The sequence below is a fragment of the Jiella flava genome (assembly GCF_017349315.1).
GTDB classification, from domain to species: domain Bacteria; phylum Pseudomonadota; class Alphaproteobacteria; order Rhizobiales; family Rhizobiaceae; genus Jiella; species Jiella flava.
On record NZ_JAFMPP010000001.1, the window covers coordinates 114,381 to 575,753 of the forward strand.

The 461,373-nt window shown below is 63.3% G+C and carries 395 protein-coding genes, 3 tRNA genes, 1 other RNA gene and 1 pseudogene (2 of these 400 running past the window's edge); 205 read left to right on the forward strand and 195 right to left on the reverse strand.

All coding sequences use genetic code 11. The features are described from left to right. On the forward strand, positions 1–1,375 hold the 3' portion of the coding sequence (locus J1C48_RS00540; RefSeq protein WP_207255695.1) for an outer membrane beta-barrel protein. Its footprint begins 446 nt before the window's first position; only the last 1,375 of its 1,821 coding nucleotides appear in the window; the start codon falls outside the window, past its left edge; the stop codon is at positions 1,373–1,375. A 46-nt stretch (positions 1,376–1,421) separates the two neighbouring features. On the opposite strand, the gene galU is transcribed toward J1C48_RS00540, so the two are convergent. Then, complete coding sequence (gene galU, locus J1C48_RS00545) at positions 1,422–2,321, reverse strand: UTP--glucose-1-phosphate uridylyltransferase GalU (RefSeq protein ID WP_207255696.1); 900 nt, start codon at positions 2,319–2,321, stop codon at positions 1,422–1,424. 437 nt (positions 2,322–2,758) lie between these two features. On the opposite strand from galU, the gene J1C48_RS00550 reads away from it, so the two are divergent. Together J1C48_RS00550 and J1C48_RS00555 are read left to right on the forward strand one after the other, a co-directional pair. Further along, a complete protein-coding gene (locus J1C48_RS00550) occupies positions 2,759–3,970 on the forward strand; it encodes a lytic murein transglycosylase (protein ID WP_231081502.1) in 1,212 nt (403 codons plus the stop codon). 110 nt (positions 3,971–4,080) lie between these two features. Beyond that, positions 4,081–5,445, forward strand: a complete 1,365-nt coding sequence (locus J1C48_RS00555; RefSeq protein ID WP_207255698.1) for an SGNH/GDSL hydrolase family protein — start codon at positions 4,081–4,083, stop codon at positions 5,443–5,445. Between the two features lie 104 nt (positions 5,446–5,549). On the opposite strand, the gene J1C48_RS00560 is transcribed toward J1C48_RS00555, so the two are convergent. After that, positions 5,550–7,004, reverse strand: a complete 1,455-nt coding sequence (locus tag J1C48_RS00560; protein ID WP_207256101.1) for a glutamate synthase subunit beta — start codon at positions 7,002–7,004, stop codon at positions 5,550–5,552. Between the two features lie 364 nt (positions 7,005–7,368). Between J1C48_RS00560 and J1C48_RS00565 the strand changes: the two genes are divergently transcribed. The 3 genes from J1C48_RS00565 to J1C48_RS00575 all read left to right on the forward strand — a co-directional run bounded on the left by J1C48_RS00565 (position 7,369) and on the right by J1C48_RS00575 (position 9,761). Beyond that, complete coding sequence (locus J1C48_RS00565; protein ID WP_210345289.1) at positions 7,369–7,902, forward strand: GNAT family N-acetyltransferase; 534 nt, start codon at positions 7,369–7,371, stop codon at positions 7,900–7,902. Positions 7,903–8,123: 221 nt separating this feature from the next. After that, the gene (locus tag J1C48_RS00570; protein ID WP_231081503.1) at positions 8,124–8,498 is read left to right on the forward strand and encodes a DUF2794 domain-containing protein; all 375 of its coding nucleotides are present in this window, start codon (positions 8,124–8,126) and stop codon (positions 8,496–8,498) included. A 108-nt stretch (positions 8,499–8,606) separates the two neighbouring features. Continuing rightward, entirely contained in the window at positions 8,607–9,761 is a 1,155-nt protein-coding gene (locus tag J1C48_RS00575; protein WP_207255700.1) for a YihY/virulence factor BrkB family protein, read from the forward strand. 36 nt (positions 9,762–9,797) lie between these two features. On the opposite strand, the gene J1C48_RS00580 is transcribed toward J1C48_RS00575, so the two are convergent. Further along, a complete protein-coding gene (locus J1C48_RS00580) occupies positions 9,798–10,376 on the reverse strand; it encodes a GNAT family N-acetyltransferase (RefSeq protein ID WP_207256103.1) in 579 nt (192 codons plus the stop codon). A gap of 269 nt (positions 10,377–10,645) precedes the next feature. Here J1C48_RS00580 and J1C48_RS00585 point away from each other — a divergent pair, with 269 nt between their 5' ends. The 6 genes from J1C48_RS00585 to J1C48_RS00610 all read left to right on the forward strand — a co-directional run bounded on the left by J1C48_RS00585 (position 10,646) and on the right by J1C48_RS00610 (position 16,141). Next, the gene (locus J1C48_RS00585; RefSeq protein WP_231081536.1) at positions 10,646–12,442 is read left to right on the forward strand and encodes an ABC transporter ATP-binding protein; all 1,797 of its coding nucleotides are present in this window, start codon (positions 10,646–10,648) and stop codon (positions 12,440–12,442) included. A 40-nt stretch (positions 12,443–12,482) separates the two neighbouring features. Beyond that, the gene (dapB, locus tag J1C48_RS00590) at positions 12,483–13,289 is read left to right on the forward strand and encodes a 4-hydroxy-tetrahydrodipicolinate reductase (RefSeq protein WP_207255701.1); all 807 of its coding nucleotides are present in this window, start codon (positions 12,483–12,485) and stop codon (positions 13,287–13,289) included. A gap of 66 nt (positions 13,290–13,355) precedes the next feature. Continuing rightward, a complete protein-coding gene (locus J1C48_RS00595) occupies positions 13,356–13,976 on the forward strand; it encodes a 2,3-bisphosphoglycerate-dependent phosphoglycerate mutase (protein ID WP_207255702.1) in 621 nt (206 codons plus the stop codon). Between the two features lie 76 nt (positions 13,977–14,052). Then, a complete protein-coding gene (locus J1C48_RS00600; protein WP_207255703.1) occupies positions 14,053–14,601 on the forward strand; it encodes a formaldehyde-activating enzyme in 549 nt (182 codons plus the stop codon). Between the two features lie 278 nt (positions 14,602–14,879). Further along, positions 14,880–15,065 (forward strand): hypothetical protein, encoded by a 186-nt coding sequence (locus J1C48_RS18815; RefSeq protein ID WP_231081504.1) that lies wholly within the window; start codon positions 14,880–14,882, stop codon positions 15,063–15,065. 335 nt (positions 15,066–15,400) lie between these two features. Beyond that, complete coding sequence (locus J1C48_RS00610) at positions 15,401–16,141, forward strand: Crp/Fnr family transcriptional regulator (RefSeq protein WP_207255705.1); 741 nt, start codon at positions 15,401–15,403, stop codon at positions 16,139–16,141. 207 nt (positions 16,142–16,348) lie between these two features. Here the strand turns inward: J1C48_RS00610 and J1C48_RS00615 are convergent, their stop codons facing one another. The 11 genes from J1C48_RS00615 to J1C48_RS00665 form a co-directional block, all read right to left on the reverse strand. Beyond that, the gene (locus tag J1C48_RS00615) at positions 16,349–16,498 is read right to left on the reverse strand and encodes a hypothetical protein (RefSeq protein ID WP_207255706.1); all 150 of its coding nucleotides are present in this window, start codon (positions 16,496–16,498) and stop codon (positions 16,349–16,351) included. 80 nt (positions 16,499–16,578) lie between these two features. Further along, entirely contained in the window at positions 16,579–16,842 is a 264-nt protein-coding gene (minE, locus tag J1C48_RS00620) for a cell division topological specificity factor MinE (protein ID WP_207255707.1), read from the reverse strand. Continuing rightward, a complete protein-coding gene (gene minD / locus J1C48_RS00625) occupies positions 16,839–17,654 on the reverse strand; it encodes a septum site-determining protein MinD (protein WP_207255708.1) in 816 nt (271 codons plus the stop codon). The genes minE and minD overlap by 4 nt, the downstream gene beginning before the upstream one ends. Before the next feature lie 34 nt (positions 17,655–17,688). Further along, complete coding sequence (gene minC, locus J1C48_RS00630; protein WP_207255709.1) at positions 17,689–18,444, reverse strand: septum site-determining protein MinC; 756 nt, start codon at positions 18,442–18,444, stop codon at positions 17,689–17,691. A 343-nt stretch (positions 18,445–18,787) separates the two neighbouring features. Beyond that, the gene (locus J1C48_RS00635; protein ID WP_207255710.1) at positions 18,788–19,612 is read right to left on the reverse strand and encodes a ferredoxin--NADP reductase; all 825 of its coding nucleotides are present in this window, start codon (positions 19,610–19,612) and stop codon (positions 18,788–18,790) included. Positions 19,613–19,854: 242 nt separating this feature from the next. Next, positions 19,855–23,616 carry a methionine synthase gene (gene metH / locus J1C48_RS00640; protein ID WP_207255711.1) on the reverse strand — a complete coding sequence of 1,254 codons (3,762 nt, stop codon included), beginning with the start codon at positions 23,614–23,616 and terminating at the stop codon, positions 19,855–19,857. A 448-nt stretch (positions 23,617–24,064) separates the two neighbouring features. After that, positions 24,065–25,105 carry a type II toxin-antitoxin system antitoxin DNA ADP-ribosyl glycohydrolase DarG gene (gene darG, locus J1C48_RS00645; RefSeq protein ID WP_207255712.1) on the reverse strand — a complete coding sequence of 347 codons (1,041 nt, stop codon included), beginning with the start codon at positions 25,103–25,105 and terminating at the stop codon, positions 24,065–24,067. 12 nt (positions 25,106–25,117) lie between these two features. Beyond that, the gene (gene darT / locus J1C48_RS00650; RefSeq protein ID WP_207255713.1) at positions 25,118–25,762 is read right to left on the reverse strand and encodes a type II toxin-antitoxin system toxin DNA ADP-ribosyl transferase DarT; all 645 of its coding nucleotides are present in this window, start codon (positions 25,760–25,762) and stop codon (positions 25,118–25,120) included. Between the two features lie 324 nt (positions 25,763–26,086). Next, complete coding sequence (locus tag J1C48_RS00655) at positions 26,087–26,389, reverse strand: urease subunit gamma (protein ID WP_207255714.1); 303 nt, start codon at positions 26,387–26,389, stop codon at positions 26,087–26,089. Between the two features lie 28 nt (positions 26,390–26,417). Continuing rightward, positions 26,418–27,305: an urease accessory protein UreD gene (locus J1C48_RS00660; protein WP_207255715.1), complete on the reverse strand. Its 888-nt coding sequence runs from the start codon at positions 27,303–27,305 to the stop codon at positions 26,418–26,420. Between the two features lie 122 nt (positions 27,306–27,427). Next, on the reverse strand, positions 27,428–28,030 hold the full coding sequence (locus tag J1C48_RS00665; protein WP_207255716.1) for a hypothetical protein: 603 nt from the start codon (positions 28,028–28,030) through the stop codon (positions 27,428–27,430). 199 nt (positions 28,031–28,229) lie between these two features. Here J1C48_RS00665 and J1C48_RS00670 point away from each other — a divergent pair, with 199 nt between their 5' ends. After that, positions 28,230–29,084 carry a D-amino-acid transaminase gene (locus J1C48_RS00670; RefSeq protein ID WP_207255717.1) on the forward strand — a complete coding sequence of 285 codons (855 nt, stop codon included), beginning with the start codon at positions 28,230–28,232 and terminating at the stop codon, positions 29,082–29,084. 22 nt (positions 29,085–29,106) lie between these two features. On the opposite strand, the gene J1C48_RS00675 is transcribed toward J1C48_RS00670, so the two are convergent. From J1C48_RS00675 to J1C48_RS00720, 10 genes are all read right to left on the reverse strand, one after another. Then, positions 29,107–29,745, reverse strand: coding sequence for a 2-dehydro-3-deoxy-6-phosphogalactonate aldolase (locus tag J1C48_RS00675; RefSeq protein ID WP_207255718.1), 639 nt, complete (start codon positions 29,743–29,745; stop codon positions 29,107–29,109). A gap of 2 nt (positions 29,746–29,747) precedes the next feature. After that, positions 29,748–30,668, reverse strand: coding sequence for a 2-dehydro-3-deoxygalactonokinase (locus J1C48_RS00680; RefSeq protein WP_207255719.1), 921 nt, complete (start codon positions 30,666–30,668; stop codon positions 29,748–29,750). Continuing rightward, positions 30,665–31,609 carry a Gfo/Idh/MocA family protein gene (locus tag J1C48_RS00685; RefSeq protein ID WP_207255720.1) on the reverse strand — a complete coding sequence of 315 codons (945 nt, stop codon included), beginning with the start codon at positions 31,607–31,609 and terminating at the stop codon, positions 30,665–30,667. The genes J1C48_RS00680 and J1C48_RS00685 overlap by 4 nt, the downstream gene beginning before the upstream one ends. An 11-nt stretch (positions 31,610–31,620) precedes the next feature. Further along, positions 31,621–32,862, reverse strand: a complete 1,242-nt coding sequence (mmsB, locus tag J1C48_RS00690) for a multiple monosaccharide ABC transporter permease (protein ID WP_207255721.1) — start codon at positions 32,860–32,862, stop codon at positions 31,621–31,623. Positions 32,863–32,866: 4 nt separating this feature from the next. Beyond that, positions 32,867–34,405, reverse strand: coding sequence for a multiple monosaccharide ABC transporter ATP-binding protein (mmsA, locus tag J1C48_RS00695; RefSeq protein WP_207255722.1), 1,539 nt, complete (start codon positions 34,403–34,405; stop codon positions 32,867–32,869). 168 nt (positions 34,406–34,573) lie between these two features. Then, positions 34,574–35,638, reverse strand: a complete 1,065-nt coding sequence (gene chvE / locus J1C48_RS00700) for a multiple monosaccharide ABC transporter substrate-binding protein (protein WP_207256105.1) — start codon at positions 35,636–35,638, stop codon at positions 34,574–34,576. Positions 35,639–35,731: 93 nt separating this feature from the next. Then, complete coding sequence (locus J1C48_RS00705; RefSeq protein WP_207255723.1) at positions 35,732–36,493, reverse strand: FadR/GntR family transcriptional regulator; 762 nt, start codon at positions 36,491–36,493, stop codon at positions 35,732–35,734. A 212-nt stretch (positions 36,494–36,705) separates the two neighbouring features. Next, positions 36,706–39,846 carry an efflux RND transporter permease subunit gene (locus J1C48_RS00710; protein WP_207255724.1) on the reverse strand — a complete coding sequence of 1,047 codons (3,141 nt, stop codon included), beginning with the start codon at positions 39,844–39,846 and terminating at the stop codon, positions 36,706–36,708. Then, entirely contained in the window at positions 39,843–40,931 is a 1,089-nt protein-coding gene (locus J1C48_RS00715) for an efflux RND transporter periplasmic adaptor subunit (RefSeq protein ID WP_207255725.1), read from the reverse strand. Before J1C48_RS00715 ends, J1C48_RS00710 begins: the two co-directional genes overlap by 4 nt. Then, positions 40,928–42,004 (reverse strand): efflux RND transporter periplasmic adaptor subunit, encoded by a 1,077-nt coding sequence (locus J1C48_RS00720; protein WP_207255726.1) that lies wholly within the window; start codon positions 42,002–42,004, stop codon positions 40,928–40,930. The genes J1C48_RS00715 and J1C48_RS00720 overlap by 4 nt, the downstream gene beginning before the upstream one ends. Positions 42,005–42,112: 108 nt before the next feature. Here J1C48_RS00720 and J1C48_RS00725 point away from each other — a divergent pair, with 108 nt between their 5' ends. Next, on the forward strand, positions 42,113–42,580 hold the full coding sequence (locus J1C48_RS00725; protein ID WP_231081505.1) for a MarR family winged helix-turn-helix transcriptional regulator: 468 nt from the start codon (positions 42,113–42,115) through the stop codon (positions 42,578–42,580). Positions 42,581–42,644: 64 nt separating this feature from the next. Here the strand turns inward: J1C48_RS00725 and J1C48_RS00730 are convergent, their stop codons facing one another. Next, positions 42,645–43,409 carry an SDR family NAD(P)-dependent oxidoreductase gene (locus J1C48_RS00730; RefSeq protein ID WP_207255727.1) on the reverse strand — a complete coding sequence of 255 codons (765 nt, stop codon included), beginning with the start codon at positions 43,407–43,409 and terminating at the stop codon, positions 42,645–42,647. Positions 43,410–43,465: 56 nt separating this feature from the next. After that, positions 43,466–43,957 carry a TspO/MBR family protein gene (locus J1C48_RS00735; protein ID WP_207255728.1) on the reverse strand — a complete coding sequence of 164 codons (492 nt, stop codon included), beginning with the start codon at positions 43,955–43,957 and terminating at the stop codon, positions 43,466–43,468. A gap of 181 nt (positions 43,958–44,138) precedes the next feature. Here J1C48_RS00735 and J1C48_RS00740 point away from each other — a divergent pair, with 181 nt between their 5' ends. Then, positions 44,139–44,531: a lysozyme inhibitor LprI family protein gene (locus J1C48_RS00740; RefSeq protein ID WP_207255729.1), complete on the forward strand. Its 393-nt coding sequence runs from the start codon at positions 44,139–44,141 to the stop codon at positions 44,529–44,531. Between the two features lie 29 nt (positions 44,532–44,560). Here J1C48_RS00740 and J1C48_RS00745 read toward each other — a convergent pair whose 3' ends face one another. Then, positions 44,561–45,067, reverse strand: a complete 507-nt coding sequence (locus J1C48_RS00745) for a DUF3429 domain-containing protein (RefSeq protein ID WP_207255730.1) — start codon at positions 45,065–45,067, stop codon at positions 44,561–44,563. Positions 45,068–45,262: 195 nt separating this feature from the next. Continuing rightward, positions 45,263–46,906 carry an FGGY-family carbohydrate kinase gene (locus tag J1C48_RS00750; protein ID WP_207255731.1) on the reverse strand — a complete coding sequence of 548 codons (1,644 nt, stop codon included), beginning with the start codon at positions 46,904–46,906 and terminating at the stop codon, positions 45,263–45,265. A 550-nt stretch (positions 46,907–47,456) separates the two neighbouring features. Between J1C48_RS00750 and J1C48_RS00755 the strand changes: the two genes are divergently transcribed. Continuing rightward, a complete protein-coding gene (locus tag J1C48_RS00755; protein WP_207255732.1) occupies positions 47,457–47,981 on the forward strand; it encodes a GNAT family N-acetyltransferase in 525 nt (174 codons plus the stop codon). Between the two features lie 109 nt (positions 47,982–48,090). Here J1C48_RS00755 and J1C48_RS00760 read toward each other — a convergent pair whose 3' ends face one another. From J1C48_RS00760 to J1C48_RS00785, 6 genes are all read right to left on the reverse strand, one after another. After that, positions 48,091–49,563, reverse strand: coding sequence for a mannitol dehydrogenase family protein (locus tag J1C48_RS00760; protein ID WP_207255733.1), 1,473 nt, complete (start codon positions 49,561–49,563; stop codon positions 48,091–48,093). Between the two features lie 83 nt (positions 49,564–49,646). Next, positions 49,647–50,651, reverse strand: coding sequence for an ABC transporter ATP-binding protein (locus tag J1C48_RS00765; protein WP_207255734.1), 1,005 nt, complete (start codon positions 50,649–50,651; stop codon positions 49,647–49,649). Between the two features lie 11 nt (positions 50,652–50,662). Beyond that, positions 50,663–51,493 carry a carbohydrate ABC transporter permease gene (locus J1C48_RS00770; protein WP_207255735.1) on the reverse strand — a complete coding sequence of 277 codons (831 nt, stop codon included), beginning with the start codon at positions 51,491–51,493 and terminating at the stop codon, positions 50,663–50,665. 13 nt (positions 51,494–51,506) lie between these two features. Further along, positions 51,507–52,379, reverse strand: a complete 873-nt coding sequence (locus J1C48_RS00775; protein WP_207255736.1) for a carbohydrate ABC transporter permease — start codon at positions 52,377–52,379, stop codon at positions 51,507–51,509. A 315-nt stretch (positions 52,380–52,694) separates the two neighbouring features. Then, positions 52,695–54,017, reverse strand: coding sequence for an ABC transporter substrate-binding protein (locus tag J1C48_RS00780; protein ID WP_207255737.1), 1,323 nt, complete (start codon positions 54,015–54,017; stop codon positions 52,695–52,697). A 440-nt stretch (positions 54,018–54,457) separates the two neighbouring features. Further along, the gene (locus J1C48_RS00785) at positions 54,458–55,414 is read right to left on the reverse strand and encodes a sugar-binding transcriptional regulator (RefSeq protein ID WP_207255738.1); all 957 of its coding nucleotides are present in this window, start codon (positions 55,412–55,414) and stop codon (positions 54,458–54,460) included. A gap of 259 nt (positions 55,415–55,673) precedes the next feature. Here J1C48_RS00785 and J1C48_RS00790 point away from each other — a divergent pair, with 259 nt between their 5' ends. The 5 genes from J1C48_RS00790 to J1C48_RS00810 all read left to right on the forward strand — a co-directional run bounded on the left by J1C48_RS00790 (position 55,674) and on the right by J1C48_RS00810 (position 61,536). Next, positions 55,674–57,068 carry a circularly permuted type 2 ATP-grasp protein gene (locus tag J1C48_RS00790; RefSeq protein WP_207256107.1) on the forward strand — a complete coding sequence of 465 codons (1,395 nt, stop codon included), beginning with the start codon at positions 55,674–55,676 and terminating at the stop codon, positions 57,066–57,068. 3 nt (positions 57,069–57,071) lie between these two features. Next, on the forward strand, positions 57,072–58,025 hold the full coding sequence (locus tag J1C48_RS00795; RefSeq protein WP_207255739.1) for an alpha-E domain-containing protein: 954 nt from the start codon (positions 57,072–57,074) through the stop codon (positions 58,023–58,025). Positions 58,026–58,422: 397 nt separating this feature from the next. Next, a complete protein-coding gene (locus J1C48_RS00800) occupies positions 58,423–58,896 on the forward strand; it encodes a TadE/TadG family type IV pilus assembly protein (protein ID WP_255679392.1) in 474 nt (157 codons plus the stop codon). Beyond that, the gene (locus J1C48_RS00805; protein WP_207255741.1) at positions 58,893–60,548 is read left to right on the forward strand and encodes a pilus assembly protein TadG-related protein; all 1,656 of its coding nucleotides are present in this window, start codon (positions 58,893–58,895) and stop codon (positions 60,546–60,548) included. The genes J1C48_RS00800 and J1C48_RS00805 overlap by 4 nt, the downstream gene beginning before the upstream one ends. Before the next feature lie 256 nt (positions 60,549–60,804). Further along, positions 60,805–61,536 carry a proteasome-type protease gene (locus J1C48_RS00810; protein WP_207255742.1) on the forward strand — a complete coding sequence of 244 codons (732 nt, stop codon included), beginning with the start codon at positions 60,805–60,807 and terminating at the stop codon, positions 61,534–61,536. A gap of 88 nt (positions 61,537–61,624) precedes the next feature. Here the strand turns inward: J1C48_RS00810 and J1C48_RS00815 are convergent, their stop codons facing one another. Then, positions 61,625–62,971: a L,D-transpeptidase family protein gene (locus tag J1C48_RS00815; protein ID WP_207255743.1), complete on the reverse strand. Its 1,347-nt coding sequence runs from the start codon at positions 62,969–62,971 to the stop codon at positions 61,625–61,627. 410 nt (positions 62,972–63,381) lie between these two features. On the opposite strand from J1C48_RS00815, the gene J1C48_RS00820 reads away from it, so the two are divergent. Further along, a complete protein-coding gene (locus J1C48_RS00820) occupies positions 63,382–64,968 on the forward strand; it encodes a gamma-glutamyltransferase family protein (protein ID WP_207255744.1) in 1,587 nt (528 codons plus the stop codon). A gap of 52 nt (positions 64,969–65,020) precedes the next feature. Further along, positions 65,021–66,061, forward strand: a complete 1,041-nt coding sequence (locus J1C48_RS00825) for a bile acid:sodium symporter family protein (RefSeq protein ID WP_207255745.1) — start codon at positions 65,021–65,023, stop codon at positions 66,059–66,061. Between the two features lie 74 nt (positions 66,062–66,135). Here J1C48_RS00825 and J1C48_RS00830 read toward each other — a convergent pair whose 3' ends face one another. The 4 genes from J1C48_RS00830 to J1C48_RS00845 all read right to left on the reverse strand — a co-directional run bounded on the left by J1C48_RS00830 (position 66,136) and on the right by J1C48_RS00845 (position 72,205). Beyond that, positions 66,136–68,505 (reverse strand): EAL domain-containing protein, encoded by a 2,370-nt coding sequence (locus tag J1C48_RS00830; RefSeq protein ID WP_207255746.1) that lies wholly within the window; start codon positions 68,503–68,505, stop codon positions 66,136–66,138. Positions 68,506–68,669: 164 nt separating this feature from the next. Further along, on the reverse strand, positions 68,670–69,503 hold the full coding sequence (locus J1C48_RS00835) for a carbohydrate ABC transporter permease (RefSeq protein WP_207255747.1): 834 nt from the start codon (positions 69,501–69,503) through the stop codon (positions 68,670–68,672). Beyond that, positions 69,500–70,396: a carbohydrate ABC transporter permease gene (locus tag J1C48_RS00840; RefSeq protein ID WP_207255748.1), complete on the reverse strand. Its 897-nt coding sequence runs from the start codon at positions 70,394–70,396 to the stop codon at positions 69,500–69,502. Before J1C48_RS00840 ends, J1C48_RS00835 begins: the two co-directional genes overlap by 4 nt. 480 nt (positions 70,397–70,876) lie before the next feature. Further along, positions 70,877–72,205, reverse strand: a complete 1,329-nt coding sequence (locus tag J1C48_RS00845) for an extracellular solute-binding protein (RefSeq protein ID WP_207255749.1) — start codon at positions 72,203–72,205, stop codon at positions 70,877–70,879. On the opposite strand from J1C48_RS00845, the gene J1C48_RS00850 reads away from it, so the two are divergent. Then, the gene (locus J1C48_RS00850; protein WP_207255750.1) at positions 72,192–72,446 is read left to right on the forward strand and encodes a hypothetical protein; all 255 of its coding nucleotides are present in this window, start codon (positions 72,192–72,194) and stop codon (positions 72,444–72,446) included. The two genes, J1C48_RS00845 and J1C48_RS00850, sit on opposite strands and share 14 nt — an antisense overlap. Continuing rightward, entirely contained in the window at positions 72,416–73,075 is a 660-nt protein-coding gene (locus J1C48_RS00855) for a GNAT family N-acetyltransferase (RefSeq protein WP_231081507.1), read from the forward strand. Before J1C48_RS00850 ends, J1C48_RS00855 begins: the two co-directional genes overlap by 31 nt. An 11-nt stretch (positions 73,076–73,086) precedes the next feature. Here the strand turns inward: J1C48_RS00855 and J1C48_RS00860 are convergent, their stop codons facing one another. Continuing rightward, positions 73,087–74,844 carry a glucosidase family protein gene (locus tag J1C48_RS00860; RefSeq protein ID WP_207255751.1) on the reverse strand — a complete coding sequence of 586 codons (1,758 nt, stop codon included), beginning with the start codon at positions 74,842–74,844 and terminating at the stop codon, positions 73,087–73,089. Positions 74,845–75,254: 410 nt separating this feature from the next. On the opposite strand from J1C48_RS00860, the gene J1C48_RS00865 reads away from it, so the two are divergent. The 7 genes from J1C48_RS00865 (at position 75,255) to J1C48_RS00895 (ending at position 84,022) form a co-directional block, all read left to right on the forward strand. Continuing rightward, on the forward strand, positions 75,255–76,436 hold the full coding sequence (locus J1C48_RS00865) for an ROK family transcriptional regulator (RefSeq protein ID WP_207255752.1): 1,182 nt from the start codon (positions 75,255–75,257) through the stop codon (positions 76,434–76,436). Positions 76,437–76,485: 49 nt separating this feature from the next. Continuing rightward, complete coding sequence (locus J1C48_RS00870; protein WP_207255753.1) at positions 76,486–77,679, forward strand: Gfo/Idh/MocA family protein; 1,194 nt, start codon at positions 76,486–76,488, stop codon at positions 77,677–77,679. A gap of 57 nt (positions 77,680–77,736) precedes the next feature. Further along, a complete protein-coding gene (locus tag J1C48_RS00875) occupies positions 77,737–78,882 on the forward strand; it encodes a sn-glycerol-3-phosphate ABC transporter ATP-binding protein UgpC (RefSeq protein ID WP_207255754.1) in 1,146 nt (381 codons plus the stop codon). 66 nt (positions 78,883–78,948) lie between these two features. Next, positions 78,949–79,770, forward strand: a complete 822-nt coding sequence (nagB, locus tag J1C48_RS00880; RefSeq protein WP_207255755.1) for a glucosamine-6-phosphate deaminase — start codon at positions 78,949–78,951, stop codon at positions 79,768–79,770. Between the two features lie 42 nt (positions 79,771–79,812). Continuing rightward, positions 79,813–81,210 (forward strand): polygalacturonase PglB, encoded by a 1,398-nt coding sequence (gene pglB, locus J1C48_RS00885; RefSeq protein WP_207255756.1) that lies wholly within the window; start codon positions 79,813–79,815, stop codon positions 81,208–81,210. Positions 81,211–81,632: 422 nt separating this feature from the next. Then, positions 81,633–82,736, forward strand: a complete 1,104-nt coding sequence (nspC, locus tag J1C48_RS00890; protein ID WP_207255757.1) for a carboxynorspermidine decarboxylase — start codon at positions 81,633–81,635, stop codon at positions 82,734–82,736. A 38-nt stretch (positions 82,737–82,774) separates the two neighbouring features. Continuing rightward, complete coding sequence (locus tag J1C48_RS00895; RefSeq protein ID WP_207255758.1) at positions 82,775–84,022, forward strand: saccharopine dehydrogenase family protein; 1,248 nt, start codon at positions 82,775–82,777, stop codon at positions 84,020–84,022. Between the two features lie 77 nt (positions 84,023–84,099). On the opposite strand, the gene J1C48_RS00900 is transcribed toward J1C48_RS00895, so the two are convergent. Beyond that, entirely contained in the window at positions 84,100–84,486 is a 387-nt protein-coding gene (locus J1C48_RS00900) for a hypothetical protein (protein ID WP_207255759.1), read from the reverse strand. Positions 84,487–84,893: 407 nt separating this feature from the next. Between J1C48_RS00900 and J1C48_RS00905 the strand changes: the two genes are divergently transcribed. Both J1C48_RS00905 and folD read left to right on the forward strand, forming a co-directional pair. Further along, positions 84,894–86,339, forward strand: coding sequence for an alanine/glycine:cation symporter family protein (locus J1C48_RS00905; protein ID WP_207255760.1), 1,446 nt, complete (start codon positions 84,894–84,896; stop codon positions 86,337–86,339). Positions 86,340–86,449: 110 nt separating this feature from the next. Then, a complete protein-coding gene (gene folD / locus J1C48_RS00910; protein WP_207255761.1) occupies positions 86,450–87,370 on the forward strand; it encodes a bifunctional methylenetetrahydrofolate dehydrogenase/methenyltetrahydrofolate cyclohydrolase FolD in 921 nt (306 codons plus the stop codon). 302 nt (positions 87,371–87,672) lie between these two features. Here folD and J1C48_RS00915 read toward each other — a convergent pair whose 3' ends face one another. The 5 genes from J1C48_RS00915 to J1C48_RS00935 all read right to left on the reverse strand — a co-directional run bounded on the left by J1C48_RS00915 (position 87,673) and on the right by J1C48_RS00935 (position 92,059). Next, positions 87,673–88,911, reverse strand: coding sequence for a lytic murein transglycosylase (locus tag J1C48_RS00915; RefSeq protein ID WP_207255762.1), 1,239 nt, complete (start codon positions 88,909–88,911; stop codon positions 87,673–87,675). A 252-nt stretch (positions 88,912–89,163) separates the two neighbouring features. Then, positions 89,164–89,811 carry a hypothetical protein gene (locus J1C48_RS00920; RefSeq protein ID WP_207255763.1) on the reverse strand — a complete coding sequence of 216 codons (648 nt, stop codon included), beginning with the start codon at positions 89,809–89,811 and terminating at the stop codon, positions 89,164–89,166. 306 nt (positions 89,812–90,117) lie between these two features. Continuing rightward, positions 90,118–90,264 carry an ABC transporter gene (locus J1C48_RS00925; RefSeq protein ID WP_207255764.1) on the reverse strand — a complete coding sequence of 49 codons (147 nt, stop codon included), beginning with the start codon at positions 90,262–90,264 and terminating at the stop codon, positions 90,118–90,120. A gap of 489 nt (positions 90,265–90,753) precedes the next feature. Next, positions 90,754–91,359 carry a hypothetical protein gene (locus tag J1C48_RS00930; protein WP_207255765.1) on the reverse strand — a complete coding sequence of 202 codons (606 nt, stop codon included), beginning with the start codon at positions 91,357–91,359 and terminating at the stop codon, positions 90,754–90,756. Between the two features lie 232 nt (positions 91,360–91,591). Continuing rightward, positions 91,592–92,059 carry a hypothetical protein gene (locus J1C48_RS00935; protein WP_207255766.1) on the reverse strand — a complete coding sequence of 156 codons (468 nt, stop codon included), beginning with the start codon at positions 92,057–92,059 and terminating at the stop codon, positions 91,592–91,594. Between the two features lie 377 nt (positions 92,060–92,436). Between J1C48_RS00935 and J1C48_RS00940 the strand changes: the two genes are divergently transcribed. The 12 genes from J1C48_RS00940 (at position 92,437) to pyc (ending at position 109,050) form a co-directional block, all read left to right on the forward strand. After that, positions 92,437–92,781, forward strand: coding sequence for a hypothetical protein (locus tag J1C48_RS00940; protein ID WP_207255767.1), 345 nt, complete (start codon positions 92,437–92,439; stop codon positions 92,779–92,781). A gap of 119 nt (positions 92,782–92,900) precedes the next feature. Beyond that, a complete protein-coding gene (pncA, locus tag J1C48_RS00945; RefSeq protein ID WP_207255769.1) occupies positions 92,901–93,539 on the forward strand; it encodes a bifunctional nicotinamidase/pyrazinamidase in 639 nt (212 codons plus the stop codon). After that, complete coding sequence (locus tag J1C48_RS00950) at positions 93,536–93,682, forward strand: hypothetical protein (protein WP_207255770.1); 147 nt, start codon at positions 93,536–93,538, stop codon at positions 93,680–93,682. The genes pncA and J1C48_RS00950 overlap by 4 nt, the downstream gene beginning before the upstream one ends. Before the next feature lie 862 nt (positions 93,683–94,544). Further along, positions 94,545–96,482: a PrkA family serine protein kinase gene (locus tag J1C48_RS00955; protein ID WP_425523466.1), complete on the forward strand. Its 1,938-nt coding sequence runs from the start codon at positions 94,545–94,547 to the stop codon at positions 96,480–96,482. Positions 96,483–96,510: 28 nt separating this feature from the next. Further along, entirely contained in the window at positions 96,511–97,815 is a 1,305-nt protein-coding gene (locus J1C48_RS00960) for a YeaH/YhbH family protein (RefSeq protein WP_207255775.1), read from the forward strand. Further along, on the forward strand, positions 97,815–99,371 hold the full coding sequence (locus tag J1C48_RS00965) for a SpoVR family protein (RefSeq protein ID WP_207255777.1): 1,557 nt from the start codon (positions 97,815–97,817) through the stop codon (positions 99,369–99,371). Before J1C48_RS00960 ends, J1C48_RS00965 begins: the two co-directional genes overlap by 1 nt. Positions 99,372–100,180: 809 nt before the next feature. Further along, entirely contained in the window at positions 100,181–101,236 is a 1,056-nt protein-coding gene (pstS, locus tag J1C48_RS00970; RefSeq protein ID WP_207255778.1) for a phosphate ABC transporter substrate-binding protein PstS, read from the forward strand. A gap of 81 nt (positions 101,237–101,317) precedes the next feature. Beyond that, on the forward strand, positions 101,318–102,286 hold the full coding sequence (gene pstC / locus J1C48_RS00975) for a phosphate ABC transporter permease subunit PstC (protein WP_207255779.1): 969 nt from the start codon (positions 101,318–101,320) through the stop codon (positions 102,284–102,286). A gap of 4 nt (positions 102,287–102,290) precedes the next feature. Then, positions 102,291–103,133: a phosphate ABC transporter permease PstA gene (gene pstA / locus J1C48_RS00980; RefSeq protein ID WP_207255781.1), complete on the forward strand. Its 843-nt coding sequence runs from the start codon at positions 102,291–102,293 to the stop codon at positions 103,131–103,133. Next, positions 103,130–103,984 carry a phosphate ABC transporter ATP-binding protein PstB gene (pstB, locus tag J1C48_RS00985; protein ID WP_207255782.1) on the forward strand — a complete coding sequence of 285 codons (855 nt, stop codon included), beginning with the start codon at positions 103,130–103,132 and terminating at the stop codon, positions 103,982–103,984. The genes pstA and pstB overlap by 4 nt, the downstream gene beginning before the upstream one ends. 277 nt (positions 103,985–104,261) lie before the next feature. Then, positions 104,262–105,146, forward strand: coding sequence for a DMT family transporter (locus J1C48_RS00990; RefSeq protein WP_207255784.1), 885 nt, complete (start codon positions 104,262–104,264; stop codon positions 105,144–105,146). Positions 105,147–105,588: 442 nt separating this feature from the next. Next, positions 105,589–109,050 (forward strand): pyruvate carboxylase, encoded by a 3,462-nt coding sequence (pyc, locus tag J1C48_RS00995; protein ID WP_207255786.1) that lies wholly within the window; start codon positions 105,589–105,591, stop codon positions 109,048–109,050. 38 nt (positions 109,051–109,088) lie between these two features. On the opposite strand, the gene J1C48_RS01000 is transcribed toward pyc, so the two are convergent. From J1C48_RS01000 to J1C48_RS01015, 4 genes are all read right to left on the reverse strand, one after another. Further along, the gene (locus J1C48_RS01000) at positions 109,089–109,631 is read right to left on the reverse strand and encodes an AAA family ATPase (RefSeq protein ID WP_207255787.1); all 543 of its coding nucleotides are present in this window, start codon (positions 109,629–109,631) and stop codon (positions 109,089–109,091) included. Between the two features lie 52 nt (positions 109,632–109,683). Next, the gene (locus tag J1C48_RS01005) at positions 109,684–109,899 is read right to left on the reverse strand and encodes a hypothetical protein (protein ID WP_207255788.1); all 216 of its coding nucleotides are present in this window, start codon (positions 109,897–109,899) and stop codon (positions 109,684–109,686) included. Positions 109,900–110,545: 646 nt separating this feature from the next. Beyond that, entirely contained in the window at positions 110,546–111,010 is a 465-nt protein-coding gene (locus J1C48_RS01010; protein WP_207255789.1) for a GNAT family N-acetyltransferase, read from the reverse strand. Positions 111,011–111,127: 117 nt separating this feature from the next. Continuing rightward, positions 111,128–111,925, reverse strand: a complete 798-nt coding sequence (locus J1C48_RS01015) for an SDR family NAD(P)-dependent oxidoreductase (protein WP_207255790.1) — start codon at positions 111,923–111,925, stop codon at positions 111,128–111,130. Between the two features lie 92 nt (positions 111,926–112,017). On the opposite strand from J1C48_RS01015, the gene J1C48_RS01020 reads away from it, so the two are divergent. The 4 genes from J1C48_RS01020 (at position 112,018) to J1C48_RS01035 (ending at position 116,899) form a co-directional block, all read left to right on the forward strand. Beyond that, complete coding sequence (locus J1C48_RS01020; RefSeq protein ID WP_207255791.1) at positions 112,018–112,755, forward strand: 16S rRNA (uracil(1498)-N(3))-methyltransferase; 738 nt, start codon at positions 112,018–112,020, stop codon at positions 112,753–112,755. Positions 112,756–112,914: 159 nt separating this feature from the next. Further along, the gene (locus J1C48_RS01025; protein WP_207255792.1) at positions 112,915–114,288 is read left to right on the forward strand and encodes a glutamate--cysteine ligase; all 1,374 of its coding nucleotides are present in this window, start codon (positions 112,915–112,917) and stop codon (positions 114,286–114,288) included. A gap of 198 nt (positions 114,289–114,486) precedes the next feature. Next, positions 114,487–115,434: a hypothetical protein gene (locus tag J1C48_RS01030; protein ID WP_207255793.1), complete on the forward strand. Its 948-nt coding sequence runs from the start codon at positions 114,487–114,489 to the stop codon at positions 115,432–115,434. 139 nt (positions 115,435–115,573) lie between these two features. Continuing rightward, positions 115,574–116,899 (forward strand): hemolysin family protein, encoded by a 1,326-nt coding sequence (locus J1C48_RS01035; RefSeq protein ID WP_207255794.1) that lies wholly within the window; start codon positions 115,574–115,576, stop codon positions 116,897–116,899. A 93-nt stretch (positions 116,900–116,992) separates the two neighbouring features. Here J1C48_RS01035 and J1C48_RS01040 read toward each other — a convergent pair whose 3' ends face one another. Further along, a complete protein-coding gene (locus tag J1C48_RS01040; protein WP_207255795.1) occupies positions 116,993–117,271 on the reverse strand; it encodes a YjiS-like domain-containing protein in 279 nt (92 codons plus the stop codon). 182 nt (positions 117,272–117,453) lie between these two features. Between J1C48_RS01040 and J1C48_RS01045 the strand changes: the two genes are divergently transcribed. Further along, positions 117,454–118,410: a LysR family transcriptional regulator gene (locus tag J1C48_RS01045; protein ID WP_207255796.1), complete on the forward strand. Its 957-nt coding sequence runs from the start codon at positions 117,454–117,456 to the stop codon at positions 118,408–118,410. 19 nt (positions 118,411–118,429) lie between these two features. Here J1C48_RS01045 and J1C48_RS01050 read toward each other — a convergent pair whose 3' ends face one another. Beyond that, positions 118,430–119,230, reverse strand: a complete 801-nt coding sequence (locus tag J1C48_RS01050) for a pentapeptide repeat-containing protein (RefSeq protein ID WP_207255797.1) — start codon at positions 119,228–119,230, stop codon at positions 118,430–118,432. A gap of 259 nt (positions 119,231–119,489) precedes the next feature. Here J1C48_RS01050 and xseA point away from each other — a divergent pair, with 259 nt between their 5' ends. Next, positions 119,490–121,103, forward strand: coding sequence for an exodeoxyribonuclease VII large subunit (gene xseA / locus J1C48_RS01055; RefSeq protein WP_207255798.1), 1,614 nt, complete (start codon positions 119,490–119,492; stop codon positions 121,101–121,103). Between the two features lie 50 nt (positions 121,104–121,153). Here the strand turns inward: xseA and J1C48_RS01060 are convergent, their stop codons facing one another. Continuing rightward, entirely contained in the window at positions 121,154–121,486 is a 333-nt protein-coding gene (locus J1C48_RS01060; protein ID WP_207255799.1) for a DUF167 family protein, read from the reverse strand. Between the two features lie 23 nt (positions 121,487–121,509). Beyond that, positions 121,510–121,812 (reverse strand): YggT family protein, encoded by a 303-nt coding sequence (locus tag J1C48_RS01065; protein WP_207255800.1) that lies wholly within the window; start codon positions 121,810–121,812, stop codon positions 121,510–121,512. A 196-nt stretch (positions 121,813–122,008) separates the two neighbouring features. On the opposite strand from J1C48_RS01065, the gene J1C48_RS01070 reads away from it, so the two are divergent. After that, positions 122,009–122,084: transfer RNA gene (locus J1C48_RS01070), tRNA-Ala, on the forward strand. Positions 122,085–122,311: 227 nt separating this feature from the next. Here the strand turns inward: J1C48_RS01070 and J1C48_RS01075 are convergent. The 6 genes and pseudogenes from J1C48_RS01075 to J1C48_RS01105 all read right to left on the reverse strand — a co-directional run bounded on the left by J1C48_RS01075 (position 122,312) and on the right by J1C48_RS01105 (position 129,555). Then, a complete protein-coding gene (locus J1C48_RS01075) occupies positions 122,312–123,826 on the reverse strand; it encodes an ABC transporter substrate-binding protein (protein ID WP_207255801.1) in 1,515 nt (504 codons plus the stop codon). Beyond that, a pseudogene (locus tag J1C48_RS19210) lies at positions 123,823–125,864 on the reverse strand (dipeptide ABC transporter ATP-binding protein). The gene J1C48_RS01075 and the pseudogene J1C48_RS19210 overlap by 4 nt, the downstream one beginning before the upstream one ends. After that, the gene (locus J1C48_RS01090; RefSeq protein WP_231081539.1) at positions 125,861–126,694 is read right to left on the reverse strand and encodes an ABC transporter permease; all 834 of its coding nucleotides are present in this window, start codon (positions 126,692–126,694) and stop codon (positions 125,861–125,863) included. Before J1C48_RS01090 ends, J1C48_RS19210 begins: the two are co-directional and overlap by 4 nt. Before the next feature lie 23 nt (positions 126,695–126,717). Further along, positions 126,718–127,656, reverse strand: a complete 939-nt coding sequence (locus tag J1C48_RS01095; RefSeq protein ID WP_207255805.1) for an ABC transporter permease — start codon at positions 127,654–127,656, stop codon at positions 126,718–126,720. A gap of 1 nt (position 127,657) precedes the next feature. After that, positions 127,658–128,656 (reverse strand): proline iminopeptidase-family hydrolase, encoded by a 999-nt coding sequence (locus tag J1C48_RS01100; RefSeq protein ID WP_425523467.1) that lies wholly within the window; start codon positions 128,654–128,656, stop codon positions 127,658–127,660. Between the two features lie 8 nt (positions 128,657–128,664). After that, positions 128,665–129,555 (reverse strand): proline iminopeptidase-family hydrolase, encoded by an 891-nt coding sequence (locus J1C48_RS01105; protein ID WP_207255806.1) that lies wholly within the window; start codon positions 129,553–129,555, stop codon positions 128,665–128,667. Positions 129,556–129,731: 176 nt separating this feature from the next. Here J1C48_RS01105 and J1C48_RS01110 point away from each other — a divergent pair, with 176 nt between their 5' ends. The 11 genes from J1C48_RS01110 to J1C48_RS01160 all read left to right on the forward strand — a co-directional run bounded on the left by J1C48_RS01110 (position 129,732) and on the right by J1C48_RS01160 (position 139,307). Continuing rightward, a complete protein-coding gene (locus tag J1C48_RS01110; protein WP_207255807.1) occupies positions 129,732–130,520 on the forward strand; it encodes a LuxR family transcriptional regulator in 789 nt (262 codons plus the stop codon). A 161-nt stretch (positions 130,521–130,681) separates the two neighbouring features. After that, positions 130,682–131,173: a low molecular weight protein-tyrosine-phosphatase gene (locus J1C48_RS01115; protein WP_207255808.1), complete on the forward strand. Its 492-nt coding sequence runs from the start codon at positions 130,682–130,684 to the stop codon at positions 131,171–131,173. Continuing rightward, positions 131,170–131,976, forward strand: coding sequence for a fructosamine kinase family protein (locus J1C48_RS01120; protein ID WP_207255809.1), 807 nt, complete (start codon positions 131,170–131,172; stop codon positions 131,974–131,976). The genes J1C48_RS01115 and J1C48_RS01120 overlap by 4 nt, the downstream gene beginning before the upstream one ends. Positions 131,977–132,057: 81 nt before the next feature. After that, the gene (locus J1C48_RS01125; RefSeq protein WP_207255810.1) at positions 132,058–132,204 is read left to right on the forward strand and encodes a hypothetical protein; all 147 of its coding nucleotides are present in this window, start codon (positions 132,058–132,060) and stop codon (positions 132,202–132,204) included. 49 nt (positions 132,205–132,253) lie between these two features. Then, positions 132,254–133,048 (forward strand): phosphatase PAP2 family protein, encoded by a 795-nt coding sequence (locus J1C48_RS01130; RefSeq protein ID WP_207255811.1) that lies wholly within the window; start codon positions 132,254–132,256, stop codon positions 133,046–133,048. A 560-nt stretch (positions 133,049–133,608) separates the two neighbouring features. Then, positions 133,609–134,526: an ABC transporter permease subunit gene (locus tag J1C48_RS01135; RefSeq protein WP_207255812.1), complete on the forward strand. Its 918-nt coding sequence runs from the start codon at positions 133,609–133,611 to the stop codon at positions 134,524–134,526. 4 nt (positions 134,527–134,530) lie between these two features. Then, positions 134,531–135,988, forward strand: coding sequence for a high-affinity branched-chain amino acid ABC transporter permease LivM (livM, locus tag J1C48_RS01140; RefSeq protein WP_207255813.1), 1,458 nt, complete (start codon positions 134,531–134,533; stop codon positions 135,986–135,988). Then, complete coding sequence (locus tag J1C48_RS01145) at positions 135,988–136,947, forward strand: ABC transporter ATP-binding protein (RefSeq protein WP_207255814.1); 960 nt, start codon at positions 135,988–135,990, stop codon at positions 136,945–136,947. Before livM ends, J1C48_RS01145 begins: the two co-directional genes overlap by 1 nt. After that, a complete protein-coding gene (locus tag J1C48_RS01150) occupies positions 136,944–137,696 on the forward strand; it encodes an ABC transporter ATP-binding protein (protein WP_425523468.1) in 753 nt (250 codons plus the stop codon). The genes J1C48_RS01145 and J1C48_RS01150 overlap by 4 nt, the downstream gene beginning before the upstream one ends. A gap of 13 nt (positions 137,697–137,709) precedes the next feature. Further along, a complete protein-coding gene (locus J1C48_RS01155) occupies positions 137,710–138,051 on the forward strand; it encodes a DUF6867 family protein (RefSeq protein WP_231081510.1) in 342 nt (113 codons plus the stop codon). Between the two features lie 143 nt (positions 138,052–138,194). After that, positions 138,195–139,307, forward strand: a complete 1,113-nt coding sequence (locus tag J1C48_RS01160) for a branched-chain amino acid ABC transporter substrate-binding protein (protein WP_207255816.1) — start codon at positions 138,195–138,197, stop codon at positions 139,305–139,307. Positions 139,308–139,849: 542 nt separating this feature from the next. Here the strand turns inward: J1C48_RS01160 and J1C48_RS01165 are convergent. Continuing rightward, positions 139,850–140,290, reverse strand: a complete 441-nt coding sequence (locus J1C48_RS01165; protein WP_207255817.1) for a MarR family winged helix-turn-helix transcriptional regulator — start codon at positions 140,288–140,290, stop codon at positions 139,850–139,852. A gap of 404 nt (positions 140,291–140,694) precedes the next feature. Here J1C48_RS01165 and J1C48_RS01170 point away from each other — a divergent pair, with 404 nt between their 5' ends. The 5 genes from J1C48_RS01170 (at position 140,695) to J1C48_RS01190 (ending at position 145,820) form a co-directional block, all read left to right on the forward strand. Further along, positions 140,695–140,979: an acyl carrier protein gene (locus J1C48_RS01170; protein WP_207255818.1), complete on the forward strand. Its 285-nt coding sequence runs from the start codon at positions 140,695–140,697 to the stop codon at positions 140,977–140,979. A gap of 222 nt (positions 140,980–141,201) precedes the next feature. After that, positions 141,202–142,410, forward strand: coding sequence for a beta-ketoacyl-ACP synthase (locus J1C48_RS01175; RefSeq protein WP_207255819.1), 1,209 nt, complete (start codon positions 141,202–141,204; stop codon positions 142,408–142,410). Between the two features lie 82 nt (positions 142,411–142,492). Beyond that, the gene (locus tag J1C48_RS01180; RefSeq protein ID WP_207255820.1) at positions 142,493–143,779 is read left to right on the forward strand and encodes a beta-ketoacyl-ACP synthase; all 1,287 of its coding nucleotides are present in this window, start codon (positions 142,493–142,495) and stop codon (positions 143,777–143,779) included. 38 nt (positions 143,780–143,817) lie between these two features. After that, positions 143,818–144,873: a zinc-binding dehydrogenase gene (locus J1C48_RS01185; RefSeq protein WP_207255821.1), complete on the forward strand. Its 1,056-nt coding sequence runs from the start codon at positions 143,818–143,820 to the stop codon at positions 144,871–144,873. Next, positions 144,870–145,820 carry a lipid A biosynthesis lauroyl acyltransferase gene (locus J1C48_RS01190; RefSeq protein ID WP_207255822.1) on the forward strand — a complete coding sequence of 317 codons (951 nt, stop codon included), beginning with the start codon at positions 144,870–144,872 and terminating at the stop codon, positions 145,818–145,820. Before J1C48_RS01185 ends, J1C48_RS01190 begins: the two co-directional genes overlap by 4 nt. A gap of 52 nt (positions 145,821–145,872) precedes the next feature. On the opposite strand, the gene J1C48_RS01195 is transcribed toward J1C48_RS01190, so the two are convergent. Further along, positions 145,873–146,298, reverse strand: a complete 426-nt coding sequence (locus J1C48_RS01195) for a L,D-transpeptidase (RefSeq protein ID WP_207255823.1) — start codon at positions 146,296–146,298, stop codon at positions 145,873–145,875. Between the two features lie 595 nt (positions 146,299–146,893). On the opposite strand from J1C48_RS01195, the gene cysQ reads away from it, so the two are divergent. From cysQ to J1C48_RS01225, 6 genes are all read left to right on the forward strand, one after another. After that, positions 146,894–147,703 carry a 3'(2'),5'-bisphosphate nucleotidase CysQ gene (gene cysQ / locus J1C48_RS01200; protein WP_207255824.1) on the forward strand — a complete coding sequence of 270 codons (810 nt, stop codon included), beginning with the start codon at positions 146,894–146,896 and terminating at the stop codon, positions 147,701–147,703. A gap of 92 nt (positions 147,704–147,795) precedes the next feature. Beyond that, a complete protein-coding gene (gene cysD / locus J1C48_RS01205) occupies positions 147,796–148,722 on the forward strand; it encodes a sulfate adenylyltransferase subunit CysD (protein WP_231081511.1) in 927 nt (308 codons plus the stop codon). Beyond that, positions 148,722–150,611 carry a sulfate adenylyltransferase subunit CysN gene (gene cysN / locus J1C48_RS01210; protein ID WP_207255825.1) on the forward strand — a complete coding sequence of 630 codons (1,890 nt, stop codon included), beginning with the start codon at positions 148,722–148,724 and terminating at the stop codon, positions 150,609–150,611. Before cysD (J1C48_RS01205) ends, cysN (J1C48_RS01210) begins: the two co-directional genes overlap by 1 nt. Before the next feature lie 258 nt (positions 150,612–150,869). After that, positions 150,870–151,895 (forward strand): TAXI family TRAP transporter solute-binding subunit, encoded by a 1,026-nt coding sequence (locus J1C48_RS01215; protein WP_207255826.1) that lies wholly within the window; start codon positions 150,870–150,872, stop codon positions 151,893–151,895. A gap of 99 nt (positions 151,896–151,994) precedes the next feature. Next, a complete protein-coding gene (locus J1C48_RS01220) occupies positions 151,995–154,034 on the forward strand; it encodes a TRAP transporter permease (RefSeq protein ID WP_231081512.1) in 2,040 nt (679 codons plus the stop codon). Positions 154,035–154,155: 121 nt separating this feature from the next. Beyond that, on the forward strand, positions 154,156–154,758 hold the full coding sequence (locus J1C48_RS01225) for a hypothetical protein (protein ID WP_207255828.1): 603 nt from the start codon (positions 154,156–154,158) through the stop codon (positions 154,756–154,758). On the opposite strand, the gene J1C48_RS01230 is transcribed toward J1C48_RS01225, so the two are convergent. The 4 genes from J1C48_RS01230 to J1C48_RS01245 form a co-directional block, all read right to left on the reverse strand. Further along, positions 154,740–155,144, reverse strand: coding sequence for a hypothetical protein (locus J1C48_RS01230; protein ID WP_207255829.1), 405 nt, complete (start codon positions 155,142–155,144; stop codon positions 154,740–154,742). The genes J1C48_RS01225 and J1C48_RS01230 overlap by 19 nt on opposite strands. 94 nt (positions 155,145–155,238) lie before the next feature. After that, a complete protein-coding gene (locus J1C48_RS01235) occupies positions 155,239–156,237 on the reverse strand; it encodes an Hsp33 family molecular chaperone (RefSeq protein WP_207255830.1) in 999 nt (332 codons plus the stop codon). Beyond that, the gene (argF, locus tag J1C48_RS01240; protein ID WP_207256112.1) at positions 156,230–157,174 is read right to left on the reverse strand and encodes an ornithine carbamoyltransferase; all 945 of its coding nucleotides are present in this window, start codon (positions 157,172–157,174) and stop codon (positions 156,230–156,232) included. The genes J1C48_RS01235 and argF overlap by 8 nt, the downstream gene beginning before the upstream one ends. Positions 157,175–157,181: 7 nt before the next feature. After that, the gene (locus J1C48_RS01245; RefSeq protein WP_207255831.1) at positions 157,182–158,396 is read right to left on the reverse strand and encodes an aspartate aminotransferase family protein; all 1,215 of its coding nucleotides are present in this window, start codon (positions 158,394–158,396) and stop codon (positions 157,182–157,184) included. Between the two features lie 420 nt (positions 158,397–158,816). On the opposite strand from J1C48_RS01245, the gene J1C48_RS01250 reads away from it, so the two are divergent. Together J1C48_RS01250 and J1C48_RS01255 are read left to right on the forward strand one after the other, a co-directional pair. After that, positions 158,817–159,374, forward strand: coding sequence for a GcrA family cell cycle regulator (locus J1C48_RS01250; RefSeq protein WP_207255832.1), 558 nt, complete (start codon positions 158,817–158,819; stop codon positions 159,372–159,374). Between the two features lie 131 nt (positions 159,375–159,505). Then, entirely contained in the window at positions 159,506–160,645 is a 1,140-nt protein-coding gene (locus J1C48_RS01255) for an alpha-D-ribose 1-methylphosphonate 5-triphosphate diphosphatase (protein ID WP_207255833.1), read from the forward strand. A gap of 34 nt (positions 160,646–160,679) precedes the next feature. Here J1C48_RS01255 and J1C48_RS01260 read toward each other — a convergent pair whose 3' ends face one another. From J1C48_RS01260 to J1C48_RS01300, 9 genes are all read right to left on the reverse strand, one after another. Further along, positions 160,680–161,420 (reverse strand): SDR family NAD(P)-dependent oxidoreductase, encoded by a 741-nt coding sequence (locus J1C48_RS01260; protein WP_207255834.1) that lies wholly within the window; start codon positions 161,418–161,420, stop codon positions 160,680–160,682. Between the two features lie 37 nt (positions 161,421–161,457). Beyond that, a complete protein-coding gene (gene purF, locus J1C48_RS01265; RefSeq protein ID WP_207255835.1) occupies positions 161,458–162,909 on the reverse strand; it encodes an amidophosphoribosyltransferase in 1,452 nt (483 codons plus the stop codon). Positions 162,910–163,016: 107 nt separating this feature from the next. Then, entirely contained in the window at positions 163,017–163,700 is a 684-nt protein-coding gene (locus tag J1C48_RS01270; RefSeq protein WP_207255836.1) for a CvpA family protein, read from the reverse strand. Positions 163,701–163,799: 99 nt separating this feature from the next. Then, positions 163,800–165,206, reverse strand: a complete 1,407-nt coding sequence (gene radA, locus J1C48_RS01275) for a DNA repair protein RadA (RefSeq protein ID WP_207255837.1) — start codon at positions 165,204–165,206, stop codon at positions 163,800–163,802. 264 nt (positions 165,207–165,470) lie between these two features. After that, positions 165,471–166,634, reverse strand: a complete 1,164-nt coding sequence (gene alr / locus J1C48_RS01280; RefSeq protein ID WP_207255838.1) for an alanine racemase — start codon at positions 166,632–166,634, stop codon at positions 165,471–165,473. Between the two features lie 126 nt (positions 166,635–166,760). Next, positions 166,761–168,248 carry a replicative DNA helicase gene (locus J1C48_RS01285; protein WP_207255839.1) on the reverse strand — a complete coding sequence of 496 codons (1,488 nt, stop codon included), beginning with the start codon at positions 168,246–168,248 and terminating at the stop codon, positions 166,761–166,763. Between the two features lie 158 nt (positions 168,249–168,406). Continuing rightward, positions 168,407–169,105: a nucleotide exchange factor GrpE gene (gene grpE / locus J1C48_RS01290; RefSeq protein WP_231081513.1), complete on the reverse strand. Its 699-nt coding sequence runs from the start codon at positions 169,103–169,105 to the stop codon at positions 168,407–168,409. A gap of 126 nt (positions 169,106–169,231) precedes the next feature. Continuing rightward, the gene (gene hrcA / locus J1C48_RS01295) at positions 169,232–170,332 is read right to left on the reverse strand and encodes a heat-inducible transcriptional repressor HrcA (RefSeq protein ID WP_207255840.1); all 1,101 of its coding nucleotides are present in this window, start codon (positions 170,330–170,332) and stop codon (positions 169,232–169,234) included. Positions 170,333–170,432: 100 nt separating this feature from the next. Continuing rightward, positions 170,433–171,665 (reverse strand): NAD(P)/FAD-dependent oxidoreductase, encoded by a 1,233-nt coding sequence (locus tag J1C48_RS01300; RefSeq protein WP_207255841.1) that lies wholly within the window; start codon positions 171,663–171,665, stop codon positions 170,433–170,435. Positions 171,666–172,015: 350 nt separating this feature from the next. On the opposite strand from J1C48_RS01300, the gene rph reads away from it, so the two are divergent. Genes rph through hemW form a run of 3 tightly spaced genes read left to right on the forward strand, consistent with a single transcriptional unit; the run spans position 172,016 to position 174,596 of the window. After that, on the forward strand, positions 172,016–172,738 hold the full coding sequence (rph, locus tag J1C48_RS01305) for a ribonuclease PH (protein WP_207255842.1): 723 nt from the start codon (positions 172,016–172,018) through the stop codon (positions 172,736–172,738). Beyond that, positions 172,738–173,382 carry an RdgB/HAM1 family non-canonical purine NTP pyrophosphatase gene (rdgB, locus tag J1C48_RS01310; protein ID WP_207255843.1) on the forward strand — a complete coding sequence of 215 codons (645 nt, stop codon included), beginning with the start codon at positions 172,738–172,740 and terminating at the stop codon, positions 173,380–173,382. Before rph ends, rdgB begins: the two co-directional genes overlap by 1 nt. 11 nt (positions 173,383–173,393) lie before the next feature. After that, positions 173,394–174,596 (forward strand): radical SAM family heme chaperone HemW, encoded by a 1,203-nt coding sequence (gene hemW, locus J1C48_RS01315; protein ID WP_207255844.1) that lies wholly within the window; start codon positions 173,394–173,396, stop codon positions 174,594–174,596. A 120-nt stretch (positions 174,597–174,716) separates the two neighbouring features. Here the strand turns inward: hemW and J1C48_RS01320 are convergent, their stop codons facing one another. Continuing rightward, positions 174,717–174,980, reverse strand: coding sequence for a DUF3892 domain-containing protein (locus tag J1C48_RS01320; RefSeq protein ID WP_207255845.1), 264 nt, complete (start codon positions 174,978–174,980; stop codon positions 174,717–174,719). A gap of 365 nt (positions 174,981–175,345) precedes the next feature. Between J1C48_RS01320 and J1C48_RS01325 the strand changes: the two genes are divergently transcribed. The 18 genes from J1C48_RS01325 to J1C48_RS01410 all read left to right on the forward strand — a co-directional run bounded on the left by J1C48_RS01325 (position 175,346) and on the right by J1C48_RS01410 (position 195,073). Further along, positions 175,346–175,420 (forward strand) — tRNA-Gly (locus tag J1C48_RS01325). A gap of 363 nt (positions 175,421–175,783) precedes the next feature. Beyond that, entirely contained in the window at positions 175,784–177,487 is a 1,704-nt protein-coding gene (locus J1C48_RS01330; RefSeq protein ID WP_207255846.1) for an ABC transporter ATP-binding protein/permease, read from the forward strand. Further along, positions 177,484–179,169, forward strand: a complete 1,686-nt coding sequence (locus J1C48_RS01335; RefSeq protein WP_207255847.1) for an amino acid ABC transporter ATP-binding/permease protein — start codon at positions 177,484–177,486, stop codon at positions 179,167–179,169. The genes J1C48_RS01330 and J1C48_RS01335 overlap by 4 nt, the downstream gene beginning before the upstream one ends. Before the next feature lie 95 nt (positions 179,170–179,264). After that, entirely contained in the window at positions 179,265–180,878 is a 1,614-nt protein-coding gene (locus tag J1C48_RS01340; RefSeq protein ID WP_207255848.1) for a cytochrome ubiquinol oxidase subunit I, read from the forward strand. Positions 180,879–180,883: 5 nt separating this feature from the next. Next, positions 180,884–182,047: a cytochrome d ubiquinol oxidase subunit II gene (gene cydB / locus J1C48_RS01345; RefSeq protein ID WP_207255849.1), complete on the forward strand. Its 1,164-nt coding sequence runs from the start codon at positions 180,884–180,886 to the stop codon at positions 182,045–182,047. Between the two features lie 14 nt (positions 182,048–182,061). Beyond that, positions 182,062–182,193 carry a cytochrome bd-I oxidase subunit CydX gene (cydX, locus tag J1C48_RS01350; RefSeq protein ID WP_207255850.1) on the forward strand — a complete coding sequence of 44 codons (132 nt, stop codon included), beginning with the start codon at positions 182,062–182,064 and terminating at the stop codon, positions 182,191–182,193. Between the two features lie 502 nt (positions 182,194–182,695). Continuing rightward, positions 182,696–183,982, forward strand: a complete 1,287-nt coding sequence (locus J1C48_RS01355; RefSeq protein ID WP_207255851.1) for an ABC transporter substrate-binding protein — start codon at positions 182,696–182,698, stop codon at positions 183,980–183,982. Between the two features lie 179 nt (positions 183,983–184,161). After that, positions 184,162–185,154 carry a carbohydrate ABC transporter permease gene (locus J1C48_RS01360; protein ID WP_231081514.1) on the forward strand — a complete coding sequence of 331 codons (993 nt, stop codon included), beginning with the start codon at positions 184,162–184,164 and terminating at the stop codon, positions 185,152–185,154. A gap of 5 nt (positions 185,155–185,159) precedes the next feature. Continuing rightward, positions 185,160–186,206: a carbohydrate ABC transporter permease gene (locus tag J1C48_RS01365; protein WP_207255852.1), complete on the forward strand. Its 1,047-nt coding sequence runs from the start codon at positions 185,160–185,162 to the stop codon at positions 186,204–186,206. A gap of 10 nt (positions 186,207–186,216) precedes the next feature. After that, positions 186,217–187,317: an ABC transporter ATP-binding protein gene (locus J1C48_RS01370; protein WP_207255853.1), complete on the forward strand. Its 1,101-nt coding sequence runs from the start codon at positions 186,217–186,219 to the stop codon at positions 187,315–187,317. Positions 187,318–187,365: 48 nt separating this feature from the next. Next, positions 187,366–189,723, forward strand: coding sequence for a glycoside hydrolase family 31 protein (locus J1C48_RS01375; protein WP_207255854.1), 2,358 nt, complete (start codon positions 187,366–187,368; stop codon positions 189,721–189,723). Further along, on the forward strand, positions 189,720–190,625 hold the full coding sequence (locus tag J1C48_RS01380) for an aldose 1-epimerase (protein ID WP_207255855.1): 906 nt from the start codon (positions 189,720–189,722) through the stop codon (positions 190,623–190,625). The genes J1C48_RS01375 and J1C48_RS01380 overlap by 4 nt, the downstream gene beginning before the upstream one ends. Continuing rightward, positions 190,625–191,389 (forward strand): SDR family NAD(P)-dependent oxidoreductase, encoded by a 765-nt coding sequence (locus J1C48_RS01385; protein ID WP_207255856.1) that lies wholly within the window; start codon positions 190,625–190,627, stop codon positions 191,387–191,389. Before J1C48_RS01380 ends, J1C48_RS01385 begins: the two co-directional genes overlap by 1 nt. A gap of 9 nt (positions 191,390–191,398) precedes the next feature. Next, entirely contained in the window at positions 191,399–193,414 is a 2,016-nt protein-coding gene (locus J1C48_RS01390) for an alpha-glucosidase (protein ID WP_207255857.1), read from the forward strand. A 110-nt stretch (positions 193,415–193,524) separates the two neighbouring features. Then, positions 193,525–193,890: a transfer-messenger RNA gene (ssrA, locus tag J1C48_RS01395) on the forward strand. Between the two features lie 66 nt (positions 193,891–193,956). Continuing rightward, on the forward strand, positions 193,957–194,526 hold the full coding sequence (locus tag J1C48_RS01400; protein WP_207255858.1) for an SspB family protein: 570 nt from the start codon (positions 193,957–193,959) through the stop codon (positions 194,524–194,526). Positions 194,527–194,558: 32 nt separating this feature from the next. Then, complete coding sequence (locus J1C48_RS01405) at positions 194,559–194,834, forward strand: DUF4169 family protein (RefSeq protein ID WP_207255859.1); 276 nt, start codon at positions 194,559–194,561, stop codon at positions 194,832–194,834. After that, positions 194,831–195,073, forward strand: a complete 243-nt coding sequence (locus J1C48_RS01410) for a ribbon-helix-helix domain-containing protein (RefSeq protein ID WP_207255860.1) — start codon at positions 194,831–194,833, stop codon at positions 195,071–195,073. The genes J1C48_RS01405 and J1C48_RS01410 overlap by 4 nt, the downstream gene beginning before the upstream one ends. Positions 195,074–195,211: 138 nt before the next feature. On the opposite strand, the gene J1C48_RS19145 is transcribed toward J1C48_RS01410, so the two are convergent. Both J1C48_RS19145 and J1C48_RS01420 read right to left on the reverse strand, forming a co-directional pair. Beyond that, entirely contained in the window at positions 195,212–199,072 is a 3,861-nt protein-coding gene (locus J1C48_RS19145) for an AsmA family protein (protein WP_207255861.1), read from the reverse strand. A gap of 222 nt (positions 199,073–199,294) precedes the next feature. Beyond that, a complete protein-coding gene (locus J1C48_RS01420; protein WP_207255862.1) occupies positions 199,295–200,707 on the reverse strand; it encodes an FAD-binding oxidoreductase in 1,413 nt (470 codons plus the stop codon). Between the two features lie 194 nt (positions 200,708–200,901). On the opposite strand from J1C48_RS01420, the gene J1C48_RS01425 reads away from it, so the two are divergent. Further along, a complete protein-coding gene (locus tag J1C48_RS01425; RefSeq protein WP_207255863.1) occupies positions 200,902–201,396 on the forward strand; it encodes a thioesterase family protein in 495 nt (164 codons plus the stop codon). A 39-nt stretch (positions 201,397–201,435) separates the two neighbouring features. Here J1C48_RS01425 and J1C48_RS01430 read toward each other — a convergent pair whose 3' ends face one another. From J1C48_RS01430 to J1C48_RS01450, 5 genes are all read right to left on the reverse strand, one after another. Then, the gene (locus tag J1C48_RS01430; RefSeq protein WP_207255864.1) at positions 201,436–202,161 is read right to left on the reverse strand and encodes an amino acid ABC transporter ATP-binding protein; all 726 of its coding nucleotides are present in this window, start codon (positions 202,159–202,161) and stop codon (positions 201,436–201,438) included. Next, positions 202,139–202,798, reverse strand: a complete 660-nt coding sequence (locus J1C48_RS01435; protein WP_207255865.1) for an amino acid ABC transporter permease — start codon at positions 202,796–202,798, stop codon at positions 202,139–202,141. The genes J1C48_RS01430 and J1C48_RS01435 overlap by 23 nt, the downstream gene beginning before the upstream one ends. Continuing rightward, positions 202,795–203,466 (reverse strand): ABC transporter permease subunit, encoded by a 672-nt coding sequence (locus tag J1C48_RS01440; protein ID WP_207255866.1) that lies wholly within the window; start codon positions 203,464–203,466, stop codon positions 202,795–202,797. Before J1C48_RS01440 ends, J1C48_RS01435 begins: the two co-directional genes overlap by 4 nt. A 121-nt stretch (positions 203,467–203,587) precedes the next feature. Beyond that, a complete protein-coding gene (locus J1C48_RS01445; protein ID WP_207255867.1) occupies positions 203,588–204,385 on the reverse strand; it encodes a transporter substrate-binding domain-containing protein in 798 nt (265 codons plus the stop codon). 237 nt (positions 204,386–204,622) lie between these two features. Continuing rightward, on the reverse strand, positions 204,623–205,546 hold the full coding sequence (locus J1C48_RS01450; protein ID WP_207255868.1) for a mechanosensitive ion channel family protein: 924 nt from the start codon (positions 205,544–205,546) through the stop codon (positions 204,623–204,625). Positions 205,547–205,820: 274 nt separating this feature from the next. On the opposite strand from J1C48_RS01450, the gene leuB reads away from it, so the two are divergent. After that, positions 205,821–206,936, forward strand: a complete 1,116-nt coding sequence (leuB, locus tag J1C48_RS01455) for a 3-isopropylmalate dehydrogenase (RefSeq protein ID WP_207255869.1) — start codon at positions 205,821–205,823, stop codon at positions 206,934–206,936. Positions 206,937–206,985: 49 nt separating this feature from the next. On the opposite strand, the gene J1C48_RS01460 is transcribed toward leuB, so the two are convergent. Further along, positions 206,986–207,390, reverse strand: a complete 405-nt coding sequence (locus J1C48_RS01460; RefSeq protein WP_207255870.1) for a hypothetical protein — start codon at positions 207,388–207,390, stop codon at positions 206,986–206,988. 281 nt (positions 207,391–207,671) lie between these two features. On the opposite strand from J1C48_RS01460, the gene J1C48_RS01465 reads away from it, so the two are divergent. After that, on the forward strand, positions 207,672–208,001 hold the full coding sequence (locus J1C48_RS01465; protein WP_207255871.1) for a hypothetical protein: 330 nt from the start codon (positions 207,672–207,674) through the stop codon (positions 207,999–208,001). 61 nt (positions 208,002–208,062) lie between these two features. Here the strand turns inward: J1C48_RS01465 and J1C48_RS01470 are convergent, their stop codons facing one another. The 20 genes from J1C48_RS01470 to J1C48_RS01565 all read right to left on the reverse strand — a co-directional run bounded on the left by J1C48_RS01470 (position 208,063) and on the right by J1C48_RS01565 (position 228,100). Next, positions 208,063–208,581 (reverse strand): hypothetical protein, encoded by a 519-nt coding sequence (locus tag J1C48_RS01470; RefSeq protein WP_207255872.1) that lies wholly within the window; start codon positions 208,579–208,581, stop codon positions 208,063–208,065. Between the two features lie 4 nt (positions 208,582–208,585). Next, positions 208,586–208,933 (reverse strand): hypothetical protein, encoded by a 348-nt coding sequence (locus J1C48_RS01475; protein ID WP_207255873.1) that lies wholly within the window; start codon positions 208,931–208,933, stop codon positions 208,586–208,588. A 42-nt stretch (positions 208,934–208,975) separates the two neighbouring features. Further along, positions 208,976–209,509, reverse strand: coding sequence for a rod-binding protein (locus J1C48_RS01480; protein WP_207255874.1), 534 nt, complete (start codon positions 209,507–209,509; stop codon positions 208,976–208,978). Positions 209,510–209,568: 59 nt separating this feature from the next. Beyond that, positions 209,569–209,976, reverse strand: coding sequence for a hypothetical protein (locus J1C48_RS01485; protein WP_207255875.1), 408 nt, complete (start codon positions 209,974–209,976; stop codon positions 209,569–209,571). After that, entirely contained in the window at positions 209,973–210,728 is a 756-nt protein-coding gene (locus tag J1C48_RS01490; RefSeq protein ID WP_207255876.1) for a flagellar biosynthetic protein FliR, read from the reverse strand. Before J1C48_RS01490 ends, J1C48_RS01485 begins: the two co-directional genes overlap by 4 nt. Beyond that, entirely contained in the window at positions 210,725–212,836 is a 2,112-nt protein-coding gene (gene flhA, locus J1C48_RS01495) for a flagellar biosynthesis protein FlhA (protein ID WP_207256115.1), read from the reverse strand. Before flhA ends, J1C48_RS01490 begins: the two co-directional genes overlap by 4 nt. Before the next feature lie 277 nt (positions 212,837–213,113). After that, positions 213,114–213,386, reverse strand: a complete 273-nt coding sequence (locus J1C48_RS01500) for a flagellar biosynthetic protein FliQ (protein WP_207255877.1) — start codon at positions 213,384–213,386, stop codon at positions 213,114–213,116. A gap of 2 nt (positions 213,387–213,388) precedes the next feature. Continuing rightward, positions 213,389–213,802: a flagellar hook assembly protein FlgD gene (gene flgD, locus J1C48_RS01505; protein WP_207255878.1), complete on the reverse strand. Its 414-nt coding sequence runs from the start codon at positions 213,800–213,802 to the stop codon at positions 213,389–213,391. Between the two features lies 1 nt (position 213,803). Further along, positions 213,804–214,247: a flagellar biosynthesis repressor FlbT gene (flbT, locus tag J1C48_RS01510; RefSeq protein WP_207256116.1), complete on the reverse strand. Its 444-nt coding sequence runs from the start codon at positions 214,245–214,247 to the stop codon at positions 213,804–213,806. Positions 214,248–214,258: 11 nt separating this feature from the next. Then, the gene (gene flaF / locus J1C48_RS01515; RefSeq protein WP_207255879.1) at positions 214,259–214,606 is read right to left on the reverse strand and encodes a flagellar biosynthesis regulator FlaF; all 348 of its coding nucleotides are present in this window, start codon (positions 214,604–214,606) and stop codon (positions 214,259–214,261) included. Positions 214,607–214,833: 227 nt separating this feature from the next. Then, positions 214,834–215,916: a flagellar hook-associated family protein gene (locus tag J1C48_RS01520; protein WP_207255880.1), complete on the reverse strand. Its 1,083-nt coding sequence runs from the start codon at positions 215,914–215,916 to the stop codon at positions 214,834–214,836. An 11-nt stretch (positions 215,917–215,927) separates the two neighbouring features. Next, complete coding sequence (gene flgK / locus J1C48_RS01525; protein ID WP_207255881.1) at positions 215,928–217,376, reverse strand: flagellar hook-associated protein FlgK; 1,449 nt, start codon at positions 217,374–217,376, stop codon at positions 215,928–215,930. A 38-nt stretch (positions 217,377–217,414) separates the two neighbouring features. Beyond that, positions 217,415–218,599, reverse strand: a complete 1,185-nt coding sequence (locus tag J1C48_RS01530; RefSeq protein WP_255679387.1) for a flagellar hook protein FlgE — start codon at positions 218,597–218,599, stop codon at positions 217,415–217,417. 166 nt (positions 218,600–218,765) lie between these two features. After that, a complete protein-coding gene (locus tag J1C48_RS01535; RefSeq protein ID WP_207255883.1) occupies positions 218,766–219,437 on the reverse strand; it encodes a response regulator transcription factor in 672 nt (223 codons plus the stop codon). A gap of 356 nt (positions 219,438–219,793) precedes the next feature. Further along, positions 219,794–222,094 carry a flagellar hook-length control protein FliK gene (gene fliK / locus J1C48_RS01540; RefSeq protein WP_207255884.1) on the reverse strand — a complete coding sequence of 767 codons (2,301 nt, stop codon included), beginning with the start codon at positions 222,092–222,094 and terminating at the stop codon, positions 219,794–219,796. Beyond that, positions 222,091–223,527 carry a hypothetical protein gene (locus J1C48_RS01545; protein ID WP_207255885.1) on the reverse strand — a complete coding sequence of 479 codons (1,437 nt, stop codon included), beginning with the start codon at positions 223,525–223,527 and terminating at the stop codon, positions 222,091–222,093. The genes fliK and J1C48_RS01545 overlap by 4 nt, the downstream gene beginning before the upstream one ends. After that, a complete protein-coding gene (locus J1C48_RS01550; RefSeq protein ID WP_207255886.1) occupies positions 223,524–224,822 on the reverse strand; it encodes a MotB family protein in 1,299 nt (432 codons plus the stop codon). Before J1C48_RS01550 ends, J1C48_RS01545 begins: the two co-directional genes overlap by 4 nt. Further along, a complete protein-coding gene (locus tag J1C48_RS01555) occupies positions 224,819–225,658 on the reverse strand; it encodes a hypothetical protein (RefSeq protein WP_207255887.1) in 840 nt (279 codons plus the stop codon). The genes J1C48_RS01550 and J1C48_RS01555 overlap by 4 nt, the downstream gene beginning before the upstream one ends. Before the next feature lie 3 nt (positions 225,659–225,661). Continuing rightward, the gene (fliF, locus tag J1C48_RS01560; protein WP_207255888.1) at positions 225,662–227,365 is read right to left on the reverse strand and encodes a flagellar basal-body MS-ring/collar protein FliF; all 1,704 of its coding nucleotides are present in this window, start codon (positions 227,363–227,365) and stop codon (positions 225,662–225,664) included. Positions 227,366–227,821: 456 nt separating this feature from the next. Next, positions 227,822–228,100: an Rdx family protein gene (locus J1C48_RS01565; protein ID WP_207256117.1), complete on the reverse strand. Its 279-nt coding sequence runs from the start codon at positions 228,098–228,100 to the stop codon at positions 227,822–227,824. A gap of 97 nt (positions 228,101–228,197) precedes the next feature. Between J1C48_RS01565 and J1C48_RS01570 the strand changes: the two genes are divergently transcribed. From J1C48_RS01570 to J1C48_RS01610, 9 genes are all read left to right on the forward strand, one after another. Continuing rightward, positions 228,198–229,010: a potassium channel family protein gene (locus J1C48_RS01570; protein ID WP_207255889.1), complete on the forward strand. Its 813-nt coding sequence runs from the start codon at positions 228,198–228,200 to the stop codon at positions 229,008–229,010. A 162-nt stretch (positions 229,011–229,172) separates the two neighbouring features. Then, positions 229,173–230,417: a dual-specificity RNA methyltransferase RlmN gene (rlmN, locus tag J1C48_RS01575; RefSeq protein WP_207255890.1), complete on the forward strand. Its 1,245-nt coding sequence runs from the start codon at positions 229,173–229,175 to the stop codon at positions 230,415–230,417. Between the two features lie 131 nt (positions 230,418–230,548). Then, positions 230,549–231,040: a hypothetical protein gene (locus J1C48_RS01580; protein ID WP_207255891.1), complete on the forward strand. Its 492-nt coding sequence runs from the start codon at positions 230,549–230,551 to the stop codon at positions 231,038–231,040. Between the two features lie 75 nt (positions 231,041–231,115). Then, a complete protein-coding gene (locus J1C48_RS01585; protein ID WP_207255892.1) occupies positions 231,116–231,673 on the forward strand; it encodes a biotin transporter BioY in 558 nt (185 codons plus the stop codon). Positions 231,674–231,690: 17 nt separating this feature from the next. After that, a complete protein-coding gene (locus J1C48_RS01590) occupies positions 231,691–232,365 on the forward strand; it encodes an energy-coupling factor ABC transporter ATP-binding protein (RefSeq protein ID WP_207255893.1) in 675 nt (224 codons plus the stop codon). Continuing rightward, positions 232,362–232,952, forward strand: a complete 591-nt coding sequence (locus J1C48_RS01595; protein ID WP_207255894.1) for an energy-coupling factor transporter transmembrane component T family protein — start codon at positions 232,362–232,364, stop codon at positions 232,950–232,952. The genes J1C48_RS01590 and J1C48_RS01595 overlap by 4 nt, the downstream gene beginning before the upstream one ends. A 98-nt stretch (positions 232,953–233,050) precedes the next feature. After that, positions 233,051–234,037, forward strand: coding sequence for an ABC transporter substrate-binding protein (locus J1C48_RS01600; RefSeq protein ID WP_207255895.1), 987 nt, complete (start codon positions 233,051–233,053; stop codon positions 234,035–234,037). After that, entirely contained in the window at positions 234,027–234,824 is a 798-nt protein-coding gene (locus tag J1C48_RS01605; protein WP_207255896.1) for an ABC transporter permease, read from the forward strand. Before J1C48_RS01600 ends, J1C48_RS01605 begins: the two co-directional genes overlap by 11 nt. Further along, positions 234,772–235,533 (forward strand): ABC transporter ATP-binding protein, encoded by a 762-nt coding sequence (locus tag J1C48_RS01610; RefSeq protein WP_210345292.1) that lies wholly within the window; start codon positions 234,772–234,774, stop codon positions 235,531–235,533. Before J1C48_RS01605 ends, J1C48_RS01610 begins: the two co-directional genes overlap by 53 nt. Positions 235,534–235,616: 83 nt before the next feature. On the opposite strand, the gene J1C48_RS01615 is transcribed toward J1C48_RS01610, so the two are convergent. Then, positions 235,617–235,865, reverse strand: coding sequence for a DUF1344 domain-containing protein (locus J1C48_RS01615; RefSeq protein WP_207255897.1), 249 nt, complete (start codon positions 235,863–235,865; stop codon positions 235,617–235,619). A gap of 369 nt (positions 235,866–236,234) precedes the next feature. Here J1C48_RS01615 and aroC point away from each other — a divergent pair, with 369 nt between their 5' ends. The 4 genes from aroC (at position 236,235) to dxs (ending at position 240,819) form a co-directional block, all read left to right on the forward strand. Continuing rightward, a complete protein-coding gene (gene aroC, locus J1C48_RS01620) occupies positions 236,235–237,335 on the forward strand; it encodes a chorismate synthase (protein WP_207255898.1) in 1,101 nt (366 codons plus the stop codon). A gap of 63 nt (positions 237,336–237,398) precedes the next feature. Next, positions 237,399–238,328 (forward strand): histone deacetylase family protein, encoded by a 930-nt coding sequence (locus J1C48_RS01625; protein WP_207255899.1) that lies wholly within the window; start codon positions 237,399–237,401, stop codon positions 238,326–238,328. A 66-nt stretch (positions 238,329–238,394) separates the two neighbouring features. Continuing rightward, the gene (locus J1C48_RS01630; RefSeq protein WP_207255900.1) at positions 238,395–238,667 is read left to right on the forward strand and encodes an exodeoxyribonuclease VII small subunit; all 273 of its coding nucleotides are present in this window, start codon (positions 238,395–238,397) and stop codon (positions 238,665–238,667) included. A gap of 136 nt (positions 238,668–238,803) precedes the next feature. Next, a complete protein-coding gene (dxs, locus tag J1C48_RS01635; protein WP_207255901.1) occupies positions 238,804–240,819 on the forward strand; it encodes a 1-deoxy-D-xylulose-5-phosphate synthase in 2,016 nt (671 codons plus the stop codon). 127 nt (positions 240,820–240,946) lie between these two features. Here dxs and J1C48_RS01640 read toward each other — a convergent pair whose 3' ends face one another. The 3 genes from J1C48_RS01640 to msrB form a co-directional block, all read right to left on the reverse strand. Then, the gene (locus J1C48_RS01640; RefSeq protein WP_207255902.1) at positions 240,947–241,372 is read right to left on the reverse strand and encodes a gamma-glutamylcyclotransferase family protein; all 426 of its coding nucleotides are present in this window, start codon (positions 241,370–241,372) and stop codon (positions 240,947–240,949) included. Between the two features lie 110 nt (positions 241,373–241,482). Next, complete coding sequence (locus J1C48_RS01645; RefSeq protein WP_207255903.1) at positions 241,483–242,187, reverse strand: GGDEF domain-containing protein; 705 nt, start codon at positions 242,185–242,187, stop codon at positions 241,483–241,485. A 370-nt stretch (positions 242,188–242,557) separates the two neighbouring features. Further along, entirely contained in the window at positions 242,558–242,959 is a 402-nt protein-coding gene (gene msrB / locus J1C48_RS01650; RefSeq protein ID WP_207255904.1) for a peptide-methionine (R)-S-oxide reductase MsrB, read from the reverse strand. A 346-nt stretch (positions 242,960–243,305) separates the two neighbouring features. Here msrB and J1C48_RS01655 point away from each other — a divergent pair, with 346 nt between their 5' ends. Beyond that, on the forward strand, positions 243,306–243,869 hold the full coding sequence (locus J1C48_RS01655; RefSeq protein ID WP_207255905.1) for a DUF992 domain-containing protein: 564 nt from the start codon (positions 243,306–243,308) through the stop codon (positions 243,867–243,869). A gap of 199 nt (positions 243,870–244,068) precedes the next feature. Beyond that, positions 244,069–244,686 carry a ribonuclease D gene (locus J1C48_RS01660; RefSeq protein ID WP_207255906.1) on the forward strand — a complete coding sequence of 206 codons (618 nt, stop codon included), beginning with the start codon at positions 244,069–244,071 and terminating at the stop codon, positions 244,684–244,686. A 342-nt stretch (positions 244,687–245,028) separates the two neighbouring features. On the opposite strand, the gene J1C48_RS01665 is transcribed toward J1C48_RS01660, so the two are convergent. From J1C48_RS01665 to ubiA, 3 genes are all read right to left on the reverse strand, one after another. Beyond that, entirely contained in the window at positions 245,029–245,859 is an 831-nt protein-coding gene (locus tag J1C48_RS01665; RefSeq protein WP_207255907.1) for a metallophosphoesterase, read from the reverse strand. Beyond that, complete coding sequence (locus tag J1C48_RS18830; RefSeq protein ID WP_207255908.1) at positions 245,856–246,695, reverse strand: 4'-phosphopantetheinyl transferase superfamily protein; 840 nt, start codon at positions 246,693–246,695, stop codon at positions 245,856–245,858. Before J1C48_RS18830 ends, J1C48_RS01665 begins: the two co-directional genes overlap by 4 nt. Positions 246,696–246,827: 132 nt before the next feature. Continuing rightward, positions 246,828–247,835: a 4-hydroxybenzoate octaprenyltransferase gene (gene ubiA / locus J1C48_RS01675; protein WP_207255909.1), complete on the reverse strand. Its 1,008-nt coding sequence runs from the start codon at positions 247,833–247,835 to the stop codon at positions 246,828–246,830. A gap of 169 nt (positions 247,836–248,004) precedes the next feature. Between ubiA and purD the strand changes: the two genes are divergently transcribed. Further along, positions 248,005–249,276 carry a phosphoribosylamine--glycine ligase gene (gene purD / locus J1C48_RS01680; RefSeq protein WP_207255910.1) on the forward strand — a complete coding sequence of 424 codons (1,272 nt, stop codon included), beginning with the start codon at positions 248,005–248,007 and terminating at the stop codon, positions 249,274–249,276. Between the two features lie 125 nt (positions 249,277–249,401). Here purD and J1C48_RS01685 read toward each other — a convergent pair whose 3' ends face one another. The 4 genes from J1C48_RS01685 to J1C48_RS01700 form a co-directional block, all read right to left on the reverse strand. Then, positions 249,402–249,911, reverse strand: coding sequence for a GNAT family N-acetyltransferase (locus J1C48_RS01685; RefSeq protein ID WP_207255911.1), 510 nt, complete (start codon positions 249,909–249,911; stop codon positions 249,402–249,404). A gap of 111 nt (positions 249,912–250,022) precedes the next feature. Further along, positions 250,023–250,403 (reverse strand): PH domain-containing protein, encoded by a 381-nt coding sequence (locus tag J1C48_RS01690; RefSeq protein WP_207256119.1) that lies wholly within the window; start codon positions 250,401–250,403, stop codon positions 250,023–250,025. Between the two features lie 222 nt (positions 250,404–250,625). Continuing rightward, positions 250,626–251,363: a crotonase/enoyl-CoA hydratase family protein gene (locus J1C48_RS01695; protein ID WP_207255912.1), complete on the reverse strand. Its 738-nt coding sequence runs from the start codon at positions 251,361–251,363 to the stop codon at positions 250,626–250,628. Next, positions 251,360–253,171, reverse strand: coding sequence for an acyl-CoA dehydrogenase family protein (locus J1C48_RS01700; RefSeq protein ID WP_207255913.1), 1,812 nt, complete (start codon positions 253,169–253,171; stop codon positions 251,360–251,362). Before J1C48_RS01700 ends, J1C48_RS01695 begins: the two co-directional genes overlap by 4 nt. Positions 253,172–253,393: 222 nt before the next feature. Here J1C48_RS01700 and J1C48_RS01705 point away from each other — a divergent pair, with 222 nt between their 5' ends. Then, positions 253,394–254,236: a fumarylacetoacetate hydrolase family protein gene (locus tag J1C48_RS01705; protein WP_207255914.1), complete on the forward strand. Its 843-nt coding sequence runs from the start codon at positions 253,394–253,396 to the stop codon at positions 254,234–254,236. 26 nt (positions 254,237–254,262) lie between these two features. On the opposite strand, the gene J1C48_RS01710 is transcribed toward J1C48_RS01705, so the two are convergent. The 4 genes from J1C48_RS01710 to J1C48_RS01725 all read right to left on the reverse strand — a co-directional run bounded on the left by J1C48_RS01710 (position 254,263) and on the right by J1C48_RS01725 (position 260,159). Then, on the reverse strand, positions 254,263–254,433 hold the full coding sequence (locus tag J1C48_RS01710; RefSeq protein ID WP_207255915.1) for a hypothetical protein: 171 nt from the start codon (positions 254,431–254,433) through the stop codon (positions 254,263–254,265). Further along, positions 254,433–256,535, reverse strand: coding sequence for a 3-hydroxyacyl-CoA dehydrogenase NAD-binding domain-containing protein (locus tag J1C48_RS01715; protein ID WP_207255916.1), 2,103 nt, complete (start codon positions 256,533–256,535; stop codon positions 254,433–254,435). Before J1C48_RS01715 ends, J1C48_RS01710 begins: the two co-directional genes overlap by 1 nt. Positions 256,536–256,599: 64 nt before the next feature. Next, complete coding sequence (locus J1C48_RS01720) at positions 256,600–257,886, reverse strand: acetyl-CoA C-acetyltransferase (protein WP_207255917.1); 1,287 nt, start codon at positions 257,884–257,886, stop codon at positions 256,600–256,602. Continuing rightward, positions 257,883–260,159, reverse strand: a complete 2,277-nt coding sequence (locus tag J1C48_RS01725; protein ID WP_207255918.1) for an acyl-CoA dehydrogenase — start codon at positions 260,157–260,159, stop codon at positions 257,883–257,885. Before J1C48_RS01725 ends, J1C48_RS01720 begins: the two co-directional genes overlap by 4 nt. Positions 260,160–260,531: 372 nt before the next feature. Here J1C48_RS01725 and J1C48_RS01730 point away from each other — a divergent pair, with 372 nt between their 5' ends. After that, positions 260,532–261,191 (forward strand): glutathione S-transferase family protein, encoded by a 660-nt coding sequence (locus tag J1C48_RS01730; RefSeq protein WP_207255919.1) that lies wholly within the window; start codon positions 260,532–260,534, stop codon positions 261,189–261,191. 26 nt (positions 261,192–261,217) lie between these two features. On the opposite strand, the gene J1C48_RS01735 is transcribed toward J1C48_RS01730, so the two are convergent. Next, positions 261,218–261,862, reverse strand: a complete 645-nt coding sequence (locus J1C48_RS01735) for a LysE family translocator (RefSeq protein ID WP_207255920.1) — start codon at positions 261,860–261,862, stop codon at positions 261,218–261,220. A 366-nt stretch (positions 261,863–262,228) separates the two neighbouring features. After that, complete coding sequence (locus J1C48_RS01740) at positions 262,229–262,945, reverse strand: NPP1 family protein (protein ID WP_207255921.1); 717 nt, start codon at positions 262,943–262,945, stop codon at positions 262,229–262,231. Positions 262,946–263,515: 570 nt separating this feature from the next. Between J1C48_RS01740 and J1C48_RS01745 the strand changes: the two genes are divergently transcribed. Then, positions 263,516–264,736 (forward strand): argininosuccinate synthase, encoded by a 1,221-nt coding sequence (locus J1C48_RS01745; RefSeq protein ID WP_207255922.1) that lies wholly within the window; start codon positions 263,516–263,518, stop codon positions 264,734–264,736. 111 nt (positions 264,737–264,847) lie between these two features. Here J1C48_RS01745 and J1C48_RS01750 read toward each other — a convergent pair whose 3' ends face one another. The 4 genes from J1C48_RS01750 to phaR all read right to left on the reverse strand — a co-directional run bounded on the left by J1C48_RS01750 (position 264,848) and on the right by phaR (position 270,117). Continuing rightward, a complete protein-coding gene (locus tag J1C48_RS01750; RefSeq protein WP_207255923.1) occupies positions 264,848–265,498 on the reverse strand; it encodes a hypothetical protein in 651 nt (216 codons plus the stop codon). A 393-nt stretch (positions 265,499–265,891) separates the two neighbouring features. After that, positions 265,892–266,671 (reverse strand): 3-hydroxybutyrate dehydrogenase, encoded by a 780-nt coding sequence (locus J1C48_RS01755; RefSeq protein WP_207255924.1) that lies wholly within the window; start codon positions 266,669–266,671, stop codon positions 265,892–265,894. A gap of 408 nt (positions 266,672–267,079) precedes the next feature. Then, complete coding sequence (locus J1C48_RS01760; protein WP_425523469.1) at positions 267,080–268,918, reverse strand: methyl-accepting chemotaxis protein; 1,839 nt, start codon at positions 268,916–268,918, stop codon at positions 267,080–267,082. A gap of 590 nt (positions 268,919–269,508) precedes the next feature. Next, positions 269,509–270,117: a polyhydroxyalkanoate synthesis repressor PhaR gene (gene phaR, locus J1C48_RS01765; RefSeq protein WP_207255926.1), complete on the reverse strand. Its 609-nt coding sequence runs from the start codon at positions 270,115–270,117 to the stop codon at positions 269,509–269,511. 405 nt (positions 270,118–270,522) lie between these two features. On the opposite strand from phaR, the gene J1C48_RS01770 reads away from it, so the two are divergent. Next, positions 270,523–271,707: an acetyl-CoA C-acetyltransferase gene (locus J1C48_RS01770; RefSeq protein ID WP_207255927.1), complete on the forward strand. Its 1,185-nt coding sequence runs from the start codon at positions 270,523–270,525 to the stop codon at positions 271,705–271,707. 526 nt (positions 271,708–272,233) lie between these two features. Then, the gene (gene phbB / locus J1C48_RS01775; protein ID WP_207255928.1) at positions 272,234–272,959 is read left to right on the forward strand and encodes an acetoacetyl-CoA reductase; all 726 of its coding nucleotides are present in this window, start codon (positions 272,234–272,236) and stop codon (positions 272,957–272,959) included. A gap of 71 nt (positions 272,960–273,030) precedes the next feature. Here phbB and J1C48_RS01780 read toward each other — a convergent pair whose 3' ends face one another. The 9 genes from J1C48_RS01780 to J1C48_RS01815 form a co-directional block, all read right to left on the reverse strand. Beyond that, a complete protein-coding gene (locus J1C48_RS01780; RefSeq protein WP_207255929.1) occupies positions 273,031–275,532 on the reverse strand; it encodes a DUF1217 domain-containing protein in 2,502 nt (833 codons plus the stop codon). Positions 275,533–275,714: 182 nt separating this feature from the next. Next, positions 275,715–276,764: a Gfo/Idh/MocA family protein gene (locus J1C48_RS01785; protein ID WP_207256120.1), complete on the reverse strand. Its 1,050-nt coding sequence runs from the start codon at positions 276,762–276,764 to the stop codon at positions 275,715–275,717. A 74-nt stretch (positions 276,765–276,838) separates the two neighbouring features. Further along, positions 276,839–277,624: a ThuA domain-containing protein gene (locus tag J1C48_RS01790; RefSeq protein ID WP_207255930.1), complete on the reverse strand. Its 786-nt coding sequence runs from the start codon at positions 277,622–277,624 to the stop codon at positions 276,839–276,841. Between the two features lie 92 nt (positions 277,625–277,716). Next, entirely contained in the window at positions 277,717–280,422 is a 2,706-nt protein-coding gene (treY, locus tag J1C48_RS01795) for a malto-oligosyltrehalose synthase (protein WP_207255931.1), read from the reverse strand. Next, on the reverse strand, positions 280,419–282,278 hold the full coding sequence (gene malQ, locus J1C48_RS01800; protein ID WP_207255932.1) for a 4-alpha-glucanotransferase: 1,860 nt from the start codon (positions 282,276–282,278) through the stop codon (positions 280,419–280,421). The genes treY and malQ overlap by 4 nt, the downstream gene beginning before the upstream one ends. After that, positions 282,275–284,161, reverse strand: coding sequence for a malto-oligosyltrehalose trehalohydrolase (gene treZ, locus J1C48_RS01805; protein ID WP_207255933.1), 1,887 nt, complete (start codon positions 284,159–284,161; stop codon positions 282,275–282,277). Before treZ ends, malQ begins: the two co-directional genes overlap by 4 nt. A 308-nt stretch (positions 284,162–284,469) precedes the next feature. Further along, positions 284,470–285,129, reverse strand: coding sequence for a DUF4760 domain-containing protein (locus J1C48_RS01810; RefSeq protein ID WP_207255934.1), 660 nt, complete (start codon positions 285,127–285,129; stop codon positions 284,470–284,472). Between the two features lie 2 nt (positions 285,130–285,131). Next, positions 285,132–285,260, reverse strand: coding sequence for a hypothetical protein (locus J1C48_RS19085; RefSeq protein ID WP_255679388.1), 129 nt, complete (start codon positions 285,258–285,260; stop codon positions 285,132–285,134). A 158-nt stretch (positions 285,261–285,418) separates the two neighbouring features. After that, entirely contained in the window at positions 285,419–286,489 is a 1,071-nt protein-coding gene (locus J1C48_RS01815) for a zinc-binding metallopeptidase family protein (protein ID WP_207255935.1), read from the reverse strand. A gap of 208 nt (positions 286,490–286,697) precedes the next feature. Between J1C48_RS01815 and J1C48_RS01820 the strand changes: the two genes are divergently transcribed. The 3 genes from J1C48_RS01820 to J1C48_RS01830 are packed head-to-tail and all read left to right on the forward strand — an operon-like array spanning position 286,698 to position 290,647. Next, a complete protein-coding gene (locus J1C48_RS01820; RefSeq protein WP_207255936.1) occupies positions 286,698–290,129 on the forward strand; it encodes a transglutaminase family protein in 3,432 nt (1,143 codons plus the stop codon). Positions 290,130–290,136: 7 nt separating this feature from the next. Further along, positions 290,137–290,430, forward strand: coding sequence for a BrnT family toxin (locus J1C48_RS19215; RefSeq protein ID WP_207255937.1), 294 nt, complete (start codon positions 290,137–290,139; stop codon positions 290,428–290,430). After that, complete coding sequence (locus tag J1C48_RS01830; protein WP_207256136.1) at positions 290,375–290,647, forward strand: hypothetical protein; 273 nt, start codon at positions 290,375–290,377, stop codon at positions 290,645–290,647. Before J1C48_RS19215 ends, J1C48_RS01830 begins: the two co-directional genes overlap by 56 nt. A gap of 28 nt (positions 290,648–290,675) precedes the next feature. Here the strand turns inward: J1C48_RS01830 and J1C48_RS01835 are convergent, their stop codons facing one another. Then, the gene (locus J1C48_RS01835; protein WP_207255938.1) at positions 290,676–290,813 is read right to left on the reverse strand and encodes a hypothetical protein; all 138 of its coding nucleotides are present in this window, start codon (positions 290,811–290,813) and stop codon (positions 290,676–290,678) included. 58 nt (positions 290,814–290,871) lie between these two features. On the opposite strand from J1C48_RS01835, the gene J1C48_RS01840 reads away from it, so the two are divergent. The 3 genes from J1C48_RS01840 (at position 290,872) to J1C48_RS19150 (ending at position 295,486) form a co-directional block, all read left to right on the forward strand. Further along, entirely contained in the window at positions 290,872–293,280 is a 2,409-nt protein-coding gene (locus tag J1C48_RS01840; protein WP_231081517.1) for a circularly permuted type 2 ATP-grasp protein, read from the forward strand. Next, on the forward strand, positions 293,277–294,155 hold the full coding sequence (locus tag J1C48_RS01845) for a transglutaminase domain-containing protein (RefSeq protein ID WP_207255939.1): 879 nt from the start codon (positions 293,277–293,279) through the stop codon (positions 294,153–294,155). The genes J1C48_RS01840 and J1C48_RS01845 overlap by 4 nt, the downstream gene beginning before the upstream one ends. A 131-nt stretch (positions 294,156–294,286) precedes the next feature. Beyond that, on the forward strand, positions 294,287–295,486 hold the full coding sequence (locus J1C48_RS19150) for a diguanylate cyclase domain-containing protein (RefSeq protein WP_207255940.1): 1,200 nt from the start codon (positions 294,287–294,289) through the stop codon (positions 295,484–295,486). 130 nt (positions 295,487–295,616) lie between these two features. Here the strand turns inward: J1C48_RS19150 and glgB are convergent, their stop codons facing one another. The 3 genes from glgB to J1C48_RS01865 are packed head-to-tail and all read right to left on the reverse strand — an operon-like array spanning position 295,617 to position 303,237. Next, entirely contained in the window at positions 295,617–297,839 is a 2,223-nt protein-coding gene (gene glgB, locus J1C48_RS01855) for a 1,4-alpha-glucan branching protein GlgB (protein WP_207255941.1), read from the reverse strand. After that, the gene (treS, locus tag J1C48_RS01860; protein ID WP_207255942.1) at positions 297,836–301,165 is read right to left on the reverse strand and encodes a maltose alpha-D-glucosyltransferase; all 3,330 of its coding nucleotides are present in this window, start codon (positions 301,163–301,165) and stop codon (positions 297,836–297,838) included. The genes glgB and treS overlap by 4 nt, the downstream gene beginning before the upstream one ends. A gap of 29 nt (positions 301,166–301,194) precedes the next feature. Beyond that, on the reverse strand, positions 301,195–303,237 hold the full coding sequence (locus J1C48_RS01865; protein WP_207255943.1) for an alpha-1,4-glucan--maltose-1-phosphate maltosyltransferase: 2,043 nt from the start codon (positions 303,235–303,237) through the stop codon (positions 301,195–301,197). A 459-nt stretch (positions 303,238–303,696) separates the two neighbouring features. On the opposite strand from J1C48_RS01865, the gene J1C48_RS01870 reads away from it, so the two are divergent. Next, on the forward strand, positions 303,697–304,287 hold the full coding sequence (locus J1C48_RS01870; RefSeq protein ID WP_207255944.1) for a hypothetical protein: 591 nt from the start codon (positions 303,697–303,699) through the stop codon (positions 304,285–304,287). A gap of 3 nt (positions 304,288–304,290) precedes the next feature. Here the strand turns inward: J1C48_RS01870 and guaD are convergent, their stop codons facing one another. The 11 genes from guaD to tesB form a co-directional block, all read right to left on the reverse strand. Beyond that, positions 304,291–305,685: a guanine deaminase gene (gene guaD / locus J1C48_RS01875; protein WP_207255945.1), complete on the reverse strand. Its 1,395-nt coding sequence runs from the start codon at positions 305,683–305,685 to the stop codon at positions 304,291–304,293. A 45-nt stretch (positions 305,686–305,730) separates the two neighbouring features. Further along, positions 305,731–306,987, reverse strand: a complete 1,257-nt coding sequence (locus tag J1C48_RS01880; protein WP_207255946.1) for a urate hydroxylase PuuD — start codon at positions 306,985–306,987, stop codon at positions 305,731–305,733. A 262-nt stretch (positions 306,988–307,249) separates the two neighbouring features. Next, positions 307,250–308,356, reverse strand: a complete 1,107-nt coding sequence (locus tag J1C48_RS01885; RefSeq protein ID WP_207255947.1) for a BMP family ABC transporter substrate-binding protein — start codon at positions 308,354–308,356, stop codon at positions 307,250–307,252. 30 nt (positions 308,357–308,386) lie between these two features. Continuing rightward, complete coding sequence (locus J1C48_RS01890; protein ID WP_207255948.1) at positions 308,387–309,310, reverse strand: ABC transporter permease; 924 nt, start codon at positions 309,308–309,310, stop codon at positions 308,387–308,389. Then, complete coding sequence (locus tag J1C48_RS01895; RefSeq protein WP_231081519.1) at positions 309,307–310,440, reverse strand: ABC transporter permease; 1,134 nt, start codon at positions 310,438–310,440, stop codon at positions 309,307–309,309. The genes J1C48_RS01890 and J1C48_RS01895 overlap by 4 nt, the downstream gene beginning before the upstream one ends. Beyond that, on the reverse strand, positions 310,437–312,023 hold the full coding sequence (locus J1C48_RS01900) for an ABC transporter ATP-binding protein (RefSeq protein WP_207255949.1): 1,587 nt from the start codon (positions 312,021–312,023) through the stop codon (positions 310,437–310,439). The genes J1C48_RS01895 and J1C48_RS01900 overlap by 4 nt, the downstream gene beginning before the upstream one ends. Before the next feature lie 23 nt (positions 312,024–312,046). Next, positions 312,047–312,889: a xanthine dehydrogenase accessory protein XdhC gene (gene xdhC / locus J1C48_RS01905; protein WP_231081520.1), complete on the reverse strand. Its 843-nt coding sequence runs from the start codon at positions 312,887–312,889 to the stop codon at positions 312,047–312,049. Continuing rightward, positions 312,879–315,302, reverse strand: coding sequence for a xanthine dehydrogenase molybdopterin binding subunit (gene xdhB / locus J1C48_RS01910; protein WP_207255951.1), 2,424 nt, complete (start codon positions 315,300–315,302; stop codon positions 312,879–312,881). The genes xdhC and xdhB overlap by 11 nt, the downstream gene beginning before the upstream one ends. After that, positions 315,302–316,783, reverse strand: a complete 1,482-nt coding sequence (gene xdhA / locus J1C48_RS01915) for a xanthine dehydrogenase small subunit (RefSeq protein WP_207255952.1) — start codon at positions 316,781–316,783, stop codon at positions 315,302–315,304. The genes xdhB and xdhA overlap by 1 nt, the downstream gene beginning before the upstream one ends. Continuing rightward, complete coding sequence (uraH, locus tag J1C48_RS01920) at positions 316,783–317,145, reverse strand: hydroxyisourate hydrolase (RefSeq protein WP_425523474.1); 363 nt, start codon at positions 317,143–317,145, stop codon at positions 316,783–316,785. Before uraH ends, xdhA begins: the two co-directional genes overlap by 1 nt. A gap of 185 nt (positions 317,146–317,330) precedes the next feature. Further along, a complete protein-coding gene (gene tesB, locus J1C48_RS01925) occupies positions 317,331–318,200 on the reverse strand; it encodes an acyl-CoA thioesterase II (RefSeq protein ID WP_207255954.1) in 870 nt (289 codons plus the stop codon). Between the two features lie 133 nt (positions 318,201–318,333). Between tesB and J1C48_RS01930 the strand changes: the two genes are divergently transcribed. From J1C48_RS01930 to J1C48_RS01980, 11 genes are all read left to right on the forward strand, one after another. Then, positions 318,334–319,581: a ubiquinone biosynthesis hydroxylase gene (locus J1C48_RS01930; RefSeq protein ID WP_207255955.1), complete on the forward strand. Its 1,248-nt coding sequence runs from the start codon at positions 318,334–318,336 to the stop codon at positions 319,579–319,581. 633 nt (positions 319,582–320,214) lie between these two features. Further along, complete coding sequence (locus tag J1C48_RS01935; protein WP_207255956.1) at positions 320,215–320,424, forward strand: cold-shock protein; 210 nt, start codon at positions 320,215–320,217, stop codon at positions 320,422–320,424. Between the two features lie 354 nt (positions 320,425–320,778). Next, on the forward strand, positions 320,779–321,006 hold the full coding sequence (locus J1C48_RS01940; protein ID WP_207255957.1) for a transcriptional regulator: 228 nt from the start codon (positions 320,779–320,781) through the stop codon (positions 321,004–321,006). 447 nt (positions 321,007–321,453) lie between these two features. After that, positions 321,454–321,804 carry a DUF2849 domain-containing protein gene (locus J1C48_RS01945; protein ID WP_207255958.1) on the forward strand — a complete coding sequence of 117 codons (351 nt, stop codon included), beginning with the start codon at positions 321,454–321,456 and terminating at the stop codon, positions 321,802–321,804. Positions 321,805–321,875: 71 nt separating this feature from the next. Beyond that, a complete protein-coding gene (locus tag J1C48_RS01950; protein WP_207255959.1) occupies positions 321,876–323,567 on the forward strand; it encodes a nitrite/sulfite reductase in 1,692 nt (563 codons plus the stop codon). After that, positions 323,567–324,082: a DUF934 domain-containing protein gene (locus tag J1C48_RS01955; protein ID WP_207255960.1), complete on the forward strand. Its 516-nt coding sequence runs from the start codon at positions 323,567–323,569 to the stop codon at positions 324,080–324,082. The genes J1C48_RS01950 and J1C48_RS01955 overlap by 1 nt, the downstream gene beginning before the upstream one ends. Next, the gene (locus J1C48_RS01960) at positions 324,079–324,825 is read left to right on the forward strand and encodes a phosphoadenylyl-sulfate reductase (protein WP_231081521.1); all 747 of its coding nucleotides are present in this window, start codon (positions 324,079–324,081) and stop codon (positions 324,823–324,825) included. The genes J1C48_RS01955 and J1C48_RS01960 overlap by 4 nt, the downstream gene beginning before the upstream one ends. A 239-nt stretch (positions 324,826–325,064) precedes the next feature. Then, positions 325,065–325,967 (forward strand): sulfate adenylyltransferase subunit CysD, encoded by a 903-nt coding sequence (gene cysD / locus J1C48_RS01965; protein WP_207255962.1) that lies wholly within the window; start codon positions 325,065–325,067, stop codon positions 325,965–325,967. Further along, positions 325,967–327,700 (forward strand): sulfate adenylyltransferase subunit CysN, encoded by a 1,734-nt coding sequence (gene cysN, locus J1C48_RS01970; protein ID WP_207255963.1) that lies wholly within the window; start codon positions 325,967–325,969, stop codon positions 327,698–327,700. The genes cysD (J1C48_RS01965) and cysN (J1C48_RS01970) overlap by 1 nt, the downstream gene beginning before the upstream one ends. Further along, positions 327,697–327,879 carry a hypothetical protein gene (locus J1C48_RS01975; RefSeq protein ID WP_207255964.1) on the forward strand — a complete coding sequence of 61 codons (183 nt, stop codon included), beginning with the start codon at positions 327,697–327,699 and terminating at the stop codon, positions 327,877–327,879. The genes cysN (J1C48_RS01970) and J1C48_RS01975 overlap by 4 nt, the downstream gene beginning before the upstream one ends. A 196-nt stretch (positions 327,880–328,075) precedes the next feature. Then, the gene (locus J1C48_RS01980) at positions 328,076–329,191 is read left to right on the forward strand and encodes an FAD-dependent oxidoreductase (protein WP_207255965.1); all 1,116 of its coding nucleotides are present in this window, start codon (positions 328,076–328,078) and stop codon (positions 329,189–329,191) included. 35 nt (positions 329,192–329,226) lie between these two features. Here J1C48_RS01980 and J1C48_RS01985 read toward each other — a convergent pair whose 3' ends face one another. From J1C48_RS01985 to J1C48_RS02015, 7 genes are all read right to left on the reverse strand, one after another. Further along, positions 329,227–330,540 carry a glycosyltransferase family 4 protein gene (locus J1C48_RS01985; protein WP_207255966.1) on the reverse strand — a complete coding sequence of 438 codons (1,314 nt, stop codon included), beginning with the start codon at positions 330,538–330,540 and terminating at the stop codon, positions 329,227–329,229. Between the two features lie 102 nt (positions 330,541–330,642). Next, entirely contained in the window at positions 330,643–331,464 is an 822-nt protein-coding gene (locus J1C48_RS01990) for an ABC transporter ATP-binding protein (RefSeq protein ID WP_207255967.1), read from the reverse strand. Further along, positions 331,461–333,029: a KpsE/RkpR family capsule polysaccharide export protein gene (locus J1C48_RS01995; protein ID WP_207255968.1), complete on the reverse strand. Its 1,569-nt coding sequence runs from the start codon at positions 333,027–333,029 to the stop codon at positions 331,461–331,463. The genes J1C48_RS01990 and J1C48_RS01995 overlap by 4 nt, the downstream gene beginning before the upstream one ends. Before the next feature lie 758 nt (positions 333,030–333,787). Then, complete coding sequence (locus J1C48_RS02000; RefSeq protein WP_207255969.1) at positions 333,788–335,230, reverse strand: phosphomannomutase; 1,443 nt, start codon at positions 335,228–335,230, stop codon at positions 333,788–333,790. 121 nt (positions 335,231–335,351) lie between these two features. Then, positions 335,352–336,767 (reverse strand): mannose-1-phosphate guanylyltransferase/mannose-6-phosphate isomerase, encoded by a 1,416-nt coding sequence (locus J1C48_RS02005; protein ID WP_343217674.1) that lies wholly within the window; start codon positions 336,765–336,767, stop codon positions 335,352–335,354. Between the two features lie 210 nt (positions 336,768–336,977). Next, complete coding sequence (locus tag J1C48_RS02010) at positions 336,978–337,763, reverse strand: ABC transporter permease (protein WP_207255970.1); 786 nt, start codon at positions 337,761–337,763, stop codon at positions 336,978–336,980. 602 nt (positions 337,764–338,365) lie between these two features. Then, the gene (locus tag J1C48_RS02015; protein WP_207255971.1) at positions 338,366–339,103 is read right to left on the reverse strand and encodes a L,D-transpeptidase; all 738 of its coding nucleotides are present in this window, start codon (positions 339,101–339,103) and stop codon (positions 338,366–338,368) included. A gap of 231 nt (positions 339,104–339,334) precedes the next feature. Between J1C48_RS02015 and J1C48_RS02020 the strand changes: the two genes are divergently transcribed. Beyond that, the gene (locus J1C48_RS02020) at positions 339,335–339,730 is read left to right on the forward strand and encodes a MerR family transcriptional regulator (RefSeq protein WP_207255972.1); all 396 of its coding nucleotides are present in this window, start codon (positions 339,335–339,337) and stop codon (positions 339,728–339,730) included. Between the two features lie 240 nt (positions 339,731–339,970). Next, on the forward strand, positions 339,971–340,456 hold the full coding sequence (locus J1C48_RS02025) for an MmcB family DNA repair protein (protein ID WP_207255973.1): 486 nt from the start codon (positions 339,971–339,973) through the stop codon (positions 340,454–340,456). A 48-nt stretch (positions 340,457–340,504) separates the two neighbouring features. On the opposite strand, the gene pheT is transcribed toward J1C48_RS02025, so the two are convergent. The 7 genes from pheT to rpmI form a co-directional block, all read right to left on the reverse strand. Continuing rightward, positions 340,505–342,919, reverse strand: a complete 2,415-nt coding sequence (pheT, locus tag J1C48_RS02030; protein WP_207255974.1) for a phenylalanine--tRNA ligase subunit beta — start codon at positions 342,917–342,919, stop codon at positions 340,505–340,507. Between the two features lie 108 nt (positions 342,920–343,027). Beyond that, the gene (locus J1C48_RS02035) at positions 343,028–343,444 is read right to left on the reverse strand and encodes a GFA family protein (protein ID WP_207255975.1); all 417 of its coding nucleotides are present in this window, start codon (positions 343,442–343,444) and stop codon (positions 343,028–343,030) included. Positions 343,445–343,471: 27 nt separating this feature from the next. Then, positions 343,472–343,930 (reverse strand): hypothetical protein, encoded by a 459-nt coding sequence (locus J1C48_RS02040; protein ID WP_207255976.1) that lies wholly within the window; start codon positions 343,928–343,930, stop codon positions 343,472–343,474. Next, entirely contained in the window at positions 343,923–344,240 is a 318-nt protein-coding gene (locus J1C48_RS02045) for a hypothetical protein (RefSeq protein WP_207255977.1), read from the reverse strand. The genes J1C48_RS02040 and J1C48_RS02045 overlap by 8 nt, the downstream gene beginning before the upstream one ends. Positions 344,241–344,290: 50 nt before the next feature. Continuing rightward, positions 344,291–345,373 (reverse strand): phenylalanine--tRNA ligase subunit alpha, encoded by a 1,083-nt coding sequence (pheS, locus tag J1C48_RS02050; protein ID WP_207255978.1) that lies wholly within the window; start codon positions 345,371–345,373, stop codon positions 344,291–344,293. Positions 345,374–345,621: 248 nt separating this feature from the next. Continuing rightward, positions 345,622–346,041, reverse strand: a complete 420-nt coding sequence (rplT, locus tag J1C48_RS02055) for a 50S ribosomal protein L20 (protein ID WP_207255979.1) — start codon at positions 346,039–346,041, stop codon at positions 345,622–345,624. A 139-nt stretch (positions 346,042–346,180) separates the two neighbouring features. Further along, positions 346,181–346,381, reverse strand: a complete 201-nt coding sequence (rpmI, locus tag J1C48_RS02060) for a 50S ribosomal protein L35 (protein ID WP_207255980.1) — start codon at positions 346,379–346,381, stop codon at positions 346,181–346,183. 316 nt (positions 346,382–346,697) lie between these two features. On the opposite strand from rpmI, the gene trpS reads away from it, so the two are divergent. The 15 genes from trpS (at position 346,698) to trmB (ending at position 361,324) form a co-directional block, all read left to right on the forward strand. After that, positions 346,698–347,762: a tryptophan--tRNA ligase gene (trpS, locus tag J1C48_RS02065; protein ID WP_207255981.1), complete on the forward strand. Its 1,065-nt coding sequence runs from the start codon at positions 346,698–346,700 to the stop codon at positions 347,760–347,762. Between the two features lie 148 nt (positions 347,763–347,910). Next, positions 347,911–348,402 carry a universal stress protein gene (locus J1C48_RS02070; protein ID WP_207255982.1) on the forward strand — a complete coding sequence of 164 codons (492 nt, stop codon included), beginning with the start codon at positions 347,911–347,913 and terminating at the stop codon, positions 348,400–348,402. A 193-nt stretch (positions 348,403–348,595) separates the two neighbouring features. After that, positions 348,596–349,168, forward strand: a complete 573-nt coding sequence (locus tag J1C48_RS02075; protein WP_207255983.1) for a NifU family protein — start codon at positions 348,596–348,598, stop codon at positions 349,166–349,168. Positions 349,169–349,277: 109 nt separating this feature from the next. After that, the gene (locus tag J1C48_RS02080; RefSeq protein ID WP_231081522.1) at positions 349,278–349,502 is read left to right on the forward strand and encodes a type II toxin-antitoxin system Phd/YefM family antitoxin; all 225 of its coding nucleotides are present in this window, start codon (positions 349,278–349,280) and stop codon (positions 349,500–349,502) included. Positions 349,503–349,587: 85 nt separating this feature from the next. Then, positions 349,588–350,313: a tRNA (adenosine(37)-N6)-threonylcarbamoyltransferase complex dimerization subunit type 1 TsaB gene (tsaB, locus tag J1C48_RS02085; RefSeq protein WP_207255984.1), complete on the forward strand. Its 726-nt coding sequence runs from the start codon at positions 349,588–349,590 to the stop codon at positions 350,311–350,313. 120 nt (positions 350,314–350,433) lie between these two features. Continuing rightward, positions 350,434–350,958 (forward strand): GNAT family N-acetyltransferase, encoded by a 525-nt coding sequence (locus J1C48_RS02090; protein WP_207255985.1) that lies wholly within the window; start codon positions 350,434–350,436, stop codon positions 350,956–350,958. An 86-nt stretch (positions 350,959–351,044) separates the two neighbouring features. Continuing rightward, positions 351,045–351,836, forward strand: a complete 792-nt coding sequence (gene olsA, locus J1C48_RS02095; protein ID WP_207255986.1) for a lyso-ornithine lipid O-acyltransferase — start codon at positions 351,045–351,047, stop codon at positions 351,834–351,836. A gap of 144 nt (positions 351,837–351,980) precedes the next feature. Then, entirely contained in the window at positions 351,981–353,396 is a 1,416-nt protein-coding gene (gene miaB, locus J1C48_RS02100) for a tRNA (N6-isopentenyl adenosine(37)-C2)-methylthiotransferase MiaB (RefSeq protein ID WP_207255987.1), read from the forward strand. Next, positions 353,393–354,439 carry a PhoH family protein gene (locus J1C48_RS02105; RefSeq protein WP_231081523.1) on the forward strand — a complete coding sequence of 349 codons (1,047 nt, stop codon included), beginning with the start codon at positions 353,393–353,395 and terminating at the stop codon, positions 354,437–354,439. The genes miaB and J1C48_RS02105 overlap by 4 nt, the downstream gene beginning before the upstream one ends. A 103-nt stretch (positions 354,440–354,542) precedes the next feature. Beyond that, complete coding sequence (ybeY, locus tag J1C48_RS02110) at positions 354,543–355,100, forward strand: rRNA maturation RNase YbeY (RefSeq protein WP_207255988.1); 558 nt, start codon at positions 354,543–354,545, stop codon at positions 355,098–355,100. A 98-nt stretch (positions 355,101–355,198) separates the two neighbouring features. After that, positions 355,199–356,278: a hemolysin family protein gene (locus J1C48_RS02115; protein ID WP_207256126.1), complete on the forward strand. Its 1,080-nt coding sequence runs from the start codon at positions 355,199–355,201 to the stop codon at positions 356,276–356,278. Positions 356,279–356,665: 387 nt separating this feature from the next. Further along, the gene (gene lnt, locus J1C48_RS02120; RefSeq protein WP_231081525.1) at positions 356,666–358,258 is read left to right on the forward strand and encodes an apolipoprotein N-acyltransferase; all 1,593 of its coding nucleotides are present in this window, start codon (positions 356,666–356,668) and stop codon (positions 358,256–358,258) included. 132 nt (positions 358,259–358,390) lie between these two features. Beyond that, on the forward strand, positions 358,391–358,822 hold the full coding sequence (locus tag J1C48_RS02125) for a helix-turn-helix domain-containing protein (RefSeq protein ID WP_207256127.1): 432 nt from the start codon (positions 358,391–358,393) through the stop codon (positions 358,820–358,822). A 186-nt stretch (positions 358,823–359,008) separates the two neighbouring features. Beyond that, positions 359,009–360,277: a methionine adenosyltransferase gene (gene metK / locus J1C48_RS02130; protein ID WP_207255990.1), complete on the forward strand. Its 1,269-nt coding sequence runs from the start codon at positions 359,009–359,011 to the stop codon at positions 360,275–360,277. 345 nt (positions 360,278–360,622) lie between these two features. After that, positions 360,623–361,324, forward strand: a complete 702-nt coding sequence (trmB, locus tag J1C48_RS02135) for a tRNA (guanine(46)-N(7))-methyltransferase TrmB (protein ID WP_207255991.1) — start codon at positions 360,623–360,625, stop codon at positions 361,322–361,324. Positions 361,325–361,345: 21 nt separating this feature from the next. On the opposite strand, the gene J1C48_RS02140 is transcribed toward trmB, so the two are convergent. The 5 genes from J1C48_RS02140 to mutS all read right to left on the reverse strand — a co-directional run bounded on the left by J1C48_RS02140 (position 361,346) and on the right by mutS (position 369,895). After that, on the reverse strand, positions 361,346–361,738 hold the full coding sequence (locus tag J1C48_RS02140) for a VOC family protein (protein WP_207255992.1): 393 nt from the start codon (positions 361,736–361,738) through the stop codon (positions 361,346–361,348). Further along, a complete protein-coding gene (gene murJ / locus J1C48_RS02145) occupies positions 361,735–363,381 on the reverse strand; it encodes a murein biosynthesis integral membrane protein MurJ (RefSeq protein WP_207255993.1) in 1,647 nt (548 codons plus the stop codon). The genes J1C48_RS02140 and murJ overlap by 4 nt, the downstream gene beginning before the upstream one ends. Continuing rightward, positions 363,378–366,245, reverse strand: a complete 2,868-nt coding sequence (locus J1C48_RS02150; protein ID WP_207255994.1) for a [protein-PII] uridylyltransferase — start codon at positions 366,243–366,245, stop codon at positions 363,378–363,380. Before J1C48_RS02150 ends, murJ begins: the two co-directional genes overlap by 4 nt. A gap of 187 nt (positions 366,246–366,432) precedes the next feature. Continuing rightward, positions 366,433–366,855, reverse strand: coding sequence for a hypothetical protein (locus J1C48_RS02155; RefSeq protein WP_207255995.1), 423 nt, complete (start codon positions 366,853–366,855; stop codon positions 366,433–366,435). 346 nt (positions 366,856–367,201) lie between these two features. Further along, positions 367,202–369,895, reverse strand: coding sequence for a DNA mismatch repair protein MutS (gene mutS, locus J1C48_RS02160; RefSeq protein ID WP_231081526.1), 2,694 nt, complete (start codon positions 369,893–369,895; stop codon positions 367,202–367,204). Positions 369,896–370,290: 395 nt separating this feature from the next. On the opposite strand from mutS, the gene J1C48_RS02165 reads away from it, so the two are divergent. Then, positions 370,291–370,578 (forward strand): hypothetical protein, encoded by a 288-nt coding sequence (locus tag J1C48_RS02165; RefSeq protein WP_207255996.1) that lies wholly within the window; start codon positions 370,291–370,293, stop codon positions 370,576–370,578. Between the two features lie 91 nt (positions 370,579–370,669). Here J1C48_RS02165 and olsB read toward each other — a convergent pair whose 3' ends face one another. The 5 genes from olsB to J1C48_RS02190 form a co-directional block, all read right to left on the reverse strand. Further along, positions 370,670–371,515, reverse strand: a complete 846-nt coding sequence (olsB, locus tag J1C48_RS02170) for a l-ornithine N(alpha)-acyltransferase (protein ID WP_207256129.1) — start codon at positions 371,513–371,515, stop codon at positions 370,670–370,672. 326 nt (positions 371,516–371,841) lie between these two features. Next, positions 371,842–372,834 (reverse strand): acrylyl-CoA reductase (NADPH), encoded by a 993-nt coding sequence (gene acuI, locus J1C48_RS02175; RefSeq protein WP_207255997.1) that lies wholly within the window; start codon positions 372,832–372,834, stop codon positions 371,842–371,844. A gap of 106 nt (positions 372,835–372,940) precedes the next feature. After that, the gene (lspA, locus tag J1C48_RS02180) at positions 372,941–373,447 is read right to left on the reverse strand and encodes a signal peptidase II (RefSeq protein ID WP_207255998.1); all 507 of its coding nucleotides are present in this window, start codon (positions 373,445–373,447) and stop codon (positions 372,941–372,943) included. Continuing rightward, positions 373,444–374,313: a TrmH family RNA methyltransferase gene (locus tag J1C48_RS02185; protein WP_207255999.1), complete on the reverse strand. Its 870-nt coding sequence runs from the start codon at positions 374,311–374,313 to the stop codon at positions 373,444–373,446. Before J1C48_RS02185 ends, lspA begins: the two co-directional genes overlap by 4 nt. Then, positions 374,306–375,439 (reverse strand): RsmD family RNA methyltransferase, encoded by a 1,134-nt coding sequence (locus J1C48_RS02190; protein ID WP_207256000.1) that lies wholly within the window; start codon positions 375,437–375,439, stop codon positions 374,306–374,308. Before J1C48_RS02190 ends, J1C48_RS02185 begins: the two co-directional genes overlap by 8 nt. Before the next feature lie 146 nt (positions 375,440–375,585). Here J1C48_RS02190 and J1C48_RS02195 point away from each other — a divergent pair, with 146 nt between their 5' ends. Next, positions 375,586–376,050 carry an SRPBCC family protein gene (locus J1C48_RS02195; protein ID WP_207256001.1) on the forward strand — a complete coding sequence of 155 codons (465 nt, stop codon included), beginning with the start codon at positions 375,586–375,588 and terminating at the stop codon, positions 376,048–376,050. Positions 376,051–376,168: 118 nt separating this feature from the next. Then, positions 376,169–377,140 carry an alpha/beta hydrolase gene (locus tag J1C48_RS02200; protein ID WP_207256002.1) on the forward strand — a complete coding sequence of 324 codons (972 nt, stop codon included), beginning with the start codon at positions 376,169–376,171 and terminating at the stop codon, positions 377,138–377,140. 48 nt (positions 377,141–377,188) lie between these two features. Here the strand turns inward: J1C48_RS02200 and hisN are convergent, their stop codons facing one another. Beyond that, the gene (gene hisN, locus J1C48_RS02205; RefSeq protein WP_207256003.1) at positions 377,189–377,965 is read right to left on the reverse strand and encodes a histidinol-phosphatase; all 777 of its coding nucleotides are present in this window, start codon (positions 377,963–377,965) and stop codon (positions 377,189–377,191) included. A gap of 413 nt (positions 377,966–378,378) precedes the next feature. Beyond that, on the reverse strand, positions 378,379–379,266 hold the full coding sequence (locus J1C48_RS02210; RefSeq protein WP_207256004.1) for an N-formylglutamate amidohydrolase: 888 nt from the start codon (positions 379,264–379,266) through the stop codon (positions 378,379–378,381). Positions 379,267–379,433: 167 nt separating this feature from the next. On the opposite strand from J1C48_RS02210, the gene cpdR reads away from it, so the two are divergent. The 5 genes from cpdR to J1C48_RS02235 all read left to right on the forward strand — a co-directional run bounded on the left by cpdR (position 379,434) and on the right by J1C48_RS02235 (position 386,298). Next, positions 379,434–379,799, forward strand: coding sequence for a cell cycle two-component system response regulator CpdR (cpdR, locus tag J1C48_RS02215; RefSeq protein ID WP_207256005.1), 366 nt, complete (start codon positions 379,434–379,436; stop codon positions 379,797–379,799). A 347-nt stretch (positions 379,800–380,146) separates the two neighbouring features. Beyond that, positions 380,147–380,221: transfer RNA gene (locus J1C48_RS02220), tRNA-Val, on the forward strand. A gap of 620 nt (positions 380,222–380,841) precedes the next feature. Then, on the forward strand, positions 380,842–383,613 hold the full coding sequence (locus J1C48_RS02225) for a tetratricopeptide repeat protein (RefSeq protein WP_207256006.1): 2,772 nt from the start codon (positions 380,842–380,844) through the stop codon (positions 383,611–383,613). 182 nt (positions 383,614–383,795) lie between these two features. Then, entirely contained in the window at positions 383,796–385,142 is a 1,347-nt protein-coding gene (locus J1C48_RS02230; protein WP_207256007.1) for a hypothetical protein, read from the forward strand. A gap of 10 nt (positions 385,143–385,152) precedes the next feature. Then, complete coding sequence (locus J1C48_RS02235; RefSeq protein ID WP_207256008.1) at positions 385,153–386,298, forward strand: hypothetical protein; 1,146 nt, start codon at positions 385,153–385,155, stop codon at positions 386,296–386,298. Positions 386,299–386,309: 11 nt separating this feature from the next. Here J1C48_RS02235 and J1C48_RS02240 read toward each other — a convergent pair whose 3' ends face one another. Continuing rightward, positions 386,310–387,362, reverse strand: coding sequence for a hypothetical protein (locus J1C48_RS02240; RefSeq protein ID WP_207256009.1), 1,053 nt, complete (start codon positions 387,360–387,362; stop codon positions 386,310–386,312). 494 nt (positions 387,363–387,856) lie between these two features. Here J1C48_RS02240 and J1C48_RS02245 point away from each other — a divergent pair, with 494 nt between their 5' ends. The 6 genes from J1C48_RS02245 (at position 387,857) to J1C48_RS02270 (ending at position 398,453) form a co-directional block, all read left to right on the forward strand. After that, the gene (locus J1C48_RS02245; protein WP_207256010.1) at positions 387,857–389,164 is read left to right on the forward strand and encodes a glycosyltransferase family 4 protein; all 1,308 of its coding nucleotides are present in this window, start codon (positions 387,857–387,859) and stop codon (positions 389,162–389,164) included. Positions 389,165–389,477: 313 nt separating this feature from the next. Beyond that, positions 389,478–390,170 carry a glycosyltransferase gene (locus J1C48_RS02250; RefSeq protein WP_207256011.1) on the forward strand — a complete coding sequence of 231 codons (693 nt, stop codon included), beginning with the start codon at positions 389,478–389,480 and terminating at the stop codon, positions 390,168–390,170. 21 nt (positions 390,171–390,191) lie between these two features. Next, positions 390,192–391,340, forward strand: a complete 1,149-nt coding sequence (locus J1C48_RS02255) for an NAD-dependent epimerase/dehydratase family protein (RefSeq protein WP_207256012.1) — start codon at positions 390,192–390,194, stop codon at positions 391,338–391,340. An 842-nt stretch (positions 391,341–392,182) separates the two neighbouring features. Then, positions 392,183–394,171 (forward strand): glycosyltransferase family 2 protein, encoded by a 1,989-nt coding sequence (locus J1C48_RS02260; protein WP_207256013.1) that lies wholly within the window; start codon positions 392,183–392,185, stop codon positions 394,169–394,171. Then, positions 394,168–395,688, forward strand: coding sequence for a hypothetical protein (locus tag J1C48_RS02265; RefSeq protein WP_207256014.1), 1,521 nt, complete (start codon positions 394,168–394,170; stop codon positions 395,686–395,688). The genes J1C48_RS02260 and J1C48_RS02265 overlap by 4 nt, the downstream gene beginning before the upstream one ends. Then, entirely contained in the window at positions 395,688–398,453 is a 2,766-nt protein-coding gene (locus J1C48_RS02270) for a glycosyltransferase family protein (protein WP_207256015.1), read from the forward strand. The genes J1C48_RS02265 and J1C48_RS02270 overlap by 1 nt, the downstream gene beginning before the upstream one ends. A gap of 477 nt (positions 398,454–398,930) precedes the next feature. Here J1C48_RS02270 and J1C48_RS02275 read toward each other — a convergent pair whose 3' ends face one another. The 3 genes from J1C48_RS02275 to J1C48_RS02285 form a co-directional block, all read right to left on the reverse strand. Continuing rightward, a complete protein-coding gene (locus tag J1C48_RS02275; protein WP_207256016.1) occupies positions 398,931–400,145 on the reverse strand; it encodes a porin in 1,215 nt (404 codons plus the stop codon). Between the two features lie 516 nt (positions 400,146–400,661). Further along, positions 400,662–403,334 carry an ATP-binding protein gene (locus tag J1C48_RS02280; protein WP_207256017.1) on the reverse strand — a complete coding sequence of 891 codons (2,673 nt, stop codon included), beginning with the start codon at positions 403,332–403,334 and terminating at the stop codon, positions 400,662–400,664. Positions 403,335–403,340: 6 nt separating this feature from the next. Beyond that, positions 403,341–404,495 (reverse strand): metallophosphoesterase family protein, encoded by a 1,155-nt coding sequence (locus tag J1C48_RS02285; RefSeq protein ID WP_207256018.1) that lies wholly within the window; start codon positions 404,493–404,495, stop codon positions 403,341–403,343. Positions 404,496–404,676: 181 nt separating this feature from the next. On the opposite strand from J1C48_RS02285, the gene J1C48_RS02290 reads away from it, so the two are divergent. Together J1C48_RS02290 and J1C48_RS02295 are read left to right on the forward strand one after the other, a co-directional pair. Next, positions 404,677–405,204, forward strand: a complete 528-nt coding sequence (locus J1C48_RS02290; RefSeq protein ID WP_207256019.1) for a gamma carbonic anhydrase family protein — start codon at positions 404,677–404,679, stop codon at positions 405,202–405,204. Between the two features lie 25 nt (positions 405,205–405,229). Further along, positions 405,230–406,345, forward strand: coding sequence for a pyridoxal phosphate-dependent aminotransferase (locus J1C48_RS02295; protein WP_207256020.1), 1,116 nt, complete (start codon positions 405,230–405,232; stop codon positions 406,343–406,345). Positions 406,346–406,396: 51 nt separating this feature from the next. On the opposite strand, the gene J1C48_RS02300 is transcribed toward J1C48_RS02295, so the two are convergent. Further along, on the reverse strand, positions 406,397–406,669 hold the full coding sequence (locus J1C48_RS02300) for a hypothetical protein (protein WP_231081528.1): 273 nt from the start codon (positions 406,667–406,669) through the stop codon (positions 406,397–406,399). 482 nt (positions 406,670–407,151) lie between these two features. On the opposite strand from J1C48_RS02300, the gene J1C48_RS02305 reads away from it, so the two are divergent. From J1C48_RS02305 to J1C48_RS02340, 8 genes are all read left to right on the forward strand, one after another. Continuing rightward, entirely contained in the window at positions 407,152–407,490 is a 339-nt protein-coding gene (locus tag J1C48_RS02305) for a DUF2147 domain-containing protein (protein WP_207256021.1), read from the forward strand. 195 nt (positions 407,491–407,685) lie between these two features. Next, the gene (locus J1C48_RS02310) at positions 407,686–408,729 is read left to right on the forward strand and encodes a cysteine synthase A (protein ID WP_207256022.1); all 1,044 of its coding nucleotides are present in this window, start codon (positions 407,686–407,688) and stop codon (positions 408,727–408,729) included. Then, entirely contained in the window at positions 408,726–409,457 is a 732-nt protein-coding gene (locus J1C48_RS02315) for an alanyl-tRNA editing protein (protein ID WP_207256023.1), read from the forward strand. The genes J1C48_RS02310 and J1C48_RS02315 overlap by 4 nt, the downstream gene beginning before the upstream one ends. 149 nt (positions 409,458–409,606) lie before the next feature. Then, positions 409,607–410,464 (forward strand): 3-mercaptopyruvate sulfurtransferase, encoded by an 858-nt coding sequence (sseA, locus tag J1C48_RS02320; RefSeq protein ID WP_207256024.1) that lies wholly within the window; start codon positions 409,607–409,609, stop codon positions 410,462–410,464. Positions 410,465–410,468: 4 nt separating this feature from the next. Continuing rightward, a complete protein-coding gene (locus J1C48_RS02325; protein WP_207256025.1) occupies positions 410,469–411,017 on the forward strand; it encodes a GNAT family N-acetyltransferase in 549 nt (182 codons plus the stop codon). Then, entirely contained in the window at positions 411,014–411,940 is a 927-nt protein-coding gene (locus tag J1C48_RS02330; RefSeq protein ID WP_207256026.1) for an ornithine cyclodeaminase family protein, read from the forward strand. The genes J1C48_RS02325 and J1C48_RS02330 overlap by 4 nt, the downstream gene beginning before the upstream one ends. A 162-nt stretch (positions 411,941–412,102) precedes the next feature. Further along, positions 412,103–414,088, forward strand: coding sequence for a bifunctional 2',3'-cyclic-nucleotide 2'-phosphodiesterase/3'-nucleotidase (locus J1C48_RS02335; protein WP_207256027.1), 1,986 nt, complete (start codon positions 412,103–412,105; stop codon positions 414,086–414,088). A gap of 133 nt (positions 414,089–414,221) precedes the next feature. Next, positions 414,222–415,226: an alpha/beta hydrolase gene (locus J1C48_RS02340; RefSeq protein ID WP_207256028.1), complete on the forward strand. Its 1,005-nt coding sequence runs from the start codon at positions 414,222–414,224 to the stop codon at positions 415,224–415,226. 13 nt (positions 415,227–415,239) lie between these two features. On the opposite strand, the gene J1C48_RS02345 is transcribed toward J1C48_RS02340, so the two are convergent. Both J1C48_RS02345 and J1C48_RS02350 read right to left on the reverse strand, forming a co-directional pair. Beyond that, positions 415,240–416,118, reverse strand: a complete 879-nt coding sequence (locus tag J1C48_RS02345; RefSeq protein WP_207256029.1) for an MBL fold metallo-hydrolase — start codon at positions 416,116–416,118, stop codon at positions 415,240–415,242. A 247-nt stretch (positions 416,119–416,365) separates the two neighbouring features. Beyond that, positions 416,366–417,277, reverse strand: coding sequence for a LysR family transcriptional regulator (locus J1C48_RS02350; RefSeq protein WP_207256030.1), 912 nt, complete (start codon positions 417,275–417,277; stop codon positions 416,366–416,368). A 225-nt stretch (positions 417,278–417,502) separates the two neighbouring features. Between J1C48_RS02350 and J1C48_RS02355 the strand changes: the two genes are divergently transcribed. Then, on the forward strand, positions 417,503–417,823 hold the full coding sequence (locus tag J1C48_RS02355; protein WP_207256031.1) for a hypothetical protein: 321 nt from the start codon (positions 417,503–417,505) through the stop codon (positions 417,821–417,823). A gap of 353 nt (positions 417,824–418,176) precedes the next feature. Further along, positions 418,177–419,568: an MFS transporter gene (locus J1C48_RS02360; RefSeq protein ID WP_207256032.1), complete on the forward strand. Its 1,392-nt coding sequence runs from the start codon at positions 418,177–418,179 to the stop codon at positions 419,566–419,568. Between the two features lie 9 nt (positions 419,569–419,577). Here the strand turns inward: J1C48_RS02360 and J1C48_RS02365 are convergent, their stop codons facing one another. Further along, entirely contained in the window at positions 419,578–420,318 is a 741-nt protein-coding gene (locus J1C48_RS02365) for an RlmE family RNA methyltransferase (RefSeq protein WP_207256033.1), read from the reverse strand. Further along, positions 420,318–421,373, reverse strand: a complete 1,056-nt coding sequence (locus J1C48_RS02370) for a Ppx/GppA phosphatase family protein (RefSeq protein WP_207256034.1) — start codon at positions 421,371–421,373, stop codon at positions 420,318–420,320. The genes J1C48_RS02365 and J1C48_RS02370 overlap by 1 nt, the downstream gene beginning before the upstream one ends. 792 nt (positions 421,374–422,165) lie before the next feature. Here J1C48_RS02370 and addB point away from each other — a divergent pair. Genes addB through trxA form a run of 3 tightly spaced genes read left to right on the forward strand, consistent with a single transcriptional unit; the run spans position 422,166 to position 429,336 of the window. After that, positions 422,166–425,297: a double-strand break repair protein AddB gene (addB, locus tag J1C48_RS02375; RefSeq protein WP_207256035.1), complete on the forward strand. Its 3,132-nt coding sequence runs from the start codon at positions 422,166–422,168 to the stop codon at positions 425,295–425,297. After that, entirely contained in the window at positions 425,294–428,962 is a 3,669-nt protein-coding gene (gene addA / locus J1C48_RS02380) for a double-strand break repair helicase AddA (protein WP_207256036.1), read from the forward strand. Before addB ends, addA begins: the two co-directional genes overlap by 4 nt. 56 nt (positions 428,963–429,018) lie before the next feature. Further along, the gene (gene trxA / locus J1C48_RS02385; protein WP_207256037.1) at positions 429,019–429,336 is read left to right on the forward strand and encodes a thioredoxin; all 318 of its coding nucleotides are present in this window, start codon (positions 429,019–429,021) and stop codon (positions 429,334–429,336) included. 199 nt (positions 429,337–429,535) lie between these two features. On the opposite strand, the gene J1C48_RS19220 is transcribed toward trxA, so the two are convergent. Next, positions 429,536–429,979 carry a transposase gene (locus J1C48_RS19220; protein ID WP_207256038.1) on the reverse strand — a complete coding sequence of 148 codons (444 nt, stop codon included), beginning with the start codon at positions 429,977–429,979 and terminating at the stop codon, positions 429,536–429,538. Between the two features lie 333 nt (positions 429,980–430,312). Continuing rightward, the gene (locus J1C48_RS02395; protein ID WP_207256039.1) at positions 430,313–430,987 is read right to left on the reverse strand and encodes a GntR family transcriptional regulator; all 675 of its coding nucleotides are present in this window, start codon (positions 430,985–430,987) and stop codon (positions 430,313–430,315) included. Positions 430,988–431,110: 123 nt separating this feature from the next. Between J1C48_RS02395 and pxpA the strand changes: the two genes are divergently transcribed. From pxpA to J1C48_RS02440, 9 genes are all read left to right on the forward strand, one after another. After that, entirely contained in the window at positions 431,111–431,833 is a 723-nt protein-coding gene (gene pxpA, locus J1C48_RS02400; protein WP_207256040.1) for a 5-oxoprolinase subunit PxpA, read from the forward strand. A gap of 66 nt (positions 431,834–431,899) precedes the next feature. Next, positions 431,900–432,976 carry a TMAO reductase system periplasmic protein TorT gene (gene torT, locus J1C48_RS02405; RefSeq protein ID WP_207256041.1) on the forward strand — a complete coding sequence of 359 codons (1,077 nt, stop codon included), beginning with the start codon at positions 431,900–431,902 and terminating at the stop codon, positions 432,974–432,976. Further along, entirely contained in the window at positions 432,976–434,511 is a 1,536-nt protein-coding gene (locus J1C48_RS02410; protein ID WP_207256042.1) for a sugar ABC transporter ATP-binding protein, read from the forward strand. Before torT ends, J1C48_RS02410 begins: the two co-directional genes overlap by 1 nt. After that, the gene (locus J1C48_RS02415) at positions 434,508–435,527 is read left to right on the forward strand and encodes an ABC transporter permease (protein WP_207256043.1); all 1,020 of its coding nucleotides are present in this window, start codon (positions 434,508–434,510) and stop codon (positions 435,525–435,527) included. The genes J1C48_RS02410 and J1C48_RS02415 overlap by 4 nt, the downstream gene beginning before the upstream one ends. 200 nt (positions 435,528–435,727) lie before the next feature. After that, positions 435,728–437,113: an aspartate aminotransferase family protein gene (locus J1C48_RS02420; protein ID WP_231081530.1), complete on the forward strand. Its 1,386-nt coding sequence runs from the start codon at positions 435,728–435,730 to the stop codon at positions 437,111–437,113. Beyond that, positions 437,073–438,005, forward strand: coding sequence for a 5-oxoprolinase subunit B family protein (locus tag J1C48_RS02425; protein WP_207256044.1), 933 nt, complete (start codon positions 437,073–437,075; stop codon positions 438,003–438,005). The genes J1C48_RS02420 and J1C48_RS02425 overlap by 41 nt, the downstream gene beginning before the upstream one ends. Continuing rightward, positions 438,002–438,976, forward strand: a complete 975-nt coding sequence (locus J1C48_RS02430; protein ID WP_207256045.1) for a 5-oxoprolinase subunit C family protein — start codon at positions 438,002–438,004, stop codon at positions 438,974–438,976. Before J1C48_RS02425 ends, J1C48_RS02430 begins: the two co-directional genes overlap by 4 nt. A 15-nt stretch (positions 438,977–438,991) precedes the next feature. Further along, positions 438,992–439,228 (forward strand): acetyl-CoA carboxylase, encoded by a 237-nt coding sequence (locus tag J1C48_RS02435; protein ID WP_207256046.1) that lies wholly within the window; start codon positions 438,992–438,994, stop codon positions 439,226–439,228. A 6-nt stretch (positions 439,229–439,234) separates the two neighbouring features. Beyond that, the gene (locus J1C48_RS02440) at positions 439,235–440,602 is read left to right on the forward strand and encodes an acetyl-CoA carboxylase biotin carboxylase subunit (RefSeq protein WP_207256047.1); all 1,368 of its coding nucleotides are present in this window, start codon (positions 439,235–439,237) and stop codon (positions 440,600–440,602) included. Positions 440,603–440,685: 83 nt separating this feature from the next. Here the strand turns inward: J1C48_RS02440 and J1C48_RS02445 are convergent, their stop codons facing one another. Beyond that, entirely contained in the window at positions 440,686–441,354 is a 669-nt protein-coding gene (locus J1C48_RS02445) for a FadR/GntR family transcriptional regulator (protein ID WP_207256048.1), read from the reverse strand. Between the two features lie 106 nt (positions 441,355–441,460). Between J1C48_RS02445 and J1C48_RS02450 the strand changes: the two genes are divergently transcribed. Both J1C48_RS02450 and J1C48_RS02455 read left to right on the forward strand, forming a co-directional pair. Further along, positions 441,461–442,954 (forward strand): NAD-dependent succinate-semialdehyde dehydrogenase, encoded by a 1,494-nt coding sequence (locus J1C48_RS02450; protein WP_207256049.1) that lies wholly within the window; start codon positions 441,461–441,463, stop codon positions 442,952–442,954. A gap of 708 nt (positions 442,955–443,662) precedes the next feature. Further along, positions 443,663–444,136 (forward strand): DUF2937 family protein, encoded by a 474-nt coding sequence (locus tag J1C48_RS02455; protein ID WP_343217676.1) that lies wholly within the window; start codon positions 443,663–443,665, stop codon positions 444,134–444,136. 2 nt (positions 444,137–444,138) lie between these two features. Here the strand turns inward: J1C48_RS02455 and J1C48_RS02460 are convergent, their stop codons facing one another. The 7 genes from J1C48_RS02460 to J1C48_RS02490 form a co-directional block, all read right to left on the reverse strand. Further along, positions 444,139–445,476 (reverse strand): bifunctional folylpolyglutamate synthase/dihydrofolate synthase, encoded by a 1,338-nt coding sequence (locus J1C48_RS02460; protein WP_207256050.1) that lies wholly within the window; start codon positions 445,474–445,476, stop codon positions 444,139–444,141. 46 nt (positions 445,477–445,522) lie between these two features. Beyond that, positions 445,523–446,491 carry an acetyl-CoA carboxylase, carboxyltransferase subunit beta gene (gene accD, locus J1C48_RS02465; RefSeq protein WP_207256051.1) on the reverse strand — a complete coding sequence of 323 codons (969 nt, stop codon included), beginning with the start codon at positions 446,489–446,491 and terminating at the stop codon, positions 445,523–445,525. Positions 446,492–446,558: 67 nt separating this feature from the next. Beyond that, complete coding sequence (gene trpA, locus J1C48_RS02470) at positions 446,559–447,389, reverse strand: tryptophan synthase subunit alpha (RefSeq protein WP_207256052.1); 831 nt, start codon at positions 447,387–447,389, stop codon at positions 446,559–446,561. Between the two features lie 254 nt (positions 447,390–447,643). After that, complete coding sequence (gene cutA / locus J1C48_RS02475; protein WP_207256053.1) at positions 447,644–447,970, reverse strand: divalent-cation tolerance protein CutA; 327 nt, start codon at positions 447,968–447,970, stop codon at positions 447,644–447,646. Positions 447,971–448,204: 234 nt separating this feature from the next. Next, positions 448,205–449,422, reverse strand: a complete 1,218-nt coding sequence (gene trpB, locus J1C48_RS02480; RefSeq protein WP_207256054.1) for a tryptophan synthase subunit beta — start codon at positions 449,420–449,422, stop codon at positions 448,205–448,207. Next, the gene (locus tag J1C48_RS02485) at positions 449,419–450,096 is read right to left on the reverse strand and encodes a phosphoribosylanthranilate isomerase (protein WP_207256055.1); all 678 of its coding nucleotides are present in this window, start codon (positions 450,094–450,096) and stop codon (positions 449,419–449,421) included. The genes trpB and J1C48_RS02485 overlap by 4 nt, the downstream gene beginning before the upstream one ends. A 125-nt stretch (positions 450,097–450,221) precedes the next feature. Next, a complete protein-coding gene (locus tag J1C48_RS02490) occupies positions 450,222–453,911 on the reverse strand; it encodes a hydantoinase B/oxoprolinase family protein (RefSeq protein WP_207256056.1) in 3,690 nt (1,229 codons plus the stop codon). Between the two features lie 123 nt (positions 453,912–454,034). On the opposite strand from J1C48_RS02490, the gene J1C48_RS02495 reads away from it, so the two are divergent. The 7 genes from J1C48_RS02495 to J1C48_RS02525 all read left to right on the forward strand — a co-directional run bounded on the left by J1C48_RS02495 (position 454,035) and on the right by J1C48_RS02525 (position 460,032). Then, positions 454,035–455,012: a TRAP transporter substrate-binding protein gene (locus J1C48_RS02495; protein ID WP_231081531.1), complete on the forward strand. Its 978-nt coding sequence runs from the start codon at positions 454,035–454,037 to the stop codon at positions 455,010–455,012. A gap of 152 nt (positions 455,013–455,164) precedes the next feature. Next, positions 455,165–455,701 carry a TRAP transporter small permease gene (locus J1C48_RS02500; RefSeq protein ID WP_207256057.1) on the forward strand — a complete coding sequence of 179 codons (537 nt, stop codon included), beginning with the start codon at positions 455,165–455,167 and terminating at the stop codon, positions 455,699–455,701. Beyond that, entirely contained in the window at positions 455,701–457,008 is a 1,308-nt protein-coding gene (locus J1C48_RS02505; RefSeq protein WP_207256058.1) for a TRAP transporter large permease, read from the forward strand. The genes J1C48_RS02500 and J1C48_RS02505 overlap by 1 nt, the downstream gene beginning before the upstream one ends. Before the next feature lie 2 nt (positions 457,009–457,010). Further along, complete coding sequence (locus J1C48_RS02510; RefSeq protein WP_207256059.1) at positions 457,011–457,544, forward strand: winged helix DNA-binding protein; 534 nt, start codon at positions 457,011–457,013, stop codon at positions 457,542–457,544. 192 nt (positions 457,545–457,736) lie between these two features. Further along, the gene (locus J1C48_RS02515) at positions 457,737–458,423 is read left to right on the forward strand and encodes an SOS response-associated peptidase (protein ID WP_207256060.1); all 687 of its coding nucleotides are present in this window, start codon (positions 457,737–457,739) and stop codon (positions 458,421–458,423) included. 206 nt (positions 458,424–458,629) lie between these two features. Beyond that, positions 458,630–459,244 carry a glutathione S-transferase family protein gene (locus J1C48_RS02520; RefSeq protein WP_207256061.1) on the forward strand — a complete coding sequence of 205 codons (615 nt, stop codon included), beginning with the start codon at positions 458,630–458,632 and terminating at the stop codon, positions 459,242–459,244. 173 nt (positions 459,245–459,417) lie between these two features. Continuing rightward, positions 459,418–460,032 carry a pyridoxamine 5'-phosphate oxidase family protein gene (locus J1C48_RS02525; protein WP_207256062.1) on the forward strand — a complete coding sequence of 205 codons (615 nt, stop codon included), beginning with the start codon at positions 459,418–459,420 and terminating at the stop codon, positions 460,030–460,032. A 31-nt stretch (positions 460,033–460,063) separates the two neighbouring features. Here the strand turns inward: J1C48_RS02525 and J1C48_RS02530 are convergent, their stop codons facing one another. Further along, positions 460,064–460,429, reverse strand: a complete 366-nt coding sequence (locus J1C48_RS02530) for a gamma-butyrobetaine hydroxylase family protein (RefSeq protein ID WP_207256063.1) — start codon at positions 460,427–460,429, stop codon at positions 460,064–460,066. A 160-nt stretch (positions 460,430–460,589) separates the two neighbouring features. Between J1C48_RS02530 and moaA the strand changes: the two genes are divergently transcribed. Next, positions 460,590–461,373, forward strand: partial view of a GTP 3',8-cyclase MoaA gene (gene moaA / locus J1C48_RS02535; RefSeq protein ID WP_207256064.1) — the 5' portion only. Its footprint extends 266 nt past the window's final position; 784 of the gene's 1,050 nt are visible here — the first part of the coding sequence; its start codon is at positions 460,590–460,592; its stop codon lies off the right edge, out of view.

Consider the following 461,373-nt stretch of genomic DNA (forward strand, 5'->3'; position numbering starts at 1 on the left):
CGACCAGGAGCGCACGGGCGGCGTGACGCCCGGTGACGACCAGACACCCGCGAACGAAACCTCCCGCCCGGATCGGCAGACGGTGGCCGATCGCGCCCGCTCCGGCGCGCTGCCGCAGCCCTCCAATCCAACGCTCGGCGTCGGAATTACCGGCGAGACCCTGCCGGCCAGCTCGGCGTTGCGGACCAATCAAGCGGCGGAAGCCCTCGATCGCGCCCGGCGGCTGAAAAAGGCGGGCGACGACGACCCGTTCGGCCCGGTCGGCATTCGCGTCGGCAGCTCCGTCCTCTATCCGGAACTGATCCAGACCCTGGGCGTCAGCAACAACATCGACAACGATCAAAAGCGCGCCGAAGGCGCGTTTTCCGAAACGGTCCTGTCGTCCCGGCTCGTCTCGGACTGGTCGAGCAACGCGGCCGAGTTCAACACCCGGCTTGCCTATCGACGCAACTTTGCCGGCGATACGCCGTCCGACCCCAGCGCCAGCGCCGACGGGCGGTTGCGCCTCGACATCTCCCATCAGACGACCGCCACCTTGCGCGGCGCGATCGACTATCAGCGCGAAGATTATTCCGACGTGTTCAATTCCGGCACGAGCGGCACGTCCGATACCGGCAAGGCCGACATTTTCAGCGGCTCGCTTGCCGGCGAGGTTTCGCACGACTTCAACCCGATCAGCGTCACCGGCACCCTGACGGCGGCACGCAAAAGCTATTCCAACCTGCCGGCCGGAAGCGCCGACGACGACTACACCACCCTGACGGCAGCGCTGCGCACCGGCTTCAACGTCTCCCCGACGCTCAAGCCGTTCGTCGAGGCGAGCGCCAGCCGGCGGACTTTTGATGACGCCGATCCGCTCGGCGCCACCGGTCCCGACCGCAATGCCTGGCTGCCGGCGCTGCGGACCGGCGTCGCCGTCGACATCACCGAGAAACTACGGGGCGAATTGGCTCTCGGCTATGCTTGGCGAATCTCTGACGACAAGAGTGTTCCCCGCATCGGCGCGCCGACGCTCGACGCCAATCTGGTCTGGTCGCCCCACCGTGGCACCGACCTCACCCTTGCCGCGCGCACCAGCTTCGAGCCCGACCTCAACGGCCGATCGGCCTCGACCACCTACGACACCTCGCTCGCCCTCGCCCACACCCTGAATGCGCGCACGACGCTGACCGCCGCGGCGCGGCTGTCCTACGAGAATTCAACGATCGAGGATAACGACAAGCTGCTGCTGTCGGGCGAGGCCGGCTTCACCTATTGGCTCAACCGGCAAATGGCCTTCAACGCCTCCTACGAGCACCGCCGCGCCTTGGCGGTGCTGCCAGGCAATCGCTACAGCGCCGATACCGTCAAGCTGGGCGTGACGCTGCAGCGCTGATCAAAGCTCCGAAAGCCGCCGTCGCCGCCCGCCCAGGACGGCCGCGTCAGATCACGGCGTTGTCGGCCGGCTCAACAGTCTTCAGCAGCTTTTCCATGTTGCCGATGACCTTTTCGCGGATATCCGGCCGCCATAGGGCGAAGGCGACATTGGCTTCGATGAAGCCTTCCTTCGAGCCGCAGTCGAAGGTGCGGCCGGTGAAGGGATAGGCGGCGAAGTCCTGGGTCTCGGCGAGCTTCAGCATGCCGTCGGTGAGCTGGATCTCGTTGCCGGCGCCGCGCTCCTGGGTGGCGAGGATGTCGAAGATTTCCGGCTGCAGGATGTAACGACCGGAGATCAGATAGTTCGACGGCGCCTTCTCCGGCGCGGGCTTTTCCACCATGCTGGTGATCTTGAAGCCGTTGCCGACCGCGTCGCCCTTGCCGACGATGCCGTATTTGTGGGTCTCTTCCGGGGCACATTGCTCAACCGAGATGACGTTGCCGCCGGTCTTTTCATAAAGCGCCACCATCTCGGCGAGACAGCCCTTTTCGGCCTGCATGATCATATCCGGCAAGAGAATGGCGAAGGGCTCATTGCCGACGAGATCACGGGCGCACCAGATCGCGTGGCCGAGGCCAAGCGGCGCCTGCTGCCGGGTGAAGCTCGCTGTGCCCGGCTTTGGCTGCAACTCGTCGAGCAGTTTCAACTCGACGGATTTGCCGCGCTCTGCCAAGGTGTTGGAGAGTTCGACCTGAATGTCGAAATAGTCCTCGATCACGCCCTTGTTGCGGCCGGTGACGAAGATCAGATGATCGATCCCGGCTTCCTGGGCCTCATCGACGACATATTGGATGACGGGCCGATCGACCACGGTGAGCATCTCTTTCGGGATGGCCTTTGTGGCGGGAAGAAACCGTGTGCCGAGACCGGCGACGGGAAAAACGGCTTTGCGGACCTTCTGCATCGGAAAGGCGACTCCTGGAGACTGCGACAATTCGTTCGACTCATGTTGCGACCCAAACATTTTTGCGCGCGCGGCCAAAGTCAACAGGGAGCACCGCAAACGCGGCATAGCCAGTGATTTCGCGCGCAAGACGGCGCGGTTGGATCGGCCGAACCGACATCACGGCGACGCCGGTGGGGACGCAACGCAAGCCAGGACGAGCCAAGCCGCCAAGGCCAGACAAACCGCCGGCAAAGGCCCATAATTCTCAGAATCGACCCAAACGCGGCGCCCGGCGCGACGAAATGCCCCTGCGTTGATCTTGGCAAAGAGACCGGGATCTTTTTGACCGAAAGAATATGGTAAACATCCCGTTAACGACTTTGCTGCAGAATTGCCTTTCTCTTGTTGAATCATGCCTGTGTGAGAGGGAAGCGATGAATCGCCAAAGGATGAGTATGACTTTCGCCCGCCTCGCCGCTATCGTCATGGCCTTCGTGCTCTGCGCGGCAACGGCGGTGCCGGCGGCAGCCGATGCCGGCTTCGTGCGATGGATCCAGAATTTCGAGACCGTCGCCGCCCAGGCCGGCGTTAGCCGCAACGTCTATCGCGCGGCCTTTGCCGGCATCACCGAACCCGATCCGGAGGTGATCGAGAAGGCGCGCTACCAGCCCGAATTCCAAGACAAGGTCTGGGACTATATCGACAACCGCGTCAATGACGAGCAGGTTGCCAAAGGCCAGGCCGCCCGCGCCAAGCTGTCCGGGTGGCTGAGCCGGATCGAGCAGCGCTTCGGCGTCGATCGGGACATTCTGTTGGCGATCTGGTCGATGGAGACCAATTACGGCGCGATCCTCCAGCGCCAGGACGTGATGCGCAATCTGCCGCGCTCGCTGGCAACGCTCGCCTATCTCGACAAATCGCGGGCGAGCTTTGCCCGCAAGCAGTTGATCGCCGCTCTGAAGATCGCTCAATCCGGCGACATCAAGGTCAGCGAACTGATCAGCTCCTGGGCCGGCGCGATGGGGCACACCCAGTTCATCCCGACCAGCTATCTCGCCTATAAGGTCGACATGGACGGCGACGGCCATGCCAATGTCTGGGAATCGGTGCCTGATGCTCTGGCCACCGCCGCCAACCTCCTGCATAAAAACGGTTGGGAGACCGGCCGGACCTGGGGCTACGAGGTCATCGTGCCCGCGCAGTATCGCGGCCGGCTGGAGCGTGCCAACAAGAGCATCCGACAGTGGGCGAGCCTCGGCTTTCGCCGCGCCAATGGCCGTCCCTTCCCGGATGGCGGCGAGCACGCCAATCTGCTGCGTCCGGCCGGCGACGACGGCCCGGCCTTCCTGATGACCAAGAATTTCTTCGTGCTGAAGCGCTATAATAACGCCGATAAATACGCCCTCGCCGTCGGCTTGTTGGCCGATCGTATCGGCGGCTATCCGGGTCTCGTCGTCGACTGGCCCCGGGGCTATACGCCGCTGTCGACCAACGAGCGCTACGAGTTGCAGAAGCATCTGGCGAGCCAGGGGCTTTACGACGGCAAGATCGACGGCAAAATCGGATCGGGATCGAAAGCCGCGATCATGGCGTTGCAACAACAGGCCGGCATGCCGCAGGATGGCAATGCCTCGAAGGCACTACTCGAATTCCTGCGCAAGCGCTAACGTCGCAAAGGACGCGGCGTTGAAACCGCTGACGATGTGAAACCGCCCCGCCGCAGCTGTAGCCCGGCGCTTGATTGGGAAAGCATGAGATGGGTCCTCGCGTAAGAGGGATGCTGAAACGATGCTCGCCGCGGCGCGACCGGATCGGCGCCGTCCTGGCGAGCGCGCTCGTGCTGTTGGCCGCTCTGGCGCTGACCGACGCGCCGGCGATCGCTCAAGAACGCCCGCGGACCCTTCTCGATATGCTGTTTGGCAACGGCCTGCAGCAGCCGCGACCGGTCTACCGAATCGATCCGCGCGCCCGCGCTGCGCCGCCAGCACAGCGGCAACCCATCCGCCGCGCCCGCAAACCGCGTCCCAAACGCCCGGCGCCCAGCGCCGCCGCTGCGCCCACCGCCCCGACGGTCGCGGAAAAGGCTGACGACGCCAAGACGGTACTCGTCGTCGGTGACTTTCTTGCCGCGTCCCTCGCCGGCGGCCTGGAAGACGCCTATGCCGACAACGACATGGTGCGCATTCAAGCAGCCGCCAACGGCTCGTCCGGTCTGGTACGGCAGGATCATTACGATTGGAGCCGGCAGCTCGGCCCGCTCATTCAGCAGAACAAGCCGGCGGTCGTGGTGATGATGATCGGCTCCAACGACCGCCAGCCAATCCGTTCGGCTTCGGGCACGCTGGCGCTGCGCTCGCCGGAGTGGGATACCGAATATGAGCGGCGGGTCGACGCGATCGCCAGCATCGTTCAGAAAAGCGACGTTCCACTGGTCTGGGTCGGCATGCCGCCGTTCAAGTACGACCGGATGAGCGAAGATATGGTCTTCTTCAACGACCTTTATCTTCAAGCGACAAACAAGGTCTCCGGCGCCTTCGTCCAGGTCTGGGAGGGCTTCGTCGACGAGAATGACGGCTTCGTCTACAGCGGTCCCGGCGTGGACGGCCAGACCGTGCAGCTGCGCAATTCCGACGGCATCACGATGACCGATGCCGGCGATGCAAAGCTTGCTTTCTTCGCCAAGAAGGCGATCGACCGTTACATGGCCGGCGAGACCAGCACGGCTGTCGGTAAGATAGAGCCTGGCATGCAGCTGCCGCCGATCGCCAATGCGGCCAATGCCGTGCGCACGCCACCCATGTCGCTGGACGATCCTTCGCTTGACGGCGGCGACGCCCTGCTCGGCGGCGGCTCCGGCCCGGCTCTGACCTTGCAGACCTCACCCCGCGACAAGCTGGTGCTCACCGGTCGCGGCACCGGCCATGTTAATGGCCGGGCGGACGATTTCGCCTGGAACGACAAAGCTGGTGCGGTTGCCAGCGGCAACAATTCCATCGCTTATCGCGGCTCGCTCGATATGAACAAGGTGCGGGCCGAGCAAGGCATCAAACCGCCGAAGCCGATGCCGTCGATCCTCGATGCGATCATGGACGACTGGGCCAAGCAGCAACAGCAGCAGCAAGACACTCCGGCCAAGCCGTAGGTCCGTATCCCCCAACGATTGTTCGTGGCGAGACGACCAGCCAAAAACGATGAAGCCCCGCTGCATGCGGGCTGCTTCATAACTGTCAGCCGGCGAAGGCGCCGTCAGCGCGGCAGGGTCGTCATGCCCATCAGATCGAAATCGATGGCCCGCGCCGCCTGCCGACCCTCACGGATCGCCCAGACCACCAGCGACTGGCCGCGGCGGGCGTCACCGGCGACATAGAGCTTGTCCTTCGAGGTCAGATAGCGCTTGTCGTCGGCCACGATCGATACGTTGCCGCGCCGATCCGTCCGCGTTTTCACCGCATCGCCCGCATCGGCGAGAAAGCCGGTCGGCAGCGGACCGGCAAAGCCGATGGCGATGAAGGCGAGATCGGCCTTGATGATGAACTCGGTGCCCTCGATCGGCTTGCGCGCCTCGTCCACCTGGGCGCATTTAACCCCGGTCAAAACGCCGTCCTCGCCGACAAATTCCAGCGTCGCGATCTGAAACTCGCGCACAGCGCCCTCGGCTTGGCTCGACGAGGTCCGCATCTTCGTCGCCCAATAGGGCCAGACGGTCAGCTTATCCTCGGTTTGCGGCGGCTGCGGCCGGATGTCGAGCTGGGTCACCTTCACCGCGCCCTGACGGAACGCCGTTCCGACGCAGTCCGACGCGGTGTCGCCGCCACCGACGACGACGACATGCTTGCCGCCCGCCCAGATTTCCTCGGCCGGCCAGCCAACGCTCTCGATAGCCTCGCCGCCGACCCGGCGGTTCTGCTGAACGAGATAGGGCATCGCGTCATAAACGCCGGTCAGCTCATCATAGGGAATGCCGCTGTCACGCGGGCGCTCCGAACCGCCGCAGAACAGCACGGCGTCGTATTCGGCCTCGAGCTCGGCGATGGTCTTGTCGACACCGACATTGACCCCGCAATAGAAGGTCACGCCCTCATGGGACATTTGCTCGACGCGCTTGTCGATCCAGTGCTTCTCCATCTTGAAGTCGGGAATGCCGTAACGCAGCAGGCCACCCGGCAGGCTCTCGCGCTCATACACGGCAACGTCGTGGCCGGCGCGGCCGAGTTGCTGGGCAGCGGCAAGCCCGGAGGGGCCCGAACCGATCACCGCGACGCGCTTGCCGGTCTTCCGGGACGCCGGCTGCGGCTGGATCAGGCCGAGCTTGTAGGCCTTGTCGGCGATCGCCTGCTCAACGGTCTTGATCGCGACCGGCGTGTCCTCGAGATTCAGGGTACAGGCTTCCTCGCACGGGGCGGGACAGATGCGGCCGGTGAATTCCGGGAAATTGTTGGTGGAATGGAGATTGCGGACCGCCGTCTCCCAATCGCCCTGATAGATCAGGTCGTTCCAGTCCGGAATCTGGTTGTGGATCGGGCAGCCCGTCGGACCATGGCAATAGGGAATGCCGCAATCCATGCAGCGCGCCGCCTGCTTGCCGACCTCTTCGTCGGACATCGGCAGGGTGAACTCACGGAAATGGCGAATCCGGTCGGAGGCCGGCTGATATTTGTGGGTCTGCCGATCGATTTCGAGAAATCCGGTCACCTTGCCCATCGTCACCCCCACATTCTGCGGCCTCTGACGCCTGACAGCGGCGCGCTCTTGCGCCCGCGCGCACCGAACGCCATGCCGCGGCATCGCCCGTTAAGCCGTTTCATCTTCGTTAGGACAGTTCTACTGCCCCATTTGCGCGTTCCCGGCAAGCCCCGCCCCCGACGATAAGCGTGTCTGCCCCGCGCGATCGACAGCCCGTCGACCGCATTTTCGGCCGGGCCAAGCGCTGCGGCAAGAGCCGTGCTATATCGCATTGCATGATCAGCAGCTTGCCGCTGCGGCGGGACGCTCCGCGCGGCTCATCGGCCGCGAACTTCCGGCGCGTCGGTCCAACAGGGTGTCAAATTCCAAAAGGAGGTGTCCGTTGCCGCCCGGTATCGCGATCAGCAAGCTCACTTCCGACGCCCTGTTCGAGGCGGTGCAACGCATCGAGGGCGCGGCCTTCGAGACCTTGCGCGCCGCCAGCGCTGTGTCCGGAGCGATCCAGACCAGCAGCGACGACGAGCTTCGGGGCTATCTGGACGACGGCTGCCTGTTCGCCGCCTTTCCCGAGGAATCGAATGCCGTCAGCCCAGACCCGGTCGGCTATGCCGGTGGCTATGGCGTCGCCGGCTGGCTGCAGCTTGGCGAAGTCGACGTCATGCCCGCCTGGCAAAAGCGCGGCATCGGCACCGCCTTGGTGCAAGCCGTGATCGGCGAAGCGCGGATGCGCGGCGCCATCGGCGTCACACTCACCACCGATCGCTTCGCCCGTTTTAACGCACCCTTTTACGCCTTGCTCGGTTTTGCCGCGCTGACACCGGCGCAAACCCCACCGCATCTGGCGGCGATTCTCGAGGCCGAGCCTGGCAAGGGCCTCGATCCGCAGCGCCGAGTGGCGATGGCGATCCGGTTTTAAGGCCGATACGACCATGCTTGCCACCCCGCTTGCCCGTCGTTCAGGCATCCGACCGGCCGCCGCCCGGCCGAGGTCGATCGTCAGGACCGGCCGGCTCCAACGCGCATGTGACCGATCCCCCTTGAAGCCCGCTTGGCTCGACGCACCATTTCATGTCACCATATCGTCATGGTCGGACGTCCTTTGCGACCGTCCACTGCCATGGAGGGACACGAGCCATCTTGACGCAATCTCTCGCAAATGGCGGCGCGTCCGCCGACCTCCTCGCCTTTCCGAACACGCAGCAGCAGACGAGTGTCGTCTCATTTGACCGAAGGGAATTGTCGGAAATCCTCAAAGTTTATGGCCGGATGGTCGCCAGTGGCGAGTGGCGCGATTACGCCATCGACATGCTGAAAGACCGCGCGGTGTTCTCGATCTTCCGACGCAGCAGCGAAATGCCGCTCTACCGGATCGTCAAGGATCCGAAGCTTTCCCGCCGCCAGGGCGCCTATCAGGTCGTTGCCGCCGGGGGGCAAGTCTTGAAGCGCGGCCATGACCTCACCGCGGTGCTGAGGGTCTTCGATCGCCAAATTCGGCTGGCAGACAACGGCTGAAAGCCGCCGATCGCAAGCCGGCGAACGAATCGTCGCAGCCGCGACGTCTTCGGACTTTGCGTCACCGCAATAGATGTCCCGGTTACGACACACGACCTGGACATTGACATGACGCAAGCTGCGACGGCCGAATCCCCTGAAACTCGCATCGGCGGCCTCGGCCTCGACGCCGACACGCCCACTGCCATTCCTGCCACCGGCTGGAAGCATATCCTCATCCGCGTCTTCGGCGAGATCTCGGAAGACCGCGTGATGCTCGTCGCGGCGGGAGTGACCTATTATCTGTTGCTGGCGATGGTGCCGGCGATGGCGGCAATGGTCTCCGTCTACGGGCTTTTCGCCGATCCGGTCACGGTCAGCGATCACGTCGCGACGCTGTCGACCTTCCTGCCGGGCGGCGCGCTGCAAATCGTCAATGAGCAGCTCAAGCGCCTGGCATCGGCCGCCGACAGCACGCTCGGTCTGTCATTGGTCGTGTCCCTCGCCGTGTCGCTGTGGAGCGCCAATGCCGGCGTCAAGGCGCTGTTCGAGGCGATGAACGTCGCTTATGAGCAGCGGGAGACTCGCTCTTTCGTCAAGCTGACGCTGACCTCGCTCGCCTTCACCCTGTGCCTGCTCGTCGCGGCGCTGATGCTGATCGCACTCATGGTGGTGCTGCCGATCGTCCTCGATCGGATTGGACTGAAGCAGGGCGCCGAATGGGCGATCTCGGCGGGATCGATCCTCGCCGTCCTGATCGCCGTCTCCCTTGGCGTCTCGGCGCTCTATCGCTGGGGCCCCTGCCGGGCGAACGCCCAATGGGCCTGGATCACCCCCGGCTCCATCCTCGCCGTGGTTGTGATCGCCGCGGTCTCGGTACTGTTTTCCTGGTACACGGCGAATTTCGGCTCCTATGACGCCACCTATGGTTCGCTCGGCGCGCTGATCGGCATGATGACCTGGATCTGGCTGACGATGATCGTGCTGATCGTCGGCGGTGAGCTGAATTCGGAGATGGAACATCAGACCGCCCGCGACACCACCACCGGCCCGGCCAGGCCAATGGGCGAGCGTGGCGCAACGATGGCCGACACAATCGCCGAGGGCGAAACGATCGGCAAACGGGTTTACGCGGTTGAAAACCCGTCGCTGCAGCGGGAACTGGAAGCGCTTCTCGATGGCTTCCAGCAACGGCGCCACGAGCGCGCCCGGCGGCGCGAATGGATTGCGGCGGCGGTTCCCGCCGCCCTCGCCCTCATCGCCGTGATCGGACTGTCGCGCTGACCGCAAGCCCCGGCTTCGACACTGCGGGCCTGACGGTCAGGCGCGCGGCAGAGGCGCGGTGAGATCTCCGGGATAGGCGCACTTGTCGGGGACCGTCTGCCGCCCCTCGCCCAGCGCCCGCTGCATCAGCACGGTGTCGATCCAGCGATCGAATTTCAAGCCCGTGCCGGGCATCGTGCCGATCGTCTGGAAGCCGGCCTTTTGGTGCAGGCGGATCGAGCCGGCATTGTCGGCGCCACCGATCACCGCCAGCATCTGGCGAAAGCCCCGCCGCTCGCAGTCCACGATCAGCCGCGTCAGCAGAGCCGTCCCGACGCCCTTTCCTCGGGCGTGAGGTGCAAGATAGATCGAATCTTCAACGAACCAGTTATAGGCGGGTCGGGTGCGAAATGGGCCGGCATAGGCGTAGCCGAGAATTGTCCCGTCGGCGGCCTCGGCGACGAGGCTGGGAAATTGCTTGGCATCGCGTTCGGCGAATCGGCGTGCCATCTCCTCGCCATCCGGCGGCGTCAGCTCATAGGTCGCCGTGCCGAGGCGCACCTCCTCGGCATAGATGGCCGTGATTGCGGCGATGTCGGCGGGATTTGCGGGGCGAAGAACATAGGCGCCGGACACGGCAAACTCCTGGTCGCTGCGATAATGCCGCGCCGCGTCGCTAGCGACGAGAATCGCAGGCACGAAGGCCGCAAGGTAGCGCCCGGTGAACGAATCGTCACGGAATTCGCCCCGTCATCGCCGTATTTGAACGCTTCTCCCATTGCGGCTGCGCGGTCCAATGCGTAAGCCACGGGCGACCTTGTCGCATCTGCGAGGACGGCACGAAAGACGAACGCGAACGACTGATCAATATTTTGACCGACACAGCCAAAAAGACTAAAAAGAAAATCTCGATCCTCGCCCCCAACGAACGCGGCGTGGTGATCAAACTCGTTGGCCGCATCGTCCGCGAAAACGGCCGCTTGTTCATGCGTCAATACGCACTCGCCATCGCCTGCCTCGTCGCGGTCGCCGGCTCGACTGCGTTTCTCGCCTGGGTGATGCGCGATGTGATCGACAAGATTTTCGTGCAGCAGAACCGCGCCGCGATCGTCTCGATCCCGCTGGTGGTGTTCGCCACCTTTGCGCTCCGCGGCGTTGCGAGCTACGGCCAGGCGGTGCTTCTCGCCCGCATCGGCAACAACATCGTCGCCCGCTATCAGCGCCGGATCTTCGCCCATATCACCGAGCTGTCGGTCGATTTCTTCGCCGAAAACCGCTCCGCCCATCTCGCCGCCCGGATCAATCAGAACGTCTCCGGCATCCGCGACACGCTCAACCTCACCATCACCTCGATCGCCCGCGACGCCCTCAGCCTGATCTTCCTCGTCGGGGTCATGATCATTCAGGATCCGGTGCTGTCGGGCATCGCGCTTCTGGCCGGACCGCCGGTCGTTCTGATGATCGGCGGACTGGCAAAGAAGCTGCGGGTGGCGACGCGCCAAGCGATCGACATCAACGCCCGCGTCCTCGCCTCGATGCAGGAGGCGGCGCAGGGCATCACCGTGGTCAAGGCCTTTACCATGGAGGCGCCGCTGCGCGAGCGCATCGAGGCGCTGATCCTCAAGGCCGAGCAACGCTCCAACAAGATCGTAGCGATCACCGAACGCACCACACCGGTGACCGAGATCGTCGCCGGTCTGGCGATCGCCGGCGTCATCGCCTATTCGGGCTATCGCGCCGTCGTCTACGGCTATTCGCCCGGCTCGATGTTCGCCTTCATCACCGCCCTGCTGCTTGCCTACGATCCGGCCCGCCGCCTCGCCAAGCTGCAGGTCCAGCTCGAACGCGCCTTGGTCAATGCTTCGATGATCTACGAGATCCTCGACATGAAGCCGCGGCAAGCCGATGCCCCCGATGCCAAGACACTGGCCGCGCCGCGCGGCGAGATTGCGTTCAACGACGTCACCTTCGGCTATTACGAGGGTGAAGCGGTGCTGCGCGGGCTGTCCTTCATCGCGCCGGCCGGCAAGACGACGGCGCTGATCGGCGCGTCTGGCGGCGGCAAGTCGACCATCATCGCGCTGTTGCAGCGCTTCTATGACGTCGCCGGCGGTTCGATCACCATCGATGGCGAGGACATCCGCACCGTCACCAAGCGCTCGCTGCGCTCCCAGATCGCCTATGTTCCGCAGGCGCCCTATCTGTTCGAAGGCACGATCCGCGAGAACATCCGTCTCGGCCGTCCCGACGCGAGCGATGCCGAAATCGAGGATGCCGCCCGCCAGGCCCAGGCCGAAGAGTTCATCCTCGCCGCGCCGCAGGGCTACGATACGCCCGTCGGCGAAAACGGCATGACGCTCTCCGGCGGCCAGCGTCAGCGCCTATCGATCGCCCGAGCGCTGGTGCGCAACGCCCCGATCCTTTTGCTCGACGAAGCGACCTCGGCCCTCGACACCCGCTCCGAGACCCTCGTCCAGGCGGCCCTCGACGCCGCGATGCGCAACCGCACGGTGCTTGTCGTCGCCCACCGTTTGTCGACGATCACCGGCGCCGACCAGATCCTCGTCGTCGACAGCGGCCAGATCGTCGAACGGGGAACCCATGGCGAGCTCGTTGATCGCGCGGATGGGCTCTACGCCCGCTTCTACGGCCTGCAGGCCGGCGGCAACCGCCGCGTCGATCTCGCAGCGGCGCGCGATTGATCCGGCCAGGTTGAATCCCGAAAGGAACAAGGTGATCCCCATGAAGCTCGTCGTTCTTGGAGCCGCCGGCCGGATGGGCCGCACACTGGTCAAAGTGATCGCCGAGACCGAAGGGGCCAGCCTTCACGCCGCGCTCGCACGCGAGGGGTCCGCGTCGATCGGCGCCGATGCGGGCATCATCGCCGGGATCGGCGCCAGTGACGTCGCGATCTCCAGTGACGTCGATCGCGCGCTCCAGGGCGCCGATGGCATCGTCGACTTCACCGCCCCCGCCATCTCGCTGGCCTTTGCCGAAAAGGCCGCCGAAAGGCGCCTTGTCCATGTCATCGGCACCACCGGATTCCAGGCGGAGCAGGACAGCGCGATCGCCTCCGCCGCAAAAGCCGGCGCGACGATTGTCAAATCCGGCAATATGAGCCTCGGCGTCAATCTCCTCGCCGTGCTCGTCGAACAGGCCGCCGAAGCACTGGGTCCGGACACGTTCGACATCGAGGTTCTCGAGATGCACCACCGTCACAAGGTGGATGCGCCGTCCGGCACCGCCCTCTTGCTCGGCGCGGCCGCCGCCAAGGGCCGCGGCGTTGCGCTCGAAGACGCCGCCGTCAAAGTGCGCGACGGAATCACCGGCGCCCGCGAGGCCGGCACCATCGGCTTTGCCACCTTGCGCGGCGGCTCGGTGGTCGGCGAGCATTCGGTGATTTTGGCAGGCGAAGGCGAGCGGATCAACCTGTCCCATGCGGCTGGCGATCGGGCGATCTTCGCTCGCGGCGCCGTCAAGGCGGCCCTCTGGGCCGGCGGAAAGCCCGCCGGGCTCTATTCCATGCGCGACGTTCTCGGCCTGTCCTGATGGAGCTCGGCGACGCAACAAACTTCCCCTCTTTATTCAACGCCCCACGATCGAAAGGCATTCTCGATGTCCCGCATCCTCGTCCTGGTCCGGCATGGCCAAAGCGAATGGAACCTGAAGAATCTCTTCACCGGTTGGAAAGACCCTGATCTCACCGACAAGGGCGTCGAGGAGGCCAAGTCGGCCGGCCGCAAGCTGAAGGCCGAGGCGTTCGAATTCGATGCTGCTTTCACCAGCGAATTGTCCCGTGCCCAGCGCACCCTCGACCTGATGCTCGGCGAGCTCGGTCAGAGCGACCTGCCGATCACCCGCCATCTCGCCCTCAACGAGCGTGACTACGGCGACCTGTCCGGTCTCAACAAGGACGATGCCCGCGAAAAATGGGGCGAGGACCAGGTCCATATCTGGCGCCGCTCCTACGACACCCCGCCTCCAGGCGGCGAAAGCCTCAAGGACACCGGCGCGCGGGTCTGGCCCTATTTCATCCACGACATCCTGCCGAAGGTGATGGCCGGCGGCACAGTGCTCGTCGCCGCCCACGGCAATTCGCTGCGCTCTCTGGTCATGGCACTCGACGGCCTGTCGCCGGAGGAAATCGTCGGCGAGGAAATCGCCACCGGCATTCCGATCGTCTACCGTCTGAACGCCGACACCACCGTGGCCGAGAAGCGTGTGCTCCAAGGTTGATCGACATGCGTTGATCGTTTGAGCCTGCCATCGCGGTCTGCTACCCGGATCGCGGTGGGCAAAGGAGTGACGAGACATGAGCGAAAAAATCATCATGCGCACGGGCGAAGCACTCGTCGCGGGCGGCCCTCCGGGCACCGCCGCCGAACCCGAAGTCGTCATTGGTGCACTGGACGGTCCGGTCGGCACTGCGCTGGCGACACTGACCGGCGATCAGGTGAAAGGTCACAGCCGCGTCTACGCGCTGCTCAACACCGACATCATGGTCCGGCCGGTCACCTTATGCGTCTCGAAGGTGACGGTCGACGATCCGAAATACACCAACATCCTGATGGGCACGGTGCAGTACGCCATCGCCAACGGCGTGCTCGACGCGGTGCGCGAAGGGCTGCTGCCGAAGGATCAGGTGAACGATCTCGGCATCATCTGCTCGGTTTGGTTGGCGCCGACCATCGTCTCGGTCGAAAATCTCGATCATAAGGTGCTGTTCGACATTCATCGCGAAGGCATGAGGAAGGCGATCAAAAAGGCGATGAAGAACGAGCCGTCGATCGACTGGCTGCTCGAAAACCAGGACCAGATCGTCCACAAATATTATCAGATGGGCCTCGACGGAAAGATCTGAGCCCCACCTGCCATCGGCGAGCCGGGCGATCGGTCGGCTCGCCGTTTCATTGATGAGCTGCACCAGCCTTCGGGCGCCCCGCCCAGAGCAGTATCGATCCTTATCGCATCTGCGCCATCTTTCGCCTGATGCCCCGACGACGTTTCACGGCCGATGAACCCGCAACTCCGGTGCTGTCCGACCAACCGGCTTCGTCTTGCTGGCTGTGCGGGCGCCCGCTCGGGCGAAGAATCGAATGGCACCACCCGCTTCCGAAAAGCCGGGGTGGGCGCGAGACCGTGCCGGTGCATCCGATCTGCCACCGCACCCTCCACGCCACCTTTTCCAATCACGAACTCGCGCGCATCGCAGAGGCCGGCGTAACGCCGGCCGATCGACCGGAAGTCGCGGCGTTTCTGCGCTGGATCGCCGGCAAGCCCGCCGACTTCCACGCCCCGACACGGCGCCGGAAAGCGGGCTCCTGAGCCCCACGCGCGCCCTCTGCCTGATTGGACGCGGACGGGATGCTTTCACGCTTTGAATCGCCGCACCGACCAGGCCGCGCCCGATCGCACACCGAAGCGCGTCGCGAAATTATCGCTTGGAGGATGGCGCCGGCTTCACTATGCGTCGCGTAGTCGGCAACCGATCTCGTGCCGCGAGAGGTCGGCGGGTCCTGTCCGAGCCTTTCGGCGCGCAGCGATTGCGTCCGCGCAAGATTTCAAAGGTTTTGGCTGCGACGCATGACCGCTCGAACCGTCTCGTCACTCAAGGTGTGCCGTGACGCCTGCAACCATCGCCGCTGCGGATTGATCGATCCATGGATAGTCCTGCCAGTTCCGCCTATGCGCGTCCCCTGCCCTCAATCAGCGCCATCCCGTTTCGCCACGGCCGCTCGGGCATGGCCGTGCCGCTGCTGGCCGAAGCCGAGCAGGAGCGTCTCGCCACGATCGGCACGCGGGTGCATTTTTCCGCCGGCAGCGTCATCCACCATCAGGGCGACGAAGCCGATTGCATCCACAATCTGTTGAGCGGCGTGGTGAAGAGCTGCGCGGTCTCTTACGACGGCAGCGAGCGGGTCACCGCCTTCCATTTCGCCACCGATCTGATCGGCCTGGCCGAGAACGACGTCTATGTCGACACGACCGTGGCGCTCGAACCGGTCGACGCCTTCCGGCTGCCGCTCGCAGCGCTGGAAGCGCTGTTGATGCGCGACGCCGAGATGGAGATGCATTTCCTCTGCAAGGTATGCCACGAGCTGCGCGAGGAACAGCGCCACGCGATCCTGCTCGCCCGCCGCAGCGCCCGCACCAAAATCGTGCTCTTCCTGCATCTCCTGCAGACCCGCGGCTGCCTGGAGCGCGGCAACGACGCCGAGATCCGGTTGCCGATGAAGCGCCGCGACATCGCCAATTACACCGGCCTGACCGTCGAAACCGTCAGCCGCGCCCTGCAAGGGCTGAAGGCGGAAGGCATTCTCGGCGTCGAAAACCCGCATTCGGTCAGCATCGCCGATCCGGCGCGCTTTGCGCAGCTCGTGCGCGCCACGGCGAACTCCTGAGAAAAGCCATCGGGACTTCGGACGAGCGCGAGCATCGGCCAGCCAACACCCGAACGCGAAAACGCCCGCCGCTGTCGCGACGGGCGTGCTTGATCGTGTCGAGAAAAAGCCTCGAGCGTTCCGGCATGCGCCACCGGAGAAAATGCTCCGGCCTTCGCTCCGAATGCCCGACAGCGCCGACACAATGCCGGCGCCGAGGATGAGGAATCAGCGCGCGGCCGCTTCCTCGCAGGCTTCGACATGCTTGGCGAGTGCCTCCAGCTGAAGGAAGCCCGCAATCGAGCGGATATCTCGCTTTTCGAATTTCGGCAGCTTCTGCAGTTCCTGCAGCCGACCGATCAGCTGTGCTCGGCTCATCGCTTTCTCCTTTCGTCATCGCAGCCGCCCCGGGCATCATGCCGGATCGGGGCGGGTCTTCGAACGGGCCATCGCCTGCGTCAGGCGGCCCGGACGCTCGCGGTCAGCGGGATCTCGATATCGACCTCGAGAGTCGAGACGGTCTCACCCCGCTCCATGGTGACGCTCACCTTGTCATTGTCGAGCTGAACATGCTTGGCGATGACGGCCAGGATCTCCTCACGCAACAGGCCGACGAGATCGGAATGGCCAACCGTGGCGCGTTCATGGGCGAGGAGCACCTGCAGGCGCTCGCGCGCCATCGGCGCCGTGTTCCGCCTGTTCAGGAAGCTGAAAAGACTCATGCAGCCCTCCGACCGAACAGTTTGTTCATGAGGCCACGGCGTCCGCCGGGGATGGTCATCGCGACCTGCTCGCCGGCCAGGCGGCGGGCGGCGTCGCGATACGCCAAGGCAGGTGCGCAGCTGGCGTCGTTCAGCGTGACCGGAGCACCGAGATTGGAGGCCCGCAGCACGTCCATCGATTCCGGGATAATGCCGAGCAGCGGAATCGACAGGATCTCCAGGACGTCCTCGACCTTCAGCATGTCGCCGCGCTCGGCACGGCTCGGGTCGTAGCGGGTCAGCAGCAGGTGCTTGTCCATCCGCTCGCCGTTCTCCGCCTTCTTGGTCTTGGCGTCGAGCAGACCGATGATCCGGTCGGAGTCGCGGACCGAGGAAACTTCCGGATTGGTCACGACCACGGCGACGTCGGCATGGCGCATGGCCAGCGTCGCGCCCCGCTCGATGCCTGCCGGGCTGTCGCAAATGATCCAGTCGAAGCTCTTGCGCAACTCCTCGATCACCGCTTCGACGCCCTCGGCCGTCAGATTGTCCTTGTCGCGGGTCTGGGACGCCGGCAGGAGATGCAGCGTCTCCAGCCGCTTGTCGCGGATCAGCGCCTGCGGGAGCTTGGCATCGCCCTGAACGACGTTGATCAGATCGTAGACGACCCGGCGCTCGGCGCCCATGACGAGATCGAGGTTGCGCAGGCCCACGTCGAAGTCCACGACGACGGTCTTCTCGCCCCGCTGGGCCAGCGCCGCGCCCAGTGCGGCGGTCGACGTCGTCTTGCCGACGCCTCCCTTGCCCGATGTCACCACGATCACTTTCGCCATTTGAATCTCCTGCATTTGCCCGGCCGTCATGACCTCAGGCCAGCGTTTCCGCCTTGATGGTGTCGCCTTCGAGCCAGACCGTGACGGCCTGCCCGCGATGTTTAGGGTCCATGTCGTCGGGCATCTTGTAGAGCCCGTCGATCGCCAGCAGCTCGGCCTCGAGCTTGCGGCAGAAAATTCGCGCCGAGGCATTGCCGATCGAGCCGGCGAGCGCCCGGCCGCGCAGCGTGCCATAGACATGGATCGAGCCGCCGGCGACGATTTCCGCCCCCGAGGCGACGGAGCCGAGGATGGTCACGTCGCCTTCCGGGAAGATGATCGACTGGCCGGAGCGCACCGGCTCGGTGATCACGATCGACGAGGTCACCCGCGGCGAATGAACTTCGATGGCCGGCTCGGGTTTGGCCGCCTGTTCGGCCGGCTTGCCCTTAGCGGCTGGCTCTGCGACCGGGTCCGACTCCGGCTCGATGTCGCCGGCCGGGCGTCCGCCCTTCATCAGCGGCGGCATATTGGCGCCGATCAGCGAGCCGCGGGCGCCCTCGATACCCATCACCCGCACGCCGCGCTCGCCGAGTTCGCCGAGCAGATCCTTCAGATCGGCCTGGGTGATGTCGAGGCCCTCGACATCGAGCACGATCGGCCGGCCGAGAAAAAAGCCGGTGGAGCGGGCGGCCAGATCGTCGAGACGCTCCAGCCAGTTGTGAAACGGCAGTTCAGGAGACAGCACGATCGCGAGGAACGAACGACCTTTCAAGCGAATCGGGCGGGTATCGGTCAGCGTCTTGGTCATGATTCAGCGAATTGGTTGCGGGTCCGGGGGACCGGTTAACAATGGTTAACCACCGGAGTTTGCGCCGGGCTGACTCGTCTCGCCCGGTTGCGCCGATTTGACCCTCGCGGCAGGTCCCCAGGGTGACCACGGTCTCGGCCGTCGGTGCCCCCTGATGCTCGCCGAAAATGCGGCGATTGAATGAGGGCGAAGAGACAATTGACGAGGGACTCGCCAGGGGGCGTTTCCACAGACGCCCTTTGATCGGCTGACGAATACGAGCAAACGTAAAAACGGCCCGGGTCGTGTGAACCGGGCCGTTTCGTTTCTCAGACAATTTAGAGCCGGATCGCGGCGGATGCGATCAATCGACGAAAGCACGCTCGACGACATAGGTGCCGGGCTTGTTGTTCGCCCCTTCCTCAAATCCACGCGCCTGCAACAAGCCCTCGATCTCCCTCAGCATCGCCATCGAGCCGCAGATCATCGCCCGGTCGGTTTCCGGGTTCAACGGCGCGATGCCCAGATCGCTGAACAGCTTGCCGCTTTCGATCAGCTTGGTGACGCGCTCGCCGCGCGGCTCGCCCTCGCGGGTGGAGCTGGCATGAAACAAGAGCTTGTCGCCGACAAATTCGCTCATCAGCTCGTCGTTGCGGGTGGTCTCGACCAACTCACGGCCGTAATTCAGCTCGGCGTTTTCGCGGCAGGTCTGGGTGAGGATCACCTGATCGAACTTCTCGTAGGTCTCCGGATCGCGGATCACCGAGGCGAAGGGCGCGATGCCGGTGCCGGTCGAGAACAGATAGAGCCGCTTGCCCGGCACCAGCGCGTCATGCACAAGCGTACCCGTCGGCTTTTTGCGCATCAGTACGGTGTCGCCCGGCTTGATCTTCTGCAGATGCTCGGTCAGCGGACCGCCGGGCACCTTGATCGAGAAGAATTCGAGCTCTTCATCCCAGGCCGGGCTGGCGATCGAATAGGCCCGAAAGACCGGCTTGACGGCGTTCGGCAGCCCGATCGTGACGAATTCGCCCGAGCGGAAGCGAAAACTCTGCGGCCGCGTCATACGGAAGGAAAACAGGCGGTCGGTATAGTGCTTCACCGCCGTCACCTTTTCGGCGAAGACACCGGCCGGAATCGGAAATTCCGCAGTTTCGGGGGCTTCGTCGGTGGCCGCGACTGAACTCATCGAACGTCCTTTCCTTAACATGACGTCGAGCCGGAACAGGCTGATCGCCTGCCCGGCTCGTTCCAACATTCTCATGCCTCTGAACCGAGGCTTTGATCAAACTCTGCGGCGCAACATAGTTGCTCGCCGGGCAAAACGCAGCGTCCGGTGTTCCAATTCGAGGCGCCAGGCCGGAAAAATTTCGCCAAATGGCGCCATCCGTTGCCGAAAAGCCCCGAGTGTTCGGCCGCCCCGCCGCCGTCTTACTTCGGCACGTAGTTCAATACCGGCGCCAGCCAGCGCTCAACCTCTTCGACCGTCATGGTCTTGCGCCGCGCATAATCCTCGACCTGATCACGCTCGACCTTGGCGACGCCGAAATAATGCGCGTCGGGATGGCCGATATAAAGGCCAGAGACCGACGATCCGGGCCACATGGCGAGGCTCTCGGTGAGCTTCACCCCGATCGCCGCTTCCGCACCGAGCAGCTCAAACAGCGTCAGCTTCTCGGTATGATCGGGCTGGGCCGGATAGCCCGGCGCCGGGCGGATGCCCTGATAAGGCTCGGCGATCAACTCCTCCGGCGTAAAGGTCTCCTCCGGCGCATAGCCCCAAAACTCCTTGCGGACCAGCTCGTGCATGCGCTCGGCAAAGGCCTCGGCGAAGCGATCGGCCAGCGCCTTGACCATGATCGAGGCGTAATCGTCATTGGCCTTGGCGAAGCGGTTGGCGATCGCCTCCTCCTCGATGCCGGCGGTCACGACAAAGCCGCCGACATAGTCGGGCCGGCTGGCGCTTTGCGGCGCGACGAAGTCGGCCAGCGCCAGATTGGGCCGATCACCACGCTTGGCCAGCTGTTGGCGCAGGGTGTGGAAGGTCGCTCGCTCGCCCGTCCGGGTCTCGTCGGTGAACAGGCGGATGTCGTCGCCGACGGCATTGGCCGGCCAGAAGCCGACGACAGCCTGCGGCCGGAACCACTTTTCCCGGACGATCTGATCCAGCATCGCTTGTGCATCGGCATAAAGCGCCCGTGCCGCCTCGCCCTGGCGCTCGTCTTGAAGGATCGCCGGATAGCGGCCCTTCATCTCCCAGGTTTGGAAGAACGGCGTCCAGTCGATATGCCGGGCAAGATCGGCAAGATCGAAATCCTCAAACACCTTTGTGCCGAGGAAGGACGGCGTCTTCGCCTGATAGCGCGACCAATCGGGCGTAAAGGCGTTGGCGCGGGCATCCGCCAGCGACAGCCGCTTCTTGTCGCGCTCGGACCGTTCATGCGCCTCGGCGACCTTGCGATATTCGTCGCGGATGTCGGCAATCGCCTTGTCGCGGTTCTGGTCGGACAAGAGGTTCGAGACGACGCCGACGGCGCGCGAGGCGTCGGTAACATAGATGCTCTGGCCGCGCTCATATTGCGGATGGATCTTCACCGCGGTGTGGACGCGGCTGGTGGTCGCCCCGCCGATCAGCAGCGGAATGTCGAAACCTTCGCGCTCCATCTCGGCGGCGACATGCACCATTTCGTCCAAAGACGGGGTAATCAGGCCGGACAGGCCGATGATGTCGACCTTCTCCGCCCGCGCCGTCTCCAAGATCTTGGCCGCCGGCACCATGACGCCCAGATCGACGACCTCGTAATTGTTGCAGGCGAGGACGACGCCGACGATGTTCTTGCCGATGTCGTGGACATCGCCCTTCACCGTCGCCATCAAGATCTTGCCGGCGGTCTGCCGGGTGCTGCCTGACGCTTCCTTCTCGGCTTCCATATACGGCATCAGATAGGCGACGGCCTGCTTCATCACCCGGGCCGACTTGACCACCTGCGGCAGGAACATCTTGCCAGCGCCGAACAGGTCGCCGACGACGTTCATGCCGTCCATCAACGGCCCTTCGATGACGTGCAGCGGGCGCTCGGCGGCGGCCCGCGCCGCCTCGGTGTCGGCCTCGATATATTCGGTGATGCCGTTGACGAGGGCATAAGCAAGCCGCTCGCGGACCGGCTTTTCGCGCCAGGAGAGATCCTTCTCCTTGGCCTTGCCGCCGCCCTGGCCTTTGTAGCGCTCGGCAAGCTCCAGCAGGCGCTCGGTCGGATCGCCCCCGTCCTGCGGCGTGCGGTCGAGAACGACGTCCTCGCAGGCCTCGCGCAGCTCCGGATCGATGCTCTCATAGACCGCCAGCTGGCCGGCATTGACAATGCCCATGTCCATCCCCGCCTGGATGGCGTGGTAGAGGAACACCGCATGCATCGCCTCGCGCACCGCCTCGTTGCCGCGGAAGGAGAAGGAGAGGTTCGAGACGCCACCGGAAATATGGGCGTGCGGCAGGCTCTGGCGGATCGTCCGGGTCGCCTCGATGAAGGCGACGCCATAGCCATTGTGCTCTTCGATGCCGGTCGCGACCGCGAAGATGTTGGGATCGAAGACGATGTCCTGCGGCGCAAAGCCGGCCGTCTTCGTCAACAGCTCATAGGCCCGCGTGCAGATCTCGACCTTGCGCTCGAACGTATCGGCCTGGCCCTTCTCGTCGAAGGCCATGACCACCACGGCGGCGCCGTAGCGCTGGATCAGCTTGGCCTGGGCGAGAAACGGCTCTTCGCCTTCCTTCATCGAGATCGAATTGACCAGCGCCTTGCCCTGGACACATTTCAGCCCGGCCTCGATCACCTCGAATTTCGAGGAGTCGATCATCACCGGCACCTTGGCGATGTCCGGCTCGGCGGCGACGAGGTTGAGATAGTCGACCATCGCCTGGCGCGAATCGATCAGCCCCTCGTCCATGTTGATGTCGATGATCTGAGCGCCGTTTTCGACCTGGCTGCGGGCGACCTCCAGCGCGGCCGGATAGTCGTTCTCCTTGATCAGCTTGCGAAAGCGCGCCGAGCCGGTGACATTGGTGCGCTCGCCGACATTGACGAAGGGAATGTCGGCGGTCAGCGTGAAGGGCTCGAGGCCCGACAGGCGCATCAGCGGCTTGACGGCCGGGATCTGGCGCGGCTTGTGCGCCTTCAGCGTCTCGGCGATCGCCTGGATATGGTCGGGCGTCGAGCCGCAGCAGCCGCCGACGATGTTGACCAGCCCTTCGCGGGCGAAGATCTCGACCTCTTTCGCCATCGCCGCCGGGCTCTGGTCGTATTCGCCGAATTCGTTCGGCAGGCCGGCATTCGGATAGGCGCAGACGAGGGTGTCGGCGATGCCGGCGATCTCGGCCAGATGATCGCGCATCGCGGCCGCGCCGAGGGCGCAATTCAGCCCGATGGTGAAGGGTTTTGCATGGCGCACCGAGTGCCAGAAGGCGGTCGGCGTCTGGCCGGACAGTGTGCGGCCGGACAGATCGGTGATCGTGCCGGAGATCATCACCGGCAGGCGCAAGCCTTTCTTTTCGAACATCTCCTCGCAGGCGAAGATCGCCGCCTTGGCGTTCAAGGTGTCGAAGATCGTCTCGATCAGGATGATGTCGGCGCCGCCGTCGATCAGGCCGTCGAGCTGGCCGGCATAGGCGATGCGCAGATCGTCGAAGGTGACGGCGCGATAGCCGGGATCGTTGACGTCGGGAGAGATCGACGCGGTGCGGTTGGTCGGCCCGAGCGCGCCGGCGACAAAGCGGCGGCGGCCGTCCACCTGCTCGGCGCGGATCGCCGCGCGCCACGCCAGCCGGGCGCCGTCGCGGTTCAGCTCGTAGACCTGATCCTCCATCTGGTAGTCGGCCTGAGCGATGGTGGTCGAGGAGAAGGTGTTGGTCTCCAGAATATCCGCGCCGGCGATCGCATAGGCGTAGTGGATATCCTCGATCGCCTGGGGCTGGGACAGATTGAGAAGGTCGTTATTGCCCTGCAGATGGCACTCGCAGGCGCCGAACAGATGGCCGCGAAAATCGTCTTCGTTGAGGCCGAGGAGCTGGATCTCGGTGCCCATCGCGCCGTCGAGGATCAGGATCCGCTCCCGCGCCGCCCGCCGCAAGGCCTCCGCCGCCTCGGCCGGATTGCGGCCGTCGGTGATCGGCCCGAAGAGCTGTTCGCTCGCAGAAGTCATGGAAATGGCTCATCCTATTGGGTCGCCAGTCCCATCACATAAAGATATTCTTATGTCAACAAATGAGCGATAGGGAGAGGGATCCACGAGGCGAGTATAGACGCGAGTGCTTAAAGCTGCCGACTGCGTAGAAAATGTGATCCAGCAGAAGAAAAACGCGAAGGGTTATGCGCAATCAATCATTATAATTTTTTTCAACCTGCTCACCGCGGCGACTGTGCAGATCTATGATCGTTCATCCAATCAGTTGCGCATGCTTTTATGAGTTATTTTATATTAAAATTAATACATGCACAATTCGCATCTCTTCAAAAATTGATAATGATTGCCATTTTTGCAGATTTTAAAAATAATTTTATATATTTATTAGAAAGATTTTTATATATCTAAACATCAAATCATGACTTGAGAAATTATCTATGCTGAACCAATTTAAAATAGTTCATCGTCAGCGAGCAGAGAACCAACCCTTCGCTTCGAGAATGTCAAATGCGATTACTATCTGCCTCTGCGTAAATATCTTTTTACGATCATTCCATCCCCAAACCCCTGCAACCGCCTTCTCATGGGTGTCAGCCCCCTCGCGGGTTACAACCCAATGGACCGTCGCAAGCAGTTCCAATCCAAAAGGGGTCTCGAAACCGTCAACCAAGTCGGCGACCTTGTTAAAATGCATTTGGGCTGCTTCTTCGGGCTCCAGCGCAGCCTCAGCCTGCGATATCGCGCCAGGCACGATCATCAATTCTTTATCTGGTTGATCGCCACCGTCGCGATAACCGGCCACAAAATGCCCCTCCACTTCGTTGAGAACGTGCGAAAGGTTTTTGGCGTACGGCCCGTAGTGATGCTTGACATAATTTAATCGCAGCGGCTGTCCGGCCTCTTGCATGAAATACATCAGCTTGTGAACCTCTATCAGCGTCACGAACGGGTCCATCAAACCTTGAAGGTAGCGATCCATGAGGACGACGAGCGCCGCCCGGCCAGGCGTCATACTGGGCACATTGCGCGACTTTACGAATTCAGGCGCACCGTTGGGCTCGTAGATCGAAACTTTGATTTCGGTAAGATCGCGAAACGCTGCTTCAATTCGGGGGCGAACATCGTCCCAATCCAAGCCTCCGAGGCCCGCACCCAGCGGAGGTATCGCAACTGACTTTATGTCCCGTCGGCTGACTTCTCGCACCAATGCGAGCAGACCACTGTCGATGTCCTCCATGCGGCTCTTTGCCTTCCAATGACGCTTGGTCGGAAAGTTGATGATGTACCGTGGGTTGGTGAATGAGCGGGTATCGTAGACGAACATCTTTCCCGGCTTCATCTCCCCATCTTTACAAGCAAGTGCGTAGGCGCGGAAATTGGCCGGAAACGCTTTCTTAAACTGGAGCGAAAGTCCGCGCCCCATCACACCAACGCAGTTTACCGTATTGATGAGCGCCTCGGCGTTTGCCTTAACGATGTCGCCTGTTTTGATTTCGATATAAGCCATGCTTGTTCGCCCTCAATAATACCAATCATTCCGAATATGGATCGGAGGACGGTGTTGAGCGCCCGCGATAGACTGCCCCGCAATTTGACTGACAGCTTGATTAAAGACTCCAATTTGCTCGACTAGGTGCCATGGGTAAGACCCCTCCACTAGGAATTCAGCCTGTTTCCGCTCTTTGGTAGGGCTTCCTGACCACTGATTCGTCTGTACAGCGTCCCAGTCGACCTCGTCTAATTGCTTCAGATCGCAACGATCTTCGAAATAGTACGACCCTGCGTTTGACAGCGTGAACGCCCACCGTCGCCCAATTGCGTTCGCCCAATCCACCCCGGCTTTCAGATCAGCGACAAGATGCACAATCAGTTCCTGTCCGCCCTGATAATTAAGCTTCGTGTTCTGGCGATGAATGAGGTACAGCATCACTGATCGCGGACAGAAATAAAATGGCACGCAATGGCCGACATGAAGGCCAAAGTGACTGGTCAGCGTCAACTCGTTCATTCGTCGTGCCTTTATTTCGTTCATGCCAATGATCGTACCGTTGGCAGGGCGTTTCGCCATTTCCGCATCGGAAAACAGAAATTCGTCCGCCGCAATTGCTGCCAATTTGTCCACATGGACAATGTGATAGATTTTTGGCGCGGCGGGAGCAGGCATCTCTCAGCGACTTCCTTATCGTCAATCAGGTCGCCAGCATTTGTCTAATCGTCGAGTCGATCGAATCATTGGTGCAGTCAGAGCGAGCAGAATCTATCAGCCGTTCCCTCAAATTTCGCTGGCACAGGCAGGTAAGATGAGGCTTCGCGTCGATTAGAGCGCTCTGCGTCCTATAGGACGCAGGGCGCTCTAATCTTTTGAATCGACGCATCGTGCTTTGCCGAAAATCGATTCCGATTTTCGGGCCGATTCTGTAGGCTCGAGACCAATTACGACCCGTCACGGATGGCCAATCATCGCTGTCCCAGCACATGTACCCCCACCTCACCTTATCGGCTCGTGCACCGTCACCAGTTTCGTCCCGTCCGGAAAGGTCGCTTCGACCTGGACGTCGTGGATCATCTCGGCGACGCCGTCCATCACCTGATCGCGGGAGATCACCTTGGCGCCAGCGTCCATGAGGTCGGCGACGGTGCGGCCGTCGCGGGCGCCTTCGACGACGAAATCGGTGATCAGGGCAATCGCTTCGGGGTGGTTCAGCTTGACGCCGCGTTCGAGCCGGCGGCGGGCGACGACGGCCGCCATCGAAACCAGAAGCTTGTCCTTTTCGCGGGGGGTGAGCTGCATCGGGGGATCCTTGGGCGGCGTGGCACGATTAGAGCGACCATAGCCGTGGCACGGCGCCTTGCGCCAGTGCCGCGATGGCGGGAATGAGCCGCCTTCTCAGCAAAAAGCCCGATGGCGCGACGAGGCGCGCGACGACGAGGCCATCGACGACACTCGCCCCGCCGCTGTCGCCGAGGATGGCGCGGATCGCCCCCAGCGCGCTTTCCGGCGCATCGAGCCGGGCGACGAGGGTGGCGAAGGCGCGGTTGCCCCCGAGCGAAGCGCCGGCTTTGGCGGCCGTGGCGATCGCCCCGTCAAGCCGTGTCTCGTCGGCAAAGACCAGCTGGCCGCCGCAACGCACCCGCCAGCTTTCGTGAAAGTTCCCGCGAAGAACGCTCTCGCCCATCATCTCGCGGCCCAAAATGACGCTCTCGCACAAGACGAAGCGCGCGTCGTCGGCCGCCTCGACATCGAGCCGGCGCCGGAGCGCGCCTTCATCGAAGAGGATCGTCTCCTGGGGCAGCCAGGCGAGAAAGCCGCCGGCGCCGATCTTCAGATCGGTCGAGACCTCGGCGCGGCCGGCGCTCGCCCGGTAGATCCGCTCGCAGGCCTGGGTGGTCAGCGAAAGCTCGGCGCCCGGCCCGGCCGCAAACCGCTGCTGCAGCCGATCGCCGCCGGTCAGCCCCCCGGAGGTGTTGATCACCACCGCCTCGCTGAGGGCGCCCGCAACCTTCGGAAAGCGCAGTTTCAGGCAGCCCGCCTGATGCAGGTCGGCAAGGCGCGTGCGGCCGTCCACCGCCTTCACTGTCAGCTCGAGCCGGCCCCGCGCCCGCTGCAGGGGCAGCGTCCCACCGCTCCCGGCATCGGCATCGGCGCGGGCATCGCCGTTGACGGCAATTGCGGCGCTCGTCGCCGCCTCGGCCTTTGCGCCGTCCATATCGCGCCGCTCCCTTGCCCTGCGCGATCCGTCACGCCCGTCATCGCCCGCTCATTTTTGCCGACCCTATCGCAAGTCGCCGCCGATGAGGAGATGTCGCGGCAGCCGATCCGGCCGCCGGCTCAACCCTGCCGCCGCGCCCCCTGCCCGCTCATCTTGGCGATCGCATCGTCGATCAGGCGGTTGGCGATCTGCATCCGGATCGTCGCCTGCACCGCGAAGGCCGGCGGCATGCGATCAGGATGATTGATCCGGGCAAAGCTTCGTCGAATGTCGAGCAGATCCTTGATGCTGGTCGCCTCGATGAGCTTCAATTCGGCGGCGATTTCCAGCGGATTGGTGCTTGGTGGACCCTCCTCCGCCTCGGCGGCGACCGGGCGCCGGCGCGGCGCGGCCGCCATTTCGGCGATCGACGGCCGCGCGCGCTCAGGCGCTTTCGGCGGCTTCGTGGGCGGCTCGCTCGCCGCTGGCGCCGCCTGCGGCTCGGCCGCTTTGGCCGCTGGCGGCTCCGGCTGATCGACGCCGTCGAGATCGTCGCGGTCTTCGTCGTAGGCAGCCTTCGCCGCCGCGGTCCGTGCGACGCTTTCGGCGATCTTCGGCCCCCGGCGCATGCCGATCGCCGACATCATGCCGCTCGACGCCCGATCGAGGACCGAGCGCCAGCTCTTGTCCTCATGCTTGGCGGCGATCCCCTCCAGGACCGCCTCGAAGTTCTGGTCCACCATAATACGCGGTGCTTTCGATACGCGACGCAAAATTTCGATCATCATGGGGGCAAGCGCTGAAGCTTTCGTAAAACTGGACTTTTGCGCGCGGCCTCTGGTGCAGCTCAAGCGCCGGCGTATAACCTTTCCCAACGGCGTCGCCGGGCCGCGCTCGGCCGATGGCCGACACGCGCCGCGCGTCATCGAGGGAGTCTTGGCCATGCGAACAGTCTATGTGAACGGCGTCTTCTGCCCGGAAGACGAGGGGCGGATCTCAATCTTCGATCGCGGATTTCTATTCTCCGACGGCGTCTACGAGGTGACCAGCGTCGTCGAAGGCCGGCTGATCGACTTCGCCAATCACATGGCGCGGCTGCGCCGCTCGATGGCCGAGCTGGCTCTGAAAGCGCCGGCGGGCGAGGACGCGCTGCTGTCGATCCACCGCGCTCTGGTCGACAAGAATGCCCTCACCGAGGGCCTGATCTATTTGCAGGTGACGCGCGGGGCGGCCGATCGTGACTTTCTTTATCCGCCCGAAGAAACCCAGCCGTCCCTCGTGCTCTTCACCCAGGCGAAAAGCCTGATCGAAACGTCGGCGGCAACGACCGGCCTGTCGATCGTCACTTTGCCGGATCTGCGCTGGCAGCGCCGGGACATCAAGACCGTGCAGCTTCTCTACTCGTCCATGGCGAAGATGGAGGCCAAGCGGCGCGGCGCCAGCGACGCCTGGATGGTCGAGGATGGCCTTGTCACCGAGGGCTCTTCGAGCAACGCTTATATCGTCGACGCGTCCGGCACGCTCGTCACCCGGCCGCTCTCCCATGCGATCCTGCCGGGCATCACCCGCACCGCCGTCCTCAGGCTGGCGGAGGAAACCGGTCTTGCCGTCGAAGAGCGCGCCTTCACGGTCGAGGAGGCCAAGGCGGCGCGCGAGGCCTTCATCACCTCGGCGTCGAGCTTCGTCCTGCCGGTGGTGACGATCGACGGCGCGAGGATCGGCAACGGCCAGCCGGGCACGATCACCAGGCGGCTGCGCGCGATCTATCTCGAGGAAGCGCTGAAGACGGCGATCTGACGCCCGCCAGACCGCGCGCGGATCAGCCAGCGGCAAAGACCGCGTCATAGGCCCGGATCGTGCGCTCGGCCCGCGCCTTCACCGTCGCGGCATCGTCGCCGGGCTTATAGAGCGATGAGCCGAGGCCGAAATGGCGGATGCCGGCCGCGCCATAGGCGGCAAAATCGGCCTCCGACACGCCGCCCACCGCGCCGATGGGCAGCCCCGCCGGCAGCACCGCCCGGATCGCGGTGATCCCCGAAGGCCCGAGTACGCTGGCGGGAAAGAATTTCAGCGCACTGGCACCAAGGCTTGCCGCCGCCAGAGCTTCGGTCGCGGTGAAGACGCCGGGCATCGTCACCAGCCCCTGCTCGCGCGCCCGCCGCAACACGGCCGCATCGACATTCGGGCTGACCAGCAATTCGCCGCCGCAATCGGCCAGCCGATCGACCGAGGCGGCGTCGAGCACCGTGCCGGCGCCGATCAAAACGCCGTCGGGCGCCAGCATCGAGGCCCGCTCGATCGACAGGAACGGTTCGGGTGAATTCAGCGGGATCTCGATCGCCTCAAACCCCGCCTCGATCAGGACCGCGACGATCGCCTCGCAGGTCTGCGGCCTCAGACCCCGCAGTATCGCGACGAGATCGCGCTTCAGTTTGGGCCAAGGGGTCGTCTCGCTCATCGTCAAGGTCTCTTCAGGATCGTGCTTGCCGCGGCCAAGAGACCGCGTCTGACGGCCGCCTCGCCGTCCGCTTCGATAGCGCCGATGGCGAGCGTTCGAAAGGCCAGGGCGTAGCGCGCCGCGAGTTTTCCGGCCGCAACCAGGCCGACCGCCCGCCCCTCCAGATGTCCGAAGCGCGATTCGACGCCGGCCAGTTCAAGGCCGATCAACAGACCCGAAAGCGTTGCTGCCGGATCCGGCTCAGCCGCCGGATCGAGCAGACCGGTTGCGCGGACGGCAAACAGCCGATTGGTTATCTCCGCCGGCCGCTCGAAGCCCGCCCGCACCGCGCTCACGAAGGCATCCTTGTCAAAATCCAGCTGATCGGCCGCGATCGAGTGCTTGAGGATCGTGTGGCCGGCAATCGCCGCAAAGAGATCGCCGGTGATGAAGGTGGCAAAACCGGTGAGCTGGCCATCCGCCACCACCACCCATTTCGAATGGGTGCCGGGCATACAGACCAGCGCGCGTGCGCGGCCGGTATCGAGGCCGAGGATCTGGGTCTCCTCGCCGCGCATCACGTCGAAGAAACGCGCCTGCCGCTGGCAAACGCCGGGAAGGATGAAGACGCGCCGGGCGATGCCGGGCACGGCGACCGCACCAGCCGCCAATGTCGCCGTATCGGCCGGGGTTTCGACATAGGGCGTTTCCGCCCAGCCCTGCCGGGCGCCGACCATGCCGCAGGCGACGACCGGCAGATCCGCCGGGGCGCCGAGCGCCGCGAGGTGACGCTCGAGAACACCGGCAAAGCCGCCCGGCTCGCCCGCCGCGGTTGTCATCCCCTCGCCGCTGCGGCGCTCGCCAAGGATCGCGCCGCCCCGGTCGACCAGCCAAAGGCGGAAGCTCGTGGTGCCCCAATCGGCGAGCGCAGCAAACACCCTCATGCCCCTCTTGCCAGATCGAAAACGAACGGCTCGGTGATCTGCCGGTCGCCGATCAGAAAGGCATCGGCGACATGGCGCATCGGGGCGAGATCGACCTCGCGGTCGCCGGCCGCGATCAGCGCAGCAAAGCGGCTATAAAGGCTGTCATATTCGGCTTCCGGCGGCAGATCTTCGGCCGTCCCGTCGATCCGCAGCTGCGCTCCGCCGGCAGACAGCGTCAGCGTCCCGTCATCGGTCTCGACCGCGATATCCCAGCTCTGCGGCCCGGTCTGGCGAAAGTCGAAAACCGCCGTGATCGTCTCGCTCGCCGGGCCGGAAAAGCTGAGATCGGCGGCGATCGGCGCCTGCCGGTTGCTCGGAAAGCTCAACGACGCTGCGGTCAGCCAGATCGGAAAGGACAGGATCGCCGTCGCGATCGACAAGGCGTTGATGCCGGGATCGAAGACGCCGAGCCCGCCCGGCTCGAAGATCCAGTCCTGTCCCGGATGCCAGTGCCGCACATCCTCCTTCCAGGTGATCGCCACAGCGCGGATGCGCTTGGCCCTCAGCCAAGCCTTCGCCGGTTCGACGCCCGGCGCGTGGCGCGAGTGCCAGCTGGCAAACAGCGACACGCCGTTGGCGATCGCAAGGCCGGTCAGATGCTCGACCTCCGAGAGGGTTGCCCCCGGCGGCTTTTCCAGCATCACATGCTTGCCCCGCATGAGCGCCTCGGCCGCCACCTGATGGCGCGGCTGGGGCGGCATGGCGAGCGAGACGGCCTCGATCTCTGGCATGGCATCCAGCATCTCGCCGATTGCCGAAAAATTGGCGACGCCGTCAACGCCGCCATGGCGGCTCGCCGCCGCGACGAGATCGAAATCGGCGCTGCGTCCGAGCGAAGGCAGATGCTGGTCGCGGGCGATCTTGCCGATGCCCACGAGCCCGAGCTTCACGGGTGCCATGGCGATGCCTCTTAGGCCCGGTTCTTGTTATAGACGTCGAAGATCACCGCGACGAGCAGGACGAGGCCCTTGATCACCTGCTGATAGTCAATGCCGAGACCGAGGATCGACATGCCGTTGTTCATCACGCCCATGATGAAGGCGCCGATCACCGCGCCGATGATGGTGCCGACACCGCCGGCCATCGAGGCGCCGCCGATAAACACCGCGGCGATCACGTCGAGCTCGAAGCCGAGGCCGGCCTTGGGCGTCGCGGTGTTGAGGCGAGCAGCGAAGACCAGTCCGGCCAGCGCCGCGAGCATGCCCATATTGGCGAACGTCAAAAACACCAGCCGCTCGGTGTTGATGCCCGACAGCCGCGTCGCCTTTTCATTGCCGCCGACGGCGTAGATCCGACGGCCGATCGTGGTCCGATTGGTGACGAAGCTGTAGACGGCGATGAGCAGGGCCATCACCACCAACACATTCGGGAAGCCGCGGAAGCTCGACAGCGCCCAGGTGATATAGAGAATCGCCGCCGCCAGGATCAGATTGCGGCCGAAGAAGAACACCGCCGGTTCGTCGTCATGGCTGCTGGCGCGGTTGCGAAACCGTGAGCGCAATGCCAGGAACAGCATCCCCGCCACCACCGCGGCGCCGAGCAGCATCGACAGGAGGTTGAAGCGGTGCATGCTGAAGAGATCTGGCAAAAAGCCCGAGGCGATCAGCTGGAAATTGGCCGGAAACGGGCCGACCGACTGGCCCGCGAGCAGCCACAGCGTCAGACCTTTGAAAACCAGCATGCCGGCCAGTGTGACGATGAAGGACGGGATTTTCCAATAGGCGATCCAATAGCCCTGCAAGGCGCCGATGACGCCGCCGACGGCGAGGCAGATCACGCCCGCAAGCACATAGTTCATATGCCAATGCACGATCATCACCGCCGCCAGCGCACCGACGAAGCCAAGCACCGAGCCGACCGACAGGTCGATATGGCCCGCGACGATGACCAAGAGCATCCCCAGCGCCATGATGATCACGTAGCTGTTCTGCAGGATCAGGTTGGTGAGATTGATCGGCTTCAACAGAATGCCGTTGGTGACGATCTGGAAGAACGCCATGATGACGATCAGCGCCAGCAGGATGCCGTATTCGCGCAGATGCTTGCGGATGAAGCTGCTCGACTGAGCCACGGCGCCGCTCGCGGAGGTGGCGACGCCGGACTGGGGGCGGGACTGGTGGGCCCCGGACTGGGGGATAGCCTCTTGCGACATGGGATTACCCTCGATTTCTGTGGCCGGAGCGAATGATCAAGGACATGATCTTCTCCTGCGAGGCCTCTTTGGTCGGCATTTCGCCGACGAAACGGCCTTCGTTCATGACGTAAAGGCGATCGGTGACGCCAAGGAGTTCCGGCATCTCCGAAGAGATCACGACGATCGCCTTGCCGGTCGCGGCCAGCTCGGCAATGATCGAATAGATCTCGTATTTGGCGCCGACATCGATGCCGCGCGTCGGCTCGTCGAGGATCAGCACCTCGGGACCGGCGAACAGCCATTTCGCCAGCACCACCTTCTGCTGGTTGCCGCCGGAGAGATTGACCACCTCCTGGCCGATGCTGGAGCATTTGATGCGGATGCGCTGGCGATAGTCGGTCGCGACCTCGCGCTCGCGATGCTCGTCGATGACGATCCCGTTGGCGATGCCTGAGAGATGAGCGAGCGGAATGTTGCGGCGGATCGTGTCGTCGAGGACGAGGCCGTAGGATTTGCGGTCCTCGGTGGCGTAGCAGATGCCCGCCGCGATCGCCCGGTGAACGGTGGAGACGTCCACCTTGCGGCCGTGCATCGTCACCTCGCCCGAGATATGGGCACCGTAGGAGCGGCCGAAAATGCTCATGGCCAGTTCGGTCCGCCCCGCGCCCATCAACCCGGCGATGCCGACCACCTCGCCCGCCCTGACATGGAAGCTCACATCGTCGACGACCTTGCGCTCGGCATGCTGGGGATGATGCGCCGTCCAGTTCGACACCGCGAAGATCGTCTCGCCGATCCTCGGATCGCGCGGCGGAAAGCGATCGCTGAGGCTGCGCCCGACCATATCGCGGATGATGTCAGCCTCGCTGACGCTCGACGCCTTGGCATCGAGGGTGGAGATCGCCGAGCCGTCGCGCAGCACGGTGATGGTGTCGGCGACCTTGGAGATTTCGTTCAGCTTGTGGGAGATCAGGATCGAGGAGATGCCTGCCGCCTTGAACTCCAAAAGGAGGTTCAACAGCGCCTCGGAATCGGTCTCGTTGAGGCTTGAGGTCGGCTCGTCGAGAATCAGGAGCTTGACCTCCTTCGACAAGGCCTTGGCGATCTCGACGAGCTGCTGCTTGCCGAGGCCGAGGTCGCTGACCCGCGTCTGCGGCGCTTCCTTCAGCCCCACCTTGGCGAGCAGTGCACGGGTGCGGGCGAAGGTGTCGTGCCAATCGATAACGCCGCCCTTGGCGCGCTCGTTGCCGAGAAAGATGTTCTCGGCGATCGACAGCAGCGGCACCAGCGCCAGCTCCTGGTGGATGATGATGATGCCGCGCTTTTCGGAATCGGCGATGCCGGAAAAGGCGCAGTCTTCGCCCTTGAACGCGATGACACCGTCATAGGAGCCGTGGGGATAGACACCCGACAGCACCTTCATCAGCGTCGATTTGCCAGCGCCATTCTCGCCGACGAGGGCGTGGATTTCGCCTTCCTCGACCTTCAGATTGACGCCGTCGAGCGCGATCACCCCCGGAAAGGTTTTGGTGATGTCGCGCATTTCCAAAATGGTGGGCATGGCGAACCGTCTCAAGGGCCCGTCGCGCCAAGGCGCCGGGACGTGAGGTTGGATTGTGAAAGTCGGCTCGCGCCGGCCGGGCAATGCGCCAAGTCATGGCGGCGCGCCCGGGCGACGAGGATCCGTCGCGACGCGAAGCCACGTCGCGACGGACTGGTCAGGCGCTGATCACTGGATCTGGCTTTCCTTGTAGTAGCCGGAGTCGACCAGAACCTTCTTCCAATTGTCCTTGGTCACCAGCACCGGCTTCAACAGGTAGGACGGCACGACCTTGACGCCGTTGTTGTAGGTCTTGGTGTCGTTCACCTCCGGCTTGCCGCCGGTCAGGATGGCATTGACCATCTGCACGGTCACCTTGGCGAGTTCGCGGGTGTCCTTGAAGATCGTCGAATACTGGTCGCCGCGCAGGATCGCCTTGACCGACGGAACTTCGGAGTCCTGGCCGGTGATGATCGGCATCTTCATGTCGCCGGAGCCATAACCGACGCCCTTCAGCGACGAGATGATCCCAATCGACAGGCCGTCATAGGGCGACAGCACGCCATTGATCTTCTTGTCGGTGTAGTTCGCCGAGAGGAGGTTATCCATGCGGGCCTGGGCGACCGAGCCGTCCCAGCGCAGGGTGCCGACCTTGTCCATGCCCATCTGACCGGACGGGATGGCGATCTCCTTCTTGTCGATCAGCGGCTGCAACACGCTCATCGCGCCATTGTAAAAGAAATAAGCGTTGTTATCGTCGGGCGAGCCGCCAAAGAGTTCGACATTCCACGGCTTGGCATCGGGGAAGCGTTGCTTCAGGCCCTCGACCAGCGACTCGGCCTGCAGGACACCGACCTGAAAATTGTCGAAGGTGGCATAATAGTCGACATTCGGCGTGTCGCGGATCAGCCGGTCATAGGCGATCACGGGGATGCCGGCGGCGTTCGCGTTGGCGAGGGTGTTCGAGAGCGTCGTGCCGTCGATGGCGGCGATCACCAGCGCCTTGACGCCGGTGGTGATCATGTTTTCGACCTGGTTCACCTGGGTCGGAATGTCGTCCTCGGCATATTGCAGCGAGCTGTCGTAGCCGGCTTGCTTGAACTGCTTGACCATGTTGTCGCCATCGGCGATCCAGCGCGCCGAGGACTTGGTCGGCATGGCGATGCCGACGGTGCCCTTGTCCTGCGCCTGCGCGCCGATCGGGCTCGCCAAAGCGACCACCGCGGCCGCCAGCCCTGCCAGAATCATCTTCATCGTCATGGCCCAATTCCTCCCTGGCCGTTGTCGGGACCTTTCGGTGCCCGTTCCTCAATCATGCCCTGCCAATCGAGCTGGGCTTGACCGTTATCAGCCGCCCACTCCGACAGCCGTCTTCGCCCCCTCCTCGCCATGGGCGTAGAGGGCGTGAGTCACATCGTTGAAGGCGCTTTCGATCAGCCGACGCATGAAAAGCTCGGCCGCATCGCCATCGCCGGATAGGATCGCCTGCATCACCCGGTCGTGTTGGCGCACCGTCTCGTCCTGCGGGTTCTGCCGCCAGGACAGCGAAAAGGAGATCGACAGACTGCGTTCGATCAAGGCCCCGAGCGACACCAGGATGGGATTGCCGGTCGCCTCGAGAATGATCCGGTGAAAGTCGAGATCGGCGACGATCAGCTCGTGCGAGCCGCGTGGGTTGTCGCGCATGCCCTTCAGTGCCAGGGTCAGACGCTCGGCCTGGGCGGCGTCGATGCGCTTGGCAGCCAAACGCGCCGCGCTTGGCTCGTTGATCAGCCGCATCTCGTACAACGCTTCGACGAAGGGCCGGCGCATGGGCGCGGTCAGATGCCAGGCCATCACGTCGGCATCGAGCATGTTCCAGTCGATGCGCGGACGGACCTTGGTGCCGACCTTCGGCCCGACGCTGACAAGCCCCTTCGCGGCGAGATGGCGGACCGCTTCACGCACGACCGTCCGGGAGACACCGTGGGTTGTCTGGATTTCCTTCTCGGTCGGCAGTGCCTCGCCGCTCAGCAGATCGCCGGCGGTAATCAGGCGGCCGAACTCGGCAGCGAGCGCGATAGTCCTGTTGGACCGTTCTCCGTCAATGGCCGATCGCTCGAACCCCATGGACTCCGCCGGACCTCCCAATCCACAATGATCATACGATTGACCGGAAATTTGGCGCCGTGCAAGACCACAGGTAGCAAAATTACGACTAAGGTCGTATGATTGGACGCGGTATTGGCAAAATCACGGGGCGGACAGACGTAAGAGCCCGGCCGAAGACCGGGCGTTCCCAGGCCTTGGCTTTGAGTTTGGGGTCATGACGGGTGATCCAATCAAGCCGGCGCGGGGCTGCCGTCCGCTGCGTCCTCGTCGCTCGGATGCGATCCGCCCGCGCCAGGATGACTCGGCGCATGGCCTGTCAACGGCATTTCCCGGTCGTCTGGCTCCTTGACCCGGAACACCGCGAGATAAAGCGCCGGAATGAACAACAGGGTGATCAATGTCCCGGCGATGATGCCGCCCATCATGGCGTAGGCCATTGGCCCCCAGAACACCTCACGCGAGATCGGGATCAGCGCCAGACTGGCGGCCGCCGCGGTCAACAGGATCGGCCGCGCCCGCATCTCGCTCGCCTCGAACACCGCGAGCCAGGGATGCATTCCCTCCTCGCGCAGGACGTCGACCTGATGGACGAGAATGATCGAGTTGCGGATCAGGATGCCGACCAGCGCCAAGACGCCGAGGATCGCGACGAAGCCGAGCGGCGCCCCCGACGGCACCAGGGCCGCAACGACACCGATCAGCCCCAGCGGCGCGGCGCAAAGGACCACGAACATTGCCCGGAAACTCTGCATCTGGACCATGATCAGCGTCAGCATGACGAGGACCATCACCGGCACCACCGCCGCGATCGGCCCCTGGCTCTCCTCGCTCGATTCCACCGCGCCGCCGATCGCCACGGTGTAATCCTCCGGCAGCGTCTTCTCGAAGGCGGCGACCTTCGGCTTCAGATCGTCGACGATCGTCGCTGGCTGGGTCGGGCCGTTGATCGCGGCCTTGATGGTGATGGTCGGAATGCGCGAGCGCGAATAAAGGATCGGATCCTCATAAGTATAGTCGAAGTTGACGAGGCTCGCGAGCGGGATCGACTGGCCTTTGGAATTGGTCAGCTGCAGATTCTCGATCGCCTCGATCGAATTGCGGTCCCGTTTGTCGCCCCGTGCGATGATCGGCACCAGATAGATCCCGTCGATCACCTGGGTCACCGTCGTGCCGTCGAGAATGGTGTTGAGCGTGTTGGCGATCTCCTGCGAGGTGATGCCAAGCGCCCGTGCCTTGTCCTGCAGGATCTGCACCTTCAACACCCGTGCCGGCTCGTTCCAGTCCATCACGATCGAGGTCAGCCGCGGATCCTGACCGATGACGCCGGCGAGTTCGCGCGCCTTGTCGCGCACCACCTGCAGGTTCGGGCCGCCGACCCGGTACTGCACCGGACGGCCGACCGGGGGGCCGAGCTCCAAATATTTCACGAAGACATCGATGCCGACGAGATGCTTGCGGGCAAAGGCTTCGATCTTCTTCTTCACCCGTTCGCGGGCTTCGATGTCCTTGTTGACGATAACGAACTGGCCGAAAAACGGGTTCGACGGCTGGACGTCGTAAGACAGGATGAAGCGCTCCGCCGACTGGCCGACATAGGAGCTCCAGTGGTCGATGTCGGTATCGCCCTTCAGCGCCGCCTCGAGCTTGTCCATCTGGGTCTTGGTGTCTTCGATGGACGCGTTGTGACGCAGATTGAAGTCGACGATCAGCTCCGGCCGGTCCGAGGTCGGGAAGAATTGCTGCTGCACAAACTTCATGCCGACGATCGAGCCGGCGAAGATCGCCACGGTGACGAGGATAGTGATCCAGCGAAACCGCATCGCGGCCTTCAGCACGCCGGAAAAGGCCCGTCGCACGACGCCGGGCTTGGCGTCGTGGCGGTGCATGGTCTTCGGCAACACCTTCACGCCGATCAGCGGCGTGAACAGCACCGCGACGATCCACGACAAAAGCAGCGACATCGCGATGACGACGAAGAGCGAAAAGGTGTATTCGCCGGCATTGGAGTTGTTGAAGCCGATCGGCAGGAAGCCGGCGACGGTCACCAGCGTGCCGGTGAGCATCGGAAAGGCGATCGACGTCCAGGCAAAGCTCGCGGCCTTCTCCTTGCTCTCGCCCATCTCCAGGCGCGAGACCATGGTCTCGATGGCGATCATCGCGTCGTCGACCAACAGGCCGAGAGCGATGATCAACGCGCCGAGCGAGATGCGCTGCAGGTCGATGCCGGCGATCTCCATCCCCATGAAGGTCATGGCGAGCACCAGCGGAATCGACAGCGTCACGACGAAGCCGGCCCGAAATCCCAGGCTGACGAAACTGACCGCGAGAACGATCGCCACGGCCTCGAACAAGGCTTTGGTGAAGCCACCGACCGCCTCGTCGACGACCGTCGACTGATCCGCCACCTGATGAACGCCGACGCCCACGGGCAGTTGGCTGACGATGCGCTTCATGTCCTGATTCAGCGCCTTGCCGAAATCGAGAATGTTGCCGCCGGTGCGCATGCCGATCGCCAGGCCGATCGCCGGCTGACCGTTGTAGCGGAACAGGCTCTTCGGCGGATCGGTGTAGCCGCGCACGATCTTGGCGACATCGGTCAAGCGGAAGAAGCGATCGTTGACCCGAAGGTTGATGCCCGTGAGGCTGGCCTCGGAAGAATACTGCCCCGAAACGCGCACGAGAATACGTTCCGGCCCGGACTGGATGACGCCCGAGGGCGCGATGGCATTCTGCGCCTGCAAGGTGTTCAAGATCGCCTGCTGGTCGAGACCAAGCCCGGCGATCTGGCGCAGGGAGAATTCCAGATAGATGGTCTCGTCCTGCTCGCCGATGACCTGGATCTTGCCGGCCTCGGGCAGTTGCAGGATCTGGGTGCGCACGTCCTCGACATCGGCGCGCAGCTGGCGCTGGCTGATACCGTCGGAGGTGAAGGCATAGATGTTGCCGTAGACGTCGCCATAGTCGTCGTTGAAGGAAAAGCCTTGAAACTCCGACGGGAACTGCGAGCGAATATCCGCCATCATGTGACGGACCTTGGTCCAGATGCCCCGCACCTGAGGCGCCGGGGTGGTCGGCAACAAATTGACGAAAACGACGGTCTGGCCCGGCGTGGTGATCGAGCGGGTGTAGTCGAGGCTGTCGAGATCCTGCAGCTTCTTCTCGATCCGGTCGGTGACCTGCCGGCTCATCTCCTCGACCGTCGCGCCCGGCATCGAACCGGACACCACCATCGTCTTGATGGTGAAGTTCGGATCCTCTTCACGCCCGAGATTGAGGTATGAGAAGGTGCCGGCGACGCAGGCCACCAGCATCAGGAACCAGATCATCGAACGGTGATGCAGCGCCCAATCGGACAGATTGAAGTCCTTCATGACGGCAACCCTCCGGAGAGCGACACCGTCTGGCCCTCTTTGAGGCTATGGATTCCGGCCGTCACGATGACGGCGCCGGGCTTGAGTCCGGACAACAGGATGATCTGACCGCCGACTGCGGTCTCGATCTCGATCGCTTGGCGACGAACCGTCTTCGCCTTCGTATCGACGACCCAGACCAGGGTCTTGTCGCCGTCCTTCAGGATCGCCTCGGGTGGCAGCAGCATGATCGGCTTCTTGGCCTTTTCGGCCGGAACCGCCTCGATGATCGAGCCGATGCGCAAAGCCGTCGGTGGTTTGTCGAGCATGATGCGCACCCGCTGGGTGCGAGTCAGCGCGTCGGCCTGCGGCGCGATCTCGCGCACCTTGCCCATCACCTTGATCGACGGATCGATCTGCAGCACGGTTTCGAAGGGCGTGCCGATGGCGATGCCCGCCATCTGATCGCTCGGAACATCGATCACCGCCTCGAGCTGATCGGTCCGGGCGAGCGTCATCACCTGTTCGCCGGCCGAGACAACCTGACCGATATCGGCCTGCCGGGCGGTGATCACGCCACCATAGGGCGCCGCCAAAATCGCATAGGACAAAGCATTCTGCGCCTTGGCGAGCTGGGCCTTGGCGTTGACGAGCTGGGCCTCGGCGGCCGCCAGGCTTTGCCGGGAATCATCGAGCTGAGATTGCGACACGGTCTTTTCGGAAAACAGCGTTTTCGTGCGGTCCGCCGCGGCTCGGGCATTGCGATCCTGGATCTCGGCGCTGTCGAGCTGCGCCTTGGCCGAGCGCATGTCGGCATCGAGCGACTGGGCGTCGATGGTGGCGAGCGGCTCGCCCTTTTTGACGCTGTCGCCGACATCCACCTGGCGCGACACCATACGCCCGAGAGTCCGGAAGGCGAGCTTGGTCTCAAAGCGCGGCTCGACGGTACCGCTATAGCCGAGAACCTGCGGATCGATCGTCGTCAGCGTCGTGGTCAGCACCGGCCGCGGCGGCAGCGGCGGCTCCTTGTCGCCCGATTCGCGGCAGCCGGCGATGAGCGCCGCCGCGAGCATCGCGGCAAGAATCGTCGAAAGTCGCGCCATCATTGCGCGTTCTCCTTGGCCGCGACGAGCTGCAGCTTTTCTCCCGGCAGCACCAGCTGCGAGCCGGCCGTGATCACCCGGTCGCCGGGCTTGAGACCTTCCGCGACATAGATCTCGTCGGTCTGATAGGCGGCAATCTTGATCGGCGTCAGCACCGCCTCGTCCTGGGCATTGATCACCCAGACCGCCGGCTTGCCGGCTTTGACCATCAAGCTCTTCCACGGCAGCGCGATCGCCCGCTCCGCCGCTTCACTGGCGTCATGCCCGACGACCGGCGAGCCGAGCGTCATTTTGTCTGGCGGGTTGTCGAGGCCGACCTTCACCTGAACGGTGCCCGTGTCGCTGTTGATAAGCGGCGAGACTTCGCGAATGTGGCCGACGGCTTGAACCGACGGATCGCTCACCATCGAAACCTTGATCGCCTTCGGCTTGCGGCCGGAGAGGAGCAACTGCTCCTGGATCTGGAAGACCGCGTCGAGCGCGCCGCTCTTGGCGAAACCGAAGGCCGCCTGGGCGGCATTCACCACCTGGCCGGGATCGATGCTGCGGCTGGTGATCACCCCCTTGGCGTCCGCCGTCAGCGTGGTGTTCTTCAAATTGGTCTCGGCGGTCGACAGATCTGCCTTGGACGAGTCGAGCGCGCTCTGGGCGCTGGCGAGCGTCTGCTCGGCGCTGTCATAGTCGGAACGGGTGGTGAACCCTTGCGCCAAAAGTGTCTTCTGCCGCTCGAACGCCGCCGAAGCCTTGGCAAGCTGCGCCGCATTCGAGCCAACCTTAGCCTTGGCCGCATCGACATCGGCCTGCTGCTGGGTCGGATCGAGCGTGGCCAGGACGGTGCCCGGCTCGACATGGCTGCCGACATCGACATGGACCTCGGTCACGCGTCCACCGGTCTCGAAGGAATAGGTGGCGGTGTCGCGCGCGACGATTGATCCCGTCAACGCGATCGCGCGGGTGAAAGCTGTCGGCTCTGCCGTAACGTAGGCGACCGGCAAGCGCTCGGCCTTGGGCGTGTCTTCCGTCCCGCATCCGACAAGCAGCGCCGCCATCATCAAGACGACCGGCAACGCCGCCATTCGGGAAGCCCCCCTCCGGTTGTCGATGGCCATCGATCGCACGGTCCGCATTGCTTGATTATCGAGTTGCTTTATAATCGAGATATATGCGCATGAAAAGGAGCGTCAATGCCCCCTACGTCAGATGGCCGGACCGGCAGCGCGCAAGATGCTGAACACGGCTACGCCGCCTTTTCCCGGATGTTCAAACGTGTCGTCCAGGAGGCGCTGAATTTCGATCGCGACCTTGCAAGCGAATACGGCCTCGCGCTGACCGATCTGATGTGCCTCATCTTCTTGGAGGCGAGCACCGAGCCGGTCAGCGCCAAGATGCTGGCCGAACATGTCACTTTATCAACAGGCGCGACGACGGCACTGATCGATCGGCTCGAGCGCGAAGGCTTCATCGAACGTCGGCCCAATCCCAACGATCGGCGCGGCGTCATCATCGCCCTGGTGCCGGAGCGCGCCGGCCGGGTCCTTGACGATCAGCGCGCGCTCAGCCTGCGCCTGCGTGCAGCCTATGACGAACTGTCGGTGCAGGACGTCGACGGCATGATGCGCTTTATGCACAGGCTGCTCGAAGGCAACGAATAAAGGCGACAAGGCCGCAGGATCGCGATCCAGATCAGTCCGGTGAGCGGCGCGGCATTCGCGGCCGTCAGATCGATCCGGCTTCGACCATATAATTGTTGGCGGTACACATTGCCGCGTCGTCGGAGGCGAGGAACAGCACCATCCGAGCCACATAGACCGGCGCGATCAAATCTTTCAGGCACTGGCGGTCGCGATGCTTCTCGATCGCCGCCTCGGTGACCCACAGCTCTTTCTGCCGCTCGGTCATGATCCAACCGGGCACCACGGTGTTCACCCGGATCCGATGCGGCCCGAGATCGCGGGCAAAGGAGCGGGTCATACCATGCACCGCGGCTTTCGCCGTGGTGTAGACCGGCATGTTGCCGCCGGCCTCCCACCAGGAATTGGAGCCCATATTGATAATCGCGCCACCCCCGGCGGCGATCATCCCCGGCGCCACGGCCTTGATGGCAAAGAACATGTGCTTGAGATTGGTGGCGATCCGCTCGTCATAATAGTCCGGCGTCACGCTCTCCCAGCCATGGCGGTCATCGCGCGCGGCATTGTTGACGAGCACTGTCGCCGCGCCGTTGCGCTCGGCGAGCGCCGCGAGAGCGGTCTCGGTCGCGGTGATGTCGCGCAGATCGCAGCGCTCGAAAGCGACCTGCGCGCCCTGGCCCGTCAACGTATCGGATAACGCCGTCGCGGTCTCTGCGTCGAAGTCGAGAAAGCCGACTTTGGCCCCCTGCGCCGCGAAGGCCCGCACCATTTCGGCGCCGATGCCCGAGGCGCCGCCGGTCACGACGACGCTCCGACCGGATAGGCTCGGATAGGTGGCGAAGTTCGGCATGGGCACATCTCCGTCGCTGGCGTTCCACGCTTGTTTGCGACGGGGCGTGATTTCGGTCAACCGTGCTGGGCCGCGGCGGTCAACGCTCCTGGATTGCGCCGCCAGACCGCAAAGTTGAGGCAAGCGGCGGTTGTCACCCAGAGAAGATAGGGAAGCAGCAGCAAGCCGGCGGCCGCATCGATCGGATAAAACAGCAGCGCGTTCATCGCGACGGCGATCCACAGGGCCAAGACGTCGACAAAGGCGAGGCCCGGCCGCTTCATCCCGAAAAAGATTCCGGACCAGGCCGCGTTCAGACAGAGCTGCACGGCATAGGCGGCAAAGGGCAGCGCAACGAGGCCGGCCGTTTCATAGACCCGCCATCCGGTGACCGCGATCATCACGTAGAGCGCCGACCAAACGACGGGAAACACCCAGTTCGGCGGCGTCCAACCCGGCTTGTCGAGGCTCTTGTACCAAGCGCCCGGTTTAAACACGGCGCCGCTCGAAGCGACCATAAGGACCAGCGCCAGAAAAACGATGAAGCTGACGACCGATGACATGTCCATGTTCGAAATCTCCATTGCCGGAACGGCGGTTTCGACCAATGATAGGCCGATCCGTCGTCCAGCAGGTCACCAATCCATGCGCAACGTCTTGCCAATCCTACCCCTCATCGCCTGTCTTGCCCATCCCGCCCTGGCGGCCAATGCGAAACCTCGATCGGACGTCCAGGATCTGAAGGCTTGCATGATCAAAGCCAAGGCCGATCCGCGCGGCTGTATCGAAAGCATCGTCAATCCTTGCGTCAAAGCGCTCAGCAACGACAGCGAGGATGGCGTCAATGGCTGTTACGACCGCGAGGCGGCGGCCTGGGACGACATCCTCAACACCACGTATAAGAGCGAGCTGGCCGACGCGGAAAGCTTCGACAAGGATGCCAAAGCCAACGGCGGCGAGCCGGGCGCGGCGATCAGCCTGAAACAAGCCCAGCGCGCCTGGATCGCCTTTCGCGACGCCGAGTGCAGTCGCCTTTACGCCCGCAACATGGACGGCACGATCCGCTTCACCGTCGCCGCCGCCTGCCAGAATCGCCTGACCGCCGAGCGGGCGATCGAACTCAGCCAGTCTGACGCGCCATAGGCGCTAGAGAGAGAGCCGCGTCGCCTCGATCAGGCAAAAAGCGGGCTCAGCCAGACATAGACGCCGAGCGCCACCAGCGCGACGATCGGGATCGCCATCTGCACGCTGCGCAGCGAGGCGAAGAACAACGGCGCCTCGCCGCGCTTGGCGGCGATCGGATCGAGGATCGCCAGACTGAGAAAGCCGAGAATCGCCAGCGTTGTGGCGGTCAAGGTATAGGCCCAGACAGTTTCGACGATCGTGGCGAAGCCGAGGCCATAGAGCCAGAGCATCGTGCCGCCTTGCGCGATCGTCGTCCCACCCGGATGGCGAAAGCTGACAGCATGCCGCACCCCGGCGAGAAAGGCGAGGATCGCCGCGCTCCACAGAAGCGTCATGCTGACGGTGATATAGGATTGGGCCGGATCGCCGATCCATAGAAAGGCCGAGCCCGCAGCGATCGGAACCACCGCGGCGAATGTCAAGAGAGGGCCAAGCGGTGGCGGGGCGGTGTTCTCGCCCGAGGTCATGGTGCGGCTGTCATCCGGGTTGACCATTCTCGGCCCTCGTCACTGGCTGAAATGGGCGGCGCCTCGGCGGGCGTCCCTGACAGGTTCGCCGCAACGCCGCACGTTGTTTCCCCGAGCGCGTCTTTCGTCCTTCCCGGGAATCGATTCCGATTTTCGGGCCGATGCTGGCGCTGATCGCCGCGCGTGGCCCGGACAAAGCGGCGTCCCCGGCAAGACCAATCGTTAGCGTTTCACATAGGGCTCGATCAACGCTCGGGTCTGCCGTTCGCAGCGCTGCAGCGCCTCATAGGCCGTAAATTTTGCCGCATGAAACGCCGCGATCGGGCCTTCCGTCGGCCGGGTCACCGCGCCGATGCGGCACATGGCAAGGGCCGCGGCGCTGAGATCGTCATGGGCTCCGCGAGCGACCGCGCCGATCATGGCGCTGCCGAGCAGCACCGGTTCCGGCGTCTGCGGCAAGGTGACGGTGAGCCCGGTCGCATCGGCCAGGATCTGACGCAGAAGCGCCGAGCGCGACGCCCCGCCCGAAGCGACGATCGTCCCAAGTTCCAGCCCTTTGGCCCGGTTCGCCTCGACGATCTGCCGGGTGCCGTAGCACAGGCCGCACAAGGCGGCGACGAACAGCCGGATCAGGCTCTCCTCGCTGGCAGCGAGCGTCATGCCGGAAATCGCCGCGCGGGCATGGGGATCGGCCTCGGGCGAGCGGTTGCCGAGAAATTCCGGGACGATGATCAGCTCGGCGCCGAGCAAGGCCGCAGCCTCCAACGAGCCAGCCATGGCGACAGCGCGTCGTTCCAGAAGATCGAGAACCGAGACGCCCTCATTGGCCGCATCGGCCTTTGCCGCGGCGAAAGCCGGATGCAGCGTGACGAGGTAATCCAGCGCCGCGCCATAGGCCGACTGGCCACCCTCAAGCAGCCAGGTGCCGGGAATCATCGCGCCGTAGTATGGCCCCCACACGCCATCGACGAAAACGGGTTCGCGGGTCAGCGTCATGGTGCAGGAGGAGGTGCCCATGATGAAGGCGAGTTCGCGGGTCGGGTCGACCGCCGCATGATCGCTGGTGGCCCCGCCGACGGTGCCGACGCCGCCGGCATGAGCATCGATCAGCGACGCGCCGACCGGCGTTCCGGCGACGAGGCCGAGATCATTCGCGGCGGCCTCGGTCAAGCCGGCACCAAGAGGCGTTGCCACATCGACCACCTGGGTGCCAATTCGGGCAAAGCCCTCGTCGGCCAATTCGCCGAGGCCGATGGTGCGAAAGTAATCGGCGTCGAAGCGCCGCTCATGGGCGAGATAGGTCCATTTGCAGGTCAGCGTGCAGGCCGAACGCGCCCGGCTGCCGGTCGCCCGGAATGACAGATAATCGGCGAGATCGAAGAAGTCGCCGGCCGCGTGGAAGGTCTGCGGCAAGTTTTCCTTCAGCCAGAGCAGCTTCGGCGTCTGCATCTCCGGCGAAATCCGGCCGCCGACATAGCGCAGCACCGCGTGGTTGGTGGCGTTGATGCAGGCGGTCTGTTCGAGGGCCCGATGGTCCATCCAGACGATGACGTTGCGCTCCTTCGCGCCCGAGGGGCTGACGGTGAGCGGCCGCTCCGCCCGATCCAGCACCACCAGCGAACAGGTGGCGTCGAAGCCGAGCCCTTTGACGTCTTCGCCCGCCAACCCGGCCGCGGCGAGCGCCGCGCGCACGCTCTCGCAGATCGCCCGCCAGATATCGTCGGAGGATTGCTCGACGATATTGGGGTCTTCACGCCAGATCCGAATCTCGCGCCGTGCCGCCGCAAGCAGCCGCCCGCCCTTGTCGAACAGGCCGGCCCGCGCGCTGCCGGTTCCCACATCGACGCCGAGAAACGCCTCAGCCATCCCGCCTCCGCTCTTCGCTCCGGCAGCGACCTAGTGGATTGAATTTGACATTTGACTCCCAGTTCGGGTCGTCCGTTGAATCAAATGTCAAATTCGAAAAATCCACGAGGATCATAACCTTGGCTAGTGGTCATTTCGATTCCGACATTGGCTGAGCGGTCACGACAACACGGTACCAAAAGTCGGAATCAAACCACTAGCCGGATTTTGGGGAAAATGGGAAGGGCGCGATGGATACACGACAGAGGACGGATCGTGCATCGGACCTGAGATAACACCTGCCCGCATCCTCGATGCCGGACAAGCGGCCGCTCGTCGCCATGCGCGCTCGACAAGCCGGACAAAATTGCGAGCGTCCGCACGGATGCTGACAAGAGGCTCGCCCTCTTCGCACCTCAGAACCGCATGTCTTTGACAATTGATTCCGACGGTCTGGCCGAGGCAGGAGCGCTTGACCGGCGCCATATCGTGACAGACCGCCGAAGGCGGCGTAGGCTCACCGACCAGATTTCCCCACCGGTGCTCCCTGCCCCAGGAGAACCCGCCGACCATGTTCTTCGAGGTCTTCACGACAGCCCGCCTGAAGCTGCGGCCCCTTATCCAACAGGACACACGAGCGATCTTCGAGGGCTATGCGCGCGCCCCACAGATCATGCGTTACATGACCTGGCGGCCACACAACGCCATCGGCGAGACCGAGGCATTTGTGGCGCGGTCGATCGCGGCCGAGGCGGCGCGGACCTACGCCATTGTAGAGCATGATGCGCCAGACCTGTGCGGCGTCTTTACGCTGCGCCGGCCAGAGGCGCATCGGCTTGGCTTCGGCTATGTGCTCGCCAAGCCATTTTGGGGCCGCGGCTATATAAGCGAAGTGTTGACGACGGTGGCGGATTGGGCACTGCATCAGGACGGGATCTGGCGGATCGCCGATATTTGCGATGTCGACAATCACGCCTCGGCCCGAGTGATGGAAAAGGCCGGCTTCCTGCGCGACGGCGTTCTCAGGCGGTATCGGGTCCGTCCGAACTTAAGCACCGAGCCCCGCGACTCCTACCTTTACGCCAGAACGCGTTGAGGCGGCGGATGCGGGCGGCGTCAGCGCCAATTCGCACGTGGTCAAGAAGAGCCTTGTTCTCGGCGGACATCGGCGCGCAGAGTGTCGGACGCCGCGCGCCGGCTCGCGCTCAGGCCGCGCCGAGATAGGTCTTCAGCGTCGCCTCGGTGCCCTTGTCCGCCAGCATCGCCAGCCAGTCGGCGAAGGGCTTGGCAAAGCGCGGCTCATCCTTCAGCGTGCCGTAGACCTCGGTCATCTCCAGCCAGGCCATCGGATCGCTCTCGGCCGCCTTGGCGCGTTCGACAAGCGCGTCCCAATTCGGATCGTTCGGCGCGATGGTTGCGCCGGATTCCGTCACGCCGCGGCAGTAACGGCACCACAGCGCGCTTTCCAAGGCGAGCCCGACCGGCTCCTTGCCGGCCTTCAGATTGTCTAGGATCGAGGGCACGATGAACTTCGGCTGCCGGTTGGAGCCGTCCAAGCAGAGCCGGCGCACCGTGTCGCCGATCTTCGGATTGGCAAAGCGGCGTTTGATCAGGGCGTAATAATCCGCCAGATCGGTGTTTGGCACCGGCGGCAGGATCGGCAGGATCTCCTCGGTCTCGAGCTTGTCGAGGAATTTTGCAACGAGGTCCGTCTCCATCGCCTCATGCACGAAGTGCACGTCCATCAGCCCGGCCGGATAGGCGATGATCGCGTGGCCGCCATTGAGGATGCGGATCTTCATGTTCTCGTAAGGGGTGACGTCCGGCACGAATTGGACGCCGACCTCTTCCAACGCCGGGCGCCCCGCGGGGAAATGATCCTCCAGCACCCATTGCTTGAACTCTTCGCAATAAACCGGCCAAGCGTCATCGATGCCAAAACTCTCGCGGCAATGGTCGATCTCGCGCGCGCTGGTCGCCGGCGTGATGCGGTCGACCATACCGTTCGGAAAGGCAACACGTCCCGCGATCCAATCGGCGAATTCGCCGTCATAGAGCCGCGCGGTACCGACGACGGCGGCCCGGCAGACCTTGCCGTTGTGCGGAATGTTGTCGCAGGACATCACCGTGAAGGGGGCGATGCCCGCCTCACGCCGTCGCTTCAGGCCGGCGCCGATCAGGCCGAACACGGTCTTCGGCGCGTCGGGGTTCTGGCCGTCGGCGGCGATCGCCGGATGGCTCGGATCGAAGACACCGTCGGAATCGATAAAATAGCCGCCCTCGGTCACCGTCAGCGAGACGATCTTGATCGCCGGGTCGGCAAGCTTGGCGATGATCGCCGCCGCATCAGCGACGGGCAGAATGTCGACCATCGGCCCGGTGACGCGGGCGCTGGTGCGGGCATTGTCCTGCTCGACGACCGTAGTGAGGAAGTCCTGGGCCGAGAGCTTGTCGCGCATCGCCTGGTCCGACGGCATCACGCCAGCACCGACGATGGCGAAGTCATGGCCCTTGCCCGTCTCGAATAATGCATCGAGATAGACCGCCTGATGCGCCCGGTGGAAGTTGCCGACACCGAAATGCAGGATGCCCGCCGACAGCTTCGAGCGATCGTAGGTGGGCACCGCGACCTTACCATCGATTTCGGCAAGGGTGGTTTCGGAAAGCCTGATGCTCATCGGACGATCTCCTAAATTTTGGGGGTCAAACATGCCGACCGGACAGCGAAGGATCGGCACGCGACGCGGGTGGGCCGCCGATCTCAGCGGATCGACAAGCCTTCCGCGTTGAAGCGATGCAGCTTGTCCTGTTGCGGCGAGAGATAGACCGTGTCGCCGGCGTGGATGGGGAACTCGCCATCGGCGCGCACGGTGATCGGCTCGTCATGCACCGGCGTCTCGACATGCAGGAAGGTGTCGGAGCCGAGATGCTCGGAGACCTTCACGGTGCCCGTCCAGTCACCTTCAGTGGTCGACAGTCGCAGATGCTCGGGACGGATGCCGATCGTTGCGGCGCCGTATTTCTCGGCCTCGGCGCCGCTCAAAAGGTTCATCCGGGGCGAGCCGATGAAACCGGCGACGAAGGTGTTCTGCGGATTGGTATAGAGTTCCAGCGGCGTACCGACCTGCTCGATTTTGCCGGCCCGAAGGACGACGATCTTGTCGGCCATGGTCATCGCCTCGACCTGGTCGTGGGTGACGTAGATCATCGTCGTCTTCAGCCGCTGATGCAGCTCGGAAATCTCCAACCGCATGCCGACGCGAAGGGCCGCGTCGAGATTCGACAGCGGCTCGTCAAAGAGGAAGGCCGCCGGCTCGCGCACGATCGCCCGACCGATGGCGACGCGCTGACGCTGGCCGCCCGACAGCTGGGCCGGCCGCCGGTCGATATAGGCGTCGAGATTGAGGGTCTTGGCGGCGTAGTCCACCCGCCTGTCGATTTCGGCCTTGTCCATGCCGGCCATCTTCAGGGGAAAGGCGATGTTCTTGCGCACGCTCATATGCGGATAGAGCGCATAGGACTGGAACACCATGGCAAGGCCGCGCTTGGCCGGCGGCAGCGCCGTCGCCTGCGCGCCATCGATCATGATCTCACCGCTGGTGACGTCCTCCAGCCCGGCAATCAGCCGCAACAGCGTAGACTTGCCGCAGCCGGACGGGCCGACGAAGACCACGAATTCGCCGTCCTCGATCTTCAGGTCGAGTTCGGGAATGATGACGACATCACCGAAGGTCTTGCGCACCTTTTCGAGATGGATCTGTCCCATATCGGAATTCCTTACTTGACGGCGCCGAAAGTGAGGCCGCGCACCAGCTGCTTCTGGGAGAACCAGCCGACGATCAAAATCGGCGCGATGGCCAGCATCGAAGCGGCCGAAAGCTTCGCATAGAAGTTGCCCTGAGGGCTCGAGAATGAGGCGATGAACTGGGTCAGCGGCGCCGCGTTGGATGTCGTGAGGTTCAGCGTCCAGAAGGCTTCGTTCCAGGACAGGATGACGTTGAGTAGTATCGTCGAGGCAATCCCCGGCACCGCCATCGGCGCGAGCACATGGACGATTTCCTTGGCAAGCCCCGCTCCGTCCATGCGCGCCGCCTCAAGGATCTCACCAGGGATTTCCTTGAAGTAGGTATAGAGCATCCAGACGATGATCGGCAGGTTGATCAGGAACAGAACGACGATCAGGCCGAGGCGAGAATCGAGCAGCCCGAATCGGACGAAGAGGAGATAGATCGGGATCAGCACGCCGACGGCCGGCAGCATCTTGGTCGACAGCATCCAGAGCAGGATGTCCTTGGTTCGCTCGGTCGGCGAAAACGCCATCGCCCAGGCGGCGGGAATGGCGAAGATCAGCCCCAGCACGGTCGAGCCGAGCGAGAGGTAGATCGAGTTCATCATGAAATGCAGATAGTTCGACTGGGTCTGGATGGTCCGGTAGTTCTCCAGCGTCCAGTGAAAGTCGACGAAGACCGGCGGGATCGAGATTGCCTGGAGCTCGCTCTTGAACGAGGTGAGGAAGGTCCAAAGAATCGGGAAGAAGATCAACAGCCCGACCGACCAGGCGAGGATCGTCATGCCGATCTTGCGTTGTATAGAGACGCTGCGTGCCATTGCTTGCCCTCCCTCAGGCGTCGAGGTTCTTGCCGATCAGGCGGACGAGGAATATCGCGACGATGTTGGCCAGAACGACCGCGACGATGCCGCCGGCCGATGCCGCGCCGATGTCGCCATAGGAGGTCGCCTGCTGCGCCACGAGATAGGTGATGTTGGTCGACTGCGAGCCCGGCCCGCCCTGGGTCGTCACCAGGATCTCGGCGAAGATCGACAACAGGAAGATCGTCTGGATCAAGATCACCACGGTGATTGCCCGGCTCATATGCGGCAGGGTGATGTACCAGAAGATCGACAACGCCCCGGCCCCGTCCATCTCGGCCGCTTCCTTCTGATCGGCCGAGAGCGACTGCAGCGACGTCAGCAGAATGAGGGTGGCGAAGGGCAGCCACTGCCAAGCGACGATGATGATGATCGACAGCAACGGCACCTCGGTCATCCAGTCGATCGGGGTCAGTCCGATGGCGGTCAGAAACTGACCGATGACCCCGTAGACTGGGTTCATCATCATGTTCTTCCAGACCAGAGCGGCCACCGTCGGCATGACGAAGAAGGGGGCGATCACCAATAGCCGGACGATGTTGACGCCGTAAAAGTCCTGATCGAGCAGCAGAGCGACCAAAATGCCGCCGATCACCGTGATGGCGAGCACACCAACAACCAGGACCAGCGTATTGACGAGCGCGGCAAGAAAGGTCGGATCGGCGAGGAAGTAGCTGTAATTGTCAAAGCCGACGAAGGGCTGCGAGATCGGGTTGTAGAGCGTATAGTTCAGCGTCGAGAAATACAGCGTCATCGCGAGCGGCACCGCCATCCAGATCAGGAGGACGATTACCGCCGGTGCCATCATGGCACGCGCCGCAGTCTTGGTATGCAAGGTCGCCATCGCGCTACTCGTTCTGCCGCCCGATCGATATCGGCGGGAAGTCGCAGAATCAAAGCGGCCTGTGGGCTACGCCCCCGTGCCGCTTTTCTAACAATGCGCCGCAGCGCCGGTTACCAGCCAGAATAGGCCGGCCCGGCGCAACGCCGCGGCGTTGGCAGGAAGATAGTGTCCAGACCGAATTCATGAGCTACCGCCACAAGACGGTCGCTTGGAACCCAGCCGTTCTCCCTAGCCGTTGGACCGGGCGGCTCTTTAATGGCTGGCCGCCCGTACCCGATATCGACGCGCCTTCGAGAAGACGAGGCGCCTGCAGCGTTACCGTTTTAGGTAACCCCCGCGCTGCATCTCGCGGGTCGCGATCGCTTGGCTCTGCTTCAGCGCCTGATCGACCGTCGAGGAACCCGAGAGCGCCGCCGCCATCTGCTGGCCAACCGCCGTGCCGATTCCCTGGAATTCCGGGATCGCCGCGAACTCCAAACCATAATAGGGCTTGTCCTTGGTCGGCGACGGATCGGCATGCTGGATGGCGTTCAAGGTCGCCTCGGCGAACGGCGCGGCCTTGATGTATTCCGGATTCTTGTAGAGCGAGGTGCGAGTGCCCGGAGGCACATTCGCCCAGCCGTCCTGCTTGGCGACGAGATCGAGATATTCCTTGGACGTCGCCCAGGCGATGAAGGTCTGCGCCGCTTCTACCTTCTTCGACGAGTTCGGGATCGCCAGGTTCCACGCCCACAGCCAGTTGAAGCCATCATTCGGGCAGCTGTCGGTGCCGCAGGGCGCCGGCGCGAAGCCGACCTTGTCCGGCACCTGGCTCTGCTTCGGATCGGTGACGAAGGAAGCCGCCACCGAGGCGTCCATCCACATGCCGCACTTGCCCTGGCCGAACAACTGGAGGTTTTCGTTGAAGCCGTTGGAAGCCGCCCCCGGAGGGCCGTATTTGGTCATCAGGTCGACATAAAGCGAAACGGCTTTCTTCCAGCCTTCGCTCTCGAACTGCGGCTGCCAATTGGCGTCAAAAAAATTGGCACCGAATTCGCGAGCCATATTGCCGAGGAAGGCCATGTTTTCGCCCCAGCCCGGCTTGCCGCGCAGGCAGATGCCGTAGACGCCGGCGCTCTTGTCGGTGATCTTCTCGGCAGCTTCGGCGATGAAGTCCCAAGTCGGCTTCTCGGGCATGGTCAGCCCGGCCTTCTCGAACAGGTCCTTGCGGTAGAGCGTCAGCACGCCCTCAGCATAAAACGGCGCGGCGTAGAGCTTGCCGTCATTCGACAGCGCGCTGTGGATCGCCGGGATAAGGTCCTTTTCGTCATAGTCGGCGCCGAGCTTGTCAAGCGGCTTCAGCCAGCCCTGCTTGGCCCAGATCGGCACTTCGTAGGTGCCGATGGTCATGATGTCGAACTGCCCGCCACCGGTCGCGATGTCAGTGGTGACACGCTGGCGCAGGATGTTCTCTTCCAGCGTCACCCAGTTGATCTTGATATCCGGATGCGCCTTCTCGAACTCCGGCGTCAGCTTCTGCATCCGGATCATGTCGGAGTTGTTGACGGTGCCGATCGTCAGCGTCGTCTGCGCCGACGCCGGTAACGCGACGCAGGCAATCAGCGACGCCGCAGCCGCCGCCGTTAGGGACAATTTCATGGGAGCCTCCCAGCTCGAAGATGAGCAATTACTCAATCGCAGGGCAAATATTCACTTGGTGACGATGTCATGTCAACCAAATTTCATGCCGCAATGCAGCACGAAGCCGTCCGCCCGGATCCGCCATCAAAATCGCGTTGCGCTCGAAGATGGATCAGGGGCGGGCGGCGGCAACCACCGGGAGGCACGAGCCTGCGATTTGATGATGAGTCGATAAAGCAGGGCGTTACAGTGCATTGCTTCGGCCGGATGCGGCCATCAGAGGATCGGCGGCGGGCGCATCCTCACGCGCAGAGCGTGTATCAAGCCAGTGCCGTCAGCGTGCCCGACCACACCAATTTGTCCCCGATCCGTCCCCTTGGAACGGCAAGCCGAGGTGTCGCCGAAACGCGCTATGCGGTCGCAGCTTTATTGGTGCTCTCGGCGACTGATTCGGCTTTTTAGCAAGTCAGAAGTCGATCGGCCGTCGCTTCGTCGGTGATCAGCCCGCTGATCAGTCCGCCGGTCGCCACCGCCCGAATCGCCGGCGTCTTGGCCGGCCCCATGGCGACGGCGATCACGTCGCTGCGGCTCGTCGCGGGAATCGACGCGCTGGCGACGCGCTCGTTGAATGCGCAATCGATCAGCGTGCCCGACGTGTCGAACACCCAGCCGACGATTTCGCCAACAGCGCCGAGCCGCACGAGATCGTCCCGTTCCTCAGGCGTGATGAAGCCGTCGACGACGAGCGGTGCCTTGGCCGAGATCTCGCCGACGCCGACGAATGTCACCGTTGCTTCGTCCGCCAGCCGCAACGTGCGCACCACAACCTTCTGCTGATGCAGGAGCTGGCGCTCCTCGGCGGTCGAGACGACCACCGGCAGCGGCATCGGGTAATGCGGCGCCTTCACCTGATCGGCCATGGAATAGATCACGTTGTAGACCGACGCGGATCCGTCGGGCGCGATATTACCGGTGAGCGAAACGATCCGGTGCTGCTCGCAGCTCATCGGCGGCAGATGCTCGACGGCGGCCCGTAAGGTCCGGCCGGTGCCGAGAGCGATGACGATCGGCTCATCGCGCCGCAGATGCCGTTCCATCTCGGCGGCACAGGCTTCGGCGACGCCGAGCGTCGTTGATGCCGAGGTCGGATCCGTCGGCACCACCTCGCAATGACGAAGACCGAATCGTTGCTTCAGAAGCTCCGCGCGCTCCAGGCAGGCCGAGATCGGATGGTCGATCCTGACCCGCACTAGCCCCGCCGAAACGGACAGCGACACCAGCCGCTGGGCCGCTTGGCGGGAAATGCCAAGCTTCGCCGCGATCTGGTCCTGGGTGTTGCCGGCGACATAGTAGAGCCACCCGGCCCGGGCCGCCTCGTCCAACCGTGTCGTTTCGTCGTTGCGCGTACTCGCCATTTCCAGCCGTCCGTCAAAGCCGGAAATGTGTAATGCTCATTGGCGCCGCCTGGCAAACCGTCAGCCGATTTTCATCTCGCATCAAACCAATTACGGCCGCCCTCAACCCACCGTCACCCCTTGCGTCAAGCCGGGCAATCTTCTCCGAGCTGCTTCGAAATTCCAGTGATAGACGGTCGAATTCCCTTGATTTTCTCAATTGCGGCTTTCTCTTTAGCTAGGAGCGAAACGGAGAACGCCAGTGAAACCATTCGACGAGATGCTCGTGACGGACGAAGTCGTCCGCGATCCCTATGGCCGCTTTCACGAGTGGTATAAGGACCAAGATCCGACCCTCCTCGGCGAAAAGGCGGGCGAGGCCGAAGCCTTTTTCCGGCGCACCGGCATCACTTTCAACGTCTATGGTCAGCACGAAGCCGCCGAGCGCCTGATCCCCTTCGACCTCGTTCCGCGGATCATGGCGCGCGCCGAGTGGGACAATCTCGCCGAGGGCATCGAGCAACGCGTCACCGCCCTCAACGCCTTTCTCGACGATCTCTACCATGACCAGGAGATCATCAAGGCCGGCAAGGTGCCCGAGCGCCTGATCGCCGGCAACGAAGCGTTTCTCGACGTCATGCGCGGCTTTCGCCCGCCCGGCGGCGTCTACACCCACATCATCGGCACCGACATCGTGCGCTGCGGCGAAAACGAGTTCTACGTCCTGGAAGATAACGCCCGCACCCCGTCGGGCGTCTCCTACATGATCGAAAACCGCGAAACCATGATGCAGATGTTCCCGGAGCTGTTCGCGCAGAACCGGGTGCGGCCGGTGGAAACCTATCCCCATCATCTGCGCCGTTCGCTCGCCGCCGTCGCGCCGCCGGCCTGCGAGGGAACGCCGACGATCGCCGTTTTGACACCCGGCATCTACAACTCGGCCTTTTTCGAACACGCCTTCCTTGCCGACCAAATGGGCGTCGAACTTGTCGAAGGCTCCGACGTCGCCGAAATCGACGGCCGCATCCAGATGCGCACCACCGAAGGCTACAAGCCGATCGATGTGCTCTATCGCCGCGTCGACGACGCCTTTCTCGATCCGAACGTCTTCAATCCCAGCTCGATGCTCGGCATTCCGGGTATCATGGACGTCTACAAGAACGGCGGCATCACCATCGCCAATGCGCCGGGAACAGGGATCGCCGACGACAAGGCGATCTATTCCTATATGCCCGAGATCGTCGAGTTCTATACTGGCAGGCCGGCCAAACTGCAGAACGTGCCGACTTGGCGTTGCGCCGACGACGACAGTTTGAAATACGTTCTCGACCATCTCGAAGAGCTGGTGGTCAAGGAGGTGCACGGCTCCGGCGGCTACGGCATGCTGGTCGGGCCGACCTCAAGCCGCGACGAGCGGGAGCTCTTTGCCGAAAAGTTGAAGAAAAAACCGTCCAACTACATCGCCCAGCCGACGCTGGCGCTGTCCACGGTGCCGATCCTCGTCGATGGCGGGCTCGCCCCGCGCCACGTCGACCTGCGCCCCTTCGTTCTCGTTTCCGACAAGGTCCGGATCATCCCCGGCGGCCTTACCCGCGTCGCCCTTAAGGAGGGCTCTCTGGTGGTCAATTCCAGCCAAGGCGGCGGCACCAAGGACACCTGGGTTTTGAGGGACTGATCGATGGCACTTCTTGGACGCACCGCCAACGGCCTCTTCTGGATGTTCCGCTACATCGAGCGGGCCGAAAACACTGCCCGGCTCCTCGACGCCGGCCAACGCATTTCCTTGACCAACCTGTCCTCCGAACCCGACGAATGGCAGCCGGTGCTGGTCTCAGCCGGGGTCGAGGCGGCCTATAACGCCAAGTACCAAGACTACGATGCGGAAACCGTCATCGACTTCATGCTTTGCGATCGCGACAATCCGTCGAGCGTTCGCTCCTCGCTGGAGACCGCGCGCACCAACGGACGCATGGTGCGCACCGCGCTGACCCGCGAGCTGTGGGAGGCGGTCAACGAAAGCTGGCTGGTGATCCAGCGCCGGCTGTCGGCACCGGTCTCGACGCGCGAACTGCCGGCGGTGATCGACCTCGTCAAACGCCAGGGCGCCCTGATCCGCGGGGCCTTCCAAACGACGATGCTGCGCAACGAGATCTTCGACTTCTGCAATCTCGGTGCCTTCATCGAACGTGCCGACAACACCGCCCGCATCCTCGACGTCAAATATTGGCTGCTCTTGCCCGAGCACAGCCAGGTCGGCTCGGCACTGGACAATTTCCAATGGCGCTCGATCCTGCGCTCAGTCTCGGCGCACCGGGCTTATGCCTGGGAGTATGACGGCGAGTATCAGGCGGTGAACATCATCGACTTCTTGATGTTGAACCGGCGCATGCCGCGCTCGCTCGCCCATTGCTACCATCTGATCGCCGAGAGTCTCGGATATCTCGACCGCAATTACGAGGTTCATCACCCTTGCCACAACACGGCGATGGCGATCCGCGAGCGGCTTGCCGGGGCGAGCGTGCGCCAGATCATCGACGGCGGCTTGCACGAATTTTTGGAAGGCTTCATTCGCGACAACAATCGCCTCGCCCAGGAAATTGGCCAAAGCTACCGCTTTTATCCGGGCAGTTGAAACCGCAGCGGCAAATCCCGAGCGTCTGAGGCCGCGACCTCCGGGCGCTCGGAGCCTGTAGGTTTTCACGCATAATTCAAGAAACACATTGCAAATGCCTCAATTGAGACAGTTACATTACGCTAAAATACTGCGACATTCCGTCGCATTTAACGAATTTCACGAGACTTATTCATCGTCCTTTCGGCCGATTATCGTTCGCCTCGCCGGAAAAATCCCTCATTTTAAAGCGTTTCAGAAACCTTTATGTCAGCAATCGCAACGGTTTCGAATACGATAGTTTGAAATACTGACGTCTATTCACGAAACGTCAACCTTACCGCTCAGGCAGATGTAGAAACCTTTACAACTTTGGATCAGCATCCCGTTCGACGGAATCATGATCTGGAGATTGTCTATGCCCCCGCTTCCGGCCGCCCCAACGCCAGCTGCAAGTGGACTATGTGCGGAAAAATCCGCATTTTCAGCCATATTATGCTTCCTAAAGAACCGCAACGGTAGCAATGCCGTCGAATTCGCGCTCTTGATGCCAGTGTTTTTGCTCCTGCTGTTCGCGATGATTTTCTGCGCCTGGTATCTTGGAATCTCGCACTCGTTGCAGCAGATCGCCGCCGATGTCGGTCGCTATGCCATGGTCGGCCTCACGCCCCAGGAGCGCGAGGCGCTGATCAATCGGCGGATCACAGCGGACGCCGGACAATATGTGCTGATCCGGCAGCAAAACCTCAAAGGCACGGGGGTCGAAAAGAACGGCGCCTTGACCGTGACACTGGACTATGACGCGTCCTATCTCCCCACACCGCAGCTCCTGACCGAGGCGATCGGCCTACCGTCATCGATCCAGCGAACCGCCACGGTGCTGCTGCCGTGACCGGTCTTCCCGCCAGGATCCGCGAACTGACGGCCTCAACGGCCGGCTCGATCGCGGTGACCTTCGCCCTGACCTTGCCGGTCGTTCTCGGCGCCAGCGCCTTCGCTGTCGACGTCGGCTCGGCCTACCTTGAACGCCGCTCGCTGCAAAGCGCCACCGACGCCGCGGCGCTGGCTGCGGCACAGCGCCCGGACGAGGCCCAAACGGTCGTCGAGACAATGCTCGCCGCAAATGGCTTTAAGAATGCCAAGGCCGCCGTTCAAATCGGCCAGTACACCAAAGATCCGAAGATCGATCGTGACGCGCGCTTCGCTCCGGCCGTGACGGGCAACGCCATCCGCGTGACAGCGGCCACCACGATGCCCTTCATCTTCGGCAAGCTGCTCGGCATGGGTGAGGTGGAAATCAGCACCCGGTCCGACGCAGCGCTGTTCCCGGTCGTTTCGTTTTCGGCGGGCAGTCGGCTGGCCTCGGCAGAGCCGGACCTTCTCAATGCCATCGTCGGCCCTCTGCTCGGCGGCGGCATCGGACTGACCGTGCTCGATTATCAGTCGCTCGCCGGTGCCACGGTCGATCTCGGCGGGCTGCTGACAGGCCTGTCCGCGAGCCTGCCGGCGGATGCAAACCGCACGACTCTGGACCTCATCGGACAGTCCTTCAAAGTCTCGGCGATTGCCACGGCAATGTCCCAGGCGATGGCCTCGCAGGGAAATCTTCCGGCCGCATCGGCCCTTCAGAAAATCGCGAATTCGCCGCTTCTCGGCAACGCAACGACCAGCATGAACGATCTCATCACTTTCGATGATTACCAGAAGAAACTCGCAATCCAATATCCGCCGTCGATCTTCAGCGCCGACATTTCGGTGCTTGATCTGATCTTCGCGTCCCTGCGCAGCCAAGGCATCGGCACGACCGGCAACGTGAATTTGAATCTGCCCTACGTGGCATCGATCTCGTTGGCCATGCAGATCGGTGAGGGCATGCAGTCGGCGAAGTCGGTCGCGGTCGGCGGAGTGGGCTCCAAGATCGCGACCGACCAGGTTCGCACGCGTCTTTCCATCAGCACCGCAGCGATCGTCGCCGGTCTGAAACCGCTGCAAATTCCCCTCGAAGCGGTCGTCGCCGGGGGCTCTGCTGAAGTCGTCGGCGCGACCTGCTCGCTCGATCCGAGCGCACGAGAGGTGAAACTCGCTGTCCTGCCAGGCATCGCTCGCGCCTCGATCGGTCATTTCGACAAGCCATTATCGGACGCCAATGTCGGCGACCGCCTCGATTTTGCGACGATCGTCGACGCCTTGCTGGCGAAGGTCAGAGCCAAAGGCAATGTCGCCGCCGAACAGACCACTCCGATCATCGTCACCTTCCGCGGATCGGAAATCGGCGACGGAACGATCAAGACGGCGCGCACCCAGACCCTATTCCAAAGCCTCACCACAAGTTTGTTGCGGGACACCGAGGTCCAGGTCAGCGTTCTTGGGCTCGGTCTGTCATCCTCGCTGATCCAGCAAGCGGTTTCGAACGTGCTGATCGGCCTTTCCTCACCGCTCGACAACGTTCTCAACACCACTCTCGCCGTCGCGGGTGTTGGACTGGGCGAACTCGACGTGCGGGTGGACAATCTGTCATGCGGCAACGCGCGCATCGTCGGCTGACATACGCTGTCGAACGCGGGGCATGCGGGCCGATCGGGGGGCGCGGCGCCGAGGACGCGCTGCGATCGGCCACCGCACCGGACATGGCACCCGCCATCGGCTCGACAGCCCGACCCGCGCATGGCTGCAACATCGCGACGAAAAAAGGTGAACGCAAGCGCAATCGGTTAGTTGTCTTCCGTCGAAACTTGGCAGAATAAAAACCTCCCATTCGTGGCAGGCGGTTCTGCCGATGCTTTGAGGACGGTCGACTGCAATGACATACTGCGTCGGGCTCATGGTCGACAGCGGCTTGGTGTTCATGTCCGACACCCGGACGAATGCCGGGATCGACAACGTGTCGACCGTTCGCAAGATGAAGACCTGGGACGTGCCCGGGGAGCGTTTTCTGTGCCTGTTGTCGGCCGGCAATCTGGCGACGACGCAAGCCACGGTGTCACTGCTCGACGAGCGCATGGTCGCGCCCTCCGAACGCCAGCCGAGCATCTTGAGCCAACCCTCGATGTTCCAGACCGCCAAGCTGATCGGCGAGACGGTCAAAGAAGTGATTTCCGGCAACGCCCAAGGCGGTCAAATCGCCGAATCGGTGTTCTCGGCGACCTTCATCTTCGGCGGCCAAATCAAGGGCGGCCGCCCGCGCCTGTTCATGATCTATCCGGAAGGCAACTTCATCGAAGCCGGCGCCGACAATCCGTTCTTCCAGATTGGCGAGCACAAATACGGCCGGCCGATCATCGTGCGCACCTACGACCCGCAGATGTCGCTGGAGGACTGCGCCAAGCTGCTGATCGTCTCCTTCGATTCGACCCTGAAGTCGAACCTGTCGGTCGGCCTGCCGATCGATATGCAGTTCTACGAGACCGACAGCCTTGCCAAAGGCTATCGCCGTCGCTTCGATCAGAAGGACGAGTACTACACGACGATCTCCGAAGGCTGGTCGAACGCCCTGCGCAGCGCCTTCGACGCCCTGCCCGCCTTCGAGCGCTGATCCCTTTCAATACCACGAAAAAAACGCCCGTGAAACTTTGCCACGGGCGCCTGATCGTCAGAGCCGGTTTCGACCGGCCGCGCGTGTCTCAGCGATAGATGTCTTCGTCGCCCTGAACGTAAGGATTCTTCTGATTGCCGGTATAGGCCGTCGTCTTCAGATCGCTCATCGCCAACTGATCCGAACCGTCGCGATGATAGATGTCGTCGCGGAACTGCACGACATTCGGATCGGTCGCCCAGGCGGTGATGTAGGTGAAATAGACCGGCACCGGATTGACCAGGTCGACGTCCTCGCGCTGGCGCGAAGCGATCACCTGCTCGATCTTCTGACGGTCCCAGCCCGGCGTGTCGCGGGCCAGCCAGACGACCAGATCGCGGACATTCTGCACGCGCACGCAGCCCGAGGAATCGAAGCGCATCAGATTCGAGAAGAGGCTCTGCTCCGGGGTGTCGTGCATGTAGACCGAATGCGGGTTCGGGAAGTTGATCTTCACCGACGCCATCGCGTTGTCTTTGCCCGGATCCTGCCGGAACAGATATTTCACCGCGTCGTCGCTGTTCCAGTTGATCGACTGAGGCGGAATCTCGTTCCCCTGGTGATCGAAGATGTGGATGTTGGCCTTCTCCAAATAGGTCGGATCCTTCTGCATCAAGGGAATGATGTCCTTGCGCACGATCGAAGCCGGAGCATGCCAATAGGGATTGAGGTTGAGATTGATGATCTTCGATTCCAGAATTGGTGTCTGGCGATCGATCTTGCCGACGATCGCCGTATGCCGCTGCACCACCTGGCCGTTCTCGACCGCCTCGATCGCCGCCGCCGGAATGTTGACCATTACGAAGCGCTGGCCGAGATCCTTCGACACCATCTGCTGCAGCCGGCCGACATTGATCATCAGCTGGTTCAGCCGCAGATCCGCAGGAACGTTGATGGCCTTATACGTGTATTTCGACACGACGCCGTCCACCGGCAGACCGTGGCGCGCCTGGAACCGCTTCACCGCCGCTTCGACATAGGTGTCGAAGGCCGTCGACATGCCGAGGCCTTGCGCCAGATCGCCAGCGATGGTCAGGCGCTGGCGCAAAGCCGGGACGGCCTGAGAATCAACGCCGATCCGCAGCGTGCCGACCTCGGGCACTTGCGGCCAGCCGCCCGATGAGACGATGCCCTGATAGGCGTTGACCGCCGCTTGGGTCGACATCAGCGTTGCGTTCGAGAAGATCGGCGTCGCCGAAGAGACCTGCCGAGCGCTGATGCCGCGGGTGTCGAACTGATCGTCCCAGTTGCCCCGGCTTGGGGCATTGAGGATCTCCGACAAGGCGTTCTGCGCGAACGCGCTGCCCGGCGCCATACCGAGGCCGACCGCCGCAGCACCCAGCAGAAACTGTCTGCGCGTCGACGCCAGAGTGTCGCGATCGGCCGCTCTCGTCATGCAATTCCCCCTTCAGGTCTCAGTCTCGCGCAACGGCGCGTGCGCGGCTTTCCACCAGCAATCGGTCAATCGAAGCGTGTATCCCCGCGCCACTTCGCCGATTTGTCTGAGAACAATCCACCGTAGTCGTCGTCTTATCCGGGTTAATATGGCTAAAGCGTGAAAAAACCTCAGTCACCGCGGCAGCTTTGAACAAGCTCACGTGAAGAGCATGTGTTCGCCTTGGTGGCGCGCTGCGCGAATTGCCGTTTCTGCCGATCAGCCACGCGGCCATCCTACTCGTCGATAATGACCGTCGCCCGGCCCGCGACGCTGGCATCGCGATCATGCCGTTGCCTTATGGCAGTCCGGGCCAAGGAGCGCTATGGCTGTCGACGATTGTGAAAGATCGGTGGCACAGGGAGAAACGCATGCTGCAGAGCGCCAAGGGGCTGAACGGTTGCTTCAGCGCGCCGCACACGGCCGCAGCTCTTGCCGGACAGGCGATTCTCGCCAAAGGCGGGACGGCAATCGAGGCGATGGTCGCCGCCGCGGCGGCGATCGCCGTGGTTTATCCGCACATGAACGGGATCGGCGGCGACGGCTTCTGGCTGATCGCGCGTCCCGGCGAGCCGCCGATCGCCATCTCCGGCTGCGGCCGCGCCGCCGAGCGGGCGACGCCCGAATGGTTTGCCAACCATGGCCACACCGCGGCGATCCCGACGCGGGGGCCGCATGCGGCCTTGACCGTACCCGGCACCATCTCCAGCTGGCAGCTGGCGCTTGAACAGGTCGCACCGGATCGGCGGCTGCCACTGTCGGAGCTGCTCGCTTCGGCCATCGCGCTTGCCGAACGTGGGATGGTGGTGACCGGCAACCAGGCCGCCTGCACCACGGCGAAACTCGACGGGTTGAAAGACGTCCCCGGCTTCGCCGAGACCTTCCTCATCGACGGCGCGCCACCGCGCGAGGGCGACGTCCTGCGCCAGCCGGCGCTCGCGCGCACGCTGCAAGCCCTCGTCAGCGACGGGCTCGACAGCTTCTATCGCGGCCCGATCGCCGACGCCCACGCCGCCTATCTCGAAGCGCTCGGCTCGCCGTTGCAACGCTCGGATTTCCAGCGCTTTGCCGCCGAGATGGTGGAGCCACTCAGCGTTTCGCTCTCGGCGGGACAGGTGTTCAATCTGCCGCCGCCGACGCAAGGCGTCGCCTCGCTGATGATCCTCGCCCTATTCGACCGTCTGAAGGTGGCCGAAGGCGAAGGCTTTGATCACGTCCACGGGCTGGTCGAGGCGACCAAGCAGGCTTTCCTTTTGCGCAATGCCGGCCTCGGCGATCCGGACGTCATGGACGAACCGGCAAACACCTGGCTTACCCCGGAGCGGCTCGACGCGCTCGCCGGCCGAATCGACCGGAACAAGGCGATGTCCTGGCCGGTCGTCGCCAAACCGGGTGACACGGTCTGGATGGGCGCCGCCGACGCGCAAGGCACGGTCGTCAGCTTCATTCAAAGCGTCTTCTGGGAGTTCGGCTCGGGCGTCATCTGCCCGCAGACGGGCGTGTCGTTCCAAAACCGCGGCGCCGGCTTCTCGCTCGCCCCGGGTCCGAACCAAGTCGGCCCGGGCCGTCGTCCCTTCCACACACTCAACCCGGCGCTCGCCCGGATGAACGATGGCCGCGTCATGGCCTATGGCACGATGGGCGGCGAAGGCCAGCCGCAGACCCAGGCGGCGTTCTTTTCGCGCTATGCCCTGTTCGGCTTGGGCCTGCAGCAGGCGGTGACGGCGCCGCGCTGGCTGCTCGGCAAAACCTGGGGCGATCAAACGACGACCCTCAAGCTGGAGAATCGTTTCCCGCCGTCCCTCATCGACGCACTGCGCGCCGCCGGCCACGCGCTTGAAACCATCCCCGCCTTTTCCGACATGGCCGGCCATGCCGGCGCCGTCATACGCCATCCCTCCGGTGTGCTCGAAGGGGCGAGCGATCCGCGCGCGGACGGCGCAGCCTTGGCGTTCTGACCCCTCCATCGCTCCTGCGCACTGACGACAAAACAAGAAGCTGAGAACCAATATGCGCCTGCCAAAAATCGATATGTTCGTGGTCGGCCTCGCGGCCATGGTCGGCCTCGCGATTCTTTGGCCCGAGGGCGGACGGACCGGTGGCCTGCTGCATTGGGACTATGTGACGACCTACGGCATCTGCGGCGTCTTTTTCCTCTACGGCCTGACACTCGCGCCAGAACGCATGCGCGCCGGCCTGACCCGCTGGAAGGCGCATATCGCGGTGGTGATCGCCACCTTCGGGCTGTTTCCGGCGGTGGTGCTGGCGGCCGAATGGGCCTTTCCCCATCTGCTGCCCAAACCCGCGATGATCGGCTTCTTCTACGTCGCCGCGCTGCCCTCGACGGTCTCCTCGTCCGTCGCCATGGTTTCGCTCGCCAAGGGCGACGTTCCGGTGGCGATCTTCAACGCCACCTTGTCGGCCCTGCTCGGCGTCTTCATCACCCCGGCTCTGATGGCCTGGTACATGCAGACCAGCGGCGCGCCGGTGCCGCTGCTGCCGACGATCCTCAAAGTCGTGCTCCTGGTGTTGCTGCCGATCATCGTCGGCCAGGTCGCCCGCCATTGGCTCGCGGGCTGGGCCAAGGCCCATTCCGGCTTCATCAAGCGCGCCGACCGGGCGATCATTCTCGCCATCGTCTATGGCGCCTTCTCCAATTCGGTCCATGATGGGGTCTGGGTGCGCAACGACCCCTCGATCGTCGCCGAGATCGCGGCCGGCACCATCGCGCTCTTCGCCGTCGTCTACACGCTGACGATCGCGATCGCCGCCGTGCTCAAAATGGACCGCGGCGAGGCGATCGCAGTGAAATTCTGCGGCTCGAAGAAATCGCTGGCGACGGGCGTCCCCCTCGCCCCGGTGATCTTCGCCGGACGCCCGGATCTCGGCCTGATCATCCTGCCGATCATGCTGTTTCATTTCTTCCAGCTCTTGATCGTCAGCACGATCGCGACGCGGATGTCGAAAGCCGCGGACGAGGCCCCGGCCGCCCAAACGGCTCCCGTCGCAGAAACGACGATCAGCACCGCCGCGGCCGATCAATCCCGCTGAGGCGCGCAAAGGCCGGGCGGCGCGGCCCGGTCACAGGCCGCTCGGCCAAAGCCGGGGCAGCGTCTCAAGCCGCATCACGCCGTTGCGGCAAGGCAAGTCTCTTTATCCGCCGCCGCAATAGGACCCGGCCGGCCGAGGAAATAGCCCTGCCCCGCGTCGCAACCGATCCGGCGGAGCAATTCCAGCTGCGAGGCGCTCTCGATGCCCTCCGCCAGGATCGAGATGTTCAGCTCCCGGGCGATCATCATCAGCCCTCGCAGGATCGCCATCGACGGCTTGTCGGTTTCGGCAGTCGCCACGAAGGATCGATCGATCTTGATCCGGTCAAGCGGCATGTCTCGCAGATGGGCGAGTGAGGAATAACCGGTGCCGAAGTCGTCCATGGCGATCGACACGCCCAGCGCCCGCATGGCGTTGAGGACCATCGCGATGTGCTTGCCATCCTCCGCAATCGCGGTTTCGGTCAGTTCGACTTCGAGACGATGGGGCGCCACGTTGCTCTCGGCCAAAGCGCGGGTCAGATGCGACAAGAGCCGGGGCGAATGGAACTGCACCGCCGAAATATTGACCGCCATATAAAGCTCGGCCGGCAATTTCGCCGCCTGCCGGCAGGCTTCCTCCAACACCCAGGCGCCGATCTCGACGATCTGCCCGGTCTCCTCGGCCAACGGTATGAACTGCGCTGGAGAAATCGGGCCGAGCACCGGATGCTGCCAGCGCAACAACGCCTCATAACCGATGAGCCGGTCATCGTGCTTCAGCGAATGGACCGGCTGATAGACCAAATGGAACTCGCCACGGGCAATCGCCACGCGCAGATCAACCTCAAGCTGGGCGCGCGCGGCGATTTTCTCGACCATGCCAAGACAGTAGCGGCTGAGGCGATCGCCGCCCCGGCGCTTCGATTCGTAAAGCGCGATATCGCAGAACCGCATGAGTTCGGCAGCGTCTTTGGCCTCACGGGTCGAACACAGGCCGATGCTGCAGCCGACGGAAATCTCATTGCCGCCGATCTGGAATGGCTGGCTGATCTGATCGAGGATCTCCTCGGCGATGGCCGTCGCGGCTTCGAGATCGCCATAGACCAGAACCGCCATCTCGTCGCCGCCGAGCCGAGCAACAAAGCCGGCCTCGCCGGCGATCTGCGACAGCCGCCCCGCGACCTCGATCAACAATTGATCGCCAACGCCGTGGCCGTAGGTATCGTTGATGATCTTGAAGCGATCGAGATCGAGCAGCAACAGCTTGAAATGGTTGTTGGGCTTGAAATCGTCTTCGAGCCGTTGCAACAGGGCCCGGCGATTCGGCAGACCGGTCAGCGGATCCCCATAGGCAAGCTCGGCGATGCGGCGTTGGGCCTCGCGCTGAGCCGAGACGTCGTCGAAGGTCAAGACGTAGCCACCCCCGTCGACCCGCCGCAATTCGACCTCCATGATCCGCCCGTCGTCCATCACATATTCGATGCTCTCGCTGTCTGCTGCCGACGTCCATAGTCGGGCGCGCTCGATTGCCAGTTTCCGCCGGTCCTGCGACCAGCCCTGCGCGTCGCCGATCGCCGCGATCACCTCGCTATGGGACATGCCTTGGCTGAGAATGCCGGGCTGCAGCCCTGTGATTTCGAGATACCGCCGGTTGAACAGCTGCAGCGAACCGTCCTCGCCGAAATAGACGAGGCCGTTCGACATGTTATCGAGGGCGGCGGCAAGGATTTCCGCGTGGCTGCGTGCCTGCGCCTGAAAGCGCCGCGAGGTGACAACGCCGAAGAACGCGCCCAAAAACAGCACTGTCGTGCCCGCCGCGGTGAAGATCGACAACATCGTGTTTTCCTGCGGCAGCACCAGGCGGCTGCGGAGCCCGACGAACTCTGTTCCGGCGATGGCGACGAAATGCGTGCCGGCAACGGCGATCGTAAAAGCAAGGCCGGTGATGAGCCAGATCGGGCCCTTGCCGACCGGCAGCGCGCCCACGAGGGCGAGCGTGCCAGCGCCGACCAGACAGGCCAGCATGACCGATTCCGGCGAGGAGACCGGGACACCGATCAAAAGCCCCGCCATACCGGTGAAATGCATCCCTGCAATACCGAGGCCGGACAGTGCGCCCATAACGACACGCGCGACCCGGTTGGCCAAAACTGCCGACAGCGCAAAGGGCAGCCCAGCCAGCATGATCCCGACCAGCGCCGAGACAGCCGTGGTCCATCCCCCAAAGCTCAGCATCAGATCCGGTCGATAACCGAGCATGGCCACGAAATGGGTGGTCCAGACCCCGATTCCGGCGACGACCACGGCGCCGGCCAGCAGGCTTCGCCGCGGGCGCCCGGTGGCCAGAACGGCAAGCTGCAATAGTGTCGCCGAGAGCCACCCCGCAACGAGGCAGATTGCCAGAGCGGTGGCGACGACACCGAGGGAATGGTCGGCAGCAAGTTGGGCGAGCGTCACGATCATTCCGCAACGTTAGAAAATCAGGTTAAATTTCTCCTGAACAAACTGCTCGCGCGCGAAAAATTGCAGGACACAATAGGCCGGCACAGATCGATTGGTGGCATCTGATCGGCAACGCGCCGACGGATTCGCCGCGCCGGGGCCGAGAGGCGCGCGAGAATTTGCCCCTATTTCGTCGCTCCCGCGGTCAAGCCAGAAATGAATTTTCTTTGAAAAACCATATAGATAACGACCAAAGGGGCGATGACGATCACCGCGCCGGCAGTAAGGACGGGCGTGTTGACCGTGTAACGGCCCTGGAAGAAAAGCATGCCGATCGGAAGCGTGCGGTAGCTGTCGTCGTTGACCAGAATCAGCGGGATCAAAAACTCGTTCCAAGTCCAGATGAACAAAAAAACGCCAAGCGTCGACATCGCCGGTAACATTAACGGCACAATGACCCGGCGCAGGACATAGGCGCGCGTGGCACCGTCGAGAACCGCAGCCTCCAGAATATCCTTCGGCAATTGTTCCATCGCGCTCGCCATGAAGATTGTCGCGAAGGGAATCGACAGTGCGATTTGCGGCAAGATCAGCGCCGCGTAGGTGTTGATGAGCCCCGTGTATCGCATCTCGTAATAGAGCGGAATGATGAAGGCTTCGACCGGCACCATCATGCCAAATGCCAACAGCGCAAAAAGGAAGCGTTTGAAGGGTAAACTCAAAAATGCGAAGGCGAAGCCCGAGAGGGTGCCAAGAAAAATCGAGACGATCACCACCGGAAAAACGATGAGCACCGAATTCAGGAAATAGACGCTGAAGTGCCCGTCGACCCAGGCGCTCGCGTAATTCTCAAAATGCGGATATTCGGGCAGCACGAAGGCACCCTGCATGAGGTCCGGACGGCTTTTTAGCGATGTGAGGATTAAAAGCCCGAACGGCACGACCGTCACCAGCGCGAACGACCACATAATGATCCGTGTCGGCCAAACCGTCCGGCTGAGACTCAAACCGCCGCTCATGACGTGCCTTTCCCACCGACCGGCCGCACCAGGCGGTGGACGGCATAATTGACGATAAAGACCAAAACCGCACCGACAATGGCGACGGCCGCGCCGTATCCGTAGCGGTTAAGCTGAAAGCCAAGCTGGTACATGTAGAGGTTCGGAACGAGCGTTGCGTTGGACGGGCCGCCGCGCGTCATGGTGAAGATGAGATCGAAGCTCTTGATCGACTGGATGATCGTCAAGAGCAGCGCAATCCGGATTTCCGGCAAAAGCAGCGGCAAGGTGATGAAGAAGAAGGTGCGGGGCCCCTTGGCGCCGTCCACTTTTGCCGCCTCGAAGAGCGACGGTTCGATCCGCTGCATGCCTGACAGGAACAGGACCATACAAAAGCCGAAGAAATACCAGCTCGCGACCATCCCCACCGCCGGCAGCACAAAGGTGAAGTCACCAAGCCAGGGCAAGGCGTATTTGCCGAGACCGGCGAGCTTCAAGGCCTGATTAAACGGGCCGAAGGCCGGATTGTAGAGCCAGTGCCAGATGATTCCGAGGACCGCCGTCGGCATGATATAAGGCAGAAAAAGCAGCGTCCGCAACGCGAGCTGTTCTTTTTGTCGAAATCTCCAGACGATCGAGGCGAGAACGATTCCGGATGAAATCGGAATAGCGCAGTAGAAAATCAGAAAAATTGCATTGTTTTTTAAAGATACGTAAAAAATATCGTCGCTGAAAAGTTTGATATAATTTCCAAAACCCACCCAATCAGGCCAAGCGATGCCATTCCACTGCGTTAAACTGATTCCAACAGCAGCGATAATGGGCCCCATAACCAGCGCGAAATAGATCAATAGAGCCGGCAGAACATAAACGAGATTCTTGCTGGGTCTGGCGTCGAGTGGGGAGAGCTTCATACGGGTTTTCCGGTTGATCGGCTTTCGGCCGATGCACGTCGGGATCACAGCATGCGGTGGGGCCGTGCGCGTGTGGCGAAAACGGAGACGGGCATTCGGATCAAAACACGCGAGGAGATAAAAATTGACGGTACATCGGCATCACTTTGATCAAAGACAGCCGGCTTCCGCAAAAAGCCTTGAGCGCCACTTTCCAGGCGCCGTGTCATTGTTGGCCGTCTTGTCAAACCGCATCATTTTTCGCCGTCGCAACGCCACCGTATCGGCCCGAAAATCGGAATCGATTTTCGACAAAGTACGGTGAGTCAATTCAAAGGCTTAGAGCGACCTTTCTGCGTCCGATAGGACGCAGGGCGCTCTAAAAGACGGCGTCGCGCCTGCGCTGCTGGCTGGAGGCCTATTGCCAACCGGCCCGGCCGCTTCCGCCGCCGTCTGGGGCGGCGGAAGCGACGCGTCGCTGAAGCCCTTTACTTGCTCTTTCTACTTGCTCTTCATGTAGGCTTGGTAGTCGGCATCAAGCTTGCCGATCAGCTGCTCCGGCGTCTCCTGACCGGCCAGCAGCAGTGGCGTGTTGTCGTCGAAGGTCTTCAGCATGGTGGGGCTTGACCAGTCCGGATAGTGGCCGAGCGCGTTGTTCTTGTTGAGCGCCGTCCAGATCGCGATGCCTTCCTTCAGAAGCGGCGGAACCTTGATATCCGCAGTGGCCGGCACCGAAGTTGCGGGCAGATAGCCCGCCTTGGCCCAGGTGACCGCCGCATCCTTGGAGACCATGTAATTGATATACTCGGCGGCAAGCTTCGTCTTATGCGCTTTTTTGGCAATGCTCGTGATCGCCCAGGCCAGATCGACGCCACCGACGGAGAGCGGATGAGTAACCCCCTTGGGCGCGGGAATCGCCATGAAGTGAATGTCGGGATTGGCCTCCATCTCGCCGAAATACCAGGTTCCCGAAATAAGGAACGCACCTTGGCCGGCAACGAAAAGCTGCACGGCATCATCACCGGAAATCCCTTGATAGCCATCGAAGAAATAGCCGTTTTGCGCCCAGTTCTGGACGATCTTTGTGGCCTGCAAATTGCCCGGTGTCTTAAAGGTTCCGCCGTGGCCATAGACGAGATCATCGAGTGCCTTGCGATTCGAGGCGTCGATATGCGCCTGTGAAATGCCGGCCAGCATGTGCAGCGCCAGATGCCCCTTGGACGTGCCGATCATGAAGGGCGTCTTGCCGGCGGCCTTGACCTTGTCGGCTGCGGCCATGAAATCAGCGAATGACTTGATCGGCAGTTTGACGCCCGCCTCTTCCAGCACCTTTTGATTGTAGTAGACGCCGACGATCTCGCCGAGCGAAGAGATGCCATAGGTCGGACCGACGCCAAATTCGCCCTTGTCCGACCAGCGGTCGCGCTCCAGCAGACCATCGGACTGGCTCTCGGCCCAACCATATTGCTTGATGAAGGCATCAATCGGTTCGAGCAGATGTTGCTTGACCATCAGGCCCATGGCTCCGGCGCCCTGATTGACCTTCGTTACGTCCGGGCCATCGCCCGACGAGACGGCGAGCTTCAAAGTCATGTTCAAATCCGTGAAATCCCGCACGGTCCGGTCGAGTTTGACGTCAGGATGCGCCTTCGTGAAATTGCCGTTCAGCTCCGTCATCACGGCGGCACGTGATTGAGAATCGTGATCGTCCCAGACCGTCAGGGACGCAGCATGGACCCCGGTCGAAAGGCCGAGCATGGCGATACAGGCAAGAATACCGCCCCTCCTCGACTTCGGCGACAGGCCAAGCGAAAGTATGCTGTCGAACATCGGTTCCACCTTTCTGATTGGGTCTATCCATTTTCTTCGTTTCGGCCCGCCGGCACTTTCGCCGACGAACCGCCATGCTGCGCTGGGCCTTTACCGGTCCGGCGAATTGCTGCTAAAGCTCGCGTGTCCGGTCGTCATGATCGCGCATTGTCTGAATTTCGGCCCGACGCGCCCGTCGGCAGCGTCAATCGACGCAAGGCCGGGCACGCCATGGCTGGCAAACAAGTCACCGTTGAAATGATGCCCCGTTCCAGCTGCTGTCGTATCCGCCCAGCCGTCGACGACGACGCGGACGCCCTCTTCGATATCTGCCTGAAGACAGCCGACGCCGGCGCTGATGCGAGCGCCCTCTTTGGCGATCCGCGTCTGCCCGGCTACATCTGGTCGGTGCCCTATCTGAAACTTGCGCCCGAATTCGCTTATGTGCTTGCCGACGGCCTGCGCACGATCGGCTACGTCCTCGCGGTAGCGGATACGGCCCGGTTCGAAGACGAGCTTGAAAAAACCTGGTGGCCTCAGGTGCGTCGCGCGGTGGCCGACCTGCCACCCCGACGGCCGAATGATGCGCAGGCGCTTGAGCGGATCGCCGCGCCGCGACGAAGCCCACAATGGCTGCTCACCGATTATCCGGCGCATCTTCACATCAACATTCTGCCGATCAGGCAGTCTTCTGGATGGGGGCGCAAGATGGTCAACAAGACGCTTGACGCCTTGTCGTCGGCCCACGTGCCGGGCGTCCACGTCGGCCTGCACCCCCTGAACGAACGAGCACGGAGCTTTTACAGCCATCTCGGTTTTGAGAATGTCAGCCGCGATGGTCATATCCTTTATGCGCGCCGGCTCCCGGGGCACGAAGGCAAGGCGGGGTGACGGTCTGCCGTTCATGACTGACCCTCCGCATTCACAGCTTCGAGGCCGTATTTGAGAACGACGGCGGCGGGCATGGCGCTCCAGCCCTGAAGCAGGGATCCGCGCCCATAGGGGGGCGAGAAATATTCCACCGCCCCCGCCCAGCCGTTGGCAAGGCAGGTCTCCCACCAGCGCGTCAGGGCATAGCGTGCGCCGCCCAGGCCACGGCGCAGACGTTCTTCCGCATAAGCGCCGTCCCAATAGGGCCAGTCAGAACCGTTGTGATAGCGGAAATGGAAGGCCGTCTTGGAACGCGTATCCTTCGCCCGCTTGAAAGGCGGATAGGCGCAAAGCACCCCCCAGTCGCCGTAGGGCTGTTCGCTATTGTGGCGCGATTCGAGGACCTTGCCGAAGGCATTGAGCAGGCCGATGGCGCGCTCGGGCGAAATTGCGTCGTAACGGGCGAGCGTGACGCTGTCGAGGACGAGATGATCTTCGACGAAGCCGTCTGGGGCAATGTAGTCGGCATAGCTGCCGCGCTCGGAAACAAAGAGCCTATCCTCGACTTCCGCACGCGCCTTCGCCGCCACCTCACGCGCCTTTCCGGCAAGCATCGGGTCGTGGTCGGCGCCAAGTTTTGCCACCGCGTCCAGGCTCCCGACGAAAAGGCCGAGGTCGTAGGAAACGAGGCCTTCGCGATAGACGTTGTCCGCCCAGTCTCGATCGTTCCGAGGCTTCAGCGGAAGCACGCTGTCCCGCCCCGCAAATCCGAGATAGCGCTCGATAATCGTCGCAACGATCGGCCAATGCGCCTGCGCTTCGGCAATATCGCCGGTCGCCTCGACATAATCGCCGAGAAAAAGGATGAAGAAGAGCGGGCTATCGAAATGGTCGCTCCACCAATCGCCCGGTCTGTTGTGATGGTCGGGAAAGGCCTTGACGCGCTTGCCCGGATTGGCCCTGCAATCGGCGACGAAACGTTGCCAGGCTTGTGATTGCGCCGGTCCTGTGAGAATCACGCCGCTCGGCGCCTCACCGTCGGGCTGGATGCCTTTCGCCAGGAGCCGGATTTCCTCGCGCACGGCCTCTGGCGCGAGTCTCAGGAGCGCCTGCATCGTCCAGTAGCCGTCACGATAATATGTCCGTGCCGGCGCGCTATAGGCTTGGCCCGCCGCCAATCCGGCAAAGGCGCCATTCTCATCCTGCCGGATGCTCGACAAAGCCGCATGCACCCCCTGCACGACCATACTGCGGAGAAGCGGATCGGCCTCCGGAGCCGCGTCGCAGCGCATGGCATAATCCGCCGCCTCGGCGACGATCTGTTCATTCGAAAGAGCAAATGCGCCTTCAGCCTCTGCCAGCGACGCTCCGACGGCGATCCGCAGGTCGGCCCCGTCCGTCTCGACGATGACCACGCCCCAGCCGATCTCTGCGGTTCGGCGACCTTTCGTTCTTGTGACCTTGGCTTTGGCGGCCTCGCCGGTCGTCTCATGCCACCAGGCACAGCGGCGGGCCGGATGAAGTGATGTCAGCTGCGCCCCTGTGATCAGCAGGATCGGCTTCGACTGGGCGACATAGATTGCACCATTCGCCGCAACGAGCCGGTTGGGGCCGTAGACATAGGGGGCGCAAAGCGACGAAAATCGCACCCGCCCAAGGCTGCCCGACGCCCAGAGAGCCAGATCGACATAGCCTTCCGGGCTGACGTCCGCCTGCAGTCGCGGCGCCATGATCGGCAGGAGAACCGGATGCGAGGTGGTGACTTCGCCTTCGGGCGTCGGCTTCATCATGGGCGTGTCAAAGGCCAGTCGGTCGATGCGGCGCCGCAAACGCCTGAGCAAACGGATGCGCAAATTGCGACAAATGCCCGCTGCACCGCTCCCGTCGACCGCGCGACGAGGCGACAACAGATCAGGCCTGCGGCAGTGTCTGGTCCGGCGCCAGAGGTGCGCAGAGCGCAATACTCCCGCTGCACACGTTCCGGCATCGCACGTCTCCGCAATTGCGCGTTTGTAAGGCAAGCCTAGAGAAACAGCACTCATTTGTCAAGGTAATGGACAAATCGTGTGAAAATGGCTAATCGACATGCCAGAACGCCGCTGTTTTGACGCTAAAACCGGCCTGTTTCGGCAAAGATGAGATTCCAAACGAACGAATTAGGCATAGGACCAGAACTAATTGAAGGCACAAATCCAAAGCGATGGCCATGATCGTTTCCGGTGAGCAGACACCGATAGCGCGAAAAATATCCACCCATGCCGTGATCCGAACGGTCATGGCGAACGGGCCGATTTCGCGCGCCGACATCGCCAAACGCACCGGCTTATCCAAACAGACGATTTCCGAAGTGGTGCGCGATCTGGAACAAGACGGGTGGCTGAAGCCGACGGGACGGACGGATGGACGGCCGGGCCGAACCGCCATCACTTACGAACTTGATGCCGCCGCCGGCCTCGCGGTTTCCATCGATCTTGGCGGCACCAAGATTGCCGCCGCCATTTGCGATCTGCTTGGCAATATCGTTGCCGAACTCAAAGTGCCGACCGATCGGCGTGGCGGCATCCACCTCGTCGAGCAATTCTGCCGCACGATCAGCGACCTAAACGCCCTCGCCGGAACATCGTCTGACAGCCTCCGCCTCATCGTCCTCGGCACGCCCGGCGTGCTCGATCCGGCGACCGGCCACATTCATGCAGCGCCCAACATTCCAGGAGTTGAGGCGATCAATCTGCGCCAGCTTCTCAGCGAAACGCTAGACATCCCCGTGATCATCGAAAATGACGTCAATCTTGCCGCCGAGGGTGAGCGGTGGAGGGGCCACGGCATTGACGTGGACAATTTCGCCTTCGTCGCGCTTGGGACCGGCACCGGCATGGGAATCATTGCCAACGGCGCTCTGCTGCGCGGCGCGCGCGGCGCGGCCGGCGAGATCTCCTATCTTCCGATCGGCGGCGACCCGTTCGACCCCGGCGGTTTCAATCTCGGAACGTTCGAAACCGCCGTGGGAAGTATGGCCATGACGCGTCGCTATGTCGGCTTCGGCGGACGCCAGGGCGCCACCGTGGCCGACCTGTTCAACGCGTTTGAATGCGGCGAACTCAGCGCCGTTGCGGCTATTGAGGAGACGGCGCGGCTGACGGCGCTCGCGATCGCCGCCATCGGCGCGACGCTCGACCCGGAACTGGTGATCATGGGGGGCAGCATCGGGGCGAGGCCCGAACTGGTGGAGGCCATCCGCCGCTACCTGCCACGCTGCACACCCGATCCTCCGCGAATTGAAATCAGCCATTTCGGCAATCGCGCCGCATTGATCGGCGGGATGGGAATCGCGGTCGATCACATGCACGATGATCTGTTCGGGGTCGATCTGGGAGAGCCATGAACGGGTGGCTGCAAAGGATCGGGAATTCTGGAAAATCGGAGACTGAGGGATGAAAGTCGGAATCGTCGGCCTTGGATCACGCATGGCGCACATGGCCCACTGCTTCAAGGCACAAAAGCCGGACTTCGAATTCATCGCCTTTGCGGATCCGGCGCCGGCGGGGCGCCGCCATCTGGAAGACATCCTCGGCCTGACACTCGCCGGCTACGCGGCACTGGAAGACATGCTCCGCAACGAGCGCCTCGACATGCTAATGATCGGCTCGCCCAATCACCTGCATATCGCCCATCTCCGCACCGCTCTTCAGACGGATATCCCGCATCTCTTCGTTGAGAAACCGGTCGTGATCAGCGAGGACGAAACCTTCGAGCTTCTCAAACTGATGCGCGATCACGACGGTCAGCGCCGACTGATGATCGGCCTCGTGCTGCGCTACTCCCCCCTCTACATCATGCTCAAAAACGCCCAGGCCAAAGGACAGCTGGGTGACATCGTCTCGATCGAGGCAGCCGAACATATCAACGGCTATCATGGCAGCTTCTTCATGCGGGATTGGCGCCGATATGCAAAATTTTCCGGCGGTTTCATGCTGGAAAAATGCTGCCACGACCTCGACCTTTATCAAGGCGTTGTTGGCCGGCGGGCCAAGTATGTCGCCAGTTTCGGCGGACGGAAAAGCTTCGTTCCGCAAAACCGCCCGGAGGTCCGGCCCAACTACGAAGCCATCGCGTTAGAGAAGGATCCAAGCGTCGCCCGGCGCATCGATCCGTTCAACCCGCGCTGGGGCGGAGGGGCCGACGATTTTGGCAGCGATGGCGACATCATCGACTACCAGACCGCACTCATCGAATACGAGGGAGGCGCGTCCTTGGCATTTCATACGAATATGAATGTTCCCGACGAATATCGTCGTTTCGCCGTCATGGGTACCAAAGGCATGGCCGAAGGCGATTTCATCCGCAACACCTTCAAGTTGACCGACGCCTTCACCTCCAGGACGATTTCAGACAACGCCCAGGTCGGTCAGGGACGAGCCAACCATTCGGGAGCAGATGACAAGATCGCGGCGGACATCGCCGCCTATCTCGATCATGGTTTTCCGCTGAAGGTCTCTGTGCTCGACGGGCTCGAGGCGGGCCTGACGGCGCTAAAGATCGACGAGGCACGACTTTCGCGCGCCGTGGTCGACATGACCGCCGTGTGGCAACAGTTCGACAGCTACTCTTTGACAACCCAAGCGTGATGCCCGTTGCGTCCGACCGGACGCAACACGGGACATGCAAATGACGGAGATTGAGTCGTGGGGCAGCTTGAAATGCTCGATGTGCGCAAGGCGTTCGGCACGTTGGAAGTCATCAAGAACGTATCGTTGAAGATCCAGGACGGCGAATTCGTCGTCTTTGTCGGCCCGTCCGGCTGCGGCAAGTCCACGCTTTTGCGCGTGATCGCGGGACTGGAAGAGATGAGCAGCGGAGACATTTGGATCGACGGCGCTCTCGTCAACGATCTGGAACCGGCCAAGCGCGGGATCGCCATGGTGTTCCAATCCTACGCTCTTTATCCGCATATGTCGGTCTATGAGAACATCGCCTTTCCGCTGCGCGTCGATCGGCTGCCCAAAGATGAACGCGATCGCAAAGTCCGCCGAGCTTCGGCTATCCTGAAACTCGACGAACGCCTCCATCACAAGCCCGGACAACTCTCCGGCGGCCAGCGTCAGCGCGTCGCGATCGGCCGGGCGATCGTGCGCGAACCGTCAGTGTTTCTTTTTGACGAGCCGCTGTCCAATCTCGACGCGGCGCTTCGAGCCGATATGCGGATCGAACTGGGCAAGCTCCACAAGGAGCTTGGCGCGACGATGATCTACGTCACTCATGATCAGGTCGAGGCTATGACCATGGGCGACAGGATCGTGGTGCTCGATCAAGGTGCCATCAGTCAGGTCGGTACGCCGCTGGAACTCTATCACAAGCCGGTCAATCTCTTCGTGGCCCAGTTTATCGGCAATCCGAAAATGAACCTCCTGCCCGTCACCTGCATCGCGGCGGACGCGCGTGGCGCCACCGTTGCGCTTGCGAATGGCGCCGTTCTGACGGTGCCCGTGAAACTCGCCGCCGGCCTCAAGGGAGCCACGCTGACCCTCGGCATTCGTCCGGAGCATGTCCGTCTTGGCACGGAGGAGGAGGCGTCGCTCGAGGTGACGCCCACGGTGATCGAGCGTCTTGGCATCCACACGCTCGTCTATTCCGATTTGGAGACGAGCCAGGACGCCTTTACCGCTCTTTTCCCCGGCATGGTGGCCGCACAAACCGGCGTCCGTCAAATCGTCGGCATCAGGGCCAGCGACTGCCACCTCTTCGGTCCCGACGGGATGGCTTTGGAGCGCACTGTGGCGGCACATGAGATCGACCCGTCGGCCCTGCCGATGGAAACCGCCGCGGTTTGAGCGATCGAAACATCCCGATTCACGAGACGCGCCGCCATTCGACGCTGGCTCCGAGAAAGATCCCCAATGAAAGTCCTCATCTTTCCAACAGCGTCCGAGGCCATCGCGTCCGTCGCGGACCGTGTTCTTGACGAAGTCAAGCGCAAGGCAAGCGCTGTCCTTGGCCTTGCCACGGGAGGCACGATGGAGGCTGTCTATGACCGTTTGGTTCTTCGCGCCCAGGTCGATGACGTCTCCTTCGCAAACGTCAAAAGCTTCAATCTCGACGAATATTGGGGCCTGCCACCCGACCACCCGGCGAGCTATCATACCTACATGCGCGAGCGCCTGTTCGAGCGGATCGACATCAAACTCGCGAACACGCGGCTGCCGCGGGGCGACCGGACGGACGCTGCCGCCGAATGCCGGGCCTATGAAGCCGCCATTGCAAACGCCGGCGGCATCGATTTGCAATTGCTCGGGATTGGCCGCAACGGGCACATCGGATTCAATGAGCCGACCTCCAGTCTCGCCTCGCGCACCCGCGTGAAGACACTGACCGAGGCGACCCGCCAAGCGAACGCCGCCTTTTTCGATCGGCCCGAACATGTCCCCCCTTGCGCGCTGACCATGGGGATCGGGACAATCTTGGACGCCCGAGCCTGTGTTCTTCTCGCAATTGGCTCGGCCAAGAGTGCTGCGGTGGCCAAAGCGATTGAAGGACCGGTTGCCGCCACTTGCCCCGCTTCGGCCCTGCAGCTGCACGGCGACATGACCATGGTCCTCGATCGAGAGGCCGCCGTCGGACTGACGCTGATCGACTACTATCAAAGCGTGCATCCGGACGGCGCGCAGATCGGCGCCGGCGATCCGTGCGCGCCGCCGGCCGCGTCACCGGCCACGGACTGAAACCGCTGCACAAACGTCCGCTCATTTGACGAACCGATCCGCATGTGCCCTGACCCAGATCTTCCCCGTCCCGACGACATCATCCTGCAAGAGACCGCGGGCGATGCGACCGATCGCATTCAGGCCGCCCTCGACCGAGCGCGCCAAGTCGGATGCCGGCTGATCCTCGGACCGGGCCGTTATCCAACGCGCGGCCTCGTTTTTAGAGCCGGAGCGCATCTTCATCTCAGCGAAAGCGCGATCTTGGAACCGGTCGGCGACTATGAGGCCTATGCCGAAACGAGCGTCGATGTCATCGCCGAGGACTCAGATCGTGCGATCCTCGTTGCCAAGGGTGCGAAGGACATCCGCATTTCCGGCCGGGGCGTGATCGCGGCGCCGTCCAGCGACTTCGTCGTCGGCGCGCTCGCCGATATGGGCACGCACCTGCCGGCACGCCTGCGTCCCCGTGTCCTCGTCTTCGACGGCTGCCGGAATGTCCGCATCGAAGAAATCTCCATCCGGCAGTCTCCGATGTGGACGTTGCATCTCGTGGCTTGCACGGATGTGGTGGTGCGCAACGTCGCCATTGAGAACGACCCCCGAATGCCGAACACAGATGGCATCGTGATCGATTCCTGCGTCAACGTCGCCATCGAACATGTCGATGTCGCCACGGCCGACGACGGCGTCGTGGTGAAGACGAGCCGGCGAACAGACGGCTCTCCGGTCGGGCCCTGTCGGAATATTCGGGTGCATGCAAGCCGGATCGAGAGCCGCAGCTGCGCCCTGAAGATCGGAACCGAGACCCATTCCGAGTGTGCTGAAATCACGTTCAGCGATTGCAGCGTTGTTGCCTCCAACCGCGCGCTTGGCATCTTCTCCCGCGATGGTGGCGAAATCCACAACGTCGCTTTCAGGCGCATTGCGGTCGACTGCAGCGAAACGCCGGACGGCTTCTGGGGCTCCGGCGAGGCGATCACCGTCAACGTTGTCGATCGTCGTCCGGAACGACCGGCCGGTGCCGTTCGCGACGTTGTTTTTGAGGATATTTCCGGTGTGATGGAGGGGGCCATCAACCTTGTGGCCCTCGGTGAAGCTGACATGTCTGGCATTGCACTGCGGCGCATCAACCTCCAGCAACGTCTCGGCAAGCTTGGAACCGGTTCATGCTGCGATCTGCGTCCCACCCGAGCCGACCTTGCGCCCGCGAAGGATGCAACCGGCCGCGCCAATGCCTATGTCAAGAATGCCCTTGGCGCCGTGGTCGGTCTTGTCGCCTATCCAGACGGGATGCCCGGCCTTTTTGCATTTCATGTGCATGACCTCGTTTGCGACGACGTTCATATCCACCGACCCGATCCGTTGCCGACGGGCTGGAGTCGGAAACGACAGATCATGACGTCGAAGGCATTCGTCTCGGACATCGGCAGCATCGTGTGGCCTGAAAATGGGAATTGATTTTCGGGACGCGCAATGCGCCGGTTCAACAAGATCGCGCGTCCTTTGTGCGTCCGACCGGATGCAGGGCGCTCTAAGCGGGATATCGCAACAGTCCATCCTGATTGAAGCCGGCCCGGCAGAGAGGCAATTGTTGGTGCCATCCCGCGGAGTGATGCCAACCATCAAACCCACTCGTTGGGCGCCCGCATCCTTGAGCGATGCATCCAATTTTTCGCGTGATCCTCGAATTGGGAGCCTTCGCGGAGACTTTGAACGGAGCGATGCGGGTTTGAAGGCAGAATGCGATCCAAGGAGCCCACGGAGGGTCCCAAACTCTGAAGGACGTTTGGCTTGGCCGCCCCTGCGCCCTTGCATCCCCCGTTTCCCTCGCCTAGACAGCGGCCCGGTTTCTTCGCAGACGATGGCAACAAGGGCGGGCGATGGCCGAACTTCAGACACCCTATTATCTGATCGATGAGACGCGGCTTGCGGCGAACATGCGCGTCATGGATGAGGTGCGCCAGGAGTCCGGCGCCAAGGTGCTGCTGGCGCTGAAATGTTTTGCCTCATGGGCGGTGTTTCCGCTGATGGCGCAGCATATGGATGGGACGACCTCGTCCTCGCTGTTCGAAGTCAAGCTCGGGCGTCGGCGCTTTGGCGGCGAGACCCATGCCTATTCCGTCGCCTATGCCGATCACGAGATCGACGAGGTGATCGCGAATGCCGACAAGATCATCTTTAACTCGATCTCACAGTTGCAGCGCTTCGAAGCGCAAAGCGCCGGGATCATCCGGGGCCTGCGCCTCAATCCGGGCATCAGCACCTCGGGCTTTGATCTTGCCGATCCCGCCCGCCCGTTCTCGCGGCTCGGCGAATGGGATGCGAATAAGGTCGAGGCCGTGATCGATCAGATCTCCGGCTTCATGGTCCACAACAATTGCGAGAACGCCGATTTCGACCGCTTCGACGCCTTGTTGAACACCGTCGAAGAGCGCTTCGGCCATCTCTTCGCCAAGGTCGACTGGGTGAGCCTTGGCGGCGGCATCCATTTCACCGGCGCCGATTATCCGGTCGCGACCTTCTGCCAGCGGCTGAAAGCCTTTGCCGACAAATATGACGTTCAGGTCTATCTGGAGCCCGGCGAAGCGGCGATCACCAAGACGACGACGCTCGAGGTCACGGTGCTCGACCGGCTGTTCAACGGTAAGGAACTCGCCATCGTCGATTCCTCGGTCGAAGCCCATATGCTCGATCTCTTGATCTATCGCGAGAGCGCCAAGCTGCAGCCGAACACCGGCCCGTTCGAGGCGATGGTCTGCGGCAAGTCGTGCCTCGCCGGCGACATCTTCGGCACCTTTCGCTTCGATACGCCCTTGGAAATCGGCGACCGCATCTCCATTCAGGATGCTGCCGGTTACACCATGGTCAAGAAGAACTGGTTCAATGGCGTGAAGATGCCGGCGATCGCGGTGAAGGGCCGCGACGGCCAGACGCGTTTGGTGCGCGACTTCACCTATGACGATTTCGAGCAGAGCCTCTCGTAAGGCGGAGCGAAACACCTCCTGAAGGGGAAAGATCCTTGATGAAAAAGAATGTCCTGATCATCGGCGCTGGCGGCGTGGCACAGGTGGTCGCGCATAAATGCGCCCAGCACAACGACCGGTTCGGCGCCATCCATATCGCTTCGCGCACCGCCTCGAAATGCGAAGCGATCGTCGCATCGGTGCGCGAGAAGGACGCGATGAAGGTCAAGGACGGGGTGATCGCCGCCCACGGGCTCGACGCGCTGGACATCTCTGCCACCGTCGCACTGATCCGCAAGCTCGACGCCGCGATCGTTATCAATGTCGGCTCGGCCTTCGTCAACATGTCGGTGCTGTCGGCCTGCATCGAAACGGGGGCCGCCTATATCGACACGGCGATCCACGAAGACCCGCTGAAGATCTGCGAAACGCCGCCCTGGTACGGCAATTACGAGTGGAAGCGCCGCGAGGCGGTGGCAAAGGCCGGCATCACCGCGATCCTCGGCGCCGGCTTCGATCCCGGCGTCGTCAACGCCTATGCCCGCCTCGTCGAGGACGAATATCTCGACGAGATTTCCTCGATCGACATCGTCGACGTCAACGCCGGCAGCCACGGCAAGTGGTTTGCGACGAATTTCGATCCGGAAATCAATTTCCGTGAATTCACCGGCGTCGTCTATTCCTGGCAGAACGGCGCCTGGCAGACCAATAAGATGTTCGAGATCCCGCGCGAATGGGATCTGCCGGTGGTCGGCAAGCGGCCGACCTATATGACCGGCCATGACGAGATCCATTCGCTCTCGGCGCGGTATTCCACGGCCGATGTTCGCTTCTGGATGGGGTTTGGCGAGCGCTATGTGCAGGTCTTCACGGTGTTGAAGAATCTCGGCCTTTTGTCCGAGCAGCCGGTGACGACGGCCGAGGGTCAGCAGGTCGTGCCGCTGAAGGTGGTCAAGGCCTGTCTGCCGAACCCGGCCGAGCTCGCCCCCGAATATGAGGGCAAGACGTGCATCGGCGATCTGGTCAAGGGCAAGAAGGATGGCAAGGACCGCGAGGTCTTCGTCTACAACGTCGCCGACCACAAGGACGCCTATAATGAAGTCGGCAGCCAGGGCATCTCCTACACCGCCGGCGTGCCGCCGGTCGCCGCCGCGCTGCTCATCGCCGACGGCACCTGGGACGTGAAGACGATGGTCAATGTCGAGGAGCTGACACCGAAGCCCTTCCTCAACCTTCTCGGCCAGATGGGCCTGCCGACGCAGGTGCAGGTCAACGGCGAGGAGGTCGCGGTCGATTTCGCCGGCTGAGCGAGCCGCCATCGAATGACACGAAAAAGGGCGGGTCCGCGGGATCCGCCCTTTTTCTTTGTCCCGATGATATCCCCTTAAAAGGGCTTCGCCATCATCACCCAATAGGTGACGAGCAGAAGAAGCAGCATGGCGACCGAGAGGCCGATCGCCGCGCCCTTTTGCCCTGCCGCATGTGCGCGCCGGCTGCGTGCGCCGAGGATCGGATAGAACACGAGGGTGGCAAGGCCGATCCAGGTAAAAGCCGAGCCGGCCCAATCTGGCCTCAGCCCCACCAGGACGAGGCCCAGAAGGCCGACGAGGCTCGTCACCGCAACGGCACCGATATAGACAACCTTGCGGATGCCGGTGACCATGCCGGCCGCGCCCGAGGGGCCGGCGAGCGCCACGCCGGTCCAGCCGAGCGACAACAGCACCGCCAGCATGGCGAGGCCGCCATGGGCCTTGATCAAGGTCTCGTACATGCTCGCCGCCTCGCTTGGAAAGATTTTAAACTGGCAAATGCATCCCACGCCGTAGCTGCCGCTGGCAAGTCTTTCGCCGCATAAGCCATCAAGGCGGGCTCATGCCACGCCAACGGTTGCGGCTCGCGGCGACGCCCAACCGTCAAAGAATCGGCACTCTGCGGGACCCGCATCACGGCGGCGGCCAGATCTTTTGACGCCGGCTTCACCCCTTCGGGATCACCGGCTTCAGCGCTTCGGGATCAAAGGCGGGGAGTCGTCCCGGCAGCAGGACGCCCGCGGCACCAGGGCGCCCCACTGCAGGGCGGGCGGTGGAAAACCTTTTCCTGCCGGATGGACTCTTCTCTTACCCTTCGTCAATTCTACTGCCGGGAGAACCGGCCCGCGGGCCGCCAACGGAGACGGGCATGGCGTATTTCGACCCAATCATCAATTTCGTGAACGACATCTTCTGGGGTTATATCCTCATCTACGGGCTTCTCGGCGTCGGTCTCTATTTCACCGTCCGTCTCCGCTTCATCCAGATCCGCCATTTCGCCGAGTATTTCCGCGTCGTGCGCGGCAGCCGGAGCGGCGACAAGGCCGGCATTTCACCATTGCAGGCGCTGACCGTGTCGCTGGCGAGCCGCGTCGGCACCGGCAATCTCGCCGGCGTGGCAGTGGCCCTGACCCTTGGCGGCCCGGGCGCGATCTTCTGGATGTGGATGGTGGCGATCGTCGGTATGGCCACAGCCTATGCCGAATCCACCCTCGCCCAGCTCTATAAGATCCGCAACGAGGAGGGGCAGTATCGCGGCGGCCCGGCCTTCTACATTTCGCGCGGCTTGGGCCTGCCCTGGCTCGGCGCGCTGTTCTCGATCAGCCTGATCCTCGCTTTCGGCCTGATCTTCAACGCCGTCCAGGCCAATTCCATCGCCGACGCGGTGGAAGCCGCGTTCGGCTTCGACAAACTCTCGATCGGCATCGGGCTCGCCATCCTCTCGGCGATCGTCATCTTCGGCGGCATCCGCTCGATCGCCAATGTCGCCGAGGTGGTCGTACCGTTCATGGCGATCGCCTATCTCGGCGTCGCGCTCTACGTTTTGATCGTTCACATCACCGAAGTGCCGGCGGTGCTGCTGCTGATCGTCAAAAGCGCCTTCGGCCTCGACCAAGCGGCGGGGGGCGTTGCCGGCGGCATCGCGGCAGCGATGCTCAACGGCGTCAAGCGTGGCCTGTTCTCCAACGAGGCCGGCATGGGTTCGGCGCCGAACATCGCTGCCGTGGCGACGCCGGATCCGCATCACCCGTCGTCGCAGGGCCTCGTCCAGGGTCTCGGCGTCTTCATCGACACGCTGCTGATCTGCACCGCGACGGCGCTGATGATCCTGTTGTCGGGCGTCTACACGCCAGGCCAGGAAGTCACCGGGACTGAGCTGACCCAAAACGCGCTGTCGGCCCATATCGGCGGCTGGGGGCATTATTTCGTGGCGGTGGCGATCTTCTTCTTCGCCTTCACCTCGATCATCGGCAACTATTCCTATGCCGAAAACGCCCTGACCTTCCTCGGTGCCGGCAATCGCATCGGCCTGTCGATCATGAAGATCGGCCTGCTCGGCATGGTCGTCTGGGGTGCGGTGCAGAAGGTGACGACGGTGTTCAACACCGCCGACGCTTCGATGGGCTTGATGGCGACGATCAATCTCATCGCCATCCTCGCGCTGTCGGGCACCGTAGTGAAGCTCACCCAGGACTATTTCCGGCAAAAGGCCTCCGGCCTCGAACCGCGCTTTGACAATGACGACTATCCGGAACTTCAGGGCAAGATCGACGGCACGATCTGGACCCACACCGGCGAAGCCGAGACGGTATGACACCAAGACCGCGGTCGGGCGGCCGCAAACGGCGCCGCCCTTCCCATCGCCGGCTCCCGCTTCTATGAGGTTCGCCTTGAATTGAACCGACCAGATTGCGGGAGAGGGCCATGGCAGAGGCAAAGCGGATCGACGGCAAGGCGGCCGCCGCGCGCATCATCGACATCGTCACGCGGGAGACGGCCACGCTGACCACCGCAACCGGCGTCGTCCCCGGCCTCGCGGTGGTCATCGTCGGCGAAGATCCGGCAAGCCAGGTCTATGTCGGCTCCAAGGCGAAAACCGCCAAGGCCTGCGGCTTCAAATCGATCAAGCACGAATTGCCGGCCGAGACCGGCGAAGCGGCGCTGCTGAAGCGCATTGCCGACCTCAACGCCGATCCCGAGGTCCACGGCATCCTCGTTCAGTTGCCGCTGCCCAAGCATATCGACGAGACCAAGGTGGTTCAGGCGATCGATCCCGATAAGGATGTCGACGGGTTCCATCTGATCAATGTCGGCCGGCTGTCGACCGGTGCGAGCGCCAAGGCCTTCGTGCCCTGCACGCCCGCCGGCTCGATGATCCTGATCCGCGAGGTGCTTGGCGACGATCTGTCCGGCAAGAGCGCCGTCATCGTCGGCCGCTCCAACATCGTCGGCAAGCCGATGGCGCAGCTGCTTCTGGCCGCCGACGCGACGGTGACCATCGCCCATTCGCGCACCCGCGATCTTGCAAGCGTCTGCCGCGGCGCCGATATTCTGGTGGCAGCGGTCGGGCGACCGGAAATGCTGAACGGCGCTTATGTGAAGGACGGCGCGGTCGTCATCGACGTCGGCATCAACCGCGTCGACGCCCCGGAAAAAGGCCATGACGAGGACGGTATGCCGAAGACCCGGCTGGTCGGCGACGTCAATTATGCCGACGCGTCCGAGAAGGCCGCGGCGATCACGCCGGTGCCGGGCGGCGTTGGACCAATGACCATCGCCATGCTGATGGCGAACACGCTGCGCTCGGCCTGTCGCGCCGCCGATGTCGCGCCACCGAAATTTTGACGGGACGGGCATTTAAGATGAATGTTCTGGAGCAACGCCCCAAAACTTTCACATTCTCGGATTCAAACAAAGCGCCCAGGATGACGGTTCGCCCTTCGAAGGGCGAACCGTCCGAGTCGCCTCCCCGGCAACTCCCGCCGCGGCAACGCATAAATCGCTGCTCTCCGTGGGCTTCCACCCTCATGTGCATACAGAAACCGTTGATCACCGGGTAGTGACGCAAAGCCGCTGTCCAAAGCTTTTGGCAACTCTCGTTAAGAGATCCCTAATTCATCCACAGGAAATCGCGCGCCGCAATCATCTCACAGCCGTTCGGCCAAAGCGTTGGATGGCCAACAGGTCTCCGGCAGCCCGAGCTTTTTCTCCGCCACGCCGATCGAGCGCCGGGTCTTGAAGCCGGCCAGACCATCCACCGCACCGACATCATAGCCCATGGCGACGAGCTTCTTCTGCAGCCGATAGACGTCGCCGCGCGTCATGCGGTCCGTCTTTTGCCAGCGGCCGACCAGCGGCCCCGCGCCCTGGACCCGATCGGCGACCTGACCGACGAACACGGCATAGAGATCGGAGTTGTTATAGGCCTTGATGACATAGAAATTGGGCGTCGCGACAAAGGTCGGGCCCAGCCGTCCAGCCGGGAACAGCAGATGGCCAAGCTTGCTCTCCTCGCTCGCCGGAAACCGCCGACCCGCAACACTTCTCACCCCGGCCTTCACGAGATCGGCGATGCGAAAATCGTGATCCGGCCCCTCGTCACGGCATGAGACCGACCTGGGGATCACCGCTTCAAAGCCCCAATCGCGGCCACGCTGCCAGCCCTCGGCCTTCAGATAGTTGGCGATCGAGGCCAAGGTGTCGGGGACCGAAGTCCAAATGTCGCGCCGGCCGTCACCATCGAAGTCGACCGCATATTTGAGGAACTTCGTCGGCATGAATTGCGGCTGGCCGAGCGCACCGGCCCAGGACGACTTCATCTCGGAGACCTTCAGATGACCCTCGGCGACGATCTTCAGCGCCGCCAGAAGCTCGGCCCGAAACATCGCCTTGCGGCGGGACAGGAACGCCTTCGTGCCCAAAACCTCGAACGCGTTCATCGGGATCTTTGCCCGGCCAAAGGCCGATTCCCGCCCCCAGATGGCGAGGATGATCGGCGCCGGCACGCCATAGCGCGCCTCGATCCTTGAAAGAACGCCGCGATAGCGTGCCAGCATCTGACGGCCGGTCGCAGCATTCGCTGCAACGGCGCGTTCGGAGAGATAGGCCGCGCCGCTCTTGAACTCAGCCTGGAAATTGATCTCGGCAACGGTGGTCTTGCCGCCGGGCAAGATCAGATCAGGGAGCTCGGTGTTCGGCTCCACCCCGCGAAATGCTTTATCGAAGATCGCGCGCGGAACGCCCTCCGACTTGGCCTCGGGCCAGATCTCGGCATTGAGGAAGGCGCGAAAATCCTGGTCGAGCGAGGCAGCCCGCGCAGATCCCGCGGCCAGCATCAGCGCGGCAATAATCAGGCGGCACAGACGGCGAAGCAGATGATCGATCATGGCCCTTGATAGCCTCTCGACTGCTCGCCCGAAAGCACCTGTTGGCAAGACGCGGCTGACGGCTCAAGCCACGTTTAGAGCATCGGCCCGACAATCGGAATCGATTTTCGGCAAAGCACGATGCGTCGATTCAAAGGGTTACAAGCGCCCCGCGTCCGATCCCCGCCTTGCTCACCGAAAAAAGGCCGCTGGATCGGGCAGATCCGGCGGCCAAGGTCAGGCAAATTTTCAGATCGCGACGAGCGGCTGGCTTCAGGTGTTCATCTTCCGCAGATCGTTGATGTAGTCTTTCGGCAAATGCAACGGGCTCGGGGTCTCGAAGCCCATATGGCGGGCAATCGTGCCGACGAAGGCGCTGCAGTTATAGGTCACCGCGTTCCAGACCGGGCTGCGGGCCTGGAGCTTGTGAATGTAAGGCACCAGCTCGTTGTACTGGGCGGCGGTCAGCGGGATCGTCCATTCGGCCAACAGATAGGCTTTCTCCGTGTCGCCGTCGCTGGCGCCAGTCTCGGAGGGGACCGGGATGACGTGGCCAAGCATATAGGGAATGACGCTGGTCGAGGCCGGGTGCAGGCCAGCGACTTCGGTCATGCTAGGGATCAGCACGCCTTTGGCGTCATAGGGCACACGGCCGTTCTGATCGAGCCGGCCGAAGACCACGAAGGTGTGGCCGTAGCTCTCAGCATTCCGGGCGCGGAAGGAGATGAAGTAAGGTTTGGCGAGATGCGACTGATCGGCCGCCTCCCCGGTCGGCGCAAAGGCCGTCTGCATCGCACCGCCGGTCTCGGTGACCGGAGCGCCGGCCATGACATGGGTGTTGGTGGAGGCCGTGGAGGTACATCCGGCAACGGCGAGGGTCAAAAAGCCTGCAGCCGCGAGCCGAAGGAAAGAGGGAAGCATTGAGCCGCCTTTCTCGAAAACGAAACAAAAGCCCGGTCAGCGTTCATCTTTCGGGCAACAGCCAAGGCGCATCCCGTTCCAAGATGCGTCGCGTGTCCGTCACGTCACGCCGTGAATGCCCCGGCGGGGGAGCACGTAGCGACATTCTCTTTGCCGTAGCCTGAAATCCGACCGAGACGTCGGGATACGAGAAATGCGCTGCAAACGTGTCGGTTCCGGGACCGACAAGATCAAGCGGCAAATTGCCGCCATTCCAAATGCGATTGGGGAAGGTCGCGAACGACCTTCCCCGGCAACCACGGGGGATTAGCCCTTGGTGACGTAGGCCGGCTCAGAGTAGGCCGGCTGAGCGACAGGAGCCTTGCCCTTGCCCTTGCCGATGCCCTTGCCCATGCAGCCAGCGAAGGTTGCGAGAGCGAAGCACGCGACCGATGCGATGATGACTTTCTTCATAGTAACTACCTATCAGTGCCTGACGGTTAATGCCGCAGTTTAAATTCCCGACGCGTTTGCGGCCGGTGCGTTCGGAACCTGTTGCTAAAACATGCTACCGGCAAGTGCGCAAATGCCACAGTACGGCTGGAACGTCTTAAAGCTACCCAGATGCCGTTAACATTTTGTTTCGGGATTGTTTTCCAAAGTCATGGAACCTTCGCGATATAGGCATTTGCGGCTTGCGCCTCGCGCTGCGGCACAATCACCACAGCGTTGTATTCGCGCCGCAATTTTTGCGGAAATCCGGCGATGAAACGTCAGCGAAAGATCGTCGCGCCGCCTATCGGCAATCGCACCACCCGCCAGCACTGCGCTCACCCGTAATAACAGCCTAAAAGCTCATCGAGCGAATCGCCGGGCCGCACCCCCGGGCCTTGCCGCGAGGCCGCAACGCGGCGTCAAGGAGACTCCGTGCCTCTCCGGCACAGCTGCTGCTGACGTTGCCCGTCAGCGTGTGATCGCGGATGGCGGAATTGGCTGCGCGATCGCGCCCGCGCCCCGTTCAGCGACCGCCGCCTCAGTGGTCACGGCCGATCCCGGCGGTCCGTCGATCACCGCCCGCGCCTCGCGCACCGCAGCCCGGTTCTGCTCGAGGATCATATCGCGCTCCAGCTCGATCAGCGTCTCGCCGGGCTTGCCGGTCGCGGCGGCGAACTTCTCGGCCAGCTCATTGCGGGTCGTATCGCAGCGCTGATAGGCGTTCTGCGCGACAACGTCGTCGGCAAGTCCGTCCCGCACCTGCTTGACGCTTTCATCGTAATTGCAGAAGGCGTCCGCCCGCAGCGCTCCGTCGAAGCTTTGCGTCACCGGCCCGAAACGTTCAGCGATCGCAGCTTTGCGCGCGGCATAGTCGTTGAGATAGGTCTTGCGCAGGGCGAGCCGGCACTGGGCGTAGACGAGTTCGCCGGGCCTGATCAAAAGGCTCTGGCAGTGGGCATCGTCCGATACGGCATTCGGGTCCATGACGTCGTCCATGCCGCCGCCGGTGACACAGGCCGAAAGGCTCCCCGCCAAAATGAATACCATGGCGACAAGAGCCATCACACGCGTCATGATCACGTCCATCAGTCAGCGCCCGTCGCCAAGCAATCCATCACGCCCCGATTCTAGGAGGCAAGACCGATCGCGGTTCGGGCCATTTGCGTTGTCAGGGGCCGAATTTCGATCGGTCCAGCGGCGACCATCGCGGCGGCACACCGTCCCGGCCGTCCGAGCCGACAGCGGAACCTCGCCGCGCAGAATACGGCGAAGGTGTGACGAGCGACATCAGCGTAACCTTGAGACGTCATTCAAGACTCTCTTTCTTGGCGATTGCCTTGCGCACCTCGTCTTCCAGCGCCGGCGTCGCCTTCTTGGCGGCGCAGGTCCGGGTCGGGCTGACGATCACCTGCTGTTCGAGATCGCCGGAATCTTGCGGGCAGACCTCACTGGCGATTTTCGGCGGCACCTTCACGGTCAACGGAATCTGCGAGACCTTGCGTGACAGCTTGGCGGCGATCGCGGTCTTCACCGTCCAATCCCCGAGCGATACCTCCACCGGCGCGGTCTTAGGATCGGAGGCAATCGGATCGTCGGACAGAGCGTCGAGGACCGCAGCGTCGCGCTCACCGGCGGCAGCCTGCGCCGCGCCGCCGGCGCTTGTCGCCGGCGCATTTGCCGCGTCCTGCGCGAAGCCCGCACCGCCAAGCATCAACAGCGCGAGCGCCACACAACTCAAACGCTGCATTTGCCGAAATGCTGCACGTCCCCTCATGGGAGATGGTTTCCTCTTTCTGCACCGTTCGCCCTGACCAAGACCGTCCGGCTTCATTCGCTCCATGGCGAAACGGGCGCAAGACCAACGATCAGGCGAACCGATTGATCCACCGTCAGGCACAAGGCTGGTGCTGCGAGCGCGAATGTCAATTTCCCGCCAGGCCCACGGCCGCGTGACATCGCCTGCAAGCCCCCAAGAAATCTTTATGGGGGCCGTCAATTTTTGTAACGGAAGTATCCGCGATAGACTTCGCCAATCATGCAATAGAACAGCGCCGTTCTTGCAAAATATCATGCCAGCCATGCCATTGTGCGACGCAGCATAGCATTATAAATGATGTTTATCGCAATTCATCACAGCAACGAGGGTCAACCATGCAGAAGACGATCATCGCAGCCGCCGTTTTCGGCCTGTTCGCAACCGCCGCCCAGGCCGAGGACTTCACCCCCGGTGCCGGCCATAGCATCAATCTCGGCGCCGTCTCCGGCGCCGCCTATTATACCGTCGAGTCCCAAGGCCTGCGGTTGGTGGCAACGCTCGCCGCCACCAACAACGGCGAGCCGGTGCGCTTCATCTCGACGCTGGCCGACGGCCAGTCGGTGACTCTTTCCGTTCCAGCGGTGAACAGCCATGACGCAAAGGAAATGACGTTTCGGCGCGCCGGCGATCGGGTCATCCTTGAGAAAGCGCCGGATCTGCGGGCCGCGCTGGCCAACTGATCTTTTTTCGCGCGGTCGACGGGTTACCCCGGATGAGGGTGCCAGCCGGGTTTGCGCCGCCGCCTTTACATCGGCACAATCGCTTTTCTGCAGCGCGCCTTTATGGCAGTCTGCAGATCATGATTGAGCCCGTGAGCGGCGCCGGCGACGCCCTGGTCATCGTCGATGTGCAGACCGACTTCTGTCAGGGCGGCCCCTTGGCGGTTCCAGACGGCGACGCCGTGGTGCCGCTGATCAACCGGCTGGCGCCGGCCTTTCCGGTGCTTGCCGTCACCCAGGACTGGCATACGCCCGCTCACGTCTCCTTCGCCTCAAGCCATGGCAAGCAGCCCTTCGAAACGGTCGAGCTGGCCTATGGCACCCAGATCTTGTGGCCGGACCACTGCATCATGGGAACGCCGGGCGCCGCGCTGCATCCGGATCTTTACATACCGAACGCCCAGATGATCGTGCGCAAAGGCTTCCATCCCGAGGTCGACAGCTATTCGGCCTTTCTCGAAGCCGACACGACCACCCATACGGGCCTTGCCGGATATCTGAAAGAGCGCGGCGTCACCCGCCTCTTCGTCTGCGGCCTGGCCACCGACTATTGCGTCGGCTGGACAGCGATGGATGGACGCAAGGCCGGCTTCGAGGTCGTGGTGATCGAGGACGCCTGCCGGGCGATCGATCTCAACGGCTCGCTCGATGCCGCTTGGCAGGCGATGGCGGATGCGGGGGTCACCCGGACGACGACCGACGCCCTTCTGAGCGCATGAGCCCCACCCTCCCGGCGATCTTCGCCCTGACCGGCGCCGGCGTCTCGACCAAATCCGGTGTCGAGACGGTTCGCGACAAGGGCTGGATATCGTCGACAGCGCAGCGGGCAGATCCCCCGACGCCGGAAGACAATGGCCTATGACATAGCGTGTGTTGTACACGGTCCGACAGACGCCGACCTCTTCGTTTCGTTCGCCACCTCCGGCGCGACCTATCCGACCGCCGGCTTCGTCGCCGAGGCCCGATCCGCCGGCCTTTGCATCCTCGAACTCAATCGGCCGCCGGTCGATGAACGCCGCTTTCGACAAAATGCGCCATGGCCCGGCCACGCGGCTGGCTCCCGCCTTCGTCGAAGACGTCTTTCCTGAGAAATCGCAGGATAGCCTCACACCAGCCACCGGTGCGACGCTAGGGAAATCAGACGAGAGGAACCGTTCCAAAGACAGTTGAAGTCACAATCTCGGGACGACGGTCCGGCGCGAAATGCCGCGCAGCCAAAAGGGGGTGTCGCACTGCGAGCCCTGCTTCTGACAAGACTGTGAAGCGGATACGCCGCACCCTTGCCGCCTTGCGTTTCGAAGCTCATGTGAGACCATCGACGCAGTTCAAAGGTGGCCGCGACGGGCCGGCACCGAGGCGATGATGATGCTGGCGGGAAGAGGCCGCGGCCCGCGCGTTACCCGAATCGGTTGGCGCCACCGACGCGGCGCGATCACAGCGCAAGTCTTTGAGGCACGGGATGTGACAGCAACCGCTCTTGATTCGCGCAGGTTTGACGGTGAAACTGTTTTGCAATGCGATATCGACGCATTCTGCCACAGGCGGGAATCGGCTGAGGCGAATAGTCTAGCAATCGCAACCGATGCGCAAGAGGGAAAAGCCCTGATCAAATAAATTTAATAACTGTTTTCAGATACTTGGCATGTAGCATAGGATGTCGACGGGACTGATCGGCACAACCTTTGGGCAAAGCCCGACGGGTGCCATGGCGAATGGAGGTGGGGATGACCGCATTGTTCGACCAGTACGCCAGGACCTACGAGCAGCGACGGGAAACCGTGATGTCGCTGTCGCAGTTTCTTGAAGGCTGCCGAAAGGATCCGATCCTTTATGCCGGGCCGCACGAACGGCTGCTCGCGGCAATCGGTGAGCCGGAGATGGTGGATACCTCGCAGGATTCGCGGCTCGGCCGGATCTTCCAGAACCGCACGATCCGCACCTATCGCCCGTTTGCCGATTTCTACGGCATGGAAGAGACCGTCGAGCGGATCGTCGCTTTCTTGCGCCAAGCCGCACAGGGCTTGGAAGAACGCAAACAAATCATTTACTTACTCGGCCCGGTCGGCGGCGGCAAATCCTCGCTCGCCGAGCGCATCAAATCCCTGATCGAGGATCAGCCGATCTACGTGCTGAAAGCCGGCGACGAGCTAAGCCCGGTGTTCGAAAGCCCGCTGGTGCTGTTCGATCCCGAAATCATGGGCGAGACGCTGGAGACCGAATACAAGATCCCGCGCCGGCGGCTGTCCGGCCTGATGAGCCCCTGGTGCGTCAAACGCCTCGACGAATTCGGCGGCGACATCTCGAAATTCAAGGTGGCGCGGCTGATGCCTTCGCGGCTGAAGCAGATCGGCGTCTCCAAGACCGAGCCCGGCGACGAGAACAACCAGGACATCTCCTCCCTCGTCGGCAAGGTCGATATCCGCCGGCTGGAGATGTACGCCCAGAACGACCCCGACGCTTACTCCTATTCCGGCGGCCTCAACCGCGCCAATCAGGGCGTGCTTGAATTCGTCGAGATGTTCAAGGCACCGATCAAGATGCTGCATCCGCTGCTGACGGCGACCCAGGAGGGCTCCTATGTCGGGTCGGAGAACATCGGTGCGATCCCGTTTACCGGGATGATCATGGCCCACTCCAACGAATCGGAGTGGAAGACCTTTAAGAACAACAAGAACAACGAGGCCTTCATCGACCGCATCTACGTGATCAAGGTGCCCTACTGCCTGCGGGTCGACGAGGAAACCAAGATCTACGAGAAGCTCGTCCAGGGCTCTGAACTCGCCGAGGCGCCCTGCGCCCCCGACACGCTGGAGATGCTGGCGCGCTTTGCCGTCCTGTCGCGGCTGAAGGCGCACGAGAACTCCTCGCTCTATGCCAAGATGCGCGTCTACAATGGCGAGAGCCTGCGCGAGGTCGACCCGAAGGCCCGCACGATGCAGGAATATCGCGACGCCGCCGGCGTCGACGAAGGCATGAACGGCATCTCGACGCGCTTTGCCTTCAAGGCGCTGTCAGCGACCTTCAACCACGACACCCAGGAGGTCGCCGCCGACCCGGTGCATCTGATGTATGTGCTTGAACAGGCGGTGCGGCGCGAGCAGTTTCCCGACGACGTCGAGAGCGACTATCTGGAATTCATCAAGGCGGAGCTGGCTCCGCGTTATGCCGAGTTCATCGGCAACGAGATCCAGAAGGCCTATCTGGAATCTTATCACGACTACGGCCAGAACCTGTTCGATCGCTATGTCGCCTATGCCGACGCCTGGATCGAGGATCAGGACTACAAGGACCCCGACACCGGGCAATTGCTCGATCGCGACCTGTTAAATCAGGAGCTGACCAAGATCGAGAAGCCTGCGGGTATCGCCAATCCCAAGGACTTCCGCAACGAGGTGGTCAAGTTCTCGCTGCGCTCACGCGCCGCCAATGCCGGGCAGAACCCGTCCTGGACGAGCTACGAGAAGATCCGCGACGTCGTCGAGAAGCGGATGTTCAGCCAAGTCGAGGATCTCCTCCCTGTCATCTCGTTTGGATCGAAGAAGGATTCGGAGACGGAGAAGAAGCACAACGAGTTCGTCGACCGCATGGTCGAGCGTGGTTTTACGCCGCGGCAGGTGCGACGGCTCGTGGAATGGTATATGCGTGTCAGGCAGGCAAGCTGAGCGCACTCTGGTTTCCACTGGATCGGCTATGCACATCATCGACCGTCGCCCAGACCCCGGAGGCAAAAGCCTCGCGAACCGCCAGCGCTTCATGAGACGGGCGCGGGCCTTGGTCAAAAAGGCCGTCCAGGAGGCCTCCGGTGCCCGCAAAATCCGCGAGGTGGACGACGGCGGGGCGGTCACGATCCCAGCCGACGGTGTCCACGAGCCGAGCTTTCATTCCGGCCAGGGCGGCGGCGTGCGCGACTACGTCCTGCCTGGCAACAAGAAATTCGTCTCCGGTGATCGCATTGAGCGGCCGAAGCAGGGCGGCGGCTCCGGGTCGGAAGGCAGTGCCGATGGCGAGGGCGAGGACGGTTTCCGTTTCGTCCTGTCACGCGACGAATTCCTCGAGCTCTTCCTGGAAGATCTTGAACTGCCCAATCTGGCGAAACGTCAGGTGCTCGGCGATGCGGTGGAAAAGCGTCATCCGGCGGGTTTCCAGACCTCCGGCCCGCCGTCCTCGCTGTCGGTCGGGCGCACCATGCGCCGCAGCCTGTCGCGCCGCATCGCCCTGCGCCGTCCCAATCCGCGTGAACTCGAGGCCCTGCGCAACCAACTCGCCGAGCTGGAAGGAGAGATGGGCGAGACCGACCGCATCCTCGCCCTCAAGGTGGAAATCGAGCGCCAGGAACGGCGTGCCCGGGTGATCCCCTTCATCGACCCGGTCGATCTGCGCTATCGCCGCATCGAGGTGACCCCGGAGCCGATCGCCCGGGCCGCGATGTTCTGCCTGATGGACGTCTCCGCCTCCATGGACGAGCATATGAAGGACCTCGCCAAGCGCTTCTTCTCGCTGCTTTATCTCTTCCTCACCCGGCGCTACCGGCAGGTCGAGATCATCTTCATCCGCCATACCCACGAGGCGAAAGAGGTTGACGAGGAGACTTTCTTTTATTCGCGTGAATCCGGCGGCACGGTGATCTCTTCGGCACTGACCGAGATGGCGCGGATCGCCAAAGAGCGGTTCCCGGCCGACCAATGGAATATTTACGCCGCCCAAGCTTCGGACGGTGACAATCTGTCGTCCGACAATGCCCGCTCGGTGGCGATGCTGCGCGAGTTGATTCTGCCGATGACGCAGCACTATGCCTATCTGCAAGTCGGCCGCGCCGACTTCGAGCGCGACGACGGCGTCTTTGCCCGTCAGGAGACGACGCTGTGGCGGGCCTATCAAGAACTGCTGAGGCCCAATCTTCCGATGGCCATGCGCAAGGTCAACGACCGGCGCGACATCTATCCGGTGTTCCGCGAACTCTTCGAACGCCGCGACGAGCCCGCGGAGATGCGCTGATGCAACAGGTTGCGACAACGCTCGAAAGCAAAACCGGCACCCCGCTCTTCACCGAGCGGGATTGGGATTTCAACCTGTTATCTCGGGTCTATGGGGCGATCGAACAGATTGCCGACGGCGAACTCGGCCTCGACATCTATCCCAACCAGATCGAGGTGATCACCTCCGAGCAAATGCTCGACGCCTATGCCTCGACCGGCATGCCGCTGTTTTACAAGCACTGGTCCTTCGGCAAGCATTTCGTGCGGAACGAGACGCTCTACCGCAAAGGCTGGCAGGGGCTCGCCTACGAAATCGTCATCAACTCCTCGCCGTGCATCGTCTACATTATGGAGGAGAACTCGGCGACGATGCAGACGCTGGTGCTGGCGCACGCCGCCTTCGGCCACAACCATTTTTTCAAGAACAACTATTGCTTCCAGCAATGGACCGACGCCAGCAGCATTCTCGACTATCTGGCCTTCGCCAAGACCTATGTCGCAGCCTGCGAGGACCGCTATGGTCAGGACAATGTCGAAAAGGTTCTGGATGCGGCCCACGCGCTGATGAGCCACGGCATCCACCGCTATCCCGGCAAGCACCCGCTCGATCTCAAATCCGAACAGCGGCGCCAGGACGAGCGGCGCGCCTTTGCCGAGCAGCATTTCTCCGACCTCTGGCGGACCCTGCCGAAAACCGCCGACGGGCCGAAACGCGACCTCGATGCCGAGCGTCGCCGCCAGTTGCTCGGGCTACCCGAGGAAAACCTCCTCTATTTCCTGGAAAAGAACGCCCCACGCCTTGCTCCCTGGCAGCGCGAACTGATTCGCATCGTGCGCCAGATCGCCCAGTATTTCTATCCGCAACGCCAGACCAAGGTGATGAACGAGGGCTGTGCCACCTTCAGCCATTACCGGATCATGACCCGGTTGCACGAAAGCGGCCAGATCACCGACGGCTCCTATCTGGAATTCCTCCACTCCCACACCAGCGTGGTCTTCCAGCCGGAATACGATGATCCGCGCTATTCCGGTATCAATCCCTACGCCCTCGGCTTTGCGATGATGGAGGATATCGAGCGCATCGCAACGACGCCGACCGCCGAGGATCGGGCCTTCTTTCCCGACATCGCCGGCTGCGGCGATGCCTATGGTGTGCTGCGCGACGCCTGGGCGAACTATCGCGACGAGAGCTTCATCCTGCAATTCCTCAGCCCGGCCGTGATTCGCAAGCAGCGGCTGTTCCGGCTGGTCGACGATGCCGATGACGACGATATCGTCGTCGCCTCGATCCACGATGAAAACGGCTATCGGGCCGTGCGCCAGTCGCTGTCGCGCCAGTTCGACGTCGGTCGGCAGGACCCCGACATCCAGGTCGCCGATGTCGATCTGGCCGGTGACCGCAAGCTGATCCTGCATCACAACGTTGTCGACGGCATCAAGCTGGACGGCAAGGACACTGCCAAGGTGCTGCAGCATCTCGCCAATCTCTGGGGATACGACGTCAAGCTGCTGGAAATCGACGGCGGCGACACCATCGCCACCCATGATGGCAGCCCGACCCAGGCATTCCGCTAACACGCCGGCCCAAAAATTGGTTTTGATTTTCAGATCAATGGCTTAGGCGGCTCAGCGCATCGCATGGCGGTCGGTGGAATTTGGGAGGTCGCGTGAATGAACAACCGCCCGGACCGTCTTAGATCGCCCGCGTCCGATCGGACGCAGAAAAGATGCGCTCACTCTTTGAATTGACGCATAGTGCTGTGCCGAAAATCGACGCCGATTTTCGGGCCGATACTGTAAGTTTGCCCATAAGATCGCCGCATTGCCCCCTTCGGATCGATGACTTTGCTGCGCGGATTTCCCCGAAACGGTCGCGTCACCAACAAAATCGCCACGGGCTGGTCTTCGCCGTGCGGCATGAGGACACGAAGATTAACTTTCGTCCATAGTCCGCCATTGTCATAAGACTTTTACAAAAAACCCTCACAGGAACCGCACCATGCGGTCAAATGACGCGTCGGGCGCAAGTCCGACCGGCCAGGTGACCGTTTCCCTTGGTGTCAGCGGCTGCGAGGCTCTCTCCGGTGAGGTCTACCTTCCGACCCTTCTTTCAGAAATTCGGGCCGGCTTTTCGGATGGACTCCCCCCTCGCTTTCTGCATCCCGCGTCATTGCGATCGCGATGCGGCCGGAAGCAGCAGTCGCGCATCCCACCCTCAATTCTCAGACATTCCGGTCCGCCGGCGCTCGACGACTGTTGCGCCGGCCTACGGATACCCCTGTGCCCGGCCCGCTCCGATCCTGATTGAGCGTCGCTGTCTGCACTTACAAAGCCCCGCGCCGCAAGGGCTGGGGTTCAACCTCCCTTGGTTAAGGAGACCATGCATGTCCTACCACTTCAGGAAGACGGCCCTCGGCGCCGTTCTCGCCGCCGTGCTCGGCTTCGCCTCTGCGGCGCAGGCCGCCGACCTGTCCGGCGCTGGCGCCACCTTCCCCTACCCGGTCTATTCGCAGTGGGCGAAGGCCTACAAGGAAAAGACCGGCACGGGCCTGAACTACCAGGCGATCGGTTCCGGCGGCGGTATCAAGCAGATCGAAGCTCGCACCGTGACCTTCGGCGCTTCGGACAAGCCGCTCGGTGGTGACGAGTTGACGAAGAACACGCTGGTCCAGTTCCCGACCGTCATGGGCGGCATCGTCCCGGTCGTGAACATCAAGGGCATCAAGCCGGGCGAACTGGTCATCGACGGCACGACACTCGCCGAAATCTACATGGGTAAGATCACCAAGTGGAACGACGCGGCGATCAAGAAGCTCAACCCGAAGGTCAAGCTGCCGGATGCCGCCATCGCCGTCGTCCACCGTTCGGACGGCTCGGGCACGACCTTTAACTTCACCTATTATCTCGCCGCCGTTGACGCGGACTGGAAGAGCAACATCGGCGTCAACACCTCGGTACAGTGGCCGGTCGGCGTCGGCGCCAAGGGCAACCAGGGCGTTGCGGCGAATGTCGGCCAGACCCAGAACTCGATCGGTTACGTCGAATACGCCTACGCGCTGCAGAACAAGATGACCTACACCGACATGGTCAACAAGGCCGGCAAGCGCGTTGCTCCGAAGGCTGCCGCCTTCGCTGCCGCCGCCAAGAACGCCGACTGGAAGAGCCAGCCGGGCTTCGGCGTCATCCTGGCCGACCAGCCGGGCGACAAGAGCTGGCCGATGACCGCTGCGACCTTCATCCTGATGCACTCCGACGCCAAGGACGGCAAGGCCTCCGCTCAGGTCCTGAAGTTCTTCAACTGGGCCTATGCCCATGGCGACAAGATGGCCGCCAAGCTCGACTACATCCCGATGCCGAGCTCCGTCGTCAAGGACGTCAAGAAGGAGTGGTCGGAGATCAAGGGCGAGGATGGCAAGTCCGTCTGGAAAGCCAGCATGTAATCTTACGCGCTATCGCGTTTTGGTGAGGGCCTGTTCAGGCCCTCACCTCTTATTGGCTTTCGCGCTCGTTTTGGAGCCTTGATGAGTATTGCCGTCCATCAGACATTTCCAAACCCGGCTGGTCGCAAGCCGGCCAGCGGCGAAACCATTTTCCGCGGCTTGACCTTGGCCGCAGCGCTGATCGTCCTTGCCACCTTGCTCGGCGTCTTCGTCTCACTCTTCCTTGGTGCCTGGCCGGCCTTGCACCGCTATGGTCTCGGCTTCTTCGTCATCCAAGCCTGGAACCCGGTCACCGAAAAATTCGGCGCCCTGGCGCCCCTCTACGGCACGATCGTCACCTCGATCATCGCCATGATCATCGCCGTGCCGGTCGGGCTTGGCATCGCGATCTTCCTGACCGAAACCTGCCCGCGACCGCTGCGCCGACCGATCGGCATCGCCATCGAACTCCTCGCCGGCGTTCCCTCGATCATCTATGGCATCTGGGGGCTGTTCGTGTTCGCCCCGTTCATGCAGACGACGGTACAGCCCTTCCTCATCGACACCCTCGGCACCGTGCCGGGCATCGGCGACTTCTTCGCAGGCCCGCCCTACGGCATCGGCATGCTGACCGCCGGGCTGATCCTCGCCATCATGGTCCTGCCCTTCATCGCCTCGATCGCCCGCGAGGTCTTTCTCACCGTCCCCGACATGCTGCGCGAAGCCGCCTATGGCATGGGCATGACACGCTGGGAGGTGAACCGCTCGATCGTCATCCCGCATGTGCGCTCGGCGCTCGTCGGCGGCACCATGCTGGCGCTTGGCCGGGCGCTCGGCGAAACCATGGCCGTCACCTTCGTGATCGGCAACGCCCCGCGCATCGCAACCTCGATCCTGCAGCCGGGAACCACCATTTCGGCGGCCATAGCCAACGAGTTCACCGAGGCGACCACCAATCTCTACACCTCGTCGCTGATCGCCCTCGGCCTCGTTCTCTTCGTCATCACCTTCCTGGTCCTTGCCGCGGCGCAGCTCATGCTGCAGCGGATCAAACGCCGCGCGGGAGAATGACGCGATGAGCACCAAACTCGCCCGGCGCAAGCTCACAAACACGATCATGATGGGGCTGGCCACAGCCTCCGCGGCTCTCGGCATGGCGATGCTCGCGGTGATCCTGCTGCATCTCGTGACCAAAGGCGCGTCGTCGCTCGATCTCGCCGTCTTCCTGCAGGATACGCCGGGGCCAAACGATCTCGGCGGACTGCGCAACGCCATTGTCGGCTCGCTGATCATGACCGTGATCGCGATGCTGATCGGCATTCCGATCGGCGTTCTTGCCGGCACCTATCTCGCCGAATATGGCCGGTTCTCGAAGCTGTCGACGATCATCCGCTTCGTCAACGACATCCTCCTGTCGGCGCCCTCGATCATCGTCGGCCTGTTCGTCTACCAGCTGATGGTGGTCACCCAAGGCCACTTCTCGGCGCTCGCCGGAACCGTCGCCCTTGCGATCCTGGTCGTGCCGATCGTCGTGCGCACCACCGAGGACGTGTTGCGGTTGGTGCCGGACACGCTGCGCGAGGCCGGGCTTGCGGTCGGCGTGACGCGCTGGATGGTGATCCGCAAGGTGATCTATACTTCCGCCCGCGCCGGCATCATCACCGGCATTCTGCTCGCCCTTGCGCGGATCTCCGGCGAGACCGCGCCGCTGCTCTTCACCGCGCTGTCGAACAACTTCTTCAGCCTCGATCTCAACGCGCCAATGGCCTCGCTGCCGATCACCATCTTCCAATTCGCCCTGTCGCCCTACGACAACTGGCAGGCGCTCGCCTGGTCCGGCGCGCTTCTCATCACCGTCGCCGTGCTCGCCCTGTCCATCGCCGCGCGCCTCCTGACCACCAAGCGAGTGAAGTCATGACCGACCTTCTTACCACCGACGCCACCCGGGCGAAGATCGAAGCCTTGAGCGCCCGCGCCGCAGCCGATTTCGCCGACGAGCCGATCATGGAGACGGCGACGCCCCGCATCGAAATTCGCGGCCTGAATTTTCACTATGGCAAGCACCAGGCGCTGAAGAACGTCTCGCTGGACTTTCCGGAAAAGCAGGTGACGGCGATCATCGGCCCGTCGGGCTGCGGCAAGTCCACCTTGCTGCGCGTCCTCAACCGCATCTACGATCTTTATCCGGGCCATGCGGCGACAGGATCGGTGACGATCGACGGCACCAACATTCTCGACCCGAAGACCGACCTCAATCGTCTGCGCACCAAGGTCGGCATGGTGTTCCAGAAGCCGACGCCGTTTCCCATGTCGATCTACGACAACGTCGCCTTCGCGCTGCGGCTCAACACCAATATGAGCAAGGCGGATATCGACAACCGGGTGACCGCCTCGCTGCAGAAGGCCGCGCTGTGGGACGAAGTGAAGGACAAGCTGACGGCGTCCGGCCTGTCGCTCTCGGGCGGCCAGCAGCAACGCCTGTGCATCGCCCGCACCATCGCCACCGAGCCCGATGTGATCCTGTTCGACGAGCCAGCCTCGGCGCTCGATCCAATTTCGACCAAGCGGGTCGAGGAGACGATCATGGAGCTGCGCAAGGATTTCACCATCGTCATCGTCACCCACAACATGCAACAGGCCCAGCGCATCAGCGCCCGCACCGCTTTCATGTATCTCGGCGAGTTGGTCGAATACGGCGACACCAAGCAAATTTTCGAACGTCCGCACAAAGAGCGCACGCGCGATTACGTCTGCGGCCGATTCGGCTGACCGACTTTTTTTCAAAAAAGTCGGAACCGCTTTCCATCGCCTGCATTACTTGAATACCCCCAAGCGATCATCCCCCCTCGATCGCAAAAGCAGACGAAAAAGGGCAGCTTCCCCCTCGCTGCCCTTTTTCGTGTTTGGCGCATTCGATGCCGAGACTGCGGGTAAGGTTACAAGGCTGCGTCATTTTCTCTCACCTGTGCTCGGCAATCGCTTGCCACCAAAGGCCCTGCGGCCTTATCCGCCTTTGCCAGGCCATCTCCGATTCGAAAGTGCTTTTATGCAAGCCGGCATTCTGCTCGCCTTCGCGTCCTATCTTGCGTTCTCCTGCGGCGACGCGACGTTGAAAGCCATTGGCGACCGTCTGCCGATCTTCGAAGTAGGCTTCTTCATCTCGCTGTTCGCTCTGCTGCCGGCGCTCTTCACCAAACGCCCGGAAGACACCTGGTCGAACGTCTTAGTGCCGAAGCGGCCGGGTCTCCTCCTGATCGGCATGGCAAGCGGCACCATCGGCGGCATTCTCGGCGTCATCGCCTTCACCTCGCTGCCGCTCGCCGAAGCCTATGCGCTGATCTTTCTGCTGCCGATTTTCGTGACGGTGTTCTCCTGGCTGGTTCTGAAGGAGGAGATCGGCTGGCGGCGCTGGCTGGCGGTGTTCGGCGGTCTCGCCGGTGTGCTTCTCGTCGTCCGGCCCGGCTTTCGCGAAGTTCTGCCCGGCCATTTCGCGGCGATCGGCGTCGCGATCTGCGGCGCGATCACCGTCATCGTCCTGCGCGTTCTCGGCCCGTCGGAGCGCCGCGTGACGCTGATCGGCGCGGTGCTCGTCGCCGCCGTCGTCGTCAACGGCGCCTTGATGATCCCGCAATTCAAGACCCCATCCCACGAATTGTGGCCGCTGATCCTGTTCGGTGGCCTCGTCGTCGGCGTCGCCCATTTCCTCATCGTCATGGCGACCCGCCTTGCGCCTGCCGCCCGCGTTGCGCCGACGCAATACAGCCAGATCGTCTGGGCGACGATCATCGGGGCCACCTTCTTCGGGGAATTTCCCGATACAATCGCCATGATCGGCATGGTGCTGGTCGGTGTGTCGGGCCTCTTTACCTTTGTCCGTGAGAAGGAAAAGACCACCTGGCCTGAGAAGACGCCACTGCTGCGCAACCGCTGACGGGTGCCGCTCGACGGGACGACGTCACCGCGCCCTGCAGCAAAAAGCCGCCCACTCTGCGTGACATCTCGCCTGACACCGTCGCACAAGACCGGAAAATGGCGGCAATCGAGTTCGATGCAAGCTGCCGCACCGATCCCGATCTGATCCTTCCGCGCCGATCCGCCACTGACGGCGCGCCACGAGACGTGACAAAGCGCGAGATGCCAGAGTATGCACCGGCGACGCGCTCGATCTCACGTGGTGATAAAGCGGTCACGTTTCGCACTTGCGAAATTCATCGTTGCGCCACAGACTTACGGCCTGGCAGAGCCGACCGGAGACGTCGGCGGCCGGGCATCATGGGGGAGAGTCGGACTGGTTCCCGCCCGCATCATGCTTTGCAACGAAAACATCGAGGCGGGAGGCCATTTCCGCTTCGAAAGACGCTTGGGAGTATTCCGTGGCCATCCGCAAAATTCTTGTCGCCAACCGTTCCGAAATCGCGATCCGCGTGTTTCGCGCCGCCAACGAACTCGGCCTCAAAACGGTGGCGATCTGGGCCGAGGAGGACAAGCTCGCCCTGCACCGCTTCAAGGCGGACGAAAGCTATCAGGTCGGCCGCGGCGCCCATCTCGACAAGGATCTTGGCCCGATTGAGAGCTACCTGTCGATCGACGAGGTGCTGCGCGTCGCCAAGCTCTCCGGCGCCGATGCGATCCATCCCGGCTACGGCCTGTTGTCGGAAAGCCCGGAATTCGTCGACGCCTGCCACGCGGCCGGCATCACCTTCATCGGCCCGTCGGGCGACACCATGCGCCGCCTCGGCAACAAGGTCGCCGCGCGCAATCTCGCCGTCGAGGTCGGCGTTCCGGTGGTCCCGGCCACCGAGCCGCTGCCCGACGACATGGCCAAGGTCCGCGAGATGGCGGCCGAGGTCGGCTATCCGGTCATGCTGAAGGCATCTTGGGGCGGCGGCGGCCGCGGCATGCGGGTGATCCGCGCCGAGGCCGATCTCGAGCGCGAGGTGACCGAGGCCAAGCGCGAGGCCAAAGCCGCCTTCGGCAAGGACGAGGTCTATCTGGAAAAGCTGGTCGAGCGCGCCCGCCATGTCGAGGTGCAGATCCTCGGCGACACCCACGGCACCGTCGTCGACCTGTTCGAGCGCGACTGCTCGATCCAGCGCCGCAATCAGAAGGTCGTCGAGCGGGCGCCGGCCCCCTATCTCGATCACGAGCGGCGGCGCGAACTCGCCGGCTACGCCCGCAAGATCGCCGAGGCGACGAACTATGTCGGCGCCGGCACGGTGGAATTTTTGATGGATGCCGACACCGGCGCCTTCTATTTCATCGAGGTCAATCCGCGCATCCAGGTCGAGCACACCGTCACCGAGGAGGTGACCGGCATCGACATCGTCAAGGCGCAGATCCACATCCTCGACGGCTACGCCATCGGCACCCCGGAATCGGGCGTGCCGCGCCAGGAGGACATCCGCCTCAACGGTCATGCCCTGCAGTGCCGCATCACCACGGAAGACCCCGAGCACAACTTCATCCCCGATTACGGCCGCATCACCGCCTATCGCGGCGCCACCGGCTTCGGCATCCGGCTCGATGGCGGCACCGCCTATTCCGGCGCGGTGATCACCCGCTACTACGATCCGCTGCTCGAAAAGGTCACTGCCTGGGCGCCGACCGCCGAAGAGGCGATCGCCCGCATGGACCGGGCGCTGCGCGAATTCCGCATCCGCGGTGTCGCCACCAACCTGACCTTTCTCGAGGCGATCATCAGCCACGAGAAATTCCGCACCAATCGCTACACGACCAAATTCATCGACGAGACCAAGGAGCTGTTCCAGCAGGTCAAGCGCCGCGACCGCGCAACCAAGCTGTTGACCTACCTCGCCGACGTCTCGGTCAACGGCCATCCGGAGACCAAGAACCGGCCGCTGCCCTCCGAAGATCACGCGCCACCGTCGCCACCGCTGTTCGACAAGCCGATTGCCGACGGCTCGCGCCAGAAGCTCGATGAACTCGGCCCGCAAGGCTTCGCCGAGTGGCTGCGCGACAAGCCCGAGGTGATGATCACCGACACGACGATGCGCGACGGCCACCAGTCGCTCTTGGCGACCAGAGCCCGCACCCACGACATCGTCGCCATTGCCGAGGCTTATGCCCGCGGCCTGCCGCAACTCCTCTCGCTCGAATGCTGGGGCGGCGCGACCTTCGACGTCGCCATGCGCTTCTTGACCGAGGATCCGTGGGAGCGGCTGGCGCTGATCCGCGAGAAGGCGCCGAACATCCTTCTGCAAATGCTGCTGCGCGGCTCCAACGGCGTCGGCTACACCAATTATCCCGACAATATCGTCAAGCATTTCGTCGCCGAGGCGGCGAAGGGCGGTGTCGATCTCTTCCGCGTCTTCGACTGCCTGAACTGGGTCGAGAACATGCGCGTCTCAATGGACGCGGTGCAGGAGGCCGGCAAGCTCTGCGAGGGCGCGATCTGCTACACCGGTGATCTGTTCGATCCCGAACGCTCGAAATACGACCTCAAATACTATGTGAGCCTCGCCAAGGAGATGGAGGCCGCCGGCGCCCACATCCTCGGCGTCAAGGACATGGCCGGGCTGCTCAAGCCGGCGGCCGCGCGGGTGCTGTTCAAGGCGCTGAAGGAAGAGGTCGGCCTGCCGATCCACTTCCACACCCACGACACCTCCGGCATTTCCGCGTCGACGGTGCTCGCCGCCGTCGAGGCCGGCGTCGATGCGGTGGATGCGGCGATGGACGCCTTTTCCGGCAACACCTCACAGCCCTGCCTCGGCTCGATCGTCGAAGCGCTGAAAGGCTCCGAGCGCGATCCGGGCTTGTCCTCCGAGGCGATCCGGCGGATTTCCTTCTACTGGGAAGCGGTGCGCAACCAGTACGCCGCCTTCGAAAGCGACCTGAAGGGGCCGGCCTCGGAGGTCTATCTGCACGAAATGCCCGGCGGCCAGTTCACCAATCTGAAGGAACAAGCCCGCTCGCTCGGCCTGGAAACCCGCTGGCATCAGGTCGCCCAGACCTATGCCGACGTCAACAAGATGTTCGGCGACATCGTCAAGGTGACGCCCTCCTCCAAGGTCGTCGGCGACATGGCGCTGATGATGGTGTCGCAGGATCTTTCGGTGACCGACGTGATGGATTCGAACAAGGATCTCGCCTTCCCCGATTCCGTCGTCGCCATGATGCATGGCGATCTCGGCCAGCCGCCGGCCGGCTGGCCGAAGGACATCCAGAAGAAGGTCTTGAAGGACAAGCAGCCGATCACCGTCAGGCCCGGTTCGCTAATTCCCGACGCCGATCTTGCCAAGGAACGCGAGACCATCGAGGCCAAGATCGAGCGCAAGGTCAGCGACGCCGAATTCGCCTCTTATCTGATGTATCCGAAGGTCTTCACCGACTACGCCCTGGCCACGGAGAAATACGGCCCGGTCTCGATGCTGCCGACGCCGAATTATTTCTACGGCATCGCCCAGGACGACGAAGTGCTGGTCGAGATCGAGCGCGGCAAGACGCTGGTCATCCGCTGTCTGGGCTTCGGCGAGACCGACGAGAAGGGTATGCGCACGGTGTTTTTCGAGCTGAACGGTCAGCCGCGCCGGGTAAAGGTGCCGGACCGGGCCCATGGTGCGGCAGATGGAGGCGTGAAGCCGAAGGCCGATCCGGCCAATGCCAACCATGTCGGCGCACCGATGCCCGGCGTGGTGTCGACGCTGGCGGTGGCGGCCGGCCAGTCGGTGCAGGCCGGCGATGTGCTCCTGTCGATCGAAGCGATGAAGATGGAAACCGCGATCCATGCCGAGCGCGACGGCGTGATCGAGGCCGTCCATGTCACCGCCGGCGCCCAGATCGATGCCAAGGATCTGCTGCTCACCTACGCCGGCTGACGGCGGGCAGCGGCGCATCCATGAGCCGGACGGACAGCTTACAGCAGTCCGTCCCCCGCCAAAGCCGCGATGAGGTGGTCGGCACGCGCGCCGACCGAAATTTTCGGCAGTGTATCGAGCTCATAGCCAAGCTCGCTATAAGCGTCGACGAGCCGTTCATATTCGGCGCGCGCGGTGACAAGATCGTGCCGGCGCTCATCGTCCCCGACGAAGATCTCCGGCCAGGGCGGCGCCATAAAGACCCGGCGATGAACGCGCTGGAGCCCGATAGCGTGGCGCAGACACGCCTCGCCGGTCGCAAATTCGAGAGCGGCTGCGGCGTCGATGAGCCCGCGGTCGAAAAAGACGATCCCCTCCTGACCGCTGGCCTTGTCGCAATCCTTTCGCCCCATCGCCACGGCGCGCCGGGCAAAGGCCGCCGGATCGATCCAGGGCAAGGCCGAGCCACCGAAACGCTGCTCGCTGGCCACGATCCGTCGGCCAGGCTCCTCCACGACAGCGAAGCCGCGGCGGCACAATTCGGTCAGAAGCGTCGACTTTCCACCGCCAGAGCAACCGGAAATGATGACGAATGCTGGCATCGAACATCCCCTTTGAAGATGACGGCTCTCGATTTGCGACGCACCGCCGGCCTCAGGCACCGACCGCCGTGCCGAAGACCATCAGCGCCCGGACCAGCGACTTGATCGCGCCAAGATGCGCCGTGCCGTAACGCTCCGGCCAAACTGCCCCGAAAAGCGGCGCGTAGAGGCCGAAGCTGACACCCATCAGGGCCATGAAGATCAAGATCGAGGCCGGCGCCGACCAAAGGCCGATCGCCAGATTGGCGCCGGCCGTGGCCGAAAGCATGACCGCAACAGCCGCACCGAGCCGTAGCGATCGATCAGCGGGCCGGCCACCACGGTCGTCAGGATCACCGTCACCGACAAAAGCAGCTTCGCGGCCATATAGAGCCCCCCGAACTCGCCATTCGTCAGATGGAATTCGGCGCGGATATCACCGCCCGAGACGGCGATGAAAAAGGTCTGGCCATAGCTCGAAAATAAAGTGAGCAAAAAACCACCGGCCAGCCAGCGGGCATTGTCGTGAACGAACCCGCCGGACCCTCGGAGCACCCTCAGGCCGCGTCTCGAAATACCATCCTCCCCGGCCGCCAACGCGGCGCCGTTCGCCAGCGGCGAGCGCCCCATCGTTGCGACCCGGCCCCAAAAATCGATCGGCCATATCGTGGAACGGTTTGTCTTCCTTGCCAAGTCGGCGGGCCCACGGACATCGGACCAAGCGTTGCCTATTCGGGCGAGCTGCCGTGGTCGCTGTCACCGGCATCGCTCTCGAGGAGCGGTGTCTCGATCCTGCCTCCAGCATCGGCGAGACAATCGGAATCGATTTTCGGCAAAGCACGATGCGTCGATTCCAAGGGTGAGAGCGACCTTTCTGCGTCCGATCGGACGCAGGGCGCTCCAGACAACGATTTTCAAATGCTGGCCGACGGGCGTCAAAGGACCCGCTTGAAGCCGAGATGGCTCTGGGCAAAGCCGAGACGGGTGTAGAAGCGGTGCGCGTCGAGCCGACCGGCATCGGAGGTCAGTTGGACCAGTTTGCAGCCGCGTTCGCGACAGGCCTCGATCGCCCAGGCGATCATCTGACTGCCGAACCCGCCGCCGCGCAGCCTCGAGGCGACGCGCACGGCCTCGATCTGGCCGCGCCAAGCGCCGCGATGGCCAAGCCCCGGCAGAAACGAGAGTTGAAGCGTACCGACCGTCTCCCCGTCCTTCAGGGCGACGATGAGACGCTGATTCGGATCGGCATCGATTGCGGCGAAGGCGTCCCCATAAACCGGATCCAGCGGCAGCGAGGCGTCGTCTCGCCCGCGCCCGCGAATGTCGTCGACGAGCAAGGCGACGATCGCCGGAAGATCGGCTTCTGTGGCATCGCGAAATTGCAGGTTCGTCACAGACATGGAGGGCCATTCGGTATGAAGCGGCGCGCATCGCGCACCCTGCCCCGGTAGCCGAGCCGCAGCCACCGTGCAAGCGCGGCAAGCAGCCAAGCTGCCCCGCCACACCGGATGTCGTGCTTAGTTCTGCACCGCCTGGACCGAGCCGCCATCGACTCTGAGGTTCGAGCCGTTGATGAAGGAACCCCGCTCCGAGACGACGAGAGCGATCGCCGCCGCGACCTCCTCGACCTTGCCCCGCCGCTTCTGGACGATGCCGGGGCGTTCCTCGTCGAGAAAGCTCTTCACCGCCTCGTCGAAGGAGACGCCGAGCTCCTTGGAGCGCTTTTCCATCATGCCGTCGGTCATCGCGGTCTCGATGAAGGCCGGCGAGACGGTGTTGCACAAAATGCCGTGGGCGGCCTCCTGATAGGACAGATTCTTGACGAAGGCGGCCAGCGCCGCCTTGGCGGTATTGTAAGTGGCTTCGTCCCAGTAGGGCTGAACGGCGTTTTCGGAAGTGATGCAGACGAAACGGCCCCACCCCTTCTCGCGCATCGCCGGAAAGGTCGCCCGGGCCATGCGCACGGCGGAGAAAAAGTCGATGTCCCAGGCCTCGCGATAATCCTCATCGGTCATCTCGAGGGGATGGCCCTTGGCGCCGGTGATGCCGGAGGTGTGGACGACGATGTCGATCGCGCCGAATTTTTCCCGGCTGGCCCGGGCAAGCGCATCGACATCGGCCTGTTTGGTGACATCGGCGGCAACGCAAATCACCTCCGTCGGCAGCGACTCGGCATCGTTTTGCAGATCGTCGGTCTTCAAGTCCGACAAGACCAGCCGGCAGCCTTCTTCAGCGAGAATCTTTGCCGTCGCAAAGCCCATGCCGCCGGTCGCACCGGTGATCAGCGCCACCTTGTCTCTGATCTGCAAATCCATGAAATGTCCCTTTCGAAAACGACAATGATTTGCGCTGACAACGGCAGGCTCGGCCTTAAGTTGCGGAGCGAGCAAGAACGAGACGCGGATAAATGCCTGCCTACGACTTCAAGAGCCCCCGCCTGTTCGTCGCGGCCGATCTCGCCGAGGGCAGCCCCGTCGCACTCGATCCGGCCCAGGCGAACTATCTGATGAATGTCATGCGGCTCGAGACCGGCGCGAGCGTTCTCGCCTTCAACGGCCGCGACGGCGAGTGGCGCTGCCAGCTGGAGCGGGCCGGCAAGAAGAAGGCCGATCTTCTGCCCGAGGCTCTGCTGCGCGCCCAGACGCCCCCGTCCCAACTCGCCTATCTGTTCGCGCCGCTGAAGCACGCCCGGCTCGACTACATGGTGCAGAAGGCGGTCGAGATGGGCGCCGGCATCCTGCAGCCGGTGATGACCCAGCACGTTCAATCGAGCCGGGTGAATGTCGAGCGAATGCAGGCCAATGCCATCGAGGCGGCCGAGCAATGCGGGATTCTGACCATCGCCGAATGCCGCGAACCGATGAAGTTCGACGCGGCGCTCGCCGCCTATCTCCCGCACGGCCCGATGATCTTCTGCGACGAGCGCGAGGATGCGCAAAGCCCGGCGGCAACGCTCGCCGCGCTCCCGCGCGGGCCGCTATCGCTGCTGATCGGGCCGGAGGGCGGCTTTTCGGCGGAGGAGCGGGATCGATTGCGGGCCGAGGGGGGCGTCACCGCCATCGCGCTCGGGCCTCGCATCCTGCGCGCCGACACCGCGGCAGTGGCCGCCCTCGCCATCGTCCAGGCGGTGATCGGCGATTGGTGAGCGCCGTCGCTTCTGAGCATCAGCCGCGCAGTCTGGCCGCACCGTCAACCGATCGCCGCTTGCGCGCGCGGCAAAATCGAGGCACCACCGCGTGAGATAAAATGGCGGGTTGCGTGCGCCAAAGGCTCGGCGCGTCTCGTAACGAATGGAAGTGAACGAATGGCGCGTGACACGACCGATCTGACGCCCGTCTCGTCGATGGACGACCTCGTAGGCCATCTCAAGGACGGCGAAAAGCCGCCCGAGAACTTTCGGATCGGCACCGAGCACGAGAAGTTCGGCTATTATCTGGAGGATCTGTCGCCGGTGCCCTATGGCGGCGAGCGTGGCATCCGCAAGATCCTGGAAGGCATGCAGTCGCTCTCCGGCTGGGAGCCGATCATCGACGACGGCAATTTGATCGGCCTCTACAGCGCCGACGGCGGCGGCGCGATCTCGCTCGAACCCGGCGGCCAGTTCGAACTCTCCGGCGCGCCGCTCGAAACCATCCACGCCACCTGTCGCGAATCGAACGATCATCTGGCCAAGGTCCGCGCCGTCGCCAAGGATCTCGGCATCGGCTTTCTCGGCATCGGCTCCTCGCCGAGCTGGACCCTCGCCGAAACCCCGATCATGCCGAAATCGCGCTACGAGATCATGCGCCGCTACATGCCGAAGGTCGGCACCCGCGGCCTCGACATGATGCTGCGCACGACGACGATCCAGGTCAATCTCGACTTCGCCGACGAGGCCGACATGCGGCGCAAGATGCGCGTCGGCATGAAGCTGCAGCCGGTGGCCTCGGCGCTGTTTGCCCATTCGCCCTTCACCGAAGGCCGGCCGAACGGCCTCGTCTCCTGGCGCTCGCAGGTGTGGACGGATGTCGATAACCAGCGCTCGGGGTTGCTGCCCTTTGTCTTCGACGAGCGCTTCTCCTATCGCGACTATGCCGAATGGGCGCTCGACGTGCCGATGTATTTCGTTACCCGCGACGGCATCTATCATGACGCGACCCATGTCACCTTCCGCCAGTTCATGGACGGGGCGCTGAAGGGCGCCATCCCCGATCCCCAGCCGCAGCTTGGCGATTGGGCCAACCATCTCTCGACGCTCTTCCCGGACGTGCGGCTGAAGCGCTTCATCGAGATGCGCGGCGCCGACGGCGGCCCGTGGCGGCGGATCTGCGCCCTGCCGGCCTATTGGGTCGGGCTGCTCTACGACGAGGCGACACTGCAGGCGGTCGACGCGCTAACCGCCGACTGGCGCTTCGAGGAAGTCGACGCGATGCGCTCGGCGGTCCCGCACGACGGCTTCCGCACGCCCTTCCGCGACGGGACGGTGCTGGATCTCGCTCGCGAGACGCTCAAGTTGGCTCGGCAGGGTCTCAAGGCGCGTGGCCGGCTCAACGACGAGGGCTATGACGAGAGCTTCTTCCTCGCGCCTTTGGAAGAGGTGGTGGCCCGTGGCACGACATCGGCCGAAGAGCTCATCCGGCTCTATGAAGAGCAGTGGGACCGCTCGATGCCCCGGGTCTTCAAACATCTGAGTTACTGACGCGAGAGCCGGCCTGCCGGCCGATCCGCTGTTGCTGGCCGCACCGCGCGGATTTCGCGATGGCGGTTCGCGAAAAATTCTCCGTTAACGGTCTGATAAGACTTGGCGCGGGCTGCCTCAGCACCATTTTCTCTTATTGAGCGCTCGCCGATCGACGCATCGTCGGGCGGAACGGGCACCCAGCCGACAGGGCCGAAGATGACGGACTTTTTCGACTGGCTTACGGCAAGCGACTCCGGCATCGGCGCCGATCGCCTCGCCGACGCATTCAACCTCAGCCAGCAGGAGATGCGCAAGACAACGAGCGCGTTGGCGCCGGCTTTTGCGCTCGCCTTGCAGCGCGCGATGATCGTCCCCGGCGCATGGGCCACGATCTGCCGCGGCTACAAGCCCTTCATGGACGACGAGACCTCAAACTTCGCCCATGGCACGACGCACAGCCCGGTCGCCCGCGACCTTGCCAATGCGCTATTCGGCTCGCAGGATATCGTCTCCGCGATTGCCCGGCACGTCTCGGTCGCCAGCAGCGTTGCGCCGGACACGGTCGAGGAGATGATCCGCAACATCTCGGTGATGACGATTGGCACCATGCTGCGGATGATGATGACCAATCTCACCCGCAGCCAGCCCAAACAGCTGACCGGGGGCGACTATCCCGGCGCCGTCGCCGAGATGCTGCGGCGAAGCGCCAATGCCATCGAGGCCCTCGGCCGGCCTTCCGATGCCGGCCCGCAGAGCCGCGCCGAGATCAGCCAGATCCCCGGCTCAGACTATCTCAATCGACTGTTCAAGAACGCCTTGACCGGCAGCGTGCCATGGCTGCCACCCGAAGCCGGCAAGACGCCCGACGAGCGCGCCGCCATGCCGTTTCCACCTTACGCGGCCTTGATGGAGGAGTTCGTCCGCGGCTTTCAGCAAGGCAGCGATGACGACGCGACAGCGGCAGAGGCGACCGCGGCAAAGCGTGATGCGACCGCGGGTAGGCAGCGCGGCAGCGAAACGGCAAGCGCCGCGACCACGCCGACCGATCTCGGCGATGCCGCGCTGACCTTCCAAAAGGACTATGCACGGCGGATGCTGGAGATCCTCGCGCCTTACGCGACGAATTGGGACGGCAAGACGGACGACGACAGGCAGAGCGATTGACCGCACCGCGCCTGGATGGCGCCGGTTCGCCCTTGCTCACAGAGCGCCTATATCCAGCTCCCATCGTCTGACGCCGCCTCTCGTCCCGCGCGCCGGACCGGATACCCGCCACAATCGAGACCCAAGACCGGAACCCCACTTGCTCCTCGTCAACGCCGCCATCGTCTTCGCGCTCATCGTCCTCAACGGCTTCTTCGCCATGTCGGAGTTGGCCGTCGTGTCGGCCCGCAAGAGCCGGCTGGAGCAACTGATCAAGGAGCGCCGGCGCGGCGCCCGGATTGCGCTGAAGCTTGCCGAAAGCCCGACCACCTTTCTCTCCTCGGTGCAAATCGGGATCACCCTCGTCGGCATCTTCGCCGGCGCCTTCGGTGGTTCGGTGTTCGCCGCGCCGCTCGCCGCGGCGATGCGCGATTGGCCGGTCGTCGGTCCTATTGCCGAGGACGCGGCCTTCTTCCTCGTCGTCCTCGTCATCACCTATTTCTCGCTGGTCATCGGCGAACTCGTGCCGAAACGTCTGGCTTTGGCGAAACCTGAGGCGGTTGCCTGCTTCGTCGCCCCGATCATGCGCATCGTCGCGATGATCGGCCGGCCGTTGGTCTTCATATTGGAAGTCTCGACCCGGACGCTCGCCGCCGTCTTCGGCCTTTCCGACGACAAGGATGACGCGGTCACTGAAGAGGATGTCAGGGCGATGATCGCAGAAGGCACCCAGACCGGCGTCTTCAAGGAAAAGGAGCGGGAAATGCTGGAGGGGGTGATCTCGATCGCCGACCGCAACGTCCGCTCGATCATGGTCCCGCGCCCGGACGTCGACTGGCTGGCCCTGCGCGATGGTCCCCAGGACGCGATCGCCGAGATCGCCAAGGCCGGGCATTCGCGGTTTCCGATCGTCGACACCGAGGAAGACGCCGTCGTCGGCATCGTCCAGACCAAGGACATTCTCGAACGCCAGCACCAGACCGGCGACTTCGCCATCGCCGATATCCTGCGCGAGCCGCTCTATGTCAACGAGGCGATGCCGATCCTGAAGCTGTTGGAGCGGTTCCGCGGCCACAGCATTCACATGGCGATCGTGCTCGACGAATACGGCTCCTTCGAGGGCATCGCGACGCCGCAGGACATTCTCTCGGCGATCGCCGGCTCGCTGCCGGAGGGCGACGAGGACGAGCCGAAAGCGTTTCGGCGACGGGACGGCTCCTGGCTGATCGACGGCTCGATGGCGGTCGAGCAACTCGCCCGTCAGATCGAGGATTTCGACGTGCCGCAGGAGCGGGAATACGAGACGCTGGCGGGCCTCGCCCTCGAACAGTTCGGCCATATCCCCGACACCGGCGAACGCATTCAATGGAGTGGCTTCGAGATCGAGGTGGTCGATCTCGACGGCCGGCGCATCGACAAGCTGCTGTTGCGGCGTCTTGTCCCCGATGAGCTGGACAAGGACGACGCGAACCTCCCAGCCCTGTAAAACGCGACACGGCCGGCCACCTGATGGTGGCCGGCCGTGCACAGGCGAACGACGGCAATGGCCGGCTCATGGCGGGGACGCCGGCCGCCGCGTTCAGCGTTCGAAACCATTGCGCCGCCGCCGCGCGGCGAGGAGCGCGAGCTTATAGCTTGGATCTTCGCGCCAGTCGGAGACGAGCGACGTCGCGATGTCGTCGCGGCGCAGGCCAATATCTTTCAGCACATAATCCGGCATGTCGGCGAGCGATTTGACGCGATGGCGGTTGATCATGGTCTTGACGATCGCTCGCACTGCCGTCGCGAAAACGGTCAGTCCGGCCGCAAAGCGGTTGGACGCGGGCTGGGTGGGGGTGGATCTCACGATGATCGTCATGGCCGTTTCTCCTTTCACAAGCCATCGGATCAGAAAAAAGCGGGAGCGCTCTCCCATCGCCGAAGCGAGGGCAGCAGCAGCTCCCGAATTGTTCCTGACATGATCACTCTATGTCAGCAGGATTGATCACACCAACGAATGTTAGTAATCTCTGGCATCACTTTCGATGATGGATCATTATCATGGCCACGCCGCTCGACCTCGACCAGTTGCAGACCTTCGTCGCCATCGTCGACAGTGGGAGTTTTACCCGGGCCGCCGAGGACGTCTTCAAGACCCAATCGGCGGTCTCGATGCAGATCCGCCGGCTGGAGGAGCGCCTCGGCGTCTCGCTGTTCGAGCGCACCGGCCGCACGATCCAGGTCACCGAAGCCGGCTCGCGCCTTCTGATCTATGCCCGCCGAATTATCAGCCTCAGCCGCGAGACCCTTTCGGCCTTCGACAGCGAAGCGATCCAGGGGCAGCTTAGGATCGGCCTGCCGGATGATTATGCCGAGCGCTTCCTGCCGGAGATCCTCGCCCGCTTCAGCCGTTCGAACCCACTGGTCGAATTGCAGATCGCCTGCGAGCCCTCGGCCAACCTCGCCGATCACATTGACAAGGGCCGTCTGGACGTCGCCCTCGTCGCCGACTGCACCGTCGGCCAGATCCAGCCCGAGATCGTGCGGCGCGAACCGCTGCATTTCATGACCTCTGCCGCCCATGACGTGCATCAGGAGGCCGTGCTGCCGCTGGCGCTTGGCCGGTCGAATTGCGCCTGGCGATCCGAGGGGATGAAGGCGCTCGATGCGGCGGGCCTGCGCTACAAGGTGCTGTTCTCCTCCTGGTCGGCGCAGATCATCGCCTCGGCCATTTTAGCCGGCCTTGCCGTCGGCGTCCTGCCGGAATGCGCGCTACGGCCCGGGATGCGGGTGCTCGGCGAGCATGATGGCTTTCCCCAACTCAAGGACAACGAGATCGGCGTCCTGCGCGCCCGCAATTCCGATGGCCCGGTGGTCAGCGCCCTCGTCGACCACATCCGCGACAGTCTTGCCAATCTCCAGCCCGCCGAGGGACCCGCCCGGCCGCAGGTCAAAACCGAATTGCGCGGTGCGCGATTGTCCCGCCCGAAGCCCGGCGCCGCCGTCGCCACCGCGTGAAAGCCGAGGCGGCCGATCTTTACTGGGATGCCTTCGCCTTGCCGCTGGCGTCGAGATTCTTCGCCGAGCCGATGACGCCGCCCCACTGCACCGAGCGCAGATCGGCCTTGGCGAAATCGGCCCCGCTGATGGTGGCGCCGGCGAAATTTGCCCCGGCGATCTCGGCGCGCTGCAGATCGGCCCCCGTCAGATTCGCGCCCGAGAAATTCGCAAACTCCGCCGCCGCGCGAGACAAATTGGCGCCGGCGAGATTGGCGCCCGTCAGATTCGCCGAATTCAACACGCCGCGCATCATACCCATCGATTGATTGCGCATGTCGGCTGAAAGATCAGCCCCTTTGAGATTGGCGTCGACCAGATTGGCGCCGGTGAGATCAGCGGCAAGCCGGGTCTTGGACAAATCGGCGCCGGCAAAGATCGCGCCCTTCAATTGCGCCTGAAAGAGGCTCGCCGCCGCCAGGTCCGCGTCGGAAAAATCCGCTTTCAGCCCCCATAGCTGATCGAGCTTGGCGCCTTTGAAATTGGCGCCGGCAAAGCTCGTGCCGTTGACCGCGGCACCGGTGAAATTGGCGCCGGCAAAATCCAGCCCAGCCAGATCGAGGCCGTTCAGCGACTTGTGTGAAAGATCGACCGGCTTTGCCTTGGTGGCCTTGGCGATGAGCGCGCTGACCTCGGCTCGTGTCATTTCCGCCTTGGTCATACGCGGCGACGACATATCGAGACCGCTCATCAAACCTTGCGCCAGAGCCGGCAGCGGCCCGGCGACGCCCGCCGCAAGCGCTGCGATGGCTGCCACGATGACAATCGTTTTGGTCGTCATGCTGATCCTCCCTGACACCGACGCCGGCACAGATCCGGAAGCGCGCCGGCTGCCAGCTGCTAACGATGCGCCCCACGCATCGATTTAGGCCGTGGGATCGAGCCAATTCGAACGGCCCGCCAGCCGTCATAACCGTGCGCATGGGCGCCCTCGCCCGTGTCGAACGATACGCCCATCGTGCCTGACGCGAATGGACGCACCCTGCCCCATACCCGGCAAAGGCTTGCCGCTGGCAGCGGCGATCGCCACAGTACCGGGTATGAGCCGTTCCGCCGAATCGATCCCCGCCAGCAATGTCGCCGAATATTCCGTTTCGGAGATTTCCGGGGCGCTGAAACGGACGGTGGAAGACACCTTTGGCCATGTGCGGGTGCGCGGCGAAGTGTCCGGCTATCGCGGGCCGCATTCCTCGGGCCACGCCTATTTCGCCCTGAAGGACGAGCGCGCGCGGATCGATGCCGTGATCTGGCGCGGCGCCTTTTCCAAGCTCGCCTTCAAGCCGGAGGAGGGGCTGGAGGTGATCGCCACCGGGCGGCTGACCACCTATCCGAACTCGTCGAAATACCAGATCGTCATCGAAACGATCGAGCCCGCCGGCGCCGGCGCGCTGATGGCGCTGCTCAACGAGCGGCGGCAGAAGCTCGAGGCCGAAGGCCTCTTCGCCGACGAGCGCAAGCGCCCCCTGCCCTTTCTGCCGCGGATCATCGGCGTCGTCACCTCGCCGACCGGCGCCGTCATCCGCGATATCGTCCACCGCATCTCCGACCGGTTTCCGGTGCATGTGCTGGTCTGGCCGGTGCGCGTGCAAGGCGAGACCTGCGGAGCGGAAGTCAGCGCCGCGATCGAAGGGTTCAACGCCATCGAAGCCGGCGGCCCGGTGCCGCGGCCGGATCTTCTCATCGTTGCGCGCGGCGGCGGCAGCCTCGAAGATCTCTGGGGCTTCAACGACGAGGCCGTGGTGCGCGCCGCCGCCGCCTCGCAGATCCCGCTGATTGCGGCGGTCGGCCATGAGACCGACTGGACCCTGATCGACCACGCCGCCGACCGCCGCGCGCCGACCCCGACGGGCGCCGCCGAAATGGCCGTGCCGGTGCGCGCCGATCTTCAGGCGGCGCTTGCCAGCCACAATGCCCGTCTGTCCGGCGCGGTCTCACGCCGTCTAGACCAAGAGCGCAAGGGGCTGGCGGCGTTGCTGCGGGCGATGCCCGGCATCGAGGCCCTGCTCGAGCCGCCGCGCCGGCGCCTCGACGAGGCGACGACGGCGCTCGGCAGCAATCTGCGCCATGCCGTCGGCGACAAGCGTCGAGCCTTTACCGCCGCCGCTGCCCGGCTTGCCCCGGCGACCCTCGAAGCCGGCCTGCGCGACAAGCGGGCGGCGCTGCGCCATCACGCCGCCCGGATCGACCATGGCGCGCGGCTGCGGCTCGACGATGCCCGGCGCCGCCTCGATCGGCTGGCCGCCGGGCTGAAGCCCCATATGCTGAAGGCCAAAAGCGAAGCCGCGCGGGTGGCATTGGGACAGCTCGGCGAGCGGTTGGAACGGGCTGAAACACAGACGAGCCACCAACGCCGCCAGCGGCTGGAGGGCGCGTGGCGCCTCGCCGCGAGTCTGAGCCCGCTGAATGTGCTCGAACGCGGCTATGTCATCGTGCGGGACGGCGACGGTGCCCCGGTCACACGAGCGGGCGATCTTTACGCGGGCATGCCGATTGCGCTGGAATTTGCCGGCCGTCAAAGCCGCGCCGCCATCGTCACCGAGGGCAGCGTGCCCGCCCCGCAGTCAGAAGGCGCCGCAAAGCCGGCGGATGCGCCGAAGCGGCGCAAACCCGCGCGGACAAAATCGCAATCCAGCGATCAAGGCTCGCTGTTTTGAACCGGGCTTGAAGCGGCAGTGAGCGATCGGCGCGGTGCGCTGCGCCCCGGTCAGTCCTGATCGGCCGCACCGGCCAGAGCATCCAGTCGCGCTCCAAGCAAGCCCGCCCCGCCTAAAATCCGCAACGTCTTTTGCCGCTGGGTCGTGCCGGAGGCAACCGTGATCGTCGATTTGGGAATGCCCCAGCTCTTGGCGAGGAGGGCGATCAACGCCTTATTGGCCTTGCCGTCCTCCGGCACCGCCCGCAGCCGGACGGCAAGCCGCTTGTCGCCAGCCGCATCCACCTGAACTGCCTCGACCGCGTCCTTGGCGGCGCGGGGCGTCACCCGGACGAAGAGGACGACGTCTTCCCCCTCGATCTGAAAGAACGGCTTATCAGCCATCGCCCCGCAACCGGCAGAGCCGATCAGATGCCGGCGCGCATGATCGCCGGGTCGACATAGACCACGATGAAATACTGCAGGAACATGATGATGAAGAGCACGACCAGCGGCGACAGGTCGATCCCGCCGAGATCGGGCAGGAAGCGCCGGATCTTGCGATAGACCGGCTCGGTCATCTGCCAGAGGAAGCGGCCGATCGCATCCACGAACGGATTGCCGGGATTGACGATGTTGAACGCGTAGAGCCAGGAGAGCACGGCCGAAGCGATCACGATCCACCAATAGAGATTGAGCGCCTGATAGATTACGAAGGTGACTGCCAGCATCGATCCCGTGCCTTGTTTTCGGTCCTAGCCGATGTAGACACTGCCTTGCTCGGGCGCAAGAAAGACAGGACTTGAGCGTTAACGCCTAACTGCTCCTGCAGCCGCTTTCGTCCGGCGCGAATCTCCGCCCCGGCCCCACCGAAGCCGTTGACAGACGGCGCCTCCAAGCTCTAAAAGCCGCCTCACATCGGTGGACGGGGCTGTAGCTCAGCTGGGAGAGCGCGTCGTTCGCAATGACGAGGTCAGGGGTTCGATCCCCCTCAGCTCCACCAATGTTTTTCTCGGGAAAATTTATATCAAGTCTGGGGTCCGCGCGACTTTGCACCGTTTTCTTCGGCGCCTTGTTCCCCGCGTTGCTCGCTGATTCTCCAGCCCTTGCCAACACAAACGCCGCGGACCGACGAGGGTCTATCGGACCATCACGTCGATCCGAGGCGCTCAAAGGTCATCGCTCCGGCAGCGCCGCGCGGAAGCGTGAGCCTCCACGCGGCGGCGCGCCCTACTCCTTGTCGGTGTCTTCGAGGAAGAAGCGACCCAGCGGATTCTGAAAGAAGTCCTTCACGTTCTTGCGGGCGACATTGATGTAGGGGCTGTAGTACAGGTCGACCCAGTTGACGTCGGCCTTCGCCTGCTTCTGCAGTTCGACATACATCGTTTCGCGCTTCTTCGGGTCCATCTCGACCCGCGCCTTGGCGACGAGCTTGGTGACCGCCGGGTTGTTGTAGCGGGTCATGTAGTTCATGTTGGAATCATTGCCGAGCACAAAGGTCGTCTTCTGGTCCGGATCGAGAATATCGTTGGTCCAGTAGGCCTTGGCGACGTCGTAATCGCCATCGACCAGCATACCCCACTGCTGGGACGGATCGACCTTGCGGATGTTCAGCGTGATGCCCGCCTTGGCGAATTGCTGCTGCAACAGAACGCCGACCTGCTCGTCGACCTCGTCGCCGGCCTGGGCGAGATAGGTCAGCGTCAAATTGGAAACGCCGGCTTCCTTGAGCAGCGTTTTGGCCTTTTCCGGATCGTAGGGGCGAACCGCGTTGTCGGCATTGTAGTAGAGCGCGCCCTTCGGGATGTAGGAATTGGCGACGGTGCCGATGCCGAAGGTCACAGCGTCGACGATCGCCTTCTTGTCGGTGGCGTCGTCGATCGCCTCGCGCACCTTCTGCTTGCCGAGATCCCCATGGGAATGGTTGATCAAAAGCGAGTCTTCGCGGGTTGAAGGCTCCAAGAGGACGTTGAGATTGGGATCGGCCTCGAGCTGCTGAACGCGGGAGAACGGCACGAAGATCGCGGCATCGATCTGGCCGGCCTGGACGTCGAGCATGCGGGTGTTGTCGTCGGGGATCGAAATCCACTCCACGCCGTCGAGCTTGACCCGGTCAGCCTGCCAGAAATTCGGGTTTTTCTCCAGGATGACGCGGTCGCCGCGGATCCAGTCCTTGACCATGAAGGCGCCGGACGCGATCGGCTTCTGGGCGTAGGCCTCTTCGCCCATTGTCTCCATCCCCTTCTTGGAGATGATCGAGGCGCCGGGCATGGCGAGGGTCGAAAGAAAGGGCGCGGAGGGCGACTTCAGCTTGACGACGAGCGTCTGCGCGTCCGGCGTCGCCATGTCGGCGACGATCTTGTAGGAATCCGACCACAGCGACAGCTTGTCGTCGCGAATGCGGGTCAGCGAATATTTCGCGTCTTCCGAGGTGATCGGCGAGCCGTCGGAGAACTTCGCGTCGCGCATCTTGAACGTATAGGTCAGATTGTCCGGCGAGACCGTCCAGCTCTCGGCAAGGCCCGGCTCCAGCTTGGTCCCGGTCTTGTCCACCCGCACGAGCACGTCATAGACATTGGCAAAGACCCAGAAGTCGATGTTCTGGGCGGTGGCGATCGGATCGAAGGTCGAGGAATCTTCACGGCGACCGATGGTCAGCACGCCCGCAGCCTCGGCCACGCTGGTGCCGAAGGTCAGTGCCGCGAGGGCGGTCGTCGCGGCCAGAAAAAAGATCTTGCGATTCATGGATGCTCTCCTGTCGTCGTCAGGCGGGTTGCAGTTGCGGGGGAAGGAAGCTGACCGGGGTCGAAAATACAGGCCCAGCCATGGCCGTCGCGGCGCCGTAGCGTCGGCGCGGGATCGGCCTTGCATCGGGCTTTGGCAAAGGCGCAGCGCGGGTGGAAACTGCAGCCGGACGGCAGGTTGAGCGGGCTCGGCGGCTCGCCCTGCATCGGCGCTTCGGGCAGAACGATGTCGGGATCGATTTCCGGGATCGATTGGATCAGCGCGGCCGTATAAGGATGACGCGGCGCGGCAAAGACCTGTTCGGTCGGGCCCTCTTCGACGATCCGCCCGAGATACATCACCGCCACCCGGTCGCAGAGCCGGCGGACGATCGACAGATCATGGGCGATGAAGATCAAGGTGAGGTTCATCCGCTCTTTCAGATCGAGGAAGAGGTTGATGATCTGCCCCTGGATCGAGACGTCGAGCGCGGCGACGCATTCGTCGGCGACGATCAGCTTCGGCTCCACCGCCAGCGCCCGAGCGATGCCGACGCGCTGGCACTGGCCGCCGCTGAGCGCCTTCGGCCGCCGGGCAGCAAGCGCCGGATCAAGACCAACCAGCGACAACAGCTCGGCCACGCGCTTGCCGACCTCAGGGCCCGGGACCTTATTGTGGACGCGCAGCACCTCGGCGATCGCCTCGCCGACCGTCAGCCGGGGATTAAGCGCGTTCATCGGATCCTGAAACACCGTCGCCGTTTCCCGGCGCAGCGTCTTCAGGCCACGCGGGTTCTTCGCCGAAACTGCGACGCCGTCGAAGGCGACATGGCCGCTGGTGACGCTTTCGAGGCCGAGCAGCGCCCGGCCGAGGGTCGACTTGCCGGAGCCGGATTCGCCGACAAGGCCGATGGTTTCGCCGGGCTTGACGCTCAGCGACACGCCGTTCAGCGCCTTCACCGAGCGCCTCGTCAGCCCGAGCGGACCGCCGCCAGGGGCCGGAAAATGCAGGACGACGTCGTCCGCTTCGATCAGCGGCGTGCGGTCGATCGTCATGCGAAGCCCCGCGCCGGAACGCTTGTCAGCTCCGAGACGACCGGATTGTGGCAGGCAAGCCGCCGATCTTGGCCAACGTCCTCGAATGGTGGCTGCAGCCGCGCGCAGGCGTCGACGGCGTTTGAGCAGCGCGGATGGAATCGGCAGCCGCTCGGCATGGCATCGATCGTCGGCGGATAGCCGGGAATCGTCTTCAGCCGGCTGCCGGTCGCGCCGGCGCCCGGCTGACAGCCGGTCAGACCCGCCGTGTAGGGATGACGCGGATCGGCGAGCAGCGTGCGCTTGTCGCCGATTTCGCAGACCCGGCCGCCATAGAGCACGCAGATCCGGTCGCAGAGCTGGGCGACGACGCCGAGATCATGGGTGATGAAGATGATCGACAGACCCCGCGCGTCGCGCAGCTCTTTGAGCAGCCGCAGGATCTGCGCCTGAACCGTCACGTCGAGGGCGGTGGTCGGCTCGTCGGCGATCAGGATGTCGGGATCGGAGGCGAGCGCCAGGGCGATCATCGCCCGCTGCCGCATGCCGCCGGAGAACTCATGCGGAAAACCCCGCGACCGCTCCTTCGGATCGGGAATGCCGACCTGGGTCAACAGTTCGACGGCGCGTGCTTCGGCCGCCCGGCGCGAGCTGCCATGATGGAAGCGCACGCTCTCGGCGATCTGCTCGCCGATGCGCATCACCGGATCAAGATGGCTGGCCGGATTTTGGAAGATCATGCCGATGCGCTTGCCGCGAACGGTGCGGAACCCCGCATCCGGCAGCGCCATCACGTCCTCGCCGTCGATCCGCACCCGGCCGCCGGGGATCGACAGGCGTTTCGACGGCAAAAGCTTGAGCAGGGCGCGGCACGCCATGGTCTTACCCGAGCCGCTCTCACCGACGAGCCCAAGGATCTCCCCCTTGCCGAGCGTGAAGGAAACCCGATCGACGATGACGTGACGGCCGGTGTCGGTGGCGACGTCGACGGTGAGGTCCTCGACCTCGAAGAACGCCCCGCTCATGGCCGCACTCCCAGTTTTTCGCCGAGGCCATCGGCGAGCAGGCTGAAGCCGAAGGCAAGCACCACGATGGCAAGGCCCGGGAAGGTCGAAATCCACCAGGCGATGGAGATGAAGGCCTGGCCGTCGGCGACCATGATGCCCCACTCGGCCGTCGGCGGCTGCACGCCGAGCCCGAGATAACTGATCGCCGCGCCGTTCAGGAGCACCAGCACCGCGTCGGACATGGAAAACACGATCGAGCCGACCATGGCGTTCGGCAGGAGATGACGGAACATGATGCGCCAATGGGAAAAGCCGAGGCTTTTCGCCGCCATGGCGAAGTCGCTCTGGCGCAGCACCAGGATCTGCGCCCGGATCAGCCGGGCATAGGAGACCCAACCAACCAGCCCCATGGCGATGTAGAAGCTGGCAAGGCCAGGGCCTAAAATGGCGATGATCGCCAGCATCAAGACCAGGAAGGGAAAGGCGAGGACGACGTCGACCACCCGCATGAACAGGGTGTCGGTCAGCCCGCCGAAATAGCCGGCGATGGTGCCTGTGGCGGTGCCGATGATGAACGGGAAGATCACACCCAGCACCGCGATCTGCAGATCGACCCGAGCGCTCCAGATTACCCGCGCGAGGATGTCACGGCCGAAATTGTCGGTGCCGAAGGGATGGGCGAGGCTCGGCGGGGCGAGCCTGGCGGCGATATCCTGATAGACTGGATCGTAAGGCGAAATCAGCGGCGCGCCGATGGCAAGCACCAGGAAGACGGTCAGGATCGCGCCGCCGATCAACATCGGCTGCGGCACACCAGCGGTCAGGCGGCCCAGAAACCGGCGCGGCATCGGCCGATCGAGGGTCGCCTCGCTCATAGCGTCACCCTCGGATCGAGCACCACGGTCAAGATGTCGGCGAGGAAGTTGGTCAGCACCGAGGCCAGCGCGAACAGCATCGCGACGCCCTGCACCACCATGTAGTCGCGGGTGAAGATCGCCCGGATCAACAGCTGACCCATGCCGGGAATGGCAAAGACGCTTTCGACGACGACGGTGCCGCTGATCAGCCAGCCGATATTGACCGCGAGAAGATTCAGCGTCGGGATCAGCGAATTGGGCAGGACGTGCCGGCGAAAGACGATATGCTCCGGCAGGCCGCGCGCCCGCGCCGCCATCGCCGCGTCGGATTCCATCTCGGCGAGGAGGCTTGCCCGCAGGCTGCGGGTCAAGACCGCCGACAGCGACAAGGCGATGGTTAGGCACGGCAGCACCATGTGATGCAGTTTGTCGGCCACGGACTGACCATAGCCCGAGACCGGAAACAGGCCGAGCTTCACGCTGAACAGGATGATCAGCATGATGCCGAGCCAGAAGGCCGGCATGCCGAGGCCGCCGGTCGAGATCATCCGCACGGCATGGTCGATCGCGCCGCCGCGGTGGCCGGCCGCCAGGGTGGCCAGCGGGATGGTGATGATGAGGGAGAGAATGACGCTGCCGAACACCAAGACCAGCGTCGGCTCCAACCGGCCGAGGATCAGACCGATGACGTCGACCTTATAGAGGATCGAGCGGCCCATCTCGCCGTGGAAGAGGTTTTTGACAAAGTCGAAATACTGCACCCAGATCGGTTCATCGAGACCGAACTGGGCACGGATATTGGCAAGCGCCTCGGGCGTCGCGCGGGTGCCGAGCAGGATGCGCGCCGGATCGCCGGGGATCGAATGGACCAGCACGAAGGTGATGATGCTGATGCCGACGAGGACAGGCAGCAATTGCAGCGGACGATAAAAGACGAAGCGATAGCGATGCATATCAATCCGCCTCTACCTGTTCGGCGGGCTGCGGCTCTTCCGCTCGACACAAGCGGAGCGGATGGCGCCTGAAGAAGTCGACGAGCATCGCCCGATAGGCTTCGGGCTCTTCGTAAAAGGGAGCGTGGGAGCTGTTGGGGAAGATTCCGATCTGCGATCTTGCGATGGCATGGTGCATGCGGGCCGCGCAGGCCGGCGTCAAGACGTCGTTCTTGCCACCGACGATCAGCACCGGCCAGTCGAACCGAGCGAGATCGGCAAGCCGGTTCCAGTCGCGGATCGAGCCGGTATAGCAGTATTCGTTTGGCCCCTGGATCGCCATGAAGATCGGCGCATTGAAGCCGTCCTTGGAGCGCTGGACCGAATCGGGCCGCGCCGCCGTGCGCCGCAAGTGGCGATGATCGAGGAGGTCGACGGCGGCCCGGTAGGCGGGATGATCGTAGCGCTCCTCGGCCTCGAAGCGCTGCATCATCGCCTCGGTTTCAGGGCCGAGCGCCGAGCGCAGCCGGGTGATCTCGCCGAGGAGATGAGGGATATCGGCGGCGGTGTTGGCGAGCACCATCGAGCCGATCCGCTCGGGATGCGTCAGCGCATATTCGATGCCGCACCAGCCGCCCCAGCTGTGGCCGAGAAAGTGCACCCGCTCGAGCCCGAAAGAGTCGAGAACGGCCTCGACCTCGTCGACGGAGCGGGCCATCGTCCATAGCCCCGCATCGTCCGGACGGTCGGAGGCGCCGGTGCCGAGTTGATCATGCACGACGACGCGAAAGCCGAGATCGGTGAGCGGGAGATGCGGATCGCGCAGATAGTCGCAGGGCAGACCCGGCCCTCCGTTCAGGAGAAAGACGACCTCGTCGCCCGCCCCGTAGCTGTAGCCGACGACCTTGTGCCCGCTGTCGAGCGTGATCACCCGGCGCTCGTCCGGCGCCCGATGCTCCCAGACGCGAAAACCGTGAACGGTCTCCGCGAACGCCTCGATCTGTGCGGGGGACGCCGTCACCGCGCGCCTTACCCGTTACCGCGACGCTTGAGGAAGTCGACGAGCACCGGATAGAATGCCTCCGGCTCCTCGTAAAACGGCATGTGGCTAGAGTTTGGGAACACCTTCAGTTCGGCATCCGGCAGCGCATGCTTCATCTTCGCCGCACAAGCCGGCGTCAACTCGTCATGCTGGCCGACGGTGATCAGGGTCGGCACGGTGATCCGATGCATGTCCGGAATGCGGTTCCAGGCGGACATATTGCCGACATATAGGAACTCGTTCGGGCCCTGCATGGTCTCGTACGGTCCCATGTTCCAGTCGTCGAGCGAGCGCCGCACCGGCGCCGGCCACACGTCGAGACGGCAGACATGGCGGTAGTTCAAAATCGTGATCGCCGCCTGATATTCGGGATGGTCGAGCGTGCCCTCGGCCTCGTGGCGCTGCATCATCGCCACCGTCTCGGAGCCGAGGCTGGCACGTAGCCGCTCGAGTTCGCCGATCAGATGCGGAATGTCGGCCGCGGTGTTTTCTAAGATCAGCGTGCGCAGCGCCTCGGGATGGGTCAGTGCGTATTCGATCGACAGCCAGCCGCCCCAGGACTGACCGACCAGATGCACCTTGCCGAGACCCAGCGCCTGGCGCACCGCCTCGACTTCTTTCACATAGCGCTCGACGGTCCATAGCGAGCGGTCGGTCGGTCGATCGGACGAGCCGGTGCCGAGCTGGTCGAAGGCGACGACGCGATAGCCGTGGTCGATCAGGCAGGAATGGGAATCGCGCAGATAGTCGCAAGGCAGCCCGGGGCCGCCGTTCAGACAGAAGACCACATCGTCACCCGAGCCGAAGCTGTAGGTCACGATCTTGTAGCCATCCACTTCAACGTCACGCCGCTCGTCCGGTTCGATTTCCCGCCACATGTTGCCAACCCGCTTCGTCTTAGGCTTTTGGGATGCTCTTTCGAGCGTTTCAAAAAGCCTAGCGCTTCGCGCCCGAAGCCCGCCAGCTATTAAAAATGATAGGTCCGACGGCGGCGAGGCTTGCTTGGGTTCGCTCAGGATGTAAACATGTCGAAAAAATAGTCAGCAAGAGCACGATGTCCCTGATCGCAACGGACAGTTCTGAAATCGACGCCTATTTCGAGGCGGGCCAGACCGCGGAGGAGCGCATCGCGCTCGCCGAAAAGGCCATCGCCGCCTACGGGCTGACATCGCTGATCTACGACTTCACGACAATCAAATATTCCCATGACGGAGAGCTGGTGACGCCGTCCTTTCTGGCTATGCGCAACTTGCCGAAGGACATGGTCAAGATCTGGTGCGAGGAAGGGTTTTATCAGATCGACCCGGTGCAGCAGTTGGCCTTCCGCTCCCACCTGCCCTTCGTCTGGTCCTATCGGCGGGACGGCAAGACGCCCCTCAACCGCATTCTCGGTGAAACCCACGAGCCGGTGGTCGATTATCTGCATGATTCCGGCATCACCTGCGGCCTGACGGTGCCCGTCCATCTGCCGAATGGCGAATGCGCCACGGTGACCGGCATCCGCCACGGCGCGGGATCTGACTTCGAGCGTGAAATCACCCCGCATGTCGCCAATTTCACGCTGTTTGCCCATATCCTCCACGAGAAGGTCTATGCCATTCTCGGCGAGGATGCCCGCAACGCCCGGCCGGTGCACCTGACACCGCGAGAGAGGGAATGCGTCGCCTATGCCGCCGAAGGCCTGTCGGCGAAGGAGATCTCGTTGAAGATCGACCGCTCGGTGCCGACGGTGGTGATGCATCTCAACGCCGCCACGCGAAAACTCGCGGCCACCAACCGGGCGCAGATGATCGCCCGGGCCGCACATTACCGGCTGATCGAGACCGGCTTCAGCGTAATCTGACGCCGCGATGGCCGCCGCGCCCAAAACTGGCACGAACGGTGGCATCCGTGCCAAACGATGAGGCATCATTGCCATCGCCATTTGCCTCGCCTCGTCTCGTCTCGACCAGGTGCCACCCATTGCAATTGCGACACGCATGATTTGCCAGCCAACGGAACGCCATGCCCCAGCCTCCAGCCGTCCTTTTCGTCTGTCTCGGCAATATCTGCCGCTCGCCGCTGGCCGAAGCCGCCTTTCGCGCGGCGGCCGAGCGCGAAGGCCTGACGGTCGAGGTCGATTCGGCCGGGCTTGGCCGCTGGCATCTTGGTTGTCCGCCAGATTCCCGCTCCCAGGCCGTCGCCCGCCGCCACGGCATCGAGATCGGCGAGCGCCGGGCACGGCTGGTGAGGCGGGAGGACTTTTATCGCTTCGACCATATCGTCGGCCTCGACCAGGACAATCTCATAGGCCTGCGCCAGCTCGCCCCGGCTGATGCGACGGCCACAATCAGCCTGCTTCTCGATCACGTCCCGGGCCGCAAAGGCCAGTCGGTGCGCGATCCTTATTATGAAGACGAATCAGCCTTCGCCGATGCCTGGCGCGACGCCTGCGAGGGCGCCGATGCATTGATCACGGCACTCAAGGCGGAGATGGGCCGAAAATACGAGCCATGAGCCCGCTGGCCAACCGCGCCGCAGCGCTGCTCGGCGGCGCTGTCGCCAGCACCCGTCACTTCGCCGGCGGCTCGCTCTCGAGCGTGGAATGGGTGCGGCTCGCCGATGGCCGCGAGATGCTGGTCAAATCCGGTCCCGCGCCCGAGGTCGAAGCCCGGATGCTCCGCACTCTTGGAGAGGCCGGCGTGCCGGTCCCGCAGGTGCTGGCCGCCGACGATCAGGTTCTCGCCATCACCCGGCTTGCCGACGACTGCAGCCTTTCCGCTGCCTGGGGCGATCTCGGCGCCGCCCTGCGCCGCCTGCATGCAAAGACCGCCGTTCGCTACGGCTTTGCAGACGACTACGCCTTCGCTCGGCTCAAGATCGTCAATCGCTGCGACGACGACTGGCCGCGCTTTTACGCCGAGAACCGGCTGCTCGCCGCCGCCCGTGGCACCGGCGCTCCGATCGAGCGCCGGGTCGAGGCTTTGTGCGCCCGCCTCCACGACCGTTTGCCGAAGCAGCCCCGAGCCTCGCTCCTCCACGGTGATCTATGGAGCGGCAACGTGCTGACCTTCGCCGGCAGGGTTTCCGGGCTGATCGACCCCGCTGCCTATTACGGCGACGGCGAGATCGACATCGCCATGCTCGGCCTCTTCGCTCGCCCGAGCGCGGAATTTTTTGAGGCCTACGGTCCCCTGCCTGCCGGCCACCACGAGCGGGCGCCAATCTATGCACTGTGGCCCGCCCTCGTGCATCTCAATCTCTTCGGCAGCGGCTATCGCGGCATGGTCGAGGCCTATCTCGCTCAAGCCGGGTTCTGAAGCCTGCGGCCAAAAGCCTCCGGCGCCTTTCCGTTTTGGAATGCGTCGCCAGATAAATCCAATATGACATCGCCCGCGATCATGACCGTCGCCATCACCGGCTCGCTGCCGACCGCGCCTTTCGAGGCCGCTGCGGTCACGATCGCGGCTGACCTCGACACAAGATGTGGCCGCCATCCGGCAACGCCTAGAGACGCGCGGCGAATCCTCGGCGTTCCGGCGGCCTGACACGCGCCTTCATCCTTCAGCGATCCTCAAACCCGCGGCCCCTTTTTTGATGCTTCCCGCTCACCACGCTACCCGTCGCCTCGGCCGCTATTCGAAGACCCTCTGGCAGAGGGTGGAGATCTGGACCCTGATCGGTGCACTGGTTGCGGCAGCCGCGATCTGGGCGTTCGTCTCGATCGCCGGCGAGGTTGTCGAGGGGGACACCAAGGGCCTCGATCGCGAGATCCTGCTGTCGCTGCGCTCGGCAAGCGATCCGAGCGACCCGATCGGACCGCGATGGCTGGAGGAGCTGGGCCGCGACGTCACCGCGCTCGGCGGCACCGGCATCTTGATCATGATCACCACCTTCGTCGCGCTCTATCTGTGGATCGCCGGCAAGCGCCGCTCGATGGTAATGGTGGTCGCGGCGATCGCCAGCGGCTTTCTCGCCAGCCAAATCCTCAAACGCAGCTTCGCGCGGCCGCGGCCGGACCTCGTGCCCCATGGCGACTATGTCTATACGGCGAGCTTTCCGAGCGGCCATGCGATGATGTCGGCGATCACCTATCTGACGCTGGCGATCCTGCTCGCCCGGGTCGAGCCGCGGCGCCGGATGCGCGCCTTCCTGATCGGCCTTGCGGTCTTCCTGACGGTGATCATCGGTGTCAGCCGGGTCTATCTCGGCGTCCATTGGCCCTCCGACGTGCTTGCCGGCTGGACGGCGGGCGCCGCCTGGGCACTGATGTGGTGGCTGCTCGCCACTTGGCTCGAGAGCCGTGGCGCGGTCGAACCCAGCCCGCAGAATGTCGCGACACCGGAGGGAATCGGTCACGCCGAGCCGGACGAGCGCGGCGCCCGGGACTGAATACCACGACGACACCCTTGGGCCGGTGGCAGGCCCAAGGGCGCGAAAAGCCATGAGCACGCCGTGCCTGCGACAGGACGTCCAAAGGACGCGCGATCTGATTGAGTCGACGCGTCGTGCGTTGCCGAAAACCGATCCCGATTTTCGGGCGGATGCTGGAGACGGCGATCGACTTTGGTCGAAGACGCAAGCTGCAACATCGCCGTCTTCAGCTCCGTTGGTCGGAAATGAGAGCGATACGGCCGGGCCAGCCCGCCCCCATCTACGGTCGATCCTCATCGTTTAGGTGACACATCAGATCTCCAACAACCATTTGATTTTGAATGTATTTTCGAGGATTCCCCTGCCATCGCAACGGCGGCAGAGCGGCCTGACTGCGTCGAAGCCACCAGACGTTCCGACTGCAAAGCTCCATCGTGCGGTCCGCGATTTTTTCGTGGCGAAGACTTGCCACGTCGGTCCCTGCTATGGAATTCATCATGCACACGGACGCGGCGTTCCTGACAACCAAGCCGTGCTGTGACGACGTCCTGGGCAAGAAGAACCACTAAAGGCGCTGGATGGAATATTTTCTACAGCAATTGATCAACGGGATCACTCTCGGTTCGATCTACGGGTTGATCGCCATCGGTTATACGATGGTCTACGGCATCATCGGCATGATCAATTTCGCCCATGGCGAAATCTTCATGATCGGCTCCTTTATCGCTCTAACCGTCTTCCTGGCGCTGGCGGCGATAGGGGTCACCTTTCTGCCCCTCGTTCTCTTGCTGATGGTCATCGTCGCGATGGTCTGCACGGCAGCTTGGGGCTGGACGATCGAGCGGGTCGCCTATCGCCCGCTCCGCGGCTCTTTCCGGCTGGCGCCGCTGATCACCGCGATCGGCATGTCGATCTTCCTGCAGAATTTCGTCCAGATCACTCAGGGCGCCCGGGTCAAGCCCCTGCCGCCGCAGATCCAGGGCGGACTGATCCTGATGAACAACCCGAACGGCATCGTCGTCCAGATTTCCTGGATGCAGATCATCATCATCGCCATGACCATCGTCTTGATGGCCGGCTTCTCGCTGCTGATCTCCAAGACCTCGCTCGGCCGCCAGCAACGCGCCTGCGAGCAGGATCGCAAGATGGCCTCGCTGCTCGGCGTCAATGTCGATCGGACGATTTCGTTGACCTTCGTCATCGGCGCCTCGCTCGCCGCCGTCGCGGGGATGATGTATCTGCTCTATTATGGCGTGATCGACTTCTACATCGGCTTCATCGCCGGCGTGAAAGCCTTCACCGCGGCCGTCCTCGGCGGCATCGGCTCGCTGCCGGGGGCGATGCTCGGCGGTCTTGCCATCGGCCTGATCGAGACCTTCTGGTCCGGCTATTTCTCGGTGGAGTATAAGGACGTCGCGGCCTTCTCGATCCTCGCCATCGTCCTGATCTTCATGCCGTCCGGCCTGCTCGGTCGACCGGAAGTCGAGAAGGTCTGATCCGATGGCCGAGACGAATTTCCCCACCGCCACCGCGTACCCGGAGGGCGCCGAGCGGCTTTCGGAGGAACAGCGCGAGGCGATGCGCGGCGAGCCGCCCTTCGCCGAGGCGCCGCCCACCGACAGCCGCCTCGTGCGCGCGCTGAAGGAGGCCGGCATCACCGCCGGGCTGATCGCCGTCCTCACGGTGTTCTTCTTCGCCTTCAAGACCGATATCGCCGCCGGCGGCCTGGCGCTGACCGCCGATCCGATACAGTGGATCGTCTGGATCGCCATCGCCTTCGTCGGCCGATTCGTCCTGTCCTATCTCGTCTTCGCCAATGACAAGCCCACCGTCGGCGGCTGGAAGAAGATCACCGCCGCGACCGCAGGATGGCCCGTCGGCAAGGTGATCGGCGCGATCCTCCTGCTCGTCGCCCTGACCCTGCCGTTCCTGCTGTCGACCTTCCTGCCGAGCCAGAACCGCTATCTGCTCGATCTGTCGATCCTGATCCTCACCTATGTGATGCTCGGCTGGGGCCTCAACATCGTCGTCGGCCTCGCCGGCCTGCTCGATCTCGGCTATGTCGCCTTCTATGCCGTCGGCGCCTATTCCTTCGCGCTGTTGGCGACGAATTTCGATCTCGGCTTCTGGGTCTGTCTGCCGATGGCCGGCTTGTTCGCCGCGCTCTGGGGTGTGATGCTGGGCTTTCCGGTGCTGCGGCTGCGCGGCGACTATCTCGCCATCGTGACCCTCGCCTTCGGCGAAATCATCCGCGTCGTGCTGTTGAACTGGGCGAATTTCACCGGCGGACCGAACGGCATCCTCGGCATTCCGAAGCCGACGCTCTTCGGCCTCGAATTCAATCGCGGCGCGGGATCCTTTTCCGATTTCTTCGGCATTCCCTATTCGCCGATCCAGCGCTTCATCTTCCTCTACTACATCATCCTGGCGCTGGCGCTTTTGACCAACTTCGTCACCATGCGGATGCGCAAGCTTCCGGTCGGCCGGGCCTGGGAAGCCTTGCGCGAGGACGAGATCGCCTGCCGCTCGCTCGGCATCAACACCGTCAATGTCAAGCTCACAGCCTTTGCGACGGGCGCGATGTTCGGCGGCTTTGCCGGCTCCTTCTTCGCCACCCGCCAGGGCTTCATTTCGCCGGAAAGCTTCACCTTCATCGAGTCGGCGATCATCCTCGCCATCGTCGTTCTCGGCGGCCTCGGCTCGCAGCTCGGCGTGGTCATCGCCTCGGTGGTGATGATCGGCGGTATCGAGCTGTTGCGCAATTTGACGGGACTGCAGGCGATCTTCGGCGCCGGCTTCGATCCGACCGAATACCGCATGCTGATCTTCGGCCTCGCCATGGTGCTGATCATGGTCTGGAAGCCACGAGGATTGGTCTCCACCCGATCCCCCTCGGCGATCTACAAAGCCAAGAAAAAGATTGGCGCCGATCTCGTCGCCCAGGGCGAGGGTCACTGATGCTGAAGCAGAATCGCAACTGGACGGACAATCCCATCCTCTCGGTCGAGCATCTGACGATGCGCTTCGGCGGGCTTGTCGCCATCGACGACCTTTCCTTCGACGTCGGCCGCGGCGATATCACCGCGCTGATCGGCCCGAACGGCGCCGGCAAGACCACCGTCTTCAACTGTGTCACCGGCTTCTACAAGCCGACCGAGGGGCGGATCGCGCTGCGCCGCGACCAGCATGCCACCGACGAGGCGCTGCACGAACTGACGCGCAGCGGCCGCCAATACAGCGAAACCGATAAGGGCTCGATCTTTCTGCTCGAGCGGATGACCGATTTCCGCATCACCGAGGTCGCCGGCGTCGCGCGCACCTTCCAGAATATCCGCCTGTTCGGCGGCATGACGGTGCTGGAAAACCTGCTCGTCGCCCAGCACAACAAGCTGATGCGCGCCTCCGGCTTGACGATCGGCGGCCTGCTCGGCCTGCCCGGCTATCGCCGCGCCGCGGACGCTGCCAAGGACACGGCCATCGAATGGCTGCGGCGGGTCGATCTTCTCGATCGCGCCGACGATCCGGCGGCGGATCTGCCCTATGGCGCCCAGCGCCGACTGGAGATCGTGCGGGCTCTCTGCACCGATCCGGTACTGCTCTGCCTCGACGAACCGGCGGCGGGCCTCAACCCGCGCGAATCCACCGAACTCAACACGTTGCTCAAATACATTCGCGACGAACATGGCGTCTCGGTCCTGTTGATCGAGCATGACATGGGCGTCGTGATGGAAATCTCCGACCACATCATCGTGCTCGACTACGGCAAGAAAATCTCCGACGGCACCGCCGCCGCGGTGCGCAGCGACCCGAAGGTGATCGCCGCCTATCTCGGCGTCGACGACGAGGAGGTGGATGACGTCGAGCGTGATCTCAATGTCAAGACCGGCCACGACGCCACCGCGGGAGGCAGCCTGTGAGCGCAGCCCAATCCATTCTTTTGGCATCGGAGCCCCTGCTCGCCATTCGCGGCGTGGAGACCTTCTACGGCAAGATCCAGGCCCTGCGCGGCGTCGATGTCGAGGTCCATCGCGGCGAGATCGTCACGCTGATCGGCGCCAACGGCGCCGGCAAGTCGACGCTGATGATGACCATCTGCGGCAACCCGCAGGCCCGCGCCGGCCAGATCGTCTACAATGGCAAGGACATCACCCATCTGCCGACCCACGACATCATGTCGATGTCGATCGCCCAATCGCCGGAAGGCCGCCGCGTCTTCCCGCGGATGACGGTGATGGAAAACCTCCAGATGGGCGCGATCTTGGAGGATGACAAACATTTCGAAGACGATCTGAAACGCGTGTTTACGTTGTTTCCCCGCCTCAAGGAGCGGCGCGGCCAGCGCGGTGGCACGCTGTCCGGCGGCGAACAGCAGATGCTGGCGATCGGCAGGGCGCTGATGAGCCGGCCGAAGCTTCTTCTGCTCGACGAGCCTTCCCTCGGCCTTGCCCCGCTGGTGGTCAAGCAGATCTTCGAAGTCATCCGCGAGCTCAACGCCAATGAGGGCCTGACCGTCTTTCTGGTCGAACAGAACGCCTTTCATGCGCTGCGCCTCGCCCATCGCGGCTATGTGATGGTCAACGGCGCGATCACCATGGCCGGCACCGGCCGCGAACTTCTGGCGCGCGAAGAGGTCCGCAGCGCCTATCTCGAAGGCGGAGCACACTGAGATGACACCGGAAATGGGAATTCTCTGGGAAGTCTCCTTCGTCGAGTTCCTCTTCGTCACCATCGTCCTCGGCGGCGGCGGGGCCTGGATGATCGGCCGTTCGACGGCGTTGACCTGGAGCGGCTGGGGCCTTCTCGCGTTTTATCTTCTGTTGCTGACGATCGCCGTCCGTTTCATCCACTTCAGCCTGTTCAACGGCTCCTTCCTGCTTCCGCTTTCGACCTTCGACACTGGATTATACTATGCCGTGATCGATTATATCGTGCTGTTTGCCATCGCCGCGGCCGGCCGTGTCTTCGTGCGCAACCGGCAGATGGCGCGGCAATACGGCTTTCTTGGCAAAGCATCGGCATAAGCGGCCGGAAAAACTTGTATCGATTGGGCTGGTTCTCTTCCATGACGGAGCGTTCCGGGTTTTAATCCCCACCAGGTAGGGGGAGGTTTGCTACCTGCTGCGGCGATCCCGTCGCAGACATGTCCAACACAGGGAAGGTTCGTATGAAGAAGGCACTTCTTTTAGGCGCAGCGCTCAATCTCGTCTTCGCGGGCGCGGCCTTTGCCGATATCACGATCGGCGTTGCCGGTCCGATGACCGGCCAGTATGCAAGCTTCGGCGAACAGCTGAAGATCGGCGCCGAGCAGGCGGTGAAGGACATCAATGCCGCCGGCGGCGTCAATGGCGAGAAGCTGAAGCTGTCGATCGGCGACGATGCCTGCGATCCGAAGCAGGCCGTGGCCGTCGCCAACAACTTCGCCAGCGAGGGCGTGAAATTCGTCGCCGGCCACTTCTGTTCGGGCTCCTCGATTCCGGCGAGCCAAGTCTATGCCGACGAGCAGATCGTCCAGATCTCCCCGGCCTCGACCAACCCGGACTTCACCGACAAGCGCCCCGGCCCCGGTATTTTCCGCGTCTGCGGCCGTGACGATCAACAGGGCAAGGTCGCCGGCGCCTATATCGCCAAGCACTTCCCGGATGCCAAAGTGGCGATCCTCAACGACAAGACCGCCTATGGCAAAGGACTCGCCGATCAGACCGAGAAGGCCTACAAGGCTGCCGGCGGCAAGCCGGCCTTGGTCGAAGCCTATACTGCCGGCGAGAAGGATTACACCTCGCTGGTCACCAAAATGAAGCAGGCCGGCATCGGCCTCGTCTATATCGGCGGCTATCACACCGAGGCCGGCCTGATCGCCCGGCAGATGCGCGAACAAGGCATGAAAACCCGGATCATGTCCGGCGACGCCCTCGTCACAGACGAATACTGGGCGATCACCGGCAAGGCCGGCCAGGGCACGCTGATGACCTTCTCGCCGGATCCGCGCAAGAATGAGGAAGCCGCGCCCGTCGTTGCGGCCCTGAAGAAGGAAGGCAAAACGGCAGAGGGCTATGTCCTCTACACCTACGCCGCGATCCAGGTTTGGGCCGACGCCGTCAAGCAGGCGAAGTCGACCGACTTCGATCCAGTCGTCAAGGCGCTCGATTCGGGGACGTTCAACACGGTCATCGGCTCTCTGAAGTTCAACGACAAGGGCGATGTCTCCCTGCCGGGCTACGTCGTTTACGAGTGGAAAGACGGCAAATACGACTACGTCGAAAACGAAGAAGGCAAGTGAAGCTCTCCGGCCAGAACCTCGCACAACAAGGACGGCAGCCGGTTCTGGCTGTCCGTCGGTAACCGCGTCGGCTCTCAAGCACGACGCCGGCGGCGTTGAAGCGCCTTGATTCGATCATGAAAAACGACCGCGACGTTCAAAAGTCGCGGTCGTTTTTTACCTTGCGGCGCCATGTCATCGTTGCTTGGGAAACGGGTGAGAGCGCCCTGCGTCCGATCCGTCCGCGGGGGGGCGCCACCTGGACAGCGTTGTTGGGCAACGGGGGGCGCGCCCCCTGCGTCCGAGCGGCCGCCGGGCGCTCTCACCCTTTGAATCGACGCATCGTGCTTTGCCGAAAATCGATTCCGATTGTCGGGCCTGTGCTGCAGGCGAGACGCGTCTGGCCCGCAGCGTTCGATGTTCGAAAATGGCAGGCGTCGCCCTTCCGAACCCAAGCCGCCGCGCCGCCCGGCGCATCAACCGCCGACGGCCGTCGACAGCATCGGCCCGGACATCGGCACAGGACACGACGTTGATCAGGGCCCGCGATGTCTCGCCTCAGCTCAGCGCCCGACCACCCGATCCAGCGCCTTCAGCCCGGCTTCGAGACCATGGCGCTCGTCCATAGTCATATTTTTCAAAATCGCCGTCTCCGCATCAAAGATCTTGGGGAGCAGCTCCTGCAACACATCCCGCCCCTCCTCGGTCAGCGTCAGATATTCGAAGCGGCGATCGCAGGTCGCGCGTTCGCGCACCACCCAGCCGCGATGGTCGAGGGACGCGACGGCGCGGCTGACCTTGGTCTTATCCATCGCCGTGTAGTCAACGATCTGGGTGGAGGTCAGCTTGGCGCGTTCAGATCCCAGCACGAGCAGAACCGCAAATTCGGGCGACGTCAGCCCTTCCTCTCGCTTGTGAACACGTGACGTGACGCGCCCGAGGGCGGTCGCGGCGCGGATCAAGCGATTGGAGACGAGAAAGAACTGAGTTTGGTCGAGTTGCATTCCCATATCCTAAATCCTCGTTTTCCAAGTTTGACGATGTGATGGCCGTAAGCGCCCCACAAGCGGAGTCCGCATCATCTCGCAGGGGACAAGCCATGATGGCTAAACGTATAAAGATACAACCTTGGACTTTAGTAATAGTTCGACAGTTTTCAAGCGATTGTTGCTAAACAGTTTGTGTGCAAAGCCGTTTCGCATCGATTTCGTTGGAATACCGTTGCGGAAATTCCGTTCGTGCCTAACAATTCCGGAATGGTCACTTCGAAATTGCTACAAAAGTCGATAGCTCGCAAAAGTTGTCAAACCGCAGTGGCAACGTCATGGCGACGACGCCTTTGCTTTTCGCGCGCCAATTCCCTATAGGATCGCGCCAATCCATACAGTTCATAGACAAGGGTAGGTCATTGTCCTCCACATTCGACCGGGTCGCCGACATCATTGCCGAAACCAGCGAGATCGATCGCGCCGAGATCACGCCGGAAAGCCACACGATCGAGGATCTCGGAATTGATTCCCTCGACTTCCTCGACATCGTCTTTGCGATCGATAAGGAATTCGGAATCAAGATTCCGCTCGAGAAGTGGACGCAGGAGGTCAATGAGGGCCAGGTTCCGACCGAGGAATATTTCGTCCTCAAGAACCTGTGCGCGAAGATCGACGAACTGCGCGCCGCCAAGGCCGCGGGCTGAGCGCATCGTCATCGTTCGCATGGCGCCAGACGTCTTCGAAAAGCGCCGGACTTGGTCTATATGCGTTGCGGAAGCGGCGGCGTCGGGTTTGCATGTCGTGAGCGGAGGCGGCCCAGGCGACAACCGGTTTGCGAAATCGGCGGCGCGGCGACGCTTAAAAATTCGTCTCACATCGGCTTTCGAGGGCTGTCCTCGGTTTGCGCAGGATCCATGGAACACCGCATGACGAATCGCCCCAGGGACGTTCTGATCACCGGCATCGGTCTGGTCTCCTCCCTCGGTGAAGGTATTGGCGAGCATCTGGATCTCTTCGCCCGCGGCCCGGGATTGCAGCCGAACATCAAGAGCGACGGCTACGAGCCCTATTTCGTCCATGGGCTGCCGGCGATCGACTGGTCGCGGCAGATCCCGAAGCGCGGCGACCAGCGGCAGATGGAGACGTGGCAGAAGCTCGGCACCTATTCGGCCGGCCTGGCGCTCGAGGATGCCGGCATCCCGATGGACGAAGCCGTGCGCAGCGAGATCGACATGATCGTCGCGGCCGGTGGCGGCGAGCGCGACCCGGCCGTCGACGCGATGGTGATCGCGCGCGCGCGCGGCGCCAATGATGCCGGACAGGTGATCAACGAGACGCTGTCGACCGAGCTGCGGCCGACGCTGTTCCTCGCCCAACTGTCGAACCTCCTCGCCGGCAATATTTCGATCGTCCATAAGGTCACCGGCTCCTCGCGCACCTTCATGGGCGAAGAAGCGGCCGGCATCTCGGCGCTGTATTCGGCGAAAGCCCGGATTGCTTCCGGCCAGAGCGAGATCTGCCTGGTCGGCAGTGCCTTTTCGGCCGAGCGCAAGGATCTGATTCTCAACTTCGACCTCGCCGAGCTGATGCTGAAGGACGAATGGCGACCGGTCTTTGCCCGCACCGGCGCCCGTCAGGGGGTCGCGATCGGCAGTGTCGGCGCCTTTCTGGTTCTGGAATCGCCGGAGCATGCCGAAAAGCGCGCGGCGCGCGCCTATGCTCGCCTGACCAGCGCCCTCGGCGATCGTGGGCGGCGCGGCGGCGACGCGACGGCCAAGCGGTTCGCAGCGCTGTTGCCGGCGCAAGCGACGGACGAAGACACGATGGTTTGGTCCGGTGCGACCGGCCTTGCCGATCTGGTCCAGATCGAGCGCCAGGTCCTCGCCGAACGCTTCCCCACGGCGCCGGTGCGGGCCTATGGAACACTGCTCGGCCACGCCTTCGAGGCGCAGATGCCCGCCGGCGTCGCGCTTGCCGCCGGCGCTCTGTCGCGCGGCATGGCGATCCCGCCCTTCGACACCGGCGAGGAGCGCCCGGCACCGGCCGCGCCGCGCCGCGCCGTGGTCACCAGTATCGGCCATCTGCATGGCGAAGGCGTCTGCGTCGTCGAGGCGATCGAAGGCGACTGCCGGTGATCGCCGCCCGCAACGCCGCCGCAGGCCGACGCCCGACCGCCCGCTTTCAACCGACGCTTTCGGGCAACAGGAGAGATTCGTGATGAGCGCCAGCGACACCGATTTCCTCGGCCGTCCCGTGATCGCCGTCACCGGCCTCGGCATCGTTTCGTCGCTCGGCAAGGGCGTTGCGGCGAACTGGGACGCCCTGATCGCAGGCAAGTCCGGGATTCACACGATCGACCGGTTCTCGACCGAGGGGCTGCGCACCACGATTTCCGGCAGCGTCGACTTTATGGGCGAGATGGGCCGCACCTCGACGGGACTGTCCTACGCCATGGCGGAATCGGCCGGAAGCGAGGCAATCCGCATGGCCGGTTTGAAGGACGACGATTTCGGCGGCCCGCTGTTCCTCGCCGCCCCGCCAGTCGAAATGGAATGGCAGCACCGCCTGCAGCTCGACCACATGGATGGAGCCACGACCGAAGAGGCCGGCTACGATCGGCTGCTTGAGATCGCCCGCAAGCATCCAGACCGCTCGATCTACAATCTCACCCAGTGCAGCCGGATCTCCGAGCTGCTCGCCGATCGGCTCGGCACTCGCGGTCTGCCGATCACCCTGTCGACGGCCTGCGCGTCGGGTGCCAGCGCGATCCAGCTCGGCGTCGAGGCGATCCGGCGGGGCGAGACCGAGCGGGCGATCACCATCGGCACCGATGGCTCGATCACTCAGGAATCACTGATCCGCTTTTCTCTGCTGTCGGCGCTTTCCACCCAGAACGACGCCCCGGAAAAGGCGTCAAAGCCCTTCTCCAAGGACCGCGACGGCTTCATCATGGCCGAGGGCGCCGGCGCGCTGGTGCTGGAATCCTACGCCGCCGCCAAGGCCCGGGGGGCGACGATTTACGGGCTGATCCTTGGCTGCGGCGAGCGCGCCGACGACTTTCACCGGACCCGCTCCAAGCCCGACGGCTCACCGATCATCGCCGCGATCAAAGCGGGGATCGAGGATGCCGGCCTGACGCCAGAAGGCATCGACTACATTAATGCCCATGGCACCTCGACCCCGGAAAACGACCGGATGGAGGCGACAGGCCTTGCCGCCGTGTTCGGCGAGCGGCTGAAAGAGACGCCGATTTCCTCCAACAAGTCGATGATCGGCCATACGCTGACGGCGGCCGGCGCGATCGAGGCGGCGTTCTCGATCCTGTCCCTAAAGGAAGGGGTCCTCCCGCCGACGATCAACCATCACCATCCCGATCCGGCGATCGAACTCGACGTCGTGCCCAATACGGCGCGCCGGGCCGAGATCGGCGCCGTCCTGTCCAACTCCTTCGGCTTTGGCGGGCAGAACGCCTGCCTGGTTCTCGGCCGCGCGCCCCGCGCCTGACGAACCTGCCGAGGACCAGCAGCCAAGGCTTGCCCCTCATGCGCGCATTGCAACTCGTCGCCGACCGGGATCTTCGCGCCGTCGACATTCCCCCGCCGCCCGCGCCGGAGGCCGGAGAGGTCACGCTCAAGATCGCCGCGGTGGCGCTCAACCATATCGACGTCTGGGGCTGGCGCGGCATGGCCTTCGCCAAGCGCAAGCTGCCGCTGACCGTCGGCGCCGAAGCCTCCGGCGTCGTCGAGGCGATCGGTCCGGGCGTCGCCAGTGTGCTGCCCGGCCAGCTCGTCTCGATCTATGGCGCCCGCACCTGCGGCCTGTGCCTTCACTGCCGCGCCGGACGCGACAATCTGTGCGAACATGTCGGCGGCGTGCACGGCTTTCATCTCGATGGCTTTGCCCAGGAGAAGATCAATGTCCCGGCCCGTCTGCTGGTCCCGGCGCCTCCGGGCTGCGATGCGGTGGGCGCAGCGCTGGCCCCGGTCACCTTCGGCACGGTCGAGCACATGCTGTTCGACAATGCCAAGCTTCAGCCCGGCGAGACGATCCTCGTTCATGCCGGCGGCTCCGGCATCGGCTCGGCGGCGATCCAGCTCGCCAAGCGGCTCGGCTGCACGGTGATCACCACCGTCGGCTCGGACGACAAGGCCGAAAAGGCCAAGGCCCTCGGCGCCGATCACGTGATCAACTACCGGGTCGATCGGTTCGAGGGCGTGACCCGGAAGCTGACCAAGAAGAAGGGCGTCGACGTCGTCTTCGAACATGTCGGGGCCGACACCTGGGCGGGGTCGATGCTGTGCATGAAGCGGGGCGGCCGGCTGGTCACTTGCGGGTCGACCTCGGGCGTGTCCACCCAGATCAATCTGATGCAGCTGTTTCAGCAGCAGTTGAAGCTCTTCGGCTCCTTCGGCTGCCGCATGGAGAACATGGCCAACGCCATGGAAAAGATGGCGCGTGGCCTCGTTCACCCGGTGATCGACACCGAAATCGGCTTCGATGAGATCGACCTGGCGCTGAAGCGCATGGAGGCCCGCGAGGTCTTCGGCAAGATCATCCTGCGGCTCGACAAACAGGCCGACGGCGCTGCCGCCGCATGAATCCGCGGCTGTTGAAATTCGCCCTTCGCGCCAAGCGCGCGGGCGATCTGATCATCGCGAAGACACTGTTCGGCGTCTTGCGGGTGCTGCGGATTTTTCCCGCTGACAAGGGCCTGGTCTTTGCCGATTCCGCCGCGAGATTGCTCGGCCCCCTCTCCTCACGCCATCAGCTGGCGAAAGACAACCTCGCCCGCGCCTTTCCCGCCAAGGACGCGGCATGGATCGACGCGACGGCGAAGGCGAATTGGGGACAGATGGGTCGGATCGCCGCCGAATTCGTCTATCTCGACGATCTCTTCGACTTCGATCCGGAGCGGCCAAACGAAGGCCGCATCGAGGTTGCCGGCGTCGAGACCTTCATCGAGCTGCGCGAGCGCAAAGGTCCGTTCATCTTCTTCACCGGACATCTGGGCTGTTTCGAGTTGCTGCCGATCGGCGCCGCCGCCTATGGGCTCGAATTCACCGCCCTCTTCCGCCAGCCGAACAACGTTTATGTCGCCAAGCGGGTGCAGGCGGCCCGCCGCACCGCCGGCGGCCATCTGATCCCATCCAAGGCCGGCGCGGTCTGGTCCCTCGCCGGCATCCTGAAGGGTGGCGGCTCGGTCGGCATGCTGGTCGACCAGAAATTCCGCAAAGGCGTCGACACCCGCTTCTTCGGGCTGCCGTGCCGCACCAATCCGCTTTTGCCGAAACTCGCGCGCCAATATGACGCCGAGGTCTATCCGGCGCGCTGCATCCGCCTGCCGGGCGGGCGCTACCGGCTGGAACTCCAACCCCGGCTGGAGCTGCCGCGCGACGCCTCCGGAGCGATCGACATTGAGGCGGGCTGCCAGGCCCTCAACGACGTCGTCGAAGGCTGGGTGCGTGAGCATCCCGAACAGTGGATGTGGTTCCACGACCGCTGGAACCGACGCAAGAAACGCAAGAAGCGCAGAGCCAAGGCCTGACGCCTATCGCGTCTCCGTCTTGCACCGCGCGATCCGGTGGGCCGATCGGGCGTCAGCGCTGGACCACAATCCGCGTGTTGCCGATCCCGTTCATTCGGACAAGGCCATAAAACGTCCGGGCGTTGGCGGGATGCAGACGCACGCAGCCATGGGAAGCCGGCCGGCCGAGCCGGCTGATCGCGCCGGTGCCATGGATCGCATAGCCGCCATTGTAGAACACCGAATAGGGCATCGGCGACATATCGTATTTGCGCGAATACCACATGCGCTGAAGGCGTTTGGGACGCCAGGATCCGGTCGGTGTGCGATAGCCGCGGCGCGCCGTCGAAACCGGCCAGCGATACATGATTTCGCCATCCTGGATCACCGTCAGCGTCTGGGACGAAAGATCGACCCGGGCGACGAGCCCCGCCTCGGCTTCGGACACCATGAAAAAACACGCGGCGACAACGGCCGCAAGGATCCAACCAAACTTCATGATAAAACTCCCGCAAACATAGATTTGCCGTCAATGCGCCCACAAAAAGCCTATTTTTAAAAAGTCACAGAATCAATTGCGAAAGTCGTGATCGCGTGCAGAATGCCATTTATGGTTACATTACCCTTCCCTAGGTGAATGGGCGGCGCCCATGCGGTGGCGGGAATTGTGAGGACTCTCGTTTCGACGGCGTCCATGCGTCATCCGCCGGTCGTCGCCCGGTTCCGACCGGCATGGCGATACGGCATGCGATCGCCTCCGCGCTTGTCCCTGCTGGAAAAGGCCGGGCGGGACGGCGGTGAGACGTGTGACAGGACCTTAGAACGGCTTGGCGCCCGACTGATCGAGGTGCGCCCGCGCGCCCGTTGGCTATCCCTTGTGCCTCGCGCGCCGAGCGTCCGACGAAACGCGCAAGGGACGCGCGCTCCGACTGATTCTCCGCATTGCGCGGTCCGAAAAGCGATTCCGATTTTCGAGCCGATGCTATAGGCCAAAGGGAGAGGGCGACTTGCCGGTGTAAAGGCGGCATGATCCAACCTTGTCCGCGACGAGGGCGGCCAAACGTCCCGCGATCAGCCAGACGAGAGAGTCAGCCGTGTTCCTTTCCGATCTCATCGCCATTGCGCTGAAGGGCGGCGCGGAAGTTCTCAACATCTACAAAACGGATTTCGAGGCCGCGACCAAGGCCGACGCCTCGCCCGTCACCGAGGCCGACATCCGTTGCGAAGCGGTGATGAAGCCGCTTCTGGCCGCCCTTGCGCCGGATGTCGTCATCGTCGCCGAGGAGGCGGTCTCGGCCGGCGACATCCCGGCCGAGGCGACGCGGCTGTTCCTCGTCGATCCGCTCGACGGGACCAAGGAATTCGTCAATCGCAACGGCGACTTCACCGTCAATATCGCGCTCGTCGAAAACGGCGTGCCGACCGCCGGCGTGGTCTATGCCCCCGCCCTCGACCGGCTCTGGGCCGGATCTGAGGCCGATGGCGCCTTCACCGCCAGCGTCACGGACGGCGGGCTCGGTCGGCGCCGGGCGATCACGACCCGCCCGGCGCCGACAAGCCTCGTTGCCGTCGGCAGCCGCTTGCATGGCTCGGCCGCCACCGAAGCCTGGCTGGAGCGCTACACGGTCGAGCGTTTCGTCTCGCGCGGCTCGTCCTTGAAATTCTGCCTCGTGGCCGAGGGCGAAGCCGACATCTACCCACGGCTTGGCCGCACGATGGAATGGGACACGGCGGCGGGCGACGCGGTGCTGCGGGCGGCAGGCGGCCGCGTCACCAGCCTTGACGGCCAGCCGCTGCGCTACGGCAAACGCCGGCAGGCCGACGACGTCGATTTTGCTAACCCGCATTTCGTCGCCTTCGCCGATCCGGTTCTCGCCGTTAGACTGGCCGAAGATGCCGGCTGAACGCGGCTTGTTTTCATCAACGACCGAGGGCGCCCGCCATGCCGTTGCCCGTCCCAGCACCAGCACCAGCACCAGCAAAGACTGATCGCCTCATGCCGCAATCGCCAGCCATGCAAGCCGCCGAGCTCACCCATCTTCAGCGCCTGGAAGCGGAATCGATCCACATTCTGCGGGAGGTCGCCGCCGAGTTCCACAATCCGGTGATGCTCTATTCGATCGGCAAGGATTCGTCGGTCATGCTGCATCTCGCGAAGAAAGCCTTCTATCCCTCGCCGCCGCCCTTCCCGCTCTTGCATGTCGACACGACCTGGAAGTTCAGGGAGATGATCACCTTTCGCGATCAGGCCGCCAAGGATGCGCGGATGGACCTGATCGTTCAGACCAATCAGGAGGGCGTCAAGCAGGGTGTCACACCATTCACCCATGGCTCATCGGTCTATACGACGATCATGAAGACCGACGCTTTGAAGCAAGCCCTGACCCGATATGGCTTCGACGCGGCTTTCGGCGGCGCCCGGCGCGACGAGGAAAAGAGCCGGGCCAAGGAGCGAATCTTCTCGTTCCGCAACGAAAACAACGGCTGGGACCCGAAGAACCAGCGGCCGGAATTGTGGAACCTCTACAATGCCCGCGTCCGCAAGGGAGAGTCGATCCGGGCCTTCCCGCTGTCGAACTGGACCGAGCTCGATATCTGGCAGTACATCCTGAAAGAGCAGATCCCGATCGTGCCGCTCTACTTCGCGGCCAAACGCCCGGTGGTGCATCGCGACGGCCAGCTGATCATGGTCGACGACGAGCGGTTGCCGCTTGCCCCCGGCGAGGAACCGGAAATGCGCATGATCCGCTTCCGCACCCTCGGCTGCTATCCGTTGACGGCGGCGATGGAGTCACCGGCGGCCACCCTGCCCGAGATCGTCCACGAAATGCTGATCGCCCGGACCTCCGAACGCTCCGGCCGGCTGATCGACCATGACGAGGCCGGGTCGATGGAGAAGAAAAAGCGGGAGGGCTATTTCTGATGGACGCATTCGACCCCGCGGCCTTCGCCGACTACCTCGCGCGCCAGGAGCGCAAGGATCTTCTGCGCTTCCTCACCTGCGGCTCTGTGGATGACGGCAAGTCGACGCTGATCGGCCGGCTACTTTACGACACCAAGCTCTTGTTCGAAGACCAGCTGGCGGCCTTGCAGAAGGATTCCGTCAAGCACGGCACGGTCGGCGAGGACATCGACTTCGCCCTCTTGATGGACGGTCTCGAAGCCGAGCGCGAACAGGGCATCACCATCGACGTCGCCTATCGGTTCTTTGCCACCGAGAAGCGCAAATTCATCGTCGCCGACACGCCGGGCCACGAGCAATATACCCGCAACATGGCGACGGGGGCGTCCAACGCCGATCTCGCGGTGATCCTGATCGACGCTCGCAAGGGCGTTCTGACCCAAACCCGGCGCCACTCCTATATTGCCTCCCTGCTTGGCATAAAAAACGTCGTCCTGGCGATCAACAAGATCGACCTCGTCGGCTACTCCGAGGCGGTGTTCGAGACGATCCTGGCGGATTATCATTCCGTCGCCCGCGAGCTTGCCTTCACCTCGATCCAGCCAATCCCGCTCTCGGCGCGCTTCGGCGACAACGTCACCCAGCGCGGCGACAATCTGTCCTGGTATCGCGGCCCGACGCTGCTTGAGCATATCGAGACCGTGGAGGTGCGAGGCTCCGAGAGCGAACGGGCGATGCGCTTTCCGGTGCAATGGGTCAACCGCCCTAATCTCGACTTTCGCGGCTATTCCGGCACGCTGGCCAGCGGCATTGTGTCGGTCGGCGAGACGCTCGTCGTGGCCAGTTCCGGGCGCACCAGCACGGTCAAGTCGATCGTCACCTTCGATGGCGAAAAACCCCGGGCGGTCGCCGGCGAAGCGGTCACCATCACGCTTGCCGACGAGATCGACATTTCGCGCGGCGATCTGTTGTGTGACGCCGATCAGCGACCGGAGGTCGCCGATCAGTTCTCGGCCCATCTCATCTGGATGCATGACGAGCCGCTGATCCCCGGCCGCAACTATCTCTTCAAGATCGGCTGCAAGACGGTCTCGGGCTCGGTCACCGAGATCAAGTACAAGGTCGACGTCAATAGCTTCCAGCGTCTGGCAGCCAAGGAGGTGGCGCTGAACGAGGTCTCGGTCGCGAACATCTCCTTCCGCGAGCCGATCGCCTTCGACGCCTATGCCGGCAACCCCGCGACCGGCGGCTTCATCGTCATCGACCGCCTGACCAATCTGACGGTCGGCGCGGGCATGATCGACTTCGCCCTTCGCCGCGCCTCCAATATCCACTGGCAGGCGGTCGATCTCGACAAGCAGCGCCGCGGCGAGGCGATGGGCCAACGCCCGGCGGCGATCTGGTTCACCGGCCTGTCCGGCGCGGGCAAGTCGACGGTCGCCAACCTCGTCGAAAAGCGGCTCTTCGCGATGGGCAAGCACACCTATCTGCTCGACGGCGACAATGTTCGCCACGGTCTCAACCGCGACCTCGGCTTCACCGAGGCGGATCGCGTCGAGAATATCCGCCGCGTCGCCGAAACCGCGCGCCTGTTCGTCGATGCCGGCGTCATCGTCCTGTGCTCCTTCATCTCGCCCTTCCGTTCGGAACGGCTCTTGGCGCGCGAATTGCTGGAGCCCGGCGAATTCATCGAGGTGTTCGTCGACACGCCGTTGCATGTCGCCGAGAAGCGCGATCCGAAAGGTCTCTACAAGAAGGCCCGCGAAGGCCGGATCAAGAATTTCACCGGCATCGACAGCCCCTATGAGCCGCCCGAGCGGCCGGAGATCAGCTTGGCCGGCGGCATGGCGGCGCCTGAGGACCTCGCCAATCAGGTGATCGACTATCTGCGCACCCACGGCTACGTCTGACCGCGCATCCTCGGCATCGCCGCGTGTTCAAAGCGGCCCGCTTCAATGTCGAGGCGGGCCGTTTTCGTTCAGCGATGGCGTTGCGGGCCGCGCAATCCGGCAAGCCCCCGAAGCCGATGCAGACGTGCAGGCAATCGGTCGGGGATATCCCGCGACGAAACATTACAGAAAAATTAATCCAGGCTTTCGGCGGTCCACATTGCTGGCTATGCTTCCACTCCATCACGTTTCTGCCCTTCGACAGCAAAGGACACGCCCATGCGATTTTCCCTGAAGGCGACACTGATCGCCGCCGGCGCCGCCATCACCCTCGGCACCCTCGCCGTTGGTGGCTCCCTGGCTCAGGACATGAAATTCTTCCGCATCGCGACGGGCGGCACGGCGGGCACCTATTTTCCGATCGGCGGCCTTCTGGCCAACGCCATTTCCAACCCGCCGGGCTCGCGCACCTGCGCCGAGGGTGGCAGCTGCGGCGTCCCGGGCCTGGTCGCCACCGCCATCGCGTCCAACGGCTCGGTCGCCAATGTGAATGCGATCGGCTCCGGCACCATCGAATCCGGTTTCTCCCAGTCGGACGTCGCCTATTGGGCGCAGACCGGCACGGGCGTCTTCGATGGCAAGGGCAAGGTCGAAAAGCTGCGGGCGATCGCCAATCTCTATCCGGAAAGCATCCATCTCGTCGCCAGCAAGAACTCCGGCATCAAGTCGGTCGCCGATCTGAAGGGGAAGCGCGTTTCGCTCGACGAGCCGGGCTCCGGCACGCTGGTCGACGCCCGGCTGATCCTCGCAGCCTACGGCATCACCGAAAAGGACATCGAGCCGGAATATCTCAAGCCCAACCAGGCCGCCGATCGCATGCGTGACGGCGCCATGGACGCCTTCTTCTTCGTCGGCGGCTTTCCCGCGGGCGCGATCGTCGAACTCGCCTCCAACACGCCGATCACCATCGTGCCGATCAATGGCGAGGGCGCCCAGAAGGTGATGGGCCAGTACCCGTTCTTCGCCGAGAACACGATCCCGGCCGGCACTTATGACGGCCAGAGCGGCGACGTGAAGACCCTCTCGGTCGGCGCCCAGTGGGTGACGAGCGCGGACCAGCCGGAAGAGCTGATCTATCAGATCACCAAGGCGCTGTGGAATGAAAACACTCGCAAGCTGCTCGATGCCGGCCACGCCAAGGGCAAGGAAATCACCCTGAAGACGGCCCTCAACGGCGTCGCCATCCCGCTGCATCCGGGCGCCAAGAAATTCTACGACGAAGTCGGCATCAAGCCATCGAAATAAGCCCGTCGACAAGCGGCCGCCAGCATCGTCCAGCCGGCGGCCACACGTCGTCCCGCAGCCACGGCGCGCTCATGGCGCCCCGCAATGTCGTGCGAGCCCATGACCGAGACCGCCACCTTCGATCAGCAGAAAAGCAAGGAACTTGAAGAGCACTTCGACCCCGAGGTGCGCTTCCGTCCGCTCGGCAAGGGGGCGGCCTTCATCGCGTCGCTGCTCTTGTTTTCGCTGTCCCTGTTCCACTACTACACGGCCGGCTTCGGTCTCTTGCGCGAGGTCACCCATCGCGGCGTCCATCTCGCCTTCGTCTTGTCGCTGATTTTCATCGTTTTCGCGGCGACACCGAAGGGGCAGGAGAAGCTCTACCCGTCGTCCTGGCTGCGCCCCCTCGGCCTGCCGCTGATCGACTGGCTCTTCGCCATCGCGGCCGTGGTGTCAGCGCTCTACGTTCCCTACATTTTCGACGATCTCGCGTTCCGGGTCGGCAATCCGCTGCCCATCGACGTCGTCATGGGCACCATCCTCATCGTTGTCCTTTTGGAGGCGACGCGCCGCTCCATGGGCTGGCCGCTGGCGGCGATCGCCATCGCCGTCATGGCCTACGGAATTTTCGGCCGCTATGCGCCCGGCGTCCTCGTCCATCCCGGCGCCGACTGGCCGACGCTGGTCAACCATCTCTATCTGACCAGCCAGGGCATCTATGGCCTGCCGGTCGGGGTCGTGGCCACCTATGTCTTCCATTTCGTGCTGTTCGGCGTTCTGGCGACGCGGATCGGCCTCGGCCGACTGTTCATCGATCTCGCCTCGGCACTGGCCGGACGCTTTTCCGGGGGCCCGGCCAAGGTGTCGGTGTTCTCCTCGGCGCTGCTCGGCTCGATTTCCGGCTCCTCGATCGCCAACACCGTCACCACCGGGTCGCTGACCATTCCGGCGATGATCCGGATCGGCTATCCACGGCATTTCGCCGCTGCCGTCGAGGCAGCCGCGTCGACCGGCGGCCAGATCACCCCGCCGGTGATGGGCGCGGCTGCCTTCCTCATGATCGAGTTTCTCGGCGTCTCCTACACGACCATCATCACCGCGGCGATCGTGCCGGCCTTCATGCATTTCTTCGGTGTGCTGGTGCAGGTGCATCTGGAGGCCAAACGCCTCGGTCTGCGCGGCCTCACCAAGGAGGAACTGCCCAAGGTCGCGGCCGTCCTCAAGCGCGACTGGCCGACGGTGGTGCCGCTGATCCTTCTGATCGCCATCCTGATGGAGGGCTATACGCCCTATCTCGCGGCCTTCTGGGGCATCACGGCCTGTATCGTCATCGGCCTCGTCAATCCGCTCAATCGGATCACCCCGCGCGACGTCTTCGACGCGTTCGTGCTGGGCGCGAAATATGCCTTGGCGGTCGGCGCGGCGGCGGCCACCGTCGGCATCATCATCGGCGTCGTCACGCTCACCGGCGTGTCCTTCAAGATCGCCTATATGGTGACCTCGACCGCCGGCGGCTGGGCCGCGGCCATCGCCCCGTTCATTCCCTTCGACATCATGGGCGTGCCGACGCTGACGCTGCTGATCACGCTGCTCTTGACCGCCATCGTCTGCATCGTCATGGGCTGCGGCATTCCGACGACGGCGACCTATATCATCATGGTCTCGGTCGCCGCCCCGGTGCTCGGCCTGCTCGGCATCGCACCGCTGGTCGCCCACTTCTTCGTCTTTTATTATGGCGTTCTCGCCGACGTAACACCGCCGGTCGCCCTGGCCGCCTATGCCGGAGCGGGCATCGCCAATGCCAATCCCTTCAAGGCCGGCAACACGGCCTTCCGGCTGTCGATGGGCAAGGCGCTGGTGCCCTTCGTCTTCGTCTTCGCTCCGTCGCTGCTGCTGGTCACCGAGGGCTTCACCTGGCACGCCTTCGCGTTGGCCTTTACCGGCACGATCATCGGCATCACGGCGCTGTCGGCAGCCTTCGCCGGCTGGCTGGCCGGCCCGCTTTATACGGCCGAACGCTGGCTTCTCGCCATTGCCGCCCTGCTCCTCGTCGCCCCGGAACTGGTCTCGACCCTGATCGGAGTCGCGCTCGTCGCCCTCGTGATCGCGAGGCAGACCGTGATACCGAAGGATGCTGGGGAGGTGGCCGGGACGATATGATGCTGGCTTGCAGAACTGATCGAAATCACGCGTGAGTCGGATCGTCGGTGCAAAGGCAGAAATAAATTGACTGAGACTACAAAGCTATTGCCGTTCGATCCGATTCAGCTACCGTCTCAGCATGGACGCGACATACAACCTCAACGGCGGGTTTAAGCCGACAGCGAAACGTTTTGCAGATCTCGATGGGCCGGATTTCTTTCCGACACCTGCATGGGCGACATACGCGCTCATCGACAACGAGTCTTTCGTCGGAGAAATATGGGAATGCGCTTGCGGCAACGGCGCGATGTCGAGTGTGCTTGAGCAGACGAGCCGTCGGGTAATAAGTTCTGACCTCTTTGATAGAGGTTACGGAGACAGAGGCATCGATTTTCTCGATACCCGTCGGAGATCGGACAACATTATAACTAACCCTCCCTACAATGCGGCCGAAGGTTTTGTCCGGTCGGGCCTTCGAGCATCCGGGAAGAAATTTGCGTTACTATTACGACTCGCTTTCTTGGAAGGTGCAAATCGGCAACGAACTATTTTCTCCGAATCCCCGCCATCACGAGTCTGGGTATTTAGTGAAAGAATTACATTCTATCCTGTGGGGGCAATTCAAAAAGGAACAGGAACAACTGCGTACGCTTGGTTTGTCTGGGACAAGAATTCGCCATCTGAAACACAACTCAAGTGGTTCAAGCCTGGATATAAAGGTCGCTACGCCGTAGGGACTTGAGATAAAAACACGCGTCCAGCATCCGTAATTCGAATTGACTCACTGTCTGCATGATACGTCGCATAACCCTTCGCAAATATGCTCGTGCGGGCGTCTCGATGAGACACGAGATTACGAACCTTCTGGCTGAAATAGGTGTCGTGTCGACCTTCAATAATCTCTGCGTCTTTTCCCTGCGGACAAAATTCATCAGTGAGCACTTCAATTAAGCGCGCTGTAGTGATCTCGCCACCCGGCGATGCCTCCGCCGCGTGCAATGCGGGTATCAGCAAATCACGTTCGCGAATCCTTCCAGCCATTCCCCACCTCCAATCCAAGATTGAGGCCGGATTTTTATCATCTTGAAGCAGCGATTGAAATGTCGCGACTTTCGCGTCGATGGACAATGCCGGTATTGTGCTTGTTGAGAAACGACGAATTCAAGCTAAAATGCCGATGCTGCAGCGCAATAATTTTTCCAATTAAAGCGGCCCCAACTGATCAGCCCTCGCGAAATCCGGCGGGGTCGAACTCGTAAAGCGTGCCGCAGAATTCGCAGGTGACCTTGATCGCACCGTCCTCGATGCTTTCCTCGATCTCCTCGGCGGAAAAGCCCGACAGAACGTTGCCGATCCGCTCGCGCGAGCAGGAGCAGTCGTCGATGACCCGGTCGGACGGAAACACCCGCACGCCACGCTCATGGAACAGGCGATACAGCAGCCGCTCGACACCGACCTCGGGATCGATGAGTTCGGACGCCTCGATCGTGTCGACCAGTGCCCGCACCTCGAGCCAGGCGTCGTCGAATTCGTCGCCCGCCTCGTAGTCCTCCGCGCCCTCGGGCACGTCGCCGCCGGGCAGATCCGGCAGTCGCATGCGCTCAGGCGACTCCGGTAGAAACTGGGCGATCAAACCGCCGGCCCGCCAGCCCTCGACAAAGCCTGCCTCGCCGCGCCGGGCGATCTTGGCGACGGCGAGCTTGACCGTCGTCGGGATCTGTTCGGACTGGCGAAAATAAGACTCGGCCACCGCCTCGATATCGGCGCCGTTGAGTTCGACGATGCCCTGATAGCGCTGGGTATAGGCCCCTTGATCGACCGTCAGCGCCAAGGTGCCGTTGCCCAAGAGCTGCTCCGGACTCGTCTGCCCCGCCGCGACGGCCTCGTCGAGCGCCGCTTCGTCGTAGCGCGCATAGGCGCGCACGCTCGACGGCGTCGAAAAATCGACGACCAAGAGATCGACCGGCCCGTCGGTCTGGGTCTGGACGATGAACTTGCCCTCGAATTTCAACGAGGTGCCCAACAGGACGGTGAGCACGATCATCTCGGCGAGCAACCGTGACACCGGCTCAGGATAAGCGTGGCGATCGAGGATCTGATCGAGCATCGGGCCGAGCTGGACGCTGCGACCGCGCGCGTCGAGCACCTCGACCGCGAAAGGCACGACCGCGTCGTCGCCGGCGAGGGCGCCCGCCGTCAACACCTGGCCTTCGTCAGCCATGGGCCGGCGCTCGTGCCGAAGCTTCACCGAAACACCAGGCCAGGATCGCCTTTTGGGCGTGCAAGCGGTTTTCGGCCTCGTCGAAGACCACCGACTGCGATCCGTCGATCACCTCGTCGCTGACCTCTTCGCCGCGATGGGCGGGCAGGCAGTGCATAAACAGCGCCTCGGGCTTGGCATGGGCCATCAGCCGCTCATTCACCTGATAGGGCATGAAGACGTTGTGGCCGCGGGCCTGTTCCTCGCGCCCCATCGACACCCAGGTGTCGGTGACGACGCAATCGGCACCGCTCACCGCTTCCACCGGATCGGTCGTGGTCACGATCTTCGCCCCCTCGCCGCGCGCCCAATCGATATAACGGCCATCGAGATCGGAGCCGGCGGGGGTGGCGATGCGCAGTTCGAAATCGAAACGCGCCGAAGCCTCGGCGAAGGAGGCGAGCACATTGTTGCCGTCGCCCGACCAGGCGAAGACCTTGCCCTTCACCGAGCCGCGTTTTTCCTCGAAGGTCATCAGATCGGCCATGATCTGGCACGGATGCGTGTCGTCGGTCAGCCCGTTGATCACCGGCACCGTGGCATATTCGGCCATTTCCAACAGCCGGTCATGGGCGGTGGTGCGGATCATGATCGCGTCGACATAGCGCGACAGGACACGGGCGGTATCGGCGATGGTCTCGGAGCGGCCAAGCTGCATCTCCGCGCCGGACAAAAACAGCGTCTCGCCGCCGAGCTGGCGCATGGCAACGTCGAAGGACACGCGGGTTCGGGTCGAAGGCTTGTCAAAGATCATCGCCAGCATCTTCCCGGCGAGTGGCTTGTCCCCCTCCGGCAGCAGCGATTTGCGCCGGCAGGCGTCGTCGATGATCAGCCGCAACTCATCCGGTGCGACGGCCGACAGGTCCAGAAAATGGCGCGGATTGGCGTGGGTGTTCATCGTCATCTCATGCGCTGGCCCGCTCGGCCGGGACGGAAAACCCAGCAGCGGCAGTCTCGATCCGCTCCATTGCTGTGCGGATCTCCTCCACGGTCATGGTCAGGGGCGGCAGAAGACGGACCACATTGTCCCCCGCCGGCGCCGATAGCACGCCGCTGTCGCGGAGCGCCGCGATCATCGCCGTGTTCGGAACCCGCATCTTCAGGCCGATCAGCAGCCCTTCGCCACGGATCGCCTCGATCACATCCGGATAGCGGTCGGCAAGCGAGGCAAGCGACTGCTTGAACAACAGCGCCTTGCGGCAGACCTCGTCGAGGAAACCCTCCTCAAGCACGATGTCGAGCACGGCGTTGCCGACCGCCATGGCCAGCGGATTGCCGCCATAGGTCGTCCCATGGGTTCCAGCCGTCATGCCCTGCGCGGCGGTCTCGGTCGCAAGACACACGCCAAGCGGAAAACCGCCACCGATGCCCTTGGCCGACGCCATGATATCCGGCGCGACACCGGAGTGCTGATAGGCGTAGAAGCGGCCGGTCCGCCCGACACCGGTCTGCACCTCGTCATAAATGAGCAACAGACCGTTCACCTCGCAGAGCTCGCGAATGAGCTTCAAGAACGCCGCCGGCACCTCGCGAATGCCGCCCTCACCCTGGATCGGCTCGATCAGGATCGCCGCCACTTCGGGGCCGGCTGCCGCCTGCCGCAAAGCCGCCTCATCGCCGAAGGGCAGCTGGTCGAAGCCCTCGACCTTCGGGCCGAAGCCTTCGAGATATTTTGCCTGACCGCCGGCGGCGATCGTCGCCAATGTCCGACCGTGGAAGGCACCCTCGAAGGTGATAATCCGATAGCGCTCCGGATGGCCTGAGACATATTGATAGCGACGCGCTGTCTTGATCGCGCATTCCAGCGCTTCTGCGCCCGAATTGGTGAAGAAGGCGCGATCGGCGAACGTGTTGGCCGTCAGCCGCTCGGCGAGCCGGGTCTGGCCCGGAATCTCGAAGAGGTTCGAGGTATGCCAGAGCTTTTCCGCCTGAGCGGTCAGCGCCGCCACCAGATGCGGATGGGCATGCCCGAGAAGGTTGACCGCGATGCCGCCGGCCAGATCCATGAAGCGTCGCCCATCGCGCGTTTCGATCCAAACGCCGTCACCGCGCTCGAAAGCAAGCGGTGCCCGTGCATAGGTTTGGTAGAGTGGCGAGGTGTCTGGCGATGGCTTATCCATGGATGTCTACTCTCTTGGAAGAGCGCCTTTCTCGATAGCTCCTGAAAACGTCAAAGCCTGCCAGATGGCAGGCTTGTCACACGACTCCGATGTCTCGGAAGCGCCCGTATAACATGCCTCTGGCCGCCTTGCGAGACAAGAGCGGGGGGATTTTCGCGCCACGGCAGAAATCCGCCCGCCATGCGCTTGGTATTGCGAATCGCCGACCCCACATTGGCTGGGGAAAAACATTAGATGGAACGATTCCCTGTACCCCCACCCTTGTCAGCGAGTCGGGCTGTACGGTAAGTTCCCCCCAAAGGTACTAGACTTCGAGCGGCGGACCTAGTTTCACCATATATCTTGTAGCTTTTCTACGCAGCATATGTGTGGAGGCTGAATGGATTCCTGGCGCCGCTTGCGTGCAGAAGGAGCAAGCCGATGGGTTGGACCGACGATCGTGTGGAGTTGTTGCGCCAACTCTGGTCCGAAGGCCACAGTGCAAGTCAGATCGCAGAGCGTCTCGGCGGTGTCAGCCGCAACGCCGTGATCGGTAAGGTGCATCGCCTGAAACTGGAATCGCGGGTCAAATCCGCCGATGCCGCGGCGGCTCAGCCGATCATCGTTCAGGAAACCGTCAGCGCCACGCCGGTCACCGCCGTCGCGCCGCGGGTCATCGCCCCGAAGGTCGTTGCCGCCCAGGCGATCAGCCAGAGCCGACCTGTCGCCCGCACGCTCGGCGCGACGGCGCTGAAGGTCGAGCTTCATCCGGACGAGGAAGAGCACGTCGCAACGGCAACGCAGACCAGTGCGGAAGTCGTGCCGATGACGCGCAAGCTGTCGCTGGTGCAGCTCACCGAGCGGACCTGCAAGTGGCCGATCGGCGATCCGCTGTCGCCGGACTTCCACTTCTGCGGCGACCATTCCGGCGACGGATCGCCCTATTGTTCCTATCACGCCAAGCTTGCCTTCCAGGCGGTGGAGCGGCGGCGCCGCTGAGGCGGTGGAGTTCAGGCGCGGTCCTTGCGGTTGCCGATCCAAAAGCCCGCGGCGGAAACGCCACGGGCTTTTCGTTTGACGGGTGTTGCGCCATGAAGGATGCGCCGCCAACCTCCCGCACGAGGCAATTGATGACGACGCGCCAGATCCTCGCCAACGCCCGCATCGTGTTGAGCGACACCGTGATCGAAGGCGCGCTCGCGATCGAGGACGGCCGGATCGCCGCCATCCTGCCAGGACCGTCGAATGGAGGCGAGGATCTTGGCGGCGACTATCTCCTGCCGGGCCTCGTCGAGCTTCATACCGACCAGATCGAGGCGCATTATCATCCCCGCTCGGGCGTCACGTGGCACCGGATGGCGGCGATCCAGGCCCATGACGGCCAGGCGGCGACCGCCGGCATGACGACGGTTCTCGACGCCATGCGCATCGGCACCGACGAGAACACCCGCTCTGATGCCGACGACGTCAAAGCGCTGGCGGCGGCGATTGAAACGGGCGTGGTCGAAGGGCGATTTCGGGCCGAGCACCGCCTTCACCTTCGTTGCGAGGTCTCGTCCGACGACGTGGTCGACGGTTTTCGCAAGCTTATGGATGCGCCCCGTCTCACCCTTGTTTCGCTGATGGATCATGCGCCCGGCCAGCGCCAGTTTCACGATCTCGGCAAGCTGAAAACCTATCTTCAGACGAAGTTCGCCATGAGCGACACGGACTTCGAAGCCTACGCCAATTCCCGGATCGCCCAGTCGCAGCGCAATGCGCCACCGCACCGGCGCACGATCGCGGACGAATGCGTCAGACGCGGCATCACACTCGCCTCGCATGACGATGCGACGCGCGCCCATGTCGACGAGTCCGCCGCGCTAGGCATCCAGATCGCCGAGTTTCCGACGACGATTGACGCGGCGCGAGCCTCGCGCGAGGCGGGAATGGCCATCTTGATGGGAGCACCCAACATCGTCCGTGGCAGATCCCACTCCGGCAACATCTCGGCCCTCGAGCTTCTCGACGCCGGTCTGCTCGACATTTTGTCTTCGGATTACGTGCCCTTCAGCCTGATCCAGGCGGTATTCGCCCTGTCGGATTCCGGCGCGCTGCCGCTCCCCGCCGCGACACGTCTCGCCACCGCCCATCCGGCGGCCGCCGTGGGGCTGACCGATCGCGGCCGGATCGCCGCGGGACTGCGCGCTGATCTCGTCCAGATCGCCCACCGCAGCGGCGAGCCGCCGGTCGTGCGCCGCGTCTGGCGAGAGGGACGCCGGGTCGCTTGAGCGTTCGAGGCGAGCTCGGTGCGGGACCGAGATCTCAGGCGGGGTTCTGGTAGGTCAAAAACGTTTCCCGCCGCACGTCGAAGATCTTGCCGGTCTCGGTGACGTCGGCAAAGGCGAGCGGCACGATCTTGGCGGCGACTTCGCGGGCGGTTGGCAGAGTTTTCGGGTCTTCACCCGGCATCGCCTGGGCGCGCATCTTGGTGCGGGTCGCGCCGGGATTGACGGCGTTTACCCGCAGCGGCGTGTTCATCGTCTCATTTGCCCAGGAGCGCACCATCGCCTCACAGGCTGCCTTGGTCGCGGCATAAAGCGACCAGTAGGCCTTGGCCGAATGGGCCGCGCCCGACGACATCACCAGTCCCCGCCCGGCCTCGGAAGCCCGCAGCAACGGATCGAGCGAACGGATCAGGCGCCAGGTCGCGGTGACGTTGACCGTCATCGTCTGCTCGAAAATCTTCGCTTCGATGTGGCCGATCGGCGCCAGAACGCCGAGAAGGCCGGCATTGGCGACCATCACGTCCAGCCGGCCCCACCGCTCCTTGATGGCGCCCCCGAGCCGGTCGATGCCGCCCATATCGGTCATGTCGAGGGGCACCAGAGTGGCGCTACCGCTGGCGGCGCGGATCTCGTCGTCGAGTTCTTCCAGCCCGCCGACGGTGCGGGCCAGCGCGATCACATGCGCCCCCTCGGCCGCCATCTGCTTGGCGAGCTGATAACCGATACCCCGCGAGGCACCGGTCACCAGTGCGATCTTGCCATCGAGACGTTTTGTCATCGACGTGCCCTCCCCGTCACGCCTTGGCGGTTCGAATTCAGCCCGCGCCGCCGAGCAGCGAGAGCTGGCGGACGTTGTCCGCCCCGTCCTGGTCGGTCAATGCGGTCGGATAGTCGCCGGTGAAGCAGGCATCGCAGAACTGCGGCGCGATCTTCGAACGACTGGCCTCGCCACAGGCGCGGTAGAGCCCGTCGATCGACAGGAAGGCGAGCGAATCTACCTGGATGAACTCGGCCATCTCCTCGATGCTCATGCGCGAAGCCAAGAGCTTGGCTTTTTCCGGGGTGTCGACACCGTAAAAACAGGAGGCGCTGGTCGGCGGCGAGGCGATACGCATATGGACCTCGCTCGCGCCGGCCTCGCGAACCATCCGGACGATCTTCTGACTGGTGGTGCCGCGCACGATCGAGTCGTCGACAAGAATGACCCGCTTGCCCTCGATCATCTTGCGATTGGCGTTGTGCTTGAGCTTGACGCCCATGTGGCGGATCGAATCGGTCGGCTGGATGAAGGTGCGGCCGACATAGTGATTGCGGATGATGCCGAGTTCGAAGGGCAGCCCGGCTTCTTGCGAATAGCCGATCGCGGCCGGAACGCCGGAGTCGGGGACCGGCACGACGACATCCGCCGCGACGTGGCTTTCCTTGGCGAGTTCGATGCCGATCTTCTTGCGAATGTCGTAGACATTGCGGCCTTCGACATTGGAATCGGGCCGGGCGAAATAGACATATTCGAAGATGCAGAAGCGGGCTCGCCGGGCCTGGAAGGGAAAGACGCTCTCGATCCCGTCCTCGGTGATGACCACCATCTCGCCGGCCTCGAGATCGCGCACGAACTCGGCGCCGATAATGTCGAGTGCACAGGTTTCCGATGCGAGGATCGGGGCGCCTTCGAGATCGCCGAGCACCAGCGGGCGAATGCCAAGCGGATCGCGCACACCGAACATCGTATTGGCCGACAGACCCACCAGCGAGAATGCCCCTTCGAGCCGCGACAATGCGTCGATCAGTTTGTCGACGAACATCCGCGCGCCGCTGGTGGCGACGAGATGCAGGATCGTCTCGGTATCGGAGGTGGAGGAGAAGATCGAGCCGCGGCGCTGCAGCTCGCGCTGGACGGTCATAGCATTGGTGATGTTGCCGTTATGGGCGACGGCGAAACCGCCCGCCGACAGCTCGGCGAAAAACGGCTGGACGTTGCGCAGACCGCCGCCGCCGGTGGTGGCATAGCGGGTGTGACCGATCGCCGCCGTCCCCGGCAGACGCTCCAAGACGGCAGCCTTGGTGAAGGTGTCGCCGATCAAGCCGGCATGGCGCTCCACATGGAACTGCATGCCGTCATAGGAGACGATCCCGGCCGCTTCCTGTCCGCGATGCTGCAACGCGTGGAGGCCCAGCGTCACGACGGCGGCGGCGTCCGCCCTCTGAAAAATACCGAAAACGCCGCATTCTTCATGCAGCGTGTCGTCGCCGAATGGCGTCTCGTCCATGGCTTATCTGCGTTCCGCTGACTGATAATGTCGTATCGAAGGTATACTGCCTTGAGGCCGAAACTGCGAGTCACGCCCTGCATCGGGCTCGCCGAAACCCACGAGGATCAATTCGAAGGGCTCTGAGCGGAGCCGGAATCGCCGTCGCTCGGCGGCGGCGTCTGGCCAGAATCCTGCTGGCCGGAATCCTGCTGGCCGGAATCCTGCTGGATCGCACCGCCGACCGTCGACGGCTCGTCGCTGGCCGGCGCCTGCGCCTCGCCGGTCTCGCCGCCTTCCTTCAGCTTTTCGATCTGATTGACGATCAGGCCTTCGGGATTTTGCGGCAAAGCGGCGACCAACCTCTTGCCGAGATCGTCGAGGAAGGGCTTCGACTTGGCGTTGGCAATCCAGGTCGGCTGATTCTGCGGCGCGAGCCAGTTGAAGAACAGCATGGCGACGACGACCAGAAGCAACCCGCGCACCGCGCCGAAAACGAAGCCGAGCACGCGATCAAGCGCGCCGATCCGACTGTCGATGATGAAGTCGGCAATTCTCAGCGTGATGTAGGAGACGACGATCAGCGTGATGATGAACAGCACCGCCGCCGACCCGGCCATCGCGACCGTCTTCGAATGCACATATTGCAGCGCAAAGGGCGTCAGCTTGCTGTAGAACATGAAGGCGACCAGAGCCGCGGCCACCCATGACACCACAGACAGCACTTCACGCGAAAAGCCCCGGACCATGGCGAGCAAGGCTGAAACCAGCATGATCGCAACAAGGATTGCGTCGAGGAGGGTAACGGACATCAGATGCGCTTCCAGGAATCTCGAGTCGTCTGCGGCGGGACGGCGTGCGCCAACCCATTACCGTTTTGCGATGGGATTTTCACTAAAAGATTCCAGAAATCATGAAGCCTCATCATCAGGCCTGGGGATAGAGCCGCCGGCGGCCACCTTGGCGACGAGATCGGGCAGGGCTTCGACCACCTCGATCCGCATGCCGTGCGACTTCGGCAGATCGGCGGACGAATCGGGCAGTACCGAGCGGCCAAAGCCGAGCTTCTCGGCTTCCTTCAAGCGCTGCGCGGCATGGGCGACAGGCCTGACCGCCCCCGACAGGCTGACTTCGCCGAAATAGACGCAGTCCGGTGGCAGCGGCGCGCCGGAGAGCGAGGAGACTAGCGCCGCCGCGACGGCGAGATCGGCCGCCGGCTCGGAAATGCGAAACCCGCCGGCAACATTCAGATAGACGTCGTGCTGGCCGAGCCGCACCCCGCAATGGGCGTCGAGCACGGCAAGCACCATGGCCAGGCGCGGCTGATCCCAGCCAACAACGGCCCGGCGCGGCGTGCCGAGCGCCGAGGGTGCAACCAACGCCTGGATCTCGACCAGCACCGGGCGCGTGCCCTCCATGCCGGCGAAGACCGCGGCGCCGGGTGCCTTGGCATTGCGCTCGCCGAGGAACAATTCGGACGGGTTGCCGACCTCGCGCAGGCCCTCGCCGCCCATCTCGAAGACGCCGATCTCGTCGGTCGGGCCGAAGCGGTTCTTCACCGTCCGCAAAATACGGAAATGATGGCCGCCCTCACCCTCGAAATAAAGCACGGCGTCGACCATGTGCTCGACGACGCGCGGCCCGGCGATCTGCCCGTCCTTGGTGACGTGACCGACGAGGATCACCGCCGCGCCGGACGCCTTGGCGTAGCGGATCATGGTCTGCGCCGCGGTGCGCACCTGGGTCACCGTGCCGGGCGCGGCCTCGGCCGCATCGCTCCACAGGGTCTGGATCGAATCGATGATCACGAGGTCCGGACGCTTGGCCTGACCGAGCGTCGCCAGAATGTCCTCGACATTGGTCTCGGCGAGGAGCTCCACCGCCGTATCGGCGGCCTCCAGCCGCTGGGCCCGCAGCCGCACCTGCGCCACCGCCTCTTCGCCCGAGACATAGACGACGCCGTGCCCGCGCCGCGACAGGGCGGCAGCGGCCTGCATCAAAAGGGTCGACTTGCCGATGCCAGGATCACCGCCGATCAGGATCGCCGAGCCGCGGACGATGCCGCCGCCGGTCGCTCGGTCGAATTCGGCAAGGCCGGAAATGATGCGCGGCGCCTCTTCGATCTCGCCGGAGAGCGGCAGCAGCGCCGAGGGCCGGCCCTTGCGCCGCGCCCCGCGCTGCGGCCCGCCGCCGATGCCGCCGGCGGCGTTTTCCTCGACGATGGTGTTCCACTCGCCGCAAGCGTCGCACTTGCCCTGCCAGCGCGTATAGACCGCGCCGCAGGCCTGGCAGATGAAAGAGAGCTTGGGTTTGGCCATTTCCGGGGCTTAGCGGATGATGGGCGGCAGCGAAAGAGCGTGGGGCCGCGCGCAAGAAGGCCCATTATGGAGGACCATGCTTCGACTGATCGAAAAGCCATGTCCGCGTCGAGGAAATCGGGACCACGCTCTTTGCCGGTGCGATCCTGCTTACCGGGATCAACGGTCGTTTTTAGGCCGGCTCCGTTGAAGCAGGAGAACGATCTTCGGAATTAATTCTTGTCCGTCCAAAATAGCGTCGGCCACATTCTTTGTCCCTGGCCGTTAACGCCCGACACGTCTCACCCGTGGCCCCAATCCCGTCAGCAGTTCGTAAGCAATCGTGCCCGCCGCATCCGCCACGTCGTCGATCGGGACATTCGGGCCGAAAAATTCCGCCCGTGTCCCCGGCTCCACCAGATCCGCCGGCACGTCGGTGACGTCGAGCAGCGTCAGGTCCATCGAGACGCGACCGAGCACCGGCACGTGCTGGCCGGCGATGAAGGCCGTCGCGCCGGGCCGGCCCTCGCGCAGCGGCACGCCGGCCCCGGAGGCGGCGCGCAGATAGCCGTCGGCATAGCCAAGACCGACGGTGGCGATGCGGGTGTCGCGGGAAAGCTCGGCGGCCGCGCCATAGCCGGCAGCTTCGCCCGCCTTGACGGTGCGGACCTGCAGCACGGCGGCCGTCAAGGTCGCGACGGGACGCAACCGGCCGTGTGACAGGGCGCCGGCCCAGCCGCCGTAGAGCGCAATGCCGGGGCGGGTGAGATCGCAGCCATAACCGGGCCCGAGAAAACAGCCGGCGGAATTGGCGAGCGAGCGCTCGGCCTGCGGAAATTCGGCTGCGAACCGAAGGAACAGCGCGCGTTGCTCAGCGCTCTGGCCGTTCTCTTCGTCGGCGCTGGCGAGATGGGTCATCACCAGCGCGACGTCGAGGGTGCCGCCGGCTTCGGCCGCCTTGACGATCGGCAGCGCCGCGGCGTCGAGGCCGAGGCGGTTCATCCCGGTCTCAAATTGCAGCGCGGCAGGGGCCCGACGGCCGGCCCGCTCCACCCCCTCGCCCCAGGCCGCGACATCGGCAAGGCTCGACAGGACAGGCACCAGCCGGGTCGCAAGACAGGCCGGCACCGCGCCGATTTCAAGTCCCTGCAGAACATAGATCCGCGCGTCGTTCCGATCCCCGGCGGCGAGCGCCCGGCGGAGCGCCACGCCTTCCTCCACCCAGGCGACGAAGAAGTCCCGGCAGCCGGCGTCGTAAAGGGCCGCAGACACGCGCGCCGCCCCCAGCCCATAGCCGTCGGCCTTCACCGCCGCGCCGGTGCGACCCCGACCGTTCAAGGCATCGAGCGTCCGCCAATTCGCCTTCAGGGCATCGAGGTCGATCTCGACCCGGGGCATGCGCGTCTGCGCGACAACTTCCGACGTTTCCGCCAGCCGCGGTGATGTCATGATAGGCTCTCTCAGATGGTGCCGTCTTACGCCCGGTTCCTCCCTGCAAGGCAATTCGGGCGAACCCTAGCAGAAATGCCATGCCGACAGGCAATAGCGCGGGGTTGTGACGAACGCCGCTCCAGCCTATTCAAAACGCTCGGGCAGATAGTTCTCGTCGGCGAGATCGCCGAAGCGGGTGAATTCGGCCTGGAAGGCCAGCGGCACGGTCGCCGTCGGGCCATGGCGCTGCTTGGCGATGATCACTTCGGCCTTGCCGCGCGCCTCGTTCAGCGCCTGCTCCCATTTCAGATGCTCGTCGGTGCCGGGCTTCGGCTCGCGATTGGCAAGGTAATATTCGTCGCGATAGACGAACATGACGACGTCGGCGTCCTGCTCGATCGAGCCGGATTCGCGAAGGTCGGCGAGCTGCGGGCGCTTGTCGTCGCGCGCCTCGACCTGACGCGAGAGCTGCGACAGGGCGACGATCGGCACCTGCAGCTCCTTGGCCAGGGCTTTGAGGCCGGTGGTGATCTCGGTGATTTCCTGCACGCGGTTCTGCGACGAGGCCTTGGACGAGCCCTGCATCAGCTGGACGTAGTCGATCACCATCATGTCGAGGCCGCGTTGGCGCTTCAGCCGCCGTGCGCGGGCCGCCAGCTGGGCGATCGAGATCCCACCGGTCTGGTCGATATAGAGCGGCAGCCGCTGCATCATCTCCGAACAGGCGATCAGCTTGGTCAGCTCCTCATCGTTGATCTGGCCGCGCCGGATCTTGGAGGAAGAGATTTCGGTCTGTTCGGAAATGATACGGGTGGCCAACTGCTCGGCCGACATTTCCAGCGAGAAGAAGCCGACGACGCCACCATTCTTCGCCTTGAACGAGCCGTCGGCCTGCTCCGCCGGCTCATAGGCGGCGGCAATGTTGAAGGCGATGTTGGTGGCGAGAGAGGTCTTGCCCATCGCCGGACGGCCGGCGAGGATGATCAGATCGGAGGGCTGCAGGCCGCCGAGCCGGCGGTCGAGCGACATCATGCCGGTGGAAATGCCCGACAGACCGCCGTCGCGGTCCTTGGCCGCCGTCGCCATCTGCACCGCCTGGGTGACGGCGTCGGTGAAGGACTGGAAGCCGCCGTCGTAACGCCCCGTCTCGGCGAGCGAGAACAGTCGGCGCTCGGCCTCCTCGATCTGCACCTTCGGCTCCATGTCGAGCGGCGCGTCGAAGGCGAGATTGACCATTTCCTCGCCGATGCCGATCAGCGAGCGGCGCAACGCCAGATCGTAGACCGCCCGGCCGTAATCCAGCGTGTTGATGATCGTCGTCGCTTCGGCCGCGAGCCGGGCGAGATATTGCGCCACGGTCATCTCGCCGATCTTATCGCCGGCCGCCAGGAAGGTCTTGATGGTGACCGGATTGGCGATCTTGCCCATCCGGATCATCTCGGAGGTCTTGGCGAAGATCTCCTTGTGGATCGGCTCGAAAAAATGCTCGGGCTTGAGGAAATCATGGACGACGTAATAGGCGTCGTTGTTGACGAGGATCGCGCCGAGCAGCGCCTGCTCGGCCTCGATATTGGCCGGCGCCTCGCGATAGAGCGCCGTCTCCTCTTCGAATTTGCGCGCAGGCTCCGCCATCGCCGTCGCTTCCCCGTCACCATCGGTTTATGAAGCGGATGACCTACACCAAGCTGACGGCCGCTTCAAAGAAAAGAAGCCGCCGAGGGCCGGCGGCTTCGCACGGCGTTGGATAACGCCGACAGCTCGGGGATAACAGCGGGGAAAACCGTGCCCGGCTATTGCCCGGCGCCGGTCTCCGCCGCGGCGGTCTTCGCCTCGGCCGGCGCCGCCTTCGGCCCGCCTTTGGAGACTCCCACCATCGCCGGGCGCAGCACCCGGTCGCCGATCGCGTAGCCGGCCTGGACGACCTGCAACACCGTGCCGTTCGGCACCTCGGTGTTGGGAATCTCGAACATCGCCTGGTGGAAATTCGGATCGAAGCGCTGGCCTTCCGGCTCGAGCTTGCGAACGCCCTGCTTCTCCAGCGAGCCGAGCAGACCCTTTTCGGTCATCTCGACGCCTTCGATCAGCGCCTTGAGGCCGGAGGATTCGTCGGCCCGATGTTCTTCCGGCACGGCGTCGAGGGCGCGCGACAGATTGTCGGCGACCGACAGCATCTCACGGGCAAAGCCCGAGATCGCATAGGTGCGGGCGTCCTTGATCTCACGCTCGGTGCGGCGACGCAGGTTTTCCATGTCCGCCGCCAGCCGCAGCAGCCGATCCTTGACGTCGGCATTTTCCGCCTCGAGCGCGGCGATGCGGGCGTCATGCGGATTCTCGCCAGCCGATTCGGCGTCGCCGACCGCCTCGTCATAGGCCGCGCCGGCGTTCCACTGCGAGGATTGCGGCGCGGTTGCAGCGTCCTCGGCTGCGGCAGTGGCGGCTGCGTCGATCTCTTGGCTCTCGCCTTCGGGCTTGCCGGTCTCGCTCATCATTCCTCTTTCATCCCGTTCATCTGAGGTCGGCACATCCGGATCATCCACCGTTCGAGACGAACAGCGGCGAAGATCCGATGCACGAATGCGTTATCGCAGCGGATATCGAATTGACGACGGGAGAAATCAAGCCTCCCGATCGCCGGCCTTGTGTTGCAGAAGCCGTGATACGATCCGCGCCGTGTAGTCCACCATCGGCACGACCCGGCGGTAATTCAGCCGCGTCGGCCCGATCACCCCGACCGCCCCGACGATGCTCTCGGTGCCGCCCTTGTAGGGTGCAACGACGAGCGAGGAGCCCGATAGCGAGAACAGCTTGTTCTCCGAGCCGATGAAGATCCGCACGCCGTTGCCGCCCTCGGCCAAATCGAGCAGTTCGATCATGCCGCTCTTGGTTTCGAGATCATCGAAGAGCAGCCGCAGCCGCTCGACGTCTTCGGCGGCGGAGAGATTTTCCAGAAGATTGGCGCGGCCGCGCACGATCAGCTGCGCCGGCTGGCCGGCCGAGGCGCCGGACCAGATGGCAAGCCCCTGATCAACCAGCGCCTGGGAGAGCTTGTCGAGCGCCGTCGCCGTATCGTCCTTGAGCGCGGCGATCCGGCGCTTCGCCTCGCCGAGCGTACGGCCGACGACATGGGCGTTGAGGAAGTTGCCGGCCTCGACGAGCTGCGAGGCGGTGACGCCCGGCGGCAGATCGAGGATGCGATTTTCCACCTCGCCATTTTCGCCGACGAGAACGGCGAGCCCCTTGGCCGGCTCGAGGCGAATGAACTCGATATGCCTCAGCCGCATATCCGACTTGGTGGTGACGACGATGCCGGCCCCGCGCGACAGGCCGGACAAGAGGTTGGTCGCCTCGGTCAGAAGATTTTCCATGCCGCGGCCATCGCCGACCAGCCGCACCTTCTCCTCGATCTCGGCGCGTTCGGACGAGGCGAGGTCGCCGACCTCCAAAAAAGCGTCAACGAAGAAGCGCAGGCCGATCTCGGTCGGCAGCCGCCCGGCCGAAATATGCGGCGCGTAGATCAGGCCGAGCGCCTCCAGATCGCTCATCACATTGCGCACCGAGGCCGGCGACAGCGAGCTGGTCAAAAGTCTCGACAGCATGCGCGAGCCGACGGGCTCGCCCTGGTCGAGATAGGTCTCGACGATCAGCCGGAAAATCTCCCGCGACCGCTCATCGAGCGGCGGCACCGGACGTCGGGCCAAGTCGCTGACGGACATCATCGAACGCAAGTATCGTGGCGGCGTTGGAACATGGGCTTACTATAGGAAGGCAGCACCCGATAGAAAAGCGGCGCCAATCGTCGCTGCTTCAGCCGCCTTGTCATGACAGCCGCGCCGGCGAAACGGCATCGAGAACCGGATCGGTTTCGCCGTCCATCAGCCCGGCAAGGAGCATGCCGGTGGTCGGGCCCAGCGTAAAACCCTGATGACCGTGGCCGAAATCGAACCACAGACCCTCATGCTTCGGCGCCTTGCCGAGGACCGGCAACATATCGGGCATGCAAGGGCGGGTGCCGTGCCAGGGATGATTTTCGATCCGGCCGCCGAAATTCAGGACCTGGCGCGCGCCCGCCTCGGCCCGGTCGAGCTGGCGCAGCTTCTGCCCGGCGGTCATCGCCGTCAGCTCGGCGCCGGTGGTGATCCGCATGCCGGCCTTCATCGGCACGTAAACCGCCCCGACAGAAGCATCCATCAGCGGCTTGTCGAGGGGATTGTCGTGATAATGCTCGTGATAGCCGCGCTTCCTCACCATCGCGATGCTGTAGCCGAAACGCTTGAGCAACCTGGGTGCCCAGGCGCCGAGGCAGATCACGACATCCTTGGCCTCGATCGGCCCGTCCGCAGTTTCGACGCGCCAGCCCGAACCGAGCTGCGCCAACGTCTCGGCATCGCCCTGACAATGCTGCCCGCCCCGCTTTTCGAACAGCGCGCCATAGGCCGCCGTCAAATCGCCCGGGCTCGAACAACACCAGCTGTCGCTCCAGTGAATTGCGCCTGAAAAGCCCGGCATCAGGGCCGGCTCGACCGCCATCAGCCCAGACGCATCGAGCGCTTCAAAGCCGACGCCGTAGTCACGCGCGTGCTTTCTTGCCACCTTAACCGCGGCAGCAAGGCGCGCCTCGCTTCGATAGGCCTGATGGAAGCCGTCTTTGCGGATCAGCGTCTCGGCCCCGGCCGCGGCGATATAGCGATCATGATCCGCCGTCGCCCGCCGAATCAGCCTCGACCAGATTCGGCTGATTTCAGCCAATCGTTTGGGCTGCGAATTGCGGAAATAGCCGAGCAAGGCCCGCATTTCGGACATCACCGATTCGACATTCCACTCGACGTCGTTGGTGCGCTTCAGAGCGATGGCGATCAGCGAGGCGAGATCGGTCGGCATGGCATAGGGCTCGACCGCCTCGGCCTGGATGATGCCGGCGTTGCCGAAGCTGGTCTCGGCCGCGAAATTGGGTTTACGATCGACGATCGCGACGCGCCGGCCGCGCTCCTGCAGCGCCAGCCCGGCGCCGACACCGGCCATGCCGGCCCCGAGCACGATCACATCGGTCATCGCTATATTGTCCTTCCATTTGACGGGCCCGGCGGGCGAGTCTATCGGCGCCAACACCGGCTGGAAATGAATTTTGCGGAGCAGCACCGCGGCCGTCCACCGCCTTCTGGGCGGAAAAGCCAGATTGCCGCGGCGAATTACACGGGAGAATGGCAAGATCGCTCCGGCTGGCCGCCCGGTTCTCGCTCGGCATAGCAGCGAGCAAGCCAGGACGCGAGCGGGACTCGTCTTGGGACACGGCGCCGACGGTCTGCCAAAACCTTTGCGCGGCGCGGGTTTTCCCGTTACAAGCCCGGCGCAATAACAGGCCGTTAACCATTAAAATTTGAAGCCAAAGTGAGGAGTTCGCCATGCGCCCTTCCAAACGCCCCGCCGACGCGATGCGCGACGTCTCGATGGACACCGGCGTCTCCCGCCATGCCGAAGGCTCGTGCCTGGTCCGTTTCGGCCACACGGAAGTGTTGTGCATGGCGAGCCTGGAAGAGCGCGTGCCGCCCTTTTTGAAGGGCTCGGGCAAAGGCTGGGTGACTGCCGAATACGGCATGCTGCCACGCGCCACCGGCGATCGCATGCGCCGCGAGGCGGCGTCGGGCAAGCAGTCCGGCCGCACCCAGGAGATCCAGCGCCTGATCGGCCGCAGCCTGCGCGCCATCGTCGACCTCGAAGCGCTTGGCGAGCGCCAGATCACCGTCGATTGCGACGTTCTGCAGGCCGACGGCGGCACCCGCACCGCCGCAATCACCGGCGGCTTCGTGGCGCTGGCCGAATGCCTGAAATGGATGGAGGAACGCTCCATGGTGAAACGGCATGACGTGCTGCTCGGCCATGTCGCGGCGGTCTCCTGCGGGATCTACAAGAACGAGCCGGTGCTCGACCTCGACTATGCCGAGGATTCGACCGCCGAAACCGACGCGAACTTCGTCATGACCGGCGCCGGCGGGATCGTCGAGATCCAGGGCACGGCCGAGGGCGCACCGTTTTCCGAGGACGAGTTCATGACGCTGATGGCGCTTGCCCGCAAAGGCATCGGCGAGTTGGTCGAGACCCAGCGCCAGGTGCTCGGAGACCACTGATGGCGCTGATCACCCCCGAAGACGGGCCGTTTCTCGTCGCCAGCCACAATGCCGGCAAGATCTGGGAAATCCGCGAGCTGATGGAGCCCTTCGGCTTTGCGGTGACCTCGGCCAAGGACAAGGGGCTCGAAGATCCGGAAGAAACCGGCACGACCTTCGAGGAAAACGCCGCGATCAAGGCGCTGGCGGCGCTCGAAGCGACGGGTCTGACCAGTCTGTCGGACGACTCCGGCCTCGCCATCGCGGCGCTGAACGGCGATCCCGGCATCTATTCGGCGCGCTGGGCGGGCGAACCGCGCGACTTCGCCCGGGCGATGCGCAATGTCGAGGAAAAGCTGCAGGCGGCCGGCGCGACGACGCCCGACAAGCGCCGCGCGACCTTCGTCGCCGTCCTGTGTCTTGCCCGGCCAGACACCGAGCCTCTGTACTTCCGCGGCGAAGTCGACGGCACGATCGTCTGGCCGCCGCGAGGCGACAAGGGCTTCGGCTACGATCCGATCTTTCTGCCGGACGGCGAAAGCCGAACCTTCGGCGAGATGATGTCGGCGGAAAAGCACGCCTGGGTTCCCGGGCAGCCGACCGCTTTGTCGCATCGTGCCCGGGCGTTTCAAAAATTTGCCAAACACGCCCTCGGGGTGGAATGAAAGAGGGCGAGATGAACGTGGTCGCGCCGCACAGAACCTCCGATGTCCTGCCTTTCGCCAAGGCGCCGGCCGCCCCCGGCTTCGGCGTCTATGTGCATTGGCCGTTCTGCGCCGCCAAATGCCCCTATTGCGACTTCAACAGCCATGTCCGGCGCACGCCGATCGACCAGCCGCGCTATGTCGCGGCCTTTACCCGCGAGCTGAGGGAGGCGGCGCGCCGCTCGCCCGGCGAACTCGTCACCTCGATCTTCTTCGGTGGCGGCACGCCCTCGCTGATGGAGCCGGCAACCGTCGGCGGCATTCTCGACGCGGTGGCGGCCCACTGGAAGATCGCGCCCGATGTCGAGGTGACGCTCGAAGCCAATCCGTCGAGCGTCGAGGCGTCGCGCTTTCGCGGCTATCGCGCGGCCGGCGTCAACCGGGTGTCGCTCGGCGTGCAGGCACTGAACGATGCGGATCTCAGGCGGCTCGGCCGACTGCACGACGTCGAAACGGCACTGAAGGCGATTACGCTCGCCCGTGAGACCTTCCCGCGCCTCTCCTTCGATCTGATCTATGCCCGGCCGAACCAGACGGTCGCCGAATGGGAAGCGGAGCTTTCCCGCGCCATCGACCTCGCCGCCGATCACCTGTCGCTCTACCAGCTGACCATCGAGATGGGCACGCCCTTCTTCGAGCTGCGCAAGGCGGGCAAGCTGATCGTGCCGGATGGCGAGTTGTCGGCCGAACTCTATGAGATGACGCAAGCCCTGACGGCCAGCCGCGGTCTGCCGGCCTACGAGATTTCCAACCACGCGGTGCCCGGCGCCGAATCGCGCCACAACCTCACCTATTGGCGCTACGGCTATTACGCCGGCGTCGGCCCCGGGGCCCATGGCCGGCTGAAGGGCGACAGCGGCTATCGCCACGCCATCGCCAACGAGCCGCTCCCCGAGACCTGGCTGAAGATGGTGGAAAGCTGGGACTCCGGCGCTCTCACCGACGAGGAGCTGAGCCTGGAAGAGCAGGCCGACGAGCTGCTCTTGATGGGCCTGCGTCTCAGCGAGGGCATCGATCTTTCCCGCTGGCGCAAGCTTGCCGGCCGCGACATCGACCGGGCGAGCGAGGCGGACCTCGCCACCCACGGGATGATCGAGCGGCTCGGCCCGGACCGCATCCGCGCGACGCCGGCCGGCATGCTCGTTCTCGACGCGGTGGTGGCGGACCTAGCGTAGCAGGCGCCGATTTCAAGCAACTACCTGCATGGCTCACAATTGCGCCTCAGTCAGGAAATCGACGAAATTCGAGTCCTGTTCGAACCCCTAGAATACTAGACGCCATGGACCCGATTTTCCTTAACAGTCCGGCAATTCGTCGAGATTGTTTCTCTCAGTGCTGTCGCGATCAGTTCTGAGATATTTCCCAGTGCGGCCATTTACGACGCGAATGACAGTCTCGCTACCATCCCGCCATCGAACTTTGTATTCATGATATCCGTTGTCAATATCGTTGATTGCGTCTGCCTTCGACCGCGGCGACCACGATTCTTCCGAATGACAAAGCTTTATGATGTCACCGTCGCGATCTTTTCCAGTCGCAGTAACGTAACGAGTAGCCATTTCTTTCCTACTTTTTTTAAACCGCTTTTGCGGCGAAACTCCTCTACGTTATTTTTGATTAAAAATAATTTCAAGTTGAAAAATCAACTTGAAACGACAATTTATTACTATTGCAATTATATATTTTTGTAAACTTATTTTAATATTTTATATGTCCAAAATGGGTTGCGAAAGCGGAGAGCAAAAGCGCCAACAATTTCGCATCTCGGTTATGCAGCCTGCGAATTCGTACCGAGAGCCCGCAACCGAACGAATGACATTAAATCACCGTCCCCCCACCCGCCGATCGCGCCGGCGTCGCAATCGGCCCGGCCCCACGAATAGCGCTTGACGGCGGCAGGCCGGGGCGGCAATGTCGGCGCCGCGCGGGTGTAGTTCAGTGGTAGAACGCAAGCTTCCCAAGCTTGATGTCGTGGGTTCGATCCCCATCGCCCGCTCCAAACGCTTCCGTGTACGACCCGAAGACATGGGTAACAGTCTCGTGCCGAACGAGACTGCCGATCGTCACGATCCGCGATCGCCCACCACGCCTTGGCCCTTGCGTTTCAGGCTGCGTGTACAGGCGCTTGCGCCATAAGCGCGGCAGGCGGCGCACCCCCGTCTTCACAATCAAACCGAAATGACGGCGTTGGTCTCGCCATCGCCCTTCCCCTAGTGTAGACGCCCGAACAGCCCCCGCGTGCCGGCCGTTTGACCGCCGGTCGCCGCGCATCATTCTCGACGGCCGGGCGCCTTTCGCCGTGCCAGGCCGCAGTTTCCGCCGCCGCGCCGAAGAGGCGCCAAGACCGCCGTCGATCGATTGCATGTCGAGCCTCACCGCCCCTGCCGAAGAGACCATAGACCCAGCCCCCGCGTCACCGCGCAACGGTCAGCGCGAGGCGACGGCGCGGCTGCTCGAACCAGTCAAGGCTCAGCTGCGGCGCGCCGGCATCGTGACTGTTGCCGCCGGACTGGTCTGGCCGCTGCAGGCGGCGGCGATCGCCATCGCGATCTCGTCCTGGACGGCAGGCAAGGTCGATCTCAGCCTGACGATCCTTTGCGCCGGCGCCTTCCTGCTCGGCGGGCTGGTGAAGGCCGCCCTCGAACACCACGCCGGCCGGATACTCTTCACCGCCGCCGATCAGGTGGTGGCGCGCGAGCGCCAACGGCTGACGTCATGCGCCGCCAAGGGCGGGCTCGGCCTCGGCTCGGCCGAGATCGCGGCGCTCGCCGTTCAGAAGCTGCCGCTGCTGCAGCCCTTCGTCACCCGCTATCAGATGGCGATGATGCGGGTGGCGGTGATCCCGCTGACGCTTGTGTTGATCAGCCTGTGGTTCTCCTGGGTGGTCGCCGCCATTCTTCTCGTCGCTGGCCCCTTGATTCCGCTATTCATGGCGCTCGTCGGCATGGCGGCCGAACAGGCGTCGCGCCGCCAGATGGTCGAGATCGGCTCGATCAACGCCGCCTTGATGGAACGGCTGTCGGCACTACTCGACATTCGCCTCCTCGGCGCCGGCGAGCGCGCCCTCGCCGACTTCGAGGCCCGCGCCGACGATCTCAGGGAGCGGACCATGGCGGTGTTGAAGATCGCCTTTCTCTCCTCGACGGTGCTCGAACTCTTTGCCGCCATCGGCGTCGCGATGGTCGCCGTCTATGTCGGCTTCAACCTCCTCGGCGAGCTGACCTTCGGCAGTTGGGTCCCGACTCTCAACCTCGGCGCCGGGCTGTTCCTTTTGCTACTGGCGCCCGAGTTCTTCCAGCCGCTGCGCGATCTCGCCGCCGCCTGGCACGACCGGGCGAGTGGCCTGGCGGTGGTCGCCGAATTGGACGCCCTGGAAAGCGGCGATCAGCCGGCGCGGCTCGGCGCCGGACGCGCCCTGCCGCGGCTGGAAGGGCCGCTGGCGCTGGCCCTGTCAGGCTGTGCGGTCGCGCGCGGCATCGGATCGCGCCTCGCTCTGCCCGATCTCGTCCTCAAGCCCGGCGAAGCCGTCGCCCTGGTCGGGCCGAGCGGCTCGGGCAAATCGACGACGCTCGCCGTCATCGCCGGCCTGGTACCGACAAGCGCCGGCGCGGTGCGCGTCTGCGGCGAACCGCTCGGTGACATCAATGCCGATGCCTGGCGCGCCCGGCTCGCCGTCATCCCCCAGAGGCCGCATTTTGCCGACGAAACCCTCGCCGCCTTCCTCGATCCGCGCGCGACCGGCGCCGATCCTTGGCCGGCGCTGCAACTTGCCCAGGCGCGAAGGCTCGTCGAGCGTCTGCCGAACGGGTTGGCCACCCGGCTCGGCGAAACCGGCGACGGCGTCTCCGGCGGCGAAGCGCGGCGGCTGTTGATCGCCCGGGCGGTGATGGCGGGCGGCGACCTCGTCCTGGCCGACGAGCCGACCGCCGATCTCGACCCCGAGACCGCGGCGTTCGTGACCAACTCGCTGCTCGCCCTGAAGGAGCGCGGCCTGACGCTGATCGTCGCCACCCACGACCTGGCGCTGGCCGCAGCGCTCGACCGGACCGTGGAGATGCCGCGATGAGGGCGCTCGGCGAAATCATGGTCCTGCTCGTCAAGGCCGCGCCGATGGCACTGTTGCGCGGCGCGGCGCTCTCGGTCGTGGTGCTGGTGATGGGCGCGGCCCTCCTCGGCCTGTCCGGCTGGTTCATCACCGCGACAGGGATCGCGGGGATCGCCGGCATCGGCATCGCCTTTAACGTCTTCCAGCCCTCGGCCGGCGTGCGCTTTCTCGCCCTCGGCCGCACGGCCGCCCGCTATGGTGAGCGCCTGCTGACCCATGACGCGACCTTGCGGGCGCTCGCCAAGCTGCGAGTCGATCTGATGGCGAAGCGCCTGACGCTCGGCGCCCGAGCGCTCGCCAAGCTGCGCAGCGAGGCCGTCCTGACCCGGATCGTCGCCGATGTCGACGCGCTCGACGGCGTGGTCCTTCGGCTGCTGCTGCCCAGCCTTGCGGCGGTCGCGGCCCATGCCGTCGCCTTTGCCAGCCTCGGGCTTCTCGCCGGCTGGGAGATGGCGGGACTGATCACGCTGATTTATCTCGTCGGCGGGGTCCTCGTGCTTTCGACACTGACCCGGCGCACCATTGCCGTATCGCGAGACGGCGAGACCGCCAGCCAATCGCTCCGCCGCGGCATCATCGACACGCTGCGCGATCGCCCGGCCCTGACCATCTATGGCCGGTTGAGCGAACGCCTCGCAGAGCTGGCACGCCTCGACATTAAGACCCGCAGCGCGGCCGACAGCCTCGACCGGGACGACCGCATGGCAGGGCTCTTCCTCGCCTTGGTCGTCACCCTCGCGGCAGCCGCCGCCCTGGCGCTCGGCGGCTGGCTGGTAGCGAATGGGCGGGTCGATCCGGCGGTGGCCGCGATCGGCGTTTTTGTCGCGCTGGCGCTTGGCGAAACCGTGCTGCCCTTGATGCGCGGCGCCAGCGACCTCGGCCGCATGGCTTCGGCGGCCGAGCGGATCCGCGACCTGCAAGGCGCCCGTCCGGCGAGCGGCGAGCCGCTTGACCCATCGCGAGCAGAGGACGGCCCACCCGCCCTGACGCCGACGCCGGCAACACCAGCGCCCGCATCGGCGCAAACGCCGGCGCTTGCAGTCGCCATGCCGGACGGTCCGCGCTTCACCCTCATGCCCGGCGAGAGCGCCTGCCTCGTCGGTCCGAGCGGTGCCGGCAAGACGACGCTGCTTCTGACCATCGCCGGTCTGATCGAGCGCCCCCGCGCCGAGATCCGGCTCTTCGGTCGACCGCTCGAAACCATCGTCGAAGCGGAGCGGCGCAAAATCCTCGTCATGGTTCCCCAGCGCAGCGCGCTGCTGGCCGGCACGGTGCGCGACAATCTCACTCTGCCCGGTTCGCAGACCGACGCGAGACTTTGGGAGGCGCTGCAAGCCGTCGAACTGACACGGCTGTTCGAAGCTCGCAACGGGCTCGACACGCGGCTTGGCGAGGCCGGCGCCGGCCTTTCGGGCGGCGAGGCGCGGCGCCTGGCGCTGGCGCGCGCGATTTTGTGTGCGCCGCAAATCCTACTGCTCGACGAGCCGACCGAAGGGCTCGACGCGGCAACATCACAGGCGGTGCTCGCCGGAATCCAAGGCGTCCTGCCCGATACGGCGATCCTCGCGGTGATGCATCGTGGCCAGGACGCCGCGAAATTCAGCCGGCAAATCGCGCTGATCGGAGCCAGCATCCTCGGTTGATTGATCCTGATCAAGGTCGCGTTTCGAGACGCTCTGTAGAGCCTTCGAACGCGCGGCGCTTTTGGCCGCTCCGATCAATTTCCGGAGTAAAGACGATGGAACTCAATATCGTCGAGCTGTCTCGCCTACAGTTCGCGATGACGGCGATGTACCATTTCCTCTTCGTGCCGCTGACGCTCGGTCTGTCGATCCTCGTCGCGATCATGGAAACCGTCTACGTCATGACCGGCCGCCCGATCTGGCGGCAAATGACCAAGTTCTGGGGAACACTGTTCGGCATCAACTTCGTGCTGGGCGTGGCTACGGGGCTGACCATGGAATTCCAGTTCGGCATGAACTGGTCCTATTACAGCCACTATGTCGGCGACATCTTCGGCGCCCCGCTGGCGATCGAGGGCCTGATGGCTTTTTTCCTGGAAGCCACCTTCGTCGGCCTGTTCTTCTTCGGATGGGACAAGCTTTCGCGGGTGCAGCACCTGGTGGTCGCCTGGCTGGTCGCTCTCGGCACCAACCTTTCGGCCCTGTGGATCCTGATCGCCAATGGCTGGATGCAGCACCCGGTCGGCGCGGTCTTCAATCCGGATACGATGCGGATGGAGATGACGTCCTTCTACGACGTCATGTTCAACACCGTCGCTCAAGCCAAATTCGTGCACACGGTCTCGGCCGGCTACGTCACCGCATCAGTCTTCGTGCTCGGCGTCTCGGCCTGGTATCTCCTGAAGCACCGGCATGTCGAACTCGCCCGCCGCTCGATCACCGTCGCCGCCGCCTTCGGCCTTGCCTCGGCGCTTTCGGTCGTCGTTCTCGGCGACGAGTCGGGCTACACCGCCTCCCACGCCCAGAAGATGAAGCTCGCCGCCATCGAGGGCATGTGGAACACGGAAAAGGCGCCGGCCGCCTTCACCGCCTTCGGCTTTCCCGACATGAAAGATCGCGAGACCCATTACGCGGTTCACGTGCCCTTCGTGATGGGCCTGATCGGCACCCGCTCGCTCGACATCGACATTCCGGGCATCAACCAGCTGGTCAAGGAATCGGCCGATCGCATCCGCTCGGGCATCAAGGCCTACGATGCGCTGATGACCATCCGCCAGGACAAGGCCGCGACACCGCCCGCCGTCCGCCAGACCTTCGAGCAGCACAGCGCCGATCTCGGCTATGCCTTCCTCTTGAAGCGCTATCTCGATGATCCGCGCCAGGCGAGCGATGCGCAGATCGAAAAGGCGGCCTGGGATACGGTGCCGGCCGTGGCTCCGCTGTTCTGGTCGTTCCGGATCATGGTGCTGCTCGGCTTCAGCTTCATCGCGGTGATGATCTACTTCTTCTGGCGCTCGAACTTTCGTCGCCAGACCTATCCGCGCTGGGCGCTGCGGGCCGCCGTCGCGATCATCCCAGCGCCGTGGATCGCCGCCGAGCTCGGCTGGTTCGTCGCCGAATTCGGGCGCCAGCCCTGGACCGTCGACGGCATCCTGCCGACGGCCCTGTCGGCCAGCCACCTCTCGGTCGGCGATCTCGCTTTGACGCTGGTCGGTTTTGTCACCTTCTACTCGGTGCTGTTCGTCATCGAGATGGGCTTGATGCTGAAATACATCCGCAAGGGACCGGTGCAGGACGTCGCCGCGACCGACGAGTGGATGAACCGCCACCATTCCCGCCTTGCCGGCACCCATGTGATGCCGACCGCCAGCCTGACGCCCGCGGAGTAAGAGCCATGATCCTCTATGAATTGGTCCCCTATGATGTCCTTCGGGTTCTGTGGTGGGTGCTGCTCGGGGTGCTCCTGATCGGCTTCGCCATGACCGACGGCTTCGACATGGGCGTCGGCGCCCTCTTGCCCTTCGTCGCCAAGACCGATCTGGAGCGCCGGATCGCCATCAACACCGTCGGCCCGACCTGGGAGGGCAATCAGGTGTGGTTCATCCTCGGCGGCGGTGCGATCTTCGCCGCCTGGCCGCCGCTCTATGCGGTCAGCTTCTCGGGCTTCTATCTGGCAATGTTCGCGGTGCTCGCCGCGCTGATCCTGCGCCCGGTCGGCTTCAAATACCGCTCCAAGCGCGACAGCGCGACGTGGCGCAGCAGCTGGGATTGGGCGTTGTTCGTCGGCGGCGCGGTGCCGGCGCTGATTTTCGGCGTCGCCGTCGGCAACGTGCTGCAGGGCGTGCCCTTCCACCTGACGCCGGACCTGATGTCGATCTATGACGGCTCCTGGTACGGCAAGTTCCTTGGCCTCTTGAACCCCTTCGCCATCCTCACCGGCGTCGTTTCCTTCGCCATGCTTCTGACCCACGGCGCCGCCTGGCTGACCTTCAAGGCGGACGGCACGGTGGCCAAGCGGGCCCGTGCCGTCGGTTCGGTCTCGGGTCTGGTGACGATGGGAGCCTATCTGCTGGCTGGTCTCTGGCTCGCCTTCGGCATCACCGGCTATCGGGTGACCAGTGCGATCGTCACCGACGGTCCGTCCAACCCGCTCTACAAGACGGCGGACCATGCCGGATCGTGGCTCGTCGCCTATGCCGACCGGCCGTGGATCGTGGTGGCGCCGGTGCTTGCCCTTCTCGGCATGACGATGACCGTGCGGGGCCTGCGCAATGGCGGCGAAGGCTCGGCGCTGTTGTGGTCGAAGCTGGCGATTTTCGGCACGATCGCGACGGTGGGACTGACGATGTTCCCCTTCATCCTGCCCTCGTCGGTCGATCCGCAGAGCTCGCTGACGGTCTGGGACGCGTCGTCCTCGCACCAGACGCTCTTCGTCATGACCGTTGCGACGGTGATCTTCCTGCCAATCGTTCTTTGCTACACCGCCTGGGTCTACCGGGTGCTCTGGGGCAAGGTCACGGCCGACGACATCACCGGCCATTCCGAAACCGTCTACTGAGAAAGGCCCCTGCCATGTGGTATTTTGCCTGGATCCTCGGGCTCCCGCTCGCCGCGCTCTGCGCTGTCTGCAACGCGATGTGGCTGGAAATGCAGAACGATCGCGCCATCGCCGATCTGGACGAGGTCGATCCCGTCACGTCCTGATTCCGCGATCGGATGACCGCCTGTCCAGGTGACGGACGCCGGACGGGCGCCCGCAAAACCGAGGCCGCAGCCACGCTCCATCAGGCCGGCTGCGGCCTTTGCCGTTTCGCGCGCACCGTCGTCATCTCGCCGGCGCATCGACCAATCCGAAACGGCGGCAACAACCGGATGCGACATTACGTCATCTCGCCACGGCTGACGGGAATGGGGTGCCGCTCGGCGATTGATTCGCAAATATCTGCTGCGCTCATATGTCTTATAAAAGATAGTTTTTTCGTTTGACGTTCGGATTGGTTTCGCGGTAGCTTTCTTCAGGTTCGCGCATACGACTGACCGACAGCGCTGCGACTGCTGCTTGTCGGATCGATCGGCAGGAGGGCTGATCGATTGCCGCCACTACGACTTGGGAGCGCTACGCGGCGCAAGCGACACGCTTGCATCGATTGCGGGGCGGCTGGCTGGCGTTTAAAACGCTCGGCATTGACGATCAGGGAGGCCACACATGGTCACGAAAATGCTTCTCGCTGGCTGCACCGCATTGAGTGCACTGGCTTTTTCGGCTGGCATCGCCAATGCGGTGGAGCTGCGGTTTCAGTGCTACCAGGACGGCAACGAGTGCCAGGCCTGGAGCGAAGAGATCAAGAAGTTCGAGGCCAAGAACCCGGACATCAAAGTCGCCGTCGACGAGGTGCCTTATAAGGCGATCCTCGAAAGCCTCCCGGTGCAGCTCGCCAGCGGCAGCGGACCGGACCTCGCCCGCGTCAGCGATCTGGGCGGGCTCGCTAAATACATGCTCGACCTGCGTCCGCATCTGAAAGACGCCGACTACTGGGAAAAGAATTACGGTGACGAGCTGAAGTGGACCCGGGTCAACGGGCCGAATGACAACGGCATCTATAATCTGCCCGACCAGTTGACCATCACCGGCCCCTTCGTCAACAAAACCCTGTTTGATCAGGCGGGCGTTGCCATGCCCGGCGACAAGGCGACTTGGGACGATTGGGCAAAGGCCGCGGTCGAGGTCGCGAAAAAGACCAAGACCCCGTACCCGATGGCGATGGATCGCTCCGGCCACCGCTTTGCCGGCCCGGCGATTTCCTATGGCGCGAAATATTTCGACGGCAAGGGCAACCCGATCACCGTCGACGACGGCTTCAAGGCGTTTGCCGAAAAGTTTGTGAAATGGAACAAAGACGGCACCATGGCGAAGGACGTCTGGGCCGGCTCGGGCGGCGCGACCTATCAGGACGCCTCGCAGGAATTCATCAACGCCACCCTCGTCTTCTACCTGTCCGGCTCATGGCAGGTCGCACGCTTCGGGCGTGAGATCGGCGACGCTTTCGATTGGGAAGTGGTGAACTCGCCCTGCGGCCCGGCCGCCTGCACCGGTATTCCGGGCGGCGCCAGTGTCGTCGGCTTCAAGCACACCAAGCACCCGGAAGCGGTCGCCAAGCTGCTCGACTTCATGGCGCAGGAAGACGTCTATGCCGACTTCATCGGCCAGACCAAGGCGATCCCGGCGAACAAGTCGCTGCAGGAAAAGCGCGTCGATTATCCAGACGCTGACTCGCATGTGAAGAAGGCCCTCGCCGCCTTCACCATCGCCGCGAAGTCCCTGTCGCCCCGCGCTTTCGAGTTCCAGGGCTACAAGAACAACCGTGCCATCATGAACGCCACCGCTGCTCGTATCACTCAGGCGATCGTCGGGGAATCGACCCTGGATCAGGCGCTCGATCGGATCAATGCCGACATAGCGGAAGCGGTGAAGGCATCGGGCGGCGCGAAGTAAACCGCCGCATCTGTACCATGCATGAGCGCGCGGCGATGGAAGCCCTCCTTCGCCGCGCCGCAGCCCCTCACATGAGCGGAGCAAAGACAGCGCTCGGCCATCGGGTTTGGAATCCGCAGATTGATGGCAGCCGCCTGTCACGTGTCTGCGCATCCTGCCCCGAAGCATGAACGGACACGATGCTGAAGCCACTCAACACAGCAGCACAGCTTGGCTATCGAACCGCCTTCGGCCTGTTCGAACTGCCGATGGCGACGGCCCAAAAGCTGATCGGCATCAAGCGGATCGCCTGGATGTTCCTGCTGCCGAACCTGTTGATCTTCGGCCTGTTCACCTTCCTGCCGATCATCTTGAACTTCTTTTATGCCACCAGCGGCGGCGACGCGATCCTGCTCGCCCACCGCCCCTATGTCGGCACCGAGAACTTCGCTTCGCTGTTATCCTGCACCGACTATTTGGATCCCAACACCTGCCGGCGCGACGTCTTCTGGCGGGCGGTCTACAACACCGGCTGGTTCGTCGTCTTGCAGGTCGGCTTCATGGTCGCCTTCTCATTGCTGACCGCGCTGATCCTCAATCGCGACATTCCCTGGCGCGGCTTCTTCCGGTCGGTCTTCTTCTATCCCGTGCTGCTCTCGCCGGTGGTCGTCGCGCTGATCTGGAAATGGATCCTGCAGCGCTACGGCCTCTTCAACGCCGGGCTCGAAGATGTCGGCCTGTCGTCGGTCGACTGGCTGACCGACGCCAACTGGGCGTTCTTCTGGATCATCTTCGTCTCGATCTGGGCGCATATGGGCTTTTACACGCTCATTCTGCTGGCCGGTCTGCAGGCGATCCCCGCCGACGTCTACGAGGCGGCGGAGATGGATGGCGCCTCGCGCTGGCGGGTGTTTTCGAAAATCACCATGCCGCTGTTGATGCCGACGATGATCGTCGTCCTGGTGCTCAGTCTCATCCGCGCCGTCCAGGCCTTCGACGAGATCTTCGTGTTGACCGGCGGCGGCCCCGGCTCAGCGACCACGCTGATCCTGCAATATATCTATGAAACCGGCTTTGCCTCGCGTCCGCAGCTGTTCGGTCTGGCGGCCGCGGCGTCCATCCTGATGGCCGTCGTGCTGCTCGTCCTCACGCTGTTGCAGCTGCGCGTGACCCGCGGCCAGGCAGAGAACTGACAAACATGCTCTGGTCCTTCATCTCGCGCACTCGCGGCCGCAATCGCTTCGATCTCACCGACTGGCTCACCTGGGGCTATCTGATCTTCGGCATGCTGCTGATGTTCGGCCCGGTGCTGTGGGTGGCGATGAGCTCGTTCAAGACCGACGCGGCGCTATCGGAATATCCGCCGAGCTTTTTGCCGCTCGCCACGCAGACGGCCATGGTGAAGGGCTACGACAAGCCGCTGCCGCTCTACGAGATCACCGCCGGCGAGCACAAAGGCTCAGTGCTGGCGCAGATCCGGCGCATCGGTCTCAACGCGCAGATGGTCGACCCGGCCCATCCGGACGAGAAGATCAACGTCAAGATCGGTGATCGCCAGCCGAAGCGCGAACTCACCTTTGCCTGGGACAACTATTCCAAGCTCTTCAAGCGCTTCAATTTCATGCGCTATTTCTGGAACTCGGTGTTCATCACCGTGGTCGCGACGGTGATCACGGTGCTCTTCAACTCGATGGCGGCCTTCGCGCTCGCCAAATACAAATTCCGCGGGCGCATGGTGGTCTTCCTGCTGATCATCGCGACCTTGATGATCCCGCCGACGATCAACCTCGTGCCGATCTATCTGGTGGTCAACGAGCTGGGGCTCGTCAACACGCCCTGGGCGGTGATCTGGCCGGCGGTGGCGACCCCGACCGGGGTGTTTCTGCTGCGCCAATACATGCTGACGATCCCGGACGATCTGCTCGACGCCGCCCGCATGGATCACGCCTCCGAATGGCGGGTCTATTGGCGCATCGTCCTGCCGCTGGCCGCGCCGGCGATCGCCGTCCTGGTGATCTTTTCGGTGATGTGGCGCTGGAACGAGTTCCTGTGGCCGCTCATCGTCCTCAACCGATCCGAGCAGTTCACCCTGCAGCTGGCGTTGAACGCCTTCCAAGGCGATCTCCAGACCTCCTGGAGCGGGCTGCTCGCCATGACCATACTGACGCTTTTGCCGATCACCATCGTCTTCGCGATCCTGCAGAAGAACATCACGGCCGGCATCGCCCAGAGCGGCGTGAAGTAACGGAGACATTATGGCCGTTGTCGAACTCGACAAGCTCGTCAAGGACTATGGCGACATGCGCGCCATCCACGGCGTGGATCTGACCATCGAGGACGGCGAGTTCTGCGTCTTCGTCGGCCCGTCGGGCTGCGGCAAATCCACCTTGCTCAGAATGATCGCCGGGCTGGAGGAAATTTCCAGCGGCGAGCTGCGCATCGACGGCACCTGCGTCAACGAGCAGCGGGCGGCCGAGCGCGGTCTTGCCATGGTCTTCCAGACCTACGCGCTCTACCCGCATATGACGGTGCGCGAAAATCTCGGCTTCGGCCTGGAAAACATCAAGACGCCAAAGGACGAGATCCGCCGCCGCGTCGACGAGGCGGCGCGCATGCTGCAGATCGGCGACTATCTCGATCGACGGCCGAAGCAGCTCTCCGGCGGCCAGCGCCAGCGCGTGGCGATCGGCCGGGCGGTGGTGCGCGAGCCCAAGGTGTTCCTGTTCGACGAGCCGCTGTCCAATCTCGACGCGGAACTGCGCGTCGTCATGCGCGGCGAAATCTCCAGCCTGCACCGCCGCCTCGGCAACACCATGATCTACGTGACCCACGATCAGGTCGAGGCGATGACCATGGCCGACAAGATCGTCGTCCTGAAGGCCGGCCTCATCCAGCAGGTCGGCTCGCCGCTCGATCTCTACAACCGGCCAGCCAACCAGTTTGTCGCCGGCTTCATCGGTTCGCCGCGGATGAATTTCATGGCGATGAGCGTTACGAAGGTCGAGAGCGATGGCATCGTCGTTGCCGACACGAACGGACGCAGCTTCACCGCCGCCGTCTCGCCGGACGGCGTCGCGCCGGGCGATGCGGTGACCATCGGTGTCAGACCCGAGCACTTGGAAATCGGCAGCGAGCGCGGCCATCCGGTGACCGTCGAGACGATCGAACAGCTCGGCGGCGAATCCTATCTTTATTGCAAAGACGCCGACGGGCATCCGATCACCGTCCACAAATCCGGCCAGACGAAGATCAAGGCGGGCGACGCGGCGCAGGTCTTTCTGCCGGAGGAATCGATCCACGTCTTCAAAAAGGACGGAACGGCGCTCACGCGTTTGAGAATCGGCGAAGAGGCCTGAAACACGGCGGGTTTTCGAGGCTCACCGAAACTTTTAGGACATCGTGTCATGACGATCTTGAGCGCCCACGGACCGGCCACCATGACGGCGAACGGTTTCGTCATGCCGCTCAATGCCGGCTTCACCCTCAAGCTCGAGGCGCTGGAAGACTGGCTGATCCGTCTTGCCATCGTCCCCGACGAGGGCTTTCGCGTCGATCGCAGCTGGATGATCGCGCCGGAGGGCGACACCCCCGTTGAGGGGCGCGACCGGCTGTCGCTCGACGGATTCGCCTTGCCGGCCATGGCGCACGAAGCCGAAGCCGGCGCCGACATCGTCACCTGCGGCGATACCCGCGTCCGCATCGAGCATGCGCCGCTGCGCCTCGCCGTCGAGCGCCGCACGGCCGACGGCTGGCGCACCGTCCTGAAGGACCGCGAGCGCAGCGCCTATGACTGGCTGGCAAAGCGCGGCAGCTTCCGCCACTACCAGAACCGGGCGCCCGGCGAGCGCCATTATGGCCTCGGCGACAAGGCCGGACCGCTCGATCGCACCAGTCGCCGGTTCCGCTGTCTGCAGATCGATTCCATGGGCTACGACGCCGAATTGTCCGATCCGCTCTACAAGCACGTGCCCTTCGTGATGGTCGAGGCCGAAGACGGCCACGCCACCGGCCTCCTCTACGATACGCTGTCCGAAATGGCGGTCGATCTCGGCTGCGAGCACTCGAACTATTACGAGCCTTACCGGCATGTCGAAATGCTCGAAAAAGGCCTCGTCCTTTACGTTATCGCCGGGCCGCGCCTGTCCGACATCGTCCCGCGGCTGATGCGACTGACCGGCCGCCCGCATCTGCCGCCGCGCTGGTCGATGGGCTTTGCCTTCACCACCATGCACCATGCCGATGCGCCGAATGCGCAAGAGGTCATGACTGGCTTTGCCCAGCGCTGCCGGACGGACGACATTCCGATCAGCGCCATTCATTCGGGCTCGGGCTACACGACGCGAGCGGATGGGCGGCGCTACGTCTTCACCTGGAACGCGGCGAAGTTTCCCGATCGCGGCGGCTTTTTCGCCCGGCTGAAGGAGCTTGGCTACCACACCTGCGCCAACGTCAAGCCGGTGCTTTTGAAGGAACACCCGGCCTATCCGGAGGCGGCCGAGAAGGGTCTCTTCGTCAAGCGCAGTGACGGCACACCGGCCGTCGAGATGTTCTGGGGCGGCGAAGGATCGAGCCTCGACCTGTCGAACCCGCAGACCATCGCCTGGTGGCAAAAGGGGATCCGCGAGCAGGTGCTCGGCGCCGGCTTCGACGCCGCCTGGAACGACAATAACGAGGCCGAACTGTGGGACGAGGAAGCAACCGTCGATGGGCTCGGGCGGCCGCTGCCGGCGATCGAGGCAAAGCCGCTGCAGGCGCTGTTGATGACCCGCGCCACCTTCGAGGCGACCAAGGCGCATGAGCCGGACAAACGCCCCTACACGATCAGCCGCGCCGGCCCGATCGGCATCGCCCGCTACGGCGAGACCTGGACCGGCGACAACTCGACGAGCTGGCATACGCTGAAGTGGAACATCCGCAACGGCCTGTCGATGAGCCTGTCGGGCATGCCCTTCATCGGCCACGATATCGGCGGCTTTGCCGGACCGAAGCCGGGGCCGGAACTGTTCACCCGCTTCGTGCAGCTGATGGCGCTGCATCCGCGGGCGGTGATGAACTCCTGGAAGCCGCAGTTGAGCGATCCGGTCAATTTGCCCTGGATGCATCCGGAGGCGACAGACGCCGTGCGCCAGGCGCTGCGGCTGCGCTACCGTTTCCTGCCTCTGCTCTATTCGCTGGCCCATCAGTGCCATCGGACCGGCGAGCCGATCGTCGCCCCGCTGCTCTATCATTTCGCCGATGCGAGCTGCCGCGCCGACCCCGACGCTTTCATGCTCGGCCCGGACGTGCTGGTGGCGCCGAATGTCACCGAAGGCACTGAGACGGTTTCGATCGACCTGCCGGAAACCGACGGCGGCTGGCACGACTTTTGGGATGGGACGATTTATGCCGGCAGCACCCAGGTGACGGTGCCCGCCCCGCTCGACCGCCTGCCGATCTTCGTGCGGTCCGGCGCCGTTCTGCCGCTTGCCCTCGACTGGCCGTCGACCAGCCCCCATGCGGCGACGCGCGTCGCGCTGACGGCCTTTGCCGGGCCAAAAGCCGGTGAAAGCCGGCGCTCGATCTTCTTCGACGATGGCGAGAGCTGGCGCTACCAGGGCGGCGACGCCTCGCTGCTGGCCTGCCATCTGTCCACCGATGCCACGCGCGTTGGCCTGACCGTCACCGAAGAGGGCAGCGGTCGCGGCCGACCGGACCTCGTCGCGGAGCTGCGCGGGCTTGGGACGCGCGCCGGTGAGCACACCCTGCCCGCTGCGACCGCATGACCGTGGACGGCGTCCTCGACCTTCGGGCCGGCTCCCTCGTCGCCCGCATCGCACCGCAGCTCGGCGGCGCGATTGTCGACTTTCGGCGCGGCGAGACGGCGATCTTCCGCAACACCCCGCCCGAGGCGCTGACGCAGATGAAGCCGACGCTGGCGGGCAGCTACGCGATGATCCCGTTTTCGAACCGCGTCGCCGATGCGCGCTTTTCCTTCGGCGGCACTGCGTTCGAACTCGCCCGCAATTTCGGCGAGAGCCCCCATGCGATCCACGGCAATGGCTGGCAGCGCGCCTGGCAGGTCGCGGAGGCCGGGCCAAGCGCAGCACGGCTGATCCTCGACCACGATCCGGCCGAGCCAGGCCGGGCGCGCGAATGGCCCTTCGCCTATCTCGCCGAGCAACATATCATCCTGACGGCAGACGGCCTGTCGGTGGCGCTCGCGATTGAAAATCGCGATGCGAGCGCGATGCCGGCGGGCTTCGGCCTGCACCCCTATTTCGACAAGACCGGCGCCGCCTTGCGCTTTACCGCCCGCAGCGTCTGGCAGAGCGACGCACGGCTGATCCCCACCGAGCGCGCGGCCGTCCCGGCCGGCTGGGCCTGCGAGACGATGCGCGAGGTCGCGACGATGGAGGCCGTCGACCATCTCTTCGAGGATTGGGGCGGCTGGGCCGAGATCGTCTATCCGGACCAAGATCTGGCGATCGCGATCCGCGCCGATCCGATCTTTTCCAAGCTCGTCGTTTTTCGCGCCGACGAGCGCAGCTTCTTCGCCGTCGAACCGGTGACCCACATCGTCGACGCGGTCAACCGCCTGACGACGCCGGACCACGGCCTCGCCATCCTCGCGCCCGGTGCCCGCCTCGTCGGCACCGTGCGCTTTGAAATCGGATCCTGCGCCTGATGACCAGCCCTTACGACACCGTCCGCTATCAATCGCTGCAAGGCCGCTCGGTGCTGATCTCCGGCGGCGCCTCCGGCATCGGCGAGGCGCTCGTTGAAGCGTTTGCCGCGCAAGGGGCCAAGGTCGCCTTCCTCGATATCGCCGCCGAGGCCGGCCAAGCCGTCGCCGCACGAACCGGCGCGCGCTTCGTTTCCTGCGACGTCACCGACATTGCCGCCTTGCGGGAAACGATCGCCGAGATCGAGAGCACCGCCGGTGGGGTCGACGTCCTCGTCAACAATGCCGGCAAGGACGATCGCCACGAGATGGCGACGGTCGAGCCCGACGGTTGGCACCGGACCTTGGCGCTCAATCTCGACCACCAGTTCTTCGCGACCCAGGCCGTCACCAAGGGCATGGCCGCGCGTGGCACCGGCTCGGTGATCATGCTCGGCTCGATCTCCTGGATGCGCGGGCGGCCGGGGATGGTCGGCTATACTACCGCCAAGGCGGCGATCAACGGCATGACCAAGACGCTGGCCCGCGAACTCGGCGCTTCGGGCATCCGCGTCAATTGCATCGTCCCCGGCGCGATCCTCACCGAGCGCCAGAAGGCGCTGTGGCTGACACCGGAAATCGACGCCGAATTCATCCGTCTGCAGGCGCTGAAATTCCGCCTCGACGCCAGCCACGTCGCCAAGCTCGCCCTGTTTCTCGGCTCCGACGAGAGCGCCGGCTGCACCGGCGCCAATTTCGTCGTCGATGCCGGTCTGACCCAAAATTGAGGTTCGTCCATGCTCGTTCACGCCCGCGATGGTGGCTTCGATCTTTTCATCGACGGCCGCGCGATCCTTCGCCATCGCCCTGACGCGCCTTGCCTGTTTCTCGGCCGAGGTGTCGAGCGCATGGAGATGTATCGCGGCAATTTCGACATCGAAGACTATGTCGTCGAGCGCGTCCCCCTCGCCCATGCCGTCGTCACCGCAAGCGAGGACGGCTGGCGGATCGACTGCGCGGCGGCGCCGGGCTCGCCGATTCGCCTGACGCTCATCGTCTCGGGCGACGGGGCGAACGGTACGATCGCGATCCAATCCCACGATCCAGGCGCCAACCGCTTCTGGCTGCGTCTCGTCGCCGAAGCCGGCGAGCATCTGTGGGGCGGCGGCGAGCAGATGTCCTATCTCGATCTTGCCGGCCGACGGTTTCCGCTCTGGACGTCGGAGCCGGGCGTCGGCCGCGACAAGACGACGGCCGTCACCTTCGAGGCCGATCGCACCGGCCGGGCCGGCGGCGACTACTACAACACCAACTACCCCCAGCCGACCTATCTGTCGTCCCGGCGCTACGCTTTGCACGTCGAGACCGCCGCCTATTCGGTCTTCGACTTTCGCCACGGCGCGTTTCACGAGATCGAAGTCTGGGCGATGCCGGAGCGGATCGAGCTTTTCGCCCGGCCGACCATCGCCGACCTCGTCACCGCGATGGCCGATCGGTTCGGCCGCCAGCCGCGTCTGCCGGATTGGGCTCTGGAAGGGGCGATCATCGGCCTGAAGGCCGGCGAGCAGTCCTTCCAGCGGCTGGAGCGCTACATCGCGGCTGGCGTAAGGGTCTGCGGTCTCTGGTGCGAGGATTGGGTCGGCCTGCGACAGACGTCTTTCGGAAAGCGCCTGTTCTGGGACTGGCAGGCGAATGACAGCCGCTATCCCGATCTAAAGCGCCGGATCGCCGATCTTGCGGCGCGCGGCATCCGCTTTCTCGGCTATGTGAATCCCTATCTGTGCAATGACGGCCCGCTCTTTGCCGAAGCCGAGACCAGGGGCTTCCTCGCCACCACGGCCGAGGGCGCGACCTATCTCGTCGATTTCGGCGAGTTCGACTGCGGCGTCGTCGATTTCACCATTCCTGAGGCCTGCCGCTGGTTCGAGGATCAGATCATCGGCGAGAACATGATCGATCTCGGCCTGGCCGGTTGGATGGCCGATTTCGGCGAATATCTGCCGATCGACCTCGAGCTGAAAAGCGGCGCCGACGCCAAACTGATGCACAACGCCTGGCCGGTGCTGTGGGGCGCGGTCAACGCCCGCGCGATCGCCAAGAAGGGCCGCACCGGCGACATCGTCTTCTTCATGCGCGCCGGCTACAGCGGCATCCAGGCCGAGTGCCCGCTGCTGTGGGCCGGCGATCAGTCGGTCGACTTCACCCGCCATGACGGATTGGTCACGGTGATCGTCGGAGCGCTGTCCTCCGGCCTCCTCGGCAATGCCTATCATCACTCTGACATCGGCGGTTACACCAGCCTTTTCGGCAACCGCCGCACCGCAGAACTCCTGATGCGCTGGGCGGAAATGGCCGCCTTCACCCCGGTAATGCGCAGCCATGAGGGCAATCGCCCGGACGAGAACCTGCAGATCGACCAGGACGAAGCGACGCTTGCCCATTTTGCCCGGATGACCCGGGTTCACGCGGCACTGAAGCCGTATCTCCAGACGCTCGCAGGCGAGGCCGAGACAATGGGCCTGCCGCTGCAGCGCCCGCTGTTCCTGCACCATGAGGACGACGCGCGGGCCTTCGAGATCTGGGACGCCTATCTCTTAGGCCGCGAACTTCTCGTCGCGCCGGTCTGGCAGGCGGGCACGAACGAGCGCGGCCTCTATCTGCCCGCCGGCACCGACTGGATCCACCTTTGGACGGCCGAGCGGCATCGGGGCGGGCAGGACGTCGAGATGACGGCGCCGCTGGGCCAGCCGGCGGTATTTTATCGGGCCGACTCCAGCTTCGGGGAGGTGTTCAAGGCGCTTGCGGCACTTTGATCCGGCGCCAGCGGGGCCGCTGGCCGTAAGCATCGGCCCCGCCGGCGGGGGCCTTCACGCCATCGCCTGTGAAAAAACCTGCCCCTCTCCGGTCACCCCATCCCGGACACACCCTTTTCACGAGGCCGCAACCTCCTTATATTCAGTTTGTCGGGCCTTCGCTCGGCTATGGCGATAAACGTTCGATGGAATAAGCCTTTCGGACCCGGGGGCGGTACCCGGCGCCTCCACCGGATGTCACGATGATCATCGAAATCGTGGCATGCGGCGGGGGCGAAATAGGATCGACGAGGGTGTAAAGATCGAATTTTCGCTCGGAATGGTACCGCCGTTATCGGGCCTTATAAATAGTTGCCAACGACAACTATGCGGAAGCTCGTCTCGCTGCGTAAGCAGCGCGAACGCTTCAATTCAAGTCCTGGGGGTTCGCACTTCTAGGCGGGGCTCGGAGGCGCCTGGCAACAGAAGCCTCCACTTTCTTGTGGCGTTCAAACCAGAAAGCCGTGCGTCGATTTGTGGAATGAGGGGATCGGAAAGCCGGAATGGGCCAGGATCTTATTCGATATGACGTTCTTGCTCAGGACGCGCTTCGCGGGGTGATCCGCAAAGTGCTGGGCGAGGTCGCGAAGACCGGACTGCCCGGCGAGCATCATTTCTTCATCACCTTCCTGACCGCAGCGCCTGGCGTGAGGATTTCCTCTCGGCTGCGCGAAAAATATCCCGAGCTGATGACCATCGTCATCCAGCACCAATTCTGGGATCTGCAGGTGACCGACACGTCCTTTGAGGTCGGCCTCTCCTTCTCCGACATTCCCGAGCGCCTGCTCGTGCCGTTCAGCGCAATCCGCGGCTTCTACGATCCGGCGGTGAATTTCGAACTCGAATTCGATGTTCAGAGCGCGACGGCGGCCAACAGCCAGCCCGAGGATCTGGAGGGCGATGGGCCCGAGCCGACGCAGCTGGCGCCGAAGCCCGCGACCCCGCTCGCGGTCGCCCGTAAGGAGAAGGTCACTGTGACCGACGAGGACGAGGCGGACGACGCCGAAAACATCGACGGCGATCGCCGCGATGCCGAGGTCGTCTCACTCGACGCGTTCCGCAAAAAAACCTGAACGGCATTTCGCCGGCAAGGGTGAGCATCGGCATGGGTGAGATCGTCAATCTGCGGCAAGCCCGCAAACGCCGCAAGCGTGACGAGACGGAGCGCAGCGCCGCGGAAAGTCGTGCCCGCAGCAGCCTATCCAAAGCCGCGAAGACGATCGAGCGGACAGACCGCGCCCGCCGCGAAGCTCTTCTCGACGGTGCGGCGCTCGATCGGCGCCATCAGGGCGAAGTGGAAGAACCCCAGCACTTGGTGGCCGGCGAGCCGGAGAAATCCCCCCGCAACGCCCCGGAGGCTTCCCAGGAGGCTTCGACGTGACCATCGTCAAGCGATCGGTCTCGATCAGCGGGCATTCGACCTCGATCAGCGTCGAAGACCGGTTCTGGGGGGGCCTGCAGGCGATCGCCGCCCGCCAAAACGTCACCGTCGCCCGGCTGATCACACAGATCGACGCCGGCCGCAATCCGGACGGCAATCTCTCCTCGGCCATTCGCCTGTTTGTTTTGGAGGACGCCCTCGCCCGCGCCGATCCGGCCGCAATACCGCCCGTTGAATGACATGACCTGTCCGGCCATGTCCCTCTCGGCCTTGGTTCGAACGCCACGCGAGCGTGCTGATGCCCCTCCGAACGCGAGGCTCTCATCTGTCCGCCAAGGTCAGCGAGCGCGGGGACCAGGCTCCGCCGGCCAGAGCGATCAAAAATCCAGCGGATTCTTGACGCCGGGCAACGCCTCGAATTTCGGTGGCGGAGGGTTTTGGGTGCCGGTCGGCGGCGGATCGAAGGTCAGCGATGGTGCATTGCGTGACGCCTTCGCGCCATCCTCGCGATTGCGGGTCACCGCTTTCGCCGCCGCCGCCGCTTCCTGCTGGCGCCTGGCCGCCGCGGCCGCTTTCTCGGCGGCCGCGCGCTCTGCCGCCTGGCGCTGCTCGATCGCCGCCGCGGCCGCCGCTGCGGCTTCAAGCCGTGCTTCGGCGGCTTGGTGCTCGGCCTCGGCCGTGGCCTCACGCCAGCGGTAGAAGCGCGCCTCGCGCCGCAGCCGCAGCTTTTCCTGCAAGCCTTCCTGCATCTTCTCGACCCGCGCCTGTTCGCGTTCGAGGGCCCGCACCGAGAGATAGTTGGTCAGCGCCGCGGTATCGGCCGTAAGCCTGGGATCCGACGTCGGTCCAGACAGTCCATAGGTCACCGTCGGATCGGCGCCCTCGACATGGTCGAGGCCGGGATCGATGACCAGATTGAGATTGCCGCCGAGCGTCAAGGCCGCAAGATTGAGGTTCGCCGCCACGGTCAGCCGTTCGCCGTTCTGGACAAGATCGACCGGCGCGAGGTCAAGCTTGCCGCCATTCACCGTAAAGTCGCTGGTGACGTCGTCGATTGGAAAGGCCGCGCCAGTGCTCAGCCGCTGCCATGTGGCCGCCGTGTCGGCCTGCGGCTTGAAGGTCGGCGCGTCGGCGGCAGCGAGCAGCGGCTTGAAGACCGCAGGTGGCACGCCGGGAATCTTGGCGTTGGCGACCGTGACATTGCCCGCCCCGGACAAGGAGGCGATCATCGCCTGATAGGACTGGCCGCTGGTCTCCAGCCGGATCTCGCCGTCAAGCCGCGCCGCGCCCTCGCCATTCGACAGCGCCGGCGCATATTTCGCCAGGTCGATGCCCTGGCCAAAAGCGGCCAACGAAAAGCCCGCAAGGCCACCGGCATTGCGCATGACCAGGGTGCCGGTGGTCTCGGCGGATTCGAGCCTGCCGCGCAGATTGGCAAGAGACAGCGAGGTCGGGGTGAATTGCAGATCGGCGCCGACACCGGACAATGTCAGTCCGCCGAGCAGATCCAACCGGCCGGCGGACAGCTTCAATTGGCCGTCGACCGGCGGCAGAAGCGTGGGAGAAAAGGCGCTCTTCGACCAATCGACGGTCCCGGTCGCCTCGACCAGCGGCCGGCCATAGGCGAGATTGGCGAGCCACGGCAGCGACAGCGAGGAAAGCTTCACCCTTCCGCCGAGCGGCTGCCCGGCCGGCATTTCGAGATCACCATCCACCGTGTCACCGGCGACCTCACCGTTGATGCCGGACACCTGCCAGCCACCATCCTGATAGATGACGCTGGCATTCAGCGAGACCGGCACCGCGTTGACCGATTGGCCGAGATCGAGCGCCAAGGCTCGCAACCAGGGCGAGGCATCCTCGCTGTTCATGTAGAGGGCGAGATTGGCGCCGGTGACCCCACCGGGCGCGACATCGACCATGCCGTCGATGCTGATCTCGCTTCCCGGCGATCGCGCCGTGGCACTGGTCACCGCCGGCCCGGTTTCGGCGGCCGAGACCGATAGCTCCACTTCCAGCGGCTGCTCCGGCGCGGCGCCGGCGGCCGGAATGCCGAGTTGCGACAACAGCACCGTCGGCCGATCGTTCTCAAACCGCAGATCGAGGCCGAACCGGCCGCTCTCGGTGCGGGCATAGATGCCGTTCTCGATGGCCGAGGACAAATCGATCTTGGTGCCGGCGGCGGTGCCGTCGAGACGCACCAGAAGGGTCGGCTTCTTGCCCGTTTCGCCCTCGATCGTCTCGACGTCGCCGGACAGCTTCAGCGGCGCCAGTTGCCCCGCCCGGCGCGACAGCACCTCGATCAGCGGAATGCCCGGCTGCAGCTCCCGCAGGAAGGCGAAGAAGCGCTTCGGATCCTTGGCATCAAGCCCGACGTCGAGCTTGCCCTTGGGCGCGCCGCCATTGAGATCGGTGAGATTGCCCGACGACGTGAGATTGGCGCCGGCAAGACCGGCGATTTTCAGGTGATCGACCGTCAGCGAGTCGCCGTCGAAGCTGAGATCGGCATCAACCTTATCCGCCTGACCGTCGGCAAAGGTCACCGGCCCGGCGTCGAGCGCCAGATCGAACCGGTCGGCATCGGCGATCGAGTGCGCGTGGCCGGTGAAGAGCCGCGACAACGCCAAAACGGCGTCGAGATCGACCCGGCCGCCGGAGAGCTTCGCGGTCATGGTCGTCGCGCCGTCCGCCTCCTGGCGCGCCATGCGCCCGGTGATCTTGTCGCCGCCGACGTCGATTTCGAGGTTGTCGAAGACTTGAGCTTGCGCCGTCAGCGTCGTCCGAGCCGAAAAGCCCGCCCGTGTCAGGCTTCGCACCGCCGGGTCGACATGGCCGGTCAGCCAGTCCGAAAAGCCGGACGGCTGGCGCGAGGCCAAAAGCAGATCGCCCGTAAAGCCCATGGCGTCGTCGAGAGTGAGATCCCCCGATGCTTCAAGCCGCGTTCGCCCCGGAAATTCGGCACCGAAGCTGTCGAGCTTCCAGCCGGCCCGGCGCGGCTCAGCGACGAAGGCGACGTCGCGAATGGTGGTATCGCCGGCGGTCACCACCGGCAGGCTGATCTCGACCCGGCCGTCCATCCGCGGCCGCGGCACCTTCTGAAGCACCCGCCGCATCGCCTCGATGCGCTGTTCGAGGGTCTGGCGCGTCGCCTTGCTCGACGTCTCGGTCGGCGCCGCGTTGGCCGGTTTCTGCTCGGCCAGCGCGTCGACATTGACCTGCTCTCCCTTCAGCTTCAGCGAAAACCGGACCGCCTTGCCGTAATCGAGATCGCCGCTGCCCGTCAGAACATAAGGCTGTGGCCCGCCGCCCGCCTGAACCCGCAAATCGCTCACCGCCGCATGCGCCGGCCCGAGCGTGATCGCGCCGCTCGCCTTCAAAGGCGCGGCGTCCAGCCGGCCGGTTCGTCCCTCGCTCGCCGCCTCGCCTTGCGCCTTCAGCGCGGTGAAGGGTCCTGCCTGATCGTCCGCAGCGACGAGCGCTGCGAGCTTTGGCGCGGGGCGCAGCATGCTCAGCGTGCCGACGAAGCTCGGCACCCCCTTCGGCGCACTGGCCTTCCCGTCAAGCGTGATCTGACCGTCGAGAGCCTGATTCGAGGCGGTGATCCGCAGCGGCAAGGTGCCGTCGTCCTGTGGCACCCCGGTCGAGAGATCAAAATCGACCGGCTCGCCGTCCACGGTGAAGGAGCCCCCGCCATCGACGGGTCCAGCGAGCGAGCCGGCGGACAGCTTGGCATTGACGTCGAACAGCGTTTGTGTTCGGCCAAGCCCCTTGTCCTCGATGACCACCGTGCCGTGGTCGATCACGACGTTCTGCAGCACGACCTTGGCGCCGGTCGGGATCTTCGGATCGGAGACCACCCAGCGCACGCTGTGATCCGGTCGCACCGGCAGGCGCACGATCGGCCGGTCGAGGGTCATGGAATAGATGTAGATCTCACCGGAGAGATAGGGCGCGAGTTCGGCATCCATGCGAAAGCGCGCGACCGTCAGCAGCGTCGAGCCATCGTCGTCCTTGACTTCGACATCGTTGAAGGTGACCGAGGGAAACGGCAACAGGCGAGCCGAGGCGGTGCCCTCCACGACCACCTTATGGCCGAGGATCTTCGAGGCTTCGCGCTCGAAATCGGCGCGATAGGCCGTCCAATCGATGAAATACGGCGCGACCAGCGCTCCGACGAGCGCCAGCACCAGCAGTCCACCGACAAGGACAAACGCCCTGACCAGGTTCCTATCTCCCACCTCTTAAGCCGGCCGGTCCCGATAGCGAGACGCCGGCATAGGACGAAAAGCCGCCGCCGTGCCGCAACGGCTGACGCAGAACGCCCGGCGCTCACACCGATCGCCCCTCGACCACGTGGCCACGCCGTTTCGGTCTCTCCCCCGTCGATCACACGAAGCCGGTGCCAAGCTTTCACAGGATAGGCCAGAACGGATCGCGAATGTCGATAGGCAAGTGCCGTGTCAGGTCAGGAAGATCTTACCGGGGTTCATGATACCGTGCGGATCCAGCGCCGTCTTCACCGCCTGCATCACCTCGACCGCCGCGCCGAGTTCGCCATGCAGATAACCGCGCTTGCCCTGACCGACGCCGTGCTCGCCGGTGCAGGTGCCGTCCATCGCCACTGCCCGCTCGGCCAGCCGCGTCAAGAAGGCCTCGGCCGCCTCGATTTCGTTGGCCGCATCCATGTCGAGCAGCAGCGTCACGTGAAAATTGCCATCGCCGACATGGCCGATGATCGGCCCGATCAAGCCGCTCGCCTGCAAATCCTCCTGGGTTTCGCCGATGCAGTCGGCCAGCCGCGAAACCGGCACGCAGACATCCGTGGCAATCGCCCGCGATCCGGGGCGCAGTTGCATCGACGCCCAATACATGTCGTGCCGCGCCTTCCAAAGACGGCTGCGCTCCTCCGCCCGGTTCGATGCCTCCAACGCGCCGGCGCCGTTTTCGGCGGCGAGAATGCCGAACATCTCCGCCTGCTCGGCGACCGAGGCGGGCGAGCCGTGGAACTCGACGAACAGCGAGGGCTGCGGCTTCAGGTCGAGCTTGGCATAGGCGTTCGCCGCCTGCATCGACTGGGCGTCGAGCAGTTCGATCCGGGCCACCGGAATACCGGTCTGGACGGTCTGGATCACGGTGTTCACCGCGTCGCGCACGCTCGGAAACGGGCAGACGCCGGACAGGATCTGCTCGGGGATGCCGTAGAGCTTCAAGGTCAGGCTGGTGATGACGCCGAGCGTGCCCTCCGAGCCGACCAGCAGCCGGGTGAGATCGTAACCGGCCGAGGTCTTCTTCGCCCGCCGCGCGGTGCGGATCAGCCGTCCGTCGGCCATCACCGCGTTCAACGCGATGACGTTGTCGCGCATCGTGCCGTAGCGCACCGCATTGGTGCCCGAGGCCCGTGTCGCCGCCATCCCGCCAAGACTGGCATTGGCACCGGGATCGATCGGAAAGAACAGGCCGGTGTCGCGCAGGTGGGCGTTCAGCGCCTCGCGGGTCACGCCCGGTTCAACGACGCAGTCGAGATCTTCGGCATGGACCGCCAGGACCCGATCCATCCGCGACAGATCGATGGAGATGCCGCCCTGCGGCGCGTTGACGTGCCCTTCCAGCGAGGAGCCGACGCCGAAGGGAATGATCGGCGTCTCGTTGGCCGCGCAGATGCCGACGATGCGCTGGACCTCGGCTTCGCACTCGGCAAAGATCACCGCATCCGGCGCCTGATTGGGGATATAGGTGGTGGTGTGGGCATGGGCCCGGCGCACGTCCTCGCCGGTGACAATGCGCTCGCCAAAGACTGTGCGCAGGCTTTCGATCGCCGCCGGAATTTTCGGCCGCGCCGCCGGCCGTTCTGCCAAAATATCCCGAAGCGTCATCCCATCCTCCCGTGATCGGTCTTGCCGCCGATTGGTACCGCACGCGCGAGGCCCGTCCACGCGCCTGTCTGTCCGCCCGCCTGTCCACCGGTGTGTGCCACAGCCAAGGACGGACGAGAAGCCGCACCGCAATTGACTTTCGCGCGAGCGGCGCGAGGTCCCTGGCGATCCGCCGCGCCAAAAGAGCCGCCCCGATGCCTGAGATTATCCCTGTGCCATTCCGCTCGCCCGAACTCGCGGTCGAACCGGCCTGGATCGACTACAACGGCCATCTCAACCTGGCCTATTATCACGTACTCTTCGATCGCGGGCTCGATCCGTTCTCCGACGCCATCGGCCTTGGCGAACAGTATCGCGCCCGCACCGGCTTCACCACCTACACAGCCGAGGCGCATGTGCGCTATCTGAAGGAAGTCCCGCCCGCGGCCGAGGTCGTGGTGACCACCCGCATCGTCGGCCTCGACGCCAAACGCCTGCATCTCTTCCAGGAGATGCACCACGCAGACGGGTGGCTCGCCGCGACGCTGGAAAGCCTGTCACTGTCGATCGACCAGCGCGGCGAAACGCCCAAGGTCACGCCGTTCCCGGTCGAGACGTTTCAGGCGCTCGAAGCCGCCGCGCACCGACATGCCGAACTGCCACGACCGCCGGAGCTGCACCGCGCGGTCCAGCATCTGCAGACCCGGTAGGAGCGCAGAACGACAGGGCCACCACAGGCCCGTTCCAGCTCATTGCATGCCGAGGAACTGCCGCAGCTCCGGCGTCTTCGGGGCACCGAACACCGCCTCCGGCGGGCCGATCTCATGCACCTTGCCGAGATGCATGAAGACCACCCGCGAGCAGACCTCGCGGGCAAAATTCATCTCGTGGGTGACGGTGATCAGCGTCATGCCCTCCTCCGCGAGCTTGCGCACCACCTGCAGCACTTCCGCGACCAGTTCAGGATCGAGAGCGGAGGTGATCTCATCGCACAAGAGCGCCGCCGGTTTCATGGCGAGCGCCCGCGCGATCGCCACCCGCTGCTGCTGACCACCGGAGAGTTCTTCCGGCAAAGCGTCGAAGCGGTTGCCGAGACCAACGCGGTCGAGCATCTCTTCGGCGATCCGGCGCGCCTCCTCCTTCGGCGTCTTCTTCACCACCGTTTGGGCGAGCATCACGTTGCGGCCCGCCGACAGATGCGGAAACAGATTGAACTGCTGGAAGATCATTCCGACCTTCAGCCGCAACTCCCGCAGCTGCCGATCTTCGCCGGAAACGTGCACGCCGGCGACCGCGATGCTGCCGCCATTGATCGTCTCCAGGCCGTTGATGCAGCGCAAAAGCGTCGATTTGCCCGAACCGCTCTTGCCGATGATCGCGATCACCTCACCCGGCTCAATGTCGAGGTCGATGCCCTTCAGCACCTCGGTCTGACCGAAGCTCTTGCGGACGTCAGTGATGGCGATGAGAGACATGCAGCTTTCTTTCGAGGAGCCGGCTGGTCAGCGACAGCGGCCAGCAGAGCGCAAAATAGAACAGCGCCACCAGCCCATAGACGGTGAAGGGCTGAAAGGTGGCGTTGGTGATAATGGTGCCGGCCTTGGTCAGTTCGATGAAGCCGATGATCGAGGTGAGCGCGGTGCCTTTGACCACTTGAACCGAGAAACCGACCGTCGGCGGCACGGCGATCCTGAGCGCCTGGGGCAGGATGACATGGCGCATCTGCTCCAGCCGGCTCATGCCGAGGCTCGCCGACGCTTCCCACTGCCCCTTGGCGATCGCCTCGACACAGCCGCGCCAGATCTCGCCGAGAAACGCCGCAGTCCATAAGACCAGCGCCACCCCGGCGGCGAGCCAAGCCGGCACGGAAATGCCGAAGAGACCGAGGCCGAAGAACACCAAAAAGAGCTGCATCAGCAGCGGCGTGCCTTGAAACAACTCGATATAGAGCTTGGCCGGCAGGCGCGCGAAACGCCGCTTGGCGATCCGGGCAAACAGCACCAAGAGACCAATCACACCGCCCCCGACGAACGAGACGAGCGACAGAAGCACGGTCCATCGCAGGGCGAAGAGGAGATTACGGACGATGTCCCACAGAGTGAAATCGGTCATCGAGACACCCTTCGCGGAAATACCAGCCGGCCGACGCCGGCCATCGCCTGTCGCACGAGGATGGCGAGGATCAGATAGATCGCCGTCGTGACGGAATAGGCCTCGAAGGAGCGGAAGGTCCGCGACTCGATGTAGTTCGCGGCATAGGTCAGATCCTGGGCGGCGATCTGCGAGACGACGGCCGAGCCGAGCATGACGATCACCACCTGCGAGGACAGCGCCGGCCAGATCCGCTGCAACGCCGGGACGAGCACGACATGGCGAAAGGTTTCGAGCCGCGACATGGCAAGGCTGGCGCCGGCTTCGAACTGGCCCCTCGGCGTCGCCTGGATGCCGGCCCGGATGATCTCGCAGGCATAGGCGCCGAGATTGACGACCATGGCGATATTTGCCGCCTCCAACTCGCCAAGCCGAATGCCGAGCGCCGGCAGGCCGAAGAAGATGAAGAACAGCTGCACCAGAAACGGCGTGTTGCGGATCAATTCGACATAGGTGGCAACGACAACGCGCAGCGGCGCCGTGCCATAGAGCTTGACGAAGGCGCACAAAATGCCGAGTGCAATGCCAAGAACGCCGCCGACGATCGTCAGTTCAAGGGTGATCAGAATGCCCTTGACGATAACCGGGTAATAGGTGGCGAGCCACATGAAGTTGAAACTATAGGTCACGGTCAGTCCGCTGATTGCGCCGTCAGATCAGGAAGACGCCGCCTTCGGCGCGCCGGGCGATCGACAAAGGGAGCCCCCGCCGATCGCGCGCGGCACGCGCCAAGAGCGCTTCACGATGTGGTTAAAGATCCTTCGGCAGCTTCGCGCCGAGCCACTTTTCGCTGACCTTGTCGAGCGAGCCGTCCTTCTTCGCCTCGGCGATGATCTCGTTCACCTTCGCCATCAGCTTCGGCTCGCCCTTCGATAGGCCGACATAGCAGGGCGAATTCTTCATCAGGAACAAGGAATCCGGCTGGCGCGGCGGATTGCGCTTCAAAATCGCAGCCGCAACGACGTTGCCGGTGGCGACCACGTCGACCTGATTGGACAGGAAGGCCGAGATCGTGCCGTTGTTATCCTCATAACGCTTGATGGTCGCATCCTTCGGCGCGATCTTTGACAGCTGCAGATCCTCGACCGAGCCCCGGGTCACGCCGACGATCTTGCCGGAAAGATCCGCCGGCTTGGCGATACCGCTGTCCTTCGGGCCGAAGACGCCGTTGAAGAAGGGCGCATAAGCGTCGGAAAAGTCGATCACCTTCTCACGGTCGGGATTTTTGCCGAGGCTGGAGATGACGAGATCGACCTTGTTGGTCTGCAGGTAGGGAATGCGGTTGGTGCTGGTGACCGGAACGAGTTGAAGCTTCACGCCCATCTTGCCGGCGACGAGTTCGGCCATATCGATGTCATAGCCCTGCGGGCTCATATCGGCTCCAACACTGCCGAAGGGCGGAAAGTCCTGGGGCACGGCCACCCGCAGCGTCCCACGCTGCAGAATGCCGGCCAGACCGTCGGCCAGAGCGGGCGAAACCGTGACAGCCGCGGTCAGGGCGAGTGCTGCTGCCGCGATGCGGGCGACGAAATTCCGGCGGTTCATCATGATCCTTTCAAACTCACACGTCACGGCCACGCGACCGCGACAAGGCAGGCGTAGCATGGTTCATGCCAGTTTGATGACGGATTGTTGTCGGTTGGAACGGCCCACTGTCCCGCATTGCCCCCGAGAGATGGTCTGCCGTCCGTGCGCTGCAGGCATGCGCGATGACGCCGGCCACAGATTGCCGACTTCATAGACGAAATGAATATTTTCTCAGCTGATAAACGAAGAAAAGGGGCTTTAGGCGGCCCTCGCCGCCGTGCCGCGGCCCTTGTGTTGCCCATCGCGCAGCTGCCGGGCGAGTTCCGACAGCATCGCCTCGGCGCCAGCCGGGCGCCCCTCCCGCGCAACGGCTCCAATCGCGAGTTCGTCGAGCACAGTGCGCAGGATCGTCTGCTCGATCCCGCGGGCATCCTTGACGAGGCAGTAGATCATCACATGGAACTGCAGCTTGCCGAGATCGCTGGTCGTCACCGAGACTTCGGTCGTCGGCCCGGCGGTATCGAATCCCGCCTTGCGCGCCGCGTACTGATGGAAGCGCGCCGCAAGCTCACGATCAGCGCCAAGCGCGTTCTCTGCCGCCGTCTCAAGGGCGGCGATCACCCGGCCCGGCGCCTGGGGATGCTCGAGAGTCAGGATGAAGCGATGCGGCGCGTAATGCCGCGGTTGCGCTTCGACGCGCACGACGCCGGTGAGCAGCACCGAATTCGGCAGCATCACGGTTCGGCCGGTGCCGGACGCGCCCAAGGCGTGCGACGGCAATTCGGCGATAGTCGTTGAAAACAGACCGTGATCGATCACCTCGCCATGGATGCCGCCAAGCTCGATCCGGTCGCCGACCTTGAACAGATGGCCGCCGAAGCGCAGCATCGAGCCCGCCGCGCACATGATCAGCTCCTTGGTGGCGACGACGAAAGCGACGAGAACCGCCGTCAAGGACAGCATCATGTCCTGAATCTCGGACAGCCATATCGCCAGCAGCCCGACGGCGAGGATGACGTTGCCAATCGCCCGGATGGTGAACTTGCGCCGCCGCATCGTCGCCGGATCGGCCCGCCGGGTGAACACGGCCTCGGCCACGAGGCGCGTGGCGAACAGCAGGGCGACGAGCACCAGCGTGACGGTCAGATTGTCGGCGATGCGCGACGGAATAAACAGATGCAACGGTCAAACTCCCACCTGGCACCGGCGCACGGGGCGCCCGTCCAAGGCGGTCTCAGGGCAGGACAAACGATCGAAACGAGGCCCTATTTGACGCCGATAGCGTTAAGCGAAGCTTGATCGATTATGGTCATTTCGAGGAGTTTTGGCGGCGGGCGCACCGGCCATCGCCGAGAGCTCAATGCACCCGGTGGCGTTGTTGCAAAGCCCGGCAGCAAACTCTATGCCAGCGTTCGTCACATGACCTGATCCTCAGTCCCAACCATTGAGAGCCCCCATGGCATCGCGCAAGCTCCTCCTTCTTCCCGGCGACGGCATCGGCACCGAAATCATGGTCGAGGTCGAGAAGCAGATCGGCGTTCTGAACACGGTCTTGGACGCCGGCTTCGAAACCGAGACAGCTCTGGTCGGCGGCGCCGCCTTCGATACGGAAGGCGCCCCGGTCTCCGAGGCGACCATGTCTCTCGCCCAGGCCGCCGATGCGGTCTTGTTCGGCGCTGTCGGCGGGCCGAAGTGGGACGGCGTCGGTTACGACAAACGCCCTGAGGCTGGGCTCCTGCGGCTGCGCAAGGAGATGGAGCTGTTCGCCAATCTCAGGCCCGCCATCTGCTATCCGGCGCTCGCCGATGCCTCCTCGCTGAAGCGCGAGATCATCGAAGGCCTCGACATCCTGATCGTGCGCGAACTCACCGGCGGCGTCTATTTCGGCGAGCCAAAGGAGATCATCGATCTCGGCAACGGCCAGAAACGGGCGATCGACACCCAGGTCTACGAGACATACGAAATCGAGCGCATCGCCAGGGCCGCCTTCGACCTCGCCAAGACCCGCCGCGGCAAGGTCACGTCGATGGAAAAGCGCAACGTGATGAAGTCGGGCGTGTTCTGGAACGAGGTCGTCACCCGCGTCCACAAGGACGAATATGCCGAGATGACGCTCGAACATGAGCTTGCCGATGCCGGCGGCATGAAGCTGGTCAGGGCGCCCAAGCAGTTCGACGTCATCGTCACCGACAATCTGTTCGGCGACATGCTGTCCGACATCGCGGCGATGCTGACCGGCTCGCTCGGCATGCTGCCCTCCGCCTCGCTCGGCGCGATCGACGCCAAGACCGGCAAGCGCAAAGCGCTCTACGAGCCGGTCCATGGGTCGGCACCGGACATCGCCGGCACGGGCAAGGCCAATCCGTTGGCGATGATCGCCTCGTTCGCCATGGGCCTGCGCTACTCGTTCGAGATGATCCCGGAGGCCGACGCTCTGGAGGCCGCCATTGCCGAAACGCTTCAAGCAGGCATCCGTACCGGTGACGTCATGGCTGCGGGTTGCCGGCACGTCGGCACCACCGCCATGGGCGATGCCGTCGCCGAGCGCTTCAAGGCGAAGCTCACCGGCTGATCAAAGCTTGTCTGTGATCGGGCCGCCGGTTCATCCACGGCCCGAGAACTTAATGCGGGACGCCGACGAGGGTCGCCTTTTCGGCCTTGACGATACCGCCGTGATCGTTGGGCTCGATGGCGAGGATCTTGCCGAGCCCCGGCACCTCGGTGCCGACCTCGACCCGCCACAGCTCACCAGGCGAAGCGAGATGGGCTTCGTCACCAAACACCATCACGATTGAAAAGTCCTTCGGCTTCAGCGTCCAGGGCCGGACGATCTTCGGCACAGGGAGCGCGGCGACCGGCGGCGATTCGATGGTGTCGTCGGCCTTGCTGGTCGAGCCGACAGCGATCGGATCGATATCGGCATCGGCCATTTGCTGCATCAGCAGGCGGTCGAAATAGCCGGGATTGATGTAGGAAATCGTCGTAACCACCGAGAAGAAGCCGATGGACAGGACGAATAGGCACATCGAAAGCGCCTTGATCAACCGGTCCGACTTCGCCGCGGCGTCGCGTTCGGCAGAAGCGGAGCGGGGTGGATGAAGCAACCTAGCGGTCGCGTTGACGGACGACATGAAACGACCTCGGACTGGACTTGAGCGACTGGAGGCCGCCTCATGCCCCTCCATGTCTTCAACCATCGCAGCCGCAGGTTAATCTTTTCTCGCTAGACCGCTCTTCATTCGTCGCCCTGCCCTGGCGGCGCGCCGATTTATCCGACAGTTCGCCGCTCAGACTCGAGGAATGCCACATGGGATGGTTCGCAGACGACAACCGCGTCTATCCGCGACGGCGCACCCGGCTGCGACCAGTCAAGATCGCCGGCATGTCGCGCCAATTCCTCGACGAGGGAACGCTCTACGACCTTTCGAAGGGCGGCGCTCGCATCCGCCGCATCGGCGATCGCCCGCTGCCCAGGCGTTTCCTGCTGCTCGACGAGGTCGAACTGAAATTCTGGCAAGTGGCGTTGGTCTGGGAGAGCGGGCGCGAGGCGGGTGTGCGGTTCATCGGCAGCGAGATAAAGCCCACCCGCGCCGAGACCCTGCGCCTCACCGGTCGATATTACGCGCTGACCGATTGAGCCCGCCGGCGGCGGCGATCCGGACCATGGCTCGATCGCGCCTGCCCGCCGCTCCACGCTGTCAGTGTGCCGGCGCCCCAATCTTGACGACGGACGCCGGATTCTCGCCGGCCCCGGCCCCGGCGCCGCGGGCATCCTTCTTGGCGATATAGTCGAACTGCTCGACCATCAGCTCATGCACGAGCTTCATGCCATAGCGCTTGTTGACCGCGTCGCGAATGCCGTCGGTCAGGGCTTTCAGGTCGAACTTCTCGGGATGGTCGAAGTCGAAATTGTCGGTCGAATAGAGCCGGCGGAACACTTCGTCGAGGATAAACGGATCCGGCGGCACCTTGAGCTTGTTCCCGATCGTGCCATCGATCGTGTAGACGAAGCGGGCGAGAATATAGCCCTTGATCGTCTCGTCGGAAATCATCGGAATAGTGACGCTGTCGGTCGAGCGATAGTCGAGCCCATCGAAATAGGTCGGCGCCTTTTTCTCCGCGGCAACCGGGGTCGGTGCGAACAGCGCGCTCATGAGATAGCTCGAGCCGAGCGCGACGAGGGCCGCCCAGACACCCACTCCGATGAGCTTGATCACGGCTTCAGCCTCGACGCAGGACGGCAGTGGTGTAGGTGCCGTCGGAATCGGCGGCGGCGATCGTCTTGGCGATCACACTGCCGATCTCGTTGCTGGCCTTGACGTGCAGATCGAGGACCCGTTGATTCTCGTTCAGCGCCGCCTTGAGGCTGCGCAGACGCGTCTCGATCCGGGGATCGACCTCGGCCTGGCCGGCAAGCGATCGCGACAGCCGGCTGAACTCCAGAAGGCAGTAGTTCTTGCGGCTGGTCAGCTCGGCCAGCGGCTCGCTGATCTGGCCGCGCAGCGCGTCGATCTCGAGCGCGAGGATCGCCTCCAATCGTTCCGCCGCCTTATCGATAACCTGATACATGTCTGCCGTCCCTTTTTCTTCCCATGCGCCCGCCGGAGCGCGTCACAGGCGATTCTTGTCGGATCCCGTCGCCAGCCCAGCCTCGGTGTTTCGTTCGCCGTTCAGGGCGTCGACACCGCGGACACCTTCGGCGCGATGATGCGGGGTGCCGGTGTGAATGCCTTCCTTCTTGGCAATGACATCGGCGATGCCGATACCGCCGGAGGCGGCGATTTCCTTGCCGATCTGATCGGCCAGCATCGAGCGCCAGATCTCGCCGGCCGTGCCCTTGCCGAAAAAGCCCGAGGATTTGTCCGGCAGCATCGATTCGACGAAGCTGCGCAGAACGAAGCCCTCGAACTGCTCGAGCGGTCCGACCTTGCGGGCCTCATGCTTGACGAGCGGATGGATCGCCGCAGGCGCGCTCGTCGCCGCGCTCTCGTCCGTGGCTTTCGCGGTGTCGAGGGCCGCGGCAAAACTCGCCGCCGCGCTCTTTTCCGCCGCGCCGGTCTTGCGCTCGCTCGCCTTCGTCAAGGCCTGGGTCTTGGCCTGGGCAAGCGCCGCGAGCTTGAGCGAAAAATCGGTGTTGATCGTCATGATGCGCTGGACACCGCGAATTTCTGATGAGCCGTCCCATCGGTTCTATTGCGTCCGGCTTATTCGAAGCTTGATGCCGTTCGGGCAAGGAAGGCATCGATGCTGGCGTCGCGCTGCTCGGCCTCGGCCTCGGCGCCCGCTTCGCGCTTGGTGCGATCGCGCACCTTCTCGATGCTCTTTTCCACCCGCCGCACGTCTCGCAAGCGGGCCTCGACAGCGCTTTCCTCCGCCACCGCCTTTTGCCGCTCGGTCTCGTTGCGCCGCAAGTTGTTGACCTTCGCGCCGAGAAACAAGCCATGCAACGCATTGCCGATATCGAGGCTCGCCAAGATCTCGGCGTCGCTTTTTTCCAAAGCCGCGCGCTGCTCGCGCAGCTGGCCGATCCGCCACTCTTCCAAGAGCCGCTTTTGCGCCTGGACCTTGAGAATGCGGTTCAGCCTCTTCACACGGTCGGCCGCGTCACTCATCCGTTCAACACCCAGTTCTGGAAGGCCTGCATGAAGATCGTCAGGAAATCGCCGATCGTATAGCCGAACAGCACCACGCCGCCGGCTAGAACAAACGGCAGCGAGATGAAGTAGACCGGGATTGTCGGTGTCAGTTTGTTGGCCAGGCCGATGGCGAAGTTGACGACCACCGCGTAGAGGATGAACGGGCTGGAGATCCGCAGGCAGAGCATGAAGGTGTCCGACAGCTTGTCGGTGACGGCGATCAGGCTCGCCCGCGGCACAAAGCCGATCGAGGGGGAAAGCGAACTGTAGGAGGCAACGAGCGCCCGGGCGATCTCGGCATGCAGGTTGAGCACGAAGATCAGCGTCGTCGCCGTGAGCGTGATCAGCGAGGTGATCGCGGCGGATTGCTCGTGATCCTCGATCGCCAAGCCGAGCGACTGTCCCATGCCGATCGAGTTGGCGACGACGTGGCCGGCAAAGTTCAACGCCAGCATGAAGATGCGCCCCAACATGCCGATGAAAAAGCCGATCATCGCCTCGGAGAAGATCAGATGAAGCTGGGTCGCGTCATTGCCGTTGCGCACCAGCGGCTCGACGAAGGGCAGCACCGTCGGCGCCAGCGCCATCGAGACGGCAAAGGACAAAAACAGGCGGATCTGCGGCGGGATACGGGCCGACGAAATGCCCGGCAACACCATCAGGCAGGCCCCGACCCGACAAAAAATCAGGAACAGCGACAAAACGATATCGGGCAGATCGCCGATCACGAGATCGAACCGATCGGCCGGATATCGACACCGCGCGCGATCTCCACATGGCTGAGCACCGGCAGGTTGACGAAGATCCGCTCGATCATCATCCGCACATAAGGCCGCGCATCCGGCGCCGAGACGAGGACGAAGGACTCGCCTTGATCCATCTTCGCGCGGATCACCGTCGTCGCCTCGCCGGCGAACTGTTCCACCAGCCGCGGATCGATGTCGAATTCGACCACATCGCCCTTGGCGTCGCGCTTCAGCGCCTGATGGAAAGCGAGATCCCACTGATTGCCGAGCCGCAAGACCGAGAGCTTGCCATTGTGCAGGAGGTCACCGCAGATCTGCTGGGCCATCCGCATGCGCACATGCTCGACGATCTGCTCGGAGCGGCGCACATGCGGCGCGATTTCGGCGATGGCTTCGAGGATCAGATTGAGATTGCGGATCGAGACGCGCTCGGCGAGCAGCAGTTTGAGCACCGCCTGCAAGCCCGAATAGGACATGTGCGTCGGGATGATCTCGTCGATCAGGCGCTTGTATTCGCTCTCCAACCGATCGAGCAGCGTGCGCATGTCCTTGTAGGACAGAAGCTGCGCCAGATTGTTGCGAATCACCTCGGACAGATGGGTGAGGACGATCGACAAGGTATCGATCGGCTCGAAACCCTGGCGCTTCAGCTCCGATGCGAAGCTCTCCGACACCCAGGCGGCGCGCATGCCGAAGGCTGGCTCCTTGGTCACATCGTGCGGCACGTCCGGGCCGGGCGCATCGCCAAGCACGATCATGATTTCGCCGAGGCGCAGTGGCTGCGCGGCGATCGTCGTGCCATGGATCCTGATCTGATAGGATTTCGGCTCGATGGTCAGATCGTCCGACAGCTTGATTTCCGGGACCACGAAGCCGTAGCGCGAGGCAAAGCGCTTGCGCATCTTCTGCACCCGCCGACCGAGTTCCTCGCGCTTGGCCATCATGTGGGCGGCGGTCTGCTTGCCGAGCACCAGCTCGATCTCGACGATCTTCAGCGATTCCTTGACCGAGTCCTTCTCCACCTCGGCGGCGAGCTGGCTCTCGGCCGCCTTCTTGGCGGCGGCCGCCTCCTCTTCCTGGCGGCGCTTCTTGGGCACGGTCCAGGCGACGAAGGCCATCAGCGCGCCGGTGCAGAAGAACGGCAGGAAGGGGAGGCCCGGCAGCAGGGCGAGAATGCCCATCAGTCCGGCGGCGAGCGACAAGGCCTTCGGATAATAGCCGAGCTGGCCGAGCACCGCGGTCTGAGCCGCGCCGCGCGTGCCGCCCTTGGAGACCAAAAGACCGGCCGCCAGCGAGACGATCAGCGCCGGAATCTGCGAGACCAGGCCGTCGCCGACCGACAGCTTGGTGAAGACGTCGGCGGCGGAGCTGGCATCCATCCCGTAGCGGGTGATACCGATGACGATGCCGCCGAAGACGTTGACGGCGGTGATGATCAGGCCGGCGATCGCGTCGCCGCGCACGAATTTCGACGCACCGTCCATCGAACCGAAGAAGGAACTTTCCTCTTCGAGTTCCTTGCGGCGGCGCTGGGATTCCTTCTCATCGATCAGGCCGGCGGATAGATCCGCATCGATCGCCATCTGCTTGCCGGGGATCGCATCGAGGGTGAAGCGCGCGCCGACCTCGGCGATACGCGTTGCACCCTTGGTGATGACGAGGAAGTTCACCGTGATCAAAATGACGAAGACGATGATGCCGATGAAGAAGTCGCCGCCCATGACGAATTGCGAAAAGCCGCCGATCACGTGACCGGCAGCGTTCACACCTTCATGGCCCTGGGACAGAATCATGCGGGTCGTCGCGATATTGAGCGACAGGCGCAGCATGGTGGCGAGCAGCAGGACGGTCGGAAAGGCCGAAAATTCCAGCGGCTTTTGGATCCACAAGGCGACCATCAGGATCAGGATCGACAGGGCCACCGAGAAGGACAGGCCGATATCGATCAGAAACGGCGGAATCGGAATGAACAGGATCGTCAGGATCAGGACGACCGCCACCGCAAAGCCGATTTCGCGATTGCTCGCGTTCCTCGCCTGGCTGCTGTTCTGCGGACCAGGCAGTCCCGGCTTGAGAATGTCGACGGCCATCATGCCACCCAATCGGCTCTTTGAACGCTTCTGAAGCCCCCGCCGCTCGCACGGATTCGACGCTTCGATCCCTTGATTTTCTGCGTCGGCGCGATCGAACATCGCGTTCGCGCCGCCCACCAATGCCGAGCCGCGCGTGGCATGCGCGTCCTCACGAACACTCGTCGCAAATCAAGATTGCTTCAGGCTGGTCGCAGGCGGCGAAACGACGACGCCCGCCCGCCACGGCGGTGGCGGACGGGCGCGATCGATGCGCAGAGAAACGACGGCCGAGCCGTCAGCGGTCGAAGCCGGTCTCGATGCGGGAATAGGATTCTTTCGTGAAGGCGTAGACTTGCGCACCGGTGAAAGACGCGGTCATCGCGATCACCACGAAGATCGCGAGGATCTTCGGGACGAAGGTGAGCGTCACCTCCTGGATCTGGGTCAGTGCCTGGAACAGCGCGATGACGACGCCGACGCCCATCGCCGCGGCGACCGCCGGCCCGCAGGCCACGACAATCGTCCAGACCGCGGACTGAACGATGGTGATTGCCTCAGCCTCGTTCATCGTCAGTACACCTCGGTTCCCGACCCCAGCGTCACGGTGTCACCGTTCTTCAGCACCGCCTCGATGCCCGACGAGCCCGCCTTGACGCCGGCGACGACGCCGCCGTTGCTGCCATCCGCCGCAACCACCGTCCGGCCGATCAGCGAATTGGCCTGGGTAAGCGCCGAAACCGCCATCATCGAATCGAGCTTGGCGTTGGTCTTGATCGACTGCTCGACCGAGGAGAAAGTGGCGAACTGCGCCACATACTGGGTCGAATCAGTGGGGTTGAGCGGATCCTGATTGGACATCTCGGCAACCAGCAGCTTGAGGAACGAGTTGTAGTCCATCTGCGGACCGGCGGTAGTGCTACCACTGCCCGCAGTGCCACTCGTTGCACTCGCTTGCTGCGTCGCCGACACCGGGGATACGGTCATCTCACGCTCCCGCCGCCATGCGAACCGGCGGCTCGAACTTGGTGATGCCGCCCGGTGCGTTGTTGATCTCGCCGAGAATGTGATCCTCGATCGGAATCATCGAGCGGATCCGCTTCAGCGCCTCGAAGCTGCGGCCGCGGCCGATCAGCTCTTCGACTTCAAGCAAACCGTCGATGATGTCGCGGTTGCTGTAGGTCTTCAGCATGGCCGGATGGGCCTTGTCGAACAGCTGCATTGCCGCCCCGATGCTGTTGGGATCCATCAGCATCATTTGGACGATGAAATAGAGCTGCCGCATCGGAGTGCGGGCATGCTCGGCCTGCATGACGTGGCTTTCCAGGAGAAAGGTGACGTCATTGAGGAACTCCAAAGTCGTCTTCCGATCGACCTTGAGGACGGCGCCGTTGACGAAGATGCGTTCACCGGCACGAAGAGAAATGCGCAAAGTTGACATGGTCAATTCAGTCCGTCGCGGATCAGAGTGGTGATTTCGATGATGCCTGAAAAATTCGTCGACCGGCCAAGACGGATCGCTTCCGCCTCGCGCATGATCCAGAGCCCGATCGAAATCAGTTCGGCGCGCAGCGTCTCCGGCAGGCCGTTTTCGGCGCTGGACAGATCCTCGACAAGGATCGCCCAGAGGCTGCGTGTCATGTAGATCGCCTCGATCGCATCACGGGATCGCGGGCCGTTCTTCTCCGCGCGCTTCAGAAGATCGATCGAGTGATCGAGCGCCTGCCGCTCGCGTTCGCGTGCGTTGATCTCCGTGTCCTCAGAGATTTCCGCATAGGAGAACTGATACATTCCTACCCCTTGATCCTACCCGCGCAGTGGCCTTCGGCCTTGACATGCGGGCTCGTTTCAAACCGTTGATCGGCTGCGGAGCGGCGCCGACATGGTGCCCTCCGGTCGTTGGTGACTGCGGCGCTCGGGAAAACGCCGGCGAAAGTTTCATGCGGCCGGGCCAGAGCCCGGCAGGCGATCGCGGGCAGATGCCCGACGCTCGCTCATCTCCGTCGTCGCCAGACGGCTCAGAGGTAGTTCAGCAAGCTGAGCCGCGAGATCCGCGCGGTCAGCGAATAAGACGTCTCCAGCAGGGTCTGCAGGCCGGTCACCCGCGTGCTCGCCTCGTACGGATCCACATCCTCGAGATTCGAGATCGACATGGTCAAAACGGTCTTGCGCGCATCCAAACCCTGATTGGCCTGATCGACACGATTCTGATTGCCACCAACCTCCGCCTGGAGCTGGGTCAACTGGCTGAGCCCCTTGCTCAGAGTTTCGATCGCCCGGCTTGTGAGAAGCTGGCGTGCGCCTTCCTGCATCTTGTCGGCGCCCAGATCGGACAGCATCACGTAAGCCTTGGCGATGTTGCGAAACGCTTCCTGGTTCGACGAATAGGACGTCTTCACCGATTCACTGTCGCTGATGCGCGCGGTGACCGTGTTGTCGTCGGCATTCGACCAATTGGTCGTCCAGCCGCCGCCGGCACCGGTCGAAAACAGGTTCTCGAACGGACCGTCGAGGAACGACTTGAGGTCCGCCTCGGAAATATTGGCGACGCCAGAATCGCTCTGGGAGATACCGAAGGCCGACGAGAACGCCGCAGCGGTCGCATCCTGGGCCGTCGATCCGTCGAAATAGGTCTTCACGCTATTGCCGGCCGCCGTCTTGAAGCTGATCGCGGATTTGTCGGTCGCAGCGCCCGAGAACAAGAAGCGGGAGCCCGACGAGCTGTTCAAGGCGCCCATGAAGGACTGCAGACTGGCCATCGCCTGCTGCTCGTTGGCGGCAATCCCCGGCTCGTTGGTGCCGTTGGCGATGAGCGAGGAGAGAAATTTGTTGCCGGTGTCAGCGACCGATTTCAGCGCGTCCTGCATGATCGAAAAGCGCTGCGAGACGATGGCGTTGGTGTCGCGTTGACGCTCGACGCTCTCCTGCTCGGAGCGCAGCGAGATCGACTGGTTGGTGCGCAGACCAAGCGCCAGGCCGACATCCGCGAGACGGCCGGTGGTCGCCTGCTTCTGCATGATTGCCAGCTCCTGCTGAATCTTGGAGACGGCGGTGCGTGGTGCAGACAGCAGCGAATAATTGGAAATCAGGAAGTTGGTCATTTCACGCCGCCTCAGGTGATCTTGAGGATCGAATCGATCATGTCGCCGACGGTGGAAATCAGTTTGCCCGACGCCTGGTAGGACCGTTCGAGGTCGAGGAGGTGCGACATCTCCTCGTCGATATTGATGCCGGTGACGTTGGAAAGGGCTTCCTTCGCCCGGGACTGGACGGTTTCCTGATATTCGGCGTCGTTGTGGGCGGTGGAGCGCTTGTCCTCGAGCCAACCGACCGAGGCGGCGATATAATTGCCGATCGTGCCCGAATCGCCGGCGCCATAGCTGCCATCGAAGGTCTGCTCGGCGTCGAGACCGTCGGTCAAATCGTTCAGCCGACCGGCAAAACCCGCCGTACCGTCCGTGTTGTAGACAATGCCCTGGCCGGAAATATTGCCGTCGCGAAGCAGGTTCGGATCGGCGACCGCGGCTGACGACACCCGCAACAAGCCGGCGAAGCCGGTCTTCGAGGTGATCGTCGAAAGATCGGTGCTGGAGCCGTCAGCCTTGACCGAGAACAGGCCGGAATAGCTGGCGCCGCTCGAATCGGTTTCCGAAAAGGCTTTGACCAGCGCGTTGGCGGTCTCGTCGAGCTGGCCCTGGAAGGCGACAGCGGTGTTGTCGCGCAGATTGAGCAGGCCGTAGATGGTGCCGCTTTTGACCGGCATACCGGCGGACGAGCCGGCGACATCGACGCCATCGATCTTGAAACTGTTGCCGGTGACCGTCGCGTCGTAATTCGACTTCGGTGTGAATTCGACCTGCCGCGCCGTCGTCTCGAAAAGCGTGATGCCCGAATCGGTGTAGAGCGTCATGTCGTTGCCAGCGCGGACCTGGACGTTCAGGCCGACATAGTTCGATAACTGATCGACGATCTGATCGCGGCGATCGACCTGGTCGGTCACGTCCTGGCCGGTGGCGGTGCCCGCCACGATTTGACCATTGAGCTTTTCGAATTGCTTGAGCAAGCTGTTCATCTGGCTCGCCGCATCGGCGAGTTGTGTGTCGGCGTCGGAACGCGCCTTCTGCACCGCCGTGGTCGCCGAGTTGAGGCTTGTGGCAAGATCGGACGCGGCATTGATCGCTGCGCGAGCGGCTTGCGGATCCTCCGGCGTCACCGCATATTGCTCCAACGCCGCCTTCAGTTTGGAAAGGCGGGTGGCCGGCGACAGGATCGAGTCGGTGTCACCAATGACGTCGCGGATCGAATCGAGGGCGCCCTTGGTCGCCTGTGACGCGCCGAGTGCCGAATTGGCCGAGGTCAAAGCGCGAAACAGCGCCTGATTGCTCGACTGCGACACCGATTGGATCGAGACCCCGCCATAGTTCGGGGACGTCAGATTGGCATATTTCCGCGTGGCAGAGGTGTTCTGGGCATTCGCGACATTGCGCGAGACCAGAGCCGACTGCTGCGAAACGGTGGCCAGCGACGACCGGGCACTGTTGAAGGCAGAAAGAAGCGACATCTCAATTCATTCCGTTCGAAGGCGACGCGATCGATCGATCAGCGCTTCAGATTGATCAGAACGTCGAGGATTTCCGAGCCGGTCTGGAAGACCTTCGAGTTGGCGCTGTAGGAGCGCTGCGACTCGATCATGTTGGTCAGCTCGCTGGCGAGATCGACGTTGGAGTTTTCGACCGCATTCGAGACGACACTGCCGAAGCCGTTGGAGCCAGGCACACCGTATTCGACATTGCCGGACTGCAAGGTCGCCGAATAGACGTTGCCGGGGCCGGCCTGAAGCTGATCCGGGCTGTTGAAGCGGGCCAGATTGAGCTTGTAGAGCTGGACCGTCGAGCCGTCCGCCATGACACCGATGATGCCGGTCGAGTCACCGGTGTCGGCGATCGAGAAACTCTGGAAGTAGCCGGCCGGGTTGCCATCCTTCGAGACCTTGGCCGAAAAGTCGGAATTGTACTCGGTGAGCGAACCGAAATCGACCGCTACCGTGTTACCGGTGCCGAGGGTGATGTTCATCGTGCCCGGATTGCCGGTCGTCGTCGGCAGACCGTTCGTCCCGTCGAAGGTGACCGTTGACGACGTGGTCGTGGTGCCGTCGCTGAGATCGAGCGACCACTGGTTGGCCGCCGTCTTGGTCATCGTCATCGTCAAGGTCTTGGCCGTGCCGACCGCGTCATAGACCTGGATCGACGTCGTCTTCTGATCGCCGACATTTGCAGTGACTGGGAACTGCAGATCGAGCTTGGCGCCGGTAGTCGGCGTCGGCGCGACAATCTCACCGACCGGCAATTCGACCGGTCCGGTCACGCCGGTCTTGGCATCGGTGCCGGTGAGGCGATAACCGGCTGAATTGACAAGATAGGTGGTCGAGCCGTTCGCACCGGTCTCGGTGCGGCGCACGAAAGAGCCGGCGCGGGTGTAGAATTCGCGGCCGGACTGATCCTGAACGACGAAGAAGCCGTCACCGGAGATCGCGGCGTCTGTCGACGAAGAGGTCGAGGCGATCGAGCCCTGTTCGCTGACGGTCTGGCGTACCTGCGTCTTGACCGTGCCGGAATTGTAGTCGCCGGCGCCGGGACTGGAGAGCACCAGGGAGGAGAATTCCGCCTCGCTGCGCTTATAGCCGTTCGTGCCGGAATTCGAGATGTTGTCCGAAATGACAGACAGGCGGTTGGCCTGCGCGTTCATTCCCGAAACGCTCGTTCTGAAAACGCCGTTGATGCTCATTCCGCAAGGCTCCGCAACCGATCGATTTCCGTAACGGATAGGCCGGCAAGCTTGTGCCTAGCTGTTTCGGTTGGCCAATTTCAGCCGAAATCAACAAAACAAAAGCGCCTCACCGAAATAAATCGACAAGGCGCCTATGGTTAATACTTTCGAAATAATTTGACGATTACTCTACGCCGATGCCGTACCCAAGGTAACGCTTCGACGACACGGGGTCGTATCCAAGGCGCATTTTCAGCTTCTTACGCAACTTCGAGATGTGGCTTTCGATCACGTTTTCTTCGACGTTCTCGTCGAAGATGCCGTAGATGGCGTTGAACAGCTGCTGCTTCGACACCCGGCGGCCGCGATTGGCGACCAGATACTCGAGAATGCGACGCTCGCGGCGCGGTAAAGCCATCGACTTGCCGGCGACTTCGGCGTCGCGGCCGTCCTGATAGACGCAGATCTCGCCGACGACGGTGCGCGTCACTTCAGCGTTTTCCCGCCGGCGGATGGCGCCGACCCGAGCGAGGATTTCCTTGACATGCACCGGTTTGGCGACGACGTCATCGACACCGGCTGCGAAGAGGTCGAGCGTACCGTCAAGATTGCGGCTCTCGGAAAGCGCGATCATCGGGGCCGTCGAGCGCGACCGGATCACCCTCGGGCAGCCTGCACGATCGTCGAAATCGCCCAGGAGGAAAGCCTCGACCGCCGAGAGATCCGCCTCGGGAGCCGTTTCGACCCAGTCGCGAAACTCGCTCGCTCCAAACGTTGCAGTGGACACGCCTTCCCGTGCAAAAAGAGACTGATATCCACTCGTGACCAGTTCACGATTGTCAACCACTACGATCATTTTACCGCTCCGTCCGCCGCCGCGTTGTTGGTAAAAAAAACGTAACCTGACGCGAGTCTTACTCCAATCCTCAAATTTAGTGGTCTGTTAACCATGACTTAACAGATTTTATCCAAATGACTGATTTATATCGATAAATTTTTTGAAAACGATGCCGTCGCCGCGCTGATTATGAATCCGCATGCGTCGATTTTCAGAAAATTTGCGCGAATTGAACCATCGGAAACAGGCCTCGAGGTTCCGTTCGTGAGCGCGCCGCGTGTCTGACAGGACGCCTGACGGACGCTCACTCCGATTGTTTCAACGCATCGTGCTTGCCGAAAGGTGATTCCGATTTTCGGCCCGATGCTGCCGTCTCAGAGATAGACGAACGGCTCAGTATCGGCCTCGGACGCCATATCAGCGAACTCGAGCGGCAACCCGCGCCCTCCGGCGCGTTGCAGCTCGCGTCGGCGGCTCGTGCCGGTGGAAGCGGTGTCGTTCGAGCCCCTGCCGTCGCGGATTTGGTCAACGCTGCCGTCCGTCGCGGCCAAGGTGATGCTCGCCTCGTCGACATTGAAGCCGGCCGATTTCAGCAAGGTCGTCAGCCCTTCGGTGTCGTCCTTGAGCCGCAGCGCCGTTTCGGGCTCGCTCGTCTCGATATGAACGGCGAGATTGCCCTCGATCAGCTTCAAGGTCACGTTGACTTTGCCCAGTTGCTCCGGCGAGAGTTGGATCTGGATCGTCTTCAAGGCGGCACCGCCCGCCCGCATGCGGGTTCGGCTGGCAGGATCGGCGCTGCTCGCGCCAGGCCCCATCTCAGCCAAGGCCGCGGCGACCGCATCGACAACCTGGCGGCCGGCCGAAGCCTGTGGCGCGGCTGCCGCGGCTGCAGCAGCCGCCGTGGTCGCCTGCGCGGCGCGGCTCTGGCTCATCTGTTGGGCGGCAATGGTCTCGGCCTGCTGGTCGGGCCGCGGGTTCAAATCGGCGCGAAGATCGGTGGCGATGCCCTTAGACCTCGCGCCGACGCTTTGGTGGTGCGGAGATTGCTCTGCCACAAGGGACCGCGCGGCGGCCATCGCCTTGCTCGGAAGACGCGTTGCAGGCATCGGCGTCGCGCCGGAGGGCCGGCCGTCGTTCGACACCGCCGACGCGGACGGCATATCCGCCGTCGACCCAGACCAGACGGACCGGCTCGCATCGCGGCGGGACGCCAATGCGGCCGACGCTTTCGACTGCCCAGAATGCGAGCGCCGCTCGCTGCCCGAGCCACGCTCGCCACCGTTGCCGCCGGAGGTCGAAACATCGACCGACGCCTGCGCCTGGTCGGTTCCCGCCACGCTCTGCGGCATCGTCGGTCTCGTGTCTACCGGTGACGTCGAATGCGCAAGCGTCCGACCGAAGGCCGCCATGACGTCGCGCGGCGCCTTCGGTTCGGCCCGAGGCTGATCGGTCGCGGGCGTGGTGGCCGCGTCGCGGTTGGCCCGCCGGGTCGCCGGCTCAAAATCCGTCCGCATCGAGACCAGATCAACCTTCGCCGCCAGGCCCGGCGTCGAAATCCGGGTCGAGGCTGCCGCAGCTGTTGCAGCGCTGGCCGAAGCCGCGCTCATCGCGTGGCCCGTAGCCGACGCCGAGGAGGCGTTGGAGCCGGCATTGGCGTTATCCGTCTTCAGCCGCGCCGGATCGATCGCGGCGTCGCGGTGGTCGTGCTGCTTGGCCGTCGAAGGGCTCGCCCCATCGGCCGCCTTCGTCGAATCGCTTGCGCCGGTCAGGCCTTTGCCGGCCGTCCCCAGCGCGGCGGCAAGAGCGCCCTCAGGTTTGGCCTTTCTCGCCTCGGAGTCTTCGCCGGTCGTTTTGCCCTGGCTCACCGCTTCCGCCACCTTGTCGTTGGTGGATTCGGGAACGATCTGATAGGTCACGCCGAAACTACCGAGGATGGCCACCAGCTTGGCGTCCGGGGCCACCGGCCGCGACGGCGGCGCGGCATCCTTGTCCTTGACCGGTTCGGCGATCGCCTGGCCACGACCGACGGTGACGATGATCCGACCGGAATGGCGGCGCGTGGGGACCGCCGCCGGATCCACTTCACCCGGCAGCAGGAGGCCAAGCTCCTTGGCGTTGTTTTCAGCCGACAGAGGCTCTTCGATCTTGATGTGCGGGGCCGCAGCCTTGGCCGCACCCGCGAGCTGCGGATCGTTTTCCGCCGTGACCGGCGCAAACAGCGAGCGGCGGATCGGCCGGCCCGCGGCGTCAAGACGCAACGTCTCGGCCGCGAGCTCCGCCTTCTTCTCCTCGACCTCTTGACCACCCGGGAGAGGCGTGAGGGTCTCGCCGGCGTCCGCCTCTGACTGCACAGCGGCTGTGTTGTGGCGAGCGGCGGCGACGGTGTCGCCCTTGCCCGCCAGCTTGGCGGCAAGTTGCGTGCTGCGGTCCGCGATGACGGCGCTTGGCGCCTTGCCATCGGCTGTATTGGGATCCGGCCGGTCGCCACCATCGTCGGAAACGGCGGCCGCTTTGCTCGCCGTCTTCGAAGCGTCGCGCCCGTCCTTCGATGAGTGGGCCTCGCGCATCATTGCGCCGAAGCCCTTGCCCTCGTTTCCATCCTGCTCCCGGGACCCAGCCCCACGGGTGGACGGCACATTGGTGGTCTCGGAGACGAGACGCGCAGCAACGGTCATTTGCCCGATTCCTTCAAATCGCCGCGGACGGCGTTGAGCAGTTTATTTGCCCGATCGACGACAGCGGAATCGAACGCGGCTTCGCTCGCCGGCGCCGCATCCTTGTCCGTTCGACTGACGGCCATGAGTGGTTTGCGGATCTGGTTGAGAACGCCGAGCGCCGCGTCATAGAGCTTGCGATCGGCAGGATGCAGCTTGTCGCGATCGATCGACTGAAGCGAGGCCAGCATCTCCGCAGGATCGCGTTCGGTCAGGGTCGAGGCGGCGACGTAGAGACGGGCGCGCTGGCGGGCATAGTCGCTGAGATTGGCGTAGCCAAGCACCTTTTCACCCATCGCGCCGGCGAGCTTCATATTGCCGGCGATCAGCGAACGGCGACCGATCGACAGATAGATCATGATCTGCTGATCGGCGGGAATCCGCGCGACCGCGTCGGCGACTGTCGCCAGTGTCTTGTTCGCCTGAGAAGCCGGCCGCGCGACATAGATGGCCGAGAAGCGGGCGCGGAAGTTGCCGGCATAGATCGACTTGTCGTAGCGATCGAAATAGAGCCGGGCGTAGTTGTCCGCGCGGTCATGCTCGCCAAGCTGGTCGGCCAACACCATGGCCAGACGCAGGGCCGCTTCTTCCAACAGCGTGCCCGTCCCCTCCAACATCACCAGCCGAAGCCGCTCCAGCGCTTGTTTCGGATGCTCTTTTTCCAACAGCTGCGCCAGGGCCAGATTGACCTGCGCGCCGAGCCCGGGCTCCAAATGGGCAATATCGAGGCCCGACAGCAGCGTTTCCGCATCCTTCTGGCGGTTTTCGACATAAGCGAGCGCTCCCTTCAGAAGCGGCATCACCGACTCTGGCATCGCGTTTCTGGCGATGATCATCCGCAGTACCGAAGGTGGACCGCCGCTGAGAACGAAAAGCGCGGCCGCGCGCTGATTGCGCGGGTCTTTCCAAACGTCATTGCTGGCATGTTCGAAGGACGGGCCATACCACTGCAGAAGCCGCGCCTGCACCCGGTTGGCGGCCGGATTGCCGCGGGCCGCCTGATCCTGCAGAAACTGCAGCGACCGGATCACCTCATAGGGCTGCGGACCGCGAACCGGCACTGCCGGATGGCTGTTGGTCACATGGGCATCGTTCCCATGCCCCGCGGCATCGTTGCTCTCGGTCTCCGGGCTGCCAGCGCCGTCAGCCGGGGCATCGCCATGACCATCGGCCGCATCGGATGCTGTGCCGGGCATGGCGGTCTGAGGACCTTGATCGGGGGCATGCGCGAGGGGATCCTCGCCCATGCGCGCGTCCTCGCCGGCCTGACGGACCGCTTCGGCGGACGTGTCACTGGGGCCGGCGGAAGGAGCGTCCTTCGCGCGGGCCGGCGCGACCAGGACCAACACCGTCGCCACCAGCGCAAGAAGCCAGTCGAGACGGCGCCAGGTCATGACTTGGGCTCTCTGAGGAAGATTTCGATCCGCCGGTTGATCGCCGCTTCGGGATGCTTCGTGTCCTTCAATTCGCGGTCGGCAAAGCCTTCGATCGCTTTGACCCGGTTTTCGTCGAGCCCGCCGCGCACCAGCATGTAATAGGCCATGTGAGCGCGGGCGGTAGACAGACGCCAATTGTCATATTCGCCGTTGGAGAAGGGGCGGGCATCGGTATGGCCGCGAATGGTGATGTCGCCGGGCTGCTTGGCAATCACCGCCGCGATGCGGTCCATCATCCGGATGGCATCGGCCGTCGGCTTGGCCGATCCAATCGGGAACATGCCGCCCTTGATGTCGTCGGCGAGCGAAATGGTCACGCCGCCATCGCCGTCCTCGACCTGGATCTTGGAGGGGATGTGGTCGCCGAGATCGGCAAGTTTGGCGTCGATTTCGCTGCGCAACTTAGTGGCGAGGTCTGGCGCCATGCCAGACTTGGCCTTGGCCTTGTTGCCCGTGATCTTATCCTTGCCGTCCTCGGCCTTCCCCTTCGGATCCGTGCCTTTGCCGGAAGGCGCCCCCGCTTCGTCGCCGGCGTCCTTGTAGCCCTTCTTGTCTTTCTGATCGCCCTCGCCGACACCGGCGCCCTGCTCATCAACACCGGTGCCCTTCGGCCCCTTCGACGGATCGCTCATCGGATCTTCGGCCGGCAGAACGGCGGTGCGGAACTCGAGCGGCGGCACATCTTCGAGCCGGCCGCCGCTCTCGGTCATGTTGGGCGAGAGCTGCCAGGAATCCGGATCGAAGGGGTCGCGATAGGCTTCGCCGCCATTGAGGCCCGGCAGACCGGAGCCATCGGGCTTGCCGCTCATCTCGCCGTCGCCGTTCTTGTTGCTTTCCGACACGATCTCCGCGAGCACGGAATAGGGATCGCGGAAGATCGCCTTTTCCTCGCCGCCCTTCTCTTTGCCGGCGACGGGATTGCCGTGCGGGTCGCCGTTGGTCTTGGCCTCGCTCTCGCCATTGGTCGATTGTTCGCGGTCGGCGCCGTCATCCTTCTGCTTGATGCCGCGGGTTGCCGGTGACGGATCGTTGAGCTTGATCGGATTGAAATATTGGGCGACCTGCTTGCGGGTCGCCATGTCCGAAGAATTGGTCAGCCACATCACCAGGAAGAACGCCATCATCGCCGTCATGAAGTCGGCGAAGGCGATCTTCCAGGCACCGCCATGATGGCCGTCCTCACCATGCCCACCGCGGCGGACAATGATGATTTCCTGCTTTTCGAGGTGACCCGCTTCGGACTGCTCGCTCACTGAAGAGCCTCTTCAAGCGCGTTCTTCCAATCCGCGAGACGCGTCTCGAGCGTGGTCTGATCGCATTCGATGCGGATGTCGGTCATGGTCTCGTTGGCTTCGAAGGCGACGAAACCGCGCCGCTCCCCGAGCGCTTCGGCAAAGGCATCAAGGAGCAATGCCGGTCCGATGGCCTGCAGCGACAGGGCCCGCCCGTCAAGCGACAAGACCGCCACCGCCGCGGCAAGATCCTCGACGGTCTGGCGGATGCGCGCATCGATGGCAATCGGCTTGAGGACGCTGGCGAGCGAGGTGCGCAGCGCCGCCTCAATCCGTTCCAGCTTGTCGATAACCATCGCGCCGAGCTGATTGCCCTCTTCGGCGAGAACTTCGAGCCGCGTCGCGTTGACGGCCTCGGCTTTTTCGGCCTCGGCCCGTGCCCGTTCAGCGGCAACGGCTTCGGCCACCGCCACGGCGACGCGCGCCTCGGCCTCGGTCAGCGCCTCAGCGCGGCCGGCCTCTTGGCCCTCGGCGCGGGCGGCATCGAGATCCGCCTCGGTGATCGTCGTTGCCGCAGCGGTCAAATCCACCGTTGCCATGTCGGCATCGAAGCCGAAATCCGCGGCATCGAAATCGACCTCGTCCAGCGCTGCCTCGGCCTCACCCATTTCGGGAATGGCTTCGAACTGCAGAGGAACCGACTTCTTCTTTTTCGTCTTGGCCGGCGCGTCTGAGACGAGAGTCAAATGCTCGAAGCTCGGCTTCTTCTCGGGCTTCGGCTTGGCTGCCTTCAGGCTCTGGAACGGCCTGTCGCTCTCTTCGGGAAATTCCGTCAGATATTGTGCGAGAGAGATCATCTCTTACGCCGCCTCTTTGATGTTGATCCACTGCTTGAGGACATTCGCCGCTTTCAGCTCGTCCTGGTCGATGAGCTTCTCGAGGCGCTCCTGCGGGCTTTGATGGTCGTCTTCATCGAACTGGCCGAGATAGGCCGGCGCGCCACCACCGAACTGGGATATATCCGGCGTACCTTGTGCGAAGTCGAAACCACCCGGCAGTTCGAGATTGCCGCCCGCGTCGCCGTCCATGCCAAGGGCCTGAAGGCCCTCGCCATCGCTCTCGAGACCCCGCGTCGCCGATTCCGCCGGCGCCTGGATGATCGCCCGGATCGCCGGCTTCAGGCCGAACCAAATGACCAGCACCGCGACGACGAGGATGGTGAGCGCGTTGATCAGCGTGCCAGACTGGCGCATGAACATCTCGCCAAGACCCGGGCCCGGAACCGGTTCGAGAGCAGTCTTGGTGTCGATGAAGTCGACGGCCGTCACGTTCAGCTTGTCGCCGCGCGCTTCCGACAGGCCCGAAGCGGAGGTGACGAGTGCCTGGATCTTGGCGACCTGAGCATCGATCTGCTGTTCGGTCGCATCTTTGCCTAGCACTTCCTTCAGCCGTGCCCGGTTGACCACCACCGCGACCGAGAGCTTCTCGACATTATAGCCGCCGCTCGTGGTTTGAACGGTCTTCTCGTTGATCTCGTAATTGGTGAGTTCCTCACGACGGTCGTTATTATCTTTTGAGGTCTGACCACTGGAGCTGTTTGGCTTTTCGCCGGCCGGCTGGATGTCCTGCTGGACACCGACGGCATTCTGCTTGGTCGAATTCTCGCTCGTACCGCTTTCGCGGACCGTCCGCACCGACCGCTCGACCCGGCTGTCGGGATCAAAGATCTTCTCGTTGGTCTGCTTGCGATCGGTGTTGAGCGTCGCGGAGACCGAAGTCTGAAAGTTGCCGACGCCGAGATAGGGCGCGAGCGTGCGGCGGATCGAGTCCTCGACACTCTTGGAGACCACGCGCTCCATGCCAAACAGTTTCGATGGAGAATTGGACCCGGAATCGTCGTCGCCGGAGGCGAGCAGCGTGCCGTCAGCGTTGAGGATCGTCACCTCGTCTGGGGTCATGCTAGGGATCGCCGAGGCGACCAGATGGCGGATCGCCCGCGCCTCGCCGAAGCTGTCCTGCTCGTCGGTCCGAATGACCACGCTGGCCGACGGCTTGCGCGCGTCGCGGCGAAAGCTTCCCTCGTCCGGCAAGACGATGTGAACGCGCGCCGCCCGCACATGCGCGAGCGACTGGATCGTGCGGGCGATTTCACCCTCGAGTGCCCGAACCTTGGTAATCTGCTGCATGAAGGAGGTGAGGCCGATCGAGCCGAGATTGTCGAACAGCTCGTAACCAGCATTGTCGGAGCGTGGCAGCCCCTTTTCGGCCAGCAACATGCGAGCCGGCGCCGTCTGCGCAAAGGCCGTCATGATGGCATCGCCCTTGGCATTGACGTCGAAAGGGATACCCGCTTCGGTCAAGGCTGCGCCAATCCGCGTCACATCGGTGCGATCAAGGCCGGAATACAGAACCTCCATGTCAGGGCGCGACAGGAAGTAGCTGCCGAGCCCGACAAGTGCGACAACGAGAAACCCGATGAGCCCGAGCGCAGCGAGCTTGCGCGTGCCGAGCCCGGAAAGATTGGTCATGATCTGCTGGGCTTGCCCGCCGATGGCCAAAGCCATGGGTTACTCCTTGCATACGCACGATCGACTGATCTGAGTCGCAAGGACCATGCCGGTTCAAGCTTGCGCGAGACCCCGGTTAACAAATGGTAAACACGTCTATTCCTGAAATACTCTCGCCACCGTCGGCGCCTGCAATCAGTGTAATCGGAACTGCCGCAGTCCGAAACGCTCGCATCGGCCAGCCGTCTTCTTGATCGCCCGCAGCCGAAACGCCCAGCGAATGGCCGATACTCGTCAAGTCTGGAAGTAAGCGACGATGATGTCCTTGCGGCAATAAAAATGACGGCGCACTGACGGACTCTGTAATCATCAATGGCCTTCGTCTCTCAGGCCAACGTGCCCCCGGGGCCGGCGAATGCCAGGAGACACGGCGCATCAAGGTCAGATGAGCGCATGCCGCTCTTGGCCGGAGTCCTGCCGCCGGCCGCATCGCCGTCAATCAGCGGCTGCGCCTTATTTGCGGTCGCTATGGCCGAGGTCGCGGCCCGGATCGAGACGATCGCGGACCCGCTGTTTGAGGATCTTCGCCTCGGGAAACCCGCCATCGGCCTTACGCTCCCAGATCAGCGCCTCACCATAGCGGATCTCGAAGGTTCCGCCGGTCCCCGGGATCAGCGCAACCTCACCCAGATCCGTGCCGAAGGTCGAGAGCAGCTCCTGCGCCATCCAGGCGGCGCGCAGCAGCCACTGGCATTGGGTGCAATAGGTAATCGCAATTCGCGGCCGATCCATCTCGCCCATCGCGGCTCTCCTCAATGTCGTTACGGCCGGGACGGCCCCCGATCGAATACGCCCTATCTGGGGCGGATCGAAGCCTTAAAGGATGCCGATGTCCAGATCATCCGAGCCCGCCGATGGCGCACCGCGTGACGAAGCCCCGCTGGCGCGCCTCCGCATCGCTCTGCGGCAGCTCTATTACGGCAACACGCGCACGGCACGGCGCTTTCAAACCGCGGCGCTCAGCGTCGATCTGGCGATCATCGCGCTGTTCATCGCCCAGCCGGTGCTGAAGAACACGCCGGTCTTTCTGTCCGTCGATTACAGCGTCGCCGCCGTCCTGGCGCTCGACATCGGCGCGCGTCTCCTCGCTGCACGGCGGCCGCTCGAATGGCTCAAGCGACCGGTCGTGCTGCTCGACCTGTTCATTCTGATCACCCTGCTCTTGCCCTACACACTGATCAATTTCGGCTTCTTGCGGATCATCCGGCTGTGGTCGCTGTCAAAGACCGGTCGGCTGTGGCAGCCGCTGCGCCGGCAGGGTCTTGCCGAATGGGAATTGCCGGCCCGGGCGGTGCTCAACCTCGTCACCTTCCTGTTCCTGGCGACGGGCTTCATCTATACGACCTTCTTTCGGCAAAATGCCGGCCTCGAAGGCTATCTCGACGCGCTCTACTTCACCGTCGCCTCGGTGACGACCACGGGTTACGGCGACATCACCCTCAGCGGCCCCTGGGGCAAACTGACCTCGATCGTGGTGATGATCATCGGCATCAGCCTGTTCGTGCAACTCGCCCAGGCGATCTTCCGGCCGCGCAAAGTGCATCACACCTGCCCGCAATGCGGGCTGCAGCGCCATGATCCGGATGCCGTTCATTGCAAAGCCTGCGGCCACATTCTCAACATTCCAAACGACGAGAGCTGAGCCCTCACGCAAACCATCAACGCCCTCCGACCCTTGAAGTCTTCGCCGCAAACGGGCATGTGTGCTTGCCATCCAAGATACCTTGGCGCATCGTGACGGTGACGCCCGGTTGCGCTGTCCTTCATCCGGGCGGGCGACGAGAAGTTTTCGCGAAGGACCATCATGGCCATTTCGATCGATCTGAAAGCGCCTGAAACGCGCACCGCCTTCGGCGAGCAGGCGCTTGCAGCCTCACCCGCGTCCGCACGCGCGGCTTCGGACGAAAGGCCCTCGCTGATCGGCCTGTCGCGCGACGAACTCGGCGAGGCGCTTGGCGCGATCGGCGTGCCGCATCGCCAGGTGAAGATGCGCGTCGCCCAGCTCTGGCACTGGCTCTATGTGCGCGGCGTCTCCAACTTTTCCCTGATGGCCAATGTCTCGAAGGAGCTGCGCGAAAAGCTCGACGCCGCCTATACCATCGCCCGGCCGGAGATCGTGACCGAACAGGTCTCGGTCGACGGCACCCGCAAATGGGTGCTGCGTTTTCCGGCCAAGGGTGCCGGCCGGCCGGTGGAAATCGAGACCGTCTACATTCCGGAAGAAGGCCGCGGCACGCTCTGCGTCTCGTCGCAGGTCGGCTGCACTCTCACCTGCACCTTCTGCCACACCGGCACCCAGCGGCTGGTGCGCAATCTGACGCCCGACGAGATCGTCGGCCAGCTGCTGCTCGCCCGCGACCGGCTCGGCGACTTTCCGGACGCTGCGACACCCGCCGGGGCGATCGTTCCCTCGGAGGGGCGTTTGGTCTCGAACGTCGTCATGATGGGCATGGGCGAGCCGCTCTACAACTTCGACAACGTCAAGACGGCGCTGGCCGTCGTGTCCGATGGCGAAGGCCTCGCTTTGTCAAAACGGCGGATCACGCTGTCGACCTCCGGCGTCGTGCCGATGATCGAAAAGACCGGTGCCGAGATGGGCGTCATGCTGGCGATCTCGCTGCATGCGGTGCGCGACGAATTGCGCGACGAACTGGTGCCGATCAACAAGAAATATCCGCTCAAAGACCTGCTCGAGGCCTGCCGCGCCTATCCGGGGCTGTCCAACGCCAAACGGATCACCTTCGAATATGTGATGCTGAAGGGCGTTAACGATTCCCCGGAGGATGCCCGCGAGCTGGTGCGCCTGCTCAAGGGGATCCCGGCGAAAATCAATCTGATTCCGTTCAATCCCTGGCCGGGCAGTCGCTACGAATGCTCCGCCTGGGATGAGATCGAGCGCTTCGCCGATTACGTGAACCAGGCGGGCTACGCCTCGCCGATCCGCACCCCCCGTGGCCGCGACATCTTTGCCGCCTGCGGCCAGCTGAAATCGGAATCGGAGCGTCTGCGCAAGAAGGACCGCGAGGCCTTGGAAGCGGCAGCGGGCTGACCGGTTGCGCGGCCGCCAAGACGATGGCGGCGCACAGGTCAACTGGCCGCGCCGAGGGCGGAAGGGGGACCGTCGGCCTGTGCGCGGATTCGAGCCGCACCCTTGCCCCGCATTGGAGGAAGCACCCGTCGATGGCCACGGTGTTGAGATTTTTGTTCGTCGTTCCGCTTGCCTATGTTGCGGCATGCCTCGCGGCTGCCTTCGCAATGTTGTGGCCGTTCGTTCACCTCGGCAGCGGCGCCGCCTTCGATCCACTCTTCATCGGCGAAACGACATTCTATCTTGGCGCCCAGGCGGTGCAGATCGGGGCTGTCGCCTTTCTCCCTTGGGTCATCTTCATGGTGGCGAGCGAAATCCTGGTCCTGCCATCCCTGTTGCTCCACCTGCTTGCGGGCTTTCTCGGCGGCATTGCCATCCTGTTCAGCGCTTACGGCCCAAATGTCCCGCATATGAGTGTGCAGACGGCGATCCTCGTCGCATCGCTGACATTCGCGTTGGTCTATTGGATCCTCGCCGGCAACGGCGCTGGTCGCTGGCGCCGCGCTGCGGCCCGATCGCGGTCGCGGCGGCATTCTTCTTTGTCCGACGAACCGGCACCGGCCGCCAATGTCGATGTGCCTTGACAATTTCCATTGATTTTTCACCGGGCCTACGGTCACTCCTACGTGACCTCTTTGCGTTTCGAAAGGAACCTAACCGTGTCGACCCGCGATATTGTCTTGATCGCCCTGTTCACCGCTTTGACTGCGGTGCTCGGCGCCTTCCCGCCCTTGATGATTCCAGCGCTCGGCGTGCCCGTGACAGCCCAGTCGCTCGGCCCGATGCTGGCCGGCGGCATTCTCGGGGCCAAACGCGGCGCCCTGTCGATGCTGCTGTTTAACGTTCTCATCGCCGTCGGCCTGCCGATTCTGGCCGGTGGCCGCGGCGGCCTCGCGGTCTATGCGGGCCCGAGCGCCGGCTTCATCCTCGGCTGGATCGCCGCGGCCGGCGTCACCGGCCTGATCGTCGAGAGGCTGTGGAGCGGCTTGAACTTTGTCACCGCCTTCATCGCATCGGTGATCGGCGGCATCGTCGTCCTCTACGGCATCGGCGTGCCCTGGATCACCGCGGTGACCGGCACCCCGCTGGGCAAGACCTTTGCCGGCTCCGCCGTCTTCATTCCGGGAGATCTGGCCAAGGCCGGCGTCGCCGCCGCGGCGATCGTGTTGATCAAGCGCGCTTATCCGATGATTCGCCACGCTCATAGCCGCTCCTGACGAACGCGGACACCGCCATGATCCAGTTGCAGGACGTCCGCCTCGATCGAGGCGAACGAACGGTGCTCTCCGGTCTCGATCTGACGCTCGGCGAGCGCCGGATCGGCATTGTCGGCGCCAATGGATCCGGCAAGAGCAGCTTTGCACGGCTGCTCAATGGCCTCCTCCTGCCAAGCCGCGGAACGGTGACGGTGGAAGGGCTCGACACCAAGAGTGACGCCAAGGCGGTTCGCCGGCGCGTCGGCTTCCTCTTCCAAAACCCCGACAACCAGGTGGTCTATCCGACCGTCGGCGAGGATCTCGCCTTTGGCCTCAAAAGTCGCGGTCTGCGCAAGGCGGCGATCGCGGAGAAGGTCAACGCGACCCTGAAACGCTTCGGGCTGGATGGCTTTGCCGATCGGCTGGTGCATGAATTGTCCGGCGGCGAGCGGCAGATGGTGGCGCTCGCCGGTGTGATGATCCTGGAGCCGCTCTGGCTGGTGCTCGACGAGCCGACGACGCTGCTCGATCGCCGCAACACCCGGCGGATCATGGAGACGGTCGCCGGCCTTGATGAGCATGTCGTCCTGGTCACGCATGATCTTGCGCTCCTCAGTGATTTCGACCGCGTCCTGGTCTTTGAAGGCGGGCGGATCGTCGCCGATGCGGCACCCAGCGCCGCGCTCACCCATTACCGTGAGCTCGTCGGATGATCGCCGGGCTCTATCGAGCCGGCGACAGCCCGCTGCACCGCACCCGGCCGGGGCTGAAGCTGCTCAGCCTCGCGATCGCCGGGACCGCCCTCCTGGCACTGTCGTCCTTGTGGCTCGCCGGCGCGGCGATGGTTTTGATATTCGGGCTCTATTGCCTCGCCGGCTTCGGCCTGCGCACCATGATCGAGCAAGTGCGCCCGGCCGCCTTCATCCTGGCGATCCTGGCCTTCGCCCAACTCTGGCTCGCCGGCCCGAGCGAGGCCCTGCTTTTCGTGACGCGCTTTGCCGTCCTGATCCTTGCCGCAGGTCTGGTCACACTGACGACCCGCACCAGCGATCTCGTCACCGCCCTCGAAGTTGCGCTGTCGCCCTTGTCGCGCTTCGGCCTCAACGTTTCTGGCATCAGTCTCGCCATTTCGCTCGCCATCCGCTTCATCCCCGCCATCGGCCAGATCCTGAGCGAGCTGCGGGAAGCCCAGATCGCACGAGGCCGCAAGCCGACGGTGCTGACCCTCGTGGTGCCGATGATCATCCGGCTGTTGAAGATGGCTGACAGCATCGCCGAGGCGATCGACGCGCGTTCGTGAACATGGCGGCGTCGTTTTTGGGAGCACGCCCCATCGAAAATGCGATCGCATGTCTTTATGCTTCCGCTCGGGCATCGTCGATTTTTGGGAGGATCGTCATGCGGTTTCTGCGAGCCGTCTGGGCCGCACTTGCGCTTTTGGCCACCATTCACGTCGCCCACGCGGGAGAAGCGGCGACGCTGCGCATCGGCGTGCTGAAGTTCGGCACGGTGAATTGGGAACTCGACGCGATGCAACGCGCCGGCCTCGACAAGCAGGCCGGTCTCGATCTTTCCGTCGTGCCCTTTGCCGGGGAAACAGCGTCGGCCGTGGCCCTTCAGGGCGGCGGCGTCGACATGATCGTCTCCGACTGGCTCTGGGTGTCGCGGCAACGGGCGGAGGGCGCCGATTACACCTTCGTGCCCTATTCGACCTCGGTCGGATCGCTGATGGTGCCGGAGACGAGCGCCGTCAACACCCTCGGCGACTTGAAGGGCAAGACCATCGGCGTTGCCGGCGGCCCGCTCGACAAGAACTGGCTGCTGATCCAGGCCCTCGCCAAGAAGGATTTCGGCATCGATCTCGCCGCAGCCAACACCATCGTCTACGGCGCCCCGCCTTTGCTGACCGAAAAGGCCCGCGAGGGCGAACTCGATGCGGTGCTGAACTTCTGGCATTACGCCGCCCGGCTCGAAGCGCAAGGATTCCGCACCCTCATCTCCGGCAGCGATGCGGCGATGAAGATGGGCGCATCCGGCCCGGTGGCCTCGATCGGCTGGGTGTTTCGCGACCGCTTCGCCAAGGATCACCCGGATGTGATCGCCGACTTCTTGAAGGCTGACGCGGCGACGAAGCAGCTCCTCGCCACCTCCGATGCGGCCTGGGAGACGCTCAAGCCGCTGATGAAGGCCAAGAATGAAAAGACCTTCGAGATCCTGCGCGAGCGCTATCGCGACGGCATCCCGCAGCGCTCGCCCGCCGACGAGCAGAAGGACACCGCCAAGCTCTACACGATCCTCGCCAATATCGGCGGTGCCAAGCTCGTCGGCCCGGCGCCGGCGCTCGTCAAGGGCACCTATTACGACGGCAAAGCGAATGGCTCTTGAGGCACCGTCGCTTTCGGCGCCGTCGGTGATCTCGCGGCTGGCGCCGGGTCTCGTCACGCTCGCTTCGCTGGCGGGGCTGCTCGCCCTGTGGTGGATTACGGCGACATTTGCCGACAGCCGCGTCCTGCCGACGCCGCCGCAAGTTGCGGCGGCTTTCTGGCGCGATGCCGTCTCCGGCGAGATGGAATTTCATCTCGCCATGACGCTGATGCGCGTCGCCGCAGCCTTCGTCATCGCCATGGTGATCGGCTCGGCGATCGGCATCGCACTCGGGATGAACCGTGAGGCCAATCGCTTCTTCGATCCGTGGCTGATTCTTTTCTTGAACCTGCCGGCGCTGGTGGTGATCGTCCTTGCCTATATCTGGTTCGGCCTCAATGAAGCGGCCGCGATCGGCGCCATCGCGGTCAACAAGATCCCCAACGTCGTGGTCACCATGCGCGAGGGCGCGCGCGCCCTCGATCGCGACCTTGACGAAATGGCCCGGGTCTACCGCTTTTCGACCGTCAAAACCCTGCGCCACGTGGTGTTGCCGCAGCTGCAGCCCTATTTCGCCGCGGCGTCGCGCTCCGGCATCAGCCTGATCTGGAAAATCGCCCTCGTCGTCGAACTGCTCGGCCGCTCGAACGGTGTCGGCTTTCAGATCAACCTTTACTTCCAGCTCTTCGACGTCGCCTCGATCCTGGCCTACACCCTGGCGTTCGTCGCCGTCATGCTGATCATCGAGTTCGCCCTTGTCCAACCTTTCGAAGCCTATTCCACCCGCTGGCGGCCAAAACGCGCTTGAGGTTGAGATCCGCGACAAAGTCTTCCGCGGCGCCGATGGCGTCGATGTGCGGGCGATCGCGGATATCGCCTTTGCCGTCGAGCCGGCCAGCTTTGCCACGCTGATCGGCCCGTCGGGCTGCGGCAAGACGACGACGCTGCGGATCATTCTTGGGCTCGACAGCGAGTTTTCCGGGCAACTGCGACTGCCGGAAAACGAACCGCGTCGAATTGCGGCCGTTTTTCAGGAGCCGCGATTGCTTCCCTGGCGAACAGTCGAAGACAACGTTCGCCTGGCGCTTGCCGATGACGCGACCGATCGCGACCTCAGCGACCTTTTCGCCGCGCTCGGTCTATCAGAAATGCGCGGCCGCTTTCCGGGCGAATTGTCCCTCGGCCTGGCGAGACGCGCGGCGCTCGCCCGCGCCTTCGCCATCCGCCCCTCGCTGCTGGTCCTCGACGAACCCTTCGTCTCGCTTGACGAGCAGACCGCCGGCCGCTTGCGCAATCTGTTGACCGAGGTGTGGTCGGCCCGTCCGACAACGGCGCTGATGGTCACCCACAATCTGCGCGAGGCCGTGCAGCTGTCCGACAAGATCATCTTTCTCACCGAGCGGCCGGCGCGCATTCGCGGCATTCACGAAATCAGCACGCCGCGCGCCGAGCGCGACACCCGCTGGCGCGAGACCACGCTCTCCACCGTCGCCAAGCGCTATTCCGGCGTCCTGTAGCGCGCCATCGCCCGCATCGAAACGACAACGGGCACCCGTTGCCGAACAGCCGCCGAGCCGCATGCAAAATTTGCAGCTTTGGCTCAGATCGTTTGCAGAACCGGCCTCTCCTCATCGGCGTCATAGATCACCACCACGGTCATGCCTTTGGTGATGGCCTGATAGTCGAAGTCCGACGGCAGATGATAGATCTCGCCGTCGCTCAACCGAATTTGCGCGTGTTCCTGATCGATGGCTTCGATCACCCCGTCGGTCTCCTTGGCCATGGCAGGGATCGACATGGCGACCGTCAGGAAGGAACTTGCGAAAAGCGCCAGAATCCGTTTCGTCACGACTTTACTCCTCGCTTCCTTGCGTCCCTGCCCGGCTTCAGCCATCCCTTGCAGCACCATGACGGGGCGACTGCCGGGCTCGGGATCCGATCATCGTCGGTCGAAAACGAAAGTCGCGTCCGATTGTGTCCAAAGTCGTACCGATGAAGGGCAAATTGTATCGAAAGATTCAAAGACTTGGTAACCAGATCGTTAAGCCCGGCGCCACAGCCATCGGCTCCGTCGAGCAGGCCGCCCAGCCGCTTGATCTCGCAACGAAATTGCGCTGCGGCCGTCTGGGCGACGACAATGTTTGCGGAACGCCATGCTTTGCGCATACACAAGCACCGTTATTGCGCAGATCCGGCCCATCGACGATAGAAGCAGCAAATGTCGCACAACAGCTTCGGCCATCTTTTCCGCGTCACCACCTGGGGCGAGAGCCACGGGCCGGCCATCGGCTGCACCGTCGACGGCACGCCCCCCGGTGTGCAATTCTCCGAAGCCTGGATCCAGACCTTTCTCGACAAGCGCCGACCCGGCCAGTCCCGCTACACCACCCAGCGTCAGGAGCCCGACCGGGTGCGCGTGCTCTCCGGGGTCATGCCGGGCGAGACGGACGGCGAGCTGGTTTCCACCGGTACGCCGATCGCCCTTGAGATCGAGAACACCGACCAGCGCTCGAAGGACTATTCCGAGATCGCCCGCCGCTATCGGCCGGGCCATGCGGACGTCACCTACGACGTCAAATACGGCATTCGCGACTATCGCGGCGGCGGCCGCTCATCGGCCCGAGAGACCGCGATGCGAGTCGCTGCGGGCGCGATCGCCCGACTGGTCGTGCCGGGGGTCAAGCTGCGCGGCGCGCTCGTCGCCATCGGCGATCAGTGGATCGACCGAACCCGCTGGGACTGGGACGAGATCGACCGCAATCCGTTCTTCTGCCCGGATGCCGAGACGGCCGGTCGCTGGGCCGATCAGCTCGACCGGGTGCGCAAGGCCGGCTCCTCGATCGGCGCCGTCGTCGAGATTGTCGCCGAAAACGTCCCCGCCGGCCTTGGCGCGCCGATCTACGGTAAGCTCGACGCCGATATTGCCGCCAATCTCATGTCGATCAACGCCGTCAAGGGCGTTGAGATCGGCGAAGGCTTTGCGGCCGCCGCGCTCTCCGGCGAGGCCAATGCCGACGAGATGCGCCCCGGCCCCGATGGGCGGCCGTACTATCTCTCCAACCACGCCGGCGGAATTTTGGGCGGCATTTCGACCGGCCAGCCGATCGTCGCGCGCTTCGCGGTCAAGCCGACCTCGTCGATTCTGACGCCGCGCCAATCGGTGGATGCCGATGGGAATGCCGTGGACGTCATGACCAAAGGGCGTCACGATCCCTGCGTCGGCATTCGCGCCGTGCCGGTCGGCGAAGCGATGGTCGCCTGTGCGATCGCCGATCATTATCTGCGTGATCGTGGCCAGGTCGGAGCCCAGCGCCACTGATGCACGCCTGTCGCGCGGACGCGGCGGATTGAACTTCAGGCGGGGAGGCGTTAGCTCGGATCGATGAACACGCGGCTTTATTTCCACGATATCTTCGCCGAGCACCTGACCGGTCCCGGCCATCCCGAACGGCCGGACCGGATGAAGGCCGTTGCGGCAGCGCTCGAACAGGAAGCCTTTCACCTTCTCGACCGGGCCGAGGCGCCGGAAGGCGATCTCGAATCGATCTATCGCTGCCACCCGGAAGACCATGTGCGCAAAGTTGCGACGGCAATCCCCAAAGACGGCGAACTGACCCGGATCGACGCGGACACCATCGTCAGCGCCAAGAGCTTTGCTGCCGCCCTGCATGCCGTCGGCGCGGCAACGGCGGCGGTCGACGACGTGATCGGCGGCGCGTCGCAGACCGTCTTCGTTGCCGCCCGTCCCCCTGGCCACCACGCCGAGACGGCGACGGCGATGGGCTTTTGCCTGTTCAATAACGCCGCGATCGCCGCCCGCCACGCGCAGGCCATCCATGGATTGGAGCGCATCGCCATCGTTGATTGGGACGTCCATCACGGCAATGGCACCCAGGACATCTTCTGGTCCGACAAAAGCGTCCTATACGCCTCCACCCATCAGATGCCGCTCTATCCCGGCACAGGAGCCAAGAGCGAGACCGGCGCCGGTAACATCGTCAACGCGCCGCTCGCGGCCGGCGACGGCGGCGACGCATTCCGCGCGGCGATGCGCGACCGGGTGCTACCGGCGCTCGATGCGTTCGCGCCCGATCTCGTCATCATCTCCGCAGGGTTCGACGCCCATCACCGCGATCCGCTGGCCGGCCTGAACCTCACAGAGCAAGACTTCGACTGGGCGACGGGCCAATTGCTGGAGATCGCCGCCCGCCATTGCAAGGGGCGGCTTGTGAGCCTCCTCGAAGGCGGGTACGACCTGCAGGGACTGGCGCTCTCGACCGCCGCCCACGTCAAGCGGTTGATGACCGGCTGACATGGCGGGCGCGGGAGCGCGGCCCGAGCGACGCGACACTGCACAGACTGAGGAAGGGCCCGAACCATGGCCGAAACAGGCGAGACCGCCCTGCCCGCCGACGATTCCGACATCAAACGCATGAGCTTCGAGGATGCGATCGCCGCGCTGGAGCGCATCGTCAGCGATCTCGAACGGGGCGACGTGCCGCTCGACATTTCGATCCGCATCTATGAGCGTGGCGAAAAGCTCAAGAACCACTGCGAACGCCTGCTCTCGGCGGCCGAGGACAAGGTCGAGAAGATCAAGCTGAACCGGGCCGGCAAGCCGACCGGCATCGAGGCGCTCGATCCCGGTTAAGCGACCGCCTTGCGCAAGCGACGCCGCTTGCGCGCTCAATCGTCACGGATTTGCTAAAAGCCTCGTCTTTTCCGAGACAAAAGCCACCGAGGCCTTGCAGATCGCGTCTTGAAGGGCGCACTCTCCAACCGATCTAATGAAGACTCCCGCTCGAGCCCTTCCCGGTGCCGACGAGCGGCTCCGAGCCACGCCCCTTTCGGCCGGCCGGACATGCGTTTTATTGAAAGGTTTTGATGTGTCTGAGACATCGACCACGCCCCTCCTCGATCGCATTGCCGAGCCGGCGGATCTTCGCGCATTGGACGCGGCCGATCTTCGTCAACTGGCGGACGAGCTGCGCCGCGACCTGATCGAGCAGATCTCGCGCACCGGCGGCCATCTCGGCGCCGGGCTCGGCGTCGTCGAACTGACCGTGGCCCTGCATTCCGTCTTCGACACGCCGCGCGATCGGCTGATCTGGGACGTCAGCCATCAGGCCTATCCGCACAAGATCCTCACCGGCCGGCGCGAACGGATGAAGACGATCCGCCAGGAGGGCGGTCTGTCGGGCTTCGCCAAGCGCGCCGAGAGCGAATACGATCCATTCGGCGCCGGCCATTCCTCGACCTCGATCTCCGCGGGCCTCGGCATGGCGGTGGCGCGCGATCTGTCGAAGGGAACCAACAACGTCATCGCGGTGATCGGCGACGGGGCGATGAGCGCCGGCATGGCCTATGAGGCGATGAACAATGCCGGCGCCCTCAACGCCCGGCTGATCGTCATCCTCAACGACAACGACATGTCGATCGCGCCGCCGACCGGGGCGATGAGCGCCTATCTCGCCCGCCTCGTTTCCGGCAAGACCTATCGCTCGCTGCGCGACCGAGCGAAGAGTTTGACCAAACATCTGCCGGCGCCAATCCGCGAGGGCGCCCGGCGCACCGAGGAATACACCCGCGCCTTTTTCACCGGCGGCACGCTGTTCGAGGAACTCGGCTTCTATTACGTCGGTCCGATCGACGGCCATGACCTCGACCATCTTCTCCCGGTTCTGAAAAATGTTCGCGACGCCGGTGCGGGCCCGATCCTCGTCCACGTCGTCACCAAGAAGGGCAAGGGCTACGAGCCGGCCGAGAATTCAGCCGACAAGTATCACGGCGTCTCCAAATTCGACGTCATCACCGGGGCGCAAGCCAAATCCAAGGCCAATGCGCCGAGCTATACCGGGGTCTTCGCCGACAGCCTGATCCGCGAGGCCGAAGAGGACGACAAGATCGTCGCCGTCAACGCCGCGATGCCGTCCGGCACCGGTCTCGACAAGTTCGGCGCGCGCTTTCCGGATCGCAGTTTCGATGTCGGCATTGCCGAGCAGCATGCGGTCACCTTCTGCGCCGGGCTCGCGGCCGAAGGCTATCGGCCTTTCGCCGCGATCTACTCGACCTTCCTGCAGCGCGGTTATGACCAGGTGGTCCACGACGTCGCGATCCAGCATCTGCCGGTGCGCTTTGCCATCGACCGGGCCGGTTTCGTCGGCGCCGACGGGCCGACCCATGCCGGCTCCTTCGATGTCGGCTTTCTCGCCCAGTTGCCGGGCATGGTGGTGATGGCGGCGAGCGACGAGGCCGAGTTGAAGCATATGGTGCGCACCGCCGCCGCTTATGACGAGAGTCCCATCGCCTTTCGCTATCCGCGCGGCAACGGCGTCGGCGTCGATATGCCCGAGCGCGGCGAGATTCTCGCCATCGGCAAGGGCCGGATGGTCAAAGAGGGCACCAAGGTCGCGATCCTCTCTTTCGGCACGCGGCTTGCCGACGCCTTGATCGCCGCACGCGAACTCGATGGCTTCGGCCTCTCGACCTCGGTCGCCGATGCCCGCTTCGCCAAACCGCTCGACACCGAACTCGTCGCCCGGCTTGCCCGTGAGCACGAGGTGCTGGTCACGATTGAGGAAGGCGCCGTCGGCGGCTTCGGCTCGCAGGTTCTGCAGTTCCTGGCGATGAACGGGCTGCTCGATGCCGGACTGAAAATCCGGCCGATGGCGATGCCCGACCGCTTCATCGATCATGCCTCGCCCGATGCGATGATCCGCGAAGCCGGCCTCGACGCCAAGGCGATCGTCGACACCGTGTTCCGCGCCCTCGGCAAGGAGGCCAAGCGCCAGCTGCAGGCGTGATCGCAGATCGCTGGCGAGATAATACCAAGCGCCGATAAAACATGTCGGCAGGCCTTATCCCGCAGCCTGCAACTTCCGCTCGCCCGCGTCCTCGTCATGGGTCGCCCGGGCCCAGACGATCGCGGTTTTATCCAGACGGCCGCACTTTTTGTCGCCGATAGGCCCGCCAGTCGCCGCCCGGCACCAGCGGATCCTCGCGGGAGAGCTGCGAAAGATAGATCCAGGCCTCAATGCCCTCCGGCTCGGCCAACGTGATCCGGCGGCGCAGATACATCGACCGCGGTTCGTCGGCCGGGTCGTAATTCTCCCAGGCGTCAAAGACGGCAAAGGCTTCGGGCCGCAAAATCTCGTGCAGTTCGGCGATCACTGTTTCCGAAAACGCTTGTCCATCGCCCGCCTCCCGCAGGAAAAAGCCGGGATAAGCCCCGTGCGAACGCAATTCGCCGTGCAGCCGGCAAGGCCCGATGCGGCGCACCAAACCCTCGGTCGACGGCGTGTCGGCGTTGCCCGCATCGTCCATGAGCGTTCCGTAGAAAGCGAAATACTCGGTCATCGTCAGCTCTTCGCTCGGACGTTGGATCGAGAGCGACATAAACCGCAGGCGCTGATCTTTCCAGCCGGAAACAACCGTTTCGGCGCGTCGTCCCAGGGCCGATTTTAATCTCAGCCGGAGATCGACCGGTCGCGGCCTTCCCGCTTGGCGCGGTAGAGATTTTCGTCGGCACGATTGAAGAGATCGTCGAGCTCCTCGTCCTCCAAACGCAGCGTCGCCACGCCGATGCTGAGCGTCACGGCTCCGACATCGAGCAGCGAGCGGGTGCTGATCCGCGTCATGTCGCGAATGCGCTTCGCCGCGTCCTCCGCCGACGGACGGTCGGCGCGCGGGAGAAACACGCAGAATTCGTCCCCGCCGACTCGAACCGCATAGTCGGTGCCGCGAATGCTGCCGCGGATCGCGTCGGCGACGAGGATCAGAACCTGGTCGCCCAGTGTGTGGCCATGCGCGTCATTGAGCTGCTTGAACTTGTCGACGTCGATAACGAGGAGGGACAGAAGGCGTTTCTCGGCCTTTGAGTCGGAGATGAGACGCGGCGCTCGATCGGCAACCCAGCGGCGATTATAAAGGCCGGTCAGCGGGTCGGTCGTCGATAGATCCTCCAGCTTGCCGATCCGGCGGTCGAGCTCCAAAAGCGTCGACTGGACGCGGGCCATCAAGCGCCCGGCGAGATCGTGATATTGGGTCGGCAGATCTGGAATCGACCGATCGTCCGCATAAGCCTCGAGCGCAGCGGCCGCCTGGGTCATCGGCGACAGCATCGCAGCCACCGCCACGAGCGTGATGACGGAACCGAAAAGCGTCGCAAGCAAGATGATACTGACATGCCAAATCTCGGCGGCGATTTCTCCTTCGCTTAACAGAAAAAGCGAAAAGGCGATCAGCGGGACGTGAATTCCAAGAAAACAAATCGCTAGAATTCTTCCGACATAGGAACTCGGCCAGCGCATTCGTTGCATGAGCGCGTAAAATCTCATCCAGACCCCGCTTCAATTGCCCTGATGAAAGGCCACAGTTGAAAAATGCAAGGATCTTGAGATCCACGGCTCAAGACCTTCCATCGCAGTGAGATGTCGAATTAACACGCAAAAGGAGCGTTCCGCAATTGAATCAATTGAGGATTGACATTATGGGTGCGATGAAAACTCCCGACGGCTGGCGCCCAGTGCCGTCTTCGAAACCTCACTCGGGTGCGAATTCCAAGGCCACGCCATTGATGCAATAACGCAGGCCCGTCGGCGGCGGGCCGTCCGGAAAGACATGGCCGAGATGGCTGCCGCACTGGCTGCAATGCACCTCGGTGCGCACCATGCCGTAGCTGCGATCTTCGCTGACCTCGACCGCCCCTTCGAGCGGGGTGTCGAAACTTGGCCATCCGGTCCCGCTCTCGAATTTGCGGGTGGCGACAAAGAGCGGCTGGCCACAGCCGATGCAGGAAAACGTACCGGCACGCTTTTCATTAAGCAGCGCGCAGCTGCCCGGACGCTCAGTGCCATGCCCACGCATCACCTCGTATTGCTCGGGTGTCAGCATTTCGCGCCATTCGGCATCGGTGCGCGCCACCGGAAAACGACTGTGATCCATCTTGATCTCCTCATGGAATAGGGATTTCGGTCTGGATATAGGGCTCGGCGAGGGCGGCGCAGCGAAAAGATGCCGCAGTCGCTAAGATCGTTGCCCGCTGCGGAAGCGCACGCCATCCCCATCACCGCTCACACGATTTTTTGCCGCGGGCCCTTTGAAACGCCCGCTTCAGCCGAAAATGCCACAAGACACTCAAATCAAACGATTTTTTACTTATCCCCATGAGAGGATTCGGTCCTGAACGGAGAAAATCTTGCGTATCGTAATCTGAAAATCAGGAACATGAGCGACGTTCACGTGTTTGCCTCACCCGAAGCGGACAATCGCTGAATTGAGGTATAAGTCCATGAAGACCAAGCACACGGCGCTCGCCCTTGCGGCAGCAACCGCTCTCTCCTTGACCCTTTTTGCCGGTCCCGCGTCGGCCTCGGTCAAGGTCGGCACACTCGGATGCCACAGCGACGGATCGACGGGCTTCATCATCGGCTCCTCGGACAAGCTCGTTTGTGAGTTCACGCCGGCCAGCGGCGGCAATCCGGAGGTCTATTCGGGCACGCTGAACACCTTCGGCCTCGATGTCGGCGTCACCGGCCGCACCGTGATGACCTGGGCTGTCGTCATGGCCGATGGCCGAGCCTACGAGGCTAGCGGCTTGGCCGGCACCTTCATTGGGGCCAGCGCCGATGCGTCGGCCATCGTCGGCGGCGGGGCCAAGCTGCTCGTCGGCGGTTCCAATGACAGTTATACGTTGCAGCCGCTCAGCATTCAGGCCCAGGAAGGCATCAACGCCGCGATCGGCGTCTCCAAGCTGACGCTGGAGTCCGCCGTCGCCGTGCCGGCCCAGAAGCTGCCGGTGGCGGTTCCGTCGGAACCGGTCACGCCGGATGGCAGCGTCGTACGTCCGGACTGACCGGCCGACGGATATTGCGAAACGGACGCGGCGCCCACCTGGCGTCGCTTTCGCGTCGGTCAGCCGGCAACGATTCGCCCGGGCGCCGCCCGCTTTCAACATTCGCCACGAAAAGCGACGGCCTGCGCTGGGCCGCTTTGGGCTTTGGCTGGAAATCCGCTATCGATTTTGATCAAGACCGAATCGATAAAGGCAGATCATGACCATCCGCGTGCACAAGGGCGACCTGCCCGATCTTTCCCGCTACACCGGCCCCGTCGCCATCGACACCGAAACCCTCGGCCTGAATACGCGGCGCGATCGTCTGTGCGTGGTTCAGCTGTCGCCAGGCGACGGCACCGCCGATGTCGTGCAGATCGCCAAGGGGCAGAACACGGCGCCCAATATCGAAGCGCTCTTGAAGGACGCGTCAAAGACCAAAATCTTCCATTACGCCCGCTTCGACGTCGCATCCCTCTACCACGCCTTCGGCACGATGACCGAGACGATCTTCTGCACCAAGATTGCCTCACGGCTCACCCGCACCTACACCGATCGCCACGGCCTGAAGGATCTTGCCCGCGAACTGATCGGCGTCGACATCTCCAAACAGCAGCAATCGTCCGACTGGGCGGCCGAAACCCTGTCGCCGGCGCAGATCGAATACGCCGCGTCGGACGTGCTTTATCTGCACGACATCATGGGCGTTTTGTACAAGCGGCTTGACCGGGAAGACCGGATGACGATTGCCAAGTCCTGCTTCAACTTCCTGCCGACACGAGTGAAACTCGACCTTGCGGGTTGGGAAGAAGAAGACATCTTTTCGCACTCGATCTGACGGTTCAGGTCGGCCGAATCGATGCCGTCGTCCGGCTCCTCCTCTGTCTGCACACGGTGTGGATCGAACCCGCGAGTCGCAGGCTTGCAGAAAAATGATCCGATGAAGACGAATATTCGCGTTGCGTCATCGCGTGTCGCAAACGCGCTTTCGCGGCGTTGTCGAAACGGCCACATGCGGCAAAGATCGCAACCCGTCGTCCAGAAAGGATCCCAGCCATGATCCGCACGATTTTCAAAACCGAAACGGTCCAGACCATCGCCCTCACCGGCCTGATTTCCGCCGCGCTAGTCCTGACGGTCGGCTTCTTGCATCTCGTCGCCTGACCGGCAGCGACATGCCTCAGACCACGATTTGGCGGAGCGCTGCGTCCGGCGCCCGCCTCCCCCGCCACTGCTTTGGATAGCCAAAGGACACCTCTTCGAACCGCACCCCGTCGACCGTTCGGCTCGACGGCATATGGAGATGGCCGGAGACAACGACACTGGCCTTGAAGCGTCGATGCCAGTCCTGCGTCGCTTGCGTGCCACACCACAGCGAGAAGCGCGGAATGCGGGGCGGCTTGGCCAGTTCCTCGCGCAGCGGCCAGTGGTTGACGAGAATGCGCGGCGCGTCCTCCTCGCCAAGCGCCAGAAGCCGCGCCTTTGTCTCTTCACAGCGCTGCCGGCACCAATCCGATCGGCTCTCATGGGGATGCGGCGACAAGAACTGCTCGTCGGCGCAGCGCACACCGGTTTCACGCGCCCAGGCCAAAGCGTCCTCAATCGCGATGTCCGGCGGACGAAAGCTATAATCATAAAGCAGAAACATCGGCACCAGGCGCGCCGCCCGTCCGTCGACGGCGATCAACGGATAGGGATCTTCCGGCGTCAGCACGCCATACTCCCGGCAGAGCGCGACAAAAGCCCGATAGCGCTCTTCGCCGCGCAGCGGCGGCGTATCGGCCGGATCGTCCCGCCCGGCGACGGCCCACAGTTCGTGATTGCCGGGCACCCAGACCAGTTGCCTGAACTTCGGGGCCAGGCTCTCAAAGGCGATTTGCAGATGCCGCTGCGTTTCGCCAACGTCGCCGGCCAAGATCAGCCAGTCGTCGGGGCGCGGCGCGATCTCGGCCAGCGCCTCGCGATTGGCGGGAAAGCCGAGATGCAGATCGGCGACAGCGAACAGTCTCACGCCGACGGCGTCCCCGCGCCGGGCGCTGCGAGGCGCACGGCAGGCTCGGCGAACGCTTCGGGCTTGGCAACAAGCGGCCGCGCCTGCCAAAAGCAGACGCTCACAACGCCCGCCCCAGCCACCGCCATCGCCAGCGCCAGGCGGTGGCTCGCGCCGATCCGGCGCGCGAAAAACCGCCAGCGGCTCGGATCGTCCGGGCATGTCGGCTCGAAGCGGATCGTCGGCTCGCTCGCCGACACATCGTAGGCAAAGCCGTCGAGCGGCAAGGCGAGGCCCATGCCGCGCGCCTTGATATAGGCCTCCTTCAGCGTCCAGAAGGTGAAGAAGCGGTCGGTCAGTTCATCATCTTCGGCGGCATGGACGAACGCCGTCTCGCTCGGTGCGAAATAGCGCGTGCACAGATCGGCCAAGCGCCCCTGACGGTCGATCCATTCGACATCGACGCCGAGGTCGCAGTTGCGGCCGATCGCCAGGGCGACGAGCCCCCGCGTGTGCGAGAGATTGAAGACAAGGCCAGGCGCCGCGTGCGCCTGATCCGGCGCGATTGCGGGCCGGCCGTAGCGATTGGCCTCGAACCGCCAGTCCGCCGGCGAACAATCGGCATGGCGCGACAGCGTGGTGCGAACCAGAGCCCGCCCGGTCAGATATTCCCGCCGTGCGCCCTCGACCTTGAACCGGTCGTAGCGCGCGCGCTCAGTTGAACTCAGGAGGCCCAGCCAGGCCAACGCGGTCTCACCGGTCGCAAGCGCAGGATCGGCGAGATAGACGTCGACCCGGTCGCGATCGCTCGCGCAGCCGTTGGTCGGGCAGCTATCATTGGCAACGGATTGGGTCACGGCGCTTTGAAATTCGACGGTCGACAAAGACGGCGGGCGGCGCTCCGCCGCTTGCGCATCGCAGTCGGACATATGGGGCGACCGAGCGGTGAGCGGGAGTCCCGCCGGTTCTGAAGGCGGCGGGATCGCCGCTCAGCCGACGGCGACAGGCATCGAGAGCGACCAGAGCCCCGAAAAGATCAACCCGAAAAAGATGATCCAGCCGAACACCGTGTTCGACTTGAACAGCGCCAGACATTGGTCCGGATCGTCGATGTCGAGGCTGGAGATTTGCCAGATCATCTGTACCGCGCCGATCACCAAAGCGATATAGGCCGGCCACGAGGGCCCGCCGGCCGGGGTCATCCCCGCCGCCGCAAAGGCCGCGAAGAACAGAATGATCGTGCCGAGATAAAGAACGGACAAGGCCTCGCGCGTGCGGCTGCCGAACAGCCGGGCGGTGGAGCGCACCCCGACCAGCGCATCGTCTTCCTTGTCCTGATGGGCGTAGATCGTATCGTAGCCGATGGTCCAGAGGATCGCACCGGCATATAAAAGCAGCGGCGCCAAGGTGAGCGAGCCGCGATCGGCGGCCCAGCCCATCAGCGCGCCCCAGGAAAAGGCGAGCCCCAGACCGAGCTGCGGCCAATCGGTGACGCGCTTGAGAAAGGGATAGATCGCCACCGTCGCCAGCGACGCGATGCCGAGCAGCACAGCGAACAAATTGAACTGGATCAGCACGATGAAGCCGACCAGCGCCTGGGCCACCAGGAAGAGCTTCGCCTGGAGGCGGGTGACGCGGCCAGACGGCAACGGCCGTGAGCGGGTGCGGGCGACCTTGTCGTCGATCTTCTGATCAACCAAATCATTATAGGTGCAGCCAGCGCCGCGCATGGCGATCGAGCCGACCAGAAACAGGAAGAGGTGCCAGAGGCTCGGCAGTCCCGTGTGGATCGCACTCGGCGCCACCGCCTGCGGCGCCAGCGCCGCCGACCACCAGCACGGCCACAACAAGAGTTGCCAGCCGATCGGCCGGTCCCACCGCGCGAGCTGCGCATAGGGCCAGATCGCCCTGGGCAACAACCGATAGACCCAATTGTAGAGGGCTGCATCGGAAACCCGATCGGTCGGTTCGGCCAGACTGGTTTTCAGATTCGTCATGGCCACACAGTGAGTGCATCAATGCTCCAGTCAAGTGAAAAACTGTATCAATCGTGTCTTTCCGCCGATTTCCTTCGATTTGCCTGGCTTGACCTTCCCATATGAAGCCCCGTATCGCCTCCCCGACGAACGAAATCTCGACGACAACTCACCACGCGGACGATTGCGCATGAAGGTCCTTTTGATCGGTTCCGGCGGCCGCGAACACGCGCTGGCCTGGAAGCTCGCCCAGTCAAGCTTGCTGAGCGAGCTCTTCGCGGCACCGGGCAATCCGGGGATCGCGGAATGCGCGACGCTCGTCCCCCTCGACACCGATGACCATGCGGCGGTGGTGGCGTTTTGCCGCGAGCAGGCGATCGATCTGGTCGTGGTCGGCCCCGAAGCGCCGCTGGTCGACGGCATCGCCGACAGCTTGAACGAAGCCGGAATCCTAGTCTTCGGCCCTTCAAAAGCCGCCGCCCGGCTTGAGGGCTCGAAGGGTTTTACCAAGGATCTCTGCGCGCGGCATGACATCCCGACGGCTCGCTACAAGCGGTTTTCCGACCTCGCCGCGGCCAAAACTTATGTCGACGAAACCGGCTTTCCGATGGTGATCAAGGCCGATGGCCTGGCCGCCGGCAAGGGCGTGACCATCGCCACCACGAAGGCCGAGGCCGAAGCGGCGATCGAGGCTTGCTTCGATGGCGCTTTCGGCGGGCCGGGCGCCGAACTGGTGATCGAGGAATTTCTGGAGGGCGACGAGGCAAGCCTCTTCTGCCTGTGCGACGGCGAGCGGGCGATCGTCTTCGGCACCGCCCAGGACCACAAGCGCGCCTTCGACCGCGATCGCGGACCCAACACGGGCGGCATGGGCGCCTATTCGCCGGCCCTCGTGATGAGCGACAGTCTGGTCGATCGGACAATGCGCGAGATCATCGCGCCGACGCTGAAAGGCATGGCGGACATCGGCGCGCCGTTCCGCGGCGTCCTCTATGCCGGCCTGATGCTGACGGAGACAGGCCCGAAGCTGATCGAATACAATGTCCGCTTCGGCGACCCGGAAACTCAGGTGCTGATGATGCGCCTTCAGAGCGACCTTCTGGCCGTCTTCCTGGCCGCCGCCAAAGGCGACCTTTCCGGCGCCGAGGTCACATGGTCGCGGCAGCGGGCGCTGACCGTGGTGATGGCCTCCGAAGGTTATCCGGGGCCTTACAAAAAAGGCACCGAAATCACCGCCCTCCCCGATCCGGCGGACACCGGCCGGGTCTTCCACGCCGGGACACGGCGCGACGGCGACAAGCTCGTCGCGGTCGGCGGCCGTGTGCTGAATGTCACGGCCACCGGCAGTACCGTCAAGGATGCGGCGGCGCGGGCCTATGCGATGGTCGATCAGGTCGGCTGGGACCATGGCTTCTTCCGCTCCGATATCGGCCACCGGGCGATCATGGTCGAAGGCGCGTAACGCGGCTGGCGGCACGCGGGCCGAGAGCGCCTGACCTCTTGCAAGACGCGCAAGGGACACGCGAACTTATTGATTTTGAGCATTGTGCTTGGCCGGAAAGCAATTCCGATTTTCGGGCCGATGCTCTACCCGTGCCAGGCGAAGGCGAGCTTGCGAAGCGTCGTTGCGCCGAAACGCTCCTCGCCTTCGGCCATGGGCACACCGCCCAACCACTCGTAAAAGCCAGTTGCCATCGCGTTTTCGTCCAGCGCCCAAACCGCGTGGCTTTCCATTTCACGTTCGCGCAAAAGCTTTTGCGACGCGGCAAAAAGCCGACGGCCGAACCCGACGCCCTGATGTGATGGTTTGAGATAAAGTTCGTAAATCTCGCCCTTGACCGCCAAAGCCTGCGTGCGGTTTGGCCCCATGGTCGCGTAGCCAACAGTCTCGCCACAAAAATCGGCGACGAGAATGCCCGCCCCGTTCCGGATGGCGCGGGTCCACCAATCGTGGCGCCGGCGATCGATGATCGCGTTCAGGCAGCCATGGGGGATGATACCGGCGTAAGCGCCGCGCCACGCCGCCTCATGGACGCACGCCAGTGCGGTGGCGTCCTTTGGATCAGCGAATCGAATGGCAGTCGTGATCGTCGGCATCGCCGATCAACGTACAAGACCACAATTCGATCCATGGTTTCCAAAAAGTTTAAAAAGAGAAATTGTCATCGAGCGGTCACAACCGCGTCTCGAGGAAATAGGTCTTACCCATTATCGACGCCCCAGAACCCCTTCGGCCAAGGCTTTTTGAATGCCGGCAATATTCGAGCGACGCGACAGCTCGCGGTGCAGCGGCGGCTGCCCGCTGATCCAGATCGTCATCTCGGAATCCACATCGAAGGTTCCCGCCGTCTCGATCGAAAAGGTGCTGATCGCCCGATAGGGAATCGAGGTGATATTGCGCTTGCGCCCGGTCATGCCCTGCTTGTCGACCATGATCAGCCGCAGATCGGTGAAGACGAGCATGTCTCGCACCACCATGAAGGCCAGCTCGATCTCCTCGCCCGACACTAGAATCGGCTCCAGTTCGCTGCGCACCGTTTCGACGTCGACATCGCTGGTCAGGCCCATCAGGCCGGATAAAAGTCCCATCCCCGTACCACTCATTGCAGCTTCGATCGCGCCGACTTTTCCGTCATCCGGCGCCCGCGGATGAAGATAGGCACCCGGCGCTCGATGTCCGCAGGCTTCTCGAGATTTCCCCAGCCCGTGGCTGCCGACCGAAACGCTTTTCTCGGTCAAAACTTGCATGCAGTAGCATCGCAACACATCGATCGCGCGGTGCGCATCCGTTGCGGGCGGGCCGAGGCGGGATCAGCGATGCAGGAAGGCGGCGAAGGCGGCGCGGGCTTCGGAGGAGCGGAGCCTTTCGGCGAAGATTTCGAGTTCCTGACCGAGACGGCCGCGGATATCCTCGCGGGTGCCCTTGAGCAGGTCGCGGGCGATCCGCAGCGCTTCCGGTGGCTTTTGGGCGAGCCTCGCCGCCGCCGCTTGCGCTTCGGCCTCCGGATGGTCGGTGATCTGATAGACGAGACCCGCTTCGCGGGCTGCTTGCGCGTCGAAGGCATCGCCGAGAACCAGGAGAGCAAAGGCTCGCTGGTCGCCCATCAGACGCGGCGCGATCAGGCTGGAGGCCGCTTCCGGCGTTAGGCCAAGATCGAGAAAAGGCGTGCGAAACAGCGATCGCGGGCTGGCATAGGCAAGATCGCAATGCATCAGCAGCGTCGTGCCGATGCCGATCGCAAGGCCGTCGACCGCCGCGATCGTCGGTTTGGGGGCCGCCGCGAGTTGATGCAAGAAGTCCCGGGTCTCGGAGGGGAGCGCGCCACCCTCGGCGATCGTCATGAAATCCTTGATGTCGTTGCCAGCTGAAAAGGTCCCCGGCACTCCGGCAAAGACGACGGCGCGAATGACCTCGTCGATCGAAGCCTTTTCAAGCGCTTTGTTCATGCCGTGATACATTTCGCGATTGAGCGCGTTCTTCTTCTCCGCCCGGTTGAGGCGAATGATCATCACGCCGTCGGCGACGGTCGTCTGAATGAGATCGGTCATGACTGCGCCTTTGCTGCGAGAAGATCGTGGGCCGCGGCGAGGCTGGCAGCACCGAAGCGAACGGTCCGCCTCAAGGCGGCCGTCTCCGGCACGAGATTTTCGGCGACGAAGCGGCAAAGCGCAACGCGCTCGGGATCGGCTTCGGCGAGCGCCCCCTTGGCGATCAAGGCACCGCCGGCAGCAAGGCCGAACAGCTTCAGATAGGGCGCCGCCCCTGCCAGCGCGGTGTCCGTTTCGCCGCTCCGCAGAAGCTCCAGAAGGAAATCGGTCGCCGCCGTCAGATCGGCGGTCGCGGCCGCAAGGCAGACAGCCGTCTCACCAAAATCCGGCGCGTTGCGGCCGGTGAGCTCGGTCACGATCGCCTCCAGTTCGCCGATGAAGGCCGAGACCGCCTCGCCTCCCGATTGACCGATCTTGCGGGTGACGAGATCGATCGCCTGAATGCCGTTGGTGCCCTCGTAGATCGGCGTGATGCGGGCATTTCGCAGGAGGCGCGCGGCGCCCGTCTCCTCGACAAATCCCATGCCCCCATGGACCTGAATGCCGAGCGAGGCGACCTCGCAGGCCGCATCGGTGGAAAACGCCTTGGCGATGGGGGTGAGCAGATTGGCCCGCTCTTGCCAGGCTTTTGCCTTGTCCGGATCGCTCGCGCCATAGGCCCGGGCGCGATCGATCGCAACGGCGCAGGAGAAGGCGATCGCCCGCGAGGCCTCGGTCAAGCCCTTCATGGTCAGCAACATGCGCGCGACATCGGGATGGCCGAGGATCGGGCTCATGCCGCCGGCAGGCTCGGCGCCGGGGGCCAGCCGCGTCGCCCTGCCCTGGCGGCGCTCCGCAGCATAGGCCAGCGCTTTCCCGTAGGCCGCGTCGGCGAGCCCCACGCCCTCCATGCCGACCATCAGCCGGGCATTGTTCATCATGGTGAACATACAGGCCAGACCGCGATTTTCCTCGCCGACCAGCCAGCCGATGGCGCCAGGCTCCGCGCCGTCGACCGTGCCCTCGCCAAACAGCATGGTGCAGGTGGGCGAGGCATGGATGCCGAGTTTGTGCTCGATCGAATGGCAGAAGACGTCGTTGCGCCGACCTGGCGCGCCGGCCTCGTCGGGGAGAAATTTCGGCACGAGAAACAGCGAGATCCCCTTCACCCCGGCCGGGGCGTCGGGCAGGCGGGCGAGCACCAGATGGATAATGTTCTCAGTCAGATCATGCTCGCCATAGGTGATGTAGATCTTCTGGCCGAAGATCCGGTAACTGCCGTCGTCGCGCCGCTCGGCGCGGCTGCGAAGCGCGGCAAGATCCGAACCCGCCTGGGGCTCGGTCAGGTTCATCGTCCCGGCCCACGTACCGGAGACAAGTTTCTCCAGATAGATGCGCTTCAGCCCCTCGGAGCCATGCTTGTCGAGTGCCTCCACCGCACCCGCCGTCAGCAGCGGGCCCAGTGCGAAGGGCATCGAGGCGAAATTCCACATTTCGGCAACGGCTGCAGCCAGAGCCGTCCCCAGCTCCTGTCCGCCATAATCGGCTGGGCCGGCAATGGCGTTCCAACCACCGGCCGTCCAATCACGATAAAGCTCGCGCCAGCCCTCCGGCATGGTGACCGCGCCGTTTTCGAAGTTTGCGCCAACCTGATCGCCGATCGCATCGAGCGGCGCCATGCGCTCGGCGGCAAATTTTGCCGCCTCATCCAGAACCGCATCGACAAGGTCCGGCGCAAGATCGGGAAAAAGTCCCTCGGCCATCGCAGCGTCGAGGCCGGCGATGGTCCTGAGCGTGAAGGCGATCTCTCTGACGGGTGGCTGCGGCATGGTTTCCTCTCCTGCGGATCCAAGGTGGCGCCAATTCCGCGCCAGCCAAGAAAATTATTAGATATTCCTTTGACTTGCCTCGGCAGCTCCATCGACGGAGCGACCGTTGAGTTCCATATGCCCCTGCGAAAGTTGCCGTCTCGATTGTGCACTCGCTGACGACGATGAGGAACCTTGCGGGCCCGTCGGCCATTGACGCGAGCGAACGAAAGGGAGGTATGCATGCGTCTTGTTCGGTTTGGCGATCGCGGCGCTGAACGACCGGGTCTCATCGACGAGCAGGGCACACTCAGGGATCTTTCGAGGCATGTGTCGGCGCTCGACGGCGCCGCGCTGGCGCCGGGCAGCTTGGCGGCGTTGGCGGCGATCGATCCGACCAGCCTGCCGCGGGTGGCCAAGGGCACGCGGCTGTGCAAACCGATCGAACGGATCGGCAAAATCGTCGGCATCGGCCCGAACTATGCCGACAGCGCCAGGCTTGCGGGCTTTCGCATCAATCCCGAGCCGACGTTGTTCCTTAAGGCGGCGACGAGCGCCTGCGGGCCGACCGAAGCCATCGAAATTCCCAAATTGGCGGCCCGCGTCGACTGGGGCGTCGAGCTGGCAGTCGTCATCGGCCGCACCAGCAAATATCTGAGCGTCGAGGCGGCCGAACAGGTCATCGCCGGCTACTGCCTCGCCAATGACATCACCGAACGCAATTTCCAGCTCCAGCGGGGTGGGCAGTGGACCAAGGGCAAGAGCCACGACACCTTCTGCCCGCTCGGGCCCTGGCTGGTGACGCCAGACGAACTGCCCAATCTCGATGCCATCGAAGTCTGGCTCGACGTCAATGGCGAGCGTCAACAGACCGGCTCGACGAGCGCGATGATCTTTAAGATCCCGTATCTCGTCTCTTATGTCTCGCGCTTCATGCGGCTTGAGCCGGGCGACGTGATCCTGACCGGCACGCCGGCCGGAGTCGGCCTGTCCTACGATCCGCCGCGATTCCTGAAGCCCGGCGACCGGGTGCGCCTTGGCGCCAGCGGTCTCGGCGAGCAGGACTGCCTCTGCGTCTCGGCCTGAATGAATAGCGGGCGGCGAGGCGGGCCTCATCGCCCGCCCCCGCCCGGCCGATCCGCACTATGCAGTAAGGCGGCCGGAAGCACCGCTCCGGTGAGACGCTCGCCGAGCCCGAGCGGCAGGCCGAGGACGATCGTCCGCCCGACCCGCTCGACGATCGCTTGGGCGAGCGCGTCGGCGTCTTGGAATCGCTGGGGCATCACCCCTTCAGCCGCTCCCAGCCCGGATGTGGGGAAAAGCGTGGTCCGTGCTTGGCCGCAAGTTCCTGCATCCGTGTGACGATCGCGTCGATGCCGCGCTGGCGGGCGTAGTGGACGGGCCCGCCGCGGAAGGGCGCAAAGCCGGTGCCGAAGATCATCGCGCCATCGGTGATCTCTTCATCGGTGATGACGCCTTCGTCGAGGCAGGCGACGACGGCGTTCAGCATCGGCAAGATCAGCCGATCGATCAGGTCCTGATCGTCCTTGGCATCATCGGGAAGCGCGTCGGTCGCGACCTTCTTCGGCTTGCCATCCTCCCCGTAATCGTAAAGGCCGCGGCCGGTCTTGCGGCCAAGCCGCTTTTCCTCGACCATCTTGGTCAGCCAGCCCGGCGCCGCCGGCAGGGTGTTTTCACCGAGGCGCTCGCGCAGCGACGTGGCGACGTCGAGAGCGATATCGAGACCGACCTGGTCGGTCAGCTCGATCGGCCCCATCGGCATGCCGAACTCTTCGGCCCGCTGATCGATCCGCTCCTTCGGAAGACCTTCGTCGAGGAGGACCAGCGCCTCGGCCATATACGGCGTCAGGGCGCGGTTGACGAGGAAGCCCGGCGCCGAGGCGACGGGCGCCGGAAGCCGCGAGATTTCGGCGGCAAAGGCCGTGGCTCGGCGCTCGGTCTCCGGCGCGATGGCGTCGTGGCGGACGATCTCGACGAGCTGCATGCGCGAGACCGGATTGAAGAAATGCAGGCCGACGAAGCGCGACGGGTCCTTCAGCCCCGAAGCGAGATCCGCCAACGGCAGGGCCGAGGTGTTGGTGGCGAGCAGCGCGCCGTCCTTCAGCTTCGGCTCGATCTCGGCGTAGATCTTATGCTTCAGCGCGATCTTTTCCGGCGCCGCCTCGATGACGAGGTCGGCATGGGCGACGCCGAGACCGTCGGGATCGGGGATCAGCCGGTCGAGCGCGTCGCGCACCTTCAGAGGATCCTTCAGCGCCCGCTCGAGCATCTTGGTCGCCTTGCCGATGGCCTTGCCGATCGGCTCGACCTTGATGTCGCCGAGAGTGACGAGAAACCCCTGCGCCGCAGCCCAGGCCGCGATTTCGCCGCCCATTGCGCCGGCACCGATGACGTGGAGATGGGACACTCCCGAGGCGCCTTCCTTGAGGCTTTTCATCTTCTCGCGCAGGAAGAAGACGCGGACAAGATTCTTCGAGGTCTCGCTCTCGATCAGCCTGGCGAAGCTGTCGATCTCGGCCTTCTGCATGGCCTTGGGATCGCCGCCGTTCTCCTCCCACAGATCGATCAGCCGGAAGGGGGCGGGATAGTGCTCCTCCTTGACCTTTTCGGCCGTCTTCTTGCGCATCATCCGCGCGGCGAACGACCGCGCCGGCTTGAACGCCATCGCCTTGCCGGCAAAGGACTGGGGCTTTTTGCGCAAATCCCCGTAGAAAGCCGCCTCGACGGCACTGGCGACATGGCGTTCCTCGACCACGGCATCGACGAGGCCGACCGATTTCGCCCGCTTGGCTGGCATCGCCCGGCCGGTCAGCATCATCGTCATCGCCTCGACGGGATCGGCCACCGCCGGCGCGCGGACGGTGCCGCCGAGCCCCGGATGCAGGCCGAGCATCACTTCGGGAAAGCCGAGCGAGGCGTTGGCGACGGCGATCCGCCGATCGCAAGCGAGCGCCAGTTCCAGCCCGGCGCCGAGGCAGTGGCCATGGATCACCGCGACGGTCCGGCAGGGCAGCGCCGCCAGGCGGTCGAGCACCTCATGGCCCTGCGTCAGCGCAGCCTTGATGTCGGCCGTCGAGGCCCCGACGAACTGGTTGATGTCGGCCCCGGCGGCAAAGCCCGCCCGCTTGCCGGAGCGCAGAACGACCGCCGCCGGCTTCTCGGTCTCAAAGCGCGCAATATGGATCGCGAGCTCTTCCAGCATCGGCCGATCGATGGTGTTGACGCTCTTGTCGCTACGGTCGAGCACCATCCAGACGATGCCATTGTCGTCGGTGGCGACCTTGAAATGGCCACTCGGCTCGGCAAAGCGCGCCGGCCCCAATTCGAGAGTACGCTCGGAAAGCGCCTTCAGCATCCTGCCCATATCGTCCGTTTCCGTCCGCTTCGTTCGCGTTCCGTCGTTTATCGACGCTGTGCCGAGCGCCCGCTCAGGCCGCTTCGAGCAGCATCGCTCCGCCGAGGCCGCCGCCGATGCATTGGGTGGCGATCCCGCGCTTTTTGCCCAGCCGCTTCAGCGTATTGGCAAGATGCAGCGTGATGCGATTGCCGGAGGTGCCGACCGGATGGCCGAGTGCGATCGCGCCGCCATCGACATTGAGCTTGTCATGGTCGATCTTGCCGCCCCGACCCTCCAGTCCGAGCACGCCATCGGCGATATCGGGCTGGTCGAGCGCGGCGACGCAGGAGAGCACCTGCGCGGCAAACGCTTCGTTCAGCTCCCACAGATCGACATCGGCGACACTCATGTCCTGCCGCTTCAAAATCGGCGCGACAGCGGTCACCGGGCCCAGCCCCATGATCGAGGGATCGAGGCCGCCCCAGTCGGAATCGACGATCCGGGCAAGCGGCGTCAGCTTGTATTTGTCCACCGCGGATTCCGAAGCGAGAATATTCCAGGACGCGCCGTCGGTGATCTGCGAGGCGTTGCCGGGCGTGACCTTGCCGTAAGGCCGCTCGAACACCGGCCGCAACCTGGCGAGATCCTTGACCGTGGTGCCCGGCCGAATGCCGTCGTCATGGTCATAGGCCCGGCCGTCGCGGGCGATCGCCGGCAGCATCTCATCCTTGAGATAGCCCTTCTCGGTCGCCTCGCCCAGCCGGCGATGGCTTTCCACCGCATAGGCGTCAGCGTCGCGCCGCGAGACGTTGAAGAGATGGGCGAGGATCTCGGCGGTCTGGCCCATATTGAGATCGGTGATCGGGTCGGTAAGGCCGCGTTCGAGGCCGATGACCGGCTTCAGATAGCCCGCCTTCAGCCGGGTGAAGACCTTCGCCCGCTCGCCGACGCTTTTGGCCCGGTTGAGCGCCGCGAACCACTCCACCGCGCCGCGCCGCAGCACCAGCGGCGAATGGCTGAGCGCCTCCGCGCCGCCGGCCAGCACGATCTCGTGGGTGCCCCGCTCGATGTAGCGGAAGGCGGTGTCGAGCGACTGCATGCCCGATCCGCAATTGATCTGCACCGTGAAGGCCGGCGTCTCGTCGGACAGGCCGAGCCGCAGAGAGGCGACCCGCGCCGGGTTCATCTCGTCGGCAATGACGTTGACGCAGCCGAGGATGACGAGATCGATCGCCGAGACCGGAAAGTCCTGCCGCAAGAGCAGCGGCCGGCCGCATTGCACGGCGAGATCGACGGGGGTGAAAGGACCGGGACGTCCGCGCGCCTTGATGAAAGGCGTGCGGGCGCCATCGACCAGATAGACGGGTTGTGCTGTCACTCGGCAGCCTCGCGCGATGGCATTGCGTCGGTGCCGGCCTTGCGCTGGGTGGCGTGTTGGTCGGCTAGCGGCGATACGACATGCGGATCGTAGGCATCAACGGCCACCACCTTGGCGACGGCGGCCTTCGCCTCAACGACACGCTGGTATTCCGCTTCGGTGATAACGCCCGTATCGCGCGCGGCAAGGGGATCCTTGAGCTTCTTTTCGCGCATTTTCTTCTCGATCGGCGCGTTCTCGCAGACGAGTTCGAAGGCGTATTCGAGATCTTTCACGGCGTGATCATCATGGCCCTCGCCGAGATAAAGATCCGGCGTCAGGCGGTCACGCTGGGACGAGGCCCGCATCACCATGCCGGCGACTTCGCTGGTGAGTTCGTCCGACGGTTCCTCGTATGGCACACCCAGCGGAAAGGCCAGGAAGCGGACCAGAACTGCGGCCCAGCGCGCCGGCAGATTGTTGAGCACACCGTTGAAGGCGACGCCGATCCGGCAATAACCCTTTTCCATGATGTATTCGATCAACGGCTTGTCGGCTTCCGGCCGGCCCTCGACCTCGAAGCGCTTCAGCGCGGCGCCGAGCAGGTAGAGCTCCGCGAGGATGTCGCCGAGACGCGCCGACAGCATCTCCTTGCGCTTCAACGCCCCGCCAAGGGTCAACAGCGACAGATCGGAGAGCAGCGCAAAGGCCGCCGCATAGCGCGACAGCTGGCGCCAGTGGCCGGTGAAGGCCGCATCTTTCGGCGCCGGGGCGGCGAGGCCGCCGGTCCAACCGCGGGCGAACGTGCGCCAGGCGGTCTTCAGCGAATGGCCGACATGGGCCCAGAAATGCTTGTCGAATTCGGCAAGGCCCTTCTCGCGGTCCTCCTCCGACAGCGCCAGCATTTCCTTCAGCATGTAGGGATGGGCGCGGATCGCCCCCTGCCCGAAGATCATCAGATTGCGGGTGAGAATGTTGGCGCCCTCGACGGTGATGCCGATCGGCACCGACTGGTACATCGGCGCCAGATAGTTCTTGCGGCCCTCGATGATGCCCTTGCCGCCATGAATATCCATCGCCCGCTCGACGCATTCCCGCATGCGGTAGGTGGCGTGGGCCTTCATGATCGCCGACAGCACCGACGGCTTGTGGCCCTGATCCAGCGCACCGACCGTCAGACGGCGCGCGGCGTCGATCTGATAGGCGTTGGCGACGATTTCGGCGAGCGGCTGCTGGATGCCCTCGAACATGCCGATCGGCACGCCGAACTGGGTGCGCACGCGAGCGTAGGCACCGGTCACGCGGGCGCAATAGGCAGCCGCTGCGGCCGACTGCGACGGCAGCGAAATCGAGCGACCGGCAGCCAGCGCCGTCATCAGCATCGTCCAGCCCTGGCCGATCTGCGCCTCGCCGCCGAGAATCCAGTCGAGCGGGATGAACACGTCCTCACCGGACAGCGGGCCGTTCTGGAAATAGGTGTGCAGCGGAATGTGCCGTTCGCCGTGGGTGACGCCCGGTGTCGAGGTTGGCAGCAGCGCGACGGTGATACCGAGATCCTCGCCGCGGCCAAGATGATTTTCCGGGTCGACCATCTTGAAGGCAAGCCCCATGACGGTCGCGACCGGGCCAAGGGTGATGTAGCGCTTGTGGAAGTTCAGCCGCAGGCCGAGAACCCGCTCACCCTCATGCTCGCCATATTCGACGATGCCGGTATCGGTCATCGCCGCCGCGTCGGATCCGGCGTCCGGCGAGGTCAGGCCGAAGCAGGGGATCTCGCGGCCGTCGGCAAGCCGCGGCAGCCAATAGTCGCGCTCTTCCTTGCGGCCAAAATGCAAGAGCAGCTCGCCGGGGCCGAGGGAATTCGGCACCATCACCGTCACGCCGGCGACGACGGAGACCGACGACACCTTGCGCACAATCTCCGAATGGGCGGTGTTGGAAAACCCGAGGCCGCCATACTCCTTCGGAATGATCATGCCGAAGAACTTCTTCTCCCGGAGGAACTTCCAGACCTCTTCCGGCAGATCGTGGTCTTCGGACGTGATCTTCCAATCGTCGATCATGGCGCAAAGTTCGTTGACCGGGCCGTCCATGAACGCCTGCTCGTCCGGCGAAAGCCGTGCCGGCGGCGTCGCGATCAATTCGTCCCAGTTCGGATTGCCCGAGAACAACTCGCCGTCCCACCAGACGGTCCCGGCGCTGATCGCTTCCGATTCGGTCTTGGAAATAGCGGGCATGACGCCCTTGGCCCATGCAAAGATCGGGCGGGTGATCTTGTCCTTGCGAAACGACATGGAAGGGCTCCCTTTGACCTTCTGTGCAGGGCTAATGCCGAAACGGCCCCAACGGTTGCGCATTTGGCAGCGTCATACTCGACTTTTACGTAAACGTCAAAGTTACCTTGGGCGAAATTCGCATTGCTATGTGCCGGCGGAACTCGGCGCGCCCACTTCTCGCCGTCCATCCGCGGGTCGCCGCATAGCCGGCCCTTGCTACCGCCACCCAAATCTCCGCGACATACGCGTTTGCTGCCAAGATAAGGCTCGCCCGGCATTCGGCACCGCACTAAATCGTGAGTCCGTATCGCCGCCATGACGCTTCTCGCCATAACGTCGGCGCCGGCCTCCCATCATGGCTTCCTCCTCTCCTTACAGGAGTTTTGCGCCTTGCTGACCGTTCACCACCTTAACAATTCCAGGTCGCAGCGGGTTCTTTGGCTGCTCGAAGAACTCGGCGCCCCTTATGAGGTGAAGCGCTACGAGCGCACCAAAGACCTCCAGGCGCCGCGCGAGTTGAAGCAAGTCCATACCCTCGGCAAGTCGCCGATAATTACCGATGATGAGCGCACTGTCGCTGAGACCGGCGCGATCGTCGAGTATATTCTCGCCAAGCATGGCGACGGTCGGCTGATGCCGCCGCATGGCAGCGACAACTACTGGCAGGCGCGGCATTTTCTGCACTATGCCGAGGGCTCGGCAATGCCGCCGCTCTTCTTGACGCTGGTCCTGCAGATGATCCCCGACCGGGCCCCGTTCTTCGCCAAACCGATCCTCAAGACCTCGATGGAAAAGGTCGACGAACTTCTCGTCCGGCCGCAAATGACGCTGCACATCGATCATTGGGAGCGAGCGATCGCCACCACCGGCTGGTTTGCCGGGCCCGACATCAGCGTCGCCGACATCATGATGAGCTTTCCGGTGGAAGCGGCGGCGCAGCGTTTCGGCTACGAAAACCATCCCCGCCTCAGGGATTTTCTCGTGCGCATTCACGAGCGCCCGGCCTATCGTCAGGCGCTGAGACGCGGCGGTCCCTACGCCTATGCGTGACGCCGCCCTCTGGGGCTGCCGATCCGTCACCGCCCCTGCGTCATCAGGATCTTCACCGCGAAGGCCGAAAACACGCTGGCGAACACCCAGTCGATGGATCGAGTGATCTTCGGACGTTGTCTCAGCGCTGCGGCGAGCCTGTCGGCTGCGACGATCATGGCAATGCAGAACGGCGCGGAGAAAACAATGAAATAGACGCCGAGGAAGAACAGCTTGCCTGTCGCGTGCGGATCGCCCGCCGCGACGAACTGCGGCAGGAACGTGACGAAAAACAAGATGATCTTCGGATTGGAGAGATTGATACCAATGCCCGTCAGCCAACTGGCCTTGAGCGACGGCGGCCGCTTTTCCGCCTGGCCGTCGAGCTTAAACGTCGAGCCTGAGCGGATCGCCTGCAAAGCGAGATAGATCAGATAGCCGGCACCGCAGATCTTGAGCCCCAGAAACGCTTGCGGCGACGCCGCGATCAGCGCCGAAAGGCCGACGGCCGCGAGGCTTGTGTGGATGAGCGAGCCGGTCGACGCACCGGCGTAGGCGGCAATACCTGCAGCGCGCCCACCGGCGAGTGTCCGGCCGAGAAACAGCGTCATGTCCGGGCCCGGCGTGATCGTCAGGACCAGGCAGGCGAGCGAGAATGCGATCAGCGTGGAGACATCGGGGATAAAGGTCATGGGCAGCTCGATCGTTGGCGCGGCAGACCTCGACTTACGACATTTCACAAGCGTCCTACAGCATCGGCGTGAAATTCGGGATCGATTTTCGGCAAAGCACGATGCGGAGGATCAATCAAATCGCGCGTCCTGTGTGCTTCCTGCCGAACGTATGGCGCACTGAAGAGATCGGTGACCCTTAAGAGGCGAGAAGCGATCGCGTCGGCGAGCCCGGCCGATCACCAGCGCGTCTATTCTTTCGGGAGACCATGACGCAGAGAGTGCGGGTATTGGCCGGTGTTAACACCGGCCAATACCCGTTTTTAACGCCGCTTCCCGTCCCGTCCGTTCTCGCAGACGGCGAAACCGCGGCTCATCGGACTTTCATTACATGAAAGTCTTGGCAAGCGTCGAGCCGAAGGTGCGATCCGTGAATTTCGGGGACGCCGCACCGAAATTGGTCGTGTTCAACGCATTGCGAGCGGCCGGGGTGAGCGCGCCCCAATCGATCAGCGGCTGCTGCCCGCCCTGCTTCGAAGTCGAGTCAAGACGGTGATCCGTCGGCCAAATCGACTTATAGGCGATCTTCGGGTGGGTGCCCGCGAGAAAGCCGTATTGGACAAGCGCTGCATAGGACTCTTTCCCGTAGCCGCCATGCTGCGAATGAGCGACGCCGAAGATGCGCGGATTCGCCACCTTCGGATTGTCGATCCACACGACGATCTCCTCCCAATCGTGCCGGTGGCCGATGCCTTGCGACGGCTCATCCTTGGGGAAGTACCAGCTGTACACGATTCCGAAGTGACTATGATACCAGCCGCCGCGGGCATAGACTTGGCCGACGCTGTGGGCGCAGTTGCTGGACGAGGCGCCCGTCGGCTTCAGACCACCGCTGGTGTTGCCGGCGGCATCGACAGCCGGAAACGGCACGCAGCCGTTAACGACATCGAGATAGGGTTTGAACTTCAATTCCCATGCGGCACCGCGCTGGGCGAACGGCTTGACCTGGTCGTGGGGGATTACCCCAGCGTAGCTAACGGTCAAGGTCGCAGCGGCCGCAATCAGCACCACCGCGCTCTGAAGAAGAGTCGATTTCAGTTTCATCGCCGTTTCCTTTCTTTTTTAGATTAAAATCCGATTTTCCGACACCATTTCGCTGTCTTTTAGCCGAATTCGGATTGATGGACCAATCGATACGGATTTTCGGAGATAAAATTCTCATATTGCCGTTGCATTAATTCAAAAATATATCAATACACGGCAAGATCGCCTTTTAGCGAACTTTAATTGCGAGAAATTTCTCTTCTATAATCCGCTATACATTTGATATTTTTCTGTATTTCAAGAAACAATCAAAAGTTTTTGTGCGATTTTTTGTATTATTTTGTCTTTGCTATGATATATTTTCATGCAATTTGATTTTAGTTATCAAATACAATTATTCAAATGACAAGTTAATGAATTTATATAAAATGCAATGTATCAACAAAAATAGCTTTTTAGCCGGTTTGAGGATTTCGAATATCAAGGACGTCGACAGCCCACACGCCGGTCCACTCGGCGACCAATGGCATCCAGCCAGCCGGAAGGCCGCGCGGCCAGTCGCTGTGGGTTGCTTTCGCCGAGCCAACGTGTAGATGCGCTGTCAATACTGGTTTTTGATGAAAGACTCCGATGGCCAAAACACGCGACGTCAAGAAGGTCGTCCTCGCCTATTCAGGCGGTCTCGACACCTCGATCATCCTGAAATGGCTGCAGAGCGAACTCGGCGCGGAGGTCGTCACCTTCACCGCCGATCTCGGCCAGGGCGAAGAACTCACGCCGGCGCGCGAAAAGGCCGAGCGTATGGGCATCAAGGAGATCTACATCGAGGACGTGCGCGAAGAATTCTGCCGCGACTTCGTCTTCCCGATGTTCCGGGCCAACGCTGTCTATGAGGGCACCTATCTCCTCGGCACCTCGATCGCCCGGCCGCTGATTTCCAAGCGCCTCGTCGAGATTGCCCACGAGACCGGCGCCGACGCCATCGCCCATGGCGCCACCGGCAAGGGCAACGATCAGGTCCGCTTCGAGCTGTCGGCCTATGCGCTCGATCCGGACATCAAGGTGATCGCCCCCTGGCGCGAGTGGGACTTCAAGTCGCGCACCGATCTCATCGACTTTGCCGAAAAGAACCAGATCCTCGTCACCAAGGACAAGCGCGGCGAGGCCCCGTTCTCCGTCGACGCCAACCTTCTGCACTCCTCGTCGGAGGGCAAGGTGCTCGAAGATCCCGCCGAGACGCCGCCACCCTATGTCTTCATGCGCACCGTCTCGCCGGAAGACGCGCCCGATCAGCCGACGATCGTCACCATCGGATTTGCCAAGGGCGATCCGGTGTCGATCGACGGCCAGGCGATGAAGCCGCATGAGCTGCTCGCCGCGCTCAACGATCTTGGCCGCGACAACGGCATCGGCCGGCTGGATCTCGTCGAGAACCGCTTCGTCGGCATGAAGTCGCGCGGCATCTATGAGACGCCCGGCGGCACGATTCTTCTCGCCGCCCACCGGGCGATCGAATCGATCACCCTCGATCGCGGCGCGATGCATCTGAAGGACCAGCTCATGCCGCAATATGCCGAGCTGATCTATAATGGCTTCTGGTTCTCGCCCGAGCGCGAGATGCTGCAGGCCCTGATCGACAGGAGCCAGGACCACGTCGAAGGCGAAGTCCGGCTGAAGCTCTACAAGGGCAACGTCATCGTCGAAGGCCGCTCCTCACCGAAGTCGCTCTATTCCGACGCGCTCGTCACCTTCGAGGATGATCACGGCGCCTACGATCAGAAGGACGCCGCCGGCTTCATCAAGCTCAACGCTTTGCGCCTGCGCACGCTCGCCAAACGCGACGGCCGCTGAGCATCGGCCTGTCAAAAGGCAATATGACAAGGCCCCGCCGAGCACTCGGCGGGGCCTTGTTGCTTCGAGCACAGCGGCAAAATCCCGACAGACCCGCGCCGTCACGCTGGATCAAAAATCGATCCAGCCACTGTGGCCGAATCCGAGGCAACCCGCGACGCCCGCGGCCACGGCGACCGCGGCGCTCGCCAGCAGGATCACCCCAGTCCGCGTGCCATCAGACGACAATGCATCCAGCTCGGCGGCACTCTCGGTACGCATGCGCTCGGTCAGGGCATGCGCAGTATCACTGAACTTGCGGCCAAACTCGTTCATTTTCCGCAGAGTATCACGCGCGCGATCATTGTCGTTTCGCAGACTATGGGCGACGGCCTGTTCGGCGGAAACTGACGCCGCCATGGACAGTGCTTTTAGCTTCTCCAGAGTTTCTTGCTCCCAGTGCAGTTTTTCACCGGCACGCTGCAGCGACATTTCCGTTTCCCAGATCGACTTGCGCGTGAGCGCTACCGCGTCTTTGGCTTCCTGGCTCGCACCATCATAGGCCAACGCCTGAAATGCACCGGACGTCATCTGCGTGATGTGGTGGTTTCCATTGATCACCTCGTCGATGCCCGCCTCGCGGTTCTGCATAAGCTCGGTGTATTTATGATGGATCTTATCCAAGCGCACCGCGGCATAAGCGACAATGCCCAGATCGATCACTGTAAGACTGGCGACCAGCAAGATCATCTTGGCTGAAATTTTTGCGGGAATCAGTATCATTATGCAACTCAGCATTGCCGTGCACGGCTTCCGCGACACAATGTAGCGGAATGGCAGGTCATCCAAGTCGCTTCTAAAACGGCTTCTTTGACAAATTTAATAACACTAACGCAAAAAATGCCATAATATCTGAAATTGAATTTCAGTTTTACATATAAATTGCTTTCCGTGCATTTTTATCGGTGATTTGATTTACAAACAACAGGCAAGCAGGAGATGGCTATTTCACTCTACGGTAGTTCGATTCCACAACAGCGTAATCCGATGAAAATCGACTCGAATCGAACCGATTCGGCGTTCGAAAAGCGCATTGGCGGGCGCTCAGCACCAATGCAAAGTCGCCGCACGCCTCGCGAACCGGCCTCGCATGACAATCAACCAGCCTGTTGCCGATCAGGCCATGTACCAGCCGTGGCTCGGCACGATCGACTGGCCGGTCAGCGCATTCGACTTGAAGCTCGCCAGGAACAAGGCGACGTCGGCCACGTCCTCCATGGTCGTAAAGGTCTGATCGACCGTGTCGCCGAGCATCACCTTGTTGACCACCTCCTCTTCCGAGATCCCGAGATTGGCGGCCTGTTCCGGGATCTGCTTTTCGACCAGCGGCGTTTTCACGAAGCCTGGACAAATTGTGTTCGAGCGCACGCCGTGCTTGGCACCCTCTTTGGCCATGACCCGGGCCAGCCCCAGAATGCCGTGCTTGGCCGCGACATAGGCGGTCTTCAGCGCCGATGGTTCGTGACTGTGAACCGACCCCATGTAGATCAGCGAGCCGGACTTGCGGGGATACATGTGCTTCACACACGCCTTGGTGAGGAGAAAGGATCCGTCGAGATGAATGGTCACCAGCTTGCGAAATTGCTCATAGGGAAATTCTTCGATCGGATGGACAATCTGGATGCCGGCATTCGAGACCATGGTGTCGATGCGGCCATAACGCTCGGCGACCCGATCCACGCCGCGGTTGACGGCCGCTTCGTCGGTGACGTCCATTTCGATGGCAAGAGCATCGCCGCCCGCTGCGCGGATTTCGGCCGCGGCTTTTTCAGCGCCCTCCATGTTGATATCGCAGATCGCGACCTTTCCGCCCTCGCGGGCGAAGGTGTTGGCAATGGTTCGGCCGATTCCCGAGCTGGCCCCGGTAATGACCGCGACGTTTTCGGCAAGTGTCATGACATCGCTCCTGGCTGTTCGCTTCTGCAGCAAATGGATGGCGACGGCCGGACAGCAAGATGATTTTCAGACCTGACCGAAGTTTAACCTGATGGCGCCGGCGTGCCGCGCTTCGGTACGGCCGCAGGGGGCAACCGATCCAGCGCCTTTGCCCATCATCCCGGATCGCGGGCCACCTGTCGAGCAGCACCGCCCGTGACCTAAAAAAGCGGGGGCGGCATCGGCCACCCCCGCATCGCGTCTGCAGCTCGAGCATGATGCCGAAAAGTTTGCATGACTTTTCGGGTCACATCATGCGGCAAAACAATGGCTTAGAGCGAAATGGCGATTCCGGTTCATCGCATTCCGCTCTAATGAGGTGAGGCTCACGCGCGTTTCACCCAGCCGGGTTCTGCGCTCATGCCGGGATCAAAACTCCTCCCAGCTTTCTTCACTCGCCGCCGGAGCCTTGGCAGCACCGCCACGCCCCGTCGCGCGCATCTGCGGCACCGGCTTGGCGGCGGACACCGGCCGTGCGGCTCCCGCTCGGGACGGCGCGCCGCGCCCGATGCTGCCAGTGAGCGTCTTGAACCGCGACACCGTCTCGGCGAGACCGTCGGTCTCCTTCGACAGCGTCTGGGCCGCAGCCGTCGACTGCTCGACCATCGCGGCGTTCTGCTGCGTCACCTTGTCCATCTGATCGGCCGCGCCGGAAACTTCCTTCAGGCTCGTCGCCTGCTCGCGGGCCGAATCGGCGATCGCGGCGACCACTTCGGCCATGCCCGCGACCTCGGTCACGATCTCCTCCAGCGATTTGCCCGAGGCGGTGACCAGCTCGACGCCGCGCCCGACCTGCTCCGAAGACGCGGTGATCAGGCTCTTGATTTCCTTGGCGGCTTCCGCCGAACGCTGGGCAAGACCCCGCACTTCCTGAGCGACGACGGCAAAGCCCTTGCCGGCCTCCCCGGCCCGCGCCGCCTCGACGCCGGCATTCAAGGCCAGAAGGTTGGTCTGGAAGGCAATCTCGTCGATCACCGAGATGATCTGGCTGATCTGCTGCGACGAAACCTCGATTTCGTTCATCGCCGTCACTGCCTGGGAGACGATCTCGCCGCCCTTCGTCGCCTTGCCCCGCGCCTTTTCTGCGGTCTTGCGGGCTTCGCTGGCGCCCTCCGCGGTCTGGTTGACGGCGCTCGACACTTCGCCAAGCGCCGCCACCGTCTCTTCGAGCGAGGCCGCCTGCTGTTCGGTGCGCTGGGCCAGATCGTTCGACGCGACGGTGATTTCGTTGAGGCCGGTCCGGATGGTGCCGACGGCACCGACGACCTGGCCGATCGCCTGTTCCAGTTCCTCGACCGAGGAATTGAACTTTGCCCGGATCGGCTCGAATTCCGGTGCGATCTTGCCGGTCATGCGCACCGTGAGGTCACCAGCCGAGAGCTGATCGAAGCTGTGATCGACGAGGCCCATGAATTCGCGCAGATCTTCGGCCTTGGCGTTTTCCAGATCGGCCTGGCGTTGCTTGGCGGCAAGCTGAGTGGCCCGCGCCTCTTCGGCTTCGGTTTCCAGGCGCTCCTGCTCGATCGCCGCCTCCTTGAAAACCTGAACGGCACCGGCCATTTCGCCGATCTCGTCGCTGCGGTCGCGGGCCGGGATCTCGACGGTCTTGTCGCCAGAGGCAAGACGCCGCATCGCATCAGTCATGCTCCGCACCGGAGTGGCGATCGTCTTCGCCAAAAAGAACGCCATCAGAGCAGCCACAGAGGCGGAGATAATGCCGCCTACGATGATGGTCGTATTCGATAGCGCCACGGCCGAACGCTGCGTCTCGGACCGCACGCCGAGAAGAGAGGCCTCTTCGCGTTCCATGCTATCGAGAAGAGCATTGATCTTATCGATCTCGACTTTACCCGGACGGCTGCCGAGGTAATGATGGGCCTTTTCCTCGCCTTCAGTCGCTACAATTCTTTTCGTCGCGTCGACGACCTTTGCACGCCACTGCGACACCAAGCCGTTCAACTGACTGACACGCGCCTGCTGAACCACATTATCGGACGTCATCTCCGCAAATTTTGCAATTGCTTTCGACGCGTTGGACTTGCCCGTGTCGGCACGCGGCAAGAAGCTGGCGTCATCTGACATAGCATAAGATAAGATCGCCGCCTCTTCATCGATCAGACCTTTTCGGATCTCGTCGATCTCGGAAAGCACCCGATAGGTATGCTCGTTCCACGCCGTCGCGGTGCGGGCCTGTTTCGTGCTGTACATCGAAACCGCACTGACGAGTGCAGTTATCAAGATGACGCTAGCGAATGCCAACCAGAGTTTGGCGGAGATTTTGAGTGATTTCGGCAGCATAAAAAGACATCCAGCACTTAAGATTGAATTCTGAGCATCACGGCAGCGGTTGCGCGAACTCTGCCATGAGTTCTACAGAAATTTCGTTGCGCTTGACTTAACGGAATATAATAACTCTTTATTACAATTCTGTATTGAAATCAGATTACAGGCGATCTAGCAAAAATTCCAAATAATTCTCAATCACATTGGGATTTTAATACTAAAACAACCAAAGGTTATTTCTTCCTTAGCTGATCGCGCAGTCAATACCCCTCCGCCGAACCCGTCTTCGCTGTTATTTCGTGAACATCAACGTCATCATATAAGCCTGCAATCGGAGTGCGACAGTGAGCGCGGCCCCCTACCCCCACACTTCCCTTTCGGAAGATTTTCCATCTCACCGACCTCGATCAGATCGCTGACACCGGCCGTCCCTAAACGGCCGCCGCCACCGTCGGGCTCATGCCACTTTCGCTGCAAATGATGCGGCCGCGATTGTAAGCCTCACTGTCGCAGCGTCAGCCGTCTTTCTTGGTGTCGAGCGCTTCGAGACGTTCCTGCATACGCTGCAGTTGCTCGCGCATCGCCTTCAGATCGTCGTCGCGATGCATTTTGGAGAGGGACGTGTCATCACCGCGCGACGACGTCTCGCCGTCGTAATCGCTCATCGCCCCCGCAACGAACGGATTGAAGACCGTCATCGCCTGCCGAAACATTTCGGTGTTGCGGCGAACCTGCGCTTCCATCAGCTTGATCGGCGCCTGCGCCATGGCGCCCGCCATCTGCTCGCGAAAGGCGTCCTGCTCCTTGGCGAGCGCCGACATCGACTGCTCCAGATAACCGGGGATCACCATCTGCATCTGATCGCCGTAAAACCGGATCAACTGCCGCAGAAAGGCGATCGGCATCAGATTCTGGCCGCCCTTGTTTTCCTGCTCGAAGATGATCTGGGTCAGCACCGAATGGGTGATATCCTCACCAGTCTTGGCGTCCTGGACGACGAATTCCTCGTTATTCTTGACCATCGCGGCCAGATTTTCGAGGGTGACGTAGGTGCTTGTGCCGGTGTTGTAGAGTCGTCTGTTGGCATATTTCTTGATGACCGTCACATCCTCGTTTCTGGCCATAGATGACTCCTTGAACCCGCCGACCGATGGAGAGCGCCGCCCTTTTGTGCGTTCGCTCATGTGCGCCGCATAAATGATAGGCACAACTCGCGACATATTCCAAATCGTTCGACGGTCTTCCCAGGTCATTTCGCATATGCGAGAGATCGAAAGGTCGAAGGACGAAGAGCAAGGACCGGATGACAGTGCCACGAAGCGCCGGACGTCTTGTGCCATGACGCGAGGGCCCTGGCCTCGCCGCTGCGACCGCGCGGCCCGTTCAAACCGCGAATCGGCGCGAGCGGACTTTTCCAGCCACCCTTGCCGTGCCGCGGAGCATCGAGCCGAGACGCGACGGAGCCCCTTTCGTGGGCGCCCAACAACCCTATCTGGAAATCAAACACGCAAAATGCGGAGGGAATGACAATGAGCAACACGCAATCCGTGGTGATTGTGGGCGCGGCGCGAACGCCGGTCGGTTCGTTCAACGGATCGTTTGCACAGGTGCCCGCCCATGAGCTCGGCGCAGCGGCGATCAAGGAAGCGCTGTCGCGCGCCAAAGTCGACCCGGGCGAGGTCGACGAGGTGATCATGGGCCAGATCCTCACCGCCGGCGAGGGCCAGAACCCGGCCCGTCAGGCGGCGATGGGCGCGGGCTGCCCGAAGGAGACCACCGCCTGGGCGCTGAACCAGCTCTGCGGCTCGGGCCTTCGCACCGTCGCCATCGGCATGCAGCAGATCGCGCTCGGCGACGCGAAGGTCATCGTCGCCGGTGGCCAGGAGTCGATGTCGATGGCGCCCCACGCCGCCTATCTCAGAGCCGGCCAGAAGATGGGCGATCTGAAGATGGTCGACACCATGCTGAAGGACGGCTTGATCGACGCCTTCAATGGCTATCACATGGGCAACACCGCCGAGAACGTCGCGCGCCAATGGCAGCTCACCCGCGAGATCCAGGATGAATTCGCGGTGAACAGCCAGAACAAGGCCGAGGCGGCGCAAAAGGCCGGCAAATTCAAAGACGAGATCGTCCCCTTCACCGTCAAGGGCCGCAAGGGCGATACCGTCGTCGACACCGACGAGTATATCAAGCACGGCGTGACCCTTGAGAGCGTCGCCAAGCTCCGCCCGGCCTTCGACAAGGAAGGCTCGGTCACCGCCGCCAACGCATCGGGCATCAATGACGGCGCCGCCGTCACCGTCCTGATGAGCGAGGCAGAGGCCGAAAAGCGCGGACTGACGCCGATGGTGCGGATCGTCTCCTGGGCGACCGCCGGCGTCGATCCGGCGATCATGGGCACCGGCCCGATCCCGGCGTCGAAGAAGGCGCTGGAAAAGGCCGGCTGGTCGGTCGACGACCTCGATCTCGTCGAGGCCAATGAGGCCTTTGCGGCCCAAGCCTGTGCGGTGAACAAGGATCTCGGCTGGAATCCCGACATCGTCAACGTCAATGGCGGCGCCATCGCCATCGGCCATCCGATCGGCGCCTCCGGCAACCGCATCCTCAACACGCTGCTTTTCGAAATGCAGCGCCGCAGCGCCAAGAAGGGCCTTGCCACCCTGTGCATCGGCGGCGGCATGGGTGTCGCCATGTGTTTTGAACGGCTCTGATCCAGCCCGGTCTGAGGCCGTTACAGGAGGCATGTCCCTCGCTCATCACCGGAGCGAGGGATCAATCTTCCGAAAAGTCACCGTGCCGCGCGAGATCGCTGGGGGTCGCGTCGGCGACGGCGAGGCCCTCCCCTGAAAGCCTTCGATGCCAGTGGCATCGCATTTCGCCGGCATCGTCTCGTCGCACGCCATGGTCGGCTCTACAACATCGGCCCGAAAATCGGAGTCGATTTTCGGCAAGGCACGATGCGTCGATTCAAAGGGTTAGATGTGGATTGAATTTGACAGGTGAATCCCAGTTGGGGTCGCCTGTTGAATGAAATGTCAAATTCGAAAAATCCACGAGGATCATAATTTTGGCTCGTGGTCATTGCGATCCCGACATTGGCTGAGCAGTCTCCACACCACGGAACCAAATGTCGGAATCGGACCACTAGCCTTTGCGCCCGCATCTCCCTAGTCTTTGAGAACACACAAGCGTCGTATGGGCATGTTAAGGCGCGACGAAACCAGAACGGGAGGAATTATGGCTCGAACTGCAATCGTAACGGGTGGATCGCGCGGAATCGGCGCCGCCATCGCGAAGGCGCTCAAAGCCGCCGGACACAACGTCGCCGCGACCTATGCCGGCAATGACGAGCGGGCCAACGCATTTCAGGAAGAGACCGGCATTGCGGTCTATAAATGGGACGTCGCCTCCTACGACGCCTGCGTCGAGGGCATCGCCAAGGTCGACGCCGATCTCGGGCCGGTCGACATCCTGGTCAACAATGCCGGCATCACCCGCGACGCGATGTTCCACAAGATGACGCCCGAGCACTGGCAGGCGGTGATCAATACCAATCTCAACGGCCTGTTCAACATGACCCGGCCGGTCTGGGAGGGCATGCGCGCCCGCAGCTTCGGGCGGATCGTCAACATCTCCTCGATCAATGGCCAGAAGGGGCAGATGGGGCAGGCCAACTATTCCGCCGCCAAGGCAGGCGACATCGGCTTCACCAAGGCTTTGGCCCAGGAGGGCGCCCGCAAGAACATCACCGTCAACGCCGTCTGCCCCGGCTATATCAACACCGACATGATGGCGACGATCCCCCAGGACGTCATGGAAAAGCAGATCCTGTCGAACATACCGGTCGGCCGCCTCGGAGAGCCGGACGAGATCGCCCGCTGCGTCGTCTTCCTCACCTCCGACGATGCCGGCTTCATCACCGGCGCGACCCTGACGGCAAACGGCGGTCAGTACCTCGCCTGACGGCCGCAGCAGCAGCCATTGGTCGCCCTGTCCTGAAGCGGCAGGGTGACCCACTGATCCCCCAGAGCCGATTACAGATAGGACGCAGAGCCGTCGAGGATCGACAAGGCCGGGTTGGACGAGGCCGTTGAGCTGCTGTTTTCAACGTCGTACATCGCTAAGAAGCGGTTGATGAAGCGCTCCATATAGTCGGAGTCGCCGAGCTTCGTAATGTCGATCTTCTTTTCGAGCGTGCGCGCCTGAACGTCGATGTTGCTCGACGAGAACTGATCGGGCAGACCAAGTGCGGTCTTGACCACCTGCAGCATCGCCGTGTCGGACAGAAACTCATAGGCCGAGGTCACTTTCGGCGCCGCCCGCTTGAAGTAGAGCGCCAGCCGCACGCCGTTGTTTTCGTCGCCGGCCTCCTCCTCCATCTTCTGGCGGAGATAAAGATCCTGGGTGGAGAGCATGTCCGAGACGCTCTGCACCCGCGCCGAGTCGCGCTTGATCGTGCCGTCCGTGTCGAAGTTGAAGGCGGCGGCAAATTTCAGATAGCGATCGTCCTTATACTTCGCCGCTGCGCTGTTCGGATCGGAAAGATCGCTGGTCAGGATCGCCTTGATGTCGCTGGTGCTGAGCTTCGCGCCGTCGAGATTGTAGGCCTTGAGGGCAAAATTCAGGACATTCGGCTGGTTCAAAAGATCGTTCATCGTGGCGACCTTCGGAATCCCGGTGTTGTACTGCAGAATGCCGCTGGCCGCGTTGAACAGGTCGCTGGTCTTCTGCTGCCGGAACTGCCGCTTCAGATAGTCGTTGACGATGGTCGGATTGCCGTTGGAATCCTGCTTGAGCGAGAGATTGCCATAGGCGTCGACGTCGAAGGCCGCGCGTAATGTCGTATAGGCCTCGACACCGAGGGCATTGACGAAGCTCTTCGGATCGTTCGGGTCACTGGTCAGAACCCGCTGGATGATGCTGGTATCCTGATTGCTGGAGTCGAAGCCGATCGCCTTCATGACATATTTGAAGGCGGTCGAATCGGCGAGCAGCTTATCCACCGTCGAGATCGATCGCATCGCGGAATTGAAGCTCTGCGAGTCCTGCACGGCGGTGGTGACGGCCTTTTTGTCGTCGGCGCTGAGATTGGTGAGATACTGATCGATCGTGGCGCCCTGGGCAGTCTCGCTCTGCACCCTGCGCACATCCGCGACCTTGCCATCGGAGCCGAAATTGAAGGCAGCGGCAAGCCGCAGATAGCGGTCGTCGCCGAGCCGCGCCGCATAGCCTTTCGGATCGGACGGATCGCTGCGCAGCACCTGCATGATGGTCGACTTGTTCTCGGTCGCCGGATCAAGGCCTACCGATTTCAACGCATAATCGTAGACCGTCGCATTGCTCATGAACTGCGTGACGGACTGGATGCTCTTGACGTTCGCCGCATAGAAGGACGCCTTGACCCTGTCGTCCGAGGTGGTGGTGTCGGCGTAGTGATTGAGATAGCCGTCGGTCAGATCCTTGATCTGATCGCTGGTCTGCGCGCTGACGCCGGCATCGAGACTGCCATCGGTGTTGAACTGGAACATCTTGGCGAGGGCGGTGTATTGCTCCTTGCGCGTTTGTTCCGCCGCCGTCGTCTCGGGCATCTTGTTGAGAACACTGTTCGGATCCGACCGGTCGCTGGTCAAAATGTTCCAGACGTAAGCCGGCGACTCGATATTGGGATTGAGGCCGACCGAGCGCAGCGCGGTGTCGAGCAGACGGGAATTCTCGATCAAGTCGTCGGCGCTGGTCACGCCGCCGATCTTCGATTCGTAATAGGAAACCTGCAGCGCCGCGGCCTGGGGTGAGGCTTGCAGACCCTTTTGCTGATAATAGAGATAGGCCGTGCTGTTGGCCTCGGAGGCGCTCTGCACCCCGCCGGCCGGGGCTTGGCCATCGCTGTCGAAGGGCAGCATCGAGGCGAGGATGGTGTAGCGGTCGTCGCCCTGGGCCGACAGCTGATCGGCCTTGTTGGTCGTCAGGACCTCGCGGATGAAGCTTTTCGAAGCGACCGAGGAGTCGATGCCGGCGGCTTCGAGGGCCACTTTGAACAGCGTGTCGTCGGCGAGGAACTGGTCGACCGTCTTCACCCCTTCGATCTTCGCGGTGAAATAGTTGGCATCGGCGGAAATCGCCTGGGCCGCCTTGACCCGATGCTCCGAATAACCGTCGACCATCACCTGCAGCTGCGCATTGCTCTGCGCCGTCGGAGTGGTCGTCTTGGTGGTGTCGGTGAAGCTGAAGGCCTTGGCGAAATCGCGATAGCGCTCATCGGAGAGCTTGTTGGCAAAACTCTCCTTATCGGACAGATCGCTCTCCAGCACTTTGCGGATCAGCGCGCGGGAATCGATCTGATCTTCCAGTCCGTAGGCCGTCATGGCGTAGGAATAGAGCCGATAGTCCTTCATGAAGTCGTCGACCGACTTCACCTTGCCGATATTCTCGCGATAGTAGTCGGCCAGCCGCTTGTTGACCGGATCGGCGGCGAGCCTGTCCAGCACACGCGTCTGATCGCGCGTGTAAAGCTGGTAGGTCGAGAACGTCGAAAGCATGGCCGGCCCGTCGCAGAAAGTGGGTCCGCGCAAGGCACGTGGCGGACGCATGTCGTCGCGCCAAACGCTAGACCCTTATGCTTAACTGCCCGTTAACGGTGTACCGCGATCACTCGGCATGATTGCGCAATCCTTGACGCGACCGATCCGTTTGCGAAAGTCGGTACCGCTTTTCGGTCGGATCAGACGGGCGGCAGCACGACCGGCAGCATTCGCCGCTCGGCGTCAGAGGCGAAGCACAGATCGAGCAGCGTCTGCAGTTTCGCCGCGTGCCGGAAGTCCGGCTCGCCATTCATCCCGGACAAGAGCGCCGCGGCGAAGCGATCAGCATTGCGCGGGGTTGGCGGGCACGTCGCCCGCCTCCAGGTCTGGGTATGGATGTCGGCGCCGAGGCAGACGTCGAGACTGGATTCATTGGTGTTCGACCAGACCTTCAGAGCGCCGGTTGTGCCATGAATGGTGAGATCAAGATCGTTGGCCTTGCCGGTGGCATAGCGACTCATATGGACAACCCCGAGCGCGCCGTTGTCGAACTCCACCGTCATCGCGCAGGAATCGTTGGCGTCGAGCGGATAGGCGCCGATCGCTCCACCCTCGGCCTTGTCGAACGTCTGCAGGCGCGCCTGCAGCGCGGCGATGCCAAGGCCGGTGCCATAGGTCGCAAAATCGAGAATGTGGATGCCGATATCGCCGATCACACCCTTCGATCCATGGGCAGAGGATAGCCGCCAGAGCCAACGCTCGTCGCTCTGCCAATTGCCCCAATGGTGGCCGGTCAACCAGCTCTGCCGGTAGCTCGCCGAGACATGGCGAACGACGCCGATCTCCCCGGCCTCGACCATGCGGCGGGCGAGCTGGATGGCGTGGGCGTTGCGATAGGTGAGGTTGACCATGTTGATCAGCCTCGCGCGCTCCGCCGCCCCGACCATTTCGAAGGCGTCTTCGGCATTGAGCGCCAGCGGCTTTTCGCAAAACACCGCCTTGTTGGCCCGCAAAACCTTCAGCGTCGTCGCCTTGTGCACGGCATCGGGCGTCGCATTGACGACAGCGTCGAATTGTCCCCAGGCAAGCGCCGCGTTGAGATCGGCGAAGGGCTGCGGGATGCCATGAAGATTGGCGAACGCTTGTGCCCGCTCGGCATTGATGTCGCAGGCCGCGACGACTCGGCAGCCAGGGATCGACAGAAACTGTTCGGCATGGCGGTGGGCGATTGATCCGGTGCCGAGGATCATGATCCGCCGGTCGCGGGCCGGGGTAGCAAAGGCCGGATCGGAATTGGCGGCGCTCCTTGTGTCGCTCGCCGCCCTCACCGATAGCCATCCTCACCAGGCTTGTGCAGCGAGCCGCCACGCGGTTTGATCCGCTCCGGGGCCTTGTCGGCGGGCACGTTTGGCGCGGCCGAGACGTCCCTCCAGGCAGAGACGGGATTATAGGCCCAGCGCACGGCGTTGATCAGCACCCGCTGAATATCCGGGTTTTGATAGATCGGATAGGTTTCGTGGCCGGGGCGGAAATAGAAGATCTTGCCGGCTCCGCGCTGATAGGTCAGCCCCGAACGGAACACTTCACCGCCTTCGAACCAGGAAATGAAAACCGTCTCCATCGGCTCGGGAACAAGAAACGGCTCGCCATACATCTCGGCATTCGGCAGTTCGATCGACGGGCCGATGCCCTGAACGATCGGATGCGAGCGGTTGACCGCCCAGAGCCGCTCGCGCTCGCCGGCCTCGCGCCAGCGCAGGGAACAGGGCGTCCCCATCAGCCGCTTGAACGGCTTGGAAAAATGCCCCGAATGCAGGACGATCAGCCCCATGCCCTGGTGCACCCGCTCGGTCACGCGCTCGACGATCGCGTCATCGACGTCGCGGTGCATCTTGTGCCCCCACCACAGGAGCACATCGGTTGCGTCGAGCCGCGCCTGGGGAAGGCCATGCTCGTCCTCGGGCAGGGTCGCGGTCGTGGCTTCGATGTCGTCCTCGCACGACAGGACGCCGGCGATGGTGGCGTGAATGCCGTCCGGATAGAGGTCTCGAACGACATCGTTGTGTCGTTCATGGAAGAACTCGTTCCAAACCAGCGCCCGAATGGCCATGGGGTCATGCCCTCCCAGTGCGTCGACGCCCGCGCCGCCCATCGTCAAGCGACGACTGCCGGGCGCTCGTCACTCGAGTCACAGCTTGAGGTTCAGAGCGTCGCAAGGATGGCGACCGGCAGATCCTGGAACACCCCCGCGACGTCGACCTCTTGCCGCACCTCCAGCGTGCGTTCCGTAAAGATATTGCGCCACGGCCGCTCGGCCAGCCCCGTGCCAAGCGTCACGGTCGTTCCGTCCCAACCGGTCAGGGCCGCGTCGAGGGTCTCCCCGCCGCCAAGCAGCGCCAGGGTCAGGCGCGGCGCGATCACCACGACCGCCCGGCCGCTCTGATCCCGGCGGGCAAAAGCGACGAGATGATCGGCGCGCGGACCCTTGACCTCAAGCGGCAGGTAGTCGGCCGTCGCAAAGAATTCCGGCATGGCGCCGCGGAGCCTCAGGCCACCTGCGAGAATGCGCGCCTTCAAGGCGCCACTGCGCCAATCGGCAAGGCTCTCGACCGTCGTCCGGCCGGCCTCAATCGCCGCCGCCCGGGTCTCGAAATCCACCGGCCGGCGATTGTCCGGATCGACCAGCGAGAAGTCGTGGAACTCGGTGCCCTGATAGATATCCGGCACCCCCGGCGCACAGAGCTTGATCACCGTCTGCGACAAGGAGTTGAGCGCCCCGGCCGCGACATAGGGTTGGGCCGTGCGCCAGAAGGTGGCGATGAAGGAGGCCTCGTCGCCGCCCGCGAGCATCGCCGCGACGAAGGCCGCGAGCGCGGTTTCGTAAGGCTCGGCCGGCGCGGTCCAGCTCGTCCACCGCTTGGCCTCGCGCACCGCCTTTTCGGCATAGGCTGCGAGGCGGTCGGCGATCTCGGCGCGCGCCGCCGCGTCGGACGGATCGAAATCGGCCGGCAGCACACCGAGCAGCGACTGATAGAGCCCCCATTCGGTCTCGGGATCAGGCGATACCAGCCCCGGCTCGATTTCGACGCGGTATTTGCCCAACATGTCGGCAAAGCCGGCGACGCCTTCGGCCCAGCGCTCCGGCGCCTCCGACAGCGTATAGAGCCGCGCCCGCGCATCCTCGCCGCGCTTGGTGTCATGGGTCGAGGTGGCGAGCAGCCCCTCGGGCTGATCCTCGCTGCGGATCGCCATCGCCTCGTGGAAGCGTTCGACGTCGCTGCCGTAGTGATCGGGCTCGCCACCGACTTCGTTGAGCGCGATCAAGCGGTTGTAGCGGTAGAACACCGTATCCTCGACGGCCTTGGCCATCACCGCGCCGGTGGTCTGCTGGAAACGGCGGGTGAAATCCAGCGCACCGGCAATATCCGCCCCATCGTCGAAATCGAGCTTCAGCAGCCGGCCGATGAACTGGATCGGCTCGTCGGCCTCGACCTCGCGGGACGTCATGGCGAGATCGACCGTCTCGTCGATGATCGCGATATCGCGGCGCGGCACGCCGTCGACGGAGACATAGGTGCGATAGACCGGCAGGGCGGCCGCCACCTCGACGATCGCCCGCGCCATGGTGTCCGGCCCGAGATCGCGGGTCGCCAGGCCGCGCGCGGCGACGGACAGCGCCAGATGAGTCAGTGCGGCGAGTTCGCCGGCCAGATTGCGCTGGAAGATCGACCGCTTCTGGCTGCGGATCATCGCCCGCAGATCGGACTCTTCACCGACAAAGGCCTGATAGGCTTCCGTCATGGCGACTTCGCGCCGCGCGTCGACATAAAGGCCGGCAAGCGCGGTGATGAACTCGTAGCCCGTCGTCCCTTCGATTTCCCAGGCGCTGCGCAGCCGCTCGTCGCCGGTGAGGATCTTCTCGACATGGATCGAAGGTGAGCGGCGCACCGACTGGAAGGCCTGACGCAGCTGTTCGAGATACCCTTTCGGATCGGCGAGCCCGTCGACGTGATCGATGCGGATGCCGTCGAGCCGGCGCTCGCGGGCCAGCCGGATGATCAGCTGGTGGGATTCGCGGAACACCCGGCGCGATTCCTGACGGACGCCGATCAGGTCGGCGATTTCGAAGAAGCGGCGATAGGTGAGCTTTTCGCGGGCCGTGCGCCACCAGGCCAGCCGCCACGCCTGGGCCTCGTGCAATTCGTGCAGCGCGTCATGATCGGCATTGAACGCCGCGATCGCCCCATCGAGCGCGACGCAAAAGCCCGGCTCCTGCAAATGCTCGAGAAACCGCTCGGCGAGATCATCGGCCTCGGCCGGCACCGCCACCGAGAACCTTCGCACCAACCGGTCCTTTTCCGGATGGTCGAGCCGGCCGAAGACGAAGCCATAGGTTCTCGGGTCGATCGGCAGCCGATAGCCGGCCGCATCGAAACGAAGGGCTGCGGCCCGCGCATCGAGCCGAACCGACAAGTCGCCGGCGGCCAGCGCCTCGCCATAAGGTTTGCCGAGTACCGGAACCAGAATCTTTTCCGCTTCCCAGGCAATGTCGAAGGTTTGGGCGTAGCGGCTCTCCGAGCCCCAACGCAGCACGTCTTCCCACCAGTGATTGGCGGGGGAAACGCCCATATGGTTGGGGACGAAATCGAGGATCAGGCCGAGATCGGCGGACGAGAGCGCATCGCTCATCCGGGTGAACCCCGCCACCCCGCCAAGGCTCTCGTCGAGGGCATTGTAATCGGTGACGTCGTAGCCGTGGGTCGACCCTTCGGACGCCGCGAAGATCGGCGCGGCATAAAGGTGGCTGACACCGAGCGTCTTGAAATAGGGCGCCAGCTCGGCGGCCGTCGAAAAGTCCATGCCGTCGCGAAACTGCAGGCGATAGGTGGCAACGAGCGAGCGGCTCATGGGGCGATCGGCCTTTCTTCGCGCATGGCGGCGGCAAGCGCCGTGAAGCGGCCGTTCTGCGACAGGTCTTCAAGCATGACCGGCGCCTTGATGCGCCAGTTCGGATATTGGTCGGTGGTCCCCGGCAGGTTCGCCTGTCGGCTGGAGCCGATCATGTCGTCGAGCTGGACGGTGAGAAGCAGCGAGGCGCTCCGCGCCAGGTGCCGGTGGATCGCGACGGCCAAGACATCGGGCAGCGTCCCTGGCATCGGTGCCTCGCCTCGGGCAACGGCGGCAAAACCGTCCGGCAAGGTACCAGACATGACAAGCGCCTGAACCAGCATCCACTTCTCGTGCTCGCGGGAATGACGATCGCGCTCGGTTGCCGCCTCATCCTGTGTGCCGGCGGCAAAACGCAATGTGATGTCGTTGCCGGTCCACCAGCCGGCAAGCGTGGCGAGATCATGGGTGGAAACGCAAGCGAGCGATAAAGGCGGATAGGCCGCCGGTTCGATGAAGCTGCCGTCGTCGCGGCGCTCGAAAGACAGAACCCGGTAGGAGAGCACGTTCGCCGCCGCCATCGCATCACGAAAGCCCGGCGGGACGGTGCCGAGATCCTCGCCGATCACCAGGCAGTGATTGTCTGAGGCAGCGCTTGCCACCGCGTCGACCATGGCGCCGAACTGATAGCGCACATAGCCGCCGCCGGCCGAGCGCGCTGCGTTCGGGATCCACCACAGCCGCGCCAGCCCCATCGCATGATCGATGCGGACCGCGCCGGCATGGCGGGTCAAGGCCGAGAAGGCCTCGAACAATGGCTTGTGGTCCCGTTCGGCGAGCGCTTTCGGCGACAATGGCGCAAGGCCCCAGTCCTGGCCCTGGCTGTTGAACATGTCCGGCGGCGAGCCGACCCGCGCCGCGCCGACCGTCAGGGCCGGATCGGCCCAGGTCTCGGCGCCATCGGGCGCGACGCCGACGGCGAGATCGAGATAAAGGCCGATCGCCATGCCGGCGCCCTTTGCCCGCGCCTGGGCGCTCGCCAGCTGCTCCTCGGCCTCGAACTGCAGCCAGAGATGAAACAGCACGCGCTCGCGATTGTCGGCGGCAAATTGCGCCACCGTCTCGGAGCGACGGTCCTTCAGCGCTTCCGGCCAGCCATGCCAGCCGGCATGACCACCCGTGGCCACCTGATCCTCGGAGATCGCCTCAAACAACGCAAAGCCGGCCACAGCTTCACCGCCCGCATCGATGAAGCGCTGAAACGCCTGCTCGTCTTCGAGGTCGCGCTTGCGCGTTTCGAAAATCTTGTCGAACAACGCGCGCTTCAGCCGACCGACAGCGGAATAATCGACCAGATCACCATCGCCGGTTTCCAAGAGATCCGGGGCCTCGCGCTGCAGCGCGGCGATCGCTTCCGGCCCGCCGTCCATCTTGTCGACCGCGAGATAGAGCGGGTTGAGAAAGCGCCGAGTCGAGGGCGAATAGGGACTGTAGCGCGACGGCTCGGCAAGAAACAGCGCATGCAGCGGATTGACGCCGACGAAGGCAGCGCCGGCCTCCGCGGCGATCGACGCGAGCCGTGCCAGATCCTCGAAATCGCCGATGCCCAGATTGCGGGTAGAGGTCAGCGCATAGAGCTGGCAGGCAACGCCCCAATGGCGGTGGTCGGCAAGCGCGCCGGGCAACGGGCAAGCCTGGCTCGGCGCTTTGGCGGACGTCGCATAGTCGCCGAGAGCCTCACCGTCGGGGTCAACGCCAAGCGCCGCCAGCAGCGCCCGCTTGGCACCGTCGTCGATGCTCTTTTCCTCGCCGAGTTCGGAGATGTAATGCAGCTGAATGCCGTGGCTTTCGGCGAGGCGGTCAAGATGATCGCTCATGATCCCTTTCCGGCAATGAGTTTCTGGCTTTCGAGGCGGAAGACGACGGAGGGGCCGGGCAACACACGCGTCCGCAAGATTTCGTCGGCGCCCTTGGGATGGGCGTGCAGAAGATCGCCGCAACTCAAGTCGCCGGTGACGACGTTGCTCGGGATCGCCCAGGGCTCGTCATCGAGATTGGCGAAGAGATGCAGCACTGCGCCGTCGCGCAAATGCCAGGCGACGACGAAAGCGAGAGTCTCGTCCGAGACGTGATACTCGCCGCCATGCTCCGGCAACGGGCCGGTGAGCAGCGGCACGATCAATCGCTGGCGCTTTTCGAGCAGCCCCCGCACGATCGCCAGCCGCCGCCGATAGGTCGGACGCGTCACCATCGACCAATCGAGCTTGGATGCTTCGAAGGTCGACACGGCGTTGGGGTCGGGGATCAGCTGGCGCGCATCCTCGTCGTGAAAGGCCGCGAATTTCTTGAATTCGGCGCGTCGTCCCTCCCGCACGGCTTCCCCCAGTTCGCCGTCGAAATCGGTGAAAAAGCAGAAGGGATGGGTGTCGCCATATTCCTCGCCCATGAAGATCAGCGGGATCTGCGGCGCCAGCATCAGGATCGCCTGCAGACATTCGACCACCCGGCGCGAGGCGAGATCGGCGAGCCGGTCGCCGAAGGCGCGGTTGCCGATCTGATCGTGGTTCTGCAGGAAGTTGACAAAGGCGGTCGGCGGCAGATGCGCCGAGGAAACGCCGACGTTTCGGCCGCGATAGTCCGAGTGCTCGCCCTGAAAAACGAAGCCGGTGGCGAGCGCCTTGGCCATCTGGGCGACACTCCGGCGTGAATAGTCGGCGTAATAGCCTTCCTCTTCATGGGTCGCGAGGACATGGGCGGTGTGATGGAAGTCGTCGTTCCATTCGCCGGAGACAAGGATCGGCCGGCCGCCGTCGCGCTCGATATGCCAGCTGATGTTGCGATCGTCCTCGCTGGTGATGTGGACGTGGCGATCCGGAAAATGCGCGCGCACCCGCGCCGCGAGCTCCTTCACCAGCGGCGTGTCGGTGGTGTCCTCGATCGAGTCGATCGCGTCGAGGCGCAGCCCGTCGATCCGGTATTCCTCGAGCCAGTAGAGCGCGTTGTCGATCATGAAGTCGCGAACCGGCTGCGCGTCATAGGCGATTGCCGCGCCCCAGGGGGTGTGGATCTCCTCGTGAAAGAATTCCGGCGCATAGGCGCCAAGATAGTTTCCGTCCGGCCCGAAGTGGTTGTAGACAACGTCGAGAAACACCATCAGGCCGCGCTGATGGGCGGCATCGATTAGCCGTTTCAAACCCTCCGCGCCGCCATAGGCCTCGTGCGGGCAGTACAGCAAAACCCCATCATAGCCCCAGCCGCGGCGACCGCCGAATTGCGCGACCGGCAGCAATTCGATCGCCGTGATGCCGGTCTCCTTCAGATAGTCGAGCTTCTCCTCAATGCCCGCAAAGCTGCCGTCAGGCGTGAAGGTTCCGGTGTGGAGTTCGTAAAAAACGGTCTCTTCCCATGGCCGTCCGGTCCAGTCGGCGCTCTGCCAAGTATAGGCCTTCGGATCGACCAATAGCGAGAGCCCATGCACGTCGCCGAATTGGCGGCGCGACGCCGGGTCTGGCACGATAAGGCCGCTATCAAGGCGAAAGCCGTAAGCTTCACCCGGCTTGACCCGATCGGTCGTGGCCCGCCACCAGCCCTCGTCATCGCGCTCCATTGGCCAAAACTCGGACGCTTTGCCGGCCGTGTCGCCGATCGCGAGGTCGATCTGCGGCGCCGACGGCGCCCAGAGGCGAAACTCGGTGCGCCCATCGACAAATCGGGGCCCCCAGCTCGTGTCATATGCAAAGCGATCGGCAGATCGTGCCATAAGATCGGTCCCATTGCGGAAAGCTGATCGTGTTGTCCGGCGCTCGCGCCAGGACGGCGACGGTTTCCCCAAGCGTCGGCCCCGAAGCGTCGGCGGTTTCGTGAACCATAACTAAAGCACGCCGAAAGGCTTCCACCCCGTGGCTGCCGGAAATTTCCTTGCCCGGCTCCGCCAGCGTTGCGTCGACAGACCGGCAACAGCCGCGCAGGCGGCCTGTTCCGCCGGCAGCGATGTGGAATCGGGTCGAGATCGCGCGGCCGCTCGGACCGGCGCTGGACGGCTGCCGACAACGCAGCGCGGGACGCGGTTCAGCGTGCTCCGCGCCGGTACCACGCCGTCACCGGGCTCGCCTCTTCTTCGGCGACCTCGGCCTGCCAAGCGGTCTTCAATATCTCGAAATTGCGGTACAGCGGCCAGCGGTCGTCGTATTGGCTCCGCAGCGCGTCGATGTAGCTGCGCATGATCTCATAATCGGCGATGTAGGATCGCTTGAACCATTGCTTGTAGAAACCTTCGTCGATGACGTCGTTGGCGATGGCGATGGCCACCGCCTCGGCATCATTCGCCAGGTTGTTGATCGCCCGGCTGATCCGAAAGTCTTCCTCATAGGTGAGATCCTGCGGCTTGGCGAAGCGCGACAGGTCCGGCTGGCTGCGATAGGCTCTGATGATGATCGTGCGTGCCGTGATGTAGTCCTCGTCCCAGTTTTTCTGGGAAATGGCACGCCATGTCTCGGTCAGCCTGTTTGTCTCGCGCTGTGCTGCCGAACTTCGCTTGGAGGTATAGATCGCCGCGCCAAACGCGACAGCGGCCGACACCATGACGGTGACAGGGCCGATGACCGGGGAGAGCCTTTTGGCAAGGTCGGGAAATTCGATCGCGAGGACGATCAGACAGACCGAAAAGATACCCAGAACACAAGCGACGAAAAGCACGGCACCCCGAATCGGAGCCCCGACGCCGTTCACCTTTACTTGTCCTTGGGCGGCTCGTCCTTCGGGAACAGCGGCAGGCCACCCCATCCTTCGCGGCTGACCGTCAGCATCGTCCAGTCCTCCAAAATCGGTCGGGTGACACCTCCCGACCCTTCAGCTTTCACCGAATATAGGGTCGAGCAAAGCCGCTTGGTAGCTCTGTGGGCGCGCAACGGCCCAAACGGCCACGTCAGACCGAAGTAATCTCATATCCCCTGCAGATTAACGGAAACGAGTTCGAAGGCAAGTTTGAGATTTCAGGACAGGCTGCGGCGCTGCGTCATCATTGTCCCGCCACCCCGCGCACCAGATCGTGAATGAAGCCGAGCTTGGTCGTCACCGTCTCGGAGATGACAAAGGGATAAAGATCCTGATGACCCATCGAACGGTTGAAGGAGTTGAGCGCCGCCGACAACGCCAGCCAGGCGTCGACGACCTGCCCGATCTCGACATCGCGGGCAAAGACGTCGAAATCGATCGTCGTCGTCAAAAGGCCGGCGTCGCGCACGCGCGGATCGACAACGACGCCCCACCAGTGGCCCGTCTCCAGCGTATCGACGATATGGAGATAATGCGCCCAGGTCTCGGCGAAATCCTCCCAAGCATGGGCGCCGGCGTAGGATGAGACGTATTCGTCCTGCCAGTTCGGTTTCGGGCCGTTCTGATAATGCCGCTGCAGCGCCTCGCCGTAATCCTCGGTGTCGTCGCCGAACATCGCCCGGCAGGCGTCGAGCGCGCCTGGATTGCCGTCGCGCACCAGCCGGTCCCAGTACCAATGGCCGACCTCGTGACGGAAGTGGCCGAGCAGGGTGCGATAGGGCTCGCCCATGGAGGTGCGCCGGCTTTCGCGCTCGGCATCGTCGGCTTCGGCCAGCGCGATGGTGATCAGGCCGCGGTCGTGGCCGGTGATCACATGCGGCTCGCCGGGCGTTTCGGCCAAGACATCAAATCCCAGGCCCTCGTCCGCCTCGTCGCGGGTAAAAAGCGGCAGACCGAACTGCAGCAGCGTGTAGACCATCCGCCGCTTGGCGATCTCCATCTTCTGCCAGCGCACGACATGGTCGGGATCAGCCGGATCGGGAACGGTGACGTTGTGGCGGCAGGCCCGGCAGTAGCTGTCCGCGCTGTCGCCGGGCACCAACCAGTTGCAAACCCCATAGGTGTAGTTGGCGCAGTATTTCCAGGATCCGCCGTCGGAATGGGTGCCGGCGGCGACGAAAATGCCGTCGGCGGGCTCCAGCGCGATCATCCGGTTCGCCTCCGACTCATAGCCGAGGGCGTGATTGCAGCGCTCGCAGACGACGTTTTCGAAAAACACGACCTGTGCACACGAGGTACAGGAAAAAAGCTTCATCTGAGGATCCCGACGGCGCACCCGCGCCAAAAATCGTTGCGCGCATCAATGCTTAGCACCGCCGGCAGTTCCATGCCGTAGCGTCAAAAAATGAAAAAACAACGCCGCAGACACGATCGCGCACGCCTCGCACCGTCATCGCCGCTTGCCGCAACGCCACGGAGCGATAAGCTTCACAGCCAACGAAACGGGACACACGAAAGCGACCATGTCGATTCTTGCCGCGCTCAATCATGTCACCCACTATAAATATGATCGTCCCGTCGCCATCGCTCCCCAGATCATCCGCCTCCGCCCCGCGCCGCATTCACGCACGCGGGTTCCCTCCTACTCGCTGACAGTTACGCCAAAAGAGCATTTCATCAACTGGCAGCAGGATCCGTTCGGCAATTATCTCGCCCGCTTCGTCTTTCCGGAAAAGACCACCGAGTTCCGGATCGAAGTCGATCTTTTGGCCGATATGACGGTCTATAATCCGTTCGACTTCTTCGTCGAGGAAGCGGCACAGGAATGGCCATTCGACTATGATCCCGTCCTGAAGAGCGATCTTGCGGCCTATCTGGCCCCGGAACCTGCCGGGCCGTTGCTGCAGGCGTTCCTGCGCGATCTCGATCGCTCCGAGACCAACACCGTCGACTTCCTCGTCGCGCTCAACCAGGCGCTGGAAAGCCGCATCGACTATCTGGTGCGCATGGAGCCCGGCGTGCAGACGCCGGAAGAGACGCTGGAAAAGGCCTCGGGCTCCTGCCGCGATTCGTCCTGGCTGCTGGTCAACATTCTGCGGCACCTCGGCTTTGCCGCGCGCTTCGTCTCCGGCTATCTGATCCAGCTCAAACCCGACAAGGTGGCGCTCGACGGGCCGGCCGGCACCGCCCACGACTTCACCGATCTGCACGCCTGGGCCGAGGTGTTTCTGCCGGGGGCCGGCTGGATCGGCCTCGACCCGACCTCCGGGCTTTTGACCGGCGAGAGCCACGTGCCGCTGGCGGCGACCCCGCATTATCGTTCGGCCGCACCGATTTCCGGCGCCGTCGACTATGCCGAGGTCGCGTTCGATTTTTCGATGTCGGTGACGCGGATCGAGGAACGGCCGCGCGTCTCCTATCCCTTTTCAGAGGAAAGCTGGCGGGAACTCGATACTCTCGGCGAACGGGTCGACGCCGAGCTGAAGGCCAACGACGTGCGCCTGACCATGGGCGGCGAGCCGACCTTCGTGTCGATCGACGACTTTGAATCGGCCGAGTGGAATTCGGATGCGACCGGCCCGCGAAAGCGTGGTCTGGCCGACGATCTCATCCGCCGCCTGCGGGATCGGTTCGCGCCGGGTGGCTTTCTGCATTACGGCCAGGGCAAGTGGTATCCCGGCGAGACGCTGCCGCGCTGGACCTTCTCGCTCTATTGGCGCAGGGACGGCGCGCCGATCTGGAAGAACCCGGAGATGATTGCGCGGGAAGCCGGCGAGGGCACGATCGGCCCGGCGGAATCCGAGCGCTTCACCCAAGCCGTCGCCAGCGCTCTTGGCGTTGCGAGCGACCATGTCCTGCCGGCTTACGAGGACGCCGCCTATTGGCTGCTGCGCGAGGCGCAACTGCCGGGCAATGTCGAGCCGACGGATTCCAAGCTCGAAGATCGCGAGGAACGGGCTCGCCTCGCCCGGGTGTTCGAGCGCGGCCTGCCGAACCCCACCGGCCACGTTCTGCCGATTCAGGCGTGGCAGGGCCGGGCGCGCGGCGTTCGTTGGTTTTCCGAACGCTGGACCACCCGCCGGCGGGGACTGTTCCTCGTGCCCGGCGACTCCGCCATGGGGTACCGCCTGCCCTTGTCGGCCCTGCCGCATCTTGGCCCGGCCCATTATCCCTTCATTCATCCGGACGATCCGACCCAGCCGTTTCCGCCGCTGCCGCCGCAAAGCCGCCAGCAATGGGGTCGGGTGGAAATGCAGCAGCATCGGGGCGGCACCGGTGGAGTCGGCGGCATCGGCCAGAGCCTCGATGGCGACGGCACGGCCCGCCAGTGGATGGCCCCGTTGGCGCCGCTGCCGGCGGATGGCGGCACCGGCGGCGGCCTGATGGCAAGCTTCGGCTCCTTTGCGCCCAGTTCCGGCGAGATCACCGGCGCGGTGCGCACGGCGCTTTCCATCGAGCCGCGCGACGGCAAGCTCTGCGTCTTCATGCCACCGCTCGAATTCACCGAGGCCTATCTCGATCTCCTCGGGGTGATCGAGGAGATCGCCGAAGCGGAGGGCCTACCGGTTCAGATCGAGGGCTACGCACCCCCGCCCGATCCCCGCCTCGCCGTCATCCGCGTGGCGCCCGATCCCGGCGTCATCGAGGTCAATGTGCATCCGTCGGCCTCCTGGGCGGAAGCCAAAGCGATCACCACCGGTGTCTACGAGGATGCTCGCCAATCGCGGCTCGGCACCGACAAGTTCATGATCGACGGCAAACATGCCGGCACCGGGGGCGGCAATCATGTCGTCGTCGGCGGGGCGACACCGCTCGACTCGCCGTTCCTGCGCCGGCCGGACCTGCTGAAAAGTCTGGTGCTCTATTGGCAACGGCATCCGTCGCTCTCTTACCTGTTCTCCGGCCTGTTCATCGGCCCGACGAGCCAGGCGCCGCGCATCGACGAAGGCCGCCATGATCAGCTCTACGAGCTGGAAATCGCCATGGCCCAAATCACTCGGGACCAGATCTCGACCCCGCCCTGGCTGGTCGACCGGCTGTTCCGCAACCTGTTGATCGACGTCACCGGCAACACCCATCGGGCCGAAATCTGCATCGACAAGCTTTATTCGCCGGACGGGCCGACGGGACGGCTTGGCCTTGTCGAATTCCGCGGCTTCGAGATGCCGCCGGACGCCAAGATGAGTCTGGCCCAACAGCTGCTCATCCGGGCGCTCATCATGAAATTCTGGAAGACCCCGGAAGAGGGCAAGTTCGTGCGCTGGGGCACCAGCCTGCACGATCGCTTCATGCTGCCGGAATTCGTCTGGTCGGACTTCCTCGAGGTGCTGGGCGATCTCAACCGCGCCGGCTATCCGGTGAAGCCCGAATGGTTCGAGGCCCAGGCGGAATTCCGCTTCCCCTTCTGCGGGCGGATCGAACGCGAAGGCGTGACGCTGGAACTGCGCCAGGCGCTGGAGCCCTGGCATGTGATGGGCGAGACCGGAGCAATCGGCGGCACGGTGCGCTTCGTCGATTCCTCCGTCGAGCGGCTGCAGGTCAAGCTCTCCGCCTTCGAGCCGTCCCGCCATGTCGTCACCTGCAACGGCCGCGAAGTGCCGCTGACGATGACCGGCACGGGGCGCGACGCCGTCGCCGGCGTGCGCTTCAAGGCGTGGCAGCCGGCCTCCGGCCTGCATCCGACGATCCCGGCCCATGCGCCGCTCACCCTCGACATCTACGATCGCTGGTCGAAGCGCTCGCTCGGCGGCTGCGTCTATCATGTCGCCCATCCGGGCGGCCGCAACTACGAGACCTTTCCGGTCAACGCCTATGAAGCCGAAGCCCGCCGGCTCGCACGCTTCGAGGCCATCGGCCATACGCCGGGCGCTTACGAGCCGCGGCGCGAGCGGCCCGATCCCTCCTTGCCGATGACGCTGGATCTCAGACGGCCGGCGGGGCTCGCGACAATGTGAGCGGGCGATGGATGTCGAGTGGGACGACGTGAAACGGCAAGCGACGCTGGCCAAGCACGGCGTCGATCTTCTCGTTGCCGCCCGAATCTTTGAAGGGCGGACACTCGACAAGCGAGATGACCGCGCCGATTACGGCGAGATCCGAACCGTGTCGCCGGGGATGGTCGGCGAAGAGTGCTATATCGTCGTTCACACGATGAGACAGGGCCGACTACGCCTCATCACAGCCTGGAAAGGAGGCCTCCGTGACCGGCAGCGATATGCGGCGAGCCTCGCTCGAAGAACTCAAGGCGATGGATGAAGCCGGCGAACTCGCCCATCCAAGCAACAGCCCTGATGGTGAGGATCTCGGCGACAAATTCTGGCAGGATGCCGAATTGCATCCACCGCGAACGACGGCGGTGGTATCCTTGACGCTTAGTCAAAGTACGATTGACTTCTTCAAAGGCCGAGCCAACGATCCCGAGAGCACGATGAGCGACATCCTCGAAGCTTATGTCGCCAGCCATAATTCCTAACGGCAGCTGAAGCCTTCAGACCGCTTTCTCAGCGCTGCGCGTCGTTCCTTTCGATGGCCCGTCTTCTTGATACGCCGAGGGTGCTATAGAGCATGTTGCCGAAACGTTGCATGACGTTTCGGATCACATCATGCGGCTTGCCGAAGACTTGGAGCGCAATGGCCATTCCGGTTCATCGCATTCTGCTCTAGCGGAATTATCACTCTTTCATTGCCCGGATGCCCGTGCCCGTCGAACCCGCCCATCTCCGCCGCTACGCAACCCTCGCCCGCCATTCGCATGACGAGATGATGGCGCCGGATGGCGCGGTTCGGCCGCATTATGCAAGGCTGATGGCGGCGCTGTCGGCGATGGCTCCGCCCGAGTTCGACCGGCGATCGGCGTCGGCCCGGCAGTATCTGTCGGAGGCCGGCGTCTTCCATCAGGTTTATGGTGAGGCGAGCGAGCAGAGCCATGACTGGCCGCTCGGCCATCCCGCCTTGATCATCGACCGGGCGGAATGGACGACACTCTGCGACGGCCTCGTCCAGCGCGCCGGCTTTCTGGAACGATTGCTCGCCGATCTTTACGGCACGCGGCGGATAATCACCGAGGGCATCCTGCCAGGCGTCCTTCTCGGCCAGAATCCGGAGTTTTTCCGCCCCCTCGCTTATCAGGGCCAACTTTCAACGCCGCTCCTGTCCTTCATCGCCATCGATCTTGCCCGCGGTCCCGACGGGCGCTGGTGGGTGCTCGGCGATCGAACCCAAGCGCCGTCCGGCGCCGGTTTCGCACTGGAAAACCGTGTGGCGACGTCGAAGGCATTCCCGGATCTCTCCCGCGCCCTCAATGTCGAGCGGCTGGCCGGATTTTTCCGAAAATTCCGCGAAATGTTGTTCGCGCTCGGCGGACCGGATCGCGCCCGCATCGGGCTGCTCACGCCTGGCCCGCATAACGAAACCTATTACGAACACGCCTATCTCGCCCGCTATCTCGGCTTGTTGCTGCTCGAAGGCGGCGATCTCGTCGTCCATGGCGACCGGGCAGAGGTGAGAACCGTCGACGGCTTTCAGCCGATCGGGGTCCTTTGGCGGCGGCTCGACGCCGATTTTTGCGATCCCCTGGAGCTGTTCGGCGCCTCGCGCATCGGCACCCCGGGCCTGGTGCGCGCGGTGCGTTCCGGCGCGCTGACGCTGGTCAATGCACTTGGCGCCGGCATTTTGGAGACACCGGCCTTTCTCGCCTTTCAAACCGCCCTGGCGCAGGCGCTCATCGGCGAGGAGCTCAAGCTCCCGACGATCGCCACCTGGTGGTGCGGCGATGCCGAGTCCCGCGGCTTCGTTGCCGAAAGTCGCGACAGGCTGCAGCTTGGCCCGGCCTTTCCCGGCCGGGTCGGAGAGCCTGTGCGGCCAGGAGGCCCACGGCAGGACGGAGATGGGCCTATCGGATCGCTTTCGCCTCAGCAGGGCGCACGCCTGATCGGCCGGGAAATCGCGGCGCTGTCGACGACCCCGGTCTATGGTTCGGCCGGGCTGGAGCCTCGCCCGGTGACGCTGCGCACCTTCCTGATGCGCGATGAAGACGGCTGGCACGTCATGCCCGGCGGCTTTGCCCGCGTCGCCGATTCTGCCGACGCGCGCGCGATCTCGATGCAGCAGGGCGGCGGCTCGATCGACGTCTGGATTCCCTCGGACAGTCCCGCCAAACCGGTGTCGCTGCTCGGCCCGCGCAGCGATCGTTTCGCCAGACGCCTGCCGGGCGCCCTGCCCGCCCGCGCCGCAGACAATCTGTTCTGGCTCGGGCGCTATGCCGAACGCTGCGAGAGCGCCACACGGCTCTTGCGTCTTTACGCCGCCCGCAACAGCGAAGGCTGGAGCGAAGGCGAACTCGAAGCGCGTGTCGCCGCAATCCTTGCCGATTACGGCGTCGACGTGCGAGCGCCGCAGCGCGGGCTCTCAACGCTCGCTCGTCAGGCCGCGAACACGGCTTCGCGCATTCGCGAGCGATTCTCGCCGGACGCCTGGCGCACGCTGAAAGCCGTGGTCGACCTGATCCCCCCTCGCGCCGCGCCAGCGAGCGAAGGAGAGCCGGACGTTGTCGCGCTGACGGCTGCCATCCTCACCCATCTTGCCGGCTTCGCGGGCCTTGCCCACGAGAACATGTACCAGTTTACCGGCTGGCGCTTCATGCAGTGCGGCCGGGCTCTGGAACGCGGTCAGGCGACGGCGTCCTGCGTTTCGGCCCTGTTATCCGGCGAAGCGCCCGGTGGTGCATTGGAAGCGCTTTTGACCTTCGCCGATTCCAGCGTCACCTATCGGCGACGCTATTCCGTCGACCTGTCACGGGAGACGGTGATCGACCTCACCGTCCTCGATCCGCTCAATCCGCGTTCCCTGGCTTTCCAGGTCAACTCCCTGACCGAGGTGATTTCAGCCCTGCCAGGCGTTCATCTCGGCGAAACGCCGGATCTCCTGTTGCGTCGCCTCGCCCGGCTGAAAGTCCGTCTGCAGACCGCGGATGCCGGCGAGGTCGATACCGCCTTTGTCGGCCGGGTCGCGAGCGATCTCGGCTTGATCTCCGACCTCGTCACCCGGCGCTATCTCTTGTCGAGCCCGCAAGCCGACACGCCGGATTGGATCGGAGGATCGGTGTGAAATACCAAATTCGCCTCGATGTGAACTATGACTACGCGGCAGCGGTCTCCGACGCCCGCCATATCCTGCGGGTGCGCCCGCGCGAAGATGCCGGCCAAAGCGTCGAGACGGTTAAGACGACGGTCGAGCCGCGGCCGGACGAGATCGCACCCGAGCATGACTTCTTCGATAATCGCGTCGACGCCGTTGCCTTCTTCAGCCCGCACACGGCGCTGGCGGTGCGCATGCAGGCAACGGTGACGATCGATCGCCCGGCGCCGCCGCTGAGCGAAACCCCGTCGCTCGCCGCGCTCACAGAAGCGGCCGCGGCCTCGCGAGCGGTCGACGCGGCGTCTCCGATCCATCATCTCGGCGCGAGCCGCCGGATCGCCGATATGCCCGCGATCGCCACCTATGCATCGGCGATCCTCGGCTCGAGGAGTCGAGCGTCCGGCGAGGCCGTTCTCGCCTTGAACCGGCAGATTCACGAAGATTTCGCCTATGCGCCGGGCACAACCGATGTGGCCACGACGATCGAAGATGCCTTTGCGGCACGCCGCGGCGTCTGCCAGGACTTTGCGCAGGTGATGATCGCCGGGCTGCGCGCCTGCGGCGTGCCGGCCCGTTATGTCAGCGGCTTCTTGCGAACGGATCCACCGGAGGGCCAGCCGCGCCTGGAGGGCGCCGACGCCATGCATGCCTGGGTCGAGGCCTGGCTCGGCGAGCGCTGCGGCTGGGTCGGCTTCGATCCCACCAACGCCGTCGTTGCCGGCAACGACCATATCGTCGTCGCTCTCGGCCGCGATTATGACGACGCTCAGCCGATCGCCGGCGCCTTCATCACGGCCGGTGGCCAGCGCACCCGCCATCGCGCCGACGTGATGCCGATTGATTAACCATAGGTAACAATTGCGGTCCATCCGGACTATCCGGCATCCCGATTGGTTCCAGCGAGCATTTCAGCTTAAACATTTTGGCAGACAAAATCGTCATAAAACATCATCACGCACGGATTGATGGTATTATCGTGGTCAGCAATATTCAGTTGATTTTGCTTCTTGCGATGGGAACCTGCCTGATCGCCGGCGTCGCAATGCTCGCTGAATGGCGGAGCTTTCGCGAACCGGCCGCCGGTTGGTGGGCGATCGGTTTTATGCTGAGCGTCGTTGGGTTGGTCGTCTTTCAGGTGCGCTACGGCTATTCCCTCGACGTCCTCTCGATCGGCGTCTCCAACAGCCTGATCCTCGGCTCCTACAGCGTGATCTGCGCCGGTCTGGCGGTGTTCTGCGGCCGCACGGTCAACCTTCCGGCCGTTTTTCTCCCAAGCTTTGCCTGGATCATCTTCTGGAGTCTGAGCCCGTCGTCTTCAAACTTCGACACGCGGGTGATTGTTGTCTCCGTCATCACGGCGATGATTTCAGCGCTGTCGGCTTGGTACTGTTTCGCCTGCAAATCACACTGGTGGCTGAAGGTTCTCGGCTGGGTCATGGTCATGAGAATGATCGTCTCGGCGGCCCGCGCCTTCTGGTCGGGAGGCCTGTTCGGCCCACTTCTCGGTTCAGAGCGCGCCGTTGGCTTTGAAATGATCTTTATCGAGGGCCTGTGGACCTCCGTGCTCGTCAGCTATCTGATGTTTACGAACCTTCGCCAAAAGCGCGAAAGCTCGCTCATCAAGCTCGCAGAAACCGATTTTTTGACCGGCGCCGACAACCGCCGTTCATTCCAAATCAAAGCTGAACCCGTCCTTGCTCAGACACACGGGGGACGCACGGCAAGCCTCGTGACCCTCGACCTCGACAATTTCAAGCAGATCAACGACAGCCGCGGCCACGCTTTCGGCGACGAGGTTTTGCAGCGCTTTGCCTCGATCGTTCGCCGACACATTGGGCCACAGAATATTTTCGCTCGCACCGGAGGCGAAGAATTCGCCATTCTCCTGCCGGATCAGGACGCAGCGCGATCGACACAAATCGCCGAAAAAATCCGTTCAAGTTTCGAGCGCGAGATGGATGGCTTCGATCTCGGAACCATCGCGGCGACGGTCAGCGTCGGCATCATCACGGTGTCACGCATTCACGCGCTCGACGCGTTGATGCTCCTCGTCGACGAAGCGCTCTATCAGGCAAAGACCAATGGCCGCAACCGCGTCGAGCGCGCGATCGAGCCGGCTGAGACACCGGTCCCCGAAGGTGAAACCGATCGTCCCCGCCTGCAGCTTTCCACCTGAGCGACCGAGGCCGGCGAAAGCGCCGTGCTGCGCGCGTCAGGCAGTCGCGTGATCTCGGTCCGCCCATCCATTCCAACATTCGGCCCGACGTTTCCAGCATTCGGCGTTGTGACAGCCGGCCTATGACGGTCTATTCGTCATGCACCATCACGACCGTCGCCAGCGGCGGCAGCGTCAGCGCGATCGAATAGGGCCGGCCGTGCACCGAATGGTCCTCGGCGATCTTGCCGCCGAGATTGCCGACGTTCGAACCGCCATAGATTTCCGCATCGGTGTTCAGCCGTTCGGTCCAGGTGCCGCTCTTCGAGACGCCAACCCGGTAGTCGTGACGCGGGATCGGCGTGAAATTGGAAATGATCAGCACCTGCCGCCCGTCGCGATCCTTGCGCAGGAAGGCGATCACGCTCTCCTCGACATTGGCCGTATCGACCCATTCGAACCCGGCCGGATCGCAATCGAGCTGATGCAACGCCGGCACCTCGCGGTAGAGCATGTTGAGGTCGCGCACCAGACGCTGCACGCCGGCATGGGGTGGCTGATCGAGGAGATGCCAGTCGAGGGATTGATCGTGGTTCCACTCCGCCTGCTGGGCAAACTCCCCGCCCATGAACAGGAGCTTCTTGCCCGGATGGGTCCACATGAAGCCGAAATAGGCCCTCAGATTGGCGAATTTCTGCCAAGCGTCGCCGGGCATTTTGCCGAGCAGCGAGCCCTTTCCGTAGACCACCTCGTCATGGGAAAGCGGCAGCACGAAGTTTTCCGAATAGGCATAGACCATCCCAAAGGTCATATGGTGGTGGTGATAGCGCCGGTTCACCGGATCCTCCTGCATGTAATGCAGGGTGTCGTGCATCCAGCCCATGTTCCACTTGAAGTGAAAGCCGAGGCCGCCGGCATAGGTCGGCTTGGAGACGTCCGGAAAGGCGGTCGACTCCTCGGCATGAGTGGTCGCTTTCGGGAAGTATTCGCCGATCCGCTCGTTGGCGTCCTTCAGGAAAGCGATCGCCTCGAGATTTTCGCGCCCGCCATGGATGTTCGGCTCCCACTCCCCGTGGTTGCGGGAGTAGTCGAGATAGAGCATTGAGGCGACGGCATCGACGCGCAAGCCGTCGATATGAAACTGGTCGAGCCAATACATGCCATTGGAAACCAGGAAGTTCTTCACCTGCGGCCGGCCGTAATCGTAGATCAGCGTGTTCCAGTCTTTATGGAAACCGCGCCGCGGATCGGGATGCTCATAGATCGCCGTGCCGTCGAAACGCACCAGGCCATGGACGTCGGTCGGGAAATGGCCGGGCACCCAGTCGAGCAGAACGCCGATACCCGCCTGATGCAGCGCGTCGACGAGCCGGGCGAAGGCTTCCGGCGAGCCATAGCGCGAGGTCGGCGCGAACAGGCCGATCGGCTGGTATCCCCAAGAGCCGTAGAAGGGATGCTCGGACACCGGCAGAAACTCGACATGGGTAAAGCCCATGTCCGTCACATAGGGCACCAGCTCGCGGGCCAGCGCGTCGTAGTCGAGTGTCTCGTCACCGGCGCCGCGCCGCCAGGAGCCGAGATGGACTTCGTAGATCGCGATCGGCTTTTCGCGATTTTGCCATTCGGCAGCATGCTCGCGAAAGCTCGCATCCTGCCAGTCGTGCTCGACGAGGCCGTCGACGATCGAGGCGGTGGACGGGGCGGTTTCCTGCCGGAAGCCGATGGGATCGGCCTTCAGCGGCTGGATGTTGCCGTCCGGTCCGATCACCTCGAACTTGTAGACCTCGCCCTTGCCGAGATGCGGCACGAACAGCTCCCAAACGCCGCATTCGTGGCGCTTGCGCATCACCGTCCGGCGACCGTCCCAGGAGTTGAAGTGGCCGACGACGGAGACCCGGCGGGCATGCGGCGCCCAGACCGCGAAGGCGACGCCGGCGGTACCGTTCATGACCGTCGGATGGGCGCCGAGCTTTTCATAAAGGCGATAATGGCTGCCTTCAGCGAGCAGATAGACGTCCTGTTCGCCGAGAATCGGGCCGAAGCGATAGGGATCTTCCTCGTCCCATTCCGCACCGCCGCCATGGCTGTAGCGCATGCGGTAAGGCGCGTGCCCGTCGAGGCGCGGCACATAGCCGGAAAAGAAGCCCTCCGGGCCGAAGGGCTCCAGAATGGCGAGCTCCGTGCCGGCGCCGTCGATCACTTTCGCCGCGTGGGCCCCCGGACGATAGACGCGCACGATCGCTCCGCCCTCGGTGACGAAGCGGCCGAGGATGGCGAAAGGGTCGCCATGGACACCGCGGCCGATTTCCCAGGCCTGATGCCCGTCAGGGCGGTGCTCGATACCGGCAGGAGGCGTGGCGGGAATCAACGTCATTTCAGAACCTGTCGTTTTTCGAGAAGGGCGACGATGCCGCGCAGCGGGATCGACAGCCATGCCGGCCGCATCGCGGCCTCGTAGCGCAGTTCGTAGAACGCCTTCTGCAGGACGAAGAGGTCGAGCAGCTGACGCGTCGGCTCGTTCAGCGGCAGGCCGGCGGCCGCGCTCCAGTGGGTGAGGAAAGCGTCGGTGACCTCGTCGCGCCAGCCGACCGCCATTTCGCGTAGCCGTTCGGCCGTCGCCTCGTCGACGGGGCCGGCACGGTCGCGCGCGGCGAAGGCCGCGTAGTCGAAGGACCGCACCAGACCGGCGACGTCGCGCAGCGGCGAGGTCTTCGCCCGGCGTTCCTCCAGCGTCCGCCCAGGCTCACCCTCGAAGTCGAGGATGACGACATCGTTCTTGGCAACCAGGATCTGGCCAAGGTGATAGTCGCCGTGAATCCGGGTCCGCTGGGCGTCGACCTTCAGGCCGCCGAAGCGGTCGAACCAGGTGAGGATGTCCTTTTCCGCCCCGAGCAGCCGATCGACATTCTCGATCTCGTCGGCCGGCAGATTGGGCCTGGCCTTGGCCAACACCCCCAGCGCATCGGCGGCGTCTTTTTTGGCTTCGTTGACGATCGCCATGTAGCTCTCGTCGTCGAGCAGCTCGGGATCGAAGGCGGCATCGCCGGTCGTTGTCGCCAGCGCGGCATGCATCTCGCCAGTGCGGCGGCCGAGCACCTCGGCCGGGTCGATCTGGATCTGCAGCTTCGGCTCGCTCGGCGATCCGGCCTCCAGAGTCTCGTCGACGCTCGGCTGGGAATAGGCATGATCGCGCAGATAGCGGGCCAGAGCCTCGACGATCACCGTCCAGGCGTCGCCCTGGTTCTGCACTTGTTCGAACAAGGCGGCGATCGCCGTCCGGCTGCCGTCCGGCCGCTGCAGCTCGATCGAGCCGTAGAGCGCCGGCGCGGCCTCGAAATCGGTCTTCTCGGTGAGGAAACGGGTGACTTCGAGTTCCGGCTGGATGCCGTCGCGCAGCCGGCGATAATATTTCAAGATTCCGTCCGAGCCGATGAGCAGCGAGGTGTTCGACTGTTCGCCGGACAGAACCCGGATCGCGTCGGTGTCAACGAGCAGCGTGCGCGCGAGCCCCTCGCGCTCGACGGTCGAGGCCTCGACAACCAGCTCGCCGTCGTCCAGCTCGACATTTATCCCGGCGGCGATCAGCGCAATCATCACCTTGGCGAAATCGGCACTGCGGGTGCCGTCGATCAGCGCACCGATGCGCGGACCCTGCCGGACCTTGGCGATGGTGTAGGGCAGATCCGGATCCTGAGCGTTGAGATGCTGCTCGCCCCAGCGCACCGACAGCGGCAGCAGATAATGCTGATCGTCCTCCTCGGTCTCGAATTTCAACTCGGTGAGGAGATGGCGGCGGCTGTCGGGCGCCGGCGGGCCGAGCACCGTCACGTCGAGCCGGCTCTTGCCCGCCGACTTGCCGGCAAACCAGCGCTGCCCGGCGACATAACTCGGCAGGTCAGCCTTCAATTCGGTGAGGTTGCGTCCGCCGATCGTCGCCTTCAGATCGCCCGGCGCGACAAGGGTCGAGAAGGCCGGCAGCGGCAGCGGCGTCGACGGGTAGCGCTGCTGCGCGGCGCCGCCGTCGGCCAGATCAAACCAGAAGAAGCCATAGGCCGGCAGCGTCAGAACATAAGGGCCGGTCCCGATCGCCGGAAAGGCCGACAGGCCGAGCATCTCGATCGGCACGCAGCCGGCATAATCGGCGAGATCGAGCTCGACCGCCTGGGCCGAGCCCGACAGATTGGCGACGCACAGCACCCGCTCGTCGGCAAATTTGCGCAGATAAACGAGGATCTTGCGGTTCGACGGCAGGAGGAAGGTGATCTCGCCGCGTCCGAACGCCTCCTTGGTCCGGCGCACTTGGATCAGCCGGCGCGTCCAATTGAGCTGCGAGGCCGGATTGTTCGACTGCGCCTCGACGTTCAGCGCCTGATAACCGAAGACCGCATCCTGGATCACCGGCAGATAGAGCCGCTGCGGATCGGCGCGGGAAAAGCCGCCATTGCGGTCGGCCGACCATTGCATCGGCGTGCGCACGCCGTCGCGATCGCCGAGGTAATAGTTGTCGCCCATGCCGATCTCGTCGCCATAATAGACGACAGGAGTTCCGGGCATCGACATCAACAGGGCGTTCAACAGCTCCACCTTACGGCGATCGTTGCCCATCAGCGGCGCGAGCCGACGGCGAATGCCGAGATTGATCCGCGCGCGCGTGTCGGCGGCATAGGTCGACCAGAGATAGTCGCGCTCCTCCTCGGTCACCATTTCCAGCGTGAGCTCGTCATGGTTTCTGAGGAAGATCGCCCATTGGCAGTTGTCCGGAATATCCGGCGTCTGGCGCATGATGTCGGTGATCGGATGCCGGTCTTCCTGCGCCAGCGCCATGTACATGCGCGGCATCAGCGGGAAGTGGAACGCCATGTGGCATTCGTCGCCCTCCCCGAAATAGGGGCGCGTGTCCTCCGGCCACTGATTGGCCTCGGCGAGCAGCATCTTGTCCGGATAATGTTTGTCGAGATCGGCGCGGATGCGCTTCAGGACGTCGTGGGTCTCGGGCAGGTTCTCGTTGTTGGTGCCCTCGCGCTCGACGAGATAGGGGATGGCGTCGAGACGCAGCCCGTCGACGCCCTTGTCGAGCCAGAAATGCATGGTGGAAAGCACTTCCTCCATCACCTTCGGATTGTCGAAGTTGAGGTCCGGCTGGTGCGAATAGAAGCGGTGCCAGAAATATTGCTGGGCGACGGGATCCCAGGTCCAGTTCGAGGTCTCGGTGTCGAGGAAGATGATGCGGGTGAGATCGTAGCCCTTATCGTCGTCGGCCCAGACGTAAAAGTCGCGCTCGGGCGAGCCCTTCGGCGCCTTGCGCGCCGCCTGGAACCAGGGGTGCTGATCCGAGGTATGGTTGATGACCAACTCGGTGATCACCCGCATACCGCGCTTATGGGCTTCGTCGATCAGCCGCTCGACATCCTCGATCGTGCCGTAGGACGGATTGACCGAGCGGTAGTCGGAAATGTCGTAGCCGTCATCGCGCAAGGGTGAGGGATAGAACGGCAAGAGCCAGATCGCGGTGACGCCGAGCTCCTGGATATAGTCGAGCCGCGACAGCAGCCCCGGAAAATCGCCGATCCCGTCGCCGTTGGAATCGACGAAAGTCTTGACGTGGAGCTGGTAGATGATCGCGTCCTTGTACCAGTCGGGAGCGTTGAGATCCGGTCCGGAGGAGGTGTCGGGCGTGACGATGGCGGCAATCTCGTTCATGGAAAATGCGCTTTCGCGGTTCTTAGGTTTTATCGCGTGAGCTTGAAAACGGCGTAGGGCCGGTCGCTGGGGTTCAGCCACCAATGCTGGGTCTTGCCGGTCCAGGCGAAGCTTTCGCCGCCGACCATGTCGGTGGCGCGGATGGTGGCGTCGTCGGGCAGACCGAACTCCCAGAGCGGCACTTCAAAATGGCCGCCCTGATCATGGTGCGGATCGAGATTGACCATGAACAGGAGGTAGGATGCGCGATCCGCGGTCCGCTTGCCGTAATAAAGGATCTGATCGTTCCAGAAGTTGAAGAAGGCGAGATTGCGGAAATCCCTCATCGCCGCCTCGCGTTGGCGCAGCCGATTGAAAAAGGCGATGTCGTCGCGGATATGCCCTTCGGCCGTCCAGTCGAAAGCGCGGATCTCGTATTTTTCCGAGTTCAGATACTCTTCCTTGCCGGGCACCGGCAGGAACTCGCACAGCTCGAAGCCGGAATAGACGCCGTAATTGCCGGCCAGCGTCGCCGCCAGTGCCAAGCGGGTCCGAAAGCCGGGACGGCCGCTGGTCTGCAGATAGAGCGGATTGATGTCCGGCGTGTTGACGAAGAAATTCGGCCGCATGAATTCGGCGCATTCCTCGGTGGTCAGCTCGGTCAGATATTCGGCGAGCTCGAACTTCTCGTTCCTCCAGGTGAAATAGGAATAGGACTGATTGTAGCCGACCTTGGCCAGGCGCTTCATCACCTTCGGTCGGGTGAACGCCTCGGCGAGGAAGATCGCGCCGGGATCGACCTTACGAACCTCGGCGATCATCCATTCCCAGAAGGGAAACGGCTTGGTGTGCGGATTGTCGACACGGAAGATCCGCACGCCCTTGTTCAGCCAGAACAGGACGATGTCGCGCAGTTCATACCAGATCGACGGCAGCGCGCCGCGATAGAAATGGACGTTGACGATGTCCTCGTATTTCTTCGGCGGATTCTCGGCGAATTTGATCGTGCCGTCGGGCCGCCAGTCGAACCACTCGGGATGCGCCTTGATCCACGGATGGTCGGGCGAGCACTGGATAGCGAAATCGATGGCGATTTCGAGCCCGTGCGTCTTGGCTTCCGCAATCAGCCGGGCGAAATCGTCGAACGAGCCGAGCTGCGGGTGCAGCGCGTCGTGGCCGCCATCCTTGGAACCGATGGCATAGGGGCTGCCCGGATCGCTCGGCGCAGGCGTCAGCGAGTTGTTCTTGCCCTTCTTGTTAGTCGAGCCAATCGGGTGAATCGGCGGGAAATAGAGGACATCGAAGCCCATCTCCTGAATGTCGGGCAGCCGTTCGATGACATCGTCGAAGGTGCCGTGACGATCGATGTCGCCCGACTGGGAACGCGGGAAAAGTTCGTACCAGGCGGAAAAACCGGCGCGTTCACGATCGACCCAGACCGGCACGGAGCCGGCATAGCGCGACAGATTGGTGCGCTGGCCGGTCGCTTGAAGCAGCGCCGTTGTCTCGGCCGATTGCATCAGCGCGTACTGGCCGTCGGCATCGCCTTTCTCGGCGAGTTTGGCCAGCTTGTCCGCCAATTTTCCGAGGGCTTTCACGTCCGCTTTGGAGCCGCGACCGGACTGCGCCGCCTTGGCGACGAGCTCACGCGCCTCGGTCAGTTCCAGATCTGTGAGCTTACCGGCATCGCGCTTCTTCTTGGCCTCGTCGCGCCATGAGGCGTCAAGATCGCGCCAAGCGATGATCGAATAACGATAAGGGCCGGGGGCATCGAAACGGACCGTCGCCTGCCAGCGATCGTTTTCGACGAAGTTGAATTTTTCCTCCGCCCACTGTTCCGGGTCGACATCGGCCGGCCCATAGATCAGCGCCGCGTCGATCTTGTCGTGGCCATCACAAAAGATGTCCGCCGAAACCGTCAGCGGCTCGCCCTCCAGTCGTTTGACGGCGAAACGGCCGCAATCGACCTCCGGCTCCACTCCTTCGATCGCGACCCGGTTTTCAGCCAACGCCAAAAGCAGCGCGTCGTCCCCACCGATCTTTGCCTTGGGCGACTTTTTCGGCTTCTTCGCTTGAATATCGACGTCGGCCATGCGCGAACCTTCAAAGACGGGTTTCAGGTCGGATGAAACCACCGCGAGGACACGGCAGCCGTTCAGCATTGACGTTAAGGGATAGGAGGGGGCGGTTGTATGTCCAGTCGCAAACGCAGGAAGCGGCCGGAAGTTCGCGGGTGGGATGGGAAAATCAAGCTTATCCGTCGAAGCCACTGACAATTGATTCCGTATTAGACACAAACAAAAATTGCAGTGAGACATTCTGGGGAGAATGGCTATGGCGAAAAAGTCGTCGGGCGGTGGGAGGGATCGTCGCGACCAAAACCGGTCACCCGCCAGCAGGCCCCCACGCCCAGAGCGAGATACAGGCCCGCTCTCCCCGGCCAAAGAACGAGAAATCATTCACAACATTATTAGGGACGACCAAGGCACCGGCGGCGTTCCGCCCGATCCACGACCACCGACAGATAGCAAATAGATCGCAGGTGCCACTATATGACCTCTATGAGCGATTTAACGGCCATCGAAGGAACCCGGATGCGCGCCATGCGAAACGGCGTGTATCACAGCATGCGCCGGCAATTTTTCGAGCGGTGTGAACGCCTTGCCAATCTGGCTGTCTTGCTCCTTGGCGCGGCGAGTGTCGCCCAAGTCGCCTCCGCAACATTGGGCGGACAGCCGTCCACGCTGGCGATCGGCTTCCTCGTCACATTGGTCGGCGGTCTGCAACTCGTTTTCAATTTCGGCGGCCGCGCCCGCGACCACGCCCTGTTCCAGGCGCGGTTCTATGCGCTTCTGTCAAAAGCCGAACGCAAGACGGACAATCCGGATGAACTCGCAGCCGAAATCGAAAGCGAGATGGCCAGTTTCTATGGTGAAGAGCCGCCGACCTATCATGTTGTCAACGCCATCGCCTACAACGCCGTTCAAAACAGCTTCGGACGCTCTGATAAGGGAGCACTGCTCAAAATCGGTTTCCGGCAGAATCTTTTGAAAAATCTCTGGCCGTTCTCGCTGCACGACCTGAAGACCTTCGACGAGATCGCGCAGGAACAGCGCAACAGCCGCGACCTCGCTTCGGCCTGACGGCTACTGCGCCGATCCGCCGCCTTCGCCCGGTTGCGGCCACGGCGCCTGATCGAGCTTCGGCGCCAGCGTCGCGTGGCCGGCATGGTAGCGGTCGTAGATCTTGCGGCCCATCGCATAAGTCGCGACCGTCGCGCGGTCGTCGCCGAGCACCATCAGGGCAAAAAGCTCTTCGGCCAGCGTCTCGACCCGTGCCATGCGGCGGCGCATCGGCTCGCTGGCGCGGCTGTCGAGGACGACGAGATCGGCCTCCAGCCCGACGGCCAGGCGGCCGACCTTGTCGGCGATCCCGACGGCTGCGGCATTGCCGGCGGTCATCATGTGGAAGGCCTCGAAGGCCGGCCATTTCTGGCCCTTGAGCGCGAGCACTTTGTAGCCTTCGGCCGCCGTCGTCAGCATCGAATAGGAGGTGCCGCCGCCGATATCTGTGGCGATGCCGGTAGTCAGGCCGAGGCGGCGCGAGGCCGCGAGATCATAAAGACCCGAGCCGAGAAAGAGGTTCGATGTCGGACAGAAGATCGCGCTGGCACCCTTGCTGGCGAGCGCCGTACGCTCGCGGTCGGACAGATGGATGCAATGGCCAAACAGCGCCCGCGGCCTGACGAGGCCGTAGTGCTCGTAGACGTCGGTGTAATCCTTCGACCAGGGAAAGGCGTCGGCGACGAAGGCGATCTCACCGTGATTTTCCGACAGATGGGTCTGGATCGGCAGCCCCGGGAACTCCGCCGCGAGCGCGCCGGTCGCTTCGAGCTGCGCCTCGGAGGAGGTCGGCGCAAAGCGCGGCGTGATCGCCACCTCGAGCCGCCCGCGACCGTGCCAGGCGGCGGCCAGCTCTTTCGTCTGCTCATAACCGCTCTCGGCGGTGTCGAGCAGCCCTTGCGGCGCGCCGCGATCCATCATCACCTTGCCGGCGATCATCCTGAGGCCCCGCCGATCGGCCTCGTGGAAAAACGCCTCGGCGCTGATCTGGTGGCTGGTGCAATAGACCGCTGCCGTCGTGGTGCCGTTGGCCGCGAGGGTGTCGAAAAGAAAACGAGACGCCTCCTCGGCGACGCCGGAGTCGCCATAGCGCAGTTCCTCCGGAAAGGTGTATTTCGACAGCCATGCCATCAGCTCGGTGCCGTAGGAGGCGATGACCTGGGTCTGCGGCATGTGCAGATGCGGATCGATGAAGCCCGCCATGACGAGATGCGGGCGATGGTCGACCAGCGGCACTCCCGGCGGCAGCCGGCGGGCCAGCGCCGGGCCTTCGCCGATCTCGACGATCACCCCGTCTTTGACGACAACGATGCCGTCCTCCAGAAACATGACAGCATGCGGCTCGGCTTCGACGGCCGGATCGGCGTCGAAGGACAGGAGTCGTCCGCGAATGGCGAGCGTGCCGGTTCGTGCCGTCATCGTCGTTCCGCCCTCGCCCCGATCATACGCCTCGGCGGCCATCTCTCACAGCCCCTTGCCAAGCCCCGGCGTCTGGCCGTCGGCGAGCCATGTCGCCAGCACCGCGCGCTCGGACGGTTCGAGCCCGGTGACGTTGCCGGGCGGCATGGCATGGCTGCGCACCGCCTGACGCTCGATCAAGGCGGCGTAGTGGACGATCTCGTCCGCCGTTTCGAGCCGGACATTCTTCGGCGCATGGATCATGCCCGGCCAAAGCGGCTCTTTGGCATGGCACATCGAGCAGCGCGCGGCGATGATCGCCTCGGCGTCCTGCAGATGCGGCGAATGGGCGAGCGCATATTGCGGATCGGCGGAAAATTCCCGCTGCGAGGTCGCGCCGGCGTCCGCCCCGCTCCGCCATCCTGGCGCGCCGGACAAGGTGATGACGATGATGAAGAAGATTCCGGCCAGCGGCCAGCACCACCACAGCTTTTCACCCGTCGCATGCATGGTGTTGAAGAAGTGGCGCACGACCGCCCCGATGAGCAGCACCAGGCCGGCGATCACCCAGTTCCACTCCGTCGCGAAGGCGAGCGGATAGTGGTTGGAGAGCATCAGAAAGACCACCGGCAGGGTCAGATAATTGTTGTGCAGCGAGCGCTGCTTGGCGGCCTTGCCGAGGGCGGGATCGGGGCTCTTGCCGGCCTTGAGGTCAGCGACGACGATCTTCTGATTGGGAATGATGATGAAAAAGACATTGGCCGACATGATCGTCGCGATCAGCGCGCCGGTGTGGAGCATCGCCCCGCGGCCGGAAAACACCTGATCGAAGAGGAAACTCGACGCGACGACAAAGACGAACAAGACGGCGAGCAGTGCGGTGTCATTCGCCCTCAGCCGCGACTTGCAGAGGAGGTCATAGACGATCCAGCCGAGAGCAAGACCGGCAATGCCGATCAGCACGGCCCCCCAGGCCGGCAGATCAACCTTTTCCGGGCTGATCAGATAGAGCGCCGGATGCAGGTAATAGAGCAGGAACAGCAGAGCGAAGCCGGAGAGCCAGGTGGAATAGCTTTCCCATTTGAACCAGGTCAGCTCGTCCGGCATTTCCTCCGGCGCGACGGTGTATTTCTGCATGTGATAGAAGCCGCCGCCATGGACCTGCCAGGCGTCGCCGGCCACGCCCTCCGGCAGCACCCGCCGCTTGCGCAGACCAAGATCGAGGGCGATGAAATAAAAGGACGAACCGATCCAGGCGATCGCCGTGACCACATGGATCCAGCGCACGGCCAATTGCAGCCACTCGGAAAGATAGGTCCACATCGCTCGTCCAACATTCTGGAATGACAGTTCCGCTCGCCGCGCCCGCCGCGCTCGCCGACTGCGGCGGCGGGATCGTCGCTATGCATCCCCAGCACCGGCCAAGGATGCCGCTCTCGGGGGGTGAGACCCGCGTCGTGCCCCCCCGCTCGCGCTCTGCGCCCTCGCTGACGCGCGAGCAGGAACGTCTCGGCCTTCGGAGCGCTGGCAGCAAGGGCGGCCTGTCCGGGCGCTGAGGATCCCGAGACCGGCCGCCCCCGTCGCCTCAGCTCTTCACGCCGTCGACGTACCAGTCGAGCTTCAACAGCTCCTCATCGGGGATCTTCTGCCCGGCGGACACCTTCTCCTTGCCGGACTGATCCTTGATCGGGCCGGTGAAGACGTCGTAGCTGCCGTCCTTGGTGCCGTCGATGATCTTCTGGGCGGCCTTCTGAACGTCCTCGGGCATCTTATTGTTGAACGGCGCCATCTCGACTTCGCCGTCCTTCATGCCGAGCCAGACATTGTCGGCTTCCCAGGTGCCGTCATGCACCGCCTGCACCCGGCGGGTGTAATAGGGGCACCAGTTGTCGACGATCGCCGTCATATGGGCGTTCGGCGCGAAGCTCTCCATGTTCCAGGCCTGACCGAAAGCGATCGCACCGGCCTTTTCGGCCGCCTGCAGCGGCGCCGGCGAGTCGGTGTGCTGGGTGATCACGTCGGCGCCCTGGTCGAGCAGCGCCTTGGCGGCATCGGCCTCTTTGGCCGGATCATACCAGGAGTTCACCCAGACGACCTGGGTCTGGAACTTCGGATTGACCTTCTGGGCGGCGAGCTGGAAGGCGTCGATGCCCATTACCACCTCGGGGATCGGGAAGGAGGCGACATAGCCCGCCTTGCCGGTCTTCGACATCATGCCGGCAATGGTGCCCAGCACCGCCCGCCCCTCATAGAAGCGCGAGTTGTAAAGGCCCATATTCTTGTTGCCGCCGGTCGTGTAGCCGGTGGCATGCTCGAACTTCACCTTAGGGAACTGCTTGGCGACCTTGATCGTCGGGTTCATGAAGCCGAAGGAGGTGGCGAAGATGATATCGTTGCCATCCTGGGCGAGCTGACGAAGCACCCGCTCGGCGTCCGGCCCCTCGGCGACGTTCTCGACATAGGTGGTTTTCACCATGTCGCCGAGCTTCTTTTCCATGCATTTGCGGGCCTGATCATGCGCATAGGTCCAGCCAAAATCGCCGACCGGGCCGACATAGAGGAAGGCGGCCTTGACCGGCCCGTCCTTCTTGGCGTCCTCGGCCATCGCGGCAAACGGCGTCGTTCCGATGGCCAGACCTGCGGCACCCACAGCACCGGCGGCCAGAAGTTTGCGTCGTGTCGTATCGAACATGAAGAAATCTCCTGTGCGTTTGTTTAAGGGTCAGGCCGTCGCCCGGAACGGCTTGCCGAGACAGGCCGGAGCGTTGGTGCCGCCACGCTTGGCGGCGGAGATGACGGCCAGGACGACGATCGTCGCGATGTAGGGAAGCGCCGCGAGGAATTCCGGCGCCAGGATATTGAAGCCAGCGGCCTTGGCCTGAAGTTCCATGGTGATGACGAGGCCGAAGAGATAGGCGCCGGCCAGCATGCGGCCCGGCCGCCACGAGGCAAAGACCACGAGCGCGATGGCGATCCAGCCCCGGCCGGCGGTCAGGCGTTCCGCCCACATCGGCGTCAGGACCAGCGAATAATAGCAGCCGGCGAGCCCCGCCATCGCCCCCCCAAAGAGCACCGCGAGATAGCGCACCAGCAGCACCGGATAGCCGATCGCGTGGGCCGCGCTGTCAGACTCGCCGACCGCGCGCAGGATCAGCCCGGCGCGGGTGCGATTGAGAAACCAGAACACCGCCACGGTCAAAATCAGGCTGAAATAGACCAGCGGCGAATGGCCGAAGATCAGCCGCAACAGCGGCGTATCGGTCAAAGCGTGGGGAAACAACAGGCCGAGCGTCGGCGTGGTGATCCCGACGAAGGGCGCGCCGATCAGCGCCGAGACGCCGGTGCCGAAGATCGTCAAGGCCAAGCCGGTGGCGACCTGATTGGCCATTAGCGTCAACACCAGAAAGGCGAAGATCAGCGCGGCCGCCGCCGCCGCAAGCATTGCGGCGACGAGACCGATCACTGGATAGCCGGTGGTGGTCGCGACGGCGAAGCCGGTCACCGCGCCGATCAGCATCATGCCCTCGACGCCGAGATTGAGAACCCCCGACTTTTCGACGACGAGCTCACCGAGGCCGGCGATCAGGAGCGGCGTCGCCGCGCCCGCAATGGTCATCAAGATGGCGACGAGAAGATCGAAATTCATGCCGTCACCGCCTTGCTCTCGCCGGGCTTGGCTTCACCGCTGGAAGACCGCGGCTCAGCGACCGGGGCCGAGCGACCTGAGACCACGCGGTAGCGGACCAGGATGTCCGTCGCCAGCAGGAAGAACAGCATCATCGCCTGAAACACGCCGGTCGCCGCCGACGGCAGGCCGATCGTCGTCTGCGCGCTCTCGCCGCCGACATAGGTGAGCGCCAGGACCAAACCGGCGACGACGATGCCGAGCGGGTTCAGCCGGCCGAGAAAGGCGACGATGATGGCCGTGTAACCGTAGCCGGTCGGAAATTGCGGCACCATCTGGCCGAACGGCCCCGAAGCTTCGACGATGCCGGCCAGACCGGCGAGCCCGCCACCGGCGAGCATGGCGATCCACACCGTCGAAGCCGCGCCGAAGCCACCGAACGCCGCCGCCTTCGGCGCCAGCCCCTCCACCTGCATCTGGAAGCCGGTGATCGTCCGCGTCATCACGCCGAAGGCAGTCAGCGCGATGGCGAAGGCGAGCGGAATGCCGAGATGGATGAGCGTCCCCGGCACCACGATCGGCAGGGTCTGATCGCTGGAAAACATCGCCGTTTGGGGGAAGTTGAACCCCATCGGATCCTTCCAGGGCCCCCGCATCAGATAATAGAGGAGCTGGATCGCGACATAGTTGAGCATCAGGCTGGAGAGGATTTCGTTGACCCCGAGTTTGGTCTTGAGAAGCGCCGGGATCGCCGCCCAGACCATGCCGCCGAGAACGCCGCAGACGAGCATGACGGGCAGGATCCAGCCGCCGCTCATGTTCAAGGTCGCGAGCGCGACGCCGGTCCCGGCCAGACCGCCCAGAACGTATTGGCCTTCGGCGCCGATGTTCCAGACATTGGCGCGAAAGCCGATCGCAAGCCCCGTCGCGATCATCACCAGCGGCGAGGCCTTCACCAGAAGATCCTGCCAGCGATAGGGATTGAACAACGGCTTGACGAAAATCTCGTTGACCGCCGCAAGACCGTCATGGCCGAGCAGCGTGAACAGCAACGCGCCGGCGAAAAGGGTCAGCGCGACGGCGATGACCGGCGCGGCGATGGCCATGGCGCGGCTCTGCTGGCGGCGCGGCTCAAGCTTGACAAGGCTCACGCGCTGATCTCCGCGGCGAAAGCTTTGGCCGCCGGGCGAATTGGGGCGTCGCCCTCGGGACTGGCGCCGTGGATACCGCCCATCAGCAAGCCGACGCGCTCGATCGAGATGCCCTTGACGTCCATCGGCTCCGACAAGCGGCCCTCATTGATCACCGCAAGGCGATCGCAAAGTTCGAGCAATTCGTCGAGATCCTGACTGACGACGACGACGCAGGCGCCCTTGGCCACCAGGTCGATCATCGCCTGACGAATGAAGCCCGCCGCGCCCGCGTCGACCCCCCAGGTCGGCTGCGAAACGACGAGGACCGAAGGGTTCTGCATGATCTCCCGACCCATGACGTATTTCTGCAGGTTGCCGCCGGAAAGGCTGCCGGCGGCCGCGCCCGGCCCGGTCGCCTTGACCGAAAAGGCTTCGATCACCTTCGCCGCATAATTTTTTGCCGCCCGCGATCGGATCAGGCCGCCAGACGACAGGCCCATCCGGTTTCGCGCCGACAATAGCGCGTTTTCGGCGAGCGTCATGCCCGGCACCGCGGCATGGCCGTTGCGCTCTTCCGGCGCGCTCGCCAAGCCCGCCCGTCGCCGCGCGCCGACCGAGGCATGGACAAGTTCCTCGCCGTCAAGCGTGAGCGAACCGGAAACGCCCGCCTGCCGCTCGCCCGAAAGAACCGCGAGAAGCTCGTTCTGGCCGTTACCGGCGACCCCGGCGATCCCGAAAATCTCGCCGGAGCGAACCGAAAAGGAGACGTCCTTCAAACTCGTTCCGAAGGGCGGCTCGCCCGGCGCCGACAACGCGTTCACGACGAATCGCGCCTCGCCATAGGTGCAATCGGTCTTGTCCGAGAGGTCTTTGAGGCTTCCCCCGATCATCAATTCGGCCATCGACCGGGCCGATTCGTCGCGCGGATCGCAGCTTGCCACCACCTTGCCTCCGCGCATGATCGTCGCCGACTGGCAGAGCGCTTTGATCTCGTGCAGCTTGTGGGAGATGTAGAGGATCGAGCAGCCTTCGTCGGCCAGCCGCCGCAAGGTAGTAAACAGCTGCTCCACCTCCTGCGGCGTCAGCACCGAGGTCGGCTCGTCCATGATCAGCAGCGACGGATTTTGCAAAAGCGCCCGGACGATCTCGATGCGCTGGCGCTCGCCGACCGACAGGGTGTGCACATGCCGATGCGGATCGAGCGCAAGGCCGTAGGACTCCAGCACGGCCCGCACCCGCGCTTCAAGTTCGCGGCGCGGCGGCGGATTATCCATGCCGAGCGCGATATTCTCCAGCACCGTCATCGCCTCGAACAGCGAGAAGTGCTGGAACACCATGCCGATGCCGAGAGCGCGGGCCTCGCGCGGCGAGCCGATCCGAACCGGCTGTCCATCGAAGACGATCTGCCCGTCGTCAGCCGCCTGCACGCCGTAGATGATTTTCACGAGAGTCGATTTGCCGGCGCCGTTCTCGCCAAGCAAAGCATGGATCGCACCCGCCGGAACCGCAAAGGAAACGCGATCATTGGCCACGACACCGGGAAATCGCTTGGAGATGTCTTTCAACGCCAAGCGAGGCACCTGCGCCGCTTTTGCTGCCATCGACTTTCGCCTCCCCGACTGGCTCACTCAACGGTAGTATGGCATTCGAAACCGCCTCCTGCCAAGCTTCTCGGCAGGGATTCTTCCTGACGATTTAACAGGCAGATCGCCAATTCCGCCGCTGTCAACGCGGCGATGACGGAGGGCCGCTTATCGCGCAAGCGCGATCCGCCGATCGGCAGAATCAAGCGCTCCACATCGCCCGGGCGGCCATCCGCCGCCAGATGGCGGCGAAAGCGCTCGCGCTTCGTCGCAGAGCCGATCATCCCGACATAGGCGACGTCGGATCTGGCAAGTGCCGCAGCGGCAATCAGAAAATCCAGCCCATGATCGTGGGTCATCACCACATAGGCCGCTCCGGCCGGCGCTTCGGCCACGAGCGTCTCGGGCATCGCTGCCGCAACGCACCGCACCGCATCCGACAGACCGCCCAAGGTATCGGGCCGCGTGTCGACCAGGGTGACGGCAAGCGGCAACGGCGCCAAAGCATTGGCGAGCGCCCGGCCGGTATGGCCGGCGCCGAAGATCAGAACGGCGGGACGCTGCATGCGGCACCGATGCTCTTCGCGGTCGAGCGCGGCGACAAGGGCGTCGTCGAGCCAGCGGAACGACAGCTCGACGCGCCCGCCGCAGCACTGGCCGATCTCAGGCCCCAGCGGCACGCTGCGCCGGGCCATCGTCTCACCGGCGATCAGCATCGTGCGGGCGGTGTCGATCGCGTCGAACTCCAGCCGCCCTCCGCCGATGGTGCCACTCACCGTCGCTGCCGAAACCCGCATCGCAGCGCCCGCCTCGCGCGGCGTCGAGCCCAGCGCCGTCTCGACGGTGACGAGAATGGTGGGGGACTTGCTCAAGTCACGGCTCACGGTTCTCCCGCACCGCCTCCACCGCCTGCAAGACCCGCTCCGGGGTCGCCGGGGCATCGAGACGCGGGAAGGCGCGGCCGTCGCCGGCGGCGATGACCGCGTCGGTGAGCGCTGAAAACACCGAGATCGCCAGCATGAAGGGCGGCTCGCCGACCGCTTTGGAGCGATAGACGGTGGCGGCGCGGTTCTTGCCCTTCTCCCAGATCGTGATGCGGAAATCGTCCGGGCGGTCGTTGGCGGTCGGAATTTTGTAGGTCGAGGGTGCGTGGGTGCGCAGCCTGCCCTTATCGTCCCACCACAATTCCTCCGTGGTCAGCCAACCCATGCCTTGAATGAAGCCGCCCTCGATCTGCCCCATGTCGATCGCCGGATTCAGCGACTGGCCGACATCGTGCAGAATGTCGGCACGAAGCAGCCGATATTCGCCGGTCAAGGTGTCGATCACGACCTCAGAACAGGCCGCCCCATAGGCGAAATAATAGAACGGCCGACCGGAAGCCGCCTCGCGGTCGTAATCGATGTCCGGGGTTGCGTAAAACCCTGTCGACGACAGCGACACGCGGGCAAGATAGGCCTCGCCGACGAGATCGCAAAACCGCTTCTCCATATTGCCGATGCGCACCCGATTGGCGGCAAAGACCACCTGATCGCGCGGCACGTGGTAGCGGCTGGCGGCATAGTCGATCAGCCGGTCCTTGATGGTGCGCGCAGCCGCTTGCGCCGCCATGCCGTTGAGGTCGGAGCCGGACGAGGCGGCCGTGGCCGAGGTGTTCGGCACCTTGGCGGTGGTCGTTGCGGTGATCTTCACCCGATCCAGATCGATCTGGAACTCTTCGGCGACGACCTGCGCCACCTTGACGAACAGCCCCTGCCCCATCTCGGTGCCGCCGTGATTGAGGTGAACCGACCCGTCCTTATAGACATGGACGAGCGCGCCGGCCTGGTTGAGATGGGTGGTGGTGAAGGAGATGCCGAATTTGACCGGCGTCAGCGCCAGCCCCTTCTTCAACACCGCGCTCTGCTGATTGAAAGCGCGCACCGCCGCGCGGCGGGCTCGGTAATCGGCGGTCGACTCCAGCTCGTCGACGATCGCGGCGATGACGCAGTCGGTCACCGGCATATGATAGGGCGTCACAGCGGCCAGTTCGTCGGGCGCCGGATAAAAGTTGCGCTTGCGCACGTCGAGCGGATCAAGCCCGGTCACAAAGGCGATTTCGTCCAGCGCCCGCTCGATGCCGACCATGCCCTGCGGCCCGCCGAACCCGCGAAAGGCGGTGTTGGAGACGGTGTGCGTCTTCAGCCGCCGTGAATGAATCCGCGCCGCCTTGAGATCGTAGGCGTTGTCGGCATGAAACATCGCCCGATCGGCGATCGCCGCCGACAGATCCGACGAATACCCGCAGCGCACGGCATGGGCGAAGTCGGCGGCAAGGATCGTCCCATCCTGACCAAAGCCGAGATCGTAGTCGATCCGCAGCTCATGCCGCTTGCCGGTCATCTCCATGTCGTCGTCGCGATCGAGCCGACATTTCGCCGGCCGGCCGGTCTTTGTGGCGGCCAGAGCGGCGACGCAGGCGAACAGCGCCGGCTGACTCTCCTTGCCACCGAACCCGCCGCCCATGCGCCGCAGCTCCACCGTCACCGCGTGATCGGGAAGCCCCAGCATCTTTGCCACATTGTGCTGCACCTCCGAAGGATGCTGGGTCGAGGATCGGATGACGATGTCGCCATCTTCCTGAGGAATGGCGACGGCGATCTGGCCTTCGAGATAAAAGTGATCCTGGCCGCCGACCTCGACCCGGCTCTTGACCCGCCGCGGCGCGCCGGACAGCGCCCCAGCGGCATCACCGAGCGTCACCTCATAGGCCGGCAGAAGATCCCCGCCAGCCGCATCGGCTGCCGCGAGCGCCTCGTCGATCGAGATCGCGGCGGGACGATCGACATAGTCGATTTCAGCAAGAACCGCCGCGCGGCGCGCTTGACGTTCGCTCTCGGCGGCAACGGCAAAGAGCGGCTGGCCGACATATTGGACCACCGCGCCGCCGCCGGTCATCGGCGGAAAGATCGGATCGTCGCCGAAGACCGGCGAATAGTCGTTTTCGCCGGGAATATCGGCCGCCGTCAGCACGGCGACGACGCCGGGCGCCTGTTCGACGGCGGTAAGGTCCATCCGGGTGATGCATGCATGCGCCCGCTTGGACATGGCAATAAAGACCTGCAGCGTGCCCGGCAGTTCCGGCTCGTCGTCGGTGTAGCGGGCCGCGCCCGAGACATGCCGGGCGGCGCTGTCATGGGCCATGGGCATTGCCACACCACCGGCAATCCGCGCCTCACGGCCTGGCGGCCGCTCGTCGAGCTCTGCAAGGCTGGGCGCTCCGGCGCCGCTGCGATCCTGGATGCGCGTCTCGTCCATCACGCCACCTCGCCGATCGATGCAGCCGCGGCGATTCGGCCGCATACCTTGCCATCCAATTCGAGCTGAAAGCGCTTCAAGAGATTTTGCGCGGTCTTGAGGCGATAGGCGCTGGAGGCGCGCATGTCGCTGAGCGGCGTAAAATCCATCACCAGGGCGTCCATGGCCGCCGCCGCCGCCGCGTCATCAAACGGGCGACCGATCAGCGCCGCCTCAGCGGCTGCGGCGCGTTTCGGCGTCCCCGCCATGCCACCGAAGGCAAGTCGGGCATCGGTGACGCGGCTGCCTTCAAAGGTCAGGCGGAACGCCGCCATGACTGCCGAAATGTCGGAATCAAAGCGCTTGGAAATCTTGTGGGCGAAGAATTTTTGGTTTTCGCCGAGCCGCGGCACCTCGACGGCGGCGACGAACTCGCCCGGCCGGCGATCCTGCCACCCATAATCGACGAAAAAGTCCTCCAGCGGGACGACCCGCAGATCATCGCCCTGGCGCAGAAACAGCCGGCTGCCGAGGGCGATGAAACAGGGCGGCAGGTCGCCGATCGGCGAGCCATTGGCGATGTTGCCGCCGATCGTGCCGGCATTACGGATCTGGGCGCCGGCAAAGCGCCGCAGCATCTCCGCCAGATCGGGATGGATTTCCGCCAGCACGCGCTGGGCTTGGCGATGGGTGATCGCGGCGCCGAAATAGACCCGGCCCGCGGCCTCCTCGATCACCTGCAGATCGCGGACATGGCTGACATCGATCAGCAAGGGCAAATCGCGGTCTTGCTTGGTCACCCAGAGGCCGACATCGGTTGCGCCGGCAACCAAAACAGCATCGGGATGGGCCGCGTATGTATCGGCGAGCTCGTCGACACTGGTCGGCGCGAACCAGCGCTCACCTTTCGCTTCATAGGCAAAGACGCCCTCGCCTTCGAGCCCCATCAAGCGCTCGGCGAGAGCCGCGTCCGCCCCGCTCGTGTCCGGCACTGGCTCACCCGCCAGCTCCATCCCGGCCTCGACGATCGGTCCATAGCCGGTGCAGCGGCACAGATTGCCGGCGATCAGATCCTTCACCGACTGGCGATCGCCGAGCGCGCCCGTCAGCCAGCCGGCATGAAGCTGCATGACGAAACCCGGCGTGCAAAAGCCGCACTGGCTGGCATGCTTGTCCACCATCGCCCGCTGCAACGGCGTCGGCCCGTCGCGGCCGATATGCTCCACCGTCTCGATCGCCCGCCCGTTCATCGCCGGCAGAAACTGGATACAGGCATTGACCGAGCGACGCATCAGGCCGTCCGCACCGCCCGGCTCGGCAATCAACACCGTGCAAGCGCCGCAATCGCCCTCGGCACAGCCTTCCTTGGTGCCGGTCAAACGCGCGGCTCCCCTCAGATAATCGAGCAGCGTCGTCGTCGGCCTGACGTCAGCGACCGTGCGCTCCTCGCCATTCAGGATGAAGCGGATCGGCCGTGTTTGCGGAAGCCGTGCGTCGTTCATCAGCTGCCCCGATAGGTCGAGTAGGCGTAGGGGGAAATCAGCAACGGCACATGATAATGCGCCGGCACAGCGATGCCGAAGCGAATCGGCACCACGTCGAGAAAGGCCGGCTCGGGCAGCGCGACCCCCAGCTCGCGAAAATAGTCGGCGACGTGGAACGTCAGGCTGTAGTGTCCCGGCCGCAGTTCGGCGCCGGCCAGCAGCGGGGCATCGGCCCGCCCGTCGCCATTGGTCGCGACGACCTTCAGCGCCACCGTCTCGCTCGCGTCGTGCCGGGCAAGCGCGATGCGCATCCCCGCCGCCGGGCGCCCATGCATCGTGTCGAGCACATGGGTCGTCAGTTTAGCCGAATTTTCCGCTATCATTCAGGCCCGTCCACCGCTTTTTTGACCATCTGGTCAAGCAATGTGCAACGCGCGCGCGACCGGATGCAAGGCCCGGCCAGACGCAACGGCAGATCGGCGTTCATGCCCTGAAACGAAAGGACGCTTCTAACGAGAGGACGCGGCCGGGCCTTGGCGCCTTGTTTCGCCGACGCCGGTCGGCGCTATCGCGACGATCGCCGTGGCCGGATCAGCCCCTCTTGCGCCACGGATGCGACAAGCATGCCATCCAGGGTGTAGAGAGAACCGCGCGTCAAACCCCGCCCGGCAGACGACGAGGGCGAGTCCTGGCTGTAAAGCATCCACTGCGAAACCTTCGCCGGGCGATGAAACCACATGGCGTGATCAAGGCTCGCGGCCTGCACGTTTTCGTCGAAGACGGAAAGACCGTGCGCAAAGAGGGCTGTATCGAGCAAGGTCATGTCGGACAGATAGGCCAAGACAACCGCATTGCGGACCGGGTCGTCCCCGACATCCTCTCGGCAGCGCACCCAGATGTGCTGAAACGGCTCCAGCTTCTTGCCCGAAATGTAGTGGTCGAGCATCACGGGCCGAAACTCGATCGGGCGCGGACGTTTCCAGTAAGCCTGCACCGCCGCCGGCGCGTTTTTCAAAATCGTCTTTTCCAGCGCCTTGCCATCGGGCAATTCATCCGGCTTCGGGATGTCGGGCATGGCGATCTGGTGCTCAAAGCCCTCCTCGTTTTTCTGGAAGGAGGCCGAGAGCGAAAAGATCGCCGCGCCATGCTGCAAAGCGACCACCCGCCGGGTGGTGAAGGAGCCACCGTCGCGAATCCGATCAACTGTGTAGACGATCGGCACGGCCGGATCGCCAGGCCGCATGAAATAGGCATGCAGCGAGTGACAAATCCGCTCGGCCGGCACGGTGCGGATCGCGGCGCCAAGCGCCTGAGCGATCACCTGGCCGCCGAAGACGCGCTGCCAGCCGTTGTTGGGACTGACCCCGCGAAACAGATCGTCCTCCAGCGTCTCGAGGTCGAGAATCGTGAGAAGCTGTTGAACCGTGTCGCTCATCCTTAAATACTCCCTCCGGGCCGCGGAATTCCGTATCACCATGCCCATAGGTTAATACAGGCTGCCGAATGACCTGCTTGGCAATCCCCCACACCATGATCCCCGCGCGCAAGCGCCGGCCGGAGACGAGACCATGACCGACAGCTCCTTGACACCGCCCACCACGGTGGTCGACGTCCTCATCGCGGGGGCCGGCTATGTCGGTCTGTCGACGGCGGTCGCCATCAAGCACGCCGCACCTCATCTGTCGGTGATGATCGTCGACGCCGCGCCAGAGGGCGCCTGGCAAAAAGATGGCCGCGCTTCGGCAATTGCAGCCGCCGCCGCGCGCATGCTCACCCAACTTGAGATCTGGCCACAGATCGCGGGCGAGGCCCAACCGATCACCGAAATGATCGTGACCGATTCCAAGGCCGGCGATGCGGTGCGTCCGGTCTTCCTCACCTTCGGCGGCGAGGCCCAACCGGGCGAGCCCTTCGCCCATATGATGCCGAATGTCGCTCTCAACGGCGCACTGCGTGAACGCGCCGCCAAACTCGGCATCGCCATCCGCCAAGGCGTCGCGGTCTCGGGGCTGGGGCAGACGATCGGCCGGATCCATGTCCGCCTCGCCGGCGCCGGCAGTATCGACGCCCGGCTGCTCGTCGCCTGTGACGGCGTCAAATCGGCGATTCGTGACATGGCCGGCATCCGCACATTGCACTGGGACTACGCCCAGTCCGGCATCGTCGCCACCGTCGCGCATGAGCGCCCGCATGAAGGGCGCGCCGAGGAGCATTTTCTGCCCTCCGGCCCCTTCGCCATCCTGCCGTTGAAGAACAATCGCTCGTCGCTGGTCTGGACCGAGCCGACCCGCGAGGCCGAACGGCTGGTGAACGCCGACGACCTGGTGTTCGAACTGGAACTCGAACAACGCTTCGGCCACAAGCTCGGGGCACTGACCGTCGAAGGTCCGCGCCGGGCCTTTCCGCTCGGCCTGACGCTCGCCCGCGATTTCGTCAAACCACGGATCGCGCTTGCCGGCGATGCCGCGCATGGCATCCATCCGATTGCCGGCCAGGGGCTCAATCTCGGCTTTAAGGACGTCGCCGCGCTCGCCGAGACCGTCGTCGACGCCGAACGCCGCGGGCTCGATATCGGCGCGCTGGACGTCCTCGAAGCCTATCAGCGCTGGCGCCGCTTCGACACGCTGCAGATGGGTGTCACCACCGATGTCCTCAACCGCCTGTTCTCCAACGACAACGCGATGCTGCGCATGGTCCGCTCCTTTGGCCTGTCGCTGGTCGACCGCGCCCCCTCGCTGAAGGATTTCTTCATCGGTCAGGCGGCCGGCCTGACCAACGGACCCAGTCCCCGCCTGCTGCGCGGCGAGGCGATTTGAGCCGAGCCGAAACGGCCGGCGCGCCAGCCGCACCTGCACGGAATCGATGTCATCGGCCATCGGGTTGTCGCCGCGGGGGCGATCGTCGGGACAAACTCGCCGCAAATCGGCATCGATCGGCTTTTGAAGCCGTCACGCCAGCACGCATCCCGGTCACCGCCCTCCCGAAACCGGACATTCCGTCAGTCTCTTCTTTGAGCCACGTCCGGACGCATGGTGACCGTCACTTGCCTTTCGGGTAAGGACCCCGCAAACTCGGCGATGATGCGCAACGGGCGGCGCTGCCGATCCGGTCGACACGGGGCACAAAATTGCTGCGTCTCGCGAATGTGATGAGCGTGGCGCTCGACGCTGACCGTCGGCAAACCGGTGACTTCGCGGTGCTGCGGATCGCACCAAACCCTTTTCAAACCCTTGCCTTGACCATGACGCAAAAAATAAAAAATTGGCGACGCCTTGCCAGGGACACAAGGAAAGTCCATACTTACTGTGTCGATCTTGCATGATTAATTTCGGTTCTGCGCCAGCCGTTCTTCGTTTTTGGCGCCCAGACTGACGTTCTCTTCAAAATCGAATCAAGTATTGGGCACTCGGCTCGATACAATCCATTATGTCGATACGAAGGAGATCGTCATGCCTGTAGGTACCGTCAAGTTTTTCAACACCCAGAAGGGTTTCGGCTTCATCGCGCCTGAGGATGGCTCGAACGACGTGTTCGTTCATGCCACGGCCGTCGAGCGCGCCGGCCTCGGCACCATCGTCGAGGGTCAAAAGCTGCAGTTCGAGGTGGTCACGGACCGCCGCACCGGCCGCAGCGCCGCCGACAATCTTTCGGCTGCCTGATCAGGGCTGCTCGGCCTGACCGCCGAGCCCACAATCGTCGCAGCGGCACGGATTGCTTCCATGTTCTAAGCGGCGACCGGCAATGCCTTGGGGAAGGCCGGCTGTACCCGGCCTTTTCTCTATGACAGCGCCAACACTCCGCGACGGCATCGATGCACGCGTTGGGCAAGTTTTTTCAAAGGTCCATAGGGCATCATGGGGAGCGCACCCCATCAAGCGGACAACGTTCGCGGCGTGGCGACGCGGCGCCCTTAAAGCGGGCAGATCGCGGCCGGGCGAACGAAGCGGGCCGATCAAACTGGCCCGACCTGCGGCGAAGCGTTCATTCGCGCGCTGCCTCCTGGAGGACAATCGATGGACGAGAAAGTCATGCAGCGGGCCGAGCGTGTTTTCGGCACCCCGGTCGAGCGTCACGAAAAGGGCTCTGCCATGAGCCTGATCCGTCAGGAAACCGACGCCACCCGCGCCAAATCCGAGCGTCTGAAAGCGCTCCGTCTGGCCCGCGAGGCGAATGAGCCTGCAGCCGCTGCCCCCAGAAAGCGGGCGACGGAAACGAAGCGGCCGAAACGCGGCCGGTCCTGATCGCCGCCCCCCCTTCTTGGCCAAGGCTTGGAAGGGAGCTGGTAGTCTATCTGGCGCGCTGAACGGCGGCCATGTTCTCAGGCGGCCGGCAGACCGGGCGCAGACCTTCGCCCCCCTGTCCCCGCCATCGCTTCCACGCACATCGACCGCCCGTTGATATGCCGGCGGCGACCGACCATTCCCTTCGAATGACGATTCGTGCTTTCGGCGGGCGACGATCCCGGCGTGGCTGGCGCTATGGGATTGGCCGCGCGCCCGACAAGGCTTTGCACGAATCTTCTCCCCGGCCATGCTTGTCCGAAAATTTGTTTCCCTCGTGCCGGGCACAAGGCAATTCGGATCGGCGATCCGTTGGCTGATCCGGCCTATTTAGAATGCCAACAAATCGGCGGGCGCTCCCGTTCGTCCGATGGCAGCGGCGATGAATTGGCAGAGCGGAGTGAAGCGATGGCGAAAGACCACCGGGCGGGATCGAAAGTTCGCGGCGACAAGCTGCCGGCGATCCTGATGGCGAGCCATCTTCTCGAAGGCGATACCGTGTTTCTCACCGATGGCGACTGGACCCGTGATCCGTCTGCCGCGAAAATCGCCCATGACGCAGAGACGGCCGAGGCAATGGAAGTCGAGGGCAAGGCGGCAGCCGCGGCCAACCTTGTCATCGATCCCTATCTCGTGCCGGTCGAGCTGACGGATGCCGGCCTGCCGGTCGCCCGCCATTTCCGCGACGCGATGCGGCAAAAGGGCCCGTCAGTCCATAAGGACATGGGCAAGCAGGCCGAATTCCAGCCGCTCGGCTAATCTCTAAAGTCCGCCCCACTCAGCCGGCTGAGACACCCCGGCTTTCGACCAGACCCTTCAAAGGACGCTGCATGTACCGCTACGATGAATTCGACGAACGTTTCGTGCGCGAACGCGTCGCCCAGTTCCGCGGCCAGGTCGAGCGCCGGGTGGACGGCTCCCTGTCCGAGGACGAGTTCAAGCCGCTGCGCCTCAAGAACGGTCTTTATCTCCAGTTGCACGCCTATATGCTGCGCATCGCCGTACCCTACGGCACGCTGAATTCGCGGCAGTTGCGCCAGCTCGCCCGCATCGCCGAAACCTATGACAAGGGCTACGGCCACTTCACCACGCGCCAGAACCTGCAGTTCAACTGGCCGAAGCTGAAGGACGTGCCGGATATTCTGGATCTTTTGGCCGATGTTGAGATGCACTGCATCCAGACCTCCGGCAACTGCATCCGCAATGTCACCTCCGACCAGTTCGCCGGCGTCGCCAAGGATGAGGTCGAGGATCCGCGCCCGACGGCCGAGCTTCTGCGGCAGTGGTCGAGCCTGCATCCGGAATTCGTCTGGCTGCCGCGCAAGTTCAAGATCGCCGTCACCGGCGCCGAGCACGACCGCGCCGCGATCAAGGTCCACGACATTGGCCTGAAGCTGAAGCGCAACGCTGCCGGCGACGTCGGCTATGAGGTGATCGTCGGCGGCGGCCTCGGGCGCACGCCGATGATCGGCAAGGTGATCCGCGAGTTCCTGCCGAAGGACGAGCTGCTCGCCTATCTCGAAGCGGTGATGCGGGTCTACAATTCCGACGGTCGGCGCGACAACAAGTACAAGGCGCGGGTGAAGATCCTCGTCCATGAGACCGGCGAAGACGAATTCCGCGCGCTGGTCGAGGCTGAATACGCCAAGCTCGACGGCCCGACGATCAACGCACCCGCCGACGAGGTCGAGCGGATCGCCGCCTATTTCGCGCCGCCGGCCTATGACGCCCTGCCCGAGACCTCCGAGACCTTGGCCAAGGCCCGCGCCGACGATGCGGAGCTCGATCGCTTCGTCGCCCAGAACGGCTTTGCCCACAAGGTGCCGGGCTACATCGCGCTCACCGTCGCGCTGAAGGAGATCGGCGCGGTGCCCGGCGACATGAGCGCCGCTCAGATGCGCGCCTTTGCCGACATTGCCGAACGCTATTCCTTCGACGAATTCCGCGTCACCCACAGCCAGAACCTCGTTCTGCCGCATGTCAAGCAGGATGACGTTCCGGCGGTCTATGCCGCGCTCAAGGCGGCGGGCCTTGCCTCGGCCAATGCCGGCCTGATCACCGACATCATCGCCTGCCCGGGGCTCGACTACTGCGCGCTCGCCACCGCCAAATCGATCCCGATCGCCCAGTCGATCGCCCATGCCTTTGCCGATCCGGCGCGCCAGCGGGCGATCGGGCCGCTGCCGATCAAGATCTCCGGCTGCATCAATGCCTGCGGCCATCACCATGTCGGCGCGATCGGCATTCTCGGCCTCGAAAAGGGCGGCCGCGAGAACTACCAGATCACCGTCGGGGGCGACGCCAGCGAACATGCCGCGCTCGGCGAGCGCCTCGGCCCGGGCATCGACGCCGAGGACGTGCCGGGCGCGATCGAGGCGATCGTCGACACCTACCTCGCCGAGAAAGAGGGCGAGGAAAGCTTCATCGAAACAGTGCGTCGGACCGGCGCAGAGCCGTTTAAGGCCGGCTTTGCGACCTTTATTGAAAGTCGGGCCGCCACCGCGAGCGAGGCTGCGGAATAATGACGCTGATCACCAAAACCGGCGCCGCCGACGACCGCTTCACCCGCTTCGATACGCTCGAGGACGCTCTTGCGACCGACGAACCGGTGCTGATCCCGCTCGCCTTTGCCCCGGCCTATGTCGAGCAGCGGCCGGGTGCAGAATTCGGCATTTCGGTTCCCGGCTCGGCCGCGATCGAGGACGTCGCGCCGCATCTTGAGACCGCGGCACTCGTCGCGGTGGAGTTTCCGTCCTTTGCCGACGGACGCGGCTTTTCGCTGGCGAGGAAGATCGTCCGCGAAGGCTTCGCCGGAACGCTGCGCGCCTCGGGCCCGCTGATCGCCGATCAGTTTCTCGACGCGCTCGCCTGCGGCTTTACCGAGGTGGAGCTGCCCGAGACCATGGCGAACCGTCAACCGGCGCAGCAATGGTTGAGCGCCAAAGAGACGATGAGCGATCATTACCAGTCCGGCTACGGGACGGAGCCGAGCATCCTGCAAAAGCGCCTTGCGGCGCGCAAGGGAGCGTCAGTGTGATTCATGATTCCAACCTCCTGTCCGACACCCTGAATACGGAGTTTCAGCCGCTGACGCCGCTCGAGCGGCTGAAACGGCTGCGCGAGAAGGTGACAGGCCGCATCGTCTTCACCACCAGTCTCGGCCTTGAAGATCAGATGCTGACCCATCTGATCTTCGCCCATGACGTCAAGATCGAGGTCGTCACCCTCGACACCGGACGGCTGTTTCCCGAAACCTACGAGGTTTGGCGGCAGACCGAGGAAAAGTACGGCAAGCGCATTCACGCCAAATATCCGCAATCGGCAGCGCTCGAAGAGCTGATCGAGGATCAGGGGATCGACGGCTTCTACTATGCCAAGGAGTTCCGGCTGACCTGCTGCGGCGCGCGCAAGATCGAACCGCTCGGCCGCGCGCTGGAAGGGGCCACAGCCTGGGTGACCGGGCTGCGCGGCGACCAGTCGCAGAACCGGCTGTCGATGCCTTTCGTCAGCTACGAGACCGGCAAGAAGCTGATCAAGGCCAACCCGCTGCTCGATCAATCCCGCGAGCGCATTGCCCATTTCAACGACGATGTCGGTGTGCCGGTCAACGCGCTGCATGCCAAGGGCTTTTTATCGATTGGCTGCGCCCCGTGCACGCGAGCGATTCAGCCGGGTGAGTCCGAGCGCGCCGGGCGTTGGTGGTGGGAAGACGACACAAAACGCGAGTGCGGCCTGCATGTGCCAGACTCGACGACGGTCAGCGAAGGCGCGGGCATCTAAACGCCGGCCGATACCACGGCGCCGCCAGAGCCGCTGCATCGACAACGGGCGGAGCGCCGGGATTGCAGCGCACGCCGGTCCGATGGCCCGGTGGTGGAGACCTATTGAAGACAGGCCCGCGAGGCGCCCCCCGCATGGGCGGATTTAATATGCATGCCCGAGCCCCGCTCGGGCCGACGACCTTGGATGATGCGCCGCGCTGCAAGCAGCCGCCGCGTCCGGCATGAGAAGGCTTCCCGATGAAGCATATGACCCATCTGCAACGGCTCGAAGCCGAGTCGATCTTCATCATCCGCGAGGTGGCGGCCACGGCCGAAAACCCGGTGATGCTCTATTCCATCGGCAAGGACTCGGCAGTGATGCTGCATCTGGCGCTCAAAGCCTTCCTGCCGGGCAAGCCGCCCTTCCCGCTCCTGCATGTCGACACGACGTGGAAATTCCGGGAGATGATCGAATTTCGCGATCGACGCGCCCGCGAGCTCGGCCTCGATCTCATCGTCCACACCAATCAGGACGGGCTGAAGCGGGGCATCAACCCCTTCGCCTCCGGCTCGCGCGTCCATACCGACGTGATGAAGACCGAGGCGCTCAAACAGGCGCTCGACCAGTATCAGTTCGACGCGGCCTTCGGCGGCGCGCGGCGCGACGAGGAAAAGTCGCGCGCCAAGGAGCGGGTGTTCTCGCTGCGCACACCCGAACATCGCTGGGACGCCAAGAACCAGCGGCCGGAGCCCTGGCGGCTGTTCAATACCCGCAAGCGCAAGGGCGAGAGCTTCCGTGTCTTCCCGCTGTCGAACTGGACCGAGCAGGACGTCTGGGACTACATCGCGCTCGAAAGCATCCCCGTCGTGCCGCTCTATTTCGCCGCGCCGCGCCCGATCGTGAAGCGCGACGGCGCGCTGATCATGCGCGACGACGACCGCATGGACCTGCGGCCAGGCGAGAGCGTCGAAACCATGATGGTGCGCTTTCGCACCCTTGGCTGCTACCCGCTGACGGGGGCCGTCGAATCGAATGCCGCCTCGATCGAAGACATCATCGCCGAAATGCGTTCCTCGCGGGTTTCGGAGCGCCAGGGCCGGGTCATCGACCAGGATTCCGGCGCCTCGATGGAAGAAAAGAAGCAGGAGGGCTATTTCTGATGTCGAGCATCCTCAAGGCCAAGACCCTCGCCGACGAGGCGGACACCGCGCAGAGTTCCACCCCCGCGGCCTTCGAAGACCAGAGCTTCGCCGGCCCGGCGCCCGACCAGCCGGCCGCAGCCGGACCCGTGATAGCCCCGCAGGCGAACGGACAAGCGCTGAGCGCACCGGCGGTCTCGCTCTTGCGTTTCATCACCTGCGGATCGGTCGATGACGGCAAGTCGACGCTGATCGGCCGGCTTTTGTTCGAGACCAATGCGGTCTTCGACGACCAGATGGAAGCCTTGAAGCGCGACTCCAAGAAGTTCGGTACCACCGGCGACGATCTCGATTTCGCCCTGCTCGTCGACGGGCTTTCGGCCGAGCGCGAACAGGGCATCACCATCGATGTCGCCTATCGCTATTTTTCGACGGCGAGCCGCGCCTTCATCATCGCCGACACGCCGGGCCACGAGCAATATACCCGCAATATGGCGACCGGCGCCTCCCAGGCGGAACTCGCGATCATCTTGGTCGACGCGCGCAAGGGCATTCTGCCGCAGACCCGGCGGCATTCCTTCATCACCTCGCTGGTCGGCATCAAGTCGGTGATTATCGCCGTCAACAAGATGGACCTCGTCGACTTTTCCGAGGAGCGTTTCGCTCAGATCAAGCGCGACTATCAGGCCATTCTTCCGGCGCTTGGTTTCACCGACGTCACCTTCGTGCCGGTCTCGGCCAAGAATGGTGACAATATCGTCAGCCGGTCGGCGAACACACCCTGGTACGACGGCGAGACGTTGCTGGAGCGGCTGGAATCGGTCGAGCCGGCGACCTTTGATGCCGGCCGCGAGCCGTTCCGCATGCCGGTCCAGTGGGTCAACCGGCCCAATCTCGACTTCCGCGGCTTTGCCGGCTCGATCGTCGGCGGCGAGATCGCCAAGGGCGATGCGGTCGTCGCGCTTCCCTCGGGCGGGCGCAGCCGCGTCAAGGGCGTCTTTGGCCCGGATGGCGAGGTGGGCAGCGCCGAAGCCGGCGAGGCCGTCACCATCACCCTCGAAGACGAGATCGATGTCTCGCGCGGCGACGTTCTGACCGCCGCCAATAGCGCGGCCGGCGTCTCGCGCCGTTTCTCCGGCGAGCTGCTCTGGATGGCGAACCATCCGCTGATCAAGGGCGGCCGGCTGATCCTCAAGCTCGCCAGCGCCCAGACGCCGGCGACGCTGTCGGCGCTTGACGCCGCGATCGACATCCACTCCTACGCCGCCAAACCCGCCAACGCCTTGTCGATGAACGAGATCGGCAAGGTGACGATCACGGCCGACCGTCCGATCGTCGCTTTGCCCTATGGCGACAACCGCGAGCTTGGCGCCTTCATCCTGATCGATCCGGTCAACAACGAGACCGTGGCGCTCGGCGTGGTGCGATCCGTCGGTGAACCGGAGAGCAACAAGGCGGCCGCCACCGAGGCCGACAGCCGCTCGGGTCTGCAGCGTCTGCGCGATCTCTGGCTCGGCCAGGCGGCGCGTGACGACGCCGCCCACCGTCAGGCGAAGATCCGCGCGCGGATCGCCGGATCGGTGCTCGTCGGGTTCCTCGCCCTGCTCTTCCATATGCCTCTGGCGCTGGTGCCGCTGCTGGCGATCCTCGACTTCCTGCTGCGGCCGTTCCTGGCCGTCGCCTTCGGCGCCGATCAGCTGCCCGAAGAGCGGCCGGTCGATCCGACCGTCGTCGACGATGGGGGCGGCATATGACCGCCAGTTGTTGCGGCGAGGCCGAGCCGTCGAGCACGTGCGCAGCCAAGGCGGATGATTTCCGCCCGATCGGCGCCGAGCGGCGACGGTATCGCCCGCCGATGCCGGTTCTGGAAATCATTCAGCTGACCGGCGCCGTGCTGGTGTGCGCCGCGCTGATCGGCGGCTTTCTCGGATAGAGCGCCCTGCGTCCGATCGGACGCAGAAAGGTCGCTCTCACCCTTTGAACCGACGCATCGTGCTTTGCCGAAAATCGATTCCGATGTTCGGGCCGATGCTGGAGGCCTTGTGCGTCCCTCAGCCGTGCCCATCATTGCGGGCGCGGCCATCGGCGCCGTTGCGGCGCCCGCCGCGATCGCTGATAGGCTGGGCGCCATGCGCGACATCGTTCTCATCGGCGGCGGCCACGCCCATCTCTTCGTCCTCGAAGCCTTCGCGAAGCGGCCACGGTCCGATATCCGCCTGACCCTGATCGCACGGGAAGCCTTCGCGCCCTATTCCGGCATGCTGCCCGGCCGAGTCTCGGGCCAATATCCGATCGACGCCGGCGAAATCGACCTTCAGCGCTTGGCCGGCCGGGCCGGCGCTCGCTTCGTTCATGCCAGTGCGACCAGGATCGACCGGAGCGCCAGGCGCGTCGAGCTCAGCGATGGCACGAGCCTCGCCTATGATTGGCTCTCTCTCGATATCGGCATCGTGCCCGACGTCTCGGCGATCGCCGACGCCGCATCCCATGGGCTGATCGTCAAGCCGATCTCGACATTTCGCCAACGGCTGGAGCCGCTTCTCGCGGGGATCGATGCGGGAGCCGCCCGGCATCTGGCGGTGGTCGGCGGCGGGCCGGCGGGTTTCGAGCTTGCCCACGCCGTGCGGCGGCGGCTCCACAGGGCAACGCCGAACCCCGGCACGACGGTAACGCTGCTCGCCGGCCATAAGCTTCTCGCCGACCTGCCCGCTCGCGGCCAAAGCCTTGGTCGCCGGTCGCTGCAGCGGCTCGGCATCGCCCTCGTCGAAGGGCCCAAAGCACAGGCCATCGGGGCCGACCACATCCGCCTCGACGACGGGCGAGCAATCGCCGCCGACGCGGTGATCGTTGCGACCGGCGCCGCCGCACCGCCGCTGTTGCGGGCCTGCGGTCTTGCCGTCGACGCGGCCGGTTTTTTGCGCGTCCGCCCGACGCTCCAGGCCGAAGACGACGATCACATCTTCGCCGCCGGCGACTGCGTCACATTGATCGGTCAGGAGCGGTCCAAAGCCGGCGTCTATGCGGTGCGCCAAGGCCCCGTCCTTGCCGCCAATCTCAGCCGCGCCGCGCAATCGCGCCCGCTGCGCTTTTACGACGCTCAAAGCGCCCATCTGATGCTTCTCGCCCTCGCCGACGGCTCCGCCATCGCCGCGCGCGGCCGCTTCGCCCTTAAAACCCGCCTCGCCTTTCGATTGAAAGACCACATCGACCGCCGTTTCGTCGCCCGCTTCTCAGCCCCGACTTGAAGACGATCAGGCAGCTTGCCTCATGCGGTTCACCCTCAGCTCCGCAAGCTGTCGATATGCGTCATCGCGCGTTCGACATGCTCTGGCCAGGTGAGTGGGCGATAGCCTCTCGCCTTGTCGGTCAAGGCCGCGCCCATCTGACTGCCGTCGGCCGTCATGGCGACGATCGCGTCGGTCCATGCGGGCCCGTCGATTGGATCGATCAGGAGCGCTCGATCCTCCGATATCTCGCGATGGACCGGAATGTCCGATGCGATGACGGGCGTCTCCATTGCCAATGCTTCGGCGACAGGCAGGCTAAATCCTTCAACCTGCGAAGGCGCCACCAGCGCCCGTGCACCGCTTAACAGATGCGACAAACCGAGATCGGACAAATCGGCGACTTCCACGATGTGGGGTCCGATCTCACGCGAGCGCTCGAGAACGTCGATCATGTTCTCATTTTCCCAGCCGCGACGGCCGACCAGAACCAGTTTCGGCGCGGCCGGCCCAAGACGCTGGACGACGGCGCGCCAGACATTGAACAGGAAAATCAGGTTCTTGCGCGGCTCGATGGTGCCCACACAAACGAAATACGGCGCCTGCGGGAGCAACGCCGCATTGACCGGCACGGCCGCAAACCAGCGATCGACCCCAAGCGGCACCACCTCGACCCGCGGCACCCGCCAGCCTTCGCCTTCCATGTATCGCGTGACCGCCTCGGCCGTCGCCGCCGAATTGACGACGATCAGTTCGGCCCTCGCCGCGACCGTCTTTAACCGCTCGTGATGGCGCGCCGCCGAGCCGGGCGAGCAAAATTCGGGGTAGTCGACCGGAATCGCGTCGTGAATGAAGAAGGCCGACGGGATCTTGTTGGCCGCAAGCCAGGAGAAGCGGTCGGGTTTGTCGAGCTGAGTATGCGAGGAATGGTAGTAGCAGCGCTCGGCCGCGGCCGACGCCTTCAAGGTCTTGCGCATCGCCCGCGGCGCATTGGCGATCTGGCGAAACGGAAATTGCAGCGTCTTTTTGGCGTGATGCAGGCGCCCGGCCCGCTTCAAGCTCGTCGCGCCCGCTCGCGTTGGATCCGCCGGCGCATCGATCGCCTGTTTGACGCTCATATATAAACCATCGCCGGACGCATCCGCGCGATCGCGCATCCAACCCGCCTCGATCTTCGCCAGATGATCGCGCATCACCTCGCCTGGGATCGAGCCATTGCCGACTGGCGTCGTGATGATTGGAACGACGGCGCCGTATTTCTCTTTCGTCACGAGTTCGTCGGCGTAAGCGAATTCGACCCGGTCGATGCCTGTCGGCGCACCGCGCAACAGGCGTGAGGAAATTCGCGTAAGATCAAGGAAGACGGTCATCAGATTAAGCGTTGAACCGGAGCGAAGGCGTTTGCAGCTCAGAAATGGAGGGCCGGCGATCACCGATTTTCACGGGCACACCGGTTGAGACAGCCGGGCCGATCAAAGGCTGCCGTAAATTTGGAGCGCGAATTCAAGATCGTTGAAGAGACGGCTGCGGCCGCGCTTCATGACGATCGCCTTCGAGCAGTATTCGAGGATCGTCTGACGATGATGGCTGACAAGGATCATCGAGGCATGTCCATGAGTGCCGAAAAGAGCATCACGACATTTTTGCTGGAACCGTTGGTCACCGACGGCAAGAACTTCATCGATCAAATAACACTCAAAATCAATGGCCATCGTCAAAGCAAATGCCAATCGCGTCTTCATGCCGGATGAATATGTCTTGACCGGATAGCGAATATACTTCCCAATCTCGGCAAAATCTGCCACATAATCAATCGTTTCTTGAATTGGCTTATTATAAATCCGCGCAATGAAGCGGATATTGTCAAGGCCGCTCATGTTGGGATGGACACCGCCGCCGCCGAATGACAGCGGCCAAGACATTTTCAAACCGCGATGCACGCTGCCGCTCGTTGGTTGTTCAACGCCGCCGATCAATTTGACGAGTGTCGACTTGCCGGCGCCGTTCTTTCCCAGAACAGCAATCTTTTCCCCCGGCCCCACTTCAAAGCTGATGCCGTCGAGCACACGAACGGGCCCGGTCTCGCCGTGATAGCACTTGACGATATTATTGATGCTGACCTTGCGCGTGTCGCTGACGAGCGAACTCTGGACTTTCGCAGCGGGTCGGACACGTTCGTTTTCGAACAGCCGTGGACGCGCAGGCACCAACGGAAGCAATCGCTTCGGCGTTATCGTCTGGAGTGCGCGGCCGATCGCCGAGGACGCCCCGCCATGCTTCTGCACCAAACTCATACCACGTGTTCCATCGCGTCCTTCATCAGCACCCCGACGACCTTATAAAGGGCAATGCCGACGAGGCCGACAATGAACGCCCAAAATACGGGTCGCGGCCCCGAAGGCCGATCCGGCAGATTTGGTGCCGTGATCGTTTGAAGATAAAACCGATTGGAAAACGCCTCCTGACGCGCCTCTTCCATCGATGCGTAGGCACTGGTGAGCGCCTGGATCGCCAAGGTCCGCTCTAAATCCAAGCTTTCGTAGGCTGAAATTTTCGGCGCGAGCGAATTATCGGACCCCACGAGCCTCTCGCGGATAGCCTTGATCTGCTTCTGAAGCGCCCTGCGCTGCTCACGCAAACTGGCAAGACGCGGATTCTTCGGCGCCGACGAGCTGAGCTGTGCAATCTCAGTATCAATCGTCGTTGCCTGTGAGGTGAGCGTCGTGATCAGGCCAAGCTCGGTGTCGGATTGGGCTTGCGGATCCAAAAGCTGTTGCGAATTCCGAAAATCGGTCATGCGCTTTTGAACGTCTCTGACCCGATCCTCACTCGTGGCGAGAACGGCTTTTGTGAACGCGATTGCATCGTCCGTCGCGCGCTTGTTCATACTATTGATGAGCTTTTCGGCTTCGCTTAACAACGACGTCGCGAGTTGCTGAGCATCTTGCGGCGAAAATGCCGTCACACTCAGTGTCGAGATACCGGTATCGGAATCGATACTGACATCAACGGCATCCCGCATCGCGTCGTAAAGACCCTCTTTGTTGTCGCTATAAAAAATTCCCGGAAAATCTGAAAATACGTCGCCCGACGGCTTCATTAATTTATTTTTCAGATCATCAGCCTTCGCAAGATGCTCGGCCGCATCGCGCGACTTGAAATACACAAGAATTGCTTCACTGGACTCATTGGAAGCCGTGATTCCGGACACGGAGAGACCCAGTCCTGCGGTCGAAAGTCCTTTACGAACGACGTATGTTGCTTCAGACGTATATCGATATGGAGCAAAAACCGAAAGATAGATTGCGGTGATCAACGCCGGAAAGACGACCAAGCAGAGAAACAACCAAGGCGGTCGGCGCGACGACGCTCGAACGACACCGACATCGTCCAAGCGATTGACATGTTCCGTCAACTCCGAAGCCAACGCGATATTCTTGCTCAGCGGCGCGCGAGCCGGTGGCGTCGTTACAGGATGACGAGCAGCCGGATCGGCAGGAACGACGGTGTTGGAAGACGGCTTGGCCTGGGCATTTCCCCCTTCCGCAACGACCAGCTTTGGCTCGAGACGCGCTTCGCCGCCATGATCGGCCGCGAACAGACCAAACACATTTGCCATCCGGCCGATTTCGCGCGGCTTGAGCGGCCGCAAGACAGCCGCGAGACTGCCGAGCCCAGACATCGGCGCGTCGAGAACCTGGTTTATCCGCGCACGCCGCTCGGTTGGCGACGCGTCACCGAAAGCAGACCGGGACGTTGGTCGCTTCTGAGCGTCGTTCGATTTCCGGGAAAAATGTGCTTGGGAGTCAGGCAGCCCAGTTTGCATCCGCTTCGCGCGACCTTTTCCGAACGAGGACATCGACATCCTTTATTCCCAGACCGCCAAATGTGACCAATTCGTGGATCGGCCCATTTAGCATACATCATGTCCGCGACGGCACACGGGTAGCAAAGCGGGCAATCTGCGCCCACACGCCCTGATCGTTGCGGCCGCCCGCATCGAACGCTCACTCAGATCGCCAACCAGATCGTCAAACGCCGCGCTCGAAGCCAGATTCCCCGCCAGGCCCAGCCGCACACGCGGCTCGGCATCCTTACCCATTTAGAGCGCCCTGCGTCCGATCGGACGCAGGGCGCTCTAAGCCTTGAATCGACGCATCATGCTTTGCCGAAAATCGATTCCGATTTTCGGGCCGATGCTGGAGCATGTGCCATTCTGGACATCGCCCAGGTGTCGGACACATCCGAAAACTCTTGAGCACGCACCAATTTCTATCTGACTCTCGTTACCGGATCGGCACCAGCCTCTGCAAGCCGGCGGCCGTATGATGATCCGCTCACCCCGACGTCATCTATGCTCTCGCGCGCCGTTCGTCTGAAAGGACGCACAAAGGACGCGCGATCTTACTGATTCTTCGCATCTGCTGTCCAAAAATCGATTCCGATGTTCGGGCCGATGCTGTAGGCAGGGCTTGTGCCGATTTTGTGATCGACACCCTTCCGGTAAGCGAAAAATGAGCAAAATGGCAAATGCGACCAAGCGTTCGGCCAACCCGCCACCGCTTCCATGAGTGAGAGCCCGATCGCCAAGCAGCGACGCTCACCGCTATCGCCCGCTCACCGTCCCAGGGCCTGCTCTGCGGCAGCAAGTCCCCAATCAAGCAGCCGTTGCGCGACGTTGGCACCGGCCGCTTCAACGTAGCAGCGCAATTCCGGGGCGTTGCCGGAGGCGCGATAGTGCAGGGTTTCGCCGCTCTCGAGCACGACACGCACACCATCGAGCTGATCGACACTCGCGACCGCGCCGATCGCTGCGAAGAAGTCGCGGCGATAGCCGGCGTCCGTGCCGAGGGCCTGCAGGAACGGGCCGCTTTCGCTTGCCGGCACGTCCTTGAGACGATGAGCCGCGGTGAAGCCCGCATCGAGGCCCGCGACGATCGTTGCCAGAGGCGTCTTGGACGCCGCCATGGCGGCAAGTACGGCAAGGATCGGAAGGACGCTGTCACGGGTTGGCAAGGCATCAAGCCGCCGCCCTTGACGCGCGATGGCAGAGCCAAGCAACAGGCCGCCATTGGCTTCAAAACCCACAATACCCGCTTCGCCGGACCCCGCGGCAGCCGCCATGCCGGCGATGACATAGGGGCTACCAACCTTGGTGCGCCGGACCGTTGTCGCGATGCCCGACCGCTCGATCGCCGCGCTCGATGTGACCGGCGTGACGATGGTCGAAAGCCCAAGATGCCGGGCCGTCAAAAGCCCGATGACGTCACCGCGCAAGACCGCACCGCTCGCATCGGCGACGAGCGGGCGATCCGCGTCGCCGTCGGTCGAGACAAAAGCGTCGCAGCGCCCGTCTTTCGCCCACTCTGCCAAAAGCGTCAGATCCTCGGGCCGATGGGCCTCTGTATCGACGGGAATGAAACGGTCGGCGCGGCCATAGACCACCGTCTGCGCCCCGAGACGCTGCAGGATCTCGACCAAGAGATCACGCGCGACAGACGAATGCTGATAGACGCCGACTGTCAGGCCCGTCAGGGCCTCGCCGCCGAAAAATGCGGTATAGCGCGCGACGAAGGGCGCCGCCGCATTGAGCGCCTCGGCCTCCCCTTCAGACGCTGAATGCCTGTCGAAATCGGCGCGATCGTCCTCGCTCAAGCCATCGAATGCCGCCACGATCCCGATCTCGTCGGCTTTTCCGATCTCACCGGACGGGGCGTAGAATTTCAGGCCGTTGCGATCCTCAGGGATGTGACTTCCGGTGACCATGATGGCCGGTACGTTGCGCGTGAGTGAGGCCAAGGCCACGGCCGGCGTCGGCACGGCGCCACAATCGATCGGCGTGAAGCCGGCCCGTCTGGCGGCGGCGATGACGAACGCCGCGATTTGTGGGCTGCTGAAGCGCAGGTCGCGCGCCACGAGCACCCTTCGCGCATCGGGCGCGATTCCGCCGGCCTCCTCGAGGTAACGCAGGAACGCCAGGGTGTAGCCGTAGCTCGGCCAGCCAAGCAGATCGGTGACGAGGCCGCGCAGACCGCTGGTCCCGAATTTCAAACTGGTCATCGTCTCTTCCTTTACGGGGATGTTGCCCAGCAGGCCGGCGCGGGCGAGACGGCGCCCATTTTGGCGATCGGCGGCCCGCACTCGTCAGAAGCGAACCGCTCGTCCTGTCGGAACCGATCCGTCAGCTGCGCGCGTAGACGTCTTCGATCCGTACGATGTCGTCCTCTCCGGTGTAGCTGCCGACCTGAACCTCGATCAGCTTGAGGTCGATCTTGCCGGGATTGTGCAAACGATGGACGCAGCCGATCGGCAGATAGGCCGCCTCGTTTTCATGGTAGAATTGCACCGCCTCGTCGATCGTCACCTCGGCCGTGCCATGCACGACGACCCAATGCTCGGCGCGATGGTGATGACGCTGCAGACTGAGGCGCCCCCCCGGCTTGACGCAGATATGCTTGACCTGGAAGCGATCACCAATGTCGATGCGCTGATACCATCCCCACGGGCGATGAATCCGCAGATGCTCGCCCGCCTCGCGGCGGCCGGCCTTCTTCAACTCGGCGACCAGCGTCTTGACCTTCGGCGCCGCTTTCATCGACGAGACCAGCACCGCGTCATGGGTGGTCACCACGACCACCCCGTCGAGCCCGACGACGGCGGTCAACGCCTCTTCGGAGCGCACGAAGCTGTCATGCGTGTCGATCGCGACGACGTCTCCTTCGAGACGATTGCCGTTGGCGTCCCTATTCTTGACCGCATGCAGCGAATCCCAAGAGCCGATATCCGACCAGCCGAATTCCGCTGCGAGAACGCCGCCGAGCTTGGTCCGCTCCATCACCGCATAGTCGATCGAAATCGTCGGCGATGACGCGAACGCCGCCTCGTCCAGCCGAATGAAATCGAGGTCACGCACCGCCTTTTCGACGGCGCGGCGAGCGGACTCCAACACCTCCGGCGCGTAAGACTGGAGTTCGCCGACCATCGTCTCGGCCGAAAACGCAAAATTGCCGCTGTTCCAGAGATACCCTTCCGTGATGTAGGTTTCAGCGGTCTTGCGATCGGGCTTTTCAACGAAACGCGCAATGGAGTGGGCGCCGATATCGAGTTCAATGTCCCCCGGCTGGATGTAGCCATAGGCGGTCGAGGGATGATCGGGCGTGATCCCGAGGGTCATGATCCGTCCGGACGATGCCATCCCGGCCACTTTCCGAACGGCGACGCCGAAGCCTGCCTCATCACCGATCACGTGATCGGAAGCGAGCAAGAGGCATGCGCCGCCGGCGCTTCTGCGTTCCGCCAGGAGCGCCCCCACCGCCACGGCGGCAGCGCTGTCGCGCCGTTGCGGCTCAAGCACGATCTCCGCATCGCAGCCAATGACAGCCAACTGCTCAGCCGCAATGAAGCGAAAGTCATTGTTTGTGATCACGATCGGTCGATCGAAGTCGGCGCCCGACACCCGCAACATCGTCGCCTGGAAAGCCGAATGCCCATCGTCGAGCAGCGGAATGAACTGCTTCGGCATCGAATCGCGCGAGACCGGCCAAAGTCGGGATCCTGCGCCCCCGGCCATGATGATTGGAGTAATTGCCTGCACCACGCGAGATCCTTTCAGCCTCGGCGTCGTCGACGCATCACTCTGCGAGCGACATCTGACGAATTGCGACCGCGATATTGCGCCGAAAACGAAAATGATTCCTCAAATCATCCCCGCATTTCAATCTCACGCCGAGCCCACACCGAGCCTAAAATCCGATCGTACCATCACACATGCGCCCGCCGAAAGTCGCCCCGCAAAAAATAGATCAAATTATACCGCCATATGTTTCTCTGCATATTTCAGATACGTAATACCCAACGCATTGGAAACAATTCCACAGATGACAAGATAGATCGGATCATAATGAAACACGAATTCATTTCCATAAAACCCAGCCCGGAACATTTCACTCGCGTGGACCATCGGAAAGTATAAAAGCAATTCCTGAGCACGCGCTGGCAACCAAGACACAAGCGAGAATGCGCCAGAAACAGGCAAGCTGAAATACATAATCGGCTGCATTAATCGATCCGCAGCATCGAATTGCTCGCATAAAGCTCCAACGAACATCAACACACCCATATTAAAAAATACCATTAATGCATACGCCGTACACATCAAGAGCGGGTCATAAATCATATTAACTAAGTTAAATATATATAAAATTGTAAAACACACCAAAAACGACGTCATAATCCCTAGAGCTTCCATTATTACATTGGCAATAATTGTATCTATTATTTTAACATTTTGGTGAAATAATAGGCCGCCATTGACGCGCATCGATCGAATGCCGAAGCCAATCATATGACGCCAAAGCGTCAACATTGAATAGCCGGTTAACGCGAAGCCAACGATCGGCATGTGATGCACCGATTCGCCGCGACGTATGCTCCAAAGTATAATCACGCCGCCAATCAGGAATACAGGCTCCCCGACATACCAAAGAAATCCGATATTCTCTCGGCCATAGCGACTCATCAGCTCGCGGATCACCAACGCATAGATCACTCGACCCTGAATGATGAATTTCGAAAGAACTACGCTGGCGCCCATGACGCGGCATCCTTTTCTCCGTTCGGCATAGACCGAACAAGTCTGCCGAACAATGTTCGTACGCCGGAACGGCAAAGCCTTGCATAAATAGGTGATAGCGCCGCGGACGAGCAGCACCACGCCTCAGTGACATCGCTCGACAGCAAGAGGACACGACGCGTTGCCTGACGACCGTCAGCGACGCCGGCGCGGGCTCGGCCATCATCGACGCGAAGTCGCAACACATTCTATCCCGCCACCCGCGGTCCAAACAAGCATGCCGAACTGCAGGGGCCTCGCCCTCACTAAGCCTGGCAACGGCGGGCCGACCACGCCCTTGCCGAGACCGGCACAGCCATACCAGCGGCCCCATCACGGCTCCGGAAAGTGCCGCTTGTCGACAGCAAATGCAGCCAAATCATGTCACCTATGGCGGCATTTCACCGACAGCGCATAACCGTTGCGGACCGCGGACCTCATCCATCACAAATACAAAAAAGCGGCCCGCTTCGACATGAAGCGGACCGCTCATTTGTCTCACGGCGAGAGGCAACCGATCCGTCGATTGCCTCGCAATCACGATTGTCACCGCGTCGCTGACGGACGCGTTCAGCAACCCCCGATCAGCGCGAAGCGAGCTTTTCGTTGCCCTGCTTGACAATCACCTTGGCATTCAGCGGCACGCGGCTGAACAGGTCGATGATGTCCTGATTCATCAGCCGGATACAGCCCGAGGATGCAGCTGTGCCGATGGTCCACCATTCGGGCGTGCCATGCAAACGGAACAGCGTGTCCTTGCCGTTCTGCCAGAGATAGAGCGCGCGGGCGCCAAGCGGGTTGGTCAGGCCCGGCTGCATGCCGTCGGCATACGGCTCGAGTTCCGGCTTGCGGGCGATCATCTCCTTCGGTGGGAACCACTTCGGCCAATGCTGCTTGTCGTGCACCTCGGCGTCGCCAGCCCAGGAGAAGCCGCTGCGGCCAACACCGATGCCATAGCGCATCGCCTTACCGCCAGGCTCAATCAGATAGAGAAACCGGTCAGGCGTATCGACGATGACCGTCCCTGGCTCAAGACCGATCCCCTCCGGATAGGACACTTCTTGGCGCCGAAACTGCGGATCGACTTTTTGGTAGGGAATGGCCGGCAGATGGAAGCCGTCATCGTCGCGCGCCGCATAGTCGGCCTTCCAGGTGGCGTCGAGGTCACCTGCCGCCGGCATCGTTTCGGGGCTTGCATAGGCCGCAGCCATCGGAGCGGCAGCGCCCGTATTCAGGCTCTCCTTTTGCGGATTGTCCGCACATCCGGCGAGCATGAGCGTGGCGATTGCGGCGCCTACTGCAATGGAAAGCTTGAACGTCATGACAGATGCCAATGCGGTTTGGATAGCAACGATTTCGGGTTCCCCAAAACTCGTGGGCCCATTTCAGAATATCTTTCCGATAGGCCGCATCGATGGATCGGGCAATGTCCCCATTGGATGCGGTCATGGTTAAGAAAACGTTTGTTGCGACGTCGTCACAGTTGACCTGTGGCCGAGCTGCGACATCTGCGTGATGAAAAGGGATCCGCGCGAACCCATGAGGTTCACATCATGAACATCGGAGAAGCCTCTCGCCTGTCCGGCCTGCCCCCCAAGACCATCCGCTATTACGAGGAGGTTGGGCTTATCAAGCCGATGCGCGCGAACAATGGCTATCGGGACTATCGGGACCGGGACGTGCATGTCCTGCGCTTTCTGCAACGCTCGCGCTCGCTTGGCTTTTCCATCGCCGAGGCGCGCAAACTCCTGTCGCTCTACGGCGACGAAAGCCGCCAGCGCGAGGATGTGCGCCGGCTGGTGACGCGCCGGATCGCTGAAATCGACCACAAGATCGCCGAGCTGCATTCTTTGAAGCGGGCACTGGCGACCCTCACCGACCGGTGCCAGGGCGGCTCGAGCCCCGATTGTCCGATCCTCGAGGAAATCGCCGGCGAGCGGGTGGAATAGGCCGTCTTTTGTTCAGCCGACTCGCGGGCCGCGCGAGATCGAAGCGCCTTCCCGCCACGATCGGCGAAACGCGCCGAGGACGCGTAACGTCGTCCGCTTGCGCCGCCAGCGATCACAGTTGCGTCAGAAGCGCGGGAAGGCCGCTCGGTGTGGCCGTCCCCGCGCCGACGTTCTCATCTCCGATTGCATACTGTCGCGATTCGTTTGTGTTTTGTTTCGTCGGCCATTATGGCTTTGCCGATGCCCCTCGTCTCACCCTTCACGCCGGATCCGCTGGTCGATGGCCGCCAATCCGAGCGCGCCATGATGGTCCGCCGCGGTGTTCAACGGCTGATGCAGAGCCATCGTGTGTCTTTGCTACCGGAAATGCCCCTGGATTCGGGCCGCCGGGCGGATCTCGTCTGCCTGTCGGAAAAGGGCGAGATCGCGATCATTGAAATCAAGACCTCGATTCAGGATTTCAGGGTCGATCAGAAATGGCCGATCTACCGCCGGCACTGCGACCGGCTGTATTTCGCGACGCACCCCGGGGTGCCGACCGAAATCTTTCCGGACGAGTGCGGGCTGATCCTTTCCGACGGCTTCACGGCGGAAATTCTGCGCGAGGCCCCGCTTGAACGGCTCGCGCCGGCCACCCGCAAGGCGATGACCCTCAAATTCGCCCGGCTTTCGGCCAACCGCCTGCTGCAGGCGGAATGGGCCGCCAATCCCGCGGCGATGGACTGACAGCGGAGTCGGGCGGCCTCTCGCCCGATACGCCCGCCATGATACTCATCACCCTCGCAGGATCGCGCCGGTCGCCTTCTGCACGCCGGCGATGATCTTCGCGGAGACCGCCTCGAGCTCCTCGTCGGTGAGGGTGCGCTCCGCCGGTGCCAGGGTCACTTCAATGGCGACCGACTTCTTGGCGTCGCCGAGCGACGCGCCGGCAAAGACGTCAAAAACCCGCACGTCCTTGACCAGCGCTTTGTCGGCGCCCTCGGCCGCCCGCACGATCCGACCCGCTTCGACCGTCTCGTCGACGACGAAGGCGAAGTCGCGCCGCACCGGCTGAAAGAGCGAGAGCGTCAGCACCGGCTTGGTGCGCGTCGCCTTCTTCTTCGGCTCCGGCACCTTGTCGAGAAACACCTCGAAGCCGCAGAGCGGACCCAAGACATCGAGGGTCTTCAAAACCTTCGGATGGAATTCGCCGAATTCGGCGATCACCACCTTCGGACCAAGCTTGATCCGGCCCGAGCGCCCGGGATGATACCAATCGCTCGCCGGCGCCTCGATCATCAGCTTGTCGGCCGGAAAGCCGACCGCTTCAAGCACGGCGAAGACATCCGCCTTGGCGTCGAAAACCGTCACCGCCGGCGCCGTGCCCGACCAGAAGCGGCCCGGCCCGTCAGGCCCCGCGGAGCCACGCCGGACCCCCCCGGCCACGCGCTTTTGCCCGTCCGGCGTATCGGTGAGATAGGTCGCCGCGACCTCGAACAGGGCGGTATCGCCATAGCCACGGGCGGCATTGCGCCCGGCCGCCGCAATCAGCCCTGGCAGCAGCGACGGCCGCATGTCGGAGAGATCGGCCGAGATCGGATTGGCCAGCTTCAACGCCGGCGAGCCGCCACCGAAGGCCTCGGCTTCGGCCTGCGAGACGAAGCTGTAGGAGACGCATTCGACCATGCCGCGCGCGGCAAGCGCCCGGCGCGCCGTCCGATCGCGGGATTGGGCCGTCGTCAAAATGCGGCCGTTGACGGCGCTATGAGCAGGCAGCGGCGCCGGCTTGATTTCATTCACGCCCTTCAGCCGCATCACCTCCTCGACGAGGTCGGCCTTGCCCTCGACGTCCGGCCGCCAGCTCGGCACCGTGCAGACAAGCGCCTCGCCCTCGCGATGGGGCACGAATCCGAGAACGGACAGGATCCGCTCCTGCTCATCCGGCGTGCTCGCAAGACCCGTCAACCGCTCGAATTCGCCGAACGGCAGGCGGATTTCCTTTGGGTGATGCGGTTTGACACCGGCCACGATCCGCGTCGACGGCGTGCCGCCGCACAGATCGAGCACCATTTCAGTCGCCAGATCGAGGCCCGACTCCATGAAAGCCGGGTCGACGCCACGCTCGAAGCGGTAGCGAGCGTCGGTGATAATGCCGAGCGAGCGGCCGCTGCGGGCGATATCCAGCGGCTCCCAGAGCGCCGACTCGATCAGCACCTCGGTGGTCGTCTCGTCGCAGCCCGAATGTTCGCCGCCCATGATGCCGGCGATGGATTCAACGCCGTTGTCGTCGGCGATCACGCAGGTGCCGGCGGGCAGCGTGTAGTCGCGATTGTCGAGCGCCAGGATCGTCTCGCCCGCCGCCGCATCCCGCACCTGCAGCGCGCCCGCGACCTTTGCCGCGTCGAAGACGTGCAACGGCCGGCCGCGATCGAAGGTGATGTAGTTGGTGATATCGACGAGCGCGTTGATCGGGCGAAGGCCGATCGCCTTCAGCCGCTTCTGCAGCCATTCCGGCGACGAACCGTTGGCAACGCCTGAGACCCGGCGAAGGGCGAAACCGAGGCAGGTCTTGCTGGTCACGGCGAGCGCCACGCCGACATCGCCCTCGCCCTCGATGCGGGCCGGCTCGGTCGTTTTCAACCGGCCGAGGCCGGAGGCTGCGAGATCGCGCGCGATGCCGGAAACGCCTGTCGCATCGGGGTGGTTGGGGGTCAGATTGATCTCGATGACGGGATCGATCAACCCGGCATAATCGGCATAGCGCGTGCCGACCGGCGCATCGCTCGGCAGATCGATGATACCCTCATGGGCCTCGGACAACTCGAGTTCGCGCTCGGAACACATCATGCCGAAGGATTCGACGCCGCGGATCTTGCCGACTGACAGCGTGGTGTCGATGCCCGGGACATAGGTGCCGGGAAGCGCCAACACGCCGACGAGGCCCTCACGCGCGTTCGGCGCGCCGCAGACGATCTGCAGCGGCTTGCCGTCGTTCACCTTCGGGCCGGCATCGACCGACAAGAGCTTCAGCCGATCGGCATCGGGGTGCTGGCCGGCCGACAAAATGCGGGCGATGACGAAGGGCGCGAACACCGCCCGGTCGTCGACGGATTCGACTTCGAGGCCGATCATCGTCAGCCGGTCGCAAATGTCCGCAAGGCTCGCCTCGGTGTCGAGATGGTCCTTCAGCCAGGAGAGTGTGAATTTCATGTCTATCCCGCGTCGTCTCGTGTTCTGCGCGACCGCTATCGGCCGCTTCAATGAAATTGCGCCGCGCCGCCCGTTTCAATCGGCGGTTTGCGGCGGATCAGTGCTCGGTCATGGCCGGCGCACGCTCATCGCCGCATGCCCCGGCAGATCGACCGTGATCGCGGCAAAGGGCAGCGCCTCGCCCGCAAAGGCCTGAAGGCGTGGCGCAAAGCGCGCCGGTTCGTCCATGGCGCCGAGGTAGACATAGATTCGGTCGGCCAGTCGCCCGTCCTCGTAGGCGATCGGCGCTCCGCAGGTCGGGCAGAAGGACCGCGTGACATCGCCCTCGCCATAGCGCTGGCCCGTATCGCCGACAAAGCTCAGCTGCGAGCGGTAAAAGCCGACAAAGGCCAGAAACGGCGCGCCGGAGGCCCTGCGGCAATCCACGCAATGACAAATCGCGGTGTAATGCGGCTCGGCCGAAGCGGTGAACCGCACCGCCCCGCAGCGGCAGCCACCAGTGTGGGCAATGGGAGCGTTGGTCATCCAAACACCTTCGATCGCGTCACTGGATCAATCCCTTCGATCCCGGAACAGCAGGCAGACAGCCAACGTCCGACGCTCGTCTCGACCCAATCCCCGAAGATCGACGATCACGCCTTGCGCCTGGACCAAGAGGTCGGTGACGACGTTGAGCGAGAACAAGGACGGATCGCAAGGAAGGTAGTCGGCGCGAGCTCTTTCGACCTGCAGCTGAACGACCGCGTTGCCGATCGCGCGGAAACGATTATCATCCTTCAACGGCGCCTGCATGAAGGCGTTTTTCAACCGCCTATGCTCCAAGGCGCGATACACACGCACATAGGCGTCTGAAGCACGGGCAACCCCGGGCAGCAAACTTTCGCTCGCCAGCTCCGCCAGCGCATGAAAAACGGCATAATAGGCCGTGCTCACGGCGCGTCGCAGACAAGCCGACGTCTGGTTCGGCTCGCCCGCCAAAAGCCTGGCGCTGTCGAGCAACTCATCAATCATGACCGGGTTCTGCCGGCTGCGACAGCCCTGGGGCCGCAAGTCCCTCTGGCCGCCGATAGGTCAACAGTGCGAACCGCTCGTCGCCCCGCTCCAGCAAAGCCCCGCGAATGGCACCACCGATATCGAGCATCACGCGTCCCGGTACCTGGTGGTCGACATCGACGGTCATTCTCAGAACAGCATCGCCATCAAAATCTCTCTCGGAGGCGATAGCGACGCCGCGAAAGCCAAAGTCTCTCAGTCGCTCTTGCAAGATCGACTGAGCAAGCTCCTCGGCTTGCTGATCGTTCAAGGCAATGACCGTGGACATGGCATCTCCTTCGCGGCGCGCGGAATTTCCGGCCGAGCGCTGTCACTCTCTCACGTGCTCAAGCCCCCGAACAGTGTCGGCATGTCGAGCGGGCGGAAACCGTAATGGTCGAGCCAGCGGATGTCGGCGTCGAAAAAGGCGCGCAGATCCGGCATGCCGTATTTCAGCATGGCGATGCGGTCGATGCCCATGCCCCAGGCAAAACCTTGATAAACATCCGGATCGAGCCCGACGCCCCGCAGAACGTTCGGATGGACCATGCCGCAGCCCAAAATCTCCATCCAGTCGGTGCCCTCGCCAAAGCGCACCTCCGCGCCCGAGCGGTCGCATTGAATGTCGACTTCGAGGCTCGGCTCGGTGAAGGGGAAGAAGGAGGGGCGGAAGCGCATATTGAGCTGCGGCACCTCGAAGAAGGTCTTGCAGAACTCCTCCAACACCCACTTCATGTTGGCGATGTTCGACGTGGTGTCGACCACCAGCCCCTCGAGCTGATGGAACATCGGGGTGTGCGTGGCGTCCGAATCCTGGCGATAGGTCTTGCCCGGAATGACGATGCGGATCGGCGGCTTCTGGGCCTCCATGGTCCGGATCTGCACCGGCGAGGTATGGGTGCGCAACACCTTGCGCTCGCCCTTGTCATCAGGCGCGAGGAAGAAGGTGTCGTGCATCTCGCGGGCGGGATGGCCTTCCGGGAAATTCAGCGCCGTGAAATTATAGTGGTCGGTCTCGACGTCCGGCCCCTCAGCGATGGAAAAGCCCATATCGGCGAAAATCGCGGTGATCTCGTCGATGACCTGGGAGATCGGATGGATGCGCCCGCGCGCTGCCGCCGCCTGGCGGACCGGCAGCGTGACGTCGACCCGCTCGGCGGCGAGCCGCGCGGCAATCGCCTTGTCGGCGAGCGCCTCGCGCTTCGTCGTAATCGCGCCCTGCACCGCGTCACGCAGGCCGTTGAGCCGCGGGCCGGCGGTCTTCCGCTCCTCGGGGCTCATCTTGCCGAGCCCCTTCATCATCTCGGAAATCCGGCCCTTCTTGCCGAGCTCGGCGATTCGGATCGTCTCCAGTGCAGCCTCGTCTCCCGCCGCCTCGATCGCCGCGAGAAGCTCGCTCTCCAGCGCGTCTGTGTCGCTCACCTGTCACCTCTTTCGCCGAGAGCGCCCTGCGTCCTGTCGCACGCAGAACGGACGCTCTAACTCTTTGAAGCTCCGCATCGGCCGATCGGCCCGTGCATCGCATGTCGATCACCGCGCCTTCATGACGCAAAAAGGCCCGCTGCGGTCAAATCCCGCGCGGGCCTTTTTCTCGATTCAAAACCGGCGCCTGATGTCCGTTTCGTCTGATCGCATCGGACCCGCCGCGTGGACGATCCAGGGATCAGGCGTCAGGCTGCGCGCTTTTCTCCGACCGCCCGCTCGTAGGCGCCGGGAAACTCACCGTCCTTCAGATAGGCGAGCGCCTGCTTGGCCGATTCGCAGAGCGCGGCGAACGCCTCGGGCTCGTGAATGGCGATGTCGGACAGAACCTTCCGGTCGACCTCGATGCCGGCCTTGTTGAGGCCGTCGATGAAGCGGCCATAGGTCAGGCCGTGCTCGCGGACCGCGGCGTTGATGCGCTGGATCCACAGGGCGCGGAAATTCCGCTTCTTCACCTTGCGGTCGCGGGTCGCATACTGCTTCGACCGATCGACGGCCGCCTTGGCGGTGCGGATGGTATTCTTGCGGCGGCCGTAGAAACCCTTGGCCTGCTTGAGAACCTTCTTGTGCTTGGCGTGGGCGGTAACGCCCCTCTTGACGCGTGCCATGATCTAAACTCCTGAAATCTCTGAGATGCCTAAAGCATGATCCGGAAAAGTGGGAACCGGTTTTCCGACAGGATCATGCGCTGAAACGATCGCGGGGGGGACGGCGGCTCGATTGGAGTGCGTCCCGCATGTGCGCCGCTCAGCGGTCGTAGGGCATGTAGGTCTTGACGATCCGCTCGTCGGGCTTCGACAAAATCATCGTGCCGCGTGCATCGCGAATGAAGTCGTTGGAGCGTTTGATCATGCCGTGGCGTTTGCCGGCCGGCTGCGCCTTGACGTGGCCGTTGGCGGTCATGCGGAAGCGCTTCTTGGCGCTCGACTTGGTCTTCATCTTGGGCATTTTGCTCTCCTGATTAAGAGGATCGCGACGCCCGGAGCGGTCGCAAGCCTTGCAAAGGCCCTGCGCCGTCCTGCCTTCATTGAAGGAATGTCGCGAACAGCATTTAGAACCGCCACGGCATGCCCTGCCGGCCGGCTCTCTGAACGGGGCGTCTCATACGCGAGCGGCGGGAAATGCGCAAGGCCTCAATCGCGGCGGCGAGCGACGTGCCGCTTGTAGAAGCCGGCCCTGTCTTGAGACCGCCGGCCGCTTGATCGCGCCCGCGCCGTCCGCCATAAGGCGCGGCAATTCCTAAAGTGTCCTCGGAGCCGCCAGCATGAGCGATTTCGCCCCCCGCGTCTTTTCCGGCGTGCAGCCGACCGGAAACCTGCATCTCGGCAACTATCTCGGCGCGATCCGCAAATTTGTCGCCCTGCAGGAAAGCCAGGACTGTCTCTATTGCGTGGTCGACCTGCATTCGATCACCGCGCAGCTCGTCCATGACGATCTGAAAGGCCAGATCCGCTCGATCACCGCCGCCTTCCTCGCCGCCGGCATCGATCCGAAGCGCCACATCGTCTTCAATCAGAGCCGGGTCGCGGCCCATGCCGAGCTCGCTTGGATCTTCAACTGCGTCGCCCGCATCGGCTGGATGAACCGGATGACCCAGTTCAAGGAAAAGGCCGGCAAAGACCGCGAAAACGCCTCCCTCGGCCTCCTGGCCTATCCAAGTCTGATGGCCGCCGACATCCTGCTTTATCGCGCCACCCATGTTCCCGTCGGCGACGATCAGAAGCAGCATCTGGAGCTGACCCGCGACATCGCCATCAAGTTCAACAACGACTTCTCGCCGCGCATCGCCGCGGCCGGCCTCGGCACGCCGATCCAGATGGGCGAGGAGACGGTGAATGGCTACTTCCCGATCACCGAGCCGCTGATCGAAGGGGAGGCGACCCGGGTGATGAGCTTGAAGGACGGCGCCAAGAAAATGTCGAAGTCGGATCCCTCCGACCTGTCGCGCATCAACCTGACCGACGACGCCGAGCAGATCGCCCGCAAGATCAAGAAGGCGAAGACCGATCCGGACGCCTTGCCCTCGGAGGTCAAAGGCCTTGAAGGCCGCGCCGAGGCGGACAATCTCGTCGGCATCTTCGCGGCGCTGGCCGGCCAGAGCAAAGCGGCGGTGCTGAAGGATTTCGGCGGCAAGCCGTTCTCCGAGTTCAAGCCGGCGCTGGCCGAACTGGCGGTCACGGTGCTGGAGCCGATCACCGCCGAAATGCGGCGGCTCACCGACGATCCTGCCCATATCGACGCCGTTTTGAAGGATGGCGGCGAGCGCGCCGGGGCGATCGCCGAAAAGACGATGCGCGACGTCAAGGAGATCGTCGGCTTTCTGCAATAGCCGGGCCGAAGGCCGCGACCGAGCGCCCGCGCCGCCACCGCGGGCGTCTTGACTCAAAAGGCCTTGATCGAACGGATTTTCTGAAACCGGATGCAGTTGCGAAACGGGCCGCCTTGCCGCGGTCGTTCTCTGCAGCCATTTTACCGTCATGGTTTCGAAACGACTCGGCCGCGACGCAGGCGGCAAACGAAAATTTCTGGCGATCATCGACGGCACCCCCGAATGCACCCGGGCGGCCTCCTATGCCGGCTATCGCGCCAAGGCGAGCGGCGGCGGCGCGGTGCTGCTCTATGTGATCGAGCCGGGCGACTTCCAGCATTGGCTCGGCGTCGAGAAGCTGATGCGCGCCGAGGCCGAGGAAGAGGCCGAGAACAGCCTCGCCAAAGTCGCCGAGGAACTGCGCGAGGTGATCGGTATCGAGCCGGAAACGGTCATCCGCGAGGGCAAGATCATCGAAGAGATCCACGCCCAGATCGAGGCCGATCGCGAAATCGCGATTCTCGTTCTGGCCGCCGGTGAAGCCGGCGAGGGACCGGGGCCGCTGGTCTCCTCCGTCGCCGGCAAGGGCGCGGCCTTTCCGATTCCCGTCACCATCGTGCCGGCCTCGCTGACCGACGACGAAATCATCAGCTTGTGCTGAACACCGCAGCGATGCGCTGGCCGCCGAGCAACGGCTGACCAGCCCCCTCTCCCGCGCACGGGCGCGAGCTGCGGCGATGGAAATGGCCGGCGCGCGCGCCCATTTCTTGTAAGGGTCGCGGCGAAGCGATACCCTTGACGACATTCCACCAAGATGACCCGCTGCCAAGGGCAGCCGGCCAGAGGCGAAGTTCATGTTCATCCAGACCGAAGTCACACCCAATCCCGCGACGCTGAAGTTCCTGCCTGGCCGGGTTTTGATCGAAAGCGGCACGGAAGAGTTTTCCGACCGGGACGAGGCCGAGGCGCGCTCGCCGCTGGCGGCCAAGCTGATGGCAATCCCGGACGTCGCCGGCGTGTTCTTCGGCTTCGACTTTGTGACCGTGACCAAGCGCACCGGCGAATGGCAGCATCTGAAACCGGCGGTTCTCGCGACCCTGATGGAGCACTTCATGGCCGACGAGCCGGTGATGGCCGCCAATGGCGGTCCGGCAGCCACGAGCGGCGAGGAGTTCTTCTCCCAAGCCGACGAGCAGACCGTCGCGACCATCAAGGAACTGCTCGAGACACGCGTGCGCCCGGCCGTCGCCCAGGATGGCGGCGACATCACCTTCCGCGGCTTCAAGGACGGCACGGTCTATCTCAACATGCGCGGCGCCTGCGCCGGATGCCCCTCGTCGACGGCGACGCTGAAGCACGGCATCCAAAATCTCCTGCGCCATTTCGTGCCCGAGGTAGAGGCGGTCGAGGCCGTCGAGGCGGCGTGATGGTCGATAGAGCTTGCAGCCCTCGGTCGATCAGATGATGGTATCTGATGGCGGGCAGCGCAAAGGATCATCCGATAAAGATTCCAATAGCCCCGCAGCCGAGGGCCACTTGAACGATCTCGTCAGCCGGGCTGTGGCCGGAGAAGATATCGTCCTGACACGCGATGGCGCGGTCGTCGTTCGTCTTTCGCCGATTGAGCGCGAGGAAAAGCGCGCTCTTTTCTTCGCTGGCATCGCAGCCTTGCAAGAAGAAGTGCGAGCGACGGCATGGCCCGGCCCCCGCGCGGCGCGGAGCCAGGATTTTCTCTATAACGACGACGGCCTGCCCGGTTGATCGTGCTCGACACTTCGGCCCTGATGGGCTGGGCAAAGCGCCTCTGACCGCCGCGATCCCAAGGCTTTCCATTTGAAATCGCCCCATGCCCTCGCTGATCCTCGCCATTGACACGGCCTTTTCCCGCTGCACCGCCGCGCTGTTTGATCCGCGCGGCGACGGGCGGCTGTTGGCGGCGGCCGAGCCGGAGATTGGCAAGGGCCATGCCGAGCGGCTGACGGGGGTGATCGACAGCGTCTTGGCCGAGGCCGGTGTGGCTTACGGCGATCTTGCCCGCATTGTCGTGACGACCGGGCCCGGGTCCTTTACCGGCGTTCGCGTCGGCGTCGCCGCCGCCAGGGGGCTGGCCCTCGCGCTTGCCGTCCCGGCGATCGGCGTCTCGACACTCGACGCGCTGGCGGCGTGTGCCCTTGGCGGATCCAAGGCTCAAAACCCGGCCGCGCCGGTGCTCGCCGTTCTCGATGCGCGCCGCGACGAGGTCTATGCCGCGCTCTATGCCGCAGACGGCGCGATGATCAGCGCAGCGGCGGCCCTCGCACCGGAAGCATTGGGCGATGTCGTCGCCGCCTGCCCGGCCGCAACGCCGCTCATCCTCGTCGGCACGGGCGCAAAGATCGCCGCCGACCAACTCGCCGCCCGACCAACGACGATCGAGCAGGACAGCGACCGTATCGATCCGGAAACGCTTGCCCGGCTTGGCGCCACGACCATCCCCGGCGAGCCGCCGCGGCCGCTTTATCTGCGCGGCGCCGATGCCAAGCCCTCGTCGATGCGCTCGTTGCGTGCGGTATCCATAGAAAGCATTCCCTAATGCGCTTCGGCGTAGCATAGAGTGGAATGCCCTTCGCGTGTCGCCAAGGAGAATTCGCAAGCAACGCGAATAATTTCGGCCGCAGCGGCATGCGTAGGAATGCGGGGGAGAGTGACGCACATGTACTGGCTGTTGCCTTGGGTCTGGACGACGAGTTGGATGGAGGGCTTTCTCGGCCAGGGGGAGACCATCGCCTTGGACCTCACCGACGAGGATCTGGATGCCGCCGCCGAGCTGCATAGCGAGGCCTTCGACCAGCCCTGGTCCGGAGACGAGCTCGGCACGCTTCTCGCCCAGCGCGGCAGCTTCGGCTATGTCGTCCACAAGATCGGCGTGGCGCGCAGCGAGCCCCTCGGCTTCGTCCTCGCCCGCAACATCGCCGGGGAAGCCGAGATCCTCACCATCACCGTGTCACGCCGCTACCGCCGCGGCGGTCTCGGCCGGATGCTGATGGATCAGGTGCTGCAAAAGCTCCATGCCGACCGGGCCGAGTCGCTGTTTCTCGAGGTCGACGAGGAGAACGAAGCGGCGTTGAGGCTTTACAAGCGGCTGCGTTTCGAGGAAGTGGGACGGCGCCCCGCCTATTACTGTCATCCGGACGGCCGGCGGACCAGTGCCCTGACCTTGAAACGGAGCCTGGCCTGACGCGGCGAGGCGCCGTCCCGCCCCTGTCGAGCTGCCGCCGTCATGACCGCACGCCTTCGCCTCTCCCTTGCAGAGACCGAACGATCATGATCGCCCGGGCGCGCGTTGCAGTCGTCGCGACATCTCTCGTCCTGATGACGCTGGTGCTCTGGCCGTTGCAGGCGCTCGCCATGTGGCGAGGCTGGCCGCTGCAACGCAAGCTGCCGCATCTTTGGCACGTGATCGCCTGCCACATCGCCGGCCTCAAAGTGCATGTGAAAGGCCGGCCGGCCAGCGAGCGCCCCTTGCTGCTCGTCTCCAATCACCAGTCCTGGTCGGACATCATGGTGCTCGGACGGGTGATGCCGCTCTCCTTCATCGCCAAGGCCGAGGTGCGCGACTGGCCGGCCTTCGGCCTCCTGGCCAAGCTGCAGCGCACGGTCTTCGTCGAGCGCGAGGCGCGGCGGCGCACCGGCCATCAAGCCTCGGCGATTGCCGATCGTTTGTCTGAGGGCGATGCGATGGTGCTCTTTGCCGAAGGCACGACCTCCGACGGCAACGAGGTGCTGCCGTTCAAGACCGCGCTGTTCGGCGCGGCGCAAATGGCGCTGCGCGATAGCACATCCGGCTCGGTTCAGGTTCAGCCCGTTGCCATCGCTTATACCCATGCAAGCGGCCTGCCACTCGGCCGCTTTTTCCGCCCCCTCGCCGCCTGGCCCGGCGACGTCGAACTTGGCCCGCATCTCCTCGGCTTTCTGAAAGAGGGCGCGATCGACGCGACGGTCGCCTTTGGCGAGCCGCTGACTTTTACCGAAAGCTCCAGCCGCAAGGCCATGGCCCGCGACGCGGAAGACAGCGTCCGCAGGCTGCTCGCCGACAGTCTCGCCGGACGCGATTGACACGATGCGAAAGACGCAGGTCCCGCTTGCGCTCAGTCACGATGCCGTCGATATAGGAAGATAAGAATGGCGCCGAACGGGACCAATCGGCGCCGTCACAGCGACCAATGACACCTCGAGACGAAAGCCTGACCTGAAGGGCGCATGAGCGATATCAGCCAAGCCAGACTGACGCCGACGACGCGAGCCGGTTCACGCAAGGTCTTTATCAAGACATATGGCTGCCAGATGAACGTCTATGATTCCCAGCGCATGGGCGATGCGCTGGCGAATGGCGGCTATGTGGCGACGGAGACCATGGAGGATGCCGATCTGATCCTCCTCAACACCTGCCATATCCGGGAAAAGGCCGCGGAAAAGATCTATTCCGAGCTCGGCCGCATCCGCGATATGAAGGCCGAGCGGGCGTTGGAAGGCCGCGACATGCGCGTCGCCGTCGCCGGCTGCGTCGCCCAGGCCGAGGGCGAGGAAATCATCGCCCGGGCGCCGGTGGTCGATCTCGTCATCGGGCCGCAGACCTATCATCGCCTGCCCGAGGCTTTGGCACGCGTCGACAAGGGCGAGCGGGTGATCGAGACCGACTACGCGGTCGAGGACAAGTTCGAGCATCTGCCGAGGGCAGCCAAGAAGGACATCCGGGCGCGCGGCGTCACCGCCTTTTTGACCGTGCAGGAAGGCTGCGACAAGTTCTGCACCTTCTGCGTCGTGCCCTATACGCGGGGAGCGGAAGTCTCGCGGCCCTTCGCCCAGATCCTCGACGAGGCACGGCAACTCGCCGAAGCCGGCGTGCGCGAGGTGACGCTGCTCGGCCAGAACGTCAATGCCTGGCATGGCAAGGACCCCACGGGAAAGTCGATCGGCCTCGGCGGACTGCTGTTCGCGCTTGCCGAGATCCCCGGCCTGAAGCGGCTTCGCTACACCACCTCGCATCCGCGCGACATGGACGACGCGCTGATCGCCGCCCATCGCGATCTGCCGGCGCTGATGCCCTATCTGCATCTGCCGGTGCAGTCCGGCTCCGATGCGATTTTGAAGGCGATGAACCGTCGCCACAGCGCGGCTGACTATCTGCGGCTGATCGATCGCATCCGCACGGCACGGTCGGATATCGCGTTGTCGGGCGACTTCATCGTCGGCTTTCCCGGCGAGAGCGAGGCCGATTTCGAGGCAACGATGCAACTGGTCTCGGATGTGGACTACGCCTCGGCCTTCTCGTTCAAATATTCGGCACGGCCCGGCACACCGGGCGCGGCGCTTTCCGACCATGTCAGCGAGGCGGTGAAAAGCGAGCGCCTGGCCCGGCTGCAGGCGCTGCTGCGCCGGCAGCAACAGGCGTTTTCCGAGAGCCTCGTCGGCCAGAGCTTGAGCGTCCTGATTGAGAAGCCCGGCCGCCGCCCCGGCCAGATCGTCGGCCGCTCGCCCTATCTGCAGCCGGTGGTGATGCGCCAGGGCGTCGGCGCGATCGGCGACATCGTCACGGTCGAGATTGCCAATTCCGTCGCCAACTCGCTGATCGCGGAGGGCGCGATGCACCTCGAACCCACCGGAATGGTCGCATGAAGCCGACGCGTGGCGTGACACCCGCATCCGGCGCCTCCGACATGGCGCACATTGTCCTGACCTTCGAGGACAATCGCCTGGCAAGCGCTCTCTTCGGTCAGTTCGACGAGCACCTGGCGTTGCTTGAGCAAAAGCTCGGCATCGACGCCCGGGCGCGGGGCAACAAGGTCGAGATTCGCGGTGAAGCAGGCGTCGTCGAACAGGCGAGGCGCGCCCTTGATCATCTCTACGAGCGTCTGCAGGGCGGCAGCGAAATCGGCACCAAGGATGTCGACGGCGCGGTGCGCATGGCGATTGCCCAGGACGACCAGCTGTATCTGCCGACCCTTGAGAAGAAGGGCCGCATGGCGCTGGCGCAGATTTCGACGCGCAAGAAGACCATCCATGCTCGCACCCCGACCCAGGACGCCTATATGCGGGCCCTCGACCGGGCTGAACTGGTCTTCGGCGTCGGCCCGGCCGGCACCGGCAAGACCTATCTCGCCGTCGCCCACGCCGCCCAGCTTCTGGAGCGCGGTCAGGTGGATCGCATCATCCTCACCCGGCCGGCGGTCGAAGCGGGCGAGCGGTTGGGCTTCCTGCCGGGCGACATGAAGGAAAAGGTCGATCCCTATCTCAGGCCGCTCTATGATGCGCTCTACGATATGATCCCGGCCGAAAAGGTCGAGCGGGCGCTGACGGCAGGGGCGATCGAGATCGCCCCCCTCGCCTTCATGCGCGGGCGCACGCTGGCCAACGCCGCCGTCATCCTCGACGAGGCGCAGAACACCACCTCGATGCAGATGAAGATGTTCCTGACCCGGCTCGGGGAAAACGCCCGCATGGCGGTGACCGGGGATCCCTCGCAGATCGATCTGCCGCCCGGCCAAAAGTCCGGCCTGGTCGAAGCGCTGCGGGTGCTCGAAGGAGTTTCCAACGTCGTCACCGTCCGATTCGAGGCGAAGGATGTGGTGCGCCATGCCTTGGTTCAGGCGATCGTCGAAGCTTATGAGCGCGACGCCACCGAACAACGAAGCGCCGGCAGCCTGCCGCTCGATCGATAGCGCCGATGCCTGGATTTGAGGAGTGGGAGCGGCCTTTGTGCGGTCACGCGCACGCACGGCGCTGCAAGGATGACATGATCAGCCGACGAAAGATCCGTCTTTCATGAGCGCCGAAGGCGACGTTTGCCTGGTGGGATCGGATCTGCCGGTCTCCCTACCGGGCTATCCCGATCTGACCCTCGCCATCGCCGTGGAATGTGAGGCGTGGGAGGCTGCATTTCCGCACGAGGCGCTGACGGCGTTGGCAGCAAAAGCCCTGGCGGCGGCGGCAAACCATCTCGATCTGCCGGCGAGCCTGACCAGCGAGATCGCCGTCACCTTCGCCGACGACCGGACCGTTCAGGAGGCGAACCGCGACTGGCGCGATAAGGACAAGCCGACGAATATTTTGTCCTTTCCGATGAGCCAGCTGGAAACCGGCGATCTGCCTGGCCCCTTGGCCGGCGATCTTTTGATCGCATTTGAGACCGTCGCCCGCGAGGCCGAGGCCGAGGCCAAGACGACCGGCGATCACCTCAGCCACCTGATCGTTCACGGCTTTCTGCATCTCCTCGGCTATGACCATCTTTCAAACGCCGACGCGGAAACAATGGAAGCCCACGAGGTGGCGATCCTGGCCGCCCTTGGCATTGCCGACCCTTATGGCGACGGGAATCAATGACGCTGCGGACGGGCAAGATTTCGCTCTCTTCGCGAACGATCTCGCATCCGCGACAACAATCCCCTATCTTGCAAGGCGCATGAACTTTGAGTGAGACGATGTCACGCAACGACAACGCTGCGGAAAGCCCGGCAATCGACCCGGCGGCCGCAAGCGACGATTCCGCCGGCGACGACCGAAGTCGATCGTCGCACGCTTCGGCACCGCAACCCCATGGCGGCCGCAGATTTTTCGACGGACTGTTCGAACGGCTGCGCCCGCGCATGCCGCGCCTCGTGCGCGAGGACCTGACCAAGGCGCTGCTGACCGCCGATTCGGAAGAAGACGCCTTTTCGCCCACCGAACGGGCGATGCTCAACAATATCCTCAGGCTGCGCGAGGTCCGTGTCGAAGACGTCATGGTGCCCCGCGCCGATATCCGGGCCGTGGAAATCACGACGACGCTTGGCGAACTGATGAAGCAGTTCGAGGCGAGCGGCCATTCGCGCATGCCGGTCTATGGCGAGAGCCTCGATGATCCGCGCGGGATGATCCACATTCGCGACGTCGTCGGCCACATCACCCGCGTCGCACGCCCCGCCAAACAGGCCAACGGCAACGGCTCCAGCGCCCGCAAACCACGCGCCGGCCTCGATCTGCGGCAGATCAATCTCGCCCGCAAGGTCGAGGATCTCGGCATCATCCGCAAGGTGCTGTTCGTGCCACCCTCGATGCTCGCCACCGATCTGATGGCGAAAATGCAGGCCGCCCGCATTCAGATGGCGCTGGTCATCGACGAATATGGCGGCACCGACGGGCTGGTCTCGCTCGAAGACGTAATCGAAATGGTGGTCGGCAACATCGAGGACGAGCACGACGACGAAGCGCCGATGATCACCGAGCGCGGGGATGGTATTTTCTACGCCGACGCGCGAGCCGATCTCGACGAGGTCAAGCAGCTGGTCGGCGAGGATTTCGACATCTCCGAATATGAACAAGAGGCGGATACGATCGGCGGCTTGTTGTTTTCCGAGCTTGGCCGCGTGCCGGCCCGCGGCGAGGTGATCCAGGCCGTTCCCGGCTTCGAATTCCAGGTGCTCGAAGCCGATCCGCGCCGGGTGAGGCGGGTTCGGATCGTGCGCTTTCGTCAAGGCGAAAAGCGCCGGCGGATCGTCGAGGGCTTGGCCGACCAAGCCTAGGGCGCTCTGCGTCCGATCGGACGCAGAAAGGCCGCTCTCACCCTTTGAACCGACGCATCGTGCTTTGCCGAAAATCGATTCCGATTGTCTCGCCGATGCTGTAAGACACCGATCTTTCCGCCCTGGAGCGGGAGCATCGGGGCACGGCCGGATGCACCATCCGCATCACCCGCCTGACGATCAGGCTTACGAAAGCGCGCTGGCGTCTGATACAGGTCTCGGGTAAGTCGATCGGGAGTTGAGCCGGACACGGACGATTCCGGCGAAAGCGGCGGGCGGGAGTCGTTGGGCGTAGCGGTCATCGAGTCGAAGAAGTCAGGTGCGGGGTGGTTGGTCGACCGCCTGGCGCGGCGCGTGATATTGCTGGAGGGGTTGCCTCGGATTCTCGTGGCGGTCGCATCCGGTGCGATCGCCGCCCTGGCCTTGCCGCCGCTCGATTTTCCCGCCGCCCCCTTCATCGCCTTTCCGCTTCTCGTCTGGCTCTTGGACGGCATCGGCACGCGCCGGACGCTGCTCGGCGCCCTGTTTGCCGACTTTGCCATCGGATGGCTGTTCGGCTTTGGCTATTTCCTCGCCGGGCTTTGGTGGCTCGGCAGCGCGATGCTGGTGGATGCGGCGGCGTTCGCCGTGTTCATCCCGGTCGCCGTTCTCGGTCTGCCGGCGGTGTTGGCGGTCTATTTCGGCCTGGCGACCCTCATCGCCCGCCGATTTTGGATCGACAGCGCCCTGCGCATCCTGGCCCTCGCCGCCTCGCTGGCGCTGCTCGAATATTTCCGCGCCTTCGTCCTAACCGGCTTTCCCTGGAACGAACTCGGCGTGCTCGCGGCCCAGACGCCGCTGTTGTCGCAATCGGTCAGTGTCGTCGGCCTGCACGGCCTCAGCCTCTTGGCGCTCATCGTCTTCGCGGCCCCGGCCGTCATCGCCGATCGCCACGCCCGCGCCCCGATGCTCGTCGTTGCGGCGCTGATCGTCGCCCTCGACCTTGGCTATGGAGCTTGGCGCCTGGCCAACCATCCAACCCGCTTCGTCGATGACCTCACCGTAAGCGTCGTCCAGGCAAACATCGCCCAATCCGACAAATTCGACGAAGCTCAGGCGCAGAAGATCTTTGCCAAGCAGATCGCCGTGACGGAAAAGGGCCGCCAGGATCGGCATGACAAGGCATCGATCCCGGCCAAGACCGGCGGGCCGGCAATCATCGACGCGACGGAGAAAAAGACCCACAGGCTGATCATCTGGCCGGAATCCTCGATCCCCTTCATTCTCACCGAGCGACCGGAAGCCGTTGCCCAGCTCGCCGACATGATCCAGCCGGACGAGACGCTGATCGCCGGCGCGCCGCGCATCGAGCCGATGCCGTCGGGCGGCGAGCGGCTCTACAACTCCGTCCTGGTCGTCGATGACAATGGCGAAATCGTCGACGCGCGCGACAAGGTGCATCTCGTCCCGTTCGGCGAATATATGCCGTTCGGTCCGTTGATGGAGCGGCTCGGCATCATGAATCTGACCGAGATGCCCGGCGGTTACTCCGCCGGCACACAGCGCGAGGAGATCAAGCTCAAGGGCATCCCGGCCTTCCTGCCACTGGTCTGCTACGAAGCGATCTTTCCCGATGAGATCGTCGCGAGCATGAGGGGCTCACGCCCCGGCTTTCTCGTCAACGACACCAATGACGGCTGGTTCGGCATGACACCCGGCCCGCATCAGCACCTGCGGCTCGCGGAACTGTCCGCGGTCGCCGTCGGCCTGCCGCTGATCCGCGCCGCCAACACCGGCATTTCGGTCGTCACCGACGCCTATGGCCGAGAAATCGACGCCCTGGCGCTCGGGGCGACCGGCACCATCGAGTCGCGACTTCCGGTAGCCGCGCCCGCGACGCCATACGCTCGCCTTCAAAATATTCCGTTCTTCATTCTAATGAGTATGTGTTTTTTCGCGATTCTCGTCGTTCGGCGGTTTATCAGCCGGCAAACGAGTTGACATCCTAACGGTTATAGGTCACCCCCTTGGAAAATTTTAGTTAGCCGTGACCTTTGTATACCCCCGTCGATTTACCCGCTGGCGGGCCGGAGTCACCGCGGCTGAAACGAGCAAATGCGAAAGGTCATCGCAATGCAGGAGAGCCGGAAGAAGCCGAATCCGATCGACACCCATGTCGGGTCGCGCGTCAGACTCCGCCGTACCATGCTCGGCATGAGCCAAGAAAAGCTCGGCGAAGCTCTCGGCATCACCTTCCAGCAGGTTCAGAAATACGAGAAAGGGTCGAACCGGATCGGCGCCAGCCGCCTGCAAAACATCTCGGATGTCCTGAACGTCTCGGTCAGCTACTTTTTCGAGGATGCCCCCGGCACGGCGGCGTCTGCAGCGCCCGGTCTGAACGAGCAGAGCCCGGATTACGTGGTGGATTTTCTCTCCACGACTGAAGGCATTCAGCTGAATCAGGCGTTTGTGCGGATCGCGGATCCAAAGGTCAGAAAACGCGTGATCGACCTCGTTCGCACCCTCGCCGAGGGTGGCGAGACTGCTCAAAAAGGCGAAAAATAGGTCAATTGCGTCACTTCCAGACCGCATTCGACTTGACCTTGCATCGGCCTTGACGCAAACCCCGCACCGGCCAACGGGAACCATCGATCCCGAAAAGTTCGACTGAGACCGGCGCGTGCGTTCGCGGCCACGCGGACCGGCGCGCCCGCTTTGCGGGATCCGTCGTCACAGCAAAGGGAAAAACGTATGCCACGCAGCGACTATCTGTTCACCAGCGAGAGCGTCTCCGAAGGCCACCCCGACAAGGTCTGTGACCGCATTTCCGACGAGATCGTCGATCTTGTCTATCGGGAAGCCAAGAAGGGCGGCGTCGATCCCTGGTCGATCCGGGTGGCCTGCGAAACCCTCGCGACGACCAATCGGGTGGTCATCGCAGGCGAGGTCCGACTTCCCCCCTCGCTGATGAAGATCGACAAGAACGGCAAGGAAGTCATCAATCCGACCCGCTTCAAGTCGGCCGCCCGCCGCGCCATCCGCGACATCGGCTATGCGCAAGACGGCTTTCACTGGAAGACCTGCAAGATCGACGTCTTGCTGCACTCGCAATCGGCCGACATCGCTCAAGGTGTCGACAAGTCGCACGAGACCCGGGACAAGGACGGCGCCAACGAGATCAACGAAGGCGCGGGCGACCAGGGCATCATGTTCGGTTACGCCTGCAAGGAGACGCCGGAACTGATGCCGGCGCCCATCTACTACGCGCACAAGATCCTCGAGCTGCTTGCCGCTGCCCGCAAGAGCGGTGATGGCGACGCCGCCAAACTCGGCCCGGACGCCAAAAGCCAGGTCACGATCCGCTATCAGGACGACAAACCCGTCGAGGTGACTTCGATCGTCCTGTCGACTCAGCATGTCGACGAATCCTGGGACTCGGCCAAGGTGCGTCAGGTCGTGGAGCCCTACATCCGCGAGGCGATGGGAGATCTGCCGATCGCCCAAGATTGCCTGTGGTATATCAATCCGACCGGCAAGTTCGTCATCGGCGGCCCGGACGGCGATGCGGGCCTCACCGGCCGCAAGATCATCGTCGACACCTATGGCGGCGCGGCGCCCCATGGTGGCGGCGCCTTCTCCGGCAAGGACACCACCAAGGTCGACCGCTCGGCCGCCTACGCCGCACGCTACCTCGCCAAGAATGTCGTCGCAGCCAATCTTGCCGACAAATGCACGATCCAGATCGCCTATGCGATCGGTGTCGCGCAGCCGGTCTCGCTCTATGTCAACCTGCACGATACCGGCCGCAACAACATCACCGAAGCGGCGGTCGAAAAAGCGATCCGGGCGGCGATGGATCTGTCGCCGACGGGCATCCGCAAGCATCTCGATCTCAACAAGCCGATCTATGCAAAAACCTCGTCCTACGGTCACTTTGGCCGCAAGGCCGGCCGTGACGGCTCGTTCTCCTGGGAAAAGACCGATCTCGCATCGAAGCTGAAGGCGGCGCTGAAGCACTGACGCGGATCGGCTTCATGGACCTGCCCGCGAAAACCCAAACAGCGGCGGGCGATCCTTCAAACACAAGGGCCCGGCAATGCCGGGCCCTTGTGTTTGAAGCGCAGGCTCGGCAAAAACCCGCGCATTATCAGCCGCTGACGTATCGAGCGCCCTGCGTCTGACCTGCCGGTCATGTCCCTCTCGGCCTTGGTTCAAACGCCGTCAGGGCTTGCCTGCGAACACATGAATGCGATGCCCTCGGGTGTTCGCGGATATAACGCCTCGATTCCATGCATCGCGCCTTCAGAAAATCGATTGTGATTTTCGGGCCGATGCATGGAGCAGATTGAAACGGAGACAGCGATCATGGTCGCGGACGGGCATCCTGAACGGCGGCGGGAAGCGTTTTTCGGTCGCCTGAAGGGGCCGAAGCTGCGGCAGCACCAGGCCGCGCTGATCGCTAACCGCCTGCCGGCTCTCCGCCTCGATCTAACGATGCCGCCCCCCGCAGCGCTATCGGCCCTTTACGCCTCGCCGAAAGAACGCTTCCGCCTGGAGATCGGCTTTGGCGGCGGAGAACATCTGCTTCATCGATCGGGCGAGGATTTGGCCTGTGGCTTCATCGGCGTCGAGCCGTTCGTCAACGGCATGGCGAAGCTGCTCTCCGCCCTCGAGGCGGCGCCGCGCGACAATCTGCGGCTGTTCGACGACGATGCGGCCCTGTTGCTCGATTGGTTACCCGCCGCCAGTCTCGATGCGGTCGATCTGCTCTATCCCGATCCCTGGCCGAAGAAGCGCCATTTCAAGCGTCGTTTCGTCAATACCAAGAATCTCGACCGCATCGCCCGCGTCCTCAAGCCCGGCGGGTATTTCCGATTTGCCTCGGACATCGACACTTATGTGAACTGGACACTGCGCCATGTCGGCGATCACAGCGCCTTCATCTGGACCGCGGCTCGGCCAGCGGATTGGCAGACGCCCTTTGCGGGCTGGCCGGGCACACGATACGAAGCCAAGGCCATCCGCGAGGGCCGCCCGCCGGCCTATCTGACGTTTCAGCGGGTGTGAGGACACGGCCAGCTGCTGCCGTCAGGCTGGCTGAATGAGATCCCAGCGATTGCCGCAAAGATCCTCGAAGACCGCGACGGTACCATAGGACTCGACACGCGGCGCCTCCCAGAAACGCACGCCCTCGGCCAGTATCCGCGCGTGATCGCGATCGAAGTCATCGGTTTGGAGAAACAGCCAGACCCGGCCGCCGTCCTGCCGCCCGATGCTGGCATGCTGTTCGGCGTCGGCAGCTTCGGCAAGCAGCAGTTCAGCCCCGCCGCCACCGCGGGGCGCAAGGCGCACCCACCGCTTCGCATCGCCGAGCCGCGTATCCTCCAGCAGCTCGAAGTCGAGGCATCGGCAGAACCAGGCGATCGCGGCGTCATAGTCATCGACGAGCAGCGACAACCTTGCGATGGACCGGCCGCTCATGACGTCGTGTCCTCGGACGCGACCGTCTTGGCCGCCTCGGCACGGCGCCGGCGCCGCACCACCGTCAAGAACATCGTGCGATCGGCGGCACCGGTCGCAAAGGCGAGAACGAAATAGATCGCCATGGCCCCGAGCACCATGCCGCCGAGCGCCGGGAGTTGTCGTTCGAGCCCCGCGCCCGAAGCGAGCCATGGCGACAGGCCGTGAAGCGCATACAGCAGCGCGCCCCCCATGACGGCCGCCGAGAGACAGACAAAGCCCGCCCGCTTCAAAAGCGCATGGTCGACCTCCCACAAACCCCGCCGATACAGGCCCGCGAACAGCAAGCCGGCATTCAGCCAGCCCGCGATGGTGGTGGCGAGCGCGATGCCGCGTTCGGCGAGCAGCCAGAACAGACCGAGCGACAGAACGATGTTGGCGCCCGCCGAAATCAGCGTCGCGACCATCGGTGTCTTGGTGTCTTCCCGCGCAAAGAACCCCGGCGAAAACACCTTGATCATCACAAAGGCCGGCAGTCCGAGCGCGTAGAGACCCAGCACCGAACCGACGGCGATCGTCGCCGCCGGATGGAACTGACCACGCTCATAGATCACCCGGATGATCGGCTCGGGAATGATGAACAGCGCGACGGCCGCCGGGATCGTCAGGAACAGCGCAAATTCCAGGCTGCGATTCTGGGTGTGCTGGGCCTCGCGCAAGTGTCCCGCCTTCAATGCCCGTGACAGCTCGGGCAGGAGTACGACGCCGATCGCAACGCCGACCATGCCGAGCGGCAGCTGATAGGGCCGATCGGCATATTGCAGGATCGAAACGGCGCCGGGCTTGAAGGAGGCGATCGCCTGCCCGACGAAGAGATTGATCTGGGTGATCCCGCCGATCAGAGCCGCCGGCCCCGCCAGCACCAGGAGGCGCTTCAGGCCCTTGGTCCAGCGGGGACGCTTCAGCGCGACACCGAAGCCGGCAATCCGCATGGCGACGACGACCATGGAGAGCTGGGCAAAGCCCGCGATCAGAACGCCCCAGCTCATCAGAAAGCCGATGGTCTGCTTGTCGGCATGGATGTGCAATGCGTATCCGATCACGCCGATCAGAATGAAGTTGAGCAAGGTCGGCGCCGCGGCCGCGGCGAAGAACCGGCGAAAGGCGTTGAGGATCCCGCACACCATCGCCATCATCGACATACAGGCGAGATAGGGGAACATGATACGGGAAAAGGCGATGGTGATGTCGTATCGCGCGGCGCATGAAATCACCTTGCCGCCGGTCGACGGATCGTCGACGCAGACCGATAATCCCGGCGCGATGATCGTTTTTACCAGGAACGGCATGAAGATCAGCGCCAGAATGGTCAGCACGACCAGCACGGTAAAGAGCGTCGAGAAGATTTCCGAGGCAAAGCGCCTCGCGCCCACCTCGCCCTCGTCCTCCAGCGACCGGGCGAAGAGCGGAATGAAGGCGGCATTGAAAGCCCCTTCTGCAAACAATCGCCGGAAGAGATTGGGAAAGCGGAAGGCGAGGTTGAAGGCGTCGGCCACCGGCCCGACGCCCAGCGCCGAGGCCATCAGCATTTCGCGGGCAAAGCCGAAGATGCGGCTGACCAAGGTCGCGCCGCCGACGGTCGCAAATTTCGAGAAGAGACTCATGAACGGGCGAACCCATAGGCCTTTTCAGCCGCCAGCACACCAGCCGTCACCGGCTCGCTACCTGGGTTTTCGAAGACGTGGACGAGCCAGTCCACGATCCGCTCGGTGCGGCTGCCGCTGGTGATCTTGGCACCGACGAGGTCGGTCACATAGAACACGTCGACGGCCTTTTCGCCATAGGTCGAGATGTGCGCCGAGCGGATATCGAGATTGAGATCGGCCATGGCGCGGGTCAGGTCGGAGAGCAGGCCCGGTCGGTCGAGCCCTTCGATCTCGATCACCGTGAACTGGTTCGACAGATCGTTGTCGACCCTGACACTGGGGCGCATCGCGAAGGCCGCCGGCGGCCGCTTCGCCTTTTGCTCGGAAATCAGTCGCGTGCGCGAGTCCTCGCCCTGCAGGAGCTTGCGAATGTAGTCGGAGACCCGCTCGCCGCGACGCAGTTCGTCGGCGTCTTCGGCAAATTGACGGTTGAGCACCAAAACGTCGAGCGCCCGACCGTCAGACATGGTGAAGACCTGCGCGTCGGCAATGTTCGCGCCCGCCCCTGCACAGGCGCCGGCAAGCATCGACAGCAAGCGGGGATGATCCGGTGCCAGGACCATGATTTCGGTGATGCTCTGGAAGGCGTCGGTCCTGACCGCGATCACCAGAGGGTCCTCGGTCGCCGCGGCGCGCACGAAGTCCGCGTGCCGAACCTGGTCTTCGAGCGGCGTCGTCAGGAAATAGTTCGGATAATGCAGGTCGAGATAAGCATCCCGCTCGCTCGCCTCCCAGTCCGATAGCCGCGCGGCCAACCGCTCGCGCGACACCGCCAGGCGCTCGGCCCGGGTCGACCGGGTGAAGCCGCCGGTCAGGGTCGGCTCGGTCTCCAGATAGAGCGAGCGCAGAAGCTGGCCCTTCCAGCCGTTCCACACCCCCGGCCCAACGGCGCGGATGTCGCAGACCGTCAGGATCATCAAAAGATTCAAGCGGTCGAGAGTTCGCACCCGGACGGCAAAATCGTGAATGGTCTTACGGTCGTTGATGTCGCGCTGCTGCGCGGTCATCGACATCACCAGATGGTCTTCGATCAGCCAGGACACGAGTTCGGTCTCGCGATCGTCGAGTCCCAGCCGCGGGCAGAGCTTGCGGGCGATCTTCGCCCCGGCGATCGAATGGTCCTCCGGCCGGCCCTTGGCGATGTCGTGCAGCAACAGCGCCACATAAAGAGCCCGCCGCTCTTTGACCTGCGGCAGCAATTCGCTCGACAGCGGATGCTCGTCGGCGAGTTCCCCGAGCTCGATCCGCGACAAGATGTCGATCGAACGCAAGAGATGCTCATCGACCGTGTAGTGATGGTACATGCTGAACTGCATCATCGCGACGATCTTGCCGAATTCCGGGATAAACCGCCCGAGAACGCCGGCTTCGTTCATCCGCCTGAGATGAAATTCCGGGTTCTGGCGATCGGTCAGGACGTCGAGGAACAGGCTGTTGGCTTCGGGATTGTCGCGCAACTCGGCATTGATCAGCTTTAAAGAGCGGCGGATCAGCTTCAGCGTATCGGGGTGATATTCGAGGTTGTTCGACGCCGCCAGCCGGAACACCCGGATGAGGTTCACCGGATCGTCCTTGAAGACGCTCGGCGAAGAGACGTTGATCCGATTGTTGTCGATGTGGAAGTCGATCGTGCCCGGGATCGTCTTCGCCCGGCCGCGCAGGCTCCGGACCAGATCGCGAATGCCGCCGATGCCGGGGGCGGCCTTGGCGTGCTGCTCTTCCAGGGCCGCGCACAGGATGCGGGTCAGATCGCCGACATCCTTGGCGATCAGGAAGAAGTGCTTCATGAAACGCTCGACATCCTTCAGACCCGGATGGGCGTTGTAGCCGAGCCGCTCGGCGATTTCGGCCTGCAGGTCGAATGACAGGCGTTCTTCCGCCTTGCCGGTGGCAAAATGCAGATTGCAGCGCACCGCCCAGAGGAAATCCTCGGCCTTGTGAAACAGCCGCATCTCCCGACGGGAGATCACCCCGAGATCCGCCAAGGCTTCGCTGGTGGTGACGCGGTAGTGGTATTTGGCGATCCAGAACAGCGTGTTGAGGTCGCGCAGACCGCCCTTGCCTTCCTTCACATTGGGCTCGACCACATAACGGGTATCGCCCCGCTTGGCATGGCGGGCGGAACGCTCTGCCAACTTGGCGGCGATGAACGCCTCGCTGGAGCCTTCGACGACCTCGGCTTCGAACCGCGCGCCGAGTTGGTCGAACAGATCACGATCGCCGACGATCAGCCATCGCTCGAGGATCGAGGTGCGGATGGTCATGTCGGCCTTGGCGAGCTTAATGCACTCCTCGACGGTGCGCGAAGCGTGACCGACTTTGAAGCCGAGATCCCACAGGAGGTACAACAAATACTCGGCGACCTGTTCGCCAAGGGCGGTCTGCTTATAGGGCAGCAGAAATAGGAGATCGATGTCGGAGGATGGCGCCAGCGTACCACGGCCATAGCCGCCAACGGCAACAATCGCCATGCGTTCGCCGGCCGAGAGATTGGACGAGGGAAAGACATAGCGCAGCGCGAAATCGTGGACGCTGCGGATTAGAACGTCCTGGATCGTCGCCAGCCGGCGGGCGCAATCAAAGCCGGCGCGATCCTCCCGAAACGCCAATTCAACGCGGCGGCGCGCTTCCTTGACGGCCTCCCGCAGCACTGCGAGCACCGCGGCGCGTGCATCGTTCGACGCGCCGCCCGCCGAGTCGGCTTCGGCGATCGCCGCCAGTCGCTGTGCCAGCCCGGTCGCATCGATGAAACCGGACACGTCGATTTGCGACAGTGGATCATCTGGCGAGGTCGCACGGCTCGTGACCGCTTGCTGTGGCATCGGCATTCCTGGGGCAACCGAATTCGAACCCGAAGGCCCTCGCGTCATGGTGCCTGACATCCGTTGCGGTTGGATTAAGTCTCTCGGCTATAACCGAAGTCCGGCAGCGGGCAAAGCGAAAGGCCGCCCGGACATCGTCCGAACGGCCTTTGTCAGGATCATCAAGCGGGCCAAGCCCGCCGTCCGATTACTTGACGGCGTCGGTGGTTGCCGAGTCCTGGAGAACCTGGCCCTTCATGCTCTGCGGCTCATTGCCGGTCAAGAAGGTTGCGCCCGAGCCCGGCACCAACACGTCGCTGTTGGCATTGGCGTCGTCGCTGGTCATCGCGCCAGTCGTCATGGTGTCCTCGCCGGCAGCGACGGCGTTGCGCTCGTCAGCGTTCTGCATCTGGCGCTCGGTCGAATTGCCGGGAACGATTGTGTCCGGACGAACGTCCGTAGCCGTGCCATTGCCCGGGTTGGCGGCAACGTTCGCTCGCTCCTGCGCATTCTGCTGCTCGGTCACGGTCTCGGAACCGGGAATCTTCGGCATGGCGGAATCGGCATAGGCGGCAGCGGCGGTCAACGACACAGCAAAGAAAGCCGAAGAAATGATGGCGGTCGTCTTCATAATACATACCTCTTAAGATAATAAAATTCGCCTAATATACCGTCATCTTCGGCGTTATCGACGAATTTTCGTGACTTGTGACTGTTAAATGGCCTTTTCAAAAAATTGTTCCGCTGCGGTTGGAAAAAATGGACTTTGAAATTTACGTGAAATCCTCGTGATTGGCGCAAAAATTGGCGAAAAATGCCGTCAAATTGGAAAAATGAGATGCGTCGACTGCATGGTAATAGTTTTATAAGACGAATAGGAAATCCGAGAATAGCTCGGCGTCAGCGTCGGAATGTCGCTCGAACTGGCGCCAGGCGGCCGTGACCAATGCCCCGTTCCATCGCGGTCAAAGCCTGCGTCACTTTGCGCCGGCGATCTGCTTGAGACGATAAAGCGTATCGAGCGCCTCACGCGGCGACATCTGGTCCGGATCGATCTCGCCGACCGCCCGCACGAGTGCCGATGCCTCCGGTGCGGGCAACTCGTCACGAGCGATCTCCTTGGCGGCAGCCGCCGAGAACAGCGGCAGATCGTCGATGAAGGCCGTCCGCCGGGCCTCAGATCCGCCGCGCTCCAATTCCGTCAAGACGTGGCGGGCGCGCTCGACGACGCTCTTCGGCAAGCCGGCGAGCTTGGCCACCTGAATGCCGTAGGACCGGTCAGCCGTTCCCGCCGTCACCTCGTGCAGAAAAATCACCTCGCCCTTGTATTCCTTGACCCGCATCGTCGCATTGCGGATCCGGCCAAGCTTCTTGGCCAGCGCCGTCATCTCGTGGAAGTGGGTGGCAAACAGCGCCCGGCAGCGGTTGCTTTCGTGCAGATGCTCGACCGTCGCAAAGGCCAGCGACAAGCCGTCATAGGTGGAGGTGCCGCGGCCGATCTCGTCGAGGATGACGAGCGCCCGCTCGCCGGCCTGATTGAGGATCGCCGCCGCCTCGACCATCTCGACCATGAAGGTCGAGCGTCCCTCCGCGAGGTCATCGGAGGCGCCGACGCGGGAAAACAGCCGGTCGACGACGCCGATCCGGGCGCTCTTTGCCGGCACGAAGGAGCCGATCTGGGCCAGAACCGCGATAATCGCATTCTGGCGCAGGAAGGTCGACTTACCGCCCATATTCGGGCCGGTGAGCAGCCAGATCGCGCCGTTGCCGCCGCCGTTGCCGCCATTGTCGGGGGACAGATCGCAGTCATTGGCGACAAACGGATCGCCCGAGCCGGCCTTCAATGCCGCCTCGACCACCGGGTGGCGTCCGCCTTCGATGGCGAAGGCGAGCGTGTCGTCGACATGTGGCCGGGTCCAGTTCGCCTCGACGGCGATTTCGGCAAGCGCAGCGGCGACGTCGAGGATGGCCAGCGCCCCCGCGCCGTCGCGCAAGGCATCGGTCTGGCTGAGAACCGCCGCGGCAAGCGTGTCGAAACAGGCCAGCTCCAGCGATAGCGCCTCGCTCTGGGCACCGGCGATGCGGCTTTCGAGATTGGCCAGCTCTTCGGTCGAAAAGCGCATGGCCGAGGCCATGGTCTGGCGATGGCGGAACACCGCTCCCCCGTCGCTCGCCATCAAGGCCTTCGCCGGCGCCTCGCCCATCTCGATGAAGTAGCCGATGACGTTGTTGTATTTGATCCTGAGGTTCCGCACACCGGTCTCGGCAGCATAGCGGGCTTCGAGTTCGGCGATCACCCGGCGGGAGTTCTCGCCGAGCAGCCGCGCCTCGTCGAGCGCGGCAATGGCGCCCGCGCGCACGAAGCCGCCGTCGCGTTTGAAGGGCGGCGGCGCATCGGTGAGGTGATCGGCGAGCCGATCGGCGAGATCTGTCGGCAGCGCCCGCAGCGCGTCGCGCGCGGCGGCAATTTCGGCCGGCAGCGGATCGCCAAAGGTTTCGGCGAGCGCCAGCGCCGCCGCCAGGCAATCGCGCACACCGGCCAGATCGCGCGGCCCGCCGCGCCCGAGCGCCAGCCGCGAGAGGGCGCGCTCGCTGTCGGGCAGCCCGGCCAGTGCCTTGCGCAGAGCCCGACGCAGATGCGGCTCATCGACGAGAAAGGCGACGGCGTCCTGATGAGCGGCGATCGCCGCCGTGTCGGTCAGCGGTGTGGCGATTCGCGCCGCCAACAGCCGCGCGCCGGCACCGGTGACGGTGCGATCGATGGTCGAAAGCAGCGAGCCCTGACGCTTACCCGAGAGAGTCCGGGTCAGCTCCAGCGAGCCGCGGGTCGCCGGGTCGATCTCCATGATCGAACCGGCTGCGACCTGAACCGGGCGCTCCAGCATCGGCTTGGCGGCGAGCTGGGTCTTGCCGAGATAGGCGATCAGCGCGGCCGCCGCCGACAGCTCGGCCCGCGAGAAGCGACCGAGGCCCTCAAGCGTCGCAACGCCGAAGAAGCGGCAGATTCGGGCTTCGGCAGTCGAGCCGTCGAAAAACGCCTGGGGCTCAGGCCGCACCGCCCGGCCGAAACGCTTCAGTCGCGGCGCCAGCCTAACATCGTGAAACAGCGGCTCGGCGACGACAATCTCGCTGGGCTCGATCGCCGCGATCTCGGCCTCGATCCGCTCGCGCTCGACCTTCGCCGTGCGAAAGCTGCCGGTGGACAGATCCGCCCAGGCCAGCGCGTAGTCCTCGGCGCCGCTGGCACCGATCCGCGACAGGGTCATCAGATAGTTGGCGCGGCCGGGTTCGAGCAGCGCCTCCTCGGTGATGGTGCCGGGCGTGACCAGACGCACGACGTCGCGCTTGACCACCGACTTGGCGCCGCGCTTCTTTGCCTCCGCGGGATCCTCGATCTGCTCACAGACTGCAACGCGATGGCCAAGGGCAATGAGCTTTTGCAAATAGTCGTCGGCGGCATGAATCGGCACGCCGGCCATCGGGATGTCCTCGCCGAGATGCTTGCCACGCTTGGTCAAGGTGATGCCGAGTGCCCGCGAGGCCTCGGCGGCATCATCGAAAAACAGCTCGTAGAAGTCGCCCATGCGATAAAACAGCAGGCAATCGGGATTGGCCGCCTTGATCTCGATATATTGGGCCATCATCGGCGTCGGAGCGGCTTCGCTGGTCATCGCCGGGTGTCACCTCGTCGCAAGGCTCATGATCGATCGTTTGATCGGCAGGGCGCGGCCGCGCCATTTGAATAGCTGGCGCAGCGCCCGGCCGTTCGGCAGATCGCTATCGGCCGGGGCGCCCGCACGCAAGCCAAGCGCCGCCTTGATCCCCGAGCTTTCACGGCGCGGCGGAAAATCGCAACGAACCGTTCCTCAATCCGACCGGCATTTATGAGCAATACCGGTCATTCCACTCTGGGCGCGACGCCCCCATTTGTGAGACAGTGGGTGCACCGCTTGGATCAGCGGCGCCCTGCTCAGCTTCCGTTCATTGGACTCATGCGATTGAACGGGATGAATGCGCTTGAGCAAGTCCGGCGTTCGAACGATGATAAAAATTGAGGAAAGTCTTGATGCTGAAGAGAACCATCGCCGTCGCCGCGCTGTTCGCACTCCAGCTCGCCGTGTTCACGCCGGCCCAGGCGGCCGATGATCGCGTCAACGTTCTGCAGTATGCCCTCGCCCATCCGACCGACAATTCACGCCTGCCGAACCCGCCGGCGCTCGGCGATTCCGTTCCGGGCTCGGTCAAACTCGAGCGGCCGAACGGCAGCCACGCCTTCGCCTATTTCTACTGGGGCGGCCAGCCGGTGATCGTCGATCTGAAGACCCGCAGCATCGTGCGCATCGGCGGCGGCTGAGCCACGGCCTGATCGCGCGGACGAAAAACGCCGTCCGGGAGGATCCCGCGACCGGCATCTTCATTCGACACAAACGGCTCGGGCTTGCCGATCAGGCCGCGAAGCGGCCGCCATCGGCGCCGTAATAGCCGACATAGCGCGGGTTGATCTTCTCTCGCGGCAGGACGATCAGGACGTCGGTGGTGCCGAATTGACGATCCACCACGGCGCCTTCGCCGACATAGCCGCCGAGCCGCAGATAGCCTTTGACAAGCGGCGGCAGACTGGCGAGAGCCCGGCGCGGATCGAGACTCTCTGCCGCCATCGTGTCGATAAACGTGCCGCGATGGGAATGCGCCCGCACCCGCCATTCGGCCGGCGCCGGCGCGTTCGACTGCAGAAATGACAAGGGCGCGGCCAGCGTCGCCGTGTCGGTGCCGGCGAGCGAGGCGCAGCCGAACAACACGTCGATGTCATGGGCGAGCACATAGGCCCAGATGCCCTGCCAAAGCAGCTCGACCGTGCGCTTGCCGCGATAATCCTTAAGGACGCAGGAGCGGCCGAGTTCGAGGAAGCGCTTGCCGGGATGGCGGGCGAGCATCGGCGCGATGTCGAATTCCTGCGCGGTGTAGAAGCCGCCGGCAAGCGCCGCGCGATCGCCGCGCATCAGCCGGTAAGTGCCGACGATCCGCTGCGCCATCGGGCCGCCGCGGGCATGATCGATGACCAAGAGGTGGTCGCAGTAGCGGTCGAAGGAATCACGATCGCGGCGGGTCATCTTCTGCAGCTTGGAAGGCTGAGCGCTCATCTCCTGATAGAACACCCGGTATCGCAGCTGCTGCGCCGCTTTCACCTCGGCGGCGTTGCGCGCCAGCCGCACTTCGAGATTGCCGAGCCGCCCGAGCAGCGGCGAGGACGAATCGAAGCGCTTGACGAAGTGCAGGAGCTTGGCCGGCATCGTTCCGAGACCGGCTGGAGCCTTGTCGAAGCCGGCATCACGGAGAAACTCCGGCAGCGGGCGCCGCCCGAGCCGGTGACGACCGGCAACAGCCCGATCGGAATGCGTTCCGCGCGGCTCCTCCGCGATCCCGACACTCTGAGCGATCATCCGAATTCTCCATCGACCTGTCGACATTCCGTGCTGGTTTAAGGAGCCTAAGCAACGGTTTCGTGACCGGGTTTACCTCTATATGACGCCTGACACCCGCAGGACACAAGGGCAGCCCGCCGCGAGACCGTGTCAACAACGCGATTCCACTGACCCCAAGGTGTTGAAAAGCAAGATCAATCAAACATCGCGACAACCCGTCCGCGGATCGTTCCCTCGACAATCTGGTGGGCTTTGTCGATCAAACCGTCAAAGCCGATTTCGGTGGCCATCGCGTCAAGAATTTGGGGATCGAGATCTTCGGCCAGCCTTGCCCAGGCGATCTGGCGCTTGCCGAGCGGCGCCATCACCGAATCAATTCCGAGCAGCGACACGCCGCGCAGGATGAACGGCGCGACCGTCGCCGGCAGATCCATCCCCTGCGCCAAACCGCAGGCCGCGACCGCTCCGCCATAGCGTGTCGCGGCGAGCACATTGGCGAGAACCTGGCTGCCGACGGCGTCGATGCCCGCCACCCAACGCTCCTTGGCGAGCGGTTTGCCGGGCGCGGAGAGTTCCGCCCGGTCGATGATTGTGCTCGCGCCGAGGCTCGTCAAATAATCCGCCTCATGGGTGCGCCCGGTGACCGCGAGAACCTCCCAGCCGCGCTTGGCAAGCAGCGCGATGGCGACGGAGCCGACGCCGCCCGACGCACCGGTGACCACCGCCGGCCCATCCTGCGGCGACAGGCCGGCCGCCTCGATGGCGAGAACCGATAGCATCGCCGTATAGCCGGCGGTGCCGATGACCATCGCGTCGCGGGCGGAAAGCCGCTCGGGCAGCGGCACCAGCCATTCGCCCTTCAGCCGCGCTTGGCCGGCATAGGCGCCGTAATGGGCTTCGCCGACGCCCCAACCGTTGAGCACCACCCGATCGCCCGGATGCCAGCGCGGATTGTCCGAGCGCAGCACCGTGCCGGCGAGATCGACGCCCGGGATCATCGGCCAGCGGCGCACCACCGGCGACTTGCCGGTGATGGCCAGGCCGTCCTTGTAGTTGACGGTGGTCGCCTCGACCTTGACCTCGACATCGCCCGGCATCAGCTCGTCGGCTGTCATTGCGACCGTCGCCACCGACTGTGTCTTCGCCTCGTCGCGCGTGATCAGGATCGCCTGAAACGTCTCAGCCATCGTCGCCTCCCTTCACGGCGCCGTGGGCATCATCCCCATTCGATGACGCGTCGGCACTCATCGGTTTGTCTGATCATCACAATGGGCGCGGCCGCGACCATGTCAATCAATCGCTGCGGCGCCCGACATCGGCCGATTTGCGATTGCCAAGGCCGGCGACGACGAACTCATCGAGCAAAATGATGATCGCTCCCACCGTGATGAAGGCATCGGCGAGGTTGAAGACGGCAAAGTCGAAAGCCGGCGTGTGGAAGTAGACATAGTCGACGACATAGCCGAGACGGACACGGTCGATCAGATTGCCGATCGCTCCACCGACGATGATCGCCAGACCGAAATGCGTGAGCTTGCGCTCGGCCGGCGTCTTCACCCAGAGGAACAGGACGATCAGCAGCACCGCCCCGGCCAGGACCGACAGGCCGACATCGCCGAATTCGGAAAACATCGAAAAGGCGATCCCGGTATTGCGGGCATGCAGAAGCGCCAGGAACGGCAGGAGCGGGATCGCCGAGCCGAGCGGCATCGTCGCGACGACGATCGCCTTGATCAGTTGGTCCAGCATGACGGCGATCAGAACCGTCGTCAGATTCCCCATCAGCAGCTTGCGGATCATAGGGTCAGGGCTCCGCGGCGCGCCTCGAAGAGCATGACACCCGTCGCGACGGCGAGATTGAGACTGTCGGCGCGGCCCATCTGCGGGATCCGCACCAAGCGGTCGCAGCTCTGCGCCAAGGGATCGGACAGGCCCGCCTGTTCGTTCCCCATCAGAAGAAGCGTCGCGCCGACGTGATAATCGGGCGTGCGGTAATCCACCGTCCCGGCCATGTGCGTCCCGACGATTTGGCCTGAAAAGCCGCCCCGCCAGGCAAGAAACTCGCCTTCCTTCGCCCGGATCACCGGCACCGCGAAGATCGAGCCCATGGTCGCTCTGACGGTTTCGATGGCGAAGGGATCGACGCAATCGCCGATCAGGATCACCGCCTTGGCGCCGACCGCGTCGACGCTGCGCAGGATGGTGCCGAGATTGCCGGGATCGCGCACCCGGTCGAGCGCCACGGCGACGTCACCGGCTGCGAGCGTCAACCCCTTGAGCGGCGCCAGCTGCCGGCGGAAGACGCCGATGGCGCTCTGCGGATTGTCGCGTCTGGCGATCGCCTCCAGCACCTTGGCGCTCGCCTCAACGACATCGGCGCCGTGGGCGACCGCGCGCGAGACGACCCGGGTCAACACCTCGCTGCCCCCCTGCAGGGCGGCCTTGGAGACGACGAGGGTCTTCAGCTCCCAGCCGCTTTCCAGCCCGTCGAGCACCAGCTTCAAGCCCTCGACCAGAAACAGGCCGGTCTCCTCGCGATGGCGCTTTTGGGCAAGCTGGCGGATATCCTTGACGATGGGATTGGCGGCGCTGGCAATCTCCTTGATCCGGCCCGGTGCGGCAAGGCCACGATCGTCACCGCGGCGAGGAAAGGTCGGGTCAGGCATCGGCGATCCAGCGGCTGAAGAGAGAGGTCGAGAGGAGACGCGGCTCCGCGCCGGATTCCTCGATCACCAGTTCGCCGGCCTCGATGCGCCCGGCCAGCCCACGAAAGGCCTCGCCCATCAAAGCACCGAGCGAATAGAAGGACGAGCGGATCGAATAGGCGGTAAGGATCACGCCATCCGGCCGGTCGGACAACAGCGCCCGGGTCAGGGCGACGAGATAGGGTAGATCCTCGAACAGCTGCCAGGTTTCGCCCTTCGGACCCCGGCCGAATTTCGGCGGATCGAGCAGGATCAGATCGTAGCGGCTGCCGCGCTTGACCTCGCGCTCGACATACCGGACGGCATCCTCGCAGACCCAGCGGATCGGCTTGTCCTGAAGCCCTGCCATCTCCTGGTTCTCGCGTGCCCAGCCGATCGCCTTTTTCGACGCGTCGACATGGGTCACCTCGGCCCCGGCCCGCGCCGCGAGCAGCGAGGCCAGACCCGTATAGCCGAAAAGATTGAGCAGCCGAGGCGGCGAGCCGGCCCCGATCCGCGCCTTGATCCGCTCTTCGGCAAAGGCCCAATGGGCCGCCTGTTCGGGAAAGACCCCGACATGGCGGAAGGAGGTGAACCGGCCGAGATAGGCCAGGCCGTCATGGGCGAGCGGCCAGGTCTCGCCAAGCGCCTCGCGGGGAAACTGCCAACGGCCGAGACCTTCCTCTTCGGTATCGCCGGTAAAACTGGCATGGACACCGTCCCATTCGGCAGCCGGCCGGCGGCGCGGCCAGATCGCCTGGTTCTCCGGCCGGCGGATGCGGTAGGGCCCGTAGCGCTCGAGCTTTTCGCCGTCGCCGCTGTCGAGAAGGGCGTAGTCGTCATTCGGGCGAACGGTGAGGACGATAGGCGCGACAAGGGCGGGACGCGCGCCGCGCGGCGGGTCGAGATCGAGCCGCTTGGCCGGCGCCGAAGCGGGCCCGACGAGCGCCTCGACGGACGCTGCCGGCCGTTCTGACGCGGCAGATCCCCGCGCGGACGGCTTTGGCGCCCTGTCCTCGCGACGCGTCTTCAAACGCGGGTTGCCGGCATCGGCCCCGGCATGGGATTTGTTCGGGCGGCGGCTGCGCGCCAAGGCCGTTCTCCTCATCGAGTCGCCGGCGTTTTCACTATGGGACGCTCTCTATCGATTCTCATGCGGCTTGGCAAAACGAACAAAAACGGCAAGTTAGGGCAGCTCGCAGGCAAAGCGTCTCGGCCGCGCGGGCCGGCCAGATAAACGGAGGGAGGACAAGGATGGATCTGAAGGGCGAATACCGGCTTGCAGCCAGCCGCGAAACCGTTTGGGACAAGCTGAACGATCCCGAGGTTCTCAAACGCTGCATTCCTGGCTGCCAAGAGCTGGAAAAGACCGGCGACAACGAAATGAAGGCGACCGTCACCGCCAAGGTCGGCCCGGTCAAGGCGACGTTCAACGGCGAGGTCCGGCTGGAAAATATCACTCCGCCCGAGAGCTATTCGATCGTCGGTGAGGGCAAGGGCGGTATCGCCGGCTTTGCCAAGGGCGGCGCGGATGTGCATCTGACCGACGAGGGCAACGAAACGCTCCTGACCTATGAGGTGAAGGCTCAGGTCGGCGGCAAACTCGCCCAGCTCGGCGGACGGCTGATCGACTCGAGCGCGAAGAAACTGTCCGGTCAGTTCTTCGATAATTTCGCCAAGGAGGTCGAGGCAGCGGAATCGGGTGACAACGCGGCCTGATCTCGACAGCGGCGCTCCCGGTGCGGCAACGACGGGGCGCCAGGATGACGGCAGGATTGGCGGCGGGGTGCGGTGATCCACCGTCCGCGTAGACCAAAGCGCCAACGGGGACGACAGCATGACCGACAGCGCAGACGATCCCCGCTTCGTGGAGATCCCCGGCAATCCGCCCCCGCCGGGGCTCACCGGCGGCTATTTTTCGACCTCCGACGGCCGCAGGCTGCGCTATGCGATCTCCAAGGGGGAACGGCCGACGCGCGGCACCATCGTCCTGCTGCAGGGGCGCAACGAGGCGATCGAGAAATATTTCGAGACCATCGCCGACCTCAATCGCCGCGGCTTTGCCGTCGCCACCTTCGACTGGCGTGGCCAGGGTGGCTCCGAACGCTTGCTGCGCCGCCGAAACCTCGGCCATGTCCGGCATTTCGGCCAATATCTGACCGACCTCGAATGCGCGATGCAGGAGGTCGTGCTGCCCGATTGCCGCGCGCCCTACACCATCCTCGCTCATTCCATGGGGGGCTTGATCGCGCTGCACGCGTCGTCGCGGCTGCCGATCAGCGTCGAGCGCATGGTGCTGCTGGCGCCGCTGATCGGATTTGCCCGCAGCGTGCCCAATCTCAAAACCTTGGATCGCGTCGGCGCGCTCGGCCGCCTGCTCGGCCTCGGCACCCTGCCCGTGCGGCGCTCCGTCCCCGATCGCCTGCTGCATCCGGCGACCAACCCGCTGACCTGTGACCGCCGGCGGTTCGACCGCAATCGCCGGTTGGCAAAAACCGCGCCCGAGCTGTTCCTCGGCAGCCCGACCCTTGCCTGGCTCGCGGCTATGGCCAAAGCGATGCGGCGGCTGGAAAATTCCGACGAGATTGCCGCTTTGTCGATCCCGACGCTGATCGTCACCGCTGGCGCCGATAGCGTCGTCTCGGCGGCCGCGGCCGAGCGCCTCGCCTGGCGGATGCGCTGCGGGTCAAGTCTGACGATTCCGCTCGCCCGCCACGAGATGCTGCAGGAAAGCGATCGGTTTCGCGAACAGGTGCTGGAGGCCTTCGACGCCTATGTCGGCGAGGACACGCCGCTCGCCGCCGCGTGAGACCCGTCCCGCACCTGCCGCGATCGATCACGATTGACACCCCCGCGTTCAGCCCACGAGAATCGCGCAAGCCGCCGCGTGAAGCTCCGGCGTTGCCGCCGCGACGATGTCGCCGCCCTGTTCCGGCCGATCGCCGGAAATCGTCGTGACGACTCCGCCGGCCTGCTCGATCAGCGCGATCAGGGCCGCGATGTCATAGGGCTTCAGACCACTCTCGACGACGAGATCCACATGGCCTGCGGCGAGCATGGCAAAGGCATAACAATCGGTGCCGTAGCGCGACAGCCGCACCGCGCCCTCCAGCGCCTCGAACCGCGGCAGCAGATCGCCGGAAAACAGCCGCGGCGAGGTGGTAAAAAGCGTCGCGCCCGCAAGCCGCTCGGCCTTGCGGGTCGCCAGTTGCTGCGGCGCGCCATCGCCCCGCTTCAAGAAGGCGCCCGCGCCATCGGCATAGAAGCGCTCGCCGGTGAACGGCTGAGACATCAGGCCGAGCCGCGCCCGCCCCTCGACATAGTGGCCGACCAGCGTACCCCACACCGGCAGGCCGGTGATGAAGGCGCGAGTGCCGTCGATCGGATCGATCACCCATTGGCGCAGATTGCCGGGGCGTTCGCCAAACTCCTCACCCAGGATGGCGTGATCGGGAAAGCGGGCCGCGATATGCGCCCGGATGGCCGTTTCAGCGGCGCGATCGGCCTCGGTGACCGGATCAAAGGCACCCGCCCCAAGCTTGTTGTCGACACCGCCGCCAGCGCGAAAGCGCGGCAGGGTCTCGCGGTCGGCAGCGTCGGCAAGCTCCAGCAAAAATGTGCTATCCGGCTCCATCACACCTTTCCCCCTCCGGTTTTTGCATAGAAAATTGCCAGAAATCCGACCTGCTGACATTTTGTTCACATGATTGTGATCTGAACAGGGTGAAAAAACAGTCAATGCCGTTGACATATTTGGCGGTGCAACATAGCTTCTGCATTGCGGCATCCGTTGCCGCTGCCCTTATGGGCGTTTCCTCCCTAGACTTCAAACCGCGCTGCCGCGAAGCAGTGCGGTTTTTTTTGCGTCTTGGACGGGAAGCGCCGGCGCCATCGGAGTGTGCAAGGTGCGGCCCCGACGGGACCGCGCAAAAGAGCCAAGGCTCTAAGCCGAGCCCGCCTGACCGCCTGACCACCTGACCGCAAAAGAAAGCCCGATGCTCAGGCCAATGGATAGCGAGCTGTGCGTCCTGCCGGGCGCGTAGCGCGCTACTCCGCCGCCGCCGGGCGCGACTCGTCGGCGGCGACATCGGCGGCAAAACGCGCCACGAACCGCGCCAATTCCTCGCGCAAGAGCTCGAAGCCGCCATGGGGGCGAAATTCCCGCTCGTCGGCATAAAGCGATCGATTGATCTCGATCTGGATGGCGTGCAGCCCGACTGACGGACGCCCGTAGTTTTCGGTGATATAGCCGCCGGCATAGGGCTTGTTGCGGGCGACATCGAAGCCGAAAGTGGTCAGATGCGCCGTCGCCATGGCGACCAGCCGGCTCGACGCACTGGTGCCGTAGCGATCGCCAATGACGATATGCGGGCGTCGCCCGCCCGGCAACGCCCGGACGCTCGACGGCATCGAATGACAGTCGATGAGAATGGCAAAGCCGAACTGCTCGCGGGTGCGCATAAGCAGGCGCTCAAGCGCGGCATGGAACGGCTTGTAAATCATCTCGATCCGCCGCAGCCCTTCCATCACGGACAGCGGCCGGCGGTAGATCTCCTCATTTTCGGCAACGATCTTCGGAATGGTGCCCAGCCCGCCGGCGACCCGCAGCGAGGTCGTGTTCACATAAGCAGGCAGCGCCTCGTCGAACATTTTCGGATCGAGCTCGAACGGCTCGCGGTTGACGTCGAGATAGGCGCGCGGAAATCGTGCCTGGATCATCGGCGCGCCGAAGCCCGGCGCAAAGGCGAAGAGCTGGTCGACGAAGATATCCTCCGAGCGGCGAATGGCATCGCGCCCGAGCCGTGTCGCCGCCAAAAGATCACGGGGATAATCCCGGCCGGAATGGGGCGAGCAGAACACGAACGGAATGGCTTGCTCCGACGGCTCGATGACCTCGAACGCCGGGACGAGACCATCGCTCGTCTGCAATGTCATGACCTCGGCCAATCGCCCCCCTTTCCTGGCTCACGACCAAAAAATAGGGCCGAAGCCCGCAGCTCGCCAATTCCTTTTAGAAAATATTGGGCCTATCTGGTATGAAATTCGTGTAAGATCGCTGTGAGGAGCGAGCCGTTGGGGCCGGGCGAATTCGGATTTTGGGAATGACGAAGATACTGCTTGCAGAAGACGACAACGACATGCGCCGCTTCCTGGCCAAGGCGCTGGAGCGCGCCGGCTACGAGGTGATCGCTTTCGACAATGGCGGCAGCGCCTATGAGCGCCTTCGCGAGGAGCCGTTCTCCCTGCTCCTCACCGACATCGTCATGCCCGAAATGGACGGGATCGAACTGGCCCGCCGGGCAACGGAGCTCGATCCGGATCTCAAGGTGATGTTCATCACCGGCTTTGCCGCAGTGGCCCTCAACCCCGATTCGAAGGCCCCGAAGAACGCCAAGATCCTGTCGAAGCCATTCCATCTGCGCGAGCTGGTCGACGAAGTCGGCAAGATCCTCGAAGACGCCGCCTGAGGCTGAGGCCGCCGCGGACGCGGACAAGAGCAACGCGAGCGCGCACACGCTTGGGGCCGTGACATCGGCGCAGAGACGGCGGGCTTTGCGCACCAAGCCATGACCCGGTCCGCGGTCGACACCGACCGGGCGCTGACGAGCGCTCTGAGCGGCTGCGGTCAGCGCACCGCCGAACACCCGACCGCCTCGAGAAAAACAGCGATAGCGTGACCCACCGGCGCTCGGTCGCGTTTGCGAAAACCCCACACCTCGAGCCGACCTCCGAGGCGTTCCGGCAAATCCACCGTCAGCGGCATTTCTCTATTGACGGGGCAATCGGACCTGTGGTCTATGCCGCTCCGTCGAATGGGCGTGTAGCTCAGCGGGAGAGCACTTCGTTGACATCGAAGGGGTCACAGGTTCAATCCCTGTCACGCCCACCATTCGACCTTCAGCCAATCGTTTGAATGTTTGGGGTGACAGGTTCCCCGCGTCCAGATCCCGGATATGGATGGTGGCCGTTCCGGATTCTCACGCCCCGGCGACGATTTCAGCGCGGCACCCCGCAAGCTCTGATGCTGCGGGGCGGACCCCCATGGACATTTCGGACGGTAAGCGGGCGGCCAATGCCCGTATCTTCGCCGGCGCGGAAGCGAAGCTCCCACGGCTCTTGCCTCGACACAGCCCCTGCAGCAGTGACCGCCAAAGCCGGGCGACAGACGCCCCTGACCCGCCAGCTCCCGCCTCAAGCTTGCGCAACACAAGTCTTTGACAGCAATCACCCCATCATCTACGAGAAGCAAGCGCCAAACTGAGAGGCCTCAGCATGTGTCTTCGACAATTTTTCCGCCAAGAAATCTCAATAGACAGGATCATCTACTATGGATTTTCCATTTGAATTTTCCCAATAACAAGAATTAACAAGAAAATCCCATCAAATAGAAATAGGGCCAGAGGCGACAACATTCGCCTTCCTTATCATGGTGCCTCTTTTATGCGCGATATGTCCGACCGATTGAGACCTCTCGCAATCCGGCTGTTCCGGCGTCGGACGTTTCACGTCATGCGCGGCGATCATGCCAATGCCGAGAAAAACTGGGCCGCTGCGATTGCCCATTATGAGAAGGCGCTGGCCATCGATCCCAGCCTGACGGCAATCTGGGTCCAGCTCGGACATGCGCGACGTGAAATCGGCCAAGACGAGCAGGCGACAAAAGCCTATCTTCGAGCGCTTCAACTGGCTCCTTTCGATAAGGCTAGCGCAAATTTACTCAATATTACCCGCGATTTGATCGAATCTCAGAGCAAATATCGCAAAAAAACTGAATTAAAACCGGTAGATTATAAGAAATCAAATTATAATTACATAAGAAAATTTGCTTTAAACAGATCTCTTAGGCCACTTCACGGCGGACGTTATTTTGTCCGCGCCCTGATTTGGCTGGGTAACCGAGCCAATGCGGCCAAAGACTGGAAGGACGCGATCGAGTTTTACGAAAGAGCGCTCGCGATCAACGATGATCTGACTGCTATCTGGATTCAACTCGGTCACATGCGACGCGAAGTCGGCCAATTCGCGACCGCTGAGACGGCGTATTTAAGGGCCCTCGAACTCGATCCGACCAACAATGACGCCAGATTTTTTCTCGGCGTGACGAGAGACGAGCTCGATCGCGATATCTGGGCCCCACCGGACGCGGTTCAGTCGGTCGACCTTCCCATCGAGGAGCCCGCAACCGGCAATCCGGCATTGAGCTTCCCGTTCCATCCCATGCCGACGGCGGCAATTGCTTCGATCCCTCGCTCCGCCTCTCAGCCCGATCTGCCCAAGATCATGCTGGGCGATGTCGAACTCGGCGTTTACGACGGGGCCACGACTGTCCCCGTTGCCGGATGGTCGCGCATTACAGAGACCTTCAATCGTCTGAGTTTTTGTGACGCTTCGCTGACGATCGGCGAGCGCCATATCGAGTCTTCGCATGATGAGACAGAGGCGGCGATGGCGAGGGCAAGCGCCATTCCCGCGCAAAATGACCGTCTGTTTGAGACGCTCCCGGCAGATCTCGAATTATCAGATGTATGGTTCGTGAACGAGCGTCTGCTCCGGCTGCGATGGACCCCCACTTCAAGACAGGCGAGCGATCGCGTCATCCGGATTTTCCAGCGATCGATTGCGGATCGGCACAAACTGCTCGTCTTAAGCGAGACGATCGTTCCGATGGATCAGACGGCGCTTTTGGATTGCCGAACGGCCAATCCATTCATGCCGCTCCTCATCGCCATCTGCGATGCCGAACACCGACTCCTCGCTCTGGCGACACTGCCGTTTCCCTCCCTGTGCAGAGGTGGCGTGCATTTCGGTGAACTCCTCGCCGTGGAACCCCAGCGTCCCTATGTCGAGGCGCTTGAAACGCTCTCCAGCCTGCTGGCTGCGGCAGAAACAGGACGCCAATCGCAATCACCGAAGATCGAGCGCATCGTCGTGGATCTCTCAGAGGCGACGGGGCGGGAGATGATTTTCTCGCCGGCATTGGTGGCTTGGCTTTGCCATGTCCTCAACATCCGCTTCGATTCGACCGGCGATCCGATCGCCGTCAACGACGCCATCGCGCGATATCGCGCCGCCGCCCTGGAGGGTCGCTCCGCCAATCCGGACCCATCACCTTCGACGCTCCACCTCCCCTCAGACGCCATTCCGTCGCTGCATAGTCTGCTGGACCGCCAGATCGTCGTGCAAACCGGCGAACATTGCGGTTCCTTCGTCCTGGCCAATCTTGCCGACGCGCAGCCCATCCTGGTCATCGCACCGCCGCTCTCGGAGGCCGCGCTCCCGTCCCAGACTCGTTCGCTGTTTCCCGTCATCTCGGCGTCAACGCCAACACCAACCGATGCAAACACCCCCTGCCAATCCAAGGCGCCGCTCGCCGTGCGGATGCGACGCATCAGGTCTCCCATCGAGGCCGAGCTGTTGCGTCCTTTGGGACCCGAAATATCCACCCGCGAGATGGCAGCTCGGCTCGGCGGGGGATCTTTGCCGCCCTTGACCGTGATTTGCCGCTTCTCCGGCGACGAGCGTCGGCTGGCGGGGTGTATGGACGCGATCTTACTCCAGGAAGGGCTTGGCCCGGTCGAGGCCATCGTCGTCGCCGAGAAGACGGATCAAACGGCCGCAAGACGGGTCTTGGGCCGACTGTTTTCGAGCCGCGGCCAAATCGTCGACGATCGCTCGTCAAGACGCCATCCGCAGTGGTTCAAAGATGCCGCGCAGCTCGCCAAGGGCGACTTTGTGCTGATCCTCGACGACGATCTTCTCTTCCATGATTGCCGCACGCTCGCCGTCCTGATGGATATCGCCAGCCAGAGCAAAACCGCCTCGGCCAGTTGCATCCTCGTCGGGCCCACCGCCGCGACAAAAGTCGAGACCTATAGCATGATTTCGGCCGGCCGCGCTTCAGACGGCCTGGACGCCGAGGAAGCCGCATGGTCCTCATCTGAGACGATCGATGCGCTGTTGCATCTGCCTCCCGTCACCTGGCCGATCGCGGCAGCACCGACACATCCGATCGTGATGCGACGGGATATTTGGCAGCGAATCGAGCCCGCGCTGTCGCCGGCCGAAGGACCACCAGACGCAATTTCCCCTCAGAACCTGCCGGATTTCTGGCTTGAAGCCGGCCGCCTGGGGCTTCGGCACTACGTTACGACAACCGTGTCAGCGAGCGTCACCGATCGCGACGCGGCGCTCGCACGCGTCAGCGAAGCCGCATCCCTCGACTGGCCGCTGCCGCAGGACGGCCTTAAACAGTCCGTTCAGGTCCGGAGACTGGTCGCATGAAGATCTGCATCATCGTACCGTCGGAGGATTACCTGACACGGGCCGGCGCCCGGATTCGATATTCGCGCATCGCCCCGGCGCTGCGTGCGTCAGGCCATACCCTCACGCTCCTGCCGATCGCGGATTTTTCCGATATCGACCACGACGTCTACATTCTCAGCAAATGCTTCGATGGCCGTGCTTTGCTCGTCGCAGGCATGGCGCGAGACAAGGGCAAGCTCGTCGGTGTCGATCTGTTCGACGATTATTTCAGCCATCGCGATGACAGCCGGTTCCAGCGATTGCGGCTCTGGCTCGACGAAAGTTTTGCCCATATCGATTTTGCCCTCTGCGCAACTTCGGCGATGCGCCACATGCTTGAATGCCGATATCAGAGCACGCCGATTCACGTCATGAACGATCCTCACGAAACGTTCGAACCGGAGAAATTGCGCGACCGGCTCACGGAAAAATATGCCGATCTGACATCCAGCCGCGCGCTTCACGTGGCTTGGTACGGGATGGGAGACAATCCATATTTTTCCGTCGGATTGCCGGATCTTTGCGGCTTTGCAGGGCATCTCGAGGCACTGCAGCGGCCGGGCTGGACAGTGAAACTGACAATTTTGACGAACCGCCGGGCGATGGTCGCAGATCAGCTCGTGGAACTGCGGAAGATCCCCGTCCCCTTCGAACTGAAAGAATGGAGCCTGGCTGAAGAGGAAGAGCTTCTCAAAAAAAGCCACATTTCGTTCCTGCCGGTTTGCGCCCAAAATTTCAGTGTCGTGAAGTCGCTGAATCGTGCGGTCACCGCATTATGCCATGGCACACAGGTGTTTTCGCCGGGCTTCGACCTCTATGATCGGCTGGACGATTTCATCTATCAGCGCGCCGCGCCGCTGAATGACGCGATCGATTCCGGTCAGTTCCGGTTGCGCGACGAGACGATTCTCAAGCTTGAAGAAGTGTTTGCCGACTGTGCGGACCCTGCAGCGGAAGCAAGGCGGCTGATGGCGTTTCTGCAAGAACGCGAGGAGCACCGCATCGCCGCATCGCCGATCGGCCTGGCGCCTGAGGCGTCGCCCGACCCATCCTGCGCCCTCATTTGCGGGCGCGACACCAATGCCACAGCGTATCGGTTGGCGAAGCGAACGGGGATCTTGACGATCGCGAGCCCCGGCACTCCGGTCACCGCCAATTTCGACATTCGCTTTGAATGGAATGACACCTTCACGGGCCTCAACCTCTTGATATCCGAGGCCGTCTGCGCCCGGCTCGCGGATGAAATCGCAGGCAAAGCCCGGCCGTGCGGCCGAATCATTGAGACGACGTACCGCAAACTGTCCATGCTGGACCTGCCAAGCCTGGCCTGTCCGGGCGGCGGTGCGGCGTGGACCGGATCACGGGCGGCCGCATTAGCGACCTATCCGGTTGAATATGCGACGATGCGCGCGGCGATGGCGGAAATTTTGCCGAAGGTCGAATGCATTTCGGACGAGAACTGGCGCTGGCCATTTTCATACGTCCGGCAGACCGCCCGCTTGAATTGAGGAGGCGCAGGTGAACCCGCCGTCCATCGTCTTTATCGTCAATCTTCTTCAGGATGTCGCCGTTCTGCGTCCGCTGGTTTTCATGGCGGCGCGCGATCTCGGCCTCGACACCAAAATTTTCGTGACGGCCGCGTTCGACAAACGCGACAGAAGCAATGTCTGGCACAACGAGCTTCAACAGATTGCCCGGGAGACCGGCGCGGCATTGAGTTTGATTGAGGATGAAGCCCAAGCCTTCATGCAGCTGCAATATCTTGCCGGTGGCGCGCTCTTGGCAGCGAGCGAATCGAATTTGGCGGGCCACCGCATCGTGCACGATATTTTCCGCACCAAACCCGACTCATTCGTCGCCATCACTTTGCAACATGGCCTCGAATGTGTCGGCTTTCTCCAGAGCCGGGATCATGATCGCGCACACGGGCGCGCCGTCACCTTCGCGGCCGACATCGTGTGCGGCTGGCTTGAAGCGGAGAAACTCACCGCGCTCGCACCTTCGCAACGGGGAAAGCTGGTGACGACCGGCCCCACGACCCTCCTCCAGCAAGCTTCAAGAGAAGAGCCAGGACGCAAGGAATCAGGGCAAAGGGGACAAGGGCAAAGGGGGATTGTCTGCGAAAACCTGCATTCCATTCGCCTGAACCTTGCCGGCGATTTCGGGACCGACTTCGTCGCGACCTTCAATAAGTTCTGCAGCGCTCTGGCATCTCAAGGCGACGACGTCACGCTCCGTCCTCACCCGGGCGGACAATACGTCCTCAAGCACAACACGACCGTTGCATCGAACGTCGTGATCAACAATCACCCGATCTATAAAGTCAATCTATCCCGATATGCCTATGGGATCTCGGCCCCGTCGTCGGTCCTCGTCGACATGGTCCTCGCGGGCATCCCGACGGCCGTTTGGCGCGAGGGAACGGGGCGCATGGACGCCGACAATTATACCGGCCTCACCCAAGTCACCGACGAACATGACTGGATCGCCTTCGCCGAAGAAGCCCGCAGCCATCCCGAACGCTATGTCGAAAAACAGACGGATTTTCTGCAGCACCTTTGCATGCCGCTTGACCCCGGCGACGTCTATCGTCGCTACGCCGAGCTTCTCTGGTGCGCCGCCCGCCGGACACTGCCCACGATCGCAAGCCCCGGTCGCGGATAGGCCTTCCCATGTCAGCTTGTCGATGAAGGCTCGTCCGGCTTGTATTTTTGAAATCTGAGAGATTCGATTTCGACGATGCCTTCAATGCCGGCTTCTTTCACCGAAAAATAGATTTCGACGGGATTCCGCACGTTCTCGATCATGAAGCGTAGCGTCACCGCAAGACGGCCGCGGGCAGGAAGATCGAAGGTCGTCTGTGCCCGGGCCGTATGGCGTTCCCGCAGGATCACTTCCATCTTGTTGCCTGATTGATTTTCAGAGACGCTGAGCACACTCTCAAAGAGCCAGTCGCCCGCTGGCAAATGCAGATAGGGCCCATAGGTCAGTCGGCGCGCCTGACCGACCAACTCGACCGGTGAGCTGAAACCAATCTGCTTTTCGATTGGCGAATACAAGGCGCCGATCGGCCAGCTCACGGTCTCATATCCGCCGGAGACCATCAGTTCGCCGTAACTCTGATCCAGGGCATCCAGAATGCCCCGCTCCTCGTCGGACAACATGTCGGCAGCGTCCTTCGTACCCTCCAGCCAGAATTTGTGCAGCAAAGGGCCAATCGTCGTCGTGCTATCGAGGCTCGCAATCCGCAAGTGCTTGGCCACCCGCTTCAAAAAGGCTTTGTCCGGGTCGATACCGTAGAACAAGGCCAGGGATTGAACCAGCGGGAGTAGTTTCGCGTCGACGCCAAGCTTTGGATAAAGGACGACACTGGCCGACTCGCAAAGTTCCGCCAAGCCCGCGGCCGCCAATGCGGAAACCCTGACAGCCGCGGCAAACGGCCGGTTGTAACGATGGATAAATAAGGCAGCGGCGTCGGACACGTCAGCGCCAAAGACGACCACTTTGGACTGCGTGCGACGCAAAAGCGTCGTGATGCGTGATTCATTGTTTTGCAAAAACACGACCATGGCATCGGTCGACCGCGATTTCAGCGCCTCGTAAAACCGCTCGAGATTATCGACTTGGGCCGTCTGAACGTCGCCAAAGCTCGCCTTCGCAATACACTCCACGACACGAAAGCCAAACAGCGTAAAGCTTGTCCTCAGGCCAGATACCAGGAAGAACATCGATATCGCATACCTCAATTTTCAATCAAAACACGGGAGGAATATCCCCGCCCTCGCGAGCGTTACGCCCACGTCCCCCACGACAACCAGAACTCTTCGACTTGTCCGGCTCGGAGCGAGCTGGAATCCTGTGATTGACGAAAGAAAACCGGTGATCGCCAAAGCTTGTCAATCGACCGAAAAAACGCGCGCGCCGCACGTCCGACAGAACGCAGAAAGGACGCACACGCTGATTGACCCTCCGCATTGGGCGTGCCGAAAAGCGATTCCGATTTTCGGGCCGATGCTGTAGGGAATTGCCCATCGTCATAACTGCCACCTTCGCGGCTCTCGTCGTCGCATCCGTACTCCAGCTCGCATGTCCGATCCACATCATCTGGTTTGCAGCCACCTCGTCCACCATCGGCGATTTCGGGCGACGTTTCGCGCGCTCCCCACGGGTCGTCTTGATCACATAGAATGTCCCAAAATCGGGCCGACAGGGGCTTTTGCGTATGCCATCACCCATCTTGATCGAAGGTCGCAATCTCGCGTTCAAAAACGGAACGGGAATTGCCTCCTACGCTCGCAATCTGGTCGCAACGTTGAAAGACCTCGGCTACGAGATGGACGTCCTGTTCGATGTCGAATTCGCGCTGAGCAAGGACAATTCGCGTTGGAACGAGATCAGACTGTTTGATGTCAACGGACAGGACACTCGTCGATTTCGCGTGAGAGAATATGCGCGCCGTGCCGGACGCTTCTTGACCGCCGCCCCGTTCGGCATCGCCATGCGCGAAGTCGCCACGTCGGGCCTGATCGCAGACACAAGCGTCTTGCACGGTCTCAACGGATTTGAGCGACGGCAAGCTGCCGAAATGCTGTTTTTCACAGCGGATCGGCACCTGCTGCGCTACGGAAAACGGCTCCCCATTACGCCTCTGCGGCAGCCGGCGCTAATGCATGCGACCCACCCGACGCCGATCGTCGTCAAAGGCTGTGCCAACATATACACGATTCATGATCTCGTCCCCCTGCGCCTGCCGCACATGACCCGGGACAACAAGCGAAGCACGTTGAAAACGCTGCAGACGCTGGCAAAAACCGCCGACAAAATCATCACCGTCTCTGAAAATTCACGCCGCGACATTCTCACCTTTCTCGACATCGAGGAGGAGCGGGTCGTCAACACCTATCAAGCCGTCTCGCTGCCGGCCGGGTACACCGACATATCGAGTGACGAAAAGCTGCGCGAAGTCGACGCCCTTCAACTGACCCCGCAGGAATATTTCGTTTTCGTTGGTGCCCTGGAGCCCAAAAAAAACGTCGAACGCATCATCGATGCGTACATGACCTCCGGCTCCACCTATCCCCTCGTCATCATCGGCAAGCTTGGCTGGGGATACGACCCAATCCTGGACAAGCTTGATACGATCGCACAGCGTCCCAGCGGCGCGAAACGCCCCCACATCATCCGTCTCTCTTATCTTCCGTCCAATCAGGTCTTCGCGCTCATCGAAAACGCGCGCGCCCTGCTGATGCCCTCCCTCTACGAAGGATTTGGCCTGCCGGCTCTCGAAGCGATGCTGCTCGGTGCGCCGGTCATCGCCGCCAATTCGAGCTCCCTGCCGGAAGTGGTGGCGGACGCGGGGGTGCTCGTGGATCCCTATGATACAACCGCGATCAGCCGTGCGATCCGCATGATCGACCACGACGCAGACTTGCGGGCCGCGCTCGCCCAAAGCGGCCCCGAACAAGCGGGCAAGTTCTCACAAGACAAGTATGACCAGCGCATTTCGGCCCTTTATCGCGAACTACTCTAGACAACGATCCGAAGCGAAACCGTCGCTCGAAATAGAACCGTTCAAAAAATGAAGTCCTCTGCAATACGATTCGTCAGGAACACCAGGGAAAAACCCGGGGATTCGCAAATCTTTTAAAATTGCCTATCGACTTCATTTTAAAGACATAAGTCGACGAGGACCCGCTATTTTTTCAAAAAGGCACGGGGCGATGACGTTCTTTCGACAAATTTCGCATCGTAAGCTCGGCGTTGCTCAGTTCCTGAGCTTGCCATAAGACAGATCGCAGATTCGCCCTCCCACGCAGACACAAGTAACATCATCAAGGACCGCCATGACCGACCGACTGAAGATCTATGTAGGCTATGATAGCCGCGAGGACATTGCCTGGCAGGTCTGCCGCCATTCCATTCAACGCCACAGCGGGCCCGATGTCGAGGTGTACCCGCTCAAGCTGACGACGCTCCGAGAGCTCGGCCTCTACACGCGCGGAGCAGACAACGCATCGACGGAATTCTCGATCACGCGCTTTCTGACGCCCTATCTCGCCGCCCATGATGGCTGGACGATCTTCGTCGACTGCGACTTCCTCTTCACCCGTGACGTTCGCACGGTGCTTGAGCATGCCAATCGCGACAAGGCGGTTTTCGTCGTCCAGCACGATTATACCCCGGCCAACATGGTCAAGATGGACGGCAAGCAGCAGTCGGTTTATCCGCGCAAAAACTGGTCGTCCTTCATCCTGTTCAACAACGCCCATCCTGACGTGAAAGCGCTGACACCGGAGGTCGTCAATTCGGCCGCCCCGGGCTTTTTGCACCGCTTCCAGTGGATCTCCGACGACAATCTGATCGGTGAACTGCCGCTCGACTGGAATTTTCTCGAAGGCGAGTACGAACGGCGCGAGGAGCTGCCCGCGGCGATCCACTACACCAACGGCGGACCGTGGTTCGAGAACTGGCAAAATGTCGATTACGCCGAACTCTGGACGGCCGAACGCGATCGCTATCTGGCGACTGCGGGCTAAGTGCCAAAGGCGAAATCCACTATGATTCTTGTCACCGGCGGCGCCGGCTTCATCGGTTCGCACCTCGTGCCACAGCTTGTGGCACGAGGGCATTATGTGCGCGTGCTCGACGTGTTGTCGGCGCAAATCCACGGCATGCTCCCGAGCCCGTCGCTGGATTGGCTTACGCAAACGCAGAATGTCGACTTTCGGCGCGGATCCGTCACGAGCGAGGCTGATCTGCGCGCGGCGCTGGATGGCGTGACAAGCGTGATCCATCTCGCGGCTGAAACCGGCACCGGTCAGTCGATGTATGAGATCGATCGGTATTGCCGAGAGAACGTGCAGGGCACCGCACGCCTCATGCATCTTTTGGCCAACGGCGCTGCGACGACGGTACGACGGGTGCTTCTGGCCTCATCCCGGTCGGTCTACGGTGAAGGGGCTTATGTCGACAGCGATGCCGCAGAGACCGAGCGTGCGACGCGCATCACGCCTGCGTCACGATCCGCAGAGGCCCTGCGGGCGCGAAAGTGGGAGCCGACCTGCCCTGAGACGGGCAAGGCACTGACGGCAGTCCCGACGCGCGAGGATGATCGGACGGCGCCGGCCTCGATCTACGCGGCGACCAAGCTGATGCAGGAAGACCTTGTGCGAATCGGCTGCGACAGCGCCGGACTTGGCCATGCCATCCTTCGCCTGCAGAATGTTTATGGCGAAGGTCAGTCGCTCAATAATCCCTATACCGGCATTCTGTCGATTTTCTCGACCAGGATCAGACGCGGACTCGAATTGCCGATTTTCGAAGATGGGCTCGAAAGTCGCGATTTCGTCCATGTCAGCGACGTCGCGGCCGCATTTGCCGCAGCCGCCGAGGCGGAGGCGGCACCGAATACGGTGATCAATGTTGGATCGGGACGAGCCACATCGGTGATCGACATCGCAAAAGCCCTCTGCCGCGCCTTCAACGAGCCTGAAAATCTGACGGTAACGGGTCAGTTTCGCCTTGGCGATATTCGCCACAACGTTGCCGATGTCGGCCGGCTGCGCGATCGCCTCGGCCTCACGCCGCAAGTCGGCCTCGACGAAGGTCTGCGCCGCTTTGCGCAATGGGTGAGCACCCAACCGCTTCCCGAAGACCGCCTTGGCGAAGCCAACGCCGAACTCGCCAAGCGCAAAATGATGGGATGATCACGCCGATCCGGGCTTCGAGCGGAAGACGATGAACCGAGATCGTCATTCCGCCCGAAGTCTTTGGTGAGCTGCATGATGTGATCCGAAACGTCATGCAAGCTTTCGTTTCGGATCAGCTCATGCTCTCGTCTGCGGGTCCGCAATCGGCGCCGCGGACCAATGGATTGGAAGGACAAGGGGTTCCAAAAGCGTTTACCGATGCTGTAGAATCAAAGAGCTGGAGCATCCTTTCTGCATCCAAGGGGACACAGGGTGCTCCAGGTCATTGGAGGCAGTCCTCGCGATTCGTCACGCCATCCTCCGCGAACACGTCTTCGCCAATCGTCGACATGCGGACGCTTGGCGGTACTCCGGCGCGGTGACATATTCACACGTCGCAGTGCGCGAAATCGCCGGGGTGCCTTGGAAAACCGGCTTTCGCAGTGCGGAAAAATCGCTTGCCGATGGGTGACGAGAGCGTTAGATTCTCGGGTGCTTCTGTCGCTAAACTCATCAGATCCCAATCCCGCATAAACCAGCCTCAATATAAGCGCTGAAGACTATAGATTTTCTTGCCTATCATCGCATAGCTGCAAGAAAAATTCACGTCATTGCTTGAATTGTTCGCGGTTGGCTTTCAAGTGGACATTGGTTTTCAAGCAGACGTGGAGCCCGCCGCGCCTCACCGCGCGCTGAGACCGGAAATTTTGAAGGGCGCCATCGGATAGCCGAAAAAATGATGCGGTTGAGGGTCAAGCTGCGTTCCGCGATTCGTCATTGAGGAGGCGTCATTCGCTGAACCTTGCGCCATGGGACTTGGGACGACCACTTGCGACGCCATTGGCAGGAAGAGAACGGGAATGCAAAAAGACGCGGTTGATGTAAGGCGTATGCTTTCGAAATTCCTCACGATCAAATCACGCTCATCAAACGCCATTTCGACCAATATTTTATCAGAAAAAATGGGCGCCCGCTCAGAACTTCAATCATCTGATGGCGTGATCCTGTTTCTTAAAATCCATGGTCCGCAATCCGTTTTGCAAGATTTCGACCATTATTTTTCTGAGTCGACGTTCAGTCCGACGATTATCAACAATTCCGGCTTCATTGTCTTCGATGCAGAGCATCGGACAATTTCCATTCAAGATGCTTGGTATCATCACGATCGAAGCCTGCGCGTCCGGATCGATCGCAACAAGGGCCAGCAGTCGGTCAGCACATGGCATTTTTATCAATACGATTCCGCTTCGAATGAAACGCTGCACCTGCTGAGTCGGGACATCGACCGAAAAGAAATGGGCTTCGTCGACATCCCTCTTCACAATCCGTATTTTCCGTTGCTCATTGTTGCGAAAGATCCCGAGGGCGAGATTATCGATAGCGGGATTATTCCATTCCCATCGCTGTGCCGAAACGGGCTCCATTACGCAGAACTCTGCGCGTTCGCGGGCGACGCGACTTTTCATGCAAGTCTTCGCGCATTGTCATATCAGCTGACCCTCGCTCTGATTGGACAGCATCATGGCGAACACGATCCTGCGCTCGGTGAAATCGAGGTCTTCACGCGATGGACGGGCGACGAGGATGCGATATTCAATCCAGACTTGACCGCCTGGCTGGATTGGCTTTGCCCGACGCTGAAAATTACCTATTCCCCAATTTTTGAGGCCGGTCGCAAGCTGCAGCCTGCACCGGAAGCAACGGATGAGCGATCGCTCGAAACGCTGCTCTTGCCGCCACGCACGATCCCGACGCTTCAAGCGCTGCTCGCAACCGGCTCGCGTCACCCGTCACGCGGCGTGGATTTCCTGGTCGCGGAGCAAGACACGGCATTTCCGATGTGGCGCGTCGCGCTGCCGGCCATCGCGGCCGATCTTGAACGGCTGCAGCCGATCGGCGGGCAAAACCACTTTCCTCGCCTTTTAAGCAATCCCCGGCAGCCCGAGACACACGAACAGCCGACCCCATGCGCAATCAAGTTCGTGGATCGAGAGCGACTTGGCGAGAAAATCAATCTTTTGATGCCGGTCTCGCCGGACGTTTCCGCGATTTTGCCCGGGATCGACGCCGGCCATTCGCCAAAGGTCACCGTTCTCGTTCTCGATTCGGACGCGCCGGCGATCGGCCTCAATCAGACGCTGGGCTCTCTCAGCCGGCAAACCAATGCCGATGAGCTCCAGGTTCTCGTGGAATTGTCGGACGATCATGCCGCCGATTGCAGCGCGGTCGAACATGTCTTGGGACCCTTGTTTCCCAATCGAAGCATCGTCTTCGAAAGTCAGCCCGGACGCGACGCCGCATCGGCCTATGAAAAGGCGCTGGCGGTCGCGTCAGGCGATTATCTGGTCGTCATGAGCCGAAACATCGTGCTCCACGATCACAGAACTCTGGAGGCGCTGGTGGCCTTGGCCGCGCAGCCCGATGTCGGCTCGGCCGGATGTATGCTCGTGCGAGAGGGTACTTTGAAGAACGAGCTTGAAGTCGTTTTCCACTCCGCCGGGTTCTTCCCCTTATCGCCCCCCAACGGCGAGGATGAGACGACGGCCCCGCTTCACTGCCTCGATGTCTTCGAGAAGACGACCTATCCCGTCGGCCAGAATTCTCCGTTTCTTCAGGCGATCGCCATGCCCCTGGCAAAGAGTTGCGAAAATCTGCGCAACGGCCTCACGGGTCCCGACGGATATTCGCGGCAGGCATCGGCCCGCGGTCTCGCCCATCTTTGCACCACCGGAATTTCCGCCGGCCTGTTTATCGAACCCACCTTGCCCGCTCCGTCATGGATCGACAATGCGGTGTGTCGATCAGAACAATTCCCGCTCGCGGCCGGCTTGCAGAAGTTGCACGGATGAAAATTGCTGTTGTCATTCCCACCGAAGCCTCACGCCGACAGGCCGGGGTTCGGATTCGCTACGAGAGAATTGCCGAATTCGTCGCCCTGAACGGCAGCGAACTGCGCATTCGGACACTGGACGATATCGCGGGCCAGGAATACGCCGACGACGACGTCTATCTGATCAGCAAATGCTTTGATGCGCGGAGCCAAATCCTGGCAGCGCAATTGCGTTCTGCGAACAAGATCGTCGGCATCGATCTCTTCGACGACTATTTCAGCCAAAGCGATGACAGCCGACTGCTCCGGTTTCGAAAGTGGCTCGCGGAAATCCGTGGCGATCTGAATTTCATCTTATGTTGCACACCCAGAATGGAGGTCGTCGCGCAGCAGGTCGCCCCCGGCGTGCCGACACTGGTGATGAACGATCCTGCTGCCAGCGATTCGGCAGATCAGATCGCGGCGATCGTTGATCGCAAAGTCGAGAGATCACTGTCGACGCGTGAAATTGACGTGTGCTGGTTTGGCGTCGGCGACAATTCCCATTTTGCGGTTGGTCTTTCAGATCTTTTGGCGTTCAGCCGTCGCCTTTCGCGCCTCGAAACGCGCGGCTATTCGGTTCGCTTGGCCATCAGAACCAACGCCAGAGCGCTTTCCGCGGACACGCTCGCCCGGCTCAACCGCTTACCGTTCCGATATTCTCTCGACGAATGGTCGCTCGACGCGGAAGAGCGCATTCTTCACGATAGTCTTGTGAGTTTCCTTCCCACAAGCGGGCAGGCATTTTCTCGAACCAAATCGCTCAATCGCGCTTTGACGTCACTTTGCGCTGGAACGCAGGTTCTATCAGCCGGATATCCCCTCTACGAACGGATCGCTTCGTTCATCTATCGTGACGAACTCGATTTTCTCGATGACTTGGCCGTCAATCGCCTGCGATTGCGCTCAGACACGAGTGCGGAATTCTCTGGACTTCTGAAGCAAGTGGGCAGCGCACCTGAGGAAGCAAGTCATCTTCTCGCATTTTTGGCAAAAATTTCTGAAAACACCGAAGATAAACCTAATTCAATTTCCCAACATTTTGCGATTATACATGGTCAAAAATCGGATATTCAAGTCCGTGATTTCTCCGCAAAATTGCAGGCCCTCACTGTTTCCGGTCCATATTTTCATAACAAATGGACAACCGATATCGTTACCAAGATAAATCCAAATGGTCTGCAGCTCGACGCATGGGTGTCTGAAAAAGCCCTGCTGCGCATGGCGCCGAGATTTGCGGCGTCGGTTGGTTCCGTTCGGCAGATCAACGGTGCGAGGTATCGCCCGGTGACCCTTCCCAACGCACTGTCGGCAATCTCGCCGGTCGAGCCGACAATGCCGCAGAGTGTCATTACGATGATGTCGGGTTACGCGACGGTCATGGATCGTGTGGCTCACATCCTGGAAACCATCATTCCTGGCATCCAGTGCATCACCGATGAAAGGCTTGTTTTTCCTTTCGCCGTGATCGGAAACGCGGCATCTCGGAGGACGTGATGGGTGACAAGTTCGCCTTCTTTGCAATCAATCTGATTCAAGATGTCAACGTGATCTGGCCGCTGGCGACGCTCGCGCATCATGATCTCAATCTCAATGTTGGCTTTTTGTTATCGCGTCGATTTACCATTGCCGACGGAACCGGGCGGTGGCTGAACGAAATCTTCGAGCTCGCTTCGCGATGCCATGCGAAAGTTTATATCTTCGACACGATTTTCGAAGCGGCCAGCGTTCTCAGCGGAAAGTCGGGAATTGTTGTAGCGGCAAGCGAATCAAACCTCGCCGCCCATCGCGAAACCCATGACCTCTTTCGCGCCCTGCCGCCAGGCTTTACATCGCTGACGCTGCAGCACGGCTTTGAGGGCGTTGGGTTTCTTCATAGCCGCGAGCACGACGAGGCGCATGGCACACATATCCGATTTTCAGCCAATATCGTCTGCAGTTGGCTTGATCCCCAATATCAGCGGTCGATGCTGCCCTCCCAGCGCCCAAAGCTGTTCGTGACCGGCCCTGGATCGCTCCTCAATCTCCCGAACGCTGTCCCCAAGCGCTCATCGACAGGGCTTGTCTGCGAAAATCTCCATTCGACACGCTTTAAAGCGAATGCCGGAGCGGTTGGCGACTTCGTGGAGAATTTTCAAAACTTCTGCAGACGGGTGGCAGAGGACGGCAGAAACGTCGCTCTTCGACCCCATCCGGCTGGCCAGTTTACCGTCAAGAATAATCTTCAACTGCCGAAAAATACGTCGATCAACAACGCGCCAATGTATAAAGTCGACTTACGCCAATATGCCTATGGTATATCGGCGGCGTCGTCTGTCATCTTCGATATGGTTCTGGCGCGAATTCCCGTGGCGGTCTGGGTCGATAAGAACGCCGCGATGGACGCGAGCGTCTATGCCGGCCTGACCACCGTCACGACAAGCGAAGATTGGATTCAATTCGCCCGAGACGCGATCAGATCGCCAGAGACTTTTTTAAAGATCCAAGACGATTTTTTGAAAAAATATGACTTCGCCCTTGATGCGTCTGGCGTCCGGGAGCGCTTCAAAGCGGTGTTTCGCGCAGCCGCGACTGCTGCACAAGCACAGCATAAAGTGGACCGAGCGGAGCGTCCGATCCTCGCCGTCATCTCGCACAAGCGCCCCGAAATGGAAGCCCTGCTCGCCGAAGCGATTCCGAGAGACATTCTTCGCGACGGCGATGCATCCCTCGAAATCGCGTCGCTATCCCCCGTTCGCCGGTCCTTTGGATCACGCCTGACGCCAGACGTCTTGGCAGCATGGCTCAATACGAGACTGGCGATGACAGGCGCGAAAAGTCTGATCACGTCCGAGCCGGCGGTTGACCGTCTTGCCTTTGAGGCCAGCGTTCGTGCCGCGCAAGACAATGACATTCCCCTCGCAGTCTACCTGGAGGCTCCGGAGGGAGATAAGACGATCCGGTTCCAGCCGGACGACTTGGGCGACGTCGATATCGCGTGCGGCCCGCGCAAACGCTTGGCCTCTCTCCGCCCTCAACTGGAAGAGCGATCCGTCAGCATCCATATTTTGGATAACCACAGCGCCGCGGGTCAGACGACACTGCCGCGCCTGGTTTCCCGAAATGGCAGATCCGCTTTTGCCGGCGCGAAAAGCCTTCTGAAAGCTCTCACAAGACGTGTCTCACGTCAGCGAGTGTTGATTGCCGCGCCGAATTTTCTGCCAACGCTGCAATTGAGTTTCGTCAAACCGTTTGCGACCCGCGACGGCTCAGAGCTGTTTTCTTATCAAATCGTCACCGAAGCCGACATGGCTCAGCTCGCCAAGAAAGGAAAGAGCCAAGACGAAATCCGAGATTGGCTCGCTGAAGAAATCAGTTCTTTTTCACCGGATATCATTTTGTTCTGCCGATATGGCGGGCCGCACGAAGACCTCTTCATTAATTATGCAAGTCAAAATAATATTCCGTCAGTTTATCACATCGATGATGATCTTTTAAACGTGCCGGCCTCAATTGGGGAGAAGAAGGCGCAGATCCATAACGCTCCCGAACGATTGCAATCGCTGCGGCGGGCAATGGAAAGCAGCGACCTTGTCTATTGCTCGACCGAGAAGCTCAAAAGTCAGCTGATTGCGCTGGGCATACGAACGCCCATCAGAGCCGGCGAAATTTATTGCCCAGGGCAGATTATCGCCCCTGCCACGCTACGGCAGCCACAGCGGATCGGCTACATGGCAAGCGCCGACCATGCCCAAAATCTCGCAATGATCCTGCCGGCCGTCATTCAGTTGCTGCGCCGCCATCCCAGTGTGATTTTCGAGCTTTTCGGCTCAATCCCCTGCCCGCCCGAGCTGTTGGAATTTGGCGATCAAATCCAGACATCGCCACCGATCCGCAATTATGAGAACTTTTTGGAAGAATTCGCCAAGAGAGAGTGGGATGTTGGCATCTGCCCGCTGAAGCCGATTCCCTTCAACATGATGAAGGCGAATACGAAATGGGTCGAATACACCTCCATCGGCACGGCGGTGATTGCCAGTCGCGGCACGGTCTATGACGGATGTTGCGCCGACGGCTGCGGCATCCTGGCAGAGGCTCCTCACGAGTGGCTTGCGGCGTTCGAGATGCTGCTGCAGCCGGAGGTTCGTTACGCGCAGGTTCATCGCGCCCAGAAAAAACTGGCTGAAGACTATACCGTCGCGCGATTGCTGGACCAAGTTGTCAGCGTTTTCGATGAAGCAAGGATGCTCCGTCTCGACCGGACAAAACGCATCGCGTCGTAGCCAGCGCACCGGGTCACCTGAGCGCCTGAACCGCCACCATTCATTCTTTGGTCGACGGCCGTCACGATCAAGAGGCGGACGTATCAGGCGTTGACGGCTCGTGGACGAGCGTTCGTGGACGAGGCGGCGGTTCAAGAGGTGTCTGGGCAGCAATTCCCGCGCCGGCCGGATGGCAACCATCCGCCCGACCGGTTTTTGCAGGACAACAGGGCCGCCAGCCTAGACGACGGCGACAGCGACAGCGACAGATCAGATCCCTGACCGGCCGACGCGCCCGAAGCGCTCAGCTCCGCTGGGGTACCCGATCCTCGGACCCGGCCCGTCTGCCACCCTCGCTCTCCTCCAGATCGCCAAGTTTGATCTCCGCAGCGCCGCTCCCGACAGCGAGAACCTGACATGAAAGCCCGTAAACGGAGAAAGGGCCCGGCGCATCGCGCCAGGCCCTTTCATCAGATCGTTGTGTCGTTGCTGCTTCGATTAGAAGGAGCGGACGAACTGAACGAAGCCGGACAGCTGGTCGAGCTTGTCGTTCGGGAGAAGAGCGGTGTTCGCCGAGTCGAACTTGAGGTTCTTGTAGCGAATTTCCGTCAGCATGTCGAAGTTCTTGGTGATCTCGTAGCCGACGTTGCCGACGAGCTCGTAGTACTTGCCCTTGCCGAGATTGACGTTCGCACCGTAGATGTCGAAGGTCTGGCCATAGGCGCCGGAAACCGCAACACCGAGCTTGCCGAACTGCTGAGCGTAGCCAGCACCAGCCTGCCACTTAACCGGCAGCGTGTCGAACAGGCTCGGCACAGCGTAAACGTTGGCGCCGATGTTCGGGCTGACCGTGGTGCCGTCGAACAGGCTGATCTGCGAGTAGACCGAAGGATCGAAAGCGTAGCTGCCCTCAACCTTGAACTGCGAGTCGGTCGCAATCAGATCCTTCAGGGTCACGCCAGCCTTCAGAGCGAAAGCGTCGTCCTTGCCCTGAACGCCGATCGAGTTAGCCGAAGCGAGCTGGAAGGTATCCTGCTTCTCGTCATAAGAGGCAGCGAGGTAAGCCGCACCCCAGCCGCCTTCGTACTTGACGAGGCCGACGACGTTCGGGGTCCAGTTGGCATTGCCGTCGTCTTCGACCGACAGCGAGGCCGACAGACCGTTCGCAGCATAGGTGTAGGAGATGCGGTTCGTCTTGAAGTCACCAACAGCGAGGTCGGTGTCAGTCAGCACGCCGTCTTCCGTGGTCCAGAGGCTGTCCAGGTAACCCATGGTCAGACCACCCAACTGGATGTAGGCCTGGTCCATCGAGTAGCCGGCGTTGTTCGAGTTAGCACCGAACGTGTTGGTCGCCTGAACGCGAGCGAAAGCACGCAGCGTGCCGTACTCGGTCTCTTCACGGGCGTCGAAGTTCAGACGAGCGCGAACCTGCGAGAGAACCTGGTAGTTGTTGCCGTTCTCGTTAGCCAGGAACTGGTTACCGAAGTCGTCCTCGATCTTGCCGAAAGCGCTGATCTTGTAACGAACGTAACCGCTGACCGACAAGCAGGTCTCGGTGCCGGGGATGTAGTAAAAGCCGGTGCCGTAGACGTCGCAAACCTTGACGTAGTTGGCGGGTTCCGGCGCGACCGGCACGATGACGTCCGCAGCGCGGGCGCCGGAAACTGCGGCGAGGGCCGCAGCGGAGCCGAGAAGAAGGCTCTTGATGTTCATGTCCTGACCTCCAGTCAATTTTATAGGTAAGGGTTGGGCCTTTGTTGAAGGGCGTCCTTCCCTGCCCCATCCCCTCTGCGAAAGTCCGAAGCCGTCTGCCCCCGCGATCTTTCTGAAGGCGACAATATCCACACCGGGAATCGATGCAATCGCATAACTGCCACACTTGCCCTCTTGAGACGCTTTGGACACACCCCTGTTGCGAGGATGCCACTTTTTCGTTCACCAGCCGGTAACCAACGGCCGGTTTCGCGCTGATTTCGACCGTTCCGCCTGCGATTTTGGGGCTCAGGCGCCGCGGGGCGCGCCCGTTTGCCGCCACATCCCAGACCCCGAGGTCCTTGCATCACGACGCGGTCGAGCGTCGAAGCTTTCGCCGGGCTTGCGACAGTCGGTTTCGGAAGCGGCGCCGGAGCGCTCATACGCCGATCCCAATCGACGACGCAGCGGCGAATCAGGCGAGAATCACCAATCAAGAGTTATTCTCGCCTCGATGCCGCGAGCCGCCGCGGCCGTTCACAAGCGGAACATCGGCGCGCCGAGGTCGCGAAAGTCGCGTTCGCGGCAGGTCAACACGATCACCTGTAGATCGCGGGCCGCCTCGCGCAGGACGGCATGCATGCGATCGAGCCGGATCTCGTCGGTGTTGACCAAGGCGTCATCGAGAATGACCGTTGCCGGATGACCACCTTGCTTCAACACCTGCGCCAAGGCCAAACGGGTGACGACCGCCACCTGCTCGCGTGCGCCCGCGGACAGGCGCTCGAAGCGCTCTGCAATGCCGGCCCGACGCAGAGCCTTCAGTTCGAGTGTCTCTTCGTCGAGATCGACATCGCTGTTCGGATGGAGGAGCTTCAGATAGGGGGCGACACGGGTCTTGATCGGTCCCAGCCAATGCTCGCGCGCGGCCCGCTGGGCCTCGACCAGCGTGGTATAGAGAAGTCGCGCGGCGTCGGCTTCGAGGGCGACACGAGCCCGCCAGCGTTCGAGATCGGCGATCGACTCCTTTAGACGCTGCACCGCCTCGCCGATGCCGCTGCCGCCGACAACCCGCACTTCGCCCTCAAGACCGAGGCAGTCCTCGCGCAATTGCCGGACTGTCTCGCTGATTTGCCGGAGCGTCTTTTCTGCCGCCTGACGACGGGCTTTTGCCGCCTCGGGCCCTTCCGCGTCATGGTCGGCGCGGTGGCGCGCGACGCGCGCACGCTTGGCCTCGCAATCGGCGTCGGCGTCGGCAAGACGGTCCTGCAGCCGCGCGCGAGAGGCGGCACGCTGAGTCTCGGCGCTCTCTTCCGCCAGGCGCTCAAGCCGCATCTGCAAATGATGGCACTCGCTTTCGGCCGCGACCCGGCTGAGCGTCATGGCCTCGCTTTCGCTCTGGGCGGCGGCCAAGGCGCGATCGGCAGCTTCGGCCGCGCGGCGCGCCTTGTCCAATGCGGCGAGACGCGCGTCCCCATCGCCATCGACATCATTGTTCTGCAGCGACAGCTCGGCCTTCGCCTCGCCCCGCGCCGAGGCAAGCGCGGCCTCGAGTCGCCGGACCGCCGCCTCTGCCGCATCGCGGCGCGCGCGCTCGGCATCCAGTCCATGCGGCACGATCGCATCACGGCGAGCGGCAAGCAGATTGAGGTCACCGTGAAGAGTCTGGCGTTTGGTCAATAAAAGCCGCGCTGCGTCCAGGCTGGCTGCGCCGGCCTGCTTGAGCAGCGCATCGCGGGCGTCTTCCGCGCGCTGCTTGGCGGCGTCGAGATTGGCCGCGCCGCCGCCCGGCTCGACGAGCACCGCGCCAAAGCCATCAAGCTGAAAGCGGCTCGGGGTGACGACCCGCTCGCTGTGGCCGGGCGTTACGGCTTTTCCGTCCGGCCCGATGACACCACCAGCGCCGTCCGGCTCAAACGTCACGGCGGGCGCGGCAACCTGAAGCCGGATTTCGCAATCGCGGAGCTGACGCTCGGCCTCGTCCAAAGCGCTGAGCGTCTTATCATCCATCGCGATCGCATCGCGCTGCCCGCTGAGAGCACGGATCTCTTCACTCAGCGCTTCGGCCGCGGCAACGGTGTCGGTCAATCGCCGGAACTCCGCCTGGTCACGCGTGAGTGCGATCTGCATGCGATCGATCTCGTGGCGCGACTCCGCCTGTTTCAACGCATGCCGGGTCACCTCGCGGGCCGCTCTGGCGCGGCTCACCGCAGCCACCGCCTCGCGCGCCGCGGCATCGATCGTCGCATGCTCGGCCGCCGCCGCCGCATAGGCCGTCCGCGTTTCCTCAACCTCGCGCAACAGCGCGTCGCGCCGGCGCAGCGCGTCGAGGGCGGCCAGACGGATCGCCTCGGCCTGTCGCAGCGCGCCCTCCGCGGCTTGCCATTCCCGGTCGCGGTCTTCCGCCCGCCGCACCGCCGTTTCGGCCGCACGCAGGGCCTCGCCAGCCTTCTCAACCGTCCCGGCCTCTTCATAGCCTTTGAGCGCGCGGCGCCGATCGTCCAGCCGCTTCAGCTTCTGGTCCAGATCGGCGAAGGCGGCGCGCTTTTCATCAAGCTCCTGGCGCGCAGCGCCAAGCTCGTCGTCGATCGCCTTCAACGGCGCATTTCCGGCAATCCGGCCGGTGGCGGTAAAGTGCCGGTCGTTCAGCGCCTTGGCAGCGCCGATCAGCGCACGGCCTCGCTCGCCGCCAAGAATGGTGCCGACCTCGCCTTCCAAAGAGGCGGTGACCGCGTCGCGCCCGGCCCCGATATCGAGACCGGCGTTGGAGCGCCCTTGCTCGACCCACAGCACACCGAAGGCGCCCTGATGCTCGGTGAGCTTGGAATCGCCGCGCCCCGGATGGGTGAAGCCGAGCAGCGCGGCAAGTTTTTCCTCGACCGCGTCGCCGGTCACGGGCTTCGGCCAAGGGCCATCGAGTTCGGCCGACGGGCGGGTCCAGAAACTCTTGGCGAGACGATAATCCGTTCCGGCCAGCGAGAAGGCGACACAAACCGTCGGCCGCCCCTCGCCACCATAGGGCAGGAACGCCTCCACGGTTTCCCCCCGACCTCGGAATTTTTGGAAAAACGCCGCCCGCAGCGCCTTCAAAAGCGTCGACTTGCCGGCCTCATTGTCGCCGACGACAACATTCAGCCCGGGATCAAGCCCCTCCAATGACGCATCGTCGAGATTGGCGAACTCACGGACAGCGAGCGACTTCAAATACATGGCTCGTCAGCGCTCCGTCCCGGCCACGCGGCGATGTTCGACATAGGCCATGCGGATCGCCAGCCGCGCCGCCTCGCGTTCTGGGTCTGCAGGATCATCCGCCTTGGCCCGCAAAGTTTCGATCGCCGTGCGCACGAAGCCCGACAGATCGATGCGGTCGAGATCGTCGTCGTCGGGCTCGTCGAACAGATCGTCGTCGCGAAGATCGAGAATAAAGAAGCGCTCGCGCCATTCGGCCAGGATTTCGTCGAGCCGCACCCGTTCGCGTAACGGCAATGCGCCGGTAAGCGTCAGCTTGAGGAGGGTATGGCCCGGCTCTTCAAAGCCCGCCAAAACGGCCTCCAGGCCGTCGACTGCGCCGTCGAGCCGCTCGCTGCGGGCTACCCAATTATAACGGGCAACCGGCACGCGCTCGATGCGCGGCGCTTCCCCCGGGCCATCGATCTCGACCAGGGCGACGAATCCGGGGGCGTTCGCCGGATAGCGGTCGGGCTCCGGCGTCCCGGCATAAGCGGTCCTCGGGGCAATCTCGGCGAGAAAGCCGTGCCAGTCGCCAAGCGCGAGATAATCGAGATGGGCGGTCAGGGCGCGGGTTTCGGCGATCGGATTGCCGGCCTCGGCGGCCTCGGGCAACCGGTTCTCCAGCGCGCCATGGGCCAGTCCGACCCGGATCGCGCCGGCGGGCGTTTCGGCGGCGTCGAACCAGCCGGTCAAATCCGCGCCCTCCTGGCGCCGCATAAGCGGTGCCGGCAAGACGAAGAGCCGGCCATCAAGCAGGGCGAGAGGCTCCGGCTCGTCGGCGATGATGAGATTTTGCAGCCCGCGACGGGCACCGAGGGCGCGGACGCGCTCCCAGACACTGCCGGTGATTGCCGCGTCGTGATTGCCCGGCAGAAACACCCAAAGGCCGCCGAACGCCTTCATCTGATCGAGCACGCGATTGACGTCCCGCTCGGCGACGGTGTTGTCGTCGAAGGCGTCGCCCGCAACGAGGATGGCGTCGACGCGGCGATCACGGGCGAGCGCCGCGATGGTGCCGACCGCGGCGAAACGGGCGCTCTTGAGTTCCACGCGCCGCTCTTCGTCGAACCCGCCGAACGGCTTGCCGATCTGCCAGTCGGCGGTGTGGAGAAGCCGGATCATCGCGTCTTTTCGGCCCATGAAAGCGTCATTGCGCCGGACCGTGCCTTTCCATCACGCGGCAGGCAAGGGCCAGCCTCAATCTTTTCAACGGCATTCTCGCTGATCGCGGCGATCCTTCGCGCCGAAGATCAACCGGCGGCTTGACCCTTAAGGCTTCCTCCGCGCAATGATCGCGGCAAGGATGTTAGGGAGGACGACAATGCCGGTCTATCAGTTGGGGGACGATCGCCCCGAAATCGCCGCGGGCGCGTTCATCGCCCCGAATGCCCAGGTGATCGGCCGGGTGCGGCTTGGCGCCGGCGTCAGCGTCTGGTTCGGCGCCGTCATCCGCGGCGACAACGAATGGATCGAGATCGGCGAAGCGACCAACATCCAGGATAACGCCGTCCTGCACAGCGACATGGGCTCACCGCTGACGATCGGCGCTGGCTGCACCATCGGCCACAGCGCGATCGTCCATGGCTGCCACGTGGCGGACAACGTCCTCATCGGCATGGGCGCGACGATCCTCAACGGCGCGGCGATCGGGGCGAATTCGATCGTCGGGGCCAACGCGCTCGTCACCGAGAACAAGACCTTCGAGCCGAATGCGCTGATCGTCGGCGCCCCCGCCAAGGCGATCCGCAGCCTCGACGAGACCGCCGCGGAGGCGTTGCGGCAGTCGGCGCGCCATTACCGGGCCAATGGCGGGCGTTTTGCCGCCGGGCTGACGCTGATCGCCGAATAACGCTGCCCGCTCATCGGACCCCGCCATGCCGCTCTTTACCGACCTTGCCCGCTCGCTGCCCGCCACCGTGCCTTTCGTCGGCCCGGAAGCCCTCGAACGCCAGATGGGGATACGCTTCAAAGCCCGCCTCGGCGCCAATGAAAGCGTCTTCGGCCCGTCCCCGAAGGTTCTCGACGCGATGGCGAAGGCTGCGGCCGAGAGCTGGGCCTACGGTGATCCGGAGCAGTATGCCCTGAAAAGCGCGCTTGCCGAGCATCACGGCATCGACCGAGCCAACATCGCCATCGGCGAAGGCATCGACGGCCTGCTCGGACTTTTGGTCCAGCTAACGGTCGAGCCGGGCGACACCGTCGTCACCTCGCTCGGCGCCTATCCGACCTTCAACTATCACGTCGCCGGCCATGGCGGGACGCTGGACTTCGTGCCGTACCGATCCGACGATCACGAGGATCCGGAGGCGCTGATCGCGCGGGCCAAAGCCCTTCGCCCAAAACTTCTTTATTTCGCCAATCCGGACAATCCGACCGGAAGCGTCCACGACGCCGCGGTGATCGAGCGGCTGATCGCCGAGACGCCCGAGGAGACGATTCTCGTCCTCGACGAAGCCTATAGCGACCTCGCGCCGCCAAGTGCTCTGCCGCCGATCGACCGGATGCGGCCCAATCTGCTGCGCTTTCGCACCTTCTCCAAAGCCTATGGCATGGCCGGCGTGCGCGTCGCCTACGTCGTCGGCGAGCCAGATGCGATCGTCCAGTTCGACAAGGTCCGCAATCATTTCGGCGTCTCACGCATCGCCCAGGCGGGCGCACTCGCGGCGCTTGAGGATCAAGCCTATCTCGAAGCGGTGACGACCAAGATCGCGGACGCGCGCGACAGGTTGGCCGCGATCGCCCGGCGCGCGAATATGACGCCACTGCCGTCCGCGACCAATTTCGTCGCGATCGATTGCGGCGGCGACGGCGACTATGCCCGAGCGTTGCTGTCGGCCGTTCTGAAACGCGGCGTGTTCATCCGCATGCCGGGTGTCGCACCCCTCGATCGGATGATCCGCGTCTCGGCCGGACGGCCGGCCGATCTGGCCCTTTTCGAAGACGCACTGCTGGCCGCGATCGATCAGGTCGGGCGACCGAAGGTCACCTGAGACGGGCGGCGCGCGCGCCTCGCAGGCGCCGCCTCCGGCACGAGCAACCGCTCAATGCAGGCTCAGCCAGTGGCGCGCGGCTTTCAGCGCTTGCACGATCTCGGCCCTGGTCATCTGTTGCGCCACGTCCTGACGATAGACCGCGGCGCCGGCCGCACCCTTGCGGTCCGCGAGGTTGAAATACATGTGGGCGCTGACGAGGTCGACGCCGCCGTCCCGCCCCAGCGCGGCGCGCATGCCGAGATCCACCAACAGATCGGCCTCGACATAGGCGCCGCCATTTTCGACGCTCGCCAGAAACCCTTGTATGTCGATGTGTGCCATGATCCCTGTCCCGTTTTGTTTTCTTATGGGAAGGATCGTCGCATCTTGTTTTGAAGCGTCGCTTAAAATTTGAAATGAATCCGAAATTAAAAATAACTATCGGCGAAATGGTCAACAAATTCTGACCACTCCTGGAATTGTCCTGAAACAAGACCCCATGAACACGCGTCATTGCAGCTCGTCATTCACGTTTCCGGGAGAAAAATTCCGTAGGGGAATAAGGTTTTTATATAAGCCAACAAAGATCTCTCCTGATCACCAAATCGCCACATCGATCAGATCAATGGCCGGCCAATACAGGGACGTGAATCGCCAGGCGTCATCACCGACGTCGCGCTCGAGTGATTGAGCGCCGGTTCCACGACGAATTCCCTTCGCCGCCGCGCCGTCTTTTGCGTTTCGACCGGCATCGCTCTGCAGTCTGGCAGAAAGGTCAAGGGTCAGGACAGATCGTGCCCAACCGACCGAAAAGGACCGAATTGATGAAGACATTCGTTCTTGCCGCCGCTCTTGCCGCCACCCTAGCCGTGCCGGCCGTTTCAGCCGAACCGATCCTTGGCAAGTGGCGCGCGCCCGGCGGGGGCATCGTCCGGGTGAGCACCTGCGGCGGCGGCTATTGCGCGACGGTGATTTCCGGCGAGCACAAGGGCAAATCAGTCGGCCGCATGTCCGGCACCGGCGGCGAATATGCCGGTGAGGTCACCGATCCCCGTGACAATCGCACCTATTCCGGGACAGCCCGCGTCAGCGCGACCCAGCTGAAGCTGACCGGCTGCGCTCTGAAGATCTTCTGCAAGACGCAGGTCTGGACCCGTATCTGATCGTCCCCCGGTCGCCGGCGGACGACCAAGCTTGCAATGCATCGATGGAACGGTCGGGCGAGTCCCGCGACGGTCTGAGCCAGTGAAGGACCCATGTCGCGTCATGGCGCTCGACAGGCCGTCTCTCGTCCTTGCCTTCGCTGCCGCCCGCCCATAATTTGCGGAGCATCTGCCGTTCTCCTTGCGATCGATTCCATGACCTTGCGCCTCAATTCCGTCCTCGATGCCATCGGCAACACGCCGCTCATCCGCCTCAATCGCGCGTCGGAGGAGACCGGGTGCGAGATCTACGGCAAGGCGGAGTTCCTCAATCCCGGCCAGTCGGTGAAGGATCGCGCCGGCCTGTTCATCATCCGCGACGCGGAGGAAAAGGGCCTGCTCGCGCCGGGCGGGCTGATCGTCGAGGGCACCGCCGGCAACACTGGCATCGGCCTGTCGCTGGTCGCCAAGGCGCTCGGTTATCAGACGGTCATCGTCATCCCCAAGACCCAGAGCGAAGAAAAGAAGGACGCCCTGCGTCTGATGGGCGCTGAACTGATCGAGGTGCCGGCGGTCCCTTACAAAAATCCCAATAATTATGTGAAGCTCTCCGGCCGTCTCGCCGACCAGCTCGCCAAGACCCATCCGGCGGGCGCGATCTGGGCCAATCAGTTCGACAACACCGCCAATCGCGACGGTCACGTCGTGACGACGGCCGAAGAGATCTGGCACCAGAGCGGCGGCGACATCGACGGCTTCATCTGCGCCGTCGGCACCGGCGGCACGCTGGCCGGCACGGCGATGGGCCTGAAGCGCCATTCCGGCCGGATCAAGATCGGCATCGCCGATCCGATGGGCGCGGCGCTCTACAGCTATTATACGAGCGGGGCGCTGAAATCCGAAGGCAGCTCGATCACCGAGGGCATCGGCCAGGGCCGCATCACCGCCAATCTCGAAGGATTCGAGCCGGACTTCGCCTATCAGATCCCCGACGAGGAAGCGCTGAAGATCGTCTTCGCTCTGGTCGAGGAAGAGGGTCTCTGCCTTGGCGGCTCCTCCGGCATCAACATCGCCGGCGCCATCCGCATGGCCAAGGATCTCGGCCCCGGCCACACCATCGTGACGATCCTCTGCGACTACGGCAATCGCTACCAGTCGAAGATGTTCAATCCCGCCTTCCTGAAGGAAAAAGGGCTGCCGATCCCTGGCTGGATCGGCCGCAAGCCGGAATTCGACGTGCCCTTCGAGCCGGTCGAATGACCGAAGCGCTGTTTCGCGACGACGCCTATCTCTCCACCGTCGAGGCGACTGTCACCGGGCTTCGCGACGATGGCGGGATTGTCCTCGATCGGACGGTGTTTTATGCCACCTCGGGCGGCCAGCCGGGCGATACCGGACATTTCGAGCGCGCCGACGGAACACTCATCAAGATCGACGCGACCATCACCGGCGAGACCAAGGCAGACATCGTTCATCTGCCAGAGGCCGGTCAGCCGGCGCCGGCGATCGGCGAGACCCTCGTTCTCCATATCGACTGGAAGCGCCGCTACAAGCTGATGCGCATGCACACCGCCTGCCATATCCTCTCGGTCGTGCTGCCCTATCCGATCACCGGCGCCGCGGTCGGCGAAGACGAAAGCCGCGTCGATTTCGATCTGTCCGAAGCCAGCGCCGACAAGACCGAACTCACCGACAAGATGATGGCGATCGTGACCGCCAACCATCCGATCTTCACCCGCTGGATCACCGATGCCGAACTCGACGCCAATCCAGGCCTCGTCAAATCGGCCAACGTCAAGCCGCCGCGTGGGCTCGGCCGCATCCGCCTCGTCTGCATCGGCGAGGACGGCGCGGTCGACACCCAGCCCTGCGGCGGCACCCACGTCTCGGAGACCCAGGAGGTCGGCGATATCCACATCGGCAAGATCGAGAAAAAGGGCAAGGAGAACCGCCGCTTCCGCATCCGCTTCGGCGCGCCGCCGGCCTGATGCCGCCCTGGGCTCCAGCCACAAACCTGGCATGCGCGATAGCAAGGACGCCTTTGCCCGGATATGACCCGACAATTCGGTCAGCTCTTGGCTGACCGCCTCTCGATCGCCATTATCGTTCCCTGTTTCCGGCATTATATTTCGGTTTCATGACACAAAATCCGTTCCTCATCTCGCCGCAGGATCTCGCTGATGTCATTGGCCGCGACGGCCTCTCGATCGTCGATGCCTCCTGGTATCTGCCGGCGCAGAACCGCTTCGCCAAAGCCGAATATGCGGCCGGCCACGTGCCCGGCGCGGTGTTCTTCGATCAGGACGACATCGTCGATCCGACCTCGAATCTGCCGCACACCCTACCGAACGCGGCGATCTTTGCCGAAAAGGTCGGCGCCCTCGGCCTCTCGGACACCGATACGATCGTCGTCTATGACGGCATGGGCGTCTTTTCGGCGCCGCGCGTCTGGTGGATGTTCCGCACCTTCGGCGCCAAGGACGTGCGGCTTCTCGACGGCGGCTTTCCCGACTGGCAGGCGGCTGGCCTGCCGATCGAGATCGAGACACCGCCAATCGATCCGGCGCGGTTCAGCGCGCAGCTCGACGAAGACGCGGCCGTGTTCCTGCCGGCGATGAAGGCGATCGTCGCCGAGGGGGCGATGCAGATCGCCGACGCCCGCCCGGCCGAGCGCTTCGCCGGGGTGGCGCCAGAGCCGCGTCAGGGCGTGCGGGCCGGTCACATGCCGGGCGCCTATAGCCTGCCCTTCCTTTCACTGACCGAAGACGGCCGCCTCAAATCGCCCGAGGATCTGCGCAAGGCTTTCGCGGCGGCTGGCATCGATCCGGACCGCCCGGTGGTGACGAGCTGCGGCTCCGGCGTGACAGCGGCGGTGATCAATCTCGCCTTGGAAAGCCTCGGCAACCGGCAGTCCAAGCTTTATGACGGTTCCTGGACCGAATGGGGCTCGGCGGCCGATACCCCCGTCGAAACCGGCCCGCGCCCAGGGTCGTGAGCCGATGCGCCTCATCCGCACCCGCGTCACCAGCCTGGAAATGTACATCCGCCCCAACGCCCTCGTGCCGATGCCGGAGGGCGGCGGCACGCTGGCGATCGCCGAGGCGCGCCAGATGCCGGTGGCGGAGTATCGCACCCTCTATCGCAGGGTCGGCGCCGCCCATCACTGGACCTCGCGGCTTGTTTCCGACGATCGGCTGAAGCGCGAGATCCATTCGATCGACACGCGCATTTTCGTCATGACCGTGGATGGCCGCCGGGCTGGCTGGTTCGAACTCGATGTGCGACGCGCCATCGGCGAGGTCCGGATCGTTCATTTCGGCCTGTTGCCGGAGTTTCGCGGCCGGGGCCTTGCCCATGTCATGCTGTCGCGGGCGATCTGGAGCGCCTTTGCCAGCGGCCCGAAGCGGGTGACGATCGAGACCAACACGCTCGATCATCCGGCGGCGCTGGGGCTCTATCAAAAGCACGGCTTTCGGCCCTATGCGGTGCGGGATGTGCAAACGCCGGCGATCGAATCCCTGCAGGAACCCATGCGAGCTCTGACATGAAGACGATCGCTTTTGATCCGGCCGACAGCCAATTGACCTGGACCGCCGTCGTCGACGCGCTGGACGCTGGCCATCGCGAAGCCAAGCCTTCGATCGGCGATCTGCTGATCGGCAGCGGCGAGAACAGCTTGCTGACCCGCACGGCCTGGATCGAGGGCTTCGGCATCGCGCTCAAATCGATGAGCGTCTTTCCGGGCAACCCGCGTGCCGATCCGCCGCGCCCCTCTGTCCAGGGCAGCATGCTGCTTTTCGATCCCGAGACCGGCGCCCCGAGCGCGTTGATCGACGGCCCGCTCGTCACCAAATGGAAGACCGTCGGCGATTCGCTGCTCGGCGCCCGGCTGCTCGCCAATCCCAAACCCAAAACGCTGCTCGTCTGCGGCGCGGGCACGGTCGCAGCCCATCTCGTCGAGGGCTATCCGGCGCTGTTTCCGACGATCGAGACCATCCTCGTCTGGAACCGCACCACCAAGCGGGCCGAGCAGTTGGTCGACGCCGCGTCCGGCGGTGCGGTGACGATCTGCGTTGCGGCCGATCTCGAAGCGGCGGCCGGCGAGGCCGACATCGTCACCTGCGCGACGCTCGCCAAGGAGCCGTTCCTCAAGGGCGCCTGGCTGAAAGCCGGCGCCCATGTCGACCTCATCGGCGCCTATACGCCACAAATGCGCGAAGCCGACGACACGGTGCTTAGCCGCGGCGAGCTGTTCGTCGATTCGCGCCAGACCACCATCGGCCATATCGGCGAGATTCAGATCCCGCTCGACGAAGGCGCGATCACCCGCGACGACATTCGCGGCGATCTTTACGATCTTGTGGCCGGCAAAGCCGGTCGCAGCGGGCCGGACGCCATCACCGTGTTCAAGAATGGTGGCGGCGCTCATCTCGATCTGATGGTCGGCAGGCTGATCGAAAAGATCGCTTGAGCCGGCTCGCAGCGCTGCCGCAGCCAGGTGTTTTCGCGACACAGACGTCGTCAAATCATCATGCGACATCGCCGCGCTCATGGCGTAACGTAAGAGCCTGATGGCGATCATCGACCGTTCATTTCCGGCCCGTCGCCGAGACCCGATCGAAGGAAGCGCTTCATGTCCGATCCCCAGCGGCACGCTTTGTCTCGTCGCCATTTCCTCGCCGGCTCGGCCGCGCTCGGCGCCGCCGTCGTGCTGCATCCCTATTCGGTGCGCGCGGCCGCCAATCAGGCCCATCTACGGCTGATGGAAACGACGGACATCCACGTCAACGTCTATCCTTACGATTACTACGCCGACAAACCATCGGACACGGTGGGCCTGGCGCGCACGGCTGCGATCATCAAGGAGATCCGCGCCGAGGCCAAGAACGCCATGCTGTTCGACAATGGCGATTTCCTGCAGGGCAATCCGATGGGCGACTACGTCGCCTATCAGCGCGGCATGAAAGACGGCGACATCCATCCCGTCATCGCCGCGATGAACGTGTTGAAATACGAGGCCGGCACCCTCGGCAATCACGAATTCAATTACGGCCTGCCCTTCCTCGACAAGGTGATGGCGGGGGCGAATTTCCCCTATTGCTGCGCCAATCTCGTCAAAGGCAAGCTCGCCGCGACACCGCTTGAGGATACGCTCTATCTGCCACCCTATCGCGTCCTCGATCGCACGATCGAACTCGGCGACGGGACGAAGAAAAAGATCCGGATCGGCGTCATCGGCTTCGTGCCGCCACAGATCATGACCTGGGATCAGCAAAATCTTCAGGGCAAGGTCGACACCCGAGGCATCGTCGAAGCGGCCGAGGCCTGGGTGCCGAAGCTGCGGGCCGAAGGCGTCGATCTGGTTCTGGCGCTGTCTCATTCCGGCATTGCCGCGAACGACCCGAACGACGAGAAGCCGGAAAACGCTTCGCTACAGTTGGCCAAGGTCAAGGGCATCGATGTCGTCTTCACCGGCCACCAGCATCTTCGCTTTCCGGGCGAAAAGGATTTTCAAGACATTGCGGACGCCGATCCGAAGAAAGGCACGCTTGCCGGCAAGCCGGCGGTGATGGCCGGCTTCTGGGGCTCCGATCTCGGCCTTGTCGACCTGCTGCTCGAACATGACGGGACGGGCTGGCGGATCGCTGACTTCTCCACCGAGCTCCGACCGATCTACGAGCGGGCGGAAAAGACCGTCACGCCGACGGTGGCAAGCGACCAGCCGGTGCTCGACGCCGCCCGCAAGGATCACGAGGCGACGCTCACCTATGTTCGCACGCCGGTCGGCAAGACCTCGGCGCCGCTGTTTTCCTATTTCGCGCTGGTCGCCGACGATCCCTCGGTGCAAATCGTCAATCAGGCGCAGACCTGGTACATGCGCGAAATCCTGAAACCGACGGAATTTGGCAAGCTGCCGCTGCTCTCGGCCGCCGCGCCGTTCAAGGCCGGTGGTCGCGGCGGGCCGGACTATTACACCGATGTTCCCGCCGGGCCGATCGCGATCAAGAATGTCGCCGATCTTTATCTTTATCCGAACACCGTCAGGGCGGTGAAGATCACCGGCGCCGACGTCAAGGAATGGCTGGAGATGTCGGCCGGCATGTTCCGCCGGATCGAAGCCGGCAGGAGCGACCAGCCGCTGCTGGCCGACGATTTCCCATCCTACAATTTCGACGTCATCGACGGCGTCACCTATCTGATCGACGTAACGAAGCCGGCTAAGTATACCGCCGAAGGCAAAGTCGCCGATGCCGGCGCCGCACGCATCCGCGATCTGAAATTCGACGATCAGCCGATCGATCCCAAGCAGGAATTCATCGTCGCGACCAACAATTACCGGGCGAGCGGCGGCGGCCATTTCCCCGGCATTTCCGAAGATAAGATCGTCTATGTCGCCCCGGATGCAAACCGCGACGTGATCGTGCGCTACATCCACCAGAAGGGCACGATCAATCCGTCGGCCGACGCCAACTGGCGCTTTGCCCCGGTCGCCAAGACCAGCGCGGTGTTCGAAACCGGGCCGAAGGCAAAAGACTATGTCGGCCAGGTCAAGGGCGTCACGATCAAGCCGACGGGCAAAGAGAAGGACGGCTTCGCGCTCTACCAGATCACCCTGTGACGCAATGACCACCACGGCGCGGGCGCAGGCGGCATGCATGCCCGCGTCCTTTGCTCGCCTCCCACGCGTCCTTTGATCGTGAGACGATCCGCGCTATGGCTGGCCGGACGGCATGCCAAGCGGACCTGAATCCTTGATCCTACGTATCGTCTTCGCCCTCGTTCTCCTCCTCGCGATCGTGCTGGGCGGGCTCTGGCTCTTCGGCCCGCGCGAGCCCGTCGATCTGACGGTGCATTTCGACCCGACGAAGATCGGGTCGGACGCGGACGCCTATCTCGCGCGTGAGGAAGCCAATATTCCAAATCTCAGGCCCTGGTCGAAGAAGGAAATCATCTGGGCCTATCCGAAGTCGCGGGCCAAAACGCCGCTGTCGGTCGTCTATATTCACGGCTTTTCCGCCGATAAGGCGGAGACCCGGCCACTGGCCGACGAGGTCGCCAAAGCGCTGAAGGCCAATCTCTTCTACACCCGCCTGTCCGGCCATGGCCGCGACGGTGCGGCGATGGAGCAGGTCAGCGTCAACGACTGGGTGAACGATCTCGCCGAGGCGATGGCGATCGGCCGGGACATCGGCTCGAAGGTGATCGTCATCGGGACTTCCACCGGCGGCACGCTGGCAACCCTCGGCACGACTCTTCCCGGCATGATGAAGGACACCGAAGGCCTGGTGCTGGTCTCGCCGAACTTTGCCATCAACGACCGCTGGGCGTTCCTGCTCGACATGCCCTTCGCCCGCAAGCTGCTGCCACTGATCGGCGGCAAGACCTACGGCTTTCAGCCGCTGAACGAGGGCCAGGCCAAGCATTGGACCACGCGCTATCCGATCGGTGCGCTGGCGCCGATGGCAGCTCTGGTCAGAGCCGCGCGCAACCTCGATCTGTCAAAAGCCAAGCCGCTGCCGCTCTTGATGCTGTATTCGCAACAAGATCAGGTGGTCGACCCCGATGCCAGCGACGCCTTCGTGGCGAAATGGCCCGGCCCGCACCAAGTGATCGACGTCCCGGTGTCGGGCGATCCCTTCCACCATGTCATTGCCGGCGACATTCTCTCGCCGAAGACGACAAGCGAACTGGCTGAGCGCATTGTCGCCTGGGCCGAGGCGTTGCCGGACGCAAAGGCCACGGCCGACAAGCCCTGACCCGATACGGCCGTCAGTTCGCCGCGTTGGCGACGGCGAGCTGATAGCTCATCGGCACGAAGCGATAGCCGCCCTCCTCAAGCTTTTCGGCATAGCCGATCGCCGGAAACGGCATGTGGTAGCCGATGAAGGGGACGCGCTCCACGGCGATCTGGTCGAAGACGCGCTTGCGCGTGGCGATCGCCGTCTGCGGATCCATGTCGAAGCGGACCTGCCAATCGGGCTTTTGCAGCGAGGCGACGAAGTGGTTGGCGGTATCGGCCGTCAGCACCAGCCGCTGGCCCGCCGATTCCAGCTCAAAGATCATATGCCCGGGCGTGTGACCGAAGGCGTTGTGGGCGGTGATGCCGCTGACCACCTGATCGCCGTCATCGAGAAGGGTCATGCGATCCTTCAGCGGAACGACGATCCTGTCGACCATCTTGGCGTTTTCCGCCCGGTCGCTGGCCTTCGCCTCGGCGGAGGTCCACCAGGCAAATTCCCGCTTGCCGGTCACATAGCGGGCATTGGGGAAGGTCGGCGCGCCGCCGGTCATCAGGCCGAGAATATGGTCGGGATGGAGATGGGTGAGCACCACGATGGTCACCGCCTCCGGCCCATAGCCGGCGTCGGCCATCCGCGCGACGAGCTTGCCGAAGCCCTTGTCACTGCCGCTTTCGCCAAAACCGGTATCGAACAGAATGAGATTGTCGTCGAGCGCGATCAGCGTCGGGGTGAAATGATTGACGAAGCGGGTCTCGGGCAGAAAATTGGCGCGCATCAGCGCCGCCATCTCCTCCTGGCTGCGATCCTTGCCGAAGATCGGATAGGGCCCGTCATTGTGCATTGCGCCGTCGAGCACGGTGGTGATGCGCGCCTCGCCAAGGACAAGGCGCTGCCAGCCTGGTATCATGATATTGGCCTTTCGATCGGGGTTTGAACGGCGGGCCGACCAGACGTCTCATCGGCCCGCGCAAACTGGCGCAGACCACCAACGCCGGCGGTGAGGATGCCGCCCAGCATGGCGGTCAATCTTAGGGCAGCGCGCCGGCTGAAACGAGGGACGGGGTGACGGGTCACGCGATCTTTTTGGCAATCTGAATGGTGACAGCGCCGTTCGATGACGATGGACGAGAGTGGCCCATCGGCCCGATCGCCGCTCAGTGGTCGGTAAACAGGTGCTTCAGCCGTTCAGAAATGAAATCGACGAAAAGTCGAACCGCCGGCAACATCGCCCGACGTGAGGTGAACGCGATGTGGAAGACCGATTCCGGTCCTTGCCAATCCGGCAGCAGCGGAACGAGTTCTCCGTCGGCAATCGGCGCCGCGGTGATGACCTTGGGCAAAAAGCCGACGCCTAGGCCCCGCCGGGCCGCGTCGAGAACGACGTTGATGCTGTTCGAGGCAACCCGCGGCTCGATGCGGAATCGCTGCTCTTCGCCATGCGGCCCCTGCAACAGCAAGACCTCTTCGCTGTGCATGTCGTCGCGGCCGAGCATCGGCAAACCGCGCAGATCGTCCAGATCGCTCATCGCCGCGCGCCCGGCGATCAGACGCGGGCTCGCGACGAAGCCGAAGCGGATCGCTCCCAGCCGCTTGACCACATAGTCGGTCTCGCCGGAAAAATCCGACCGCGCCCGAATCGCAATGTCGATCCGGTCCTCGATCAAATCGAGCCGGCGATGGGTGACGATCAGCTGGATCCGGACCTTGGGGTGCTGACCGAGAAAGGTTTCAAGCCCGTTCGAGACGATCTCCGCGGGTGCGCCCGGCGGCACACTCACCCGGAGCAAACCACGCGGCTCGCCGGCCACCTGCGCAGCCACCCGCGCCGCCTCCTCCATTTCAAGCTTGGCAGCCTGGGCGTGGCGAAACACGTCGCGGCCGATCTCGGACACTTCGAAGTGACTGGAATTGCGCTCGATCAGCCGCACGCCGAGACGCTCCTCGAGATTGCGCACGCGGCGACTGAGCACCGATTTCGCCACCCCGAGCTCGCGGCCCGCGGCGCTGAATCCGCGGTTTCGAACCACCGCTTCATAGAAATACAGATCGTCAAAGGTTCCGGGCATGGGTGGTTCCGGGCGTGGGTAGTTCCGGGCGTGGCCGTTCTCTGATTGGAACAAGGCGTCTCTCAAATGCCTCTAGCGGGCCATTCGTTCCAACATAAGTCCAGGACATCGGTCGACCCACCGATCCGGCCGGGGCCTTTGACCCACCGCGATCGCTCCGACCAACCGCGATTCAGGCCATCAGGCTGCATCGCGATGTCTTGTTTTGAAGGAAAGGCGAAAGCCATGAAAACTCTGACCGCATTGTCCACCGCCCTTGTCGCCGGCGGTCTCGCCCTCGCACCGGCCGTCGCCTCGGCGGCGCCGCAAAACCTGCCGGGCGCGCCGTACAACGACAATGTCGATCCGCAGAATCTCGCGCCGATCCAGCACCAGCCGACGCCGGACAATGTCATGATCCCCGGATCGAGCGAATCAAGCCGCCTCTACAGCGCGCAGATCCGCGACACGGTTGCGGCCTCGAACGGCCGCAACTTCGTCCCAACCAAAGAGGACGAGAGCCCGTCCTCGACGGTCCTGGTCCCTGGATCGTCCGCGACTTTCTGATTCGGAGCCCGCCATTTCGATCGTCGGTTTGTCCACCCGGCGATCGGACCGGCCCGGAAATCGGCGACGATTTTCGGGCCACCATGGGTCGGAACCAGGCGCGGTCGTCCCCAAAGCCCCTCAGGGACCGTGCCTTCGCGCTCTCGGCCGGTCGCTGGCCGAGAGCGCTGTTTTCGAAACGCAACGAAGCGGTTGCCCGATCGGCAGACGCCGCCTAGATGTCATCTCGTCATATCTTGCCTATAGATGCCGACGGGTTCGCCCGCGCGTGGCAAGCGTAAGGTCGAGCGTCCCTCCATGCCGTCACAAACGACGCGGCGATCCGATCTCCAACCGCGAAGGCCGCCGTCCCTGTGAAACGCATCGTCCCGATCGTCCTGGCCGTTGCGCTGTTCATGGAGAACATGGACTCCACCGTGATCGCGACATCGCTGCCGGCGATCGCCCGCGACATCGGCACCAGTCCGATCGCCTTGAAGCTGGCCCTGACGAGCTATTACGTCGCGCTCGCCATCTTCATTCCGATCTCCGGCCGCATCGCCGATCGCTACGGCGCCCGGCTGGTGTTTCGCCTTGCTATCGCGGTGTTCGTCGCCGGCTCGCTTGCCTGTGCCACGGTCAGCTCGCTCGAGGGCTTTGTCGCGGCGCGGTTTCTGCAGGGCATGGGCGGCGCGATGATGACGCCAGTCGGCCGGCTGCTGTTGGTGCGGGCCGTGCCGAAATCCGACCTCGTCGACGCCATGGCCTGGTTCACCATCCCGGCGTTGATCGGTCCGCTGCTCGGTCCGCCGATCGGCGGCGCCATCGCCACCTTTGCCGACTGGCGCTGGATTTTTCTCATCAATCTGCCGATCGGGATCGCCGGCATCATCCTTGCCGGCCGCTTTTTGCCCTGGATCGAGACCATTCCCAGCATTCGCTTCGACCTGCCCGGCTTTCTGCTGTCGGGCTTTGCCTGCGCCGGTCTGGTCTTTGGCTTTTCCATCGTCTCGTTGCCTGCGCTGCCGCCCCTTTACGGCTTGGCGCTGGCCGCGGCGGGGTTGATTTCGGGGCTGGTCTTCGTGCGTTATGCCCTCACCACCCAGGAGCCACTGCTGCGCCTCAGGCTGTTAAAAACCCCGACGCTGCGCGCGGCGATCGTCGGCGGCACGCTGTTTCGCATCGGTTCGGGCGCCGTTCCCTTTCTGCTGCCGCTGATGCTGCAGCTGGGCTTCGGCTACACACCGCTGCGATCGGGGCTCGTAACCTGTGTCTCGATCGGCGGCGCCTTGATGATGAAGTTTCTCGCCAAGCCGATTTTGACGCGGTTCGGCTTTCGCCGCACGTTGATCGCGACCTCCCTCGTCGGCGGTTGCATGACCGCGATGATCGGCATTTTCAGCCCGAACTGGCCGGTGCCCGGCGTGGTCGCATTGCTGCTTGTCGGCGGCTTCTTCCGATCGCTGTTCTTCACCTCGCTCAACACCATGGCCTTCGCCGATCTGACGAAGCGGGATTCGGGCGATGCGACCGCCATGCTCGGCGCGGTTCAGCAGATCTCGGTGGCCTTCGGGGTGGCGCTCGCCGGCGGCATTCTCGAACTCGGCATGGCGATCAACCGTATGACCACGGTGAGTATTACCGACTTCACCATGGCCTTCTGCACGGTGGGAACGGTTACCGCCATGGCGGTGTTCGCCTTCATCGCCCTGCCGGCCAACGCCGGAGATGAAGTTGCCGGCCGCCGCCGGGTGCCGGCTGAATAAGGCCGCCGATCAACCGAGCGGGCCGGCCTTTTCACCATCATCCTCACCCGTGTCGCCGTCGCTGTCCTCACGGCGGCCCTTGAACCCCTTGGCGAGAATGAACAGCTCGACCGAGCCGTCGCGCGAGGCCGGCGGCTTGACGTGATGAACCGAGGTGAAATTCTGCTTCAGGAGCGTCAGGACATCGTTCTCGGTGCCGCCCTGAAAGGTTTTGGCGAGGAAGTGCCCGCCGGGCTTTAAGGTCCGGATGGCGAAATCCGCCGCGACCTCGCACAGATGCATGGTGCGCAAATGATCGGTGCGGCGGTGGCCGGTGGTTGGCGCCGCCATATCGGAGAGCACGATATCCGGCGCCCGGCCGAGCGTGTCGATCAGCATCTGCGGCGCCGCATCGTCGAGAAAATCCATCTCCAGGATCGTCGCCCCGGCCACCGGCTCGACCGCCAGATAGTCGATCCCGACGACGCCGATGGACTCGCTGGTCGAGCCGGTCCGCTCGACCGCGACCTGGCTCCAGCCACCGGGCGCGGCGCCGAGATCGACCACCGCCTGGCCGCGCTTCAAAAGCTTGTAGCGATCGTCGATCTCGATCAGCTTATAGGCGGCGCGGGCGCGGTAGCCGTCGGCCTTGGCCCGGCGCACATAGGGATCGTTCAAATGCCGCTCGAGCCAGCGCCGCGACGAGGCCTTGATGCCGCGCTTCTTCTTGACACGAACCGTCATGCCGCGATCGTCGCCGCGTCCTGCCATTATTTGCCTCGTCGTCCGTCCCGGCGGCGCCAGACGCCGTCGGCCACCATCATTTCGGTCAACAGCCCTTCGCGCAATCCGCGATCGGCGACCCTGAGCGCCCGCGCCGGCCACATCCGCCGGATCGCCTCGAAGATGGCGCAGCCGGCCAGCACCAGATCGGCCCGATCCGAGCCGATGCAGGGATTGGCGACCCGCTCCTCGAAACTCCAGCCGGAAATCGTCTTCACCAGCGCGTCAGCATCGTCTGCGGTCAGCCACAGCCCGTCCACCTGGCGGCGATCGTAGCGTTCGAGGTTGAGATGGACGCCGGCCAGCGTCGTCACCGTTCCCGACGTGCCGAGGAGATGGAAATTCTCCGTTCCGACCAGGTCCTTCAGCTTGTCCCGATTGGGAAAGTCCTCGATCAGCGCGATCGTCTCGGTGACCATGCGCTCGAAGATTTCCGGCGTCACATTGCGGCCGCCATGGCGCTCGGCGAGCGTGACCACGCCGACCGGCAGCGAGGTCCAAGCCACGATCCGGCTCGCCAGCCGCCGCGTATGCGGCCCACGCAGATCGAGCAGGGCGATCTCGGAGGAGCCGCCGCCGATATCGAACAGCACCGCGCCCCGCGCCTTGCGATCGATCAGCGAGCCGCAGCCCGAAACCGCCAGCCGCGCTTCGGTCTCGCGCGAGACGATTTCCAGCGACAGACCCGTGCGGGCGGTGACCTCTTCGATGAATTCCGCGCCGTTGGCCGCCGCCCGGCAGGCCTCGGTGGCGATCAGCCGGGTGCGATTGACCTCGCGCGCCGCGATCTTCTGGGCGCAGACGGTCAGCGCCGCCGTCGCCCGGTCCATGGCACCGCGCGACAGGCTGCCGGTGCGCCCGAGACCTTCGCCGAGCCGGACGATCCGCGAAAAGGCGTCGATCACCCGGAACTGGCCAGGGCGCGTCGGCACCGCGATCAGGAGGCGGCAGTTGTTGGTGCCAAGATCGAGCGCGGCGTAAACCTGTGGCTTGTCGCGCTGCGACGCGACGATCGCCGGCGTGCCGGCCTGTGGCCCATCCATCTGGGTCTGGGCAACGGCGCCGGGCCGGCCATCGCGTCGGGCCGTATCGCTGCGGTTCGGATTGCGACCGGGCTCGCCCCTGCCACGCGCCTTGGCTGGAGAAAGGGCACCGGCACGCTTACTCTCCGAACACTTGTCCTCTCCAGCTTCGCCAGATGACACCTCACCGCGGCGCGGCCGCGCATATTTGCGGGCACCACGCGGCATTCCCGCCGGATGAGCGGCCGGGCGGGCCGGTTCCTGTGGGGCAGCGCTCGCCGCATCCGGCTTCTTCCGGCTCTTGCGCCGACGCCGTCGCTGACGTTTGGTCAACGGGGCAACGTCAAGAGCCGCATTCGCCTCCGCCCGGGACTCGCCCGCTCTTTCGGCACCACCGCCCGCGTAATCCCGCGGAAAGTTGCGACACGCGTCGCGATCCGATCCGCCGACATGCCGATGCCCGGCTCCGAAGGCGACGTCCTCATGAGCTATCTGCGGCCGGTGCCGATGTCTCCCCGAATCGTCATGGTCACTCACACGATCTCTCCGGCGCGAAACAGCGGATTTTCGCGTTCCATAGCGCCATTTGTTTCAGTTTCTCACTAAGTGTAACAGGCCGAAGGGGAAGCACAAGAGCGGGCTTGCCGGGCAAAACGGCGCTCCACATCCGGTTTCGACCCGCTGCGACGAGCACCGCGACGATCCCATCGATCCGATCTGGTCGATCATCATGCTCGGTGAGCGGGACAGAAAGCGGTGAGCGGGCACAGTCCGGCCGATGCGAATCAAAGCGGCAGGCTTTAAACTCTTGGAATGTCACCGACCGTCTTCTCGATCCCGCCGGGCAAGCCGTTTTTGAGGACTCTCGCCGAAGCGCTTCTCTCCGGCCGTCTGATCGAGAGCTTTCGCTATGACGGCGACCCGCTGCGGCTTGCCGACGTCACCATCTATCTCCCGAGCCGGCGCGCCGCGCGCAGCCTCAGCGGAGCCTTCACCGACGCGCTCGGCGGCCAGACCGCGATCTTGCCGCGGATTCGTCCGATCGGCGATGGCGACGAGGCCGGCATTTTCGCCGCCCGGACAGACGCGCCAGGCACCGCCCTGCCGGCCATGCCCGAACTCGAACGCCGGCTCTGCCTCGCCCGGCTCGCCCGCCAATGGCGCCATCTCGCCGATCGGGTTCCAGGCGAAACCTTGGCGGACGACACGCCTGAGCGCATCACCTCGGCCTCGGAAGCCTTGTGGCTCGCGGGCGGTCTCGGCGCGCTGCTCGACGAGTTCGAGACCGAGGGCACCGCGTTTGAGACGCTCGCAGACCTCGCCCCGGAAGCCTTGGCAGCCTGGTGGCAGACTACCTTGTCGTTTCTCGAAATCATCACCACGCATTGGCCGGCCTTTTTGAGCGCCCGTGGCGTCAGCAGCGAAGCGGCGGCAAAGAATGCCTGGCTGCGCGACGAGACGGCGCGGCTGCGGGCCGGCGCCACCCGAGGGCCGGTGATCCTCGCCGGTTCGACCGCCACCGCGCCGGAAACCATCGAGTTGATGCAGGCCGTCGCTTATCTGCCGAACGGCGCGCTCGTCCTGCCGGGGCTTGATCGGCACATCGGCAGCCACGGCTTTTCGGCGATCGATCGCGATCGCGCCATCGCCGCGCCCGGTCATCCGCAATACGGCCTGAAGCGCATCCTCACCCGCTTTGCCATGGCGCCCGAGGCCGTGCGGCATCTCGATGAGGGCTTGTCGCCCGCCCTCGCCGCGCGCGAAGCCTTCCTCGCCAGCGCGCTTCGCCCGGCCGAGACGACCGCGCTGTGGGCAGAGGAGGCCCAGCGCTTCGGCCCAAACGTCCTTGACGACGTCGCCCTGATCGAAGCGAGCGAGCCGCGGGTCGAGGCGCTGGCGATCGCCGTTGCGATGCGCGAGGCGTTGGAGGAGCCCGGCGCGACCGCGGCGCTGATCACCCCCGATCGGCGGTTGGCCCGCCGGGTTCTGGCCGAGCTCGAACGCTTCGGCATCACCGCCAATGATTCCGCCGGCCGGCCGCTGGCGACCACCGCCCCCGGCACGCTGCTCGCCAGCCTGTTGCAGGTGGCGCTGGAGCCGGGCGACCCGGTCGCCCTACTCGGTCTGTTGAAACATCCGCTCTGCCGCCTCGGCCGCAGCGCGATCAACGCCCGCAACGCCGCCCGAGCGATCGAGCTGATCGCGGTCCGAGGCACGGTCGAAATCGCCGACGGCGCTGATCTCGGGGCGATCGTCAGGCGCCGGATCGCAGCGATCGAAGCGCTCCCCGCGGGCGAGGCGGCCAAGCTCATCACCCGACCGGCGCGTAATGTGAAAGCCGCCGAATACCCGGCTGCCAGCCAGTTTGCCGAAGATTTTTCGGCGGCGCTGCGCCCGCTCACCGCCCTGCGCAAGGCCGAACCGCAGGAGCTGCCGGCCTTTGCCGTGGCGTTGACAGAAGCGTTGGAGACACTCGCCAGAGACGACAGCGGCGGCTCGAAGACGCTCTATGCCGGCGAGAACGGCGCGGCGCTCGTCCAATTCCTGTCCGATCTCGTCGCCGCACCGGAAACCGGCTTCGCCTTCCCGGCGCGCGAACTGCCCGATGCGATCGCGGCGCTGATCGCCGGCGTCAGCGTCAAGCCGCGCGGCGGCCTTTCGGCCCGCGCCTTCGTTCTCGGCACGCTGGAGGCGCGCCTCGAAAGCGTCGATACGGCGATCCTCGGATCCTTGAACGAAGGCGTCTGGCCGGCCGGCGCCCAAAGCGGCGCCTTTCTCTCCCGGCTGATGCGGCGGGAAATCGCGCTCGATCCCCCGGAGCGGCGGATCGGCCTTGCCGCCCACGACTTCTGGATGGCGATGGGCGCCAAGCGAGTAATCATGACCCGCTCGCGCCGCGTCGACGGCGCGCCGGCCATCGCCTCGCGCTGGCTGCAGCGGCTGACGACGCTGGCCGGCCCGGACGTGACTCGGACAATGAGCGCGCGGGGTGCCGCCTATCTGGTCGCCGCCGACGCGCTGGAGACCGCGACGGATCAGCCGCGCATTCCCCGCCCCGAACCGCGTCCGCCGCTCGAAAGCCGGCCGCGCCGCTATTCGGTCACCGAGGTCGAGACGCTGATCCGCGACCCCTACGCTCTTCACGCCCGGCGCATTCTCAAGCTGGAACCGCTGCCACCCTTGATGCGCGCGCCGCACGCGGCCGAACGCGGCAGTCTGATCCATGCGATCCTTGCCGACTTCGTCATCAAGGGGATCGATCCGAACGCGCCAAACGCCGTCGAGGCGTTGACGCTGATCGCCCGCGAGCATTTCGACCGCGAAGCGCTGCCGGGCGAGATCGAAGCCGTGTGGTGGCCACGGATGGTCGGCACGATCGGCGATTTTCTCGCCTGGGAGCGGGCGCGCGACGGCGACATTGCCGAACGCCTCGCCGAGCGCGGCGGGGCGAGCGAATTTCCGTCGATCGGCGTCACACTGACCGGCCGCTCGGACCGGATCGACCGGTTGAAGGACGGCCATCTCGTCATCCTCGATTTCAAGACCGGCACCAGGCCGTCGGTGCGCCAGGCCCGCGCGCTGCTCGCGCCGCAGCTGGCCCTCGAAGGCGGCATGGCGATGCGCGGCGATTTTGAGGGAACCAAGCCCGGTGAAATCATCGCCGATCTGGCCTATGTGCGGCTGCGCGAGCGCGAATTGAAGGAAGAAGGGCTGGAGACTGCCGGCACCAAGGCGATCCAGCCCTGCGATCCGACGGAGCTGTCGGAGCGGGCGATCCGCCGTTTCGAGGGGCTCGCCGCCAGGTTCCTGAAGCGCGAAACCGCCTTCGGATCGCGGCTGCGGCCGATCCTCGCCGGCGAGACCTCCGGCGACTACGATCATCTCGCCCGGGTCAAAGAATGGTCGGTCGCCGGCGGCGAAGATAGCGAAGGAGAGGTCGAATGAGCCCGCTCGCACCGCTCTTCGTCGACGAGGATACCAAGCGCCGCCAGGCGATCGCCTCCGATCCCGGCACCTCGGTCTTCGTGTCGGCCAATGCCGGCTCCGGCAAGACCCATGTGTTGACCGAGCGGGTGGTGCGGCTGCTCCTCTCCGGCGTCGATCCGTCGAAGATCCTCTGCCTCACCTTCACCAAGGCGGCCGCGGCCGAAATGTCGGCCCGCGTCTTCGCCCGACTCGGCGAATGGGCGACAATGCCCGACGAAGCGCTGGCGGGTGCGCTTGAACGGCTCGACGCCAGGCGTCCGCCGAATGCCGCGCGGCTGGCCGAAGCCCGCCAGCTCTTTGCCCGGGCGCTGGAGACGCCCGGTGGTCTGAAGATCCAGACGATCCACGCCTTTTGCGAGGCGATCCTCCACCAGTTTCCACTGGAGGCGGACGTCCCCGGCCATTTCGAGGTGATGGACGACGCCGAGAGCGCCCGGCTGCTCGCCGAAACCCGCAAACGGCTTTTGACTGGCAGTGCCCATATGCCCGGCCATGCCGCGAAAAATCTCGCCGAAGCCTTTGCCGAGGCGCTCGAGGTGGCCGGCGAGTTCGGCCTCGACAAGCTCCTCGCCGACATCGCTTTCAAACGCGACGAGGTGTTCCGGCATCTCGAAGAGGCAGGCGGCCTCGACGAGGCGATCGCCCGTCTCGCTCGGGCGCTCGCGATCGGAGAAGGCGACCAACCCGCCGCGACCCTGGCCGAGGCGCTCGCCTGCCCACATCTCGACCCGGCGACCTGCGACGTCCTCAGGATTGCGACGCTGGCCTCGAAAGCGGCCACCGACGCGAAATTCGCCGATCGGCTGGCGTCATTTCGCGACGACAAGGCGGCACCGGAAGACCGGTTTGCCGCCTATCGCGCCATCGGCCTCGATTCCAAGGGGGAGGTGCGGTCCTCCCTGAACAGACTCGTCACCAAGGCTGTCGCCGAATTCATTCCCGATCTGCTGGAACGGGTGCAGGCGGCGGGAGAGCGGGCAAAGGCGATCGACGAGCGCCGCGCAACCCTGCGGCTATTTGGCGCCAGCCGCGCGGCGCTGACCATCGCCGACGCCTTCGAGCGCGAATACGCCGCGCTGAAACGCCGGCGCGGCCGGCTCGATTTCACCGACCTCATCGCCCAAACCGCCGATCTGCTCTTGCGTTCGGAAGCCTCGGCCTGGGTGCATTACAAGCTCGACCAGGGCATCGACCACATCCTGATCGACGAGGCGCAGGATACCAGCCCCCGGCAATGGCAGGTGATGCGCGAGCTGGCCGAAGAGTTCTTCGCCGGCACAGGCAGTCACAATCGCCGCCGCACGCTGTTTGCGGTCGGCGACGAGAAGCAGTCGATCTACTCGTTTCAGGGCGCCTCGCCGCAGATGTTCGATGACGAGCGTCGCCGGGTCGAGCGACGCGCCGGCGAGGCCGAGCTCGCCTTTGAGGCGATCCAGCTCAACCGCTCCTTCCGCACGGTCGAGACGGTGCTGTCGGCAGTCGATCAGGTCTTTGCCGATCCGGACAACCGGAAGGGCCTTTCGGCCAGCGGCGAAGCCCCGGTCCACACCGCCGCCCGGCGCGACGGGCCGGGCCTCGTCGAGATCTGGCCGCCGTTTCAGGCCGTAGCCCAAGATGAGCCCGAGGACTGGACGCTGCCGCTCGACGTCGAGCCGCAGACCTCGCCGGCCAATCGCCTCGCCACCCGCATCGCCGATCAGATCGCGGCCTGGCTCGGCGATCCGATCCTGGTCAAGGGCGAGCGCCGGGCGCTCAATCCCGGCGACGTCATGGTGCTGGTGCGCAAGCGGTCCGGCTTCGGCGCGGCGCTGGCCGCCGCCCTGCGCGACCGCCACATCGCCGTCGCCGGCACCGACCGGCTGGCGATCACCGATCACATCGCCATCGAGGATCTGATGGCGCTCGGCCGGGTGGTGGCGAATTTCGACGACGACCTGTCGCTCGCCGCCGTATTGAAAAGCCCGCTCTTTAACTTTTCCGACGACGAGCTGATGGGGCTTGCTCTGTCGCGCGAAGGGACGATGCCGCTTTCCCTCGGCCTGCGGCTGCTTGCTGGCGAAAATGGCCTTGACCGGCTGCCGGAGGTCGTGCCCGACGGATCCGCGGCGATCGCCCTTCTCGAAAAGGCAAAGGCGGCCATCGCACGCCTCGACACGCTGCGCGATCGCGCCGGCTTCCAGGGCGTGTTCGAATTCTATGCCCGCATCCTCGGCCCGGAGGGCGGACGGAAGGCGCTCGTCGCACGGCTCGGCCGCGATGCCGGCGAGGTCATCGACGCCTTCCTCGATCTCGCTTTGGCCAAGGAGGAGGCTGGCGTCACCGGCCTCGACGCCTTCCTCGCCGAACTTTCCGAAAGCCCGCCGACGTTGAAGCGTGAACTTGGCCACGGTCGCGGCGAGGTGCGCATTTTGACCGTCCACGCCTCGAAGGGCCTCGAAGCCCCGGTGGTCTTTCTGGTCGATCCGGGCTCGGCGGCCTTTTCCGCCAGCCACGGCGCCAGCCTGATTGCCTTCGATCCGATGCCGGGCTTGCGGCCAGGTCAGGCGCCGGGCTTTCTCTGGTGCCCGTCGAAGGCGCTGCGCAACAATGCGGTCGAGGCGCTGAAGCACACCGAAAAGGCCCGCGCCGAAGACGAGTATCGCCGGCTGCTCTATGTCGGCATGACCCGCGCCGCCGACCGGTTGGTGATCTGTGGGCTGGCGCCGCAACGCGGGCCCAATCCGGAAAGCTGGCTGCAGCGAGCGATCGGCGCGTTGCAGGATCAGGCCGATGCGATCACCGACGCCGGCGGTGAGGCGATCGCCTGGCGGATCGGCGCTGCGGCGGGCGGTGACAAGCTCGCTCCCGAGCGGCAGCGGCCGACAGCCATGCCGAAACTGCCGCTGTCGATGCTTGCGCCGGAGATTTTGCCGCCGCGGCCGCTGTCGCCGTCGCTCGCCGGCGCCGCCGCCGAAATCCTGCCCGAGCCGCAGGCCGAGGCGGACGAAACGCCGCCGCCCCACCCCTCGCCGGTGCTGAGCGCCGCAGCCATACCGTCCTTGGCGATTCGCCGTGGCCTGGCCGCCCACCGCATGCTGGAGTTTTTGCCCGATCTTGCGCCTGAGGATCGTCCGCGGGCTGCGCGTGCGATTTTGACGGCGCTCGCCCACGACCTGCCGGTGGATGAGGGCGAGGCCCTGATGCGGCAGGTGCTGGCGGTGATGGCAGAGCCCGCCTTCGCGCCGATCTTTGCGCCGGGCAGCCGGGCCGAGGTGGCGGTGGCCGGCGACGTCACGCTCGCCGGCAGACAGTTCACCGTCAACGGCATGATCGATCGTCTGGCGGTCACCGCCGACGCGGTGCTGATCGTCGACTACAAGACCAACCGCCTGGCGCCACGCGATCTTTCCGCCGTCCCCGACGCCTATGTCGTGCAGCTGGCGCTTTATCGCGCGCTGATCCAGCCGCTCTATCTGGGCAAACGCGTCGACGCGGCGCTGATCTTTACCGAGGCGCCGCGGCTGATCGCCATTGCGCCGGAGCGGCTGGATGCAGCGCTCGCCAAGCGCCCGGCCTCCAATGCCGCAAGCCCCACTGTTTCAACCGCGAAAACGCAGCGTCCGACGAATGGCGACCTTGCTTGAATTGCTTCAGCAGCAAGGCTACCTATTCGAACGAACCATCACATGAGGAGCCGGATATGGCCACCAAGAAAGTCGATGCCCAGAACTTCAAGACCGACGTGCTCGAAAGCGACAAGCCGGTGGTCGTCGACTTCTGGGCCGAGTGGTGCGGGCCGTGCAAGATGATTGCGCCGAGCCTCGAAGAGATCTCGGAAGAAATGACCGACGTCGCCGTCGCCAAGATCAATATCGACGAGAACCCGGATATCGCCGCCCAGTTCGGCGTGCGCTCGATCCCGACGCTTTTGCTGTTCAAGAACGGCGAGCCGGCCGCGGTGCAGGTCGGCGCCCAATCGAAGTCGAAGCTCGTCGACTGGATCAAGGGCGCGGCCTGAGCCGTATCGCTCCCATCGCTCCGTGACGGTCCGCTGCATTTGCCCGTCTGGCTCGAAGCGATAATTGGCGGCGCCCCTACGGCGGAATAAGCTCACAAACATCCATCAGCCGACTTGGTGACTTGGTATCGGGCGAGACAACGTATCGACGCTCCATACCTGGATCGCCCTGCGTCCGGTCGGACGCGGAACGGTCGCTCTACCCCTTTGAATCGACGCATCGGCCCGAAAATCGATTCCGATTTTCGGGCCGATGTTTTAGCGCGTCCTGAACATCAGGCGGATCGGGATCCGGCGTTTCGATGGAGTTGCAGCATTCTTCTAACTGGACGCGGCCGAGGAGGATGCTGATCTTGTTCCAGAGATCGTCGACGGTTTGCCGTTTTGGCCGATGCAGCAGATGCTTGAGCTTGGCGAAGGCCTGTTCGATCGCGTTGGGATCGGGCGAATAGGGCGGCAGGTGGAGCCTTTCGCCGCCTGCCGCTTCGATCAATCCGGTGACATGAGCGCCGTTGTGGGCGGTGACGCGCCTCTTGGCGTTCGAAGCGTTTTCAGCTGGAATTTTCCACGGATGATCCCGGAATCGGGACGATGAGAATTCCATGAAGAAGTCAACGTTCACAGCGGCGCAGATCGCTTTCATGTCAAAATAGGCCGATCAGGGCCCGTCGTTGCTGAGGGGCTGCCGGAAGGCCGGGTTTCGGACGCGACCGTCGACAATTGGCGCAAGCGCTACGGCGCAAGGCCGCGCGACCGGGGTCGATTGGCCATCACATGCCGCGCGGCGGCATTGTCTGCTTCGCTCCTTTGCCGGCGACAGTGAAAAAAGAAATCAATGATGTCGCGTTGATCGCCGGCGGTGCCGTTCACAGCAAAGAGCCCCGGCCTCCCGCAAGCGTTGCCGACAGATCGTGTTAAAGTCTTAAAATACAATCCAAACGGCCGTAAAAATAAAGATATTCCCTTTCGGATTTCTCTAAAAGTTTGTGCCTTCAAGAATATCCATGCGCATCGCTTCGGCGGCGGCTCCGCCGTCTCTTGATACAATCGCATCATAAACGTCTCGGTGCCGCCGAGCGGAAATAAAGAACAGAGCTTGATTGGGCACAGTTCGCCGCACCGATGGCCCGATATGCATCCACAACGGCTCAAGGATATTTTTGATAAAGGAAATTTTGCTCATTTCCGCGACTTGCATGTGGAAATGATAGTTCGCTTCCAGGAAAAGGTCGACGTCATCTTGCTCCGTCGATTTCTCGATTTCTTCGACATAAGATAGCAGGATCTCCAATTCCTTTTCGCTTCGATGAACCGCAGCTTGTTCGGCAGCTGCTCCCTCCAAAATGATCCGCAACGTACAAATGTCACCAAGCTGCTTCGCGCTGAATTCCGGAACCATCATAGTTCGGTTTGCTGCCGAAACGACGCAGCCGACACTTTCCAATCGCTGCAGCGCATCTCGAACAGGCATCAGGCTTGTGCCGAGACTTTGAGCGAGTCCGCGCAACGGCAACTTTTGGCCCGGCACGAACCGGCCCATCATCAAGTTGCGCTTCATCTGGTTGTAGATTTGTTCGTGCAGCATCTCCCGAGACACGGGAGCGAGATCGGGGTCTAGCTGCACATCAATTGCTTTTTGGTCGCCAGCCAAGGTGAATTCCTTTCGGTGCTATTTCTGTTATAACACTAAACGACAAACTTGACTCAAGAGAAAATCACCGTCACATTTGCGATTAAATCCGTTATAACACCAGACGGAACGGGGGAACGAGGAATGGTCACGCTGAATTGTGACATGGGTGAGAGCTACGGGAATTGGCAATTCGGCGACGACGCCGGGATCATGCCCTACGTCGACTGCGCCAATATCGCCTGTGGCTTCCACGCCGGTGATCCCATCACGATGCACAAAGCTGTCGCGCTCGCTGTGGATCACGGCAAAGATATCGGTGCGCACCCCTCCCTGCCTGATCGAGAAGGGTTTGGCCGGCGCGAGATGCGGCTGCCGCCTGAAGAACTTCGGGCCGCCTTCATCTACCAGATCGGCGCCCTCGCCGGCGTTGCTCGCGCGCACGGCGCGTCCCTGTCTCACGTCAAGCCACACGGCATCATCTATGGAATGGCGGCTCGCGAGGACGTCTACGCAGTCGCAATAGCCCAAGCCGTGAAAGTCTTCGATCTTCCCCTTTTCGGAATGGCGGGCACTCAGCACGAATTAGCCGCGGAGGCGGTCGGCGTTCCCTTCGTGGGGGAATTCTTCGCCGATCTCAATTACGGGCCTGCGGGCCAGCTGATCATTCCGCGCATTCATTCTGCCATCGATCTCGACAAGGCATCGGCACGGCTCGCGCGCGCCCTGGCGGAGGGCAAGGTCCAGTCCGTGGAAGGTAACGACGTCGATATCCGATTTTCCACCGTTTGCATTCACTCAGATCCCCCGAACTCCCGAGAAGTTGCCGCTACCATGCGCCGTGTATTGGATACCGTAAAACGGTAGTCCAAAGGGGCGTGAAGACCCCGATCTATAGGGAAAAGCTAAATCTCAACAGAGGAAAATAGAAATATGAAGAAGCTTCTCTTGTCCGGTATCATGGCATTACTTGCCGGAACGTCAGTCAGCGTGGCGGCATATGCTGCCGATGGCCCTGAAAAATTCCCCGTTCAATTGGTTGACGGTGACAAGAAGACGGATTCCGAATGGACGCTACTCAAAAAAGATGAGGTGAAGAAGCCCTGGAATATTTGCGTCCTCTTCCCGCATTTGAAGGATAGTTATTGGGTTGCGGCAGATTACGGCATCGCCGATGAAATCCATCGTACCGGCACTGCGATGACCCTCTACGAGGCCGGCGGTTACACCAACCTGTCGACGCAGCTCTCGCAGCTCGACAACTGCATTGCGCAAAAGTTCGACGGCATTATTCTTGGCGCCATCAGCGCAGACGGCGTCGGCCCGCTGGTCAAGAAGGCGACGGACGCCGGAATTCCGGTCATCGATTTTGTGAATGGCGTCAACGAGCCGAGCGTGTCTGGCCATGCTCTCGTATCGTTTTACGATCTGGCTTACACGACCGGCAAATATCTGGTCGATCAGGCGAAGGGAAAGAAGCAAGTGGTCGGCTTTTTCCCCGGGCCACAGGGCGCTGGCTGGTCCGACGACGCCGTGAGGGGCTTTAACGACGCCATCAAGGGTTCGTCGGTCGAGCTGGCCGTGACAAGGCGCGGCGATACCGGCCTGAACACGCAACTCGACCTGATCAACAATGCCCTGCAGACTTATGACAACATCAACTGGCTGGTCGGCGTCGACATTGCTGCTCAGGCCGCGGCTGTCGCCGTCAGAAACGCAAACATGCAGGGCAAAATCAACGTCGCGGCGTTCGATATTATTCCGCCGGTGTATGACGACATCGCAGCGGGAGCGACAAAAGCGTCGCCAACGGATTTCACGGTGCTCCAAGGCCGGCTCGCTGTCGACATGATCCTGAGGTTGCTCGAAGGCCAGAAGCTGGCAGCCAAAAGGGCTGGGCCGAAGCCTGAAATGGTCACCTCGGACAACTATAAGGACTTCACCAAGACCGACATGTTTGCGCCAGCCGGCTATCAGGTCGAATTTTCGATCGAAGCGACGAAAAAGTGATGCCGGTTCAAACTCATGCGGTGGAGGGCGAGGTGTTTGCCTCGCTCTCCAACGCATCCAAATTTTACGGCAGCTTTGCGGCCCTCAAGGATGTGAGCATCAAGCTTTCCTGCGGTGAAGTGCATATGCTCCTCGGCGAAAACGGAGCGGGCAAGTCAACGCTCGTCTCCCTGCTCACCGGAACGAACAGACTTGACGAGGGCAAACGGACTCTTCGTGGTGCCGATTGTCCAAACCTCACGCCGCTTGAAGCGCGTGAGGCGGGCATCAACACCGTCCTCCAGGATTTTGGTCTGGCGCCGACGCTTACGGCCGTCGAAAATTATACGCTTGGCCGAGAGAAAACAAAGGGCGGGTTTCTCGATAAGGCGCAAATGAGGGCCGACATGATCCGAGCGATGGAAAAGCTCGGAGTTTCCATCGATCCGGACGCACGCGTCGACACTCTCACCCGTGCGGAGCAACAACTTCTGGAAATTGTTCGGGCCCTTGGTGGGAAGCCTGGCGCGCTCATACTCGACGAACCAACGGCCACGCTGAGCCATGACGAATCCGAACATCTCTTTTCGGCGGTTCAGCTATTGCGCAGCGAAGGCTGGGCTATTCTTTATATCAGTCACCGAATGGAAGAAATTCGGCGGCTGGGCGATGTCGTCACGATCCTCCGTGATGGTCGGTTTGTCGGGTGCCACCGTCTTGCAGACGTCAGCAACGACCAGATGATCACCGAAATGGTCGGGCGGGAGATGGCGAACTTCTATCCGGAAATTCCCCACAATCCCACGACAGTCGCCCTTGAGGTCAAAGGGCTTTCTTCTGGCCAGAAGGTCAGGGACATATCTTTTGCCGTTCGGGCGGGGGAGATTGTCGGGCTCGGTGGGCTGGTGGGCTGCGGCAAGGCGGAAGTGGCGCGTGCCATATTCGGTCTTCAGCCGATCGACGATGGCCAGGTCATCGTTGCCGGGACTCGCATTTCAAAGCCGACGCCTGCCGCCATGCTCGATTGTGGCCTGGTCTATCTGCCGCAAGATCGTCGCGGCGAAGCGCTCGCTCTTAACCGCTCTGTCGCCGAGAATATTGTCGTAGAGGTCCTAGGCGAGAAAAATTCCGCGACTGCTGGCTTTGTAAAGACCTCCGTCCTCGGCCGTCTTGTCGCGGACGTTATGACAAGGCTCAAGGTGCAGCCGGCAGAGCCGAGAAAGCTCGTCCAAGAACTTTCCGGCGGCAATCAACAAAAGGTGGTTCTTGGTCGCGCTTTATCGCGCAGCAGAAAAATTTTCGCCTTTGACGAGCCCACTGCCGGCATCGATGTCGGCGCGCGACTGGACTTTTATAAACAGCTCCAGCAGCTCTGCGCCGAGGGTGCAGCCATTCTTTTTATCAGTTCCGACCTGCAAGAACTCGTTCATCTTTCCCATCGGATCTACGTCATGCACGAGGGCTTCTGCACGGCCGAACTCGACCAAGGTCAGATCACTGAGGAACGCGTAATTGCCTACGCATTCGGCGAAAAACCGAAAGAGGACATTCAATGACAAATGCAAGATCTTCGGCGGGCAATGCGCCATCCACTCCAGCGAATGCGGTCTCCAAGCTTCTCAGCTTCGGTGCGCTTCCGATCGTCCTCATAATCTGCATCATCATTTTCCAGATTGGCAATCCGCGTTTTCTGTCTGCACCCAATGTGTTGAACATGACGCAGCAAGCCGTCTACTTGCTGCTGATCGCTTTTGGCCAAATGCTCGTGTTGCTGGCCGGTGGATTTGATCTGTCGGTCGGTGCCGTGGTGGCTCTCACGTCAATCGTGTCCGCGAAGGTCATGGTTGCTGTCTCGCTCGCCTATCCGGACGCGCCGTACCTGACCATCACCGCCGGATTTCTGGCAACGATGTTGGTTGGTCTTGCCTGCGGCTGGGTCAACGGGTTCGGAGTCGCGATTATGAAGGTGAACGCCTTTATCGTCACCCTCGCAACATCGTCGATCTTCGCCGGGGTGACGCTTGTGACGTCACAGGGCATCCAGGTCTCCGGCCTCCCGCGTGATTTTGTCTACGGCATTGGTTCCGGGTATTTCATGGGCCTTCCTGTTTCGCTCTATTTTGCCGTTCCGGCCGTTGCCGCGGTCTTCCTTCTGGTCCGCCATATGCGCTTTGGCCGTTACATCTATGCGATCGGCTCGAATGTGAGATCCGCGGTGGTCGCAGGAGTCAACATCAACCGCTATCTGATGGCCTGCTACATGCTTTGCGCCACCATGACCGCCTTCGCCGGGTGGTTGTTGACGGCCCGCGTTTCATCGGGAGAGCCGATGCTCGGTGGTGAATTCCCACTGCAATCCATTGCAGCGGCTGTCATCGGCGGATGTTCGCTTCGTGGCGGTGAAGGGTCTCCGTTCGGTGTCCTTCTCGGCGTCATCTTTATCACGGTCGTGAAAAACGGAATGGACCTGCTCCGGATCGGCTCGAACTATCAAATGATTGTTTTCGGTGTCGTCCTGGTTGGTGCTGTGGTTCTCGATCGCTACCGACTTGAAAGGGCAGCCAAGCGCTAGAGAGCGGACTGCGATGAACCGGAACGCCATAGCGCTCGAAGACTTTGTTGAGCCGCATGGCGGGATCCGAAACGTCATGCAACGTTCAGCATCATGCCCTGAATCCTGTCCCTGTGAAGCCTGTCCCTGTGAAGCCTGTCCATGACACCAAGCGGCCGGCACGGTCCCGCTTCGTCTCCATTCCGTCAAGGATTAGTAAAGTGACCAACCACATCTCAAATTCACTTGCTCACGCCGATATATCGTCGGTTCTGCATCCCTACACCGACGCGCGCGCCCATGAACGGCAAGGCCCAGTCGTCATCGACCACGGCAAAGGCATCTATGTCTACGATGATAAAGGGAATGAATACATTGAAGGTCTCGCCGGTCTTTGGTCCGTCGCTATCGGATTCAACGAACCACGGTTAGTGAAAACAGCCGCGGAGCAGATGGCGAAGCTCCCCTATTATCACACCTTCAGTCACAAGTCGCACGAACCGTCGATAAGACTTGCCGAAAAACTGGTTGAGATGACGCCGCCCTCACTCAACCACGTCTTCTTCACGAGTTCTGGCTCTGAAGCCAATGATACCATGGTCAAAATGGTCTGGTACATGAACAACGCGCTTGGCCGCCCCAATAAGAAGAAGTTCCTGGCGCGCAACAAAGCCTATCATGGAATCACGGTCGCATCCGGTAGCCTGACGGGTCTTCCCAATAACCATCGGGATTTCGACCTGCCTGCAATCCCGGTCCGGCATCTGACATGTCCGCATTTCTATCGGTTTGCGGAAGAAGGCGAAACGGAAGTCGAATTCGCCGCTCGCTTAGTCGCTGAAGCGGAGGCGGCAATTTTAGAGGAAGGGCCGGAGACGATCGCCGCTTTCATCGGCGAGCCTTTGATGGCTGCGGGTGGCGTGATGGCGCCGCCGGAAGGCTACTGGCAGGGCATCGAAGCTCTCTGCCGCAAGTATGATATATTGCTTGTTGCTGATGAAGTAATCTGCGGCTTTGGACGGCTCGGAACAACTTTCGGGTGCGAATACTTCGGCTTCACGCCAGACATCATGATCACATCGAAGCAGCTAACCTCGTCCTACATGCCGCTTGCCGCAATCGTCTTCTCTGACGATGTTTACAACGCGATTGCGGACAACACGGCAAAAATCGGAACATTTGGCCACGGCTTTACCGCTTCGGGCCATCCGGTCGCAACGGCTGTGGGGCTTGAGAACCTAAAGATCATCGAAGAGCGCGAGCTTGTGGCGAATGCTGCAAAGGTCGGCAGGTTTTTCCAAGCTCGCCTGCGAGAACTCGCCGATCATCCGCTGGTTGGTGAGGTCCGGGGCATTGGATTGATCGCGGCGGTCGAAATGGTTGCCGACAAGCAGACCAAGCGGCCTTTTGCACAACCGGGTAAGATTGGCGCGACGGCCTTTTCCGCGACCCAGGAGCACGGATTGATCGTCCGAGCGATCGGAGATTCGATCGCGCTTTGCCCGCCTCTCATTATCGATGAGGTTCAGGTCGATGAGTTGGTGAATCGGTTGAAGAAGGCGCTTGATGACGTTGCTGAATGGCGATCTTCTGAGAACTTCAACTGAAGAGGCGGGGGAAGACATGATCTATGACCAACCAAGATTCATGCCAGCGGGAGACCGCTATGTGCTGATCGAGTTTGGCAACGAGATGAATCTCGACCTGAATTTTTTGGCGCAGGGCTTGGCGACGGCGGCTGCCAATGCCGAAATTGGCGGAGTTATTGAAACGGCGCCATGCTTTGCATCGCTGCTCGTTCATTACGAGCCGACGCAGATCGGCTATGACGATGTTGTTCGAGAATTTCTGCAGCTGAGTGCCGCGCTAGGATCGTCAGAGGATATCGAGCTCGAAAGTCGGCTTTTCTATCTGCCCGCGCTTTACCTCGACCCTTGGACGAAAGCCTGTGTTGACGATTACTGCGCCAAAATTGCCAAGAAGGCGCCAGACGCCGAACTCGTGGTTCAAGAGAACGGTCTGGACAATGTCGAGCATCTCGTCCGTCTGCATTCCTCTTCCGAATACTGGGTTGCGTCGCTTGGTTTCTGGCCCGGCCTGCCATTTCTCATGGCGCTCGATCCCAGAGCGAGATTGACGGCTCCGAAGTACAACCCGCCGCGGACGAATACCCCAAAAGGTGCGATCGGTCTTGGCGGTGCGGCCAACTCCATCTACCCGGTTGCGACCCCTGGCGGCTATCAGATCTTTGCGCGAACCCCGGTCCCGATTTGGGACCCGACCGGCCGACAGGAGGTATTTGAGGGAAGCCTGTGCCTCTTCAGGCCAGGGGATCGAATCAAGTTCGTGCCGGTCACCCGTGATGAATACGACGCTTGCGAGGCAGCGTTGAACGACGGCCGGTACAGTTACACTGTTGTCGAGTATCAGAAATTCGGAGTCAGAAACTACAAGAAATGGGTTTCAAAACTGGATAAAAAGACGGGAGCGGCGGCATGATCAAGATCTTGAAAGCTGGCCTCGAAACCTCAGTCCAGGATTATCCTGGCCGCATCGGCTACTGGAATCAAGGATTTCCGCCTTCCGGCCCTATGGACAGTTGGTCCTTTCGAATGGCGAATGTGCTCGTGGGCAATGCGCCGGGTGCCGCTGGCTTCGAGTGTCAGTTCCTTGGCCCCACGCTGCAGTTTGGTGAAGATACCGTCATCGCCATAACCGGGGCTGATATGACCCCGGCAGTCGACGGTGAAGCGGTGCCGCTTTGGCAATCCCTCGCCGTCAAGGCGGGCCAGACGCTTGTGCTCTCGGGGGCCCGCGTCGGTGCGCGCGCCTATATCGCATTTGCCGGCGGTTTGGCGAACCCGGAAATGCTCGGCTCGCGGTCCACATTCAACAAGGCGGGCGTGGGCGGCATTGACGGACATTCGGTAAAGCCTGGGCAGGAATTACCGCTGTTCCAGGGAGACGGCACTCCCGGGCTCAAAGTCCCGGATAATCTTCGCCCGCAGATCCGCACCGACAAAACCTGGGACATTGAGGTGTGCGCTGGCCCGAACGACGACTGGATCGACGAGGCCGGCCATGAGCGGTTCCTCACATCGCCCTGGACCCTTTCCGCCAAATCGGACCGGACCGGCTTTCGACTGGAGGGACCGGAGTGGACCTTCACGCAAAAGGCCACCAACAAACCGAGGGAACATGGTTCGTTGCCGTCGAACATCATCGATCATGGCTATCCGATGGGTGCGATCAATCTTGCCGGACAGACACCCATCATTCTCGTCAACGACGGACCTTCCATGGGCGGTTTCATCAACCCATACACGGTTCCATCATGCGCATTTTGGAAGCTCGGTCAGTCTAAGCCCAACGAGACCTTCAAATTCAAGCTCGTCAGCGTATCGGAGGCGCAAGATCTCGCACTGCAGATCGCCAAGCGCTGCGTCGCCGAAAACTTAGTCAAAGCATAAAGAGAACAACTGATTATGGCAAAACAGCTTCTTTCCCCGCTTCCAGGTGTATTCTACCGCCGACCCTCTCCAGACGAGGCAAACTTCAAGAATGACGGTGACGCCGTCGCTGCTGGCGACACGGTGGGGATCGTGGAAGCCATGAAGTCCTTCTTTCCGATTGAGGCGGAAGAAGCAGGTGTCGCGATCCGCTTTTTAGTCGAAGACGGAGCTGCCATCGATGCTGCCCAGGCAATCGCCGAGATGGATTGAGCGGCCATGACGATCAAATCACTCTTCATCGCAAATCGCGGTGAGATCGCCGTGCGTATCATCAAGGCGGCGAAAGCCTTGGGGATACGCACGATACAAGCAGCGAGCGAAGCTGACACCGGATCGCTCGCATGTAAACTCGCTGATGACGTTGTCGTAATCGGACCGCCGCAGGCTGCGAAATCCTATCTCGACATCGACGCGGTCGTCGCCGCAATAACGGCAAGCGGCGCGGATGCGGTGCATCCCGGCTACGGCTTTCTTTCGGAAAACCCTCGATTTGTATCCGCAGTCCAAGCTGCCGGGGTGATATTCGTCGGGCCCGATGCCGAGACGATCGCGAAGATGGGCGACAAGGCCACGGCACGCGCAGAAGCGATAGCTGCCGGCGTGCCGGTTGTTCCGGGCAGTGAAGGCCTGATCAGCGACCTCAATGATGCTCGCGCGCAGGCGCGTCGCATCGGCTATCCTGTGATGATCAAGGCAAGCGCTGGCGGCGGCGGGCGAGGTATCCGCATTGTCGATGATGAAGCATCACTTGAGACGTTGGTGCCACAAGCCATGGCGGAGGCCCGAGCGGCCTTTGGCAACGATAGCCTGTATATGGAGCGCTATATCTCGCGTGCTCGTCACATCGAGGTGCAGGTGCTCGGGGACGGAACCGATGTGGTGCATCTTTTTGAGCGGGAATGCTCGCTGCAGCGCAAGCGGCAAAAGGTATGGGAAGAGGCGCCAGCCGCGAACTTGCCGCAGCGCGTTCGTGACGCGATCTGTGCCTCTGCCGTGGCTCTTGCAAAAAGGGTGCACTACAAAAATGCCGGCACGCTCGAATATCTTTACGACAGCGAGACCGAGGAATTCTTCTTCATCGAGATGAACACCCGGATCCAGGTTGAGCATCCTGTGACGGAAGCGATCACCGGAATCGATCTTGTTCAAGCTCAGCTGCGTGTCGCAGGGGGTGAGCGCCTTTGGTTTTCGCAATCCGACATCGAAGCGAAGGGGCACGCGATCGAGGTGCGCATCAACGCCGAGAACCCGCTGAAGATGTTCATGCCGTCGCCGGGACTTATCACTGGCTATGCTGCACCAGCAGGTGATGCGGTCCGTTTCGATACACTGTTATACGACGGTTATCAGATTGCGCCGTATTACGATTCGCTCGTCGGAAAGCTGATTGTTGCGGCTAACGATCGCGCGTCGGCAATCGACGCTCTGACGAGTGCCCTTGATACTCTCAAGATCGAGGGGATTCATACGACCGTCCCGCTGCATAAGGCACTCGCCAGCAATCCGGAGGTTCGCAACGGTCGTTTCCATACCGCATGGTTGGAAGGCTGGATGGGGGCAGGTGGTCTGTCTGCCAAATCTTGAGCGTCGGATGATGCCGGCGAAAGATCGCTGGCGTCATCCGTCGCCTTCGGCGCGACGGACTCGACCAAAGTCGGGAGGGACGTTTAGGGGCTCGGGTCACCGAGAATTGCATGACGCGAATCGGTGATGTGTTGAAACATAATGGTTTCGGCATGACGACCGTCGCGGTCTAAGATCGCCTGATAGATCTCCTGATGCTGGGCAGCATAGCGCGCCATGCGATCGGTCGTGAGCGACACTTCTTTCATCCTGCCCCACAGTCTGCCCGAGCGGACGGCGTGGATTGACTCATAAATATTGTTCAACAAGTTGTTGCGGGCAGCTTGAACGATAAGGCGATGAAAAAGCGCGTCACAGTTCTCGAAATCGATAAAATTGAATGCAATGCTTCCGAGTTCGATGGCTTTCCGCATCTCTTCAATATCATAGGGCGTTGCTCGCAATGCGGCGATTGCGGCCGCCTTCGGTTCCACGATCAATCGCGCCTCGAAAACCTCGGCTGGATATGTCCGAACGACGAGCTTCTGCTGCTTGAAGGAACTCTTCTGTGCCGAGCGGAGACGATCATCGGCAAGAAATGTCCCCCGTCCCACATGGCGGATTAGGCGCCCGTCTTGCTCCAGCTTCGCCAGCTGCCGGCGCAACGCTGTTCGGGGGAGCCCGAGTTTCAGGGACAAGTCGCGTTCCGGCGGGAGCCGTTCTCCAGGCCCTATGCCTTCTGCGACGATAAAATCTTCCAATAAGCCGCTCATTTTTCTCCCAAATTGCCCAACCAATTTGATCTGGATTGACACCAAATACAATACCAATTTTATTGGTAGCAACCAAATAAACGCTACTCTCCCTGGAGAAAATGTCATGCCGAAGACGGTTGGTCTCGAGTCGAGCATCGAAGCGGAAAGCGCTCTTGAACTTGCTTCACGGGCTCCGAACACAATGCTCATCGATGGAGATTGGTCGGGCGGAACCAATTCGAATTGGTTTGATGTCATTGATCCAGCCGACGGCTCAAAGATCGCATCCGTCGTCAATGGAACCCAGGACGACGGATTGCGTGCCGTGGCTGCTGCCGCTTCAGCAGCCGAGGGCTGGAAGGCGAAGTCGCCGCGCCAGCGCTCTGATATTCTTATGCGATGCTTCCACCTGATGACGGAGCGCGCCGAGTTTCTGGCGAGGCTGATTACGGCGGAGAACGGCAAGGCTTTGCCGGATGCCCGCGGCGAGGTCTCCTACGCCGCCGAATTCTTCCGCTGGTATGCGGAGGAGTCTCCGCGAGATTTTAGCGAGTTGGCGATCGCGCCCTCCGGCGCAAATCGCATCGTCGTTCAGCATCAGCCGATTGGCGTTGCCGTCTTGATTACGCCCTGGAATTTCCCGGCGGCAATGGCGACCCGAAAGATTGCGCCGGCGCTTGCAGCCGGGTGCACCTGCATCCTTAAGCCCGCGGCGGAAACGCCTCTAACGGCGCTCGCGATTGGGGCGATTATGCTCGAAGCTGGCGTGCCTGCCGGCGTCGTCAATATCGTCACGACCACCTCCGCCGGTGAGGTCGTGAATGCGATGTTGCATGATCCCCGTGTGCGCAAGCTGTCTTTCACAGGATCGACTGGGGTTGGCAAAATCCTGCTTAAGGAGGCTGCAGATCAGGTTATCAGCAGCTCCATGGAGCTTGGAGGCAATGCTCCGTTCATCGTGTTTGACGACGCCGACCTGGAAAGCGCGGTCGCAGGCGCGATGGTGGCGAAGATGCGAAATGGCGGTGAGGCATGCACCGCCGCCAATCGGTTTTACGTCCAGCGTGGCATCTATGATGCCTTCGTTCAGAGACTGACGGACGAAATGAGCGCCTTGAAAGTGGGGCGGGGATTGGACGCCGGCATCCAACTCGGGCCCCTGATTACGCCGGCCGCTGTGGCGAAGGTTGAACGGCTCGTTCTCGACGCGGTCAATCGCGGCGCAAAGATCGTCACGGGTGGAACGAAGATTGCAGGGCCTGGTTATTTCTATCCTCCGACCGTCCTCTCGGAGGTTGTGCCGGGCTCTGACATCCTCAATGAAGAGATTTTCGGCCCGGTCGCCGCAATCATCCCGTTCGAGACGCAGGAAGAAGTGATCGCATTGGCCAACAACACCGAATACGGGCTGGTCTCATACATCTATAGCGCGGATCACAAGAGAGCATTTTTTGTTGCTGGAGAGATCGAGTCTGGCATGGTCGGTGTGAACCGAGGAATCGTCTCGGACGCTGCGGCGCCCTTTGGCGGTATGAAGCAAAGCGGACTGGGCAGGGAAGGCGGAAGGCACGGAATGCTCGAATATGTCGAAATGAAATACATCGCAGCCAGTTGGTGAAGATTGGCTGTGACGTTCGGGGACATCGTTTCACCGCTGCCCCCCGCCGGATTGGCGCCAGTTTCCTCTTTCCGGGGCAAGTCCAGTCGGCTGTCCCGCTGATCAGGGAAGCTATCGCCGACGGCGAGACTTTCGGGCGCATGCCTCCAAGGATGCCTGCGCCAGGACTGATATCAAGCACCGCAGGGCCAAGGCCAAATATCCATGGACCAATCAATGGACGGCCCGAGAGGATGAACCGCGCCATCAGGCGGCTACGGTCAAGCGCTTCGACGACGAGAGCCACGACCAGCTCCGGCAGCATTTCGCTGACGTCGTTGTCGCCGACAATGTCGCCCGCAGGCTCAAGACCCCTCAAGGGTCTTACCCCCGACGGGTTCATCTGCAAAATCCGGGACTCTCAGCCCGAACGCTGCACCGTCAACCCGCTCCAGCAAATACCGGAACCAGACAGCGACAGCATCGGCGCGAAAAGCGGAATCGATTTTCGGGCCGATGCGTCAATTTTGAGAGTGAGAGCGCCCTATCTGCGTCCGATGGGACGCAGATAGGGCGCTCTAAGCTCAGCTGACCTCTTCTCAACGGAACGCACGCCATGGCCGATCGCGACCTCCGCCGCCGGTTTCAGGCCACAGAGATTGAACGAGGGAGGACACGCCGCTGATCGCTCTTGTCGCCCGCATCGTTCCTGGCATTCTGATCGGCGGCCTGTTCAGCCAGTCGGCGGAGTTCTCCCAGCAATATCTGCAGCGGCTTGGCGGCGCCACTGACGAAATGCGGGCGGTGGTCGAGCGATTCGATGCCAGCGCGAGGGCCGAACAGCTGCCCCCCGACACGGCGATCGCCAAGCTGAAAGCCAGCGCCGACACGCTCGCCGCCCGCCAGGGCCGCAATGCCGAGATCAACCAGCAACGCTATCGCGAACTTGCAGCCCAGTATCGCACGATGCTCGGGTCCGCGCCGGTCATGCGGCCCTTCGAGCTGCTGCAGGCACCCGATTGGCCGCTGGTCAAACGCACCGGCGACGATTACCGGCCAGCGATCCCGACCACCGGCGACGGCGTCCTCTTCGCCCTATTCGGCTTCATCGTCGGCTGGGGCTGCGGTGCGAGCGCCCATGGGGCAGTATCGATCAGGCGCCGCCGACGCCGACGCCAAGCTGCCCTCGAGCGGAACGCCTGATTTCAGCGCGGCGCCAAGCCGGTCTGGCCGAGCACCTCGCCGACCAGGTAGAGCGAGCCGCAAATGACGAAGCGCGGCGCCACGATCGCCTGCCAATTGGCCGAGATGAGATGGATCGCCTCCTCGACGCTGTCGCATGGCTCGGCATCGAGCCCCGCCTCGATCGCGGCATCGGCCAATTCGTCCGGATCGATGCCGGATTCGCTCATGCCGATCGGCACGGTGAAGACCCGCCGGGCCATGCCGGCAAAGGCGGAGAAGAAGCCGACCGGCTCCTTGGTGTTGATCATCCCGACGATCAAAAAGAGCGGCCGCGAGACCCGCTCCTCCATATCGGCGAGGGTCTCCGCGATTGCGACGCCCGCGCCCGGATTGTGGCCGCCATCCAGCCAGATCTCCGCGCCCTCGGGAACGATGTCGATCAGCGGGCCGCTGGTCATGCGCTGCATGCGCCCGGACCAGTCGACCTTGGTCATCCCGGCCTCGATCGCCGCATCCGACGGCGCGAATGGCGATTGGCGCAAGGCCGCGATCGCCGTGGCCGCGTTGGTGAGCTGATGGCGCCCCGGCAGGCGTGGTAGCGGCAGGTCCAACAAGCCGAGATCGTCCTGATAGACCATCCGGCCGTGTTCCTCGTAGGCGAAGAAATCCTGGCCATAGACCGAGATCGGCGCCCCGACCCGGTCGGCGATACTGGTCAAGACGTCGAGCGCCACCTGTTCGGCCTGCTGGCCGATGACGACGGGAACGCCGGGCTTGATGATTCCGCCCTTTTCGGCGGCGATCAACTCCACCCGATCGCCGAGAAACGACTGATGATCGAGGGAGATCGCGGTGATGACGCTGACTGCCGGCGTCTCGATGACGTTGGTCGCATCGAACCGGCCGCCGAGTCCGACCTCGACCAAGGCGATGTCGGCCGGATACTCGGCAAACAGCATGAAGGTGACGGCGGTGAGGATCTCGAAAACGGTGATCGGCTGATCGTCATTGGCGGCGGCCGCCTGCCGCACGGCCTTGGCGAGCACCGCGTCCGAGACGAGCTGCGAGCCGCCGCCCGAGGGATCGGCGAGCCGGTAGCGCTCATGCCAATGGACGAGATGCGGCGAGGTGTGGGTGTGGACGGCGCGCCCGTCCGCTTCGAGGATGGCGCGCGAAAAGGCAGTCACCGAGCCCTTGCCGTTGGTGCCAGCGACATGGATCGTCGGCGGCAGCCTGAGATGCGGGTCTCCCAAAACCGTGAGCAGCCGTCTTATCCGCTCCAGCGACAGGTCGAAGCCTTTGGGATGGCGGCCGAGCAGGGCCTCGATTTCAGCCGTGGCAAGTGAGCTTGTGGTCATCGCGGCGTGTTACGCCAGCGCTTGTCCGGATGCAAAAGGAAACGCGTCAGGCCGCAGGTGCGGCCTCGTCGTGTTGCCCATCCTCGGCAGCTTCAGCATCCTTGGCCGGCGTCGCGGCCTCCCAAGCTTCCGACGCATCCGGCAACAGGCCGGCGACGGGTTCGGCCGGCGTTTTGGTCAAAAGCTTCAGAAGCGTCGCGATCTTGCTCTTCAGCTCATGGCGATGGACGACCATGTCGACCATGCCGTGCTCCATCAGATATTCGGCGCGCTGGAAGCCTTCGGGAAGCTTCTCGCGGATCGTCTGCTCAATGACGCGGGCCCCGGCAAAGCCGATCACCGCGCCCGGCTCTGCAATATGGACATCGCCGAGCATGGCATAAGAGGCGGAGACGCCGCCGGCCGTCGGGTTGGTGAGGACGACGATATAGGGCAGCCCCGCCTCTTTCAGCATTTCCAGCGCGACCGTGGTGCGCGGCAGCTGCATCAGCGACAAAATGCCCTCCTGCATGCGGGCCCCGCCCGAGGCCGAAAACAGCACCAGCGGGCGCCGGTCGGCGATCGCGGCCTCGAAGCCCGTGATGATCGCCTCGCCCGCGGCCATGCCGAGCGAACCGCCCATAAAGGCGAAATCCTGCACCGTCGCGACGATCGGCAGGCCCTCGATCGCCCCCTTGGCGACGATCACGGCATCGTCCACCTCGGCTTTGACGCGGTTTTCCTTCAGCCGGTCGACATAGCGCTTCTGATCGCGAAACTTCAGCGGGTCATGGGCTGCCGTCGGCAGATCGAGGAGGTCGTAGGCGCCATCATCGAAGAAATGATTGAGCCGATCCTTCGCCCGGATCCGCATGTGGAATCCGGACGACGGGACCACCCACTGGTTCGCTTCCAGATCCTTATGGAAGACCATCTCACCGGTCTCGGGACATTTGATCCAGAGATTTTCGGGCGTCTGCCGGGCGGCCAGCAGGCTGGAGATCTTCGGGCGGACGTAGTTGGTGATCCAGTTCACGGCAGGTACTGTCTTTCGCAGGTTCGGAACTTAGCGCGGCGTCGGTTCACGGCAGATGGCGGCTGGCTCAAGCCTTCGCAAGGCTGACGGATCTGACGCCCGCGGCCATGTCGGAGACGATCTTGGTGACAGCGCTCACCGCCGCCGTGCCGCCGCCGGTCTCCAGGCTCGACTCGATCGCCGCGACGAGGGCCGAGCCGACGACGACGCCATCGGCATTGCGGCCGATCTCGGCCGCCTGCTCCGCGGTTCTGACGCCGAAGCCGACGCAGACCGGCAGATCGGTATGACGTTTGATCCGGTCGACCGCCGCCGCGACCTTGCCGGCATCGGGCGCGGCCGATCCGGTGATGCCGGTGATCGAGACGTAATAGACGAAGCCGGAGGTGTTCTGCAAAACCGTCGGCAGGCGCTTGTCGTCGGTGGTGGGCGTGGCGAGCCGGATGAAATTCAACCCGGCATTCAGCGCCGGCAGGCAGAGCTCGCTGTCCATCTCCGGCGGCAGGTCGACGACGATCAGCCCGTCGACGCCAACCTTCAGCGCGTCGGCGACGAAGGCCTCAACGCCGTAGATGTAGATCGGATTGAAATAGCCCATCAAAATGATCGGCGTCGTATCGTCCACTTGGCGAAACTCGGACACCAGTGCCAGCGTCTTGTTCAGACTGGCGCCAGCCTTCAGCGCCCGCAGCCCGGCCTTCTGAATCGCCGGCCCGTCGGCCATCGGATCGGAAAACGGCATGCCGAGCTCGATGACGTCAGCGCCAGCCGCAGGCAACGCCTTGACGATGTCGAGCGCCGTCTCATGGTCCGGATCGCCCGCCATGACGAAGGTGACGAGGGCCGGACGGTTGTCGTCCTTCAGACGCGAAAAACGGGCTTCGATACGGGTCGTCATGGTGAGCTTTCGAACGGGGCACCGGACGTGCGGCAGTGGCAAGGCGACCGAGTTTTAGACTTTCGGCAACGATTGCCGCGTTCCTTACGCCATCCACCAAGGCTCTGCCAAGCGCCAAGGCGGGCTGATGACGTCCCGGAGCGGGCCCACCGCGCGGACGCGCCAAACGCGTCTGCGACAGCGTTCCTCCGCAATTCGGAAGCGGCCTTCTGAACCATCCTGGGCCCGCCCGTCTGGCATCGGGTCCGCAGCGCTCAGGCCGGACGGCAGGACTCATCGACCCAGGCCGCCGTCGCCGCGTCGACGAGATCGACCTTAAACCCGAAGATCGCCGGCGTCTCGTAAGGATGGATCTCGCGGATCGCGGCTGCGGCCGCATCGAAGAGATCAGCACGGGTCTTGGCAGTCAACAGCCACTCGTCCTGCCGCTCCTGCTTGCCCTTCCAATGAAAGCGGCTGTCCATTTCCTTGATCGGCATGTTGCAGCAAGCGGCGAGCCTATCGTCGAGCAGCCGGTGGGCGATCTCGCGCGCGTCGAGCAGTGACGGACAGGTGACGTGGATCTCGATAACTTCGGTCATAAGCGCCCTTTCCCTCCGCGGATGATCGCATTAACATCGTGCCGAAGCGGCGCCGTCGCGGCCAATCCTGCGACCGCCCGGCCCGCTGATCCCAAACCGGCAGGATCTCCAACCGGCCCTGGCCGACCCTGCAGATGATCACGAACGGCGTTCTGGCAATGACCCTCTCGCGCGTGGGCGGTCAGGCGCGACAAACCCGGTGCGATCGCCCGCCCGCCGGATCGCTCGCCGTGCTTAAAGATTCATCCCGAGATGCTTGGCGACTGTGTGGACGTCCTTGTCGCCCCGGCCGCACAGATTCATCACGATGATCTGGTCCTTGCCCATGGTCGGTGCGCGCTTGATCACCTCGGCGAGCGCATGGGACGGCTCCAGGGCCGGGATGATGCCTTCGGTGCGGGTCAGCATCTGGAAGGCCTTCAGCGCCTCCTCGTCCATGATCGGCACATATTCGACCCGGCCGGTGTCCTTCAGATAGGAATGCTCCGGCCCGATACCCGGATAATCCAGACCGGCCGAGATCGAGTGGCCTTCCTTGATCTGGCCGTCGCCATCCTGGAGCAGATAGGTGCGGTTGCCGTGCAGGACGCCCGGTGAGCCGGCGGTCAGCGAGGCGCAATGCTCTTCGCCGTCGAGCCCCTTGCCACCCGCCTCGACGCCGACGATCGCGACATCCTTGTCGTCGAGGAAGGGATGGAACAGACCGATCGCATTGGACCCCCCGCCGACGGCGGCGACCAGCATGTCCGGCAGCCGGCCTTCGATCGCCAGGATCTGCTCCTTGGCTTCCTTGCCGATGACGCTCTGGAATTCGCGCACCAGCTCCGGATAGGGATGCGGGCCGGCGGCCGTACCAATCAGGTAATAGGTCGATTCGACATTGGTCACCCAGTCGCGCAGGGCCTCGTTCATCGCGTCCTTGAGCGTGCCGTGGCCGGCGGTGACCGGGATCACCTCGGCGCCCAAAAGCTTCATGCGGAAGACGTTCGGCGCCTGCCGCTCGACATCGGTCGCGCCCATATAGACGACGCAGGGCAGACCGAAACGCGCGCAGACCGTCGCCGTCGCCACGCCATGCTGGCCGGCGCCGGTCTCGGCGATGATCCGGGTCTTGCCCATCTTGCGGGCCAAGAGGATCTGGCCAAGACAATTGTTGATCTTGTGCGAACCGGTGTGGTTCAGCTCGTCGCGCTTGAAATAGATCTTCGCGCCGCCGAGCTCCTCGGTCAGCCGCTCGGCGAAATAGAGCGGCGACGGGCGGCCGGTGTAATGGCTGTTGAGGCCGTCGAGTTCGGCCTTGAAGGCGGGATCGCCCTGCGCCGTCTTCCAGGCCTCTTCGAGATCGAGAATCAGCGGCATCAAGGTTTCAGCGACGAAACGACCGCCGAACAATCCGAAACGACCGTCCTCGTCGGGACCGGCGCGGAAGGAGTTGGGCTCAATCTGGTTCATAAGGCACTGGCCTTTCTGCTGTCTGTGTCCGCGGCGATGTCGTCCAGCGCGTCGAAGAAGGCGTGGATGCGGGTGATGTCCTTGATGCCCGGAGCGCTCTCGACGCCGGAAGAAACGTCGATCCCGGCGGGGTGCGCGATGCGCAGTGCCTCGCCGACATTGGCCGCGTCGAGGCCGCCCGACAAGATATAGGAAATCTCCGGGTCGAGCAGGGCCAGCAGCGTCCAGTCGAAGGACACGCCGTTGCCGCCCGGAAGCTGCGATCCTTTTGGACGCTTGGAATCGAGAAGAAGCCGGTCAGCGACACCGCGATAGGTGGCGACCGCATCGAGATCAGCGCGTTCGGCGATCGAGAGGGCCTTCATCACCTTGATGCCAGTCGCAGCTCTGACCGCCGCAACGCGCTCCGGCGTCTCCCTGCCGTGGAGCTGCAAGCAATCGGGCCGAACCTCGTTGGCCATGCGATCGACCAACGCGTCATCCGGATCGACGCTGACGATCACCGTCTCGGCCCGGCCGTCGACGCGGCGCACGAGATCGGCCATCGGCGCGATCTCCAAATGCCGCGGGCTCTTGGCGAAATGAATGAAGCCAACATGGCTCGCCCCGCGCGTGAGCGCGGCCTCGAGGGTCTCGGGCGTCGACAGCCCGCAGATTTTGACGTCGATCTTCATGGCCGTTCAAGTGGCATCAAAGCGGCGCGATGTCGAGAGCCGCGCCGCCCGAAGTCGTCGTTGCCGGACGCCATGCCGCCGGGCCTCGAACCGAAGATTCGAAAGCCGCCGGGCACCGGCTGCCGTCAGTTGGACGGGCCGTAGCCGCCCGGCGTCGGCGTCGTGACGATCACCGCCTCGCCGGCTTTGAGGACGGTCTGGTCGCAGCCGGCAAGTTCCTCCAACGAGCCATCGAGACGCCGCACCTCGGTGCGGCCCAGCTCGCCCGGCGCGCCGCCGGCAATCCCCTTGGGCGGCTGGGTGCGGTGGGAGGAGAGGATCGCGCAGTCCATCTCCTTCAAGAACCGGATGGTGCGCTTGGTGCCGTCGCCGCCGCGCTTTTCGCCGACGCCGCCCGAGCCGGGGCGAATGTGGAAGTCCTCCAGCACCACCGGATAGCGCATTTCGAGGATTTCCGGATCGGTCAGCCGCGAATTGGTCATGTGGACATGAACGCCGGACGTGCCGGCAAAGCTCTCGCCGGCATTCGTGCGGCCGGCCGGCGAACCGGAGCAGATCGTCTCGTAATACTGGTAGCGCTCGTCGCCGAAGGTGAGATTGTTCATCGTCCCTTCCGAGTTCGACAGCGCCTCGAAGGCGCCGAACAACGCGTTGGTGACGTGCTGGGAGGTCTCGACATTGCCGGCGACGACGGCCGCCGGATAGTGCGGCTTCAGCATCGAGCCTTCCGGCACGAGGATCGTCACCGGTTTGAGGCAGCCGGCATTCATCGGGATCGGCTTTTCCACCATCACCCGGAAGACATAGAGGACCGCTGCCCGGGTCACCGGCTCGGGGGCATTGAAATTGTTGTCGATCGACGGCGACGTGCCGGTGAAATCGACCGTCGCCTGGCGGGCCTCGCGATCGACGGTGATCCTGACCTTGATCTCCTGACCGGAATCGGTCGGATAGGAGTATTCGCAGTCGGCGAGCGTCGCGATCAACTCGCGCACCGCCTCGGCGGCGTTATCTTGAACGAAATCCATATAGGCGCGCACGGTATCGAGGCCGAAGCTCTCGACCATCCGCCGCAGTTCGGCGACACCCTTCTCGTTCGCCGCGATCTGCGCCTTGAGGTCGGCGACATTCTGATCCGGATTGCGCGCCGGATAGGGATGATCGGTGAGGACACGCCGCAGCGCGTCCTCTTGGAAGGCGCCCCGGTCGACAAGCTTCAAATTGTCGATCAGCACGCCCTCTTCGTCAACCTTGGTGGCGCGCGGGGTCATCGAGCCCGGCGCGATGCCGCCGATATCGGCATGGTGGCCGCGCGAGGCGACATAAAACAGGATCGACGTCTGCGCATCGTCAAAGACCGGCGTCACCACGGTGATGTCCGGCAGATGGGTGCCGCCATTATAGGGGGCGTTGAGGGCAAAGACGTCGCCGGGGCGGATCGCCCCCGCATTCTGAGCGATGATCGCTTCGACCGAGCGATCCATCGAACCAAGATGCACCGGCATATGCGGGGCGTTGGCGACCAGCGCCCCTTTGGCGTCGAACACCGCGCAGGAAAAATCGAGCCGTTCCTTGATGTTCACGGACGAGGCGGTGTTCTGCAGTGTCACGCCCATCTGCTCGGCGATCGACATGAACAGGTTGTTGAACACTTCAAGCAGCACCGGATCGGCGCCCTCGCCGTCGTGCCCGCTCGCCGTGCCAAGCGCCGCCAGCCGCGGCTTTTTTTCGATGCGGGTCAACAACACGTCGTCGCGCGGCGTCGCTTGCGCCGCCCAGCCGGGCTCGACGACGATGGTCTGGTTCGGCTCGACGATCAGCGCCGGGCCTGTCACCGCGGCGCCGGGACAAAAATTCTCCCGCCGAATGATCGTTGCCTCGCGCTCCGCCCCGCCGGTGAAGAAACGGCCGGTCGCGGCGCTGAGCGATGCCTCGCCGGTTTCGGCTGTTGCGGCCTCGTCCGCGCTCTCCTTCGGCATCTCGCTGGTTTCCACCGACACCGTCTCCACGGTGATCGAACGCCCCGGATAGACGAAGCCGAACTGCGCCTTGTGGGCGGCCTCAAAGCCCTGGCGCGCCGCTGCGAGATCGCCGTCATAGACGACCGGCAAGGTGGTGTCGGTGCCGTCGTAGCGCAGCTGCAAAAGCACGTCGGTGTGGTGCCCGCCGGGGGCAACGCCCTGGGCCTCGACATCGGCGGCCGTCTCCGCCTTCAACCGGTCGGCCAGGGCCGCGATTGCGGCAATCGAACTCTCTGCAAGCTCGGCGACGAGGGCCTGCGAGCGGCTGGCAAACAGCGATGACAGGCCGATGCCATAGGCCGACAAGAGGCCCGACATCGGATGGACGAGGACGCTTTCCATCGCCAAGGCGTCGGCGACGAGACAGGCGTGCTGGCCGCCGGCGCCGCCGAAGGAATTGAGCAGATATTGGGAGACGTCGTAGCCGCGTTGGACCGAGATCTTCTTGACCGCATTCGCCATGTTCTCGACGGCGATGGTCAAGAACCCTTCGGCGATCGCTTCGGGCGAACGCCCGTCGCCGAGCGAGCGGGCGAGATCCTGAAACTTCTCGCGCACCACCTGAGCGTCGAGCGGTTGATCCTGGTTCGGCCCGAAGACCGCCGGAAACAGCTCCGGCTTCAGCTTGCCGAGCATCACATTGGCGTCGGTCACGGTGAGCGGGCCGCCTTTGCCGTAGGCTGCAGGGCCCGGATGGGCGCCGGCCGAGGCCGGGCCGACCTGGAAGCGGCCCTGATCGACGGCCAGGATCGAACCGCCGCCCGCCGCGACCGTGTGGATGCGCAGCATAGGCGCGCGAATGCGCACGCCGGCGACCTCCGAATCGAGCGCCCGCTCATAGGCGCCGGCATAATGGGTGACGTCGGTCGAGGTGCCCCCCATGTCGAAGCCGATCACCCTGTCAAAACCGGCCGCCTTCGCACTCTCGGCCATCCCGACGACGCCGCCCGCCGGCCCGGACAGGATCGCGTCCTTGCCCTGGAACATCTCGGCCGCCGTCAGCCCGCCGGAGGACATCATGAATTGCAAGGAAGGCGCCGCCGCATCCCCGGTCTCGGCGCCGAGCGCCTTCGCCACCTTGTCGACATAGCGCCTGAGGATCGGCGTCAGATAAGCATCGACCACTGTCGTATCACCGCGCCCGACGAGCTTGACCAGCGGCGAGACCTCGTGACTGACCGAAATCTGCTGGAAGCCCGCCGCCTCGGCCAAACCCTTGGCGGCCTGTTCGTGCTCTGGAAAGCGCCAGGCATGCATGAAGACGATGGCGACCGCGTCAATGCCGTCGGCCTTTGCCGCCTGCAGTGCATGGCGCGTCGCCGCCTCATCGAGGTCGACCTCCACCGTGCCGTCGGCAAGCACCCGCTCCGGGATCTCGACCACCCGCTCATAGAGCTGCTCGGGGAGAATGATCTCCTTCGCAAAGATGTCCGGCCGGGCCTGATAGGCGATCTTCAACGCATCGTGAAAGCCGCGGGTGATCAAAAGCAGGGTCCGGTCGCCCTTGCGCTCCAACAGCGCGTTGGTCGCAACCGTGGTGCCCATGCGCACCGTGCCGATCCGCCCGGGCGGGATCGCGTCGCCAGCGGGAACGCCAAGGGTCTGCCGAATTCCCTCCAAAGCGGCATCATCATAGGCGCCGGGATTTTCCGACAGGAGCTTCTTGGGATGCAGCGAGCCGTCCGGCGCCTTGCCGATGATGTCGGTGAAGGTGCCGCCGCGATCGATGAAGAAATCCCAGCGCGCATGCTGATCCGCGACAGCGTTCGAGAGCGACTGATTGCCTGCCTGCATGATGGGCATCCTGCCTACTTGTTGAACATTTACTGATAAATTATCGACAGATTACCAGTGAATTTGACTATACGCAAATTCCGTGGAAGTCTTCTCGGATCGAACCTAAAATGGGAGATCGCCGTGAAGCACTTGCCCACCCTGTTCCTGACGGCCGCCGCCATGATCCTGCCGTCGATCGCCAGCGCCCAGACGGCCTGGGACATGCCGACGCCCTATCCGGAAGGGAACTTCCACGAAAAGAACATCGCGACCTTCGTCGAAGAGGTGAACAAGGACGCCGGCGATGCGGTAAAGATCACCGTTCATCCGAACCAGTCGCTGATCAAACACGCCGACATCAAGAACGCGGTGCGCGACGGCATCGTGCCGATCGGCGAACTCCTGGCCTCGCGGCTCTCGAACGAGGATCCGATCTTCGGGGTCGATTCCGTGCCGTTCCTAGCGACTAGCGACGATCAGGCCTGGAAGCTCTATCAGGCGCAAAAGCCGTTCATGGAAAAGGCGCTGAAGCGGCAGGGGCTGAAGCTGTTGTTCTCGGTGGCCTGGCCACCCCAGGGGCTCTACACCAAGGAGCCGGTGACCAAGATGTCCGAGCTCGAAGGCAAGAGCTTCCGCGCCTACAACAAGTTCACCGAGGAGCTTGCCAAAGACGCCGGGATGATCCCGACCCAGGTCGAGCAGGCCGACGTTCCGACGGCCTTTTCCACCGGCCGTGTCGCCGTAATGATGACCTCACCTTCGACCGGGGTCGACACCAAGGCGTGGGACTATCTCTCCCACTACTATCTTTTGAATGCCTGGCGGCCGCGCAACATCGTGGTGGTCAACGAACAGGCCTTCGAATCCCTGCCGAAAACGGCGCAGGAGGTCATTCTCAAGGCTTCGGCGGAAGCCGAAAAGCGCGGCTGGAAGGCCTCCGAGGAGGAGACCAAGCGCACCACCGCCCTGCTTGAGAAGAATGGCATCAAGGTCGAACAGCCCTCCGCCGATCTGAAGGCGAGCTTCGAAAAGATCGGCCAGACGATGACCGAAGCCTGGAAAAAGAGCGCCGGCAGCGACGGCGAAGCGCTTTTGAAGGCCTATGACGGCGGCAAGTAATCGGCCGCCGAAGCAATCCCGGCCCGCGCGCTTGCCCTGGATAGACGCGCGGGCCTGACCTCGGACGACGCCGGAGCAACTGGCAGGCGCCGAACCGCCCGCCTTCACCGGACCCGATACGGGTTTAACCACAGCCAGCACAGCGAGGTTTGATGCGACGCGCTCTCGAAACGCTTTATCGCACCGCGGGATGGCTGGCGGCGCTTTGCCTCGTCGCCATCCTGGTTCTCGTTTCCCTGCAGATCGGCGCGCGGCTGCTCGATTGGGCGCTGACCGTTGCCGGGGCGCAGGCGACGGGCTTTTCCGTGCCGGGTCTAGCGCAGATCGGCGGCTTCCTGCTGGGCGCCTCGACCTTCCTTGCTCTTGCCGACACGCTGGCGAAAAACGTCCACATCCGGGTCGATCTCGCCACCCAGCGCCTGCCGGCCCGGCTCCGCCAGATCGTTGATGGGCTCGTCGCCCTGCTCGGCGCCGCGCTGTCGGGCTTTGCCACCTATGCGCTCGCCGCATTCGCGATGAAGAGCTTCGCTTATGGCGACGTCTCCTACGGCCTGGTCGCCACGCCGCTCGTCATCCCACAAGGCTGTCTCGCCTTCGGCCTCCTCGTTTTCACCATCGCGCTTATCGACGAGGCCGTCCTCGCCTTCCAGGGCGAAGACCGCATCCAGGGTAGCGGGGAGAGCATCTGATGGACATGTTCACCCTCTCGATCCTGCTCGTCGTCGTTCTCTTCGGCGCCCTCGCGCTCGGCCTCTGGGTGGCCCTCGCCCTGACGCTGACCGCACTGGCTGCCCTGTTGACCCGGCCGGTGCTGCCGGACGCGCAGATCCTCGCCACCTCGTTCTGGTCGGCCTCGACCTCCTGGGATCTGACGGCCCTGCCGATGTTCATCTGGATGGGCGAGATCCTGTTTCGCTCTCGCCTGTCCGACGATCTCTTCGCCGGTCTCGCCCCCTTGATGCGCCGCCTGCCCGGCCGCCTCGTCCACGTCAACATCGTCGGCTGCGCGATCTTCGCGGCGATCTCCGGCTCCTCGGCCGCCACCACCCAGACCATCGGCAAGATTTCGCTGCCGGAGCTGAAGGCCCGCGGCTACGACGAAACCATCGCCATCGGCTCGCTCGCCGGCTCGGGCACGCTGGGCCTGTTGATCCCGCCTTCGATTATCCTGATCGTCTATGGTGCGGCCGTCGAACAGTCGATCTCGCGGCTGTTCATCGCCGGCGTCCTGCCCGGCATCGTCTTGGCCTTGCTGTTCATGGGCTATGTCGCCCTCGTCTCGACGCTCAAACCGGAGCTGATGCCGCAGGACGCCGACGTCATCGTTGAGGAAAGCCGCCTAGCCTCGCTGCTCCGGATCGCCCCGGCGGTGCTGCTCATTCTCGGCGTCATCGGCTCGATCTATGGCGGCATCGCCTCGCCGACCGAGGCCGCCGTCATCGGCGTCGTCCTGGCGCTGATCATCGCCCGGGCGCAGGGCGGCCTGTCCTTCGCCGCCTTAAAGGACGGCCTCATCGCCGCGACCCGGGTCTCGGCGATGATCACCTTCATCCTCGCCGGCGCCGCCTTGGTGACGACCGCCATGGGCTTCACCGGCCTGCCGCGCGAGCTGGCGAGCTGGATCGGCTCGCTCGGCCTGTCACCCTATGCCCTCCTCGTTGCCTTGACGATTTTCTTCATGGTGCTCGGCTGCTTCCTCGACGGGATCTCGATGGTCGTCCTGACCACCTCGGTGATCATGCCGCTGGTGCAGCAGGCGGGCTTCGACCTCGTCTGGTTCGGCATCTATCTCGTCATCGTCGTCGAAATGGCGCAGATCACCCCGCCCGTCGGCTTCAACCTCTTCGTCATTCAGGGGTTGACCGGCCAGAACATCTTCAAGATCGCCGGGGCGACGGCGCCGTTCTTCGCCATTCTGGCGCTGATGGTGCTGCTGCTTGCGCTCTTCCCTGATCTCGCGCTGTTCCTGCCGCGCACCATGTTTGCCGGGAGCTAACGATGGCAGCGACAACCTCTGAGGCCGGCCAGTCCATCGGCCCGATCGTCTCCTCCTCGCATCTGGCCGATGGCGCGGTGCCTGCCCTGTCCGAGGTTGAGTTCGGCATGATCCTCTCCGGCCACGCCTTCGAACGCTGGATGGTGCGCTGCATGACGGCGGCCGGCGAACCCGGTCTGACGGCGACCGAAATTCTGGTGCTGCACGCCGTTACCCATCGCGGCAAGCCCAAGCGCCTGGCCGATATCTGCCTGGTGCTCGGCATCGAGGACACCCATCTCGTCACCTACGCCATCAAGAAGCTCGAGGCCAAAGCCCTGGTGATGCGCGAGAAGACCGGCAAGGAGCGTCTCGTCCAAGTGAGCCCGTCCGGCAAGCGGGCCTGCCAACGTTATCGCGACCTGCGCGAAAAGATCCTCATCGAGGGCATTGCCGAGCTTGGCCTGTCGGCGGAGCGCATGTCGGACATCGCCCATCTGTTGCGCCTGCTCTCCGGCCACTACGACCAGGCGGCGCGAACGGCGGCAAGTCTGTAAGCTCGCAGCGCCTGGCGAAGAAAGGTATTGTGATTTGCGAGACAGCCCCGGCAGGGACGACCCCTTTCTGCTGTTCCAATCTTTGGCGGCGATCGCGGCGTCGATTGAGACGCGCTAACACACCACGCGTCCGAGCGGACGTGCTTCATCGACGATATGAAGCGCACCGTCGCCAGTCGAAGGAAGGCGGGAATGTGCAATCTTTATTCGGTCACGACCGGCCAGCAGGCGATCCGCGATTTCACCGATGCGGCGCGCGATACCACCGGCAACCTGCCGCCGCTGCCGGGCATCTTTCCCGATACCGAGGCGCCGGTGGTGCGAACCGTCGAGGGGGCGCGCGAGCTGACGATGATGCGCTGGGGCATGCCCTCGCCGGCCTTCGTGACCGCGGCGCGCAAGGCCGATTCCGGCGTCACCAACATCCGCAACATCCAGAGCGCCCATTGGCGCCCGTTTCTGTCGACCGCCCATCGCTGCGTCGTGCCCTTCACCAGCTTTTGCGAATATGCCGACCGCGGCGATCAGAAGCATCCGGTGTGGTTCGCCTTGTCCGAGAACCGTCCGCTTGCCGTCTTCGCCGGCCTGTGGACCCAGTGGACCGGCGTGCGCAAGGTCAAGGAGGGGCCGGTGACGGTGAACCTCTTCGGCTTTCTCACCTGCGCGCCGAATGCCGAGGTCGGCCGCGTGCACCCCAAGGCGATGCCGGTGATCCTCACCGAACCCGCCGAGATCGATCGCTGGCTCGATGGACCTTGGGAAGACGCCGCGCGCCTGCAACGCCCATTGCCCGACGGCACGCTGACGATCGTCGCAGAAGGTGCGCGACAAGCGAGCGGCGAATTGGCGCAGGGACCGGCTCAACTGACACTTTTCTGATGGCCGGACGGCGGCTGACCCCTTCAAAATATCGCGGCCGATTGAACTCGCCGGGTCATCCTCGACATGATATTCACTTTTTGTTCTATGGCATCGGCGCGAAAATCGGAATCGATTTTCGGCAAGCGCGATGCATCGATTGAAAGAGTGAGAGCGTCCTGTCTGCGTCCGATCGGACGCAGGGTCTCTAATCGGGAGGAATTCGCATGTTGGGCCGTTACAAGCTTTATTTCAAACCACAAACCCGCGCCTTTGTGGCCCGGTGGATGCTGGAAGAGGTGCAGGCCGACTACGAACTGGCGGCCATCGATTTAGAGGCGGGCGAGAACCGCGCGCCGGCGTTTCTCGCCATCAATCCGATGGGCAAAGTGCCGACGCTGATCTTGCCCGACGGCACGGTCATGACCGAAAGCGCGGCGATTCTCGCCCATCTCGCCGACTGCTTTCCCGAGGCGTCCCTGGCGCCTGAGATCGGGACGAGCGCGCGGGCCATTTATTATCGCTGGCTCTTCTTCGCTCCCTCATGTCTCGAACCCGCGACGGTCGACGTGATGATGCGCAAGGATTCTGAGCCTTTGCCGAAGCATGCCGTCGGTTGGGGCAGCTACGACGATGTCGTCGATACGGTCGAGGGCCAGCTCGACAGGGCTGCCTACGTCACCGGCGAGACCTTTACGGCCGCAGACCTCGCCGTCGGGGCGGCGCTTTGGTGGATGACGCAATTCGGCGCCCCGCGGATGGCGCAAAGTCAGGCCATTCAGAGCTTCATCGGACGCGTGACGGCACGGGACGCCTTCAAGCGCGCCCAGGCGGCGGTCTGAATGTCATCCGATCGGCCAGGCGGCCAAGCTCGGTGAGCGCGGCCGATCGCCCATAACCGGGGGCTCGGCTGCTCCAACTCGGCCTGATTGTCTTCGTGACGCATCACGCGTTGACAGGATAGGTCGCGAAGCGCATCGAAGCCGGACAGCCCATCAAGCATCGGAATTTGGCGATGAGCGACACCCTCATCCGATCGATCGATCAGCTCGAAGCGCTTTATGGTGAGCCTCTCGCCCCGTCGCTCGCCAAGGTCGCCGATCACCTGACACCCCATTACCGCGCCCTCGTCGAGGCCTCACCCTTCGTGCTGGTCGCCAGCGTCGGCCCCGAAGGGCTCGACTGTTCGCCCCGAGGCGATCCGGCCGGTTTCGTCGCCATCGATGATGAGGCAACGCTGCTCCTGCCCGACCGGCTGGGCAACAACCGCGCCGATACGCTGAAAAACATCGTGCGCGATCCGCGTGTCGCCCTGCTCTTCCTGATTCCCGGCATCGGCGAGACCTTGCGGGTCAACGGCCGGGCCGAGATCGACATCGCATCGGCGCTGCTGGAGCGTTTCGCAATCAACGGCAAGCGGCCGCGCAGCGTCATCCGGATTCGTATCGAGACGGTCTATTTCCAGTGCCAGAAGGCGCTGGTGCGCTCGCGCCTGTGGGATGCGAGCCGCCACGTCGACCGCAAATCACTGCCGAGCGCCGGCGACATGCTGGCCGAGCGCATGGCAGGCTTCGACGGCGCGAGCTACGACGCCCATTATCCCGAGCGGCTCAAGCAGACGATTTATTGAGCCGGGCTGGCCGGCTCCGCGGGCGATCCACTCAGGCGTCCCGCTTCAGGCCCTTGGCCGCCAGCTCGTCCAGATAGCCCTGCCAGCGCGCCTCCGCCTCACGGCCGAGTTCGGACAGATAGGTCCAGGAATACAGCCCGCTGTCATGGCCATCGGAGAACACGATCCTGACGGCATAATGGCCGATCGGCTGAAGGTCGGCGATCGTCACGGCCCTCTTGCCGGACACGGTCTTGCGGTCGGCCTCCGAATGGCCCCGCACCTCCGCCGACGGCGACAGGACGCGCAACATCTCGGCGGAGAATTCGTCCCGCGCCCCGTCCACCCAGGTGACGGACAGACGAGCGCGATCTTTAGCCACACGCAGCTCGCTCGGCGCTTCGATTTTCGTGCTCATCGCCTCCATCGCCCCTTTTCCCGGCGCACGGCCGAAACGTCGATATACCATTTTCCAATGACTTGATCGAAGCTGGCCGCTTGACCCTATCCTTGCGCAATTCCACATTCGCAACCAGCATTGCAAGCCGACGATCCGCTGGAAGGACGCATTTTCGAGTATGGCGATTGCCCGTGACGTGTTGGACCGCCCGGGAGCGACGCGCGCTCCGACGACCGAGATGATCGATCCGTTCGGCCGGGCAGTCACCTATCTGAGGGTGTCGGTCACCGATCGCTGCGACTTCCGATGCGTCTACTGTATGGCGGAAAACATGACCTTCCTGCCAAGGCAGGATCTTCTGACCCTCGAAGAGCTTGACCGGCTGTGCACCGCCTTTGTCGAAAAGGGTGTGCGCAAGCTGCGGCTGACCGGTGGCGAGCCGCTGGTCCGGCGCAACATCATGCATCTGATCCACGCTTTGTCGCGCCATCTGCGAAGCGGCGCCATCGACGAGTTGACGCTGACCACCAACGGCTCCCAGCTGGCGCGCTTTGCGGATGAACTCGGCGATTGCGGCGTCGAGCGGATCAATGTGTCCCTCGACACGATGGATCCCGACAAGTTCAAGGCGATCACCCGCTGGGGCGATTTTGCCAAGGTGATGGCCGGCATTCGGGCCGCCCAGGCGGCCGGCATCCGAATCAAGCTCAACGCCGTCGCGCTGAAAGGTTTCAATGATACCGAAATCCCGGCGATGGTTGAATGGGCCCATGGCGAGGGCATGGATCTCACCTTGATCGAGACCATGCCGCTCGGCGAGATCGAAGGCGACCGCACCGACCAGTATCTGCCGTTGTCAGAGGTTCGCGCCAATCTGGCGGAACGCTTCACCCTGACCGACATCCCTGACAAGACCGGCGGCCCGGCCCGCTATGTCGCGGTCGAGGAGACCGGCGGCAAGC

What these genes read in the sequence shown, in the direction of transcription:
- galU (WP_207255696.1), bottom strand. Translation starts at nt 2,321, where the DNA reads ATGCAGAAGGTCCGCAAAGCCGTTTTTCCCGTCGCCGGTCTCGGCACA.
- J1C48_RS00550 (WP_231081502.1), top strand. Translation starts at nt 2,759, where the DNA reads ATGACTTTCGCCCGCCTCGCCGCTATCGTCATGGCCTTCGTGCTCTGC.
- J1C48_RS00555 (WP_207255698.1), top strand. Translation starts at nt 4,081, where the DNA reads ATGCTGAAACGATGCTCGCCGCGGCGCGACCGGATCGGCGCCGTCCTG.
- J1C48_RS00560 (WP_207256101.1), bottom strand. Translation starts at nt 7,004, where the DNA reads ATGGGCAAGGTGACCGGATTTCTCGAAATCGATCGGCAGACCCACAAA.
- J1C48_RS00575 (WP_207255700.1), top strand. Translation starts at nt 8,607, where the DNA reads ATGACGCAAGCTGCGACGGCCGAATCCCCTGAAACTCGCATCGGCGGC.
- dapB (WP_207255701.1), top strand. Translation starts at nt 12,483, where the DNA reads ATGAAGCTCGTCGTTCTTGGAGCCGCCGGCCGGATGGGCCGCACACTG.
- J1C48_RS00595 (WP_207255702.1), top strand. Translation starts at nt 13,356, where the DNA reads ATGTCCCGCATCCTCGTCCTGGTCCGGCATGGCCAAAGCGAATGGAAC.
- J1C48_RS00600 (WP_207255703.1), top strand. Translation starts at nt 14,053, where the DNA reads ATGAGCGAAAAAATCATCATGCGCACGGGCGAAGCACTCGTCGCGGGC.
- J1C48_RS00610 (WP_207255705.1), top strand. Translation starts at nt 15,401, where the DNA reads ATGGATAGTCCTGCCAGTTCCGCCTATGCGCGTCCCCTGCCCTCAATC.
- J1C48_RS00615 (WP_207255706.1), bottom strand. Translation starts at nt 16,498, where the DNA reads ATGAGCCGAGCACAGCTGATCGGTCGGCTGCAGGAACTGCAGAAGCTG.
- minE (WP_207255707.1), bottom strand. Translation starts at nt 16,842, where the DNA reads ATGAGTCTTTTCAGCTTCCTGAACAGGCGGAACACGGCGCCGATGGCG.
- minD (WP_207255708.1), bottom strand. Translation starts at nt 17,654, where the DNA reads ATGGCGAAAGTGATCGTGGTGACATCGGGCAAGGGAGGCGTCGGCAAG.
- minC (WP_207255709.1), bottom strand. Translation starts at nt 18,444, where the DNA reads ATGACCAAGACGCTGACCGATACCCGCCCGATTCGCTTGAAAGGTCGT.
- J1C48_RS00635 (WP_207255710.1), bottom strand. Translation starts at nt 19,612, where the DNA reads ATGAGTTCAGTCGCGGCCACCGACGAAGCCCCCGAAACTGCGGAATTT.
- metH (WP_207255711.1), bottom strand. Translation starts at nt 23,616, where the DNA reads ATGACTTCTGCGAGCGAACAGCTCTTCGGGCCGATCACCGACGGCCGC.
- darG (WP_207255712.1), bottom strand. Translation starts at nt 25,105, where the DNA reads ATGGCTTATATCGAAATCAAAACAGGCGACATCGTTAAGGCAAACGCC.
- darT (WP_207255713.1), bottom strand. Translation starts at nt 25,762, where the DNA reads ATGCCTGCTCCCGCCGCGCCAAAAATCTATCACATTGTCCATGTGGAC.
- J1C48_RS00655 (WP_207255714.1), bottom strand. Translation starts at nt 26,389, where the DNA reads ATGCAGCTCACCCCCCGCGAAAAGGACAAGCTTCTGGTTTCGATGGCG.
- J1C48_RS00660 (WP_207255715.1), bottom strand. Translation starts at nt 27,305, where the DNA reads ATGGACGGCGCAAAGGCCGAGGCGGCGACGAGCGCCGCAATTGCCGTC.
- J1C48_RS00665 (WP_207255716.1), bottom strand. Translation starts at nt 28,030, where the DNA reads ATGGTGGACCAGAACTTCGAGGCGGTCCTGGAGGGGATCGCCGCCAAG.
- J1C48_RS00670 (WP_207255717.1), top strand. Translation starts at nt 28,230, where the DNA reads ATGCGAACAGTCTATGTGAACGGCGTCTTCTGCCCGGAAGACGAGGGG.
- J1C48_RS00675 (WP_207255718.1), bottom strand. Translation starts at nt 29,745, where the DNA reads ATGAGCGAGACGACCCCTTGGCCCAAACTGAAGCGCGATCTCGTCGCG.
- J1C48_RS00680 (WP_207255719.1), bottom strand. Translation starts at nt 30,668, where the DNA reads ATGAGGGTGTTTGCTGCGCTCGCCGATTGGGGCACCACGAGCTTCCGC.
- J1C48_RS00685 (WP_207255720.1), bottom strand. Translation starts at nt 31,609, where the DNA reads ATGGCACCCGTGAAGCTCGGGCTCGTGGGCATCGGCAAGATCGCCCGC.
- mmsB (WP_207255721.1), bottom strand. Translation starts at nt 32,862, where the DNA reads ATGTCGCAAGAGGCTATCCCCCAGTCCGGGGCCCACCAGTCCCGCCCC.
- mmsA (WP_207255722.1), bottom strand. Translation starts at nt 34,405, where the DNA reads ATGCCCACCATTTTGGAAATGCGCGACATCACCAAAACCTTTCCGGGG.
- chvE (WP_207256105.1), bottom strand. Translation starts at nt 35,638, where the DNA reads ATGAAGATGATTCTGGCAGGGCTGGCGGCCGCGGTGGTCGCTTTGGCG.
- J1C48_RS00705 (WP_207255723.1), bottom strand. Translation starts at nt 36,493, where the DNA reads ATGGGGTTCGAGCGATCGGCCATTGACGGAGAACGGTCCAACAGGACT.
- J1C48_RS00710 (WP_207255724.1), bottom strand. Translation starts at nt 39,846, where the DNA reads ATGAAGGACTTCAATCTGTCCGATTGGGCGCTGCATCACCGTTCGATG.
- J1C48_RS00715 (WP_207255725.1), bottom strand. Translation starts at nt 40,931, where the DNA reads ATGATGGCGCGACTTTCGACGATTCTTGCCGCGATGCTCGCGGCGGCG.
- J1C48_RS00720 (WP_207255726.1), bottom strand. Translation starts at nt 42,004, where the DNA reads ATGGCGGCGTTGCCGGTCGTCTTGATGATGGCGGCGCTGCTTGTCGGA.
- J1C48_RS00725 (WP_231081505.1), top strand. Translation starts at nt 42,113, where the DNA reads ATGCCCCCTACGTCAGATGGCCGGACCGGCAGCGCGCAAGATGCTGAA.
- J1C48_RS00730 (WP_207255727.1), bottom strand. Translation starts at nt 43,409, where the DNA reads ATGCCGAACTTCGCCACCTATCCGAGCCTATCCGGTCGGAGCGTCGTC.
- J1C48_RS00735 (WP_207255728.1), bottom strand. Translation starts at nt 43,957, where the DNA reads ATGGACATGTCATCGGTCGTCAGCTTCATCGTTTTTCTGGCGCTGGTC.
- J1C48_RS00740 (WP_207255729.1), top strand. Translation starts at nt 44,139, where the DNA reads ATGATCAAAGCCAAGGCCGATCCGCGCGGCTGTATCGAAAGCATCGTC.
- J1C48_RS00745 (WP_207255730.1), bottom strand. Translation starts at nt 45,067, where the DNA reads ATGGTCAACCCGGATGACAGCCGCACCATGACCTCGGGCGAGAACACC.
- J1C48_RS00750 (WP_207255731.1), bottom strand. Translation starts at nt 46,906, where the DNA reads ATGGCTGAGGCGTTTCTCGGCGTCGATGTGGGAACCGGCAGCGCGCGG.
- J1C48_RS00755 (WP_207255732.1), top strand. Translation starts at nt 47,457, where the DNA reads ATGTTCTTCGAGGTCTTCACGACAGCCCGCCTGAAGCTGCGGCCCCTT.
- J1C48_RS00760 (WP_207255733.1), bottom strand. Translation starts at nt 49,563, where the DNA reads ATGAGCATCAGGCTTTCCGAAACCACCCTTGCCGAAATCGATGGTAAG.
- J1C48_RS00765 (WP_207255734.1), bottom strand. Translation starts at nt 50,651, where the DNA reads ATGGGACAGATCCATCTCGAAAAGGTGCGCAAGACCTTCGGTGATGTC.
- J1C48_RS00770 (WP_207255735.1), bottom strand. Translation starts at nt 51,493, where the DNA reads ATGGCACGCAGCGTCTCTATACAACGCAAGATCGGCATGACGATCCTC.
- J1C48_RS00775 (WP_207255736.1), bottom strand. Translation starts at nt 52,379, where the DNA reads ATGGCGACCTTGCATACCAAGACTGCGGCGCGTGCCATGATGGCACCG.
- J1C48_RS00780 (WP_207255737.1), bottom strand. Translation starts at nt 54,017, where the DNA reads ATGAAATTGTCCCTAACGGCGGCGGCTGCGGCGTCGCTGATTGCCTGC.
- J1C48_RS00785 (WP_207255738.1), bottom strand. Translation starts at nt 55,414, where the DNA reads ATGGCGAGTACGCGCAACGACGAAACGACACGGTTGGACGAGGCGGCC.
- J1C48_RS00790 (WP_207256107.1), top strand. Translation starts at nt 55,674, where the DNA reads ATGCTCGTGACGGACGAAGTCGTCCGCGATCCCTATGGCCGCTTTCAC.
- J1C48_RS00795 (WP_207255739.1), top strand. Translation starts at nt 57,072, where the DNA reads ATGGCACTTCTTGGACGCACCGCCAACGGCCTCTTCTGGATGTTCCGC.
- J1C48_RS00800 (WP_255679392.1), top strand. Translation starts at nt 58,423, where the DNA reads ATGCCCCCGCTTCCGGCCGCCCCAACGCCAGCTGCAAGTGGACTATGT.
- J1C48_RS00810 (WP_207255742.1), top strand. Translation starts at nt 60,805, where the DNA reads ATGACATACTGCGTCGGGCTCATGGTCGACAGCGGCTTGGTGTTCATG.
- J1C48_RS00815 (WP_207255743.1), bottom strand. Translation starts at nt 62,971, where the DNA reads ATGACGAGAGCGGCCGATCGCGACACTCTGGCGTCGACGCGCAGACAG.
- J1C48_RS00820 (WP_207255744.1), top strand. Translation starts at nt 63,382, where the DNA reads ATGCTGCAGAGCGCCAAGGGGCTGAACGGTTGCTTCAGCGCGCCGCAC.
- J1C48_RS00825 (WP_207255745.1), top strand. Translation starts at nt 65,021, where the DNA reads ATGCGCCTGCCAAAAATCGATATGTTCGTGGTCGGCCTCGCGGCCATG.
- J1C48_RS00830 (WP_207255746.1), bottom strand. Translation starts at nt 68,505, where the DNA reads ATGATCGTGACGCTCGCCCAACTTGCTGCCGACCATTCCCTCGGTGTC.
- J1C48_RS00835 (WP_207255747.1), bottom strand. Translation starts at nt 69,503, where the DNA reads ATGAGCGGCGGTTTGAGTCTCAGCCGGACGGTTTGGCCGACACGGATC.
- J1C48_RS00840 (WP_207255748.1), bottom strand. Translation starts at nt 70,396, where the DNA reads ATGAAGCTCTCCCCACTCGACGCCAGACCCAGCAAGAATCTCGTTTAT.
- J1C48_RS00850 (WP_207255750.1), top strand. Translation starts at nt 72,192, where the DNA reads ATGCTGTCGAACATCGGTTCCACCTTTCTGATTGGGTCTATCCATTTT.
- J1C48_RS00845 (WP_207255749.1), bottom strand. Translation starts at nt 72,205, where the DNA reads ATGTTCGACAGCATACTTTCGCTTGGCCTGTCGCCGAAGTCGAGGAGG.
- J1C48_RS00855 (WP_231081507.1), top strand. Translation starts at nt 72,416, where the DNA reads ATGGCTGGCAAACAAGTCACCGTTGAAATGATGCCCCGTTCCAGCTGC.
- J1C48_RS00860 (WP_207255751.1), bottom strand. Translation starts at nt 74,844, where the DNA reads ATGATGAAGCCGACGCCCGAAGGCGAAGTCACCACCTCGCATCCGGTT.
- J1C48_RS00865 (WP_207255752.1), top strand. Translation starts at nt 75,255, where the DNA reads ATGGCCATGATCGTTTCCGGTGAGCAGACACCGATAGCGCGAAAAATA.
- J1C48_RS00870 (WP_207255753.1), top strand. Translation starts at nt 76,486, where the DNA reads ATGAAAGTCGGAATCGTCGGCCTTGGATCACGCATGGCGCACATGGCC.
- nagB (WP_207255755.1), top strand. Translation starts at nt 78,949, where the DNA reads ATGAAAGTCCTCATCTTTCCAACAGCGTCCGAGGCCATCGCGTCCGTC.
- pglB (WP_207255756.1), top strand. Translation starts at nt 79,813, where the DNA reads ATGTGCCCTGACCCAGATCTTCCCCGTCCCGACGACATCATCCTGCAA.
- nspC (WP_207255757.1), top strand. Translation starts at nt 81,633, where the DNA reads ATGGCCGAACTTCAGACACCCTATTATCTGATCGATGAGACGCGGCTT.
- J1C48_RS00895 (WP_207255758.1), top strand. Translation starts at nt 82,775, where the DNA reads ATGAAAAAGAATGTCCTGATCATCGGCGCTGGCGGCGTGGCACAGGTG.
- J1C48_RS00900 (WP_207255759.1), bottom strand. Translation starts at nt 84,486, where the DNA reads ATGTACGAGACCTTGATCAAGGCCCATGGCGGCCTCGCCATGCTGGCG.
- J1C48_RS00905 (WP_207255760.1), top strand. Translation starts at nt 84,894, where the DNA reads ATGGCGTATTTCGACCCAATCATCAATTTCGTGAACGACATCTTCTGG.
- folD (WP_207255761.1), top strand. Translation starts at nt 86,450, where the DNA reads ATGGCAGAGGCAAAGCGGATCGACGGCAAGGCGGCCGCCGCGCGCATC.
- J1C48_RS00915 (WP_207255762.1), bottom strand. Translation starts at nt 88,911, where the DNA reads ATGATCGATCATCTGCTTCGCCGTCTGTGCCGCCTGATTATTGCCGCG.
- J1C48_RS00920 (WP_207255763.1), bottom strand. Translation starts at nt 89,811, where the DNA reads ATGCTTCCCTCTTTCCTTCGGCTCGCGGCTGCAGGCTTTTTGACCCTC.
- J1C48_RS00925 (WP_207255764.1), bottom strand. Translation starts at nt 90,264, where the DNA reads ATGAAGAAAGTCATCATCGCATCGGTCGCGTGCTTCGCTCTCGCAACC.
- J1C48_RS00930 (WP_207255765.1), bottom strand. Translation starts at nt 91,359, where the DNA reads ATGACGCGTGTGATGGCTCTTGTCGCCATGGTATTCATTTTGGCGGGG.
- J1C48_RS00935 (WP_207255766.1), bottom strand. Translation starts at nt 92,059, where the DNA reads ATGAGGGGACGTGCAGCATTTCGGCAAATGCAGCGTTTGAGTTGTGTG.
- J1C48_RS00940 (WP_207255767.1), top strand. Translation starts at nt 92,437, where the DNA reads ATGCAGAAGACGATCATCGCAGCCGCCGTTTTCGGCCTGTTCGCAACC.
- pncA (WP_207255769.1), top strand. Translation starts at nt 92,901, where the DNA reads ATGATTGAGCCCGTGAGCGGCGCCGGCGACGCCCTGGTCATCGTCGAT.
- J1C48_RS00950 (WP_207255770.1), top strand. Translation starts at nt 93,536, where the DNA reads ATGAGCCCCACCCTCCCGGCGATCTTCGCCCTGACCGGCGCCGGCGTC.
- J1C48_RS00955 (WP_425523466.1), top strand. Translation starts at nt 94,545, where the DNA reads ATGACCGCATTGTTCGACCAGTACGCCAGGACCTACGAGCAGCGACGG.
- J1C48_RS00960 (WP_207255775.1), top strand. Translation starts at nt 96,511, where the DNA reads ATGCACATCATCGACCGTCGCCCAGACCCCGGAGGCAAAAGCCTCGCG.
- J1C48_RS00965 (WP_207255777.1), top strand. Translation starts at nt 97,815, where the DNA reads ATGCAACAGGTTGCGACAACGCTCGAAAGCAAAACCGGCACCCCGCTC.
- pstS (WP_207255778.1), top strand. Translation starts at nt 100,181, where the DNA reads ATGTCCTACCACTTCAGGAAGACGGCCCTCGGCGCCGTTCTCGCCGCC.
- pstC (WP_207255779.1), top strand. Translation starts at nt 101,318, where the DNA reads ATGAGTATTGCCGTCCATCAGACATTTCCAAACCCGGCTGGTCGCAAG.
- pstA (WP_207255781.1), top strand. Translation starts at nt 102,291, where the DNA reads ATGAGCACCAAACTCGCCCGGCGCAAGCTCACAAACACGATCATGATG.
- pstB (WP_207255782.1), top strand. Translation starts at nt 103,130, where the DNA reads ATGACCGACCTTCTTACCACCGACGCCACCCGGGCGAAGATCGAAGCC.
- J1C48_RS00990 (WP_207255784.1), top strand. Translation starts at nt 104,262, where the DNA reads ATGCAAGCCGGCATTCTGCTCGCCTTCGCGTCCTATCTTGCGTTCTCC.
- J1C48_RS01000 (WP_207255787.1), bottom strand. Translation starts at nt 109,631, where the DNA reads ATGCCAGCATTCGTCATCATTTCCGGTTGCTCTGGCGGTGGAAAGTCG.
- J1C48_RS01005 (WP_207255788.1), bottom strand. Translation starts at nt 109,899, where the DNA reads ATGCTTTCGGCCACGGCCGGCGCCAATCTGGCGATCGGCCTTTGGTCG.
- J1C48_RS01010 (WP_207255789.1), bottom strand. Translation starts at nt 111,010, where the DNA reads ATGTCTGTGACGAACCTGCAATTTCGCGATGCCACAGAAGCCGATCTT.
- J1C48_RS01015 (WP_207255790.1), bottom strand. Translation starts at nt 111,925, where the DNA reads ATGGATTTGCAGATCAGAGACAAGGTGGCGCTGATCACCGGTGCGACC.
- J1C48_RS01020 (WP_207255791.1), top strand. Translation starts at nt 112,018, where the DNA reads ATGCCTGCCTACGACTTCAAGAGCCCCCGCCTGTTCGTCGCGGCCGAT.
- J1C48_RS01025 (WP_207255792.1), top strand. Translation starts at nt 112,915, where the DNA reads ATGGCGCGTGACACGACCGATCTGACGCCCGTCTCGTCGATGGACGAC.
- J1C48_RS01030 (WP_207255793.1), top strand. Translation starts at nt 114,487, where the DNA reads ATGACGGACTTTTTCGACTGGCTTACGGCAAGCGACTCCGGCATCGGC.
- J1C48_RS01040 (WP_207255795.1), bottom strand. Translation starts at nt 117,271, where the DNA reads ATGACGATCATCGTGAGATCCACCCCCACCCAGCCCGCGTCCAACCGC.
- J1C48_RS01045 (WP_207255796.1), top strand. Translation starts at nt 117,454, where the DNA reads ATGGCCACGCCGCTCGACCTCGACCAGTTGCAGACCTTCGTCGCCATC.
- J1C48_RS01050 (WP_207255797.1), bottom strand. Translation starts at nt 119,230, where the DNA reads ATGACGACCAAAACGATTGTCATCGTGGCAGCCATCGCAGCGCTTGCG.
- xseA (WP_207255798.1), top strand. Translation starts at nt 119,490, where the DNA reads ATGAGCCGTTCCGCCGAATCGATCCCCGCCAGCAATGTCGCCGAATAT.
- J1C48_RS01060 (WP_207255799.1), bottom strand. Translation starts at nt 121,486, where the DNA reads ATGGCTGATAAGCCGTTCTTTCAGATCGAGGGGGAAGACGTCGTCCTC.
- J1C48_RS01065 (WP_207255800.1), bottom strand. Translation starts at nt 121,812, where the DNA reads ATGCTGGCAGTCACCTTCGTAATCTATCAGGCGCTCAATCTCTATTGG.
- J1C48_RS01075 (WP_207255801.1), bottom strand. Translation starts at nt 123,826, where the DNA reads ATGAATCGCAAGATCTTTTTTCTGGCCGCGACGACCGCCCTCGCGGCA.
- J1C48_RS01090 (WP_231081539.1), bottom strand. Translation starts at nt 126,694, where the DNA reads ATGCCGCGCCGGTTTCTGGGCCGCCTGACCGCTGGTGTGCCGCAGCCG.
- J1C48_RS01095 (WP_207255805.1), bottom strand. Translation starts at nt 127,656, where the DNA reads ATGCATCGCTATCGCTTCGTCTTTTATCGTCCGCTGCAATTGCTGCCT.
- J1C48_RS01105 (WP_207255806.1), bottom strand. Translation starts at nt 129,555, where the DNA reads ATGTGGCGGGAAATCGAACCGGACGAGCGGCGTGACGTTGAAGTGGAT.
- J1C48_RS01110 (WP_207255807.1), top strand. Translation starts at nt 129,732, where the DNA reads ATGTCCCTGATCGCAACGGACAGTTCTGAAATCGACGCCTATTTCGAG.
- J1C48_RS01115 (WP_207255808.1), top strand. Translation starts at nt 130,682, where the DNA reads ATGCCCCAGCCTCCAGCCGTCCTTTTCGTCTGTCTCGGCAATATCTGC.
- J1C48_RS01120 (WP_207255809.1), top strand. Translation starts at nt 131,170, where the DNA reads ATGAGCCCGCTGGCCAACCGCGCCGCAGCGCTGCTCGGCGGCGCTGTC.
- J1C48_RS01125 (WP_207255810.1), top strand. Translation starts at nt 132,058, where the DNA reads ATGACCGTCGCCATCACCGGCTCGCTGCCGACCGCGCCTTTCGAGGCC.
- J1C48_RS01130 (WP_207255811.1), top strand. Translation starts at nt 132,254, where the DNA reads ATGCTTCCCGCTCACCACGCTACCCGTCGCCTCGGCCGCTATTCGAAG.
- J1C48_RS01135 (WP_207255812.1), top strand. Translation starts at nt 133,609, where the DNA reads ATGGAATATTTTCTACAGCAATTGATCAACGGGATCACTCTCGGTTCG.
- livM (WP_207255813.1), top strand. Translation starts at nt 134,531, where the DNA reads ATGGCCGAGACGAATTTCCCCACCGCCACCGCGTACCCGGAGGGCGCC.
- J1C48_RS01145 (WP_207255814.1), top strand. Translation starts at nt 135,988, where the DNA reads ATGCTGAAGCAGAATCGCAACTGGACGGACAATCCCATCCTCTCGGTC.
- J1C48_RS01155 (WP_231081510.1), top strand. Translation starts at nt 137,710, where the DNA reads ATGGGAATTCTCTGGGAAGTCTCCTTCGTCGAGTTCCTCTTCGTCACC.
- J1C48_RS01160 (WP_207255816.1), top strand. Translation starts at nt 138,195, where the DNA reads ATGAAGAAGGCACTTCTTTTAGGCGCAGCGCTCAATCTCGTCTTCGCG.
- J1C48_RS01165 (WP_207255817.1), bottom strand. Translation starts at nt 140,290, where the DNA reads ATGCAACTCGACCAAACTCAGTTCTTTCTCGTCTCCAATCGCTTGATC.
- J1C48_RS01175 (WP_207255819.1), top strand. Translation starts at nt 141,202, where the DNA reads ATGACGAATCGCCCCAGGGACGTTCTGATCACCGGCATCGGTCTGGTC.
- J1C48_RS01180 (WP_207255820.1), top strand. Translation starts at nt 142,493, where the DNA reads ATGAGCGCCAGCGACACCGATTTCCTCGGCCGTCCCGTGATCGCCGTC.
- J1C48_RS01185 (WP_207255821.1), top strand. Translation starts at nt 143,818, where the DNA reads ATGCGCGCATTGCAACTCGTCGCCGACCGGGATCTTCGCGCCGTCGAC.
- J1C48_RS01190 (WP_207255822.1), top strand. Translation starts at nt 144,870, where the DNA reads ATGAATCCGCGGCTGTTGAAATTCGCCCTTCGCGCCAAGCGCGCGGGC.
- J1C48_RS01195 (WP_207255823.1), bottom strand. Translation starts at nt 146,298, where the DNA reads ATGAAGTTTGGTTGGATCCTTGCGGCCGTTGTCGCCGCGTGTTTTTTC.
- cysD (WP_231081511.1), top strand. Translation starts at nt 147,796, where the DNA reads ATGCCGCAATCGCCAGCCATGCAAGCCGCCGAGCTCACCCATCTTCAG.
- cysN (WP_207255825.1), top strand. Translation starts at nt 148,722, where the DNA reads ATGGACGCATTCGACCCCGCGGCCTTCGCCGACTACCTCGCGCGCCAG.
- J1C48_RS01215 (WP_207255826.1), top strand. Translation starts at nt 150,870, where the DNA reads ATGCGATTTTCCCTGAAGGCGACACTGATCGCCGCCGGCGCCGCCATC.
- J1C48_RS01220 (WP_231081512.1), top strand. Translation starts at nt 151,995, where the DNA reads ATGACCGAGACCGCCACCTTCGATCAGCAGAAAAGCAAGGAACTTGAA.
- J1C48_RS01225 (WP_207255828.1), top strand. Translation starts at nt 154,156, where the DNA reads ATGGACGCGACATACAACCTCAACGGCGGGTTTAAGCCGACAGCGAAA.
- J1C48_RS01235 (WP_207255830.1), bottom strand. Translation starts at nt 156,237, where the DNA reads ATGGCTGACGAAGGCCAGGTGTTGACGGCGGGCGCCCTCGCCGGCGAC.
- argF (WP_207256112.1), bottom strand. Translation starts at nt 157,174, where the DNA reads ATGAACACCCACGCCAATCCGCGCCATTTTCTGGACCTGTCGGCCGTC.
- J1C48_RS01245 (WP_207255831.1), bottom strand. Translation starts at nt 158,396, where the DNA reads ATGGATAAGCCATCGCCAGACACCTCGCCACTCTACCAAACCTATGCA.
- J1C48_RS01250 (WP_207255832.1), top strand. Translation starts at nt 158,817, where the DNA reads ATGGGTTGGACCGACGATCGTGTGGAGTTGTTGCGCCAACTCTGGTCC.
- J1C48_RS01255 (WP_207255833.1), top strand. Translation starts at nt 159,506, where the DNA reads ATGACGACGCGCCAGATCCTCGCCAACGCCCGCATCGTGTTGAGCGAC.
- J1C48_RS01260 (WP_207255834.1), bottom strand. Translation starts at nt 161,420, where the DNA reads ATGACAAAACGTCTCGATGGCAAGATCGCACTGGTGACCGGTGCCTCG.
- purF (WP_207255835.1), bottom strand. Translation starts at nt 162,909, where the DNA reads ATGGACGAGACGCCATTCGGCGACGACACGCTGCATGAAGAATGCGGC.
- J1C48_RS01270 (WP_207255836.1), bottom strand. Translation starts at nt 163,700, where the DNA reads ATGTCCGTTACCCTCCTCGACGCAATCCTTGTTGCGATCATGCTGGTT.
- radA (WP_207255837.1), bottom strand. Translation starts at nt 165,206, where the DNA reads ATGGCCAAACCCAAGCTCTCTTTCATCTGCCAGGCCTGCGGCGCGGTC.
- alr (WP_207255838.1), bottom strand. Translation starts at nt 166,634, where the DNA reads ATGACATCACCGCGGCTGGCGGAAACGTCGGAAGTTGTCGCGCAGACG.
- J1C48_RS01285 (WP_207255839.1), bottom strand. Translation starts at nt 168,248, where the DNA reads ATGGCGGAGCCTGCGCGCAAATTCGAAGAGGAGACGGCGCTCTATCGC.
- grpE (WP_231081513.1), bottom strand. Translation starts at nt 169,105, where the DNA reads ATGATGAGCGAGACCGGCAAGCCCGAAGGCGAGAGCCAAGAGATCGAC.
- hrcA (WP_207255840.1), bottom strand. Translation starts at nt 170,332, where the DNA reads ATGATGTCCGTCAGCGACTTGGCCCGACGTCCGGTGCCGCCGCTCGAT.
- J1C48_RS01300 (WP_207255841.1), bottom strand. Translation starts at nt 171,665, where the DNA reads ATGACCGATGTGATCGTGCTCGGGGCCGGCATGGCCGGTGTCGGCGCC.
- rph (WP_207255842.1), top strand. Translation starts at nt 172,016, where the DNA reads ATGCGCCCTTCCAAACGCCCCGCCGACGCGATGCGCGACGTCTCGATG.
- rdgB (WP_207255843.1), top strand. Translation starts at nt 172,738, where the DNA reads ATGGCGCTGATCACCCCCGAAGACGGGCCGTTTCTCGTCGCCAGCCAC.
- hemW (WP_207255844.1), top strand. Translation starts at nt 173,394, where the DNA reads ATGAACGTGGTCGCGCCGCACAGAACCTCCGATGTCCTGCCTTTCGCC.
- J1C48_RS01320 (WP_207255845.1), bottom strand. Translation starts at nt 174,980, where the DNA reads ATGGCTACTCGTTACGTTACTGCGACTGGAAAAGATCGCGACGGTGAC.
- J1C48_RS01330 (WP_207255846.1), top strand. Translation starts at nt 175,784, where the DNA reads ATGTCGAGCCTCACCGCCCCTGCCGAAGAGACCATAGACCCAGCCCCC.
- J1C48_RS01335 (WP_207255847.1), top strand. Translation starts at nt 177,484, where the DNA reads ATGAGGGCGCTCGGCGAAATCATGGTCCTGCTCGTCAAGGCCGCGCCG.
- J1C48_RS01340 (WP_207255848.1), top strand. Translation starts at nt 179,265, where the DNA reads ATGGAACTCAATATCGTCGAGCTGTCTCGCCTACAGTTCGCGATGACG.
- cydB (WP_207255849.1), top strand. Translation starts at nt 180,884, where the DNA reads ATGATCCTCTATGAATTGGTCCCCTATGATGTCCTTCGGGTTCTGTGG.
- cydX (WP_207255850.1), top strand. Translation starts at nt 182,062, where the DNA reads ATGTGGTATTTTGCCTGGATCCTCGGGCTCCCGCTCGCCGCGCTCTGC.
- J1C48_RS01355 (WP_207255851.1), top strand. Translation starts at nt 182,696, where the DNA reads ATGGTCACGAAAATGCTTCTCGCTGGCTGCACCGCATTGAGTGCACTG.
- J1C48_RS01360 (WP_231081514.1), top strand. Translation starts at nt 184,162, where the DNA reads ATGCTGAAGCCACTCAACACAGCAGCACAGCTTGGCTATCGAACCGCC.
- J1C48_RS01365 (WP_207255852.1), top strand. Translation starts at nt 185,160, where the DNA reads ATGCTCTGGTCCTTCATCTCGCGCACTCGCGGCCGCAATCGCTTCGAT.
- J1C48_RS01370 (WP_207255853.1), top strand. Translation starts at nt 186,217, where the DNA reads ATGGCCGTTGTCGAACTCGACAAGCTCGTCAAGGACTATGGCGACATG.
- J1C48_RS01375 (WP_207255854.1), top strand. Translation starts at nt 187,366, where the DNA reads ATGACGATCTTGAGCGCCCACGGACCGGCCACCATGACGGCGAACGGT.
- J1C48_RS01380 (WP_207255855.1), top strand. Translation starts at nt 189,720, where the DNA reads ATGACCGTGGACGGCGTCCTCGACCTTCGGGCCGGCTCCCTCGTCGCC.
- J1C48_RS01385 (WP_207255856.1), top strand. Translation starts at nt 190,625, where the DNA reads ATGACCAGCCCTTACGACACCGTCCGCTATCAATCGCTGCAAGGCCGC.
- J1C48_RS01390 (WP_207255857.1), top strand. Translation starts at nt 191,399, where the DNA reads ATGCTCGTTCACGCCCGCGATGGTGGCTTCGATCTTTTCATCGACGGC.
- J1C48_RS01400 (WP_207255858.1), top strand. Translation starts at nt 193,957, where the DNA reads ATGGGCCAGGATCTTATTCGATATGACGTTCTTGCTCAGGACGCGCTT.
- J1C48_RS01405 (WP_207255859.1), top strand. Translation starts at nt 194,559, where the DNA reads ATGGGTGAGATCGTCAATCTGCGGCAAGCCCGCAAACGCCGCAAGCGT.
- J1C48_RS01420 (WP_207255862.1), bottom strand. Translation starts at nt 200,707, where the DNA reads ATGACGCTTCGGGATATTTTGGCAGAACGGCCGGCGGCGCGGCCGAAA.
- J1C48_RS01425 (WP_207255863.1), top strand. Translation starts at nt 200,902, where the DNA reads ATGCCTGAGATTATCCCTGTGCCATTCCGCTCGCCCGAACTCGCGGTC.
- J1C48_RS01430 (WP_207255864.1), bottom strand. Translation starts at nt 202,161, where the DNA reads ATGTCTCTCATCGCCATCACTGACGTCCGCAAGAGCTTCGGTCAGACC.
- J1C48_RS01435 (WP_207255865.1), bottom strand. Translation starts at nt 202,798, where the DNA reads ATGACCGATTTCACTCTGTGGGACATCGTCCGTAATCTCCTCTTCGCC.
- J1C48_RS01445 (WP_207255867.1), bottom strand. Translation starts at nt 204,385, where the DNA reads ATGATGAACCGCCGGAATTTCGTCGCCCGCATCGCGGCAGCAGCACTC.
- leuB (WP_207255869.1), top strand. Translation starts at nt 205,821, where the DNA reads ATGGCATCGCGCAAGCTCCTCCTTCTTCCCGGCGACGGCATCGGCACC.
- J1C48_RS01460 (WP_207255870.1), bottom strand. Translation starts at nt 207,390, where the DNA reads ATGTGCCTATTCGTCCTGTCCATCGGCTTCTTCTCGGTGGTTACGACG.
- J1C48_RS01465 (WP_207255871.1), top strand. Translation starts at nt 207,672, where the DNA reads ATGGGATGGTTCGCAGACGACAACCGCGTCTATCCGCGACGGCGCACC.
- J1C48_RS01475 (WP_207255873.1), bottom strand. Translation starts at nt 208,933, where the DNA reads ATGTATCAGGTTATCGATAAGGCGGCGGAACGATTGGAGGCGATCCTC.
- J1C48_RS01480 (WP_207255874.1), bottom strand. Translation starts at nt 209,509, where the DNA reads ATGACGATCAACACCGATTTTTCGCTCAAGCTCGCGGCGCTTGCCCAG.
- J1C48_RS01485 (WP_207255875.1), bottom strand. Translation starts at nt 209,976, where the DNA reads ATGAGTGACGCGGCCGACCGTGTGAAGAGGCTGAACCGCATTCTCAAG.
- flhA (WP_207256115.1), bottom strand. Translation starts at nt 212,836, where the DNA reads ATGGCCGTCGACATTCTCAAGCCGGGACTGCCTGGTCCGCAGAACAGC.
- J1C48_RS01500 (WP_207255877.1), bottom strand. Translation starts at nt 213,386, where the DNA reads ATGAACGAGGCTGAGGCAATCACCATCGTTCAGTCCGCGGTCTGGACG.
- flgD (WP_207255878.1), bottom strand. Translation starts at nt 213,802, where the DNA reads ATGACCGTATCCCCGGTGTCGGCGACGCAGCAAGCGAGTGCAACGAGT.
- flaF (WP_207255879.1), bottom strand. Translation starts at nt 214,606, where the DNA reads ATGTATCAGTTCTCCTATGCGGAAATCTCTGAGGACACGGAGATCAAC.
- J1C48_RS01520 (WP_207255880.1), bottom strand. Translation starts at nt 215,916, where the DNA reads ATGACCAACTTCCTGATTTCCAATTATTCGCTGCTGTCTGCACCACGC.
- flgK (WP_207255881.1), bottom strand. Translation starts at nt 217,376, where the DNA reads ATGTCGCTTCTTTCTGCCTTCAACAGTGCCCGGTCGTCGCTGGCCACC.
- J1C48_RS01530 (WP_255679387.1), bottom strand. Translation starts at nt 218,599, where the DNA reads ATGAGCATCAACGGCGTTTTCAGAACGAGCGTTTCGGGAATGAACGCG.
- J1C48_RS01535 (WP_207255883.1), bottom strand. Translation starts at nt 219,437, where the DNA reads ATGATCGTAGTGGTTGACAATCGTGAACTGGTCACGAGTGGATATCAG.
- fliK (WP_207255884.1), bottom strand. Translation starts at nt 222,094, where the DNA reads ATGACCGTTGCTGCGCGTCTCGTCTCCGAGACCACCAATGTGCCGTCC.
- J1C48_RS01545 (WP_207255885.1), bottom strand. Translation starts at nt 223,527, where the DNA reads ATGACCTGGCGCCGTCTCGACTGGCTTCTTGCGCTGGTGGCGACGGTG.
- J1C48_RS01555 (WP_207255887.1), bottom strand. Translation starts at nt 225,658, where the DNA reads ATGATCTCTCTCGCACAATATCTGACGGAATTTCCCGAAGAGAGCGAC.
- fliF (WP_207255888.1), bottom strand. Translation starts at nt 227,365, where the DNA reads ATGGCTTTGGCCATCGGCGGGCAAGCCCAGCAGATCATGACCAATCTT.
- J1C48_RS01565 (WP_207256117.1), bottom strand. Translation starts at nt 228,100, where the DNA reads ATGGATCGGCCGCGAATTGCGATTACCTATTGCACCCAATGCCAGTGG.
- J1C48_RS01570 (WP_207255889.1), top strand. Translation starts at nt 228,198, where the DNA reads ATGTCCAGATCATCCGAGCCCGCCGATGGCGCACCGCGTGACGAAGCC.
- rlmN (WP_207255890.1), top strand. Translation starts at nt 229,173, where the DNA reads ATGGCCATTTCGATCGATCTGAAAGCGCCTGAAACGCGCACCGCCTTC.
- J1C48_RS01580 (WP_207255891.1), top strand. Translation starts at nt 230,549, where the DNA reads ATGGCCACGGTGTTGAGATTTTTGTTCGTCGTTCCGCTTGCCTATGTT.
- J1C48_RS01590 (WP_207255893.1), top strand. Translation starts at nt 231,691, where the DNA reads ATGATCCAGTTGCAGGACGTCCGCCTCGATCGAGGCGAACGAACGGTG.
- J1C48_RS01595 (WP_207255894.1), top strand. Translation starts at nt 232,362, where the DNA reads ATGATCGCCGGGCTCTATCGAGCCGGCGACAGCCCGCTGCACCGCACC.
- J1C48_RS01600 (WP_207255895.1), top strand. Translation starts at nt 233,051, where the DNA reads ATGCGGTTTCTGCGAGCCGTCTGGGCCGCACTTGCGCTTTTGGCCACC.
- J1C48_RS01605 (WP_207255896.1), top strand. Translation starts at nt 234,027, where the DNA reads ATGGCTCTTGAGGCACCGTCGCTTTCGGCGCCGTCGGTGATCTCGCGG.
- aroC (WP_207255898.1), top strand. Translation starts at nt 236,235, where the DNA reads ATGTCGCACAACAGCTTCGGCCATCTTTTCCGCGTCACCACCTGGGGC.
- J1C48_RS01625 (WP_207255899.1), top strand. Translation starts at nt 237,399, where the DNA reads ATGAACACGCGGCTTTATTTCCACGATATCTTCGCCGAGCACCTGACC.
- J1C48_RS01630 (WP_207255900.1), top strand. Translation starts at nt 238,395, where the DNA reads ATGGCCGAAACAGGCGAGACCGCCCTGCCCGCCGACGATTCCGACATC.
- dxs (WP_207255901.1), top strand. Translation starts at nt 238,804, where the DNA reads ATGAAGACTCCCGCTCGAGCCCTTCCCGGTGCCGACGAGCGGCTCCGA.
- J1C48_RS01640 (WP_207255902.1), bottom strand. Translation starts at nt 241,372, where the DNA reads ATGACCGAGTATTTCGCTTTCTACGGAACGCTCATGGACGATGCGGGC.
- msrB (WP_207255904.1), bottom strand. Translation starts at nt 242,959, where the DNA reads ATGGATCACAGTCGTTTTCCGGTGGCGCGCACCGATGCCGAATGGCGC.
- J1C48_RS01655 (WP_207255905.1), top strand. Translation starts at nt 243,306, where the DNA reads ATGAAGACCAAGCACACGGCGCTCGCCCTTGCGGCAGCAACCGCTCTC.
- J1C48_RS01660 (WP_207255906.1), top strand. Translation starts at nt 244,069, where the DNA reads ATGACCATCCGCGTGCACAAGGGCGACCTGCCCGATCTTTCCCGCTAC.
- ubiA (WP_207255909.1), bottom strand. Translation starts at nt 247,835, where the DNA reads ATGACGAATCTGAAAACCAGTCTGGCCGAACCGACCGATCGGGTTTCC.
- purD (WP_207255910.1), top strand. Translation starts at nt 248,005, where the DNA reads ATGAAGGTCCTTTTGATCGGTTCCGGCGGCCGCGAACACGCGCTGGCC.
- J1C48_RS01685 (WP_207255911.1), bottom strand. Translation starts at nt 249,911, where the DNA reads ATGCCGACGATCACGACTGCCATTCGATTCGCTGATCCAAAGGACGCC.
- J1C48_RS01690 (WP_207256119.1), bottom strand. Translation starts at nt 250,403, where the DNA reads ATGGGACTTTTATCCGGCCTGATGGGCCTGACCAGCGATGTCGACGTC.
- J1C48_RS01695 (WP_207255912.1), bottom strand. Translation starts at nt 251,363, where the DNA reads ATGACCGATCTCATTCAGACGACCGTCGCCGACGGCGTGATGATCATT.
- J1C48_RS01700 (WP_207255913.1), bottom strand. Translation starts at nt 253,171, where the DNA reads ATGCCGCAGCCACCCGTCAGAGAGATCGCCTTCACGCTCAGGACCATC.
- J1C48_RS01705 (WP_207255914.1), top strand. Translation starts at nt 253,394, where the DNA reads ATGCGTCTTGTTCGGTTTGGCGATCGCGGCGCTGAACGACCGGGTCTC.
- J1C48_RS01710 (WP_207255915.1), bottom strand. Translation starts at nt 254,433, where the DNA reads ATGCCCCAGCGATTCCAAGACGCCGACGCGCTCGCCCAAGCGATCGTC.
- J1C48_RS01715 (WP_207255916.1), bottom strand. Translation starts at nt 256,535, where the DNA reads ATGGGCAGGATGCTGAAGGCGCTTTCCGAGCGTACTCTCGAATTGGGG.
- J1C48_RS01725 (WP_207255918.1), bottom strand. Translation starts at nt 260,159, where the DNA reads ATGTCGTTTCGCAAGGACAAGATCACCCGCCCGATCTTTGCATGGGCC.
- J1C48_RS01735 (WP_207255920.1), bottom strand. Translation starts at nt 261,862, where the DNA reads ATGACCTTTATCCCCGATGTCTCCACGCTGATCGCATTCTCGCTCGCC.
- J1C48_RS01740 (WP_207255921.1), bottom strand. Translation starts at nt 262,945, where the DNA reads ATGAAACTGAAATCGACTCTTCTTCAGAGCGCGGTGGTGCTGATTGCG.
- J1C48_RS01745 (WP_207255922.1), top strand. Translation starts at nt 263,516, where the DNA reads ATGGCCAAAACACGCGACGTCAAGAAGGTCGTCCTCGCCTATTCAGGC.
- J1C48_RS01750 (WP_207255923.1), bottom strand. Translation starts at nt 265,498, where the DNA reads ATGATACTGATTCCCGCAAAAATTTCAGCCAAGATGATCTTGCTGGTC.
- J1C48_RS01755 (WP_207255924.1), bottom strand. Translation starts at nt 266,671, where the DNA reads ATGACACTTGCCGAAAACGTCGCGGTCATTACCGGGGCCAGCTCGGGA.
- J1C48_RS01760 (WP_425523469.1), bottom strand. Translation starts at nt 268,918, where the DNA reads ATGTACAGCACGAAACAGGCCCGCACCGCGACGGCGTGGAACGAGCAT.
- phaR (WP_207255926.1), bottom strand. Translation starts at nt 270,117, where the DNA reads ATGGCCAGAAACGAGGATGTGACGGTCATCAAGAAATATGCCAACAGA.
- J1C48_RS01770 (WP_207255927.1), top strand. Translation starts at nt 270,523, where the DNA reads ATGAGCAACACGCAATCCGTGGTGATTGTGGGCGCGGCGCGAACGCCG.
- phbB (WP_207255928.1), top strand. Translation starts at nt 272,234, where the DNA reads ATGGCTCGAACTGCAATCGTAACGGGTGGATCGCGCGGAATCGGCGCC.
- J1C48_RS01780 (WP_207255929.1), bottom strand. Translation starts at nt 275,532, where the DNA reads ATGCTTTCGACGTTCTCGACCTACCAGCTTTACACGCGCGATCAGACG.
- J1C48_RS01785 (WP_207256120.1), bottom strand. Translation starts at nt 276,764, where the DNA reads ATGATCCTCGGCACCGGATCAATCGCCCACCGCCATGCCGAACAGTTT.
- J1C48_RS01790 (WP_207255930.1), bottom strand. Translation starts at nt 277,624, where the DNA reads ATGGCCATTCGGGCGCTGGTTTGGAACGAGTTCTTCCATGAACGACAC.
- treY (WP_207255931.1), bottom strand. Translation starts at nt 280,422, where the DNA reads ATGAGCCGCTCGCTCGTTGCCACCTATCGCCTGCAGTTTCGCGACGGC.
- malQ (WP_207255932.1), bottom strand. Translation starts at nt 282,278, where the DNA reads ATGAGCGATCATCTTGACCGCCTCGCCGAAAGCCACGGCATTCAGCTG.
- treZ (WP_207255933.1), bottom strand. Translation starts at nt 284,161, where the DNA reads ATGGCACGATCTGCCGATCGCTTTGCATATGACACGAGCTGGGGGCCC.
- J1C48_RS01815 (WP_207255935.1), bottom strand. Translation starts at nt 286,489, where the DNA reads ATGAAGCTTTTTTCCTGTACCTCGTGTGCACAGGTCGTGTTTTTCGAA.
- J1C48_RS01820 (WP_207255936.1), top strand. Translation starts at nt 286,698, where the DNA reads ATGTCGATTCTTGCCGCGCTCAATCATGTCACCCACTATAAATATGAT.
- J1C48_RS19215 (WP_207255937.1), top strand. Translation starts at nt 290,137, where the DNA reads ATGGATGTCGAGTGGGACGACGTGAAACGGCAAGCGACGCTGGCCAAG.
- J1C48_RS01835 (WP_207255938.1), bottom strand. Translation starts at nt 290,813, where the DNA reads ATGGCCATTGCGCTCCAAGTCTTCGGCAAGCCGCATGATGTGATCCGA.
- glgB (WP_207255941.1), bottom strand. Translation starts at nt 297,839, where the DNA reads ATGACGTTGATTCCCGCCACGCCTCCTGCCGGTATCGAGCACCGCCCT.
- treS (WP_207255942.1), bottom strand. Translation starts at nt 301,165, where the DNA reads ATGAACGAGATTGCCGCCATCGTCACGCCCGACACCTCCTCCGGACCG.
- J1C48_RS01865 (WP_207255943.1), bottom strand. Translation starts at nt 303,237, where the DNA reads ATGGCCGACGTCGATATTCAAGCGAAGAAGCCGAAAAAGTCGCCCAAG.
- J1C48_RS01870 (WP_207255944.1), top strand. Translation starts at nt 303,697, where the DNA reads ATGACCTCTATGAGCGATTTAACGGCCATCGAAGGAACCCGGATGCGC.
- guaD (WP_207255945.1), bottom strand. Translation starts at nt 305,685, where the DNA reads ATGACGGCACGAACCGGCACGCTCGCCATTCGCGGACGACTCCTGTCC.
- J1C48_RS01880 (WP_207255946.1), bottom strand. Translation starts at nt 306,987, where the DNA reads ATGTGGACCTATCTTTCCGAGTGGCTGCAATTGGCCGTGCGCTGGATC.
- J1C48_RS01885 (WP_207255947.1), bottom strand. Translation starts at nt 308,356, where the DNA reads ATGTTCGATACGACACGACGCAAACTTCTGGCCGCCGGTGCTGTGGGT.
- J1C48_RS01890 (WP_207255948.1), bottom strand. Translation starts at nt 309,310, where the DNA reads ATGAATTTCGATCTTCTCGTCGCCATCTTGATGACCATTGCGGGCGCG.
- J1C48_RS01900 (WP_207255949.1), bottom strand. Translation starts at nt 312,023, where the DNA reads ATGGCAGCAAAAGCGGCGCAGGTGCCTCGCTTGGCGTTGAAAGACATC.
- xdhB (WP_207255951.1), bottom strand. Translation starts at nt 315,302, where the DNA reads ATGGACGAGACGCGCATCCAGGATCGCAGCGGCGCCGGAGCGCCCAGC.
- xdhA (WP_207255952.1), bottom strand. Translation starts at nt 316,783, where the DNA reads ATGAACGACGCACGGCTTCCGCAAACACGGCCGATCCGCTTCATCCTG.
- tesB (WP_207255954.1), bottom strand. Translation starts at nt 318,200, where the DNA reads ATGAGCGACACGGTTCAACAGCTTCTCACGATTCTCGACCTCGAGACG.
- J1C48_RS01930 (WP_207255955.1), top strand. Translation starts at nt 318,334, where the DNA reads ATGACCGACAGCTCCTTGACACCGCCCACCACGGTGGTCGACGTCCTC.
- J1C48_RS01935 (WP_207255956.1), top strand. Translation starts at nt 320,215, where the DNA reads ATGCCTGTAGGTACCGTCAAGTTTTTCAACACCCAGAAGGGTTTCGGC.
- J1C48_RS01940 (WP_207255957.1), top strand. Translation starts at nt 320,779, where the DNA reads ATGGACGAGAAAGTCATGCAGCGGGCCGAGCGTGTTTTCGGCACCCCG.
- J1C48_RS01945 (WP_207255958.1), top strand. Translation starts at nt 321,454, where the DNA reads ATGGCGAAAGACCACCGGGCGGGATCGAAAGTTCGCGGCGACAAGCTG.
- J1C48_RS01950 (WP_207255959.1), top strand. Translation starts at nt 321,876, where the DNA reads ATGTACCGCTACGATGAATTCGACGAACGTTTCGTGCGCGAACGCGTC.
- J1C48_RS01955 (WP_207255960.1), top strand. Translation starts at nt 323,567, where the DNA reads ATGACGCTGATCACCAAAACCGGCGCCGCCGACGACCGCTTCACCCGC.
- cysD (WP_207255962.1), top strand. Translation starts at nt 325,065, where the DNA reads ATGAAGCATATGACCCATCTGCAACGGCTCGAAGCCGAGTCGATCTTC.
- cysN (WP_207255963.1), top strand. Translation starts at nt 325,967, where the DNA reads ATGTCGAGCATCCTCAAGGCCAAGACCCTCGCCGACGAGGCGGACACC.
- J1C48_RS01975 (WP_207255964.1), top strand. Translation starts at nt 327,697, where the DNA reads ATGACCGCCAGTTGTTGCGGCGAGGCCGAGCCGTCGAGCACGTGCGCA.
- J1C48_RS01980 (WP_207255965.1), top strand. Translation starts at nt 328,076, where the DNA reads ATGCGCGACATCGTTCTCATCGGCGGCGGCCACGCCCATCTCTTCGTC.
- J1C48_RS01985 (WP_207255966.1), bottom strand. Translation starts at nt 330,540, where the DNA reads ATGACCGTCTTCCTTGATCTTACGCGAATTTCCTCACGCCTGTTGCGC.
- J1C48_RS01990 (WP_207255967.1), bottom strand. Translation starts at nt 331,464, where the DNA reads ATGAGTTTGGTGCAGAAGCATGGCGGGGCGTCCTCGGCGATCGGCCGC.
- J1C48_RS01995 (WP_207255968.1), bottom strand. Translation starts at nt 333,029, where the DNA reads ATGTCCTCGTTCGGAAAAGGTCGCGCGAAGCGGATGCAAACTGGGCTG.
- J1C48_RS02000 (WP_207255969.1), bottom strand. Translation starts at nt 335,230, where the DNA reads ATGACCAGTTTGAAATTCGGGACCAGCGGTCTGCGCGGCCTCGTCACC.
- J1C48_RS02010 (WP_207255970.1), bottom strand. Translation starts at nt 337,763, where the DNA reads ATGGGCGCCAGCGTAGTTCTTTCGAAATTCATCATTCAGGGTCGAGTG.
- J1C48_RS02015 (WP_207255971.1), bottom strand. Translation starts at nt 339,103, where the DNA reads ATGACGTTCAAGCTTTCCATTGCAGTAGGCGCCGCAATCGCCACGCTC.
- J1C48_RS02020 (WP_207255972.1), top strand. Translation starts at nt 339,335, where the DNA reads ATGAACATCGGAGAAGCCTCTCGCCTGTCCGGCCTGCCCCCCAAGACC.
- J1C48_RS02025 (WP_207255973.1), top strand. Translation starts at nt 339,971, where the DNA reads ATGCCCCTCGTCTCACCCTTCACGCCGGATCCGCTGGTCGATGGCCGC.
- pheT (WP_207255974.1), bottom strand. Translation starts at nt 342,919, where the DNA reads ATGAAATTCACACTCTCCTGGCTGAAGGACCATCTCGACACCGAGGCG.
- J1C48_RS02035 (WP_207255975.1), bottom strand. Translation starts at nt 343,444, where the DNA reads ATGACCAACGCTCCCATTGCCCACACTGGTGGCTGCCGCTGCGGGGCG.
- J1C48_RS02040 (WP_207255976.1), bottom strand. Translation starts at nt 343,930, where the DNA reads ATGATTGATGAGTTGCTCGACAGCGCCAGGCTTTTGGCGGGCGAGCCG.
- J1C48_RS02045 (WP_207255977.1), bottom strand. Translation starts at nt 344,240, where the DNA reads ATGTCCACGGTCATTGCCTTGAACGATCAGCAAGCCGAGGAGCTTGCT.
- rplT (WP_207255979.1), bottom strand. Translation starts at nt 346,041, where the DNA reads ATGGCACGCGTCAAGAGGGGCGTTACCGCCCACGCCAAGCACAAGAAG.
- rpmI (WP_207255980.1), bottom strand. Translation starts at nt 346,381, where the DNA reads ATGCCCAAGATGAAGACCAAGTCGAGCGCCAAGAAGCGCTTCCGCATG.
- trpS (WP_207255981.1), top strand. Translation starts at nt 346,698, where the DNA reads ATGAGCGATTTCGCCCCCCGCGTCTTTTCCGGCGTGCAGCCGACCGGA.
- J1C48_RS02070 (WP_207255982.1), top strand. Translation starts at nt 347,911, where the DNA reads ATGGTTTCGAAACGACTCGGCCGCGACGCAGGCGGCAAACGAAAATTT.
- J1C48_RS02075 (WP_207255983.1), top strand. Translation starts at nt 348,596, where the DNA reads ATGTTCATCCAGACCGAAGTCACACCCAATCCCGCGACGCTGAAGTTC.
- tsaB (WP_207255984.1), top strand. Translation starts at nt 349,588, where the DNA reads ATGCCCTCGCTGATCCTCGCCATTGACACGGCCTTTTCCCGCTGCACC.
- J1C48_RS02090 (WP_207255985.1), top strand. Translation starts at nt 350,434, where the DNA reads ATGTACTGGCTGTTGCCTTGGGTCTGGACGACGAGTTGGATGGAGGGC.
- olsA (WP_207255986.1), top strand. Translation starts at nt 351,045, where the DNA reads ATGATCGCCCGGGCGCGCGTTGCAGTCGTCGCGACATCTCTCGTCCTG.
- miaB (WP_207255987.1), top strand. Translation starts at nt 351,981, where the DNA reads ATGAGCGATATCAGCCAAGCCAGACTGACGCCGACGACGCGAGCCGGT.
- J1C48_RS02105 (WP_231081523.1), top strand. Translation starts at nt 353,393, where the DNA reads ATGAAGCCGACGCGTGGCGTGACACCCGCATCCGGCGCCTCCGACATG.
- ybeY (WP_207255988.1), top strand. Translation starts at nt 354,543, where the DNA reads ATGAGCGCCGAAGGCGACGTTTGCCTGGTGGGATCGGATCTGCCGGTC.
- J1C48_RS02115 (WP_207256126.1), top strand. Translation starts at nt 355,199, where the DNA reads ATGTCACGCAACGACAACGCTGCGGAAAGCCCGGCAATCGACCCGGCG.
- J1C48_RS02125 (WP_207256127.1), top strand. Translation starts at nt 358,391, where the DNA reads ATGCAGGAGAGCCGGAAGAAGCCGAATCCGATCGACACCCATGTCGGG.
- metK (WP_207255990.1), top strand. Translation starts at nt 359,009, where the DNA reads ATGCCACGCAGCGACTATCTGTTCACCAGCGAGAGCGTCTCCGAAGGC.
- trmB (WP_207255991.1), top strand. Translation starts at nt 360,623, where the DNA reads ATGGTCGCGGACGGGCATCCTGAACGGCGGCGGGAAGCGTTTTTCGGT.
- J1C48_RS02140 (WP_207255992.1), bottom strand. Translation starts at nt 361,738, where the DNA reads ATGAGCGGCCGGTCCATCGCAAGGTTGTCGCTGCTCGTCGATGACTAT.
- murJ (WP_207255993.1), bottom strand. Translation starts at nt 363,381, where the DNA reads ATGAGTCTCTTCTCGAAATTTGCGACCGTCGGCGGCGCGACCTTGGTC.
- J1C48_RS02150 (WP_207255994.1), bottom strand. Translation starts at nt 366,245, where the DNA reads ATGCCACAGCAAGCGGTCACGAGCCGTGCGACCTCGCCAGATGATCCA.
- J1C48_RS02155 (WP_207255995.1), bottom strand. Translation starts at nt 366,855, where the DNA reads ATGAAGACGACCGCCATCATTTCTTCGGCTTTCTTTGCTGTGTCGTTG.
- mutS (WP_231081526.1), bottom strand. Translation starts at nt 369,895, where the DNA reads ATGACCAGCGAAGCCGCTCCGACGCCGATGATGGCCCAATATATCGAG.
- J1C48_RS02165 (WP_207255996.1), top strand. Translation starts at nt 370,291, where the DNA reads ATGCTGAAGAGAACCATCGCCGTCGCCGCGCTGTTCGCACTCCAGCTC.
- olsB (WP_207256129.1), bottom strand. Translation starts at nt 371,515, where the DNA reads ATGCCGGCCAAGCTCCTGCACTTCGTCAAGCGCTTCGATTCGTCCTCG.
- acuI (WP_207255997.1), bottom strand. Translation starts at nt 372,834, where the DNA reads ATGGCTGAGACGTTTCAGGCGATCCTGATCACGCGCGACGAGGCGAAG.
- lspA (WP_207255998.1), bottom strand. Translation starts at nt 373,447, where the DNA reads ATGATCCGCAAGCTGCTGATGGGGAATCTGACGACGGTTCTGATCGCC.
- J1C48_RS02185 (WP_207255999.1), bottom strand. Translation starts at nt 374,313, where the DNA reads ATGCCTGACCCGACCTTTCCTCGCCGCGGTGACGATCGTGGCCTTGCC.
- J1C48_RS02190 (WP_207256000.1), bottom strand. Translation starts at nt 375,439, where the DNA reads ATGAGGAGAACGGCCTTGGCGCGCAGCCGCCGCCCGAACAAATCCCAT.
- J1C48_RS02195 (WP_207256001.1), top strand. Translation starts at nt 375,586, where the DNA reads ATGGATCTGAAGGGCGAATACCGGCTTGCAGCCAGCCGCGAAACCGTT.
- J1C48_RS02200 (WP_207256002.1), top strand. Translation starts at nt 376,169, where the DNA reads ATGACCGACAGCGCAGACGATCCCCGCTTCGTGGAGATCCCCGGCAAT.
- hisN (WP_207256003.1), bottom strand. Translation starts at nt 377,965, where the DNA reads ATGGAGCCGGATAGCACATTTTTGCTGGAGCTTGCCGACGCTGCCGAC.
- J1C48_RS02210 (WP_207256004.1), bottom strand. Translation starts at nt 379,266, where the DNA reads ATGACATTGCAGACGAGCGATGGTCTCGTCCCGGCGTTCGAGGTCATC.
- cpdR (WP_207256005.1), top strand. Translation starts at nt 379,434, where the DNA reads ATGACGAAGATACTGCTTGCAGAAGACGACAACGACATGCGCCGCTTC.
- J1C48_RS02225 (WP_207256006.1), top strand. Translation starts at nt 380,842, where the DNA reads ATGCGCGGCGATCATGCCAATGCCGAGAAAAACTGGGCCGCTGCGATT.
- J1C48_RS02240 (WP_207256009.1), bottom strand. Translation starts at nt 387,362, where the DNA reads ATGTTCTTCCTGGTATCTGGCCTGAGGACAAGCTTTACGCTGTTTGGC.
- J1C48_RS02245 (WP_207256010.1), top strand. Translation starts at nt 387,857, where the DNA reads ATGCCATCACCCATCTTGATCGAAGGTCGCAATCTCGCGTTCAAAAAC.
- J1C48_RS02250 (WP_207256011.1), top strand. Translation starts at nt 389,478, where the DNA reads ATGACCGACCGACTGAAGATCTATGTAGGCTATGATAGCCGCGAGGAC.
- J1C48_RS02255 (WP_207256012.1), top strand. Translation starts at nt 390,192, where the DNA reads ATGATTCTTGTCACCGGCGGCGCCGGCTTCATCGGTTCGCACCTCGTG.
- J1C48_RS02260 (WP_207256013.1), top strand. Translation starts at nt 392,183, where the DNA reads ATGCAAAAAGACGCGGTTGATGTAAGGCGTATGCTTTCGAAATTCCTC.
- J1C48_RS02265 (WP_207256014.1), top strand. Translation starts at nt 394,168, where the DNA reads ATGAAAATTGCTGTTGTCATTCCCACCGAAGCCTCACGCCGACAGGCC.
- J1C48_RS02270 (WP_207256015.1), top strand. Translation starts at nt 395,688, where the DNA reads ATGGGTGACAAGTTCGCCTTCTTTGCAATCAATCTGATTCAAGATGTC.
- J1C48_RS02275 (WP_207256016.1), bottom strand. Translation starts at nt 400,145, where the DNA reads ATGAACATCAAGAGCCTTCTTCTCGGCTCCGCTGCGGCCCTCGCCGCA.
- J1C48_RS02280 (WP_207256017.1), bottom strand. Translation starts at nt 403,334, where the DNA reads ATGTATTTGAAGTCGCTCGCTGTCCGTGAGTTCGCCAATCTCGACGAT.
- J1C48_RS02285 (WP_207256018.1), bottom strand. Translation starts at nt 404,495, where the DNA reads ATGGGCCGAAAAGACGCGATGATCCGGCTTCTCCACACCGCCGACTGG.
- J1C48_RS02290 (WP_207256019.1), top strand. Translation starts at nt 404,677, where the DNA reads ATGCCGGTCTATCAGTTGGGGGACGATCGCCCCGAAATCGCCGCGGGC.
- J1C48_RS02295 (WP_207256020.1), top strand. Translation starts at nt 405,230, where the DNA reads ATGCCGCTCTTTACCGACCTTGCCCGCTCGCTGCCCGCCACCGTGCCT.
- J1C48_RS02300 (WP_231081528.1), bottom strand. Translation starts at nt 406,669, where the DNA reads ATGGCACACATCGACATACAAGGGTTTCTGGCGAGCGTCGAAAATGGC.
- J1C48_RS02305 (WP_207256021.1), top strand. Translation starts at nt 407,152, where the DNA reads ATGAAGACATTCGTTCTTGCCGCCGCTCTTGCCGCCACCCTAGCCGTG.
- J1C48_RS02310 (WP_207256022.1), top strand. Translation starts at nt 407,686, where the DNA reads ATGACCTTGCGCCTCAATTCCGTCCTCGATGCCATCGGCAACACGCCG.
- J1C48_RS02315 (WP_207256023.1), top strand. Translation starts at nt 408,726, where the DNA reads ATGACCGAAGCGCTGTTTCGCGACGACGCCTATCTCTCCACCGTCGAG.
- sseA (WP_207256024.1), top strand. Translation starts at nt 409,607, where the DNA reads ATGACACAAAATCCGTTCCTCATCTCGCCGCAGGATCTCGCTGATGTC.
- J1C48_RS02325 (WP_207256025.1), top strand. Translation starts at nt 410,469, where the DNA reads ATGCGCCTCATCCGCACCCGCGTCACCAGCCTGGAAATGTACATCCGC.
- J1C48_RS02330 (WP_207256026.1), top strand. Translation starts at nt 411,014, where the DNA reads ATGAAGACGATCGCTTTTGATCCGGCCGACAGCCAATTGACCTGGACC.
- J1C48_RS02335 (WP_207256027.1), top strand. Translation starts at nt 412,103, where the DNA reads ATGTCCGATCCCCAGCGGCACGCTTTGTCTCGTCGCCATTTCCTCGCC.
- J1C48_RS02345 (WP_207256029.1), bottom strand. Translation starts at nt 416,118, where the DNA reads ATGATACCAGGCTGGCAGCGCCTTGTCCTTGGCGAGGCGCGCATCACC.
- J1C48_RS02350 (WP_207256030.1), bottom strand. Translation starts at nt 417,277, where the DNA reads ATGCCCGGAACCTTTGACGATCTGTATTTCTATGAAGCGGTGGTTCGA.
- J1C48_RS02355 (WP_207256031.1), top strand. Translation starts at nt 417,503, where the DNA reads ATGAAAACTCTGACCGCATTGTCCACCGCCCTTGTCGCCGGCGGTCTC.
- J1C48_RS02365 (WP_207256033.1), bottom strand. Translation starts at nt 420,318, where the DNA reads ATGGCAGGACGCGGCGACGATCGCGGCATGACGGTTCGTGTCAAGAAG.
- J1C48_RS02370 (WP_207256034.1), bottom strand. Translation starts at nt 421,373, where the DNA reads ATGGATGGGCCACAGGCCGGCACGCCGGCGATCGTCGCGTCGCAGCGC.
- addB (WP_207256035.1), top strand. Translation starts at nt 422,166, where the DNA reads ATGTCACCGACCGTCTTCTCGATCCCGCCGGGCAAGCCGTTTTTGAGG.
- addA (WP_207256036.1), top strand. Translation starts at nt 425,294, where the DNA reads ATGAGCCCGCTCGCACCGCTCTTCGTCGACGAGGATACCAAGCGCCGC.
- trxA (WP_207256037.1), top strand. Translation starts at nt 429,019, where the DNA reads ATGGCCACCAAGAAAGTCGATGCCCAGAACTTCAAGACCGACGTGCTC.
- J1C48_RS19220 (WP_207256038.1), bottom strand. Translation starts at nt 429,979, where the DNA reads ATGAAAGCGATCTGCGCCGCTGTGAACGTTGACTTCTTCATGGAATTC.
- pxpA (WP_207256040.1), top strand. Translation starts at nt 431,111, where the DNA reads ATGGTCACGCTGAATTGTGACATGGGTGAGAGCTACGGGAATTGGCAA.
- torT (WP_207256041.1), top strand. Translation starts at nt 431,900, where the DNA reads ATGAAGAAGCTTCTCTTGTCCGGTATCATGGCATTACTTGCCGGAACG.
- J1C48_RS02410 (WP_207256042.1), top strand. Translation starts at nt 432,976, where the DNA reads ATGCCGGTTCAAACTCATGCGGTGGAGGGCGAGGTGTTTGCCTCGCTC.
- J1C48_RS02415 (WP_207256043.1), top strand. Translation starts at nt 434,508, where the DNA reads ATGACAAATGCAAGATCTTCGGCGGGCAATGCGCCATCCACTCCAGCG.
- J1C48_RS02425 (WP_207256044.1), top strand. Translation starts at nt 437,073, where the DNA reads ATGACGTTGCTGAATGGCGATCTTCTGAGAACTTCAACTGAAGAGGCG.
- J1C48_RS02430 (WP_207256045.1), top strand. Translation starts at nt 438,002, where the DNA reads ATGATCAAGATCTTGAAAGCTGGCCTCGAAACCTCAGTCCAGGATTAT.
- J1C48_RS02435 (WP_207256046.1), top strand. Translation starts at nt 438,992, where the DNA reads ATGGCAAAACAGCTTCTTTCCCCGCTTCCAGGTGTATTCTACCGCCGA.
- J1C48_RS02440 (WP_207256047.1), top strand. Translation starts at nt 439,235, where the DNA reads ATGACGATCAAATCACTCTTCATCGCAAATCGCGGTGAGATCGCCGTG.
- J1C48_RS02445 (WP_207256048.1), bottom strand. Translation starts at nt 441,354, where the DNA reads ATGAGCGGCTTATTGGAAGATTTTATCGTCGCAGAAGGCATAGGGCCT.
- J1C48_RS02450 (WP_207256049.1), top strand. Translation starts at nt 441,461, where the DNA reads ATGCCGAAGACGGTTGGTCTCGAGTCGAGCATCGAAGCGGAAAGCGCT.
- J1C48_RS02460 (WP_207256050.1), bottom strand. Translation starts at nt 445,476, where the DNA reads ATGACCACAAGCTCACTTGCCACGGCTGAAATCGAGGCCCTGCTCGGC.
- trpA (WP_207256052.1), bottom strand. Translation starts at nt 447,389, where the DNA reads ATGACGACCCGTATCGAAGCCCGTTTTTCGCGTCTGAAGGACGACAAC.
- cutA (WP_207256053.1), bottom strand. Translation starts at nt 447,970, where the DNA reads ATGACCGAAGTTATCGAGATCCACGTCACCTGTCCGTCACTGCTCGAC.
- trpB (WP_207256054.1), bottom strand. Translation starts at nt 449,422, where the DNA reads ATGAACCAGATTGAGCCCAACTCCTTCCGCGCCGGTCCCGACGAGGAC.
- J1C48_RS02485 (WP_207256055.1), bottom strand. Translation starts at nt 450,096, where the DNA reads ATGAAGATCGACGTCAAAATCTGCGGGCTGTCGACGCCCGAGACCCTC.
- J1C48_RS02490 (WP_207256056.1), bottom strand. Translation starts at nt 453,911, where the DNA reads ATGCAGGCAGGCAATCAGTCGCTCTCGAACGCTGTCGCGGATCAGCAT.
- J1C48_RS02500 (WP_207256057.1), top strand. Translation starts at nt 455,165, where the DNA reads ATGCGACGCGCTCTCGAAACGCTTTATCGCACCGCGGGATGGCTGGCG.
- J1C48_RS02505 (WP_207256058.1), top strand. Translation starts at nt 455,701, where the DNA reads ATGGACATGTTCACCCTCTCGATCCTGCTCGTCGTCGTTCTCTTCGGC.
- J1C48_RS02510 (WP_207256059.1), top strand. Translation starts at nt 457,011, where the DNA reads ATGGCAGCGACAACCTCTGAGGCCGGCCAGTCCATCGGCCCGATCGTC.
- J1C48_RS02515 (WP_207256060.1), top strand. Translation starts at nt 457,737, where the DNA reads ATGTGCAATCTTTATTCGGTCACGACCGGCCAGCAGGCGATCCGCGAT.
- J1C48_RS02520 (WP_207256061.1), top strand. Translation starts at nt 458,630, where the DNA reads ATGTTGGGCCGTTACAAGCTTTATTTCAAACCACAAACCCGCGCCTTT.
- J1C48_RS02525 (WP_207256062.1), top strand. Translation starts at nt 459,418, where the DNA reads ATGAGCGACACCCTCATCCGATCGATCGATCAGCTCGAAGCGCTTTAT.
- J1C48_RS02530 (WP_207256063.1), bottom strand. Translation starts at nt 460,429, where the DNA reads ATGAGCACGAAAATCGAAGCGCCGAGCGAGCTGCGTGTGGCTAAAGAT.